At 67.2% G+C, this 449,127-nt stretch carries 433 protein-coding genes, 2 tRNA genes, 2 other RNA genes and 1 pseudogene (1 of these 438 only partly in view); 252 read left to right on the top strand and 186 right to left on the bottom strand.

Annotated elements, in window-relative coordinates:
- The 8 genes from AB6806_RS08515 to flbD all read left to right on the top strand — a co-directional run.
- Positions 1-215, top strand: partial view of a flagellar hook-length control protein FliK gene (locus AB6806_RS08515; protein ID WP_370954424.1) — the end only. It extends 1,285 nt beyond the left edge of the window; the window shows 215 of its 1,500 coding nt (coding positions 1,286-1,500); its start codon lies beyond the left edge, outside the window; its stop codon occupies positions 213-215.
- A 15-nt stretch (positions 216-230) separates the two neighbouring features.
- Positions 231-896 carry a flagellar hook assembly protein FlgD gene (locus AB6806_RS08510; protein ID WP_112762806.1) on the top strand — a complete coding sequence of 222 codons (666 nt, stop codon included), beginning with the start codon at positions 231-233 and terminating at the stop codon, positions 894-896.
- Between the two features lie 108 nt (positions 897-1,004).
- Positions 1,005-1,280 carry a CtrA inhibitor SciP gene (gene sciP, locus AB6806_RS08505; RefSeq protein ID WP_038359348.1) on the top strand — a complete coding sequence of 92 codons (276 nt, stop codon included), beginning with the start codon at positions 1,005-1,007 and terminating at the stop codon, positions 1,278-1,280.
- 200 nt (positions 1,281-1,480) lie between these two features.
- Complete coding sequence (gene fliF, locus AB6806_RS08500) at positions 1,481-3,178, top strand: flagellar basal-body MS-ring/collar protein FliF (RefSeq protein ID WP_142021627.1); 1,698 nt, start codon at positions 1,481-1,483, stop codon at positions 3,176-3,178.
- Between the two features lie 86 nt (positions 3,179-3,264).
- Positions 3,265-4,272, top strand: coding sequence for a flagellar motor switch protein FliG (fliG, locus tag AB6806_RS08495; protein WP_248312718.1), 1,008 nt, complete (start codon positions 3,265-3,267; stop codon positions 4,270-4,272).
- A 1-nt stretch (position 4,273) separates the two neighbouring features.
- Positions 4,274-4,873, top strand: a complete 600-nt coding sequence (locus AB6806_RS08490) for a FliH/SctL family protein (RefSeq protein WP_162737784.1) — start codon at positions 4,274-4,276, stop codon at positions 4,871-4,873.
- An 11-nt stretch (positions 4,874-4,884) separates the two neighbouring features.
- On the top strand, positions 4,885-5,235 hold the full coding sequence (fliN, locus tag AB6806_RS08485; RefSeq protein WP_038359342.1) for a flagellar motor switch protein FliN: 351 nt from the start codon (positions 4,885-4,887) through the stop codon (positions 5,233-5,235).
- 44 nt (positions 5,236-5,279) lie between these two features.
- On the top strand, positions 5,280-6,650 hold the full coding sequence (flbD, locus tag AB6806_RS08480; protein WP_038359340.1) for a sigma-54-dependent transcriptional regulator FlbD: 1,371 nt from the start codon (positions 5,280-5,282) through the stop codon (positions 6,648-6,650).
- A gap of 15 nt (positions 6,651-6,665) precedes the next feature.
- On the opposite strand, the gene AB6806_RS08475 is transcribed toward flbD, so the two are convergent.
- From AB6806_RS08475 to AB6806_RS08465, 3 genes are all read right to left on the bottom strand, one after another.
- Entirely contained in the window at positions 6,666-6,977 is a 312-nt protein-coding gene (locus AB6806_RS08475; RefSeq protein WP_185747929.1) for a hypothetical protein, read from the bottom strand.
- 139 nt (positions 6,978-7,116) lie between these two features.
- Complete coding sequence (locus AB6806_RS08470) at positions 7,117-8,559, bottom strand: MFS transporter (protein ID WP_370954423.1); 1,443 nt, start codon at positions 8,557-8,559, stop codon at positions 7,117-7,119.
- A gap of 77 nt (positions 8,560-8,636) precedes the next feature.
- Entirely contained in the window at positions 8,637-8,942 is a 306-nt protein-coding gene (locus tag AB6806_RS08465; protein WP_370954422.1) for a hypothetical protein, read from the bottom strand.
- Positions 8,943-9,245: 303 nt separating this feature from the next.
- Here AB6806_RS08465 and flhA point away from each other — a divergent pair, with 303 nt between their 5' ends.
- Positions 9,246-11,318 (top strand): flagellar biosynthesis protein FlhA, encoded by a 2,073-nt coding sequence (gene flhA, locus AB6806_RS08460; RefSeq protein ID WP_370954651.1) that lies wholly within the window; start codon positions 9,246-9,248, stop codon positions 11,316-11,318.
- Between the two features lie 122 nt (positions 11,319-11,440).
- Positions 11,441-12,343 carry a DMT family transporter gene (locus tag AB6806_RS08455; protein WP_370954421.1) on the top strand — a complete coding sequence of 301 codons (903 nt, stop codon included), beginning with the start codon at positions 11,441-11,443 and terminating at the stop codon, positions 12,341-12,343.
- A gap of 4 nt (positions 12,344-12,347) precedes the next feature.
- Here AB6806_RS08455 and AB6806_RS08450 read toward each other — a convergent pair whose 3' ends face one another.
- The 3 genes from AB6806_RS08450 to AB6806_RS08440 form a co-directional block, all read right to left on the bottom strand.
- Positions 12,348-13,385, bottom strand: a complete 1,038-nt coding sequence (locus tag AB6806_RS08450; RefSeq protein WP_038359327.1) for a lysylphosphatidylglycerol synthase transmembrane domain-containing protein — start codon at positions 13,383-13,385, stop codon at positions 12,348-12,350.
- Between the two features lie 144 nt (positions 13,386-13,529).
- A complete protein-coding gene (copM, locus tag AB6806_RS08445; RefSeq protein WP_142021632.1) occupies positions 13,530-13,922 on the bottom strand; it encodes a CopM family metallochaperone in 393 nt (130 codons plus the stop codon).
- A 78-nt stretch (positions 13,923-14,000) separates the two neighbouring features.
- On the bottom strand, positions 14,001-14,441 hold the full coding sequence (locus tag AB6806_RS08440; RefSeq protein WP_142021633.1) for a hypothetical protein: 441 nt from the start codon (positions 14,439-14,441) through the stop codon (positions 14,001-14,003).
- A 70-nt stretch (positions 14,442-14,511) separates the two neighbouring features.
- Between AB6806_RS08440 and AB6806_RS08435 the strand changes: the two genes are divergently transcribed.
- The gene (locus AB6806_RS08435) at positions 14,512-15,126 is read left to right on the top strand and encodes a GNAT family N-acetyltransferase (protein WP_370954420.1); all 615 of its coding nucleotides are present in this window, start codon (positions 14,512-14,514) and stop codon (positions 15,124-15,126) included.
- 187 nt (positions 15,127-15,313) lie between these two features.
- Here AB6806_RS08435 and fliJ read toward each other — a convergent pair whose 3' ends face one another.
- A complete protein-coding gene (gene fliJ, locus AB6806_RS08430; protein WP_112762799.1) occupies positions 15,314-15,718 on the bottom strand; it encodes a flagellar export protein FliJ in 405 nt (134 codons plus the stop codon).
- Positions 15,719-15,945: 227 nt separating this feature from the next.
- On the opposite strand from fliJ, the gene AB6806_RS08425 reads away from it, so the two are divergent.
- On the top strand, positions 15,946-17,169 hold the full coding sequence (locus AB6806_RS08425) for an MFS transporter (protein ID WP_142021635.1): 1,224 nt from the start codon (positions 15,946-15,948) through the stop codon (positions 17,167-17,169).
- On the opposite strand, the gene AB6806_RS08420 is transcribed toward AB6806_RS08425, so the two are convergent.
- From AB6806_RS08420 to fliI, 3 genes are all read right to left on the bottom strand, one after another.
- Positions 17,163-17,516, bottom strand: coding sequence for a DUF1304 domain-containing protein (locus AB6806_RS08420; protein ID WP_185747930.1), 354 nt, complete (start codon positions 17,514-17,516; stop codon positions 17,163-17,165). The two genes, AB6806_RS08425 and AB6806_RS08420, sit on opposite strands and share 7 nt — an antisense overlap.
- A 34-nt stretch (positions 17,517-17,550) precedes the next feature.
- Positions 17,551-18,024, bottom strand: coding sequence for a hypothetical protein (locus AB6806_RS08415; protein WP_142021636.1), 474 nt, complete (start codon positions 18,022-18,024; stop codon positions 17,551-17,553).
- A 97-nt stretch (positions 18,025-18,121) separates the two neighbouring features.
- On the bottom strand, positions 18,122-19,468 hold the full coding sequence (fliI, locus tag AB6806_RS08410; RefSeq protein WP_038359316.1) for a flagellar protein export ATPase FliI: 1,347 nt from the start codon (positions 19,466-19,468) through the stop codon (positions 18,122-18,124).
- A 344-nt stretch (positions 19,469-19,812) separates the two neighbouring features.
- Here fliI and ctrA point away from each other — a divergent pair, with 344 nt between their 5' ends.
- A complete protein-coding gene (ctrA, locus tag AB6806_RS08405) occupies positions 19,813-20,514 on the top strand; it encodes a response regulator transcription factor CtrA (protein WP_038359314.1) in 702 nt (233 codons plus the stop codon).
- A 242-nt stretch (positions 20,515-20,756) separates the two neighbouring features.
- On the opposite strand, the gene AB6806_RS08400 is transcribed toward ctrA, so the two are convergent.
- The 6 genes from AB6806_RS08400 to chpT all read right to left on the bottom strand — a co-directional run bounded on the left by AB6806_RS08400 (position 20,757) and on the right by chpT (position 27,076).
- Entirely contained in the window at positions 20,757-21,647 is an 891-nt protein-coding gene (locus AB6806_RS08400) for a CheR family methyltransferase (RefSeq protein ID WP_038359312.1), read from the bottom strand.
- Positions 21,644-22,753 (bottom strand): chemotaxis-specific protein-glutamate methyltransferase CheB, encoded by a 1,110-nt coding sequence (gene cheB, locus AB6806_RS08395; RefSeq protein ID WP_038359311.1) that lies wholly within the window; start codon positions 22,751-22,753, stop codon positions 21,644-21,646. Before cheB (AB6806_RS08395) ends, AB6806_RS08400 begins: the two co-directional genes overlap by 4 nt.
- 67 nt (positions 22,754-22,820) lie before the next feature.
- Positions 22,821-23,186, bottom strand: coding sequence for a response regulator (locus AB6806_RS08390; protein ID WP_038359309.1), 366 nt, complete (start codon positions 23,184-23,186; stop codon positions 22,821-22,823).
- Between the two features lie 29 nt (positions 23,187-23,215).
- Complete coding sequence (locus AB6806_RS08385) at positions 23,216-23,713, bottom strand: chemotaxis protein CheW (protein ID WP_038359307.1); 498 nt, start codon at positions 23,711-23,713, stop codon at positions 23,216-23,218.
- Positions 23,710-26,337 (bottom strand): hybrid sensor histidine kinase/response regulator, encoded by a 2,628-nt coding sequence (locus tag AB6806_RS08380; protein WP_370954419.1) that lies wholly within the window; start codon positions 26,335-26,337, stop codon positions 23,710-23,712. Before AB6806_RS08380 ends, AB6806_RS08385 begins: the two co-directional genes overlap by 4 nt.
- 94 nt (positions 26,338-26,431) lie before the next feature.
- A complete protein-coding gene (gene chpT / locus AB6806_RS08375) occupies positions 26,432-27,076 on the bottom strand; it encodes a histidine phosphotransferase ChpT (RefSeq protein WP_038359304.1) in 645 nt (214 codons plus the stop codon).
- Between the two features lie 127 nt (positions 27,077-27,203).
- Between chpT and AB6806_RS08370 the strand changes: the two genes are divergently transcribed.
- Positions 27,204-28,028, top strand: coding sequence for a 3'(2'),5'-bisphosphate nucleotidase CysQ family protein (locus AB6806_RS08370; RefSeq protein ID WP_370954418.1), 825 nt, complete (start codon positions 27,204-27,206; stop codon positions 28,026-28,028).
- A gap of 56 nt (positions 28,029-28,084) precedes the next feature.
- Here the strand turns inward: AB6806_RS08370 and AB6806_RS08365 are convergent, their stop codons facing one another.
- On the bottom strand, positions 28,085-28,636 hold the full coding sequence (locus AB6806_RS08365) for a YHS domain-containing (seleno)protein (RefSeq protein ID WP_370954417.1): 552 nt from the start codon (positions 28,634-28,636) through the stop codon (positions 28,085-28,087).
- A 296-nt stretch (positions 28,637-28,932) separates the two neighbouring features.
- On the opposite strand from AB6806_RS08365, the gene AB6806_RS08360 reads away from it, so the two are divergent.
- The 4 genes from AB6806_RS08360 (at position 28,933) to AB6806_RS08345 (ending at position 32,803) form a co-directional block, all read left to right on the top strand.
- On the top strand, positions 28,933-29,526 hold the full coding sequence (locus AB6806_RS08360; RefSeq protein WP_038359302.1) for a DUF1134 domain-containing protein: 594 nt from the start codon (positions 28,933-28,935) through the stop codon (positions 29,524-29,526).
- A gap of 132 nt (positions 29,527-29,658) precedes the next feature.
- Positions 29,659-30,903 (top strand): coiled-coil domain-containing protein, encoded by a 1,245-nt coding sequence (locus AB6806_RS08355; RefSeq protein WP_142021641.1) that lies wholly within the window; start codon positions 29,659-29,661, stop codon positions 30,901-30,903.
- A gap of 83 nt (positions 30,904-30,986) precedes the next feature.
- A complete protein-coding gene (locus AB6806_RS08350) occupies positions 30,987-31,928 on the top strand; it encodes a sugar kinase (protein ID WP_370954416.1) in 942 nt (313 codons plus the stop codon).
- The gene (locus tag AB6806_RS08345) at positions 31,928-32,803 is read left to right on the top strand and encodes a TIGR01459 family HAD-type hydrolase (protein ID WP_370954415.1); all 876 of its coding nucleotides are present in this window, start codon (positions 31,928-31,930) and stop codon (positions 32,801-32,803) included. The genes AB6806_RS08350 and AB6806_RS08345 overlap by 1 nt, the downstream gene beginning before the upstream one ends.
- A 39-nt stretch (positions 32,804-32,842) precedes the next feature.
- Here the strand turns inward: AB6806_RS08345 and ribA are convergent, their stop codons facing one another.
- The gene (ribA, locus tag AB6806_RS08340) at positions 32,843-33,970 is read right to left on the bottom strand and encodes a GTP cyclohydrolase II RibA (RefSeq protein WP_370954414.1); all 1,128 of its coding nucleotides are present in this window, start codon (positions 33,968-33,970) and stop codon (positions 32,843-32,845) included.
- 233 nt (positions 33,971-34,203) lie between these two features.
- Here ribA and AB6806_RS08335 point away from each other — a divergent pair, with 233 nt between their 5' ends.
- The gene (locus AB6806_RS08335; RefSeq protein WP_370954413.1) at positions 34,204-34,779 is read left to right on the top strand and encodes a cytochrome b; all 576 of its coding nucleotides are present in this window, start codon (positions 34,204-34,206) and stop codon (positions 34,777-34,779) included.
- A 67-nt stretch (positions 34,780-34,846) separates the two neighbouring features.
- Here AB6806_RS08335 and AB6806_RS08330 read toward each other — a convergent pair whose 3' ends face one another.
- The 4 genes from AB6806_RS08330 to AB6806_RS08315 are packed head-to-tail and all read right to left on the bottom strand — an operon-like array spanning position 34,847 to position 38,104.
- A complete protein-coding gene (locus AB6806_RS08330) occupies positions 34,847-35,689 on the bottom strand; it encodes a small ribosomal subunit Rsm22 family protein (protein ID WP_260368398.1) in 843 nt (280 codons plus the stop codon).
- Positions 35,686-36,750: a glycosyltransferase family 4 protein gene (locus tag AB6806_RS08325; protein WP_370954412.1), complete on the bottom strand. Its 1,065-nt coding sequence runs from the start codon at positions 36,748-36,750 to the stop codon at positions 35,686-35,688. The genes AB6806_RS08330 and AB6806_RS08325 overlap by 4 nt, the downstream gene beginning before the upstream one ends.
- Positions 36,747-37,148: a 6-pyruvoyl trahydropterin synthase family protein gene (locus AB6806_RS08320; RefSeq protein ID WP_142021646.1), complete on the bottom strand. Its 402-nt coding sequence runs from the start codon at positions 37,146-37,148 to the stop codon at positions 36,747-36,749. The genes AB6806_RS08325 and AB6806_RS08320 overlap by 4 nt, the downstream gene beginning before the upstream one ends.
- A gap of 56 nt (positions 37,149-37,204) precedes the next feature.
- The gene (locus AB6806_RS08315; protein ID WP_370954411.1) at positions 37,205-38,104 is read right to left on the bottom strand and encodes a zinc-dependent alcohol dehydrogenase; all 900 of its coding nucleotides are present in this window, start codon (positions 38,102-38,104) and stop codon (positions 37,205-37,207) included.
- Between the two features lie 151 nt (positions 38,105-38,255).
- On the opposite strand from AB6806_RS08315, the gene mdoH reads away from it, so the two are divergent.
- The 5 genes from mdoH to AB6806_RS08290 all read left to right on the top strand — a co-directional run bounded on the left by mdoH (position 38,256) and on the right by AB6806_RS08290 (position 43,940).
- Positions 38,256-40,085 (top strand): glucans biosynthesis glucosyltransferase MdoH, encoded by a 1,830-nt coding sequence (gene mdoH / locus AB6806_RS08310; protein WP_142021647.1) that lies wholly within the window; start codon positions 38,256-38,258, stop codon positions 40,083-40,085.
- Entirely contained in the window at positions 40,082-40,840 is a 759-nt protein-coding gene (locus tag AB6806_RS08305; RefSeq protein ID WP_142021648.1) for an FkbM family methyltransferase, read from the top strand. Before mdoH ends, AB6806_RS08305 begins: the two co-directional genes overlap by 4 nt.
- 227 nt (positions 40,841-41,067) lie before the next feature.
- Positions 41,068-41,847, top strand: a complete 780-nt coding sequence (otnI, locus tag AB6806_RS08300) for a 2-oxo-tetronate isomerase (RefSeq protein ID WP_038359283.1) — start codon at positions 41,068-41,070, stop codon at positions 41,845-41,847.
- Entirely contained in the window at positions 41,847-42,851 is a 1,005-nt protein-coding gene (locus AB6806_RS08295; RefSeq protein WP_038359281.1) for a glucokinase, read from the top strand. Before otnI ends, AB6806_RS08295 begins: the two co-directional genes overlap by 1 nt.
- 42 nt (positions 42,852-42,893) lie before the next feature.
- Positions 42,894-43,940: an acyltransferase family protein gene (locus AB6806_RS08290; protein ID WP_370954410.1), complete on the top strand. Its 1,047-nt coding sequence runs from the start codon at positions 42,894-42,896 to the stop codon at positions 43,938-43,940.
- 10 nt (positions 43,941-43,950) lie between these two features.
- Here AB6806_RS08290 and AB6806_RS08285 read toward each other — a convergent pair whose 3' ends face one another.
- Positions 43,951-44,295 carry a hypothetical protein gene (locus AB6806_RS08285; RefSeq protein WP_051987535.1) on the bottom strand — a complete coding sequence of 115 codons (345 nt, stop codon included), beginning with the start codon at positions 44,293-44,295 and terminating at the stop codon, positions 43,951-43,953.
- 191 nt (positions 44,296-44,486) lie between these two features.
- On the opposite strand from AB6806_RS08285, the gene AB6806_RS08280 reads away from it, so the two are divergent.
- Both AB6806_RS08280 and AB6806_RS08275 read left to right on the top strand, forming a co-directional pair.
- Positions 44,487-46,298, top strand: a complete 1,812-nt coding sequence (locus tag AB6806_RS08280; RefSeq protein ID WP_370954409.1) for an ABC-F family ATP-binding cassette domain-containing protein — start codon at positions 44,487-44,489, stop codon at positions 46,296-46,298.
- A 203-nt stretch (positions 46,299-46,501) separates the two neighbouring features.
- Positions 46,502-47,248, top strand: coding sequence for a glucose 1-dehydrogenase (locus tag AB6806_RS08275; RefSeq protein WP_370954408.1), 747 nt, complete (start codon positions 46,502-46,504; stop codon positions 47,246-47,248).
- A 61-nt stretch (positions 47,249-47,309) separates the two neighbouring features.
- On the opposite strand, the gene AB6806_RS08270 is transcribed toward AB6806_RS08275, so the two are convergent.
- Together AB6806_RS08270 and AB6806_RS08265 are read right to left on the bottom strand one after the other, a co-directional pair.
- The gene (locus AB6806_RS08270) at positions 47,310-47,945 is read right to left on the bottom strand and encodes a hypothetical protein (protein ID WP_370954407.1); all 636 of its coding nucleotides are present in this window, start codon (positions 47,943-47,945) and stop codon (positions 47,310-47,312) included.
- 87 nt (positions 47,946-48,032) lie between these two features.
- A complete protein-coding gene (locus AB6806_RS08265) occupies positions 48,033-48,926 on the bottom strand; it encodes a metallophosphoesterase family protein (RefSeq protein ID WP_113252643.1) in 894 nt (297 codons plus the stop codon).
- A 356-nt stretch (positions 48,927-49,282) separates the two neighbouring features.
- On the opposite strand from AB6806_RS08265, the gene AB6806_RS08260 reads away from it, so the two are divergent.
- On the top strand, positions 49,283-49,765 hold the full coding sequence (locus tag AB6806_RS08260; RefSeq protein WP_370954406.1) for an NUDIX domain-containing protein: 483 nt from the start codon (positions 49,283-49,285) through the stop codon (positions 49,763-49,765).
- A 43-nt stretch (positions 49,766-49,808) separates the two neighbouring features.
- Here the strand turns inward: AB6806_RS08260 and AB6806_RS08255 are convergent, their stop codons facing one another.
- Positions 49,809-51,353 (bottom strand): lyase family protein, encoded by a 1,545-nt coding sequence (locus AB6806_RS08255; protein WP_370954405.1) that lies wholly within the window; start codon positions 51,351-51,353, stop codon positions 49,809-49,811.
- Positions 51,354-51,654: 301 nt separating this feature from the next.
- Here AB6806_RS08255 and AB6806_RS08250 point away from each other — a divergent pair, with 301 nt between their 5' ends.
- Positions 51,655-52,170 carry a GNAT family N-acetyltransferase gene (locus tag AB6806_RS08250; protein WP_113252641.1) on the top strand — a complete coding sequence of 172 codons (516 nt, stop codon included), beginning with the start codon at positions 51,655-51,657 and terminating at the stop codon, positions 52,168-52,170.
- Here AB6806_RS08250 and AB6806_RS08245 read toward each other — a convergent pair.
- The 4 genes from AB6806_RS08245 to AB6806_RS08230 are packed head-to-tail and all read right to left on the bottom strand — an operon-like array spanning position 52,154 to position 59,042.
- Positions 52,154-54,244 (bottom strand): hypothetical protein, encoded by a 2,091-nt coding sequence (locus tag AB6806_RS08245; RefSeq protein WP_370954404.1) that lies wholly within the window; start codon positions 54,242-54,244, stop codon positions 52,154-52,156. The genes AB6806_RS08250 and AB6806_RS08245 overlap by 17 nt on opposite strands.
- Before the next feature lie 2 nt (positions 54,245-54,246).
- Positions 54,247-57,084, bottom strand: coding sequence for a DUF4159 domain-containing protein (locus AB6806_RS08240; protein WP_370954403.1), 2,838 nt, complete (start codon positions 57,082-57,084; stop codon positions 54,247-54,249).
- Positions 57,085-57,097: 13 nt separating this feature from the next.
- Entirely contained in the window at positions 57,098-58,015 is a 918-nt protein-coding gene (locus tag AB6806_RS08235) for a DUF58 domain-containing protein (RefSeq protein WP_112762778.1), read from the bottom strand.
- Between the two features lie 4 nt (positions 58,016-58,019).
- Positions 58,020-59,042 carry an AAA family ATPase gene (locus AB6806_RS08230; protein ID WP_112762871.1) on the bottom strand — a complete coding sequence of 341 codons (1,023 nt, stop codon included), beginning with the start codon at positions 59,040-59,042 and terminating at the stop codon, positions 58,020-58,022.
- A 240-nt stretch (positions 59,043-59,282) separates the two neighbouring features.
- Here AB6806_RS08230 and AB6806_RS08225 point away from each other — a divergent pair, with 240 nt between their 5' ends.
- Genes AB6806_RS08225 through AB6806_RS08210 form a run of 4 tightly spaced genes read left to right on the top strand, consistent with a single transcriptional unit; the run spans position 59,283 to position 62,012 of the window.
- Complete coding sequence (locus AB6806_RS08225) at positions 59,283-59,861, top strand: DUF1285 domain-containing protein (RefSeq protein WP_248312505.1); 579 nt, start codon at positions 59,283-59,285, stop codon at positions 59,859-59,861.
- Positions 59,858-60,511 (top strand): CoA pyrophosphatase, encoded by a 654-nt coding sequence (locus tag AB6806_RS08220; protein WP_142021656.1) that lies wholly within the window; start codon positions 59,858-59,860, stop codon positions 60,509-60,511. Before AB6806_RS08225 ends, AB6806_RS08220 begins: the two co-directional genes overlap by 4 nt.
- A gap of 11 nt (positions 60,512-60,522) precedes the next feature.
- A complete protein-coding gene (locus AB6806_RS08215; RefSeq protein ID WP_038359260.1) occupies positions 60,523-60,780 on the top strand; it encodes a DUF6111 family protein in 258 nt (85 codons plus the stop codon).
- Positions 60,777-62,012 carry a CCA tRNA nucleotidyltransferase gene (locus AB6806_RS08210; protein WP_142021657.1) on the top strand — a complete coding sequence of 412 codons (1,236 nt, stop codon included), beginning with the start codon at positions 60,777-60,779 and terminating at the stop codon, positions 62,010-62,012. Before AB6806_RS08215 ends, AB6806_RS08210 begins: the two co-directional genes overlap by 4 nt.
- A 40-nt stretch (positions 62,013-62,052) precedes the next feature.
- Here the strand turns inward: AB6806_RS08210 and hemF are convergent, their stop codons facing one another.
- Positions 62,053-62,979: an oxygen-dependent coproporphyrinogen oxidase gene (gene hemF / locus AB6806_RS08205; protein WP_370954650.1), complete on the bottom strand. Its 927-nt coding sequence runs from the start codon at positions 62,977-62,979 to the stop codon at positions 62,053-62,055.
- Complete coding sequence (locus tag AB6806_RS08200; protein WP_051987534.1) at positions 62,963-63,481, bottom strand: tRNA (cytidine(34)-2'-O)-methyltransferase; 519 nt, start codon at positions 63,479-63,481, stop codon at positions 62,963-62,965. The genes hemF and AB6806_RS08200 overlap by 17 nt, the downstream gene beginning before the upstream one ends.
- 119 nt (positions 63,482-63,600) lie before the next feature.
- On the opposite strand from AB6806_RS08200, the gene AB6806_RS08195 reads away from it, so the two are divergent.
- From AB6806_RS08195 to AB6806_RS08160, 8 genes are all read left to right on the top strand, one after another.
- A complete protein-coding gene (locus tag AB6806_RS08195) occupies positions 63,601-65,466 on the top strand; it encodes an ABC transporter ATP-binding protein (RefSeq protein WP_142021659.1) in 1,866 nt (621 codons plus the stop codon).
- A gap of 174 nt (positions 65,467-65,640) precedes the next feature.
- A complete protein-coding gene (gene petA / locus AB6806_RS08190) occupies positions 65,641-66,204 on the top strand; it encodes a ubiquinol-cytochrome c reductase iron-sulfur subunit (RefSeq protein ID WP_038360185.1) in 564 nt (187 codons plus the stop codon).
- A gap of 53 nt (positions 66,205-66,257) precedes the next feature.
- Positions 66,258-67,541, top strand: a complete 1,284-nt coding sequence (locus AB6806_RS08185; protein WP_142021660.1) for a cytochrome b — start codon at positions 66,258-66,260, stop codon at positions 67,539-67,541.
- 7 nt (positions 67,542-67,548) lie between these two features.
- A complete protein-coding gene (locus AB6806_RS08180) occupies positions 67,549-68,433 on the top strand; it encodes a cytochrome c1 (RefSeq protein WP_133562819.1) in 885 nt (294 codons plus the stop codon).
- Positions 68,434-68,679: 246 nt separating this feature from the next.
- Entirely contained in the window at positions 68,680-69,558 is an 879-nt protein-coding gene (locus AB6806_RS08175) for an S-methyl-5'-thioadenosine phosphorylase (protein ID WP_113252634.1), read from the top strand.
- A gap of 62 nt (positions 69,559-69,620) precedes the next feature.
- On the top strand, positions 69,621-70,157 hold the full coding sequence (locus AB6806_RS08170; protein ID WP_038360183.1) for an adenine phosphoribosyltransferase: 537 nt from the start codon (positions 69,621-69,623) through the stop codon (positions 70,155-70,157).
- 9 nt (positions 70,158-70,166) lie between these two features.
- On the top strand, positions 70,167-71,276 hold the full coding sequence (gene mtnA / locus AB6806_RS08165) for an S-methyl-5-thioribose-1-phosphate isomerase (protein ID WP_142021661.1): 1,110 nt from the start codon (positions 70,167-70,169) through the stop codon (positions 71,274-71,276).
- A complete protein-coding gene (locus AB6806_RS08160; RefSeq protein WP_142021662.1) occupies positions 71,273-71,917 on the top strand; it encodes a class II aldolase/adducin family protein in 645 nt (214 codons plus the stop codon). Before mtnA ends, AB6806_RS08160 begins: the two co-directional genes overlap by 4 nt.
- Positions 71,918-71,992: 75 nt before the next feature.
- On the opposite strand, the gene AB6806_RS08155 is transcribed toward AB6806_RS08160, so the two are convergent.
- The 5 genes from AB6806_RS08155 to ychF form a co-directional block, all read right to left on the bottom strand.
- On the bottom strand, positions 71,993-73,312 hold the full coding sequence (locus tag AB6806_RS08155; RefSeq protein ID WP_112762769.1) for an MFS transporter: 1,320 nt from the start codon (positions 73,310-73,312) through the stop codon (positions 71,993-71,995).
- A gap of 46 nt (positions 73,313-73,358) precedes the next feature.
- Positions 73,359-74,054 carry an RraA family protein gene (locus AB6806_RS08150; RefSeq protein WP_038359239.1) on the bottom strand — a complete coding sequence of 232 codons (696 nt, stop codon included), beginning with the start codon at positions 74,052-74,054 and terminating at the stop codon, positions 73,359-73,361.
- Positions 74,051-74,758, bottom strand: a complete 708-nt coding sequence (locus AB6806_RS08145) for a FadR/GntR family transcriptional regulator (RefSeq protein WP_142021663.1) — start codon at positions 74,756-74,758, stop codon at positions 74,051-74,053. The genes AB6806_RS08150 and AB6806_RS08145 overlap by 4 nt, the downstream gene beginning before the upstream one ends.
- 212 nt (positions 74,759-74,970) lie before the next feature.
- Positions 74,971-75,984, bottom strand: coding sequence for a MaoC family dehydratase (locus tag AB6806_RS08140; protein ID WP_142021664.1), 1,014 nt, complete (start codon positions 75,982-75,984; stop codon positions 74,971-74,973).
- Between the two features lie 22 nt (positions 75,985-76,006).
- Entirely contained in the window at positions 76,007-77,104 is a 1,098-nt protein-coding gene (gene ychF / locus AB6806_RS08135) for a redox-regulated ATPase YchF (RefSeq protein WP_142021665.1), read from the bottom strand.
- Between the two features lie 207 nt (positions 77,105-77,311).
- Here ychF and AB6806_RS08130 point away from each other — a divergent pair, with 207 nt between their 5' ends.
- Entirely contained in the window at positions 77,312-77,911 is a 600-nt protein-coding gene (locus tag AB6806_RS08130) for a DUF5666 domain-containing protein (protein ID WP_038359231.1), read from the top strand.
- 175 nt (positions 77,912-78,086) lie between these two features.
- Here AB6806_RS08130 and pth read toward each other — a convergent pair whose 3' ends face one another.
- The 6 genes from pth to AB6806_RS08100 all read right to left on the bottom strand — a co-directional run bounded on the left by pth (position 78,087) and on the right by AB6806_RS08100 (position 82,694).
- Entirely contained in the window at positions 78,087-78,701 is a 615-nt protein-coding gene (pth, locus tag AB6806_RS08125; RefSeq protein WP_038359229.1) for an aminoacyl-tRNA hydrolase, read from the bottom strand.
- Positions 78,702-78,850: 149 nt separating this feature from the next.
- Complete coding sequence (locus tag AB6806_RS08120) at positions 78,851-79,471, bottom strand: 50S ribosomal protein L25/general stress protein Ctc (protein WP_038360177.1); 621 nt, start codon at positions 79,469-79,471, stop codon at positions 78,851-78,853.
- A gap of 179 nt (positions 79,472-79,650) precedes the next feature.
- Positions 79,651-80,214, bottom strand: a complete 564-nt coding sequence (locus AB6806_RS08115; protein ID WP_038359226.1) for a VUT family protein — start codon at positions 80,212-80,214, stop codon at positions 79,651-79,653.
- Complete coding sequence (gene queC / locus AB6806_RS08110; RefSeq protein ID WP_112762764.1) at positions 80,204-80,932, bottom strand: 7-cyano-7-deazaguanine synthase QueC; 729 nt, start codon at positions 80,930-80,932, stop codon at positions 80,204-80,206. Before queC ends, AB6806_RS08115 begins: the two co-directional genes overlap by 11 nt.
- Positions 80,933-80,939: 7 nt before the next feature.
- Positions 80,940-81,884, bottom strand: a complete 945-nt coding sequence (locus AB6806_RS08105; protein ID WP_112762763.1) for a ribose-phosphate pyrophosphokinase — start codon at positions 81,882-81,884, stop codon at positions 80,940-80,942.
- Positions 81,885-82,112: 228 nt separating this feature from the next.
- Positions 82,113-82,694 (bottom strand): hypothetical protein, encoded by a 582-nt coding sequence (locus AB6806_RS08100; protein WP_113252626.1) that lies wholly within the window; start codon positions 82,692-82,694, stop codon positions 82,113-82,115.
- 195 nt (positions 82,695-82,889) lie between these two features.
- Between AB6806_RS08100 and AB6806_RS08095 the strand changes: the two genes are divergently transcribed.
- From AB6806_RS08095 to AB6806_RS08070, 6 genes are all read left to right on the top strand, one after another.
- The gene (locus tag AB6806_RS08095; RefSeq protein ID WP_038359218.1) at positions 82,890-83,144 is read left to right on the top strand and encodes an accessory factor UbiK family protein; all 255 of its coding nucleotides are present in this window, start codon (positions 82,890-82,892) and stop codon (positions 83,142-83,144) included.
- A 304-nt stretch (positions 83,145-83,448) separates the two neighbouring features.
- Positions 83,449-83,955 carry a type III secretion system chaperone family protein gene (locus AB6806_RS08090; RefSeq protein ID WP_038359216.1) on the top strand — a complete coding sequence of 169 codons (507 nt, stop codon included), beginning with the start codon at positions 83,449-83,451 and terminating at the stop codon, positions 83,953-83,955.
- 120 nt (positions 83,956-84,075) lie between these two features.
- Positions 84,076-84,897, top strand: a complete 822-nt coding sequence (gene proC / locus AB6806_RS08085) for a pyrroline-5-carboxylate reductase (protein WP_112762760.1) — start codon at positions 84,076-84,078, stop codon at positions 84,895-84,897.
- Between the two features lie 165 nt (positions 84,898-85,062).
- Positions 85,063-85,821, top strand: coding sequence for a TetR/AcrR family transcriptional regulator (locus AB6806_RS08080; RefSeq protein ID WP_370954402.1), 759 nt, complete (start codon positions 85,063-85,065; stop codon positions 85,819-85,821).
- Positions 85,822-85,972: 151 nt separating this feature from the next.
- Entirely contained in the window at positions 85,973-87,961 is a 1,989-nt protein-coding gene (locus AB6806_RS08075; protein WP_142021667.1) for a methyl-accepting chemotaxis protein, read from the top strand.
- Complete coding sequence (locus AB6806_RS08070; protein WP_081925155.1) at positions 87,958-88,317, top strand: tRNA-binding protein; 360 nt, start codon at positions 87,958-87,960, stop codon at positions 88,315-88,317. The genes AB6806_RS08075 and AB6806_RS08070 overlap by 4 nt, the downstream gene beginning before the upstream one ends.
- Here the strand turns inward: AB6806_RS08070 and AB6806_RS08065 are convergent.
- Together AB6806_RS08065 and AB6806_RS08060 are read right to left on the bottom strand one after the other, a co-directional pair.
- The gene (locus AB6806_RS08065) at positions 88,314-89,264 is read right to left on the bottom strand and encodes a pyridoxamine 5'-phosphate oxidase family protein (RefSeq protein WP_142021668.1); all 951 of its coding nucleotides are present in this window, start codon (positions 89,262-89,264) and stop codon (positions 88,314-88,316) included. The two genes, AB6806_RS08070 and AB6806_RS08065, sit on opposite strands and share 4 nt — an antisense overlap.
- Positions 89,257-89,886 (bottom strand): glutathione S-transferase family protein, encoded by a 630-nt coding sequence (locus AB6806_RS08060; protein ID WP_038359207.1) that lies wholly within the window; start codon positions 89,884-89,886, stop codon positions 89,257-89,259. Before AB6806_RS08060 ends, AB6806_RS08065 begins: the two co-directional genes overlap by 8 nt.
- A 111-nt stretch (positions 89,887-89,997) precedes the next feature.
- Between AB6806_RS08060 and AB6806_RS08055 the strand changes: the two genes are divergently transcribed.
- On the top strand, positions 89,998-90,897 hold the full coding sequence (locus tag AB6806_RS08055) for a LysR family transcriptional regulator (protein ID WP_112762756.1): 900 nt from the start codon (positions 89,998-90,000) through the stop codon (positions 90,895-90,897).
- Between the two features lie 30 nt (positions 90,898-90,927).
- Here AB6806_RS08055 and AB6806_RS08050 read toward each other — a convergent pair whose 3' ends face one another.
- The 4 genes from AB6806_RS08050 to AB6806_RS08035 all read right to left on the bottom strand — a co-directional run bounded on the left by AB6806_RS08050 (position 90,928) and on the right by AB6806_RS08035 (position 94,556).
- Positions 90,928-91,626 (bottom strand): alpha/beta fold hydrolase, encoded by a 699-nt coding sequence (locus tag AB6806_RS08050; protein ID WP_142021669.1) that lies wholly within the window; start codon positions 91,624-91,626, stop codon positions 90,928-90,930.
- Positions 91,627-91,701: 75 nt separating this feature from the next.
- A complete protein-coding gene (locus AB6806_RS08045) occupies positions 91,702-92,991 on the bottom strand; it encodes an ATP-binding protein (protein WP_081925223.1) in 1,290 nt (429 codons plus the stop codon).
- A 164-nt stretch (positions 92,992-93,155) separates the two neighbouring features.
- Positions 93,156-93,899 carry a response regulator gene (locus AB6806_RS08040; RefSeq protein ID WP_038359204.1) on the bottom strand — a complete coding sequence of 248 codons (744 nt, stop codon included), beginning with the start codon at positions 93,897-93,899 and terminating at the stop codon, positions 93,156-93,158.
- A gap of 135 nt (positions 93,900-94,034) precedes the next feature.
- A complete protein-coding gene (locus AB6806_RS08035) occupies positions 94,035-94,556 on the bottom strand; it encodes a MarR family winged helix-turn-helix transcriptional regulator (RefSeq protein ID WP_081925153.1) in 522 nt (173 codons plus the stop codon).
- Between the two features lie 184 nt (positions 94,557-94,740).
- Between AB6806_RS08035 and AB6806_RS08030 the strand changes: the two genes are divergently transcribed.
- On the top strand, positions 94,741-95,628 hold the full coding sequence (locus AB6806_RS08030) for a branched-chain amino acid aminotransferase (protein ID WP_038359202.1): 888 nt from the start codon (positions 94,741-94,743) through the stop codon (positions 95,626-95,628).
- Positions 95,629-95,714: 86 nt separating this feature from the next.
- Here the strand turns inward: AB6806_RS08030 and AB6806_RS08025 are convergent, their stop codons facing one another.
- The 6 genes from AB6806_RS08025 to AB6806_RS08000 form a co-directional block, all read right to left on the bottom strand.
- A complete protein-coding gene (locus tag AB6806_RS08025; protein ID WP_370954401.1) occupies positions 95,715-96,803 on the bottom strand; it encodes a DUF1176 domain-containing protein in 1,089 nt (362 codons plus the stop codon).
- Entirely contained in the window at positions 96,778-97,236 is a 459-nt protein-coding gene (locus AB6806_RS08020) for a molybdenum cofactor biosynthesis protein MoaE (RefSeq protein ID WP_112762753.1), read from the bottom strand. The genes AB6806_RS08025 and AB6806_RS08020 overlap by 26 nt, the downstream gene beginning before the upstream one ends.
- A 7-nt stretch (positions 97,237-97,243) precedes the next feature.
- Positions 97,244-97,531: a molybdopterin converting factor subunit 1 gene (moaD, locus tag AB6806_RS08015; RefSeq protein WP_051987528.1), complete on the bottom strand. Its 288-nt coding sequence runs from the start codon at positions 97,529-97,531 to the stop codon at positions 97,244-97,246.
- A complete protein-coding gene (gene pgsA / locus AB6806_RS08010; protein ID WP_038360155.1) occupies positions 97,528-98,139 on the bottom strand; it encodes a CDP-diacylglycerol--glycerol-3-phosphate 3-phosphatidyltransferase in 612 nt (203 codons plus the stop codon). Before pgsA ends, moaD begins: the two co-directional genes overlap by 4 nt.
- 66 nt (positions 98,140-98,205) lie before the next feature.
- Positions 98,206-100,320, bottom strand: coding sequence for an excinuclease ABC subunit UvrC (uvrC, locus tag AB6806_RS08005; protein WP_113252614.1), 2,115 nt, complete (start codon positions 100,318-100,320; stop codon positions 98,206-98,208).
- A gap of 71 nt (positions 100,321-100,391) precedes the next feature.
- The gene (locus tag AB6806_RS08000) at positions 100,392-100,784 is read right to left on the bottom strand and encodes a RidA family protein (RefSeq protein WP_133562846.1); all 393 of its coding nucleotides are present in this window, start codon (positions 100,782-100,784) and stop codon (positions 100,392-100,394) included.
- 114 nt (positions 100,785-100,898) lie between these two features.
- On the opposite strand from AB6806_RS08000, the gene AB6806_RS07995 reads away from it, so the two are divergent.
- From AB6806_RS07995 to AB6806_RS07965, 7 genes and pseudogenes are all read left to right on the top strand, one after another.
- The gene (locus tag AB6806_RS07995) at positions 100,899-101,477 is read left to right on the top strand and encodes a chloramphenicol phosphotransferase CPT family protein (RefSeq protein WP_142021674.1); all 579 of its coding nucleotides are present in this window, start codon (positions 100,899-100,901) and stop codon (positions 101,475-101,477) included.
- Between the two features lie 75 nt (positions 101,478-101,552).
- Positions 101,553-102,570: pseudogene (locus AB6806_RS07990) on the top strand (NADP-dependent oxidoreductase).
- 86 nt (positions 102,571-102,656) lie between these two features.
- Entirely contained in the window at positions 102,657-103,496 is an 840-nt protein-coding gene (gene lgt / locus AB6806_RS07985) for a prolipoprotein diacylglyceryl transferase (protein ID WP_142021676.1), read from the top strand.
- Complete coding sequence (locus AB6806_RS07980) at positions 103,493-104,584, top strand: class I SAM-dependent methyltransferase (RefSeq protein WP_142021677.1); 1,092 nt, start codon at positions 103,493-103,495, stop codon at positions 104,582-104,584. The genes lgt and AB6806_RS07980 overlap by 4 nt, the downstream gene beginning before the upstream one ends.
- A gap of 50 nt (positions 104,585-104,634) precedes the next feature.
- On the top strand, positions 104,635-105,399 hold the full coding sequence (gene pgeF / locus AB6806_RS07975) for a peptidoglycan editing factor PgeF (RefSeq protein ID WP_142021678.1): 765 nt from the start codon (positions 104,635-104,637) through the stop codon (positions 105,397-105,399).
- Positions 105,400-105,558: 159 nt separating this feature from the next.
- Positions 105,559-105,828, top strand: coding sequence for a hypothetical protein (locus AB6806_RS07970; protein WP_318652234.1), 270 nt, complete (start codon positions 105,559-105,561; stop codon positions 105,826-105,828).
- A gap of 130 nt (positions 105,829-105,958) precedes the next feature.
- On the top strand, positions 105,959-106,588 hold the full coding sequence (locus AB6806_RS07965) for a 2-hydroxychromene-2-carboxylate isomerase (RefSeq protein WP_142021679.1): 630 nt from the start codon (positions 105,959-105,961) through the stop codon (positions 106,586-106,588).
- Here the strand turns inward: AB6806_RS07965 and AB6806_RS07960 are convergent, their stop codons facing one another.
- Together AB6806_RS07960 and AB6806_RS07955 are read right to left on the bottom strand one after the other, a co-directional pair.
- On the bottom strand, positions 106,589-107,335 hold the full coding sequence (locus tag AB6806_RS07960) for an SDR family oxidoreductase (RefSeq protein WP_142021680.1): 747 nt from the start codon (positions 107,333-107,335) through the stop codon (positions 106,589-106,591).
- A complete protein-coding gene (locus AB6806_RS07955) occupies positions 107,328-108,143 on the bottom strand; it encodes a glycosyltransferase family 2 protein (protein WP_051987527.1) in 816 nt (271 codons plus the stop codon). The genes AB6806_RS07960 and AB6806_RS07955 overlap by 8 nt, the downstream gene beginning before the upstream one ends.
- A gap of 394 nt (positions 108,144-108,537) precedes the next feature.
- Between AB6806_RS07955 and AB6806_RS07950 the strand changes: the two genes are divergently transcribed.
- On the top strand, positions 108,538-109,191 hold the full coding sequence (locus AB6806_RS07950; RefSeq protein WP_038359178.1) for an outer membrane protein: 654 nt from the start codon (positions 108,538-108,540) through the stop codon (positions 109,189-109,191).
- A 318-nt stretch (positions 109,192-109,509) separates the two neighbouring features.
- Here the strand turns inward: AB6806_RS07950 and AB6806_RS07945 are convergent, their stop codons facing one another.
- The 4 genes from AB6806_RS07945 to AB6806_RS07930 form a co-directional block, all read right to left on the bottom strand.
- On the bottom strand, positions 109,510-110,115 hold the full coding sequence (locus tag AB6806_RS07945; RefSeq protein ID WP_142021681.1) for a glutathione S-transferase: 606 nt from the start codon (positions 110,113-110,115) through the stop codon (positions 109,510-109,512).
- Between the two features lie 34 nt (positions 110,116-110,149).
- Positions 110,150-111,001: a 23S rRNA (adenine(2030)-N(6))-methyltransferase RlmJ gene (locus AB6806_RS07940; RefSeq protein ID WP_113252605.1), complete on the bottom strand. Its 852-nt coding sequence runs from the start codon at positions 110,999-111,001 to the stop codon at positions 110,150-110,152.
- A 70-nt stretch (positions 111,002-111,071) separates the two neighbouring features.
- Positions 111,072-111,737 carry a ribonuclease T2 family protein gene (locus AB6806_RS07935; RefSeq protein ID WP_112762743.1) on the bottom strand — a complete coding sequence of 222 codons (666 nt, stop codon included), beginning with the start codon at positions 111,735-111,737 and terminating at the stop codon, positions 111,072-111,074.
- 10 nt (positions 111,738-111,747) lie between these two features.
- Positions 111,748-112,209 (bottom strand): hypothetical protein, encoded by a 462-nt coding sequence (locus tag AB6806_RS07930; RefSeq protein ID WP_133562862.1) that lies wholly within the window; start codon positions 112,207-112,209, stop codon positions 111,748-111,750.
- 222 nt (positions 112,210-112,431) lie between these two features.
- Between AB6806_RS07930 and AB6806_RS07925 the strand changes: the two genes are divergently transcribed.
- Positions 112,432-113,067, top strand: coding sequence for a pyridoxamine 5'-phosphate oxidase family protein (locus tag AB6806_RS07925; RefSeq protein ID WP_051987526.1), 636 nt, complete (start codon positions 112,432-112,434; stop codon positions 113,065-113,067).
- 15 nt (positions 113,068-113,082) lie between these two features.
- On the opposite strand, the gene AB6806_RS07920 is transcribed toward AB6806_RS07925, so the two are convergent.
- Both AB6806_RS07920 and AB6806_RS07915 read right to left on the bottom strand, forming a co-directional pair.
- Positions 113,083-114,213, bottom strand: coding sequence for an iron-containing alcohol dehydrogenase (locus AB6806_RS07920; RefSeq protein ID WP_370954400.1), 1,131 nt, complete (start codon positions 114,211-114,213; stop codon positions 113,083-113,085).
- A 165-nt stretch (positions 114,214-114,378) separates the two neighbouring features.
- Positions 114,379-115,293 (bottom strand): DMT family transporter, encoded by a 915-nt coding sequence (locus AB6806_RS07915; RefSeq protein ID WP_142021684.1) that lies wholly within the window; start codon positions 115,291-115,293, stop codon positions 114,379-114,381.
- 134 nt (positions 115,294-115,427) lie between these two features.
- On the opposite strand from AB6806_RS07915, the gene AB6806_RS07910 reads away from it, so the two are divergent.
- On the top strand, positions 115,428-115,745 hold the full coding sequence (locus AB6806_RS07910; protein ID WP_038359166.1) for a metalloregulator ArsR/SmtB family transcription factor: 318 nt from the start codon (positions 115,428-115,430) through the stop codon (positions 115,743-115,745).
- 2 nt (positions 115,746-115,747) lie between these two features.
- Positions 115,748-116,290, top strand: a complete 543-nt coding sequence (locus tag AB6806_RS07905) for an SRPBCC family protein (protein ID WP_038359165.1) — start codon at positions 115,748-115,750, stop codon at positions 116,288-116,290.
- A gap of 63 nt (positions 116,291-116,353) precedes the next feature.
- On the opposite strand, the gene AB6806_RS07900 is transcribed toward AB6806_RS07905, so the two are convergent.
- The 5 genes from AB6806_RS07900 to AB6806_RS07880 form a co-directional block, all read right to left on the bottom strand.
- Positions 116,354-117,679, bottom strand: a complete 1,326-nt coding sequence (locus AB6806_RS07900; RefSeq protein WP_142021685.1) for a chloride channel protein — start codon at positions 117,677-117,679, stop codon at positions 116,354-116,356.
- 159 nt (positions 117,680-117,838) lie between these two features.
- A complete protein-coding gene (locus tag AB6806_RS07895) occupies positions 117,839-118,363 on the bottom strand; it encodes a winged helix DNA-binding protein (protein ID WP_370954399.1) in 525 nt (174 codons plus the stop codon).
- Between the two features lie 162 nt (positions 118,364-118,525).
- A complete protein-coding gene (locus AB6806_RS07890; protein WP_370954398.1) occupies positions 118,526-119,515 on the bottom strand; it encodes a TRAP transporter substrate-binding protein in 990 nt (329 codons plus the stop codon).
- A gap of 40 nt (positions 119,516-119,555) precedes the next feature.
- Positions 119,556-120,863 carry a TRAP transporter large permease gene (locus tag AB6806_RS07885; RefSeq protein ID WP_038359157.1) on the bottom strand — a complete coding sequence of 436 codons (1,308 nt, stop codon included), beginning with the start codon at positions 120,861-120,863 and terminating at the stop codon, positions 119,556-119,558.
- Between the two features lie 3 nt (positions 120,864-120,866).
- Positions 120,867-121,415, bottom strand: a complete 549-nt coding sequence (locus tag AB6806_RS07880) for a TRAP transporter small permease (RefSeq protein WP_038359155.1) — start codon at positions 121,413-121,415, stop codon at positions 120,867-120,869.
- Between the two features lie 223 nt (positions 121,416-121,638).
- On the opposite strand from AB6806_RS07880, the gene AB6806_RS07875 reads away from it, so the two are divergent.
- Positions 121,639-125,235 (top strand): hydantoinase B/oxoprolinase family protein, encoded by a 3,597-nt coding sequence (locus AB6806_RS07875; RefSeq protein ID WP_370954397.1) that lies wholly within the window; start codon positions 121,639-121,641, stop codon positions 125,233-125,235.
- Between the two features lie 20 nt (positions 125,236-125,255).
- Here the strand turns inward: AB6806_RS07875 and AB6806_RS07870 are convergent, their stop codons facing one another.
- Positions 125,256-126,050, bottom strand: coding sequence for a class I SAM-dependent methyltransferase (locus tag AB6806_RS07870; RefSeq protein WP_370954396.1), 795 nt, complete (start codon positions 126,048-126,050; stop codon positions 125,256-125,258).
- Positions 126,051-126,146: 96 nt separating this feature from the next.
- Here AB6806_RS07870 and AB6806_RS07865 point away from each other — a divergent pair, with 96 nt between their 5' ends.
- A complete protein-coding gene (locus AB6806_RS07865) occupies positions 126,147-126,842 on the top strand; it encodes an SDR family oxidoreductase (RefSeq protein ID WP_370954395.1) in 696 nt (231 codons plus the stop codon).
- Between the two features lie 13 nt (positions 126,843-126,855).
- Here the strand turns inward: AB6806_RS07865 and AB6806_RS07860 are convergent, their stop codons facing one another.
- Positions 126,856-127,473 (bottom strand): LysE family translocator, encoded by a 618-nt coding sequence (locus tag AB6806_RS07860; protein ID WP_370954394.1) that lies wholly within the window; start codon positions 127,471-127,473, stop codon positions 126,856-126,858.
- Between the two features lie 90 nt (positions 127,474-127,563).
- On the opposite strand from AB6806_RS07860, the gene AB6806_RS07855 reads away from it, so the two are divergent.
- Entirely contained in the window at positions 127,564-128,148 is a 585-nt protein-coding gene (locus AB6806_RS07855) for a GNAT family N-acetyltransferase (protein WP_370954393.1), read from the top strand.
- Between the two features lie 21 nt (positions 128,149-128,169).
- On the opposite strand, the gene AB6806_RS07850 is transcribed toward AB6806_RS07855, so the two are convergent.
- The gene (locus AB6806_RS07850) at positions 128,170-129,159 is read right to left on the bottom strand and encodes an alpha/beta hydrolase (protein WP_370954392.1); all 990 of its coding nucleotides are present in this window, start codon (positions 129,157-129,159) and stop codon (positions 128,170-128,172) included.
- A 330-nt stretch (positions 129,160-129,489) separates the two neighbouring features.
- Here AB6806_RS07850 and AB6806_RS07845 point away from each other — a divergent pair, with 330 nt between their 5' ends.
- The 6 genes from AB6806_RS07845 (at position 129,490) to AB6806_RS07820 (ending at position 137,115) form a co-directional block, all read left to right on the top strand.
- Complete coding sequence (locus tag AB6806_RS07845; protein WP_370954391.1) at positions 129,490-131,136, top strand: methyl-accepting chemotaxis protein; 1,647 nt, start codon at positions 129,490-129,492, stop codon at positions 131,134-131,136.
- Between the two features lie 85 nt (positions 131,137-131,221).
- Complete coding sequence (locus tag AB6806_RS07840; protein ID WP_142021694.1) at positions 131,222-132,313, top strand: ATP-dependent DNA helicase; 1,092 nt, start codon at positions 131,222-131,224, stop codon at positions 132,311-132,313.
- Between the two features lie 148 nt (positions 132,314-132,461).
- Positions 132,462-132,638, top strand: a complete 177-nt coding sequence (locus tag AB6806_RS07835) for a DUF3311 domain-containing protein (protein WP_142021695.1) — start codon at positions 132,462-132,464, stop codon at positions 132,636-132,638.
- Entirely contained in the window at positions 132,635-134,146 is a 1,512-nt protein-coding gene (gene mctP / locus AB6806_RS07830; protein ID WP_142021696.1) for a monocarboxylate uptake permease MctP, read from the top strand. The genes AB6806_RS07835 and mctP overlap by 4 nt, the downstream gene beginning before the upstream one ends.
- Positions 134,147-134,338: 192 nt before the next feature.
- The gene (locus AB6806_RS07825) at positions 134,339-135,862 is read left to right on the top strand and encodes a DUF1800 domain-containing protein (RefSeq protein WP_142021697.1); all 1,524 of its coding nucleotides are present in this window, start codon (positions 134,339-134,341) and stop codon (positions 135,860-135,862) included.
- A gap of 5 nt (positions 135,863-135,867) precedes the next feature.
- Complete coding sequence (locus AB6806_RS07820; RefSeq protein ID WP_370954390.1) at positions 135,868-137,115, top strand: DUF1501 domain-containing protein; 1,248 nt, start codon at positions 135,868-135,870, stop codon at positions 137,113-137,115.
- Between the two features lie 48 nt (positions 137,116-137,163).
- Here the strand turns inward: AB6806_RS07820 and leuD are convergent, their stop codons facing one another.
- The 9 genes from leuD to rplS form a co-directional block, all read right to left on the bottom strand.
- The gene (gene leuD / locus AB6806_RS07815) at positions 137,164-137,766 is read right to left on the bottom strand and encodes a 3-isopropylmalate dehydratase small subunit (protein ID WP_370954389.1); all 603 of its coding nucleotides are present in this window, start codon (positions 137,764-137,766) and stop codon (positions 137,164-137,166) included.
- A gap of 35 nt (positions 137,767-137,801) precedes the next feature.
- Entirely contained in the window at positions 137,802-138,224 is a 423-nt protein-coding gene (locus AB6806_RS07810; RefSeq protein WP_260368402.1) for a metallopeptidase family protein, read from the bottom strand.
- A gap of 17 nt (positions 138,225-138,241) precedes the next feature.
- Positions 138,242-138,487: a hypothetical protein gene (locus AB6806_RS07805; RefSeq protein WP_038359123.1), complete on the bottom strand. Its 246-nt coding sequence runs from the start codon at positions 138,485-138,487 to the stop codon at positions 138,242-138,244.
- Between the two features lie 22 nt (positions 138,488-138,509).
- Positions 138,510-139,928, bottom strand: a complete 1,419-nt coding sequence (gene leuC / locus AB6806_RS07800) for a 3-isopropylmalate dehydratase large subunit (protein WP_113252586.1) — start codon at positions 139,926-139,928, stop codon at positions 138,510-138,512.
- A gap of 108 nt (positions 139,929-140,036) precedes the next feature.
- The gene (locus AB6806_RS07795; RefSeq protein ID WP_156115872.1) at positions 140,037-140,210 is read right to left on the bottom strand and encodes a hypothetical protein; all 174 of its coding nucleotides are present in this window, start codon (positions 140,208-140,210) and stop codon (positions 140,037-140,039) included.
- A 55-nt stretch (positions 140,211-140,265) separates the two neighbouring features.
- Positions 140,266-141,324, bottom strand: a complete 1,059-nt coding sequence (locus AB6806_RS07790) for an HlyD family secretion protein (RefSeq protein ID WP_370954388.1) — start codon at positions 141,322-141,324, stop codon at positions 140,266-140,268.
- 16 nt (positions 141,325-141,340) lie between these two features.
- On the bottom strand, positions 141,341-142,912 hold the full coding sequence (locus AB6806_RS07785; RefSeq protein ID WP_113252721.1) for an efflux MFS transporter permease: 1,572 nt from the start codon (positions 142,910-142,912) through the stop codon (positions 141,341-141,343).
- A gap of 68 nt (positions 142,913-142,980) precedes the next feature.
- Entirely contained in the window at positions 142,981-143,430 is a 450-nt protein-coding gene (locus AB6806_RS07780; protein ID WP_038359114.1) for a MarR family winged helix-turn-helix transcriptional regulator, read from the bottom strand.
- Between the two features lie 208 nt (positions 143,431-143,638).
- On the bottom strand, positions 143,639-144,034 hold the full coding sequence (rplS, locus tag AB6806_RS07775; RefSeq protein ID WP_038359111.1) for a 50S ribosomal protein L19: 396 nt from the start codon (positions 144,032-144,034) through the stop codon (positions 143,639-143,641).
- A 209-nt stretch (positions 144,035-144,243) separates the two neighbouring features.
- Between rplS and AB6806_RS07770 the strand changes: the two genes are divergently transcribed.
- Positions 144,244-145,032, top strand: coding sequence for an SDR family NAD(P)-dependent oxidoreductase (locus AB6806_RS07770; protein WP_142021700.1), 789 nt, complete (start codon positions 144,244-144,246; stop codon positions 145,030-145,032).
- 84 nt (positions 145,033-145,116) lie between these two features.
- Here AB6806_RS07770 and AB6806_RS07765 read toward each other — a convergent pair whose 3' ends face one another.
- Both AB6806_RS07765 and AB6806_RS07760 read right to left on the bottom strand, forming a co-directional pair.
- The gene (locus AB6806_RS07765; RefSeq protein WP_038360135.1) at positions 145,117-145,491 is read right to left on the bottom strand and encodes a VOC family protein; all 375 of its coding nucleotides are present in this window, start codon (positions 145,489-145,491) and stop codon (positions 145,117-145,119) included.
- A 119-nt stretch (positions 145,492-145,610) separates the two neighbouring features.
- A complete protein-coding gene (locus AB6806_RS07760; RefSeq protein ID WP_142021701.1) occupies positions 145,611-146,072 on the bottom strand; it encodes an SRPBCC family protein in 462 nt (153 codons plus the stop codon).
- 60 nt (positions 146,073-146,132) lie between these two features.
- On the opposite strand from AB6806_RS07760, the gene AB6806_RS07755 reads away from it, so the two are divergent.
- The 5 genes from AB6806_RS07755 to AB6806_RS07735 all read left to right on the top strand — a co-directional run bounded on the left by AB6806_RS07755 (position 146,133) and on the right by AB6806_RS07735 (position 153,561).
- The gene (locus tag AB6806_RS07755; RefSeq protein ID WP_142021702.1) at positions 146,133-146,510 is read left to right on the top strand and encodes an ArsR/SmtB family transcription factor; all 378 of its coding nucleotides are present in this window, start codon (positions 146,133-146,135) and stop codon (positions 146,508-146,510) included.
- A 130-nt stretch (positions 146,511-146,640) separates the two neighbouring features.
- Positions 146,641-147,903: an alkyl sulfatase dimerization domain-containing protein gene (locus AB6806_RS07750; protein ID WP_142021703.1), complete on the top strand. Its 1,263-nt coding sequence runs from the start codon at positions 146,641-146,643 to the stop codon at positions 147,901-147,903.
- Between the two features lie 269 nt (positions 147,904-148,172).
- Complete coding sequence (locus AB6806_RS07745; protein WP_142021704.1) at positions 148,173-150,257, top strand: elongation factor G; 2,085 nt, start codon at positions 148,173-148,175, stop codon at positions 150,255-150,257.
- Between the two features lie 333 nt (positions 150,258-150,590).
- Positions 150,591-152,306: an AMP-binding protein gene (locus AB6806_RS07740; RefSeq protein WP_142021705.1), complete on the top strand. Its 1,716-nt coding sequence runs from the start codon at positions 150,591-150,593 to the stop codon at positions 152,304-152,306.
- A 103-nt stretch (positions 152,307-152,409) separates the two neighbouring features.
- Positions 152,410-153,561, top strand: a complete 1,152-nt coding sequence (locus AB6806_RS07735) for a sulfite oxidase (protein WP_185747933.1) — start codon at positions 152,410-152,412, stop codon at positions 153,559-153,561.
- Positions 153,562-153,684: 123 nt separating this feature from the next.
- Here the strand turns inward: AB6806_RS07735 and mtaB are convergent, their stop codons facing one another.
- Positions 153,685-155,007: a tRNA (N(6)-L-threonylcarbamoyladenosine(37)-C(2))-methylthiotransferase MtaB gene (gene mtaB, locus AB6806_RS07730; RefSeq protein ID WP_142021707.1), complete on the bottom strand. Its 1,323-nt coding sequence runs from the start codon at positions 155,005-155,007 to the stop codon at positions 153,685-153,687.
- 50 nt (positions 155,008-155,057) lie between these two features.
- The gene (gene dapF, locus AB6806_RS07725; protein WP_142021708.1) at positions 155,058-155,942 is read right to left on the bottom strand and encodes a diaminopimelate epimerase; all 885 of its coding nucleotides are present in this window, start codon (positions 155,940-155,942) and stop codon (positions 155,058-155,060) included.
- Between the two features lie 139 nt (positions 155,943-156,081).
- Here dapF and AB6806_RS07720 point away from each other — a divergent pair, with 139 nt between their 5' ends.
- On the top strand, positions 156,082-156,966 hold the full coding sequence (locus tag AB6806_RS07720) for a GyrI-like domain-containing protein (protein ID WP_370954649.1): 885 nt from the start codon (positions 156,082-156,084) through the stop codon (positions 156,964-156,966).
- A gap of 9 nt (positions 156,967-156,975) precedes the next feature.
- Here the strand turns inward: AB6806_RS07720 and AB6806_RS07715 are convergent, their stop codons facing one another.
- The 4 genes from AB6806_RS07715 to AB6806_RS07700 all read right to left on the bottom strand — a co-directional run bounded on the left by AB6806_RS07715 (position 156,976) and on the right by AB6806_RS07700 (position 159,810).
- Entirely contained in the window at positions 156,976-158,034 is a 1,059-nt protein-coding gene (locus AB6806_RS07715; protein WP_113252575.1) for an MBL fold metallo-hydrolase, read from the bottom strand.
- A gap of 77 nt (positions 158,035-158,111) precedes the next feature.
- Positions 158,112-158,738 carry a LysE family translocator gene (locus tag AB6806_RS07710; protein ID WP_142021710.1) on the bottom strand — a complete coding sequence of 209 codons (627 nt, stop codon included), beginning with the start codon at positions 158,736-158,738 and terminating at the stop codon, positions 158,112-158,114.
- Positions 158,739-158,794: 56 nt separating this feature from the next.
- Positions 158,795-159,220 (bottom strand): hypothetical protein, encoded by a 426-nt coding sequence (locus tag AB6806_RS07705; protein WP_133562911.1) that lies wholly within the window; start codon positions 159,218-159,220, stop codon positions 158,795-158,797.
- 35 nt (positions 159,221-159,255) lie between these two features.
- On the bottom strand, positions 159,256-159,810 hold the full coding sequence (locus AB6806_RS07700; protein ID WP_370954387.1) for a CAP domain-containing protein: 555 nt from the start codon (positions 159,808-159,810) through the stop codon (positions 159,256-159,258).
- A 324-nt stretch (positions 159,811-160,134) separates the two neighbouring features.
- Between AB6806_RS07700 and ffh the strand changes: the two genes are divergently transcribed.
- From ffh to trmD, 5 genes are all read left to right on the top strand, one after another.
- Entirely contained in the window at positions 160,135-161,706 is a 1,572-nt protein-coding gene (gene ffh, locus AB6806_RS07695) for a signal recognition particle protein (protein ID WP_038359099.1), read from the top strand.
- Between the two features lie 49 nt (positions 161,707-161,755).
- Entirely contained in the window at positions 161,756-162,127 is a 372-nt protein-coding gene (gene rpsP / locus AB6806_RS07690; protein WP_370954386.1) for a 30S ribosomal protein S16, read from the top strand.
- A gap of 154 nt (positions 162,128-162,281) precedes the next feature.
- Positions 162,282-162,830 (top strand): ribosome maturation factor RimM, encoded by a 549-nt coding sequence (gene rimM / locus AB6806_RS07685; protein ID WP_370954385.1) that lies wholly within the window; start codon positions 162,282-162,284, stop codon positions 162,828-162,830.
- Entirely contained in the window at positions 162,814-163,488 is a 675-nt protein-coding gene (locus tag AB6806_RS07680) for an HAD family hydrolase (RefSeq protein WP_370954384.1), read from the top strand. The genes rimM and AB6806_RS07680 overlap by 17 nt, the downstream gene beginning before the upstream one ends.
- 4 nt (positions 163,489-163,492) lie before the next feature.
- Positions 163,493-164,215: a tRNA (guanosine(37)-N1)-methyltransferase TrmD gene (gene trmD, locus AB6806_RS07675; protein ID WP_191123876.1), complete on the top strand. Its 723-nt coding sequence runs from the start codon at positions 163,493-163,495 to the stop codon at positions 164,213-164,215.
- Between the two features lie 129 nt (positions 164,216-164,344).
- Here trmD and AB6806_RS07670 read toward each other — a convergent pair whose 3' ends face one another.
- Entirely contained in the window at positions 164,345-164,848 is a 504-nt protein-coding gene (locus AB6806_RS07670) for a rhodanese-like domain-containing protein (protein WP_370954383.1), read from the bottom strand.
- On the opposite strand from AB6806_RS07670, the gene AB6806_RS07665 reads away from it, so the two are divergent.
- A complete protein-coding gene (locus tag AB6806_RS07665) occupies positions 164,847-166,247 on the top strand; it encodes a hypothetical protein (protein ID WP_370954382.1) in 1,401 nt (466 codons plus the stop codon). The two genes, AB6806_RS07670 and AB6806_RS07665, sit on opposite strands and share 2 nt — an antisense overlap.
- 9 nt (positions 166,248-166,256) lie before the next feature.
- Here the strand turns inward: AB6806_RS07665 and AB6806_RS07660 are convergent, their stop codons facing one another.
- Positions 166,257-167,459: a pyridoxal phosphate-dependent aminotransferase gene (locus tag AB6806_RS07660; protein ID WP_370954381.1), complete on the bottom strand. Its 1,203-nt coding sequence runs from the start codon at positions 167,457-167,459 to the stop codon at positions 166,257-166,259.
- A 164-nt stretch (positions 167,460-167,623) separates the two neighbouring features.
- On the opposite strand from AB6806_RS07660, the gene AB6806_RS07655 reads away from it, so the two are divergent.
- The 3 genes from AB6806_RS07655 to AB6806_RS07645 all read left to right on the top strand — a co-directional run bounded on the left by AB6806_RS07655 (position 167,624) and on the right by AB6806_RS07645 (position 170,428).
- Positions 167,624-168,112: a YaiI/YqxD family protein gene (locus tag AB6806_RS07655; protein ID WP_112762705.1), complete on the top strand. Its 489-nt coding sequence runs from the start codon at positions 167,624-167,626 to the stop codon at positions 168,110-168,112.
- Positions 168,113-168,202: 90 nt separating this feature from the next.
- Complete coding sequence (locus AB6806_RS07650) at positions 168,203-169,177, top strand: Bug family tripartite tricarboxylate transporter substrate binding protein (protein ID WP_370954380.1); 975 nt, start codon at positions 168,203-168,205, stop codon at positions 169,175-169,177.
- Between the two features lie 132 nt (positions 169,178-169,309).
- The gene (locus AB6806_RS07645; protein ID WP_370954379.1) at positions 169,310-170,428 is read left to right on the top strand and encodes a PQQ-dependent sugar dehydrogenase; all 1,119 of its coding nucleotides are present in this window, start codon (positions 169,310-169,312) and stop codon (positions 170,426-170,428) included.
- A 19-nt stretch (positions 170,429-170,447) separates the two neighbouring features.
- Here the strand turns inward: AB6806_RS07645 and AB6806_RS07640 are convergent, their stop codons facing one another.
- Positions 170,448-170,744, bottom strand: coding sequence for a hypothetical protein (locus tag AB6806_RS07640; protein ID WP_370954378.1), 297 nt, complete (start codon positions 170,742-170,744; stop codon positions 170,448-170,450).
- Positions 170,745-171,004: 260 nt separating this feature from the next.
- Between AB6806_RS07640 and AB6806_RS07635 the strand changes: the two genes are divergently transcribed.
- From AB6806_RS07635 to AB6806_RS07605, 7 genes are all read left to right on the top strand, one after another.
- Entirely contained in the window at positions 171,005-172,189 is a 1,185-nt protein-coding gene (locus AB6806_RS07635; RefSeq protein ID WP_370954377.1) for a lytic murein transglycosylase, read from the top strand.
- 77 nt (positions 172,190-172,266) lie between these two features.
- On the top strand, positions 172,267-172,656 hold the full coding sequence (locus AB6806_RS07630) for a RidA family protein (RefSeq protein WP_370954376.1): 390 nt from the start codon (positions 172,267-172,269) through the stop codon (positions 172,654-172,656).
- 91 nt (positions 172,657-172,747) lie between these two features.
- Positions 172,748-174,337, top strand: a complete 1,590-nt coding sequence (locus AB6806_RS07625; RefSeq protein WP_112762700.1) for an ABC transporter substrate-binding protein — start codon at positions 172,748-172,750, stop codon at positions 174,335-174,337.
- Positions 174,338-174,478: 141 nt separating this feature from the next.
- Positions 174,479-175,588 carry a 3-isopropylmalate dehydrogenase gene (gene leuB / locus AB6806_RS07620; protein ID WP_370954375.1) on the top strand — a complete coding sequence of 370 codons (1,110 nt, stop codon included), beginning with the start codon at positions 174,479-174,481 and terminating at the stop codon, positions 175,586-175,588.
- A gap of 233 nt (positions 175,589-175,821) precedes the next feature.
- Positions 175,822-176,778 (top strand): protein-methionine-sulfoxide reductase catalytic subunit MsrP, encoded by a 957-nt coding sequence (gene msrP / locus AB6806_RS07615; RefSeq protein ID WP_370954374.1) that lies wholly within the window; start codon positions 175,822-175,824, stop codon positions 176,776-176,778.
- Positions 176,779-176,869: 91 nt separating this feature from the next.
- Positions 176,870-177,445 carry a methylated-DNA--[protein]-cysteine S-methyltransferase gene (locus tag AB6806_RS07610; protein ID WP_370954373.1) on the top strand — a complete coding sequence of 192 codons (576 nt, stop codon included), beginning with the start codon at positions 176,870-176,872 and terminating at the stop codon, positions 177,443-177,445.
- Positions 177,446-177,564: 119 nt separating this feature from the next.
- On the top strand, positions 177,565-178,116 hold the full coding sequence (locus tag AB6806_RS07605) for an NADPH-dependent FMN reductase (protein WP_112762698.1): 552 nt from the start codon (positions 177,565-177,567) through the stop codon (positions 178,114-178,116).
- 805 nt (positions 178,117-178,921) lie between these two features.
- Here AB6806_RS07605 and AB6806_RS07600 read toward each other — a convergent pair.
- The 3 genes from AB6806_RS07600 to AB6806_RS07590 form a co-directional block, all read right to left on the bottom strand.
- A complete protein-coding gene (locus AB6806_RS07600; RefSeq protein WP_038359069.1) occupies positions 178,922-179,812 on the bottom strand; it encodes a LysR family transcriptional regulator in 891 nt (296 codons plus the stop codon).
- 143 nt (positions 179,813-179,955) lie between these two features.
- Positions 179,956-180,921 (bottom strand): thioredoxin-disulfide reductase, encoded by a 966-nt coding sequence (trxB, locus tag AB6806_RS07595; RefSeq protein ID WP_370954372.1) that lies wholly within the window; start codon positions 180,919-180,921, stop codon positions 179,956-179,958.
- Between the two features lie 82 nt (positions 180,922-181,003).
- Complete coding sequence (locus tag AB6806_RS07590) at positions 181,004-182,014, bottom strand: mitochondrial fission ELM1 family protein (RefSeq protein ID WP_142021725.1); 1,011 nt, start codon at positions 182,012-182,014, stop codon at positions 181,004-181,006.
- A 61-nt stretch (positions 182,015-182,075) separates the two neighbouring features.
- Here AB6806_RS07590 and AB6806_RS07585 point away from each other — a divergent pair, with 61 nt between their 5' ends.
- Positions 182,076-182,540, top strand: a complete 465-nt coding sequence (locus tag AB6806_RS07585; RefSeq protein ID WP_038359067.1) for an Lrp/AsnC family transcriptional regulator — start codon at positions 182,076-182,078, stop codon at positions 182,538-182,540.
- A 7-nt stretch (positions 182,541-182,547) separates the two neighbouring features.
- Here the strand turns inward: AB6806_RS07585 and AB6806_RS07580 are convergent, their stop codons facing one another.
- The 4 genes from AB6806_RS07580 to AB6806_RS07565 form a co-directional block, all read right to left on the bottom strand.
- On the bottom strand, positions 182,548-183,057 hold the full coding sequence (locus tag AB6806_RS07580; RefSeq protein ID WP_112762695.1) for a hypothetical protein: 510 nt from the start codon (positions 183,055-183,057) through the stop codon (positions 182,548-182,550).
- A 76-nt stretch (positions 183,058-183,133) separates the two neighbouring features.
- Positions 183,134-183,607 carry a transcription elongation factor GreA gene (greA, locus tag AB6806_RS07575; RefSeq protein ID WP_038359065.1) on the bottom strand — a complete coding sequence of 158 codons (474 nt, stop codon included), beginning with the start codon at positions 183,605-183,607 and terminating at the stop codon, positions 183,134-183,136.
- A 109-nt stretch (positions 183,608-183,716) separates the two neighbouring features.
- On the bottom strand, positions 183,717-187,034 hold the full coding sequence (gene carB / locus AB6806_RS07570; RefSeq protein WP_142021726.1) for a carbamoyl-phosphate synthase large subunit: 3,318 nt from the start codon (positions 187,032-187,034) through the stop codon (positions 183,717-183,719).
- A gap of 143 nt (positions 187,035-187,177) precedes the next feature.
- Positions 187,178-188,392 (bottom strand): MFS transporter, encoded by a 1,215-nt coding sequence (locus tag AB6806_RS07565; protein WP_051987514.1) that lies wholly within the window; start codon positions 188,390-188,392, stop codon positions 187,178-187,180.
- A 105-nt stretch (positions 188,393-188,497) separates the two neighbouring features.
- Here AB6806_RS07565 and AB6806_RS07560 point away from each other — a divergent pair, with 105 nt between their 5' ends.
- From AB6806_RS07560 to AB6806_RS07550, 3 genes are all read left to right on the top strand, one after another.
- Complete coding sequence (locus AB6806_RS07560; protein ID WP_248311088.1) at positions 188,498-188,902, top strand: ArsR/SmtB family transcription factor; 405 nt, start codon at positions 188,498-188,500, stop codon at positions 188,900-188,902.
- Between the two features lie 117 nt (positions 188,903-189,019).
- Entirely contained in the window at positions 189,020-190,081 is a 1,062-nt protein-coding gene (locus AB6806_RS07555) for a class I SAM-dependent methyltransferase (protein ID WP_142021727.1), read from the top strand.
- 129 nt (positions 190,082-190,210) lie between these two features.
- Positions 190,211-190,615, top strand: coding sequence for a GtrA family protein (locus AB6806_RS07550; protein ID WP_113252558.1), 405 nt, complete (start codon positions 190,211-190,213; stop codon positions 190,613-190,615).
- Between the two features lie 483 nt (positions 190,616-191,098).
- On the opposite strand, the gene AB6806_RS07545 is transcribed toward AB6806_RS07550, so the two are convergent.
- The 3 genes from AB6806_RS07545 to AB6806_RS07535 form a co-directional block, all read right to left on the bottom strand.
- The gene (locus AB6806_RS07545; RefSeq protein ID WP_142021728.1) at positions 191,099-191,569 is read right to left on the bottom strand and encodes a hypothetical protein; all 471 of its coding nucleotides are present in this window, start codon (positions 191,567-191,569) and stop codon (positions 191,099-191,101) included.
- 5 nt (positions 191,570-191,574) lie between these two features.
- The gene (locus tag AB6806_RS07540; protein WP_142021729.1) at positions 191,575-192,378 is read right to left on the bottom strand and encodes a hypothetical protein; all 804 of its coding nucleotides are present in this window, start codon (positions 192,376-192,378) and stop codon (positions 191,575-191,577) included.
- A 179-nt stretch (positions 192,379-192,557) separates the two neighbouring features.
- Positions 192,558-193,250, bottom strand: a complete 693-nt coding sequence (locus AB6806_RS07535) for a class I SAM-dependent methyltransferase (protein ID WP_142021730.1) — start codon at positions 193,248-193,250, stop codon at positions 192,558-192,560.
- A gap of 154 nt (positions 193,251-193,404) precedes the next feature.
- Between AB6806_RS07535 and AB6806_RS07530 the strand changes: the two genes are divergently transcribed.
- The gene (locus AB6806_RS07530) at positions 193,405-194,658 is read left to right on the top strand and encodes a class I SAM-dependent methyltransferase (protein ID WP_142021731.1); all 1,254 of its coding nucleotides are present in this window, start codon (positions 193,405-193,407) and stop codon (positions 194,656-194,658) included.
- Here AB6806_RS07530 and AB6806_RS07525 read toward each other — a convergent pair whose 3' ends face one another.
- Positions 194,659-195,567, bottom strand: a complete 909-nt coding sequence (locus AB6806_RS07525) for a DMT family transporter (RefSeq protein ID WP_051987513.1) — start codon at positions 195,565-195,567, stop codon at positions 194,659-194,661. It lies immediately after the preceding gene.
- A gap of 91 nt (positions 195,568-195,658) precedes the next feature.
- On the opposite strand from AB6806_RS07525, the gene AB6806_RS07520 reads away from it, so the two are divergent.
- Positions 195,659-196,591 (top strand): LysR substrate-binding domain-containing protein, encoded by a 933-nt coding sequence (locus AB6806_RS07520; RefSeq protein ID WP_038359051.1) that lies wholly within the window; start codon positions 195,659-195,661, stop codon positions 196,589-196,591.
- A 111-nt stretch (positions 196,592-196,702) separates the two neighbouring features.
- On the opposite strand, the gene AB6806_RS07515 is transcribed toward AB6806_RS07520, so the two are convergent.
- The 4 genes from AB6806_RS07515 to carA all read right to left on the bottom strand — a co-directional run bounded on the left by AB6806_RS07515 (position 196,703) and on the right by carA (position 199,736).
- A complete protein-coding gene (locus AB6806_RS07515; protein WP_142021732.1) occupies positions 196,703-197,128 on the bottom strand; it encodes a group III truncated hemoglobin in 426 nt (141 codons plus the stop codon).
- 50 nt (positions 197,129-197,178) lie between these two features.
- Complete coding sequence (locus AB6806_RS07510; protein ID WP_142021733.1) at positions 197,179-197,997, bottom strand: prephenate dehydrogenase/arogenate dehydrogenase family protein; 819 nt, start codon at positions 197,995-197,997, stop codon at positions 197,179-197,181.
- 172 nt (positions 197,998-198,169) lie between these two features.
- Positions 198,170-198,499: an NIPSNAP family protein gene (locus AB6806_RS07505; protein WP_133562962.1), complete on the bottom strand. Its 330-nt coding sequence runs from the start codon at positions 198,497-198,499 to the stop codon at positions 198,170-198,172.
- A 28-nt stretch (positions 198,500-198,527) separates the two neighbouring features.
- A complete protein-coding gene (carA, locus tag AB6806_RS07500) occupies positions 198,528-199,736 on the bottom strand; it encodes a glutamine-hydrolyzing carbamoyl-phosphate synthase small subunit (protein ID WP_142021734.1) in 1,209 nt (402 codons plus the stop codon).
- A gap of 156 nt (positions 199,737-199,892) precedes the next feature.
- Between carA and AB6806_RS07495 the strand changes: the two genes are divergently transcribed.
- Positions 199,893-200,354 (top strand): GatB/YqeY domain-containing protein, encoded by a 462-nt coding sequence (locus AB6806_RS07495; RefSeq protein WP_038359043.1) that lies wholly within the window; start codon positions 199,893-199,895, stop codon positions 200,352-200,354.
- Positions 200,355-200,539: 185 nt separating this feature from the next.
- Here the strand turns inward: AB6806_RS07495 and AB6806_RS07490 are convergent, their stop codons facing one another.
- Together AB6806_RS07490 and AB6806_RS07485 are read right to left on the bottom strand one after the other, a co-directional pair.
- Positions 200,540-200,860: an NIPSNAP family protein gene (locus tag AB6806_RS07490; protein WP_113252548.1), complete on the bottom strand. Its 321-nt coding sequence runs from the start codon at positions 200,858-200,860 to the stop codon at positions 200,540-200,542.
- A gap of 168 nt (positions 200,861-201,028) precedes the next feature.
- Entirely contained in the window at positions 201,029-201,991 is a 963-nt protein-coding gene (locus tag AB6806_RS07485; protein ID WP_210245644.1) for a LysR substrate-binding domain-containing protein, read from the bottom strand.
- Positions 201,992-202,073: 82 nt separating this feature from the next.
- Here AB6806_RS07485 and dnaG point away from each other — a divergent pair, with 82 nt between their 5' ends.
- The 5 genes from dnaG to AB6806_RS07460 all read left to right on the top strand — a co-directional run bounded on the left by dnaG (position 202,074) and on the right by AB6806_RS07460 (position 208,080).
- The gene (gene dnaG, locus AB6806_RS07480; protein WP_142021735.1) at positions 202,074-203,975 is read left to right on the top strand and encodes a DNA primase; all 1,902 of its coding nucleotides are present in this window, start codon (positions 202,074-202,076) and stop codon (positions 203,973-203,975) included.
- A 203-nt stretch (positions 203,976-204,178) separates the two neighbouring features.
- The gene (gene rpoD, locus AB6806_RS07475; RefSeq protein ID WP_038359035.1) at positions 204,179-206,194 is read left to right on the top strand and encodes an RNA polymerase sigma factor RpoD; all 2,016 of its coding nucleotides are present in this window, start codon (positions 204,179-204,181) and stop codon (positions 206,192-206,194) included.
- 185 nt (positions 206,195-206,379) lie between these two features.
- Positions 206,380-206,940, top strand: coding sequence for a hypothetical protein (locus AB6806_RS07470; protein WP_370954371.1), 561 nt, complete (start codon positions 206,380-206,382; stop codon positions 206,938-206,940).
- 97 nt (positions 206,941-207,037) lie between these two features.
- On the top strand, positions 207,038-207,649 hold the full coding sequence (locus tag AB6806_RS07465; protein ID WP_112762682.1) for a LysE family translocator: 612 nt from the start codon (positions 207,038-207,040) through the stop codon (positions 207,647-207,649).
- A 5-nt stretch (positions 207,650-207,654) separates the two neighbouring features.
- Positions 207,655-208,080, top strand: a complete 426-nt coding sequence (locus AB6806_RS07460) for a secondary thiamine-phosphate synthase enzyme YjbQ (protein WP_142021737.1) — start codon at positions 207,655-207,657, stop codon at positions 208,078-208,080.
- A gap of 32 nt (positions 208,081-208,112) precedes the next feature.
- Here the strand turns inward: AB6806_RS07460 and AB6806_RS07455 are convergent, their stop codons facing one another.
- The gene (locus AB6806_RS07455) at positions 208,113-208,445 is read right to left on the bottom strand and encodes a hypothetical protein (protein WP_370954370.1); all 333 of its coding nucleotides are present in this window, start codon (positions 208,443-208,445) and stop codon (positions 208,113-208,115) included.
- Positions 208,446-208,752: 307 nt separating this feature from the next.
- Between AB6806_RS07455 and AB6806_RS07450 the strand changes: the two genes are divergently transcribed.
- Positions 208,753-209,040 (top strand): HlyU family transcriptional regulator, encoded by a 288-nt coding sequence (locus AB6806_RS07450; RefSeq protein WP_038359023.1) that lies wholly within the window; start codon positions 208,753-208,755, stop codon positions 209,038-209,040.
- Positions 209,041-209,122: 82 nt separating this feature from the next.
- The gene (locus AB6806_RS07445) at positions 209,123-209,683 is read left to right on the top strand and encodes a type 1 glutamine amidotransferase domain-containing protein (RefSeq protein WP_142021739.1); all 561 of its coding nucleotides are present in this window, start codon (positions 209,123-209,125) and stop codon (positions 209,681-209,683) included.
- 6 nt (positions 209,684-209,689) lie between these two features.
- Here the strand turns inward: AB6806_RS07445 and AB6806_RS07440 are convergent, their stop codons facing one another.
- Entirely contained in the window at positions 209,690-210,703 is a 1,014-nt protein-coding gene (locus tag AB6806_RS07440) for a 2-dehydropantoate 2-reductase (RefSeq protein WP_142021740.1), read from the bottom strand.
- A 185-nt stretch (positions 210,704-210,888) separates the two neighbouring features.
- Here AB6806_RS07440 and AB6806_RS07435 point away from each other — a divergent pair, with 185 nt between their 5' ends.
- The gene (locus tag AB6806_RS07435; RefSeq protein WP_142021741.1) at positions 210,889-212,142 is read left to right on the top strand and encodes an MFS transporter; all 1,254 of its coding nucleotides are present in this window, start codon (positions 210,889-210,891) and stop codon (positions 212,140-212,142) included.
- On the opposite strand, the gene AB6806_RS07430 is transcribed toward AB6806_RS07435, so the two are convergent.
- A complete protein-coding gene (locus AB6806_RS07430) occupies positions 212,124-212,537 on the bottom strand; it encodes a VOC family protein (protein ID WP_142021742.1) in 414 nt (137 codons plus the stop codon). The genes AB6806_RS07435 and AB6806_RS07430 overlap by 19 nt on opposite strands.
- Before the next feature lie 139 nt (positions 212,538-212,676).
- Between AB6806_RS07430 and AB6806_RS07425 the strand changes: the two genes are divergently transcribed.
- From AB6806_RS07425 to AB6806_RS07415, 3 genes are all read left to right on the top strand, one after another.
- Positions 212,677-213,081, top strand: coding sequence for an acyl-CoA thioesterase (locus AB6806_RS07425; protein ID WP_038359016.1), 405 nt, complete (start codon positions 212,677-212,679; stop codon positions 213,079-213,081).
- Between the two features lie 285 nt (positions 213,082-213,366).
- Complete coding sequence (locus tag AB6806_RS07420) at positions 213,367-215,775, top strand: methyl-accepting chemotaxis protein (RefSeq protein ID WP_142021743.1); 2,409 nt, start codon at positions 213,367-213,369, stop codon at positions 215,773-215,775.
- Positions 215,776-215,982: 207 nt separating this feature from the next.
- A tRNA-Ile gene (locus AB6806_RS07415) sits at positions 215,983-216,058 on the top strand.
- A 286-nt stretch (positions 216,059-216,344) separates the two neighbouring features.
- Here the strand turns inward: AB6806_RS07415 and AB6806_RS07410 are convergent.
- From AB6806_RS07410 to AB6806_RS07375, 8 genes are all read right to left on the bottom strand, one after another.
- Complete coding sequence (locus AB6806_RS07410; protein WP_038359013.1) at positions 216,345-217,499, bottom strand: ABC transporter substrate-binding protein; 1,155 nt, start codon at positions 217,497-217,499, stop codon at positions 216,345-216,347.
- Positions 217,499-219,622, bottom strand: coding sequence for a TonB-dependent receptor (locus tag AB6806_RS07405; protein ID WP_370954369.1), 2,124 nt, complete (start codon positions 219,620-219,622; stop codon positions 217,499-217,501). Before AB6806_RS07405 ends, AB6806_RS07410 begins: the two co-directional genes overlap by 1 nt.
- A gap of 457 nt (positions 219,623-220,079) precedes the next feature.
- On the bottom strand, positions 220,080-221,195 hold the full coding sequence (locus tag AB6806_RS07400) for a CaiB/BaiF CoA transferase family protein (protein WP_370954368.1): 1,116 nt from the start codon (positions 221,193-221,195) through the stop codon (positions 220,080-220,082).
- 113 nt (positions 221,196-221,308) lie between these two features.
- A complete protein-coding gene (locus tag AB6806_RS07395) occupies positions 221,309-222,211 on the bottom strand; it encodes a LysR substrate-binding domain-containing protein (protein ID WP_370954367.1) in 903 nt (300 codons plus the stop codon).
- Between the two features lie 34 nt (positions 222,212-222,245).
- Positions 222,246-223,136 (bottom strand): ABC transporter permease, encoded by an 891-nt coding sequence (locus tag AB6806_RS07390; RefSeq protein ID WP_142021747.1) that lies wholly within the window; start codon positions 223,134-223,136, stop codon positions 222,246-222,248.
- Positions 223,136-224,089 (bottom strand): ABC transporter permease, encoded by a 954-nt coding sequence (locus AB6806_RS07385; RefSeq protein ID WP_038359004.1) that lies wholly within the window; start codon positions 224,087-224,089, stop codon positions 223,136-223,138. Before AB6806_RS07385 ends, AB6806_RS07390 begins: the two co-directional genes overlap by 1 nt.
- Positions 224,090-224,126: 37 nt before the next feature.
- On the bottom strand, positions 224,127-225,800 hold the full coding sequence (locus AB6806_RS07380) for a peptide ABC transporter substrate-binding protein (protein ID WP_370954366.1): 1,674 nt from the start codon (positions 225,798-225,800) through the stop codon (positions 224,127-224,129).
- A 75-nt stretch (positions 225,801-225,875) separates the two neighbouring features.
- Positions 225,876-227,024, bottom strand: a complete 1,149-nt coding sequence (locus AB6806_RS07375; protein ID WP_210245647.1) for an NAD(P)/FAD-dependent oxidoreductase — start codon at positions 227,022-227,024, stop codon at positions 225,876-225,878.
- Positions 227,025-227,245: 221 nt separating this feature from the next.
- Here AB6806_RS07375 and AB6806_RS07370 point away from each other — a divergent pair, with 221 nt between their 5' ends.
- From AB6806_RS07370 to AB6806_RS07355, 4 genes are read left to right on the top strand one after another with little or no spacing between them, the layout of a single operon-like run.
- Positions 227,246-227,659, top strand: coding sequence for a RidA family protein (locus AB6806_RS07370; protein ID WP_142021749.1), 414 nt, complete (start codon positions 227,246-227,248; stop codon positions 227,657-227,659).
- Positions 227,646-229,001, top strand: a complete 1,356-nt coding sequence (locus AB6806_RS07365) for an NAD(P)/FAD-dependent oxidoreductase (RefSeq protein ID WP_142021750.1) — start codon at positions 227,646-227,648, stop codon at positions 228,999-229,001. Before AB6806_RS07370 ends, AB6806_RS07365 begins: the two co-directional genes overlap by 14 nt.
- A 39-nt stretch (positions 229,002-229,040) precedes the next feature.
- Complete coding sequence (locus AB6806_RS07360; RefSeq protein WP_142021751.1) at positions 229,041-230,555, top strand: aldehyde dehydrogenase; 1,515 nt, start codon at positions 229,041-229,043, stop codon at positions 230,553-230,555.
- Between the two features lie 58 nt (positions 230,556-230,613).
- Positions 230,614-231,753, top strand: coding sequence for a serine hydrolase domain-containing protein (locus AB6806_RS07355; protein ID WP_142021752.1), 1,140 nt, complete (start codon positions 230,614-230,616; stop codon positions 231,751-231,753).
- An 83-nt stretch (positions 231,754-231,836) separates the two neighbouring features.
- Here AB6806_RS07355 and AB6806_RS07350 read toward each other — a convergent pair whose 3' ends face one another.
- The gene (locus AB6806_RS07350) at positions 231,837-232,865 is read right to left on the bottom strand and encodes a LacI family DNA-binding transcriptional regulator (protein ID WP_142021753.1); all 1,029 of its coding nucleotides are present in this window, start codon (positions 232,863-232,865) and stop codon (positions 231,837-231,839) included.
- A 200-nt stretch (positions 232,866-233,065) separates the two neighbouring features.
- On the opposite strand from AB6806_RS07350, the gene AB6806_RS07345 reads away from it, so the two are divergent.
- The 13 genes from AB6806_RS07345 (at position 233,066) to AB6806_RS07285 (ending at position 247,475) form a co-directional block, all read left to right on the top strand.
- Complete coding sequence (locus AB6806_RS07345) at positions 233,066-234,295, top strand: pyridoxal phosphate-dependent aminotransferase (RefSeq protein WP_142021754.1); 1,230 nt, start codon at positions 233,066-233,068, stop codon at positions 234,293-234,295.
- 33 nt (positions 234,296-234,328) lie between these two features.
- Positions 234,329-235,573 carry an MFS transporter gene (locus AB6806_RS07340; RefSeq protein WP_142021755.1) on the top strand — a complete coding sequence of 415 codons (1,245 nt, stop codon included), beginning with the start codon at positions 234,329-234,331 and terminating at the stop codon, positions 235,571-235,573.
- A gap of 2 nt (positions 235,574-235,575) precedes the next feature.
- Positions 235,576-236,919 (top strand): NAD(P)/FAD-dependent oxidoreductase, encoded by a 1,344-nt coding sequence (locus AB6806_RS07335; protein ID WP_370954365.1) that lies wholly within the window; start codon positions 235,576-235,578, stop codon positions 236,917-236,919.
- Positions 236,919-237,848 (top strand): 2-hydroxyacid dehydrogenase, encoded by a 930-nt coding sequence (locus AB6806_RS07330; protein ID WP_370954364.1) that lies wholly within the window; start codon positions 236,919-236,921, stop codon positions 237,846-237,848. The genes AB6806_RS07335 and AB6806_RS07330 overlap by 1 nt, the downstream gene beginning before the upstream one ends.
- A gap of 37 nt (positions 237,849-237,885) precedes the next feature.
- The gene (locus tag AB6806_RS07325) at positions 237,886-238,890 is read left to right on the top strand and encodes an ABC transporter substrate-binding protein (protein WP_051987505.1); all 1,005 of its coding nucleotides are present in this window, start codon (positions 237,886-237,888) and stop codon (positions 238,888-238,890) included.
- Positions 238,891-238,913: 23 nt separating this feature from the next.
- Positions 238,914-239,759: an ABC transporter permease gene (locus AB6806_RS07320; RefSeq protein ID WP_112762663.1), complete on the top strand. Its 846-nt coding sequence runs from the start codon at positions 238,914-238,916 to the stop codon at positions 239,757-239,759.
- Positions 239,760-239,787: 28 nt separating this feature from the next.
- Positions 239,788-240,570, top strand: coding sequence for an ABC transporter ATP-binding protein (locus AB6806_RS07315; protein ID WP_191123914.1), 783 nt, complete (start codon positions 239,788-239,790; stop codon positions 240,568-240,570).
- 300 nt (positions 240,571-240,870) lie between these two features.
- Entirely contained in the window at positions 240,871-242,457 is a 1,587-nt protein-coding gene (locus AB6806_RS07310) for an ABC transporter substrate-binding protein (protein ID WP_370954363.1), read from the top strand.
- Positions 242,458-242,590: 133 nt separating this feature from the next.
- Positions 242,591-243,604: an ABC transporter permease gene (locus AB6806_RS07305; protein WP_038358984.1), complete on the top strand. Its 1,014-nt coding sequence runs from the start codon at positions 242,591-242,593 to the stop codon at positions 243,602-243,604.
- Positions 243,605-243,618: 14 nt separating this feature from the next.
- Positions 243,619-244,542 carry an ABC transporter permease gene (locus AB6806_RS07300; RefSeq protein WP_370954362.1) on the top strand — a complete coding sequence of 308 codons (924 nt, stop codon included), beginning with the start codon at positions 243,619-243,621 and terminating at the stop codon, positions 244,540-244,542.
- Between the two features lies 1 nt (position 244,543).
- On the top strand, positions 244,544-246,253 hold the full coding sequence (locus AB6806_RS07295; RefSeq protein WP_370954361.1) for a dipeptide ABC transporter ATP-binding protein: 1,710 nt from the start codon (positions 244,544-244,546) through the stop codon (positions 246,251-246,253).
- Positions 246,254-246,307: 54 nt separating this feature from the next.
- Positions 246,308-246,688: an oxalurate catabolism protein HpxZ gene (gene hpxZ / locus AB6806_RS07290; protein ID WP_038358979.1), complete on the top strand. Its 381-nt coding sequence runs from the start codon at positions 246,308-246,310 to the stop codon at positions 246,686-246,688.
- A 97-nt stretch (positions 246,689-246,785) separates the two neighbouring features.
- Positions 246,786-247,475 carry a GntR family transcriptional regulator gene (locus AB6806_RS07285; RefSeq protein ID WP_038358977.1) on the top strand — a complete coding sequence of 230 codons (690 nt, stop codon included), beginning with the start codon at positions 246,786-246,788 and terminating at the stop codon, positions 247,473-247,475.
- Here the strand turns inward: AB6806_RS07285 and atzF are convergent.
- Positions 247,457-249,280: an allophanate hydrolase gene (atzF, locus tag AB6806_RS07280; RefSeq protein WP_370954360.1), complete on the bottom strand. Its 1,824-nt coding sequence runs from the start codon at positions 249,278-249,280 to the stop codon at positions 247,457-247,459. The genes AB6806_RS07285 and atzF overlap by 19 nt on opposite strands.
- 275 nt (positions 249,281-249,555) lie before the next feature.
- Between atzF and AB6806_RS07275 the strand changes: the two genes are divergently transcribed.
- The 11 genes from AB6806_RS07275 to AB6806_RS07225 all read left to right on the top strand — a co-directional run bounded on the left by AB6806_RS07275 (position 249,556) and on the right by AB6806_RS07225 (position 257,504).
- Positions 249,556-250,242 carry a cysteine hydrolase family protein gene (locus AB6806_RS07275; protein WP_370954359.1) on the top strand — a complete coding sequence of 229 codons (687 nt, stop codon included), beginning with the start codon at positions 249,556-249,558 and terminating at the stop codon, positions 250,240-250,242.
- Between the two features lie 29 nt (positions 250,243-250,271).
- Complete coding sequence (locus tag AB6806_RS07270; protein WP_370954662.1) at positions 250,272-250,415, top strand: hypothetical protein; 144 nt, start codon at positions 250,272-250,274, stop codon at positions 250,413-250,415.
- Complete coding sequence (locus tag AB6806_RS07265; protein WP_038358969.1) at positions 250,412-250,636, top strand: DUF4089 domain-containing protein; 225 nt, start codon at positions 250,412-250,414, stop codon at positions 250,634-250,636. The genes AB6806_RS07270 and AB6806_RS07265 overlap by 4 nt, the downstream gene beginning before the upstream one ends.
- A complete protein-coding gene (locus AB6806_RS07260) occupies positions 250,633-252,033 on the top strand; it encodes an AtzE family amidohydrolase (RefSeq protein WP_370954358.1) in 1,401 nt (466 codons plus the stop codon). Before AB6806_RS07265 ends, AB6806_RS07260 begins: the two co-directional genes overlap by 4 nt.
- A gap of 330 nt (positions 252,034-252,363) precedes the next feature.
- Complete coding sequence (locus AB6806_RS07255) at positions 252,364-253,263, top strand: DnaJ C-terminal domain-containing protein (protein ID WP_038358965.1); 900 nt, start codon at positions 252,364-252,366, stop codon at positions 253,261-253,263.
- The gene (locus AB6806_RS07250) at positions 253,263-253,541 is read left to right on the top strand and encodes a chaperone modulator CbpM (protein WP_370954357.1); all 279 of its coding nucleotides are present in this window, start codon (positions 253,263-253,265) and stop codon (positions 253,539-253,541) included. The genes AB6806_RS07255 and AB6806_RS07250 overlap by 1 nt, the downstream gene beginning before the upstream one ends.
- A 159-nt stretch (positions 253,542-253,700) precedes the next feature.
- Positions 253,701-253,955, top strand: a complete 255-nt coding sequence (locus AB6806_RS07245; RefSeq protein ID WP_038358963.1) for a DUF2171 domain-containing protein — start codon at positions 253,701-253,703, stop codon at positions 253,953-253,955.
- Positions 253,956-254,016: 61 nt separating this feature from the next.
- Positions 254,017-254,211, top strand: coding sequence for a hypothetical protein (locus AB6806_RS07240; protein WP_112762656.1), 195 nt, complete (start codon positions 254,017-254,019; stop codon positions 254,209-254,211).
- Positions 254,212-254,366: 155 nt separating this feature from the next.
- Entirely contained in the window at positions 254,367-255,428 is a 1,062-nt protein-coding gene (locus tag AB6806_RS07235; RefSeq protein ID WP_370954356.1) for a Dyp-type peroxidase, read from the top strand.
- Positions 255,421-256,227, top strand: a complete 807-nt coding sequence (locus tag AB6806_RS07230; RefSeq protein ID WP_142021768.1) for a family 1 encapsulin nanocompartment shell protein — start codon at positions 255,421-255,423, stop codon at positions 256,225-256,227. Before AB6806_RS07235 ends, AB6806_RS07230 begins: the two co-directional genes overlap by 8 nt.
- Positions 256,224-257,504: an NAD(P)/FAD-dependent oxidoreductase gene (locus AB6806_RS07225; RefSeq protein WP_370954355.1), complete on the top strand. Its 1,281-nt coding sequence runs from the start codon at positions 256,224-256,226 to the stop codon at positions 257,502-257,504. Before AB6806_RS07230 ends, AB6806_RS07225 begins: the two co-directional genes overlap by 4 nt.
- 54 nt (positions 257,505-257,558) lie before the next feature.
- Here AB6806_RS07225 and AB6806_RS07220 read toward each other — a convergent pair whose 3' ends face one another.
- From AB6806_RS07220 to AB6806_RS07205, 4 genes are all read right to left on the bottom strand, one after another.
- Positions 257,559-258,860 carry an FtsX-like permease family protein gene (locus tag AB6806_RS07220; RefSeq protein WP_370954354.1) on the bottom strand — a complete coding sequence of 434 codons (1,302 nt, stop codon included), beginning with the start codon at positions 258,858-258,860 and terminating at the stop codon, positions 257,559-257,561.
- Complete coding sequence (locus AB6806_RS07215; protein ID WP_370954353.1) at positions 258,860-259,570, bottom strand: ABC transporter ATP-binding protein; 711 nt, start codon at positions 259,568-259,570, stop codon at positions 258,860-258,862. The genes AB6806_RS07220 and AB6806_RS07215 overlap by 1 nt, the downstream gene beginning before the upstream one ends.
- A complete protein-coding gene (locus AB6806_RS07210) occupies positions 259,548-260,015 on the bottom strand; it encodes a hypothetical protein (RefSeq protein ID WP_370954352.1) in 468 nt (155 codons plus the stop codon). Before AB6806_RS07210 ends, AB6806_RS07215 begins: the two co-directional genes overlap by 23 nt.
- 74 nt (positions 260,016-260,089) lie before the next feature.
- Complete coding sequence (locus AB6806_RS07205) at positions 260,090-261,835, bottom strand: alkaline phosphatase (protein ID WP_142021773.1); 1,746 nt, start codon at positions 261,833-261,835, stop codon at positions 260,090-260,092.
- 281 nt (positions 261,836-262,116) lie between these two features.
- Here AB6806_RS07205 and AB6806_RS07200 point away from each other — a divergent pair, with 281 nt between their 5' ends.
- The gene (locus AB6806_RS07200; RefSeq protein WP_142021774.1) at positions 262,117-263,337 is read left to right on the top strand and encodes an MFS transporter; all 1,221 of its coding nucleotides are present in this window, start codon (positions 262,117-262,119) and stop codon (positions 263,335-263,337) included.
- A 116-nt stretch (positions 263,338-263,453) separates the two neighbouring features.
- Here the strand turns inward: AB6806_RS07200 and AB6806_RS07195 are convergent, their stop codons facing one another.
- A complete protein-coding gene (locus AB6806_RS07195; protein ID WP_142021775.1) occupies positions 263,454-264,200 on the bottom strand; it encodes a superoxide dismutase in 747 nt (248 codons plus the stop codon).
- Positions 264,201-264,475: 275 nt separating this feature from the next.
- Here AB6806_RS07195 and AB6806_RS07190 point away from each other — a divergent pair, with 275 nt between their 5' ends.
- The 12 genes from AB6806_RS07190 to AB6806_RS07135 all read left to right on the top strand — a co-directional run bounded on the left by AB6806_RS07190 (position 264,476) and on the right by AB6806_RS07135 (position 275,647).
- A complete protein-coding gene (locus tag AB6806_RS07190; protein WP_142021776.1) occupies positions 264,476-265,978 on the top strand; it encodes a methyl-accepting chemotaxis protein in 1,503 nt (500 codons plus the stop codon).
- A 54-nt stretch (positions 265,979-266,032) separates the two neighbouring features.
- A complete protein-coding gene (locus tag AB6806_RS07185; RefSeq protein WP_038358947.1) occupies positions 266,033-266,500 on the top strand; it encodes a response regulator in 468 nt (155 codons plus the stop codon).
- A gap of 82 nt (positions 266,501-266,582) precedes the next feature.
- Entirely contained in the window at positions 266,583-266,897 is a 315-nt protein-coding gene (locus AB6806_RS07180; RefSeq protein ID WP_038358944.1) for an STAS domain-containing protein, read from the top strand.
- 5 nt (positions 266,898-266,902) lie between these two features.
- Positions 266,903-267,262 (top strand): response regulator, encoded by a 360-nt coding sequence (locus tag AB6806_RS07175; RefSeq protein ID WP_038358941.1) that lies wholly within the window; start codon positions 266,903-266,905, stop codon positions 267,260-267,262.
- A gap of 10 nt (positions 267,263-267,272) precedes the next feature.
- On the top strand, positions 267,273-269,615 hold the full coding sequence (locus AB6806_RS07170) for a chemotaxis protein CheA (protein ID WP_142021778.1): 2,343 nt from the start codon (positions 267,273-267,275) through the stop codon (positions 269,613-269,615).
- A gap of 2 nt (positions 269,616-269,617) precedes the next feature.
- Positions 269,618-270,124: a chemotaxis protein CheW gene (locus tag AB6806_RS07165; RefSeq protein WP_051987502.1), complete on the top strand. Its 507-nt coding sequence runs from the start codon at positions 269,618-269,620 to the stop codon at positions 270,122-270,124.
- A 64-nt stretch (positions 270,125-270,188) separates the two neighbouring features.
- Positions 270,189-272,015, top strand: coding sequence for a methyl-accepting chemotaxis protein (locus AB6806_RS07160; protein WP_142021779.1), 1,827 nt, complete (start codon positions 270,189-270,191; stop codon positions 272,013-272,015).
- Positions 272,016-272,018: 3 nt separating this feature from the next.
- The gene (locus AB6806_RS07155; protein WP_051987500.1) at positions 272,019-272,897 is read left to right on the top strand and encodes a CheR family methyltransferase; all 879 of its coding nucleotides are present in this window, start codon (positions 272,019-272,021) and stop codon (positions 272,895-272,897) included.
- Positions 272,894-273,487 (top strand): hypothetical protein, encoded by a 594-nt coding sequence (locus AB6806_RS07150; protein ID WP_038358937.1) that lies wholly within the window; start codon positions 272,894-272,896, stop codon positions 273,485-273,487. Before AB6806_RS07155 ends, AB6806_RS07150 begins: the two co-directional genes overlap by 4 nt.
- The gene (gene cheB, locus AB6806_RS07145; protein ID WP_113252505.1) at positions 273,487-274,587 is read left to right on the top strand and encodes a chemotaxis-specific protein-glutamate methyltransferase CheB; all 1,101 of its coding nucleotides are present in this window, start codon (positions 273,487-273,489) and stop codon (positions 274,585-274,587) included. Before AB6806_RS07150 ends, cheB (AB6806_RS07145) begins: the two co-directional genes overlap by 1 nt.
- Before the next feature lie 10 nt (positions 274,588-274,597).
- Positions 274,598-274,984 carry a response regulator gene (locus AB6806_RS07140; protein WP_038358933.1) on the top strand — a complete coding sequence of 129 codons (387 nt, stop codon included), beginning with the start codon at positions 274,598-274,600 and terminating at the stop codon, positions 274,982-274,984.
- 111 nt (positions 274,985-275,095) lie between these two features.
- Positions 275,096-275,647 (top strand): glutathione peroxidase, encoded by a 552-nt coding sequence (locus AB6806_RS07135; RefSeq protein ID WP_113252504.1) that lies wholly within the window; start codon positions 275,096-275,098, stop codon positions 275,645-275,647.
- Positions 275,648-275,786: 139 nt separating this feature from the next.
- Here the strand turns inward: AB6806_RS07135 and mog are convergent, their stop codons facing one another.
- The 4 genes from mog to fliK form a co-directional block, all read right to left on the bottom strand.
- Positions 275,787-276,320 (bottom strand): molybdopterin adenylyltransferase, encoded by a 534-nt coding sequence (gene mog, locus AB6806_RS07130; RefSeq protein ID WP_142021780.1) that lies wholly within the window; start codon positions 276,318-276,320, stop codon positions 275,787-275,789.
- A gap of 91 nt (positions 276,321-276,411) precedes the next feature.
- Positions 276,412-277,572 carry a GNAT family N-acetyltransferase gene (locus AB6806_RS07125; RefSeq protein ID WP_142021781.1) on the bottom strand — a complete coding sequence of 387 codons (1,161 nt, stop codon included), beginning with the start codon at positions 277,570-277,572 and terminating at the stop codon, positions 276,412-276,414.
- Positions 277,569-277,862 (bottom strand): EscU/YscU/HrcU family type III secretion system export apparatus switch protein, encoded by a 294-nt coding sequence (locus AB6806_RS07120; protein ID WP_112765307.1) that lies wholly within the window; start codon positions 277,860-277,862, stop codon positions 277,569-277,571. The genes AB6806_RS07125 and AB6806_RS07120 overlap by 4 nt, the downstream gene beginning before the upstream one ends.
- Entirely contained in the window at positions 277,859-279,523 is a 1,665-nt protein-coding gene (gene fliK / locus AB6806_RS07115) for a flagellar hook-length control protein FliK (protein WP_370954351.1), read from the bottom strand. The genes AB6806_RS07120 and fliK overlap by 4 nt, the downstream gene beginning before the upstream one ends.
- A 165-nt stretch (positions 279,524-279,688) precedes the next feature.
- Here fliK and AB6806_RS07110 point away from each other — a divergent pair, with 165 nt between their 5' ends.
- Positions 279,689-280,696, top strand: a complete 1,008-nt coding sequence (locus tag AB6806_RS07110; protein WP_142021783.1) for an aldo/keto reductase — start codon at positions 279,689-279,691, stop codon at positions 280,694-280,696.
- A gap of 134 nt (positions 280,697-280,830) precedes the next feature.
- On the opposite strand, the gene AB6806_RS07105 is transcribed toward AB6806_RS07110, so the two are convergent.
- Together AB6806_RS07105 and AB6806_RS07100 are read right to left on the bottom strand one after the other, a co-directional pair.
- On the bottom strand, positions 280,831-281,154 hold the full coding sequence (locus AB6806_RS07105; protein ID WP_142021784.1) for a hypothetical protein: 324 nt from the start codon (positions 281,152-281,154) through the stop codon (positions 280,831-280,833).
- 93 nt (positions 281,155-281,247) lie between these two features.
- Complete coding sequence (locus tag AB6806_RS07100; protein WP_142021785.1) at positions 281,248-281,865, bottom strand: TetR/AcrR family transcriptional regulator; 618 nt, start codon at positions 281,863-281,865, stop codon at positions 281,248-281,250.
- A gap of 112 nt (positions 281,866-281,977) precedes the next feature.
- Between AB6806_RS07100 and AB6806_RS07095 the strand changes: the two genes are divergently transcribed.
- A complete protein-coding gene (locus AB6806_RS07095) occupies positions 281,978-282,718 on the top strand; it encodes an SDR family NAD(P)-dependent oxidoreductase (RefSeq protein ID WP_142021786.1) in 741 nt (246 codons plus the stop codon).
- A gap of 10 nt (positions 282,719-282,728) precedes the next feature.
- On the opposite strand, the gene AB6806_RS07090 is transcribed toward AB6806_RS07095, so the two are convergent.
- Positions 282,729-283,535 (bottom strand): MBL fold metallo-hydrolase, encoded by an 807-nt coding sequence (locus AB6806_RS07090; protein WP_370954350.1) that lies wholly within the window; start codon positions 283,533-283,535, stop codon positions 282,729-282,731.
- A gap of 167 nt (positions 283,536-283,702) precedes the next feature.
- On the opposite strand from AB6806_RS07090, the gene AB6806_RS07085 reads away from it, so the two are divergent.
- From AB6806_RS07085 to AB6806_RS07075, 3 genes are all read left to right on the top strand, one after another.
- Positions 283,703-284,248, top strand: coding sequence for a hypothetical protein (locus AB6806_RS07085; RefSeq protein ID WP_248311086.1), 546 nt, complete (start codon positions 283,703-283,705; stop codon positions 284,246-284,248).
- A gap of 123 nt (positions 284,249-284,371) precedes the next feature.
- Positions 284,372-286,024 carry an energy-dependent translational throttle protein EttA gene (ettA, locus tag AB6806_RS07080; RefSeq protein ID WP_038358914.1) on the top strand — a complete coding sequence of 551 codons (1,653 nt, stop codon included), beginning with the start codon at positions 284,372-284,374 and terminating at the stop codon, positions 286,022-286,024.
- 286 nt (positions 286,025-286,310) lie between these two features.
- Complete coding sequence (locus AB6806_RS07075; protein ID WP_370954349.1) at positions 286,311-288,098, top strand: peptide ABC transporter substrate-binding protein; 1,788 nt, start codon at positions 286,311-286,313, stop codon at positions 288,096-288,098.
- Between the two features lie 198 nt (positions 288,099-288,296).
- Here AB6806_RS07075 and AB6806_RS07070 read toward each other — a convergent pair whose 3' ends face one another.
- The gene (locus tag AB6806_RS07070) at positions 288,297-290,177 is read right to left on the bottom strand and encodes an SGNH/GDSL hydrolase family protein (protein WP_185747936.1); all 1,881 of its coding nucleotides are present in this window, start codon (positions 290,175-290,177) and stop codon (positions 288,297-288,299) included.
- A 23-nt stretch (positions 290,178-290,200) separates the two neighbouring features.
- Positions 290,201-291,352 (bottom strand): alpha-hydroxy acid oxidase, encoded by a 1,152-nt coding sequence (locus tag AB6806_RS07065; protein WP_038358912.1) that lies wholly within the window; start codon positions 291,350-291,352, stop codon positions 290,201-290,203.
- A 491-nt stretch (positions 291,353-291,843) separates the two neighbouring features.
- On the opposite strand from AB6806_RS07065, the gene AB6806_RS07060 reads away from it, so the two are divergent.
- From AB6806_RS07060 to AB6806_RS07040, 5 genes are all read left to right on the top strand, one after another.
- Positions 291,844-292,047 carry a cold-shock protein gene (locus tag AB6806_RS07060; protein ID WP_038358911.1) on the top strand — a complete coding sequence of 68 codons (204 nt, stop codon included), beginning with the start codon at positions 291,844-291,846 and terminating at the stop codon, positions 292,045-292,047.
- A 327-nt stretch (positions 292,048-292,374) separates the two neighbouring features.
- Positions 292,375-293,388, top strand: a complete 1,014-nt coding sequence (locus AB6806_RS07055) for an ArsR/SmtB family transcription factor (protein ID WP_370954348.1) — start codon at positions 292,375-292,377, stop codon at positions 293,386-293,388.
- The gene (metF, locus tag AB6806_RS07050) at positions 293,388-294,299 is read left to right on the top strand and encodes a methylenetetrahydrofolate reductase [NAD(P)H] (RefSeq protein ID WP_113252494.1); all 912 of its coding nucleotides are present in this window, start codon (positions 293,388-293,390) and stop codon (positions 294,297-294,299) included. The genes AB6806_RS07055 and metF overlap by 1 nt, the downstream gene beginning before the upstream one ends.
- Before the next feature lie 4 nt (positions 294,300-294,303).
- Positions 294,304-298,056, top strand: a complete 3,753-nt coding sequence (metH, locus tag AB6806_RS07045; protein WP_142021788.1) for a methionine synthase — start codon at positions 294,304-294,306, stop codon at positions 298,054-298,056.
- A gap of 217 nt (positions 298,057-298,273) precedes the next feature.
- Positions 298,274-298,582, top strand: coding sequence for an alkylphosphonate utilization protein (locus tag AB6806_RS07040; RefSeq protein WP_038358901.1), 309 nt, complete (start codon positions 298,274-298,276; stop codon positions 298,580-298,582).
- Between the two features lie 42 nt (positions 298,583-298,624).
- Here AB6806_RS07040 and AB6806_RS07035 read toward each other — a convergent pair whose 3' ends face one another.
- From AB6806_RS07035 to AB6806_RS07025, 3 genes are all read right to left on the bottom strand, one after another.
- Positions 298,625-299,560, bottom strand: coding sequence for a diguanylate cyclase domain-containing protein (locus AB6806_RS07035; RefSeq protein WP_370954347.1), 936 nt, complete (start codon positions 299,558-299,560; stop codon positions 298,625-298,627).
- A 105-nt stretch (positions 299,561-299,665) separates the two neighbouring features.
- Entirely contained in the window at positions 299,666-300,484 is an 819-nt protein-coding gene (locus AB6806_RS07030) for an N-acetylmuramoyl-L-alanine amidase (protein WP_142021790.1), read from the bottom strand.
- 11 nt (positions 300,485-300,495) lie between these two features.
- On the bottom strand, positions 300,496-301,245 hold the full coding sequence (locus AB6806_RS07025; protein WP_370954346.1) for a TerB family tellurite resistance protein: 750 nt from the start codon (positions 301,243-301,245) through the stop codon (positions 300,496-300,498).
- A 456-nt stretch (positions 301,246-301,701) separates the two neighbouring features.
- Here AB6806_RS07025 and AB6806_RS07020 point away from each other — a divergent pair, with 456 nt between their 5' ends.
- Both AB6806_RS07020 and rnpB read left to right on the top strand, forming a co-directional pair.
- Entirely contained in the window at positions 301,702-302,289 is a 588-nt protein-coding gene (locus AB6806_RS07020) for a lytic transglycosylase domain-containing protein (RefSeq protein ID WP_185747937.1), read from the top strand.
- A 56-nt stretch (positions 302,290-302,345) separates the two neighbouring features.
- Positions 302,346-302,737, top strand: an RNA gene (rnpB, locus tag AB6806_RS07015) — RNase P RNA component class A.
- A 64-nt stretch (positions 302,738-302,801) separates the two neighbouring features.
- Here the strand turns inward: rnpB and AB6806_RS07010 are convergent.
- The gene (locus AB6806_RS07010; protein WP_038358895.1) at positions 302,802-303,224 is read right to left on the bottom strand and encodes an organic hydroperoxide resistance protein; all 423 of its coding nucleotides are present in this window, start codon (positions 303,222-303,224) and stop codon (positions 302,802-302,804) included.
- A 147-nt stretch (positions 303,225-303,371) separates the two neighbouring features.
- Here AB6806_RS07010 and AB6806_RS07005 point away from each other — a divergent pair, with 147 nt between their 5' ends.
- The 9 genes from AB6806_RS07005 (at position 303,372) to murD (ending at position 313,356) form a co-directional block, all read left to right on the top strand.
- A complete protein-coding gene (locus AB6806_RS07005) occupies positions 303,372-303,854 on the top strand; it encodes a MarR family winged helix-turn-helix transcriptional regulator (RefSeq protein ID WP_142021793.1) in 483 nt (160 codons plus the stop codon).
- Between the two features lie 339 nt (positions 303,855-304,193).
- The gene (locus AB6806_RS07000; RefSeq protein WP_051987495.1) at positions 304,194-304,667 is read left to right on the top strand and encodes a division/cell wall cluster transcriptional repressor MraZ; all 474 of its coding nucleotides are present in this window, start codon (positions 304,194-304,196) and stop codon (positions 304,665-304,667) included.
- On the top strand, positions 304,664-305,704 hold the full coding sequence (gene rsmH, locus AB6806_RS06995) for a 16S rRNA (cytosine(1402)-N(4))-methyltransferase RsmH (protein WP_142021794.1): 1,041 nt from the start codon (positions 304,664-304,666) through the stop codon (positions 305,702-305,704). The genes AB6806_RS07000 and rsmH overlap by 4 nt, the downstream gene beginning before the upstream one ends.
- 2 nt (positions 305,705-305,706) lie before the next feature.
- Positions 305,707-306,093 carry a cell division protein FtsL gene (ftsL, locus tag AB6806_RS06990; protein WP_112763959.1) on the top strand — a complete coding sequence of 129 codons (387 nt, stop codon included), beginning with the start codon at positions 305,707-305,709 and terminating at the stop codon, positions 306,091-306,093.
- A complete protein-coding gene (locus AB6806_RS06985) occupies positions 306,090-307,868 on the top strand; it encodes a peptidoglycan D,D-transpeptidase FtsI family protein (protein ID WP_142021795.1) in 1,779 nt (592 codons plus the stop codon). The genes ftsL and AB6806_RS06985 overlap by 4 nt, the downstream gene beginning before the upstream one ends.
- 27 nt (positions 307,869-307,895) lie before the next feature.
- The gene (locus AB6806_RS06980) at positions 307,896-309,347 is read left to right on the top strand and encodes a UDP-N-acetylmuramoyl-L-alanyl-D-glutamate--2,6-diaminopimelate ligase (RefSeq protein ID WP_142021796.1); all 1,452 of its coding nucleotides are present in this window, start codon (positions 307,896-307,898) and stop codon (positions 309,345-309,347) included.
- A complete protein-coding gene (locus AB6806_RS06975) occupies positions 309,347-310,771 on the top strand; it encodes a UDP-N-acetylmuramoylalanyl-D-glutamyl-2,6-diaminopimelate--D-alanyl-D-alanine ligase (RefSeq protein WP_142021797.1) in 1,425 nt (474 codons plus the stop codon). The genes AB6806_RS06980 and AB6806_RS06975 overlap by 1 nt, the downstream gene beginning before the upstream one ends.
- Before the next feature lie 37 nt (positions 310,772-310,808).
- Positions 310,809-311,891 (top strand): phospho-N-acetylmuramoyl-pentapeptide-transferase, encoded by a 1,083-nt coding sequence (gene mraY / locus AB6806_RS06970; RefSeq protein ID WP_038358883.1) that lies wholly within the window; start codon positions 310,809-310,811, stop codon positions 311,889-311,891.
- A gap of 10 nt (positions 311,892-311,901) precedes the next feature.
- Positions 311,902-313,356 (top strand): UDP-N-acetylmuramoyl-L-alanine--D-glutamate ligase, encoded by a 1,455-nt coding sequence (gene murD / locus AB6806_RS06965; protein ID WP_142021798.1) that lies wholly within the window; start codon positions 311,902-311,904, stop codon positions 313,354-313,356.
- Between the two features lie 6 nt (positions 313,357-313,362).
- Here murD and AB6806_RS06960 read toward each other — a convergent pair whose 3' ends face one another.
- From AB6806_RS06960 to AB6806_RS06950, 3 genes are read right to left on the bottom strand one after another with little or no spacing between them, the layout of a single operon-like run.
- Positions 313,363-313,986, bottom strand: a complete 624-nt coding sequence (locus tag AB6806_RS06960; protein WP_142021799.1) for an Isoquinoline 1-oxidoreductase subunit — start codon at positions 313,984-313,986, stop codon at positions 313,363-313,365.
- Positions 313,986-316,166: a xanthine dehydrogenase family protein molybdopterin-binding subunit gene (locus AB6806_RS06955; protein WP_142021800.1), complete on the bottom strand. Its 2,181-nt coding sequence runs from the start codon at positions 316,164-316,166 to the stop codon at positions 313,986-313,988. Before AB6806_RS06955 ends, AB6806_RS06960 begins: the two co-directional genes overlap by 1 nt.
- Before the next feature lie 3 nt (positions 316,167-316,169).
- A complete protein-coding gene (locus tag AB6806_RS06950; protein ID WP_112764050.1) occupies positions 316,170-316,628 on the bottom strand; it encodes a (2Fe-2S)-binding protein in 459 nt (152 codons plus the stop codon).
- A 201-nt stretch (positions 316,629-316,829) separates the two neighbouring features.
- Between AB6806_RS06950 and AB6806_RS06945 the strand changes: the two genes are divergently transcribed.
- The 5 genes from AB6806_RS06945 (at position 316,830) to murB (ending at position 322,222) form a co-directional block, all read left to right on the top strand.
- Positions 316,830-317,453 (top strand): TetR/AcrR family transcriptional regulator, encoded by a 624-nt coding sequence (locus AB6806_RS06945; RefSeq protein ID WP_051987493.1) that lies wholly within the window; start codon positions 316,830-316,832, stop codon positions 317,451-317,453.
- Between the two features lie 142 nt (positions 317,454-317,595).
- Entirely contained in the window at positions 317,596-318,729 is a 1,134-nt protein-coding gene (locus tag AB6806_RS06940; protein ID WP_038358876.1) for an FtsW/RodA/SpoVE family cell cycle protein, read from the top strand.
- A gap of 1 nt (position 318,730) precedes the next feature.
- Positions 318,731-319,834 carry an undecaprenyldiphospho-muramoylpentapeptide beta-N-acetylglucosaminyltransferase gene (murG, locus tag AB6806_RS06935; RefSeq protein ID WP_370954345.1) on the top strand — a complete coding sequence of 368 codons (1,104 nt, stop codon included), beginning with the start codon at positions 318,731-318,733 and terminating at the stop codon, positions 319,832-319,834.
- Positions 319,835-319,850: 16 nt separating this feature from the next.
- Positions 319,851-321,257 (top strand): UDP-N-acetylmuramate--L-alanine ligase, encoded by a 1,407-nt coding sequence (gene murC, locus AB6806_RS06930; protein ID WP_370954344.1) that lies wholly within the window; start codon positions 319,851-319,853, stop codon positions 321,255-321,257.
- A gap of 38 nt (positions 321,258-321,295) precedes the next feature.
- Entirely contained in the window at positions 321,296-322,222 is a 927-nt protein-coding gene (gene murB / locus AB6806_RS06925) for a UDP-N-acetylmuramate dehydrogenase (RefSeq protein ID WP_370954343.1), read from the top strand.
- Here the strand turns inward: murB and AB6806_RS06920 are convergent.
- Positions 322,197-323,087 carry an EamA family transporter gene (locus tag AB6806_RS06920; RefSeq protein WP_113252480.1) on the bottom strand — a complete coding sequence of 297 codons (891 nt, stop codon included), beginning with the start codon at positions 323,085-323,087 and terminating at the stop codon, positions 322,197-322,199. The genes murB and AB6806_RS06920 overlap by 26 nt on opposite strands.
- Positions 323,088-323,238: 151 nt before the next feature.
- Between AB6806_RS06920 and AB6806_RS06915 the strand changes: the two genes are divergently transcribed.
- From AB6806_RS06915 to recN, 8 genes are all read left to right on the top strand, one after another.
- Positions 323,239-323,700 carry a MarR family winged helix-turn-helix transcriptional regulator gene (locus AB6806_RS06915; RefSeq protein WP_370954342.1) on the top strand — a complete coding sequence of 154 codons (462 nt, stop codon included), beginning with the start codon at positions 323,239-323,241 and terminating at the stop codon, positions 323,698-323,700.
- Between the two features lie 233 nt (positions 323,701-323,933).
- Entirely contained in the window at positions 323,934-324,848 is a 915-nt protein-coding gene (locus AB6806_RS06910) for a D-alanine--D-alanine ligase (protein WP_370954341.1), read from the top strand.
- Between the two features lie 5 nt (positions 324,849-324,853).
- Entirely contained in the window at positions 324,854-325,783 is a 930-nt protein-coding gene (locus AB6806_RS06905; protein WP_248311085.1) for a cell division protein FtsQ/DivIB, read from the top strand.
- Between the two features lie 32 nt (positions 325,784-325,815).
- Positions 325,816-327,111, top strand: coding sequence for a cell division protein FtsA (gene ftsA / locus AB6806_RS06900; RefSeq protein ID WP_038360020.1), 1,296 nt, complete (start codon positions 325,816-325,818; stop codon positions 327,109-327,111).
- Positions 327,112-327,274: 163 nt separating this feature from the next.
- Entirely contained in the window at positions 327,275-328,963 is a 1,689-nt protein-coding gene (gene ftsZ, locus AB6806_RS06895; RefSeq protein WP_142021803.1) for a cell division protein FtsZ, read from the top strand.
- A 299-nt stretch (positions 328,964-329,262) separates the two neighbouring features.
- Positions 329,263-330,210, top strand: coding sequence for a UDP-3-O-acyl-N-acetylglucosamine deacetylase (gene lpxC, locus AB6806_RS06890; RefSeq protein WP_142021804.1), 948 nt, complete (start codon positions 329,263-329,265; stop codon positions 330,208-330,210).
- A 290-nt stretch (positions 330,211-330,500) separates the two neighbouring features.
- Positions 330,501-331,364, top strand: a complete 864-nt coding sequence (locus tag AB6806_RS06885; RefSeq protein WP_051987492.1) for an outer membrane protein assembly factor BamD — start codon at positions 330,501-330,503, stop codon at positions 331,362-331,364.
- A gap of 58 nt (positions 331,365-331,422) precedes the next feature.
- A complete protein-coding gene (recN, locus tag AB6806_RS06880) occupies positions 331,423-333,105 on the top strand; it encodes a DNA repair protein RecN (protein ID WP_142021805.1) in 1,683 nt (560 codons plus the stop codon).
- Here the strand turns inward: recN and aidB are convergent, their stop codons facing one another.
- Positions 333,106-333,930, bottom strand: coding sequence for an AidB family quorum-quenching N-acyl homoserine lactonase (gene aidB, locus AB6806_RS06875; protein WP_142021806.1), 825 nt, complete (start codon positions 333,928-333,930; stop codon positions 333,106-333,108). It lies immediately after the preceding gene.
- 231 nt (positions 333,931-334,161) lie between these two features.
- Here aidB and AB6806_RS06870 point away from each other — a divergent pair, with 231 nt between their 5' ends.
- Positions 334,162-336,270 (top strand): DEAD/DEAH box helicase, encoded by a 2,109-nt coding sequence (locus AB6806_RS06870; RefSeq protein WP_142021807.1) that lies wholly within the window; start codon positions 334,162-334,164, stop codon positions 336,268-336,270.
- A 393-nt stretch (positions 336,271-336,663) separates the two neighbouring features.
- Here the strand turns inward: AB6806_RS06870 and AB6806_RS06865 are convergent, their stop codons facing one another.
- Entirely contained in the window at positions 336,664-337,455 is a 792-nt protein-coding gene (locus tag AB6806_RS06865; protein ID WP_038358853.1) for a DUF2189 domain-containing protein, read from the bottom strand.
- 237 nt (positions 337,456-337,692) lie between these two features.
- Here AB6806_RS06865 and ligA point away from each other — a divergent pair, with 237 nt between their 5' ends.
- Positions 337,693-339,873 (top strand): NAD-dependent DNA ligase LigA, encoded by a 2,181-nt coding sequence (gene ligA, locus AB6806_RS06860; RefSeq protein ID WP_142021808.1) that lies wholly within the window; start codon positions 337,693-337,695, stop codon positions 339,871-339,873.
- 141 nt (positions 339,874-340,014) lie between these two features.
- Here ligA and AB6806_RS06855 read toward each other — a convergent pair whose 3' ends face one another.
- Positions 340,015-341,007, bottom strand: coding sequence for an AraC family transcriptional regulator (locus AB6806_RS06855; RefSeq protein WP_038358849.1), 993 nt, complete (start codon positions 341,005-341,007; stop codon positions 340,015-340,017).
- Positions 341,008-341,075: 68 nt separating this feature from the next.
- Between AB6806_RS06855 and AB6806_RS06850 the strand changes: the two genes are divergently transcribed.
- The 4 genes from AB6806_RS06850 to AB6806_RS06835 all read left to right on the top strand — a co-directional run bounded on the left by AB6806_RS06850 (position 341,076) and on the right by AB6806_RS06835 (position 344,319).
- Positions 341,076-342,320 carry an MFS transporter gene (locus AB6806_RS06850; RefSeq protein WP_142021809.1) on the top strand — a complete coding sequence of 415 codons (1,245 nt, stop codon included), beginning with the start codon at positions 341,076-341,078 and terminating at the stop codon, positions 342,318-342,320.
- A gap of 97 nt (positions 342,321-342,417) precedes the next feature.
- Positions 342,418-343,281, top strand: coding sequence for an AraC family transcriptional regulator (locus AB6806_RS06845; RefSeq protein ID WP_166652988.1), 864 nt, complete (start codon positions 342,418-342,420; stop codon positions 343,279-343,281).
- Positions 343,282-343,306: 25 nt separating this feature from the next.
- Complete coding sequence (locus AB6806_RS06840) at positions 343,307-344,023, top strand: AzlC family ABC transporter permease (protein ID WP_142021811.1); 717 nt, start codon at positions 343,307-343,309, stop codon at positions 344,021-344,023.
- Complete coding sequence (locus tag AB6806_RS06835) at positions 344,020-344,319, top strand: AzlD family protein (RefSeq protein ID WP_142021812.1); 300 nt, start codon at positions 344,020-344,022, stop codon at positions 344,317-344,319. The genes AB6806_RS06840 and AB6806_RS06835 overlap by 4 nt, the downstream gene beginning before the upstream one ends.
- Positions 344,320-344,533: 214 nt before the next feature.
- Here the strand turns inward: AB6806_RS06835 and AB6806_RS06830 are convergent, their stop codons facing one another.
- On the bottom strand, positions 344,534-346,369 hold the full coding sequence (locus AB6806_RS06830; RefSeq protein ID WP_370954340.1) for an aminopeptidase P family protein: 1,836 nt from the start codon (positions 346,367-346,369) through the stop codon (positions 344,534-344,536).
- A 297-nt stretch (positions 346,370-346,666) separates the two neighbouring features.
- Here AB6806_RS06830 and AB6806_RS06825 point away from each other — a divergent pair, with 297 nt between their 5' ends.
- Together AB6806_RS06825 and AB6806_RS06820 are read left to right on the top strand one after the other, a co-directional pair.
- Positions 346,667-346,909: a hypothetical protein gene (locus AB6806_RS06825; protein WP_112763979.1), complete on the top strand. Its 243-nt coding sequence runs from the start codon at positions 346,667-346,669 to the stop codon at positions 346,907-346,909.
- A gap of 49 nt (positions 346,910-346,958) precedes the next feature.
- Entirely contained in the window at positions 346,959-347,087 is a 129-nt protein-coding gene (locus AB6806_RS06820) for a hypothetical protein (protein ID WP_260368406.1), read from the top strand.
- Positions 347,088-347,142: 55 nt separating this feature from the next.
- Here AB6806_RS06820 and AB6806_RS06815 read toward each other — a convergent pair whose 3' ends face one another.
- Entirely contained in the window at positions 347,143-348,090 is a 948-nt protein-coding gene (locus AB6806_RS06815; protein WP_370954339.1) for a 50S ribosomal protein L11 methyltransferase, read from the bottom strand.
- A gap of 88 nt (positions 348,091-348,178) precedes the next feature.
- Between AB6806_RS06815 and AB6806_RS06810 the strand changes: the two genes are divergently transcribed.
- The gene (locus AB6806_RS06810; RefSeq protein ID WP_142021814.1) at positions 348,179-348,571 is read left to right on the top strand and encodes a VOC family protein; all 393 of its coding nucleotides are present in this window, start codon (positions 348,179-348,181) and stop codon (positions 348,569-348,571) included.
- A 12-nt stretch (positions 348,572-348,583) separates the two neighbouring features.
- Here AB6806_RS06810 and AB6806_RS06805 read toward each other — a convergent pair whose 3' ends face one another.
- On the bottom strand, positions 348,584-349,339 hold the full coding sequence (locus AB6806_RS06805) for an SDR family oxidoreductase (RefSeq protein ID WP_142021815.1): 756 nt from the start codon (positions 349,337-349,339) through the stop codon (positions 348,584-348,586).
- 103 nt (positions 349,340-349,442) lie between these two features.
- Between AB6806_RS06805 and AB6806_RS06800 the strand changes: the two genes are divergently transcribed.
- Positions 349,443-349,862 carry a winged helix-turn-helix transcriptional regulator gene (locus AB6806_RS06800; RefSeq protein ID WP_370954338.1) on the top strand — a complete coding sequence of 140 codons (420 nt, stop codon included), beginning with the start codon at positions 349,443-349,445 and terminating at the stop codon, positions 349,860-349,862.
- A 36-nt stretch (positions 349,863-349,898) separates the two neighbouring features.
- Here AB6806_RS06800 and AB6806_RS06795 read toward each other — a convergent pair whose 3' ends face one another.
- The 3 genes from AB6806_RS06795 to AB6806_RS06785 all read right to left on the bottom strand — a co-directional run bounded on the left by AB6806_RS06795 (position 349,899) and on the right by AB6806_RS06785 (position 353,546).
- Positions 349,899-350,384 (bottom strand): hypothetical protein, encoded by a 486-nt coding sequence (locus AB6806_RS06795; RefSeq protein ID WP_142021817.1) that lies wholly within the window; start codon positions 350,382-350,384, stop codon positions 349,899-349,901.
- A gap of 134 nt (positions 350,385-350,518) precedes the next feature.
- Positions 350,519-351,103 (bottom strand): TetR/AcrR family transcriptional regulator, encoded by a 585-nt coding sequence (locus AB6806_RS06790; RefSeq protein WP_142021818.1) that lies wholly within the window; start codon positions 351,101-351,103, stop codon positions 350,519-350,521.
- A 61-nt stretch (positions 351,104-351,164) separates the two neighbouring features.
- Entirely contained in the window at positions 351,165-353,546 is a 2,382-nt protein-coding gene (locus AB6806_RS06785) for an ATP-dependent helicase (protein ID WP_370954337.1), read from the bottom strand.
- A 115-nt stretch (positions 353,547-353,661) separates the two neighbouring features.
- On the opposite strand from AB6806_RS06785, the gene AB6806_RS06780 reads away from it, so the two are divergent.
- A complete protein-coding gene (locus tag AB6806_RS06780) occupies positions 353,662-355,308 on the top strand; it encodes an acyl-CoA dehydrogenase family protein (protein ID WP_142021820.1) in 1,647 nt (548 codons plus the stop codon).
- Positions 355,309-355,396: 88 nt separating this feature from the next.
- Here AB6806_RS06780 and msrB read toward each other — a convergent pair whose 3' ends face one another.
- Positions 355,397-355,837: a peptide-methionine (R)-S-oxide reductase MsrB gene (msrB, locus tag AB6806_RS06775; protein ID WP_370954336.1), complete on the bottom strand. Its 441-nt coding sequence runs from the start codon at positions 355,835-355,837 to the stop codon at positions 355,397-355,399.
- 194 nt (positions 355,838-356,031) lie between these two features.
- Here msrB and AB6806_RS06770 point away from each other — a divergent pair, with 194 nt between their 5' ends.
- The 3 genes from AB6806_RS06770 to AB6806_RS06760 all read left to right on the top strand — a co-directional run bounded on the left by AB6806_RS06770 (position 356,032) and on the right by AB6806_RS06760 (position 358,914).
- A complete protein-coding gene (locus tag AB6806_RS06770; RefSeq protein ID WP_211200593.1) occupies positions 356,032-357,285 on the top strand; it encodes a BtaA family protein in 1,254 nt (417 codons plus the stop codon).
- Positions 357,282-357,950, top strand: a complete 669-nt coding sequence (locus AB6806_RS06765; RefSeq protein ID WP_370954335.1) for a class I SAM-dependent methyltransferase — start codon at positions 357,282-357,284, stop codon at positions 357,948-357,950. The genes AB6806_RS06770 and AB6806_RS06765 overlap by 4 nt, the downstream gene beginning before the upstream one ends.
- Before the next feature lie 166 nt (positions 357,951-358,116).
- Positions 358,117-358,914: a potassium channel family protein gene (locus tag AB6806_RS06760; RefSeq protein ID WP_370954334.1), complete on the top strand. Its 798-nt coding sequence runs from the start codon at positions 358,117-358,119 to the stop codon at positions 358,912-358,914.
- Positions 358,915-358,930: 16 nt separating this feature from the next.
- Here the strand turns inward: AB6806_RS06760 and AB6806_RS06755 are convergent, their stop codons facing one another.
- On the bottom strand, positions 358,931-359,488 hold the full coding sequence (locus AB6806_RS06755; protein ID WP_038360011.1) for a thioesterase family protein: 558 nt from the start codon (positions 359,486-359,488) through the stop codon (positions 358,931-358,933).
- Positions 359,489-359,699: 211 nt separating this feature from the next.
- On the opposite strand from AB6806_RS06755, the gene AB6806_RS06750 reads away from it, so the two are divergent.
- Positions 359,700-361,139: an FAD-binding oxidoreductase gene (locus AB6806_RS06750; protein ID WP_142021822.1), complete on the top strand. Its 1,440-nt coding sequence runs from the start codon at positions 359,700-359,702 to the stop codon at positions 361,137-361,139.
- A gap of 151 nt (positions 361,140-361,290) precedes the next feature.
- Entirely contained in the window at positions 361,291-364,878 is a 3,588-nt protein-coding gene (locus AB6806_RS06745; RefSeq protein WP_370954333.1) for an AsmA family protein, read from the top strand.
- Between the two features lie 71 nt (positions 364,879-364,949).
- On the opposite strand, the gene AB6806_RS06740 is transcribed toward AB6806_RS06745, so the two are convergent.
- The 7 genes from AB6806_RS06740 to AB6806_RS06710 all read right to left on the bottom strand — a co-directional run bounded on the left by AB6806_RS06740 (position 364,950) and on the right by AB6806_RS06710 (position 368,610).
- A complete protein-coding gene (locus AB6806_RS06740) occupies positions 364,950-365,177 on the bottom strand; it encodes a ribbon-helix-helix domain-containing protein (protein WP_113252460.1) in 228 nt (75 codons plus the stop codon).
- On the bottom strand, positions 365,174-365,371 hold the full coding sequence (locus AB6806_RS06735; protein ID WP_113252459.1) for a DUF4169 family protein: 198 nt from the start codon (positions 365,369-365,371) through the stop codon (positions 365,174-365,176). Before AB6806_RS06735 ends, AB6806_RS06740 begins: the two co-directional genes overlap by 4 nt.
- A 14-nt stretch (positions 365,372-365,385) precedes the next feature.
- On the bottom strand, positions 365,386-366,780 hold the full coding sequence (fumC, locus tag AB6806_RS06730) for a class II fumarate hydratase (RefSeq protein WP_112763994.1): 1,395 nt from the start codon (positions 366,778-366,780) through the stop codon (positions 365,386-365,388).
- A 24-nt stretch (positions 366,781-366,804) separates the two neighbouring features.
- Positions 366,805-367,410 (bottom strand): SspB family protein, encoded by a 606-nt coding sequence (locus AB6806_RS06725; RefSeq protein WP_113252458.1) that lies wholly within the window; start codon positions 367,408-367,410, stop codon positions 366,805-366,807.
- A 56-nt stretch (positions 367,411-367,466) separates the two neighbouring features.
- Positions 367,467-367,844, bottom strand: a transfer-messenger RNA (tmRNA) gene (gene ssrA, locus AB6806_RS06720).
- A 57-nt stretch (positions 367,845-367,901) separates the two neighbouring features.
- Positions 367,902-368,192 (bottom strand): hypothetical protein, encoded by a 291-nt coding sequence (locus AB6806_RS06715; protein ID WP_370954332.1) that lies wholly within the window; start codon positions 368,190-368,192, stop codon positions 367,902-367,904.
- A gap of 109 nt (positions 368,193-368,301) precedes the next feature.
- Positions 368,302-368,610: a PepSY domain-containing protein gene (locus AB6806_RS06710; RefSeq protein ID WP_191123971.1), complete on the bottom strand. Its 309-nt coding sequence runs from the start codon at positions 368,608-368,610 to the stop codon at positions 368,302-368,304.
- A gap of 383 nt (positions 368,611-368,993) precedes the next feature.
- Between AB6806_RS06710 and AB6806_RS06705 the strand changes: the two genes are divergently transcribed.
- Positions 368,994-369,896, top strand: coding sequence for a thymidylate synthase (locus tag AB6806_RS06705; protein ID WP_113252455.1), 903 nt, complete (start codon positions 368,994-368,996; stop codon positions 369,894-369,896).
- A 10-nt stretch (positions 369,897-369,906) separates the two neighbouring features.
- On the opposite strand, the gene AB6806_RS06700 is transcribed toward AB6806_RS06705, so the two are convergent.
- Positions 369,907-371,328, bottom strand: coding sequence for a TRAP transporter large permease subunit (locus AB6806_RS06700; protein ID WP_142021829.1), 1,422 nt, complete (start codon positions 371,326-371,328; stop codon positions 369,907-369,909).
- On the bottom strand, positions 371,325-371,915 hold the full coding sequence (locus tag AB6806_RS06695) for a TRAP transporter small permease subunit (protein ID WP_142021830.1): 591 nt from the start codon (positions 371,913-371,915) through the stop codon (positions 371,325-371,327). Before AB6806_RS06695 ends, AB6806_RS06700 begins: the two co-directional genes overlap by 4 nt.
- Before the next feature lie 261 nt (positions 371,916-372,176).
- On the opposite strand from AB6806_RS06695, the gene AB6806_RS06690 reads away from it, so the two are divergent.
- The 5 genes from AB6806_RS06690 to AB6806_RS06670 all read left to right on the top strand — a co-directional run bounded on the left by AB6806_RS06690 (position 372,177) and on the right by AB6806_RS06670 (position 377,417).
- Positions 372,177-372,494, top strand: coding sequence for a hypothetical protein (locus AB6806_RS06690; RefSeq protein WP_142021831.1), 318 nt, complete (start codon positions 372,177-372,179; stop codon positions 372,492-372,494).
- Positions 372,494-374,245 carry an ABC transporter permease gene (locus AB6806_RS06685; protein WP_142021832.1) on the top strand — a complete coding sequence of 584 codons (1,752 nt, stop codon included), beginning with the start codon at positions 372,494-372,496 and terminating at the stop codon, positions 374,243-374,245. The genes AB6806_RS06690 and AB6806_RS06685 overlap by 1 nt, the downstream gene beginning before the upstream one ends.
- A 22-nt stretch (positions 374,246-374,267) precedes the next feature.
- On the top strand, positions 374,268-375,599 hold the full coding sequence (locus AB6806_RS06680; protein ID WP_142021833.1) for an ABC transporter ATP-binding protein: 1,332 nt from the start codon (positions 374,268-374,270) through the stop codon (positions 375,597-375,599).
- A gap of 116 nt (positions 375,600-375,715) precedes the next feature.
- Positions 375,716-376,813 (top strand): sensor histidine kinase, encoded by a 1,098-nt coding sequence (locus AB6806_RS06675; RefSeq protein WP_370954331.1) that lies wholly within the window; start codon positions 375,716-375,718, stop codon positions 376,811-376,813.
- Positions 376,806-377,417, top strand: a complete 612-nt coding sequence (locus AB6806_RS06670) for a response regulator transcription factor (protein WP_142021834.1) — start codon at positions 376,806-376,808, stop codon at positions 377,415-377,417. The genes AB6806_RS06675 and AB6806_RS06670 overlap by 8 nt, the downstream gene beginning before the upstream one ends.
- Before the next feature lie 66 nt (positions 377,418-377,483).
- Here AB6806_RS06670 and AB6806_RS06665 read toward each other — a convergent pair whose 3' ends face one another.
- Positions 377,484-378,359, bottom strand: a complete 876-nt coding sequence (locus AB6806_RS06665) for an undecaprenyl-diphosphate phosphatase (RefSeq protein ID WP_038358793.1) — start codon at positions 378,357-378,359, stop codon at positions 377,484-377,486.
- A gap of 384 nt (positions 378,360-378,743) precedes the next feature.
- On the opposite strand from AB6806_RS06665, the gene AB6806_RS06660 reads away from it, so the two are divergent.
- The 7 genes from AB6806_RS06660 (at position 378,744) to AB6806_RS06630 (ending at position 384,389) form a co-directional block, all read left to right on the top strand.
- On the top strand, positions 378,744-379,226 hold the full coding sequence (locus AB6806_RS06660; RefSeq protein ID WP_113252447.1) for a GNAT family N-acetyltransferase: 483 nt from the start codon (positions 378,744-378,746) through the stop codon (positions 379,224-379,226).
- Positions 379,226-379,762, top strand: coding sequence for a dihydrofolate reductase (locus AB6806_RS06655; protein ID WP_370954330.1), 537 nt, complete (start codon positions 379,226-379,228; stop codon positions 379,760-379,762). Before AB6806_RS06660 ends, AB6806_RS06655 begins: the two co-directional genes overlap by 1 nt.
- Before the next feature lie 159 nt (positions 379,763-379,921).
- On the top strand, positions 379,922-381,076 hold the full coding sequence (gene hflK, locus AB6806_RS06650) for an FtsH protease activity modulator HflK (protein WP_113252446.1): 1,155 nt from the start codon (positions 379,922-379,924) through the stop codon (positions 381,074-381,076).
- Positions 381,073-382,014 (top strand): protease modulator HflC, encoded by a 942-nt coding sequence (hflC, locus tag AB6806_RS06645; RefSeq protein ID WP_038358783.1) that lies wholly within the window; start codon positions 381,073-381,075, stop codon positions 382,012-382,014. Before hflK ends, hflC begins: the two co-directional genes overlap by 4 nt.
- Positions 382,015-382,032: 18 nt before the next feature.
- Positions 382,033-382,224 carry a DUF2065 domain-containing protein gene (locus tag AB6806_RS06640; protein ID WP_038358780.1) on the top strand — a complete coding sequence of 64 codons (192 nt, stop codon included), beginning with the start codon at positions 382,033-382,035 and terminating at the stop codon, positions 382,222-382,224.
- A gap of 125 nt (positions 382,225-382,349) precedes the next feature.
- A complete protein-coding gene (locus AB6806_RS06635; protein WP_038358778.1) occupies positions 382,350-383,867 on the top strand; it encodes a DegQ family serine endoprotease in 1,518 nt (505 codons plus the stop codon).
- 180 nt (positions 383,868-384,047) lie between these two features.
- Positions 384,048-384,389, top strand: a complete 342-nt coding sequence (locus AB6806_RS06630; protein ID WP_142021836.1) for a DHCW motif cupin fold protein — start codon at positions 384,048-384,050, stop codon at positions 384,387-384,389.
- Here the strand turns inward: AB6806_RS06630 and serB are convergent, their stop codons facing one another.
- Complete coding sequence (gene serB / locus AB6806_RS06625; RefSeq protein WP_142021915.1) at positions 384,390-385,277, bottom strand: phosphoserine phosphatase SerB; 888 nt, start codon at positions 385,275-385,277, stop codon at positions 384,390-384,392.
- A gap of 10 nt (positions 385,278-385,287) precedes the next feature.
- Between serB and miaA the strand changes: the two genes are divergently transcribed.
- Positions 385,288-386,217, top strand: a complete 930-nt coding sequence (miaA, locus tag AB6806_RS06620; RefSeq protein ID WP_113252443.1) for a tRNA (adenosine(37)-N6)-dimethylallyltransferase MiaA — start codon at positions 385,288-385,290, stop codon at positions 386,215-386,217.
- Between the two features lie 2 nt (positions 386,218-386,219).
- Here the strand turns inward: miaA and AB6806_RS06615 are convergent, their stop codons facing one another.
- Entirely contained in the window at positions 386,220-387,686 is a 1,467-nt protein-coding gene (locus AB6806_RS06615; RefSeq protein WP_051987487.1) for a GGDEF domain-containing protein, read from the bottom strand.
- Positions 387,687-388,189: 503 nt separating this feature from the next.
- Between AB6806_RS06615 and AB6806_RS06610 the strand changes: the two genes are divergently transcribed.
- From AB6806_RS06610 to AB6806_RS06590, 5 genes are all read left to right on the top strand, one after another.
- Positions 388,190-389,953 (top strand): acetolactate synthase 3 large subunit, encoded by a 1,764-nt coding sequence (locus AB6806_RS06610; protein ID WP_142021837.1) that lies wholly within the window; start codon positions 388,190-388,192, stop codon positions 389,951-389,953.
- 124 nt (positions 389,954-390,077) lie between these two features.
- Positions 390,078-390,788 (top strand): aspartate/glutamate racemase family protein, encoded by a 711-nt coding sequence (locus AB6806_RS06605; RefSeq protein WP_142021838.1) that lies wholly within the window; start codon positions 390,078-390,080, stop codon positions 390,786-390,788.
- Positions 390,785-391,474 (top strand): glutathione S-transferase family protein, encoded by a 690-nt coding sequence (locus AB6806_RS06600; RefSeq protein ID WP_038358765.1) that lies wholly within the window; start codon positions 390,785-390,787, stop codon positions 391,472-391,474. The genes AB6806_RS06605 and AB6806_RS06600 overlap by 4 nt, the downstream gene beginning before the upstream one ends.
- A gap of 37 nt (positions 391,475-391,511) precedes the next feature.
- Positions 391,512-392,054 (top strand): acetolactate synthase small subunit, encoded by a 543-nt coding sequence (gene ilvN, locus AB6806_RS06595; protein ID WP_038358762.1) that lies wholly within the window; start codon positions 391,512-391,514, stop codon positions 392,052-392,054.
- A 2-nt stretch (positions 392,055-392,056) separates the two neighbouring features.
- Positions 392,057-392,278: a hypothetical protein gene (locus tag AB6806_RS06590; protein WP_142021839.1), complete on the top strand. Its 222-nt coding sequence runs from the start codon at positions 392,057-392,059 to the stop codon at positions 392,276-392,278.
- A 2-nt stretch (positions 392,279-392,280) separates the two neighbouring features.
- Here AB6806_RS06590 and AB6806_RS06585 read toward each other — a convergent pair whose 3' ends face one another.
- Positions 392,281-392,826, bottom strand: a complete 546-nt coding sequence (locus tag AB6806_RS06585; RefSeq protein WP_142021840.1) for a DUF924 family protein — start codon at positions 392,824-392,826, stop codon at positions 392,281-392,283.
- A 141-nt stretch (positions 392,827-392,967) separates the two neighbouring features.
- Between AB6806_RS06585 and AB6806_RS06580 the strand changes: the two genes are divergently transcribed.
- The 7 genes from AB6806_RS06580 (at position 392,968) to AB6806_RS06550 (ending at position 396,990) form a co-directional block, all read left to right on the top strand.
- Entirely contained in the window at positions 392,968-393,633 is a 666-nt protein-coding gene (locus AB6806_RS06580) for a TetR/AcrR family transcriptional regulator C-terminal domain-containing protein (RefSeq protein WP_038358755.1), read from the top strand.
- A gap of 15 nt (positions 393,634-393,648) precedes the next feature.
- On the top strand, positions 393,649-394,668 hold the full coding sequence (gene ilvC, locus AB6806_RS06575; protein WP_038358753.1) for a ketol-acid reductoisomerase: 1,020 nt from the start codon (positions 393,649-393,651) through the stop codon (positions 394,666-394,668).
- A 189-nt stretch (positions 394,669-394,857) separates the two neighbouring features.
- Positions 394,858-395,043, top strand: a complete 186-nt coding sequence (locus AB6806_RS06570; RefSeq protein WP_038358751.1) for a hypothetical protein — start codon at positions 394,858-394,860, stop codon at positions 395,041-395,043.
- Positions 395,044-395,069: 26 nt separating this feature from the next.
- Entirely contained in the window at positions 395,070-395,291 is a 222-nt protein-coding gene (locus AB6806_RS06565) for a hypothetical protein (protein WP_112764014.1), read from the top strand.
- Positions 395,292-395,513: 222 nt separating this feature from the next.
- Entirely contained in the window at positions 395,514-396,290 is a 777-nt protein-coding gene (locus AB6806_RS06560; protein ID WP_370954329.1) for a helix-turn-helix transcriptional regulator, read from the top strand.
- A gap of 141 nt (positions 396,291-396,431) precedes the next feature.
- A complete protein-coding gene (locus tag AB6806_RS06555; protein ID WP_142021842.1) occupies positions 396,432-396,812 on the top strand; it encodes a DUF1127 domain-containing protein in 381 nt (126 codons plus the stop codon).
- 25 nt (positions 396,813-396,837) lie between these two features.
- Positions 396,838-396,990, top strand: a complete 153-nt coding sequence (locus AB6806_RS06550; protein ID WP_166652992.1) for a hypothetical protein — start codon at positions 396,838-396,840, stop codon at positions 396,988-396,990.
- A 60-nt stretch (positions 396,991-397,050) separates the two neighbouring features.
- Here the strand turns inward: AB6806_RS06550 and AB6806_RS06545 are convergent, their stop codons facing one another.
- Together AB6806_RS06545 and AB6806_RS06540 are read right to left on the bottom strand one after the other, a co-directional pair.
- Positions 397,051-397,434, bottom strand: coding sequence for a ComEA family DNA-binding protein (locus AB6806_RS06545; protein ID WP_370954328.1), 384 nt, complete (start codon positions 397,432-397,434; stop codon positions 397,051-397,053).
- Between the two features lie 218 nt (positions 397,435-397,652).
- The gene (locus tag AB6806_RS06540; protein WP_210245649.1) at positions 397,653-398,177 is read right to left on the bottom strand and encodes a DedA family protein; all 525 of its coding nucleotides are present in this window, start codon (positions 398,175-398,177) and stop codon (positions 397,653-397,655) included.
- A gap of 234 nt (positions 398,178-398,411) precedes the next feature.
- Between AB6806_RS06540 and AB6806_RS06535 the strand changes: the two genes are divergently transcribed.
- The 3 genes from AB6806_RS06535 to AB6806_RS06525 all read left to right on the top strand — a co-directional run bounded on the left by AB6806_RS06535 (position 398,412) and on the right by AB6806_RS06525 (position 401,198).
- Entirely contained in the window at positions 398,412-399,293 is an 882-nt protein-coding gene (locus AB6806_RS06535; RefSeq protein ID WP_081925216.1) for an ABC transporter ATP-binding protein, read from the top strand.
- Positions 399,290-400,081: an ABC transporter permease gene (locus AB6806_RS06530; protein ID WP_038358745.1), complete on the top strand. Its 792-nt coding sequence runs from the start codon at positions 399,290-399,292 to the stop codon at positions 400,079-400,081. The genes AB6806_RS06535 and AB6806_RS06530 overlap by 4 nt, the downstream gene beginning before the upstream one ends.
- 85 nt (positions 400,082-400,166) lie before the next feature.
- Positions 400,167-401,198 (top strand): ABC transporter substrate-binding protein, encoded by a 1,032-nt coding sequence (locus AB6806_RS06525; protein ID WP_112764019.1) that lies wholly within the window; start codon positions 400,167-400,169, stop codon positions 401,196-401,198.
- A 73-nt stretch (positions 401,199-401,271) separates the two neighbouring features.
- Here AB6806_RS06525 and AB6806_RS06520 read toward each other — a convergent pair whose 3' ends face one another.
- A complete protein-coding gene (locus AB6806_RS06520; RefSeq protein WP_370954327.1) occupies positions 401,272-402,009 on the bottom strand; it encodes a cupin domain-containing protein in 738 nt (245 codons plus the stop codon).
- A gap of 268 nt (positions 402,010-402,277) precedes the next feature.
- Here AB6806_RS06520 and AB6806_RS06515 point away from each other — a divergent pair, with 268 nt between their 5' ends.
- From AB6806_RS06515 to AB6806_RS06490, 6 genes are all read left to right on the top strand, one after another.
- Complete coding sequence (locus AB6806_RS06515; RefSeq protein WP_133563181.1) at positions 402,278-402,715, top strand: hypothetical protein; 438 nt, start codon at positions 402,278-402,280, stop codon at positions 402,713-402,715.
- 124 nt (positions 402,716-402,839) lie between these two features.
- Complete coding sequence (gene pdxY / locus AB6806_RS06510; RefSeq protein WP_113252433.1) at positions 402,840-403,688, top strand: pyridoxal kinase PdxY; 849 nt, start codon at positions 402,840-402,842, stop codon at positions 403,686-403,688.
- Between the two features lie 10 nt (positions 403,689-403,698).
- Positions 403,699-404,814 carry an endonuclease/exonuclease/phosphatase family protein gene (locus AB6806_RS06505; protein WP_038358737.1) on the top strand — a complete coding sequence of 372 codons (1,116 nt, stop codon included), beginning with the start codon at positions 403,699-403,701 and terminating at the stop codon, positions 404,812-404,814.
- A 16-nt stretch (positions 404,815-404,830) separates the two neighbouring features.
- Positions 404,831-405,730 (top strand): PhzF family phenazine biosynthesis protein, encoded by a 900-nt coding sequence (locus AB6806_RS06500; protein ID WP_142021843.1) that lies wholly within the window; start codon positions 404,831-404,833, stop codon positions 405,728-405,730.
- A complete protein-coding gene (locus AB6806_RS06495) occupies positions 405,727-406,449 on the top strand; it encodes an NUDIX hydrolase (protein ID WP_142021844.1) in 723 nt (240 codons plus the stop codon). Before AB6806_RS06500 ends, AB6806_RS06495 begins: the two co-directional genes overlap by 4 nt.
- Positions 406,450-406,477: 28 nt before the next feature.
- Positions 406,478-408,565, top strand: coding sequence for a M3 family metallopeptidase (locus AB6806_RS06490; RefSeq protein ID WP_142021845.1), 2,088 nt, complete (start codon positions 406,478-406,480; stop codon positions 408,563-408,565).
- 120 nt (positions 408,566-408,685) lie between these two features.
- Here the strand turns inward: AB6806_RS06490 and AB6806_RS06485 are convergent, their stop codons facing one another.
- The 3 genes from AB6806_RS06485 to AB6806_RS06475 form a co-directional block, all read right to left on the bottom strand.
- On the bottom strand, positions 408,686-409,024 hold the full coding sequence (locus tag AB6806_RS06485; protein WP_038358732.1) for a hypothetical protein: 339 nt from the start codon (positions 409,022-409,024) through the stop codon (positions 408,686-408,688).
- An 83-nt stretch (positions 409,025-409,107) separates the two neighbouring features.
- Positions 409,108-409,614 (bottom strand): c-type cytochrome, encoded by a 507-nt coding sequence (locus tag AB6806_RS06480; protein ID WP_112764025.1) that lies wholly within the window; start codon positions 409,612-409,614, stop codon positions 409,108-409,110.
- 110 nt (positions 409,615-409,724) lie between these two features.
- Complete coding sequence (locus tag AB6806_RS06475) at positions 409,725-410,366, bottom strand: YoaK family protein (protein ID WP_142021846.1); 642 nt, start codon at positions 410,364-410,366, stop codon at positions 409,725-409,727.
- A 408-nt stretch (positions 410,367-410,774) separates the two neighbouring features.
- On the opposite strand from AB6806_RS06475, the gene AB6806_RS06470 reads away from it, so the two are divergent.
- The 5 genes from AB6806_RS06470 to AB6806_RS06450 all read left to right on the top strand — a co-directional run bounded on the left by AB6806_RS06470 (position 410,775) and on the right by AB6806_RS06450 (position 415,278).
- Positions 410,775-412,340: a 2-isopropylmalate synthase gene (locus AB6806_RS06470; RefSeq protein WP_112764027.1), complete on the top strand. Its 1,566-nt coding sequence runs from the start codon at positions 410,775-410,777 to the stop codon at positions 412,338-412,340.
- A 363-nt stretch (positions 412,341-412,703) separates the two neighbouring features.
- The gene (locus tag AB6806_RS06465) at positions 412,704-413,981 is read left to right on the top strand and encodes a solute carrier family 23 protein (RefSeq protein WP_142021847.1); all 1,278 of its coding nucleotides are present in this window, start codon (positions 412,704-412,706) and stop codon (positions 413,979-413,981) included.
- A gap of 141 nt (positions 413,982-414,122) precedes the next feature.
- Positions 414,123-414,198 (top strand) — tRNA-Lys (locus AB6806_RS06460).
- Positions 414,199-414,399: 201 nt separating this feature from the next.
- Positions 414,400-414,903 carry an MgtC/SapB family protein gene (locus AB6806_RS06455; RefSeq protein WP_248312498.1) on the top strand — a complete coding sequence of 168 codons (504 nt, stop codon included), beginning with the start codon at positions 414,400-414,402 and terminating at the stop codon, positions 414,901-414,903.
- A gap of 198 nt (positions 414,904-415,101) precedes the next feature.
- Positions 415,102-415,278 (top strand): hypothetical protein, encoded by a 177-nt coding sequence (locus AB6806_RS06450; protein ID WP_185747939.1) that lies wholly within the window; start codon positions 415,102-415,104, stop codon positions 415,276-415,278.
- A 19-nt stretch (positions 415,279-415,297) separates the two neighbouring features.
- Here the strand turns inward: AB6806_RS06450 and AB6806_RS06445 are convergent, their stop codons facing one another.
- Together AB6806_RS06445 and AB6806_RS06440 are read right to left on the bottom strand one after the other, a co-directional pair.
- Positions 415,298-415,885, bottom strand: coding sequence for an acyloxyacyl hydrolase (locus AB6806_RS06445; RefSeq protein WP_248311082.1), 588 nt, complete (start codon positions 415,883-415,885; stop codon positions 415,298-415,300).
- 298 nt (positions 415,886-416,183) lie between these two features.
- On the bottom strand, positions 416,184-417,572 hold the full coding sequence (locus AB6806_RS06440) for a M20 family metallopeptidase (RefSeq protein ID WP_370954326.1): 1,389 nt from the start codon (positions 417,570-417,572) through the stop codon (positions 416,184-416,186).
- Positions 417,573-417,654: 82 nt separating this feature from the next.
- Here AB6806_RS06440 and AB6806_RS06435 point away from each other — a divergent pair, with 82 nt between their 5' ends.
- On the top strand, positions 417,655-419,115 hold the full coding sequence (locus tag AB6806_RS06435; RefSeq protein WP_370954325.1) for an SNF2-related protein: 1,461 nt from the start codon (positions 417,655-417,657) through the stop codon (positions 419,113-419,115).
- Between the two features lie 207 nt (positions 419,116-419,322).
- On the opposite strand, the gene malQ is transcribed toward AB6806_RS06435, so the two are convergent.
- Positions 419,323-421,386, bottom strand: a complete 2,064-nt coding sequence (gene malQ, locus AB6806_RS06430; protein WP_370954324.1) for a 4-alpha-glucanotransferase — start codon at positions 421,384-421,386, stop codon at positions 419,323-419,325.
- A gap of 60 nt (positions 421,387-421,446) precedes the next feature.
- Positions 421,447-423,657, bottom strand: coding sequence for a 1,4-alpha-glucan branching protein GlgB (gene glgB / locus AB6806_RS06425; RefSeq protein WP_370954323.1), 2,211 nt, complete (start codon positions 423,655-423,657; stop codon positions 421,447-421,449).
- Positions 423,658-423,844: 187 nt separating this feature from the next.
- Here glgB and AB6806_RS06420 point away from each other — a divergent pair, with 187 nt between their 5' ends.
- Positions 423,845-424,123, top strand: coding sequence for a DUF2934 domain-containing protein (locus tag AB6806_RS06420; protein WP_370954322.1), 279 nt, complete (start codon positions 423,845-423,847; stop codon positions 424,121-424,123).
- A 159-nt stretch (positions 424,124-424,282) separates the two neighbouring features.
- Here AB6806_RS06420 and glgA read toward each other — a convergent pair whose 3' ends face one another.
- On the bottom strand, positions 424,283-425,812 hold the full coding sequence (gene glgA / locus AB6806_RS06415; RefSeq protein WP_142021852.1) for a glycogen synthase GlgA: 1,530 nt from the start codon (positions 425,810-425,812) through the stop codon (positions 424,283-424,285).
- A gap of 210 nt (positions 425,813-426,022) precedes the next feature.
- Between glgA and glgX (AB6806_RS06410) the strand changes: the two genes are divergently transcribed.
- Positions 426,023-428,110, top strand: coding sequence for a glycogen debranching protein GlgX (gene glgX / locus AB6806_RS06410; RefSeq protein ID WP_370954321.1), 2,088 nt, complete (start codon positions 426,023-426,025; stop codon positions 428,108-428,110).
- A gap of 224 nt (positions 428,111-428,334) precedes the next feature.
- Here the strand turns inward: glgX (AB6806_RS06410) and glgX (AB6806_RS06405) are convergent, their stop codons facing one another.
- The 5 genes from glgX (AB6806_RS06405) to uraH all read right to left on the bottom strand — a co-directional run bounded on the left by glgX (AB6806_RS06405) (position 428,335) and on the right by uraH (position 435,111).
- Complete coding sequence (glgX, locus tag AB6806_RS06405) at positions 428,335-430,275, bottom strand: glycogen debranching protein GlgX (protein ID WP_370954320.1); 1,941 nt, start codon at positions 430,273-430,275, stop codon at positions 428,335-428,337.
- A gap of 124 nt (positions 430,276-430,399) precedes the next feature.
- Positions 430,400-432,877 (bottom strand): glycogen/starch/alpha-glucan phosphorylase, encoded by a 2,478-nt coding sequence (locus tag AB6806_RS06400; RefSeq protein WP_142021855.1) that lies wholly within the window; start codon positions 432,875-432,877, stop codon positions 430,400-430,402.
- A 127-nt stretch (positions 432,878-433,004) separates the two neighbouring features.
- Positions 433,005-433,184, bottom strand: coding sequence for a hypothetical protein (locus AB6806_RS06395; RefSeq protein ID WP_112764038.1), 180 nt, complete (start codon positions 433,182-433,184; stop codon positions 433,005-433,007).
- Positions 433,185-433,256: 72 nt separating this feature from the next.
- On the bottom strand, positions 433,257-434,678 hold the full coding sequence (gene puuE / locus AB6806_RS06390) for an allantoinase PuuE (protein ID WP_142021856.1): 1,422 nt from the start codon (positions 434,676-434,678) through the stop codon (positions 433,257-433,259).
- A gap of 79 nt (positions 434,679-434,757) precedes the next feature.
- Positions 434,758-435,111: a hydroxyisourate hydrolase gene (gene uraH / locus AB6806_RS06385; protein WP_112764057.1), complete on the bottom strand. Its 354-nt coding sequence runs from the start codon at positions 435,109-435,111 to the stop codon at positions 434,758-434,760.
- 136 nt (positions 435,112-435,247) lie between these two features.
- Here uraH and AB6806_RS06380 point away from each other — a divergent pair, with 136 nt between their 5' ends.
- Together AB6806_RS06380 and AB6806_RS06375 are read left to right on the top strand one after the other, a co-directional pair.
- Positions 435,248-436,486, top strand: a complete 1,239-nt coding sequence (locus tag AB6806_RS06380; RefSeq protein WP_142021857.1) for a urate hydroxylase PuuD — start codon at positions 435,248-435,250, stop codon at positions 436,484-436,486.
- Positions 436,487-436,710: 224 nt separating this feature from the next.
- Entirely contained in the window at positions 436,711-439,212 is a 2,502-nt protein-coding gene (locus AB6806_RS06375; protein WP_113252416.1) for a hypothetical protein, read from the top strand.
- Between the two features lie 75 nt (positions 439,213-439,287).
- Here the strand turns inward: AB6806_RS06375 and AB6806_RS06370 are convergent, their stop codons facing one another.
- Complete coding sequence (locus tag AB6806_RS06370; protein WP_038358694.1) at positions 439,288-440,346, bottom strand: NAD(P)/FAD-dependent oxidoreductase; 1,059 nt, start codon at positions 440,344-440,346, stop codon at positions 439,288-439,290.
- 98 nt (positions 440,347-440,444) lie between these two features.
- Entirely contained in the window at positions 440,445-440,876 is a 432-nt protein-coding gene (locus AB6806_RS06365; protein ID WP_112764042.1) for a GlcG/HbpS family heme-binding protein, read from the bottom strand.
- A 205-nt stretch (positions 440,877-441,081) separates the two neighbouring features.
- Here AB6806_RS06365 and lysM point away from each other — a divergent pair, with 205 nt between their 5' ends.
- From lysM to AB6806_RS06335, 6 genes are all read left to right on the top strand, one after another.
- The gene (lysM, locus tag AB6806_RS06360) at positions 441,082-441,525 is read left to right on the top strand and encodes a peptidoglycan-binding protein LysM (RefSeq protein WP_038358692.1); all 444 of its coding nucleotides are present in this window, start codon (positions 441,082-441,084) and stop codon (positions 441,523-441,525) included.
- Positions 441,526-441,702: 177 nt separating this feature from the next.
- Positions 441,703-442,020, top strand: a complete 318-nt coding sequence (locus AB6806_RS06355; protein ID WP_038358691.1) for a rhodanese-like domain-containing protein — start codon at positions 441,703-441,705, stop codon at positions 442,018-442,020.
- A 48-nt stretch (positions 442,021-442,068) separates the two neighbouring features.
- A complete protein-coding gene (locus AB6806_RS06350; protein WP_370954319.1) occupies positions 442,069-443,025 on the top strand; it encodes a YiiG family protein in 957 nt (318 codons plus the stop codon).
- A gap of 100 nt (positions 443,026-443,125) precedes the next feature.
- Positions 443,126-445,435 carry a xanthine dehydrogenase family protein molybdopterin-binding subunit gene (locus AB6806_RS06345; protein WP_142021858.1) on the top strand — a complete coding sequence of 770 codons (2,310 nt, stop codon included), beginning with the start codon at positions 443,126-443,128 and terminating at the stop codon, positions 445,433-445,435.
- Between the two features lie 143 nt (positions 445,436-445,578).
- The gene (locus AB6806_RS06340) at positions 445,579-446,010 is read left to right on the top strand and encodes a c-type cytochrome (protein WP_370954318.1); all 432 of its coding nucleotides are present in this window, start codon (positions 445,579-445,581) and stop codon (positions 446,008-446,010) included.
- A 157-nt stretch (positions 446,011-446,167) separates the two neighbouring features.
- Positions 446,168-447,145, top strand: coding sequence for a c-type cytochrome (locus tag AB6806_RS06335; protein WP_370954317.1), 978 nt, complete (start codon positions 446,168-446,170; stop codon positions 447,143-447,145).
- A 100-nt stretch (positions 447,146-447,245) separates the two neighbouring features.
- Here AB6806_RS06335 and AB6806_RS06330 read toward each other — a convergent pair whose 3' ends face one another.
- Positions 447,246-447,884, bottom strand: a complete 639-nt coding sequence (locus tag AB6806_RS06330) for a LysE family translocator (RefSeq protein ID WP_112764046.1) — start codon at positions 447,882-447,884, stop codon at positions 447,246-447,248.
- Positions 447,885-449,127: the final 1,243 nt, after the last annotated feature.

Raw genomic sequence — 449,127 nt, 5'->3', positions numbered from 1 at the left:
AGGCGGGGCTCAAGCCCTCCGATAGCGGCATCGATATCAGCCTGCGCGATCCGTCCGACCAATCCGCCTTCCGGCAGCATCGCCAGCAGGAGGAGGCGCCGCAGCGTTCGCGCCAGCCTTCCCTTGCCGAGGCCGGCGACGATGCCGTTCTTCCCACGACACCCTTGCCGCAGCGCCGCCTCGTGCGGCTCGGCGGCGTCGATCTCAGCATCTGAGCGAGGACAGACAACATGGCCGTTTCAGGTGTGGATGGGTCTTCGGGCTCTTCGAATACGTCGAGCAGCTCCTCGAGCAGCAGTTCGATCGCGGGCAATTTCGACCAGTTCCTGCTGCTGCTGACGACGCAGCTCAAGAACCAGTCGCCGCTCGACCCGATGGACACCAACCAGTTCACCGCACAGCTCGTGCAGTTCGCCGGCGTCGAGCAGCAGCTCAAGACCAACGATACGCTGGGCTCGCTGCTGAGCCTCAGCGCGGCCGGCACGGCGACGAATGCGGTCAGCTTCGTCGGCTCCAACATCACGGCGGACGGAGCGACCGCTCTCCTGAAGGACGGCAACGCGTCCTGGAAGGTCAATTCCTCGGCTGCCGGCCAGGCCACGATCACGATCAAGGATTCGAACGGCAGCGTCGTGCAGACGATGACCCGCAGCCTCGCGGCCGGCGACCAGAGCCTGGGCTGGGACGGGACGACCTCGATCGGCACGAAGGCGCCGGACGGCGCCTATACCGTCAGCATCCAGGGCACGAGCGTTGCGGGGCAAAGCCTGACGGTGAAGACGCAGATCAGCGGCGTGGTCGACGGCGTCGATTTCACCACCTCGATTCCAAGCCTCAAGATCGGCTCCATCAGCGTGCCGCTCGACAAGGTGAAGAGCGTCACCCGGTCCGAGTGAGGTGGCGCGAATCAGACGCGGACATCCCGCGCGATCGTTTTAGGTAAATCTTAAAACCGGAAGGTTAGGCTCGCCTTCAGTAGCTCTGTTGAGTTGTGTGAGTGTACCATGACCGAGCCATTGCGACCGCGGGTTAAATACGTGATCGGACCGGACGGAAGTCCGCTGACGATCGCGGATCTCCCGCCGATGAATACAAGGCGCTGGGTCATCCGGCGCAAGGCGGAGGTGGTCGCGGCGGTTCGCGGCGGCCTGCTCAGCCTCGAGGAAGCCTGCCAGCGTTACACTCTGACGGTCGATGAGTTCCTGAGCTGGCAGATGTCGATCGACCAGCATGGGCTCGCCGGTCTGCGCACGACCCGCATCCAGCACTACCGCCAGTAAGCCGGCGGCATCCTCCCCCGTTTTTCAGGGCGTCGGTCTCCGGACCGGCGCCTTTTTCGTCTGCGCCGGCCCCGGCTCGTCAAATGATTAATGGGATGGGGGCAAAAATTAACCGCCCGCTAACCATGCGCTGGGAAAAACTTGCCTAGTGGGCGGCGCAACTCGCGCAGCCCCCGCGGCTTTGTGGAACGGATGGCGGCGTGAGCGGGCTTATCGAGCAGTTTGCGAAATTCGGTGCGGCGCGTCTGGCGGCGATGCTGGCCGTCACGCTCGTGCTCGTCGGCTTCTTCGGCTTCGTCATGCTCAAGATGTCGCAGCCGGCGATGAGCGTGCTGTTCTCCGATCTCTCCAGCCAGGACACGAGCGCGATCCTCAAGGATCTCGACGCGCGCGGGATCAAATACGAATTGCGCGGCGACGGGCAGACGGTGCTGGTGCCCAAGGACGACGTGCCGCGCCTGCGGCTCGACCTCGCCGGCAAGGGCATCCCGGCCGGCGGCGGCGTCGGCTACGAGATCTTCGACAAGGGCGACGCCTTCTCCTCCACCAGTTTCGTGCAGAACATCAACCATCTGCGCGCGCTGGAGGGCGAGCTGTCGCGCACCATCCGCTCGATTGGCCGGGTGCAGGCGGCGCGCGTGCATCTCGTCATTCCCGAGCGGCGCCTGTTCGAGCGTGACCGCGAGCCGCCGCGCGCCTCGATTGCGCTCAAGCTCGCCGGCGATCTCGATGCCGCCCAGGTCCGGGCGGTCCGCCATCTCGTCGCCTCCGCCGTGGACGGGCTGAAGCCGGAGCGCGTCTCGATCGTCGATGAGCGCGGACGGCTGCTGGCCGACGGCGCCCGGGACGAGCAGAGCATTCTGGGGCTCGGCCTCGACGAGCGCCAGACCGCGATCGAGAAGCGCATCAAGTCGCAGGTCGAGGATATCGTCGCTGGCGTGGTCGGCTCCGGCCGGGCGCGGGTGCAGGTCTCGGCCACGCTCGATGCGAACCGGGTCGAGAGCCGTTCCGAGAGCTTCGACCCGGAAAGCCGCGTCGTCCGCTCCAGCCAGAACCGCACCGAGGCCTCGGCGACGGCCGAGGGCGGCAACGGCACCGTCACCGTCGGCAACGAACTCCCCGGCGCGCAGCAGACGAACGGCGCGCAGCAGAACCAGCGCGATTCCTCCTCGAAGAACGAGGAGGTGGTGAATTACGAGATCTCGAAGACGACCCGCACGGAGCTGCAGGAAGGCGGGCGCATCAAGAAGCTCTCCGTGGCCGTGCTCGTCGACGGCAACTACAACCGCGGCCAGAACGGCGAGATGGCCTATCAGCCGCGCGGCAACGAGGAGCTCGACCGGATCAGCGAGCTGGTGCGCACCGCCGTCGGCTTCGACCAGAATCGCGGCGACAAGGTCGAGGTCGTCAATCTGCGCTTCGCCGAGGCGCCGCAGGTTCCGGGCGACCTGACCGAGCCGACGCTGATGCAGCAGCTCCTGTCGTTCAGCCGCGAGGACCTCGTCCGCTTCGCCGAACTCGGCGTCATCTCGCTGCTCACGCTGATCGTTCTGATGACCGTCGTGCGTCCCCTGCTGAAGCAGGTGCTTGCGTCCGACAACAGCGTTGGCGTGCGGCCGATCCCGAGCTTCATGCGCAACGGGACGCTGGTCGGGCCGGATGGCGAGCCCACCGGTGATCCGGCGGTGCCCGGCCGTGCCGTGGCCACGGTCGGCCCGAATGGCGAGCTCGTTTCGTCCGAGGTCGAGATGCCCTCGGAGCGCATGCTCGCCATCGCCCAGGTCAAGGGCCAGCTCAAGGCGCAGTCGGTCGAGAAGATCGGCGCGCTCGTCTCCCAGAACCCGGCCGATTCGGTCGCGGTGCTGCGGAGCTGGATCCATGAGAGAGCACCGGCATGACGGGCCGCTGAACCATGGCAGACACACGCTCCCTCGCGACACGCAGCACCGGCCTTCCCGACGCCATCGAGGGCGGCGGCTTTGGCATGATGACGATCGCCCAGATGACCGGGCCGCAGCGCGCCGCCGTGATCCTGCTCGTTCTCGGCGAGGAGCACGGCAAGACGATCTGGCAGGAATTCGACGACGACGAGATCCGCATCATCACCCGCGCCATGGCCGAGCTCGGCACCGTCGATGCCGACGAGGTCGAGCGGCTGATGCTGGACTTCGTCGGCAAGCTCTCCAGCGCCGGCGCCGTCACCGGCTCCTTCGACCGCACCATCTCGCTGCTCGAGAAGATCCTGCCGAGCGATCAGGTCGCCCTGATCATGGAGGAGATCCGCGGGCCGGCCGGCCGCAACATGTGGCAGAAGCTCGGCAATATCGATGCCGTGGTGCTCGCGAACTTCCTCAAGAACGAATACCCGCAGACCATCGCGGTGATCCTGTCCAAGATCCGGCCGGAGCATGCCGCCAACGTGCTGCGCAACCTGCCCGGCGATCTCTCGATCGAGGTGGTCGGCCGGATGCTGCGGCTCGAATCCGTGCAGAAGGAAGCGCTCGACCATATCGAGAACACGCTGCGCACCGAATTCGTCTCGACCTTGACCCAGACGCGCCGGCGCGACCCGCACGAGATGATGGCCGAGATCTTCAACGGCTTCGACCGGCAGACGGAAATCCGCTTCCTGTCCGCGCTCGACGCCTCCAACCAGGAAGCGGCCGAGCGCATCCGCGCCCTGATGTTCACCTTCGAGGATCTGGCCAAGCTCGACCCCGCCGGGTTGCAGACGCTGATGCGGCAGGTCGACAAGGACGTCCTGGCGCGCGCGCTCAAGGGCGCCAGCCAGCCGATGCGCGACTTCTTCTTCGGCGCCATGTCCCAGCGCGCCGCCAAGAACATGCAGGACGACATGGAAGGGCTGGGTCCCTTGCGCCTCAAGGAGGTCGACGAGGCCCAGACCAAGCTGGTGACGTTGACCAAGGACCTCGCCGACAAGGGCGAGATCGTGCTGTCGAAGGGCAATGCCGAAGACGAGTTGGTGTACTGAGATGGCAAAGGCGACCGCGACGAAATTCATGTTCGGGACCGACTTCCGCGAGGGCAGCCGCAAGGCCGCCAGCGAGGCCGATCTCGGCGCGGCCCGGGCCGAGGGGTTCCACGCCGGCCTGGAGCAGGGCCGCAACGAGGCCGAGGGGCAGCTCAGCGGATTTGCGGGGCAGCTCGCGCGCTCGGCCGAGCGGCTCTTCGCGCTGGAGGCGGCGCGCATGGCCACCATCGAGGAGCAGGCGGCGCAGGTCGCTCTCGCTGCGGCGAAGGCGCTCGCCGGAGCGGCCCTGGCCGAGAAGCCGATGGCGGCGCTGGAGCAGGCCGTGCGCGAATGCATCGTCCATGCGCGGCAGGCGCCGCATCTCGTCCTGCGCGTCCCGGAGGCGTCGGTCGAGGCGGCGGAGGAGCTCGTCAAGCGGATGACGCGGGAGCACGGCTTCGCCGGGCGCCTGATCGTGCTGGGCGAAGCCGATATCCGCCCCGGCGACGGGCGGATCGAATGGGCCGAAGGCGGCTTCGTGATGGATGGCGAACAGCTCTCGGCGCTGATCGAGCAGGCGGTCGCCAGTGTTTTCCCCGGTGGCAGCCGTCCCGGGCAGTGAAGGTTTGAGCCATGAGCCAGCAGAACGATCTCAATCTGCCGCCCCTCAACCAGGCTGATCTGTCGTTCGATCAGAACGATACCTCGGTTGCGCGTTCGGGCCCGGTGCCGGTCAAGACGGCGGAGGATCTGGAACAGGTCTTCGACGTGCCGGTCACGGTTTCGGCCGTGCTCGGCTCCTCGAAGGTGGCGGTCGGCGATCTCCTCCAGATCGTGCCCGGCACCGTGCTGGAGCTCGACCGGCGGGTCGGCGAGGCGATCGACATCTTCGTCAACGAGCGCCTGGTGGCGCGCGGCGAGGTCGTCGTCGTGGAGGAGCGGCTCGGCGTGACCATGACCGAAATCATCAAGGCGGACCGGTGAACGTGCGGCCGCCTTCACGAACAGCAAGCAAAAGGACCTGAGCCATGCGCCTCATCATTGCCGGCGGTCTCAAGGGACAGATCATCGCCGCGGCCAAGATCGCGATGTCGCACGGTGCGGCTGTGACCCATACCGAAGGGCTCGACCAGACGCTCGCGGTGCTGCGCGCCAAGGGCGCCGATCTGCTGATGATCGACGTGGTGCAGCCGATCGCGGCCTATGTGGCGGCGCTGGAAGCGGAGCGCATCCGTACGCCCATCATCGCCTGCGGCACCTCGACCGATGCCCGCGCGGCGGTCGCCGCGATCCAGGCCGGCGCGCGCGAATACGTGCCGCTGCCGCCGGATCCGGAGCTGATCGCGGCCGTGCTGGAGGCCGTGGCGGCCGATCAGACCAGCCTGATCTGGCGCGACCCGGCGATGGAGCGCGTCGTCCAGCTCGCCTCGCAGATCGCGCGCTCGGAGGCGCCCGTGCTCGTCACCGGCGAGAGCGGCACCGGCAAGGAGGTGATCGCGCGCCATCTGCACCAGAAATCGGCCCGCAAGGACAGGCCCTTCGTCGCGGTGAACTGCGCAGCGATTCCGGACAATCTGCTTGAATCCGAACTGTTCGGCCATGAGAAGGGCGCCTTCACCGGTGCCATCGCCCGCCGCGTCGGCAAGTTCGAGGAGGCCAATGGCGGCACGCTCTTGCTCGACGAGATCTCGGAGATGGATGTCCGTCTGCAGGCGAAGCTGCTGCGCGCCCTGCAGGAGCGGATGATCGACCGCGTCGGCGGCGCCCAGCCGGTCAAGGTCGATATCCGCATCATCGCGACCTCGAACCGCAATCTGGGGGATGCGGTGCGCGAAGGCTCTTTCCGCGAGGACCTGTTCTACCGGCTCAATGTCGTGCATCTGCGCCTGCCGGCGCTGCGCGAGCGGCCGGGCGACATCCTGGCGCTCGCCGAGCATTTCGGAAAGAAATACGCCGAGGTGAACGGCTTGCCGGCCCGGCCGATCGCGACTGACGCGCGCAAGCTGCTGCTGGCCAATGCCTGGCGGGGCAATGTTCGCGAGCTGGAAAACACCATGCATCGCGCGGTGCTGCTGGCGAGCGGGCCGGAGATCACGGCCTCGGCTGTCCTCACGCCCGAAGGCGAGGCGCTCGGGCCTGCCGCCACGGTTTCGCGGGATGCCGCGGGCCGGGCCGCGCAGACGGCGGAGGCGATGACGCGTTCCCTGGTCGGCCACACCGTCGCCGATGTCGAGCGGGAGCTCATCCTCGACACGCTCGACCATTGCCTGGGCAACCGGACGCATGCAGCCAAGATCCTCGGGATCTCGATCCGCACGCTGCGCAACAAGCTCGGCGAATACACCGCCTCCGGCATCCCCGTAGCGGAGCCGGGTCAGACCCGCATCAGCGCGGCCTGACCCGGAGAGCGGTTCCTACCAGCGCCGGCGATAATAGTAGCGCGGGCGGGCATAATAGCGCGGCCGGTAGTAGTAGCGCGGCCGATAATAGGGCCGCCGGTAGTAGCGATAGCGCGGTCGGCGGTAGTAGTAGTACTGGCTGAATTCGGCGTCGGTCTTGTCCAGCGCCTCCTTCGTCTCCGCCGGGACGGCTTCGGCGTCCTTGAGCGGCGCGCCTTCCGGCGGCAATATCCGAGCCGGCTGCGCGGCTTCGGCGGCGGCGATCCCGCCAAGGCCGGCGGCGGCAAAGCCCCCGACCAATGTCATCAGGAATGAGCGTCTGTCCACGACGGCCTCCAGACTGTCTTCACCACATCTCCCCCTGCATTCATAAGGGCGGAATGCAGGTGGGGAGTAATGCATTTAAAGGATGATTTGTTCCCTCTGACGTCTTTTCGGCCCGCATGGTTATTGCCTGCGCGGAACCTCAATCCACTGCGTTAAGAGGCCGCGCGACGCTTTCGAGCGGTTGGCGCTCGGCCCGCACCGCGAAGCGCGCCGCGATGACGGCCGCGGCGAGCATCAGCGCCGCGCCGAGCAGATAGCCGCCGAAGACGCTGCCGCGCGAGCCGGTGTCGATCAGGATGCCGAAGAGCCAGGGGCCGGCGATGCCGCCCGCGCCGGTGCCGATCGCGTAGAACACGGCGATGGCGAGCGCCCGCATCTCGACCGGGAAGGTCTCGGACACCGTGAGATAGGCCGAGCTCGCCGCTGCCGAGGCGAAGAAGAAGACGACGCTCCAGCACAGGGTGAGATGGGAGGCTGTGAGCCAGTTGCGCCAGAACAGATAGCCGGTGCCGGTCAGGAGCAGGCCTGAGAGCGCATAGGTCGCGGCGATCATGAAGCGCCGGCCCCGGGTGTCGAAGAAGCGTCCGATCAGCAGGGGACCGAGGAAATTGCCAGCCGCGAAGGGCAGGATGAACCAGCCGACCGCCTGCGACGGCACATGATAGAAATCGGTTAGGATCAGCGCGTAGGTGAAGAAGATCGCGTTGTAGAAGAAGGCCTGCGAGACCATCAGCGCGAGGCCGACCAGCGCCCTGTCGCGATGCAGGACGAAGAGTGCGCGGAAGACCTCGCGCAACGGCGTCGCGGCGCGCGGGCGCAGCCGGGTCGGCGGCAGGACTTCTCCGGCGGGCGGGATGAAGCCGGAGCGGCGCTCGATATCGGCCACGATCGCGGCGGCGCGCTCATGGTGGCCGTGGCTGATCAGCCAGCGCGGGCTTTCGGGAATCCATTGCCTGAGGATCAGGATGACGAGGCCGAGGGCGGCGCCGATGAAGAAGGCGAGCCGCCAGCCATGCTCGGGCTCGATATGGGCGGGGTCGAGCAGCACGATGGCGCCGAGCGCGCCCAGCGCGGCGCCGACCCAGAAGGAGCCGTTGATGACGAGATCGGTCCAGCCACGGACGCGGGCGGGGATCAGTTCCTGAATCGTCGAATTGATCGCCGTGTATTCGCCGCCGATGCCCATCCCCGTGAGGAAGCGGAAGGCGAGGAAGCTCCACAGGTTCCAGGAGAACGCGGTGGCTGCCGTGGCCGTGAGATAGACCAGGACCGTGATGGTGAAGAGCTTCTTGCGGCCCAGCCGATCGGTGAGCCAGCCGAAGAAGACGGCGCCCAGCACGGCGCCGGCGATATAGGCGGCGCCCGCCATGCCGATCTCGGTATTGGTGAATTTGAGGACCAGGCTTTCCTTCAGCGCCCCCGACACCGCGCCGGCGAGAGTGACCTCGAGCCCGTCGAGAATCCAGGTGATACCGAGCGCGACCACGACGAGGGTGTGGAACCGCGACCAGGGCAGGCGGTCCAGCCGCGCCGGCACGTCGGTTTCGATGACGCCTTCCCGGCTTCTGTCCGGCGCTGTCATGCCGGCGTCCTCCAAACGTTCTGGCGGTGTGCCTCGAAGGGAAGGGGCGGCCCCGATCGGCGCCGCCCCTCAGGCTGTCAGCGGACGTAGTAGACGCGGCCGTGGCGGACCACGCGGCGCGGGCGGCGATGCATCGGCGGATGCCGCCGGTGATGCATGGGCGGAGAGGGGCGGCGGTGATGGCGCGGCCGCCCGTGATAATACTGGGTGAAGGCCGCGTCGGTCTCGTCGAGGCCGGCCTTGAGAGCGGGGTCGATCGCGCCGGCGGCAGGTTCGACAGGCGACGGGGCCGCTTCGACCAGGTTCTTCGCCAGGGCGGCACCGCCGATGCCGGCAACCGCGAGACCGCCGAAAAGGCTCGTCAGAAAGGATCGTCTGTTCAAGATTTCCTCCGATATCGTTGGGATTTGGCAGAGTCTTGCCGCCCGCCGGCGAGTTGGAACGGCGAATGCGGCCACAACGCGGCCTTTCGATAACCATCCGTTCATCGGAAGGTTCCGGCCCGACATTCTTTCGCGTCTTAACAATTCGTTCACCATGAACCCGGCAAGAATTGCCGGGTCGCGCTCCGCTCCGGAGCGCGCGGCGTCCGTACGCGGATGACGACCGGCGAGAGGGCGGGGCGGTCGATGACCGATGTGACGGCAGGTCAGGGAGGCGGCTTCAACCTTCCCGATCGCAACGCGATGGGAAAGCTGTTCAACCGTCCGGACTTGTTCCTGGCGATCGGCGTCATGGGCATCCTGGTGGTGCTCATCTTCCCGATGCCGGCGGTCCTGCTCGACCTGTTGCTGGCGCTGTCGATCATCCTGTCGGTGCTGGTGCTGATGACGGCGCTCTTCATCGAGGAGCCGCTGGAGTTCTCGGCCTTCCCGACGGTGCTGCTCATCGTCACCATGTTCCGGCTGGCGCTGAACCTCGCCTCGACGCGCCTCATTCTCGCCCATGGCCATGAAGGCACCTCTGCGGCGGGGCATGTCATCGAGGCCTTCGCCGGCTTCGTGATGAGCGGCAATTTCGTGATCGGGGTGATCGTCTTCACCATCCTGATCATCGTCAATTTCGTCGTCATCACCAAGGGTTCGGGCCGTATCGCTGAGGTCGCCGCACGGTTCTCGCTCGATGCAATGCCGGGCAAGCAGATGGCGATCGATGCCGACCTCTCCGCCGGGCTGATCGACCAGGAGACGGCGAAGCTGCGGCGCCGCGCGCTCGAAGACGAATCCTCCTTCTTCGGCTCGATGGACGGCGCCTCGAAATTCGTGCGCGGCGATGCCATCGCCGGCCTGCTCATTACCTTCATCAACGTGCTCGGCGGCATCATCATCGGCGTGGCGCAGCAGGGACTGAGCTTCGGCCAGGCGGCGCACAACTACACCCAGCTCACGGTGGGTGACGGGCTGGTCAGCCAGATCCCGGCGCTGATCGTCTCGACCGCCGCCGGCCTGCTCGTCTCGAAGGCGGGCGTGCGCGGCGCGGCCGACAAGGCGCTCGGCAAGCAGCTCTCGGGCTATCCGAAGGCGCTCGGCATGTCGGCGGCTGTGATGCTGCTGATCGCGGTCCTGCCCGGCATCCCGATGCTGCCCTTCCTGCTGCTGGCGGGCGGCGCCGCTTTTCTGGCCCGCCATTTCGGCCGCGCCGCCAAGCAGCGCGCCGATGAGACGGCGCAGGCGGAGGCGGCGCAGGCCAGCGGGGCGGTGATGCCCGACGGCACGCCGCGCGAGGAGACGCTGAACGACCTCCTCAAGATGGACGAGCTCAAGATCGAGATCGGCTATGCGCTGCTGCCGCTGGTCAACGCGCCGGGCGGGCAGGACCGCCTGACCGATCAGGTCCGGGCGCTGCGGCGCCAGCTCGCAGCGGAGCTCGGCTTCGTCATGCCGGCGGTCAGGATCGTCGACAACGTCCAGCTCGAGGCGAACCACTACTACATCAAGATCAAGGAGATCGATGCCGGCCATGGCATCGTCTATGCCGGCCAGTACATGGCGATGGACCCGATGGGCGGCACGGTGAACCTGCCCGGCCACAATGTGCTGGAGCCGACCTTCGGCCTGCCGGCGACCTGGATCGACTCGGCGCTGCAGGATGAGGCGCAACTGCGCGGCTATACCGTCGTCGACGCCGCGACGGTGATCTCGACGCATCTCACCGAGGTGCTGAAGTCGAACATGCCGGAGCTGCTCTCGCATGCCGAGGTGCAGAAGCTGCTGCGTGAATTGCCGAAGGACCATGCCGATCTCATCAAGGAGATCGTTCCGAACCAGATCTCGACCACGGGTATCCAGCGCGTGCTGCAATTGCTGCTGGCCGAGCGCATCTCGATCCGCGATCTCGGCACCATCATCGAGGGCATCGCGGAGGTCGCGGGCGGGATCAAGAACCCGCGCGACATCGCCGAGCATGTCCGGGCCCGGCTCGCCCGCCAGATCTGCGCGCAGTTCTCCGACGGCAACGGCGTGCTGCCGATCATCACGCTGTCGCCGGCCTGGGAGAGCGTCTTTGCCGAATCGATCATCGGCCAGGGCGAGGATCGCCATCTCGCCATGCAACCCTCGCGGCTGCAGGAATTCGTCCGCCATGTCCGCGACAAGTTCGAGGACGCAGCGCGGATCGGCGAAATGCCGGCGCTCGTCACCTCCGGCATGGCGCGGCCCTTCGCCCGGCAGATCATCGAGCGCTTCCGGCGCGAGACGCCCGTGCTGTCGCAGAGCGAGATTCATCCCCGCGCGCGGTTGAAGACGGTCGGCAGCGTCTAGCGCTCCTCCCGACGAGGGCTGGCCTTCCTGTCGGGTTCCGAGCGCAACGCCTCCCGTTTCCACGGCCCCCTAATGCCTGCCGTGCAATGGTCAGCGTCCGGCCGCACCGCTAAGCGACAGTGATGAGCCGGAATGCCGCCCTCTTCGCCGTGATGTGCCTCGTCTGGGGGCTGACCTGGCTGCCGGTGAAGGTCGGTGCCTCGCATGTGCCGCCGGTGTTCCTGGCCGCCGTCCGCTTTTCGCTTGCCGGCGTGCTGATGCTGCTCTGGGCCGGGCGCGACCTGCCGAAAGTGCCTGCTGGAGCCTGGCCGCGATTGATCGTCACGGCGCTGCTGCTCAACACCGCGAATTACAGCCTGCTGTTCTGGGGCACCGCCCATGCGCCGACCGGGCTCGCGGCCATCGTCAATTTCGCGACGATCCCGATCTTCACCCTGCTGGCGAGCCGCGCGATCGAGGGCGAGCGCATCGACGCGCGCAAGCTCGCCGCGATCGGGCTCGGCACGGTGGGGCTCGGCTTCCTCTTCGCGACGCGGGCGCTGGGCGGGCTTTCGGCGGTGCATGGCGATCCGCTGGAGGCGGTTGGGCTCGCCGCGGTCGCCTTCGGCACCCTGTTCTACTGCACGGGCGCGGTGCTCTCGCGGCCGATCGCGGGCACGATGCCGACGCTGACGCTGGCCGGCTGGCAGACGCTGATCGGCGGCATCGGACTGTCGGCTGTGTCCGCCCTGGTCGAGCCGGTCGGCCGTGCCGATTTCGCTGCGCTGGTGCGTTCGCCCGTGCTGCCTGCCATCGTCTTCCTCATCATCGGCGGCTCGCTGATGGGCTTCACCATCTATATGCGGCTGCTGAGGGATTGGGGCGCTTTCCGCGCCGGGCTCTACGCCTTCATCAGCCCGGCGATTGCCGTCGGCGTCGGCGTCGTCGTCCTGAGCGAGCCCTTCGGCGTCTCCGAGGCCGTCGGCGCGCTGCTGATGTTCGGTGCGGCGGCGATCGCGCTGAAGCGCCCGGAACGGGCGCGCTGACCCGTCAGGGCGGCGGCGCGATGCGGGTGCTGCGCTTGAGCTGCGCACGCTCGAAGGCGACCACGATCGGCAGCGAGATCACCAGCGGCAGGATGAGATAGAACAGCCGCCAGATCAGCAGGGCGGCGAAGACGGCAGGTGCCGGCACGCCGGGCATCACCGCGAGGAAGACCGCCTCCATCACGCCGACGCCGCCGGGAACCTGACTCAGCAGGCCGGCGGAGAAGGAGAGCAGGAAGGCGCCGAGCACGACCATGAAGCCCGGATTGCCCTGGTCCGGCAGGGCGAAATAGATGATGCCGGCGGCGCCGGCGAGCTCGAGCGGAGCGGCGAGATATTGTCTCGCGACGATGCGCAGCCGCGGATAGATGACCTCGAACTTGCCGATCTTCACCGGCCTGAACTTGAGCCAGGAGCCGATGGTGTAGAGCGCGACGAAGACGAGCATGCCGACGCCGATCAGGCGCGCCGTGCCGTCGCCGATGGCGAACCATTTCGACAGCCGCGTCAGCGGCCGCAGGATCTCCGGCTCGTAGACCAGCACGATTCCCAACAGCAGCAGCGTGCCGAAGGCGAAGGTGAAGGAGCAGAGCGCGATCAGGATCGCGACATCCGCCGCCGTCAGCCCCTTCGCCGTATAGGCACGGTAGCGCACCATGCCGCCCGAGAAGACCGAGGCGCCGATATTGTGCGAGAGCGCATAGGTCACGAAGGAGCAGAGCGAGATGTAGAGCCAGGAGATGCCCTTCTCCTTGCGCAGATGCATCAGGGCGATGCGGTCGTACCAGGCGAGCGCCGCATAGGCGACGAGGGTGGCGAGCGCGGCGTGGAAGAAGGCGTTAGGCGGGATCACCGCGATCTTGTGGCCGATGCGGTGGGCGATGATCTTGATGCTCTGCCAGAGATTGGCGTTCTGGAGCAGAGCCTCGATGGCCGCGTCCGTGCCGGCCTCGGCCTTGAGCTTGTCCCAAAGCAGCTCGACGGACCAGACGACCGCGACGAGCCCGATGATCGGCCAGAGATAATCGAGATAGCGTTTCATGAAGGCCGCGACGGGAGGGACTTCGAAAGGGCTTGGCAAGCAGGCCCGCGTCGTCACCGCAGCGGCGCGAACCTTCACGTCCTCTTGCCAGCGAGGAGGGCCGAGGGCAAGCGGCGTTGCCGCCGCCTGCCGGATTGATAGCGGCTACTTGCCGTTTTTCCTGAGCCATTCACGCATCTCGCCGACCTCCTTCTCCTGGTCGCGGATGACGTTCTCGGCGAGCTTGCGGATCTCGGGATCCTTGCCATGGGCGAGGACGACCCGCGCCATGGCGATGGCGCCCTGGTGATGCGGGATCATGCCGCGCACGAAATCGGCATCGGCATCGCCGGAATAGGAGATGTCCATGTCCTTGTGCATTTTCGCGTTGGCTTCCTTGAAGGCCTTGGTCGCGGCGCTGTCCGTGCTCGCGCTGTCCATCTTCATGGTGCCGCCGCCATGGCCCTGGTGCTGGGCCGTGGCCTGCTCGACAAAGCCGGGGCCGGCGAAGGCGGCTGCGAGTGCGAGCGCCGCGAGGGACGATTTGAAGCGATTCATTGTTCGGATTCCTGTGAGAACGAATGACGGCTCGCACCGGCAACGGTGTCTGAAGCCGCCTGAAAACGGGAAAAGGATTCAGCTTCGCGCGAGCCCGCTTCGGGGCGGCGGCTTGGCCGGCTCGGTCGAGATGCCGGCGCGCGTCTCGGCCAAAGCGAGGCCGGGCCGCGACCAGAGGATCGTCCGCGAGGGCAGGGCGATCACGGGGGCTTCCGCGATCAGGCCGCAGCCGATGATGCAGCAGATCGGCGGCGCGCCGGCGGGATGCCCCTTCGCGGAAGGCGAAGGCTGGTGGCAGGGTGCAACTTCGGTGGCGGTCAAGGCGCTCGCGGCGGGTGTTCCGAGCGGGTTCGCCCGATGCTGGCCCGAGGATGTCACGGGCATGCGCATCAGCGAAGCGGCGAGCGTGACATGGGGGACCACGGCGAGGCACATCACCAGGAGCGCGAACAGCAGCCGCAGCCGCTGCCCGTTCCCGTACCGCCGATCCGGCGGCGATATGCTCCTGCCATGCGTCATCGCACCATGATCTTTCGGCCGGGATCGTGTCATGATCGCGGCAGACTCAAAACCACCATCGGATGCCGCCTTGACGCAGACCCTGACCATCAGCCTCACTGGTACCACGGACCTACCGCCCGGCAAGATCGCCGCGGTCGTCACGTCGCTGGAAATGTTCGCGAAACCGGCCGAGCGGCCCGACCCGCCGGGAACCGGGGCTTTCTCCCTCGAGCCGATCGACGGGCGCGATACGGAGCGCTATCTCGCCCTCTACCGGCTGCTCGGCGAGCGCTGGATGTGGTTCAGCCGCCTTACCGAGCCGCGTGCCGAGCTGGAAGCGACCCTCACCGATCCATCCGTCGCGATCTATGCCGCACGTTATGAGGGGCGCGATGTCGGGCTGCTGGAACTCGATTTTCGCGAGGCGGGGGAGGCGGAGCTCGCCTTCTTCGGGCTCGACGAGCCCGTGCTCGGCACGGGAGCCGGACGCTGGCTGATGAACCGGGCGCTGGCGCTGGCCTGGGCGAAGCCGATCTCGCGCTTCTGGGTGCATACCTGCACCATCGACCATCAGGGCGCGCTCGCCTTCTACCAGCGCTCGGGCTTCAAGGTCTTCAAGCGCGGCATCGAGGTCAACGACGACCCGCGGCTGGCGGGCCAGATGCGGCGGGATTGCGTGCCGCACCACCCGGTCGTCGCCTGAGGGCGCGATCCACCGCCGAGATGCTCGGGCTTGACCCGAGCATCTCGGAAATCAGAGCGCTCTGGTCATGAGATTCTCGGGGCAAGCCCGAGAATGACGCCCTGTCCCGGTCGGCCGTATCGCCGGCAAACAAAAAAGGCGGAAGCCTGTGGGCTTCCGCCTCCTGATAGCTTTCGGCCGGGAGCGCTCAGGCCCGCGAGCGCAGCCCGATGGCGTCCATCGTCGCCTGGTCGCGGGCGGCTTCGGCGGCGCGCTCGGTCGCCCGTTCGCGGTCGTCGAGGATCTCGACCTTCTTCATCTCCTCGAAGGCCTCCTGCAATTCGGCCTTGGCCTCGTCGAGCTGGCCCTGCAGGTTCTCGGCCGACTGGCGCAGATTGTCGCGCCGGCCGAGCGCCGCCTTGGCGTAGGTCGGATAGGCGAAATGCGCGGGATCGGAGATCCCGGCGCGTGCTTCCTCCGAGTGGATTTCACGATCGAGATCGTTCGCCATCCGATTGAAGTCGGCGATCATCATCTCGATCTGGCTCACCCGGCGACGTTTTTCGTCGACCTGGAAGCGCTTCAGCCGCAGAAGCGTCTCTCGCGACTTCATCTCGTTTTCAACTCCTGATCGCGCATGGTCGCGGCCGACCCCTCGGCCTGCAACCGGAAAACTCCGCGAGACGGCGTCACAATAGGCGCAAGGAGGTTGACCCTTTCTTACCGGAAAGGACTGCCTTTTCTGCATGTTCAAGTCGCATCCGCGCTGCTGCCGCGGCGTGACAGGATGATCTAGTCAGTTTCCGGCGGTCAGCTGGCCGTTCTTTCGGGTTCCTCGCCTTGCCGTCCTCATCTCGTTTTTCCGGCCACGGGCCTTTGCTATGCGGGCTGGTCGCGACGCGGCTCATCGGCTGGGGCACGACCTTCTATTCGCCCTCGGTGCTGATGCAGGCGCTCGACCGCGATCTCGGGCTCAATGCCGAGATCGTCTTCGGCGGCATCACCATCCTGCTGGTGACGGGCGCGCTGGTCGCACCCGCGATCGGCCGCGTGCTCGACCGGGAAGGGACGCGCCGCTCGATGTGCGTGGGCGCGATCATCTGCGCATTGGGCTTCGCGGTGCTGTCCATGGCGCAAGGGCCGATCAGCTATCTGGCGAGCTGGTTCGTGATCGGGATCGGCCATGCGATGTCGCTCGCCAATGTCGGCAACGTCGCCGTCGCGCAGCTCATGGGCGAGCGGACACGGCGGGTCATCGGCCTGATGATGCTGGTGACGGGGCTGTCCTCCAGCCTGTTCTGGCCGCTGACGGCGATCCTCATGGGTGCCTTCGGCTGGCGCGCGACGCTGCTCGTCTTCGCAGCGATGCAGCTCTTCATCGTGCTGCCGATCTATGCGGCGGTTCCACGCTTCCACGGACATCCCACGCCGGCGGCCGCCGGGACCGCGCCAGCTTCCTCCCTCGAGACCGGGCGGGTCGAGCCCGGAAAGCGGCGGATGGCGTTCTGGCTGACGGCTTTCGCCTTCTCCGCCAGCGGCCTGGTTTCCTGGGGGCTGCCGCTGCATCTCATCAGCCTGTTCCGGGAGGGCGGCCTGACGCAGACGGAGGCGGTCTGGATCGCGACGCTGGGTGGACCCGCCACCATCGTCGCACGGGCGATCGACGCCACGCTGGGCGAGAGGCTGCCAGTGGAGCGCGTCGCGCTCTTCGGCCTGCTGCTCGGGCCGCTCTGCTGCCTTATCCTGCCCCTGGCGCCGACGGGGATCGTGGCGGCCGGAATCTTCGTCGCGGTTTTCAACGCGGCGCTGGGCGTCATTTCCGTGGCGCGTGCGACGCTGCCGCTCGCGCTCTTCGGGCGGCGTGGCTTTGCCGCGATGCTCGGCCAGCTCACCGTGCCGCAGAACATCGCCTTCGCGGTGGCGCCGCTGCTGTTCGCGGTGCTGATCGAGCGTCTCGGCGCCAGTGCGACGCTGATCTTTTCCGCCGTGATCCAGTTCTTCGGCTTCTTCGCGATGCTCGCGCTGGCGCGGATGCTCGCGCGGGCGCCGGCCGTCTCTCAATAACCGGCGAGCAGGGCCAGCAAGGCGAGCGCCGCCGGCAGGGCCTGAATGTAGAGGATCTTGCGGCTCGCAGTGGCCGCGCCGAAGAGGCCTGCGACGAGCACGCAAGCCAGGAAGAACAGCTTGATCGAAAGGCCCGCCGGCCCGAGCCAGAGGCCCCAGCCGAGCCCTGCGGCGAGGAAGGCGTTGTAGAGGCCCTGATTGGCCGCAAGCACCCGCGACTGCTTGGCGAATTCCGGCGTGAGGCCGAAGGCCCGGCGTCCGCGCGGGGTATCCCAGAGCCAGATTTCCAGCACGGCGATATAGACGTGGATCAGGGCTACGAGCCCGGTCAGGATGGTGGCGATCAAGCTCTGGGTCTCCGGTCGGCGTTCGCAGCGGGCTTCAGCGCAGCTCGATCTTCACGACATCGCGCACGGCCCGCGCGCCGCGCTTGTCGCCGGGAGCGACGAGGCGCCAGTCCTGGTCGAGCGGCTTGCCGTCGATCGCCGTCACCAGGAGCAGGGGCAGATTGCCGAAATCCGGATGGATCTCGCCGATCGAGAAGGCGATCCGGTAGCCGTCCCGGGCATTGACGAGGATGGTCTTGGCGAGCTGAGCCTTGAGATCGAGGCCGTCGAAAACCTTGTTCGCCTGCAGGACGTCCCACAGCAGCACGCCCCTGTAATGCGCGGTCGATGGGCCCTTCGAAGTGGCGAAGGTGACGTCGCGGTCGACGTTGGGAAGGGTGGCCACGGTCCGGGGCGATAGGGTGATCGCGGAAGGTCCCGCCCCGATCAGTTCCAAAACGGGCTCCGTGGCCCGCGCAGCCGCGGAGCCCGAGAGCAGCACGAACAGGATCAGGAAAGAGCGCAGCATCGAGATGTCCTTCCGCAGGCGGCGACTGTAACATAGCGTCCCCTGCCGGCGTCAGGGCCTCGGCCTGTCATAGGGCGTCCTCCTGGCGATGCCGTGCTCATGCGCCTTCGCTCATGATCGCTGCGAGGCGGGCATAGCTTTCCGGAAGCGAGGTCGCATCGTCCTTGGCCTGCTTGAGGAAGGCCTCCAGCGCCGGGTTGAGGCGGATCGCCTCGTCGACCTCGGCCGAGGCGCCCTGGCGATAGGCGCCAAGGCGAATCAATTCCTCCATGTCGGCATAGGTCGCGAGCGTGGCGCGCGCCTTCTGCACGACGGGGTAATAAGCCGGGTCGCAGGAGCGCGGCATGGTGCGCGAGACCGATTTCAGGATGTTGATCGCCGGATAGCGGCCGCGCTCGGCGATGGAGCGCTCCATCACGATATGGCCGTCGAGGATGCCGCGCACCGCGTCGGCGACCGGCTCGTCATGGTCGCCGCCATCGACCAGCACGGTGAAGAGGCCGGTGATGGCCCCGTCTTCGGTGCCTGGCCCGGCACGCTCCAGAAGGCGCGGCAATTCGGCGAAGACGGTCGGGGTGTAGCCCTTGGTCGTCGGCGGCTCGCCGGCGGCCAGCCCGATCTCGCGCATCGCCATGGCGAAGCGCGTCACCGAATCCATCAGGCACATCACCTGCAGGCCGCGGTCGCGGAAATATTCGGCGAGCGTCAGCGTGGTGAGCGCCGCCTGCTTGCGCATCAAAGCGGGCTCGTCGGAGGTCGCGACGACGACGATCGAGCGGGCGAGGCCCTCCGGCCCGAGGTCCTCCTGCAGGAACTCCTGAACCTCGCGGCCGCGCTCGCCGACGAGGCCGATGATGTTGACGTCGGCGCGGGCATAGCGGGCCAGCATCGAAAGCAGCACCGACTTGCCGACGCCCGAACCGGCGAAGATGCCCATGCGCTGGCCGAGGCAGCAGGTCAAGAAGGCGTTGAGCGCGCGCACGCCGAGGTCGAGCGGCTTGCCAACGCGGCGCCGGGCGTGGGCCGGCGGCGGATCGGCGCGAAAGGCGTAGAGCGTGTCGCCCTGCGGCAGCGGCGGGCCGCCATCGACCGGACGGCCGAGCGCATCGACGACGCGCCCGAGCCAGGCCGAGGTGGGCGAGAGGCCCGGCTGCGCGCGGTCGACATAAGCCGGGCACCCGCGGCGCACACCGTCGAGACCGCCGAAGGGCATGACCAGCGCCTTCTCGCCCGAAAAGCCGACGACTTCGCAGGGGACGCGCGTGTCCGGCGCGATCTCGATGCCGACCCGGCCGCCCAGGCTCATCGCGCCGATGGGACCGGCGACCTCGACGAGCAAGCCGCGCACGCCGATGACACGGCCATAGACCGTCATTCCGTCCAGGCCGTCGATGGCGGAGGCCAGGGCCGAGAGCCGTCCAGTACCGTGTGAAGGGTTGCTCATAAGGCCTTCGTCAACCTTTCGTTTACCTCTGTGATTAACACTGTGTTTCGAGATCGCTGCGTGTCGCGGGGCTTTTGCTGCCCCGTTTCCCGAGGCGGTCTCCGCGAAACGGCGTTTTCGCGGAGGAGTGCTCGTCGATCCGTGTCAAATTCGACTCACCTGGACAAGGATCGTTCACTTTCTCCAAGGAAGCCCTTGCGCTCGGGAATCACGGTTTGTTAACCAATTCACCGTAGCGTGTCGCGTGGCGTTTCATCGGGCAAGTGCGTCGTCGTCCGGTTCCGGGCTGGTCCGGGCGAAAAGAGCGATCAACCTGCCCTGCGGGCGAAATTGGGGACGTGGACATGCGGGTTCTGCTGATCGAGGACGATAGCGCGACCGCTCAAAGCATCGAGCTCATGCTCAAATCCGAGAGCTTCAACGTCTATACGACGGATCTCGGCGAAGAGGGCGTCGATCTCGGCAAACTCTACGACTACGACATCATCCTGCTCGATCTGAACCTCCCCGACATGTCGGGTTACGAGGTTCTGCGCAGCTTGCGGGTCGCCAAGGTCAAGACGCCGATCCTGATCCTCTCCGGCCTCGCCGGGATCGAGGACAAGGTGAAGGGCCTCGGCTTCGGCGCCGACGACTATCTCACCAAGCCGTTCCACAAGGACGAGCTGGTCGCCCGCATCCATGCGATTGTGCGTCGCTCGAAGGGCCACGCCCAGTCGGTCATCACCACCGGCGATCTGGTCGTCAATCTCGACACCAAGACGGTTGAGGTCGATGCCGCCCGCGTGCACCTGACCGGCAAGGAATACCAGATGCTGGAGCTGCTCTCGCTCCGCAAGGGCACGACGCTCACCAAGGAGATGTTCCTCAACCATCTCTATGGCGGCATGGACGAGCCCGAGCTCAAGATCATCGACGTCTTCATCTGCAAGCTGCGCAAGAAGCTGGCGAACGCCTCGGACGGCAAGAACTACATCGAGACCGTGTGGGGCCGCGGCTATGTGCTGCGCGAGCCTTCCGACGTCGAGGAACGCATCCCGGCCTGACGCATTCCCGTCGCTTCGTCGTCATGCGACGGTCACGCGGCAGGGAGATAAGAGTTTTGACCTGATCGTCGGATGTACACGACAGGTCGACGGGACCCCGCCGCAAGGCGGGGTTTTTGTTTATCGGGCTCTTTCTGGACCAAGTCTGCCGGGCCAGATCGGAAACGGCCCGGATCGTTCGGAGTGCTTCCGGCGGCGCCTCGCCCCGCGAAAACCTTCGCCTCGAGAACCTTCGCCCAGCTTCAATGTGCGGTGGCGTTGCGACCGGGCGCGCGCCGATCGAGGGGGCGGGGAAATGCGGGTGTCGCCGCCGGCCGTGGCCCGGTCGCCGGCCGGTAAAGCCCGCGGTGCTGCGGGTCGGGCTGCAACGCGGTCACGAGGCCGACGACGGTTTCCGTCGCTCCCAGGACTAGGCCTCCCGCCGGCGCGAGCCGCTGGGCGAGCAGGTCTAACGCCTTCTCCTTCGTCGGCACGTCGAAATAGATCAGGACGTTGCGGCAGAACACGATGTCGAAACGGCCGAAATGGTCATTGCGCTCCAGCAGGTTGTGCTGGCGGAAATCGACCTTCGCGCGCAGCCGGTCGGCGATCTGCCATTTGTCGCCGCGCTGGCTGAAATGCTTCAGCAGCATCTGGATCGGCAGGCCGCGCTGCACCTCGAACTGGCTGTAGATGCCGGAGCGTGCCTTCTCCAGCACGTCGCCGGAGATGTCGGTGCCGAGGATCTCGATCTTCCAGCCGGCAAGGCGCTCGGCCATGTCGTCGATCAGCATGGCGAGCGAATAGGCCTCCTGGCCGCTCGAAACCGCGGCGCACCAGATGCGCAGCGAACGCGAAGCCGCGTTGGCAGCGAGCTTTTCGGGCAGCAGGACATCACGGAAGAGGTCGAACGGCGTGCGGTCGCGGAAGAACAGGGTCTCGTTGGTGGTCATCGCCTCGACCACGGCGGCCTCCAACTGGGGATCGCGGCCGAGCCGCATTCGCTGCATCAGCACCTCGATGCTCTCGATGCTGCGGCGCCGGCACAGGATGCTCAGACGGCTCTCGGCGAGATAACGCTTGTCCGTGCCCAGAGCCAGGCCGGAACGCTGCCGCAGCAGCAGGCGCAGGAAGGCGAAATCCGTTTCCGTCATGCCGGCGGCGCTCCCCGCAGGAGAGCCCGGATCGCGCCACCGATCTCGTCGAGCGGCGCGACCGCGCTGGCGTGGCGGGCACGCACGACCGAGCCGGGCATACCCCAGATCGTGCTGCTCTGTTCATCCTGCGCGACGACGGCGGCCCCGGCCTGGCGCAGGGCCGCGGCGCCGTCCGTGCCATCGCTGCCCATGCCCGTGAGCACCAGCCCCAGCGCCGCGGCGCCGAGATGGCGGGCCGCATCGCCGAACAGGACATCGACGGCCGGGCGACAGAAATTGACCGGGGGGCCGTCGCTGATCGCCGCCACGATATGGCCGAGCCTCCGGTCGATGCCGAGATGCCGCCCGCCGGGCGCGATGTAGACGGTGCCGCGCGCCAGGCGCTCGCCATCGAACGGCTCGCGTGTGGGGATGCCGACATGGCTTGCGACCTGCTCGGCGAAGGAGGCCGTGAACAGGGGAGGCATGTGCTGGACGACGAGCGTGGTGATGTCCCTCAGCGCGTCGCCGATGTCGAAAAGGACCCGGGCGACGGCGCGCGGGCCGCCGGTCGAGGCGCCGATCAGCAGATAGCGCGGCATCGCCCAGACGAGGGGTCGCAGATCGGTATGGCCGGCCGGCCAGCCGAGATCGACCTCGGGCGGTAACGTCCCCGGCTGGGTCGCGGATTGGGCGATGTTGCCGAGCTTCAGCAGGAACTCGCTGCGGAAGTCGAGCGACAGCGTCATGCCGGCGCGGCTGTCGGGCTTGGAGACGAGATCCATCGCGCCTTTCGTCATGCATTCCAGGGCGAGGCGCGTATTGCGCTCGTTCAGCGTCGCCGCGAGCAGGATGCTGGTGTGCGGGCTTTCCCGCAGGATGTGCGGCAGGGCGCTGGGGCCATCGACGCCACGCATGTCGAGATCGAGCACCAGCACGTCCGGCTTGAAGCGGCCGGCATGGGCCAGCGCCGTCTCGCCGTCTCCGGCCACGGCGACGACATGGAAGTTGCCGGTTTCGCCGAGCCAGCGCGCGAACAGCCCGCGCACCACCGCCGAGTCATCGGCTATGACGACCGTCTTGTGCCGGCCGGAGCCGGGCGAGGCTGAACGCGAAACGATCATGCTGGCGCAACCCGGTTGCGGAAAGGCGTCGTCGTCGAAGGCGAGGAAGCGTTGCGAGCCTCGAGGCTCAGAGCAGCCCGACCTGATGGAACTTGGACGCCACGATCTCCTTGTCGAACGGCTTCATGATGTATTCGTCGGCACCGGCATGCATGGCCCGCGCGATATGGGCGATGTCGTTCTCGGTGGTGCAGAACACGACCTTGGGCCGCTTGCCGCCGGGCATCTGGCGCAGCGTGCGTAGGAATTCATAGCCGTCCATGATCGGCATGTTCCAGTCGAGCAGCACGGCGTCCGGCATCTCGCCCTTGCAGGCGTCGATGGCGCGCGCGCCGTCTTCCGCCTCGGCGATGCGGAACTGCAACCCTTCGAGGATGCGGCGGGCTACTTTTCGGATCACCGCCGAGTCGTCGACAACGAGGCAGTACTTCATGGTCTGTCTCCAGAAACTCTGCCGGGCACTCAGGCTGCGGCTTGCAGGTCAAGGTCAAGAACGGCGTCGAGATCGAGGATGACGAGCAGTTCGTGGGGGAGGCGGTGGACGCCGCCCGCCAGCGCGGCCCATGTCCTGTCGAGATTGACGGGCAATGGCTCGAGGGTCGAACGATCGAGCCGGACGACCTCGCCGACGGCGTCGACGATCAGCGCATAGGCCTCGCCGCGATGGTCGAGGCCGATCGCCGTCAATTCGGCATGTCTCTGGTCGAGCGTCTCGGGGACCGGGCAGCCCAGCCGGCTGCGCAGGCAGATCGCGGTGACGATGCGGCCGCGCAGATTGAGCAGGCCGACAATGTCCGGCGGTGCCCCGGGAACGAGCGTGATGCGATGGGTGATGAAGACGTCGCGCACGCGCTCGATCGGCAGCCCCAGCAGCTGTCCGCCGATCCGGACCGTCACATAGTCCAGCGAATCCGCGAAATGCGGCGCCGGGCCCTGGTCATGGCTCGGGCTTCCGGTCATGCGGCGTCCCTCATCGTGGAGCCGCTGGCGTTCAACTCGCCCAGCAGGGCGCGGCGGTCGAATTTGGCGACGATTCCGTCGGCGCCGGCCTCGGTCACCCGGCGGTGCAGTTCCGGCGTCGCGCAGGTCGTCAGGCCGAGAAGCCGCAGCGGATTGTCACGGGGGCGGGCGCGCAGCGCGACGATCAGCTCCAGCGCGGCCTCGAGGTCGCGGTCGAGATCGACGAGGACGATGCCGACCTCCGGCGCCATCGCCGCCTGCGAGGCGGCGTTGCCGTCGGCCGCGGTGGCGAGGATGCGGCCTGAGGCCCGCAGCACGGGGCTCAGCATCTCCCGCAGGAACTCCGAGGGTTCCACCAGCAGGACATGCTCCGGCGCCACGTTTGCCCGGCCTGCGCCGGTCCAGCCGGGCTCGCCGAGCGGCAGGTAATGGGCGAGATCGACGATGTCGGTGGCGCGGCCGCGCAGGATCGCCGAACCGATCACGCCCCGCTCGCCGGACGTCGCCAACTCCAGCTCGAATTCTTCGTCGACGATATCGATGATGGTCTCCACCGCGAGCGCGGCGGTCTGCTCGCCATTCGAGACGATTACGAGGGGCTGGAGCCCTTCGCGCAGCAGCTTGGTTTCGCCAAGCGGCGTCACCGGGACGAGGCGGTTGCGATAATGCAGGAGCGTGCGCCCCGCGCCGTGCTGGAAGCTGTCGGCATCGACCTCCTCCAGCCGCGTGACGAGCGAGAGCGGCAGGGCCTGGATCCGGTCGGCACCGGTGCGGAACACCAGCATCGTGGTGCGCTCCCCGGTCGCCATCGGCGCCGGCGCGGCTTCCGCCTCGTCATCGGCCGCGTCGGAACCGGCCGCGCCGACGAGCCGGGCGATGCCGTTGGGATCGACGATCAGCACGACGGCACCGTCACCGAGGATGGTGTTGCCGGAGAAGAGCGGGATGTGCCGAAGCTTGCTCGACATCGGCTTCACCACGATTTCCTCGGTGTGGAAGACGCCGTCGACGAGGATGCCGAACTGGCGCTCGCCGATCTGGGTGACCACGATGAAGCCGTCGGCGCCGTCCTTCTTCGCGCCGCCCATCAGCTCGCCGAGCGCGACGATCGGCAGGAGCCGCCCGCGCAGGCGCAGCACGGGAGCGCCGTTGATGTCCTCGAGACGGTTCTCGTCGCCGGCCTTGACGCGCACGAGCTCTCGCACCGCCGTCTGGGGGATCGCATAGCGCTCCTCGCCGGCGACGACGATCAGGGCCGAGATGATGGCGAGCGTCAGCGGGATCTTGATGGTGATCGTCGTTCCCTGGCCGGGGCGGCTGGCAATGTCGACGAGGCCGCCGACCGAATCGACATTCGCCTTGACGACGTCCATGCCGACGCCGCGCCCGGACACGGCCGTGACGTTCTCGACCGTCGAGAAGCCGGGATGGAAGATGAAGCGGGCGATCTGGGCGTCGCTCATCCTCTCGATCTCGGCTTCGGTCGCGAGGCCCGCGGCGATCGCCTTGCGGCCGATGCGCCCGACATCGAGGCCGCGCCCGTCGTCGCCGACCGCGATCGTGACCGAGCCGCCCTCATGCCAGGCCGAGACGCGGATCGTGCCGTGCTCGGGCTTGCCGGCGGCGCGGCGCTCCTCCGCGGACTCCAGCGCATGGTCGGCGCAGTTGCGGACCATGTGGATCAGCGGATCCTTGATCAGGTCGAGGATCTGCCGGTCGAGTTCGGTGTCGGCGCCCTCGGTCACCAGCTCGATACGCTTGCCGAGCTCGCTGCTCAGATCGCGCACGATGCGCGGCAGCTTCGCCCAGGCGCTGCCGATCGGCTGCATCCGGGTCTTCATCACGCCGTCCTGCAATTCGGCGGTGATCAGCGAAAGACGCTGCAGGGGAGCTTTCAGCCCGGCATCTTCCCGCTGCCGCGAGACTTCGAGCAGCTGGTTGCGGGTCAGCACCAGCTCCGACACCATCGTCATCAGATGTTCGATGGTGTCGACCGCGACGCGCAATGTGGGGGGGCCGCCGGTGCGCTGGCCCGCACCTTCCTCGGCAGGGGCCTGTGGCTTGGTCTCGATGCGGCCATCCGGTCCGCGTTGCGGGTCGGGCACGCTGCGAAAGACGATGTCGTCGGAAGCGGAGGCGCTGGGCGAGGCGAGGGCGGCGGCTTCCTGGGTCTTGCCGTGGCGCGCGAGATAGGCCGCGACAGGATCGACGAACACCTCGTCGGGCGGCGGCTGGACCAGCTCGGCCTTGGCATGGCTCGCAAGCGCCTGGAGCTCGCCGATCAGCGTCTCGTCGTTGCCCTCCGGCTCCTGCCCCTTTTCGGCCAGCTCGGACAGGATGTCCTTGATCCGGTCGATCGTCTCCAGGATCGCGGTGACGGCGCTCGGCTTGACCGTCGCGCCGTCGCGGAACTGGCCGATCACCGACTCGGCCGCATGGGTCAGCGCCTCGAGCCGGGGCAGGCCGATGAAGCCGCAGGTGCCTTTGACGGTGTGGACGAGGCGGAAGATGTTCCGCAGGATGTCGCGGTCGTTGGGATTCTGCTCGAAACGGACGAGCTCCCGATCGACCGTGTCGAGATTCTCGCCGGTCTCGGTCAGGAACTCTTGCAGCAGCTCGTCCATGCAGGAAGATCACTCAACGCGACGCACTGCGGGAACTAAAGCAGCAGAAGGGTTTATGATCGGTTGAAACCCGACCTCGACTGCGGAGTTTCGCTCAGGCTTCCGCCTTGGCGGCCTTGATCGTGACCATGTCGCCCTCGATCGCGAAGGTGATCGCCATGCCGGCGGCCCGGGCGACCATGCCGGCATAGAGCGGCTGGACGGCGTGGGCGTCGATCGCGCCGCTCTCGGAACGCCCCGCGATCAGCTCCTCGACATGGGCCGGGATGCGGGCATGCGAGCCGGTCGCGGTGATCTCGAAGGAGCCCTGTTCGCCCTCGACGACCGCGCGCGAGACCAGCTTGCCGCCGCGCGGCACGGCCTGCGTCGCGATGAGCAGGAGGTTCAGCAGCAGCTTGACCTGGTTCTTCGGCAGGAGGGCGCGCGGCGCCTCCCAGTCGAGCGAGAGCTTCTCGTCGTTGAGGAAGCCGTTGGCGACGTTGCCGGCATCGCCGAGGTCGATCATTGCGCCGGCAGAGCCGGCGGCGCCGAAGGCGAGGCGGGCGAATTGCAGCCGGGCCGAGGCGTTGCGGGCGCTCTTCTTGATCAGCTCGAGCGCGAAGTCGCGCATCGAGGGGTCGTCTTCCTCCAGAACTTCCAGGGCATTGACAATCGCGCCCACCGGGCTGATCACGTCATGGCAGACGCGGCTGCAGAGAAGCGCGGCCAGGTCGAGCGGATCGAGCGAGATGGCGGTCATGAAGGTGGAATCCCGGGATGTGCGATGCGCCGACGGCGTGGCGCCGTTGCTCCCTGGTATGGTGCCATCTTGGTTTTCATGTGGTTAATCCCCATATCCCGGACAAAGTTTCAAAGGATGGGCCGCCATGATCGGCCGTGAGGATCCCCGCCTGCGCGATCGCGACGGGCTGGGACGCAAGCTCGCGGAAGCTGCCAGCGCCAGCGCCGCCGTATTGCTCGCCATGCGCGCCGCTTGCGACGTCAAGCTCAAGAAGGACGGTTCGCCGGTCTGCGCGGCCGATCTCGCGGCCGACCGGGCGGCGAAGGACGCGCTTGCGCGTCTGCTCCCCGATTTTCCCGTCATCAGCGAAGAGACGGTCGACAGCGTGAAGCCCGACGCGGTCTTCATCCTGCTCGATCCGCTGGACGGCACGCGCGAGTTCCTTGCCGGCGGCGACAGCTACTGCGTTGCGATCGCCATCGTGGTCGATGGCCGGCCGATCGCCGGTGCCATCGCCGCCCCGGCGTTGGGGCGCCTCTGGTTCGGCGGGGAGCACGCCTATATGCAAGGTTTCGCGGCGGATGGCTCGCTGACAGGGGCGGCCAGCCGCGTTGCGGTCCGCGCTCTCCCGGAGGAGGGGCCGGTCGTTCTGGTGAGCCGCTTCCACGGCGACGGGCGCAGCGACGGCATCACCGCCACCATGTGTCGCGGCAAGGGCGTGCCGATGTCGTCGGCCGTCAAGTTCGGTCTGATCGCCAGCGGCGAGGCCGATCTCCATGTCCGCTGCGGGCAGACCATGGAATGGGACACCGCGGCGGGCGATGCCATCCTGTCGGCGGCGGGCGGTATCATCCTGACGCTCGATGGCGCCGTTCCCCGCTATGGCCGGACGGAGCAGCAGTTCCGCAATCCGCCCTTCGTGGCCGCGTCGAGCGAGGGGCTGGCGCGGCGCGCCATCGCCAGCTGCTGAAGCCGCGACCCGGATGGCGGCGAGCGGCTTCCTGAAAAAAGACCAGGGCTGAGGTCTCAGCGCGCGACAGTGCGTAGCACGGTGCTCCAGCGAGCCTCGGCGGCGCCGAGCAGCGAGCGGTCCTGCAGGAAGCGCCTGCGGTTCTCATCCGAGCGGAACAGGAACAGGCGGGAGCCGACGACCGCGAACCGGCTCGGATCGCTGTCGACCGCCACCCCGTCGGCGACGCCGGTCGGATCGAAGCCCGCGAAGGCCGGGGCGTAGATGCCGGGCGCATCGCGGAAGGCGGCGAGATTGGCGGCCGACGCGAAGCGCCAGACGATCCCGCCCTGGATCAGCTCATGCTCCGGCTGCCCGGCGATGGGCCTGCCTTCGAGGTGATAGGCCACCGGATCGAAGCCGTTGAGCGCCAGGCCGGTGCGCTGGTCGCGCTGCATCGTCTCGCCGAGCGAGGGAAGCGGCGGCAGGCTCGCGGGCAGGCCGTTCTCAAAAACGATGACGGCAGGGGCTGTGGCCGGGGTATTGGCCAGCGCGGCCCGGGCGAGAAACGGCAGCGAGACGCCGCCGATGGCGAGCAAAACCCAGCTTTGCCATGTTGCGGCCTTCATCGCGGGCAAATCCTCGTCTTCCCTCGGTCATGGGCCGGTCGGCTCCGTCCAAATCTTCACGGCTTGGATAGATTTGCAACGTATCAGTTTGGTTAGCGAACTGATTCGCTTTTGTCGGATGTCGCGTTTTCGATGTCCGGCAGCGAGCGGCGGATTGCCCAGGATCGGCCCGCCTTCCGGCCCGCGTGGCGCCTTCCAAAGCAGGTTGCAGAGCAACCGCCGGGCGCCGATCGGACGGACCAACACACCGCTCTGGTGTCCGGTTCTGCCGGCCGCCCTGTCCGGAGATCTTGTTCATGATCCAGACCCGCCGCAGTCTCATCAAGGGCGGCCTCGCCGTGGCCGGAACCGGCCTCGCAGGGCTGCCGATCCCGGCGATCGCGCAGGCGCAGAACTATGACAACCAGCGCTCCTTCTCGCAGAACGAACTCGTCGGCTCCGGCCACAAGTTCTTCGGCAACGTCTCGCGCGGCCTTGCGCTGGCGATCGAGGAGGCGGTGCGGCGCTGGGGCGAGCCGAACGGCTATATCCTGGGACAGGAGGCGTCCGGAGCCTTCGTCGGCGGGCTGCGCTACGGCGAGGGCACGCTCTACACCCGCAATGCCGGCGACCGCCGCACCTTCTGGCAGGGACCCTCGATCGGCTTCGATTTCGGCGGCGAGGGCGCCCGCACGATGATGCTGGTCTACAACCTGCCGACGGTCGAGGCGATGTATCAGCGTTTCGCGGGCGTCGACGGCTCGGCTTATTTCATCGGCGGGTTCGGCTTCACCGCGCTCACGGCAGGGGGCGTCACGGTGGTGCCGATCCGGACCGGGGTGGGCTGGCGGCTGGGCGTTAATCTCGGCTACCTCAAATTCTCGCCGCAAGCGACCTGGAACCCGTTCTGAGGCTGCAGCCGGCCTAGCAGCGCGGTTTCCGACGCTGCGGATGCTGCCGCCGCCCATCGGCTTTTTCTGGCCATGGCGGGGTGGGCGTGGCAGGATTCGGCTTGAGTTGGACCGGATGCGGAGCCGCAAGCCTTGATCGAAGCCGCCATGCTGTTCGCGCTCGGCTTCCTGTGCGCAGCCCTGCTGGCGCTGGCGGCTGTGCCCGCCCTGTCGCGCAGGGCGGACCGCCTGGCACGCAAGCGCGCCGAAGCGGCCTTTCCGCTCTCCCTCGCCGAGATTGCGGCCGACCGCGACCATCTGCGCGCCGAACTCGCCGTGCGGATGCGCTCGGCCGAGCAGGAGGCCGAGAAGGGTTTCGCCGCCAGGGCCGGCGCGATGCAGGAAGTCGGCCGGCGCGACATGGAGATCGGTCAGCTCAAGCGCGACCGGGCCGAGCGCGACGACAGGATCGCGAGGCTCGATGCCGAACTGGCACAGACGCGCGGCCAGCTCGACGAAACCCGCACGGCCCTCGAGACCGAGCGCAGCGGCCACGCTGCGACGACGGCGACGCTGGAAAAGCGGATCGCGGATCTGGCCGCGCTCGAACAGAGCCTCGCCGAGACCCGGCAGGCGCTGACCGGCACCGGCGCAGATCTCGACGAACGGTCCGGCGAGCTCGCCCGGGAACGCGAGACGGTCGGGCGCATCGAAGCGGCGCTGGCGGAGCGCGAGGCGGAGCTGACAAAGCAGCGCGACGAGCATGAGCGGCTCCGGCTCGCGCAGGTCGAGGACCGCACGCAGATCATGGTGCTTCAGAGCGAGCGCGACGAACTCGGAGACCGGTTGGCGGTGACGGAGGAGCGTCTCTCCCGTAGCGAGGCCGCGCTTGCGGCGATCACGGCCGAGCGCGAGGGCGAGCGGCTGCGCGCGAATGCGCTTGCGGCGCGTGCCGAGCAGGCCGAGGCGGGGCTGGCGGCAGCGGATGCGCGCGGCAGCCTCGCGGCGAACGAGGCGCAGCAGGCATCGCGGCTTCTCGAACAGGAGCGGGCCGAGCACAAGCAGGCACAGGAGCGGATCGACAGCCTGGAGGGCTGGCTCGTGGAAGCGCAGCACGCCCTGGCGACGTCTCGCCGCGAGCATGAACAGGAGATCGCGACCGTGACAGGAACGGAGCAGGAGCGCGAGGCGCGGATCGCGGCCTTGCATGCCGAGCTGCAGACGCTCGAAGGCGCGCTGGAGCAGGCGCGCAGCGACGGGATGGAGGCAAAGCGGGAGCTCGCCGCCTTGCGCAAAAGCACGGCCGCCCAGGGCGGCAACATGGCGCTGCGGCAGGAGATCATTCGGCTGGCGGACCGGCTGATGAGCCAGCCGACCGGGCGCGACGCGGCGGAATGAGGCGAAAAGCGGTTTCCATGCGCGGGGCCTTGTTCTAGGAGAGCTTGCCCGCGCGCCGCGCCATCTCAATGGTTTTAAATCCCGTGACCGACAGTCCCATCGACCTTCTGTGCCTCGGCGAGCCGCTCGGCGAGTTCAATGCGACGCGGGCGGAATCCGGCGCCTTCCAGTTCGGCCAGGGTGGCGACACGTCCAACTGTGCGGTGGCGGCAGTGCGCCAGGGGATGTCCGTCGGCTATCTCGGGGCGCTCGGCAACGACATGGCCGGGCAGTCGGTCCGCGCGCTGTGGCAGCGCGAAGGTGTGAACGACGCCCATGTCGCGACGCATCCGAGCGCGCCGACCGGGCTCTATTTCGTCGATCACGGGCCTTCGGGCCATGTCTTCTCCTATCTGCGGGCTGGTTCGGCCGCGAGCCTCTACGGGCCGGGCGACCTGCCGCTCGGGCTGATCCGCTCGGCGCGGATCATCCAGGCGTCGGGCATCAGCCAGGCGATCTCGGCCAGCGCCTGCGACGCCGTGTTCGCGGCCTTCGAGACGGCGCGCGAGGCCGGCGTGCTGACCGCCTACGACACCAATCTGCGCCTCAAGCTCTGGCCGCTGGCGCGGGCCCGCGCGATCATCCACGCCGCCTGCGCGATGGCCGACATCGTCCTGCCGGGCTTCGACGACGCGACGCAGCTCACGGGTCTCAACCAGCCCGACGCCATCGCCGATTTCTATCTCAAGCTGGGCGCGCGGGTCGTTGCGCTGACGCTCGGCCATGAGGGCTCGCTCGTCGCTACGCCGGTCCGGCGCGAGCGCTTCCGCCCGATCAAGGTCGATGCGATCGATGCGACCGGCGCGGGCGACTGCTATGACGGCGCCTTCCTCGCGGAATATCTGCGCACGGGCGATGCCTTTGCGGCCGGCGCCTATGCCAATGTCGCGGCGGCCCTCTCGACGCAGGGCTATGGCGCGGTGGCGCCGCTGCCGCGGCGCGCCGATGTCGAGGCGCGGATGGCGAGCGAGGCCAGGAACTCCTGATGCAAGACCTCCTGACGAGCGTGCCGATCCTGAAGCATGCGGACGCGCTGCTCGAACGCTACGACGTGCTGATCAGCGACGTCTGGGGCGTCGTCCATGACGGGCTCTGGGCGCTGGAGCCGGCCTGCGCCGTCTTGACCGCCTTCCGAGAGCGCGGCGGCGCCGTGGTGCTGCTCTCGAACGCGCCGGGACCGTCGCAGCACGTCGCAAGCGTGCTCGACGCCAAGCGCGTGCCGCGCGGAGCCTGGGACAGGCTCGTCACCTCCGGCGACGTCACGCGTTCGCTGATCGCCGAAAGTCACCACAGCCGCGTCTATCATATCGGCTGGCAAAGCGACCGGGCGCTGTTTGCCGGTCTCGATGTCGAGCTGGTCGATGAGGCGCAAGCCGACCTCGTGGTCGCGACCGAGCTCAACGACTACCGCAACGAGACGCCGGAGCAGTACCGGCCGCTGCTCGGCCGTTTCGCGGAGCGGGGGCTGCCCTTCATCTGCGGCAATCCCGATCTCGTGGTCCATGTCGGCGAGGATCTGCTGCCCTGCGCCGGCTCGCTCGCGATGATCTATGAGGAGCTCGGCGGCAGCGTCGCCTGGGCCGGGAAGCCCTATCGCCCGGCCTATGAGCTCGCGCTCGCGGCTGCTGCCGAGCTGCGCGGCGGGCGTCCTGTCGAGTCGAGCAAGGTGCTGGTGATCGGGGATGCGGTCCGCACCGATCTCGCCGGCGCACGGCTGATGGGCTTCGACAGCCTGTTCATCGCCGGCGGCATCCATCGCGACGAGACGATGCGCGGCGGAGGGGTCGACCCGGCCGGGCTCGCCAGGGTGCTGGATGGCCTGCCTGTGCAGCCTGTGGCGGCGATGGCGGCGCTGGCTTGAGCGCTGCGAACAGGGCCGCCGGCTCGATCGGGCCCTGATTCAGTCCTTGGGCGCGGCGCGCGCCATCAGCGCATCCATGTCGATGAGATGGCCGGCACGGTCGCGCTTGGAGGCGAGATAGCGGACGTTGTGGGCGTTTGGCCGCCCGAGCACGCGCTGGCTCGCCGCGACTTCCAGGCCGGCGGCTTCGATCGCGCCGATCTTTTGCGGGTTGTTGGTGAGCGCGACGACGCTGGTGACGCCGAGCTGTTTCAGCATCGTCGCCGCGAAATCGAAATGGCGCTGGTCGAGGTCGAAGCCGAGGACTTCGTCGGCATCGTAGGTGTCCCAGCCCTGGCTCTGCAGCTTGTAGGCGCGCATCTTGTTGGAGATGCCGTTGCCGCGGCCTTCCTGGTCCAGATAGAGCAGGATGCCGCCCCCATTCTCGGCCATCCACTGCACGGTTTCGCGCAGCTGGTCGCCGCAATCGCATTTCAGCGAGCCGAAGAGATCGCCGGTCAGGCAGGCGGAATGCAGGCGCACCGGCACGGCAGTGTCGAGATCGGGCTTGCCGACGATGATCGCGACCTGATCGCGCAGGCCTTCGCCGCCACGGAAGACGACGAACTCGGTCTCCGGCGCACCTTCCAGCGGCACCGGGGCGCGGCCAACGATCCTGAGCGAGGCGGCCTGCGCGGCGCGGTAAGCGTTCACCGCCTCGATATCGGCTTCGACGAGGGATTCACCGGCAACGGCTTCTGCCGTCACGGGCACGACCAGCGCGGCCGGCAAGACGAGCGACAGCCGCGCCAGCTCGAGCGCTGCGGTGTCGAGCGCGGAAGCCGGCGCGACGGGGGCGTCCATCCGGCTCTCCAGCTTGAGGGCGAGATCAGCGACACGCTCGAGGTCAATGGTCGGCAACGCGAAAATTCCGGCCTCCGTCCGGCCCTTGGCGCCGAGACGGCGCAGCCGCGCCGGGCTGAGCACGAGATGGCCGTTGCCCGCGGCGAGAGCGTCGAGATTGCGCACCAACTCGACATCGGCGAGCTCGGCCGACAGCGCCAAGGCAAGCTGTGCACCTGCGCGCAGGAGAACCGGCCGGCCGGCGCGAAACTCGGAGATGGCCCTTTCGACCTTCACCAGCAGGGTTTCCCCAGGGCGGCCGAAGAGCGTACGCGACTCAAGCATCGAAAATTCCGTCAGTCAGATCGCTGGGATCAGGATGTGTCGGGAGTTCCAACGAATTCAGGATATATGTAATCACGATCCGCCATTCCACCAACGTCTCGCAGCGGCGGCGGTTCCGCGATCAAATCCGTGTCATGACCTTGGGTTCATCGCGGGCGGGCATGCAGCGGTATAGGTCCGCGACATTGAATGTGCGATGAATATCCGGCTGGACGCAGGTTCACGAGGCTCCAATGGATGCTCGAACGGCAGGAAGCAGCACGGTGCGCCACGTCTATGGCGGCGTCGCCCGAACGTTTCACTGGGTGACGGTGGTGGCGGTGCTGGCGATGCTGCCTCTCGGCCTTGCCATGACCTATCGCGGCAACACGCTGAACATCTGGGACGGGACCACGGACGCGCTCTACAGCGCCCACAAGCTCATCGGTTTCCTGCTGTTGTGGTTGACGGCCGGTCGCCTGATCTACCGGTTCCTGCATGGCGTCCCGCCCGACGAGCCGTCATTGGCGTGGTGGCAGAGGGCGGGCTCGCATCTCGTCCACTGGCTGCTCTACGGGCTCCTGCTCGTCGTGCCGCTGCTCGGCTGGATCGGCGTCTCGCTGTTTCCGGCGCTGACCGTGTTCAACCTGTTCAACCTGCCGGCGTTGACGTCGCCCGATCAGGCGGCTGCCGGCCGGGTGCTCGGGATCCACGGAAAGCTCGCGCTGATGGCGGGCGCCATTGTCGTGCTGCATATCCTGGCGGCGCTCTACCACCATTTCATCCGCCGCGACGGGGTGCTGCGCCGGATGTGGCCGGGGCTGGATTAAAGCTCGCTGATTTTGCCCGGGACGACCCGCGCTTCAGCGAAAACGCAGCAAGCTCCAGGCAAGCGGTTCAGACCGGTCGCGCCCAGAGGTCCTGATGCCCGATCCGGGCGGACGCGGCGGCTTGGCGCGCCTCCAGCCAGGCGGCAATGGCAGCCGGCTCGACCTGTCCTGTTTCGCGCACCGCATCGGTGATGCCGCGGGCGAGGGCGTCGCGCAGGTCGCGGTGGCCTTCATCGAGCAGCCAGGCGCTGTCCGCCGTCGAGACGGCGAAGCCCGATTTGCGGAAGGCCTCTGCCATGATGTCGCAGGCTTCCGGGCCGGCTGCGGGGCCGAAGCCCTTGTCCAGGTGCTGATGGTGCTTGAATGCGGCCAGCATGCGGGCATCGCTGCGATGGGCCGGCTTCCAGTTCTCGCGCCCGTCATAGGTCAGCACCGTGTAGAGCGGCAGCTTCTGGCTCGCCAGCGCGGCGACGAAACGCTCGATCCAGCGCTTTGAGGTGAGGTCGAAGAGGGCGGCGGCCGTCACGAGGTCGGGCCGCCAGCCGAGGACCCAGTCGAGATCCTTGTCGAGATCCACCTGGCGGGTGTCGACGGTGATCGTCTTGCCGTCCTTGGCCAGGACGAGTTCTTCGCCTTGCTCGCGCGCCTCGTCAGCCCAGCCGACCAGGCGCTCGCGCGCCACGGCCAGCAGATCGGCGTCGTGATCGACGAGCGTCCAGTGCTGCCGTTCGGGGAGGACGGCATAGCTGCCGCGCAGGTTCGCGCCGGCGCCGCACCCGAGGTCGAGCACGGAAAGCGACGGCTTCGCCGCGAAAAAGGCGCCGACCGCCGCGAGCAATTGCGGATTGCGTGCCGCATGATCCGCCGGCTCGCGCAAGGCGAGCCATTCCGGAGAGAACCCAGCCATCATCCCACCTTTCGGCCGCCATCGCCGAGGCATGCCTCCGCGACGATCCGTGCCGTATCCCGCCAGCGCGGCAGGGCCGATGCCGCCGCCCAGGCGGCATCGGCCCGCCGGAGGCGTTCAGCCGGCGCATCAATCAGGGTTGCGAGGGCCTTGGCAAGTGCTGTCGCGTCACCGGGGAGGATCTTGAGGGCCGCCGCCTCGGGCAAGGCATCCGCGCCGGCGCCGCTCAAGGTGCAGACGATGGGCAGGCCGCGCGCGAGCGCTTCCGTCAGCACCATGCCGTAGCCCTCATAGAGCGACGGCATGACGAAAAGATCGGTCTTGTCATAGAGTTCCGCGAGCTTTTGCGAATCCACGGCCCCGACAAGCAAGATGCGGTCCGCCAGCCCGGAGCGGGCGATTCGGGCGCGCAGCTCCTCCGCCGTGCGGGGGGCGTAGTCCGGCGAACCGGCGATGGTCAGGGTCCAGTGCCGGTCGGCGACGGCGGCCAGGGCCTCGACGAGGACGTCGTAGCCCTTGCGGGGGATGATCGAGCCGACGGCGAGCAGCCGCAATGGGGCGCTCCCGGTGGCTGGCGTCGCGCGCGGGGCGGGATCGGTGCCGGGTACGGCGACGGCGATGCCATCCTGCGCGACGCCGTAGTCCGCGACGAGCGTGTCGCGCGTCACCGGGCTGGTCACGGCGACGGCACGCGCATGGCGCAGCGCCAGCTTCTCGCTCTGCTGCAAGGCCGCGACTGCCTCCGGTTCCAGGCCGGTTTCCAGCGCGAGCGGGTGGTGAACGAGGGCGACGAGGCGCTGCGAGAACCGCGCCGCGAGCGCCTCGGGGAACGCGCCGAAGGCCAGCCCGTCGACCAGCAGCACGTCGTCGGGGGCGGTCTCGGCGAGAAGCCGTTCGGTCGTCGCCAGATCTGCCGATGTCGGGAAGGGAAAGGTGGCGGGCAAGGCGAGGTGGCGGGCGGTGACGCCGGCGGCCCGCCATTCCCGCAGCAGGCGCCGGTCATAGCCGTAGCCGCCGGTCGGGGCGTCGATGTCGCCCGGAATGGCGAAGACGATGCCGCTCACGCGAGCGCGCCCTCGTAGCTGGCGCGGGCGAGATCGGTCTCGTGGAGGGTGACGCGGATGCGGGCAAGCCCGGCCCCGTCGGCGCCGAGCGCGCCGGATTTGGCGGCCGCCGCCATCGTGTCGAAGATGTGCTTGCAGAGGAATTCGGTCGTGGTGAGCACGCCCGCGAATTGCGGCAGAGCGTCGAGGTTCTGGTACTTCAGCGGTTTCAGGGTTTCGGCGAGCACGTCGAGCGCCGCGCCGATATCGACCACGACGTTATGCCGGTTCAGCGCCTCGCGGAAAAAGGCGACATCGACCACGAAAGTGGCACCGTGCATGTTCTGCGCCGGGCCGAAGAAGGGATCGGGCAGGGAATGGCCGATCATGATGCGGTCACGGACTTCGACGGAAAACATGGCGCACTCCTGCTGCCGGCGGGGCGGGCTGTCTTGGTCGCCTGACGGACGCGCCGTCAATACCGGAGCGCCGCCGCCAGCCCGTTCCAGCCGCAGGACAGTACGGCGGGAAGCCGGGAGGGGGCTTCACGGAAGGGGATTTCCTCCGTGATCAACGCATCCAGCCGGTCGTCGGCGAGGAGCGCCATCGCCACCCGGGCGCGACGCGCACAGTCCCAGCGCGAGCGGCGCGAGGCCGGGATCATCCCGACCTGCGAGGCGATCAGCCGGAGGCGCCGCGCATGGAAGGCGCCGCCGAGCGGCGCCGGCACGGTTCCCGCGCCATACCAACTCAGCTCGACGATGCGGGCTTCGAGCCCGGCGCAATCGATCGCGGTGGCGAGCCCGTCGGCGCTGGCGCTGGCATGGAAGACGATATCGGCGTCCCGCGGCGCAGCGTCGGGCAGGGCGAAGCGGATGCCGAGCTGCTCGGCCGTCGCCTGCCGGCAGGGTTCGACATCGACGAGCGTGACCTCGGCGCCGGGAAGACGTGCGGCGAGCCAGCCGACCAGCAGGCCGAGAACGCCGCCGCCGACGATCACGATGCTGTCAGCCGGGCCGGAACCGGCATCCCAATGCGCATTGAGCGCGGTTTCCATGTTTGCGGCGAGGATGGCGCGGCGCGGGGGCACGTCGTCGGGGACGAGGATCAGACGATCGCGCGGCGCCACGAAGCGGTCCTGATGCGGATGCAGGCAGAAGACGGTGCGGCCGATGAGGTCGGGGGGGCCGGCATCGACCCTGCCGACGGCGCAGTAGCCGTATTTCACCGGGAAGGTGAAGGCGCCCTCCTGGAACGGGGCGCGCATCCGGTCATGTTCGGAAACCGGCACGCGGCCCTCGAAGATCAGCTTCTCGGTGCCCCGGCTGATGCCGCTCCACAGCGTCGTGACGAGGCAGTCCTCGGGCCCCGCCAACGGCAGGGGCACCTCATTCAGGCTGCATTCACGGCGCGAGGCATACCAAAGTGCCAAGGCTTTTGCCCTTGCGTCAGCCGTGGTTGCGGTCTTTAGCTCCCGCGCCATCCCGATCCGATCCCGTCCGTCCGAGCCCGCCTGCTGCCGATCCATGACAGATACCGTCACGAACCAGCACCTCGCTCCGACCACGTTCCCGCGGGTCGCGCAAGATGTCGAGCCGGTCGGCCTGACGCCGGCGGGCCTTCAATCCGTCGCGAGCCTTCGGAAACGGCGGTTCGCTGTGTTCGCGCTCAATCTCGGCACGCTGGCGGCGCTGCTCGCCGGGTTGGCCCAGGTGCTTGGCACCGGCGGCTGGAGCGCGGCGGATGTCGTGATCTTCACGGCTTTCCTGTTCGCCGCGCCCTGGACGGTGCTCGGCTTCTGGAACGCGGCGATCGGCCTGTGGCTGCTGCACGGCCGGCGCGATGGCCTGAAGGCGGTGGCGCCCTTCGCCGCCGATGGCGGAAAACCGGCGCCGCTGATGCTGCGCACGGCGGTGCTGATGACGCTGCGCAACGAGGATCCCGCGCGGGCCTTCCGGCGGCTCAGGGCAGTCAAGGACAGTCTCGACGCCACGGGCGAGGGCGTCTGGTTCGACTATTTCGTGCTGTCGGATACCAGCGACCCTGCCGTGGCGGCTGCCGAGGAGGCGCTTGCCGGCGCATGGGTGCAGGAGATCGGCGAGCCGGCGCGATTGACCTATCGCCGGCGGGTGAGCAACGCTGCTTTCAAGGCCGGCAACATCCGGGATTTCTGCGAGCGCTGGGGCGATCGCTACGAGCTGATGCTGCCGCTCGATGCCGACAGCGTCATGTCGGGCGACGCCGTCCTCGGGTTGGCCCGAATGATGCAAGCGTATCCGAAGCTCGGAATCCTGCAATCACTGGTGGTCGGAATGCCCAGCCGCTCCGCCTTCGCCCGGATCTTCCAGTTCGGCATGCGCCACGGCATGCGGCCCTACACCATGGGCGCTGCGTGGTGGGGGGGCGATTGCGGTCCGTTCTGGGGCCACAACGCCATGGTGCGGATCGCGCCCTTCCGCGATCATTGCCATCTGCCGATGCTTCCGGGCGGTCCGCCGCTTGGCGGGGCGGTGATGAGCCATGATCAGGTCGAGGCGGTGCTGATGCGCCGGGCCGGCTACGAGGTGCGGGTCTTGCCGGTGGAGGGTGGGAGCTGGGAGGAGAACCCGCCGACCATGCTCGACTACGCCAAGCGTGACCTGCGCTGGTGCCTCGGGAACCTGCAATATCTCAAGCTGCTCGACCTGCCGGCCTTGAAGCCGATGAGCCGCTTCCAGCTCGTCTGGGCGATCCTGATGTTCCTCGGCCTGCCGGCCTGGACCTTGATGATCGCGCTGCTGCCGTTCAAGGTCTTCGAGGATCGCGCCATCGCCGATTATCCGGTCGTTCTGGCGGCAGGGCTCTATGGGCTGTTCCTGACGATGCATTTCATGCCGAAGCTCGCCGGCTTTGCCGATACGCTGCTGGAAAAAGGCGGTGCCGCGCGCCATGGCGGCGGCACCCGCTTCCTTGCATCGGCCGTCATCGAGACCGTGTTCGGCTTCCTGCAGAGCGCCGTCTCCAGCCTGCGCACGACGCTGTTCATGATCGGGCTTGCCTTCGGCCGGGCGCATATCGGCTGGAACGGGCAGGCGCGCGATGCCCATGCGCTGTCCTTCGGCACGGCCTGCGCCGGCCTGTGGCCGCATCTCCTGTTCGGAGCCTATCTCTTCGCGACGCTGGCCTGGCTGTCGCCGACGGTCCTCCTCTGGTCGCTGCCGCTGACGGCCGGCTATGTGTTGGCGATCCCCTTCGCGATGCTGACGGCGCTGCCGGCCGCCGGGGCCTGGCTGGCGCGACATGGGCTCTGCGCCATTCCGGAGGATTTCGCGCCGCCGCCGGTGCTGGCGGCCATCGGGGCGGGAGAGCGCGGATGAACGCCGTCGCCTATCCCAAAGGTACGGTGAAGGCGCTCTCGCGCAGCCTGAGAATGCATTATGGCGACAAGGAGCGTCAGGCGGCGATGGACCGGCTCCACGGCGCCTTCCTGACGCCCGGCGACCTCGTCTTCGACATCGGCGCCCATGTCGGCGACCGCATCTCGTCCTTCCGGCGCCTCGGCGCCCGCGTGGTGGCGCTGGAGCCGCAGCCGGGGCCGGCGCGGATCATCCGGCTGATCCATCGGCGCGACCCGCGCGTGACGCTGATCGAGGCGGCCTGCGGCGACCATGAGGGCTCGATCGCACTCAGGATCGACAGCGCCAATCCGGCGGTCTCGAGCGCCTCGGCCGCCTTCATCGGCGCGGCGATCGATGCAGAGGGCAGGGCGGGGCAGGGCTGGGATCACGAGATCACGGTGCCTTGCACGACGCTCGACAAGCTGATCGCGCGCTACGGCCTGCCGCACCTGCTCAAGATCGATGTCGAGGGCTTCGAGGCGCATGTGCTGGCCGGGCTGACCAAGCCGGTGCAGGTAATCTGCTTCGAGTTCAAGACGATCCAGCACGATGTCGCCGAGGGCTGCCTGGCGCTGCTCGAAACGCTCGGGCGCTATCGCTTCAACGTCGCGCTCGGGGAAACCCAGAAGCTCGCGCTGGGGGAGGCCGTCACGGCTGAGGCGATGGGGGATTATCTGCGCGGGCTGCCTCGGACAGCCGGCTCGGGCGACGTCTACGCCATCTTGCAGAGCTGATTCCATCACCGCATAGGCTATCCGTCGGAACGCATCGCCGCAGTGTCGCGTTGGGTCATGACGCGGCCGGCTCGGCGCGCTAGCTTGCGCCGGTCGTTCAGACCTTGAGCGTTCCCGCGTTTCTCCGAAGCGTGGAAAGGTTCTCGATCCTTATCGTGTCGCATTGTCTTCAGGCGAACCGGTATCCGCTTCGCTCGAAACTGCTCTAAGTCTGCCAGAGGCCGTTCATGCCGCGCTTTGCCGCCAATCTCTCGATGATGTTCACGGAGTGGGGCTTCCTCGATCGTTTCAAGGCTGCGTCGGAAGCAGGGTTCGAGGCCGTCGAATTCCTGTTCCCCTATGAGCATGCGCCCGAGCAGGTCGGGCTGGCGCTGGCCGGCGGCGAGCTGGAGCAGGCACTGTTCAACCTGCCGCCGGGCGACTGGGCGGCCGGAGAGCGGGGCATCGCGGCGCTGGCCGGGCGCGAGGCGGAGTTCAAGGCTTCCGTCGATACGGCGCTGGCCTATGTCCATGAGACCGGCGTCCCACGCCTGCACATGATGGCGGGGCTTGCCGACCCCGACGACCCGACCGCACAGAAAACCTATCGCGCCTCGATCGCCTATGCCGCCGACAGGCTCGGCGAGCACGGCATCGACCTTCTGCTCGAGCCGATCAACGGCAAGGACATGCCGGGCTATTTCCTCAACGATTTCGACCGGGCCGCCGCTTATGTGCGCGAGGCCGGGCGGCCGAACGTGAAGTTGCAGTTCGACATGTATCACTGCGCGCTGATCCATGGCGACGTGTCGGGTAAGCTCAAGGCGCTCTACCCACTCGTCGGCCATGTCCAGATCGCGCGGGCCAATGGCCGGCACGAGCCCGATGCCTCCGGCCCCGACTATCCCCGGCTCTTCGCCGAGCTCGACGCGCTCGGCTATGGCGGCTTCGTCGGCTGTGAGTACAAGCCGGAGCATGGCACGCTGGAGGGGCTCGGCTGGTTCGCGCCCTGGCGAAAGCCGCTCTGATGCGCCCGCCATCGATCGCCTATCCCGTCCTGCTCGCCGATATCGGCGGCACGAATTGCCGGCTCTCGCTGGCGGGGGATCCCGACAGCCCGCAGCGTGCCCTGGCGCGGATCGGCACGGGCAGCTACCCGACGCCGGAAGCGGCCTTCGAGAGCGTCATCGCCGAACTGCCGGAACGGCCGCGCTCGGCGATCCTCGCCGTGGCCGGGCCGCTCGATGGCCGCAGCGCCCAGTTGACCAATGCGAGCTGGCAGTTCGACGGGCCGCGGATCGCCCAGGCTCTCAGCTTGAACCAAGGGCTCCTGGTCAATGATTTCGAGGCCCTCGCGGCCTCCCTCGCGGTTTTGAACCCGGGCGATGTCGAGACACTGGTCGAGGGTGATCCGGAGCCGGAGGGGGTGAAGCTCGTGCTCGGTCCGGGTACGGGGTTCGGCGCCTCGGCGTTGCTGACGCGCGGCGAGCGCGGTTTCCTGATCCCGACCGAGGCAGGGCATATCGGCATTGGCCCGGAAGACCCGACGGAACAGCGGATGTGGCCGGTGCTGGCGGCCGGGCTGCCGCGCCTCACGGTCGAGCATCTGCTCAGCGGCGACGGGCTCGTCCGCCTCCACCGCGCCGTGGTCGCAACCTCGGGCATGGCGGAGGCCGATACCAGCGCTGCCGATATCAGCCGGCTCGCGCTGGACGGAAATCCGGCGGCGCTGATGACGGTCGTCTGTTTCTGGCGGCTGCTCGCGCGCGTCGCGGGCGATCTCGCCCTCTCGTTCAAGGCGACGGGCGGGGTCTTCATCGCGGGCGGCATCGCGCCGAAGCTCCTGCCGCTGGCGGACCGCGCGACCGTCAAGGCCGTCTTCGCGGGCAAGCCGCCGATGGAGGCTCTGGCGGCGCGCTTCGCCCTGCATGTCATCACGGCGCAGGATGCCGCCGAACAGGGGCTTGCGGCGATCGCGGCCAATCTGCCGCGTTTCGGCCTCGACGATCCCAAGCGGTTGTGGTTTGGCTGAGCGCCTTCCACAGACCCGTCCTTCGGAAAACATCGAGATCGCGTGCAGCCCATCCATTCCATCCAGGTCCTGCGCGCGCTCGCAGCGTTCATGGTCGCCGTGCACCATGTCCAGCCCGATGCCGCCATCGTGGCGGAGCGCGCGGGGCTCGCCTTCGCCCGCAGCGACATCCTGCCCTGGATGGCCGGCGTCGATATCTTCTTCGTCGTCTCCGGTTTCATCATGGTCCATGCCTCGCAGGACCTGTTCGGGCGGCAGGGCGCTTCGCTCGCCTTCCTGAGGCGTCGCCTCGCCCGCATCGTGCCGCTCTACTGGGCGATGACGACGCTGTTCCTGCTGGTCGGCCTCGCCGTTCCGGCGCTTCTTAATTCGGGCGCGCCGAGCTTCGGCCAAATCCTCGGCTCCTATCTGTTCTGGCCCATGGTCTCGACGCAAGGGGTGGTGCAGCCGGTCTATTCGCTGGGCTGGACGCTGAATTACGAGATGCTGTTCTACGCCCTGTTCGCCGTCGGGCTCCTGCTGCCGGCGCGCTGGACCTTGCCGGCGGTCGCGCTGGCGCTGGCGCTGCTGGTCGCAGCGGAGAGCCTGGGCGGGCCGACGCCGTTGCCCTTCGCGTTCTGGGGGCAGCCGATCGTCCTCGAATTCGCCGCCGGCATGGGTATCGCGGTGTTGCGTGGGCGAGGCTTGCGCCTGCATGGCGCGGCGCGGATCGCGGTCGCGGCGGCCGGCGTCGCGGTGCTCGTAGCCGCCGCGCATGTTCCGGGAACCGATGGCGGCTGGAGCAGCGTGCTCTGGCGCGGATCGGCGGCCCTGCTGCTGGTGCTGGCGGCTTCCTGCGGCCGGGAGGGCATCGTACCGCTGCTGCCGGTCAAGGCGCTGGCGGCGGTCGGTGACGCCTCCTATGCGCTCTACCTCGTCCACCCCTTCGTGATCCGGGGCATGCGCGAGGCCGTGCTGCGGGTGGGGCTGGCCTGGCCGGCGCTTTACATCGTGCTCGCGCTGACCGGCGCGGTCGTCGCGGCGCTGCTGCTCCATCGCTGTTTCGAGCGGCCGGCGACGCGGCTGGCGCGGCACTGGCTCGGGGGCTGAACCCGACCTCTCAGCTCAGCTTCATGCCCTTGAGCGACTGGCCGACGACGCCACCGTCCTTGCGCCGCTGGGCGCGCCTGGACTTGATCGTCTCGACATGCTCCGGCTGAGGATAATAGCCGCGCTCCATGATCTCGAGCGAATATTCCTCATAGGTCAGGCCGAGCGCCTCGGCCTTCTCCTGCCGGCTGATCGCGACCTCGCGCGGCTTCTTCCAGGCCTTGCGATGGGCGAAGCGCCAGTCGAAATAGCGGCCGATCGTGCCCTTGCCGGTTTCCGCGCGCCGCTTGCGTTCTTGCAGGGGCGGGCCGCCATTATGGCCGATTCCGATGGGGCGCGGGCGGGCTGAAGGCATGGCTGGCTTTCGACTCGATGCGAGGGCCACGATAAGGGCGCGATTTCGGCTGGCAAGTGGCATGCCATGCCCGGCGGGCGTGACAGCGGCGCCTGCACTCTCGTCTTCATGGGGCATCGGATCGATCCGAAAAGTGGTTTCCACTTTTCGGTCCGATGCTCTATCCCGCAGGCCAGTTCACAGGACGAACCATGGCCCCTTTGCTGCATCTGCGCGACGTCGCGCTCACCTTTGGCGGACAGCCGCTGCTCGAAGCGGCCGAGATATCCGTCTCGGCTGGCGAGCGGGTCAGCCTCGTCGGGCGCAACGGCTCGGGCAAGTCGACCCTGCTCAAGATCGCGGCGGGGCTCGTCGAGCCCGACCATGCCGAACGCTTCGTCCAGCCCGGCGCGACCATCCGCTATCTGCCGCAGGAGCCGGATTTCACCGGCTACAAGACCTCGCTCGCCTATGTCGAAGCCGGCCTCGGGCCGGGCGACGACGCCTATCGCGCGCAATATCTCGTCACGGAGCTCGGCCTGACCGGCGAGGAGAATCCCGCCACCATGTCCGGCGGCGAGTCCCGGCGCGCAGCGCTGGCCCGGGTGCTGGCGCCGGAGCCGGACATTCTGCTTCTTGACGAACCGACCAACCATCTCGACCTGCCCGTCATCGAATGGCTGGAGCAGGAATTGAAGTCGTTGCGCTCGGCCATGGTGCTGATCAGCCACGACCGGCGCTTCCTGACCTCGCTGTCACGCGCCACCGTCTGGCTCGATCGCGGCGTGACGCGGCGGATGGAGAAGGGCTTCGGAGATTTCGAGGCCTGGCGCGACGAGGTGCTGGCTCAGGAGGAGCTCGATCGCCACAAGCTCGACCGCAAGATCGCGCGTGAGGAGGACTGGCTGCGCTATGGCGTCAGCGCCCGGCGCACCCGCAACCAGCGCCGGCTTGGCGAGCTGTTCGCGCTGCGCGACCAGCGCCGCACCGCACGCGCCGCCACCGGCAATGTCCGGCTGGAGGCGAGCGAGGCGCAGACCTCCGGCAAGCTCGTGATCGAGGCGGTGGATGTCGCCAAGGCCTATGGCGACAACGTCGTCGTCAAGAACCTGTCGCTCAGGGTGGCGCGCGGCGACCGGATCGGCATCGTCGGGCCGAACGGGGCCGGCAAGACCACGCTGATCAATTTGCTGACCGGCGGGCTTCAGCCCGATTCCGGCACGGTGAAGCTCGGCACCTCGCTGGAGATGATGACGCTCGACCAGCGCCGCGAAAGCCTTGATCCGGCGACGCCGCTGGGCGATGCGCTGACCGGCGGCGGCTCGGACCAGGTCATGGTCGGCGGCCAGCCGCGCCATGTCGTCTCCTATATGAAGGACTTCCTGTTCCAGCCTTTGCAGCGTGGCACGGCGGTCGGCGCGCTCTCGGGCGGGGAGCGCGGGCGCCTGATGCTGGCGCGCGCGCTCGCGAAGCCCTCGAACCTGCTGGTGCTGGACGAGCCGACCAACGATCTCGACCTCGAAACCCTCGACCTGCTGCAGGAGCTGCTCGCCGATTACCAGGGCACGGTGCTGCTGGTCAGCCATGATCGCGACTTCCTCGACCGGGTCGTCTCGGCCGTGCTGATCTCGGATGGCGACGGGGTCTGGACCGAATATGCCGGTGGCTATTCCGACATGCTGACGCAGCGCGGGCGCGGCGTTGGCGCGAAGGCGAGGGTCGTCGAGAAGCCGGCCGCCGCCGCGCCGAAATCCGCTCCCCCGGCCGCGCCCGCCGCTTCGAGCGCCAAACGCAAGCTCTCCTTCAACGAGAAGCATGCGCTGGAAACCTTGCCCAAGAAGATCGAGGCGTTGCAGGCGGAAGCCGCCAAGCTCAACGCCGCCGTGGCGGGCGATCTCTACACCCGCGACCCGAAGCTCTTCGCCAAGGCGACGGCGCGGCTGGAAGAGGTCGCGCGCGAGATCGGCGACGCGGAGGAGCGCTGGCTGGAGCTCGAGATGCTACGCGAGGAGATCGGGGCGTAACCCCTTGCCGTCATGCTCGGGCTTGACCCGAGCATCTCGTAAACCAGCGCTCTCGTCACGAGATTCTCGGGTCTGCGCTTCGCTTCGCCCGAGAATGACAAGTAGCCATTCGATTTCCGTATCCGGCCCCGCCCAAAAGCGCATTTACGACCGCGCTCAATCGTTTCAAACATCGCGGCAAATCGAGATCACGAGGAACGACCATGAGACTGAAGGGCAAGACGGCGCTGGTGACCGGCGCGGCACAGGGTTTTGGCTTCGGCATCGCCGAGACTTTCGTGCGCGAGGGCGCGCGCGTCGCGGTGCTCGATATCAACGGCGACAAGGCGAAGGAGGCCGCGAAGGCGATCGGCCGCAAGGCTTTCGCCGTCACCTGCGATGTCGGCAAGGCCAAGAGCGTCGACAAGGCGCTGGAGAAGATCCTCGCCAAGGTCGGGCGGCTCGACATCGTCGTCAACAATGCCGGCACGACCCATCGCAACAAGCCGATGACCGAGGTGACCGAGGAGGAGTTCGACCGAATCTTCGCGGTCAATGTGAAGTCGATCTACTTGATGGCGCGGGCGACCGTGCCGCATTTCCGCCAGCATGGCGGCGGCGTCATCCTGAATATAGGCTCGACGGCTGGCGTGCGGCCGCGTCCGGGCCTGACCTGGTACAATGGCTCGAAGGGCGCCGCGAACCTGATCTCGCAATCGATGGCGGTCGAACTCGCGCCGGACAAGATCCGCGTCAACGCCATCGCGCCGGTCGCGGGCGAGACGCCGCTGCTCGCCACCTTCATGGGGGAGGATACGCCGGAGCGGCGCGCGCAGTTCACGGCCTCGATTCCGTGGGGCCGCTTCTCGACGCCGCAGGACATCGCCAATGCCGCATTGTTCCTGTGCTCGGACGAGGCCGACATGGTGACGGGCAGCGTGCTGGCCGTCGATGGCGGGCGCTGCGTCTGAGCGGGCCGGCTACAGCATCGGCTTTCCCCGAAAACCGCAGTCCGCTTTTCGGGCCGATGTCCTATTTCAGACCGCGCCGGCCGAATTCGGTTCGCCGGTGCGGCACCGGCGCCTGACGGGCCGAGCCGAGGAAGCCCGGTGGGCGGGCGGGGACGGGCACCATCGGGATCGGCCTCTCGCCGGCGATCGCCTGTTCCATGGCCAGCGCGAGCTGCGTATCGACGCGCCCCGGGTCGCCGTCGGCCGAGATGAAGCGGCCGGGTGACGAACCGGCGCCGCTGCGCGCCTCGGCGGGGGCGGATGGCGCGTACAGGAGATAGAACCAGAAGCCGCCCAGCAGGAGATAGACCAGGCCGGCATGTTCCGTGCCGTCCAGCGGGCTTTCGTTCGTCCGCACGATCAAGGCCTGGATTTGCAGGGCGAGCGCCGTGCAGGTGACGATCAGGTAGATGCCGGCCAGCAATTCGCCACCGCCGGCGTCGCGGTTGCGGCGGATGGCGTAGCTGACGCGCTTGTATCCGAAAAAGGCGCCGACCAGGAAAGCCGTCGCGGCCAGCCGGTAGCGCCCCTGTCCGGGCGGACCGAAGAAGGCCTCGTGCTGGACTGCGATGCAGGTCAGCAGGACCGCGGTCTCGGCCAGGCCGAGCAGGCTTGACCTGACGAAGAACTGGCTGCGGCCGAGCGTTCCGGCAAACATCGCACGCTCCTTCCCTGAAGAGAGCCTACGACCTGCGCGTGAAAGACGGGTAAATGCGGAGGGAGCAAAAGTAACGTTGTGCCGGCGTTACACGGGCTTTGCGTGCAGCGCGATCGTCTGGCGGAGCATGACCGTTCCGTCAGGCTCGAAGCCGCGCTGCTCCAGCGTGATCTGCGGCTTCCCGGCGTCACCGTCGATATGGAGGAGATGCCAGGTGCCGAGCTCGCCATGGCCGAGCGGGCCGAGCGAGGCGGAGGGCACGCCGACGATCGGCATGTCGTGCTCCGGGCCCGGGCGCCAGGCCAGCGAGAACATGTGGTTGTGGCCGTGCAGGACGAGGTCTGCGCCCTTCTGCTTCAGCATGGCCTCGAAGGCGGCAGCATCGACCAGTTCGCGGCCGCGCTTGGCGCCGCCGACATAGGGCGGGTGGTGGATGAGGATGACGCGGATCAGCTTTTCGTCGCGGGCGCGGTCGAGCAGCGCGCCCGTCCTGGCGATCTGCTCGCCGCCGACGCGGCCCGTCGCCATCAGCGGCAGGGTCGGCACGGCGCTGCTGACGCCGATCAGGGCCACCGGCCCGCGACGGCGATACCAGGGATAGGCGGCGACGCCGTCGTCGCTCGCCGACCAGGGCGCCAGCAGGCTGGCGAGCGCCTTCAGCGAGGAGCGCGCATAGGCGTCGTGATTGCCCGGCACGAAGCTGACCGCCTCGCGGGGGCCCAGCGTGTCGAGGAAGGAGACGGCTGTCTTGAACTCGTTCGGCAAGCCGATATGCGCGACATCGCCGGTGCAGGCGACGTGATCGGGAGCTTGCGCATGGATATCGGCGACGATCCGCGCCAGGATGTCCATGTCATGCGCATGCCGGCGCTTGCGGCGCCAGTTGACATAACCGGTCGCGCGCTTGCCGAGAAGCTGATGCAAAGAAAACCCGGCCAGCGGGCCGAGATGCGGGTCGGACAGGTGCGCGAGCTTGAACACGCTCCAGCGCTTGCCCTCACGGCAGGCCCCCCGTCAAGCGCGCAATTCAGCGCGGTCGGCGGGGCGGACAGGTGATCTTAGTTGGCAGCGCCGGTGAGCTCGGACACGATGCGGGAATCGGTCATCGTGACGGCGGGCTTCCAGACATAGGCCGGCTTGGCCTTGAAGCGGGAGATGATGAAAGAGAGCAACATGGTTCGGGTTCCAGCGGACAGGCGTTTCTATGCACCCTCATTTGGGGCGCGTTTGTGACAGGGCCAGAGTTAATCTAACGCGTCCGTTATGCAGTTTTTGCATAGACAATTCATATGGAGTGGGAAAACGAGCCGATGGAGCCATCACCGCCCGAAAGGGCCATGCGTGAAGAGCCCGGCCTTTCATGGGCGCGCCGGATGCTGGGGCGCCTGCTACATCTTTATTTCCGGCTGGTCCGCAGCGTCACCTTCGGGGTGCGGGTGGCCGTGATCAGCGAAGCCGGCGAGGTCTTCCTCATCCGCCACACCTATGTTCCCGGCTGGCATCTTCCCGGCGGCGGGGTCGAGGTGGGGGAGACGGTCCTGGACGCATTGGCGCGCGAGCTGCAGGAGGAGGCCTGCATCACGCCGACGGGCACGCCCCGCCTGTACGGCATCTATTTCAACCGCCGCGTCTCGCGGCGCGACCATGTCGCGCTCTATGTCGTGCGGGCCTTCCGGGTGGATAGCGTCAAGCGACCCGATCGCGAGATCGCCGAGGCCGGCTTCTTTCCGCTCGACCATCTGCCGGAGGGCGTGACGGCCGGGACGCGCCGTCGGCTGGAGGAGATCGCCAAGGATCTGCCGCCGGCCGCCGATTGGTAAGGCGGGCCGGAAGGCACCCGAAGGTCGTCCGTTCGCGCTCGTGTCAGTTGGCGCTTTTGGCGAGCGCGGTGAAATCCGCGTCGAGCCTGGCGAGAGCATCGGCGATCCGCGCGCGCTTCTCCTTGACCCAGCCATCCTGCTGGTCGAGGCGCTGCCGGGCCTCGCGCAGCATGCGCTCCATTTCGGCCGGCTGCGGGCCGCCGGAGGTGGCGCGGTTCTTCACGATGGCGACGGGATCGAGCGCCGCGCGAAACTCGGCCTCGCTCATCGGCAGCTCGGCCGGCGAAAGCTGCATTTCGGCGGCGGCCTTGCGGTAGATCGCCTGGGCCTGCGCATAGGGGAAATCGGTCGGCTTGATGGCGTTGAGCTTGGCGTAATCGACGACCTCGGAGGCGAAATGGTGCCCGGCGCGGAAGGGCAGCTTGTACCTCCGCATCAGCACGTCGGCGAGTTCCTGGGAGGCGGTCCAGTCGCTGTTGAGCTCGTCCAGAGCCCGTTCGGGATCGATCGCCAGCGCCTTCAGGATGCGGTCGAGATCCTGAAGGGTCCTGGTGGCGCTGTCGATCATCGCGCTGTTGGCCTTGGCGTCCTTGGCGTCGGGCATGCCGGGCGGGATGTTGTGGGCCTTGAAGACCGGGCCCATCGCCAATGTGAGCGCTGTCGAGGCCTGCTCGCGCGTGCCGTTGAGCAGGCCGGGATTGCGCTTCTGCGGCATGGCGCTCGACACATAGGTGGTGCCGCCGCCGGTGGTGCCGCCTTCTTCGCGCAGGAGAATCCAGGGGCGTGGCTGCGCATATTGCGTCATCACGTCCTGAATATAGCCGCCGGCATGGAGCGCGATGCCGGTGACGATGGAGCCCGCTTCGACGGGCAGATCGGCGGCCGCGATCTGCGAGGCATCATAGGCGTTGTCGACGAGGGCGCCGAAGCCGAGATAATCGGCCATGCGCTGGCGGTCGAGCGGCCAGCTCGTGCCGTTGAGCACGGTCGTGCCCATCGGCGAATGGTCGAGCCGGGCGTAGAACTCGCGGATGCGCTGGGCGTCCCTGTCGAAGCCGGCGACGAGGCCGAGCAGGTAATGGCCATAGCTGTTGGGCTGGGCGGCGACGCCGTTGGTGTAGTTGGGGACGATGGTGCCTTGATGCGCCGCGGCCAGCTCGACCATCGTCCGCATGGTCTTGCCGAGCTGGTCGGCCAATGCCAGCAGCCGGTCGCGCATGATCGCCGCGCGATAGGTCGCGTGCATGTCCTGGCTTGAGCGGCCGGCATGGATCAGCGTGACCTCGACACCGGCCTCCTTGATCATCAGCGGCTCGAAGGTGATGACGGTCGAGGGGCGCTTGGCGCCGGGCTGGTTGCCGGCCTCGATCACCCGCGCGATGCCCTGTGCGATCTTGGGGGCGAGCGCCTTGTCGAGCAGGCCCGCCTGGCTGTTGATGACGGTGCTCGCCTTGTTGATCTCGCCGAGCCAGAAGAATTCGTCGCGCGGCGGAGCCTTGTTCGGGCCGCCTTGCTGCTGGGCTCCCGCAGGTAGCGAGCAGGCGACCGCCAGGGCCGCGATGCCCGCCCGCATCAGCTTGTTCATCATGAGGTTTCCTCCGTTTTCGGGGAGGCGCCTGCGCATCGGCATGCTCTGGCCCGCCCGCTTGTCGTTGCTCTTGCAGGTCGAGGAGGAGTTGAAACCAATCGCTGCGAGGCGGCAAGCCGGCCATGGCTGCGCAGGAAGCGATGGACGCCCATGCGAAGCTCTGCTAGAGGCGCGCTCGATGAACGACCTTCACAGCCAGAGCGACCTGCGACGACCGATGCGCTGAATGCGCCTCCCGGCCTGAGCGCCCGCGCGCCCGGCCTTCGTCATTATCCCGCCGCTGCTGTTTTCCCCGGTCGTCATGACATCCCTGCCTTTGACCATTCGCCACGAGCTTCCCGTGGACCAGGCCGCCATCGAGCGGCTGCATGAGCGCGCCTTCGGCCCCGGCCGCTTCGCGCGCACCGCCTTCCGCCTGCGCGAAGGCGTGCCGCCCGATCCGGCTTTGTCCTTCGCGGCACATGTCGGCACCTTCCTCGTGGGCTCGGTCAAGGTGACGCCGGTCGCCGCCGGCGGGCACGCGGCGCTGATGCTCGGGCCGCTGACGGTCGATCCCGCTTTCGAGGGCAGGGGGATCGGCGCGGCGCTGATGAACCGCTCGATCGAGGCGGCGCGCGCGGCCGGGCACGATCTCGTCATGCTGATCGGCGATGCGCCCTATTACGCCCGCTTCGGCTTCAAGGTCATTCCGCCGGGGCAGCTCATCCTGCCCGGCCCTGCCGATCCCTCGCGCTTCCTGGCGCTGGAGCTCGTCGAGGGCGTGCTGGCGCAGCGGCGCGGGGCGGTGAGCCCGCTACGGGCTACGCCTCGCGCCTGAAGCGCCTTCCGCTCTCGCCGAGCCAGCCGGCGACGAGCGCGCCGAACAGGATCGCGAGCCCGATCAGACCGACGAAGAGCGGCGAGATCTGGACGCCGCGGACGATGCCGGAATCGCTGATCCTGAGGCCGATCCAGTCGGCGCCGGCGAACTGGCTGCCGGAGCGTACCGGGACGATGCGCGGAACGTTGACGCCGGAATCGCCCTCATGGCCGATACGGCGCGATGAGCCGCCGGTCGACTGGGCCAGGACCTGCAGCGCGTTGGGATCGCTGACCACGTCCATCAGCTCGCGCGGATTCTCCGGCCCGACGCTGGCAAAGGCGGTGAGGTTGTCGGCGGTGAGGCGATAAAGGCCCTGCTGGTCCGTCGGGATACGGGCGGTGAAGAGACCGGGTTGTCCGGCTTCGAGCGCGACCTGCCGCGACCCACCGTCGGGGCCGGTGATGGTGACGGGGGAGGGATTGTCGCCCAGCGTCTGGCGCTCAACCTCGACGATGCCGTTGCGGGCGGTGGCGCGCAGCGCCTCCTCCTCCAGCTCCGGCTCCTTCATCAGCCAGTGGCTGAGGCGCCTGAGCAGGTCGAGATAGGGGCCGCCATTGCGAAAGCCGCGGGCCCAGAGCCATTCATGGTCGGAGAGGAAGAGCGCGACACGGCCCTTCTGCTCGCGTGAGAGCATCAGGAGCGGGCGGTCGCCGGGGCCGGTCATCACCGGGGCGGCGCCGGCTCGCGCCTGCGCGCCGACCATGCGCAGCCACTCGCCCCAACGCGGCGGATCGACCTCAGAGCCCGGCAGGTCGCGGGTGACGGGGTGGCGCTTGCCGAGGTCGCTGACGCGGGCGCGATAAGCCTCGTCGATGACGCTGCCATCCGGCACGGCCGGCAGGATCTGGCCGAGCGGCGTGCGCGCGAGCGTCTGGCCGCCGGCATATTCGGGGCCGGCGGCGACGAGCAGCGCCCCGCCTTCGCGGACATAGCGGACGATGTTGTCGAAATAGACCAGCGGCAGGATTGACTGGTTGGCGTAGCGGTCGAAGATGATCAGGTCGAATTCCTTGATCTTGACCTGGAACAATTCGCGCGTCGGAAAGGCGATCAGCGACAATTCGTTGATCGGCGTACCGTCCTGCTTCTCCGGCGGACGCAGGATGGTGAAATGGACGAGGTCGACATTGGCGTCGGCCTTGAGCAGGTTGCGCCATGTGCGCTCGCCCGGATGCGGCTCGCCCGAGACCAGCAGCACGCGCAGTTTGTCCCTGATACCCTCGATGGTGATGACCGCGCGGTTGTTGGCGAGCGTCAGTTCGTTGTCGAGCGGGGAGGCCTCGATTTCGACGACGTTCGGCCCGCCGCGATCGATGCGCACCGGCACCTGCACGACCTGCCCGGTCGCGACCTCGCGGCGGGCGACGATCTCGCCGTCGCGACGGATGGTCAGCCCGGCGCGGCCGGGGCCGCCCTTGTCGACGACGCGCAGCCGGATGATCTGGTCCTTGCCGACGATGCCGAAGCGCGGCGAATCGACCAGCACGATGCGCCGGTCGATCTCGGCGTTGCGGCCGGTGGTCAGGACATGCAGCGGCGCACGCAGGCCGAGCACCTCGGCATTGGGCGGCGCGTCATGGGCGAGGCCGTCGGTGATCGCGATGGCGCCGGCGACGCGCTCGGAAGGCACGTCGGCGAGGCTGTTGGTCAGCGCCTCGAACAGGCGGGTGCCGTCGCTCGTGCCCTGCGCGTCGCGGACGTCGACGATGCGGGTCTCGACATTGGGGATGCCGCGCAATTGCCGCTCGACATCGGCCAGGGCGGCGTCGGTCTGGGCCGTGCGGTCGGCGAGGCGGTTCGAGGCCGAGCGGTCGACCACGACCGAGACGACGTCCTTCACCGGCTCGCGGTCCTCGAAGACCAGGGAGGGGTCGGCGAGCGCGATGGCCAGCACCGCCAGCGCGAGCGCGCGCAGGATGGCGCTGCGGCCGGCCAGCACAATGGCCGCGCCCGCGGCGACGGCCGCCAGCACGGCGAGGCCGATCAAAAGCGGCAGCGGGATCAGCGGGGCGAAGGAGAAGCTCCACATGGCTATTGCCCCAGCCTCTCGAGCAGAGCCGGGACATGGACCTGGTCGGCCTTGTAGTTGCCGGTCAGCGCATACATCACGAGATTGATGCCGGCGCGCAGGGCGAGCTCGCGCTGGCGCGGATCGGAGCCCGAGAGCGGGACCAGCCCCTCACCGCGCCGGTCGATCGCCCAGGCGGCGGCGAGATCGTTCGAGGTGATGACGATGGGCGAGACATTGTCGCCGGCGCGCGCCGGGCGGCGGCCTTCGTCATCGGCGGGCGGCAGGGTCTCGACCCAGGTGGTGCCGGTGTCGTAGCGGCCGACGAGACCGTTCAGGATGTAGAAGGTCTTGGTCAGGACGTGGTCGGCGGGCAGGGGCTCGAGCTCGGGAATGTCGAGCGTCTGCAGCATGCGCTTGAGCTGGTCGCCCTCGGGCGTGGTGCCGCCGCCGGGCCGGGCGCTCATGGCGTCGCGCGTGTCGAAGATCACGAGGCCGCCGCCCTTCATATAGGCTTCGAGCTTGCGCAGCGTCTCGGCCGAGGGGATCGGGCGGCCGGCGACGATCGGCCAGTAGAGCACCGGGAAGAAGGCGAGCTCGTCACGCTCGACATTGACACCCACGGGGTCGCCCGGTTCGAGCGCGGTGCGGGCGCCGAGCACGGTGTTCAGACCCGTCAGCCCGGCTTTCGAGATGTCGTCCACCGCCCTGTCGCCGGTGACGACATAGGCGAGCCGCGTCATCGCGCCATTGGCCAGGAGCTCGCGCGGGATTGGCGGAAGGGCGGCCGACTGCGTTGCGGAGGGAGGCTGCGCGGGGGCGGTCTGGGCCCGGGCCGGTTCGGGCGCGAGCCCGCCAAAGAGCGCCAGGGCGAGCAGGATTGCGGCCGGCGCGGCGGTGCGGCGGGCACGACCGAAGCCGAGACGTCCGCCGAGCCAGAGCGTCGCGAGCGTGTCGGCGACCAGCAGCAGCAAGGCGAGGACGAGCAGCGGCGGGCGGATGTCGCGCGCGATCGGCTCGTCGATCGGCAGGATGGGAGCGCCGAGGCTGGCAAGGTCGAGCGCGGCGATCCTGTCGTTCGGGGCAAGCGCATTCACGGCAAAGGAGCCTTCCGTGGGGCCGTAGAGGCCGGGCGGATGCAGCAGCGTCGCGCGCCCGGCGAAGTTGCGGGCGACCGGCTGGCTCGTCGCCGGCGGGCTGCGGAACTGGCCGAGGCCGTCGAGTACGCGGGTCGGCGACAGGGTCTCGGCCCGGACTTCCTCGCCCTGCGTGTCGGTGGTCGTTCCGGCGCCGGCGAGATTGACGACCTTGCGCAGCATCTCGACGAAGAGGCCGGAGAGCGGCAGGTTCGACCAGGTGGTGTCGGCGGTGACGTGGAACATCGCGATGAGCCCGTCGCCGCGGTGCTCGCCGGTAACGACCGGCGTGCCATCCTCTAGCGCCGCCCAGGTCTTGCGGGAGAGGTTCGGCTCGGGCTCGGCCAGGATCTGCCGATTGACGCGGAGCTCGTCGCCGATGGTCAGGCCGAAGAAGGGGCTCTCGCGGGTGAAGGCGGCGAGCTTGCGCGGCGTGTCCCAGGAGAGGCCGCCGCCGAGGGTGCGCCCGCCGCGGCGCAGCTTGACCGGGGTCAACTCGTCGGAGCTGGCCGCCAGGCGCGGGCCGGCGAAGCGCAGCAGCACCCCGCCGCGCTGCACGAAATCGCCGATCTTCGCGGTCGTCTCGCGGTCGAGCGCGCCGATATCGGCGAGCACCAGCACGGAGAGGTTCTGCGCCAGCAATTCGCCGATCGGGTCGTTCGAGCCCTGGCGCGGCTCGCGGATCTCGGCGAAGGGCTGGAGCGCGCGCGAGACGTAATAGGTCGGGGAGAGCAGCGGCTGGGCGGTGTCGGCCGTGGTGCCCGAGACGATGCCGACGCGGCGGCGTTTCGAGCTCTCGTCGAGCAGGGCGACGGCTCCGGCGCTGCGGATGCCGGCGATCTCCAGGCGCGAGACGGCGTTACGCACCTCGATCGGCAGGGTCAGGCGCGCGGTGGTTTCCAGCGCCGAGCCCTCGAAGACGAAGGGGGCGTCACCGAGCGACAAGCCTTTCAGGTCGAGCGCGCGGACCGTGCCGGTGGCGGGAGCGGCGGTGTTCGGGCGCAGCACCTTCACGGTGAGCGCGCCGGCCTGGTTCTCGGGAGCCGCCAGAGCGAGCTGGATCGCCGGGCCGGCATGGATGGCGAGGCGACGGTTGCCGGCAACCTGCTTCAGCCGGGACAGGAAGGGGCCGGGGTCGCCGATCGCGAGCCCGTCCGACACCCAGACGATCTCGGCCTCCGGCGCATTGCGCAGGACATTCTCGATGCGGGGCAGGTGGGCGGCGCGGTCCGGCGCATGCGGTTCGAGCGTCATGGCCCGCAGGCGCTCGAGAGCGGTGCGTGGATCGAGCAGCGAGATTTCCGCCGGGTTCTCGGCCAGGCCCACCACGGCGACGGTGCGGCCTTCGCGGGTCGCGGCGGCGATGCGGGATTCGGCGACGGCGATGCGCTCCGCCCAGTCGGGCGCGGCAGCGAAGCCGTTATCGACGAGGAGCAGCACCGGACCGCGCGCCGGCCCGGCATCGCGGGGCGGATTCCAGACCGGGCCGGCAACGGCGAGGATGGCGAGCGCGGCCACAGCCATCCGCAAGGCGAGCAGCCACCAGGGCGTATGCGCCGGCGTCTCCCGCTTCGAGACGAGGTCGGCCATGATCTTGAGCGGCGGGAAGTCGATGCGGCGCGGGCGCGGCGGCGTCACCCGCAGCAGCAGCCAGAGTGCCGGCAGCAAGGCGAGCGCCGCCAGCGCCAGCGGTGCGGAGAAGGTCAGGGGCAGGGCGCCGAACATTTCGCGTCCCTCCCTAGAAGCCGGAAGCGCCGCGCGCGGCGGCAATGAGGCTCGCGACGCGCAGCACGCCCTCGCTCGCCGGCCGGTCGGTGCGGTGGAGCGTCAAGGTCCAGCCGGCCTTGCGGCAGGCCTCCCTGATCGCCTCGCGATGGGCGGCGAGCCGCTGGCGATATTCCTCGCCCCAGGAACCGGCATCGCCGACGCGCAGGGTCAGGCCGTCCTCGAGGTCGAAAAGCTCGGCCTGGCCGGTGAAGGGGAAGGTTTCCTCGATCGGATCGGCGATCAGCAGGACATGGCCGCGCGCGCCGCTCGACGACAGGGTGCCGATGCGCTGCGCCAGCGAGGCGGAGGGCGAGAGCCCATCGGTGATGATGATCGCATCGGCGAGCCTCGGCAGCGGCATGGCTGGCGGCAGATCGTCCTCCGCGTTCTTGCGGTCGGCGACGATGGCCTGGGCGAGCAATTCGATGATGTTGCGCGAGGCGAGCGGCCGGGTCAGCCCGAGATGGCCGACGCGCTCGCCGCCTTCGACCAGCGTCTCGGCCAGGGCGAAGCCGGAGACGAGGGCGCGGTCGATCTTGGAGGTGAGGGCGAGCGAGGAGGCGAAGCCCATCGAAGCCGAGCGGTCGATCCAGAGCCAGACGGTGTGGGAGGCTTCCCATTCCCGCTCGCGCACGAAGAGGTGGCCGTCACGCGCCGAGCGGCGCCAGTCGATGCGCGAGGCGGATTCGCCGGCGACCAGCGGCCGGTATTGCCAGAAGGTTTCGCCCGGCCCGGCGCGGCGGCGACCGTGAATGCCATGGACGCTGGCCGAGACGCGGCGAGCTTCGAGGATGAGGCGGGGCAGGCGCGCGGCAAGGTCGAGCGAAGCGGTGAGGACGGGCCTCGCCGGCTGTCGCTCGGTCTGACTCAGGACACGCGTGCGCAGCATCAGCCTATCCCAGCCGTTCCACCAAGCGGCCGATCACGCCCTCGACGGTCTCGCCATCGGCGCGCGCGGCGAAGGTCAGCGCGACACGATGCTTGAGGACGGGGGCGGCCAGCGCGACGACGTCGTCGACCGAGGGGGCGAGCCGGCCCTCGACGAGCGCGCGGGCGCGGGCGGCCAGCGTCAGCGACTGGCTGGCGCGCGGGCCGGGGCCCCAGGCGAGCTTGTCGGTGATGGCCGCGTCGCCCTCGCCGGGACGCGCGGAACGGACGAGGTCGAGGATGGCATCGACCACGGCATCGCCGACCGGCAGACGGCGGACGAGCCGCTGGATCGACATCAGCGTCTCCGCGGTCATCGCCTGCGAGGGCTTGTATTCGGTGGCGCCGGTGGTCTCGAGCAGGATGCGCCGCTCGGCCTCGCGGTCGGGATAGCCGACATCGATCTCGAGCAGGAAGCGGTCGAGCTGGGCTTCCGGCAGCGGATAGGTGCCTTCCTGCTCGATCGGGTTCTGGGTGGCGAGGACATGGAAGGGGGCGGGCAGGTCGTAGCGCTCGCCGGCGACGGTGACGTGGTGCTCCTGCATCGCCTGCAGCAGGGCCGACTGGGTGCGAGGGCTCGCGCGGTTGATTTCGTCCGCCATCAGGAGCTGGGCGAAGACCGGGCCCTTGATGAAGCGGAAATGGCGCTTGCCGTCGCTCGACTCGTCGAGAACCTCCGAGCCGAGGATGTCGGACGGCATCAGATCGGGCGTGAACTGCACGCGCCGGGCCGAGAGGCCGAGCACCGTGCCCATCGCCTCGACGAGCTTGGTCTTGGCGAGGCCGGGCACGCCGACAAGCAGGCCGTGGCCGCCGGCCAGCAGCGTGATGAGCGAGAGATCGACCACCTTCTGCTGGCCGAAGATGACCTGGCCGATCTCCTTGCGGGCCGAGCCGATGGCACCGAGCGCGGCCTCGGCCGCCTCGACGATGCCCGTATCGAGGTCGATCGGCGAAGTGCTCTCGTTTGCCCGGGCTTGCGCCGCCATGTCGATCTCCTTCACCCTTGCATCCTTGCTGCTTTCGGGACGCACATCGCGGGACGCGAACCCGACGGCATGTTCCACCGTTGAATGTGGACGGGCCGTTTTGCAGTCTCAAGCGCCGATTGCGGCGGTACACATAAACTCGGCTTCACGATTATGTGGAGTTCAAGGCGGAAACACGATGCAACCAATATGCCGCGGACGAAAACGGCGGGGCTTTCGATGACGGCGCCGGGCAATGCGATGGAAAGGCTGATGGCGGCGCTCGGGGGCGGAACGCCCGGCAAACCGCGCGGCCTGCCGCCTGTCGAGCGCTGGAACCCGCCCTTTTGCGGCGATCTCGACATGCGCATCGCCGCCGACGGCACCTGGTTCTATCTGGGTACGCCGATCGGCCGGCCGGCGCTGGTGAAGCTGTTCTCCTCGGTTCTCAAGCGCGAGGGCGACGAGCACTTTCTCGTGACCCCGGTCGAAAAAATCCGCATCCGGGTCGACGATGCGCCTTTCCAGGCCGTGGAGATGCAGGTCGACGGTGAGGGCGACGGGCGCACCTTGGCCTTCAGGACGCAGGTCGACGACCTGCTCAGCGTCGGGCCGGAGCATGGCCTGCGCTTCGAGCGGGCTGCCAAGGACGGGCTGAAGCCTTATGTGCATGTCCGGCGCGGGCTCTGGGCCCGGCTGACGCGGGCCTTGACCTATGACCTTCTGGCACTCGGCGAGGTGCGGGAGGTCGCGGGCGAGGCAATGTTCGGCATCGCGGCCGCGGGGCATTTCTATCCGGCGCTGCCCGCAAGCGAGATCGAGGGCCTCGATATCTCATGACATCAGGGAAAGCCCTCAATCTCAGCGCCGATGCCTTCGCGGCGCTGGCGCGGGAGCGCCTGCGGCCCGAGCCGCCGCTGCTCGGCGATGTGATCGCCCGGCCGCGCGGCGACCATGAGAACCAGCCGCAGCCCGTGCCCATTCCCGACGAGGAGCGGGCGGTTCCCGCCGCCGTGCTGATCGGCGTGGTGGCGCGCGCGGCGGGGCCGACCGTGCTGCTCACCCAGAGGTCGGCGGCCTTGCGCAACCATTCGGCGCAGGTCGCTTTTCCGGGCGGACGGGTCGATGCCGTCGATGGCTCGCCCGTCGTGACGGCGCTGCGCGAGACGGAGGAGGAGATCGGGCTTGCCCGCGAGCATGTCCGCACGCTCGGCTTCCTCGACGCCTATCTGACCGGAACCGGCTACCGCATCGTGCCGGTGGTCGCGCTGGTTGAGCCACCGTTCTCGCTGACGATCAACCACAACGAGGTCGACGAGGCCTTCGAGACCCCGCTCTCCTTCCTGCTCGACCCCGCCAACCACAAGCGCGAGGGGCGCGAGTGGCAGGGCCATATGCGCTCCTACTATGCGATGTCTTTCGGGGATCGCTATATCTGGGGCGCGACCGCCGGCATCATTCGTAACCTTTACGAGCGGCTGGCGGGCTGAAGGACGAGAGAATGCTGCGCGCGATCATCGAAGAGGTTCTGCTCTTCGTCCTGCCCTTCTGCATCTTCGCGGGCTATCTCGTCGTCCGGCGGCGCAACCCCTTCGATGTCGAGCACTGGAGCCGACATGCCTTCTGGCTGGCGGTCGTCGGGCTCGCGCTGGTGATCGGCATCCTCGCCGTCGAAGGCTTCATGACGAAGCGCAGCCAGGGTGCCTACGAGCCGCCGCATATGGAGAATGGCGTGCTCGTGCCCGGCCGGTTCCGATGAACGCTCCGGCACAGGACAGGATCGCGGCCTTCCTGGCGCGACCGGTTCTGGCGCGCCTGCTCGCCGCGCTCAACGGCGAGGGGGAGGAGACCCGCATCGTCGGCGGCGCCATCCGCAATCTGCTGCTCGGCGAGCCGATCAACGATATCGATCTCGCCACGACCGCCCTGCCGAAGGAAACGATCCGGCGCGGCCGGGCGGCGGGCTTCAAGGCCGTGCCGACCGGCATCGCGCACGGCACGGTGACGCTCGTCGGTGGCGGCGCGAGCTTCGAGGTGACGACGCTGCGGCAGGATGTCGAGACCGACGGACGCCGGGCCAAGGTCGTCTTCGGCCGCGACTTCACCACCGATGCGACGCGACGCGACTTCACCATCAACGCGCTCGGGCTCGACCGGGACGGCCGGGTCCATGACTATTGCGGAGGCCTCGCCGACCTTGCCGCGCGCCGCGTGCGCTTCATCGGCGATGCCGCGACCCGCATTCGCGAAGACTACCTGCGCATCCTGCGCTTCTTCCGCTTTCATGCGCGCTATGGCGCAGGGGGCCCCGATTCCGAGGGGATCGCAGCCTGCATCGCCGGGCGCGAAGGCCTCGGGGGCCTGTCGCGGGAGCGGGTGCGGGCGGAGCTGATGAAGCTGCTGGTCGCGCCGGGCGCCTCGGCCACCTTGCAGGCGATGGCGGGGGCCGGGCTGCTGATGCCGGTGATCGGCGGGGTGCCGCATCTCTCCCGTTTCGCGGCTGTGGCCGGGGATGGCGGCGAAGGTGTCCATCCGGCGTTCCGGCTGGCGGCGCTGTCGGTCGCGGTGAGCGAGGACGCCGTAAGGCTGCGCGAGCGATTGAGGCTGTCCAACGAGGAGTTCGACCGGATCGAGCGAATCGCCGCCGCGCTGGAAAGCCTCGGCGGGCAGCCGGGCCTGCCTCCCGTCGTCTCGCTGCGCCATGCCGCTCAAAGCACGGGGAGCGATGCGGTCGCCGCCGCACTGGTCCTGCTGAGCGCTTCGGCCGGGAAAGAGGCCGGACGTGACGTGCAGCAGCTCATCGCTGAGCTCGCCAGGACGCCGCCCTTCCTGCCGACGGGCAAGGACGTCGTCGCGCTTGGCGTCCCGCCCGGGCCTCGTGTCGGACGGCTGCTGGAAGCAGCCCGGCGGGGCTGGATCGAGGCCGGCTGCCCGGCCGGCATGGATGAGCAGATGGGGTTTGTCGGAGAGATCGTAAGGTCGGCCCGGTAAGCGCCGGTTGCCCCGTGCCCGCTTGGCGAGGCTGCGCGCCTTACGGCCAGCGCACCGTCGGCGGCATCGAGGACAGGATGGAATCGACGTTGCCGCCGGTCTTCAGGCCGAAGATCGTGCCGCGGTCATAGAGCAGGTTGAACTCGACATAGCGGCCGCGCCGGACCTGCTGCTCATGGCGCTGGGCCTCGGTCCAGGGCTTGCCGATGTTGCGGCACAGGACGTTCGGATAGATGTCGAGAAACGCCTCGCCGACGGCGCGGGTGAAGGCGAAGTCGGCTTCGACATCCCCGGTCCAGACATAATCGTAGAAGATGCCGCCGATGCCGCGCGGTTCGTTGCGGTGCTTCAGGAAGAAGTACTCGTCGCACCACTCCTTGAAGTTCTGGTAATCCGCGACCTTCGGGAAGCGGTCGCAGGGCCGGCGCATCGCCGCGTGGAAGTCGTGGCTGTCGGGATCGTCCTGAGTGCGGCGCGCATCGAGCACCGGCGTCAGATCGGCGCCGCCGCCGAACCAGGGACGGGTCGTCACCACGAAACGCGTGTTCATGTGGACGGTCGGGGCGTTCGGGTTCCAGGGGTGGGCGATCAGCGAGATGCCCGCGGCGTGGAAGCGCGGATCGTCCGCAGCGCCGGGAATCTGCGCGGCGAAGTCGGGATGGAAGCTGCCATGCACCGTCGAGACATGGACGCCGACCTTCTCGAAGACGCGGCCCTTCATGATCGACATGACGCCGCCGCCGCCCGGCGCGCCGTCGTGATTGGTGCGCTGCCAGGGCTTGCGGGCGAAGCGGCCGGGCGTGGCATCGGCCTCGGGCGCGAAGGGGCCGGCGGCCTCGTCCTCGATCTGCTCGAAGGCGGCGCAGATCTGGTCGCGCAGATCCGCGAACCAGGCCGCCGCGCGTGGCTTCAGCGCGGCGAAGACGGCCGGGTCGGCGGGGGCGGAGGTTTCAGCGGGGCGGCGCATGCTCATGATCGGTCCGGTTGGCTTCTGCGCGGCCGGGAAAGCCGCCTGTCTGTCGCAATGCCTCGCCCATTACCATCGCGGCGGCCAGCGCGACATTGATCGAGCGCAAACCGGGGCGCATCGGGATATGCAGGCTCGCCTGCGCCGCCTCGCGCACCTCAGGCGTCACGCCGGCGGATTCGCGCCCGACCATGACGATGTCGTTCGGCCGGAAGGCGAAATCCGGCAGGGCGACATCGCCATCCGTCTCGGCCAGCACGAGCCGGCGTCCTTCCGCCCGGCGCCATTCCTCGAAGGCCCGGAAGGAATCATGGCGCGCCACGGTGGCGCGCTCGAGATAGTCCATGCCCGAGCGGCGGAAATGCCGGTCCGAGACATCGAATGCCGCCGGCTCGACGATATCGACGGCGAGGCCGAGACAGGCCGCCATGCGGATCATCGTGCCGGCGTTCTGCGGAATGTCCGGCTGGAAGAGCGCGAGGCGGAGAACAATGGCTGTCATCGGGCTGCTGTCATGGGCTGGCGGGCCGACATGCGTCAAGCAGGGTGGTCTTCGGTCTGAATCGAACCCATATCTCGCTCTGAATTTCGCCGCGATATCGACCCAGAGGAGGGCGGTTCATGTTCGCATCGCTTTTCCGCTGGCTCGAGAGCCGCATCGACGTCTTCGCTCCCTTCGACGAGCGGGAGACGCCGCCGCGCGGCGTCTGGCCGTTCATGTGGCATCACATCAAGGGCGTGAAGGGCTGGATGGCGGTGATCATGATCACCGGCCTCGGCTTCAGCGGCATCGAGGCGGCGATGTATCTGATGGTCGGCTGGTTCGTCGACCTGCTCTCGACCCAGTCGCCCGAGACGATCTTCCGCGACCATGGCTGGGTGCTCGCGGGGGCGGCCTTCCTGCTCGTCGTGGTGCGGCCGCTGATCTATTTCGCCAACCACGCCATCGTCGACCAGGTTGTGGTGCCGCAGATCACCAACCAGATCCGCTGGCGCAACCATGTCTACACGCTCGGCCACGCGCTCTCCTATTTCCAGAACGATTTCGCCGGGCGGCTCTCGGCCCGCGTCATCCAGGCGGGGCAGTCGATCCGCGGCGCGACCATCGAGGTCATCGACGACCTGTGGTACGCGCTGGTCTTCGCCACGGTCGCCATCGGCTTCTTCGGCAAGACCAGCCTGTGGCTGGCGCTGCCGGTCGTCGCCTGGCTCGGGGCCTATGTGGCGCTGCTGATCTATTTCGTGCCACGGGCCAAGAAGCGCTCGGAGGCGAATTCGCTCGGCCGCTCCAGCACGACGGGGCGCATCGTCGATTCCTATACCAACATCCTGACAGTGAAGCTGTTCGCACGGGCCGACGCCGAGCGTTCGGCCGTGCGCGAATCGCTGGGATGGTGGAATGAATCCTTCCTCAATCTCTCACGCCTGATCACGGGCGTCAGCGTCATCCTGCAGGCGATGAACAGCCTGCTCGTCGTGGCGACGGCGTGGCTGGCGCTCTGGTTGTGGAGCCATGGCGAGATGACGCCCGGCGCGGTCGCGGCGGCCATCGGCCTGGTGCTGCGCCTCGTGCAGATGTCGAGCTGGCTGATCCATCTCGTGCGCGGCATCTTCGAGAATATCGGCTCGGTGCAGGAGAGCATGGAGACGATCGCCAAGCCGCACGACCTGCCGGATGCACCCGGCGCCGTGCCGCTGGTGATCGACGAAGGGGCGATCCGCTTCGACAAGATCCGCTTCAACTACGGCAAGGGGGAGGGGCTGTTCGACGGGCTCGACCTGTCGATCAAGCCCGGCGAGCGCGTCGGGCTTGTTGGCCCCTCCGGCGCGGGCAAGTCGACCCTGGTGAACCTGCTGCTCAGGCTCTACCCGCTCGAGGGCGGGCGCATCCTGATCGACGGGCAGGACATCGCCCATGTCACGCAGGACTCGCTGCGCGCCCAGATCGGCATGGTGACGCAGGACAATTCGCTGCTGCACCGCTCGATCGGCGACAACATCGCCTATGGCCGCATCGGCGCGGGCGAGGCCGAGATCGCGACCGCGGCGACGCAGGCCGCGGCGCATGACTTCATCCTCGGCCTGCACGACCAGGACGGCCGCAAGGGCTTCGATTCGCGCGTCGGCGAGCGCGGGGTGAAGCTCTCCGGCGGCCAGCGCCAGCGCATCGCGATTGCCCGCGTGCTGTTGAAGGACGCACCGATCCTGATCCTCGACGAGGCGACCTCGGCACTCGATTCGGAGGTCGAGGCCGCGATCCAGCAGCAGCTCGCGGCGCTGATGCAGGGCAAGACGGTGATCGCGATCGCGCACCGGCTCTCGACCATCGCGGCGCTCGACCGGCTGATCGTGCTCGACAAGGGCCGGATCGTCGATGTCGGCAGCCATGAGGAGCTGATCGCGCGTGGTGGGCTCTATGCCCGGCTCTGGGCCCGCCAGTCCGGCGGATTCCTGGCCGCGGCCGATCCGGAGAAGCTCGCGGTCTGAGCCCTCGCCAGCCGCCTGTGCGCCATGCGCTGACGGGACGCTCGCGACAGTAGACTTCGTCAAATCTGCATGTCAAAGAGCCCAAGGTGACGCACCGCCGCATTGCGGAGGTTGCGACGCGCCCCTATGAGGGCGACAGGCGACAATTTCGAGCTGTTCCAGCTCGCAAGACGTATGAGGGATTGGATCGTGGCGCACGCGACCGATACATCGACCGGAACAACCCGCCGCGACTTCCTGCTGCTCGCGACCGGCGCCGCCGGCGCGGTCGCGGCCGGCTCCATCGTCGTTCCGCTGATCAGCCAGCTCGCGCCCGATGCCCAGACCATCGCGGCCGGCGCGCCGGTCGATGTCGATCTGGCGCCGATCGCGGCTGGCCAGGCGATCAAGATCTTCTGGCGCGGCAAGCCCATCTTCGTGCGCCACCGCACCAAGAAGGAGATCGACGAGGCGCTTGCCGTCGACGTCAGCACGCTGCGCGATCCGCAGACCGACCAGCAGCGCACCAAGGCCGGCCACGAGCAGTATCTCATCGTCTTCGGCAACTGCACCCATCTCGGCTGCATTCCGCTCGGCACCGCTCCGGGCGAGTCGAAGGGCGATTTCGACGGCTGGTTCTGCCCCTGCCATGGCTCGCACTACGATTCCTCCGGCCGCATTCGCAAGGGCCCGGCACCGCTCAACCTGCCGGTTCCGCCCTATGCCTTCACGGCGGACACCAAGATCAAGATCGGCTGAGCGATGCGCTCGACGCTTTCCCGACAGATTGAGACAGCCTTGAGGCATTCTTCATGAGTGGTCACAGTTCATACGTTCCGAAGACCGGCATCGAGCGCTGGCTCGACGCGCGCCTGCCGATCATCCGGCTGGCTCATGATTCGGCGGTGTCCTATCCGGTTCCGCGCAACCTGAACTACCTGTGGACCTTCGGCGGCATCCTGGTGTTCATGCTGGTGGCGCAGATCATCACCGGCGTCATCCTGGTGATGCACTACACGCCGCATGCGACGATGGCCTTCAACTCCGTCGAGCACATCATGCGCGACGTGAACTACGGATGGCTGCTGCGCTACCTGCACTCCAACGGCGCCTCGATGTTCTTCGTCGCGGTCTACGTGCATATCTTCCGCGGCATCTATTACGGCTCGTACAAGGCCCCGCGCGAGGTGCTCTGGATCCTCGGCGTCGTCATCTTCCTTTTGATGATGGCCACGGCCTTCATGGGCTACGTGTTGCCCTGGGGCCAGATGTCCTTCTGGGGCGCGACCGTCATCACCAACCTGTTCTCGGCCCTGCCGGTGGTCGGCGAGACGATCGTGACCTATCTCTGGGGCGGCTACTCGGTCGACAACCCGACGCTGAACCGCTTCTTCTCGCTGCACTACCTGCTGCCGTTCATGATCTTCGGCGTCGTCGGGCTGCACATCTGGGCGCTGCACGTCGTCGGACAGAACAACCCGACCGGCGTCGAGGTGAAGAACGTCGAGAAGGACACCGTTCCGTTCACGCCCTATGCGACCATCAAGGACGTGTTCGGCATGGTCGTGTTCATGATCGTGTTCGGCTGGTTCGTGTTCTATCAGCCGAATTTCATGGGCCACGCCGACAACTACATCCAGGCGAACCCGGCCGCGACGCCGGCGCATATCGTGCCCGAATGGTACTTCCTGCCGTTCTACGCGATCCTGCGCGCCATCCCCGACAAGCTCGGCGGCGTCCTCGCCATGGGCTCGGCCATCGTGGTGCTCGCCTTCCTGCCCTGGCTCGACACCTCCAAGGTCAAGTCGATGAACTACCGGCCGATCGCGCGCCAGCTGTTCTGGGCCTGGGTCATCGTCTGCATCGGGCTCGGCTATCTCGGCGCGATGCCGCCGGAGGGCGGCTACGTCATCGCCTCGCAGATCTTCACCGTGCTGTATTTCGGCTTCTTCGTCGCGCTGTTCGTCGTCGGCCTGTTCGAGCGTCCGAAGGCGCTGCCGACCTCGATCGCCGACTCCGTGCTGGCCTCCACCAAGAACGGCTCGGCCGTCCGCATGGCGGCCGCCACCGCTGCCGAACCGAACGTCAAGGGCTGACGGAACCATGAGCAGAACATCGTTTCGTCTGGCCCTGACGGGTCTCGCCGCCGGCCTTGCCTTCACGGCACTGTCGCTTCCGGCCGCCCACGCGGCGGAAGGTCGTGTCGAGCCGCCGCAGCTCAGCTGGAGCTTCTCGGGCCCGCTCGGCAAGTTCGACCGGGCGCAGCTCCAGCGCGGCTTCAAGGTCTACAAGGAAGTCTGCTCGAGCTGCCACGGCGCCAGCCTCGTCGCCTTCCGCAACCTGTCGGAGCCCGGCGGCCCCGAATTCACGCCCGGCCAGGTCGCGGCGCTCGCGGCGACCTACCAGATCAAGGACGGCCCGAACGAGACGGGCGAGATGTTCGACCGGCCGGGCCGCCCGGCGGATCGCTTCCCCTCGCCCTTCCCGAACGAGCAGGCGGCCCGTGCGGCCCAGGGCGGCGCCTATCCGCCGGACTTCTCGGTTCTGGCCAAGGCGCGCACCTATGAGCGCGGCTTCCCGCGCTTCATCTTCGACATCTTCACCCAGTATCAGGAGCAGGGCCCGGACTACATCCACGCCCTGATGGTCGGCTACAAGGAGCCGCCCGCCGGCTTCCAGGCTCTCCTGCCCGGGCAGAACTACAACGAATACATGCCCGGTCACCTGATCGCGATGCCGAAGCCGCTTTCGGACGGCCAGGTCGAATATCCGAAGGGCGCGGACGGCAAGCCGCAAGTGCCCGAGACGGTCGACCAGTACGCGCGCGACGTCGCCGCCTTCATGGTCTGGATGGCGGAGCCCCATATGGAGCAGCGCAAGCGCATCGCGCTGTGGTTCATGCCCTTCCTCGTGATCCTCGCCTTCCTGCTCTACTTCAGCAAGAAGAAGATCTGGTCGCGCATGCCGGATGGCTCGCCGGCCCATTGAGGCAACAGGACATCCTTCTGGAAAAGGCCCCGCCCGGCGGGGCCTTTTTCTTTTGGGACCTCCGTTTCCACCCATCTGGCTGGTCCTGTATTGCGAGCGTCATCGAAAGGTGATCCCTTCCGCGCCCGCACCGGAACGCCGCGCGTCCTATCGGGCGCGGCAACGGCGATCGACCTATTTGTTACCGCATCGGATTCCCCCGAAAAGTGGCTTCCACCTTTCGGCCTATGCTTGAGGGACGTATTCATGAGCGAAGCCGTACTCGGAATCATCGGCGGATCGGGCATCTACGATCTGCCGGGCCTGACCGACATCCGCGAGGAGCGGATCGAGAGCCCCTGGGGCGAACCTTCCGATGCGCTGCGGATCGGCCGGATCGGCTCGACGAAGATCGTCTTCCTGCCGCGGCACGGGCGGGGCCATGCGCTCTCTCCCTCCGACATCAACTACCGCGCCAATATCGACGTGCTGAAGCGGGCGGGCGTGACCGATCTCGTCTCGCTCTCGGCCTGCGGCTCCTACAAGGCCGAGCTCTATCCGGGGCTCTTCGTGCTGGTCGACCAGTTCGTCGACCGTACCAGCCGGCGCGAGAGTTCCTTCTTCGGCAAGGGCTGCGTCGCCCATGTCTCCGTCGCCCATCCGGTGGGGCCGGGTCTGCAGAACCGGCTCGCCGAAGCGGCTGAAGCGGAGGAACTGCCCTTCGTTCGGGGCGGCACGCTGGTGACGATGGAAGGGCCGCAATTCTCGACCTATGCCGAATCGATGACCTATCGTGGGCTCGGCTATGACCTGATCGGCATGACGGCGATGCCCGAGGCCAAGCTCGCGCGCGAGGCCGAGATCACCTACGCCACCGTCGCGATGGTGACGGATTACGATTGCTGGCACGAGCTGCATGGCGCGGTCGACGTCGCCTCCGTCGTCGCGGTGCTGCATGAGAACGCCGACAAGGCGCGTCGCCTCGTCGCTCGCCTGGCCGCGGATTTCCCGGCCGAGCGCGAGCCCTGTCCGGCCGGCTCGCACAACGCTCTCGACAACGCGATCATCACGGCGCCTGCCTTCCGCGATCCGGCCCTGTTGGCCAAGCTCGACGCCGTCGCCGGACGGGTGCTCAAGAGCGCGTGATGGCCGCACCCTTGACGAAGCGGGCCGGGCGTCCGACCAAGGCGCTCGACCACGCGCCCGGGATGCCGCCCATGAATCTCGCCGACACGATCCGTGCCATCCCGGATTATCCGCGGCCCGGCATCATCTTTCGCGACATCACCACGCTGCTCGGCGATGCGCGTGCCTTCCGGCGCGCGGTGGACGAGCTGGTGCAGCCCTTCGCGGGCTTAAAGATCGCCAAGATCGCCGGCATCGAGGCGCGGGGCTTCATCCTCGGCGGCGCGGTGGCGCATCAGCTTTCGGCCGGCTTCATCCCGGTGCGCAAGAAGGGCAAGCTGCCGGGCGAGACGCTGCGCGTGACCTATGCGCTCGAATACGGAACCGATGAGATCGAGGTGCATCGCGACGCGGTGCAGCCGGGCGAGCGCGTCTTGCTCGTCGACGATCTGATCGCGACCGGCGGCACGGCGGAAGGCGCGGTCAATCTCCTGACGAGACTCGGCGCCGAGGTGGTGGCGGCGTGCTTCATCGTCGACCTGCCGGAGCTCGGCGGGGCCGACAAGATCCGCCGGCTCGGCGTGCCGGTCCGGACGCTGGTCTCCTTCAGCGGGCATTGAGCGCAGACAATGAAGATCAATGGCCAGCCTTACCGGACGATCTGGCTCGCACAGGATGGCTGGCGCGTCGTCGTCATCGACCAGACGCGGCTGCCTTTCCGCTTCGAGACGGTGGCGCTCGGTTCGGCCGAGCAGGCCGCCGACGCGATCCGCAACATGGTGGTGCGCGGCGCGCCGCTGATCGGCGCAACGGCCGCCTATGGCGTGGCGCTGGCGATGCGGGCCGACGCGTCCGACACGGCTCTGGACGCGGCGTTGGCCCTCCTTGGCGCCACGCGCCCGACGGCGGTCAATCTGCGCTGGGCGCTCGCGCGCATGCGGTGCGTGCTGACGCCGCTCGCTCCGGCCGCCCGCGTCGAAGCAGCTTATGGCGAGGCGGCTGCGATCTGCGACGAGGATGTCGCGCTCTGCCGCGCCATTGGCGGACACGGCCTGCCGTTGGTCCGCGAGATCGGGGCGCGCAAGCCGGCGGGCCAGCCCGTCAATATCCTGACCCATTGCAATGCCGGCTGGATCGCCACGGTGGACTGGGGCACGGCGCTGGCGCCGATCTATCTGGCCCATGATGCCGGCATCCCGGTCCATGTCTGGGTCGACGAGACGCGCCCGCGCAACCAGGGCGCGGCGCTGACGGCCTATGAGCTCGGCGCCCATGGCGTGCCGCATACCGTGATCACCGACAATGCCGGCGGCCATCTGATGCAGCGGGGGCAGGTCGATCTCGTCATCGTCGGGACGGATCGCACCACGGCCGCCGGCGATGTCGCCAACAAGATCGGCACCTATCTCAAGGCGCTGGCGGCGCATGACAACGGCGTGCCGTTCTATGTCGCGCTGCCCTCGCCGACGATCGACTGGAGCATTCGCGACGGCCTGCGCGATATTCCGATCGAGGAGCGCGCCGGCCGCGAGGTTACGCATCTCGCCGGGCTGGCGGAGGATGGCGAGGTGAGGGCGGTCAGGGTCGTGGCGCCGGGCAGCGCGGTGGCGAACCCGGCCTTCGACGTCACGCCGGCGCGGCTGGTGACGGGGCTGATCACCGAGCGTGGCGTCTGTGCCGCGAGCAGCGAGGGGCTGGCGGGGCTGTTCCCGGATCTGGCGTGTGGAGCGGCGGCATGAACGAGCAGGCGTTGCGGGCAGAGATCGTCGGGGTCGCGCAGGCGATCGACCGGGCTGGATTCTGCCCCTCGAAATCCGGCAATGTCTCGGCGCGCTTCGAGGGCGGTTTGCTGGTCACGCCATCCGGGCTGCCCTATGCGCAGACCAAACCGGAGGATCTGATCCATCTTTCGCTCGACGGCGCGGTGCTTTCGGGCGCGCGCAAGCCATCCTCGGAATGGCCGTTCCATGTCGAGATCTACAAGGCGCGGCCGGATGCGCAGGCGATCGTGCACACCCATTCGCCGCGCGCGACGGCGCTCTCCTGCACGCGGCGCGGCATTCCGGCCTTCCACTACATGATCGCGCTCTGCGGCGGGGCGGATGTGCGTTGCGCCGATTATGCGACCTTCGGCACGCCCGAGCTTGCCACCAATGCGGTGCAGGCGCTGGAGGGTCGCAAGGCTGTGCTGCTCGCCAATCACGGCGTCATCGCGCTCGGCGGCTCGCTCGCCGGCGCGCATCAGATCGTCGCCGAGGTCGAGAACCTCGCCGGGCAGTATCTCGACATCCTCGCCGCGGGGCTCGAGCCGGTCATCCTCGACACCGAGGAGATGGCGCGGGTCTCGGCGAAATTCGCGGGCTACGGCAAGGTCGGCTGAAGGCGCGGCGGCTTTCGCAAAGCCGGAGCATCCGCACGGGCTCGTGCAAGCCGAGCCCGTGCGGGGCGTTGGGGCTCAATCGTGGATCGAGCGATGCTTGATCACCAGGACCGCGATGATCGTCAGGGCGCAGCAGGCCATCAGATAGGCGGCCACCAGGGTCGGCTTGCCGCCCGCAGCTGCGACCAGCGATGCCGCGATCAGCGGCGTGGGGCCCGCGACGAGCACGCCGTTGAGCTCACGCGACATGGCGAGACCGGAAAAGCGATAGCGCGTCGGGAACAGGTTCGCCAGGAACGCGCCCTGCGCGCCCGCCATCGCCCCGAAGCCGATGCCGTAGCCCAGGCCGATGCCCACCGTGGACCAGACCACGCTATGCGTGTCGAACATCCAGAACAGCGGATAGGCCAGGAGGAGCACGAACAGAGCCCCGCCGGCATAAACCTTGGCGCTGCCGATGCGATCGGCCAGCGCCCCCATGATCGGCACGCCAGCGATGCCGAATAGCGAGCCGATGGTGACGGCGACCAGGCCCTCAGTGCGGGACATGCCGACCGTGTTGATCATGTAGCTGAGCGAGAAGGCGCTCAGGATATAGGCGTTGGCGTTGTGGCCGGTGACGCTCAGGAAGCCGAACAGGACCTCGCGCGGGCTGTTGCGGAAGAGCTCGCCGAGCGGCACGCGCTGCTCGTGGCGCTTCGCCTCGGCGCGGGCCATCGCCGCGACATATTCCGGCGTCTCGTCGAGATGCTTGCGGATATAGAACGCGACCAGGAACAGCGCGCCCGAGATCAGGAAGGGAACGCGCCAGGCCCAGCCGAGCAGCACATCCTCGGGCAGATAGGAGATCAGCAGGAAGGAGAGCGTCGCCAGCATGATGCCGACGAGCGTCGCGGCATTGGGCAGCCCGGTGTAGAAGGCGCGCTTGCTGGGCGGCGCGTATTCCGCGACGAGGACGATGGCGCCGGCGAGCTCCGCGCCCGCGCCGAAGCCCTGGATCAGGCGCATGAGCACGAGCAGGATCGGTGCTGCAAGGCCGATGCTTTCATAGGTCGGCAGCAGGCCCATCAGCACGGTCGCCAGACCCATCAGGGTGATGGTCAGGATCAGGGCCGGCTTGCGGCCGAACGTGTCGCCAATATGCGAGATGACGATGCCGCCGACGGGGCGCGCGAAATAGCCGACCGCGAAGGTCGCGAAGGCGGCCAGCACACCGGTCGTCGGCGAGAGGTTGGGAAAGAACAGCTTGTTGATGATCACGCCCGAGGCAGCGCCGTAGAGCGCGTAATCGTACCATTCGATCACCGTGCCGACCGTCGCGGCGGTCACGGCCTTGCCGAGATTCGCCCGGCCGGCCTCGGTCGCCGCCGGCGTGGAAGCGTCTGTCGTCGTCATATCTGTGGGCGTTCCTCTTTTGATTCTGTCCGTTCGCGGCGCCCGCTCACATGATTCCGGTCTTGGCGAAGATCGCGGTCGTCGTCTCGCCCGCCAGGATCATGTCCCGGACATCGTTCTCGCCGCGCACCTTGTCGAAAGCAGCCGCCAGAACGTCCTTTTCGTGCCTGGCCGGGACGATGACGACGCCATCGATATCGGCCACGACGAGGTCTCCGTTCTCGACGCGACAGCCATTGCCGAAGCGCAGAGGGCAGCGATAGTCGATGACGCGGCCGCGCACACGCTGGTCCTGCGCATAGCTGCCCGCCGAAAAGATCGGGAAGCCCAGACCCAGGATCTCGCGGGTATCGCGGTGGTAACCGTCCAGCACGGCGCCGACCGCGCCGAGCTTGGCGGCACGCGTGCTCATCAGGCCGCCCCAGAGCGCATAGGTCGGCGAGGAGCCAGTGCAGATATAGATCTCGCCGGGCTTGAGGTCGTCGAGAGCCTCGAACATCAGGCCGAAGGGCTCGGCGCCACCGCGCACGGCGGTGTCGCCGGCGCAATCGGCCTCCTGAACCGTCATGGCCCTGCCGGCGATGACGGTTCCGGGCACCAGAGCCCTGATTTCGGGCGGAAGGAACTGGCTCGTCAGCCCCATCGCGTCCATCACGTCGCCGAGAACGGCGGTGTACAGCTTGGCCTTGATCTCGGCGAACAGGGCTTCCTCCGGCGAGGCGATAGCGGGATTGGCAGTCATGATGGTCCTCGGTTCTGGGTGAGCGCGCGCTCGAAGCGGCCTATGGCGGAGGCGAAATGCGCGGCCATGCCGGCGCGGGCGCGTCCGGGATCGCCGGCGATGACGCCGGCAGCCGTTTCAAGATGGACTTCGACGATCACGCCCCATTCCTCGGCATTGCGGGCGAGGCTGAGGCCGCTGCGGGTCGACCGGCTGGCGACCTCGCTGATCCCGGCGAGCAATGAAGCGAGCAGATGGTTGTCGCTCGCCTCGGCCAGGGTCTTGTGGAACTGGATATCGAGGCGCCAGAAGGTCTCGACGTCGCCGCGCGCTGCTCCGAGCGCCGCTGCCAGCCTTTCCAACTCGGCAGCCTGCTCGGGGCTACGGTTCAGCGCGGCAAGCTCGGCCGCGACCTCCTCGAGCCCGCGCCGCACATTCATGACGTCCAGCATCCTGACCTGGCCGATCGCGAGGCCATGATTCATCAAATTGGCGAACGGCGCCTGCGCCAGGGCCGACACGGTCGGGCTGCGCCCGCTCGACACGGTGATGAGGCCGCGTCCGGCCAGCGCATTCGTCGCCTCGCGAACGGCTGGCCGGCTCACTTCGAACTGGCGTGCAAGCTCCGACTCGCTCGGCAGGGCGTCGCCGGGGCCGAGCCCTTCCTCAAGGATCAGCCGGACGATGTAGTCGGCGACCTGATCTGAAATGCGTAGCTGTTTCACGCGATCGCGCCCGGAGTTTCAGGGCGTGAGTTCTCGTTTGAGCTTGCTTGTCTGTCAAGCTGTATGACAGGTTTGGCGCGACTTTAATGTGAATGGCGCTCGGCGGCGCTGAGAAGGTCGAGGCTGAGAAGTCGGCTGCTGCAAAATTGCCGATTGGGGCGATGCGGGGGAATCTGCCCGCGCGCTTCGGACCCGCGACCGAGACGATGCGCTTACGCCGGCTTCCGCTCGACGAACACGCAGCCGTCGAAGCTGAAGACCTCTTCGCCGCGCTGGTTGACGCCGGTGTTGCGGTGGAAGAACAGGCCCCATTGCGGGCGCGAGGCGCTTTCGCGCTTGTCGGCGACTTCGGAAAAATAGGTGATGCGGTCGCCGGCGAGGACCGGCTTCGACCAGCGCAGGTTCCTGAAGCCGGGCGAGGGACCGAGACGCGCCGGGCGGCCGGTCGTCATGGCGAGCTGGCGCTTGCGATGCGAGACCATGGTCGCCATCCAGACCGCAGCCGTATGCCAGCCCGAGGCCGCGAGCTGGCCGAAGAGGCTGGTGCGCGCCGCCCCCTCGTCCATATGGAAGGGCTGTGGATCGAAGCTGCGGGCGAAGGCGACGATCTCGTCGGGCGTGAAGACGAAGCTGCCGAGCTCGTAGCGCCGGCCGATCTCCAGCTCCTCGAAGAAGCGCGTCGGTTCGGGGGCTTCGGCCGGTGCGATCAGCGGGCTTTCCGAGGCAGGGCGTTCGTAATGCGGCGCATGGGCAAGCCAGTCGCCGCTGGGCTGGGCTGCGACATCGGAACCCCTGCGGCCGAACATGATCCAGTTGGTCTGTTCGAGGACGGGCTCGTCGCGCTGGTTGAGCAGTTCGAAGCGGAAGCGCACCAAACCCATCTCGGGACGGGAGCGCGAGGCCTTGGTTTCGAGCACGGTGCGCCGGGCGCTCAAGACATCGCCGGGGAAGACGGGCCTGAGCCATTTCACCTCGTCGATGCCCGGTGCGCCCATCGCGGTCGAGCCGAGCAGGAAGTCCTCCGCGATCAGCCGCATCAGCAGCGCGCAGCTATGCCAGCCCGAGCCGATCAGCCGGCCGACGAAGCTCGCCTTGGCCGCTTCCGGGTCGGTGTGGAAATCCTGCGCGTCGTAGCGCGAGGCGAAGGCGATGATGTCGTCCTGCGAGACGGCGATGCCGCGCGTATGGACGCTTTCGCCGACGACGAAATCCTCGAACTGCAGCATCGGCCGGCCCCCTGCTCGCGCCTCAGTTCGCGAAGCGGAAATGCAGCACGTCGCCGTCGGCGACGACGTATTCCTTGCCTTCGAGCCGGAACTTGCCGGCCTCGCGCGCGCCTGCCTCGCCCTTGTTGGCGATGTAGTCGTCATAGGCGATGGTCTCGGCGCGGATATAGCCCTTCTCGAAATCGGTATGGATCACGCCGGCGGCCTGCGGCCCTTTGGTGCCTTGCTCGATCGTCCAGGCGCGGGCTTCCTTCGGGCCCACGGTGAAATAGGTCACGAGGTTGAGCAGCTTGTAGCCGGCGCGGATCACACGGTTGAGGCCGGGCTCGTCGAGGCCGACCGCTTCGAGATAATCGGTCTGTTCCTCCGGCGGCAGCACCGCGATCTCGCTCTCGATCTTGGCGGAGACGACGACGGCGACGGCGCCTTCTTCGGCCGCGCGCGCCTTCACCAGTTCGGAGAAATGATTGCCCTTGTCGGCGCTCGCCTCCTCGACATTGCAGACATAGAGCACGGGCTTGGAAGAGAGCAGGCCGAGAAGCTCGAAGGTGCGACGCTCGTCGGCTGCGACCTGGACGAGGCGGGCCGGCTTGCCGTCCCGCAGCAGCGCGAGGCAGCGATTCATCAGATCGGCCAGTTCCTTGGCCTCCTTGTCGCCGGACTTCGCCTTTTTCTCGAGCGGCTGGACGCGCTTCTCCAGGCTTTCGAGATCGGCCAGCATCAGCTCGGTCTCGATCGTCTCGATGTCGTCGACCGGCGAGATCTTGCCCTCGACATGGGTGATGTCGCCGTCCTCGAAGCAGCGCACGACATGGGCGATGGCGTCGCATTCGCGGATGTTCGCAAGGAACTGGTTGCCGAGACCCTCGCCGCGCGAGGCGCCGCGCACGAGGCCGGCGATGTCGACGAAGGTGAGCCGCGTCGGGATGATCTCCTTGGAGCCGGCGATGCCCGCGAGCTTCTCGAGCCGCTCGTCCGGCACCGCGACGTCGCCGACATTCGGCTCGATGGTGCAGAACGGGTAGTTCGCGGCCTGCGCTGCCGCCGTCTGCGTCAGCGCGTTGAAGAGGGTCGACTTGCCGACATTCGGCAGGCCGACGATTCCGCATTTGAAGCCCATGATCGCCTATCCGATGCGCTGCTGCGGCCGAAAAGGCGGGCGCGCGCGATGTTGCAGAAATGATGGCGCCTTATTGGGGGGAGAGCGCCGTAAACACAAGGGGCAGGGCCGAATGGCGGGGCAGCGGCCTCACGGGAACGTGCATGGCGGCCGGCCGACGGCGCGTGCTGGATCGCTCAGCCGAGACATCTCGATAGGATCGCTCCCATGCTTCGCCTGCCATCCGTTGCCACCATCGCGTTGCTGGCCACCTCCGCAGTACTTGCCCAGACGCCCGGTACGCGGCTGCGCGGCGAGGTCGAGGCCATGAGCGGTTCGGTGCTGACGCTCAAGACCTCCGATGGCCGGGAGGCGAAGGTTGCGCTGGCCCCGGGCTTCTCCGCCGGCGGCGTGGTGCCCGCCAAGGCCTCCGACATCGCCAAGGGCGCCTTCATCGGCGTCGGTGCCAAGCCGCAGCCGGATGGGACATTGCTGGCGGTGCAGGTGATGATCTTCCCCGAGGCGATGCGCGGGACCGGTGAGGGGCATCGGCCATGGGGCGTGCTGCCGGACGCGACCATGACCAATGCGACCGTGGCCGATACGGTCTCGCGGGTCGATGGGGCCAATCTCGTGCTGAGCTATCCCGGTGGCGAGCAGAAGGTGACGATCACGCCGGACGCTGCCATCCTGATGGCCGCGCCGGCCGATGCGGCGGAGCTCAAGCCCGGCGCGCAGGTCGCGATGACGGCAAGCCGCCAGGCCGATGGCAGCTACAGCACGAGCCGGATCACCATCGCCAAGTCGGGCGCCAAGCTGCCTTACTGAAAGAGATTATCTTTTCGGCAGGAGCCCCGTCATTCCGGACAAGCGGCGAACCCGCGCTGATCCGGAACCCATCGGAGGGTTCGGCGCTCTACGATGGATTCCGGGTCTGCGCTTCGTTTGCCCGGAATGACGAAGTCATTTCCGGACTAACGACGGCGTTCTTCGGATCCGGACGTCAGCCCTCGCTCTTCTCGCCCAGCCGTTTCACGGCGGCGTGGCCGCGCGCATCCATGAAGAGATGCACCTTGTTCTGGAAGCCGGCATCGTCATGGGCGGCGAGGAGAGGGGCGAAGTCGGCGCAGGCGGTGCAGAGATCCTCGACCCAGGGCTGCTCGGCCTTGCCGAAATCGTTCAGCACATAGCCGTGGACCAGCTCCTTCAGGCCGGGATGGCCGATGCCCATCCGCACGCGGCGATAATCGTTGCCGATGGCCGCGGTGGTCGAGCGCAGGCCGTTATGGCCGGCATTGCCGCCTCCCAGTTTGATCCGCAGCTTCGCGGGGGCGAGGTCGAGCTCATCATGGAAGACGACGACATCGGCGGGCGCGATCTTGAAGAAGCGGGCGGCCTCGCCGATCGCGCGGCCGGATTCGTTCATATAGGTCTGCGGCTTGAGCAGGATCACCTTCTCGGTGCCGATCGTCGCCTCGCAGGCCTCGGCCTGGAAGCGCGAGCGCCAGGGGGAGGCGCGATGCAGGCGGGCGATCTCGTCCACGGCCATGAAGCCGATATTGTGCCGGTTGCGGGCATAGCGCGCGCCGGGATTGCCGAGGCCGGCGAAGATCAGCATGGCGGGACTCCGGCAGGCCTATCGATTCAGCATGGGGCTCGGCCGAAAAGCGCAAAGCACTTTCGGTCCGATGTCATAGCAAAACGGCCGGGGGAGCCCGGCCGTCTCGTGATCGTTCCAGGTGAACGGCGCCGGGCGGCGCCGTTTCATCAGGCCTTGGCTTCGGGAGCGGCTTCCGCGGCTTCGGCAGCGACGGGCTCTGCCTCGACGGTCGGCGCAGAGATCGTGACGATCGTGGCGTCAGCGCCAACGGTGAGCTTGGCGCCCGCCGGAAGCTTGATCGCGTCGGCGTGGATGGAGTCGCCGACGTTCAGGCCGGCCACCGACACGTCGATGGACTCCGGAATGCTGTCGGGCTCGACGGTGACTTCGAGGGCGTGCTCGACGATCTGGACCAGGCCGCCGCTCTTGACGCCGGGGCTCTGCTCCTGACCGACGACGTGAACCGGAACCTGGACCGTGACGGTCTGGCCCTTGGCGACGCGCAGGAAGTCGACATGGATCGGGAAATCCTTGACCGGGTCGAGCTGGTAATCGCGCGGAATGACGCGCTGCTTCTTACCGGCGACTTCGATCTCGAAGATCGTGGTCAGGAAGTGGCCGCCGAAAATCAGCTGGCGGGTCTTGTTGGCGTCGAGCGCGATGGCTTCGGGAGCGGCGCCCCCACCATAGATCACGGCAGGCGTCTGGCCCTGGCGGCGAACAGCACGGGCGGCCCCCTTGCCGACCTGTGCGCGCGCCGAAGCCTCGATTTGCTTCACGGCGGTCATGTTGGATGTCCTTGACTTGTAAAATGACAAGGCCGCCTCGTGGCGGCCATCGGATTGCGCGCCCAGAGCCTCCAAGGGTGTCAGCCGGGCGCGTGGCTGCTCATAGGCGAAAACCATCGCGATCTCAAGTCCGTTCAGGCCGCGGTCCCGAAACCGGGGCGGCCTGAATGACGGAGAGGTCAGGCGGCGACCAGGCCCAGGCGTTCGTCGCGACGGCGCAGGAGCTGCATCAGGGGCAGGGCGATCACGATCATCCAGGCCTTGCCGATCACCTGGCCGGCGAGGAAGTCGAGGCTGCCGAAAGCCAGATGCAGGAAGATGACGCTGTCGACGACCAGCCCGACGAAACCGGAAGCGACGACCGCGGTGACGAAGCGCCGGCGCTGCAGCGGCGTATAGACGGCGAAATCGGCGAGCTCCGACAGGGTGAAGGCCGCGACGGAGGCGATCACGATCGCCGATGGCGCCAGCAGCGCCGAAATCAGCGTGCCGATCGCGATGGCGGCAAGGCCTGCGGCCGGGCCCAGGCGCCGCTGAACGATGTCGCGCAGCACCAGTGCGAGCCCGATCATCAGCACGCCGCTCGGGGCGCTGATGCCGGGCCAGACCGGGACGAGGCAAGGGCCCTGCGGCACGCAGACCGTGCCGACATTGCCGATCATCCAGTTCGCCGCCGGGATGGTGAGGCCGAACAGGACGAGCGCGATGACGCCCTCTGTCAGCCGCTGACGATCACGTGTCATAAGATGGTCCGCTGTTGCCGGGTGCGGCCAAATAGGCCGCAAAGCCTTTCGCACGCAAGTCGCAGGCCGGGCAATGCCCGCAGCCATAGCCCCAGCCATGCCGCGTCGCCCGGTCGCCAAGATAGCAGCTATGGGTCTCTTCGAGAACGAGGTCGAGCAGGGCCTGGCCGCCGATCTCGCGGGCGAGAGCGAAGGTCTGGGCCTTGTCGCGCCACATCAGCGGCGTGTGCAGGACGAGCCGCCGGTCAAGGCCCAGGCCGAGCGCGACCTGCATCGCCTTGATGGTGTCGTCGCGGCAGTCGGGGTAGCCGGAATAGTCGGTCTCACAGACGCCGAGCACGATGTGGCGCAGGTTGCGCCGGTAGGCGAGCGCCGCCGCGAAGGTGAGGAAGATCAGGTTCCGGCCGGGAACGAAGGTGGTCGGCAGGCCCGTCTCGGCGAAGACGATCTCGGTCTCGCGGGTCAGCGCCGTCTCGGAGATGGCGCCCAGCGCCGCGAGATCGACGACATGGTCCGGCCCGAGCCGCTCGGCATAGGTGGCGGCGAGGGCGGGCAGCTTCGCCCGGATCGCCTGACGGCATTCCATCTCGACGCGATGACGCTGGCCGTAATCGAAGCCGATCGTCTCGACCGCGTCGAAGCGGTCGAGTGCCCAGGCCAGCGCGGTGGTCGAATCCTGACCGCCGGAGAACAGCACCAGGGCGCGCGACTCTCCCAAGGCGGGCTCAGTCGAACAGGCTGGAGACGCTGGTCTCGCTCGCCGTGCGCTCGATCGCCTCGCCCATCAGCGCGGCGATGGAGATGACGCGGATGTTGCGGGCAACCTTGACCGCCTCGGTCGGCATGATCGAGTCGGTGATGACCAGCTCCTTGAGCTTGGAGCTGGCGATACGCGCCACCGCTCCGCCCGAGAGCACGCCATGGGTGATGTAGGCGAAGACTTCCTTGGCGCCCTGATCGAGCAGGGCCTCGGCGGCGTTCACCAGCGTGCCGCCGGAATCGACGATGTCGTCGATCAGGATGCAGGAACGGCCCTCGACGGAGCCGATGATGTTCATCACCTCCGACTCGCCCGGCCGGTCACGGCGCTTGTCGACGATGGCGAGCGGCGCGTCGATGCGCTTGGCCAGCGCACGCGCACGCACCACGCCGCCGACGTCCGGCGAGACGACCATGGCGTTCTTCCATTCCAGCCGGTCCTTGATGTCGCGCGCCATCAGGGGCGCGCCGAACAGGTTGTCGGTGGGGATGTCGAAGAAGCCCTGGATCTGGCCGGCATGGAGGTCGAGCGTCAGCACGCGGTCGACGCCGGCATGGGCGATCAGGTTGGCGACGAGCTTGGCCGAGATCGGCGTGCGGCCGGAGGCGCGCCGGTCCTGCCTTGCATAGCCGAAATAGGGGATCACTGCCGTGATGCGCTTGGCCGAGGAGCGGCGCAGCGCGTCGGTGACGATCAGCAGCTCCATCAGGTGGTCGTTGGTGGGGAAAGAGGTGGACTGGATGATGAAGACATCCTGCCCACGCACATTCTCCTGAATCTCGACGAAGACCTCCATATCGGCGAAGCGCCGGACGGACGCCTTGGCGAGCGGAATGCTGAGATGGTTGCAGATGGCTTCGGCGAGCGGCCGATTGGAATTGCCGGCGACGACTTTGAAATGAGAGGCCATGCCGTGGCGTACCGTTGGAAGAGGCGGGGCGCGAGCCAGCAGGGCGGGCTCAGTTGGAAGCGCTCTTAACAGCGCCGCCGCATGGAGTCGACCGCTGCGCTGCAATATCCGCGTGCAAAACATATGACAACGAAGGGCCGGCGGCATGTCCGGCCCGCGGAGCGGGGAATGAAGCCCTCGGATGCGGCTGTTGGGGAGGGCCGGTTGGCTCAGTCCCCGGAGGCGATGTCAGAGCCGCTTGCCGTTGCCTGCCGAGGCGGTGTGGGTCGCGGTATCCTTGCCGCCGGCCTTCGCCTTGCCGCCGCTCTTCTCGGCCGGCCCCAGCGCGGCCTCGGCGGCAGGCGTCGTGACGAGGAAGCCCGCGATCGCGTCCATCGAATCCGAGGCGGCCTTGGCGACGACGGTCTGGTCGATGCCGGCCCAGGGATCGGAACCGCCGCCGCGCTTGCCGATGCTCTCGCCCTGGACGCGCTGGGCGCGCTGCTTGGTCGAATCATAGACGTCCCAGACGAAGGCGAGCGCGGTCTGGCCGTCCTCGGTCGGCTGGGCGGTGAGATAGCCCTTCACGCGGAAGCGCGCCGGCTTGTCGCCCGGAACGATTTCCATCTTCCGCTCGGCCGCCGCCTCGCCGAGCAGGCCGGCGAAGTTCGTCGTCACGTCGTCGGGCGCGCCGGAGATGCTCTGGACCGAGACGGGGACGCCGGGCGCGTCGACGCGCGGGCGGGCCGCGGTCTGGGTGGTTTCCTGGCAGCCTGCGAGGGCAAGCGCAAAAACCGGCCCCAGAGCGAGGCCGCTCAAACGATGAAACATGACGCCTCCCGCCCTTTGGGCTGTGGATCGCTGCGAACTACCCTGTGCGCTCTTTCTAGGCGCATCGCCGGGCAAGGTCCAGATCGGGCGGTGAGGCGACCGTCCCGTCGCCGGCCGCGGCTTTCGATTGCGATGCGGGCGGGCTTCTCCCATATAGGCCGGAAAGCGGATGCCCCATCCGCCCGGGAGACAGCCATGGCCAGCACCAGCAACCGCTTCCTCGACGACATCGCCCGCCTCGCGACCGATGCGGCCGGCGCCGCGCAGGGCGTGCGCCGCGAGGTCGAAACCGTCGTCAAGACGCAGATCGAGAAGCTGCTGCGCGAGCTCGACGTCGTGAGCCGCGAGGAGTTCGAGGCGGTGCGCGAGATGGCCCTGATCGCCCGCGAGGAGAACGACAAGCTGGCGGCGCGCCTGGCGGAGCTCGAGGCGAAGCTCGCCAAGTCCTGACCGGGGCACCCTGACCTAAGGTTTGCGTGTCCACAGCCAAGTGCTGTGGACAGAGCCTGCGAGGGATTGAGCCCGGCGCCCGAATCCGCGGAGCTTCGGCGCTGTGTTGGGAGCGTCACAGCGCCTGCGCTATCGTCGGTGGAAAGAATTGATTCGCTAAGCAGATTCGCTCTGCCGAGGCGGACGGGAACGCTCCTCTCCGGAGCGTTGCGGAGGTGAGTTGCGTTCCTTCGGCTTTCCAGTCGCCGTGTTCCTCTTCTCGAACGCGCCGGATGCGCCTGCATCCGGATGGTGGACCTAGGGCATGATGGATCTCGATATGGATGCCGATGCGGATCGGCCCTCCAACCCTCTCGACCTGTTCGAACGACTTGCTTCCCTCAACAACTGGACCTTCGATCGCGACAGCGAGGACGAGCTGTCGGTCTCGGTGACCGGCGGCTGGGCCGAGTACCATGTCGCCATCACCTGGCTCGCCGAGGTAGAGGCCCTGCACATCGCCTGCGCCTTCGACCTCAAGGTGCCGGAACGGCGCCGCGGCGAGGTGCTGCAACTCGTCAGCCTGGTCAATGAGCAGCTCTGGCTCGGCCATTTCGACCTCTGGAGCAGCGAGAGCATCGTGATGTATCGCCATGCGCTGCTCCTCTCCGGCGGCGCGGAACCGACGGACGAGCAAGCCGCGGCCTTGATCAAGAGCGCGATCGACGCCTGCGAGCGCTACTATCAGGCCTTCCAGTTCGTCGTCTGGGCCGGCAAGACCGCCAAGGAAGGGCTCGAAGGCGCGATGCTGGAAACGATGGGCGAGGCCTGAGGGCACCGCGCCACGCGTCATGGCCGGGCTTGACCCGGCCATCTCTTGCAGGCTCTGGTCCTGAAATGCCTGGGGCAAGCCCAGACATGATGTTTCGTTCCCAGCCGCCGAGGGCCTGCCATGACCGCTTCCTTGCCGCAATCGCTCGTTCTGATCGGCGCGGGCAAGATGGGTGGGGCCATGCTGGAAGGCTGGCTGCGCATCGGGATCAAGCCGGCCGGCATCAGCCTGATCGACCCCAAACCGTCGGATGAGATCGTCGAGCTCGCGGGCGAGAAGGGGATGCGGCTGAACCCCTCGGCGAAGGAGATCCCGCCGGTCGAGGTGCTTGTGCTGGCGACCAAGCCGCAGATGCTCGACACGGCCGCTCCGGCCGTGCAGGCCTTCATCCATCCCAAGACGCTGCTGATCTCGATCCTGGCGGGCAAGACGCTGAGCGACCTCGCCGCGCGGCTGCCAAATGCGGGCGCGATCATCCGCGCCATGCCGAACCTGCCGGCCTCGGTGCAGCGCGGTGCGACGGCGGCCGCGCCGGGCAAGGGCGTCAGTGCGGCGCAGCGCGCGACCGCCGACGCGCTACTCGCCAGCATCGGCAAGGTCGAATGGCTCGACGACGAGGCGCTGATCGACGCGGTCACGGCGGTGTCGGGCTCGGGGCCGGCCTATGTCTTCCATATGGTCGAATGTCTTGCCGCGGCCGGCGTCGAGGCGGGGCTTCCGGCCGATGTCGCCGAGCGGCTGGCGCGCGCCACCGTCGAAGGGGCGGGGGAATTGCTGTTCCAGTCGCCGCTGCCGCCCGGGACGCTGCGCCAGAACGTGACCTCTCCCGGCGGTACGACGGCGGCGGCGCTCGAAGTGCTGATGGCGGAGGACGGCCTCAAGCCGTTGATGCTCAAGGCCGTCGCTGCTGCCAAACGTCGCGCCGGCGAGCTTTCAGGCTGACGCCGTTCGGTTTATTGTTGAAAGGCGAGCGATTTCAGCCGCTTGCGTGAGGAGTCTCGTCGCGCGATCCGGCGTCCGCCGCGCGCGAAAATGCGCCGGGCGGTCTTCCACCTGCCACGATGGCGGCTTACCTTCTCTTGAGAGCGAAGCGAGAGGAGCAGAGCCATGGCCCGCAAACCCGTTTCCACCAAGGCCGAAGCCGCCGAGGCGACGGCCAAGGAAGCCACCAAACCGGCCGATCCGCGCAAGCGGGCTGTCGATGCGCTGATGAACCTGGCCGCAAGCCGGCCATGGGACGAGATTGAGCTTCCTGATATCGCGACCGAGGCGGGGCTGACGCTGGCGCAGCTGCGTGGGCTTTTCCCGTCCAAGCTCGCCATGCTGGGTGGCGTGACCCGCATCGTCGACGATGCCGTGCTCGCGGGCATGTCGGACGATCTCGCCGCCGAGCCCATCCGGGAGCGGCTCTTCGATCTCGTGATGCGCCGGCTCGACGCGATGGCGCCCTACAAGGCGGCTCTGCGCAGGATCGTGCCGGTCATCCGCCGCGATCCGCTGGCGCTGGCGGCGCTCAATCGCAGTGCGGTGAATTCCTGGCGCTACATGCTGGCCTCCGTCGGCATCCCGACGGAAGATTCGCTCGGGGCCTTACGCGTGCAGGGCGCGGTGCTGCTGATGGCGCGTGTCTCCGACACCTGGCTGGACGACGACGAGCCGGAGCTGTCGAAGACCATGGCGCGGCTTGACCGCGAGCTGAAGACCGCCGGCCGCATCATGGCGCGGGTCGAGGATGTGCACCGGCTGACGGCGCCGTTCCGGGGGCTGGCGCGGGCGATCTGCTCGGGCCGCCCGCTGAAGGCGCGGCGGCGCGAGCGGGCTTCCGAGCGCGGCGAGGACAACGAGGATTACGCGCCGGCGATCTGACCGGCGCAGCCCCTGCCGAAAGGTCCGCGGGCGGGCGTCGCTTCCGCCTGCGCCGGCAACCCCCGAACATGGCCGAAACGCGACGATTTTAAGCGCGCTTTAGGCAATTCATGGGAAAGGACGACACTTCTCCTCGCGTGCAGGACAGGCGATGTCGTTCTTCCGGAAAATTGCGACCCTATCGATCGGTCGTTCCTTCGCCCTGATCGCGGGCCTGGCCGTCATTATCGCGGCCGGAGGCGTCGGCTACACGCTGAACGCCGCGCACACCGAAATGCTCGCCCTGAAGCGCGCCGAGATGAAGAACGCGGTCGAAGCCGCGGCGACCACGGTGAAGAGCTATCTGGCGCGGGCCGAGGCCGGCGAGCTCAAGGAGGACGACGCCAGGAAGATGGCCATGGAGGCCATCGGCAATGCGCGCTTCGACAACGGCAACTACTACTTCATTGTGAATTACGACGGCATCAGCGTGCTGCATGCCAACAAGAAGATCCAGTCGACCGACATGAAGCCGCTCAAGGATGCGGACGGCAAGTTCTTCGTGCAGGACATGGTCGCGCTGGCGAAGGCGAAGGGCGAGGGCTTCCTCGACTATGGCTGGCTCAAGATCGGCGACAGCCAGCCTTCGCTGAAGATCTCTTACGTCATCGGCATTCCGAAGTGGCAATGGGTGGTGGGCACGGGCGCCCATGTCCAGGATGTCGACGCGGCTTTCCTCGGCATGGTCGGCGGCGTCGCCAAAGTCCTGGTTCCGCTGGGCCTGCTCATGCTCGGTCTCGTCATCGTCCTCAGCCGCCGCGCCTCGCGGATGCTGACCGCTTTGTCGTCCTCGATGAACGAGCTCGCGGCGGGCGATCTCCAGGCCGAGATCGCGCATCAGCAGCGGCCGGACGAGATCGGCTCCATGGCGCGCGCGCTCGTCGTCTTTCGCGATCAGGCGCTGGCCAAGGAGGCGATGGAGGCGGACAAGCTGCGCGCCGAGGAAGAAGCGGCCGGACACCGCAGTGCGGCCGACACCGAGAGGCGGCGCAACGAGGCCGACCGCGTGGAGCAGGCGCGTGTGCAGGCCGATGTCGTCCAGGCGCTGGGAGCGGGGCTCGAGCATCTGGCCGGCGGCGATCTGACCTACCGGATCGACGAGGCGTTCTCGGCCGAATACGTCAAGCTCAAGGACGATTTCAACGCCGCCATCGTCAAGCTGCAGGATGCGATGCGCCAGATCGCGGCCAATACCGAGAGCATGAAGGCGGGCTCGGTCGAGATCAGCCAGGCGGCGGACGATCTCGCCGGCCGCACCGAGCAGCAGGCCTCCTCGGTCGAGGAGACGGCTACGGCGCTCGACCAACTGACTGCCACCGTGCGCCAGACCGCCGAGAGTGCGCGCCTGGCCAACCAGGCCACCGAACAGGTCAAGACCGAGGCCGAGCAGTCGACCAGCATCGTGCGCGATGCCGTGACGGCAATGGGGGGCATCGAGAAATCGGCGCAGGAGATCTCGCAGATCGTCGGCGTGATCGACGAGATCGCCTTCCAGACCAATCTGCTGGCGCTCAATGCGAGCGTCGAGGCGGCGCGCGCCGGCGATGCCGGCAAGGGCTTCGCCGTCGTTGCCTCCGAGGTGCGCGCCCTGGCGCAGCGCTCGGCTTCGGCGGCCAAGGAGATCAAGGGGCTGATCGACGCTTCGACCCTCGAGGTCGAGAAGGGGGTCGCGCTGGTCGGGCAGACCGGCGGGGCGCTGCAGCGCATGGCCTCCGAGATCGCGCGTGCCACCGGCCTCGTCGCCCAGATCGCGGGCGCGGCGCAGGAGCAGGCCTCCGGCTTGCAGGAGGTCAATGCCGCGGTCGGCGAGATGGACCAGGCGACGCAGCAGAACGCGGCCATGGCCGAGCAGTCCACCGCCGCGGCCCATTCGCTGTCGCAGGAGGCCGACCGGCTCTCGGCGCTCGTCGCCCGCTTCCAGATCGGCGGCGACGCTGCCAGGCTGCAGGCGATCGCCCGGACGATGCAGGCGGCGGTCGCTCCGGCCCCACCGGCACCGCGCCCGGCTGTGCCACGGGTCGCAAAGGTTTCCGCCGGCGTGGCCGCCGCTGCCCGCAAGCCCGATCTCGATGCCCATGACAAGGGGTGGGAGGAATTTTGAGCGCGTCCCAGGAAACAGCCGCGACGATCGGCTTCGACGATTTCCTCAAGGTCGATATCCGCGTCGGTACGATCGTCGAGGCGGAGCCTTATCCGGAAGCGCGCAAGCCGGCGATCAAGCTGGTGATCGATTTCGGCGGCACGATCGGGCGGAAGAAATCCTCCGCCCAGATCACCAAGCATTACCGGCCGGAGGATCTGCCCGGCCGGCAGGTGCTCGCCGTGGTCAATTTCCCGCCGCGCCAGATCGGCAAATTCATGTCGGAGGTGCTGACGCTGGGCATGCCCGACGCCGATGGCGAGGTCGTGCTGATCGGCCCCGGCCATGCCGTGCCGGATGGTGGGCGGCTGTTCTAGACAGCGCTGGCCAAAGCGGGTTGGTCCCAGAGGCCGGTCTGCAAGGTGGTCGGCGCGTAAGCCGGTGCTGACCAGCGCAGCGGTAGCGCATTTTCACGACGCCAGCCGCGCCTGACATGAAAGCGCCAGAGCCGCTCCGCGCCATCGAGGCGGGCGGCTTCGGGATCGTTCCAGAGAATCTCGACTGCACCCTGGAGCTGCAGCACCGTGCCCGTGCGGAAATCGACGAAGAGCAATGCGGCGCGCGGCTCACGCAGGAGATTGCCCAAGGTGTTGAAATAGCTGTTCCCGGCGAAGTCCGGCACCGTCAGCGCATCGTCGTCGATGCGGACGAAGCCGGGTCTGCCGCCACGGTGGGACATGTCGATACCGGCGGCCGCACCTGCATCCGTCCCGGCAGCGCTCGCCACAAAAAAGGTATCGGCTGCCGCGATCAGCTGTCGTGCCGGTGCGTCGAGACGGGTGACCTCTACCGCTTCGGCCGACCCCGACTCCGTCCACCCTTCGATCGTGCGGGTCTGGATGTATTTGGCGCAATTTCCGAAACTCTGAGTTACGGCGACGGAGAAGCCGGTTTCTCCGACCGCTGCGATCGTTCCGTTGGCGCGATTGCGCCGCCGCGTCTCGAACTGGATGCCGAGAAGGCCGATTCCCGCTCCCGCTTGGAAGGCCTCGGCGGCAGGGTCCTGCGTCGAGGGCAGCGCCCTGACGATGAGGGTGTTCGGCGTCGGGCTCTCGATCAAGCCCGGATGCCCGGTCAGCACTGTCGCAAGCGGCCAGCCCTGCGCGTCCAGAATGCCGGCGAAGAACCAGGGCAGCTCGGCGAAGAACAGGCGGTGCTGATCCGGCATGAAGCCACGGATGCCGCCGCCGCGCGAGAACTGGCCGGCGCGTGCCTGCGCCTCCAGCTCGCCGCCATGGAAGGGCGTGAGGGACGCGTCAATCATCGCTGGTCTCCTCGGGCAAGGGCGAAGGCGGGATTGGCTTGAAGAAGGACAAGGCCTCGATGCGGGCGAGCCAGGCCCGCAGGGACGGATAGGACGCGAGCGACAGCCCGCCTTCCGGCGCATGAGCGACATAGGAATAGCAGGCGAGGTCGGCCAATGTCGGATGGTCCGCTGCCAGGAAGCTGCGCTTGCTGAGATGCGCCTCCATGAAGGGGAACAGGCGCTCGGCAACGCGCCGGGCCCTTGCCTTGTCGTCGCACAGGCCGAACTGAACGATCATGCGGGCCGTCGCCGGACCGTGCATGACCTCGCCTGCGGCAATGGACAGCCAGCGCTGGACCTGGGCGGCTTGCAGCGGGTCGAGCGGTAACCAAGGACCCTGTGGATCATAGCGCCGCGCGAGATAGACCATGATCGCGTTGCTGTCGGCGAGAGCGAGATCGCCGTCTTGAAGCACCGGAATCTGGCCGAGCGGATTGAGCTGGAGAAAGGCCTCGCTTCGGCGGACATCGGCCGGGGCCGCCTCGAAGCGATAAGGCAGGCCGAGTGCCCGCAGCAGCAGCTCGACGCGGTGGGTGTGACCCGAGAGGGCCGTGCCGTGAAGCGTGATCTCCGTGTGCATCGCCGATCTCCCTGCAGCCGCCATATGCGCCGGGGATAAGATCGTCATTTCACCATTCGAGCGAAATCTGCTATTGATTGAAATCAGAATTCCAAAATCTGAAACAGTGACATGGACCGGCTGGACGAGCTCGCCATCTTCGTCGCGATCATCGAGGCCGGCAGCCTTGCCGGCGCGGCGCGACGCCTGCGCCGCTCGCGTCCGGCCGTGACCCGTGCGCTGGCGGCGCTGGAGGATCGCGTCGGACAGCGGTTGATCACCCGCTCGACCCGCCGCTTCATGCCGAGTGAGGCCGGCCGTGAACTCGCTATTGCGGCGCGCCGCGTGCTCGGCGATTACGCGGCTTCGCTCGGCGGCGTCTCCGAGGCGCCGGTCAGCGGACTGCTGCGCATCACGGCGCCGCTCTCCTTCGGGCGACGCCATGTCACGCCGCTGGTCTCGGAATTTCTCGATCTTTATCCGCAGGTGCAGGTCGAACTGGTGCTGGCCGACCGCAATCTCGACCTGATCGAGGAGGATCTGCAGGTCGCCGTGCGGATCGGGCCCCTGCCGCATTCGCGTTTTCGCGTGCGCAAGGTCGGCGAAGTCAGGCGTATCCTGGTGGCTTCGCCGGCTTATCTGGCAGGGGCGCCGCCGTTGCGGCGGCCCTCGGACATCGCCGCCCATGAGACGATCGTCAGTGTCGCCGCGACCCCGATCATGACCTGGCAGTTCGGCGGCGCCGGGCGGCGCAGCCGTGTGGCGCTCACGCCCAGGCTGATCGTCAACGAGGTCGAATCGGTGCTGATCGCGGCACGGGCAGGGCGGGGCCTGGCCCGCCCGCTCTCCTATCAGGCGGCCGACGACATCGCCGCCGGAACGCTGGTGCGCCTGTTGCCGGAATTCGAGCCAGAGGCACTGCCGGTGCAATTGGTGACTCCCGGCGGCCGGCACCCGCTGCCACGGGTGCGTGCTTTCATCGACCATGCGGTCGAACGCCTGCCGAAGCTTGCGCCGATCGGTGCCGCGTAAGGCGTGCAGACCGTTCCGGCATCGGAGGCTCTAACGCAACGAGCCGGCGAAGCTCGCTATCGCCGAAACGACCTGACCCTCGCGGCCGATGAAGCCGTGATAGGCGCGCGCCTGGCAGGGATTGCCCGTCGAGGATCCGCCGTCGATCCAGAGCAGGCGCGCCTTGCCGCCGGTCCATTGCTGAAAGGCGACGGCCGATTCCGGCAAGGTGACGCGGCACGTGTCCTGACGGTGATGAATGATCAGGGTCGGCGGCAGGCGCCCGGGATCGCCGATCATGCCGCGCGCTTCGTCGAGCATCGACGAGGCGAAGACGATGCCGTCCGGCCGCGCCGGCAAGGTTCCCGCGACCTTGAGCGCGCCGCGGCTCATCGCGACGACGATCACCCGCGGCGCGATGGCGCGCATATATTCGACCGCCTTGGCCGGGTCGGCATTGGCGTCTAGCGTGATGCTGGCGATGCCGCTGCGCAGATAGGCGCTACGTGTCCTGACGATCCAGTTGCCGTCACGTGCGACGCTGCCATCCGAGCCGATGCCGACATAGCCGTCGCCGCCCGTGAGGAGCACGAGGCCGGCGCGGGCCTTTCCGGCCGGCTTGTCCAGCAGGGCCCGGCCTCCGCCGAACAGGCCTCCGCCGAGATCGACGACCTCCTCGGCGCGGGCTGCGGCGATCGAAAGGAGGAGCGACGCCACCAGAAGCGCTGCAACGATCCGGAATGTCTGCATGGCGAGCCCCAACAAGCAAACTTTGAGACCAGTTACGGCTCCGGGCCGACAAGTGTCGAGTCGCTTTCCGCTGCGTCAGACCGGCAGCCGCACCGTCGCGCGCAGGCCGCCGAGCGGGGAATCGCCGAGCATGATGTCGCCGCCATGGGCGCGGGCGATGTCGCGAGCGATGGCGAGGCCGAGGCCGGTGCCGCCGCCATCGACATTGCGGGCCTCATCCAGGCGGAAGAAGGGGCGGAAGACCTCCTCGCGCTGGTCCGGCGGAATGCCGGGGCCGTCATCGTCGACGGTCACGATCAGATAGCGCGCGTCATGGGTGGCGCGGATCGCGATGCGGTCGCCATAGCGGGCGGCGTTGGAGACGAGGTTGGTCAGCAGGCGACGGAAGGCATCGGGCCGCACGACGACCAGCGGGTCGCCCATCACCTCGAGCGCGGTCTGGTGCCCCTGCCGCTCGGCATCGGCCTTCAGCTCCTCGAGCAAGGCGCGGATATCGGTCTCGACCGGAACCTCGCCGGCGTCGCCGCGCGCGAAGGCGAGATAGTCCTCCAGCATGCGGCTCATCTCGTCGACATCCTTCTCGAGCGCTTCGATCTCGGATGATCGTTCCAGGAGCGCGAGCGAGAGGCGGAAGCGGGTGAGGATGGTCCGAAGGTCGTGGCTGACGCCGTTGAGCATCGTGGTGCGCTCGCCGATGGCGCGCTCGACACGGCGCTTCATCTCGATGAAGGCATTGCCGGCTCGGCGGACCTCGCGGGCACCGCGCGGGCGGAACTCGGCGTCGCGCCCCTTGCCGAAAGCTTCCGCCGCGTCGGCGAGCTTGAGGATCGGCCGGATCTGGTTGCGCAGGAACAGCACGGCGATGGTCAGGAGGATCAGCGAGGTGCCGATCATCCAGAGCAGGAAGATGTGGCTGTTCGAGGCATAGGCCGCGTTGCGCCGGGTCAGGATGCGCATCACGTCCTTGCCGAGCTTGATGCGGATCTCGATCAGGCTGGAGCGGCCGACCGTGTCGAGCCAGAAGGGGCGGGCGACCTGCTGGCTGAGCTCGGTCGAAAGCGCGTTGTCGAGCAGCGAGAAGAAGGGGCGGGGGCCGGGAGCGGGCAGGTCGGTATCGGGAATGATGTCGACATCCATGCCGAGCCGCTCGGCGGCGATGCGCGAGAGCGTCGTGATGTCGGCATCCTGCGGATAGCTTTCATAGACGTCGATCAGCATGGCGATGTCGGCCGAGACGGCGGCGGAAAGCCGCTGTGTCACCAGCTGCCAATGGCGCTCCATGAAGACATAGGCGATGACCGATTGGAGCAGCACGACAGGCGCGATGACGATGACCAGCGCGCGCGGGTAAAGCCCCTTGGGCATGTAGCGCGCCACGATATGGAGCGGCCGGCCGATCTGTCTCAGGACCGGCTTGATGGCGCTGTTGGCCCGGTGTGCGAGGCGGGGCAGGGCGGAGCGGGCGCGCGCGAGCCAGGTCGTCGCGACCTGCAGCGCGCCTCGTCCTTGTCCGTCCTGCTGAACCGGTGTCACGTCCTGTCCGTCAACAGCCTGTAGCCGACGCCGCGGACGGTCTGGAGGTAGAGCGGATCGGCCGGGTCGCGCTCGATCTTGCGGCGCAGACGGTTCATCTGCACGTCGACGGTGCGGTCATTGGCGGCGGAACCCTGCGCGGCCAGCTCCTCGCGCGGCACGACCTCGCCGGCGCGCTCGGCCAGCGCCGTCAGGATTTCGCGCTCGCGCTCGGTCAGGCGGATGGTCTCCTCGCCCTTGCGCAATTCGCCGCGTGCCAGCCCGTAGAGGAAGGGGCCGAAGCGGACGAAATCCGGCCGCGTGCCGGATTGCGCGGCCTCGACGACCACGGTGCGCTTCAGGATATTGCCGAGGCGCAGCAGCAATTCACGCGGTTCGAAGGGCTTTGCCAGATAATCGTCGACGCCGATCTCCAGCCCGTTGACGCGGTCCTTGCCATCGGCGCGGGCGGTCAGCATCAGGATCGGCACGGCGGAACCGCCGCGGAAGCGGCGGGCGAAGTCGAAGCCGTTCTCGCCCGGCATCATCACGTCGAGCACGATGGCGTCGAAGACGAGGTTGTCGAGGCGCGTATCGGCTTCCGCGGCATTGGCGGCCGTGGTGACGCGGTAGCCGTTGTCGCCGAGAAAGCGCGCCAGCAATTCGCGCAGGCGCCGGTCGTCGTCGACGACGAGCACATGCGGGGCCTCATCGGGCAATATCTTGCGGGCCGGCTTCGCCGGGGCTTCCATTGCGATCATCCGAGCGTCTCTATTCGTCGCGCATCCCTTGGCGCGAACCCTCCGGCCCTCATAGCACAGGGCGATGACGGGGTCGTCAATCGATCATGGGAACCCCGCTGCCCGGTGGCCGCAGGGCCGGCGCGGCATCGTGGTTCAGGCGCCGGAGAGCAGTCCCTGCACCTTCGGACGTTCGGACGGGTCGATCAGCGCGGCGAGATAACGCGCGATGGTCTCGGCCGCTTCGGGGCCGACATTGTCGAGCGCCGCCATGATCCGCTTCGACTGGAGCTGGACGAGGCGCTGCGCCAGATCCTGTCCGGCCGGTGTGGTGTGGAGATGGCGCTGGCGCTTGTCCTGGCGCCCGGTGCGCTGCTCGATATAGCCCTTCTCGACCAGCTCCTTCAGCACGCGGTTGAGGCTCTGCTTGGTGATCTGGAGGATGTCGAGCAATTCGGCGATGGTCAGCCCCGGCCGGCGCTGCACGAAATGCAGCACGCGGTGATGGGCGCGGCCGAAGCCGTAATCGGCGAGGATACGGTCGGGATCGCCGACGAAGTCGCGATAGGCGAAGAAGAGCAATTCGATCAGGTCGAAGGGGACGGGCGCAGCCGTCGCCGGCAAAGGGGCTGCCCCCTTTGGCACGATCGGTTCCGAGCGGGTCTGGCTCTGGGCCAAAAAAGCTCTCCAGAAATTTAGGTCAACGTTGTTGACATATCTCAGACGGAAGATTACCAGTCAAGCGCGCTGAGCGAACGATTATTTCAAAGCGTGTCGTGGCAGCGCAGCTTTAGACCCATGCTTGCGTTCCGGATTCGGCTGTGCCGGAGTTCGGATGAGGAAGCACCCAGGAGAAGGTCCCATGTCAGTCATTCCTTTCGACCAGCGCGATGGCGTCATCTGGTTCGACGGCAAGCTCGTGCCCTGGAAGGACGCGAAGATTCACGTACTGACCCATGGGCTCCATTACGGCTCCTGCATCTTCGAGGGCGAGCGCTCCTATGACGGCGTGATCTACAAGTGCACGGAGCACTCCAAGCGCTTCCACAAGTCCGCCGAGATCATGGATTTCACCATCCCCTATTCGGTCGCCGAGATCGACGAGGCCAAGTATCTCTGCCTGAAGGAAAACGGGCTCAAGGACGCCTATATCCGCCCGGTCGCCTGGCGCGGCTCGGAGATGATGGCGGTGTCCGGCATCAACAACACCATCCACACCGCGATCGCGGTCTGGGAGTGGCCGAGCATGTTCGACATGGCGGCGAAGCTGAAGGGCATCCGCCTCGATATCGCCGACTATCGCCGGCCGGACCCGGCCTGCGCGCCGGTCCATGCCAAGGCGGCGGGACTCTACATGATCTGCTCGCTCTCCAAGCACAAAGCGGAGCGCGCGGGCTATGCCGACGCGATGATGCTGGACTGGGAAGGCAATGTCGCCGAATGCACCGGCGCCAACATCTTCTTCATCAAGGACGGCGTGATCCACACCCCGCTGGCCGACCGCTTCCTCAACGGCCTGACCCGTCAGTCGGTGATCGAACTGTGCCGGCAGCGCGGCTTCGAGGTGGTGGAGCGGCGCATTCGGCCGGAGGAGCTCGAAGGCTTCAGCGAGTGCTTCATCACCGGCTCGGCCGCCGAGGTGACGCTGGTCGCCGAGGTCGGTCCATACAACTTCATCACCGGCAATATGGGCAAGGTGATCATGGAAGATTACTCGGCGGCGGTGCGCCCGCAGTCGAAGGCGGCGTGAAACAGCGCCCTTGTGCCCGGGTCTGACCCGGGCCTCTCCAGAATATCCCGGTGCCGGCGTTTCAGCCGGCTCCGGGAATGGCATCCTCAGCGGTTCGCGCTGCGATACAGCGTGATCCAGTCTTCGGGCGCGATGCCCCGGCATTCGCCCATCATGGCGAGTTCGGTGCGCGCGAAATCCTTGCCGGTCCAGGCATAGCCGCCGCTCACGCCGCAATCGCCGATGCCGCGCCCCTTGGCGAAGAAGGCGAGATGGCCGGTGCGCGGATCGAAGCTGGCATTGGTCAGTTCGTTGCCGTCGTTGCCGTCGCCATCCGCGAAGCGCAGCGGCGTCGCCTTGGCGGGCTCGTTCTCGGGCATGACGAAGAACGACGACGACAGATTGTAGGCTCCGCGCGAGCAGGCGAGCGCCACCAGGGTCCGCTTGTCACTCAGCGCCCAGGCTTCGTCATCACTGGCCGCATCATCCTCGCAGGCATCGGGGCTGCGTTTCTTCAATTCCGCGCGCAGCCGCGCGGCCTGCTGCTTCGCCGCCTTCATGTCGAGCATGGGCGGCGCCGGCATGGCCGTGACCACCGGCAGGGCGGGAGCAGCCGGAACGGTGGCATTCGCGCCCTTGCGGACGAGCGCCGTGGTCGTGCCGAGCCGCCCCTGCTGCTCATCGATCCAGAGCATCGCGGCGACGGAGCCGGCGAGCGAGATGCTGCCGGCCACGCCGGGTGCGGCTGCCGTCAGCTTCGCCGCCTTGCGGGCAGCTTCGATCAGCGCGGCGGTGTCCTCGGCCGAGAACGTCACCGTGACCACATCGCCATCCGCCGCTGCGGAAAGCGGCTTGCCGCCGGCCGGGAAGGCGGCGCCGTCGAGCTTGAATTGGATCGTGGCTGGCGGCTTCTTCCAGTCGCCGCGAAGCCTGAGCAGGAGGCGGGCCGTGCCGTCGCGGCCGGCAGGGCGTTCGAGCCGCAGATAGGCGACCGTCTCGGCCGCCTCGGGCGGCAATGACATCGCCGTGCAGGTCTTGACGTTGTCGCAGCCGGCTATCCAGTCGCGGAAGGTCTTGGGCTCGTTCGCCGCGACGGCCGCGGTAACGGCGCTCAGCCACAGGCCAGCCGCAAGGGCGAGCCGGCCGGGGTTCTTCGTTCTGTTCAGAGCTTTACCGGCTCCAGCGCTCTGCCGCATCGTCGTCACCAGCCTTGGCTTCGACCCAGCCGCCGAGCGTGCCGTCGGCGCGGTGCTCGCGCTTCCAGAACGGGGCGCGGGTCTTGAGGTAGTCCATCATGAAATCGGCCGCCTCGAAGGCGGCGCGGCGATGGGCGGAAGCCGCCAGCACCATTACGATCTGCTCGCCCGGGCGGACCAGGCCGTAGCGGTGGATCGCGACGAGGCCGAGCAATGGCCAGCGCGCCGCCGCCTCCGCCGCGACACGGGCGATCTCGGCCTCGGCCATGCCGGGATAGTGCTCCAGCTCGAGCGCGGCGAGCGTGCCGGCTTCATCGCGGCAGAGCCCGATGAAGGACACGACAGCGCCGATATCGGCGCGGCCGTAGCTCAGCGCCGCGATCTCGTCCGAGAGGTCGAAATCCTCGTGCTGGATGCGGATGATGGGCGTCATGGCGGCCTCAGCCGCCGGTCATCGGCGGAAAGAAGGCGATTTCGCGCGCACTGCCGAGCGCGGCATGCGGCTTGGCGTGGACCTGATCGAGCGCGGCGCGCACCACCGCCTCATTGGCGAAGGCCGCCTCGTAGTTCTCGCCACGCGTTTTCAGCCAGCGCACGAGATCGGCGATCGTGGCGAGATCGGCTGGAATGTCGAGCGTCTCGCTGGGCACTCCGACGCGTTCGCGCATCCAGGCGAAATAGACGAGCTTGACGGTGCGGGTGGCCGCCAGCGGCGCGGTGGCGTTCATGGCATGCGCTCGTCCTGCTCGACGAGATGGCGGATGCCGGCGTTGAAGTAATCCCAGCCGGTGTAGATCGTCAGGCCCGCCGCTGCCCAGAGCAGCACGATGCCGATCTGCGTGTTGCCGGGCAGGACCTTGTCGCCGGCCGGGCCCACAACGAGAAAGCCCAGCGCGAAGAGTTGCGCCGTCGTCTTCCATTTCGCGACCTTACTGACGGGGACGCTGACCTTGAGATCGGCCAGGAACTCGCGCAGGCCGGAGACCAGGATCTCGCGGCAGAGGATCACGATGGCGGCCCAGAGCGTCCAGCCCTCGATCTGGCCGGTATAGACCAGCATCAGCAGCAAGGCGGCGACGAGGAGCTTGTCGGCGATGGGGTCGAGCATGCGGCCGATCGCCGATTGCTGGCTCCAGGCGCGGGCGATGTAGCCGTCGAGATAGTCGGTGATGGCGGCGACCGTGTAAATTCCCAGCGCGAGCCAGCGCATCCAGTCGTCGCGCGGCCAGAACAGGATCGCCACCAGCGCCGGAATCGCCAGGATCCGGCCGTAGGTGAGGAGGTTTGGCAGCGACCAGGGGCCCCGCCGCCTGATGGCGTCTGGAAGAATTGTCACGGCGAACACCAAAGCAAGGCCGCGGTCGCAGCGTCAACACGCAAAACCGCGAGGGCGTCAGAAAGCTCAGGCATCGTGAAAGAAATCATGCACGGCCTTGGCGGTGGCGGCGTTGACGCCGGGGGTGCGCATGAGGTCGTCGAGCTTGGCGCGCTGGATCGCCTTCACCGTACCGAAATGCAGCAGCAGCGCCCGCTTGCGCGAGGGGCCGATGCCGGGGATCTCGTCGAGCGGGTTCTTCATCGTCTCGCGCTTGCGCTTGGCGCGATGGGTGCCGATGGCGAAACGGTGCGCCTCGTCGCGCAGGCGCTGGATGAAATAGAGCGCGGGATCGCGGGGCTGCAACTTGAACGGCTCCTTGCCGGCCATGTGAAAGGTCTCGCGCATGGCGTTGCGGTCGGCCCCCTTGGCGATGGCGACAAGCGGGATGTCGACGGCGCCGAGCTCGGCCATGATCTTGCGGGCTGCCTCGAACTGGCCCTTGCCGCCATCGACGATGACGAGGTCGGGGCGGGACGGGAAGCCATCCTCATCCTTGCGCGGCTTGGCCGCCTTTCGTTTTTTCCCGCCCGAGCCCTCATCCTGAGGAGCGCCGGCAGGCGCGTCTCGAAGGATGGTCGTCGAGGCTCCGTCGCCCTCTGGAGCATCCTTCGAGACGGCCGCTGACGCGACCTCCTCAGGATGAGGGCTCAGAGGAAGCCCTTCTTCCTTCGCCAGTTTTGCGAATCTCCGCGTCAGCACCTCGCGCATCATGCCGAAATCATCGCCGGCGATGGTGTCGGTCGAGATGTTGAAGGTGCGGTAGTGGCTCTTCATGAAGCCGTCGGGCCCGGCGACGATCATGCCGCCGACCGCGTTCGTGCCCATGATGTGCGAGTTGTCGTAGACCTCGACGCGGCGCGGGGCAGTCTCCATGCCGAAGGCGGCACCGAGCGCGGCGAGCAGCGCGCTCTGGCCGGCATTGTCGGCGAGCTTCCGGGAAAGCGCCTCGCGGGCATTCTTGACGGCATGGGCCATCAGGTCGGCGCGCTCGCCGCGCTTGGGATGGGCGACCTCGACCTTGCGGCCGGCCCTCGCCGAGAGCGCCTGGCCGATCAGTTCGATCTCTTCGACCGGATGCGAGAGTAGGACGAGGCGCGGCGGCGGCTTGTCGTCGTAGAACTGGGCGACCACCGAGGCGAGCACCTCGGCCGGGGTCAACGAGCGGTCGGCGCGCGGGAAGAGGGCGCGATTGCCCCAGTTCTGATGGTTGCGGAAGAAGAAGATCTCGACGCAGAACTGCCCGGCCTGCTCGTCGATGGCGAAGACGTCGGCCTCCTCCACGCCTTGCGTGTTGATGTCCTGCCCGGCCTGCACGGCCGAGAGCGCGGCGAGACGGTCGCGGTAGCGCGCCGCCTTCTCGAATTCGAGTTCCTCGGCGGCGGCCTGCATCCGGGTCGAGAGCAATTGCTTCACTGCGGAGGAGCGGCCTGAGAGGAAATCACGGGCCTGGCCGGCGAGCGCCTGATAATCGGGGATCGAGACCTCGCCGGTGCAAGGGCCGGCGCAGCGCTTGATCTGGAAGAGCAGGCAGGGGCGGGTGCGGTTCTCGTAGAAGGAATCCGAGCAGGTGCGGATCAGGAAGGCCTTCTGGAGCGCGTCGATGGTGCGCGTCACCGCCCAGACCGAGGCGAAGGGGCCGAAATAATCGCCCTTGCGATGACGCGAGCCGCGATGCTTCAGGATCGCCGGCGCCTCGTGATCGCCGGTCAGCAGGATATAGGGGAACGACTTGTCGTCGCGCAGCAGCACATTGTAGCGCGGCCGGAGCTGCTTGATCAGATTCGACTCGAGCAGCAGCGCCTCGGTCTCGGTGCCGGTGGTGACGAACTCCATATTCGCCGTCTCGGCGATCATCCGCGCCACGGCGTTGGTGTGCGCCATGCCGCGGGCGTAGGAGGTCACGCGGTTCTTCAGGCTCTTGGCCTTGCCGACATAGAGCACCTCGCCGGCGCGATCGAACATCCGGTAGACGCCCGGCCTGTTCGGCAGGTGCTTGGCGAATTGCTGGATGACCTCGATGCCGGCCTTGAGCGCGCCGGGGGCGGCCTCGGCAATGTCGAGCGCCGGCTCGGCGGGGAGGGCGTCCTCCTCGTCCTCGAACTCGTCCTGCGGTAGATCGTCCTGACGTTCGCGACTCATGGGGCTCATGTAGGATGCACGAGCCGTTTCGTCATGTCAGGAGCCGGCGTCCTCCCGCGATATCGCTTGGATCACGCCGCCGCGATGCAATCGATCTCGATGTCGAAGGGACCGAACCACTCGGGCACGCAGAGGAAGATGCGAGCGGGAGGATCTTTGGGAAAGTAGCGCGCGTAAACCTGGTTCACCGTCGCGAAATGAGCGGCGGAGGTGCAATAGACGTTGCATTTGAGCACGTTGCCGAGCGATGAGCCGGCGGTTTCGAGACACAGCTTCATCTGGTCGAGGACGATCTCGGTCTGACGCTCGATCGGCGCCTGGACGATCTCGCCGGTGGCGGGGTCAAAAGGCGGGATGCCTGAAACATAGAGAGTGTCGTTGTGGCGGACGACTGTCGAAACCGGCACCTTCAGACGTTCTCCCCAGCTCGAAAACGGCTCGACTCGGATGGTGTCTCGACTCATCGGGCGGGGCTCCTGTCTTGCTTTCGGCGGTGTGCTGCAAAGCTTAAAGGGAGCCGTGTGCGCTGCAACGCGGAACGCTACGGAACCGACCGAAGGATCATGCGGAAGATGGCGATGACGACCTGGCAACCGCCGCGCCGCGGCCGCATCATCCTGCTCAACGGCGCCTCCAGCAGCGGCAAATCTTCGCTGGCGCGGGCTCTGCAGAGCCGGATCGACACGCCGTTCTGGCATATCTCGATTGACCATCTGCGCGATTCGGGCGTGCTGCCGACGGCGCGCATCCGCAGCAAGGAATTCGACTGGCGCACCATGCGCGAGCTGTTCTTCATCGGCTTCGAGCGCTCGCTGCTCGCCTATGTCGAGGCGGGCAACGACCTGCTCGTCGAGCATATCGTGGAGAACGCGGCCTGGTTCGAGCGTCTGGTCAGGACGCTCGCCGGGCAGGACGTGTTCTTCGTCGGCGTGCATTGCGCGCTCGAGGAACTGGAGCGACGCGAAATCGCGCGCGGTGACCGGCCGCTCGGCGATGCGCGGCGCGATTTCTCGTGCGTCCATTCCTACAGCTCCTATGATTTCGAGGTCGACGGCATGGCCGAGGTTTCGGACAGCGCCGACAAGGTGATCGCCGCCTGGCAACAGCGTACGCGACCATCGACATTCGAACTGGTGAGACAAGCGCTCCGATTTTGAGCTGTCGATCCGGCGGGGCGGCGCCATATTGGCAGGCTATGGCGCTTCGTCGTTCGTCAGGGAGGATCGCAATCCATGTCGCAATTCGAAAACACCCGGATCGTCCTCGCCTCACGACCGGAGGGACGTCCGACGCCGCAGAACTTCCGACTCGAGCAGGCCGCCATCCCGGCGATTTCCGAAGGGCAGGTGCTGCTCAAGATCCTGTATCACTCGCTCGACCCCTATATGCGCGGGCGGATGAGCGCGGCGAAATCCTATGCCGCTCCAACCGACATCGGGCAGGTGATGGAAGGCGGCACCGTTGCCGAAGTCATCGAAAGCCGCGACCCTTCCTTCAAGCTAGGCGATATCGTGCTGTCTTATTCCGGTTGGCAGTCGCATGCCGCGGCCAGCGGCGCGCAATTGCGCAAGCTCGACCCGGCGAACGCGCCGGTGACGACGGCACTCGGTGTGCTCGGCATGCCGGGTTTCACCGCCTATGCCGGGCTGCTCACCATCGGCCAGCCCAAGCCGGGCGAGACGGTCGTCGTCGCGGCGGCGAGCGGGCCGGTCGGTTCGGCCGTCGGGCAGATCGCGCGGATCAAGGGTGCACGGGCGGTCGGCATCGCCGGCGGACCGGAGAAATGCGCTCTCGTGCGCGAGACCTTCGGCTTCGATGCGGTGATCGACCATCGTGATCCCGACATGGCCGGCAAGCTGGCGGCTGCGTGCCCGAACGGCATCGACGTCTATTTCGAGAATGTCGGTGGCCATGTCTGGGATGCGGTCTTTCCGCTGCTCAACACCTTCGCGCGCATTCCGGTCTGCGGCCTTGTTGCGCAGTACAATGCGAGCGGGGACTTCCCGGGGCCGGACCGGCTGCCCATGCTGATGCGAGGTGTTGTCGAAGAGCCTGACGATCCGCGGCTTCATCCAGCGCGAATTCGTCGCAGCCCAGGGACCGGCCTTCCGCAAGGAGATGGCGAGCTGGATCGCGGACGGCAGCGTCAAATACAAGGAAGACGTCGTTCAGGGGCTGGAGAACGCGCCGGAAGCCTTGATCGGCCTGCTGGAAGGCAAGAACTTCGGCAAGCTGATCGTCAAGCTTTGAGGCGCGGCGCGCCACGCGCCAGCCTTTTTCCTTGACCATTGAGCGGGCGCGCGGCCATCACCATGCGCCCGCCACCGGACCTCGCCATGCCCGTCTTCGCCATTCCCTTCCCGATGATCGACCCCGTCGCGGTCGAGATCGGGCCCCTCGCGATCAAATGGTACGGGCTCGCCTATGTCGTCGGGCTGCTCGGCGGCTGGTGGTATGCCCGGCTGCTCGTGGCGACGGACCGGCTCTGGGGCAAGCGGCCGCGGCCGAAGCCGGTCGAGCTCGACGATATGCTGCTCTTCGTCGCCTTCGGCGTCGTGCTCGGCGGCCGCACCGGTTTCGTGCTGTTCTACGATCTGCCACGCTACATCGAACGGCCGCAGGACATCCTGGCGATCTGGCAGGGCGGCATGTCCTTCCATGGCGGGCTGATCGGCGCGACGCTCGGCCTGTGGCTCTTCGCCAAAAGGCGGGGCTATCCCGTGCTGTCGGTGTTCGATCTGGCCGCCGCGGTGGTGCCGATCGGGCTTTTCCTCGGGCGCATCGCCAATTTCATCAATGGCGAGCTCTGGGGCCGGGTGGCACCGGATTTCCCGCTGGCGATGGTGTTCCCGAATGGTGGCCCGTTGCCGCGCTATCCAAGCCAGCTCTTCGAGGCTTTCTCCGAGGGCATCCTGCTCTTCGCGCTGGTCAACCTGCTGGTCTGGACGGGCTGGTTCCGCAGGCCCGGCTTCGTCGCCGGCGTCTTCGGCATCGGCTATGCGCTGGCCCGCATCGCGTGCGAGTTCTTCCGTGAGCCCGATCCGCAGCTCGGCTTCCTGTTCGGTCGCTCGGTCGATGCGCTCTCGGGCGGCATCACCATGGGCATGCTCCTGTCCCTGCCGGTGCTGGCCGCCGGGATCTGGCTGATCGCAACGAGCCGGCGCGAGGCGGCGTGACCACGCTCAAGGCGGAGCTCATCCGCCTGATCCGCGACGAGGGGCCCTTGCCCATCTCGCGCTTCATGGCGCTGGCGCTCGGCCATCCGCGCCATGGCTATTACATGACGCGCGATCCCTTCGGGCAGGAGGGGGATTTCACCACGGCTCCCGAGATCAGCCAGATGTTCGGCGAGCTTATCGGCCTCTGGTCCGCGCATCTCTGGCAGGCGATGGGTGCGCCCGCGCGCTTCCGGCTGGTCGAGCTCGGTCCGGGGCGTGGTACGCTGATGGCGGATGTGCTGCGGGCGACGCGGATCGTGCCCGGCTTCCACGCCGCGCTCTCGGTCCATCTCGTCGAGACGAGCCCGGTGTTGCGGGCGAAACAGGCCGCGACATTGAGCGGAACCGAGCCTGTCTGGCACGATGCCGTCGCGACGGCGCTCGACGGGCCGGCGATCGTGCTGGCCAACGAACTCCTCGACGCGCTGCCGCTCGACCAGTTCGTGATGACGGCGGAAGGCTGGCATGAGCGGCTGGTCGGGCTGGATGATCATGGAGGGCTTGCCTTCGGACTGGCGCTGGTCGGCGAGGATTCGCTGAAGATCGCCGCGCCGGCCGGCAGCGTTTTCGAGCAGCCCTTTGCCGCGCTCGACGTCGTTGCGGAGGTCGCGCGCCATCTCGCGAATGCGGGCGGCGGTGCCTTGTTCATCGATTACGGCTCGATGCATTCGGGTCTCGGCGACACGCTGCAGGCGATGAAGCGGCACGCCTTCGTCGATCCGCTGGCCGAGCCGGGCGAGGCGGATTTGACGGTGCATGTCGATTTCGAGCGAATGGGGCAAGCGGCCCTGAAGGCCGGTGCGGCGCTGCACGGGCCGGCGTCGCAGCGCGATTTTTTGCTGGCGCTCGGGCTGGCGCAGCGCGCGCAGACCCTGTCTCAGAAGGCGGACACTGCGCAGCGCCAAGCGATATCGGATGCGTTCGACCGGCTGATTGCGCCGGGCGAGGCCGGTATGGGCGATTTGTTCAAGGTTGTGGCGTTATCTCATCCAGCCCTGCCGCCGCTGCCCGGATTTGACCTTCATCGGCTGCCAGAGCAGGGCTGAAAGCTGCGAAGGCCGGCGTATCCGGGATTCGCGCCAGACGGGACGACGCCATGTTCATCACCTCCGCCGAACTCGCCGCCGAAGCCGGTATCCGCCACGCCTTCTTCACACGCGAAGGCGGCGTCTCGACGGGCATCTACGCTTCGCTCAACGGCGGGCTCGGCTCCTCGGACGATCCGGCTGCGGTGCGGGACAACCGGGCGCGGATGGCGCGGCATCTCCATGTCGAGCCCGACCAGCTCGTCAGCGTGCATCAGGTGCATTCACCCGATGTCGCCGTTGTCACCGGCCCTTGGCAAAGCGAAAAACCCCGGGCGGATGCGATGGTGTCGATCTCGCAGAATGTCGCGCTCGGCATTTCGACGGCCGATTGCGGACCGATTCTCTTCGCCGACAGCGAGGCATGCGTCATCGGCGCCGCCCATGCCGGCTGGAAGGGCGCCTTCGGCGGCGTCGTCGGCGCGACCGTGAAGGAGATGGAAAAGCTCGGCGCCCGGCGCGAGCGCATCCTTGCCGTGCTCGGGCCGACGATCAGCGCGGCGGCCTATGAGGTCGGGCCGGAATTCATCGAGCGCTTCAAGGCCGAGAACCGGACCTATTCGCGCTTCTTCACGCCATCCGAGCGCGCGGCCCATGCGATGTTCGACCTGCCTGCCTTCATCAGGCTCAAGGCGCAGGAGGCTGGCATCGGCCGATTCGTCGATCTCGGATTGTGCACCTATGGCGACGAGCGGCGCTTCTTCAGCTATCGGCGCACGACGCATCGCGGCGAGCCCGATTACGGCCGGCTGATCTCGGCGATCACCCTCGACTGAACAGGAAGCGGTTGAGGAAACCGCCGCGCCGCTTGCCGACAACCCCAGGTCGAGGCATCATCGTCGGTGCAAGCTGGCTGGAATGCATCGCTTCCCCGGCTCAGAGACGTTCTTGGCGCGGTGCATTCGTCTGCGGGGGCCGATATGGAACAAATCCTGATGAACCTGATCGCCGGTGCGATCGGTGGCAACGCGGCCGGCAAGGCCACTCCCAGCTTCGATCTCGGGACTCTGGGCAACACGATTTCCGGGCTGGTCGGCGGCGGCGTGCTCGGCCAGCTCATCCCCCTGGTGCTGCCGGCCATCAGCGCGGCCGCGCAAGGCGGAAACCTCAGCGTCGGCGGCATCCTCACCAACCTGATCGGCGGCGGCGTCGGCGGCGCGGTCCTGACCGCCATCATCGGCGCCGTGAAGAACAAGGCGGCCTGAGGGCGCCGGCACATCGGCGTCCCCGTTCGGGGACGCTGCGCGGAGCGGGGTTGCGCGGCCAGGCGTTGCGCAACCGCAGGGACGGCTGCGAAGCTGCGGCGTTTCCGCTGCTCCTGCCGGGTGTCCCGTCGTGCCACGCTCAATCCAATATTACTTCTCGCTGCATTCGCCCTGGACCTATCTGGGCAACGAGCTCTTCCACGAGATCGCGCGCAGGCATGGCGCGAGCATCGCCTATCGCCCGATGCCGCTGCGCTCTGTCTTCGACGAGACCGGCGGATTGCCGCTGCCGAAGCGGCATCCCGTCCGCCAGCGCTATCGCCTGGTCGATCTGCAGCGCTGGCGCGAGCGGCGCGGGCTGCCGCTCGTGCTCGAGCCGAAGCATTTCCCGTTCGATCCCTCGCTGGCGGACCGCGTCGCTGTCGCGATCCTCGCGGCCGGCGCCGATCCGGCCGGCTTCATCGCCGATGTGATGGCCGGCGTCTGGGCGCGCGAGGAGGATATGCGGGAACCGGAGGCGATTCGGGCCTGCGCCGTGCGTGCGGGCTTCGATGGCGAAGCCCTGCTGGGGCAGGCCGCGAGCGAGACCGTGCGGCAGCGCTATGAGGCGACGCTCTCGGAGGCCGTGGCGGCCGGTGTCTTCGGCGCGCCGAGCTATGTGCTCGACGGCGAGGTGTTCTGGGGGCAGGACCGGCTCGAACTGCTCGACTCGGCGCTGTCGAGCGGGCGTGCGCCCTATCGGCCGGACGGCGCGGTCTGATCAGTCGACGATATCGGGCGTGCGCCAGCCCAGATGCTGGCCGGCATCGACGGCGATCATCTGCCCAGTTACCGAGCGGGCGCGGGCCAGATACAGCACCGCCTCGGCGATCTCCTCCGCGGCGACGCGGTGGCCGAGCAGCGTCGCCGCCGCTTCCTGCTCCATCAGCCGCTGTCCGTCATGCGGGTTGGGAAAGGTCGGGCCGGGGCCGACGGCGTTGACCCGGATGCGCGGCGCCAGCGCCTGGGCCAGCGTGACGGTCGCCGTCAGCAGGGCGGCCTTGGTCAGCGTGTAGGAATAATATTGCGGCGTCAGCTTCCAGACGCGCTGGTCGACGATGTTGACGACCGCCCCGTTCGCATCCGGTGGCAGGCGCTCGGCCATGGCGCCGATCAGCAGGGACGGCGCCCGCAGGTTGACCGCGAACTGACGATCCCAGATTGCGACGTCGAGCGAGCGCACATCGTCGATAACGAAGCTCGAGGCGTTGTTGACCAATAGCGTGACCGGTCCGAGCGCGGCTTCGACCGACGGCAGCAGAGCGCGAACCGCTTCGGCATCGGCGAGATCCGCCTGAAAGACGCCGCAGGAGCGCCCCGCCGCCGTCAGGCGATTCGCCAGTTCCTGCGCTTCGCCGCGGCCGCTGCCGTGATGGATCGCAACGGCATAGCCGGCATTCGCCAGCCGCTCGACGATGGCGCGCCCGATTCGCCGCGCCCCGCCGGTGACGAGCGCGACCTCAGTCATCGTTCGCGCGTTTGCCGGCGGAAGCGCCCGGCGGCGTGATGCCGGCGTCGCGCTGCAGGCGTCTTTCCCAATGCTTGGCGGCGCGCAGATAGCGGTAGAAGGCGAAGTTCATCGCGGTCATGAAGCCGTAGAGCCCGCGCAGCGCGTGCCGGCGGCCGATATAGGCCTTGATGAAATTCGCCGGGAACTCGGCGAGGAGGCGGAAGACCGAAATGGTCTCTCCGCGCGCGTCGAGGTCGTCCGCCTGAGCGTCGCTATAGGCGTTGAGCTTCTCCATCTGCTCGCCGAGCGAGCGCACCGAGAAGTGATGGATCGTGCCCTTCAGCTTGCCGACCCGCGCATCGGGCTCGAGATCGACGCGATCATGGACCGGGGAGAGCGAGTAGCGTCCCTTCGACTTGCGGTAGAGCCGCACGGGCGCCAAGGCATAGGCGAAACGATGCGGGGCCTTCTCGCCAGGGAAAATCTCCGCGATTCGCGTCTTGTAGGCGTCGGCCGGCGGCATGCCTGCCTGGAACAGGGCCGCGATCTCGGCAGCGAGATCGGGGGGCAGCACCTCGTCCGCATCGAGATTGAGCAGCCAATCATGGCGGCACTGATCCTCGGCGAAGCGCTTCTGGCGGCCATATCCGGGCCATGGATTGAAGATGACGCGAGCGCCGAGCGCCTCCGCCACGGCCTGCGTGCCATCGGTCGAGCCGGAGTCCACCACGACGATGTCGTCGCTCAGGGAGCGGGCCGCCGTGATGGTGTGGCCGATGCGATCGGCTTCGTTCAGCGCGATGATGAAAATGGAAAGAGGCGGCACGGTCTCGTTCGATCCCTGAGATTTCAACGCTTAAGCACGCTTGACGAAGGGCGGCAAGACGAGTGCGCCGAGGTTCTTCGCGCATGAAAAAAGATTCGTACCGGTCGAGGAACCTTGCGCAAGCAGGGGCGTTTCTCGACCGGTTCTCCATGGCCGCCGAGATGCCAGCGGCGTTCTATTAGTATTCGATTTACCATGCTGGCTTTCACGGCCGTGGTTAACTCGGCTTTACCTATTTGCATTCAGTTATCGCATTCGTGCCGCATTTCTGCCGCGGTCTGCAAGGTAGATGTGCTTCCGGTGCAACAGACAAAAGCGACGACAGGTTCTATACCATCGTCATCGAAATCACCCGCCGGGCTTTCCGGCGACCGCGACGACTAAGGAGTTTGTCATGAAGAAGTATCTGCTCGCGAGCGTTGCCGCTTTCGGCATCATCGCTGCCGGCGCCGCCTCGGCTGCCGACCTGCCGTCGCGCAAGGGCCCGGTCGCTGCCCCGGTCTACATCCCGCCGGTTTTCACCTGGACCGGTTTCTACGTCGGTGGCAACGCCGGCTACGGCTGGGGCAACGTGAACGCCAACGGCTTCACCAACGTTGGTGACGTCGATGGTTTCACCGGCGGCGGCCAGATCGGCTACAACTACCAGATGGGCCAGTTCGTGCTCGGCCTCGAAGCCGACCTGCAGTACGCTGACCTGAGCAGCGGCAACAGCTTCAGCGGCATCAACGTCAAGACCGACTATTTCGGCACGGTCCGTGGCCGCGTCGGCGTCGCCTTCGACCGGTTCCTGCCCTACATCACCGGTGGTTGGGCTTACGGCAACGTGAAGACCTCGATCCCGGGTCTCGGCTTCTCGTCCGACAAGACCCACACCAACGGCTGGGTCATCGGTGGTGGTCTTGAGTACGCTGTCACCAACAACATCATCGCCGGCGTCGAGTACCTCTACGTCGACCTCGGTGAGAAGAGCGTGCTCGCCGGCTCGGGCACCAAGGTCGGCACCGATTTCTCGGTCGTCCGCGCCCGCCTGAGCTACAAGTTCTGATCCGATCACATCGGATTTGAGCAACCCGGTGGCCTCGGCCACCGGGTTTTTTGTTGTGCGCGAGACATGCGCTTCGACAAGGCCACAAGAAATAAAGCCCGGCGCTTTCGCGAGCGCCGGGCTTCTTTCGATCGGGGGAGCGTTGGCGAGCAGAGCAGGGCCGTCTTGGAGCACGCCGATTGATACAGAGCTACGCGGTCATCCCGGGCTTGACCCGGGATCCCCGCCGGAGCGTCCGATCAAGGTTCAGGCATGGATCCCGGCTCTTTGCTTCGCTCCGGCCGGGATGATCCGCATTTCCATGAAACGCAGCAGACGCTAGCCCTTGAAGCGCGTGCTTTCGAAAGCCGGAACGCGGGCCGCGAAATCATCGAGCCAGGCGACCAGCTTGGGATAGTCGGCGCGCCAAGTGCCCGCGAAGCGTAGATCGAGATAGCCGAGCGCGCAGGCGAGCGCGATCTCGCCGATGCGCGGGCGGTCGGTGAAGGCGGGCGGGTCGGTTTCCAGCGTGGCGAGCGCCCGCGAGACCTTGCCGGCCTGATGGGCGAGCCAGTCGGCGTTGCGGCCCGCTTCCGGCCGGAAGCGTCCCTCATAGACTTGCAGCAAGGCCGCGTCGCAGATGCCATCGGCGAGGGCCTGCAGGCGGAGCTGAGCGAAGCGGGCCTCGCCGGCCGGGATGAGTTTTCCGCCGCCGGCGAGATGGTCGAGATAGTCGACGATCACGCGCGAATCGAACAGCGTCATGCCGTCTTCCAGCACGAGCGTCGGAATCTTGCCGAGCGGATTCTGCCGGCGCAGCGGCTCCGCCGGATCGGTGGTGTCGGCCACGACGATCTCGATACGGTCCATCAGGCCGAGTTCGAGGGCCGCGATCTTGACCTTGCGGCCGAAGGGCGAGGCGGGGGAGGAGCGCAGGACGAGCATCGGTCGGGAATCCTGGAGGAAAAGGAGAGGGCGGTCAGCCGTCGGAGCGGATCGGCTCGCATAGATAGCGCGGCCGCTGGCCCTGCGCGAGCCGCTCGGTCAGCGCGGGCAGCAAGATCTGCATGTCCTCGGCGAGCTTCCAGGGCGGATTGGCGATCAGCAGGCCGGTGGCGCCGAGGCCGCCGGCGGCTTCGGGGCGATCGACATCGATCTCCAGCCGCAGCAGGCGGCCGATATCGGCATCCAGCACCTCCTCCACCATCGTCGCGACGGCGCGCCGGTCCTTGATCGGATACCAGAGCATGTAGATTCCCGTCGGCCATTTGCGATGGGCGGCGATGAACTGCGTGGTCAGTGTGGCGAATTCGTCCTTCTCCTCGAAGGGCGGGTCGATCAGCACGAGGCCGCGCCGTTCCTTCGGCGGGGTGTTGGCGCGCAGCGCCGTCCAGCCGTCGATGGCCAGAGCCTTGCTCCGCGAATCGCGCCCCAGCACCTCGGCGAGCCTGCGATAGGTCGGCGGATGGAGCTCGGCGGCGATCAGCCGGTCGAAGGGGCGCATGGCGTGGCGGCAGAACCAGGGCGAGCCCGGATAGGCATCCGGCCCATGCTCGGCGCGGACCGCGGCAAGGACTGCCCGGTAGGGCGCGAGCAGCGCCTCGGCGGCGGGGGCAAGCGGCGAGCGGTCGAGCCGCGCCACGCCATCCTTCCATTCATGCGTCCGCAGCGCCTCTTCCGAGCCGAGATCGTAGCGGCCGACGCCGGCATGGGTGTCGATGACGCGATAAGGCGTCGGCTTGGCGTCGAGATGCAGCAGGATGCGCGCGAGGACGGCGTGCTTCAGCACATCGGCGAAATTTCCGGCATGGAAGCCGTGGCGGTAGTTCATGCGCCGCTTCTAGAGCATCCGCCCGAAAAGTGGGATGCGGTTTTCGGAGACGCGGAGGCGATAATCCGTATCAGCGCGGCGCGACGACGGTGAGCTCGCGCGCCCGGCAGCCCGAACGGTCGACCTCCTGGCAGGTGCGGAAGTCGCGCAGATCCTTGCTGAGGCAGATGCGGACCTCCTGCAGCACGCCGCGCTTGCAGGAGACGGACATCATGTCCGTGCGCAGGCCCGGATTGGCGGCGACGAAGGCGCGTTCGAGGTCGAGGACCGTCCAGCTCTGGTCGCTGTCGGCCTTGGCGAGGGCCGGCGGGACGACGACCTTGTCGCGGGCGCGGCGAGCATCGCGGAAATAATCGGCAGGGCTGGATCCGGAGCAGGTGCCGTGCTTGCGCCACTCGTAGCGGGCAAGGCCCTCGGTCGGATAGACGCCCTCCGCCTCCGCCATCGCCATGCGCGAGGGCGACCGGCCGGAGGGGCCGCAATCGCTCGGAAAGCCGCGCTCATATTGCGGCCAGAGGCCGTGAACGACGAAGCGCAGGCCGCTGCCCCCGGCGCATTGCTCGCGATTGCGCGTGCGGTCGCCGTCGAGCTCGCAGAAGCCCGGCGACCAGGAGAGCGCAAGCACATAGAAATCGAAGTCACCCGGCGCGCCGCCGCGCTGGCCGAAGCCTTGCGCCTGCGCGGCGCCGGCAAGGCAGAGCCAGGCGAAGGCCGCCAGGGCGATGCGCCCGATCATCGCAGGACGCTCAGGGCCGGGCCATCTTGCAGTCGGGTGCGTAGGAGCGCTCTCTGTCGAGGCCGGCGACGCACCAGTTCACGTTCCAGGTCATGCCGAACAGGCCGAGATTTTCGCGGACCGAGTAATCGACACGGTGATAGATGCCATTGTTCAGCAGCAGGCGGGCCGAACAGAAGCGCCGCGGAATGAAGTCGGCGCCCCAGGGGCGGAAGCCGAGCTGCGCGATGCGGTCATAGGAGAGCGCCCGCAGCGGTCCCCAGAACTTGGCCTCGCGCGAATCGAACCAGCTCGACAGATGGGAGAGCACCGCCGGGTCGTCGCAGCCCGGCAGATTGCCGTACATCGGGATGATGCGCGCCTCGGCACGGTCCGGCGGCGCGACATAGCGGCCTCCGGCAGCCTCGGCGGCACTGAGGCCCGCCAGGCAGGCGAGCGAGACAAGGGCGGTACGGAGCAGGGCGCGGCGCATGGAATCAGGCCTCGTAAAGGCAGAACGCTGGTTGCGCTTACGATGGCTCCCCGCCCGGCAGGGGTCAAGGCATCGCGCTTCGCGAGACCGTGATGCTGCGCGGCCGTGGCATTTCGGCCCGCCCGCCGGCTGGCCTTGCGTTCGGCGTAGGGCGCGGGCAACGCGCGCGGGCTGGCCGGACAGGCCAGCTTGGGTGACAATCGCGGCAACGAGGGAGGTAACATGGACGATTGCTTCGACGACCCTGCAGCGCGCATCGAGGATGCCGCCTCGCTGCGCAGCCATATCGGCCCTGTGAATCCGGTGGCGGCGAGCAAGGTGCTGGACCGGCTCGACCGCTTCTGCCGCGACTTCATCGCGCTCTCGCCCTTCCTGGTGCTTGCAAGCAGCGACGGCGAAGGCGGGGTGGATGCGAGCCCGCGAGGCGATGGGCCCGGCTTCGTGCGCGTGCTCGACGAGCGGACGCTGCTCATTCCCGACCGGCGCGGCAACAATCGCGTCGACAGCTTCGGCAATGTCCTGGCCTCACCGGGCGTCGGCATCGTCTTCATGGTGCCGGGCATCAACGAGACGCTGCGGGTCAACGGCAAGGCGCTGATGACGCGCGATGCCGAGCTGCTCGCGCCCTCGACGGTGCAGCAGCGGCCGCCGCTGACCGGGCTGATCGTGACGGTCGAGGAGGCTTATTTCCACTGCGGCAAGGCGCTGATCCGCGCGAAGCTGTGGGACCCGTCCAGCCAGGTGCCGCGCCACAGCTTCCCGACGCTCGGCCGCATCGTCGCCGAGCAGACCCGGATGGTCGAGGCCGAGGAAGCCGATCGCAATCTCGAAGAGGCCTATCGCAGCCGCCTCTATTGAGGCGGCTGCTCTTCGTCAGAAGGAGGCTTCGAGCATCGCGGCATAGTCGGCCGCCGTCGCCGGGCGCGGATTGGTCGCGCTCGAATGGTCCAGCGTCGCGGCCTCGGCGATCGCCGGGATGACGCTGCGCGACGCGCCCATCGCCGCGAGGGTGGCGGGCATGCCGAGGCTGGCGACCAGCTTCGCGATCCAGTCGGCCAAGTCGGTGTCCGGGGCGAGGCCGAGCACGCGCCGGATCTCGGCATATTTCGCTTCCGCGGAGGGGGCGTTGAAGCGCAGCACGGCCGGCAGCAGCACGGCGTTGAGTGTGCCGTGATGCAGCGAGACCTCCTTCAATCCGCCAAGCGGGTGCGAGAGGGCGTGAACGGCGCCGAGCCCCTTCTGGAAGGTCATGCCGCCTTGCAGGGCGGCCATCATCATCTCCTTGCGGGCCTCGCGGTCGGAGCCGTCCTTCACGGCGCGGCCGATATGGGTGACGGCGCGCCTGAGGCCGTCGAGCGCGATCGCCTCGGCCGGCGGGTTCTCGCGCGGGCTGAGATAGGTCTCGATGCAGTGGGTGACGGCGTCCATGCCGGTGGCGGCGGTGAGCCAGGCCGGCAGGCCCATGGTCAATTCAGGATCGCAGATAGCGAGGCGCGGGATCAGATGCGGCGAGATGAAGCCGAGCTTGCGCCCATCCTTCAGCGTGATCAGCGCGGCGCGGCCGACCTCGCTGCCGGTGCCGGAGGTGGTGGGGATCGCGACGACCGGCGCGACCCCGGCCGTGACCTTGGGAATACCGCCGAGGATGGCCGCATAGGTTTCCAGCGGGCCGTCATGGGTGGCGAGCAGGGCGACGCCCTTGGCGAGGTCGAGGGGCGAGCCGCCGCCGATGGCGACGAGGCCGTCGCAGCCATGCTGGCGATAGAGCGCCAGCGCCGCTTCCACCGCCTCCTCGGTCGGGTTTGTGGGGGTGTCGCCGAAGACGGGCGCGTTCTTCAGAACGCCGGCATGCCGGCTCACCGCGTCGACGAGGCCGGCGGCGACGATGCCCTTGTCGGCGACGATCAGCGGCCTGGCGATGCCGAGCCCGGCCAGATCGGCCTCGATGCCGGCGATCTCGCCGAAGCCGAACTTGATCGTCGTGAGATAGGTGATCAGCGCCATGGTTTCCTCCGGCCCCGGATTCGGTCCGCTTCGCGAGCGCGGCAGGGCATCGGGCATTCTTGGCCTGCCATGCGGGTCGGTGCCAAGCCCGTCGCTACGAACTCAGCGCAGGGCGGTCAGGCGACAGGCGGGGCCGCGCGTCGCAAGGCTAGCCGGCGGGATGTCTCAGGCGCTGCCGGCATGTGCGCTCCGATCGCCGGATGCGGCTCGGCCGGCGATGCCCGCCGCGCGCCGCTCCAGCAGCATCAGCGCGAGGCCGGCCGCGACGATCAGGGCGGCGCCGCACAGCATCAGCGGCGTCGGCCAGTCGCCAAAGAACAGCCAGCCGAAGAGCAGGGCCCAGATGATGAAGGTGTATTGATAGGGCGCGACCACCGACGCTTCGGCGAGCTTGAGCGCGCGCGTGACGCACAGATGTCCCAGCAGGGCGACGATGCCGAGCAGGCCGAGCAGGGCGAAATCGCGCGGGGTGGGCGTCACCCAGCCGAGCGGCAGCAGGGCCGTGCCGAGGAGCAGCGAGCCGAAGGTCTGCCAGGCGACCAGCGTGACGTCGGGCGTGCCGCGCAGCTTGCGTCCGGCGATCAGCAGCGCCGCGAAAAGCACGCTGCCGGTCAGCGCCAGCAGCGCCGGGGGCGAGAAGCTCGCGCCCGATGGCGCCAGCGCCAGCGCAACGCCGAGGAAGCCGAGGCCGGCGGCGGCCCAGCGAGCGGGGTCGACACGCTCGCCGAGCAGCAGGGCCGCGAGCAGGACGGCCCAGACCGGCGCGGCCATCCAGAGCGTCATCGTATCGGCCAGCGGCAGATGCGCGACGCAGACATAGAAGAGCGTCGATTCGGTCGCGCCGATCACCATGCGCAGAAGCTGCAGGCGCGGGCGCTCGGGCCGCAAGGTGCGGCGGATGCCTTGCCTGAGGATGAAGGGCGCGAGCACGAGCAGCGCGGCGGCGCTGCGAAGCAGCATGAGCTGGCCGGGCGTGTAGGTCGAAACCAGCCATTTCCCCATCACGTCGTTGAGGGAGAACAGCAGGATTCCGAACAGCATCACAGCGATGCCGGTCAGGGATGCGTTGCGGGGGATCATGATGGGCAGGGTTCCTCGGGCGCGCTTCCACTGGCCCAGGCGCCGCGCACTGGCAACCCCGGCAGACGGCATGGCGCCATGCAGGCCATAATTTAATTGTTGACTTAATTAAGTGAATAGCGAATTATAAGTCCATGGATCGTTTTGCCGCCCTCGCCGAACCGACGCGCCGCCAGATCGTGGAGATGCTGGGGGAGAGGCCGCTGGCCGCGGGTGAGATCGTGGCGCGATTCCAGATGAGCGCGCCGGCTGTCTCGCAGCACCTCAAGGTGCTGAAGGAAGCCGGGCTCGTGCGGGTCGAGGTGGCCGGGCAGAGGCGGATCTACAGCCTCGATCCGGCCGGGCTCGACGCCTTCGAGGCCTGGGTGCGCAAGGTGCGCGGCTTCTGGGGCGCGCATCTCGATCTGCTGGAGAAAGAACTGGCAAAGCCCGATGCGGGCGAGGGAGAGTAGCCATGAGCGCGTATGGTGTTGTTCTGGAAAGCGGCGCGGTGCGTTTCGAGCGATTGCTGCCGGGGCCGATCGAACGGGTCTGGGCCTATGTCACCGAAGGCGACAAGCGGGCAACATGGTTCTGCGGCGGCGATGTCGAGCCGCATGTCGGCGGCGAGGTCGCGCTGTTCTTCAAGCATTCGCGGATCACCGACGAGCCGCCGCCGGAAAGTGCCCGCAAGATGAACGATGAGGGCAAGCTGATGACCGGCACGGTCACGGCCTGGGAGCCGCCGTATCGCTTCGCCTTCAACTGGACCGGCATGGGCGATCCGGATTCAGATGTCGAATTCGCGCTGTCGCAGGCTGGCGACAAGGTCCGCCTCGTGCTGACGCATCGCCGGCTGGCGACGAAGGACCGGATGGCGATGGTCTCGAGCGGCTGGCATCTGCATCTGGGCCTGCTCGAGGATCAGCTCACCGGCGCCAGGCCGCGCGGCTTCTGGTCCGTGCATGAGCGGCTCCAGGCCGAATATGCCGAGCGGCAGAAGGACGCGTCGATCTGATCGGGCGCCGCTGCCCACGTGAAGAAGGCCCGGCACTCGCCGGGCCTTCCCGCAAGCCGGGGCTCAAGCTGCCGATGGCGTCGCCTGGACTCGCCGCTGGCGCAGGACATCCGCGATGAAGAGGCGCGACAGTGCGTGATAGAGCGGCTCCCGCGTGATCAGCCGGGCAGTCCCGTAGCCGAGCACGGATGCCGCCATCAGTGCGATGACGTTGTCGTGGTTGCCGGTCATCTCGAGGATGATGACGAAAGCCGTCATTGGCGCCTGAACCACGCCCGAGAAATATCCGGCCATGCCCAGGACGGCGGCAAGACCGATCGGAGAGCCGAGAAGGGCGCCCAGCGTGCTGCCGAGCCCGGCGCCGACCGACAGGGACGGCGCGAACAGCCCGCCCGGAATGCCGGAGACGGACGAGGCCAGGCTCGCCAGGAATTTCGCCAGGAAGAAGGAGGCCGGCAGCGGCGTGCCTTCGATGGCGCTGCGCGCCTGGGCGTAACCCGTGCCGAAGGTCGTTCCGTCCGAGGCGACGCCGATGACGGCGACGAGGCAGCCGGCCGCGACCGCGACGATCAAGGTGCGCCGGAGCGGAGTTGCGGCCCGCCAACGTCGGATACGCCGCGTCAGCGCGACCATGACGCTGCTGAAACAGGCCCCGAAAGCGCCTCCGAGGACGCCGCAGCAGAGCACCAGAAGCCCGTCGCGCCTGAGTTCGGCCGTCGCGTTGGTGAAGCCGAAATAGGTGTAGTTCCCGACGATGGCCAGCGAGGCGAGGCCGGCGATGATGACCGCCGAGAGCACGATGCCGTTGGTGCGGGCCTGGTAGGTCCGGCTCATCTCCTCGATGGCGAAGACGATGCCGGCGAGCGGCGTGTTGAATGCCGCGGCGATGCCGGCGGCAGAGCCGGCCAGGATGAGGCCGCGCGCCTGCACCATGCCGCCCCAGCGGGCCACCTGCAGCATGATGGAGGCGCCGACCTGCACCGTCGGTCCCTCGCGTCCGATCGAGGCGCCGCAGAGCAGGCCGATGATGGTCATGACGATCTTGCCGGTCGCGATGCGCAGCGACAGGAAGCGGGAGCGCTCGGCGTCGTCGCGCAGGTGGCGCGCGGCGATGGCCTGGGGAATGCCGCTGCCCTGAGAGCCCTGGACGAAGCGCGCGGCAATGAAGGCGCACAGGCCGAAGCCCAGGGGCGTCACCAGCAGGGGCAGGAAGCGCAGCCCATCCTGCCGGCCGGCGATCTCCGAAAAGAGCTGCTGGGCCTCGTCGGCCAGCCGCGCGAAACCGGCGCTGACAAGGCCGATGGCGAGCGCCCCGAGCCAGAAGACCAGCCGCTGCCGCCAGTAGCGCGGCGTGATGACCAGGGCGCGCGAGCGCCGGAGCAGTCGCATTTTGCCTGGGCCGCGCACGTCATCCTCTCCGCAAGCCGATATCGGGACAGCCGGCTATAGCAGGATTGCCGGCGGGTATGTCGAGCGACGACCGGCATGGCAGCCCTGCGCTGCCCGGTGCCCTCTGCCGCTCCGGGAGGCGGCTGGCGGAGCGCGTTCCTAGAGGCTCGCCGCTGCCCGTGCCGCCTGGTCGTACTGGCCGGAGAGGGAGCGCATCATTGCGGCGATCTCGGAGAGTCGGGCCGGGTCGGCTCCGGTGGCGCGGACGGATTTGACCAGGAGCTGCTCGCGGATCTGGGCGTAGCGCCGGCAGGCTTCCTCGCCGGCCGGCGTGACCTCGACGGTCTTTTCCTTGCCCTTGCGGCCACCCTTGAGGAGCTTCAGCCGTTCGAGCTTCTTCAGCGAATAGTTCACCAGATGCGTGTCCTCGATATTGAGGACGAGGCAGATATCGGCGAGCCGCTTCGGCTTGCCGCGGTGGTTGACGTTGTGCAGGACGAGCACGTCGAGCGGCGAGAGATCGGCGATGCCGGCCGCCGCCATGCCGCGCACGATCCAGCGCTGGAAGGCATGCACGGTCATGCTGAGCGCGAACTCGAATTCCGAGAGAGCTGGCAGCGCTCCGGAGGCGAGATGGCCTGAAGAAACGATCGGGCCGAGATCGTCGGAAAAGGAAGAAGTCATCGCACTCGTCCTGAGTGAAATCGCTGAGTCATCCCGGACAAGCCGCGTGAGCGGCGCCGATCCGGGATCCATGCCTGAACCGTTCCGGCATGGATCCCGGGTCTCCCTTCGGTCGCCCGGGATGACCGCGCTCTTGATAGAAGCGTGGCGGAGCCGCTCGCCTCACATCTTCTTGTAGGCGTCGATGATCGCCTGGCCGTCGGCGCCGGCCTTCTTCAGCCAGTCGGCGGTCAGCGTCTCGCCCGCCTTTTTGAAGCCGCTCGCCAGCTCCGGCGAGGGCGCCTGCACCTTCATGCCCTTGGCTTTGAGCTGGTCGATGTACCAGCCGGCCTTGTCCTGCCACATCTTCCAGCCGCGCTCCTCAGCGGTGGCGGCGGCCTTGAGGATCGCCTCCTGCGTCGGCTTGTCGAGCGCGTTGAAGGCGGCCTTGTTGACGAAGGTGGCGTCCTTCGGGATCCAGGCCTGCACGTCGTAGAAGTGGTCGAGCGATTCCCAGACCTTGGAATCGTAGCCGGTGCCGCCTGACGACATGAAGGAGTTGACCACGCCGGTGGCCAGCGCCTGCGGCAGCTCGGCAGCCTGAATGGTGACCGACTGCATGCCGAGCAACTCGCCGAGGCGGGCGGTGCCGACATTGTAGGCGCGCCATTTAAGCCCCTTCATGTCCTCGACCGTGTTGATGTCCTTCTTGGCGTAGACGCCCTGCGGCGCCCAGGGAACCATGAAGAGCAGCTTGATGCCCTGCGCGTCGAGCTTCTTCTCGATCGCTCCCTTGGAGGCGGCATAGAGCTTCTTCGACTGCTCGAAGCTCGTGGCCAGGAAGGGCACGACGTCGATGCCGAAGACCGGATCCTCGTTCTCGTGGATCGACATCAGGATCTCGCCCATCTGGGTCTGCCCGCTGGCGACGGCGCGCTTGATCTCGGGCGCCTTGAACAGCGCGGCATTGGCATGGACCGTGATCTGGAGCTTTCCGCCCGTCGCCGTCTCCACGTCCTTGGCGAAGAGGGCGAGGTTCTCCGTGTGCGGGTTGTCGGTCGGATAGGCGTTGGGCAGGTTCCACTTGGTCTGCGCCGCGGCGGGGGCGGCCATGGCGAGCGCGCTGACGCCGAGCGCGAAGGCTGCTGCCGTCAAGGTTCTGCGATTGATCATGCTGACATTCCCTCTCTCTGGTTGATTGTGATTGTGACGCTCACCGATCCGGGAAAGCGAGGTTCGGCAGGTAGAGCACGATGTCCGGGAAGGTGGTGATGATGATGACGGCGACGTTCAGCAGAAGGAAGAACGGAAAGGCCGCCTTCGCAATCGTCATCGTGTCCTTGCCGCTCATGTTCTGCAGCACGAACAGGTTGAAGCCGACCGGCGGGGTGATCTGCGCCATCTCGACATGGATGACGAGGTAGACACCGAACCAGACGAGGTCGAAGCCGGCTTCCTTCACCATCGGCAGCACGATCACCGCCGTCAGCACGATCATCGAGATGCCGTCGATGAGGCAGCCCAGGATGATGTACATGCAGGTCAGCGCCAGCACGAGCATGTGCGGGGAAAGCGACTGGCCCTTGACCCAGTCTGCGAGCGCCGCCGGGATGCCGGTATAGGCCATCGCCGCCGTGCAGAACGCCGCGCCGGCCAGGATCAGCATGATCATGCAGGTCAGCCGCGTCGCGCTCATCACGCTTTCGAAGAAGGTCGACCAGGTCAGCGTGCCGCTCCACCAAGCGAGGAACAGCGCGCCCGTCACACCCCAGGCGGCGCATTCCGTCGCCGTCGCGAAGCCGAGGACCAGCGACAGGAAGACGGCGGCGATGAGCAGCAGGCAGGGCGCGAGCTTGGCCGATTGCCGGATCTTCGCCATGAACGCCATCGGCGGGTCGCGCGGGGGTATCTTCTTCGGGTTCAGCAGCGACCAGATGATGACGTAGCCCATATAGAGCGCCATCACGAGCAGGCCGGGCAGGAAGCCGCCGAGGAAGACCTGCAGCACGGAGACGTTGGCCGTGACGGCATAGACCACCATCGGGATGGACGGCGGAATGAGCAGGCCGAGCGTGCCGGAGCCCGCCAGCGTGCCGATGCTGATGCCCTCGTCATAGCCGCGCTTCTTCAGCTCCGGCAGGGCGATCTTGCCGATCGTGGCGCAGGTCGCCGCCGAGGAGCCGGAGACGGCGGCGAAGATGCCGCAGCCGACGATATTGGTGTGCACGAGGCGGCCCGGCAGCCATTGCAGCCAGGGCGACAAGCCCTGGAACATCTGGGCGGAGAGGCGTGTCCGGAACAGGATCTCGCCCATCCAGATGAACAAGGGCAGCGCCGCCAGCGTCCAGGAGGCCGAGGCGCTCCAGACCGTGGTAGCCATCACCTGTCCGATCGGGACGTCGGTGACGAGGATCATGGCGAGCAGGCCGACAAGGCCGAGACCGACCGCGATCCAGACACCGCTGGCGAGGATGACGACGAGGAAGCCGAGCAGGACGATGGAGAGGATGGGAAGGCTCATCGCTCAGACGCCCCCGCCCTGCGCGACACGCTCGATCAGCTCTTCTGTCGTCTTCGGCGGCTCGGGCTCGTAGGTCGGCTTGCCGCCGCGCGCCACGGTGACCCATTCCTCGGCGATGGCGATCAGCAGGATCGCGAGTCCGAGGACCATGCCGCTCTGCGGGATCCAGAGCGGCACGGAAACCACGCCGGTGGACATGTCGAAGAACTGCCAGGAATCATAGGCGAGCTTGCCGGCCTGCCAGGTGAAATAGGCGATGAAGGCGGCCGCGATCGTCAGCGAAACCAGCTCCGCGATCCGACGTGGCCGGCCGTGCAGACGCTCGAGCAACAGCCCGACGCGGATCATCTCGCCCTTCCTGAAGGTGTGGGCGAGGCCGAGGAAGGCCATCGCGACCAGGGACCAGGCGGTGAAGTCGTCGCCCGAAGGCACGTTGAGATTGACCTCGCGGCCGAGCGACAAGAGCATCATCAGCACGAAGATGCCGACGAGGAACAATCCCGCGAGATAACCGGCGGCGAGGTAGAGGAGGTCGAGCGTTCGGCGGGTCATCGCGGCGCCGCTCCCCGCAAAGCGGGGCACACGCCCCTGATTGTCAGGACCGTTCGCATCGTCGCATCCTCCACCTTTCGCTGGAGAGGCCCCTCAGCCTTCTTCCAGCCACAATTGGGATCGTAGCCGGCGAAATCGGCTTGTCAACACAACATCGACGATTTATCGATGAAATGTCGGCGTTGATCACCCGCCGGCAAGAGGCGCGGGGGAGAGCTTTCCGATGACGGCACGCTGGGACTTCTGGATCGATCGCGGCGGCACCTTCACCGACGTGATCGGGCGCGATCCTGCTGGCAATCTCCATGCCAGGAAGCTGCTCTCGGAGAATCCCGGCGCCTATCGCGATGCCGCGGTGCAGGGCATCCGTGACCTGCTCGGCCTGAAGGCCGGCGAGCCCATCCCGGCCGGAGCCGTCGGCGAGGTGCGCATGGGCACCACCGTTGCCACCAACGCGCTGCTGGAGCGCAAGGGCGACCGCACGCTGCTGGTCACCACCAAGGGCTTTCGCGACGCGCTGCGCATCGGCTACCAGGCCCGGCCCGACATCTTCGCCAAGCAGATCGTCAAGCCCGAGCAGCTTTATGAAGACGTGCTGGAGGTCGAGGAACGCGTGCTCGCCGACGGCACGGTCGAGCGCGTGCTCGACGAGGCGGCGGTCCGCGCGGCCTTGCAGGCGCAGTTCGATGCGGGCTTCCGCGCCGTCGCCATCGTGTTCATGCATGGCTACCGCTACAGCGCGCATGAGCAGGCAGCGGCTCGCATCGCCCGCGCAATCGGTTTCCCGCAGGTTTCCGTCAGCCACGAGGTCTCGCCGCTGATCAAGCTGGTCGGGCGCGGCGACACCGCCGTGGTCGACGCCTATCTCTCGCCGATCCTCGGCCGCTATGTGCAACAGGTGTCGGAGGAGCTCGACGTCGCCCGCACCGGCGCGCGGTTGATGTTCATGATGTCCTCGGGCGGCCTCACCGCCGCCGAATTGTTCCAGGGCAAGGACGCGATCCTCTCAGGCCCGGCCGGCGGCGTCGTCGGCCTCGCCGAGACCGGCCGCTCGGCCGGCTTCGACAGGGTGATCGGCTTCGACATGGGCGGCACCTCGACCGACGTTGCCCATTTCGACGGCGAATATGAGCGAGCCTTCGAGACGGAGGTCGCCGGCGTGCGCATGCGCGCGCCGATGATGCTGATCCATACGGTTGCGGCCGGCGGCGGCTCGATCCTGCATTATGACGGCGCGCGCTTCCGCGTCGGTCCGGATTCGGCGGGTGCCAATCCCGGCCCGGCCGCCTATCGCCGTGGCGGGCCGCTCGCGGTGACCGACGCGAACGTCATGGTCGGCAAGCTGATCCCATCCTATTTCCCGGCGATCTTTGGGCCGAAGCAGAACGAGCCGCTCGATGTCGCGATCGTCCGCAACAAGTTCGCGGTGCTGGCTGCGGAAGTCGGCGATGGCCGCTCGGCCGAGGAGGTCGCGGACGGTTTCATCCAGATCGCGGTCGCCAACATGGCCGAGGCGATCAAGAAGATCTCCGTCCAACGTGGCTATGACATCACCCGCTATGCGCTGAACTCCTTCGGCGGCGCCGGCGGCCAGCATGCCTGCCTCGTGGCAGACGCGCTCGGCATCAAGACGGTGCTGTTGCATCCGTTCTCCGGTCTGCTTTCGGCCTATGGCATGGGGCTCGCCGAGATCCGCTCGACGCGGACGGCCGCGCTCGATGTCGCGCTCGACGGCGAGGCCAAGGCCGCTATCGACGCCGTGGCGGAGAAGCTCGCGGCCGAGACCCGCTCGGAAGTCGCCGGCCAGGGCGTGGCGGAGGGCGATATCGCGATTCATGTTCGCGCCCATATCCGCTATGCCGGCACCGACACGGCCATCGCAGTCCCCGCCGGCACGCACGCTGTGATGCAGGAGGCGTTCCAGACCGCGCATAAGGCGCGCTTCGGCTTCATGGACGAGACCAAGGCGCTGGTCGTCGAGGCGGTCGAGGTCGAGGCTGTCGGCGGCGGTGCGAAGTTCGAGGAAGCCTCGGCCGGCGAACAATCGGGCGAGCCGGCGGTGGCCGAGCGCACGCGCTTCTTTGCCAAGGGCGCATGGCACGACGCGGCGATCGTCCGCCGGGAGGCGATGAAGCCCGGCCAGAGCGTCGCGGGACCTGCGATCATCATCGAGCCGAACCAGACCGTCGTCGTCGAGGAGGGCTGGAGCGCCAAGCTCACCGCCAAGGACCATCTCGTGCTGGTTCGCGTCAAGGCGCTGATCCAGCAGGCGGCGATCGGCACCAAGGCCGATCCGGTGATGCTCGAGATCTTCAACAACCTGTTCATGTCGATCGCCGAGCAGATGGGCGTGACGCTGCAGAACACCGCCTATTCCGTGAACATCAAGGAGCGGCTCGACTTCTCCTGCGCGGTCTTCGACCAAACCGGCGCGCTCGTCGCCAACGCGCCGCACATGCCGGTGCATCTGGGTTCGATGGACCGCTCGGTGGAGACCGTGATCGCCAACAACCCGGTGATCAAGCCGGGCGATGTCTACTGCCTGAACGCACCCTATAATGGCGGCACGCATCTGCCGGATATCACGGTCTGCACGCCGGTCTTCGATACGCAGGATAAGAACATCCTGTTCTGGGTGGCGAGCCGTGGCCACCATGCCGATGTCGGCGGCACGGCGCCGGGCTCGATGTCGCCGCTGGCGACCAATATCGAGGAAGAGGGCGTCTATATCGACAACTTCAAAATCGTCGATCAAGGCCGCTTCTGCGAGGAAGACCTCGTCAAGCTCCTGACCGGCGCGCGCTATCCGGTGCGCAACGTCGTGCAGAACGTCAACGACCTGAAGGCACAGATCGCCGCCAATGAGAAGGGCGTGGCGGAGCTGAAGAAGATGATCGGCTCCTTCGGCCTCGATGTCGTGCAAGCCTATATGGGCCATGTCCAGGACAACGCGGCCGAGAGCGTGGCGCGGCTTCTCACCAAGCTGCATGATTCCGAGTTCACCTATCCGATGGACCAGGGCTGCGCGATCAAGGTGAAGATCACCATCGACCGTGAGAAGCGCGAGGCGACGGTCGATTTCACCGGCACCTCCGAGCAGCGGCCGGACAATTTCAACGCCCCGGCGCCGGTGACGCGGGCCGCCGTGCTCTATGTCTTCCGCGTCATGGTCGATGACGCGATCCCGATGAATGCGGGCTGCCTCCGGCCGATCAAGATCGTCGTGCCGGAAGGCTCCATGTTGGCGCCGCGCTATCCGGCTGCGGTGGTGGCGGGCAATGTCGAGGTCTCGCAGGCGGTGACGAACACGCTGTTCGGCGCGCTTGAAGCCATGTCGGCCTCGCAGGGCACGATGAACAACCTGACCTTCGGCAACGATCAGTATCAATATTACGAGACGATCTGCTCGGGTTCGCCGGCCGGCCCCGGCTTCAACGGCACCTCCGGCGTGCACGTCCACATGACGAATTCGCGCCTGACCGACCCGGAGATCCTGGAGACGCGCTTCCCGGTCGTGCTGGAGGATTTCCACATCCGCCTCGGCTCCGGCGGCAAGGGCGAATGGACGGCGGGCGACGGCACCAGCCGCACCATCCGCTTCCTCAAGACGATGGACTGCGCCATCCTCGCCTCGCATCGCAAGGTCCGCCCCTTCGGCGTGAAGGGTGGCGAGCCCGGCGAGCTCGGCAAGACGCTGGTGCGCAGGCTTTCCGGCGCGGTCGAAGAGCTGAAGCCCTCCGACCAGACCCTGCTCCAGGCCGGCGAGGCGGTGACGGTGATCACGCCGACGGCGGGCGGCTACGGCAAGCCGAAGGGCTGAAGCTGTGACAACCGGGCGCCTCAGTGCTGCGCCGGCGCCCGGCCCTTCACGGCGTTGGCCCGCGCGACATAGGACGCGCTGCCATCGCCTGCGATGGTGATGCGCGCGCGGACCTTGTCCTTGAGCAGAGCCACTGTCTGCGCGGGCAGAGCGGCAATGGCCGGGGCGACGGTCGAGCCGAGCGTGCTCGCATGCCAGAACGCGTCGAAATCGGCGAAATGGCGGCGCACGCTGATCTCGCGCGTCTCGACATCGCTGAGCCCGGCCTGTGTCCAGAGTTCGGCCAGGCTCTCGATCCGTGAGACGTCGGCGCTCGGTGGCCGCGGCGGCGTCATCCCGAGTGCCTTGAGTTCTGTCAGCACGGGGTCGAGCGGGAAGCCGCCGCCCGGCATGTCCCAGGCATAGGCTGCGACGAGGCCGCCGGGCCGCGTGACGCGCACCATCTCCGCCACGCCCTTGGCCGGATCGGGCACGAAGAAGATCACCAGCGCCATCACGGCCGCATCGAAGCTCCGGTCCGGATAGGGCAGGTCCATGGCGTCGCCCAGCGTGAATTCGGCGAGGCTGGCGACGGGGCGCTTGCGGGCATAATCCAGTTGCCCCGGCGACGGATCGATGCCGCTCAAGGCTGCCGGTGCGCAGCGATCGAAGATCAATTGCGTCGAGGCGCCGTTTCCGCAGCCGATATCGGCCCAGCGCAGACCTTCGGGCGCGGCGAGCCAGTCAAGGAAGACATCCCCGGCGAGACGGCTCCACTTGCCCATCATCTCTTCATAGGCGGCGCCATCGTTGAAGCGGATCTGCTGCTCGGTCATGGCGGCGGCCTTTGTCCAGCGGTTCGGGATCGGACGATCGATCTGGAAATAGGAGCGGCAAAGCCATACCTCCAGTCCACCTTTCGGAGAACGCACATGCCACAGACCTGGATGATCACCGGTGCCAATCGCGGCATCGGGCTTGCCATCACGACCCAGCTCCTGCGCCGGGGTGACCATGTCATTGCTGCGGCGCGCGATCCGCAGGCGAAGGCGCTGGCGGAACTCGCCTCCGCGCATGCGGGCCAACTCACGCCGCTGGCGCTCGATGTGACGTCCGATGCCAGCGTGGCCGCAGCCAAGCATGCGCTCGCCGGCCGGGCGATCGATGTGCTGCTCAACAATGCCGGCCTTTACGGGCCGCGCGACCGGCAGAGCGGCCTCGATGTCGATTTCGATGCCTGGCGCGAGGTTTTCGAGGTCAATGTCTACGCGCCGGTCAGGGTGGCGCAGGCGTTCCTGCCGAATCTCGAGGCAGGGCAGGGGCGCAAGATCGCGACGATATCGAGCCGCATGGGCTCGATCGCCGCCAACCCCGGCAACGCATTGATCTACCGTTCGTCCAAGGCTGCCGTGAACATGGCGATGGTCGTGTTCGGCAACGCCGTGCGCGAGCGCAATGTCAGCGTGCTGCTGTTCCATCCCGGCTGGGTCCAGACCGATATGGGCGGCGGCGGCGCCGACATCACGCCGGCCGAGAGCGCCGACGGCCTGATCCGCACCATCGACGCCTCCGGCATGGCGGAGACCAACAGCTTCCGCGACTACATGGGCGAAACAATCGCCTGGTGAGGGCGTCTGCCGCTCAGTTCGCCCGCGTCGAAGCGAGCCAGAGGCCGCCGCCGATCAGCAGACTGCCGCTGAACTTCGACATCAGCCGGACGCGCCTTTGCGAGAGCAGCTGGCCGGCGCGGCCGGAGAGCAGGGCGTAGGTGCCGTCGCTCAGTGCCGCAAAAGCCAGCGCGGTGGCGCCCATGATGGCGATCTGGGTGTCATGGTCGCGCGTGGGGTCGAGGAATTGCGGAAAGAAGGCGCCGAAGAACAGCAGCGTCTTCGGGTTGCTCAGGGCGACGAGCGCACCTTGCAGGAAGAAGCCGCCACGGGGCGGCTTCGCCGGGACTGTCCCTTCCATGTCGGCGCCGGCCGAGCGGAACATCTTCCATCCCAGCCAGATCAGATAGGCGGCGCCGGCCAGACGCAGCCATTCGAACCAATGGCCCAGCGCCGCGGCGACCGAGCTCAGTCCGATGCCGGCGACCACGACCATGATCGCGAGCCCGGCCTGCGTTCCTGCCACATTGAGGAGGCCGGCGCGGGTACCGTGCTTCAGGCTGTTGGCGATGATCAGCGTGACCGTGGGACCGGGAACGATGATGATGACGATGCAGGCGAGGAGATAGGCGGCATAGACTTCGAGCGACATGGCGCGGGCCTCCGATTTTGTCGCTAGTGATCTGCCGATATCGAGTTTCTGTCCAGTCACGCCGTATCGTTGCCGAGCGGGAGTTTTGCGATGAGCCAGGCCAGTTTTGCCGTCTTGCCGCTGACGCCGGAGCGCTGGAGCGATCTGGAGGATCTCTTCGGGCCGCAGGGGCCTTGCTACGGCTGCTGGTGCAATCATTTCCGCATGCCGCAGCGCTTGCGCGTGCCGCTGCTCGGGGAAGGCGCGCGCCGGCTGTTCGAGGAACGGGTGAGGCAAGGTCCGCCGCCGGGTGTGCTGGCTTACGCCGGGGACAAGGCCGTCGGCTGGCTGCAGATCGGGCCGAGGGCGGATATCCCCGAATGGAACAATCCGCGGCGCGCCTCGACGCCACTGCCGGACGCGCCGGCGGAGGATGAACGGAACTGGGCCGCCTCGTGCTTCTTCGTCCGCAAGGGATTTCGCGGCAAGGGCGTCACGGGTGCGCTGCTTGACGGTGCGATCGATTTCGCGCGGGCGAGCGGCGCGCGCTTGATTGAAGCCGCGGCGATGGAGAATCAGGCCAAGCGCAGTGCGGAAGGGCTCTATGTCGGGCCGGAAAGCGTTTTCCGCCGCGCGGGTTTCGTCGAGGTGGCGCGGCAGAAGCCGGGACGGCCCTTGCTCAGGCTGATGATCTGAGCGCGGCTGGCCGGTCGGATCTCAAGGCCCGAGACCCTGAAGGAAGGCCATCAGCCGGTCGAGCGCCTGCCGCCCCTCCGGGCGGTCGAGGTCGAACTGGTATTCATGCGGCAGTTTCGGCTCGGTTTCGGCCGGGAAGAACAGCGTGTCGACCTTGACGCCACGGTCGCGCAACGCCTGGGCCATCATCACCGATTGCGGTGCCAGCGGGTCGCCATTACCGGCCGAGATGAAGCTCGGCGGAAAGGCCTCGGTGACATAGCGCGGAACCGCCGCCTCGGTGATGCGATCGCTGTCGAGCGGGTCCGACGTTCCGAAATAGGCGAAGAGAATCGAGCGCAGGAAACTGCCGAAGGGGCCGGCGAAGTCGAGGGCGGTGGGGTCGAAGACGCCACAGAACAGGACGACGCCCTTGAGGAGGGAGGGCTCGACCGCGGGCCGGAGGCCAAGCGTCGCGGCGTAGTCCTTCCCGGTCAGGCCGGCCGCGAGCTGGGCCGCGATATGGGCGCCGGCCGAATCGCCTGCGAGCACCATGGTGCTCGCATCGACGCCCAGCCGGGCGGCTTCGCGCTGCAGGAAGCCGAGTGCCTTGTTCGCCTGCAGCACCGGCGTGGGATAGCGCGCCGCCGGTGCGAGGCTGTAGCCGATGGCTACGGTCGGGTAGCCTTTGCCGGCGACGATCCTGAGATAAGGGGCCACGTCCTGCCGGTCCCCGCCGACGAAGCCGCCGCCATGGATCCAGACCAGGACGGGGCGTCCCGGCCGTGCCCCCTCGGGCGGCAGATAGATGTCGAGCCGCTCGTCGGCGGCGTCTCCATAGGCGATGTCGCGCTGTTCCCGGATCCCGGCCGGGACATGCTTCGCGAGAGCCGCGCCGGTCTTCGAGGCGCCATAGGCAAAGCCCGCGCGGGTCAGCAGCGCCGACGGCCAGGGCGAGAGCACGAAGGCCGCATAGGCGGCAAACGCGACACCGAGACAAAGCAGGAGAATTCGGATCGCGCGCGGCCTCATGGAACGGACGCTAGAGATTCGCCGGAATATTGACCAGAGCGCGTGCCGGTCGGATCGCTGCGCGGTCGAACCGGATCACGGGTTTTCCACCCCTATCCGGCGGCTCTGCCGGCCGCGAATGCCGGCGCCGAAGGAAGTCGCCCGCTCAGGGGACATCGACGCCGGATGTGATCTGTTCCCCGGCTAAATATTTGAATTATATATTTTTTCTTCCTGCTCCCATCCGCTTTTTCGATCTCCCGTTAACCCGTCATTCGTTCGCATCGGCGAAAGAGAGGGCGCACTACAGGTGGGATGATGAGACGGCGACCGGGACTGACGGCAAAGATCATGATGCTCTTTGCACTGCTGAGCATCGCGGCTGCGCTCGGCCTCGTCAGCGTGCTAGGTGGACTTGACGATGTCCGTCGCATCGACCGGGAGGCCTTTTCCGGCATCACGCTCGCCAGCAGCGCCTCGCTGCTCGCCAGCCGGGTTGCGAACGCCTCTCTGCTCGGCCGCCTCGATGCCGACGCCTCGGCTGCCGAAATCGCGGCGTCGCTGGAGAAGCTCGATGCCGCCATCGAACTCGTCGATGCCGCGCGCGCACATTTCATCTCGGCGTTGCCGAAGGCCATGATCGAGGCGAATCCGACGCTCAATGCCCGCATCAACACTTTCATCGCCTTCCAGCGCGGTATCGTCGATATCGGCCAGCGCGTTTCCGCCAAGGCGGCGGTGCTGGAGGCCGGCGCGGAGGAGGCGCGCCTCAATGTCAGCCAGATCATCGCCACGACCTCGGCGATGCGCGACGCCCTGGCGGCGACGGCAAGCGAAGCCGGAATCCGCGCCGGGGAGCGGGCGGAGCTGGTGCGATTGCGCACCATCGTCATGGCGCTCCTACTGCCCTTGGCGGGCGGGCTCGCCGCGCTCCTGCTGCTCAGCCGCCATCTGACGCGCCCCTTGCGTGAGCTGATGATCTCGATCCGCGAGACGACGAGTTCCGACAGGGTCATCGCCGTACCGCATTGCGGCCGCTCCGACGAAATCGGAGAGCTCGCCCGCACGGTCCAGCAGCTCAGCGAGGTCCGTGCGACCCTGGTGACGCGAGAGACGGAAGCCGGACAGGCCCGCCAGCACCAGCAGCTCCGCAGCCGGGAGCTGGCGCGCATCGCCGACGAGTTCGAGGCGCGGCTCGGCCTGCTGCTCGGCGAGATCGGACGGGCGAGCGAGACGCTGCGCTCGACGCTTCAGGATGCCGCTGTGCGGGTCAACCAGGTCTCCAGGAGCTCGGAGATCGCCGCGGCGTCCGTGACCGGCGCCGGCGAGGAAGCGAACCGCACGACGGAAGCCGCCCTGCGGATGGAGTTCGTCATCGCGCAGATCAACGACGAGGTCAGGCGGGTCTCGATGATGGCGAGCGCCGCGAGCCAGGAGGCGAGCGGCACGCAGAAGCTGGTCGCCGAGCTCGCCGAGAAGGCCACGCAGATCCGCGACGTCGTCGGCATCATCGAGGCCGTGGCGCGCCAGACCAACCTGCTCGCGCTCAACGCCACGATCGAGGCCGCGCGCGCCGGCGCACATGGCCGCGGCTTCGCGGTGGTCGCCTCCGAGGTCAAGGCGCTTGCCGGCCAGACCGCCGAGGCGGCATCCCGCATTGTCGGCCGGATCGCGCAGGTCGACGCGGCCTTGTCCCATGCCGCGGGCGCGGTCTCGACCATCGGCAACAGCATCGGCACAGTCGAGCAGACCGGGACCGAGATCGCGACCATGGTCGACTCCCATGCCGAATTGCTCGGCTCGCTCGGCGAGACGGTGGCGCGGATCTCCAGCGTCACCGGCACGGCTGCGATGGCGATGGCGGAGATCGCCGCCGCCAATATGCAGACCGTCAACCAGGCCGATATGGGAGCGCTGAGCGCGCGCAATCTCGACGAGCGCATCACCGCCCTGCAAATGGAGGCCAGCGCCTTCGTCCGGCGCCTGCGCGCCGCCTGAGCCCGGGAACCGACGCCGCCGGGCTTGCCTTCGCGGCGCGACTCGGCCCCTTCTGCGGCATGTCCGTCATGATCGTTTTCAACCGATGAGCTGGTCGCTCCAGCAGGATGCCGCATTGTCGGCGGTGGCGCGCTGGCTGCAGGCCGGTGATCCGCAGGTGTTCCGCCTGTTCGGCTATGCCGGCACGGGCAAGACGACGCTCGCGCGCCACATCGCCGAGGCGGTGGACGGAGACGTCGTCTTCGCCGCCTATACCGGCAAGGCCGCGCTGGTGCTGCGCAACAAGGGGTGCGCCGAGGCGCAGACCATCCATTCGCTGATCTACCGCTCGCGCGGCGTCGACGAGGAGAGCCCGATCTTCGCGCTCAACCGCGACAGCCAGGCCGCCAAGGCCAAGCTCATCGTCATCGACGAATGCTCGATGGTGGACGAGGAGCTGGGCAAGGACCTGCTCTCCTTCGGCACGCCGGTGCTGGTGCTGGGCGACCCGGCGCAGTTGCCGCCGGTGAAGGGCGGGGGCTTCTTCACCGAGCAGGAGCCGGACGTGATGCTGACGGAGGTCCATCGCCAGGCGGCGGACAATCCGATCGTGCGGATGTCGATGATCGTGCGCGAGGGCGGCCGGCTCGACTATGGCGATTATGGTCTCAGCCGCGTCATCCGGCGCGACGAGGTCAATCCCGAGGTCGTCATGGGGGCCGACCAGGTTCTCGTCGGGATGAACAAGACGCGCCGCAACTACAATGCCCGCATCCGCCAGCTCATGGGCCGCACCGAGACCAATCCGGTGGCGGGCGAGAAGCTGGTCTGCCTGCGCAACGACAAGAGCAAGGGGCTGCTCAATGGCGGCTCCTGGATCGTGCAGGAGATCAAGACCTCGAAGAAGGGGCTCGTCACCATGCGCGTGACGCCCGAGGACGATACCGCGGCCAAGGCCGTGAAGGTCTCGGTGCTGCCGAACTTCTTCGACGGTACCGAGGAGGAGATCCCCTGGGAGCTGCGCAAGCACACCGACGAATTCACCTTCGGCTACGCGCTGACGGTGCATAAGTCGCAGGGCTCGCAATGGGACGATGTCGTGCTCTTCGACGAGAGCTTCGCCTTCCGCGAGCACCGGGCGCGCTGGCTCTATACGGGGCTGACGCGTGCGGCCGAGACGATCACCGTAGTGATGTAGGACGCGGCGTTGCGCTACGGCGCGGGGCCGATTTGGTGTTTTCCGTCAAAAGGATGAGAGCCGGGCCCAGCCTGCCCATTTTTGCTGTTGAAGATGATCGCGGACAGGCAGATGCTGCGGATGCGGCCTGAATCTGGGGACCTCCCCCATGAAATATCTACTTCTCCTCATCCCCTGCATCGCCTGCCTCTGGGTGCCGCTCTATAACGGCATCGAGCCGAGACTGGCCGGCATTCCGCTGTTCTACTGGTTCCTGATGCTGATGATCCCGGTCTCGTCGGTGTTCATCTGGTTCGCTTCCAAGGTGGAAGGAAGCGACTCATGATCGACCATCTCAACTGGCCGGCGACGGCCGTCTTCGTCTTCTTCTTCGCGCTCGTCACGGTGATGGGCTTCGTCGCCTCGCGCTGGAAGTCCGGCAATCTCGAGGAGTTGCACGAATGGGGGCTGGGCGGGCGGCGCTTCGGCGCCTGGATCACCTGGTTCCTGCTCGGCGGCGATCTCTACACCGCCTATACGGTGATCGCGGTGCCGGCGGTCGTGTATGCTATCGGCGCCTATGGCTTCTTCGCGGTGCCCTACACGATCCTGATCTATCCCTTCATCTTCCTGACGATGCCGCGGCTGTGGAACGTCGCGCATAAGAAGGGCTACATTACCGGTTCCGACTTCATCTACGGTCGTTACGGCAACAAGGGCCTCGAGCTCGCGGTCGCCTTCACCGGCATCCTCGCGACCATGCCCTATATCGCGTTGCAGCTCGTCGGCATGGAGAAGGTGATCCAGGCGCTCGGCTTCCAGGGCGAGGGCATGATGTCCCATCTGCCGCTGACGATCGCCTTCGTCATCCTGGCGCTCTACACCTACAAGAGCGGGCTGCGCGCGCCTGCCATGATCGCCTTCGTCAAGGACATCATGATCTACGTCTTCGTCATCGCGGCGGTGGTGATCGTGCCGGCGAAGCTCGGCGGCTACGGCGCCGTCTTCGATGCGGCTGCGAAGGCCTATGAGGGCAAGCCGAACCAGGGGCTCATCCTCTCGCCCACCCAGATCGCGCCGTTCATCACATTGGCGATCGGCTCGGCGATGGCGCTGTTCATGTATCCGCATTCGATGACCGGCGTGCTCTCGGCCTCGGGGCCGAAGGCCCTCCGACGCAACGCGATCGCGCTGCCGGCCTATTCGCTGGTGCTGGCGCTGATCGCGCTGATGGGGTTCATGGCCCATGCCGCGGGCATCGAGGTCGCCAATCCGCAGGATGCGGTGCCGCAGCTCTTCCTGAAGATGTTTCCGTCCTGGTTCGCCGGCTTCAGCTTCGCGGCCATCGCCATCGGCGCGCTGGTGCCGGCGGCGGTGATGTCGATCGGCGCGGCCAATACCTTCACCCGCAATATCTGGCGCCCCTTCGTCGAGCCGGAGATGTCGCCGGGCCGCGAGGCGTCGCTGGCCAAGCTGATGTCGCTAATCGTCAAGGTCGGCGCTCTGGCGGTGATCGTGTTCATGCCGACCAAGTTCGCGCTCGACCTGCAGTTGCTCGGCGGCGTCTGGATGATCCAGATCTTCCCGGCCATCGTCTTCGGCCTCTATACGAGCTGGTTCAGCGGCGAGGCGCTGCTGGCGGGCTGGGTCGTCGGCTTCGGGCTGGGCACCTACCTGTCCTGGGGCCCGACGGCCTGGGTGCCGACATCGCTCGTCCTCGGTTATGGCGCCTATAACGGCATCGTCGCCGTCGTGGCGAACACGGTCGTCGCCGCCGTGCTGTCGCTGGTGTTGCGCCGGGCGCGGGGCAAGATCATCACCGGTGACTTCGCGGACGCTCCCCGCTCGGCTTGAATGGTCGGCACGGGGCGCCACGGCTTGATCGGAGCGGGGGCCTGGAGCGTTTTTTCCGGGCTCCAGCGATCGCTCGACCGGCGGCTGGCCGTCCTCGCATTGCCGAACATTGCCGATTTGTCATGAAACCCTTCGGTTTTTTGCCATAGTCGCCGCCGATGCTGATGCGCATGGTCAGCGGAGGCCGACGGCATGGCGGGACCGGACGATCTGAAGGCGGGGGCCGTCGCCCTCCAGCGTTTCGGCCTCGGAGCGAGGCCGGGGCAGGGCGAGGCGATACGCCGGGAGGCTCGCGATCGATTGCTGGCCGAGATCGCGGCCGGCCCCGTCGCGCAGCCGCAGGGCGTGGCCTTTTCGGGTGCAGCCGAGATCGGGCAGGCGCTCTACGCATTCGAAGATCAGGAAAGGATCGCCCGGGAGGCCAAGCGCGTCGCCGCGCAGCAGGCGCAGGCCGCATCGCCGGGAGCGCAATCTGCGGGCATGCAGGTTGCCGGAGCGGGGGCGATGTCCGGCCAGATGGAGGTTGCCCAGGCGCCGGCCGAGGTCAAACCATCCGGCCAGAACCAGGCCGCGCAGCCGGCCAAGCCGCCGCCCAACGAACCGGCACTGCCCTTCCGGACCTATCGCGACGAGGTGAAGTCGCGCGTCGATCTCGCGCTTGCGGCCGAGACGGGCTTCGGCGAGCGGCTCGTGATGTTCTGGTCGAACCATTTCTGCATCGGCGCGACCAAGAGCAATATCTGCCGGGTCATGGCCGGCGCCTATGAGCGCGAGGCGATCCGCCCGCATGTCTTCGGCCGTTTCGAGGACATGCTGATCGCGGCCGAGAGCCACCCGGCGATGCTCGACTTCCTCGACAACCGCCAGTCGATCGGCCCCAACTCCCCGGCCGGGCGGCGACAGCGGCGCGGGCTCAACGAGAACCTCGCCCGCGAGATCATGGAGCTGCATACGCTCGGCGTCTCCGGCGGCTACAACCAGGCGGACGTCACCAATCTCGCCCGGATCATCACCGGCTGGACGGTGGTGGGGCGTGAGGGCGTGCTCGGCTTTCCCGGCTCCTTCGCCTTCAATGCCGGGCTCCACGAACCGGGTGTCACGCCGCTGCTCGGCCGCTCCTACGACCAGCCGGGCCGGGCGCAGGGCGTTGCGGCGCTGACCGATCTGGCGCGCCATCCCTCGACCGCCCATTTCATCGCGACCAAGCTCGTGCGCCATTTCGTGGCCGACGATCCGCCGCCGAAGCTGGTCGACCTGCTGGCCGCGACCTTCCGTCAGAGCGGCGGCGACCTGCCCAGCGTCTATCGTGCGCTGATCGGCAGCGACGAGGCCTGGAAGGCGCCGGCGACCAAGGTGCGTTCGCCGCAGGAATTCCTGCTGGCCTCCTATCGCGCGACGGGGCTGCAGCCCAATCCCGGACAGATCCTCGGGCTGCTCGGCACGATGGGGCAGCCCTTCTGGCAGCCCTCCGGCCCGAACGGCTATGCCGACACCAACGCCGCCTGGGCCTCGGCCGAGGGGATCAAAACGCGCATCGACGTCGCCGCCGGCTGGGGCCGGCAGACGGCAAACGCGGTGCCGGACCCGCGCAGCCAGGCCGACGACATTCTCGGCCCGATCCTGTCGCCCGAGACGAAGCAGGCAGTGGCGCGCGCCGAAAGCAGGCCGCAGGCGATCGCACTGCTGCTGATGTCGCCCGAATTCCAGCGGAGGTGACGGTGATGGATCATCACGACGATGACGATTGCGAACGGATGACGCCGTCGCGCCGCGCCGTGCTGGGTGCGGCGGGTGCGCTGTTCGCCTGGTCCTTCGTGCCGAAATTCGCCTATGCGGCGGCGGGCGCGCGCGATCCGCGCTTCCTCGTCGTGGTGCTGCGCGGCGCGCTTGACGGGCTCTCGGCCGTGCCGCCGATCGGCGATCCCGGCTATGCCGGCTTGCGCGAGGGCATCGCGCTCGCCAAGGACGGACCGGACGCGGCGCTGCCGCTCGACGGCTTCTTCTATCTCCATCCTGCGATGCCGAATCTCGCGCGGCTTTATAAGCAGGGGCAGGCGGCGATCGTCCATGCGGCCGCGACCGGCTATCGCGAGCGCTCGCATTTCGACGGGCAGGACGTACTGGAAAGCGGCCAGCCCGGACCCGGCCATACGGCGACGGGCTGGCTCAACCGCCTTCTCGCCAGCCTGCCGGCCGGCGAGGGCATCGCGCGAAAGGGCGTGCTCGGTGTCGGCGTGGTGCCGCCGCTGGTGGTGCGCGGCGACGCGCCGGTGCTCGGCTGGGCGCCGCCGCGCATGGCGCGCGCCGGGAGCGACCTGACAATGCGGCTCGCCGATCTCTATGGCCAGCGCGATCCGCATCTGGCCGCGGCGCTGCAGCAGGCGATCGAGACGGAAGGCCTGGCGCAGCGGCGCGGCATGGATGGCAAGATGGGCGGTGGCGGGCCGGATTCGGTCGACGGCATGCGTCGCATCGCCGAGGGCGCGGCCGGACTTGTCGGCGCCGATGACGGGCCGCGCATCGCCGCGCTGGCCTTCGAGGGCTGGGACACGCATGCCAATGAGGGCGGGGCCAAGGGCCGGCTCGCGACTCTTCTCGGCGGGCTCGACGGCGCCTTTGCGACCTTCGAGCAGGGTCTTTCGCCGGTCTGGAAAGACACGGTGGTGATGGTGGTGACGGAGTTCGGCCGCACCGCGGCGGTAAATGGCACCACGGGCACCGATCACGGCACCGGTACGGTCGCTTTCCTCGTCGGCGGAGCGGTCAAGGGTGGGCGCATGATCGCCGACTGGCCGGGGCTGAAGCCGGAGCAGCTCTACCAGAACCGCGATCTCAAGGCGACGACCGACATCCGCGCCGTGGCCAAGGGCGTTGTTGCCGACCTGTTCGGGCTGTCGGGGCCGGTGCTGGCGGAAAAGGTGTTTCCCGGCACGGGCGATTTGGGGCCGATGCGCGGGCTGGTAGTTTAGGTTCTTCCCCTCTCCCGCGAGGGGAGAGGGGGAGCGTTGCGAGCGGCCTCAGGCCCAGGCGCGCTGCTTCAGCTTCTCTTCATAGGCGTCGATCTTCGGCGCCTTCTCCATGGTCAGGCCGATATCGTCGAGGCCGTTCAGCAGGCAGTGCTTGCGGAAGGGGTCGATCTCGAACCTGATCTCGCCGCCGTCGGGGCCCTTGATCGTCTGGTTCTCGAGGTCGATCGTCAGCGTCGCGTTGGAGCCGCGATCGGCATCGTCGAACAGCGCGTCGAGCTGCTCGGGCGTGACCTTGATCGGCAGGATGCCGTTCTTGAAGCAGTTATTGTAGAAGATGTCGGCGAAGCTGGTGGAGATCACGCAGCGGATGCCGAAGTCGAGCAGGGCCCAGGGCGCGTGCTCGCGCGAGGAGCCGCAGCCGAAATTGTCGCCTGCGACGAGGATTTCCGTCTTGCGATAGGCTGGCTGGTTGAGCACGAAATCGGGGTTCTCCGAGCCGTCATCCTTGTAGCGCATCTCCGAGAACAGCGCGGTGCCGAGGCCGGTGCGCTTGATCGTCTTCAGATACTGCTTCGGGATGATCATGTCGGTATCGACATTGACCACCTTCAGCGGGGCCGGCGTCGAGGTCAGGGTGGTGAAGGGCTGCATGGTGCGGTTCCTGTGCTTGTCCTGCGCGCCCGGCCTCAGCCGGCCGCCTGTTCGATGGCTTCCATGTCCTCGTCGGAGAAGCCGAAATGGTGGCCGATCTCATGGATCATGACGTGGCTGACGATGGCGCCGAGGCTCTCGTCGTGCTCGGCCCAGTAGTCGAGGATCGGCCGGCGATAGAGGTGGATGGTGTTGGGCATCTGGCCGGTCTGGGGCCCGAAACCCTGTTGCGGCAGGCCGACGCCGGTGAAGAGGCCGAGCAGGTCGAAGGGGCTCTCCGCCTCCAGCTCCTTCAGCACGTCGTCCTCCGGGAACTCGGTGACGTTGAAGACGACGTCGGCGCAGAGCGCGCGGAACTCCTCCGGCAGGCGGTCGAACGCGGCCTGGGCTAGGTCGTCGAACGCCTCCAGCGACGGGGCTTTCGCTCCGTCCCAGTCGATCCGCGCTGTCTTCGCCACGGCGGCATCCATCTCCGTCACCAGAACTTCAGTTGATGGCCGAGCCACCAGGCCAGCACGATCACGCCGAGGAGCGAGAGCGCACGGCCGATGCGCCGGCCCCAGAGCTCGATCCTGTCGCCCTCCGGCGCGTCGGTGCCGGAGAAATGATCGGCTGCCCTGCCCATCGAGGAACCGAGCAAGGTCTCGCTGTCGCGCTTCACGCGCTCCAGCGCGGCCTTGGCCTCGGCCTCGCGGGCGGCTTCGCGGGGATCGTTCGACATGGCGCTCTCCCCGCTGGACCGTTCAGCCGAGCGTGCGGACGTCGACGAAGCGGCCGGTCAAGGCCGCCGCCGCCGCCATCGCCGGCGAGACGAGGTGGGTGCGGCCGCGATAGCCCTGACGACCCTCGAAATTGCGGTTCGAGGTCGAGGCTGCCCGCTGGCCGGGCTTGAGCTGGTCGGGGTTCATGCCGAGGCACATCGAGCAGCCCGGCTCGCGCCATTCGAAGCCGGCGGCGATGAAGATCTTGTCGAGACCCTCGGCCTCGGCCTGCTCCTTCACCAGGCCGGAGCCGGGGACGATCATGCCGTAGTCGAGGCTTTCATGGATCTTCTTGCCCTCGACGATCTTCGCGACGGTGCGCAGATCCTCGATGCGGCCATTGGTGCAGGAGCCGATCCAGATCACGTCGAGCGGGATGTCGGTGATCTTGGTGCCGGCGGTCAGGCCCATATACTCCAGCGCACGCTTCTTCGAGGCGCGCTTGACCTCGTCCTGGATCAGCTCGGGATCGGGAACCGCGCCGGTGACGGAGATCACGTCCTCGGGGCTCGTGCCCCAGGACACGATTGGCGGCAGGTTGCCGGCGTCGAGCCGGACCACGCGGTCGAAATGCGCGCCCTCGTCGGTCTGCAGCGTCTCCCAATAGCGGACGGCGGCGTCCCATGCCGCGCCCTGCGGCGCCTTCGGGCGGCCCTTCAGATAGGCGAAGGCCTTCTCGTCCGGGGCGACCATGCCGGCGCGGGCACCGCCCTCGATCGACATGTTGCAGAGCGTCATGCGGCCTTCCATCGTCAGGCCGCGGATGGCTTCGCCGGCATATTCGATCACCGAGCCGGTGCCGCCGGCGGTGCCGATCTCTCCGATGATGGCCAGCGTGATGTCCTTGGCGCCGACGCCGGGCGCCGGCGTGCCGTCCACCTGGACGAGCATGTTCATCGCCTTCTTCTGGATCAGCGTCTGCGTGGCGAGGACGTGCTCGACCTCCGAGGTGCCGATGCCATGCGCCAGCGCGCCGAAGGCACCGTGCGTCGAGGTGTGCGAGTCGCCGCAGACGATCGTCGTGCCGGGCAGGGTGAAGCCCTGCTCGGGGCCGACGATGTGGACGATGCCCTGGCGCTTGTCGAGCTCGTTGAAATACTCGACGCCGAATTCCTTGGCATTCTTCGCCAGAGCCTCGACCTGGATGCGGCTTTCCTCTTCGGCGATGCCCTTGGAACGGTCGGTCGTCGGGATGTTGTGGTCGACGACGGCGAGCGTCTTCTCGGGCGCACGCACCTTGCGGCCGGTCATGCGCAGGCCCTCGAAGGCCTGCGGGCTCGTCACCTCATGGACGAGGTGGCGGTCGATATAGAGCAGGCAGGTGCCGTCATCCTGCCGGTCGACGACGTGGTCGTCGAAGATCTTGTCGTAAAGCGTGCGGGGAGCTGAGGTCGCAGTCATGGCTTGATCTCGGTCTTTTCAAATCTGATCTGGAAACGAGAAAGCCGGCGTTGAAGGCCGGCTTGCAAAAACGCTACGCCTGTCGCCGGCCGCGCGATGCGGCCGGTCTCAGGCGCCGGTAAGGCCTGCGGCGATGGAGGCTGTGAAGCGGCCGAAGAAGCGCCAGGGCAGGCGGGCATGATCATGCAGCGCGGCGAAGTCCTGCGTCGTCGGCAGGGGCGGCAGATGGCCCTCTCCCTGCACGGCGCAGAAGCGCTGGAACTGATGCACACACGGCGACATGGCTACTGTGTAGCAGTTCCAAGGAAGCCGGACAATCGATCCGCTCGCGGAGCCGTCATTTGCCGGACGCGGGGCTTGGCGCCGCCGTGTCGACGCTGACGACCACCGACATGCCGGGCGTCAGCTGTTCCGCCAGAGGCTGGCCCGGGTCGATGGCGATGCGCACCGGGACGCGCTGGGCGATCTTGATGAAGTTCCCTGTGGCGTTGTCCGGGCGGATCACGCTGAACTCGGAGCCGGCGGCCGGCGAGAAGCGCTCGATATGGCCGCTGAGCTTCGCATGGCGGAGTGCATCGACGGTGAAGCTCACCGGCTGGCCCACACGCATGCCGGCGAGCTGCGTCTCCTTGAAATTAGCGATGACCCAGACCTGGGCGGGCACGAGCGCCATGAGCTGGGTGCCGGCCGAGACATATTGCCCGAGCCGGGCGGAAACCTCGCCGAGGCGTCCATCCTGCGGGGCGAGGATACGGGTATTGATCAGGTCGATCTCGGCGAGATGAACGGCGGCTTCGGCCCCCTCGACCGCCGCGATGAGCGACTGGCGGTTGACGATCGCGGTCTGGATATCCTGCCGCGCGACTTCGGCGGCGGCGTTGTTGGCGGTGAGGGAGGCGCGTGCCTGGTCGAGCGCCTGCTGGCTCTGGTCGGTGCTGGTCTGGTTGACGACGCCGCGCTCGCGCAACGGCTCGATCCGGCCCCAATTCGCCTCGGCGGTACGCAGGGCCGCTTCGGCACTGGCGACATTCGCCACTGCGGCGCGCAGCCGGGCTTCGGCCGTGGCGCGGGCCTGATCGGAATTGGCGAGGCCGGCACGCTGGGCGGCGAGGCCGGCACGGGCCTGTTCCAGCTTCTGCGCGAAGATCCGGTCGTCGATGCGCAGCAGCAGGTCGCCCTGTTTCACCGTGGCGAAATCCTGCACCGGCACTTCCGCGACATAGCCGGCGAGCTGCGGTGCGATCACCGTGACCTGGCCGCGCACATAGGCGTTCTCGGTGGTCTCGATGGCGCTCGCGAAGGGTGGCAGCCGCCAAGCGTAGAGGACGAGAGCGAGGCCGGCGAGGCCGATCGCCAGCGCGATATAGGTCGAAAGGGAGCGGAACAGGCGGGTCATGGTCGCAAGCGGAAGGTCAGGTTGTCGCGGAGGCGGCCGGCGCGGCCGAGCGTGCCTTCCATTGCAGGAAGGCGAGATGGGTGAGAAGGCCGGCCAGGGCGAGGCCGGCGATCAGCGAGATCAGCAGGAAGGCGTCGTTATAGGCCAGCACCGTCGCCTCCCGCGTCGCCTGCTGGGCCAGCAGCGACACGCCTTCCGCCCGCGTCAGCGTCGGGTCGGTCAGCACATGGCCATAAGCGCCGCCGAGCTGGCTGACGCGCTGCGCGACCAACGGGTCGGACAGGGTGAAATGCTCGGTCAGCACATTGTAGTGGAACGTCGTTCTCAGCGTGATGAAGGTGCCGAAGATCGCCGAGCCGAACAGGCCGCCGATGCTCTGCGTGAACAGGAAGACGGTGAAGAAGCTCAGGATGTAGATCGGCCCGCGTACGATCGCCGCGCCGAGCCCCTGGGCCATCGCGGCTGGCAGGAAGAGCGCCGAGCCATAGGCGACGAGCGACTGGCTGAGCCAGATGTCGTCCGGCCGGGTCAGGCTGGTGGCGCCGCTGTCGAGCCAGGCGCCAAGCGCGACGCAGGCGAGCGCGGCCCCGTAGAACCCGTTCTCGCGGCCGGGGCGCAGCAGCGCGGCGCAGGTCAGGCCGCCGGCGATGATCGCGGCGAGGATGATCGCGTAGAGCGGTACGGTCTGCTCGTTCTGGATGCCGAGCGCCTGGAAGAAATTCGAGGCGCCGACGGTCTGCTCCGCCAGGACGAGGCGCAGCAGCAGCAGCGTGCCGGCGAAATGCAGCGTGGTCGGGCTGGTCAGCCAGCGAATGTCGACGAGCGGGCTTTCGCGGTGCAATTCGATGATCGCGGCCAGCATCAAGCAGACCATGGCGACGGCAAGGAGCCAGCCGAGCCAGGGCGCCTCGAGCCACCAGTAGAGGCGGCCCAGGCTGAGCGCGACGGCGATGCTGCCGAAGCCGATGGCGATCAGCAGATAGCTGACGATGTCGAAGGGGCCGATCCATTTGATGCGCGGCGGCGTCGCCAGCGGCAGCGCGTAGACGAAGCCGAAAGCCAATAGGGCCAGCCCCATCTCGATCATGGTGAGGCTGTGGAAGCCGCCGAGATCGAGCAGATAGGGCGAGATCAGCCGCGTCACGGGGATGCCGAGCGTGGTGTTGGTCAGCGCCAGCGACAGGCCGACGGTCAGTTTCCGCTGCGGCGGCATCGGCTCGATCATGTAGAAGAAGGCGAGCGAGGACATCGGCGCCGCCGCCATGCCGCTCATGAAGCGCACGGCGACGGCCGATTGCAGATCCTGGACGAAGAAGAAATTCAGGGCGGCGGCCAGCACGAAGCCGGCGATGCTGATCTCCGCAAAATTGCGCAAGCCATACTGCATGCGGATCTTGATCAGCGCGATCGAGAGCGAGACGTTGGGCGCCATATAGGCGGCGACCAGCCAGTTGGTCTCGGCGACGGTGGCGCCGAGCTCGCCCTGGATCTGGTAGATGTTGGTGTTGACGATGTTCTGGCCGATCTGCTGCGTCATCGCCAATGTGACCGAGGCGAGCATGTAGGCGAGCGCGCGCGGCACCGGCATGGTGAACCAGCCCTGTGTCGGGGCAGGGGTCGGCGCAGCGGCTGGCGCGGAAGCGGGCTCTGCCGTGCTCATGGGGCGGCGCTCCGCCCGGCGGCGATGTTGCGGGACGTCCGGCGCAGGACATCGAGTGCCATTTCCAGCTCCCGCGGCGCGATGCCCTGCAGGATATCAGCACGCAGGGCGGCGAGGAAATTCAGGATGTCCTCGGCTTGAGCGCGCGCCATGGGCGTGAGGAACACGCGGCGGGCGCGGCGATCCCCTTCGACGGCGCGGCGCTCGATCATGCCGTTGCGCTCGAGCCCGTCGAGCAGGCGCACCAATGTCGGCTGCTCGATGTCGAGGAGGCCGGCCAGATCGGACTGGATCGGCCCGTCCTCACGGGCGAGCTCCATCAGCAACCGGGCGCGGGACCAGGTCAGGCCCATGTCGCGGGCGCGCTCGTCGACGAGAGTGCGCAGCTTGCGGTTGACGGCCGCGAGCTCGGCGGTGAAGGCGGCCTGGAGTTGCGTCTGATCCATCGGGTGAATATCGATAGCAAGCTAATGATTGGCATGCTTATAGGAGCCTTATACGCATATCAAATAAAAATTATATGCTCCGATATGCGTTTATTGCATTCGACTGGGCGGCCATCATTCCGGGTGCCCCTGCGCCACGAAGCGTTGCGCGCAACAAAAAACGCGGCCCCGAAGGACCGCGTTCCTGAATTCTCGAAGGGGCCGCGGCTTACTTGCCGGCGGCCTTGCCACCCTTGGCGGGGCGGGCCTCGACGCGCTCGGCGATGCGGGCCGACTTGCCGCGGCGATCGCGCAGGTAATAGAGCTTGGCGCGACGCACCTTGCCCTTACGGATGACCTTGATGGAATCGAGGTTCGGCGAGAAGAGCGGGAAAACGCGCTCGACACCCTCGCCATAGGAAATCTTGCGGACGGTGAAGCTCTGGTTGAGGCCGCCGCCGTTGCGGGCGATCACGACGCCCTCATAGGCCTGGACGCGGCTACGCTCGCCTTCCTTGACCTTGACGTTGACCTGCACGGTGTCGCCGGGCTGGAAGGCCGGGATCTCGCGACCTTCGCTCAGCTTGGCAATCTGCTCGGCATCGATCTGCTCGATGATGTTCATGGGTCTCTCCATGGCCGTATTCGCGCGGAAGCGCGGGCTTTCGGCTCGCTGTTTTCAGTTGAGTGCGGGGCCATACAGGAGAGTCCGGCATTTGTCGAGCGGGAATGCCGGCAAGGCGCATGCGGGTCGGCGATCTTGCGGCCGTGGCTTCGCGAAGCATAGCTTCCGGGCGCCATTTCCCCATCACGTCCCATTGTCCGGATGCCCGCATGATCAGCACAGTTTCCAAGGTCGCCCTCGTCACCGGCGCCGCGCGCGGCATCGGGCTGGCGACGGCGAAGCGCTTTCTCGCGGATGGCTGGCGCGTCGGCCTGCTCGACATCGACGGGGCCGGGCTGGAGCGAGCCGTGGCGGAGATCGGCAAGCCGGAGGAGACGCTGGCGCTGGCCTGCGACATCGCCGAGCCGCGGCAGGTCGCGGGCGCTTTCGACGCGCTCGTCGCGCGCTTCGGGCAGCTCGACGCGCTGGTCAACAATGCCGGCACGGCCGTGTTCAAGCCGCTGCTGGAGACGACCCATGAGGAATGGCAGCGCGTGCTCGCGGTCAACCTCACCGGGCCCTTCCTGGCGACGCAGCTTGCGGCCCCGCTGATGGCCGACCGAGGCGGCGGCGCCATCGTCAACATCACCTCGATCTCGGGCCTGCGCGCCTCGACGCTGCGCGTCGCCTACGGCACGTCCAAGGCCGCGCTGGCGCATCTGACGAAGCAGCAGGCGGTCGAACTGTCGAGCCTCGGCATCCGTGTGAACGCGGTCGCGCCGGGCCCGGTCGAGACGGGGATGGCCAAGGCCGTGCACAGCCCGGAGATTCGCGCGGACTACCGCGACGCCGTCCCGCTCGGCCGCTACGGGCTGGAGGAGGAGTTGGCGGAGTCGATCTTCTTCCTGTGCTCGGACAAGGCGAGTTACATCACCGGGCAGGTGTTGGCCGTCGATGGCGGGTTCGATGCGGCCGGGATCGGATTGGCGACGCTGCGGGGTGAGCGGCGGAATTTATAGAGGGGCTGGTTTCCCCCTCCATCCGCTTGCCGGCGGGTTTCCCGGAAAGCGGGATGATCTTCGCAGCGGCTGTTGCCGGTTGTGTTACTTCGTCGGCTGAGTGCGCGCGGTGAGCTTGTTTCCGTCGGGGTCGCGAAGGTAGGCGACGAAGGCTCCGTTCGGGCGCTCGCTGGGTGGGCTCTCGATCGACGTTCCGCCATGGGCGGTGCCGGCATCATGCCATGCGAGAACATGGTCACGGCTCGCCGCGGCGATACCGATTGTCCCACCGTTGGCCGCCGTCGCTGGCTTGCCGTCGATCGGCTTCGTGATCATCAGCCGACCGCCGTCGTGGACATAGATCAGCCTGCCTCTGGCATCGATCTCGCCGGGCTCGCCTCCCAACGCGGCGAATGTGGCGTCGTAGAACTCTCTCGCCCGCTCCAGGTCGTTGCTGCCGATCATGACGTGAGTGAACATCGTTTTGTCTCCAAAGAGGGCCGGTGCGAGATCATCGGGCGCGAAGAGGGGCGGCTGCCCGCGCATAAAAGGTCGGTGATCGTCAGCTGCACTGTACGGCCTTTGAGCCGCATTGCCCCCTACTTGTAGAACCCCTCGCGCAGGTTGAAGCCGTGCTCCAGCCAGACTTTCATCGCGCAGAGCATGCCCGTCCAGCCCTCGCAATTGCCGTAGGAGGCCTTCAGCCCCTCCGGCGTCCGTGACCAGCCCTGTTCCGATATCCGGACGAGCGTGCGGCCGTCTTCGAGCGGCTCGAAGGTCATCGTGACGGTGGTCTCGCGGCTGGCGGCGGGGTCGGGCGTCGTCTCGGCCGAGCCCCAGCGCAGGACGATGCGCCTGTCCTTCTCCACCTCCACGACATGGACCGGGAAGGCGCCGGGGAAGTCGTGAAAATCCCAGGTGACGACCGCTCCGGTCTCGAGCCGCCCCTTCGCGCCGCCGGTCGTGAAGAAACGGGAGAGGCGGTCGGGATTGACCACTGCCTCGAAAACCTCGCCGACCGGCTTCGCGATGCGCCCGGCGACCGAAAATTTCAGATCCATCTGCGGTTCCATCGACGCCCTCCCATTGCTGCCGGGATTATTATGTTATAGATTTATAACATGTCAATAGACGACCAGGACGACGCGCTCTTCAAGGCGCTGGGCCATCGCGCCCGGCGGCGGATTCTGGATGCGCTGAAGGCGGGCCCTCGCACGACGGGGATGCTGTGCGAGCTCATGCCGGAACTCGATCGCTGCACCGTGATGCAGCATCTGAAGGTGCTGGAGGAGGCGGGCCTTGTAATCGTCGAGCGGCGCGGGCGCGAGCGCTGGAACCATCTCGACGCGCTGCCGATCCACAGCATTCACGAGCGCTGGATCGGTCCCTATGCGGCCTATGCGGCGGCCATGCTGAGCCGCCTCAAGCGGATGAGCGAAGGCGAGGTGGGCGCCCCGACGCATCAACCGACGGGCGCGAAGGAAACGGGGGACGCCTAGCGGCGCTCTAGATGCGCGCTCGCCGGCCGGTCGCGCCTCCGCTGACGCCGGGTGTCAGCACATCGTCGGCAGCGGCTTTCGGCTGGCGGCAGCCATGCTAAGCCTGTTGTGACGCGTGGAGAGTTCACCGATGGCTTCAGACCCCTTGTTCGAGCGCCTGTGGAACGGCAGCGCGCCCATGGAGGAATGGACCGCCGCGGTTTCCGATGGCGCCGCCACCGCCGTTGCGGACGGCATCATCACGGTCCACACCACCTATTTCTGCGGCAGCGTCACCGCGATCCGCACCATGGAAGGGCTGGTCCTGATCGACACCGCCAAGCCGGATACGGCGCAGCGGACGCTGGAGGTGATCCGGAGCTGGGATAACAGCCCGATCCATACGGTGATCTTCACCCATGGCCATATCGACCATACCAGCGGCATCGCCGTCATCGATGCGGAGGCCGATGCGCGGGGCGTCCCACGCCCCCGGATCGTCGCCCATCGCAATGTCCGCCGGCGGATGGAGCGTTACGCGGCCTCGCACGGCTTCAACAGCATCGTGCAGGGCCAGCAGTTCAACAAGCCCGGCTATGTCTACCCCATCGGCCAGCGGCAGCCGAACGAGGTCTATGACGAGACGCTGTCGCTCACGATCGGCGGCGAGCGGCTCGAACTCTTCCATGGGCGAGGTGAGACGGACGATGCCAGCTTCGTCTGGCTGCCGGAGCGGCGCGTCCTGGCAAGCGGCGACTTCGTGATCTGGGTGTTCCCGAATGCCGGAAATCCGCGCAAGGTCCAGCGCTATGCCGCCGAATGGGCCGTCGCGCTGCGGCACATGGAGCAGCTCAGGCCCGCCATCCTGATCCCCGGCCATGGCCCTGTCGTCTTCGGCGAGGAGCGGGCGTTGCAGATGCTGCGCGACGGTGCGGAAGCGCTCGAACATCTCGTGCGCGAGACGCTGGCACTGATGAACCGGGGCGCCACGCTCGACGCGGTGCTGCATGCGGTGACGGTGCCGGCGGGTTACCTCGCGAAGCCCTATCTTCTGGCGAAATACGACGATCCGGAATTCCTCGTCCGCAGCATCTATCATTTCTATGCCGGCTGGTTCGATGGCGACCCGGCGCATCTCAAGCCGGCGCGCACCGCCGAGATCGCCACCGAGCTCGCCCGGTTGGCGGGCGGGGCGGAGAAGCTGGCCGAGCGGGCGGCCATCCTGTCGGAGCAGGGAGCGTCCCGGCTCGCCGTGCAACTCGCCGAGCTTGCCGGTGCGGCAGCGCCCGACGCTCCCCGCATCCAGGCCATTCGCGCCAGCGTCCTGCAGAAGGCCATCGACGGCGAGAGCTCGCTGATGGGCAAGGCCTTTCTCTCGGTCTACCAGCGCCAGGCGCAGGAGCGGGCCGGCTGAGCCCCGTCGTCCCGCTAGCGAGGGGCGCTTCCTCGCGCCGCCTGCCGGCTCCGCTGCGGTGCGGCACATAATCTCCTTGCAGCCGATCGTGAACGGCGCGAACCTGCCTCGACATGCCTCTTCGACGGCCGCTCGGCCCGCTCGGGCCAGTGCGACCGCCGCCTGACCGGTGCTGCGGGCTCTTCCGTCCCGACGCGCCGGCCTCCATCCGCGTCGATGAGAGGCCAAAGGCCTTTCGTCCTCGTGGGTCCAACCCGAAGGAGGACGTCATGGCTGCACAGAACGGCAAGGGAGACGCGGCATCCGGCACCCGACGCGCGGGGCCACGATGCATCGCGATCGTCGGCCCCTTCCAGAGCGGCAAGACCACGCTGCTCGAAAGCATCCTGATGCGATGCGGCGCGCTTTCCCGCACCGGCTCGGTCAAGGCCGGCAACAGCGTCGGCGATGCCTCGCCCGAGGCGCGGGCTCACCAGATGAGCGTCGAGCCCAATGTCGCGAGCGTCGAATTCCTCGGCGACCAGTTTCAATTCATCGACTGTCCCGGCTCGGTCGAGTTCCTGCACGAGATGCGCCATGTCCTGCCGGCGGTCGACGCGGCCGTGGTGGTCTGCGAGGCGGATGACCGCAAGGCGCCGGCGCTGGAGCTCGTGCTGCGCGAGCTCGAGGAGGCCGACATCCCCCGCTTCCTCTTCCTGAACAAGATCGACACGGCCTCGCGCCGGGTGCGCGAGACGCTCGCCATCCTGCAGCGGGCCTCGCGCACGCCCTTGCTGCTGCGCCAGATCCCGATCTGGCAGAAGGGCATCGCCATCGGCTTCATCGACCTCGCGCTGGAGCGGGCCTTCATCTATCGCGAGCACGCGCCCAGCGAGATCGTTCCGATCGACCCCGACGAGAGCGGCCGCGAGAAGGATGCGCGCTTCTCGATGCTGGAGAAGCTCGCCGATTACGACGACGAATTGATGGAGGAGCTGCTCGGCGACATGGAGCCGCCGCGCGATCGCATCTTTGACGATCTCGCCCGCGAATTGCAGCACCGCCATGTCGTGCCGGTGCTGATTGGCGCGGCCGAGCGCGGCAATGGCGTGACGCGGCTCCTGAAGGCGCTGAGGCATGAGGCCCCGACGCTCAGCGAGACGCGCGGGCGGGTCGGCATCGTCGAGAACGGGCCGCCATTGGCGCAGGTGATGAAGAGCTGGCATGCGGGGCAGGGTGGCAAGGTTTCGCTCGCCCGGGTCATGCGCGGGCGGCTGGCCGAGGGCGACGTCGTCACCTCTTCCGCCGGCGTCGAGGCGCGCATTGCCGGCATCGTCTCCCTGAAAGGCAGCGAGCAGAGCCGCAAGCCCGCCGCAGAGGAGGGCGAGGTCGCCGGCTTCGCCAAGCTCGACGGCATCGGTACGGGCGAGGCCTTCATGCTCGGCAAGCAGCGTGCCGGCGTGGTCAGCGCGGTCGCCCCGCCCGAGCCGGTGCATACGCTCGCGATCGCGGTCAAGGACCGCAAGGACGATGTCCGGCTCGCCGCCGCGCTGCAGAAGATCGCGGAAGAGGATACCGCGCTCCTCGTCACCCAGGTGCCGGAACTGAGCGAGACGCGGCTTTCGGGCCAGGGCGAGATGCATCTGCGCGTCACGCTGGAGAAGCTCGCCGGCCGCTACGGCGTGAATGTCGTAAGCCGGCCACCGCAGGTCGGCTATCGCGAGACCATCCGCGGCCAGGCCGGTGCGCGCGGGCGCCATCGCAAACAGAGCGGCGGCCATGGCCAGTATGGCGATGTCGTGATCGAGATTGCGGGGCTGCCGCGCGGGGAGGGCATCCGCTTCATCGACAAAATCACCGGCGGGGTGGTGCCGCGCCAGTATATCGGCTCGGTCGAGGCGGGCATGCGCGACTATTGCGAGAAGGGGCCGCTCGGCTTCCCGGTGGTCGATCTCGCGGTCACGCTGACGGACGGCTCCTATCACACGGTCGATTCCTCCGACATGGCCTTCCGCCAAGCGGCCCGACTGGCGATGAGCGAGGCCATGCCGCAGGCCAGGCCCGTGCTGCTGGAGCCGATCCTCTCCATCGAGGTGGTGATCCCGTCCGAGGCGATGTCGCGTGCCTCGGCGCTGATCTCGGCCCGGCGCGGGCAGATCCTCGGCTACGACACCCGCCCCGGCTGGCGCGGCTGGGACCAGATCAACGCCCTCGTCCCGGAGGCCGAGATGTCCGGGCTGATCGTCGAACTGCGCTCGGCGACCTCCGGGGTCGGTTCCTTCAGCGCGCGCTTCGACCATCTGGCGGAGCTCGCCGGCAAGCCGGCCGAAGCGGTGGTCTCGGCCCAGGCCCTGGCGGCGGCGCAGGCGCGCTAGAGCCGGATGATGTCAGATGGAATCACATGATGATCCCATCTGACATCTGAATCCGTCTCTCATCAAAGAGACAGAGCAGGATTCTCGCGAAAAAGCCGGCTCCTGCTTTTTCGCATCCTGCTCTAGACGGACCTCTTACGACGATAGTCTCGGCGGAACTCGCTCTGCCAGGGCTTGCCTCGCCGTCCCGCGAAAGGTTTATATCTAAACAATTCGTGGGGTGGCGAGAGGTCGCGCTTGCGCGCCGGGCCGCCGTTCCGCACTCTATGGTCGTGAAAAAGCGCGCCGGAGGCTTTGCGCGAGCAAGCTGAGCCGGCCGAGAGGGAGGAGACCATGACTGCGATCGGCGTCGCGCAGCCCATGCAGGGTGCGCGTCCGTGGCTTGCGCATTATCCGCCGGCCGTCCCGGAAACGCTCGACGAGGCGAAGATCGGGACATTGGCGGATCTGATCCGCTCGTCCTGCGCGACCTATGCCAATCGCCCGGCCTTCGAGAGCTTCGGCAAGACGATCACCTTCGCCGAGACCCTGCGCGCGGCGGAGGCCTTCGCGGGCTGGCTTCAGGCGAGGGGGCTTCAGAAGGGCGACCGCGTCGCGCTGATGATGCCGAACATCATGGCCTATCCGGCGATGATCTTCGGGACGCTGCTCGGCGGCTTCACCGTCGTCAACGTCAACCCACTCTATACGGCGCGCGAGCTCACCCACCAGGTCAACGATGCGGGGGCGCGCATCCTCGTGGTGATCGAGAACTTCGCCCATGTCGTCGAGGAGGCGAAGGCGAACCTGAAGCTCGACGCCATCGTCATCGCCACGGCCGGCGATTTGATGGGCTTCAAGGGCAGGATCGTCAATTTCGTCGCCCGCCGCATCAAGAAGGTGGTGAAGCCCTTCAATCTGCCGGGCGCCGTCGAGCTCCGGCATATCCTGCAGACGGTGGAGGGAATGGAGCCCGTCGCCATCGTTCCGGAAGACGTCGCCTTCCTGCAATACACCGGCGGCACGACCGGGGTCGCCAAGGGTGCGACGCTGACGCATCGCAATGTCGCCGCCAATGTTCAGCAGGCCGGATTCTGGCTCGAATGGACGCTCGAGCCTCCGCAGGGGCGAGGCGAATACCAGCATGTGATGGTGACGGCGCTGCCGCTGTACCACATCTTCGCGCTGACCTGCTGCTGCATGTTCCTGCTCCGGATCGGTGCCAAGAGCCTGCTGATCGCCAATCCGCGCGATATTCCCGGCTTCATCAAGACGCTGAAGGCGAGCCGGTTCACGCTGATCTCGGGCGTCAACACGCTCTACAATGCGCTCGCCAACCATCCCGAGATCGGCACCGTGAATTTCGGCGAGCTGCGCTTTGCCGTGGCCGGCGGCATGGCGACCCAGGCCGCCGTCGCCAAGCACTGGAAGGAGGTCACGGGCAAGCCGATCATCGAGGGCTACGGGCTTTCCGAAACCTCGCCGGTCGCGACCATCAACCGGCCGGATATCCAGGAGTTCTCCGGCACGATCGGCTATCCCATTCCCTCGACCGATGTCGCTGTTCGCGACGCCGACGGCAACGACATGCCGCCCGGCGAGCCCGGCGAGATCTGCATCCGCGGGCCGCAGGTGATGCGGGGCTACTGGAACCGCCCCGACGAGACCGCCAAGGCGATGACGGAGGACGGCTATTTCCGCTCCGGCGACATCGGCGTGATGCTGCCCGACGGTCAGTTCAAGATCGTCGACCGCATGAAGGACATGGTCCTCGTCTCGGGCTTCAACGTCTATCCCAACGAGGTCGAGGATGTGCTTGCGGCGCATCCCGGCGTGCTGGAAGCGGCGGTGATCGGCCTTCCGGACGAGCATTCCGGCGAGGTCGTCGCGGCCTTCGTCGTGCGCAAGGACCAGACGCTCACGGCCGACGCGCTGCGCGCCTACTGCAAGGAGAACCTCACCGGCTACAAGGTGCCCAGGCAGATCTTCTTCCGTGAAACCCTGCCCAAGACCAATGTCGGCAAGGTCTTGCGCCGGGTCCTGCGCGAGGAAATCGTCGCCAAGGGGTGAGTGCTCGCGGCGTCCGGGAAGCTGCCAAGCTCCGCCGGGCAGTCGACAGAGGGCGGAACAGCGTGTTGTCTGTCCGGCCGCTGTCGCCGGAGACCATTCTCGCTTGCCACGCCGCCTTATCGAACTGCCCTTGCTGCGCCGGCTGAAGCCGGGGCTCTACGTCCATGACGAGGAGGCCCTGAACGCCGAGCCGGCGCTCGATCTCCTCGACGAGGCGATCACGCCGGTCAGCGCCTTCTTCATCCGTAACAATGGCGAGCTGCCGGACATTGCCGATGAAGGCTCCTGGACGCTGACGATCGACGGCGAGGTCGAGCGTCCCGCCGTCTGGACGCTTCCGGCGCTACGGGAGGCTTTCGAGACGGTCACCGAGACCGCCGTGCTGGAATGCGCCGGCAACGGCCGCGCCCAATTCTCGCCCGCGACCGACGGGCTGCCATGGCGGCTCGGCGCGGTCGGCTGTGCGCGCTGGACCGGAGTCAGGCTTGCCGATGTGCTGAACCATGCGGGCGTAAGACCGGGCGCCGTCTATACCGCCCATTTCGCGCCCGACCGGCAGATCGGCAAGCCGGAGAAGGAGGCCCTGTCGCGCGGCCTGCCGATCGCCAAGGCGCTGTCGCCGGAGACGCTGATCGCCTTCGCCATGAACGATGAGCCCCTGCCGCGCCTGCATGGCGGGCCGCTGCGCATCGTCGCGCCGGGCTATCCCGGCTCGGCCTGGCAGAAATGGCTGAACCGCATCAGCCTGCGGACGCAGGAACATGACGGCGAGAAGATGCGCGGCACGGATTACCGCCTGCCGATCCATGCGCTGCGGCCGGGCGAGCCGCTCGATCCCACCCATTTCGCCGTGATCACCGACATGCCGGTGAAGTCGCTGATCACCCGCCCGACGAATGGCTTCACCGTGGCGGCGGGCGAGATGGTCGCGGTCGCCGGCTTCGCCTGGAGCGGCGCCATTCCGCTTGCCGCGGTCGAGCTCTCCTGCGACGGCGGAAGCCGTTGGGACGATATCGCGCTGGCACCGGGCGAGGGCCCCTTCGCCTGGCGTCGTTTCGAGACCCGTCTGCCGGCCGTGGCGCCGGGGCCGCTCACGATCATGGCCCGCGCCCGGGATACGGCCGGGAATTGTCAGCCGCTCGAACCGCCGTGGAATCCGCGCGGTTACTGCAACAATCAGGTGCAGCGCGTCAGCGGGACGATTACGGCGCGCGACGCGAGGGGTTTGCGCGAGGAATTTTCTCGGGGCATTTGAACCTTTTACGGCGCGGGCGCGTCTAACCCCTCGAGTCTGCCGCTGCCGGCACGGCTCTGCCGCCTCGGTCACTCCCTCCTCCCATCGGCGACCGAGGCGGCTATTTCTCTTTGTTTCGGCTCTTCAGGCGGCCAGCAAGGCACGGCCGTCGCTGGCATGGCCGGTGACCGAGACGATCCGCCCCGCTTCGATCTCGCTTGCGAACCGGACGAGCGTGAAATCCTCGGCGCGGCCGGTCTTGCCGCGCTCGGTCAACACCGAGAGCGCCCGGCCCATCCGGGCCGCGAGGTGCCGCTGCTGAGCCGTCGCGGCGGCCGCACGCAGCCTCGATGCCCGCTCCGTCACGATCTCGCCCGGCAGTTGCGGCATGCGCGCGGCCGGTGTTTCGGGCCTTGCCGAATAAGGAAAGACATGGACGAAGCTGAGCCCGCATTCCTCGATGAGGGACAGCGAGCGGGCGAACATCGCCTCATCCTCTGTCGGGAAGCCGGCGATGAGGTCGGCGCCGAAGACGATGTCGGGGCGCAGGCGCCGCATCTCGTCACAGAAGCGGATTGCGTCGCTACGGCTATGCCGGCGCTTCATGCGCTTGAGGATGAGGTCGTCGCCATGCTGCAGCGACAGGTGCAGATGCGGCATCAATCGCGCTTCCGTGGCGATGAGATCGCGCAGGGCATCGTCGACCTCGACCGCATCGATCGAGGAGAGGCGCAGCCGCCGGAGCTCCGGGATTTCGCGCAGGATGTCCGTGGCGAGCGTGCCGAGCGTCGGCTTGCCGAGCAGGTCGCGGCCATAGCTGGTGAGATCGACGCCGGTCAGGACGATCTCGCGCGCGCCGGCCTCGACGAGACGTCGGCACTGGGCAAGGACATGGCCCGCCGGCAGCGAGCGCGAATGGCCCCGGCCGAAGGGGATGACGCAGAAGGTGCAGCGATGGTCGCAGCCGTTCTGCACCTGCACGAAACCGCGCGTATGCCCGGCGAAGCGGCCCGTCGGCGCCGCGCGCATGGTCGCATGGGCCATGATGTCGCCCACTGCGAGCTTGTCGGCAGGCAAGGCCTGCTCGCCGCCGAGGCTGTTGGAACGGGCAAGCGCCTCCCAGCTCTCCGGCCGCAGCTTCTCGTCATTGCCGAGGACGCGGTCGGCCTCGGGCATGGCGGCAAAGCGGGCCGGCTCGATCTGCGCGGCGCAGCCGGTGACGATGACGGGCCGGTCCGGCTGCTCGCGCTTGAGGCGGCGGATGGCCTGACGGGCCTGCCGGGTCGCCTCGGCGGTGACGGCGCAGGAGTTGACGATCGCGGCGTGTTTCAGCCCGGCGGCTTCCGCCTGGAGCCTGAGCGCCTCGCTTTCGACGATGTTGAGGCGGCAGCCGAAGGTAACGACCTCCAGAGCATTTCCCAGTTTCTCCGAAACGGGGAAATGCTCTGATCCTTTGTCTTCTCGCATTTTCTTCACGCGAACCGGTGTCCACTTCGCTCAAAAATGCTTGGCCCCCATCAGGCGGCGCTCTCGAACAGGGACGGATCGAGTGTGCCTTCCCACTCAAATTCGGCCGCGCCCGTCATCAGGACGTGGCCATCGCTCTCGCGCCATTCGATGGTGAGATCGCCGCCCGGCAGGCTGACCACGGCCTTGCGGGCTGATAGCTCACGGCGCACTGCGGCGACCAGCGCCGCGCAGGCGCCCGAGCCGCAGGCCTGGGTGATGCCGGCGCCGCGTTCCCAGACACGCAGCACGATATGGTCGGGCGCCTTGACCGCGGCGAGCTCGATATTGGCGCGGTCGGGGAAGATCGGGTGGTTCTCGAGCAATGGGCCGATCTGCGCGAGATTGTAGGCATAGGGGTCCTCGACGAAGAAGACCGCATGGGGATTGCCCATATTGACGGCGCAGGGCGTGTGCAGGATCGGGTCGTCGATCGGGCCGATCTGCAATTCGAAGCGGCTGGTATCCTCGAAGGGCTCGGCGAGCGGGATCTCGTCCCAGGCGAGGCGCGGGGCGCCCATATCGACGGTGAAGATCGTCTCGCTCTCGCGCCTGACCGGCAGCAGGCCGGCCTTGGTCTGCAAGGTCAGGCTGGTCCTGGCGGGGTCGCCCATCTCGGGGTCGGCGACCATCGCCCTGGCGACGCAGCGCGTGCCGTTGCCGCAGGCGCCGGCCTCGGAGCCGTCGATGTTGTAGATGCGCACGAAGGCATCGGTGCCCGCGACCTGGGGATCGTGCAGCACCATGAGCTGGTCGAAGCGGGCGCGCGGCTCGGCGGCGATGGCGCGCGCGTCGTCGGCGCCCACCAGGAGCTTGGTACCGCGCAGGTCGAGCACGGTGATCTGGTTGCCGAGCCCGTTCATCTTCAGGAACCGGCGATTGGCCAGAGCGTTCATTTGGTCACACGTCCCATGAATAACGGGTCTATGACGGAGGCGACGTGAAAAAGCCACCCTCGTCCCCGTTCCTGAGAGAAGGTGGACATTCTATGCTGCGCTGCAAGGGCGCGAATCGCGAGAAGCTAGGGCCGTGACGATGCGGTATTTCCGGATTTGTGTTCTGGCCTGCACCGGCATGGCCGGTGCCGTGTCGATGGCCTTCGCCCAGGCGACGGCTGCTCCGCCTTCCGCCGTCCAGTCGGCGCCGCTTGCCCCGCCGCCTGGCGCGACCCCGGTACAGGTGCCGTCGGCCCCCAATCAGGGCCCGCCCGCAGCGGTTCCCGATTCGCAGCCCTCTCCGCAGCCGGTCCAGCCCGCGCCGCCGCCGCCCTTTCCGGTGACGCCGCAGCCGGTGCAGCCTGCGCCGACGCCACAGCTTCCGCTGGAGCCGCAGCCGGTGCAGCCGCCGCCGACCCTGCCGGCGCCGGGCCAGCCGCTGCCGCCCGTCCCGCAGCAACAGCAGACCGGCGTGCCCGACCCGAATTCCACGCTGGCCGGCAAAGGCTCCGATACGAGCGATGTCGCGGAGGTGACGCTCTCGCCCAAGCCCGTGCTTCTCCTGTCAGGGCAGGCGACATGGGATCAGGGCTTCCAGAAGCTCTCCGACAGCTTCAAGGCGTTGCGGGCCGAGGCGCAGAAGGCGGGGCTCACCGCCGCCGGCCGGCCGCTGACGCTCTTCGTCGAAACGACGGATGAAGGCTTCCGTTTCGATGCGATGCTGCCGGTCGCGATCCCGCCGGGCGGTCAGGCGCCTTCGCTCGGCGCCGATTTCAAGATGTCGACCTCGCCCGCCGGGGCGGCGCTGCGCTTCCTGCATCAGGCGCCTTATGACGACATCGATTCCACCTATGAGACGATCACCGCCTATCTGGAGGCGAAGAGCATCGTCGTGAAGGACGCCTTCCTCGAGGAATATGTCAGCGATCTCAATGATCCGGGCGATCCGAATCTGGAGATCAACGTCTACGTCCAGCCGAAATAAGGCGGGGCGTCACGCGCTCCAGCTCAGGCCCGGCCGCATCGGCCGGAAGCGCTCTTCCGGCAAGCCAGCGGCAGCCAGCGCCGCCTTCAGCGCCTCGGGCGGGCGCTCGACGCCCTCGTCGGTGAGCTGGAAGGTACCCCAGTGGTGGCCGATGGCCGCCTCGGCGCGAAGCGCCTGCATGACCTTCACCGCCTCTTCCGGGTTCATGTGGTTGTCCGACATGAACCAGCGCGGCTCATAGGCGCCGATCGGCAGCACGGCGAGGCTGAACGGGCCATGGTCACGGCCGAGCCGCTCATAGAGCGAGCCGTCATGATAGCCGGTGTCGCCGACATGGAAGAGCTTCGTGCCGCCGGTTTCGAGGATGAAGGAGCACCACAGCGCCATGCGGCGATCGAAGGCGCCGCGCGCCGACCAGTGATAGGTCGGCACCAGCGTGACGGCGACGGCGTCGGAGAGCTGCAACCGGTCGTCCCAGTCATGCGCCTCGGTGCGGGCATCGGGGATGCGGGCCCTGACGATGGTGTCGTTGCCGAGCGGCATGATCATCCGCGGCCGATCGCGATGGTGGATCCGCGCCAGCGTCTCGATATCGAGATGGTCGTAATGATTGTGGGTGATCAGGACCGCGTCGATCTTCGGCAGGTCGTCGAAGGCGACGCCGGGCGCGTTGACGCGCTTCGGCCCGAGGAAGGTGAAGGGACTGGCGCGCTCCGAATAGACCGGGTCGATCAGCAGGTTGAGGCCGGCGATCTGGTAGAGGAAGGAGGCGTGGCCGAGATGGACGATGCGCACGCCCTCGACCCGCGCCGGCGGCTTGTCCTGCGCAGGCGCGGCGTATTGCGGCGGGAAGGCTTCGCGCTCGCGTTTGCCGGTCTGCCAGCGCAGCACGTCCATCAGCCCTTTGCTGACCGTGCGGCCGTCGCTGAAAAGGAGGCCGTCGAAATGGTCGCTGACGGGGCCCTGGTAATAGGGGTTGCGCGAGCGGGAGATCGCGGCCCAGGCCGCGCCGGTTGAGGCCAGCAAGGCACCGAGACCGAGGAAGGAGAGGAGTTTGCGGCGGTTCATGGCCCGGTAGAGGTAGGCGGTCGTGACGTTCGATCAAGACCGCCTACGGCAGTATTGCTTCTATAAGGCGATGGCCGTCAGTTGCTGCCCGAGCGGATCGCCACCGTCGCGACGCCGGCGCCGATCAGCAGCGTGCCGCCGGCCTTGTTGAACAGGCCGATGGCGCGCGGATTGCTCACCACGGCGCGAGCCCGGGAGGCGATCAGCGCGTAGCCCATGGCGTTGGCGAAGGCGAGGCCGATGAAGGTCGTCTCGAAGATCAGCATCTGCGTCCAGAAATCGCCCTTGGTGTCGAGGAACTGGGGGAGGAAGGCGACGAAGAAGGTGATGCTCTTCGGGTTCAGCGCCGTCACCAGCCAGGCATGGCCGAGCATCTTCCAGGCGGGTGCCGCGTCTTCGCGCGGCTTGGCATCCAGCGTGCCGCCGGCGCGGAAGAGCTTGATGCCGAGCCAGATCAGATAGGCCGCGCCGATCCATTTCAGCGCGGTGAAGATCATGGCTGATGTTGCGAGCAGCGCGCCGACGCCGAGCATCGAAAGGGTCATGGCGGTGAAGTCGCCCAGCGCGACGCCGACCGCGATCGGGAAGGCCGTGCGCCAGCCCTGGCCGAGCGCATAGGAGATGACGAGCAGGATCGTCGGCCCGGGGATGACGAGGAGGACGGCGGTGGCGGCGGCGAAGGCGGCCCAGGCTTCGAAGGTCATGATGATGGCTCCCTGAAAACCAGAGCCATCACCAGAAGCGGGTGCTTGTAAAGAGGTCAGCCGCGAGCGGCGTCGACAAAGTTGCAGAAGCCGCGGCGGACCTCGCCCTCATGGCCGATCTGGCCTGCCTGGACGGTGAAAACGAGATCGAGGCGGGTGGCGCCGCCGCTCTTGCGGGCGGTGATGCGCAGCGATTGCAGGCGGCCCGAGCCGGCTCCGTCCTGAAGGGCGGTGAGCGTGTTGGTCGCCTTGTCGACGCGGATCCCGCCAAAACCTTCGGCGGACACGGCGCGGGCGGCGCCATTAATGGCCTTGGCCGGCGGGCTCTTGACGAGGTCCCAGGTGCGGTAAGTGATCTCCGACAGCATCGGCACGCCGGCGCTGGTGAAATTGGTGGAGCAGGGCTGCGCCTGGGCTCCGTTCAGGCCGGCAAAGGCGGCGGACACGGCGATGACACAAGGTATCAGGAGGCGGGTAGGCATCGTTGCGCTCGCAATCGATTAAGGGACGCCCTCCGTTACCGAGGTTGCGGCATCCTGTCACCGTAACCCAAGGTTACGCGCGGCTCCGGTTCGGCTGCGACGACCAGCACCCACCAGGCGCGGTAGCTCGTGCGCGGATCCTTGGAGAGCGCGATGCCGTAGCGCGTCGCCTCCTTCATCCGCAGATTGGCGTCGTGGCCGGGGGATTTGCGCCAGCCCTCGAAAGCCTCCTCGACGGAGAAGTAGCCCCCGCCGAGATTTTCCGCGACGCGGGCGGAATCGAGGCCTGCCGCCTCGACGCGCCCGCCGAAGCTGCCGCCGGCGTCATGGGAGAGGGCGTTCTTCGCGACCATGGCGTCGGCCTGGCGCTGGGCCATCGCCATCAATCGCGGATCGGGCCGGACGGGTCCGAGGCCGAGGCCGGCGCGATAGGCGTTGAGGATGCGCCCTGCCTGCGCCGGATCGAGGGAGACGGCGTTGAGCCGCTCGACCGTGCGGGGATCGAGCGGGCCTTCGCGGCGGGGCTCGCCCGCGCAGCCGGCAAGGAGGAGGGTGAGGGCCAGCAGCGGCGGGGCGATCACGGTCTTCATGGGCTCGGCTCGATTGGGGGCGCGATGCGATGCCGTCAGATCAGGGCCATTCTGGGGCCGAACGCCATTATTCCCATGAGCGAGAGGTGGCCCGTGACGGCAAGATCGCCCACAACCTTGACTTTCGCCACATTCTTCCGCTTTAAGGGCGCCATCCGTTTCGCCGACATCGCCGAAACCACATCCGCCGACCGGGCCGCGCAAGCCGCTTCCATGAGCCCGGAGGTCAACGTCCGACAGCGCGCTTGCGCCCTCGGGCGCGAAACCGTTTGGCGATGAGGTTCCGGCTGTGACGGTTCCTTGAGGCAAAGCAGGCAGGTCCGCATGTTCGGCACGCTGAGCGAAAGACTCTCCGGCATCCTTTCGGGGCTGACCCGCCGGGGTTCGCTGACCGAGGAGGACGTCAACGCCGCGCTGCGCGAGGTTCGCCGCGCGCTGCTCGAGGCCGATGTCGCGCTCGAGGTCGTGCGCTCGTTTACCGACAAGGTGCGCGAGCGCGCCGTCGGCGCCGAGGTGTTGAAATCGGTCACGCCCGGCCAGCAGGTCATCAAGATCGTCAACGACGTCCTGATCGACACGCTGGGCGGGGAGGGCGAGGGCATCGGCTTCGACGCCGTGCCGCCGGTGCCGATCCTGATGGTCGGTCTGCAGGGCTCCGGTAAAACCACCTCCACGGCCAAGATCGCCAAGCGCCTGACCGAGCGCAACAAGAAGAAGGTGCTGATGGCGTCGCTCGATACGCGACGCCCGGCCGCCATGGAACAACTCGCCATTCTCGGCACCCAGGTCGGCGTGCAGACGCTGCCGATCGTCGCCGGCCAGTCGGCCGTGCAGATCGCTCGGCGCGCGATCGAGGCCGCCCGTCTCGGCGGCTACGACGTCGTCATGCTCGACACCGCCGGCCGCGTCACGCTCGACGACACGCTGATGGAAGAGGTCGCGCAGGTGAAGGCTGCGACCAGCCCGCATGAGGTGCTGCTCGTCGCCGACGCGCTGACCGGTCAAGACGCGGTCAATACGGCGCGCGCCTTCGACGCCCGCGTCGGCCTCACCGGCATCGTGCTGACCCGCATGGACGGCGATTCGCGCGGTGGCGCGGCGCTCTCGATGCGCGCCGTCACCGGCAAGCCAATCAAGCTGGTCGGCACCGGCGAAAAGGTCGACGAACTCGACGATTTCCATCCCTCGCGCGTCGCCAACCGCATCCTCGGCATGGGCGACATCGTCTCGCTCGTCGAGAAGGCGGCGCAGACGGTCGATGCCGACAAGGCGCAGGCGTTGGCGCAGAGGCTGGCCAAGGGCAATTTCGACCTCGACGATTTGCGCATGCAGCTCCAGCAGATGGAGAAGATGGGCGGCTTCGGCGGCGTGATGGGCCTGCTGCCCGGCATGGCGCAGATGAAGAACCAGCTCGCCGCCGCCAAGGTCGACGACAAGATGATCGCCCGTCAGGTCGCGATCATCAATTCGATGACGCCGGCCGAGCGCCGGAATCCCGACCTGCTCAAGAACAGCCGCAAGAAGCGCATCGCCGCCGGCTCCGGCACCTCGCCGGAGGCGATCAACAAGCTGCTCAAGATGCATCGCGGCATGGCCGACATGATGAAGGCCATGAAGAAGCAGAAGGGCGGCATGCTCGGCAAGCTCGGCGGCATGTTCGGGCTTGGCGGCGGTCTGCCCGCGGGCATGCCCGATCCCTCCAAGATGGACCCGGCCCAGCTCGCGGAACTGCAGAAGCAGCTTGGCGCGGGCGGCGGCCTGCCGTCGCTGCCGCCGGGCGGGTTCCCCGGATTGCCGAAGGGCGTCACCCCGCCGGCGGGCATGATGCCGAAGCTGCCAGGCCTTGGCGGCGGCCTGCCGGGGCTGGGCGGCGGCCCGTTCGGCAAGAAGAAATAGCCTTTACCGTTCAACCCGACTTCAACGTTCAACCAAAGGAAGAAGACCCATGTCCCTCAAGATCCGCCTGACCCGCGGCGGCGCCAAGAAGCGCCCCTATTACCGCATCGTCGTCGCCGACGCCCGTTCGCCGCGCGATGGCCGCTTCATCGAGAAGATCGGCTCCTATGACCCGATGAAGCCGAAGGATTCGGCCGAGCGCGTCGTGCTCGACACCGAGAAGGTCCAGTCCTGGCTCGCCAAGGGCGCCCAGCCGACCGACCGCGTGCTGCGCTTCCTCGACGCCGCCGGCCTCGCCAAGCGCCCGGCCCGCAACAACCCGAACAAGGCCGTTCCGGGCGAGAAGGCCAAGGAGCGCGCTGCGGCCAAGGCCGAGAAGGCTGCCGCCCCGGCCGCCGAAGAAGCTTCCGCCGAGGCGTGAGCTCGACGCTGCACCGCCGTCATTCCGGGCCGGGCCGCAAGCCCGGGCCCGGAACCCATGAACACCGCGTTCATGGCAAGGTGGCGGTGCGCTCCGGTCATCGTGGTGTTCATGGGTTCCGGGCTCGCAGCTTCGCTGCGCCCCGGAATGACGGATGATGGCTGGCACCGACAATCTCGTCCTGCTCGGTATCGTCGGCGCGCCGCATGGCGTGCGCGGCGAGGTCAGGATCAAGACCTTCACCGGCGATCCGCTCGCGATCGCCGATTATGGCCCGCTGACCGACGGCAAGGGCCGCAATTTCGAGATCAGCGATATCCGCCCCGCCAAGGAGGTCGTCGTCGCCCGGCTCAAGGGCGTGGCCACGCGCGAGGCAGCCGAGGCGCTGAACGGCGTCGAGTTGTTCGTCTCGCGCGACAAGTTGCCGGCAGCCGAGGATGAGGACGAGTTCCTGCAGGCCGACCTCATCGGTTGCAGCGTTGTCGGGCCGGATGGCGTGCCGCTCGGCACCGTCTCCACCGTCGAGAATTACGGCGCGGGCGACCTGCTCGATATCGAGACGCCGGATGGGCGCTCCGTCCTGATGCCCTTCACCAAGGCCTTCGCGCCGCGCATCGACATCGCCGCGCGCCGCATCGAGGCCGAGCCGCCCGCAGGATTGTTCGAGCCCGACGATGGTCGCAGAGATGACGCCAAGCGATAAGCCCGCCCGCGCGCTGATCTTCGACATGGACGGCACCGTCGTCGACAACATGCGCTATCACGAGGCGGCATGGGGGCGACTCCTGACCGAGCACGGCCTGCCTTTCGACGCCGACAGCTTCTTCAAGAAGACCGCCGGCATGGCCTCGGCCGAAATCCTCGCACCCCTGTTCCCGGATGCCGATGCGGCGCGCATCGACGCGCTCGGGCACGACAAGGAAATCTATTACCGTGAGGACTATGCCCCGCATGTCGCGCCGCTCTCCGGCTTGCTTGCGCTGATGGCACGGGCGGACGCCGCCAAAGTGCCGATGGCGCTCGCCACCGCCGCTCCTCCGGGCAATGTCGATCTGGTGCTCGACAAGCTGAAGCTGCGCGAGCGCTTCGTCACGGTCGTCTCTCCCTCGCAGGGCTTTCCCGGCAAGCCGAACCCGGACCTCTTCCTGGAGGCGGCGCGGCGCATGGGTGTTCCGGCGGCCGACTGCCTTGTTTTCGAGGATGCACCCAATGGCGTCGAGGCCGCGCGGCGGGCGGGCATGCGGGCTGTGGCGCTGCTCACCATGCTCGATGCCGAGGCTTTCGCGGCCTACGACAACCTGATCGCCTCGGCGCGCGATTTCACCGCGCTGGACGGGTTGCCCGCGCTGCGCTTTGCTTGACGGCATGCCCTTCCGCGCCTCGATCCTGACGCTCTATCCGGAGATGTTTCCCGGGCCGCTCGGCATCTCGCTGGCGGGCGAGGGGCTGCGCAAGGGGCTGTGGTCGCTCGACACCCACCAGATCCGCGAGCACGGCATCGGCCGGCATCGCAATGTCGACGACAATCCGGCCGGAGGCGGGGCCGGCATGGTGCTGCGCTGCGACGTGCTGGCGGCGGCCATCGATGCCGCCGTGCCGACCGATGATGAACGCCCGCGCCTGCTGATGTCGCCGCGCGGGCGGCCCTTGCAGCAGCGCCAGGTGCGCGAATGGGCTGACGGTCCCGGCCTCGTCATCGTCTGCGGGCGCTTCGAGGGCGTGGATGAGCGCGTCATCGAGGGGCGCAACCTGATCGAGGTCTCGATCGGCGACTACATCCTCTCCGGCGGCGAGATGGCGGCGCTGACGCTGCTCGATGCCTGTGTGCGCCTGATTCCGGGCGTGATGGGCAAGGAAGCCTCCGGCGAGGAGGAGAGTTTCGAGAACGGGTTGCTCGAATATCCGCACTACACGCGGCCGCGCGAATGGGAGGGCAGGGGCCTGCCCGAGGCGCTGCTGTCCGGCGACCATGCCCGCATAGCGAAATGGCGGCGCGAGCAGGCGGAGAGGATCACGCGCGAGCGGCGGCCGGATTTGCTCTCTCCTTCTCCGGCCCATCTCGGGCCTGCTCGAGATGGGAAAGCATAAGCGGAAGTCGGAAACATCCGACCTCCGTGGGAAGAAGGTGGCGGCGCGAAGCGCTGACAGATGAGGAAGGGCAGCGTTAACGGTCCTCATCCGCCTGCCGGCACCTTCTCCCCCGTGGGGAGAAGGACGCTAACGATACTCCGTCACCGGCAGTTTCTCCGCCAGCCAGCCGCTCGGCCCGAGCATGCCTCCCCGCACCGCCACGAGATCGCGCCAGCCCCGGCCGCCGAGCTTCTGCGCCGTGGCGACCGCCTGTGCGCCGGTGCGGTCGATCAGGGCGATGCGCTTGGCCGGGTGGTCGAGACGCAGCCCCGCCAGCCTGACCTCGAAGGCCGTGGCGTCGACATCGAGCGGGATCGCGCCCTGCGGCAGGCCGGTATCGCTCCACTCGCCCGGAGACCGGATGTCGACGAGCAGCAGGCGCCCACCGGATTGCTCTCCATGCGCTTCCTGGACCGTGATGGAGCCCGGTGCCGGCGAGCCCGCTCCCTGCGCGGCAGCCCCGCCAGCCATCGCCGCCCAGAGAGCCAGGGCCGGCAGCAGCGCAGCGAGACACCTTCCCTTTCGTGACGTTGACCGGGCCGTAGTCTTGAGGCCAGCGTGGTGCGGCGTGATCGATACGGGGTAGGGCATGCGGGCTTTCTTGCTGGTGGTGACCGCGGCGGCGGTGGCGCTGCTGGTTTCCCAACTGGCACGCCGACCGTTTCGCAGCGCTGAAGCGTTGCCGGCTGGAACGCAGAATCTAGAGCAACCCGGCCCGTCGCGCATCCGTATCGGTGGGCGCGAGCGCATGGTGCAACTCGATGCTCTGCTGCGCTACGGCGCAACGGCCGAGAACATTCTCTGCCGGCCGCAAGATGGTACGACGCCCGACGAATGGCGCCGCGTGTCCTGCGGCGGCAAGGCCGAACAGGATGACGACGAAGCCCAGTCACGCGGCGATGCCGCAATGCTGGAGGCTGCCACCATCTTGCGCCAGGCGGAGAAGCGACCGCTTGCCGAGCGTGAGCGGCTGGTGCGCGACGCCAACGGTTTCGTCCTGCTGGCGCTGCGCAGCGATGCCTTCGAGACGCGGCCGGTGCCACCGGTCCATGTCTATGAGGATCTGGCCGACCAGTCCGATGATGGGCGGCTGCACGATATCGCGTCCGAGCTCTGGCTGGTTACAGCAGCCTTCTGTCCCGATGGCGAACGGCAATGCCGCCTCTCCAATCTGCGTCAGTCCGGCCGCAGCCTCGTCAATGCCGGGCGATGGTTCAACGACACGGTGCGGCTGCGCCTGGCCGCCGAGCGATTGCGCGAGGTGCTCCGGGAACAGGGGAACGATATCGATCCGGATGAGCGCTTTTCGCTGGCGAACGATATCGGCAACGCCTTCAGCTATGCCTCGGCTTTCGCACCGGCGGGCGAGCGATTGCCGCTGATCGACGAGGCGATTGTCGCCTATGAGGCGGAACTCGCTCAGGCGGACGCCAAGGCACCGTCCTTCGATTCCGGCAGGCTCTGGCAGAACCTCGGAGCGGCCTATGTCGATCGCGGTGCGATCAGCAACAGCAAGAAAGATTTCGAGCGTGGCATTGCCTTCTACGAGAAGAGCCTGCCGCTCTTCGACCGCTCTCGCTTCCGACAATCATGGGCGCGTGCGAAGTCGAATCTGGGAGCGGCGCGTAGTCGAATGGCGCTCGCGGAAAACGATCTGGCACTGCACGACGCGGCGTTGCGCGACCAGGAGGACTCGATCACCGCCTTCGAGGAAGGCCAGGAGAAGCTCGATGCCGATTATGGGCGCTATCGGCTGGCGAAAAGCCTCGATGCCAAGGCGCGCAGCGCCGATGCGCTCGCGAGGCAACTCGGGGATGGAGAAGAAGGGCGGCACGCCGATCTGGAGAAGACCGCGAAGCTATGTCGCGACGAGGCGCTCAAGCTGCTGGAGCGGGCCGGGGAAGCGTTTCGCCGCTCCGGCTCGCGGGATTATCTGGCCTGGGTCGAACGCCTGACGGTCGAGATCAGGAGCGCGACACCGGGGCCGTGAGCGCCCGGCTCAGCGCAGCTCGGCGCAGAAGCGCTGGATGCGGCGGCAGGCCTCTTCCAGCTTCTCGTCCGACGTCGCGTAGGAGATGCGGAAGTTGGGGCCCAGCCCGAAGGAGGAGCCGTGCACGGCCGCGACGGCTTCCGTCTCGAGCAAGCCCAGCACGAGGTCCTCGTCCGTCTCGATCTTCTTGCCGTTCGGCATGGTCTTGCCGATCAGCTCCGAGCAGTCCGGATAGACATAGAAGGCGCCTTCCGGCATCGGGCACTTCAGGCCGCGGGTCTGGTTCAGCATGGAGACGACGAGGTCGCGGCGGCGCTCGAAAGCCTTCTTGAACACCGGCAGATGGTCCTGCGTGCCGTCGAGAGCCTCGACGGCAGCCCATTGCGAGATGGCCGAGGTGCCCGAGGTCTGCTGGCCCTGGACCATGTCCATGGCGTTGATCAGGTGCTGCGGGCCGGCCGCGTAGCCGATACGCCAGCCGGTCATCGCATAGGCCTTGGAGACGCCGTTCATGGTGAGCGTGCGCTCATAGAGCGCTGGCTCGATCTGCGCCGGGGTGACGAATTTGAAGTCGCCATAGACGAGATGCTCGTACATGTCGTCCGTCAGGATCCAGACATGGGGATGGCGCATCAGCACGTCGGTGAGCTTCTTCAGCTCCTCATGGGTGTAGGCGGCGCCCGAGGGGTTCGAAGGCGAGTTCAGGATCACCCATTTGGTCTTCGGGGTGATGGCCTTCTCCAGCGCTTCCGGCTGGAGCTTGAAATTGTCCTTCAGATAGGTCTGGGCGAAGGTCGCGGTACCGCCGCAGAGCGCGACGATCTCGGGATAGGTCACCCAATAGGGCGAGACGCAGATGACCTCGTCGCCCGGGTTCAGCGTGGCGAGCAGGGCATTGTAGATGACATGCTTGCCGCCGGTGCCGACGATGGTCTGGCTCGGCTTGTAGTCGAGGCCGTTCTCGCGCTTGAACTTGCGGGCCACGGCCTCGCGCAGCTGCGGAATGCCGGCGACGGGGGTATACTTGGTCTCGCCGCGGCGGATCGCGGCGATGGCCGCCTCCTTGATATTGTCCGGCGTGTCGAAATCGGGCTCGCCCACGGAGAGCGAGATCACGTCCTTGCCCTGGGCTTTCAGATCGCGGGCCTTCTGCGTGATCGTGATGGTCGCAGACGGCTTCACGCGCTTCAGGGCTTCGGCAAGAAAGGCCATGGGACTGATCTCCGGAGGAGCGGGAGGATGAGCGCCCGGCAGGGCGCGCGCGTGGTTTATGACTCGGCGGCGATGATCGCAAGCGCAACTGCTTGATGTTTTGCAGAAGCGTCATGAATTGTGAGCCGTTTGCCCTTGCAGGTCGGGTATGCGAAGCCCGGCTCATGACGAGCCCTGCCGGACCGATCGCTGTTTATGTCGATGCCGATGCCTGTCCGGTGAAGGACGAGGTCTATCGCGTTGCCGGCCGCCATGGCCTGCACGTCTTCGTCGTCGCCAACAGCTTCCTCAACGTGCCGCGCGAGCCCTGGATCGAGCGCGTCACCGTTCCCGGCAATTTCGATGCTGCCGATGACTGGATCGCGGAGCGCGTCGCGCGCGGGGCGATCGTGATCACCGCCGATATTCCGCTCGCCGATCGCTGCATCAAGGCCGGCGCCGAGGTCATCGGGCCAACCGGCAAGCCGTTCACCGAGGCCTCGATCGGCATGGCGCTGGCGACCCGCGACATGATGGAGGATCTGCGCGCCATGGGCGTGGCGGGTGGCGGGCCGAAGCCCTTCTCGCAAAAGGACCGTTCCGCCTTCCTGCAGGCGCTCGACCTTGCCATCCAGCGGCTGAAGCGGGCCGGTTTCGGTGCCGGGCAGCCATGACATCCGTGCTGCTGGACGCATGCGGCCTTTGCCCCTAAATCTCCCGGCCAATCAGCACCGCCATTCAGACGGGCTCCCGGGAGGATATCCATGTCGTTGACCCGCCGCTCCACGCTTGGCCTGATGGCCGGCGCCGTTTTTGCTCCGTCCGTCGTCCGGGCCGAGAGCTTCCCGAGCAAGGTCGTCACCATCATCGTGCCCTATCCGGCGGGCGGCCCGACCGATGCGATCGCGCGCTTCGTCGCGCAGGACCTCTCCGTCGCCTTCGGCCACAATGTCGTGGTCGACAACCGGGCTGGCGCCTCCGGCGCGGTTGGCACCCGTGCCGTCGCCCATGCGCCAGCGGATGGCTACACCATCGTCTTCGGCAACAACCAGACGCATGGCAACAACATGTTCCTGCTGAAGGACCCCGGCTACGACGCGGTGAAGGATTTCGCGCCGCTCGCCGGCGTTGGCGCCTTCGAGCACGCCTTCGTCGTCCGCAACGACCTGCCTGCCAAGAACATCCAGGAACTGATCGCACTGGCGAAGGCCGAGCCGGGCAAGCTCAATTACGGCTCGACCGGCGTCGGCTCCGGCTCGCATCTGGCGATGGAGCTGTTCATGCAGCGCACCGGCATCAAGATGACGCATGTGCCCTTCCGCGGCGCGGCGCCGCTGGTGCAGGAGATCGTCGGAGGGCGCATCGACATCGCCAATTCGACGCTGCCGAGCGTGCTCGAGCAGATCAATGCCGGCACCCTGCGCGCGCTCGCCATCGCAAGCCCCGAGCGCAACCCGCAGGCGAAGGCCATTCCGACGCTGCGCGAGCAGGGCGTGAGCAATGCCGACGCCGATTCCTGGGCCGCCTTCTTCGCGCCGGCGAAGACGCCCCAGCCGGAGCTCGACGTGCTCTCCAAGGCGATCATCGCCTCGCTCAACAAACCGGCGACGCGCGACGCCATCGTGAAGCTCGGCTTCACGCTCAATGTGCGCGATCCGGAAGCATTCAAGCCCCGGCTCCTCCAGGAAATCGCCAGCTGGAAGCAGATCATCACTGAGGCCGGCGTGAAGGCGGAATAGGCTCCGTCCGCCGCTCGCCGGGGCCGGTCCCTCACGTCGTCGTGAGCTTGCCGCAACGCCTTGGCGGATCGCTGCGTTGCCCTCTATCTCAGGCGAAGCGATGAGCGGAGGGAAGCTATGCGGCGGCTCGGGATGGCTTTGGGGCTGGGGGCAGGGCTTGCGCTTGCCGGCGTGATCGCTCCCGCGACCGCACAGAAGCGCTTTCCCTCGAGCGCCGGCGAGCTTGCGGTCGAAACCGTCGCAGGTGGGCTGGAGCACCCGTGGGGTCTCGCCTTCCTGCCGGACGGACGCATGCTGGTGACGGAGCGGCCGGGCCGGCTCAGGATCGTCGATGCCAAGGGCGAGCTGTCGCGGCCCCTCTCCGGCATCCCGAGCGTGATGGCGCGCGGGCAGGGCGGCCTGCTCGACGTGGCGCTCGATCCGGGCTTCGCTGAGAACCGGTTGGTCTACCTCTCCTATGCCGAGCCGCGACCGGGCGGCAACGGCACCAGCGTCGCCCGCGGCAGGCTGAATGAACAGGGCACCGCGCTGACCGGCGTCGAGGTGGTCTTCCGGCAGATGCCGACGGTCAGCTCCAACCTGCATTTCGGCTCGCGGCTGGTCTTCGACCGGACCGGCGCGCTCTTCGTGACGGTCGGTGAGCGCTATACGCAGCGCGACCAGGCGCAGAATCCGGCCAACCATCTCGGCAAGATCATCCGCATCCGCCCCGATGGCAGCGCGCCGGCGGATAATCCGAAGAAGCCGGGCTGGGCCCCGGAAGTCTGGTCGATCGGCCATCGGAACGTGCAGGGCGCGGCGTTGCATCCCGATACCGGCCAGCTCTGGACGGCCGAGCACGGCGCGCGCGGCGGCGACGAGATCAACACGCCGAAGGCCGGGCTGAACTATGGCTGGCCGGTCATCACCTATGGCGTCGACTACTCCGGCGCCAAGATCGGGGAGGGGACGGCGAAGCCCGGTATGGAGCAGCCGCTGTTCTACTGGGACCCGTCGATCGCGCCTTCAGGTGCCGCCTTCTATACGGGGCCGGTCTGGCCGGCCTGGAGGAATTCTCTTTTCGTCGGGGCGCTGGCCGGCAGCATGCTGGTCAGGCTGTCCACGCAGGGTGAGAAGGTGACGGGTGAGGAGCGCCTCCTCACCAATATCGGTGCACGCATCCGCGATGTCCGGCAGGGGCCGGATGGCTTCCTTTATCTCCTCACCGACGAGACGGACGGGCAGATCCTGCGGGTGCGGCCGGCGAAATAGACGCCGAGCCGCAATCGGCTCAGGGGCCGCAATCCCACTCGCTGTCGAGGGCATAGACATTGCGCGTCGCCAGCTTGCCGGTGGTGTCGTAGAGGTCGCCGACATAATAGGTCATGCCGGCGTCGTCATGATCCTCGCGCTTGACCTGCAGCGACCAGCCATAGCCGACCTTCCTGCTGTGCCAGGCGGGGTGGATGGCGCCGATCGAGGCGGAGCCGAGGATCTGGGCCCTGGAATCGCTCGGGCTGCAGGTCGGGCCGGCCAAGGCGGGCAGGGTGCCGGCAACGAGGCAGGCGGCAATCAGCAGGGTCCTCACGGGGCAGTCCTTACGAATCGGGGGCGGTCGCGGCGAGCCATATCCACTGCGCGGCGCGAAAGGCCAAGCGCTGTTGGCGCGTAGCTGTGTTGCGCTGCAACCGGGGCTGGTCAGCCCTCGGCCTGGACGATGAAGCGTCCTGCCGGTGTTCGCGTTCCGATAGCCGCGTTTTTCCTTCGCACCGCCATTCTCGCTGGTTAACCTCCGTTAACCACGCTCGCCTAGCTTCGCGGCGAATGCATTCGAATCGGCGGAGACCCATGCGCGCAATCAGACTGGCCCTGCCCCTCGTCCTCTTCGCCTCTGCCGCCTGCGCTCAGGCGGGCTTTCAGTCCTGCCTGTCCGGCCTGCGCGCCGACGCGGCGGCCAAGGGCGTGTCGGGCGCGACCTTCGACCGTGCCATGGCCGGTGTCGAGCCGGACATGAAGGTCATCGAGGCGATGAACAACCAGCCGGAGTTCAAGACTCCGATCTGGGACTATCTCGGTACGCTGGTCGATGACGAGAAGGTGGCGGAAGGGCGCAACATGCTGCGCCAGCATGCCTCCGTCTTCGCGGCGGCCGAACAGCGCTTCGGTGTCGATCGCCACACCATCGCCGCCGTCTGGGGCGTCGAAAGCGATTTCGGCAAGGCTCGGGGCAAGTGGCCGCTGGTGCAGTCGCTGGCGACCGGCGCCTGCCTCGCACCGCGCCGCAACGCCTTCTTCAAGGGCGAGCTGATCGCGACGCTACAGATCATCCAGCGCGGCGATGTTCGGCCGGATCGGCTCTTCGGCTCCTGGGCCGGAGCCTTCGGGCACACCCAGTTCATTCCCTCGACCTATCTCAGGCTCGCCGTCGATGGCGACGGGGACGGCAAGCGGGACCTCGTGGATTCCATTCCCGACGCGCTGCACTCCACCGCGAACTTCATGGCCAAGGCCGGCTGGGTGACGGGTGCGAGCTGGGGCTACGAGGTGCGCGTGCCGGATGGCTATTCCGGGCCGAGCGGGCGCAATCCGAAGCATCCGGTCTCGACCTGGGCGGCGCGCGGCATCGTCAAGTTCGACGGCTCGCCTTTGAACGGCGCCGGCAATGCCGGGCTCCTGATGCCGGCCGGCCGCAACGGCCCGGCCTTCCTCGTCTTCAAGAATTACGATGCCGCCTACAGCTACAATGGCGCGGATTCTTACGCCTTGGCGATCTCGCTCCTCTCCGACCGGCTGCGCGGCAAGCCGGGCGTGCAGGGGCAGTGGCCGACCGACGACTTGCCGCTGTCGCGCGAGCAGCGGCGCGAGCTCCAGCGCCTGCTGATCTCACGCGGCTACAATGTCGGCGAGCCCGATGGTGCCGTGGGCTCACTGACGCGCACGGCGATCAAGGAGATCGAGGGCAAGCTGGGCATGCCCCAGACGGGGCGGCCGGGCGAAAAGGTGCTGCGCGCGCTGAAGGGCGGGCGGGTCTGAAGGTTGCAGAAAACGGGTGGCGCCGCGGGCGCGCTTCAGAGAAGCGTTTCCGCCGCATCCAAGCTTCCGGAGACAGCATGACACGCCGCCTGATTTCCACCGGCTCGCCCTTCGAGCGCGATTTCGGCTATTCGCGCGCCGTGGTCGATGGCGATCTCGTCTTCGTCTCCGGCACGACCGGCTACGACTACGCCACCATGACGATGCCGGACGATCCGGCCGAGCAGGCGCGCAACATCTTCCGCACGATCGGCGCCGTGCTGGAGGAGGCGGGGTCGTCGCTGACGCAGGCCGTGCGGGCGCAGTACTTCGTCACCGACCGCAGCTATTGCGAGCCGGTGCTGGCGGTCTGCGGTGAATTCTTCCGCGAGATCAGGCCCGCCGCCGGCATCTATGTCGTGGCCGGGCTGCTCAAGGCGGAGATGAAGGTCGAGATCGAGGTGACCGCGCGGGTCACGCGGGACTGATCGGAGTTGTCGACACTCTGTCGACTTTTGGTATATCTCTTGCAGGTCAGCGTGCATCAAGGCGCGTGCCTTAAGCAGAGGGAGATATGCCATGTCGATCCGTCGTCGCACTGTTCTCAAAGGTGCTGGTGCGCTTGCCGCGACAGCCTTCCTGGGTAACCGGGCCTTCTCGCAGGGAGCGGCGGCGACGCTGCGCTTCAACCCCTCGACGCCGCTGCCCTCGCTCGATCCGATCACGGCCACCAGCTACGTCATCCGCAACCACGGCTATCTGATCTACGACACGCTGTTCGCGACCGACGCGAATTTCCAGATCAAGCCGCAGATGGTCGAAGCCTGGGAGACGGCGACCGACGGGCTGAGCTGGACTTTCCGCCTCCGCGACGGGCTCTCCTTCCATGACGGCGAGCCGGTCCGCGCTGAGGACTGCATCGCGTCGATCGCCCGCTGGTCGAAGCGTGATGCCTTCGGCCAGACCTTTGCCACCTTCGTCGAGGGCTACGATGTCGTCGACCGGCGCAGCTTCCGGATTCGGCTGAAGAAGCCCTTCCCGATGATGACGTCCGCGCTGGGCAAGCTCTCGTCGAACGTGCCCTTCATCATGCCGGAACGCATCGCGCAGACCGACCACATGAAGAACATCACGGAGGCGATCGGCTCCGGCCCGTGGCGTTTCATGGACAAGCAATGGGTGCCCGGCCAGAACGCGATCTATGAGCGCTTCGCGCAATACAAGCCGCGCGAGGAGGCGCCGTCCTGGGCCGCCGGCGGCAAGATCGCCAAGATCGACCGCATCGAGTGGCTGGCGCTGACCGAAGCTGCCGCCGCGGCCGGCGCGCTGATGCAGGGAGAGCTGGACTGGTACGAGCAGCCCCCGGTCGATCTCATCCCGATGCTGAAGGGCAACAAGGACGTCGTCATCGAGAACGTGCCGCTCGGCCTGTTCCTGCTGATGCGGTTCAACCAGTTGCAGCCGCCCTTCAACAATCCGGCGATCCGCCGGGCCGTGATGGCCGCCGTCAACCAGACCGACTACATGGAGGCCGTCGTCGGCGACAAGGCCTACTACAAGGAGGCCAAGACCTTCTTCACGCCCGGCTCGCCGATGTCGAGCGGGGCGGGCGGGCAGGCCGCCATGCCGGGTAATCTCGAGAAGGCCAAGGCCATGCTCAAGGAGGCCGGCTACAAGGGGGAGAAGGTCATCCTGCTCGCCCCGGCCGACCAGCCGATCGCCTATCAGCAATGCATGGTCACCGAGGATCTGCTCAAGAAGCTCGGCATCAACGCGGAACTCGTCGCGACCGACTGGGCGAGCTTCATCGGCCGGCGCGCCAATCGTGGCCTGCCCGAGCAGGGCGGCTGGTCGGTGTTCCATACGCTCTGGTCCTGTGCGGATACGCTCAACCCGGCGCTGCATCCGCTGACGCGGACCAATGGCGGCGCGGCCTGGTTCGGCTGGCCCGATGACGCGCCGATGGAGGGGCTCCGCGATGCCTGGATCGCAACGCCGGAAGAGGCCAAGCAGAAGGAGATCGCGGCCAGGATCGAGGAGCGCGGCTTCGAGGCCGTTCCCTATGTCCCCTGCGGCCTCGTCCAGCAGCCCATGGCGTTCCGCAAGAATCTGAGCGGCATGGTGCTCTCGCCGGTCCAGTTCTTCTGGAACATGGAGAAGAAGGTCTGAGCACCGCTCTCGGCGCCGGCGCATGGTCTGCCATGCGCCGGCTTCGCGTGCCTGCCGCTTGCGTCGTCACGGTTCCGCCCGTAATCACCGCCGCGAGACCGGAAACCGGTTCGGTTCACGACCAAGCGCGAGGCGACGACCATGGCGACCCACAAGCTCCTGCTGCTCCCCGGCGACGGCATCGGCCCCGAGGTGATGGGCCAGGTCGAGCAGATCGTCTCCTGGTTCGGCAAGCAGGGGCTCGGCTCCTTCGAGATCGAGAAGGGTCTCGTCGGCGGCGCCGCCTATGACGCGCACAAGCAGGCCATCTCCGAAGGCGACATGAAGCTGGCGCAAGACGCCGACGCCGTGCTGTTCGGCGCGGTCGGTGGCCCGAAATGGGCGGATGTGCCTTATCAGCACCGGCCGGAAGCCGGCCTGCTGCGCCTGCGCAAGGATCTCGGCCTGTTCGCAAACTTGCGTCCGGCGATCTGCTATCCGGCGCTGGCCTCCGCATCGTCGCTGAAGCCTGAAATCGTCGAAGGCCTCGACATCCTGATCGTGCGCGAGCTCACCGGCGGCGTCTATTTCGGCGAGCCGAAGGAGATCGTCACGCTGGAGGATGGCTCGAAGCGCGGCGTCGACACGCAGGTTTACACTACGCCTGAGATCGAGCGCATCTGCCGGGTCGCCTTCGAGCTGGCGCGCACCCGCCGCAACAAGGTCTCCTCGGCCGAGAAGCACAACGTCATGAAGACCGGCGTGCTCTGGAAGCAGACGGTGACTGCGCTGCACGCCGCCGAGTACAAGGATGTCGAGCTCGAGCATGTGCTCGCCGACAACTGCGCCATGCAGCTCGTGCGCCGGCCGAAGCAGTACGACGTGATCGTCTGCGACAATCTGTTCGGCGATATCCTCTCCGACGTCGCGGCGATGCTGACCGGCTCGCTCGGCATGCTGCCCTCGGCCTCGCTCGGCGCGGAAGACCCCGTCACCGGCAAGCGCAAGGCGCTCTACGAGCCCGTCCACGGCTCGGCGCCGGACATCGCCGGCAAGGGCCTGGCCAATCCGATCGCGATGATCGGCTCGTTTGCCATGGCGCTGCGCTATTCGTTCAATGCGGGCGAGGCAGCCGACCGTCTCGAAGGCGCGATCGCCGACGTGCTGGGTTCCGGCACCCGCACCAAGGACATCGCTGCTGATGGCGCCAACGCCGTCTCGACCAGCGAGATGGGCGCCGCCATCATCAAGGCGCTGGAAGCGCTGGGCTGATCGTTATCCTTCTCCCCCCTCGGGGGAAGGTGTCTGCGAGGCGACGGACGAGGGAAGGGCCGCATAGCGGCCCTTTTTCGTTTTGGCGAGGGTCCTGCCCTCATCCGTCAGCGCTGCGCGCTGCCACCTTCTCCCCCGAGGGGAGAGGGAAGACCTCCCTCTCTCGCTCGTGAATTGCCGTGACACCGCTTTCGTGGCTTAGCTCGGCGCAACGAAAGCGGAGTATGTCCGTCATGCTGATCAAGCGCCGCGCCGGCTGGGAATTGCCGGAGAGCGAAGCGACGCCGGAAGGCGCCTTCCTCAATCGCCGCCAACTCATGGCTGCGGGAGCTGGGCTGATCGCCGGTGCGGCCCTGCCGCGTCCGGCCGCGGCCCAGACGCCCGATCCGACGCTCGACCTCTACCCCGCCAAGCGCAACGAGGCCTTCAAGATCGACGTGCCGCTGACCAAGGCGGAGGACGCGGCGAACTACAATAATTTCTACGAATTCGGCATGTCGAAGGACATCGTCGACGCCTCGCAGCGGCTGGCGACGCGGCCCTGGAGCATCCAGGTCGACGGCTTGGTCGAGAAGCCCTTCGAGATCGGCTTCGACGACCTCGCCCGCAAGCTGCCGCTGGAGGAGCGGCTCTATCGCTTCCGCTGCGTCGAGGCCTGGGCGATGGCCGTGCCCTGGACCGGCATTCCGCTCAAATCCTTCGTCAATCTCGCCAAGCCGCTCTCCGGTGCGAAATACATCCGCTTCGAGACCTTCCTGAACCCGCGCGTCGCGCCGGGGCAGAACCAGCGCTGGTATCCCTGGCCCTATGTCGAGGGGCTGACCATCGCCGAGGCGGCGAATGATCTGCCGCTGCTCGTCACCGGCATCTATGGCAAGCCGCTGCCGACGCAGCACGGCGCGCCGCTGCGGCTGATCACGCCGTGGAAATACGGCTTCAAATCGGTGAAATCGATCCGCAAGATCAGCTTCGTCGCGGAGCGGCCGAAGACTTTCTGGGAGGCGCTGCAGGCCAGCGAATACGGGTTCTGGGCCAATGTGAACCCGGCCGTGCCGCATCCGCGCTGGAGCCAGGCGAGCGAGCAGGTGCTGGGCTCGCGTGATCGCCGGCCGACGCTGATCTATAACGGCTATGGCGAGCAGGTCGCCGGGCTCTACAAGGGGCTGGAGGGCGAAGCCCTCTTCATGTGAGGCCCGACCTGCTGCCAGCTTTCGGGTGCCCTCAGCGCTATGCCGCGTGCTAGACCCATCCGGTCCACGCAATGGCGCCGGGAGCAAGAACATGGCCACCCAGCATTTCCATCTCTTCGCGACGGCGATCGGCATCTGTGCCCTGGTTTGGGAAGGCGAGCGCTTCATCGGCGCGCAACTGCCCGAGCGGGACGAGGCGGCGGCGCGCAAGCGTCTGGAGCGGCGCTTCCCGGAAGCCGAGGAGACCGAGGCGCAAGGCTTCGTCGCGGACACTGTGGCGGGCATCCGCGCCTTGTTCGAGGGCGAAAAACGCGATCTCTCGCATCTGCCGCTCGCGATCGAGCGGACGCCGGACTTCAACCGCAGGGTCTATGAAGTCGCGCTGTCGATCCCGCATGGCGAGACGTTGACCTATGGCGAGGTGGCGCAGCGCATCGGCGAGCCCGGCGCGGCGCGGGCTGTGGGCGTCGCGCTCGGCCAGAACCCCTGGCCGATCATCGTACCCTGCCACCGCGTGCTGGCGGCCGGCGGCAAGACCGGCGGCTTCTCGGCCGATGGCGGCGTCGAGACCAAGCTGCGCATCCTGACGATCGAGAAGGCGCGGACCAGCACCGAGCCTGGCCTGTTCGAGGCGTTGCCGCTCGCAGCCCGGCCACCGCGTTCCTGACCACCGCCGGACCATGGCGATTGAAACGCTGCAATGATGCGCTTGCAGCGCATCGTCTTGCGCCGGGCTCGCGGAGCCTTCTACTGTCACGGCAGTTTCGCCCAACAACGAGGAATGCCATGGCCAAGTTGAAGCTCGCCATCGTCGTCGGCAGCACCCGCCGCGAATCGATCAACCGCAAGCTGGCGGAGGCTCTGGCGAAGCTCGGAGCCGATGTCTTCGAACCCTCCTTCGTGCGGATCGACGACCTTCCTCTGTTCAACCAGGATCTCGAAGCTGATCGCCCCGAGCCGACGCTGCGCCTGAAGCGCGAGATCGAGGCGGCCGATGCCATCCTGATCGTCACGCCCGAGCATAATCGCTCGATCCCGGCCGCGCTCAAGAACGCGATCGACTGGGCTTCGCGCCCCTATGGCAAGAATTCCTGGGCGGGCAAGCCGGTCGCGGTGACCGGGGCCAGCGGCGGCGCCGTCGGCACGGCGGTGGCCCAGAACGAGCTGCGCATGATCATGACCAATCTCGCCGGCGTGGTGGCCGGCGGGCAGGTCTTCATCACCTTCAAGGAAGACCTGATCGACGCGAACCACGAGATCACCAATGAAGGCACGCGCAGCTTCCTGCTGGGCTTCCTCGACGGCTTCGCCAAGATCGTCGGCAAGCTCGCCGCCTGAGCGGCAGGGATCTGGATGCGCTCTCCGGAAGGCACCGCTTCGGCGGTGCCTTTTTTGTCGGCTCGATCTGTCGGGAGCGGAGCGCCGCAACAGGGCGCGGCGCAAAAAAAGGGCCGGCGTCCCCGAGGGGAGCCGGCCTTGAAAGTTTGAAACATCTGGCTCAAACGCCAAACATCTCAGAGGGGAACGGCTGAAACGAACTCAACGCCGGGAGGAGATTGCGGAGCCCGTTCCGAACAACCGTGTACTCAATATTGTGCAGGACCTGCCGTTTTGCAATGCAGCATAGCTTGGAGCCGCCATGCGCAAGCTGCATATCTCGCTCTCAGATGCGACCAATTTGTGCCTAAATGATTGAGAAATATGCACTCATTGCAGATTGAAATTGCGACGATCTATCATCCAGGATGAAGGTTGGTAGCTTCTGCCCGTATGGCGTGCACAGTTTCTGGGCTGCCGTCATACATTTTCAGGATTTCAGTTGGTTGCTCAGCCGGCTGGCTGCCTACGAATCGAGCAGGCGGCAAGGCGACAGCGGCCTGCGTTTTCATGGAGATATGGGCCGTTCCGGCCTGGGCGAACGCAGCGCCGGAGCTCTTGCCCGAAGCGCCCCGCAAGCGCTTCGGCGTGGGGGCCGGGTCAAGTCCGGGATGATGCGGTGGGTTCGTGCAAAATCAGCAGGCGGCCGGGCAGGTGCCTGCGGCCGGGGTCCGCAATCGCGATGCATTTTCAGGAGAAGTCCGCGCCGGGGCGGAACGCGAGCCGCCGACGTACCCGGAGGGTGCGCCGGCGATCCGCTGGGCTGTTAGTAGGTCCAGCGCTGCGCCTTCTGGATCAGGAAATCGCGGAAGACCTGGACGCGGGCGACCGACTTCATCTCTTCCGGATAGACCAGATAGCTCTCAAGCTGCGGCATCTCGGTCTCGCGCATCAGTTGCACGAGCGGCGAGCCCGTCTCGATCAGGTAGTCCGGCAGCACAGCGATGCCTGCGCCGGAATCGACGGCGCGCTTCATCGCCGTGATGTTGTTGACGACGAGATGGATCGGGCGCGGGTTGCGCTGGTCGCGGCCGATCGTGCCGAGCCAGTGCACGGCCGTGAGATAGGATGGCGAGGTGCCGCCGAAGGAGACGATCCGGTGGTTGTCGAGATCCTCGTAGCTCTTCGGCTCGCCGAAGCGCTTCACGTAAGCCGGCGAGGCATAGACGTGATAGTGCACGGTGAAGAGCTTGCGCTGGATCAGGTCCGGCTGCTGCGGCTGGCGCAGGCGGATGGCGATGTCGGCCTCGCGCATCGAGAGGTCGAGCTCCTCATCGGTCAGGATAAGGTCGACCTTGATGTCCGGATAGAGGTCGAGGAATTCGGCCAGGCGCGGCGTCAGCCAGTGCCCACCGAGGCCGCGCGTCGCCGTGACCTTGAGCTCTCCCGAGGGATGCTCGCGGGTCTCCGACAATTGCGAGCGCGTGCGCTCCAGCCGCTGCGTCATCTCGCGCGCGGCGCGCCAGAGCAATTCGCCCTGCTCGGTCAGAATCAGGCCGCGCGTATGCCGGTGAAACAGCGGCGCCCGCAGCTCACGCTCAAGCGCGCCGATCTGCCGGCTCACGGCGGATTGACTCAACCCCAGAACATCGCCAGCTTTTGTGAAACTGCCTGACTCTGCGACGGTATAAAAAATTCTAATGCGGTCCCAATCCACCGCGCTTCCCCCGATATGCATTTTGTGCATGGTGGGGGATAAAGTTCTTGTCCGTCAATGCCCGGACGACAGAGATTGTTCTTTTTGGCACTGAATCTGGTGAGGGGATTCATCGATTCCAGTGATGAATCCCCGAAAAGCCCTTATTCAGCGGCTTCTCGCTGATCGAGCGTGCTCGCCACCAGCCAGCGCTCGGCGTCGAGAGCGGCCATGCAGCCCATGCCGGCGGCGGTGACGGCCTGGCGATAGTGCTCGTCGGTGACGTCGCCGGCCGCGAAGACGCCCGGAACATTCGTCTGAGTCGTTCCCGACTCGACTTCGAGATAGCCGGTCTCGCGCATGGCGAGCTGGCCGACGAAGAGTTCGGTCGCCGGCTTGTGGCCGATGGCGATGAAGACGCCGTCGGCCTTGAGCTCGCTCTCGGCGCCGGTCTTGGTGTTGGTCAGGCGCAGATGCGTGACATTGGGCGGGGTCGTCCCGCCGCAGATCTCGGCGATCTCGCTGTCCCAGATCACCTCGATCTTCGGGTGCTTGAACAGCCGGTCCTGCATCACGCGCTCGGCGCGCAGGTGGTCGCGGCGATGGACCAGCGTGACCTTGCTGGCGAGATTGGCGAGATAGAGCGCTTCCTCGACCGCGGTGTTGCCGCCGCCGACGACCACGACCTCCTTGTTGCGGAAGAAGAAGCCGTCGCAGGTGGCGCAGGCCGAGACGCCGAAGCCCTGGAAGCTCTGCTCGGAGGGCAGGCCCAGCCACTTCGCCTGGGCGCCGGTGGCGATGATCAGCGCGTCGCAGGAATAGGTCTCGCCGCCATCCCCCCAGAGCCGGAAGGGGCGCTGCGACAGGTCGACCCTGCCGATATGGTCGGAGACCATCTTCGTGCCCATGTGCTCGGCCTGGGCGCGCATCTGCTCCATCAGCCAGGGGCCCTGGATGACGTCGGCGAAGCCCGGATAATTCTCGACATCGGTGGTGATCATGAGCTGGCCGCCGGCCTGGAGGCCAGAGATCAGCACCGGTTCCAGCATGGCGCGGGCGGCGTAGATCGCCGCCGTGTAGCCGGCGGGGCCGGAGCCGACGATCATGACGCGGGCGTGGGTGTGGGCCATCGTCTCGTTTCCTTCTCCGCGGCCGGGCCGCGCTCGACTCCGTCAGATACGGCGGCGTGGCGCCGAAACAAGGGTCGCTGCTTCAGGGGCCCGTGAGCCCGAGCGCCGCCCTGTGGCGCAGCCAGCCTTCGCGTATCGCATCGGCTATGATCGGCGTGGAGTCTATCGGCTGGTAGCGTTCGCCATCAAGCTGTCCACGGAAAGCATGCACAACGCCCTGGCGCGTCAGCGATGCGATCAGGGCGGCGATCTTGGCATGGCCGCCCTGAGGCTCGAAGACGAGAACTGGCACGCCGGTCGCCGTCGCCTCGCCGATCATGTTGGTCGAGTCCGCGGTGACCACGATGGCGTCGGCATTGGCGAGCAGGGCGATGTAGGGGTTCTCGCCGCTGCCATCCCACCACCAGCCGCCATGCCGGGCGAAGACCGCTGCCACCCCGGCGGAAAGCGCGGGCGAGGTCCGGCGCGAGGGCGAGCCCATCAGGCTCGCGCCGGAGGCGGCCAGGGCGTCGAGCTGTCGGGCGAGGCGCTCGCTATCCGCCGGGGTGAAACGATGATGCCGGCTGTCGCCGCCGACGAGCACGGCGACACGCGGCGCGGGCAGGGCGGCGATCGGCGCCGGCGGCGCTGCGCGGGCGGCGGCGAGGCGCTCGGGCGTCAGGCGATGAGGGGAGGTGGTGGTGACCAGGACATTGCCGCCGCGCAGCCGGTCATGCTCCGCGACCCAGATCAGATCGGCCGTACCGGTGCCGGTGCGCGGGTCCTTGAGGAAGACGGTGAAGGTCCGGCCATTCGAGGCCTTCCTCACCGCCCTGAGATAGGCGACGGCACGCCGGCCGGAGGCGATGGCGATGTCGGGGAAGGGCGGGCGGATCGGGCTTTGCGGCCGCTCCGATCCCTCGCGCGGGTCGATGGGGCCGCGCGGCATCAGCCAGGCGAAGGGCTTTCGCGGCGCCACCCGGCGGATCTCCGGCACGATGCCGAGCCGCTCGGCCACACCGAGGCATTGCAGCTCATCGCCGGCCTTGCCGTCGGTCAGGACCCAGATCGTCGGGGCGGTTTTCTGATGCAAGGGGGCGGGCGTCTGCGGCATGCGCCTTGTATCGCCTGCCGACGCCGTCTACACCAGCGCCACCTGCCTCAGAGGACATTCATTGCCGGCGAAACTCGACGATATCGACCTGCGTATCCTGCGCGAGCTTCAGGCCGATGGGCGCATGACCAATGTCGAGTTGGCAAGCCGCGTCGGCATCTCGCCGCCCCCTTGCCTCAGGCGCGTCAGGGCGCTGGAGGAGGCCGGGTTGATCCGTGGCTACCATGCCGATCTCGACGAGCGGAAGCTGGGCTATGAGGTGGTCTGCTTCGCCTTCGTGCATCTGGCGAGCCAGGCGGAAGCCGATCTCGTCGCCTTCCAGAGCCGCATCCGTGACTGGGCGCCGGTGCGCGAATGCTGGACGCTCTCCGGCGACATCGACTTCGTGCTGAAATGCGTGGCGCCCGACCTGAAGGCGTTTCAGGATTTCGTCGGGGATCTGACGGCGCTGCCGAACGTCCGCAATGTGCGCACCGCGCTCGCCCTCGACCGGGTCAAGGACGAGCCGATCGTGCCTTTCGGCTGAGCGGCGCTCAGCCCGCGACGTAGCGCTTGATCCAGTAGGCGTTGTTGCGCGCCAGCGCCTTCAGCCGGCGCTGGTCGACATCCGGCAGATACCAGGCGCCTGCGCCACCCGAGAGTTCCGTCGACATGATCGGCCAGCTGTTGAGCGCGCGGCCGCGGCTGTCGTAGAGCGTGACCGTGCTCTCGAGATAGTCGTTGCTGGCGCCGCCATCGGCCGGCTTGCCGCCGCCACCACCGCCGGCATAGCTCGCCAGCCAGAGGCTGCGGACCGTCACGACGAGGCGGTTGCCGGCTCCCTGACGGAATTCCGGTCCGAGGATCTCAGCCAGCGTTCGCTGAAGCTCGGCGCTGACCAGCCTGACATTGTCGCCCCAGGCATCCGTGACCGTTCGCGCGAACTCGACGCGGATCGAGCCGATGGGCGCGGCCTGTGCGAGAGCAGGCGAGAGGCCGGACGGGAGCAGCGCGAGCGATGCCCCCGCAAGCGACAATGCGAGGAAGTGGCGGCGTGTCGTCATGGCGTCGTCTCCGAAGGCCTTCGGAGATAATGTAGGAGCTCGGGCGCCGATTGCCATCGGCGCCCTGTTGCCGTGGTTAGCGGAAGGCGACTCCGACGATCTCGTAGGACTTGCCGCCGCCGGGCGTATTGACCTGCACGGAATCGCCGACCTTCTTGCCGATCAGCGCGCGCGCGATCGGCGAGCCGACCGAGACCTTGCCCGACTTCACGTCGGATTCGGGCTCGCCGACGATCTGGTAGCTCTTCTCTTCCTCGGTATCGTCGTCGATCAGCTTGACCGTGGCGCCGAACTTGACCGTGTCGCCGCCGAGCTTGGAGACGTCGATGATGTCGGCGCGGCCGATCAGCGACTCCAGCTCCATGATGCGGCCTTCGTTCAACGACTGCGCTTCCTTCGCCGCGTGATATTCGGCGTTCTCGGAGAGGTCGCCGAGCGCACGGGCCTCGGAGATCGCCGCGATGATGCGCTGACGCTCGACCTGCTGGCGGTGCTTCAACTCCACCTCCAAAGCGGCGAAGCCGCCCGCAGTCATGGGAACCTTTTCCATTCTTTCCGTCCCGTAAGATCCGAAAGCGCGGCTGACGCCGGCCCCGTCCAAGGGTGCCGGCGCGTCCGCGCTTCCGCTCGGTATTTGAACCTCGTTGCGAGCGGCTACGTCAAGCTGCCCGTTCGAAGTAGGATTGCAGCGACCGTACTTCGAGATCGCCGCTGCTATAGGCCTTGATGCCTTCCGCCGCTGCGATCGCGCCTGCCAAGGTGGTATAATAGGGCACCTTGTGCAAGAGGGCCGAGCGCCGGAGCGAACGGGAATCGGCGAGGGCCTGCGGGCCTTCGGTGGTGTTGAAGATCAACTGGATCTCGCCGTTCTTGATCGCGTCGACGACGTGCGGGCGGCCTTCCAGGACCTTGTTGATCCGGGCGGCGTCGATGCCCTGTTCCTGCAGCAGCCGGAGCGTGCCGCCGGTGGCGAGGATGCGGAAGCCGAGATCAGCCAGGATGCGCACGGCCGGCACGATGCGCGGCTTGTCGTCGTCGCGCACCGAGACGAAGACCGTGCCCTTGACCGGCACCTTGGAGCCGGCGCCGAGCTGGCTCTTGGCGAAGGCGACGTCGAAAGAACGGTCGAGGCCGATGACCTCGCCGGTCGAGCGCATCTCGGGGCCGAGCAGCACGTCGACGCCGGGGAAGCGCGCGAAGGGGAAGACCGCCTCCTTGACGCCGACATGGCCGAGGACCGCGGGCTTGAGGCCGAAGCTGCCCAGCGTCTCGCCCGCCATGATGCGCGCGGCGATCTTGGCGATGGGCTGGCCGATGACCTTGGCGACGAAGGGCACCGTGCGCGAGGCGCGCGGATTGACCTCGAGCACGTAGATCTCGCCGTCCTTGATGGCGTATTGCACGTTCATCAGCCCGCCGACATCGAGCGCGAGCGCCATCGCCTTGGTCTGGCGCTCCAGCTCGGCGATGATCGCGGGCGAGAGCGAGCGCGGCGGCAGCGAGCAGGCCGAATCGCCGGAATGGATGCCGGCCTCCTCGATATGCTCCATGATGCCGGCGATGAAGGCGTCGCGGCCGTCGCTGAGGCAGTCGACATCGACCTCGATGGCGTCCGACAGGTAGCGGTCGAACAGCAGCGGGTTCTTGCCAAGCACCGTGTTGATCTGGCCGGTCTTGTCGTTCGGATACTTGGCCTTCACCTCGGAGGGGATCAGCGAGGGCAGGGTGCCGAGCAGATAGTCCTCGAACATCACCTCGTCGCGGATGATCGCCATGGCGCGGCCGCCGAGCACATAGGAAGGCCGCACGACGAAGGGCAGGCCGAGCTCGCCCGCGATCATGCGCGACTGCTCGACCGAATAGGCGATGCCGTTCTTCGGCTGCTTCAGGCTGAGCTTGTCGAGCAGACGCTTGAAGCGGTCGCGGTCCTCGGCGAGGTCGATCATGTCGGGCGAGGTGCCGAGGATCGGGATACCGGCCTCCTCCAGCGCGTTCGCCAGCTTGAGCGGCGTCTGGCCGCCGAACTGGACGATGACGCCGTGCAGCGTGCCGTTCTGCTTCTCGGTCTCCAGGATCTCGAGCACGTCCTCGACCGTCAGCGGCTCGAAATAGAGCCGGTCGGAGGTGTCGTAGTCGGTCGAGACCGTCTCCGGGTTGCAGTTGACCATGATGGTCTCGTAGCCGACGTCGCGCAGCGCGTAGCAGGCATGGCAGCAGCAATAGTCGAACTCGATGCCCTGGCCGATACGGTTCGGCCCGCCGCCGAGGATGACGACCTTCTTGCGATCCGAGGGATTGGCCTCGTCGGCAACCTTGCCGGCGAAGGGCATGGCGTAGGTCGAGTACATATAGGCGGTCGGCGAGGCGAATTCGGCGGCGCAGGTATCGATGCGCTTGTAGACGGGGCGCACCTCGAGCGAGCGGCGCAGCGCCCTGACCTCGGCCTCGGTCTTGCCGGAGACGGCGGCGAGGCGCTTGTCGGAGAAGCCCATCGCCTTGACCTGGCGGAAGGCGCCAGGGGTCTGCGGCAGGCCGAACTTGCGCACCTTCTCCTCGGTCTCGACGATCTCGCGCATCTGCTCGAGGAACCAGGGGTCGATCTTGCAGCTCTCATGGATCTCGGTGTCGGTGAAGCCCAGCCGCATCGCCTGCGCGACATGCAGGATGCGGTCGGGCGTCGGGGTCGAGATCGCCGCCTTGATCGCGTTGCGGTCGTCGCCGAGGCCCATGCCATCGACCTCGATCTCGTCGAGCCCGTCCAGGCCGGTCTCCAGCGAGCGCAAGGCCTTCTGCAGCGATTCCTGAAAGGTGCGGCCGATCGCCATGGCCTCGCCGACCGACTTCATCGCGGTGGTCAGCGTCGGCTCGGAGCCGGGGAATTTCTCGAAGGCGAAGCGCGGGATCTTGGTGACGACGTAGTCGATGGTCGGCTCGAAGGAGGCCGGCGTCGCGCCGCCGGTGATGTCGTTCTCGATCTCGTCGAGCGTGTAGCCGACGGCCAACCGCGCCGCGACCTTGGCGATCGGGAAGCCGGTCGCCTTCGAGGCGAGAGCAGACGAGCGCGAGACGCGCGGGTTCATCTCGATGACGATCATGCGGCCGGTCTCGGGATCGATCGCGAACTGAACGTTCGAGCCGCCGGTCTCGACGCCGATCTCGCGCAGCACGGCCAGCGAGGCGTCGCGCATGATCTGGTATTCCTTGTCGGTCAGCGTCAGGGCCGGCGCGACGGTGATCGAATCACCGGTATGGACGCCCATCGGATCGAAGTTCTCGATCGAGCAGACGATGATGCAGTTGTCCTTCTTGTCCCGGACGACCTCCATCTCGTACTCCTTCCAGCCGAGAACGCTCTCCTCGATGAGGACCTCGCTGGTGGGGGAGGCGTCGATGCCGCGCTCGACGATGTCGATGAACTCGCCCTTGTTGTAGGCGATGCCGCCGCCGGTGCCACCCATGGTGAAGGAGGGGCGGATGATGGCGGGAAGGCCGATGTCCTCGAGCGCGTCGAGCGCCTGGCCGAGCGTCTTGATATGGTGCGAGCGCGGCGTGGAGAGGCCGATCTTGGTCATCGCCTCGCGAAAACGCTCACGGTCCTCGGCCTTGTCGATGGCGTCGGCGGTGGCGCCGATCATCTCGACGTTGAATTTCTCCAGCACGCCCATCTTCTTGAGCGAGAGCGCGCAGTTCAGTGCCGTCTGGCCGCCCATGGTGGGCAGGAGCGCGTCGGGGCGCTCCTTCTCGATGATCTTGGCGACGATCTCGGGCGTGATCGGCTCGACATAAGTCGCGTCGGCGAGATCGGGATCGGTCATGATCGTCGCCGGATTCGAGTTGACCAGGATGATGCGGTAGCCCTCGGCCTTCAGCGTCTTGCAGGCCTGGGTGCCGGAATAATCGAACTCGCAGGCCTGTCCGATGATGATGGGGCCCGCGCCGATGATCAGGATGGACTTGATGTCTGTGCGCTTGGGCATGATCTCGACCGGTCTTGGGCAGGCGCGCGCAAGGCCGGTCCGATCGGGCGAGCGGAGGCCGAGCGAGCGTCTGAATGAATGCTAGGCGCTCGCTATAGACGGGCAAGGCGGCGGGGGGAAGCTAAAAGCGCTTCCCACCCGCATCAACGCACAGGCCGTGATGCCGGCAGCACGAGATCGATCTCCAGCGGCTTGGGCGTTCTGCGCTTGCGGCGCATGGCGACGAAGAGCAGGCCGAGCGCCGCGATCTCGCAGGCGGCGCCGACGAAGCCGAGCGACCAGGTGCCGGCATGGCGCATCACCTGCTGGCCCAAAGCCGCGCCGGCGGCGATGCCGAAATAGAGGGCGGATGCGTTGAGCGAGAGCGCGACGACGATGGCGTCCGGCGCCATCGCCGCCAGCCGCGACATCTGCGAGGGGTGGCCGGCCCAGCCCGCGCCGCTCCAGACCATGATGACGAGCGGAAGCAGATAGATCGCAATCGCCGGCGGCAGCGTCACCGCGACCAGCGAGGCCGCAAGCAGGGCCCCGGTGAGAATCGTCAGCACGACGGAGAGCGTGCGCTCGGGGCCGAAGCGGTCGCTCGCCATCCCGCCGAACTGGTTGCCGAGCGCCGAGCCGATGCCGGAGAGGACGAGCGTCGCCGCCAGCCAGGGGCCGGCGATGCCGGCATGGTTGGTCAGGAAGGGCGCGATATAGGTGTAGAGGACGAAGGCGCCGGTCGTCCAAAGCATGGTCGTGCCCAACGCCAGCAGCACGTCGGAGCGGCTCGCGACCTGCAGGCGCTCGCGCAGCGTGTTGGTGCCGTGCGGCAGGCCGGCCGGGAGCCTCGCGAAGAGCCCCGCCAGCGAGAGCACGCTCAAGCCGGCGACGATCAGGAAGGCGAGATGCCAGCCGCCGAAGCCGACGACGGCGGTGCCGATCGGGATGCCGAGAATCAGCGATACGGTCATGCCGCCGGTGACCAGCGCGATGGCGCGTCCGCGCCGCTCGGGCGGAGAGATGGCCACGGCCACGGCGTTGGCGGCAGGCATGAACACGCCGGCCGCGAACGCCATGACGACGCGCGCCAGCACGACGACGGTGAAATCCGTGGCGAAGGCGGCACCGAGATTGGCGAGGCCGAAGACCGCCATCGCACCGATCAGGACGCGCTTGCGATCGGCATCGCCCAGCACGGTGGAGAGAATCGGCGAGCCGACCGCATAGGCCAGGGCGAAGATCGAGATGAGCAGGCCGGCGGTGTCGACGGAGACACCGAGGCCGGAGGCGAGATGGGGCAGGATGCCGGTGACGATCAGGCTGCCCGTGCCGATGGCGAAGGCGCCGCCGGCGAGCGACAAGAGACGGATGTCCATAGGAGTGATCCTTGCGGATGGTCGCTGTATCGAAGTCAGGCTTCGAAATTCAATGATCATTGAATTAATCGCGCCTGGTGATTACCGCAAGGGTAATTTCAATGAATGTTGAATCTTGTCAGGAGTGATGCCATCGCCTATCTCGGAGGCATGAAACCGCTGTTCCATCCCGATATCGACGATGTCGCGCCGGCCGACATCTTCGCGGCGCTGGCCGATCCGATCCGGCTCGGCATTCTGGTGGCGCTCTCCGATGCAACGGAGATGGACAAGGCCCGCTGCAGCAATTTCGTCGGGCTGGCCTCGCCGTCGCTGCTCTCCTATCACTTCGCCAAGCTGCGCGAGGCCGGGATCACGCATATGCGCGTCGAGGGCACCTCGCGCTATCTCAGCATCCGGCGCGCCGATCTCGACCGGCGCTTCCCGGGATTGCTCGACAGCGTGATCGAGGCAGCGCAGCGCGACCCCAGCCTGCCGCGCGTCCCCGAGCCGGCTCAGGCGAAGGGCTGAGAGCGGACCTGTCCTTGCGTTGACATGCTTACCTAAGGGTATAGCGTTGCCGCTTCCGCGATGGCGTCGAGCCGGATCGCGTCAAGCCGGCCACGCCCTAACCCGAGGAGCATGGCCATGCGTGAAGCCGACCCTCAGAAACTCGATGCGCTGGTGGGACGTCTTGTCGGCGATGTCGGAGCGTCCGTCACCGGCTCCCTGATCGTGCTGGGCGATCAGCTCGGCCTCTACAAGGCGATGGCCGATGGCGAGCCCGTCACCTCCCGGCAACTGGCCGAGAAGACGGGCCTCAAGGAGCGCTATCTGCGCGAATGGCTCGCCGGGCAGGCCTCGGCCGGCTATGTCGACTATGACGAAGGCAGCGACAGCTTCAGCCTCTCGCCGGAGCAGGCCATGGCCTTCGCGGAGGAGGACAGCCCGGCCTTCTTCGCCGGCGCCTTCGAGGTCGTCCAGTCGATGTGGATCGACGAGCCGAAGGTCGCGGAGGCCTTCCGGAGCGGTGCCGGCCTCGGCTGGCATGAGCACAGCAGATGCCTCTTCCGCGGGACCGAGCGTTTCTTCCGGCCGGGCTACAATGCCCATCTGACGGCGGAGTGGATTCCGGCTCTGGGCGATGTCGAGGCCAAGCTGCAGCGGGGCGCGACGGTTGCCGATGTCGGCTGCGGACACGGCTCTTCCACCATCCTGATGGCGCAGGCCTATCCGCAGTCGCGCTTCTACGGTTTCGACTATCACGGTCCTTCGATCGAGCGGGCGCGCGAGGCGGCGGAGAAGGCCGGCGTGGGCGACCGCATCACCTTCGAGCGCGCCTCGGCCAAGGACTTCCCGGAACGGAAATACGACCTCGTGACCATGTTCGATTGCCTGCACGACATGGGCGATCCGGTCGGCGCCGGAAAGCATGTGCGCGAGTCGCTGGCCAGGGATGGGAGCTGGATGATCGTCGAGCCCTTCGCGCACGACCATCTCAAGGACAACCTCAACCCGGTCGGGCGGATCTACTACGGGGCGTCGACGATGATCTGCACGCCGGCCTCGCTGTCGCAGGAGGTCGGCCTCGGGCTTGGCGCGCAGGCGGGGGAGATGCGCCTGCGGAAGGTTGCGCTCGATGCCGGCTTCTCGCATTTCCGCCGTGCGACGGAGACGCCGTTCAACATGGTCTTTGAGGCCCGGGCCTGACGCTGCAGGACTCGGCGGGACGTGAACCGCGCCGACAGGTTGTCGCGTGAGAGGCGCGATGCAGGATGACGGGACCGCGCGAGGCAAAAAATCATTCGCCCCGCGCGCCCGATGATCTAGGAAGCGCGGATGCCGCTTCGTCGCTATCCGCGCCAGTTCCGCCAACTCGTCAGCTATGCCTTCGCCGGTGGGCTGACGGCGGTGGCCCATTACGGCGTGCTGATCGGGCTGGTGGAGGGCGCCAGGCTCGATCCCGTGCCGGCGACGCTCGCCGGCTTCGTCGTCGGTGCACTGGTCTCCTACGGCCTGAACCGCTGGATGACCTTCGATGCGACGCGCAGCCATGCGCAGGCCGGCTGGCGCTTCGGGCTGATCGCGGCCGGCGGCTTCGTGCTCACCGGCCTGCTGATGCATCTTTTCGTGACCCGGCTCGGACTGCCCTATCTACCGATGCAGTTCGTCACGACGGGGGTGGTGATGGTGTTCTCGTTCCTCGGCCACAAATTCTTCAGCTTCGCCGACCGGGCGGCCTGAAGCCGGAGGCTCGCGATCGGAGAGACGCCGGAGCGCATTTGCGTCGGCTTTCCCGAAAGCCGCATTCCGCTTTTCGGAGCGATGCTCTAGCCGCGCCGCCCGGCGCGGTTGGAACAGTTCATGAAGGCCATATGGGCTCCCGTTCCAAGCCGTGGCGACCGCCAGCGCATCCGGTTCGGACGGTGAGGGTCGGCCACCATCATGCCGCCGTTGTCGAGGGCGCAAGTACAGGCCCGTGGATCTCCCGTCCGGCGACATTCCGGTCTGATCCGGCCGTCCTGCGCCGCAACAGGCGGTGCGGCTCCCAACAGGGTGAACAACAACGCCGTCGCGGCAAGCCAGTATCGCATGTCAGCCTCTCCCCAGGTGACGCAGCGTTCCATGGCGTTCGACGCGAGTCCACCGTGCTCCCCGGTCTGCGGACTACGCCTTTGGTCGTCATGGCGGTGGGGCTTGCAAGGCTGCGGGTGCGCTTGATCGCAGCTATTGCGACGGGGCGACGGTCAGCTGGAGCTGCCGGCGGCCGATGCGGCCTTCCTTGTCCGTCGCCTCGATCTCGATGACATGCGTGCCGGGCGGCACCACGACCGCCGGCGCATCGATGCCGGCCGGCGTGATGAAGGTTTTGACGCGCTCGGTGATGTCGAGCGGGGGCTGGCGGCGATAGAAGACGCGAACGGTCGAAGGATCGACCGGCACGCCGTTGCTCGGCACGAAGCGCACCGCCAGCCGGAAGGGCTTGCCGTCCACGCCCTTGTCGGGCGTCGGCAAGGTGTCGATCCCGGGGCCGCGCGTCAGGTTGCGCGTGCCCGTGGCGGCGATGCCGGCGGCCGGCAGCGCGGCCTCCTGGCGCGTGATGAGCTGGATCGGGTCGGCGGCATGGGCGCTCGACAGCATGATGGCGGCAGCGAAGACGGCAGGCAGAACGTGCCGGACAAGCACAGTCTCGATCATCTTTCTTATTTCACTCCCAGAATACCGGCAATGATGCCGGCAATGGCAGAAATGACGGTCGTGGCCATCAGGATCGTGGTCTCGATGGTCTTCAAGGTTTCCATCGGGATCTTGCCGTGAACAGCCAGCAGCCCCCTACGCAGTTCCGGCAGCGAGACGAGGCCGCGCGCGGTCAGCGCAGCCTGCGTCACGCGCAGCAACATCCCCGAGAAAAGGGAGGCACCGATGCTCAGCGCATAGAAGAACGTCTCGCGCCAGGCTGCCGATCCCTGCGGAAGGAGCGGTATATTGTCGTGCCAGCCCAGCCACGCGTTCATTGCTGCGACGGAAAAAATCGCGAAGGCGAGGGCGATGCCGATATCGAAGGCGATCAGCCGTGGCCGGACGCCGAAATAGATCAGGCCCGTGGTGAAGGGAATTGCGATCGAGGCAAGGCGCAGCGACCAGAGGGGCAAGTCGAGCCAGAGCACGACCGAGCCATAGGCGCCGAGCAGCAGCAGGAAGCCGAGCGGCAGCACCCAGAAGCGCCGACGCGCCGCGTTCAGGGCGCGCGGCAGCTCATCGCCCGGAGGCATATCCTCGGGCAGGATTGCCGCCTTGACCTCTGCCGCGGGTGGTGCCGGCATGGCCGCGACTGCGGCGCGGTCCTCCTCGGCTTTCTTCTCGAAGGCGGCGAGACGCTCTTCCAGCGTATCGAGACGGCGCAGCAGCGGCAGGACGGGCGTGAGATCGCGCCCGCAGCAGCGGCAGGACAGCACGCCCCGGTTGAGCATTGCGTCGCAATAAGGACAGGCGAATTGGTCCTGCACGGGCATTCCGGGCTTGGAGGCAGTGACTTAGTGGCGGTGACGTGGAGACAAGCCGCGCTCAAAGCCATATTTGCCGGTCCGGATCAAGTCATTCCGTCGGGTTCAGTTACGGAATGCCCGGTACCTCCCGCGCTCGCCCTGCACGAGGAGGCCTTCCAAGAGGCTGCGCGCGCCGGCCTTCAGGCCGGCCTGATCGCCTTGAAGGTCATCCGATGCGGGTTGTGGCCGAAATTCGCGGGCCGCTGGACCTCGGCGAAGCCGGCCTCGCGCAGCAGGTCCTGAATGGCTTCCGGCGTATAGGTCGAAAGGCCGTATTGGGCGCGGAGCTTGCGATAGTCCGAGAAGGCCGTGCGGACGAGCCCGGCGAGCGCCGTCAGGAAAAAGCCGCCGCGCCAGCCGAAGGCGAGAAGCTGGGCGGCGTCCGTCAGCGGGCTCACATCGGGCGGGATGACGTCGGCGAGGACGAGGGCGCCGCCGGGCTTGAGCCGGCCGTGCCAGGTCGCGAGCACGGTTTTCAGTTCGTCGCGGGAGAGGTACTGGATCAGCGAATTGGCGACGACGAGATCGAGCGTCGCCTCGGGCAGGGCCTCGACCTCCTCCGGCGAGACGACCGCGACCGTCTCCAGCCGTCCGAACTGTCCGCGCAGCTTCTCGCGGACGCTCGGCGCCGCCTCGCAGAGATAGAGCTTGCCGCAGGCCCGCGCGACGCGGGCGGCATCGAGCGCCTCGCCGCAGCCATGGTCGAGCACGACCGCTGCGGGCGAGGGGATATGGCCGATCAGGTCGCTCGCGATCCCGCGGTAATGCAGGGCCTTGTGGCGTGGCGAGACGTAGATCGCATGCTCGCCGTTCCAGAAATCGCGCCAGGACATGGGTTCGCTCGATCCTCGGGCCGGATGCGGCCTCTTCCTTGCGACGAGTAAGCGAAAGCCGGGCCGCTCCGCAACCACAGGGCTTCCGGCGCGGCGCCGTTTGCGATTAGCTCGTCGGGCTGCCCGCGACTCGCGGGGTCAACGGGGATCGCCGATGCTGCTGCTGCCGCGACTGCTCAAGGGTTTCGTCCGCCAGGGGCGCCTGACTGTCGTCACCCCGGATGGCAAGCGGCATGTCTTCGGCCCCGGCCCGGCCGAGATGCTGTTCGCCGGGGTGCGCAAGATCGCACCCTCCGTCACCGTACGCTTTCATGACGACCGGATCGAGCGGGAGCTCTTCCTCAATCCCGAGCTGGCGCTGGCCGAAGGCTACATGGACGGGCGGATCGACTTCGAGGAAGGCACGATCCACGACCTGCTGACGCTGTTCTGGCTGCAACGGAAGGAACTGCGCAAGCATCCGCTGCAAAAGGCGATCCGGCAGGTTCGCTTCCGCATCCGGCGCTGGCGGATGCACAACCCGCTCGGTGCCGCCGGCAAGAAGGTCAAGCATCACTACGACATCCCGACCGATTTCTACCGGCTCTGGCTCGACGAGACGATGACCTATTCCTGTGCCTACTGGCACAGTCCCGAGGTCGGGCTGGAGGCAGCACAGAAAGCGAAGCTCCGGCACATCGCCGCCAAGTTGAAGATCGAGCCCGGCATGCGCGTGCTCGACATCGGCTCGGGCTGGGGCGAACTCTCGATCTATCTGGCGAAAGCCTGCGGAGCCAAGGTCACCGGCCTCAACGTCTCGCCCGACCAGATGGCGGCCGCGCAAAAGCGAGCCGAGGCCGCGGGCGTGGGTGATGCCGTGACCTTCGTCAACAAGGACTATCGCGAGCTCACGGGGACGTTCGACCGCATCGTCTCGGTCGGCATGATGGAGCATGTCGGCGTCGCGCATTACGGCGAATATTTCGAGAAGATCCGCGATTTGCTGACGCCGGACGGGATCGCGCTCGTCCACTGCATCGGCCGCGCCGGGCCGCCGGGCTTCACCGGGCCGTTCTTCGAGAAATACATCTTCCCCGGCGGTTATGCGCCGGCGCTGTCGGAGGTGTTCGCGGCGGTGGAGCAGACCGGGCTCTGGTCCTCGGACTGCGAATTCTGGCGGCGCCACTACCACTGGACGCTCGAAGCCTGGCGAGAGCGCTTCATGGCCAGGCGCCAGGAGGTCGTCGGCATGATGGGCGAGCGCTTCGCCCGGATGTGGGAATTCTATCTCTGCGCCTGCTCGATCTCCTTCGACATCGGCGGCGACATGGTGTTCCAGCTCCTGCTCGGCCCGCACAAGAGCGCCGTCCCGATCATCCGCGACTACATCGCGGATGACGAGAAGGCGCTGGCGGCGAAGGGGTTTTGATCACCGCTTCAGATTGACCACCACGACCCCGGCCAGTGCCATGACGCCGCCGATCAGGCCAAACAGCGTCGGCACCTCGCCGAGCCACAGGAAACCCAGCAGCATCGCCACTGGCGGCACGGCGTACTGGAAATTGGAGGCGCGGGCGGCCGGCAGGCGCGAGAGGGTGATCGCCCAGGTGCCGTAGGCGATCAGGCTCGGCACGACCGCCAGATAGACCACCGACCAGAAGGAGACGGCCGGGGCGACCTGAGCCTGGGCGATGGCGGAGGGCAGGAAGGGCAGCAGCACGAAGCCGCCGATCGCCATGTTCCAGGCCGCGACATGCAAGGGCTTGTAGCGGGCGAAGAGCGGCTTCTGCACGACCGTGGTGATGGCGTTGCAGAAGGCGGCGCCGAGGATCAGCAGCACGCTCATGCCGATCTCGACATCGAGCCCCTTGCCGAGCGCGATCACGCCGATGCCGGCGAAGGACAGCGCCGTGCCGAGCCAGGCGGTCAGGCTGAAGCGCTCGCCGAGGATCATCATGGCGAGCACGGCCGTCATGATCGGGTTGGTGTTGATGATGAAGGCGGCCGGACCCGCCGGCACGACGCGCTGGCCGAAATTCAGCAGGAGAGCGTAGCCGGCGATGAAGATCACGCCGCCGACCAGGAAGCGCCAGATGTCGGCGCGCTCGGGCAGCTTCGCCCGCGTCGCGATGAGGAAGAGTGCGGCCGGGCCGCCGGCAAGGGCGAAGCGCAGCGCGGCCATCTCGGCCGGGCCGAAGCCGGCGAGGCCGGCGCGAATCGCCGGGAAGGAGGAGGCCCAGGCCATGACCGTGAAAGTCACGGTGAAGACCAGCGTCGGGTCGAGGCGCCTGGCGCCGGGGGCAATGAGCGCAGGGGAGGCGCAGCTCGAGGAGGACATGGCGTCGATCCATCAATGACGAAAGGCTGCTGCCGATAAGCGCCCGCACGAGCTGATTGACAAACGAACAATTCGCGCATGAGCTGTGACGATGGATCACAGCTCGAACCTGCCGCCGCTCGACACCCTGCGCGCTTTCGAGGCGGCCGCGCGCACCGGCAGCTTCTCCTCGGCCGCCGAGGCGCTGAACCTGACGCATGGCGCCATCAGCCGGCAGATCGCCAAGCTGGAGCACTGGCTCGGCTTGCGTGTCTTCTTGCGGCAGGCCCGCGGTGTCTCGCTGACGCCGGAAGGGCAGCGCCTGCTCCAGCGCACGCAGGAAGCTTTCGCGTTGATCGCCGATACCTCCGAACGTTGGCGCGAGGCGCGCGGCGCTTCGGTGGTGCGGGTCAGCGCGCCGCCTTCGGTCTGCGCGCTCTGGCTGATGCCGCGCTTGGCCGTGCTGGAGGCGGGCGCGCCCTCGCTGCGGATCGTGCTGCAGGTCGAGCATCGCAAGGTCGATTTCGAGGAGGAAGGCGTCGATCTCGGCATCCGTTGCGGGCGTGGCGGCGCGCCGGACCGGCTCTCGCTCAAGCTGTTCGAAGAATGGTGCTTTCCGATCGCCTCGCCGGGGCTCGCGGCCGCGATCGGGGAGGGCGCGCCGGAACGCCTGTTGGCGCAGCCGCTGATCCATGATTCCGACGCGGCCGGCTGGAAGGCTTGGTTCGCGGCGCAGGGGCTGGATTATCGCCCGCGGCCGCAGGATCGCCGCTTCGAGGACTACAATCTCGTGCTCGATGCGGCCGCCCATGGGCTTGGCATCGCGCTGGCCCGGCCGCCTTTGGCGCGCGAGCAGCTCGCGGCGGGACGGATCGTACGGGTTGATGCGCGGGAGGCGCTGAATCCGGTGTCCTACTGGCTCGACCGGCCGCTGGGGACGCTTCGGCCCTCGTCGGTGGTCCTCGCCGAGCGGATCGCGCGGGAGGCGGGAGCTGATCGGGGAGAGATCGCTACGTTCCTGAGCCGGGAGGCACGCGCGGCCTAGATGCCTTGCGCGTCATGCTCGGGCTTGATCCGAGCATCTCATGACCGGCGAGTGCCAGAGCCTCTTTCGGCCTGAGATTCTCGGGTCAAGCCCGAGAATGACGCACTGCATTCACCGCAAACTATGCCGCGGTGCCGCGAATTCGCCGCGCTGGCTGGCGCGCGCCATCTCGAAGCTGTCGGCGATGCGCCGCGCCCGGACGATGAAGGCGTCTGCGATGCCGGGCGCGCAGACCTCGCGTGCCGTCGCCTCGAACAGGTCGAGCCAGCGGTCGAAATGCTTGCCCTCGAGCGGCAGGATCAGATGCGGGCGCATCGGGCGGCCATTGTAGCGGCCGGTGCGCAGCATCACGCCGCTCCAGAAATCGGTGATCTTGGCGATGTGGTCGTCCCAATCCGTCACAGCCGCCGCGAAGACCGGGCCGATCACATCGTCCAGACGCGCCCGCTCGTAGAAGGTGCGGACGAGGTCGGCGATCATCGGCTCGCGCAGATCGGGATGGGCGGCGCCCGGGTAGAGCAGGGGATTGTCGGTCATCGCAGGAGCATTCGCCTTTCCGATATTCTCGTCGGTGAGGATCGCGAAGGCTAGGCCTGCGCGACCTCTGCGACCTTCTGAGGCAGGGCGGGAGCCGTTTGCGCCGCTTCGGTATGGCCATGCTCCAGGAACAGCCGCATCTCCTCCGCCAGAGCGAAGAAGCGGTCGCGCACCGCCTTGGCGTGCGGGTTGGCGCGCTCGATCGCCATGAAGACGTTGGGCGCGTCGTAGCGGACCATCTCGGTCGCCTGCATCAGGAGGTCGAAGCTCGCCGTGGTCATCGTCCGCGGCAGGGGCTCCATCCGGACCAGGATCTTGGCGATGAGATGGGTCAGGCCCTGGACCATCGCGACCTCGCGGTCATGGGCGTCGGCTGTCGTCACGATGACCTTCAGCTTCAGCACATGGCGCAGGAAGGCGGCGATGCGCGGCGTGCTGCGGCCACGGATCGGGCAGAGCGCGATCTTGAGGCCGGCAAGCCCGTCGCGAGCGCTCTGCGGGCCGAAGAGCGGATGCGTACCGATGATCTCGACATCATCGGGCAGGGCGGCTTCCATCGCCCGGGCGGGGCCGATCTTGACCGAGCCGACATCGAGCACGATGGCGCCGGCCTTGAGATGCGGGCGCAAAGCCGCGATCGCCTCGGGGATCGCCGGAACGGGCACGGCGAGGATGACGAGGTCGCAGGATGCGACTTCGGCAGGGGTCGCCGGCTGCAGGCCCTTGCCGCTCGTATCGGTTGCGGGCGCGCTGGTGGGGTCGCAGACGCGCAAGGCGAAATGCGGCTGGAGATGGCGGGCCATCAGGCGGCCGAAGGCGCCGAAGCCCATGATGCCGATGGTGGAGACGGTTCTGATTCTGGAAGACATCGCTCTGGTCCGGTGGTGGGCCGCGATGCCGGGTGATCTGCCTGAATTCAACCGCCAGCGCGGCGGTTGAACATGGGAATGCCACCGCCTCTATGAGAGCGGGGCGTAATAGCCGTGAAGGAAGGCAAGCAGGCTGATCATGCTTTGCTTAAAGCGCGCGGGTGCGGTGCTGTCAACCGAGCTTCGGGGAGTAGTCGGTCGGGTTCATCATGCGGTCCTCGATCGCGCCGACCATGTCGCCATGCTCGTTCCGGGTGACGCGCTTGATCTCGCTCCATTCCGGATCGGCCATGAAGCTCGCCCAGGCGTTCGTTTTCGTCTCGCTATCCGGCCAGGCGAGGATATAGGCGAATTCGGTGCGCCCGGCGCTCGCCGTCTCCCACATCGCCACGATGTGGAAGCCGTGGCGCGCCATGATGCGGGCGGCGTGGTCGCGGAAGCGGGCATGGAAGGCCGCCTTGTTGCGCTCGAAGATCTCGTAGATGCGCAACTGGTGGATCATGCCTGCCTCCGGTCGTCCTGGTCGGCCCTCAGGCCGCCTTCTTGCCCTTCTCCGCCGCCATCAGCTCGACGAAGCGGTTGAAGAGATAGTGGCTGTCCTGCGGGCCGGGCGAAGCCTCGGGGTGGTGCTGGACGCTGAAGGCCGGGCGGTCGGTGAGCGCGATGCCGCTGTTCGAACCGTCGAAGAGCGAAACATGGGTCTCGACCGCGTTGGCCGGCAGGCTCGCCGGATCGACGGCGAAGCCGTGATTCATCGAGACGATCTCGACCTTGCCGGTGGTCTTGTCCTGCACCGGGTGGTTGGCGCCGTGGTGGCCCTGCTTCATCTTCATCGTCTGGCCGCCGATGGCGAGCGCCATCATCTGGTGTCCCAGGCAGATGCCGAAGGTCGGGACCTTCCGGTCGAGCAGTTCCTTGATGACCGGCACGGCGTATTCGCCCGTCGCGGCCGGGTCGCCCGGGCCGTTGGAGAGGAAGATGCCGTCTGGGTTCAGGGCGAGGATGTCCTCGGCCTTTGCGGTCGAGGGCACGACCGTGACGTCGCAGCCGGCCTTGGCGAGCAGGCGCAGGATGTTGCGCTTCACGCCGTAGTCGATGGCGACGACCTTGTAGTTCGTGGTCTCGCGCTTGCCATAGCCGGCGGGCCAGACCCAGGGCGTCTCGTCCCAGTCATAGCGCTGGGCGGCGGTGACGAGCGGGACAAGGTCGAGGCCTGCCATCGAGGGCAGCTCCGCCGCCTGCTTCTTCAGCCGCTCAATGTCGAAGACGCCGTCCGGGCTATGGGCGAGGATGGCGTTGGGCATGCCGTTGTCGCGGATCAGCGCTGTGAGCGCGCGGGTGTCGACGCCGCAGATGCCGACGATGTTGCGGGCCTTGAGCCAGGCGTCGAAATGCCGGTTCGCGCGCCAGTTCGAGGGCTGGGTGATCGCGGCATGGAGCACGCAGCCGCGCACGCCGGAGGAGGCGGCGGCGTTCACCGTCTCGGTGTCTTCCTCGTTCACGCCGACATTGCCGACATGCGGGAAGGTGAAGGTGACGATCTGCCCTGCATAGGAGGGATCGGTCAGGACTTCCTGATAGCCGGTCATCGCGGTGTTGAAGCAGACTTCGCCCGGCGCCTCGCCCACGGCGCCGAGGCCGAAGCCTTCCAGCACCGTGCCGTCGGCGAGCACGAGGAGCGCGGTCGCGCGCGGTTCGGTCCAGCCGCTATCGGCGGGGTTTCCTTCGGTGGCGGTCATGTCTATGTCTCGGTCCAGGCCGCGCCAGCGGCAGAAATGCGGGGGCGGGGCTGCAGAAATCCACTCCGCCGGTCTGGAACGCGAGCCTTAAAGAGCCGGGCGCTGCCCGTCAATGAAGCTTGGCGCAGCCCGCACAAGAGAAAAAGGAACAACGCGATGACGAGCCTCCGCGAGCGCTTCACCAGCGATCTGAAGGAAGCGATGAAGGCCGGCGAGAAGGGCAAGGTCGGCGCGATCCGCCTCATCCAGGCGGCGCTCAAGGAAAAGGACATCGAGGCGCGCGGCGCCGGCAAGGGCGAGGCCACCGCCGACGAGATCCTCGGCGTGCTGCAGAAGATGATCAAGCAGCGCCAGGAATCGATCGCGATCTACGACGCAAACAACCGCCCCGAGCTGGCTGACGGCGAGCGCGTCGAGGTCGCGGTGATCTCCTCCTATTTGCCCAAGCAGATGTCGGACGACGAGGTGAAGGCCGCGATCGACAAGGCCATCACCGAGAGCGGCGCGACCGCCGTCAAGGACATGGGCAAGGTCATCGGCATCCTGCGCGGGACTTACGCCGGGCAGATGGATTTCGGCAAGGTCAGTCCGATGGTGAAGGCTGCGCTCGGCGGCTGAGAATCTGTTGCGAGCCGGAGGATGGATTGCCTCCGGCTCCTTGTGGCTGCGGACACATGAATTTTGTTGCGAGGGCTCCGAACGCCTTTGTCGCCTGCCGGGCATTATGACCCCTCCCCGAGCGCCCGTTCGTACCGGCCATCATGGCAAGGGCAATGCCCGGCCTTCCAATCAGTCCGATGCGGTCACGGCGAATAGCTCGTACGCTGCATCACCCGCTCCTCGATCGCACCGACCAGGCGGCCGTGCTCGGCGGCTGTGCGCTCCTTGATCCCAGCCCATTCGGCATCCGCCATGAAGCGGGCCCAGCGCTCGCGCATCGTCGCCTCGTCTGGCCAGCGCAAAACATAGACGAACTCGGTGCGGGCCTGGCCCTTGGCCTCCCACATCGCTGCGATATCGAAGCCGTAATTCTTCATGATCCGGGCAGCGTGGTCGCGGAAGCGGGCGTGGAAGGCCGCCTTGTTGCCATCGAAAATCTCATAGATGCGCAATTGCTCGATCATTGTTGCTCCTTCGCTTGCGGAGGTTGAGCCGGCGAAAGCGGCGGTCACGGTCAGGGCTGCCACGATCAGGGCACTTCGTCGCAATGGGCGCATAGGCAAGGTCCGTCGCTGTTGCTGTCGAGGACAGGCTGCCAGCCACTGCCGATGAGGTAAAATATATTGTTTGTTCTAATTTGATATGTTCTGCATATCACGCACGGCCTGCCGCAGCAGGACGAGGAAATTGTCGCGTGGCAGCGACGTCCGTGTCGCATCCCAGGCCGCAATCAGTTCGATATGCGTCATCTCCGGCGGCGCGGCGACTGCAATCGGCCGGAAGACGACGCCGGCGCGCGGCACGAGTGCCAGCGAGGCCGGAATCAACGCGATGCCGAGCCCGCCCGCGACCAGGCTGGCGATGGTCTGCATCTGGCGAGCTTCCTGGACGATGCGCGGCGAGAAGCCGGCGAGGCGGCAGAGCCCGAGGATCTGATCGTGAAAACCGACCCCGAGTTGGCGCGGCGTGCCGATGAAACCGTCGCCGGCCAGATCGGCGAGGGGGACGGTGCCGAGTCTGGCGCGCGGGTGATCGTCGGGCAACGCGGCCAGGATTGGCTCGCGCAGCAGGCATTCGCTGGCGATCTGCGCGACCATGATGCCGGGCCGACGCATCAAGCCGATATCCGCTTCGCCCGCTGTGATGGCCGCAAGCTGCTCGCCTGTCGTGGCCTCGCGCAGGACAAGCTCGACGCCGGGAAAATCGGTGCGGAAGCGGCGCAGCGTTGGCGGCAGCAACTCATGGGCCGTTCCGACGAAGGTCACCGAGAGTTGGCCGGCCTGGCCGGCGGCGACGCGTTGCGCCTCCCGGATGCCAGCGTCGAGCTGGGCCAGGACGCGGCGGGCGGAGGCAAGAAAAGCTGTGCCGGCGGGGGTGAGCGCGACGCTGCGATTGCTCCGCGTGAAGAGGCGGAGGCCGAGCGTGTCTTCGAGCTTGCGGATTGCCTGGCTGAGCGGCGGCTGTGCCATATGCAACCGCTCGGCGGCGCGATGAAAGTTCAGCTCTTCGGCGACGGCGACGAACTGGCGCAACAGCCGCGTCTCGATCATCGGGGCGCGCTCCTGCCAGGCTTCGCTCGCATGGCTGGCTAGCATGCGCTGTGGATTGTGCCAATAAACAGGGGAGGGGTGCGATCAGCGATTGGCAGAGGCTCCCCGCATCGCCACATAGGACGTCATGAAGTTCCCGCCCTCCGTCCTTGAGGAGATCAAGGCGCGGCTGCCTGTCTCGGCGGTCGTGGGCAAACGCGTGCGCCTGCAGAAGGCAGGGCGCGAGTGGAAGGGGCTCTCGCCCTTCAACGCGGAGAAGACGCCCTCCTTCTTCGTCAACGACCAGAAGGCCTCCTTCTTCGATTTCTCCTCCGGCAAGAATGGCGACATCTTCAAGTTCGTGATGGAGACCGAGGGGCTTTCCTTCCCCGAGGCGGTCGAGAAGCTCGCCGCCGAGGCCGGCGTCGTCCTGCCGAAGATCACGGCGGAAGCGCAGGTCCAGGAGGAGAAGCGCAAGGGGCTGCACGAGGTCGTGGAGCTGGCGGCGCAGTTCTTCGAGGCCGAATTGATGGGCGAGCGCGGCGGCGCGGCGCGGCGCTATCTCGCCTCGCGCGGGCTCGATGGCGAGGCGCGCACGCGCTTCCGTCTCGGCTACGGTCCGGCCGATCGCTTCGCGCTGCGGGACCATCTCGCCGGCAAGGGCGTCCCGGCCGAACTGATGATGGAGGCGGGGTTGCTGGTGCATGGCGAGGAGATCGCCGTGCCCTATGACCGCTTCCGCGACCGGGTGATGTTTCCGATCCACGATTCGCGCGGGCGGGTCATCGCCTTCGGCGGGCGGGCGATGAGCGCGGAGGTCGCGGCGAAATACCTGAACTCGCCGGAGACGCCGCTCTTCCACAAGGGCTCGCTGCTGTTCAACCATCACAACGCCCGCAAGGCTGCGCATGACACCGGGCAGGTGATCGTGGTCGAGGGCTATGTCGACGTCATCGCCATGTCGCTCTCAGGGTTTCCGCAGACGGTGGCGCCGCTCGGCACGGCGCTGACCGAGGACCAGCTCGGCCTGCTCTGGCGTATGGCCGACGAGCCGGTGATCTGCCTCGACGGCGACAAGGCTGGCCGCAAGGCCGCGAGCCGGGCGATCGATATCGCGCTGCCGCTGCTCGAGCCCGGCAAGTCGCTGTCCTTCGCGCTGCTGCCGGACGGGCAGGACCCGGACGATCTCGCCCGCTCGGGTGGACGGCAGGCCATCGCCGAGGTGGTCGCGGCGGCGCGGCCGCTGGTCGACATGCTCTGGCAGCGCGAGGTCGAGGCCGGGCCGCTCGATACCCCAGAGCGCCGCGCCGCCTTCGAGCGCCGGCTGAAGGAGCCGCTCGGGCAGATCCGCGACGAGACCACGCGCAAGCATTATCGCCGCGAGATGGATGAGCGGCTGGCCCAGCTCTTCGCCAGTTCGGCACCGGCGCGACCGGAGCGCGGCGGACGCGATGGCCATTTCCAGCGCGGACGCGGCGGGGCGGGGCCAGGCCGCGGCGGTTTTCGGCAGGTGCCGCCCTGGCTGGCCGGACCGCTGAAGGCGTCGAGCGCGCTGACGCAGTCGCGGCTCGTGACGAAGCTGCGTGGGGAGGATTCGCGCGAGGCCTTCATTCTGCTGGCGCTCGCGAGCCACCCCGGGCTCATCCTGCGCTGTGTCGACGAGATCGCGGAGCTTTCGCTCGACGGGCCGGCGGCGGAGCGCTTCCGGCAGGCGCTGCTCGATGCGGTGCAGGAGGACAGCCTCGACCGGGAGACGCTCGCGAATCGCTTCGCCCAGCCGCGGGTCAAGGAGGCTCACAGCCAGCTCATGGCGGTGACCGGGCCGGCCGAACGGCGAAAACTGGTGCAAGACGCTGATCCTGAATCGGTTTTCGACTCGATTCATCAAGCCATCGTCTTGCATCAGCGCGCACGAACGCTAAATAGCGAGTTGAGAGCAGCCGAGCGCGCATTGGCTGACGAAGCGACCGAAGCCAATTTTGCCTGGATCAAGGACGTGAAGGCCCGCCTCGATACGATCGAAGGCACCGAGGCCATGTCCGGAGATTGATCAACCCAGCGAATGGCGGACGCATTGTCGATGCGCGTGCAAGCTGGCGGGTGGTTCACGATTCGTCAACGACGTTTGGTGCCATCTGCCGTCAAGTGATTTGGGTGGGTGAGCGCGCCGGGCCTGCGGTCGCGCCGCCCTTTTATGCGTCGGTATGGAGCTCGTGGTTCCAGGGCCGGCGCGAGAGTGCGGAGCGCTGATTGATGGCGACGAAAGCGAGCGAACGGGAAAAGACCGATCAGGTCGTGCCGGACGCCCCCCCGACTACCGACGGACCGTTGCTCGATCTGACCGATCAGGCCGTCCGGCGGATGATCAAGCTCGCGAAGAAGCGCGGCTATGTCACCTATGACGAACTGAACGAGGTTCTGCCTTCCGAGGAATTCTCCTCCGAGCAGATCGAGGACGTGCTCGGCCAGCTCAGCGAGCAGGGCATCAACGTCGTCGACAACGAGGATCCGGAAGCCGCCGGCGAGGAGCGCGCCAACCGCAAGGAGAACGCGGCCGCCGACGAGGACGAGGTCGAGGGCGGCGATCTGGTCGAGGCCTCGCGCCAGACCCTGCCGACCGAGACCAAGCGCAATCTCGAGCCGAGCGAGCGCACCGACGATCCGGTGCGGATGTATCTGCGCGAGATGGGCTCGGTGGAGCTTTTGTCGCGCGAGGGCGAGATCGCCATCGCCAAGCGCATCGAGGCCGGCCGCGAGGCGATGATCGCCGGGCTCTGCGAGAGCCCGCTCACCTTCCAGGCCATCATCATCTGGCGCGACGAGCTCGTCGACGGCAAGGTGCTGCTGCGCGACATCATCGACCTCGAGGCGACCTATGCCGGCCCCGACGGGAAGAATCCCGACGCGATCGCGGGCGAGGAAGGCGCCGAGGAAGCCGAGCCGGCCGAGACTCCGGAGGGCGAGACCCCGCCGGAGATGGACGACGACGACCTCGAGAACAACGTCTCGCTCTCGGCCATGGAAGCCGAGCTCAAGCCGCGCGTGCTCGAGACCTTCAACGCCATCGCCGACGACTACAAGAAGCTGCGCCGCCTGCAGGACCAGGACATCGCCAACCGGCTGGAGAACACCAAGCTCTCGCCGTCGCAGGACCGCAAGTACAAGAAGCTCAAGGACGACATCATCACCGCGGTGAAGTCGCTCTCGCTGAACAACAACCGCATCGAGGCGCTGGTCGAGCAGCTCTACGACATCAACAAGCGCCTGATCGGCCATGAGACGCGCCTGCTGCGCCTGGCCGAGAGCTATGGCGTCGGTCGCGAGGACTTCCTCAAGCAGCATGTCGGCGGCGAGCTCGACCCGAAATGGGTCCTGCGCGTCTCCAAGCTGGGCTCGCGCGGCTGGAAGGAGTTCGTCGCGGCGGAGCTGGAGCGGATCAAGCAGCTGCGCGAGGAGGTGCACACGCTCGCCTCCGAGACCGGCCTGGAGATCCAGGAGTTCCGCAAGATCGTGCTGATGGTCCAGAAGGGCGAGCGCGAGGCCCGTCAGGCGAAGAAGGAAATGATCGAGGCGAATCTGCGCCTCGTGATCTCGATCGCCAAGAAGTACACGAACCGCGGCCTGCAATTCCTCGACCTGATCCAGGAAGGCAATATCGGCCTGATGAAGGCGGTCGACAAGTTCGAGTACCGCCGGGGCTACAAGTTCTCGACCTACGCGACCTGGTGGATCCGGCAGGCGATCACCCGCTCGATCGCCGACCAGGCCCGCACGATCCGCATCCCCGTCCATATGATCGAGACGATCAACAAGATCGTGCGGACCTCGCGCCAGATGCTGCACGAGATCGGCCGCGAGCCGACTCCGGAGGAGCTGGCCGAGAAGCTGGCCATGCCGCTGGAGAAGGTGCGCAAGGTCCTGAAGATCGCCAAAGAGCCGATCTCCCTTGAGACGCCGATCGGCGACGAGGAGGATTCGCATCTCGGCGACTTCATCGAGGACAAGAACGCGATCCTGCCGATCGACGCGGCGATCCAGTCGAACCTGCGCGAGACGACGACCCGCGTGCTGGCCTCGCTCACCCCGCGCGAGGAGCGCGTGCTGCGCATGCGCTTCGGCATCGGCATGAACACCGACCATACGCTCGAAGAGGTCGGCCAGCAGTTCAGCGTCACCCGCGAGCGCATCCGCCAGATCGAGGCGAAGGCGCTGCGCAAGCTGAAGCATCCGAGCCGGTCGCGGAAGCTCAGGAGCTTCCTGGACAACTGAGACGATGAAGAGGGCGCCGCTGGCGCCCTTTTTCTTGCCGGTTGCCGTGTCTTGGCGCCGATACGCCGCGATTTCTCCCACGAATGAAGGATGTTCCCGGCCCTGGCGCCGGCCAGCGTGAAGGTCGGCCGCCCGCCGACCGGCGGCCCGTTGAAATCTTATTCTTCGTCTATTTCGGAGATTTCATGCTGCCATTCGCCTATGACGCCCTTGCCGAGCGCTTTGCCACGATCCGACCCTGGGCCAAGAACGCGATCGGCGATGCCACCAATCGCTGCGCCATCTGTATGGGCTATACGCTGCGCCTGACGCCGTCGCAGGACGATGCGACGATCCAGACCATTATGAATGCGGATCTCAAGACATCTTTCCAGGGCGCTCCGCCGCTGGCAGGCGGGCCGCAGCCGGGCGTGCTGCCCGGCTCGGGGCGGCCGCTCGGCGGGCTCAGCCAGCTGTTCTTCATCCGCGCTTCGGAACTGCTGCCGCGCGTCCAGCGGGCCTTCGGCCCGGCCGATATCGAGGGCGTCTGCAAGGACGTCACCCCCAAGGTGCTCGGCCGGAAGGGCGTGCTCTATCTGGAGAACTGCTACCAGACGAGCGGCGACAAGAACCACTCCTTCCTGTTCTTCCAATGGACAAGTGGCGACCATTGGGACCTGTTCGACGGCACCATGATCGTCGCGCAGGAGGACAGGCTGGCTGGCAACCGGCATGGCGGCCAGCTCTATTTCTGGCAGGCGCACTAGTGGGTCGTATCGAGCCGTATTTCCGCGCGAGAGAGCTTGATCTCAGCGGTGCAAGGAGGCTTGCTGGACCGGCACGCCGTTCGGGAGGCTTTCCTTCATGTCGATCGAATTTCTGCTCACCTCGCTGATCATCGTCGCATCGCCCGGTACCGGCGCGCTCTACACCATCGCCGCCGGCCTCACGCGCGGCGCGCGGGCGAGCGTGATTGCGGCGCTCGCCTGCACGCTCGGCATCGTGCCGCACCTGGTCGCCGCGCTGATGGGGATCGCGGCGGTGCTGCATGCGAGCGCGCTCGCCTTCGCCGTCGTGAAATATGCCGGCGTCGCCTATCTGCTCTACATGGCCTGGCAGACGCTGAAGGAACATGGCGCGCTGACCGTCGAGGCGAAGCCGGATGCGCGCTCGGCCTGGCACGTGCTGCGTGACGGCGTTGCCATCAACCTGCTCAATCCGAAGCTCTCGATCTTCTTCGTCGCCTTCCTGCCGCAGTTCATCGCGGCCGGGGAGGCGCACCCGCTGGCGCGCATGCTGGAACTCTCTGGCGTGTTCATGGCGATGACCTTCGTCGTCTTCGCGCTCTACGGTTTCTTCGCGGCGGCGATGCGCGACAAGGTCGTCAGCCGCCCGGCGGTGATGGCGTGGCTGCGCCGCAGCTTCGCAGCCGCCTTCGTCGCGCTCGGCGCCAAGCTCGCGCTGACCGAGCGTTGAGCGCGATGTCCCGCCAGCGGATCCTCACCATCGCGACGCAAGGGGCGGGGCTCTACGAGTTCACCCGGCAGGCGGCGGATTTCGTCGGCGCCCATGACGAGCCGGAGGGGCTGCTGACGCTGTTCGTACGTCACACCTCCTGCTCGCTGCTGATCCAGGAAAATGCCGATCCGGATGTCAGGCGCGATCTCGATGCGTTTTTCGGAAGGCTGGTGCCGTCGGCGGACGATCCGGCGATGGGCTATCTCGTTCACCGCGCCGAGGGGCCGGACGACATGCCGGCACATATCAAGGCGGCGCTGACCGCCGTTTCGCTCTCGATTCCCGTGATGGGCGGGCGCCTCGCGCTCGGCACCTGGCAGGGCATCTATCTGTTCGAGCACCGGGCGAGCCCGCACCGACGCGAGATCGTTTTGCACCTGTCCGTCTGAGGCTCGCGTATCGGACACTCCGATCGAGCCATCTATTGCGCCGCAAAGCTTTCCGGTGTCGGCAGCGGCTCCCAGGAGTCGCCGCCACCGATGAGACAGCTCACGCCGCCCGGCGTCGTGACGAGCAGCGTCCAGGTGCCGGCCGGTCCGACATAAAGCTCGAACAGGAGGCCGCTATCCGCCAGCCCGCTGCCGACGACGCGCTCGCGGAAGGTCTCCTGCAGCTTCTCGGCGATGTGGGTGCGTTCGGCGCAGGGCGGCCCGCGCGGAGCAGGCTGCTGGGCAAGGGCGGGCAAGGCCTGAAGCGTGCCGGCCAGTCCCGCGACGACCAGGAATTTGCGGAGTGTCGATTTGATGAGTGTCATGGCCATTCTCCCTGTCCGGAAGCGGCCGCTGGGCGGGATCATGTCGGGAAGCCTTGCGACTGCCCTGGACATATTTGATGTGGGAAGCTGCGAGACGCGGTTCAAGCCGGAGGGCGGGCAGGGGGGCCGGTTCGCGACGGGCGCAAACGAGGTTCTCCCCGGCACGTCTCCTGCCTTGGGCGCTTTCGCGTTCGTCCGAATTGTTGAGCTGCCCCGGCTCGCTGCCCCGTCGCATTTTCCTCATGCGGGCTGGTACCCACTTCGCTCGAAAATGCTCTATATCAGGCCCAACGCGTGCGGAGGTTCCATGTCTTTCTTCAAAACATTGTTCGGTGGCGGCAAGCAGGCCGAGGAGAAGCCGGCCGGACCGGTCAAGAGCATCGAGCATAACGGCTTCACCATCCACGCTACGCCCTATCAGGAAGGCGGGCAGTACCAGCTCTGCGGCATCATCGAGAAGGCGATCGACGGCGAGACGAAGACTCACCGCTTCGTTCGCGCCGACCGCTTTCCGGGGCAGGCGGAAGCCGCCGATTTCACCCTGATCAAGGGGCAGCAGATCGTCGACATGGAAGGCGAGCGCATCTTCCGCTGAGCGATTTTGCCGCGGCTGGCTCCGGGAACGATGCCGGCCCCGAGCGGTTTCCTGATCTCACCCCGAGATGAAGGAGAACGCCATGAGCAATCTGGCCGGAAAGACGATTTTGATTCTCGCGACGCATGGCTTCGAGCAATCCGAGCTCGACGTGCCGCATGCGGAGCTGAAGAAGGCCGGGGCGACGGTGCATGTCGTCGCGCCCGAGGCCGGCGAGATCAAGGGCTGGAAGCACACAGACTGGAGTACGCCGGTCAAGGTCGACAAGACGCTCGATCAGGTCGGCGCCAAGGACTATGACGCCATCGTGCTGCCGGGCGGGCAGATGAACCCGGATACGCTGCGCGGCAACGACAAGGCCCTCGCGCTGATCAAGGAATTCTTCGCGCAGGGCAAGATCGTCGCGGCCGTCTGCCACGGCCCCTGGCTGCTGATCGACACCGGCATCGCCAAGGGGCGCAAGCTCACATCGTGGCCCACCCTGAAGCAGGATCTGCTCAATGCCGGCGCCTTGTGGGAGGACCGCGAGGTCGTCACCGACAAGGGCGTGGTCACCTCGCGCAAGCCCGACGATCTCCCGGCCTTCGTCGCCAAGATCATCGAGGAGGTCAGGGAAGGGCGCCATGAGCGCAGGGCAGCCTGACACGCCTCAACCTGCGGCGGCCTCGAGTTCCGCCAGAAGCGCATCCGCGGTCCAACGAGGCCGCGGATGCGTTTTTTCGGCCGCGCGGATGAGAACGCAAAGCCGGGCGTTGACGGGCGCAGAGGTGCCGAGGCGCCCGGCAAGCCTGACGATCTCGCCATTGATCCAATCGATCTCGGTCGCGCGGCCGGCGGCGAGATCGTCCGACATCGAGGAACGGGCTTGCGGGTCGATGGCGAGCATCCGCTTCGCCAGACGGGCAAAGATCGCGTCCGGCAATCCAAGCAGTGTCGGAATCCAGCTCGCGGGCAGCGGGGTCAGCTTCGCCGGTACGATCCCCGCTTGCCACAGCAGGCCTAGCGCCTCGCGCTGCGCCAAGGCGAGGCAGCGGCGGTAATCGCGTTGCGACAGCTCCTCCCGCAGCGGCCTGTCGGCGAGCGCGTTGACGGCGTTGTTGAGGTTGAGGAGCAGCTTCGCCCATTGGACGGGCGCCATCTCGGCGTGGCGGAGGAGCGGCAGGCCTGCCTGCGCGAAGGCCGAGAGATCGGGCCGCCCCGCCGGGCTTGCCTGCAGGGCGAGGTCGCCTTGCGAAGCCTGGTGGAACTGGCCCGGCGCGGGGTTGACGACGTTGAACGGCACCATGCCGTCGAGCACCGTCTGCTTCAGCGCGGCGCGCAGGATATCGCCGTTGCCGATGCCGTTCTGGAAGCTGACGACGGTGGCGGTGGCACCGAGGACCGGAGCCAGTTCGGCCGCTGCGGCGGCCGTACCGCCCGATTTGACGGTGAGCAGGACGAGATCGGCCCCGGCGGCACCCTCCGGCTCGGTCGCGAAGGCGATGCTGCCCGGCGGAACGGTCCAGCGGCGACCGTCGTAATGCGTGACGGTGAGGCCGTGCTCGCGCAGCGCAGCCCCGGCCGCCGGCCTGCCGACGAAGCGGGTATCGGTGCCGGCGGCGAGAAGGCGCCCGCCGAGATAGCAGCCGATGGAGCCGGCGCCGTAGATGCAGATCCTCGTCATGGTCGGGCGCTCCGGAACGTTGCGCATTGTTCGCGGCCATGGGCTGTGGTCAAGCCGCGGGCCGAGACAGCGGGTACGACACCACCACCCGGCGCGCGGCGGGGCTGTGCCGCTTGCGCTTGTTCGGCCGGCGCTTGCTGCTAATCCTGCCACAAGGCCGCATCAGAACCGGCTATCGAGGACGCATGACCCAAGGTTCCCTTCGAGACGCCGGGCGCTACGAGCCCGATTCGCCCTATGCTTGGCTGCGCCTGGTGCTCGCGCTGGTGGTCGGCACCGTCGCCTGCGTCGGCTCCTGGTCGGTCGTCGTCGTGCTGCCGGCGATGCAGGGCGAGTTCGATACGCTGCGTTCCGGCGCCACGCTGCCCTATACCTGCGCCATGCTCGGCTTCGGTGCCGGCAATGTCGTGATGGGCCGGATCGCCGATCGCTACGGCATCATGGTTCCCATCGTGGTGGGGGGGCTGCTGCTCGCGGCCGGATACACCGCAGCCGGGCTCTCGCATTCGCTCTGGCAGTTCGCGGCGGCACATGGGCTCCTGATCGGAATCGGCAGCGCCGCTGGCTTCTCGCCGCTGATCTCCGACCTGTCGCATTGGTTCCGCCGGCATCGCGGGCTCGCGGTGGTCTGCGGCGCCTCGGGCAGCTATCTCGCCGGCGTGGTCTGGCCCCAGGTCATCAACTGGGGGCTCGCGCATCATGGCTGGCGCGTCACCCATTTCGGCATCGCGGTGACGGCGCTCGTCATCATGCTGTCCTTGGCGCCGTTCTTCCGCCGCCAGCCGACGGCCGCCACGCTCGCCAGCGCCGACGTCCATAGCGCCGGCGTGCGCGGCGATCTCGGCCTCAGCGCCAATCAGCTCCAGGCCCTGCTCTGCGTCGCCGGCTTCGCCTGCTGCGTGGCGATGGCGATGCCGCAGGTCCATATCGTCGCCTATTGCGGCGATCTCGGCTACGGCGTGGCGCGTGGTGCCGAGATGCTCTCGCTGATGATGCTGCTCGGCATCGTCAGCCGGGTCGGCTCCGGCTTCGTGGCCGATCGCATCGGCGGCACGGCGACGCTGCTGATCGGCTCGTTGATGCAGGGCGTAGCGCTGTTCCTCTATCTCTGGTTCGACGGGCTCTCGTCGCTCTACATCGTCAGCGCCCTGTTCGGCCTGTTCCAGGGCGGCATCGTGCCGATGTACGCGGTCATCATCCGCGAATACCTGCCGGCGCGGCAGGCCGGGATGCGCATCGGGCTCGTCATGTCCTTCACGGTGCTCGGCATGGCGGCCGGCGGCTATCTCTCCGGCGTCATCTTCGATTATTTCAGCTCCTACCGAATGGCCTTCCTCAACGGGCTGGCCTGGAACCTGGTCAATCTCGCGATCGCCTGCTGGCTGATCCTGCGGACACGCCAGCAATCGGAGCAGCGCGTTCAGGTCGCGGGGCGATAGGTGCCGAAGCACCAGAGATGGCCCTCCGGATCCCTGCAGATGAAGTCGCGGCTGCCATAGGGCTGGTCTGTTGGCTCCATGCAGATCTCGGCGCCGGCCTTGCGGGCGTGCTCGCAGCGGGCGTCGATGTCGTCGGTGGCGATATAGGGAGAGGCGGTCGTGCCGCCGAGCTCGGCCGGGCGCGAGACGAGCTTGCCGAATTCGTTTCCCTCGGACGAGCCGAGCATGACGAAGCAGTCGCCCATGCGCAATTCGCCATGGAGCAGCGTCCTGCCATCCTCCGAATAATAGGCAGCATGCTTCTCGAAGCCGAAGGCCTCGATCAGCCAATCCACCATGCGCGGGCCGTCGAGATAACGCAGTGAGATGCAGATCAGCGGCTTCTGGCCGGGCATGGTCGTTCTCCTCCGTGACGCCTCGCGATCATCCTCGCCCGCAAAGGCGCGAGGGGTAAAGGCTCACCCCGCTTGCCGGGCTCGCTCCCGCCCGCCATCATCGCCGACAGATTCCCCATCACGAAGGCGACGAGCGACCATGACCCGAGCGGCCGATGCACCGGAAGAGCAGCCCCGCGGCGAATTGACCGTGCGCACCATCGCGATGCCGAGCGACACCAACTCGAATGGCGACATTTTCGGCGGCTGGGTGATGTCGCGCATGGACCAGGCCGGCGGCATCGCCGGCGTCGATCGGGCGCAGGGACGCGTGGTGACGGTCGCGGTCGATGCCATGACCTTCATCCATCCGGTGAAGGTCGGCGACGTGCTGAGCGTCTATACGGAAATCGAGTCGATCGGCCGGACCTCGATGAAGATCCACGTCGAGGCCTGGGCCAAGCGCTTCCGGACGACGCTGCACGAAAAGGTCACCGACGCGACCTTCACCTTCGTGGCGATCGACGAGGAGGGCCGCCCCCGGCCGGTGCCCCGCACGGATTGAAAATCCTAACGGCTGATGAACCTGATCTCGGACGCGGTGATTCAAAAGAATCCACTTTAAACGTTCCTTAAAAGGCACTTCGCCATAGTGCGCCCCGACAAGACCGGAACACCGGTCCGGGGTAGATGCATGTCCGTCCGATCTCGCAAGGCCTACCTGCCAACCGGCCATCCGGCCGGCCGGGCAGCGGATTCTGTGCCGCATGGGAGACGCGACATGGACCGGGCCAGGCTTCCGCTTCTGAAATCCTTTTCCAGCGTTGCGTGAGATCCGGAGAACGACTTCATGACGAAAGCCAAGCCTGCGCGCGAGCGCAAGCCGATGCGGATCGGCATTGCCGCCCGGATCTATGCCGCGTTGGGGACGCTGACGGCGCTGACCCTCGTATCCTCCTCCGTCGCGTGGCTCTCCTATAACCGCGTCGAGGCGACGGTCGACGACCTCGTCGGGCAGAAGATGCCGGTCGTGGAGCTGGCGCTCGAACTGTCGCAGGCCGCCACGCAGTCGACGGCGCTCGCTGCCCGCTTCAGCGAGGTCGAGTCCATCCAGGATCGCTCGGCGCTGACCGCCGATCTCGACAAGGTCGAGGGGCGGCAGATGGACCTGCTGCGGCGCATCGCGCAGCAGGGCAAGGTCGATCAGGGGAAGGCCCAGCAGGCGATCGACACGCTCTCGCGCCAGATCAACGACATCAACGACCTGACCGGTGACAGGCTCCGCAACGCGGCCGAGCAGGCCAAGACGCTCGAGAAGCTGTCGAAGGCCCGTGAAGGATTCACCGCGCTCGCCGATTTCGAGACGGGCGACGCCCAGTTCAACGTCAAGATGAACATCGCCAGCGCGACCCAGCTCACCGGCAAGGAGGTCGAGGAGGCGCTGGCCAACATCATCGACAAGGATCTCGCCACGCTGCAGACGGCCCAGGCGCTCCAGCTCCAGATCAGCGAGATGGTCGGCCTGCTGCGCGAAATCTCGCAGGTCGACAACCGCGCGGCGCTCGACACCGGCAAGTCCCGGTTCAACGCCACCCTGAATCAGGTCCGCGGCTTCCTCGCCCAGGCGGAGAAGCTGCAGGCGAATCCGGCGCGCGCCGATGCCGTCAACGCGGTGATCGCTCTCGGCGAGGGCAATGAAAGCGTGATCGCGATCCGCGAGCGCGAGCTGAAGACGCGCGCGGCGATCCAGGCCGGGCTCAAGGAGACGCAGCAGGCCGCCGATGCGGTCCGCCGCGAGGTCAACGAACTCGTCACGACGGCCCGCAACGGGGCGGAAGCCGCCGGCGCCTCGACCGCGACGCTGATCGACCAGAGCCGGCTCTGGCTCGGCGGCATCGGCGGCGGCTCGCTGCTGATCGCGCTGGCGCTGGCCTTCTTCTATGTCCGCCCGATGATCGTCGGCCGCCTCAACCGGCTCTGGGGCGCGACGAAGGCGATCGCCGACGGCGCTCTCGAGACGACCGTCGATACCAAGGGCAACGACGAGATCTCGGACATTTCGAAGAGCGTGCTGCTCTTCCGCGACAATGCGGTCGCGCTGCGTGCCGCCGAGATTGCCAAGGTCGAGGACCAGAAGCAGGCGCAAGAACAGCGCCGCCAGATGATGCAGGAATTGGGCGAGGCCTTCGGCGTCGTCGTCGCCGCCGCCGCCGCCGGCGATTTCAGCCAGCGTGTCGCCGCGCAGTTCGCCGATGCGGAACTCAACGCCCTGGCGGACTCGGTCAACACCCTGCTCGAAACCGTGCAGACCGGCCTGTCCGAGACCTGCGAGGTGCTCGCCGAGCTCTCGGCCGGCCATCTCTCGGCCCGTATCGAGGGGCTCTATCAGGGCGCCTTCGCCGAGCTCAAGGACGGCACCAACGCGCTCGCCGACGAGTTCGAGGGCACGCTGGCGCGGCTCTCCGAGACCGTCTCGGCGGTGCGCAGCGCGACCAGCGAGATCCTCGACGGCGTCACCGACCTCGCCGAGCGTACCAGCGAGGAGAGCAACGCCGTCTCGATGGCGACGAACCAGCTCGGCGCCTTCGCCGGCACGGTGAAGAAGACCGCGAGCGAGGCGGCGCAGGCGACCGGCATGGCGCAGGGCGCCGAGGAGCGCGCGCAGCAGGGCGAGAAGGTCGTCGCTTCGGCGCTGGAAGCGATGCAGCGCATCCGCCAGTCCTCGAGCAAGATCTCCGAGGTCATCGCGATGATCGACGAGATCGCCTTCCAGACCAATCTGCTGGCGCTGAACGCGGCGGTGGAAGCGGCGCGGGCCGGCGATGCCGGCAAGGGCTTCGCCGTGGTCGCGACCGAGGTTCGCAGCCTCGCCAAGCGCTCGGCCGATGCGTCCAACGACGTCAAGAAGCTGGTCGAGGCGGCCCATGGCGATGTCCGGGTCGGCGTCGGCCTGGTCGAGGAGACCTCGGCGATGTTCGGCGCGATCATGGGCTCGGTGAACGAGCTGACGAAGCTGATGAACGGCATCGCCCAGACGGCGAAGAGCCAGGCCACCGACGTTTCGACGATCAACACCGAGATCGACGGCATCGGCACCATGGCGCATCAGAACGCGGCGCTGGTCGAGGAGACGAATGCGGCGCTGGCGCTGACCGACGAGCAGACGCGGGCCCTGACCGAGCACATCGCCCGCTTCCAGTTCCGGGAAGGGCACGCCGGCGGCCATGGCGGCAAGGCCTCCCTGCACGAGGCCGCCTGAGCGCGAACGTCGGGACACCGGACGATCTGAAAGGCCCCGCGGACCGATCCGCGGGGCTTTTTCGTGTTTTGCGCCGGAGACGCCGGACGGCCTAGCCCGCCCCGCTATGACGTCCGACGCAGCATCGGCTTTTCGGAAAAAGACGCAGCATCGGCTTTTAGGAAAAAGCGGATTCCACTTTTCGGCCCGATGCTGTAGGCGAGAGACGGGCCGGTAGCTCAATGGTTAGAGCTCGCTGCTCATAACAGCGCCGGTGCCGGTTCGAGTCCGGCCCGGCCCACCATTATAATTTCTAAGCGTCTGATTTTCTTCAGCTAAATTAACGAAATCTCGCGCCGGAATTCAAGGTACGGGAATAGCATGTTCTAATCCCGTCCCGGCAAGAGCTTCGCCGCTGCCTGTTTCGCCAGCCGTTCGCGATTCGCTTGGCGGGTGTAGAGCGATGCCATCCGGCCGCCACGCCAACCGAAAATGGCCTCAAGTTCGGCGTCGGAGGCCCTGCCTTCTCTCTTTGGGCACGGGAAATACAAGGACCAGAGATCGCGGGGTTCGCTTGGCGCGATGCGTGATCAATTGTCGCCTTTCAATTCCACCCAATAGCCAGGTCGATAGGGGATTGGCAGAAAGCGCTCGTGAAGTTCGCGCAGCGTTTCATCTGCATCGAGATCGCCAAAAAGCTCGGGATGCAGCCAGCGTGCGATGCGCTGAAGCGCCACGAATTGGTAGGGGCTGTTGTAGAACTGGTGCCAGATGGCATAGACGCGCCGCTCAGCGACCGCCTTGCCATGCATGAATGCCGGGCGCTGCGCGAGGGCTGCGAGTTTGCGACGGGCTACGGACAGATCAGCGCCCGGGCCGAGGCCAACCCATTCGCCGCCTGGCGCAAGCGTGTCCCAGTTGCCGCCCGTCACGATGACGACATCGGGGTCTCGGGCGATGATCGTTTCGGGGTTGATCGTACCGAAGGTTCCCGGAAGGAGTTCCGAACCAAGATTGCGGCCGCCGGCCATTTCGACCATTAGGCCGAAATTCTCCTTGCCGAAGCTCATGCAGCAGCCGTCGGAGTATCCTGGAATGCGGTCCAGCATGACCAGCGGGCGCTTCAAGTCCGGCATCGCCGCGATCGGGCTCGTCACGCGCGCGATCTGATCCGCTCGGAAGGCGATCAGTCGTTCAGCGACGTCTTCGCGTCCAAACAATTGCCCCAGCACGCGTAACGAAGGCTCGGTGTTGCGGAGCGGGGCGTGCCGAAAATCGACATAAAGCACCGCGACACCAACCGAGGCGAGCTTTTCGACGAGCTGCATCTCCGCACTGGCGCGCTCCGCTTCGAAGTTGAGGATCAGCACATCGGGCTGAAGCGAAATCGCCTTCTCGATATCGAAGCTTCCTGCCGCCGCGCTGCCGAACTTTGGCAGCGCGGCGGCTTGCGGGTAGCGTTCGACATAGATGCGGTAGCTGTCGGGGTCAGCCTTCTCGAAATCCTCTCCCCATCCGACGATGCGGGCGAAAGGGTTGTCACGGTCCAAGGCCGCGATGGCGTGGATTTGCCGCGCTTCGCCGAGCAGGACACGCCGAACGGGCAACTCGACAGCGACCTTGCGGCCGAGCACATCGGTAACGGTGATCGGCGCTGCGGAGGTCCGACAAGCTGCCGCGAGCGGCAAGCCGATGCCGAGAGCCCCCAGCAGATTCCGGCGGGACGGGCGAAGGCATGACGTCATCAGAGATCCGCGGACATCGACAGGAGATAGGTTCTTGGAGCGCCTTGCGTGAAGGTGCCGAAGGACGCCGCGCCAGCCCAGTATTTCGCGTCCGTCACGTTCACGACATTGGCACGGAAGGTGGTTTTGCGACCGTTGAACTGCGTCGCGTAGCGCAGCCCCAGGTCGAGGCGAGTCCAATCCGCCAAGGCCTGGCTGTTCGCCGCATCGACGAACTGCTTGCCTGTATGGATGACCGCCGCGTTGAGGGTAAGGCCGGGGACCCAAGGCACATCCCATTCCGTGCCGAGATTGAGCTGGATGCGAGGCACACCGATCGGTGTATTGCCGATATTGGCCGCAGCCGCTGTGCGTGTGAGTTCTCCGTCGAGCAGGGTCAGGCCGCCCAGCACCCGCCATTGCGATGTGATCTGGCCGAAAACATTGAGCTCGAGGCCGCGAACACGCTGCTCTCCGCTTTCAGTGAAGGTGCGCGCCGGGCTGAGTTCGCCAATCGGCCGCGTGATCTGGAACGCGGCGAGCGAGGCTCCGAAGCCGCTGTAGTCGAGCTTGACGCCTGCCTCGACCTGACGGGCGACATAAGGGGCGAGGATCTCGCCGGCGTTGCTCGCGGTTACCGGCGCGATGTCGCCGCGGCTCAGCCCCTCGACATAGTTTCCGTAGAAGGAGACGTTTTCCCAGGGCCGGACGACGAGGCCGACGAAGGGTGTCGTGGCGCTCTTATCGTAGGAAGAGGCCAAGGTACCGACATTGGAGACGTAGTTGCGGGCCTCGACATTCTGCCGGCGCACGCCGACCGTTAGCAGAACGCGCTCGTCGAAAGCCGAGAGCGTGTCCGCCGCCGAGACGCCCGTCAGCGTGCTGTCGGACAGACGCGCCTGCGAGCCGATACGCAGCGGCGCGATCTCCGGCACGCGCACCGGGTTGTAGATATTCGAGGCGTAGGAGCCACGGGCAGCGGCGAACTCGCGCGATGTCTCTTCATGGTATCGAGAGAGCTGCACGGTCAGTGCATGCCTGATGAAGCCGGTCTCGAATTTTGCCCGTACACCGCCCTCAAAGGTCTGACGGTCGACACCGAGGCCGTAGAATTGCGGTGCCGTGACGGTATCGCCGCGCAGGTTGGTGATCGTCGCGGCCGAGGCGAAATAGCGTTCGACGCCGGTATGCGAGGCCCCGGCATTGCCGAACAGTGTGATGCCGTCGGCGACGTCGTACTCCATCCACAGCAAGCCGCCGCGATCGTCGACGTCCGAATATTCCCATGGCTGGGTCACATTGCGGCGGCCATCAGGCGCCTTCGGAACCGGCACCCCGGCCTGCATGAAGAAGGGCCGGGCAGGCGCATTGAAACGATCTGCCTGGGCCAGAAAATAGGCCCAGGCGCGGAACCGCTCGCCCTGATAGTCGAGGGCGAGCGCGCCAACGCCGCTTTGCTCCGATTGATGATCGAGAGCTGCCCTGCCGTCGCTCAGGCTGGTGATGACCCGCAGGCCCCACTCCCGATTGGCACCGAAGCGCCGGGCGAAGTCGAGCTGACCGCCGGGCCGCGCATTCGAAGCATAGTTTAGCGTGACGCGCGTCAGGTCCTCTTCGGCGCGTTTCGGGACGATGTTGATGACGCCGCCGATCCCGCCATTCGGCGAAACCCCGGTGATCGCTGCCGAAGGCCCTTTCAAGACTTCGATGCGCTCGGCATAATCGGAGAAAATGCGGAAGCTCGGTGCCACGCCGTAGACGCCATCGAATGCGATTTCACCGCTCGTCCCCTCGTTCGCGGGAAAGCCGCGGATATAGAACGAGTCGAATGGCGCGCCGGTGCCCTGGGTCGCGCGCACGGATGGGTCGAGGGCGAGCGCCTCGGAGGCCGTCCGCGCCTGGCGGTCACGGATGAACTGATCAGTATAGCTGGTGACGCTGAACGGCGACTTCTGGATGTCGGTATTGCCGAGCAGGCCGAGGCGGGCGCCGGTTGCGACCTGCCCCCCTGCGAAAGCTGGCGGCACCTGCGATGTGCCTGCCCCTTCCACGACGATCTCGTCGAGCTGGAGCTGACTCTGCCCTTGTTGAGCCCGGGCGGCGATCGTTGCCAGCGGAACGCTCACGATAACCAGGGCGGTCATCAGACATGCACCGGTTGCCGCGGCTTTCACATGGCTGGGCTCGGCGAGCGCGGTTGACGCCCTCGTTAGCTGATCGACCTTCATTTTTGCCTCAATAATTCAGCGAGAATAACGACGTTATCTTCGCCGCATGCTTGAGGTAATTGATGTTTAGGCGTCAATCTGACTGTAAATGAAAATGAATAATGAAAATTACTTGTGCCAATAATGCAACTAATATATTTTAATTACTCAAAACAAACCATCAAAAACTTGTGACGACACACAGAAGATGAGACAGGGCGCCCCTCGATCTACGATACTTGTTGTATCCAGAAGGGTAGGCTTGGCGTCGATATCTTTTTCTAGAGGCCAGCCTCTAAAAAAGAGAGGCAGGGCAATCCGCTTGCGTCCTGATGGCCAATGGCGTCGGCCAACGCCACGATTCACCCGGCTGAAATGTCGGCCATGCCTCTTCTCAATCCTGCAGCACCCTATGCTCGCCGATGGCGGGAACCGGGCCGTATTCACGTCCAATGCCCGCCAGGACCAGGGCAGGGGCAGGTAGTTCAACCGGCCCCGCCGGCGTCTGGACAGTGATGCGTCGCAGATGCGGATGCTGCGATAGCCCGGCCATGTCGTTGACGCTGGCGAAGGCGATGTCGGCTTCGAGGAGGAGCCGGCCCGCTTCGCGTGCATCGAGCCTTGCGAAGGCCTCCGCGGTGATCCGATCGGTCTCGAGCCGGTTGCGGACGCGGTCGACATTCGTTGCGAAGCGCTGGTCGGTAACCAGATCCGGCTGCCGGAGGAACAGTTCGCAGAACTTGGCCCATTCCCGGTCGTTCTGAATCGACATCAATATCGGCCTGCCGTCGCGGGTGGCGAAGGCGCCGTAAGGTGCGATCGAAGGATGGGCCATGCCGATGCGCTGCGGCGGTCTGCCGCCTTCCTGGTGAAGCAACGGTACGGTCGACCAATCCGCCATCACGTCAAACATCGAGATGTGGATATCGGCACCCTCGCCGGTGCTGCCCCGCGCGATCAGGGCTTCCAGGACCGCGGCGTGCGCGGTGGCGCCGGTGGCGATATCGACGATGGAGATTCCGACGCGGGCCGGCTCCTCGGGGCCGCCGGTAATGGAGCATAATCCGGATTCGGCCTGGATCAGCAGGTCGTAGGCCTTGCGATCCGCGAGTGGGCCGTTCTCGCCATAACCGGTGATCGAGCAGCAGATCAGGCCGGGATGTCGCACACGCAGCTCTTCGGTCGCGAAACCCAGCCTGGCGAGCGCACCGGATTTCAGGTTCTGCACGAGGATGTCGGCCTGTGCGATCAGTCCCGCGAGCTTGGCTTTGTCCTCCGGCGCGGAGAGATCGAGGACGAGCGATTCCTTGCCCCGGTTCAGCCACACGAAGTAGCTGCTTTGACCGTTGGCGACATTATCGTAGCGTCGGGCGAAATCGCCCTCCGGCCGCTCGATCTTGATGACGCGTGCCCCCGCATCGGCGAGGCGCGAGGTGCAAAACGGGGCGGCGACGGCTTGCTCGATAGCCACCACGAGAACGCCTTCCAGCGGGGAACGGGCAGAAACCATCGGAGCCACCTCGGTCAGTCAAACTTGTCCTGACGGTCAGATAGCTGCCCGATCCCCCTTGTCGTCGATGGCCGTTTTGCGAAGCTCGCCTCTAAAGATCAGAGGCAGGCCGTTCACGATGCGTAACGGCGAACCAGCTCCCGGGCGCCTTCGATCTCGCTGCAGATCCAGTCCTCGACCACCACCACCTCGCGCCGGCGGCGCATCTCGGGCGGCCGGACCAGATAATAGGAAAAGCCGGTCGGGACGGCCTTGCGCATCGGCGTGACGAGCCGGCCGGACTGGATCGCCTGGTGCGCCAGGACGACGTCGGTCATGGCGACCCCAAGGCCGCATTCGGCTGCGCTCAACGCCATGTCCAACGCATCGAAGTCGAGGCCGCCACGTGCATCGAGGCCGGTTCCCGATTTCTCCGACCACGTCACCCAGTCCTGCCGGTCCGGCAGGGGATGGAGCAGGGTCGCGCCTGCCAGATCGGTCTCGCCGTCAGCATGCCCCGTCAGGTAATCCGGCGCGCAGACCGGCAGGATCCATTCCTGATAGAGTTCCGTTGCGCAGTCTTGAGGCCAGTTGCCAATGCCGTAGCGAATGCCGAGGTCGGCATCATTGTCGTTGAGCGTCATGTCGTTGAGACGCGTATGGACATTCACCTTGATCAGAGGGTGCCGCTCCTGGAACGTCCTGAGCCGCGGCAGCAGCCAGCGTAGTGCGAAGGTCGGCAGCACCTTGATCGTGACCGCGTTGCGCTCGTTCCGGAACGGATCGATGGCGTTCGCGATGTGGTCGAACGCTTCTTTCACGCTGAGTGCGAGCCTGCGGCCCTCATCGGTGATCTCGAGCCCGTTGTGGCTCCGGATGAAGAGGGGGGCGCCGAGTTGGTCCTCCAGGATCTTGACCTGACGGCTGACGGCACTCTCGCTGACGTTCAGGATGAGCGCGGCCTTCTTGATGCTGAGTTGGGCTGCCACGATCTCGAAGCAGCGCAGTGCGTTCAGGGACGGCAATCTGCGGCTCATTTCGGCCTCCTCAGCGGAACTTCAGCCATCCTTTTCAGGGCAGATCCATTCTCGGATCAAGCGCATCGCGCAGTCCGTCGCCAACGAAATTGAAAGACGTCACGGCGAGCGTGATGGCGATGCCGGGAAAAATGGCGAGCCAGGGCGCGCTGGTGAGATAGCTCTGCGCGCTTTCGAGCATATTGCCCCAGCTCGGCGTCGGCGGCTGGATGCCGAAGCCGAGGAAGGAGATGTAGCTTTCGGCGAGGATCGCATGGGCGACGTTCAAGGTCGCCGCGACGATGATCGGGGCGATGGCATTGGGCAGCAGTTCGCGGAACATGATGCGGCTGTGCGATGCGCCAAAGGAGACAGCGGCCTGCGCGAACTCGCGTGTCTTCAACGCACGGATCTGCGCCTCGACAACGCGAGCAACTTCCATCCAGGAGGTTGCCGCAATCAGTATCACGATCGAGGCCACAGAGGGCTGGATCAAGGCCGAGATGGCGAGCAGCAGGAAGATCGAGGGGAAGCACAGCATCGCATCGACGAAGCGCATCAGCGCGGCGCCCACCACGCCTTCGTAGAAGCCCGCGACAAGGCCGATGCAAATGCCGATCGCCATGGCGATCATCATGGCCGAGAAGCCGACCGCGAGCGAAATCCGCCCCGCCATGAGCAAGCGTGCGAGGATATCGCGACCGAGCGGATCGGTCCCGAGGATGTGCGGGCCCGTGAAGGGCAGAGCGAAACGGGCTCGAATGTCGATATATGTGTCGGTGTAGGGCAGAAGCCACGGCCCGATCACGCAGGCCAGCGTGAGGGCGACGATCGCCGTTGCGCCGAAGACAGCGAGCTTGTGGCGGCGGAAGCGCCTGAAGCCCGGACTGTTCCAGAGCCGCTCGGGCGGCAGCACGGCGGCCCGGTCGAGATCACTGACGCTCATCAACCGCTCCTCGAAATGCGGGGATCGGCGATGCCGTAGAGCAGGTCGGCGATCAGAGAGCCGAGCAGGACGAGCACGGCGCTCAACATCAAGACGCCCATCACGACCGGATAGTCGCGATAGCTGATCGAATCGAGGAAGAGCCGCCCCATGCCGGGCCAGGTGAAGACGGTTTCGGTGACGAGGGCACCGGAGAGCAGCATCGGCACATGCAGGCCAGTGATGGTGATCATGGGCAGCAATGCGTTGCGAAAGGCGTGGCGGACCAGGATCGAGCGCTCGGAGAGGCCCTTGGCGCGGGCGGTGCGGACATAATCCTGGTTGATCACCTCGAGCATGGAGGAGCGCATGTAGCGGCTCCAGACCGCGGTGGAGACCAGCGCGAGCACCATGACCGGCCCGATCAGATGGTGGATCTGGTTGAGCAGGGAGCCGTCCCCGATGGTGTAGCGGTTACCGGATGGCAGCCAGCCAAGCCCGACCGAGAAAACGTAGATCACGACCAGGCCGAACCAGAAGGTCGGGATCGACAGCGCGATCATGGCGCCGATGGTGGCGAGAGAATCGAAGAGCGAGTAGCGGCGGATTGCCCCGAGGATTCCGATCCATGCGCCGATCAGCATGGCGAGCAGCGTCGATGTCAGCATCAATTCCAGCGTCGCGCCGATATGCGAGCCGATGATGTGCAGCACCGGCTGGCCGTCCCGATAGGAGCGGCCCCAGTCGCCGGCGAGCATGCGCCATAGCCATTCGGCGTACTGGATCGGCAAAGCCCGGTTCAGGCCGAGCTGCTCGGCAATACGGTCGAGGTCCTCTTGCGACATGTCGCCGCCGGCGGCGAATTGCGATAACGGCCCGCCCGGAGCCAGATGCAGGATGGCGAAGCCGATCATCGAGACGATGAAGAGCAACAGCACGGCCTGCCCGAAACGGCGCAGAAGAAAGGCGCTCAAGATCTTGTCATCCTCGCGGGTCCGGTCAGATACGGGCTCAGCCAGCCCAGTACCAGTCGCGCATGTTCCAGCAATTGGACGAGCAATTGATGTTGGCCGCGAAGCCGGCCAGCCCGTCCTTGACCCCTTCGGCCATGACCGACTGATAGACCGGCAGCAAGACGAGATCGTCGCGAACGATGCGCTGGACCTGTCCGTAGGTCTTCCTGCGCTCCTGCTGGTCGAACTGGCTGGAGCCGAGTTCCAAGAGCCGGTCGAGTTCCGGGTTCTGATACTGATAGGTATTCAGCCCGGCGCCATGCTTGGCGGGGATCGAGCGGCTGCCGAAGCGCGGCGTCACGTCCGGATCGTTGCCGATCATGAAGTTGGAGCCGACGGTCACGGATTCGAATTTCGACTTCTGCCAGAACTCGCCCCAGATCACGGCCGCCGGCATGTTGGATATCCGCATTTCCGCGCCGATCTGCCCCCAGTCCTGCTGCAGGAGCTGCTGCGACTGCTCGCGCGCCGGATTGCCGGTCGTGGTCGAATTGGAGAAGGAGAGGCGCTGCCCGTTCTTCTGCCGGATGCCGTCCGCGCCGCGTTTCCAGCCTGCCGCATCCAGCAGCGCGTTGGCCCTCGCTGGGTCGTGCTTGTGCACCGGAAGATCGGGCTCGAAGGCCCATGACTCGCGAGGCAGGAAGGATTCGGTCGCAACTGGCAGCCCATAATAGATGGCGTCGATGCGGGCCTGCTTGTCCATCGCCAGGTAGAGGGCTTCCCGGACGGGCTTTTCGGCGAAGGGACCGAATTCGAGATTGAGCGCGATGTGCTCGATGAAGGGCGTCGGCGAGCGGATCACGCGAGGGCCCTTCAACGCCTCGGCTTCCTTGGCGAAGTGAGCGGGAATGCCGCCAATGCCGAGATAATCGACCTGGCCGGTCCTGAACTGGGTGTAGAGCGCAGTCAGATCGGGAATGTATTTGAAGACGATACGTTCGAGGTAAGGGCCGGCGCCATGATAGGCGGGGTTGGCGTGCAGCAGCGCGCGGTCGCCAGCGACACGCTCGCCCCAGCGGAACGGGCCGGTGCCGACGGGCGCGTTATTGAAGGGCGCGGTATTCGGATCGCTTGCCTTTCCGAGAATATGCGCAGGCGTGATGAAGGTCAGCGCCAGGATAGACAGATAGGGTGAGTAGGCGCGCTCCATGCGCCAATGGATCTCGTCGGGCGCGACGATGACGATGTCCTTGACGAGGCTGTGACCGACCCGGTTACGCGCGCGGAAACCGGGCGTGTTGATCAGGTCGAGCGTGTACTTGACGTCCTCGGCGGTGAACGCCGTTCCGTCATGCCATTTCGCGTCGCCTCTAAGCTTGATCTTCCAGGTCAGCCCGTCGGCCGAGATGCCGCCATTGGCGACGCTCGGCACTTCGCGGGCGAGATCCGGAACGAAGCGGCCTGCCGGGTCGATGAACCAGAGCGGGCTGAAGAGCTGCCACCAGACGCCCTGATCGACCTCGCTGCCGGGCATCAGCGGATTGAAGACCGTGGGTTCCTGGGAAATGCCGGCGATCACCTGGCCTCGCGGCTTGGCAGGCGGCGCGGCGCCCTTGCCCTGAGCGTGCGCACCGGCGTTTGGCGCTAGCACGGCGCCCGCGCCGGCGCCGAGAGCCAGCGCCATCAGATCGCGGCGGCGAAATGTCATTCCACGCGAGTCGTATTCGGTCATGATATCCCCTCGTTTTTGACGGGCTGTCTTCAGCCTCGTGATCGTGGACGGCGCGGGTCGGCCGCATGTCCGGTCCTATGTCGCGATAACCCTCAAGCTCTTGCGTTCCGGCGAGAGGTCTTCACTGGCGACGCCAAGTTGCGTGATCGCTTCCGGCAACGGTGCCCCGGCGACGAGGGCAGCGATGGATTGCCCCATGGCTGGGGAAGTCAGGATGCCGCAGCCGCCCTGGCCCGCCAGCCAGAAGAAACCGGGAGCGTCCTCGCGCATGCCGGCTACGGGATTGCGATCCCTGGCGAAGCTGCGCAACCCCGCCCACTGGCTGATCGGGCGGCCAATGCTCAAGCAGGTGTCGCGCTCGATATTCTCGATCGCCTGGGCGACGTCGATGTCCTCGGGATAGGCGTCGGACGGCGCGACGGGCACTGCGTCGGCGAGGCTGCCCATCAGGCAGCCCGGCTCCGGCTTCACATACCAGTCGTAGTCGACGGAGCCGACATGCGGCCAGCTACGCGTGTCGAAATCCTTCTGAAGGGCGAAGGTGAACGCGGTGCGCCGATGCGCGACGATGCCCAGCGGGGCGAGCCCGGCCATGGCCGCCACCTCATCCGCCCAGCCGCCGGCTGCATTGACCACCGCGTCGGCGAGGATGTCGCCGCCGGCCCAGGTCAGACGCCAACGATTTCCCTCGCGTACGATCCCTTGAATATCGCTGCGCGTCGCAAGAACAGCGCCGGCAGCCTTCGCTCCGCGCAGATAGCCCTGCAGCAGCACATCGACGTCGATATCCATCGCGCCCGGCTCGTAGACGCCGAAGTCGAGCTTTTCCGGCCGAAGCGCAGGAAACAGGGCGAGTGCCTCGTCCCGGCCGAGGCGGTCGGCACGGGCGCCGACGGAAGCGAGATTGTCTTCGAGCCGCCTGAGCGTCGCCTCCTGCTCTCGACGCCCCACCGTCAGGCAGCCACGCGGAGACAGAATTGGCTGCTCGGAGAAGCCTTCCGGCGGCGCCTCGAAAAAGGCTCGGCTCGCCTGCGCCATCCGCCGCATCGTCGTGGCGCCGATGCCGACCGTGAACTGTGCGGCGGTGCGGCCGGAGCTGTGATAGCTGAAATGCTCTTCCCGCTCGATCAGCGCGACCGAGCCGTGCCGAGCCAGAAAATAGGCGGCGGAAGCCCCGGCAATTCCACCTCCGACGATTGCGACGTCCACCCGCATCGAACCCATGCCACTCCCGCTTCGGAATGGGCGAGAGCCAGATCCGGTTCTTGCCCGTATCGACAACGTCACCGCGAACCCCGCTTGTCGATTTCAATTTTGAGAAGCCGAACCCTGAAAAACGACGGCGTCCCCCGAATTCCTCGGCCTCCGCCTCGAATTATTGAAATCGACAGCGCCCCTGCCTCCGTTGCCTTTGAGACGTCACGACAACCGAGGCGAGAGCGACCATGGCATTCACCACGACCCAGCGGCATGGCCGGCGCCTGATCTCCTCAGGCAGCAGTTTCGAGGCTGCCTATAGCTACAGCCGCGCCGTCGTGGTCGGCTCCCACATCATGCTGTCGGGCACCACCGGCTACGATTATGCCGCCGAAACCCTGGCAGGCGGCGCCGCCGAGCAGACCCGCCAGCTTTTCCGCAATGCCGAGCTCGCTTTTGCCCAGGTTGGAACAACGCTCGCCAATGTCGTCCGCGTCCGAATGTTTATTGCGCGGCCCGAGGACTACGAGGCCGTGATGGCGGTGTTCGCCGAGGCGTTTCGCGGCGTCGACCCGGCCTGCACCACCGTCCAGGCCGGCCTGTTCGATCCGGAAATCCGGGTGGAGATGGACATGGACGCCCTGCTCGATGTCGCTGCTTAGTCTCACTGCCCATGTGCCGGACGACGTGCTCGCGCAGCTTGCGCCTGGGCGTGCCGCCTTGCCGGGCCGGGTCGATGCCGTGGTAGTCGGCGGCGGAATTGTCGGCTGCGCCTCCGCCTACTATCTTGCGCGTGCCGGGTTCTCGGTCGCGCTGGTCGAGCGCGACGCTGTCTCTTCACAGCAGTCGGGCCGAAACTGGGGCTTCGTCAGGACGCAGTATCGCGATCCGCTTGAACTGCCTCTCGCCATAGAGGCGCTCACGATCTGGCCTGATCTCGAGGCCGAACTCGGCGAGCCCGTGGGCTGGCGCCGGACCGGTTGCGTCTTCGTCGCCGAAACGGAAGCCGAGAACGACACGTTCGAACGCTGGGTGGAGAAAACGAGGTCGATTTCCGGTCAGGCGCGCATGCTTTCGTCCCGGCAGACAAAGACGCTCATGCCGGCACTTTCGAAGCCTGCGAAAAGCGCGCTCTTCACGGAGACGGACGGACAAGCCGAGCCGGCCATGGCCACAACCGCCTTCGCGCGAGCAGCGATCCGGGCTGGCGCACAGATCGTCGAGAATTGCGGTGCGTTCGCGGTCGAGCGTGCCGCGGGCGGCGTGACCGGCGTCCTGACCGAGCATGGCCGCATCGCCTCCAACATCGTGGTCTGCGCGGCCGGAGCGCAGAGCCATCGCCTGCTGGCGCCACTCGGCCTCGGCCTTCCGCAGCAGACCGTGCGCAGCACTGTCTCTTTGACGGCGCCCCTGCCGCCCCTCAGCGACCCCTGCTTCTGCGGTTACGGCATCGGATTGCGGCAGCGGGCGGATGGCTCCTGCATCATTGCAGCCGATTCCTGCTCCGACATCGACGTCACGCTCGATTCCATGCGGGCGATGCGCTTCTTCCTGCCGGAGTTCATGCGTCATCGCAGCGGCTTTTCCCTGCGGCTGGGCCGTCCCTTCCTCGATGATCTGCATCAGCGGCTCGTCGTGCCGCCGTCGGAACGCGCGGCGGCCGGGCGCCGGCCATGGATCCCTGCCAATCGTGACCGCGCAGCCCGGACGCGGGAAGCCGTGCAGGACATTTTCGGGACGGACGACAGGCTGACCATCGTCAAGTCCTGGGCCGGACTGATCGATGTGCTGCCGGATGCGTTGCCGGTGCTGGACGCACCCGATGCCCTGTCCGGCCTGATCGTCGCGACCGGCTTCTCCGGCCATGGCTTCGGCCTCGGGCCAGCCGTGGGCCGGCACGTCGCGCGGCTCGCGAAAGGTGAGAAGCCCGACGCCATCCTCACTCCCTTGCGTCTGGAGCGCTTCACCCGCGGCACCTATGCCCGCGCCCACGCTCCGCTCTGACCCGTCCGTCTACCTTCGAAAGCCACCCCGGAGCCGCCGATGACGCTTGCAACGACCGCCGATCACCGCGCCATCGCAGCCGGTCTCTCCTTCGAGGGCCGCGCCTTCATCGCCGGCCGCTTCGTTGCGGCCGCGGGCGGCGAGATGATGGATACGGTGAACCCCGCGACGGGTGAGGCGTTTGCGTCTGTTGCCAGCGGCCAGGCTAAGGATATCGACCGTGCGGTCGCGGCGGCTCGCACGGCATTTCGCGACGGGGCGTGGTCGCGTTCTGCACCGGAACGGCGCAAGGCCGTGCTTCTGAGGCTCGCTGACCTCATCCGTGCCAACGCGGCCGAGCTTGCCGTTCTGGAGAGCCTCGACAGCGGCAAGCCGATCCGGGACTGCGTGAAGGAGATCAGCATCGAGGTCCCGGATACCCTGCAATGGTATGCCGAGCTGATCGACAAGAGCTTTGGCAAGGTCGCCCCGACCGGCGAGGACGCGCTCGCCCTCATAACGCGCGAGCCGATCGGCGTCGTCGGCGTGATCCTTCCCTGGAACTTCCCGTTGCTCATGGCGGCCTGGAAGCTCGGCCCGGCGCTGGCCAGCGGCTGCTCCGTCGTGGTCAAACCCGCCGAGCAGACTTCGCTCTCGGCCCTCAAACTCGCGGAGCTCGCAGCGGAAGCCGGCCTGCCGGACGGCGTGCTGAACATCGTCCCGGGTCTCGGCGAGACGGCCGGCCGGGCGCTCGGGCTGCATCCAGACGTGGACGCGATTTCCTTCACAGGTTCCACCGAGGTCGGCAGGCTCTTCCTGCGCTATGCCGCCGACAGCAACCTCAAGACCATCGGGCTCGAGATGGGGGGCAAGAGCCCCTTCATCATCCTCGACGATGCCGATCTGACGCCGGAACTGATCGAGCATGCGGTGACCGCCGCCTTCTGGAATGGCGGGCAGAACTGCTCCGCCAACATGCGCCAGATCGTCGCCCGCAGCCGGCAGGAGGAGTTTCTGTCGCTCGTCACGGAACGGGCGCGGGCGCTTGTCGTCGGCGACCCGCTCGATCCCGCGACGGATCTCGGCCCGATGGTCACTGCAGAGCATCGCGCGCGCGTGCTCGGTTTCATCGAGATGGGCACGGGCGACGGTGCGCGCTGTGTCCTGCCCGCGGATCCAGCTCTTGCGACCCGGCCGGGTAGTTTTCTGGGCCCCACGGTCTTCGCAGAGCTTTCGCCCGGGATGACGATCGCGCGGGAAGAGATCTTCGGCCCCGTGCTCGGCGTGCTGCCGGTCGATGGGCCCGAACAGGCGCTCACCATCGCCAATGACAGCGCCTACGGGCTCCACGCGACGGTGTTCACCCGAGACATTGACCGCGCGCTGTTCATGGCGCGGCGTCTCGCCTGCGGGACGGTTGCGATTAACGGCTTCACCGAGGGGGATATCAAGACGCCCTTCGGCGGCTATCGGCAATCCGGCTCGCTTGCTCGCGACAAGGGCACCGAGGCGATGGCGCAGTATCTCCAGACGAAGACGAGCTGGATCAACCTCAAGTCGCCGGCTATCGGCTGAATCACAACGGCGGTCCGGCGGGCATTCCTGTCTCGCATTTTACAGTGGACGAACACCCATGAGCATCGACGAGACAAAACGCAGTCAGCTGATGCGCTTCTTCGATGGAACCCTGCTTCCGGACGAGTTGGTTGCAACCATGTCAGCAGACCAGGGTTGGTTCCCATCGCGAGTCATACGGCGTGGCGGCGAGGTGAAGGCCTTGAAGCGCGCGCCGTCCGGGTTGCCGCCGCTTGCGATTCAAGATCATGGCCGCAGCTTCGACCTCCACGACTACCTCTCCGTCAACCGGATCGCCGGCTTGCTCGTCATGAAGGACGACGCAGTCGTCGCGGAGCATTATGGGCTCGGCATCGGGCCGGAGACACAATGGAACTCCTGTTCGCTCGCGAAATCCGTCGCCGCGACGCTGGTGGGTATCGCGCTGAAGGAACGCGCGATCGAAAGCCTCGACGATCCCGTCACGCGCTACATGCCGCTCGGTGGAGTCTACGCGCAGGTATCGATCAGGCAGTTGCTGCGATTGGCATCCGGCGTACGCTGGCGTGAAGATTATACCGATCCGACATCCGACCGGCGGCAGTTGCTTGATATCCAGTGCCGCTGGGAAGAGGGCGGCATCGCCCGGCACATGGCATCATTGCCGGCTGCAACGCCGGCCGGAGAATCCTGGGTCTACAACACCGGCGAATCCTATTTGATTGGCCTCCTCATGCAGAACGCGACCGGGATGAACCTCGCCGACTACTGCAGCGAGAAGCTCTGGTCGCGGCTCGGGATGGAGGCCGATGCGAGCTGGTGGTCGGAAAGTCCGGAGGGAATGACGATCTCCGGCAGCGGCATGCACGCGACCTTGCGAGACTACGGCCGCTTCGGCCAGTTCGTGCTGGATGAGGGCCGCATCGGCGATGACAGATTGCTGCCCGACAACTGGAATGCGGAGGCCGGTGCTGCTTTCAACATAGGGGATAAGAGGATCCCCTATGGCTATATGTGGTGGATCCCCGTGCTCCCGGACGCGCGTCTCGCAGGCAGTTTCCAGGCTGAGGGCATCTACGGCCAGCATATCCACATCAACCCACGCGAACGCCTTGTCGTCGTTGTGCTCTGCGCTCGCTCGAAGCCGAGTTTCCGACAGCGGCTCGAAATCAACGACGACGCCTTCTTTGCTGCGCTTGCAGACGCTCTCCAAAAATAACGCGTCTCCTGCCGGTTTCGTTTTGCCAGGTGGGCCAAGCGCACAGTCGGTGTTCCTCTGCCGGATGCCGGTTGACCGGGACGTCAACGCCTCGGGAGCCCGTCATACGGTCGACCTCTGACCACGAGCGAGACCGGCAGGCGCACGCAGCGCGGCGCTCTTGGCTGGGGATCGCGTATCCGGTCGAGCAACATCTCGGCGGCGTGGCGACCCATCTCCGCGCGATCCCAGGACAGGGCCGAGATCGGCGGCGTGCCGAGTTCGGCAAGGTCGGAATCGCTTCCGGCGACGAGGTCGATATCCCGCCCCGGCTCCAGGCCGTTGCTGCGCAGCGCGCGCAGCGTGCCGGCGAGCATGTCCATCGCTGCGACGAACAGCGCGGTCGGCCGGTCGGCCGTCGAGAGAAGCGCGCAGGTTTCACGGAAGGCGATCTCGTTGGACAGGGCATGGTCGCGGATGAGAGCCTCGTCGACCGCGACCCCGCGCTGCGCGTGCACGCGTCGGTATCCGGCGATGCGGCTGCGAGAGGGATAGGCGGCCGGGTCGCCGACGATCATGCCGATGCGCCTGTGCCCCAGTGACATCAGGTGCTGGACGGCCTGCTCGGCGCCCGATTGATGGTCGGCCATCACGCGGTCGACATCTGGCAGCAATTCGCGGTCGATCAGGACGATCGGCATCGGCGCGCCGGCGATCGTCTCGGCCAGTTCGGCATCGGCCTCGTCGCTCATCGTCATCATGACGCCCTCGACGCGCCGCTGCGCGAAGCCACGTAGCAGGGCGAGCTCGACATCCTTCTCGTTCGAGGTGCTGGCCAGCAGCAGCGTGTAGCCGGCGCGGCGGAACACCCCCTCGGCCGCTTTCACATAGCTGGCGAAGGCGGGAATATCGAAGTCGCGGATCGCGCAGGCGACCATCTTCGTGCGGGCGTTGCGCATGCTGCCGGCGACCGCGTCGCGCTGATAGCCCAGTGCCTTGATCGCCTCCTGCACGCTCTTGCGAGCCTGCGGCGTCACCGAGGGGTGGTCGTTGAGGACGCGCGAGACGGTTCCGAGCGCGAGGCCGGCCCTGGCCGCCACGTCCCGGATCGTCGCCTTCTTGATGCCCGTCATCGCCTCGCCCCGTCTCTCGCCGCCATCCTGACACGGGCGCGGAGTCCGGCCCAAGCGTCCCTCTGCCTTAATCCCGCGCGTCAGGCTGCCTGTTGAGGCAGCGATTGCAAGACATTTCCGCAGCGGATTTGGAACCGGTTCATTGACTCTGATCTCGCATATGCAAGCATTTGGATAGCATTGATTTAGGATTGATGAACATGTTCCAGAGCGCTGAACGCCTCGGCCGAGTGAAGGCCTCCCCGACCGTCGTCCTGAACGGCAAGGTCGCCGAACTCGCTGCGCAGGGCCGCGACGTGCTCAGCCTCGTGGCCGGCGAGCCCGATTTCCACACGCCCGATCACATCAAGCAGGCGGCGAAGGCCGCCATCGATCGCGGCGAGACCAAATACACCGCCGTCGACGGCACGCCGGCGCTGCGCAAGGCGATCGCCGGCAAGTTCGAGCGCGAGAACGGGCTCTCCTATGCGCCGCACGAGATCATCGTCGGCTCGGGCGGCAAGCAGATCGTCTACAACGCGCTGATGGCCACCCTCTCGGCCGGCGACGAGGTGGTGATCCCCGCGCCGTACTGGGTTTCCTATCCGGAGATCGTGCTGCTGGCCGAGGGGACGCCTGTCATCGTTCCGTGCCTGGCCGAAAACGGCTTCCGACTCGATCCGCAGGCGCTGGATGCCGCGATCACGGATCGTACGCGCTGGCTTATTCTGAACTCGCCCTCGAACCCCTCCGGCGCGGCCTATTCGCATGACGAACTCGCGGCGCTCGCCGCCGTGCTGGTGCGCCATCCCAAGGTCTGGATCCTGACCGACGACATCTACGAACACCTGACCTATGGCGGCTTCCGCTTCTCGAGCATCGCCGCCATCGAGCCGCGGCTGCGCGAGCGGACGCTGACGATGAACGGCGTCTCCAAGACCTATTGCATGACCGGCTGGCGCATCGGCTATGCCGGCGGGCCGAAGCCGCTGATCCGGGCAATGTCGGCGATCCAGTCGCATTCCACCACCAACGCCTGCTCGATCAGCCAGGCCGCCGCCGTCGCGGCCCTTGAGGGCCCGCAGGATTTCATCGCGGGCCATGTCGCTGCCTTCGAACGTCGCCGCGACAGGATCGTCGCCGGGCTGAACGTGGTGGAGGGGCTGTCCTGCCGCGTGCCCGAGGGGGCCTTCTATGCCTTCCCGTCCTGCGAGGCGCTGCTCGGGAGGCAGGCCCCGGACGGACGCCTCGTCGCGACCGACGAGGATTTCGCGCTCTATCTGCTCGACGCTGCCGGTGTCGGGCTGGTCCATGGCTCGGCCTTCGGCTGCCCCGGCCATATCCGGCTCTCCTATGCGGCCCCCGACGAAATGCTCGACCGCGCCATCGAGCGAATCGGAACCGCATGCGCCGCACTCCAGCCTGCCCCGCCGATGCGGGCGCGTGTCTGAGCCCGACCAGACGAGCCCTTGGGAAACGAGCCCGTGCCAGCTTCGCCATGCCAACTGTCGGAACGCAGCCTCGTCGCGCTTCTCGCGGCAGTTGCCTTCGTCGTGGCGCTGAACGCGACCGTGATGTTCCCGCTCGGGCCTTTCCTGGTGGCGGAGATCGGTGGCAGGGCCGATGCGCTCGGCTATCTCGGCGCGGTCTATTCGCTGTCGGCGGCCCTGGGCGGCCTCGTCGCGTCCTTCGTGCTCGATCGTTTCGATCGCCGCGAGGCTCTGGCGGCTTGCGCCGTCGTGTTCACGCTCGCAACAGTCGCGAGCGCCGCCGCCCCCGGCATGCTGGTGCTGATGGCGACGCGCGCCGTGGCGGGCTTCGCAGCCGGGCCGCTCTGGGGCCTGCTGGTCGCGATCGCCAGCGACGTCGTCCCGCTGCAGCGACGCGGCCTCGCGATGAGCCGCCTCGTCGGTACCTATGGGCTGGCACTCGTGCTCGGCCTTCCGGTGGGGACGCTGCTCGCGGCCCTTCCCGGCGGCTGGCGCTGGGCACTGCTGGCCCTGGCGATCGGCGGGGGCGCGATCTCGGCCGTGACCGCGATCGCGATCGGCCCCCGGCGCGAGCATCTCGCCGCAGCCAAGGCGCGACCGTCCGGCCTGGCCTGGCGCGGCGTCCTGCGGCTGATCGCCGGCGAGCCGAGCCTGATCGCCTTCCTGCTGATCGCCGCTTCGTCCTTCTCGGCCCTGCTGGTCTCGCCCAACCTGCCGGTCTTCGTGTTGGGCAATACCGGGCTCGGCGCTACCGGCCTTTCAGCCGTCTATCTGCTGGGCGGGGCGCTGACCCTGGCCGTCGTGCCTCTGGCCGGCCGTACGAGCGACCGTTTCGGCGCATTGCCGGTCGCGGTGGCGGCTGCGCTCGCGACGACGCTCGTGCTCGGCTCAGCCTTCCTTGGCGCGGCGCCGCTGCTGCCGGCCCTGCCGGTGCTGGCCATGGTTCTGGTGATGCAGCTCGTGCGCAGCACGGTCAGCCAGGGCTCCGCCACCCGCGTGCCGCTTCCCGCGGAGCGCGCCGCCTTCCAGTCGCTCGCGGCCGCCGTCACAAATCTCGCCCAGGCTGTGGGCGCCGGCACGGCGCCGCTCCTGCTCAGCATCAGGCCCGATGGCCGGCTCGCGGGCATGGACCGCGTCGCCTGGCTTGCCATCGCCGCGTCCTGGACCGCCCCGCTGCTGCTGATGCGGCTCGAGACCGTGCTCCGCCGACGCGGCCTGCCGCCCGTGACGGAGGCATGATCATGGCGCGGCGTCACGACCTCCTCGCGACTTCGCTGCCGCTCGTCTATGCGGGTTGCGGCGAGCCGGCATTTGCCGGCGATCCGCTGCGTGGCGAGGCGCGAGCCGATGTCGTCGTCATCGGCGCCGGCATCACCGGTGCGAGCGCGGCGTTCCATCTCGCCGAAGCCGGCGCGCGCGTGCACCTTCTGGAGGCCGAGCGGGTCGGCGCGGGCGGCAGCGGCCGTGCCTTCGGACAGGTCGTGCCCTATCTGCGCACGGAGCCCGCGAGGACCGTGTCGGATCTTGGAACCGAAGCCGGCGAGAGGTTGATCGCGACGGCAGCCGGGACGCCCGCCCTCGTCGCGGAACTCGTCTCCCGCCACGCCATTGCCTGCGATCTCGATGCGAGCGGCCTGATCTTCGCCGCCCATTCCGCCGGCGGCTCCGTCGTGTTGCGCGAGCGGCGGGGTGTCTGGGCGGCTCGCGGGGTCGCGCTTCCCCTGCTCGACATGGAACAGACTCTCGCCGCGATCGGAGGCGGCAGCTACCGTGCAGCCCTGGTCGAGCCGCGCGGCCTCTCGCTCAATCCGCTCGCCTATGCGCGGGGGCTTGCGCGCGCCGCTTCGGCTGCCGGTGCGACGCTGCACGAGCGCAGCCGCGTCGTCGACATGTCCAGCAGCCACGGCGGCTGGAGGGTCGAGACGACTGAAGGACGCATCGCCTGCGACACGCTGGTCGTCGCGGCCGGTGTCGCGATCGGCGGCATCCTGCCGGAGCTGCGCCGCTGCATCCTGCCCTTCCGCGTTCACGAGGCGGCGACCGCACCGCTCTCGGCCGATGCGCTCGCGGGTATCCTCCCGCGCCAGCGCGCGCTCACCGATACGCGCCGGCTCCCTTCCGGCGTCAGGCGCACCGGCGATGGCCGCCTCGTCGTCACGCTGTCGGGGCCTGCGGGCGGCGGACGAGCCGGCGATCTGGGGGGCGGGCTCGCGCGGCTTCGCGCGCTGTTTCCCCATGTCGACGTCACCACCTTCGCGGAGAGCTGGTCCGGCTGGGTCGATCTCGCGCCCGACCAGTATCCGCGCCTCGTCGAGCCGCGCCCCGGCCTCCTCGTCGGCTACGGCCTTAGCGGGCGTGGCCTCGGGCTCGGCACCGCGCTCGGCCAGGCCCTGGCGCGACGTGCCCTGGGCAGCCGAGCCGATGAGACATCCTTTCCGGGCATGGCCGGCCGGCCGCCGCGCTGGCTGCCGGGTTCCAGCCTCGCGGTCGCTGCAGCCGCGGCCTCGATCCGCCGCATCGACGCCTGGCAGGCGCGCCAGGCCGACGCCCCACGGCTTCCAACCAGCAACGGACCGCGACCCTGATGGCTATTCTCACCTGGCTCCATAACGCCTATGGGCGCGACCTGATCGAGGGCGTCCGCGCCGCGCTGCCGGGCGAGGACATCCGCGAATGGCCCGATGCCGGCGACCCCGACGAGATCGACATCTGCTTCATCTTCCGCATGCCGCATGGCTTCCTCAAGCCGTTCCGCAATCTCAAGCTGATGTCGGCGACCGGCGCCGGGATCGACCACTACCTCCTCGATCCCGACTTCCCGAAAGGGATCGCGATGGTGCGGATCGTCGACCAGGATTTCGCCGCGCGCATGGCCGACTACGTCCTGACCTGGACCTTCTTCCATCATCGCGACGTCGCGCATTTCCTCTCCGCCCAGTCGCGCCATGACCGGGCCTACAAGATCATGCGCTCGGCCCATGAGCTCCGCGTCGGCGTGATGGGGCTCGGCCAGATGGGCCGGCTGGCGGCGGAGCGCCTGGCCGGCGTCGGCTACGACACCGCCGCCTGGTCGCGCTCGCTCCACGAAGTGCCGGGCGTCACCTGCTTCGCCGGCTCCGAGGGTTTCGGCGCGTTTCTCGCGCGGACGGAAATCCTGATCAACCTGCTGCCGCTGACGCAGACGACGCGCGGCATCCTGAGTGCCGGGGCCTTCGCGCAGATGCCGCCGGGCGGCGTCGTGATCTCGGCGGGACGCGGCGGCCATCTCGTCGAGGCCGATCTCGTCGCCGCGCTGAACGACGGAACGCTGCGCGCCGCCACGATCGATGCCTTTCCCGTCGAACCGCTGCCGAAGGACAGCCCGCTCTGGGAGACGCCGAACCTCTACGTCACCCCGCACTGCTCATCGACGGCGAGCCTGGCAACCATCGTCGACACCTTTGCCGAGAACGTCCGCCGCTTCCGCGCCGGGGCCGAGCTTCTGAACGAGGTCGACACCGTCGCCGGCTACTGAACTCCACCCCGCACACCAGCACGACAGGAGAGCGACCATGACCAGACTGCGTTTCCTCGCCAAGGCAGCGTTCACGGCCGCTTTCGGCCTGGGCCTCGTCGCCGTCCCTGCCGCCGGCATCGCCCAGGAGGCCAAACGGCCCAAGCTCGACTTCGCGGGCTCGGTGACCTGGCTCGGCATGGTCCCCGTGCTGCTCGCCGTCGACAAGGGCTATTTCACCGAGGCCGGACTCGATGTCAGCCTGCAGGTGGTGCTGAATTCGAGCGACCGGGTGCGCGCGCTCACCGCCGGCTCCGTTGCTTTCAGCAATCTTGGCCGCACCACGGTGCTGAGCGAAATGGCGCGCGGCAACACCTCCTTCTACTACTTCGCCAATATCGACGATTCGCCTGGCAGCGAAGGCTGCTGGGCGCGCTCGGGCTTCAAGAGCTTCGCCGATCTGAAGGGCAGGAAGGTCGCAGCCAACACCTCGGCCGAGATCACCATGGCGGGGCTGCTCGCCAAGGCCGGGCTGAAATCCTCCGACATCTCCTACGTCAACCTGCCACCCAACGAGATGCAGCTCGCGCTCTCGCGTGGCGATGTCGATGCCGCCTGCATATGGCAGCCGATCCTCGACGGGCTGAAGAAGGCGGTGCCGGACGGTGTGTTGCTCGGCACCGACAGGGATACCGACATGTTCCAGCGCTTCGGCACGATGTCGGCGCCCGACATCATGATCATCTCGCGCAAGCTGGTGCAGGAGGATCCGGCCTCGGCCGGCAAGCTCGCCGCCGCGGTGATGAAGGCGGCCGACTTCGTCAACGCCAACCCGGAAGAGACGGCGAAGACGGTCGCCCATTACTTCCGCCAGCCGCCGGAGACCGTCCTCGCCGGCATCAGGGGCTTTACCTATTACGGCACCAAGGACTGGCCCGAGCACATGCGCAGGCATGGCGCGCAGATGGACCATCTCGCGGGCTGGCTCGCGGAGAACGGCAAGATTCCGATGAAGCCGGATGTGAAGGCCTGGGAGAACACCAGCTTCGTGCCGAAGCCTTGATCCAAAAGCGAGGAGCCGTGCCGATGTCGACGCCAGCCACCAGCGATCTCGTCTTGCCCGCCGCCGCCAGCCCCGGCGAACGCCCGAAATGGCGCTGGCCGCGCCTCGGCCGGCCGGTCCTGCTGCTCAACCTGCTTGGCATCTTCTCGCTCTACGGGCTCTGGGCGCTGGCGACCGAGTCCGGCCTCGTCTCGCCCCTGTTCTTCCCTTCGCCCTCGATGGTGGCGGCCGAGGCGCAAAGCATCGCCGGCACGGCCGATCTCTGGATGTCGATCGCCGCGTCGTCCCGGCGCGTCTTCATCGGCTTCGGGCTGGCGGCGCTCGTCGGCGTGCCGCTTGGCATCCTGATGGGCGCCTGGTGGCCGGCCAAGGCCGTGATCGACCCGCTGATCTCGCTGCTCCGTCCTCTGCCCTCGATTACCTGGATTCCGCTGACGATGCTCTGGCTCGGCATCGGCGAGGGCCAGAAGATCGCGATCGTGTTCATGGGCTCCTGGATCTACATCCTGCTCTACACGGTCGAGAGCACCAAGCGGGTTGATCCGCTGCTGGTGAAGGCCGCACGCAATCTCGGCGCCGGCAACCTCGCCGTGATGCGCGAGGTCGTACTGCCGGGCTCGCTGCCCGGCATCCTGGCCGGACTGAAGGTCAGCCTCGCCATCGCCTGGTCCTGCGTGCTCTCGGCCGAGATGGTCGCGGCCCAGACCGGGCTCGGCGCGCTGATCTGGTCGGCCAAGGACTGGGGCAACATGCCGCTCGTCCTGGTCGGCATGGTCTGCATCTCCGCGACCGTCCTGATCGCCGATCTCCTGGCGAACCGGCTTGAGGCCTGGCTTCTGCCCTGGGAACGCCACCGGCGGCTGAATTGAAGCGAGAGATACGGAAGGGAGACGAGAGATGAACACGATCCTGTCCGCACGCGGCGTCTCGAAGCGCTTCGCCGGCCACCAGGGCAGCGGCGGCGTGCTGGCGCTCGACGCCATCTCGCTCGAGGTCCGCGAGGGCGAATTCCTCTGCTTGCTCGGCGCGTCCGGCTGCGGCAAGTCGACCCTGCTCAACATGTTCGCGGGCTTCGTCGCGCCGAGCGGCGGCGAGATCCGCCTGCGCGACGAGGCGATCACCGGCATCGACCCGCGCTGCGGCATGGTCTTCCAGTCCTATGCGCTCTTTCCCTGGAAGACGGTGCGGGAGAACGTCGCCTTCGGCCCCAAGATGAAGGGCATCGGCCGGGGCGAGCGGCGCGACATCGCCGAACGGTTCCTGGCCATGGTCGGGCTGTCGGGCTTCGCCGGGCATTATCCCGTCGAGCTCTCCGGTGGCATGCAGCAGCGCGTCACGCTGGCGCGCTGTCTCGCCGCCAACCCGGAGGTGATGCTGATGGACGAACCCTTCGCGGCGCTGGACGCGATGACGCGCGAGGTGCTGCAGGGCGAGCTGATGCGCATCCAGGCCCAGAGCGGCAAGACCATCGTCTTCGTGACGCACAACATCGACGAGGCCCTGGTGATGGCCGACCGCATTGTCGTGATGTCGCCGCGTCCCGGCCGCATCGCCGCGGTGATCGACAACGACCTGCCGCGCCCGCGCGACATCGAGGCTCAGTCGCTCCCCGCCTATGCCGCGCTCAAGCGACAGGTCTGGAATCTGATCGCTGGCGACCTTATGGCCCATGCCGCTTGAGTCGATCGTAAGATCGCCTATTCCATAGGCATTTTTTGTTCATTGCATACAATGTGGGATGACGCGCTCGCCAAAGCGCGTTTTTCCCAAGGGATTTCAATTCACTATCTGCTGGCACGCTACGTGCTTCGGCAGCGCCATGTGCGCCGCCGCTGAACCGCCTTCACGCCCGAGCCCCGTCAGAGCCGCCATGCGCCGCGGCTGCGCGCTCGCGACAGCCGAAAACGCGGTCTGCGGGCCCGCCTCCGAAGATCCGGCGCGTCACGACATCCGATTGGCAAAACCAGGGGTTTCCGAGTGATGATCACACGCCGCACCGCTATCGCTGCAGGTCTCGCGGCGCCATTCGTGGCGCGAAGCCAGGCACGAGCCCAGGCCGTGGGCCGGGCCGAAACCCTGCTGCTGGTTCAGGAGTACGGGCCGAACAGTCTCGACATGCAGGGCATCGGCTCCTCGCAGCCCGTCAATGGCGTCGCGTTGAATTGCTATGACCGCCTGCTGCGCTTCAAGCCGGTGCCGATCCCCGGCGGCGGCGGGAACACCATCTCGATGGGCGAACTCGAAGGCGAATTGGCCGAGAGCTGGCAGGTTGCCTCCGACGGCATGAGCTGCACCTTCAAGCTGCGCGACGCCACCTTCCATTCCGGCCGCAAGGTCACGGCGACCGACGTCAAATGGTCGCTCGACCGTGCCTGCACGATCGGCGGCTTCGCCACGACGCAGATGAATGCCGGCTCGCTGGAAAAACCCGAGCAGTTCGTCGTCGTCGATGAGAAGACGTTTCGCGTCGATTTCATCCGCAAGGACAAGATGACGCTGCCCAACCTCGCGGTCACGATCCCCTTCGTCTTCGACTCCGAGCTCGCCATCAAGAATGGCGGTGGCGACCCCCATGCCAAGGAATGGCTGAAGAACAACATCGCCGGCTCCGGCGCCTACAAGGTCGAGAGCTGGAAGCCCGGTGTCGAGACCATCTACGTCCGCAATGACGACTGGAAATGCGGAAAGCTGCCGCAGCTGCGCCGCATCATCGCGCGCGACATCGCCTCGCCCTCGACCCGCCGGGCCCTGATGGAGCGCGGCGACGCGGATGTCTCGTACGGTTTGCCGCCGAAGGACTTCAAGGACCTGCTCGATGCCGGCAAGGTCAATGTCGTCGGCGTTCCGATCCCCAACGGCGTCTGGGGGTGCTATCTCAACACGCAGGTCGGCCCGTTCAAGGACGTGCGTCTGCGCCAGGCCGTGGCCTGGGTGATGCCCTATGAGAAGATCCTCCAGGCCTCGCTGTTCGGCCGTGGCGTTTCGATGGCGGGCGGGACTGATCCCAAGGTCGCCTGGCCGCAGCCCTTCCCCTACACCTCCGACGTTGCCAAGGCGAAGGCCCTGGTCGATGCGGCCGGCGGCCCGTTCTCGACGACGCTGTATTTCGACGCCGGCAACGCGACCGTTGCCGAGCCGATGGCGGTGCTGATCAAGGAAGCGCTCGCCGGCATCGGCATCACCGTCGAGATCAACAAGGTTCCGGGCGCGAACTTCCGCACCGAGATCGCCAAGAAGACCAATCCGATGGTGCTGAACCGCTTCGCCGGCTGGCTCGACTATCCCGATTACTATCTGTTCTGGACGATGCACGGCAACAACTCGATCTTCAACATCGCCGCCTACCAGAATCCGGCGCTGGACAAGCTCGTCGATGCCGCGCGCTTCGCGCCCGACAAGGCCTCCTACGACGCCAACGTCATCGACTTCATCAAGCTGGTGGAAAACGAGGTGCCGATGGTGCCGATCAACCAGCCGACCCATGACGTCGCGCTGCAGAAGGCGATTGGCGGCTACCAGTTCCAGCCCTGCCGCGAGCCGGACTTCCGCTACCTGACCAAGGGGTGAGGCGGCACCGTCGCGCCGCGATGCATGATGCTCGGGCGCAGACCCGAGCATCTCCCGCCCAGGATTCTCGGGCCTGCGCTTCGCTCCGCCCGATGATGAGGACGAGGCCGAACGCCACGAAGGAGGCTCTCCCATGCTGCGCATGATCGGCCAGCGTCTGATGACGACGATCCCCTCGGTCATCGGCGTGATCATCGTCACCTTCCTGCTGACGCGGGTGCTGCCGGGCGACACCGCGGCCTATTTCGCAGGCCCTGCCGCATCGCCGCAGGCGATCATCGAGATCCGCTCCAAGCTTGGGCTCGACCAGCCGCTGCCCGTGCAGTTCGTGTCCTATGTCACGGCGCTGGTGAAGGGCGATCTCGGGACCTCGCTGACCACCGGCCAGCCGGTGACGGCCGACCTCGCCGCGCGCCTGCCAGCCTCCGCCGAACTGACGCTGGCCGGGCTGCTGCTCGCCATGGCGGTCGCCTTGCCGCTGGGCATCCTGGCGGCTGTGAAGCAGGGCTCCTGGATCGACCATCTCTGCCGCGTCGTGGCGACCGCGGGCGTCTCGCTGCCGGTGTTCTTCACCGGGCTCCTGCTCGTCTATGTCTTCTATTTTCTACTTGGCTGGTCACCGGCGCCGCTTGGGCGGCTCGACGTCTTCGCCTCCGAGCCGCCGCGCGTGACCGGCCTGCTCCTGATCGACACGTTGTTAGCGCGGGATTTCGAGACCTTCCGGGGCGCTTTCGCTCAGCTGATCCTGCCGGCGGTGACACTCGCCATCTTCTCGCTGGCACCGATCACCCGCATGACGCGGGCCTCGATGCTGGCCGTGCTCGGCGCCGATTTCGTGCGCACCGCCCGCGCCAGCGGCCTGACGAACCGCAAGGTCATCGGCACTTATGCTTTCCGCAACGCCATGCTGCCGGTGGTGACGACGCTCGGCATGGTGTTCTCCTTCCTGCTCGGCGCCAATGTGCTGGTCGAGAAGGTCTTCGCCTGGCCCGGCGTCGGTTCCTATGCGGTCGAGGCGCTGATCGCGTCGGACTACGCACCGATCCAGGGCTTCGTCCTGACCATGGCGATTCTCTACGTCGCCCTGAACCTGATGATCGACGTGCTCTACGGCGTCATCGATCCCCGTGTCAGGCTGGAGGGTTGAAGAGCGTGAACGACATGGCCAAAGTCGAGCCGGCGCCCGCCCAGGCAATCCCTGCCGAACCCGCTACGACGCTGCGCTTCGAGGCGCCGCCTTCCACCAGCCTGTGGGCGCATGCGCGCCATATCGTCGCCGAGAACCCGGTGACGGGGCTCGCCTTCGGGCTGTTCGCGCTGATCCTGCTGGCGGCAATCTTCGGCCCCTCGATCGTTCCCTACGATCCGCTCGCGAGCAACACCAACGCCGCCCTGCAGGCGCCGAGCCGGGCGCACTGGTTCGGCACGGACCAGCTTGGCCGCGACATCTTCAGCCGCGTGGTGGCGGCGACACGGCTCGACTTCTCGATCGCGATCTTCTCGGTGGCGCTGGTCTTCCTGATGGGCGGGCTTGCCGGCGTCATGGCCGGGTTCTACGGCGGCTGGATCGACAAGGTCGTCGGCCGCGTCGCCGACACCATCATGGCCTTCCCGCTTTTCGTGCTGGCGATGGGCATCGTGGCGGCGCTGGGCAACTCGGTCGGCAACATCGTGCTGGCGACCGCGATCATCAATTTCCCGCTCTATGCCCGCGTCGCGCGTGCCGAGGCGAATGTGCGCCGCGATGCCGGCTTCGTGCAGGCGGCGCGACTGTCGGGCAATTCCGACTGGCGGCTGCTCCTCACCCAGATCGTGCCCAACATCATGCCGATCATGGCGGTGCAGATGTCGCTGACCATGGGCTATGCGATCCTGAATGCGGCAGGCCTCTCCTTCATCGGGCTCGGCGTGCGGCCGCCGACGCCGGAATGGGGGATCATGGTGGCCGAGGGCGCGAGCTTCATCGTCTCCGGAGAGTGGTGGATCGCCTTCTTCCCCGGTCTCGCCCTGATGATCGCCGTGTTCTGCTTCAACCTGCTCGGCGACGGCGTGCGCGATCTCGTCGACCCCCAGCGGAGGAACTGACATGACGGCAGTCCCTCTGCTCGAGATCAGGAACCTCACCGTCGAATTCGCCACCCGGCGCGGAGCGGTGCAAGCGGTCAAGTCGATCGATATCAGCGTCGCCAAAGGCGAGACCGTGGCGATCGTCGGCGAGTCCGGCTCGGGCAAATCAGTGACGTCCTATGCCGTGGTGCGCATTCTCGATCGCGCCGGCCGCGTCGCCGAAGGCACGATCTCGTTCTCGGGCGTTGATCTCGTCGCGGCCGACGAGGCCCAGATGCGCGATCTGCGCGGGCGCGAGATCTCGATGATCTTCCAGAACCCGCGCGCAGCGCTCAACCCGATCCGCAAGGTCGGCAAGCAGATCGAGGACGTGCTGCTGCAGCATGTCCAGGCGACGCGTGCGACGGCCAAGGAGAAGGCTGTCGAGGCGCTGACCAAGGTCAAGATCGCCCGCCCCGAGGAGCGCTACGACGCCTATCCGTTCGAGCTGTCGGGCGGCATGTGCCAGCGTGTCGTGATCGCGCTCGCGTTGGCCTGCCAGCCGCAATTGCTGATCGCCGACGAGCCGACGACGGGCCTCGACGTCACCACGCAGAAGGCGGTGATGGACCTCATCGTCGAGCTGACCCGCGAGCGCGGCATGTCGACGATCCTGATCACGCATGATCTCGGCCTCGCCGCCGCCTATTGCGACAAGGTCGTCGTGATGGAAAAGGGCAAGGTGGTCGAGACCGCGCTGGCCAGCGAGATCTTCCGCAACCCGCAGCATCCCTACACCCGCAGGTTGATGCAGGCGACGCCGCGACTGGGCACGAGCCTCGCAGACTTGCTGCTCGACGCGCCGCAAATTGTGCCCGCCGAAGCCAGGACAGCCGTGACTGAGCCGAAACCGGCGGCCGAGGCTGGTCCCCTGATGCAGGTCGATAATCTGGTCAAGGAATATCCGCGGGCCGCGACCGGTGCGCTGCTCGCCAAGCTGATGGGCAAGGCCGAGCCGGAAAAGCCGGCCTTCCGCGCCGTCGATGGCATCAGCTTCAGTATCGCCAGGGGCGAGACGCTGGGGCTCGTCGGCGAATCCGGCTGCGGCAAATCGACGACCTCGATGATGGTCACGCGCCTGATCGACCCCAGCGGCGGCAAGATCGTCTTCGACGGTATCGATATCGGTGCGATTCCCGCCAAGCAGTTCGCCGCGTCGCCGTATCGCCGGCGCATCCAGATGGTGTTCCAGGACCCGACCGACAGCCTCAATCCGCGCTTCACCGCCGAGCGCGCCATCGCCGATCCGATCATGCGGATGGGTGCGGTCAAGGGACGCGATGCCCTGCGTGCGCGCTGCGAGGATCTGGCGAGGCTCGTCGGCCTGCCGGTCGAACTGATCGACCGCTTTCCTCACCAGCTTTCCGGCGGGCAGAAGGCGCGCGTCGGCATTGCGCGCGCGATCGCGCTCGACCCGGATCTGGTTGTTCTCGACGAGCCCACGGCCGCGCTCGACGTGTCCGTCCAGGCGGTGGTGCTGAATCTCCTCGAAGAGCTCAAGGGACGGCTCGGCATGAGCTATCTCTTCGTCTCGCACGATCTCAACGTGGTGCGGCTGCTCTGCGACCGGGTGATCGTGATGAAGACGGGTTCGATCGTCGAAGAAGGCACGGCGGAGGAGGTGCTCGGCGATCCCAAGGCGGAGTATACGAGGGAGTTGCTGACCGCGATTCCGCACCCGCCGCTATAAGCGCGTCCTGCCCGCGATCGCCATCGCGGGATAGTTCTCTGGAGATGCCTGCAGATGAAGATCAACGACCCTGCCGTGCTGGCCGAGGTGGAAGCCGCCTTCGCAGCCTATGAGGCCGCGCTTACCGGCAACGACGTCGCAACGCTGGATGCGATCTTCCGCAAGGCGCCCGAGACCTTGCGCTACGGTGTCGCCGAGAACCTCTACGGCCATGACGAGATCGCTGCCTTCCGCTCGGCGCGCTCGCCGGTCGGGCTCGAACGGACGCTGGAACGCACCGTCATCACGACTTATGGCGACACGGCGGCCACGGCGAACACCATGTTCCGGCGCGACAGCATGGTCGGCAAGGTCGGTCGGCAGAGCCAGACCTGGGTCAAGTTCGCGGAAGGCTGGCGCGTCGTCAGCGCCCATGTCAGCATCATCCCCGAATGAACGGCAGGCGGCGGCGCATTCTTCATGACGCCGTGACCGGCATCGCTCTGCCTGCTATGCAGGCATCGGCGATCCCACCTGCCTTCCGATCCTGATCATGCCGCCGCGCCCTGCCGCCACTTTGGCGATATCCAAACCTGCAGCGCCACCGCGGACGCGGACCGAAGCACTTCGTCTGCAGATCGCCGACGAGATTGTGTCGGGCGCGCTCGAACCGGGAACGCCCCTCGACGAGCAGGAGCTTGCGGCGCGGTTCGGCGTCTCGCGTACTCCGGTGCGCGAAGCGATACGCCAGCTCTCGGCCTCGGGTCTCGTCAGCGTCCGGCCGCATCGCGGCGCGGTCGTGGCCTTGCCCACTCCGACGCAGCTCGACGACATGTTCGAGGCGATGGCCGAGCTTGAGGCGCTCTGTGCGGGACTCGCCGCCCGCAACATGACCGTGCCCGAACGGCGCGGCCTGGAGGAGTTGCATCAGGTGCTGCGCGCGCTCGTCCATGAAGGCGATCCCTTGCGCTATCATGAGACCAACGAGGCTTTTCACGCCGCGATCTACTCGGGCTCGCACAATGGCTACCTTGCCGAACTCACCCTGATGACGCGCGCCCGGGTCGCGCCGTTTCGCAGGGCGCAGTTCCGGGCGGCCGGGCGCCTGGGAGGCTCCTATCAGGAGCACGACCTGATCGTGCAGGCGATTCTGCGGGGCGACCAGTCCGGTGCGGCAGAGGCGATGCGCGCCCATATCGGCATCGTGCGCGACGCTTTCAGGACCTATGCGGGAGCGTCCTGAGGCTTGGTCTGCGCCCCGACGAAAGCCCGCCAGCCGCCGAACTCGGTCACATCGCGCGCAGCCTCGGTCGCGATCTGTTCGCAGAGGAATCCCTTGACCAGCGTGCCGTCGGCCAGCGCCAGCGTGCCGATGCCCAGCGGGGAGGGGATGCCTGCGACGAAGCGACCAAAGCCGTCGGCAGGCAGCGCCCAGACCTCGAGCGCGATGGCTGCCCCGCCTTCGCGGACGCGGATCAGGCCCGGCCGCGCCGGCGGGCCGCCGGGTAAGGCGAAGAGCCGGTAGTCCGCCGTCGTGGTGGTCGCGCGCAGGAATGTCGCGCCAAGCCCGGTCAGCTCGCCATTGAGCGGCATGCTCGACAGATGCGCACCGACGACCGCAATCTCAATCGTGCCCTGTGGAGCGGCCATCGGAAGATCCGCAAGCGGCGGCATCGGCGCGTCCAAGGCCCCGAGCGTCAAGCCCGAGGCGTGGTGGAAGGCGCGGCCGAACGTGGCCAGCGCCGCATCGCGGCCGGACGGCGTGATGAGGGTGACGCCCGCCGCAGTGCCATCCTTCGCTAGGCTCACCGGCACGGCGAGCGCGCACATGTCGAGCAGGTTGACGAAATTGGTGTAGCGGCCGAGCAGCGAGTTCCTGCCGATCGGGTCGGCGGCCATCTCCGCGAGAGTGACCGGTCGCGGCGCCGTCGGCACCATCATCGCGTCGATACCCTTCAGCGCGGCCCTGGCGGCGAGTGCAAGCTCGGCCAGCCGGTATTGCGCCGCGAAGGTCTCGGCCGCATCGGGCAATGGCTTGCCGGCAATCACCTGCCTGATGACGGGCAGGATCGCTTCGGGGTCACGCATCAACAGCTCGCGGATCGCGAGGAAGCGTTCGGCCACCCAGGGGCCGTCGTAAAGCAGACGGGCCGTCTCGTAGAATGGCGTCATATCGAGGGGGACGATCGTCGCGCCCAAGGCCTGCGCACGCTCGACCGCCAGCGCGAAGCTGGCGGCTGCCGTCGCATCGCCGTCGAAATCGAGATCGGCGGATCGCGGGACGGCAATCTTCTGATGCGGCGGCAATGCGCCGGATTGCCCAAGCGCGACAGGCCGGGAGAACGGGTCGGTGGCATCGGCGCCCGAGATCACCTCCAGAACCGCCGTCGCGTCGTCGACCGTCAGAGCGAACACCGAGACGCAGTCGAGCGTGCGGCAGGCCGGTACGACGCCCGTCGTCGAAACCAGGCCGAGGCTCGGCTTGAGCCCGACGAGGTTCTGGAGGCCGGCCGGCACGCGCCCGGAGCCGGCGGTGTCGGTGCCCAGCGCAATCGGGACGATGCCGGAAGCGACCGCGCTGGCGGAGCCGGAGCTGGAACCGCCGGGCACCAGATCGACCCGCAGCGCATTGCGCGGCGTGCCATGGGGCGAGCGCGTGCCGTTCAGCCCGGTGGCGAACTGGTCGAGATTGGTCTTGCCGATCACGATGGCGCCGGCGGCCCTCAGCCGGGCGACTGCGGCGGCATCCTGCGTCGGTGTGTAGGCGAAGGCCGGGCAGGCGGCAGTGGTCGGCAGGCCAGCGACGTCGATATTGTCCTTGACGGCGACCGGCACGCCCCAGAGCGCACGGCCGCGCGACCCCTCCGCCTGCAGCCGCTCGGCCTCGGCGAGCGCCTCGGCCTCGGGCCGGAGCGCGATGAACATCGCCGGATCGTCGACCGCGCGCAACCGGGTATAGCTCGCGGCGATGGTCTCCGCGAGGTCGCGGCTCCCGTCGAGATGGGCGGAGAGGATGTCGCTCAGAGTCCGCACGGGCAGGCTTTCCATTTGAGGGGATGGGTTGACTGGTTAAAAATTGATCATTCTTTGCATCATTGCATGCAAGGATTATGCAATGAGTCTCCGCTTGGCAGGGCTGTCCGCCGCAGGTTCTGCGGGCGGCCATGATCTTCGGGATCGCAGGTTTTCTTTCCAGATCAGCATGATGAAGCGGTCCGTCCGCCGCCGTTGCTCCTTCCGATGGTGGCCGCGCGTTGCGAGCCGGAGCAGGCACAGCCCTTGCAAAGCCCGTTCCGTTCGCTTTGCTCGGGGAACGCCGCTTGATGCCAGCCGTCGAGATTGCCGCGAAGCCGAGTGCTCTGCCTGTCGACTTCGCTCGCACGGCCCTGGTCATCATCGACATGCAGCGCGATTTCCTGGAGCCGGGCGGCTTCGGCGCGGTGCTGGGCAACGACGTGTCGCTGCTCGCCAAGGCGGTCGCGCCCTGCCGCCGAATTTTGGAGGGCGCGCGCGCCGCCAGCCTGCTGGTGATCCACACCCGCGAGGGGCACAGGCCCGATCTCTCGGACGCGCCGCCGGCCAAGGTGCAGCGCGGACCGGTGGAGAAGCGCATCGGTGCCGACGGGCCGATGGGGCGCATCTTGATCCGCGGCGAGGCCGGGCACGACATCGTGCCGGCACTGGCGCCGCTGCCCGGCGAACCCGTGCTCGACAAGCCTGGCAAGGGCGCCTTCTACCAGACCGATCTCGACCTGATCCTGCGCAACCGCGGCATCGAGACGCTGCTGGTCTGTGGCGTCACCACCGAGGTCTGCGTTCATACGACGGTGCGCGAGGCGAACGACCGGGGCTATCGCTGCCTCGTTCTGGGCGATGCCTGCGCCTCGTATTTCCCCGAGTTCCACGAGGTGGGCCTGCGCATGATCACGGCCCAGGGCGGCATCTTCGGCTGGGTCTCGACGACCGGAGAGGTGCTGACGGCGCTCGCCCGGACGGTGAAGGCGGCGTGAACCACGGCTGAAAAACGGGGACCGGAGATATGATGGCGGCGACTGCGACGACAGGCTCTTCACCGAAGCTCTGGACGCCGGGCGACTGGAACGCCCTGTTCGGCTTCGGCCCCCATATCCTCGTCAACCTGCTGACCACCGAGCCGCATGGCAAGCTGGAGCCCGCCGAATGAACGACGCCAAGCCGGCCTTCGATGCGGCGCGCCATTGCGATGCGATGGCGCCCGCGCTCGGTCTGACGATCACCGAGGATCAGCGCCCGGCGGTGCTGCAATTCCTGACCATCGCCGAGGCCATGGCCGCGATCGTCTTCCGCGCTCCGCTCGACGAGGCGGCCTTCGAACCGGCCGGCGTGTTCCGCGCCGGGCGTTCCGGCGGCGGAGAACCCGCGTGAGTTTCGACGCCTTCGCTCCGGCCCATCGTATCGCCACCGATATCCGAGAGGGCGCGATCAGCGCGAAGGAGGTCGTCGGCGGCTTTCTCCAGCGCATCCACGAGCTCAACCCGGCTCTCAACGCCTTTACCGACGTCACAGCCGAGCGCGCCCTCGCGCAGGCTTCAGCCATCGACGCCCGCCGCGTCGCGGGCAAAACGCTCGGGCCGCTCGCCGGCGTGCCTTTCGCTGCCAAGAACCTGTTCGACATCACGGGTCTGCCGACCCGGGCCGGCTCGAAGATCAACCGCGCACGCTTGCCCTCTGAACGCGATGCGGTGCTGATCGAGCGCCTGACCCAGGCCGACGCGATCCTGCTCGGCGGTCTCAACATGGGCGAATACGCCTATGATTTCACCGGCGAGAACGCCCATGACGGTCCCTGCCGCAACCCTCACGATCTCGCTCGCATGGCGGGGGGATCTTCATCAGGCTCGGGTGCTGCGACGGCCGCGGGGTTGGCGCCCATCTCGCTCGGCTCCGACACCAATGGCTCGATCCGCGTGCCGAGCTCGTTCTGTGGCGTCTTTGGACTGAAGCCGACCTATGGCCGGTTGCCGCGCACGCGCAGCTTTCCATTCTGCGACTCGCTCGACCATCTCGGCCCTTTCGCCCGCGACGTGACCGACCTCGCGATGGCCTATGACCTGATGCAAGGCCACGACGCGCATGATCCGGCCTGTGCGGTCCGGACGATCGAGCCAACGCTGCCGACGCTGAAGGACGGCGTCTCCGGCCTGCGCATCGCGATCGCCGGAGGGTATTTCGCGACGGATGCGATGCCGGAAGCGCAGGCCGCCGTCACCGCGGTCGCCCGGGCGCTCGGCGCAATGCGCGTGATCGATGTCGCCGGAGCGGGCATCGCGCGTGCGGCCGCTTTCCTGATCACGAATGGCGAGAGTTCGGCCTTCCATCTCCAGCGGCTGCAGCAGCGCGCCGATGATTTCGACCCCGAGACGCGCGACCGCTTCCTGGCCGGCGCGCTGCAGCCGACGGCCTGGTATCTCCAGGCGCAGCGGGCGCGGCGCTGGTTCCACGACGAGATGATGCGGCTGTTCGAGACCGTCGACCTGATCATCGCGCCGGCGACCCCTTGCACCGCGCCGGAACTCGGCCAGAAGACCATGGTGCTGCAGGGCAACACGGTGCCGCTCAGGCCCAATATCGGATTGTTCACGCAACCGATCTCCTGCGTCGGGCTGCCGGTGGCGGCCGTGCCCGTCTTCGGGGGCTTATTGCCGATCGGCGTTCAGCTCATCGCGGCGCCCTGGCGCGAGGATATTTGCCTGCGCGCAGCCTATGCCGTCGCCCGCACCCAGGTCGCTTCCGCCCAGCCTCCGCGGCTGGACCATGACTGAATCGCCTGCGCAAGGGATGATCTGACGGCAGCGGATTTTGCAACGGGTGCTTTTGGGCTGCGAAGTCCTGATTGGGGCGCCTCCGGGTTGAGGCGCGACGCGTCAATGGCCGCCCATGACGAGGCCTTGGCCCCCCATCCGGCAGAACAGGCTTTGAAACCGCGCCCTTCCGTGCAGAAATTGCGCTCGCGCCCGGATCGTCGCGCGTCCTGCCGGACGCGATAACGGTGGTCCATGTATCTGTTATCGCATCGGATTCTTTCGAGACGTGGATTCCGGTTCTCGGTCCGATGCGATAGCGCTGTCGACGAGATGTTTGCGGAGTAGCCCGTGAGAAATCCTTACGAGGTTCTGGGTGTCGCCCCGACGGCTTCGGCCGCCGAGATTCAGAGCGCCTATCGCAAGCTGGCGAAAAAGCTGCACCCGGACCTCAACCCCGGCGACAAGGCGGCGGAGGATAAGTTCAAGGAGGTGGCGAGTGCGAACGACCTGCTGAGCGACGCCGACAAGCGCAAGCGCTTCGACGCGGGCGAGATCGACGCCTCCGGGGCGGAACGGCCGCAGCAGCACTTCTACCGGGATTTCGCGACCTCGGACCAGGGCAATCCTTATGCCGATGCGTCGGGCTTCGCCGATTTCATCGACGAGGACGATGCCTTCGCCGAGCTTCTGCGGCGCAGCCAGCGGGCGCGGGCGAACCGCCGCGGGCAGGATCTGCACTACCATCTGGCCGTCGACTTTGCGGACTCGATCACCGGCGCGACCAAGCGGCTGAATCTGCCGGATGGCAGCACGATCGACGTGACGATCCCGCCGGGTCTCGTCGACGGCCAGACGCTGCGGCTCAAGGGCAAGGGCGCGCCCGGCACTGGCAAGGGCGGGCCGGGCGACGCCCTGATCGAGGTCGAGGTCAGGCCTGATCGGCGCTTCACCCGCGAGGGTGACGACATCACGCTGGAGCTGCCGATCTCGCTGACGGAGGCGGTTCTCGGTGGGCAGGTGCGGGTGCCGACGCCGACGGGCGACGTGACGATGTCGGTGCCGAAGGGCTCGAATACCGGGACGAAGCTGCGCCTGCGCGGCAAGGGCGCGCCACGGCGCGGCGGCGGCCAGGGCGACCAGTTCGTCACGCTCAAGGTGGTCCTGCCGAAATCGCCGGGGCCGGAACTGGAGGCGTTCGTGTCGAGCTGGAAGGACAGGGATTACGATCCGCGCGAGGCGAGGGCGTGATGAGGATGACCAAGCAGGAGTTCCTGACCTCCTCGGGGCTGCAGGTTCAGGTGCTGGAGTTCTGGCTGGAGCAGCGCTGGCTCCTCCCGGAGGAGGCCGAGGCCGGGATGTTCTTCAGCGAGACCGACGTGGCGCGCGCGCAGTTCATCCGGCAGCTCAAGGACGATCTCGGCGCCAATGATGCGGGCATCGACGTGATCCTGCATCTCGTCGACCAGGTCCATGGCTTGCGGCGCGTCCTTGTCGAGCTGCGCGAGGGCATGAAGGGGCAGGACTAGCCGGATGGCAGGCACCGACCCGTGCCAGGCGGAGCGGGCGCCGAAAGCTGGCGGCCGGGATGGAACAGAGCTGCAGGACGGGCGGTTATGGCCCTTGTCCGTCGTGGCGTGCCGATTGGCCTGAGCGGGGACAGACTTCAACCCAGAAGGACGCTCGAGATGAACGACAAGGTCAGGGAGAACATGGATGTCATCGGCGCGGACGGCGTCCATGTCGGGACGGTCGATCGCGTCGAGGCGCAACGCATCAAGCTCAAGAAGAGCGATGCTTACGGCCGGCATGAGGGCCACCATCACTATATCGAGCTCGGTTTCGTTGCCGGTGTCGAAGGCAACAAGGTCCGCCTCTCCGCCAATGCGGATATCGCCGTGACGCTCGAAGAAGAAGCGACGGGAAAACCGGTCGATCTGTGACGGGCGCCGGCCGCGACCGCAAGCCGGCTGCGGCCGCTGCATTTTGGGAGGATCGGGAGCGATGCAGCAATACGACCTCTACATCAATGCCGGGAAGCCCGCGATCGGCCTCTATGTCGCCAGCGGCGCGAAACTTCCGGATTTCGCCGATCCGAAGGAATGGATCTTCGACGGAACTGCCGCCGCGGACCTGCTCCCGCCGAGCGTGATCGAGGGCGTGGCCAGCGCCGGCCATGCTTTCCGCGACATGGATTGAGACCTGCCGGGAGCGACGCGACCCCGACCTTCCGCGCCAGGGCAAGGTCGGCACGCTGCCGACGCTCTTCCCATAAGCGCCGCTCCGCGCAATCATCGGCAAGACCATCCGGGCGACCGGGGTTGTTTCGCGTAAGATTGTCGAGCGGGTCTTCCATGGATTTGAGCGTGCCATCCGTGATCTCGCAGCCGGTCGTGGCGGCCCTGACGCGTTCCGCGATGTTCCTGGTGGTGACGATCAATCCCGGCAGCGGGCCGGAGGTGACAGTGCGGGGGCTGTGCGCCAATCTTTCCGCGCTGCTGCGGGCCGTCGGCTTCCGGGACCTCGAGGGCAACCTGTCCTGCGTCATGGCCTTCGGCTCGCAGGCCTGGGACCGGCTGTTCGACGGGCCAAGGCCGAAGGAGCTGCATCCTTTCCGGGAAATCCGCGGCGTGCATCACGCCGTCTCGACACCCGGCGACATCCTGTTCCACATCCGCGCGACCAAGCGGATGGATCTGTGCTTCGAGCTGGCGCGACAGATCATGCTCCGGCTCGACGGCGCGGTCACGGCGATCGACGAGGTCCATGGCTTCAACTATTTCGACGATCGCGACCTGATCGGCTTCGTCGACGGCACCGAGAACCCGGCCGGGCCGGACGCGCTCAAGGCTGCCATCATCGGCGACGAGGACGCCGATTTCGCCGGCGGCAGCTATGTCATCGTGCAGAAATACCTGCATGACCTGGCAGGCTGGGAGAAGGTACCGGTCGAGCAGCAGGAGAACATCGTCGGCCGCTACAAGCTCTCCGACATCGAGCAGGCCGACGCGGTCAAGAAGCCCTATGCCCACAACGTCCTGACCAGCATCACCGAGGATGGCGAGCCGGTCGACATCCTCCGAGACAACATGCCCTTCGGCAAAGTCGGAACGGCCGAGTTCGGCACCTATTTCATCGGCTACTGCCGCACGCCGCGCCGGATCGAGCGCATGCTGGAGAACATGTTCATCGGGTCGCCGCCGGGCAATTACGACCGGCTGCTCGATTTCAGCCGCGCGGTCACCGGCTCGCTGTTCTTCGTGCCGACGGCGAGCTTTCTCGATGCCGTCACGGCGGAGAAGCCCGAGGCCGAACTGACCGCTCCCGAACCGGTTCCGGCGCCCGCTCCATCCAGACCATCCGGCGACGGTTCGCTCGGCATCGGCTCCCTGAAGGAAGAGGCAGGCCATGAATAATCTGCACCGGGACCTCGCGCCCATCTCCGATGCCGCCTGGGCGGAGATCGAGGACGAGGCCTCGCGCACGCTGAAGCGCTATCTGGCGGCGCGGCGCGTCGTCGACGTGGACGGGCCGAAGGGGACGGCTTACGCCGCCGTCGGGACCGGGCATACGCGCCCGATCGAGGCGCCGGGCGAGGGCATCCGCTCCCTGCTGCGCGAGGCGCAGCCGCTGGTCGAACTGCGCGTTCCCTTCACGCTGACGCGACAGGCGATCGACGATGTCGAGCGCGGCTCGGAGGATTCCGACTGGCAGCCGCTGAAGGATGCGGCCAGGACGATCGCTTTCGCCGAGGACCGTGCCGTCTTCGAAGGCTATGCTGCGGCCGGGATCGGCGGCATCCGCGCCGGCAGCAGCAATGCCGCGGTACCGCTGCCGGCCGATCTCGACGACTATCCGGAGGCGGTCGCCAGGGCGCTGAGCGACCTCAAGCTTGCCGGCTGCAACGGTCCCTATGCACTGGTGCTCGGCGGCGAGGCCTATCGGGCGGCGAGCGGCGGCAACGAGGAGGGCTACCCGATCTTCCACCATCTCGAGCGCATCGTCGATGGCGGGGTGATCTGGGCACCGGCGATCGAGGGCGGTTTCCTGCTCACCACCCGCGGCGGCGATTTCGCGCTCGACATCGGCCAGGACCTCTCGATCGGCTATCTCAGCCACTCCGCGACCACGGTCGAGCTTTATCTCCAGGAGAGCTTCACCTTCCGCATGCTCACCTCGGAGGCCGCCGTCGCGCTTGCGCCGGCCCAGCGATGACAGCCGCCGCGGACCATCATGTCGTCATCGTCGGGGCCGGCTTCGGGGGCCTCGAAGCAGCACGCCATCTTGCGCCAACCGGCCTGCGCATCACGGTGATCGACCGGCGCAATCACCATCTCTTCCAGCCGCTGCTCTATCAGGTCGCGACGGCCTCGCTGCCGACCTCCGAGATCGCCTGGCCCGCCCGCTCGCTGCTGCGCCGATACAAGAACGTCACCACGCTGCTGGGCACCGTCGTCGGGATCGACAAGGCCGGGAAGACGGTGCTGCTGGAGGGCGAGCAGCCCATCGCCTTCGATACGCTGATCGTCGCAACGGGCGCCCGCCACGCCTATTTCGGCCGCGACGAATGGGAGCCCTACGCGCCGGGCCTGAAGACGCTGGAGGATGCGACGCGAATCCGGCGGCGGATTCTGTCGGCCTTCGAGCAGGCCGAATGGGAGCCGGACGAGGCTGCCCGCGCGCCTTTCCTCACCTTCGCGATCATCGGCGCGGGGCCGACCGGGGTGGAGCTCGCCGGCACCATCGCGGAGCTGGCGCATGACACCTTGCGCGGCGATTTCCGCAATTTCGACACGCGCAGCGCCCGCGTCGTGCTGATCGAAGCCGGCCCGCGCATTCTGGCGGGCTTCACGCCCGATCTTTCGGCTTACGCGGAACGGGCGCTTGCGCGCCTCGGCGTCGAGATCAGGCTCGGTCATCCGGTCTCCCAATGCGGGCCGGACGGTGTCGAGCTCGGCGGCGAATTCCTCGCCGCCCGGACGATCCTCTGGGCGGCCGGCGTCGCAGCGTCGCCTGCGGCCGAGTGGCTCGGGGCGCCGGCGGACCGGGCAGGACGGGTGCGCGTCGAGCCCGATCTGTCCGTGCCGGGAGATCCGGCGATCTTCGTGATCGGCGACACGGCCGCCGTGGAAGGGGCGGATGGCAAGCCGGTTCCAGGCGTCGCTCCGGCCGCGAAACAGGAGGGCGGCTATGTCGCTGGCGTGATCAAGGCGCGGCTCGCCGGCAAGGCTCCGCCGCCGCCCTTCGCCTACAAGAACGCCGGGAACCTCGCCACGATCGGCAAACGGGCGGCGATCGTCGATTTCGGCTGGATCAAGCTCAGGGGCCGCCTGGCCTGGTGGATCTGGGGCGTCGCCCACATCTTCTTCCTGATCGGCCTGCGCAACCGCATCGCCGTGTCGCTCAACTGGCTGTGGATCTACTTTACCGGCCACCGCAGCGCCCGGCTCATCACGCAAGGCAATACGGGCACGCCGCGACAAACCGAGTGACGTGAGCGGCGGCTCTCGTGCCGGAAGCGAAGGTCATGCAGTCGCCGCGCAGCCTTATCCGCGCAGCCCCGCCACTACCGGCCGGCGATAGGAGAGCGCGGCGGGCAGAAGGGCGAACAAGCTGCCGATGACGGCGAGCCCGAGCGCCGGCAGAACTTCGCCGAGGCCGATGGCCGGCGAGAGCATAAGCCCCGTCCGCTGCGCGACGAAGCCAGAGAGGATTTGCGTCGCCAGCGCGCCGAGACCCAGGCCGAGCAGGCAGCCGAGCGCGATCAGCGCGACCATGCCGAGCCAGACGACGAGCATGACATAGGCGCGCGGCGCGCCGAGCGCCCTGAGCACGGCATAGCGTCGGCGGCGCAGCCCGGCGACGGCGAGCAGGAGCAGCAGCACGGAAGCGAGGATCAGCACCGTATTCAGCGCCGAGGCGATGACGAGGATGTCGCGGATGTCGCCGAGCGCGCCGTAAAGAGAGACCAGCACCTCGGCGGGAAAGAAGGCCATGGTGCCGCCCTGCCGATATTGCGCGCGCAGCTGATAGGCACCCGCGACGCTCTTGGGCTTGACGACGATCGCCGGTACGCCGGGAACGCGCTTGCCGTCGAAGGGCAGGCCGATCCGATCTTCCGCCTTCGCGGGACCGCTGCCGGCCACCGAGCCCTGTTTCCAGAATGGCGCGTCGCTCGCGGCTTCCTCGGAGGCATGGCCGTTGCCGAGGCCGTGGACCTCCCAGACGCTCTCGATCGGCACGAGGATGGCGCGGTTCCAGGGCGAGCCGAGGCGGGGCAGCCGGCCGACCACGGTGTAGCCATGGCCCTCATGCTTGTGGCCGTCCTCTTCTGCGTCGGCCTGACCGGGCGTGGCGGCGTGGCCGGCGACGCCGTGGGACGGTGTGATCGTGTCGCCGAGCCTGTAGAGAACGTCGGCGCCGAGCACGGCTTCGCCCTCGGCCGCGAAGAGGCGCCCCTCGCTCGGCGCGATCCGGCCCCAGCGACCGGCGAAGGCGGCCGTCGTTCCGACGATCGCATAGCCGCGGCTGACGTCGCCGAAGGCGATCGGCGCCACCTGCGCCACGCGCTCGTCCTTGAACAGCGTGTTGAGCAGGCGCCCATCGAGCAGCGGCAGCGCGTCCGGCTGCAGATAGACCGCCGACATCAGGAGCTGCGTCTGGCTGCCGGGCGCGCCGATGATCAGGTCGAAGTCATTGGCGGCGCTGGCCGAGCCATGGCGCAGGGCGCGTTCCTGCGCGCCGATGGCGACGCCGGTGGCGATCGCGAGCGCGATCAGCAGGACGATCGCCGGAGCGGTCCAGCGCAGCGCGCGCAGATCGGCCAGCATCATGGGGAAAGGGTTCATCAGGCGGCTTGGCGCTGTGCGGTTCGGGAGAGGTCGAGGCGCTGGCCGAAGCGCGCGAGCAGCGCCGGATCATGCGTGGCGCAGAGCAGCGTGGCGCCGCTCTCGGTGGCGGTTTCGAGCAGGAGGTCGGCGACCTCGGCGGCGTGGGCGGCATCGAGACTCGCTGTAGGCTCGTCGGCGAGGATCAGAGCCGGCCGGCTGAAAAGGGCGCGCGCGATGGCGACGCGCTGCTGCTCGCCGCGCGAAAGCAGGGCGGCGCGGCGGCGCGGATCGGGCAGGCCCATGCGGTGGGCGAGAGCGGCGGCGCGTTCCTTCTCGGTGCCGCTCAGCCGCCAGGCGGAGAAGCTCGCCGGCAGCGCGATGTTGGCAGCGATGTCGAGTTCAGGGATCAGGTGAAAATCCTGGAAGACGAAGCCGATGGTCTCACGGCGCCAGCGGTCGCGGCCGGATTCGGAAAGTTCGGAGACGGCGCGGTCGTGCCAGAGGATGCGGCCTCGGGAGGGGCGCAGGAGCCCGGCCACCAGATGCAGCAGCGAACTCTTGCCGCAGCCCGAAGGGCCGCTGACGCCGAAGCGGCTGCCCGGTTCGATGGCGAGCAGGGGGATATCGATCAGGCGGAAGGGCTGGCCGTCGGCGTCGCGATGGTCGAGCGCAAGGTTCTCCAGCGTCAGGCGCCCGGGGGCCGGTTCAGGCGAGGGTGAAGCCGGCATCCACGATCCTGATCTGGCTGACGAAGCCGGTCTCGGTGTCGGTGGCGGAGCCGATCTCGAGCCGGCCGGTGACCGCGACCTTGCGGCCGGCGCTGACCATCGGCGTCTCGGCCTTCATGAACACCACGACGATGTCGACCGGCCAGTCGGCATCCGACTGGCAGAAGGGGCAGATCGCCAGCGGTTCGCGCGTCAGCACGAAGAAATGGCTTTCAGCCTTCAGCGGCGGGGCCATGTAGCCGAGCATGCGCACGGCGTGGCCACGCAACGCCGTGACGCGATCGGAAAACTGGAAGCCCAGCACCCCGAAGGATTTGTAGAGCCCGTCGAAGGCGATCGCCTCGGCCTCCGTGGCGGCGTGGGCGGTCCCGCAAAGGCTTGCCGCCGCGAGGCGGAGCAGGGCTTCACGGCGGGAGAGCGTCGGGAGGGGGAGGATGCGCTGCATCGCGACCTCGTCTGACTAGGTGGTACGGCCCGCAGGACCGTACCACGTCGGTGTGCGGTCTTGCGCCTCGCGGCTTACTTGCCGCCGAGCGCCAGCGCTTCCGCCATCACGCGGAAGACGTAGGTGTTCGGCTTGTGGCCGCGGAATTTCTCCGCGCCCGGGCCCATCGCCGTCAGGATGACGTCGTCGGCGGAGTGCACGCCGCTATTGGCGTCGAAGGGCAGGTTGCCGGTCTTGCGAGCCGCGAGCGGGCCGGAGCAGTCCTTCTCGTTGGCGATGTTGGTCTTGCCGTCCGGACCCTTCACGGCCGGGACGCGCTCGCCGTCCATGGCGGGGCGGCCGGTGTCGCAGGTGTCGGGATAGGAGCCGTAGACCACCGCGAGGCGGCGCGAGGTGTCGACCTTGGTGGGATAGCCCTCGGCATCGACCGGGCCGTAGTTCGGCGGCACGGAGTCGGCGTAGACGCCGAGCTTGTCGCGCAGGAGCTGGCCCGGGCGGTCGTCGTCATAGGTGCCGATGATCGAGATCGGGTGGGCGTGGTCCGGCACGACGATGATCAGCGTGTCGTTACGGTCGCCGGCGAAGTCCTTGGCGACCTTGACGGCGTTGTCGAGCATGATCGTGTCGAAGACCGAACGCTCCCAGTCGAGCGAGTGGCTGTACTTGTCGATGCGGGCGGATTCGACCATCAGCAGGAAGCCTTCGGGATTGCCCTTCAGCATGTCGATGGCGGCCTTGGTCTGCTCGACGACATCGGGCTGATCCGGGAACTTGGAGAGCGTGCCCTTCTTGGCGAGGCGCAGATCGAAGGCGCCGTCGATATTGCCGGTGTTGTAGAGGCCGAGCAGCTTCTTGGTTCCGGCGGCGGCGGCCGCGTTCATCTCGGCCTTGGTGGTGGCGAGGGTGTAGCCGGCCTCCTTGAACTTCGCGATGAAGTCCTCGCCGTCGGTGCGCTTGGAGCCCGGCGTCGTCTTGGCGAGGAAATTGGGCGAACCGCCGCCCATGATCACGTCCGGCTTCACGTCGTAGAACATCTTGACGATGTCATTGTAGTCGGAGCGGCGACGGGTGTGCGCGACCATCGAGGCCGGGGTCGCGTCCTCGATCTCGGAATTGGTGACGACTCCCACGGCCATGCCGGTGCGACGCTTGGCCAGCTCGGCGATGGTCTCGACCTTGGGATGGTCGAGCGTCAACGCGTTCTTGGCGCAGTAGACGCCGAGCGCGTTGACGCAGGACTTGTGGCCGGTGGTGTAGGCATGGGCCGCATTGGCGCTGTCGGTCACGATGGAATCGGTGCCGGAGGTCGAGATCAGCGCCATGTTCGGCATGTCGTCCATCGCGAGCTCGCCATTGTAGCGGCCTTCTTCCCAGCCCTTCGCCAGGATGCGCGCGGCGGTGCGGTTGGCGACCGACATGCCGTCGCCAATGAAGAGGATGACGTTCCTGGCGCGGCGCGGCTGGGCGGTCGCGAAGACCTCCCACTTCACCGTGGACTTGCTGGTGCCCTGCGTCGCCTCGACCGTGTAGCTGCCGGCCGGGAGGCTGGCGCCGCGCAGCCACAGCGCCGAATGCTTCTGGCCTTCCTCGCTCTGGATGAAATTCGTCGGCCGGCCGAAGATTTCGGCGGCGGGCTTGCCGTTGATCGTCACATTGACGTCGGCGGAGGCCGGGGCGTTGGGGAACTCGACCTTGAAGTCGAAATGCGAACCTTCGAGGATCTCGGCGCGGTTGATCGGGTAGATGGTCTGGGCCGTCGCGGGCATGGCCGCGGCGAGCGCACCCGCCATCGTCATCATCAGCAATCGTTGCGCCTGCATAGGTATCTCCGCCATCGCGTCAGGTCAAAAAGGGCGAGCCGTGCTTAGGCAGCTCGAATGACAATACGATTACCGTTCGGAATACCGCTATTTTGTTATATTATTACGTTTCTTTATTGAGCTTCAACGAACCGATAGGATCAGGTCCGTGAGCAAGGCGCGTGCCGGGTGCATGGCCGCCACCCTCCCATCGGTGGGGCGCGCAAATTGTCGCAAGGGGGGCGATCGTCTACTAGGAACCGTAAGCCAGCTTCCTAACCTCAGAATCGTTCGATAACCCGATGACAGCCGCGGTCCAGGTTTCGACAGCACAGCGCGCCATGATGCCCGTGCTGATCGCTCTCAGCTTTACGCATCTGCTGAACGACATGATCCAGTCGCTGATTCCGGCGATCTATCCGATCATCAAGGATTCCTACCGGCTGGATTTCGGGCAGATCGGCCTGATCACGCTGACCTTCCAGGTCTCGGCCTCGCTGCTGCAGCCGGCGGTCGGGCTCTACACCGACAAGCATCCGATGCCCTATTCGATGGTGGTCGGCATGGGCTTCACGCTGTCGGGGCTGATCGGGCTGGCCTATGCCGGCAGCTACGGCTTCCTGCTGCTTTCGGCGGCCTGCGTCGGCATCGGCTCCTCGATCTTCCATCCCGAGGCGACCCGCATGGCGCGCAACGCCTCGGGCGGCCAGCACGGGCTGGCGCAGGGCATCTTCCAGCTCGGCGGCCAGACGGGCGGGGCGCTCGGGCCGCTGCTCGCGGCCTTCGTCATCGTGCCGCGCGGGCAGGGGAGCCTCGCCTGGTTCTCGGTCGCGGCGCTCGTCGCGATGATGCTGATGGTCTGGACCGCGGCGAGCTATGCAAGGCTCGACCGGGCGCGGCCGCCGAAGCCGGCGGGCGCGGCCAAGGCTGCCGCAGCGCGGCCGGGCAAAGGCTCGGTGGCTTTCGCGATCTTCATCCTGATCGTGCTGCTGTTCTCGAAGAACGCCTATTCGGCGAGCTTCAGCTCGTTCTACACGTTCTACCTGATGGGCAAGTTCGGCATCTCGATCCAGCATTCGCAGGAGATGTTGTTCCTGTTCCTGGCCTCCTCGGCAGTCGGTGCAGTGGGCGGCGGCATGCTCGGCGACCGCATCGGCCGCAACAAGATCATCTGGTTCTCGATCCTGGGCGCGCTCCCCTTCACGCTGATCCTGCCCTATGCCGATCTGTTCTGGACGGGCGTGCTGACGGTGATCATCAACATCATCATGTCGAGCGCCTTCGCGGCCATCCTGATCTATGCGCTGGAATTGCTGCCAGGGCGGGTCGGGCTCGTCGGCGGCTTCTTCTACGGGCTGTCCTTCGGCCTCGGCGGCCTTGCGGCGGCACTGCTGGGCGAGTTCGCCGACCATCTCGGCATCGAGATGGTCTACAAGCTGTGCTCCTTCATTCCGCTTGTGGGTCTGCTCGCCTGGTTCCTGCCCCGGATCAGCGAAGGCGGCGGGACGAAGGTGGGGCATTAGGCGCGCGCGGCACGCTCGCGCGCCGTCATGCTCGGGCTTGGCCCGAGCATCTTTGGCAGGAGATTCTCGGGTCTGCGCTTCGCTTCGCCCGAGAATGACGGCTTGGCAGCGGCCCGTCAGATCGCGAGCTTGCCCGCCTTGGCGGCGGCATAGCGCTCCTCGATCTTCGCCCAGTTCACCACGTTCCACCATGCCTTGAGGTAGTCGGCGCGGCGGTTCTGGTATTTCAGGTAATAGGCGTGCTCCCAGACGTCGTTGCCGAACAGCACCATCTGCTTGTCCATGACGGGGCTGTCCTGGTTGGGCCGCGGCAGCAGGCTCAGCTTGCCGGCCTTGTCGACGGTGACGAAGACCCAGCCTGAGCCGAAGACGCGCAGGCCTGCCGCCTCGAAATCGGCCTTGAACTTGTCGAAGCCGCCGAGGTCGCGCGTGATCGCGGCCGCGACCTCGCCGCCCGGCGCGCCGCCGGCATTCGGCCCGATCACCTCCCAGAACATCGTGTGGTTGGCATGGCCGCCGCCATTGTTGCGGACCAGCGTGCGCAGGCTCTCCGGCAATTGGTTGAGATCGGCTAGCAACTCGCCGACCGTGGCCTTGGCGATGACGCCATTGTCCTTCGCGGCGCCGTTCAGAGCCGCGACATAGGCTGCGTGGTGGCGGTTGTAGTGGATATCCATGGTCGCCGCGTCGATATGGGGTTCGAGGGCGTTGGCCTCGTAAGGGCGCTTCGGCAGCGAGAAGGGGCCGGCGGGAGCCGCCGGCGCGGCGGCTTGCGCCCAGACCTTCGGGGCGGAAGCGAAGAGAGCGGCACCGGCGCTCAGGGCGAACAGGCTGCGGCGCGAAAGCGTGATGGCTGCGGTCATGATGGCGTCTCTCCAGAAGGGTTGCGGTCGTGGGGACGTTGGGATTCCGATCCTCGTCGTGTCGGGCTGTTCTTGAGAGTGACGCGCGGGAACGGAAGGTGTTCCTGCGTCATCCGCCGTGCCCTTCCGCAGAGGCCGCATCGCCGCGGCGCGTGCATGCTGCCATCCTACAGGGCACTCGGCTAGCGGTATCGGCGGCGGGTGGGGGCCCTTAACCGCCAGTTTACCGCGTTTGGCTACGTTCCGGAAGGAATCCAGCCGGGAAGCGCGCCGTCATGCAGGCACAGGCTCTCAAGGTCGTAGCACTACCGCACGAGCCTGCGCCGGCGGCATCCGCGCCGGCCGCGATCCTGCCGGCCGGCGAGGCCGTGCCGGTCGAAACCGGCGCGGCGCGGGCCGTCCGCGAGATCGCGGAGCGCTTCGGCAAGCTCGGCGCCGAGATCACCGATGTCGCTGGGCGCATCGTCGATGTCAGCCGCCAGCTCGACGGGCAGACGAGCGGCCTGCGCCGTGTCGTCGGCGCGGTCGATCAGGTTTCGCATGCCAACAACGCGATCCAGCAGGCGGCGGAGGGCGCCCAGGCCGCGGCTTCCGCCGTGCGCAGCGGGCTCGAGCGCGTCACCGGCTCGGTCAAGCTCGGGCTGAACGCGGCCCAGACCGACATCGAGACGCTTTCGGACGAGGCGCAGTCGATGTCGCAGGCGCTGGCGCAGGCGGTGACCGACGCGCATAAGGCGCGCGCCTCCAGCGACGCGATCCAGGCGATCACCCGCGAGATCCAGTTGCTGGCGATCAATGCGGGTGTCGAGGCGGCGCGCAGCGGCGAGGCCGGCAGGGGCTTTGCGGTCATCGCGGCCGCGGTGAAGGCGCTGGCCGAGCAGACGCGCGAGGCAACCGCCGCGAGCGCCCGCCAGCTCGACATGCTGGTGCGCGCGGTCGATGGGCTGGCCCGGCGCAGCGAGGACAATGCGCAGACGGCACGGCGCGCCATCGACGGCAGCCGGACGATCTCGTCGCAGATTGGCGAGCTCGACAGCTTCGGCCGCTCCGTCGTCCAGCTCATCGGGGAGATCGAGGCGATTTCGCAGCCGACGCGGGAGAACGCGGCTGCCTGCACCAAGGCCGGACAGGACCTTGCCGGTCTGGTGGCGGGCGTCGACCGATCGACGGAGAATCTCGAGCGGGCGGCGCAGCGCACCGACGCTCTGGTGGCGATCAGCGAAGGCATCCTCGGCTCGATCGCGGCCTCGGGCGTGCGGACCGCGCAATCGGAGCTGATCGCGGCCGCCGTCGAGACGGCCGGCAGCATCGCGGCCCTGTTCGAGCAGGGGCTCGCACGCGGCGAGTTCGGCCTCGCCGATCTGTTCGATGAATCCTATACGCTGATACCGGGCTCGGACCCGCAGCAATACCTGACCCGTTTCGTCGCGCTGACGGACCGGTTGCTGCCGCCGCTGCAGGAGAAGCTCCTGGCGTCCAACGACCGCATCGTCTTCTGCGCGGCCGTTGATCGCAACGGCTTCCTGCCGACGCACAACCGCAAATATGCGCAACCCCAGGGCAGCGACCCGGTCTGGAACAACGCCAATTGCCGCAACCGCCGCATCTTCGACGATCGCACCGGGCTGGCGGCGGCGCGCAACCGCAAGCCGTTCCTGCTGCAGAGCTATCGGCGCGACATGGGCGGCGGCGAGTTCCTGGTGATGGAGGATCTGTCGGTGCCGATCATGGTGAAAGGCCGGCACTGGGGCGGTTTCCGCATCGGGTTGAAGGTCTAGCGCCGCCGCGATTCCGGCCAGTCGAGTTGAGTGAGCGAGTTCCGAGTCAGCGCCATGCACATCGCGCCATCCTTTCCAAACCTTTCCGTGCTGCTGATCGACGCCAGTCCGCATTACCGGCGGATCATCCGCACGATGCTGTATCAGGCGCAGCTTCACCGCATCTTCGAGGCCGCCGACCTGCCTTCGGCGGCGGCGATCTTCATCCAGAAGCAGCCGAACATCGTCATTCTCGACTGGGATCTGCCGGATAATGGCGGGCCGAAATGCCTGTCGGCGATCCGCTCGCAGAAGACCTCGCCCTTCGCCAAGGCACCCGTGCTGGTGATGATGGAGCGAGCCGACAAGCGCTCGGTCGTCCAGGCGGCGAAGCTCGGCGCGCATGAGATCATCATCAAGCCGATTTCGCCGAACAATCTATGGGTCCATCTTTCCGGCATCATCAACATACCGCGCAAATACCGGGAGACAGCTGGCGTGGTGACGCTGGTGCCGCGCGCCATCAGCAACAACATGTTCTGATGAACACACACCCTGCCGCTGAAATGCCCGAATGATTGACGCTGGCGGCGTGGTTTAGCGAAATTTTTACCAGTCCGGCGCGATGCTTGCGGGCATTATCCAGGGTCGCGCCTTCATGGTCATCACCGTTTCGCTCCCGCCCTTCCTCGGACGCTCCGAGGCGGCTGCCTTTCGCAACCAGCTCCTGGTGGCGCTTGAGCAGAACGAAAGCGTCTCCGTCGAATGCGCCGGAGCCGGCCCGCTGCCGAGTCTCTGGATCCAGCTCCTCCATTCCGCTGCCGTCAGCGCCGTCGCGCGAGGGCTTTCGGTGACGCTCAAGGCGGCTTCCTCCGAATGCCGCGAATCCTTGCGGGCGATCGGCTTCGATGCCGCTCGAAGCCCCCTCGTTCTGGAGTGACAGGCATGAAGATCCTGGCCATCGACGATACGAAGACGCTGCTTGCCCTGCTCACCCTGACCTTGCGCAATGCCGGGCACGAGGTCGCGGAGGCCGAGAACGGCGAGGACGGCCTGACGAAGTTCGAGCAGTTCAAGCCGGATCTTGTCATCACCGACCTCAACATGCCTGTGATGGACGGCATCGAGTTCACGCGCGCCTGCCGCTCGCGGCCCCTGGGGCAGAACACGCCGATCATCGTGCTGACCACCGAGAACGGCGCCGAGATCAAGGCCGAGGGGCGCCGCGCCGGCGCCAGCGCCTGGATGGTCAAGCCCTTCGAACCCAACACCCTGCTCGGCCTCGTCGCCCGCTACCAGAACTGAAGGGCGGCCGATGGATCCGTTGGCAGAACTCAAGCAGACCTTCTTCCAGGAATGCGACGAGCTCCTCGGGGCGCTGGAGCAGAAGCTCCAGGCGCTCGACGAGGGCTCCAGCGATCCGGAGGACGTCAACGCGGCCTTTCGCGCCATCCACTCGATCAAGGGCGGGGCGGGGGCCTTCGGCTGCACCGAGCTCGTCGGTTTCGCCCATGTCTTCGAGGCTTCTCTCGACCATCTGAGGTCGGGCCGCGTCGCGATCGAGGATGCGCCCTTCACGCTCTTCCTGCGCTGCTCGGACGCGGTCGCCGATCTGGTTTCGGCTGCGCGGAACGACGAACCCGCGACCGAACGGCCCGATCTTCTCGCCGCTCTGGAGCAGGTCGGCCAGGAGCCGCGTGCACAGGCGGCGCCAGCGGTGGCTGCGCCGGCGGCGGCCGCGCCCGCTGCCGCGCTTCCAGCAACTTCGCCTGCTCCCGCTGCTGATGAGGCGCCTCCGGGCCTGGCCGCTCTCGGCAACCTGCTCGCCATGGTCGAGGCCAAGTCCACCGTGGCGCCGGCCAAAGCCAATGACGATGGCTGGGACGATGACGAACCCGTCGCGGCTCGGATGCGGCTCGCATCCGCGGCCAAGCCCGGCCGCGACGTGCGGCTGCGCATCGCACCCGAAACCGATCTCTTCCGCCGCGTCATCGAGCCGCGCGTGGTGCTGGGCTCGCTGCCGGCCGATGACATCGTGGCGATCCGCTGCGACCTGAGTAAGGTGCCGCCGCTGGAGACGCTCGACGTCACCGATTGCTGGCTGCGCTTCGACGTCGACCTGCGAACCGAACTTTCGATCGAGGAACTGCACGGGCGTTTCGATTTCAGCCTCGCCAACGAGGAATTCGAGATCGAGCTGTCCGATGCAACTCCCGCCGCCGAGCCGGCGCCGGTTGCCGCTGCTCCAGAGCCCGAAGTCCCGACCTCGGTGGCCGCCGATCTTTCGGCGATCCTGGCGAAGCTCGGCCCCGCGCCGGACATGGCGGGGCAACCCGACATCCAGCCCGCTCCGGTTCCCGTGCCGGCCGCGGCTCCCGTTCCCGTCGCCGAAGCCGTCCCCGCGGTCCGCGCCGCGCCGCGCGCGCCGGCCAACGACCAGGCCGCGGCGCGCCAGCGCCAAGCGGTCAGCGTGCGCGTCGATCTCGACCGCATCGACAAGCTGATGAACCTCGTCGGCGAGATCGTCATCACCCAGTCGATGCTGGTCGAATGCGTGCGTTCGCTGCCCTATGACGTCTACGCCAAGACGGCCGAAGGCATCCTGACGCTGTCGCGCCAGACGCGCGAATTGCAGGACCATGTCATGGCCGTGCGCGCCCAGCCGGTGAAGGCGGTGTTCCAGCGCATGCCGCGCCTCGTGCGCGAGCTCGCCCAGACGCTCGGCAAGGAAGTGCGCCTCGTGCTCGAAGGCGAGAACACCGAGGTCGACAAGACGATCATCGAGGAGCTCGCCGACCCGCTGACCCATATGATCCGCAACTCGATGGATCACGGGCTGGAGACGCCGGACGAGCGCGTGGAGGCCGGCAAGCCGCGCGAAGGGACGATCAGGCTGATCGCCGAGCATCGCGCCGGGCGCATCGTGATCTCCGTCACCGATGACGGGCGCGGGATCGGCCGTGACCGCCTGCTCGCCAAGGCGCGCTCGCGGGGCCTCGTGGGAGCCGAGGAGAAGCTCGCTCCGGAGGAGATCGACCAGCTGATCTTCGCCGCTGGCCTGTCGACGGCGGAAGCGGTCAGCGACATCTCCGGCCGCGGCGTCGGCATGGATGTGGTGCGTCGCAACGTCGAGTCGCTCGGAGGGCGCATCAGCGTCGATTCCGAGCCGGGCCGAGGCTGCAAGTTCACGCTGGCCTTGCCGCTCACGCTCGCCGTGCTCGAAGGCATGGTGATCCGCTGCGGCGACGACCGCTACGTCATCCCGATCGCGTCGGTGATCGAGACGCAGCATCTCGCCTCGACGCCGATCGAGAAGCTGCCCTTCGGCCAGGAGGTGCTGCGCTGGCGCGGCGAGGTCACGCCGCTGTACCGGCTCGGCGCCGTGATGGGCTCGACCGGCACCACCAACGAGAACATCGTCATCATCGCCGAGACCGAGCGCGGCAACAATGTCGGCATCGCGGTCGACGAGATCGTCGGCCAGCAGCAGGTGGTGGTGAAGAGCCTCGAGGCGAATTACGGCGCCGTCAACGGTGCCTCTGCGGCGACGATCCTAGGCGACGGCCTCGTCGCGCTGATCCTGGACATCGACTCCATGCTGCGGCTCGCCGCCTCCGGCGACCGCGCGCCCCTATCTGACCTCAAGATGGCTGGATGATCATGAGCCTCCAACTCGGCGAAAAGCACTTCTCGTCTGCGCAGCCAGAAGCGGCGGCGCGCCGGATCGTCACCTTCAAGGTCGGCGACCGCACCTTCGGCATCGATGTCGGCATGGTCCGCGAGATCAAGGGCTGGCAGGCGACGACGCCGCTGCCGCACGCGGCGCAGCATGTGCGCGGCGTGCTCAACCTGCGCGGCGTCATCCTCGCGGTCTACGATCTGCGCACTGCCATCGGGCTCGGCGTCACCGATGCCACCGCGACCCATGTCATCGTCGTCGTCGATGTCGAGGACAAGACGGCGGGCCTGCTGGTCGACTCGGTCTCCGACATCGTCGACGTGCCGGTCTCGGCCGTGCGCCCGGCGCCCGATCTGGAGCGCGACGAGCACGGCCTGATTGAAGGTCTCGTGCTGCTCGACACCGACATCGTCGCGCTGCTCGATCTTGCCGCGGTGATCCGCGACGGCGGCGTCGAGACCCAAGCCAAGGCCAACCGCGCCGCCTGAGTATCCAGCGACCAGCCCGGCGTAGCGTGAGAGAGCGGGCCAGACCAAGAAACGACCTGACTGCATGGGCAACGCCCTCGGCTCTCTCTCGCATCTGACGGTCAGCCAGCCGCTGACCGCCGCCGGCTCGGCTGTGTTCGCCGGCGGCTTCGCCTATCTCGCAGCTTCGTCCGGCATGCCGGCGCTCGGCGTCGGCGCCGTTTCCGCCGTCGCGCTGCTCGGTGGCCTCGCCGCGTGGGGCGCGACCCGCTCGCTCTCGCCGGTTCGTGAGTCCCTGTCGCGGCTTCTTGCCGCGCGGGGGCAGGCCGCGCCGGCGCGTGCCGCCAAGGAAACCGGCCTGGCTGACGCCCTCGACGGCCTTCACGACGCAATGCTGGAATCCGGCCGCATCCGCGTCGCGCTCGACCATGCCGGCGCCAAGCTGATGATCTGCGATGCCGAGGGTGGCGTCGTCTATGTCAACAAGGCGCTGCTGCGCTTCTTCGGCGAGGCGCAGGAGGATTTCCGCGCCGCCTTTCCGGGTTGCTCCGCCAAGGACATGCTCGGGCGCGTGATGGAGCGCGTGCAGGGCGAGCAGGGCTATGGTGCCACGGGCCTGCCCGTCGAGATGGTGCTGGGGCGCCGCACCATCCGCTTCACGCTGACGCCCGTCGCGGCATCCGGGGCGGTCGAGGCCGGCACGATCGTGGAATGGCAGGAGCTCAGCGAGGCCTTCGTCATGACCGCTGCGGTCAAGGACGCCGTCGCTGCCGCGCTGGAGGGGGATTTCTCCCGGCGGATCGCCGTCGATCCCAAGGGCGGCGCTCTGGCCGAGGTCGTCGCGGGGATGAACAGCGTCGGAGCCGTGGCGGAGGAGACCTTCGGGGATGTCGCCGAAGTCGTCGGCGCTCTGGTGCAGGGCGATCTTTCCCGGCGCATGACCGGTCGCTATCGCGGCCGGCTCGCGGCGCTGCAGCATGATTTCAACGATGCGCTCGACTGGCTCGGCGAGACCGTGCGCAGGGTTCAATCGACGGCGGAGCAGGCCGGCCGGGTCGCCGGAGAGATCGCCGCAACGACGGGGGATCTCGCGGCGCGAACCGAGCGCTCCGCCAGCGATCTCGGCGAGGCTTCCGTCGTCGCCGGCCAGATCGCGGCGTCCGCCCGCCAGAGCACGGTCCGCGCGCGCGAGGCCACCGAACTCGCCAGCGAGACGATGGGCGTTGCGCAGGAGGGGCAGAACGTGGTCGGCCAGGCGGTCGACGCGATCGAGCGGATCGAAGGCTCCTCGACCCGCATTTCCGACATCGTCGGCGTGATCGACCAGATCGCCTTCCAGACCAACCTGCTGGCATTGAACGCTGCGGTGGAGGCGGCGCGGGCCGGTGATGCCGGCAAGGGCTTCGCCGTCGTAGCCTCGGAGGTGCGCACGCTGGCGCAGCGCTCGGCGCAGGCGGCCAAGGATATCAAAGGCGTGATTGCGACCTCGAACGGGCAGGTGGCGGAAGGCGTGCGCTGCGTTCGCGGCACCGGCGAGGCACTCGGCCGCATCGTCGCCGCCGTCGGAAAGGTGTCCTCGACCATTGGCGACATCGCCTCCGAAGCGGCCGAGCAGACCAAGGGCGTCGAGGCGATGAGCGGCGGCGTCGCCCAGATGGACGGCGGCATCCGTCAGAACGGCGCCCTGGCGCAGCGCTCGGCTCAAGCCGCCGGGGAACTCGTCGACCAGGTCGCCGCGCTCGGCGATCTCGTCGCCGGCTTCCACACCGGCGGGGTAGCCTCCGGGCAGACGCGGCCCGCGCGCCGTCCCGTAGCTTCGGTGGGGGAATTTGACGCTGCCCTGTCCTCTACGATTCCCACGCGACGCGTCGCCAATGGCGAGCGGCACCTCAACGGACGGCCGGGGTTCTGAGCCATGTCGCTATCCGGCATCATCCCGGCCACGATTCCTGCTTCGGCGATCGGCGCGGACATCACCCTGACGCGCGAGGACATGAAGTTCATCGCGGCGCTGGTCTATGAGCAGGCCGGCATCGTCATCCGCGAGCACAAGGAGGCGATGACGCGCGGGCGTCTCGCGCGGCGGGTGAAGGCGCTGGGGCTGAGCTCGGTCGCGGAATACTGCGCCTTCCTGAAGACGCCGCAGGCGGCGAGCGAATTGCCCGAGCTGATCAACGCGGTGACGACCAACCACACCGCCTTCTTCCGCGAGCGCCACCATTTCGACCATCTGCGTCGGGAGGTGATGCCGCGCCTCGTCCAGGAACGTGCCGGCCGGCGCGGGCGCATCCGCATCTGGTCCTCGGCCTGCTCCTCCGGCGAGGAAGCCTATTCGATCGCCGCCACCTGCCGCGAGGCGATCGGCCCGCGCAGCGATCTCGACTTCAGGATCCTGGCTACGGATATCGACACGGATATTCTCGCGCGGGCCGAGGCCGGCATCTACCCGGCTGACCTGTTCGAGCGCCTGCCGGCGGATGTGAAACCGTCGATGCGGCTGGAAGCCGGTTCCACCCGGGGCGATGCGCGCATCAGCGAGGAGCTGCGCCGGATGGTCGCCTTCAAGCGCCTGAACCTCATCGAGACCTGGCCGATGAAGGGACCTTTCGACGTCATCTTCTGCCGCAACGTCTTCATCTATTTCGACACGCAGACCAAGGCCTCGATCCTCGACCGCTTCGTGGCGCTGCTGTCGCCCGGCGGCTTCCTCTATCTCGGCCATTCGGAATCACTGCCGCAGCCGCATCCCAATCTGCGGCTGATCGGGCGCACCATCTACGAGAGAACAGCATGAGCGTCTCCCGATCCTCCCGCCGCTATTTCGATCCGCGCTTCGAGGCGACGATCATCACCGTCGCGCCGGGCGAGCACGAGATCACATCGGCCAAGGACGAGATCGTCGCCACCGTGCTGGGCTCCTGCGTCTCGGTATGCCTGCGCGATCCGCAAGCCGGCGTCGGCGGCCTCAACCACTTCCTGCTGCCGAAGAACAATGGCGGCACAGACGCCAGCGCCGGCGAGCGCTATGGCGACACGGCGATGGAGGTGCTGATCAACGCCCTGCTGAAGCGCGGCGCCAGGCGCCAGAATTTCGAGGCCAAGGTGTTCGGCGGCGCGCGCGTGCTCTCGGGCGCGACGATGCTGGCCATCGGCGACGGCAACATCGCCTTCGTCAACGAATTCCTGAAGGTCGAGGGCATTCCCGTGGTCTCGCGGGATGTCGGCGGCACGCGCTCGCGGCGCATCCACTACCAGCCCTCGACCGGGCGAGCCTGGGTGCAGCATGTCCAGCCCACGGCACGCGACAGCGGCCACGAGCAGGAAATCGCCTATCTCAACCGGCTCAAGAGCCAGCCCGTGGCTGGTGAAGTGGAGGTCTGGTGATGAGCATGGCGACATCCTCCGCCGCGCCGGTCAAGGTTCTCGTCGTCGACGATTCCGTGCTGATGCAGAAGCTGATGACGCAGATCATCAACGGGGCGCCGGGTTTCGAGGTGATCGGCGTCGCCGGCAGCGCCGAGGAAGGCTGGGACGCGATCCAGGACCTGCGGCCCGATGTCGTCACGCTCGACCTCGAACTGCCGGGCCGGCACGGCCTCAAGCTCCTCGCGCGGGTTCTGAAGCAGGATCCGCTGCCGGTGCTGATCGTCTCCGCTTTCGGGGGCCCCGGCGCCGACAACACCATCCAGGCGCTGGAGCTCGGCGCCATCGACTTCATCGAGAAGCCGGACGGCACGACCCATACGCTCGAAGGCTTCATGAAGCATCTGGTGGCGGCGCTGCAGCGCGCCGCGGCCAGCCGCAAGATGATCGCCGCCGCCCGGCAGATGGCGCAAGGTGGCGCTCCGGCGCGTCCGACGGCCCTGCCGCGGGAGCCGGCGCGCGCGGGCAGGACCTCCTTGATCGCCATCGGAGCCTCGACGGGCGGCGTGCCGGCCGTGCAGGCGGTGATGCGCGATCTTGCGCATCTGCGGCTGCCGATCGTGGTCGTCCAGCACATGCCGCCCGGCTACACGGCGAAATTCGCCGCGCGGCTGGCGGGCGCCACGGGCCTCGACGTGCGCGAGGCCGCCGATGGCGACCGCCTGAAGCCGGGGATGGCGGTGGTCGCGCCGGGCGGGCCGCGCCATCTCGAGATCGAGGAGCGGCGCGGCGAGTTCGTCTGCGTGCTGAAGGAGGGGCCGCTCGTCAGCGGGCATTCGCCCTCCGTCGACGTGATGTTCCATTCGGTGGCACGCAGTATCGGTTCGCAGGCGGTCGGCATCCTGCTCACCGGCATGGGCCGGGACGGTGCTGACGGTTTGTTAGCCATGCGGAAAGCCGGAGCCGAAACGTTAATCCAAAGCGGGGAGACCTGCGTGGTAAACGGAATGCCGAAAGCGGCCTTCGAGATCGGAGCAGCCGAACGGGTTGTCCCGCTGGACCAGATCGGCACGACGGTGAGCCATCTCATCGGCGATCGCTCGCATCTGCGGACCGCGTGAGGAGAGTGTGATGTCAAAGGCGAGAAGCGACTACCGCATCCTCGTGGTCGACGACCAGAAAAGCATGCGCGGGCTCGCGACCTATTTCCTGAAGCAGATCGAGTTTCAGGATATCGACGAGGCGGAGAACGCCCGCGAGGCGCTGATGAAGATGCAGCAGAAGCGCTACGACCTGCTGCTGCTCGACTGGAACATGGAAGGCATGAGCGGCATCGATCTGCTGCGCGCCATCCGCTCCGTGCCCGAGCTCAACCAGATCAAGATCATCATGGCGACCTCCGAGCGCTCGGTCGACAAGATGGACGAGGCGACCAGCAACGGCGCCGACCATTACGTCGTGAAGCCCTATGAGCTGCGCGACCTCGAGGTGCGGGTGAAGAAGGTCCTCGCCTGCTGAGGCTCCCTCCGCGAGCGTGGCTCGCGGACATGTGCATTGCCGATGCGCCCCGGAGCCGGAAGGTTTCGGGGCGCATCCATTTGCGGGTCGGAGACGTATAAGGGGTCTGACATGGACAGGCGGACGTTGATCGCAGGCCTCGGTGCGCTGGCGGCGTTGCCGGGTCGCGCCGCGGCGCAGGCTGCAGACGCCTATGCCTTCGGCTTCGACAGGCCCGGCAGCGGGCGGCTTGCACTGTCGGACTATCGCGGCCGGCCGATCCTCGTCGTCAACACCGCGACGCGCTGCGGCTATGCCGGGCAGATGGCGACGCTGGAACAGCTCTGGCAACGCTACCAGCCGCGCGGGCTGATGCTGGTCGCCGTGCCGAGCAATGATTTCGGCGGGCAGGAGCCGCTGGACGGTGCCGCCATCGCCGAGGCGGCGCGCGAGAGCTATGGTGCGACCTATGCCTTCGTCGAGAAGACCGTGGTGAAGGGGCCGCAGGCGCATCCGTTCTATCGCTGGGCGGCCGCGCAGAAGCCGGCGGAGACGCCGCGCTGGAATTTCCACAAATACCTGATCGGCTCCCATGGCGAGCTCGTCGGCGGCTATCCGGCCGGCACCGATCCGCTCTCGCCGCAGCTCGTCAGGGCGATCGGGCAGGAATTGCAGGCGGGGTAGCCTCGTTTTCGCTGGAAACGGGAGTCATCCCGGGCTTGACCCGGGATCCATCCAGAGCGCTTGCGATAAAAGTTCAGGCATGGATCCCGGATCTGCGCTTCGCTGCGTCCGGGGTGACGATGCCGAAACCGTGGGCAGCCTACTTCTTCGGACGGAACGCCGCGATCAGGGCCGGGTCGGTTTCCAGATAAGGACCCTCGATCAGGTCGATGCAGTAGGGGATCGCCGGCATCACTGCGTCGAGACATTCGGCAATGGCGCGCGGGCGTCCGGGGAGGTTGACGATCAGGGTGCGGCCGCGGATGCCCGCGGTCTGGCGCGAGAGGATCGCGGTCGGAACCTTCGCGAGGCTGACCTGCCGCATCAACTCGCCGAAACCGGGCATCGGCTTCTCGATCACGTCCTCCGTCGCTTCCGGCGTGACGTCGCGCGGTGCGGGGCCGGTGCCGCCGGTGGTGACGACGAGGCAGCAGCCCTCACGGTCGGACAGTTCGATCAGCGTCTCGGCGATCAGCTTGCGGTCGTCGGGGATGACGCGGGCGACCGCCTCCCAGGGCGAGGTCAGAACGCGGCCGAAATAGTCGCGGATGGCGGGGCCGCCCTCGTCGGGATAGATGCCCGCCGAGGCACGGTCCGAGACCGTGACGATTCCAATCCGGGCGACAACGGTCATCGGGCGTCTCCAGCGAAGCACTCCGGCTCTATCGGCGAGCGGGAAGGGCGGTCAAGCGCGCGCTGTGCGAACTCTCCTCCTGGTCTGCCTATCAAGGGTGTTTGGAACGAGATGCTCTGCCCGATCGGGCTCGGACGGCTTCCCGCAGCCGACGCAGCCACATCCGGCTGAGTGCTGCCGCGCGGGCGAGGCCGATGCGGCTGCGGCCGATGCCGATGAGCGCGTTTCCCATCTCGCGTCGCTCGCCCCAGACATAGGTGCTGGCATCGACGCCGTCGCCGGCGCCGCTGTCGAGGCACTCCGGCGGCGTACCGGTGAGGTCGGCGCGCAGCATCGCGACGGTCAGCGTGCGCCCCGGCGAATGGCGGGCTTGCGTTTCGTCATAGGCGATCTTGAGGAAATGTCGCCGCCCGGCGCTCTCGATCAGGAGCCCCATCGCCAGCGTTTTTCCGTCGAGCAGGAGCGTGTCGACCAGCAGACCGTCTTCCGCCGCGAACAGCGCGGCGAGGCGGCGGAAATAGGCGGTATCCTCCGGGATGCAGGCGATGGCGGTTCCCGCCTTGCCCTTCCAGCCGGCGGCTTCGAGCGTCAGGAACGAGTCGAGCGCCTCGACCGCCGCCTGGCCCCGGCTGCGCCGGAAGGTGAGGGCACCGCTCTTGATGACGGCGCGGAACTGCTGCATCCGCTTCTTGTAGGCGGAGCCCAGCGCGCGGCGCAGATAGCGCTCGGGGTCGTCGCCAGGTTGCGCGATCATCACCGGGCGCGCCCAGCGCTCGCAGGTCGCGATGACGCTGCCGGTGGTGCGACAGGCTTCCGCGAGCGCCGCATGGCCGGGGCCTTCGAGCGGCAGCAGGGGCAAGGCGAGTGTTCGCGGCAGGTCGCCCGAGGCGAGGAGGTAGCGCATCAGCGCGCGCGAGGCCTCGAGCGCATGGTCGCGATCGACCACCGGCAGGGAAGAGACCTCGTAGAGCGGCAGGACCGGCGCGACGAGTACCGCGGCGAAGCCGCTGCGCCAGTCGCGTTCGCGCCGGAGCGCCCAGACTCCGACCAGTTGCTCGAAGTCCAGCGCCTCGCTGTACCAGGCGCAGAGCACGACGATATCGTCCTCCTCGGCCAGCAGGGTCGCTGCGCTGACGGCAGCCGGCGCCATATGCGGATTGGGCTCGAGCGCATGCCGGGCGAGCTCGGCAAAGGCCGGTCCCAGCGCCGCATAGGCGGCCGGGCCGATACGCCTGACGACGATGCCGCTCACGTCCGGACGCCGTCCCGGTTGCGGCGGCCGAGTTCGCCGCGCAGCGACAGCACGAAGGCGATGACCTGCGCCGTCGCGCGGTAGAGTTCCTCCGGGATCTCGTCATCGAGTTCGACGGCGGAAAGCGCCTGGGCGAGGACGGCGTTCTGCTCGATGGCGACGTCGTGCTCGCGACCGGTCTCGACGATGCGTTCGGCCAGCTCGCCCCGGCCCTTGGCGGTGACGCGCGGCGCACCCTGCCCGTCATATTCGAGCGCGACGGCGATGCGGGGCGGGCGCGGCGCGCTCATGACAGGCGGTCCAGGAACTGGCCGGCGGTCGGCTGCTTTACGCGCGGCTGCCCGGTGTGGATATCGATGGCGCCGCCGGTGAAATCGGCATGGAGCAGCGCGGTTTCGAGGCCGGGCGCCGCGCCGCGCAGGAGTTTGCTCGTCTCCTCACGCTCGGCCCAGAGGGTGACGCCGACCTCGCGGCCTTGCAGCGTGACCACGCCCTGCAACGGGCCCATCGGCTCGACATCGAGTGCGAAGCGGATGCGCCAGAGCGGCGGCGAGACGCCCTGCGCCTCGCGCCGCGGCGGCTCCTTCTCGACCTGGAGCGGCAGGATCGCGGTGCCGTGCTGGAAGGCGAGGGGGATCTCCGTGAGCCAGCGCTGTGGCTGCGACTGGGCCGGGTCGAGACGCGGGGCATCGAGCGGCAGCGACGCGTATTGCGATAGCTTGATCCGGTCGAGTGCCGCATCGGTCTGGTCGAGCAGCGTCGTGGCGATGGCAAGGGGCTTTTCGCCCGGATGCAGCGTCGGCTCCGATGCGGGCTGCGCGGCGAGCGGACCGTCGCGGCGTGGCGGCGGAACGGGACTACGGCCGTCAGCCGCCGGTTCCGCTGGCGGCATCGCTCCACGCTCCGGTCGGGAGGCTGCCGGCTCGGGCGAGAGCGTCTCGACGATCGGCAGGAGCGTTTCCCGCAAGGCGAGCAGGCCCGCCTTGAGATCGCCGCGCGGCGCTGGGGCCTGCCCGGCGGCGGCGCGGGCTTCCATGAACAGCCCGGAGCCCTGCACGGCCGCCTGCAGGCGTGAGCCGGTCATGATCTGGCGCTCGGCGGGAAAAGCCTGCCGCAGGATCCGGTCGATGGCTGCGAGAAGCGGCTTTGGCAGGGTAAGCGCGACGTTGCCCTCGGCGAGGCCGCGCAAATTGGCGAAGAGCGGCGCCAGGCTGTCCTGCTGCATCAGCGCCGCGCCCAGCGTCGGGCCGATGGCAATACGCGGCGATACCGGCGCGGGGGCTGCGGGCTGTCCTGTCTCGCCGGGTGCCGCTGGCCGGACGGTCGCGCCCATCGGTGGCGATCCCGAGATCGGTTCGACGGATTCAGGCAATGCCAGCGACGAGATCGGCGTCGGCGCCGCTGCCGGGACGGCCTGCGTTCCGCGACCGGGCATGGCGTCCGGCAGAGACCGGGGCGCGTTTTCGGGCAAGGGCCCAGGCGCTGCCGGCGTGGGAGGCCGGCCGGGCTCCAGCGGAGACGCACCGACGGTGGGGGCGGTTACCGCAGGCGGCGGTGTGCTTCCGGCCGGATGCGGGGCCGGGACGGTGGAAAGAGGAGGCGTGGCGGGAAGGGGCGACGAGGATGCCGGCAAAGCCTGAGCGGGTGCCGGGCTTCCGGTCGGCGGGCGGATCTCGACGAGCGTCGCGCGCAGATCGCCGCCGGGCTGCTCGGGCGCCTCGAGATGCAGGATCAGGGTGGCGCCGGGCTGGAGTGCCGCCTGCTTCGCCTGGGGGCCGGCGAGGACGAGCGCGACCCTGGCATCGCCGATCGTGGCTGTCGCCGTGCCGTCCGCGTCCAGCGAGATGAGCTGCGCCGCGACCGTCTTGCCGGCCGAAAGCTCGCCGGTCGCGTCGAGCGCCTGCAGCAATCTGGCGAAGTTCTGGCTCAGTATGAGCTGGGCGAGGTTCATCGGGCGGCCATGAATCGATGCCCCAACCTCTCAGGAAAGATTAAGGATTCTCTTGCCGTGCGGAGCTTGCCGCACGGAGCTTGCAAGGCGGCCGCGCGTCGGCGGCGCTGGTGCGGTGGCGCCGCCTGCCGCAAGCTCGCCGCCTCGTTCCCAAGGATGATCGCCATGGATTATCGCCGCCTCGGCCGTTCCGGTCTCAAGGTCTCGCCGCTCTGCCTGGGCACGATGATGTTCGGTGGCGCGACGGAAGAGGCGGAATCTCGCCGGATCATCGATCACGCGCATCATGCCGGCATCAATTTCATCGACACGGCCGATGTCTACAATGACGGCCGCTCCGAGGAGGTCACTGGGCGCGCCATCGCCGCGCATCGCCATGACTGGGTGCTGGCGACCAAGGTGGCCAATGTCATGGGCTCCGGCCCCAATCGCGGCGGGCTTTCGCGGCGCTGGGTGATGCAGGCCTGCGAGGACAGCCTGCGCCGGCTCGGCACCGAGGTCATCGACATCTACTATCTGCACAAGGAAGACCACCAGACCCCGCTGGAGGAGACCGTCCACGCCATCGGCGACCTGGTGCGCCAGGGCAAGATCCGGCATTTCGGCATCTCGAACTACCGCTCCTGGCGGCTCGCCGAGATCTGCCGGCTCTGCGACGATCTCGGCATCGACCGGCCCGTCGTCAGCCAACCCTACTACAACGCGATGAACCGCATGCCCGAGGTCGAGCATCTGCCGGCCTGCGGCTATTACGGGCTCGGCGTTGCCTCCTATTCGCCGCTGGCGCGCGGCGTGCTCACCGCGAAATACGCGCCCGGCCAAGCGCCGGCGGAGGGCACGCGCGCCGGGCGCGGCGACAAGCGCATCCTCCAGGCCGAATGGCGCGAGGAGAGCCTCGTCATCGCGCAGACGATCAAGGAGCACGCGGCGAAGCGCGGGCTCAGCCCGATCCAGTTCGCGGTGCGCTGGGTGCTGAACAACACCCTCCTGACCGCGGCCATCGCCGGGCCGCGCACCTTCGAGCAGTGGCAGGCCTATCTGTCGGCGCTGGATGTCGATTTCACCGGGGAGGACGAGGCGCTGGTGGATTCGCTCGTGCCGCCCGGCCATCCCTCGACCCCGGGCTACAGCGACCCGGCCTATCCGCTGGAAGGGCGCGTCAGCCGGGTCTGACGAGGCTGCTCGCCTCCCGTCATTGCGAGGAGCGAAGCGACGAAGCAATCCAGAGGAGCTGCGTGCGACGTCCAGCCCTATCCCCTGGATTGCTTCGCTGCGCTCGCAATGACGGCTGCGGCAGACTCGTCGCTTCAATTCATCATGCAGAAGCCGCCGACGACGAGCTGGGTGCCGCACCAGGGTTTCCTGTCGTCACCGTTCGTGCTGAGCCGCAGCGGCACCGGGTCGTCTTGTTTCGCACTGGATGGCGGGAAGGGCACGCGCTGCGGCTGATCATTGGATGCTGCCTGCGTACGGCTTGCCGCGGCGGCGCCCGGAATGACGATGATGCCGCGGCTGACCTTGGCCGCTGGCGCGCTGCTGCGCCCGCCAAGGCGAAACCGTGCGGCCTCCGCCTGCAAGGGCAGGAGGGCGGCTGCGGCGACGAGGCAGGCGATGGCAGCGATGCGGCGCATGGGCGGTCTCCCGATCGCGGGCCAGCATGCCGCGATCTGCCGCAAGGGCAAGCAAAGCCTGGGATCAGCCTCAGCGAGGCGTTAACGGGATTGTCAGGCTGCAGCGCGTGGTCGCGTCAGGCTCTCCCATGCCGCCATGGCGCCTCGCACGATCGCTTCCAGCAACGGACGCGAAGCGCCGTCGCGGGCCTGGATCGACATGCCCTGCTGGACGGTGACGTAGTAGCTGGCGATCGCCTGGCGATCGAGCGAGGTGGGCAGCTCGCCTTCAGCGGTGGCGCGGCTCAATCGCTCCTCGATCATCGTGATGCTGCCGGCCCGCATCTCGCGCAGGATGCGGCTGGTTTCCTCGCCGACGCCAACCGCGTTGACAGCCGAGAGCACGACCATGCAGCCGGGCGGGCGGCCCGGCCGGGTGAAGGTCGCGGCGCTGGCCATGAGATAGCCCTCGATGGCCGCCCGCGCCGTTGGCGCATCGCTCAAGGGTGCGAGGATGTCGTCGCTCTCGGTCGCGGCAAAATGGCTGATGGCCTCGCGGTAGAGCTCTTCCTTGCTGCCGAATGCGGCGTAGAGGCTCGGTGAATTGATGCCCATCGCTTCGGTGAGGTCGCTCATCGAGGCCGCCTGATAGCCGCGCTCCCAGAACACGTCCATCGCGCGCTCCAGCGCGGCCTGCCGGTCGAAACTGCGTGGACGGCCCCGTTCGGCCATGCGCCGAGCTCCTCGAAATTTATTCTGTGACGTTCATTATATATTTCGCTTGACGGCTGCCGGCAAGCGCGGCATCGATTGTGTATCGATCATCACAGAAATGGAGCTTGTCATGTCACGCCTTGCCGGAAAGCGCGCGCTCGTCACCGGCGGCAGCCGCGGAATCGGCGCCGCCATCGCTCGCAGGCTCGCCGCCGAGGGGGCCGATGTCGCGCTGACCTATGAACGCTCCGCCGACAAGGCGGCTGCGGTCGTCAGGGAGGTCGAGGCCCTCGGCCGCAAGGGTTTCGCCATCGCAGCCGACAGCGCCGACCCTGGGGCGGTGACGCGTGCGGTCGATGATGCCGTGAAGGCGCTCGGCGGCCTCGATATCCTCGTCAACAATGCCGGGATCTTCCGCGGTGGCCCGGTGGCCGACTGGAGCCTCGCCGATATCGACGCGACGCTGGCCGTCAATGTCCGCGCGGTGGTGCTGGCCTCGCAGGCCGCGGCGGCACATCTGGGCGAGGGCGGGCGGATCATCTCGACCGGCTCCTGCCTCGCCGATCGCGTCGTCGAGCCCAATGTCACGCTTTACGCGATGAGCAAGGCTGCGCTGATCGGCTTCACCAAGGGGCTGGCGCGCGATCTCGGCCCATGCGGCATCACGGTCAACATCGTCCATCCCGGCTCGACCGATACCGACATGAATCCGGCCCATGGCGAGCGGGCCGATGCCCAGCGGGCGCGCATGGCGATCCCGCGCTACGGCAAGCCGGAGGATATCGCCGGGCTCGTCGCCTATCTCGCCAGCGAGGAGGCACGCTTCATCACCGGTGCCGGCTTCGCCATCGATGGCGGCGTGAACACCTGACGGCGCCGGCTTAGTGCCCGGGCAGGACGATCACGGTGGGCGTCGCCGGCAAGGCCGCCTTGCTCACCGTGATCGACGACGTGTCGCGGCGCTCGACCGGCCAGAGCCCTTTGGTCCGGGACAGGAAGCGTTCGAGCGTGCCGCCGCCGAAGAAGTGCATCGGGATCATCACCCGCGCCTGCAGCGATTTCAGCACCTCCAGCATCCCCTCCTGATCGAGGGTATAGCTGCCGTCGACGGGGAAGAGCACGACATCGACGCGGCCGAGCGCCCGCAGATGGCCGGGTTCCAGCGGGTGGTGCAGGTGGCCGAGATGGGCGATGCAGAGATCGCCGATCTCGAAGACGAAGATCGAGTTGCCGTCATAGTCGGTGCCGCCATCATAGGTGCGGATATTGGTCGGCACGTTGCGCACGCGGACGTCGCCGAAGCTGACGTCGTGCTTCGCAGCGCCTTTTCCCTCCGGATCCCAGCCCCGCAGGATCAGCTTGATCGCCGGGTCGGGACGGTTGGAGTAGTGCGTCGAGTGCGCCTTGTTCATTGTGGCGATGTCGGGCGTCACTGGCGGGCGGACATAGTCGTTATAGTCGGTCGCGATCTTCACCCCGCCCGGCGTCTCGATCAGGAAGGTGGCGTGGCCGACGAAGGTGAGCCTTGCCTCGTCCTTCGCGAGCTGGACGCGCTGGATCGGCAGGCGATAGCTCGCCATCTCCGGACGGCAGCCGGGCTCGTTCGACTGGGCGCGGGCGTGGGCTGTCGCCAGCAGCGCGAAGGCGAGGGGCGCAAGCAGGCGCAACAGGATGGCGGGCAGGCTCACTGGCGGGCTCCAGCAGCATTCGGGCCAAATGAGTTCAGGTCACGGGAGCTTCCGGCAAAAGTCGTGCCGGGGGAAGGGGCCGCGCGCCGAGATGGCGGTTTCGTGACGGCGCTGGACAGAGCTTCTGCCTTCGGGCAATCGGGGCGTTCCATCTTCGCGAGGACGCCATGTCGGTCGCAAACCGCCTCAGATTCGTAGCTCTGCTGTTCCTGGCCGGCGGCCTCGTCGCGTTCTTCTATGTTTTCCGGATTTCCGGCTGGGAGCGGGTCGACGGCGGCGCGCGCTTCCTCATTCCCGACACGGACGGGAAGCAATTCGTGAAGGCGGAGATACTGCCCCTGCTCGGCCAGTATGGCGGCATCGCCATCGGCTTGAGCGTCGTGCTGCTGATCTTCGCGCAGATCGCCGCGATGCGCCAACGCCGCGCGACCGCGGAGGGAAGGCCGCAGCCTCAGCCGGCCAGGATGAGGCCGCTTCGCTTCATCGCGCTCGTCGTGCTCTCGACTGTGATCGGATGCGGCCTGACGATCGGCTATCGCTGGTACGACTATGTCGCCAATGCCGCGAGCCCCTATGACGAGATTGGCATCGACATCAACAGCCGCCTGCCCGAGCCCTTGCGCGCCTGGGGCTGCAGCCGCTTGAAAGAGCGGTTCGCGCGCGCAATCCCGCCCTATGGCTGCAGCGATGCCAGCGGGCGCGCCTGGCGCTGAGACCGCGAATATGCCTCGTGCCGGCCTGCTCGCGGTTGCGGGCTTTGGCCGCGCTCGCTACATAGCGGCCAGATTTCCCGACATCCCGTCGCCAAGCGTTTGAAAGCGGAGCCCGCTCGCCCCATGTCCCGTCAGTTCATCTACCATATGCGCGGCCTGTCCAAGACCTATCCGGGCGGCAAGCAGGTGCTGAAGGACATCCACCTGTCCTTCTACCCGGACGCCAAGATCGGCGTGCTGGGCGTCAATGGTGCCGGTAAGTCGACCCTGCTCAAGATCATGGCCGGGTTCGACAAGGAGTGGACCGGCGAGGCCTGGGTCGCGGAAGGCGCGCGCGTCGGCTACCTGCCGCAGGAGCCGAAGCTCGACGAGACGCTGAATGTCCGCGACAACATCATGCTCGGCGTCGCACCGCAGAAGGCGATCCTCGACCGCTACAACGAGCTCGCCATGAACTATTCGGACGAGACCGCCGACGAGATGACCAATCTCCAGGACGAGATCGAGGCGAAGGGGCTGTGGGATCTCGACTCCAAGGTCGATCAGGCGATGGACGCGCTGCGCTGCCCGCCGGACGACTGGGCCGTGGACAAGCTCTCGGGCGGCGAGCGTCGCCGCGTCGCGCTCTGCAAGCTGCTGCTGGAACAGCCGGAGCTCTTGCTGCTCGACGAGCCGACCAACCATCTCGACGCCGAGACCACTGCCTGGCTCGAAGGCCATCTGCGGAGCTATCCGGGCGCGATCCTGATCGTCACCCACGATCGCTACTTCCTCGACAACGTCACGAGCTGGATCCTCGAGCTCGATCGCGGCCAGGGCATCCCCTATGAGGGGAATTACTCGTCCTGGTCGGTGCAGAAGCAGAAGCGCCTCGCCCAGGAAGGCCGCGAGGACGTCTCGCGTCAGAAGACCCTGGAGCGCGAGCAGGAATGGATCTCGGCCTCGCCGAAAGCGCGCCAGGCCAAGAGCAAGGCCCGCATCCAGCGCTATGACGAGCTGGTGCAGAAGGCCTCGAACAAGGGGCCCGACACCGCCCAGATCATCATCCCGATCGCCGAGCGGCTGGGTAACAACGTCGTCGATTTCGAGGATCTGTCGAAGGGCTTCCAGGACAAGCTCCTGATCGACGGGCTCTCCTTCAAGCTGCCGCCGGGCGGCATCGTCGGAGTGATCGGCCCCAACGGCGCCGGCAAGACGACGCTGTTCAAGATGATCACCGGCGTCGAGAAGCCCGATGCCGGCACGATCAAGATCGGCGAGAGCGTCCAGCTCGGCTATGTCGATCAGAGCCGCGACTCGCTCGACGACAAGAAGAACGTCTGGGAGGAGATCTCGGGCGGCAACGACATCATCTATCTCGGCAAGAAAGAGATCAATTCGCGGGCCTATTGCTCGGCCTTCAACTTCAAGGGCGGTGACCAGCAGAAGAAGGTCGGCTCGCTCTCGGGCGGCGAGCGCAACCGCGTCCATCTCGCCAAGATGCTGAAGAGCGGCGCCAACGTCCTGCTGCTCGACGAGCCGACCAACGACCTCGACGTCGATACGCTGCGCGCGCTCGAAGAGGCGCTGGAGGATTACGCCGGCTGCGCCGTGATCATCAGCCACGATCGCTGGTTCCTCGACCGCATCGCGACCCACATCCTCGCCTTCGAGGGCGACAGCCATGTCGAGTGGTTCGAGGGCAACTTCGCCGAATACGAGGAGGACAAGCAGCGCCGCCTCGGCATCGACTCGACCATCCCGAAGCGCATCCAGTACAAGAAGTTCACGCGCTGAGCCTTCCGATTCGGAACTGAAAAAGCCCCGCGACAGCTCGTCTGTCGCGGGGCTTTTCCGTTTGCCGGCTGTGGCTCGTTCGCACGTCCCGCTGCATTATGCCGCAATGCCCGGCACGCTGCCCGGCCATGCCCCGATCATCGGTCACTTTAAGGTCGGCTTAAGGTAGGTCTCCTTACGACGAGGCGGAATCCAAAGCTTCGTCAGGCTTTGGATTCTCCAAGGTAAGTCTAGAGCCGGTTCAATTATTGAACGGCATCTTCTCTGCGTAACGCGAAGGTCGGCTATGAGCAGCGAGTATATCCAGGATATGGTTGAAAATCTGAAGGATGGCCGCCTGTCGCGGCGTTCCTTCATTCGGAAATTGGCGGCGGTCGGCATCACCGCCCCGATCGCGAGCCAGATTCTGGCCTGGAATGGCGTGGCGATGGCGAATGCCACGCTCGAATACAAGCCGACCAAGGCCGGTGGTGGTGGCCCGCTCAAGATGCTGCTCTGGCAGGCGCCGACCCTGCTGAACCCGCATTTCGCCTCGGGCACCAAGGACCAGATCGCCTCGCGCATCTTCTACGAGCCGCTGGCCGGCTGGGACAAGGAAGGCAACCTCTTCCCGCAGCTTGCCGCCGAGATTCCGAGCAAGGCCAATGGCGGCCTCTCCGCCGACGGCAAGGAAGTGATCTGGAAGCTGAAGCCGGGCGTGAAGTGGCATGACGGCAAGCCGTTCACGGCCGACGACGTCGTCTTCACCTGGGAATACGCCGCCGACCCGGCGACCGCCGCCTATACCACCGGCGCCTATGCCAACATCAAGGTCGAGAAGGTCGACGATCTCACGGTCAAGGTGATCTTCAAGGAGCCGACCCCGTTCTGGGCCGATCCTTTTGTCGGCGTCGCCGGCATGATCATCCCGAAGCACCATTTCGGCGAGTACAAGGGCGCCAAGTCGCGCGAGGCCCCGGCCAACCTCAAGCCGGTCGGCACCGGCCCTTACAAGTTCGTCGAGTTCAAGCCGGGCGACATCATCCGGACCGAGCGCAACACCGAGTATCACGTCGCGAACCAGCCCTTCTTCGACACCTTCGAGGTCAAGGGCGGCGGTGACGCGGTCTCGGCGGCGCGCGCCGTGCTGCAGACCGGCGAATACGACTATGCTTGGGACTCGCTGGTCGAAGAGGATGTGCTCAAGCGCATGGAGACCGGTGGGCGCGGCAAGGTCAGCGTCGCGGTGGCCGGCGACATCGAGTTCATCACGCTGAACACGACCGATCCGTGGACCGAGGTCGACGGCGAGCGCTCGAGCAAGAAGACCAAGCACCCGACGCTGTCGGACCCGGCCGTGCGCCAAGCGATCAACCTGCTGATCGACCGCGACTCGATCCAGAAGTTCATCTATGGCCGCGCCGGCATCCCGACCGCGAGCTTCGTCAACCAGCCGAAGCAGTTCAAGTCGGAGAAGCTGAAATACGAGTTCAGCATCGCCAAGGCGAACCAGATCCTCGACGATGCCGGCTGGAAGAAGGGCTCCGACGGCATCCGCGAGAAGGATGGCAAGAAGCTCAAATACGTCTTCCAGACCTCGATCAACGCGCCGCGCCAGAAGGTCCAGGCGATCATCAAGCAGGCCTGCCAGAAGGCCGGTATCGAGCTCGAGCTGAAGTCGGTCACGGCCTCGGTGTTCTTCTCGTCGGACGTCGCCAACCCCGACACCTACACCAAGCTCTATACCGACATCGAGATGTACACCACGACGCAGCCGCAGCCTGATCCGGAGCGCTTCCTCAACCAGTTCACCTCCTGGGAAGTCGCCAGCAAGGAGAACAAGTGGCTGGGCCGCAACGTCTCGCGCTACACCGACCCGGAGGCCGACAAGGCCTATCGGGAGGCGCAGAAGGAGCTCGATCCGGCCAAGCGCGCAGCGCTGCTGATCAAGGTCAACGAGATCTTCTGCGAGGCCAATGTCATCCTGCCGGTCCTGTCGCGGACGAAGGTGGTCTCCGCTGCGCAGAACCTCGCGCATGACCACTCGGGCTGGGACGTCGATACCTGGAACCTGGGGGCCTGGTATCGCAGCTGAGCCATGAGCAACCCCTCGCCGGGAGCTTTCCGGCGAGGGGCCGCTCTAAAGACCTCCGATCCATCGCCATGCCCCATTGGGCGTGAAGCGGTGATCTCGCCATGCAAAGGCCCGGTGGATTTGATCCGCCGGGCCAGACCAGTTTCCGGGCCGGCGGTCTAACGAGATCCATGCGCCAGAGTGCAGAGCGCTGCCCGGTCAGCTGCAGATTTGGGCCTCGACCGATGCCATGGCGTCCCGATAGGAGCGGACATGGATGCCGTCATGGGTGCTGTCCGGCTTGGCGAAGCCCTCGGTTCCGTCGCGGGTGCCGGCGAAGGGGTCGATGAAGGTGCAGGCGTGGCGATCGCAGGCCCGCTTCAGCCTCTCGGACAGCGCGACCACCGCTGCCGGCTCGTAATATTTGATCATTCCGGGCTCCGCCGGGGGAACCGCGGCGACGAAGACCTTTGTGGACAGAGCGGCCGCGCTGGCGATCAGCCGGTCGGCATTGCGTTCGAAGGCGTCGAGGTATTTCGGCTGGGTCGGCTTGCGTTTGCGATGCAGATCGTTGGTGCCGATCAGGATGACGATGCTGCCGGGCTTCTTCGTAAAGGCGAATGTCGCCCAATGGCCGTTCATATCCGTCATCTTGGCGCCGCTGATGCCGGCATTGACGACATTGCGGCCGCAGAGGCGATGGGTCGCGTTGATCATCTCGGCATTGGAATCGCCCGCGATGAAGACATAGTCGGGATCGGCCTCGCCGATATGGGCGTTGATGACCGCGAGCCGGGCCAGTAGCGGGAAGTTCTCCGCCGGTTTGCGCAGCGCGAGATAGGTGCCGGCTGCCGCGGCGGCGATGAGAACGATGGCAAGGGCGACAAGGACGCGGCGGGAGCGGAGCCAGCCGGTGAAGGCAACCGGCCCTGGCAGGCGCGCGAGCAGGCTTGCTTCGGTCGCAAGGAGGCGGGGGCGTAGCTTCATGGCGTTCTTTTCGACGAGATGCCAGGAGAGGAAGGCGAGAGCGAAGGCCAGGCACCAGGAGATGGTGGCATTGGCCCACCAGGGCTGGCCCCCGGCGCCGAAAGTCGCGACCACGGCCTGCTGGATCGGGAAGCCGTAGAGGAACAGGCCGTAGGAATAGTCGCCCGACGAGACCAGCCAGCTGCGGCGCGGGCTGGTGAGCCCGAGGAAGGCGGTGAGATAGGCGCAGGGCAGGGCGATCAGGTAGTCGCCGCCGGGGACGCTCAGCCCCAGCAGCGTCGCGGCGAGGGCCAGCGCGAACAGCGCGTTGCTCCAGATGATCCGCTTCCGGAACAGATAGACGCCGATGCCATAGAGGAAGCAGAGGATCAGCACGGGGCCCGAAACGGTGACGCCCGGCTGGTGACGCCTGATCAGGACGTAGATGACGAAAATGACGGCGTGGACGATGAGGATCGTTGCAAGCGCGCGATCCTCCCGGCGCAACAGCCCCAGCGCGGTGATGCCGGCGATGATCAGGTAGCAGTACAGCTCCCAGGGCAGGGTCCAGAGCTGGCCGTTGACCAGTCCTGACCAGGGATTGCCCAGAAACACGCCCGGCAGGAGAAACTGGACGACGCCCAGGATGTTCAGGAAATACTGCCGGAAGAGCGGACTGCTAAAATACTCCGTCAGCGGCAGCGTCGTGAAGATCGCGCCGATGACGATGGCGGCGGCAAAGGTCTCCACGGCGAGCGCCGGCACCAGCCGGATCAGGCGCAGGCCGAGAAAGGAGATCAGCGACCGGCAGCGCTCGAGGCTGCCGGCGACGAGAAAGCCGCTGAGCGCGAAGAACATGGGCAGGATCAGCGCGACCGCCGGGCGCCATGCGCCGCCGAAGACACGCAGCGTCTCGCCGACGCCATAGGCCACGCCGACCGCATGGGTGACGATGACGAGGGTCGAGAGCAGCAAGCGCAGATAGTCGAAGCCGGCCGGCCGGTTGGCGGCGGCGGCCAGGCGCTCGGCGAAGGAGGGGCCGTTCAGCCGCCACCACCCCGTGCCCGCACCAGCGGACGCGGCCCGAGCGGCCGGCCCGGCCGCCTCGACCGATACATCGTCTTGCCGTCTCACGGCGCGTCTTCCCTGCCGGTCGATCAGTGCTTCGGCTTGCCGCCGACGAGGATGCTGGCGTCGACATCCTTGATGTCGCGCTTGCCGCAGAGCGCCATGGTGACGTCGAGCTCCTTGCGGATGATGTCGAGCGCGGCCGTCACGCCCTGCTCGCCCATCGCACCGAGCCCGTAGAGGAAGGCGCGGCCAATGAAGGTGCCCTTGGCGCCGAGCGCGACCGCCTTGAGCACGTCCTGGCCCGAGCGGATGCCGCCGTCGAACAGCACCTCGATGCGGTTGCCGACCTGCTCGACGATGCCGGGCAGGGCCTCGATCGAGGACAGCGCGCCATCGAGCTGGCGGCCGCCATGGTTCGAGACGATCAGGGCGTCGGCGCCGCTTTTCGCGGCCATCTCGGCGTCCTCGGGATCGAGGATGCCCTTCAGGATCAGCTTGCCGCCCCATTGCTCCTTGATCCACTGGACATCGTCCCAGTTCAGCTTCGGGTCGAACTGGCTGGCGGTCCAGGAGGAGAGCGAGGACATGTCGGCGACGCCGGTGACGTGGCCGACGATGTTGCCGAACTGCCGGCGCGGCGTGTCCAGCATCTTCAGGCACCAGCGCGGCTTGAAGGCGAGGTTGATGAGATTGGCCAGCGTCGGCTTCGGCGGGGCGGAGAGGCCGTTGCGGATGTCCTTGTGGCGCTGGCCGAGGATCTGCAGGTCCAGCGTCAGCACCAGGGCCGAGCAGCCGGCGGCCTTGGCGCGCTGGATCAGGCGCGAGATGAAGTCGCGGTCCTTCATCACATAGAGCTGGAACCAGAAGGGCGCGCTGGTGTGGTTCGCCACGTCCTCGATCGAGCAGATGCTCATGGTCGAGAGCGTGAAGGGCACGCCCGCCTTGGCGGCGGCCTTGGCGGCGAGGATCTCGCCGTCGGCGTGTTGCATGCCGGTGAGGCCGGTGGGAGCGAGCGCGACGGGCATCGCAACCGGCTGGCCGATCATCTCGCTGGCGAGCGATCGATCGGTCATATCGACGGCGACGCGCTGGCGCAGCTTGATCTTGGCGAAGTCGGCCTCGTTGGCGCGATAGGTGCCCTCGGTCCAGGCGCCGGAATCGGCGTAATCGTAGAACATGCGCGGCACGCGGCGCTTCGCCAGCAGGCGCAGATCTTCGATGGTCAGGGGCTGGGCCATGGTCGTTGCGGCTCCAAATTCCTCTCGGCATTGCCTTCGCGAAAACCGATTTTCGCCACGACAATGCCCTGGACAGTCGAGACCTGCTCGGTCGCACAGATGGCGGTGGCAGGCAACACTCCCGGAGCAGGCCGCTATGCCGCAGGCGACGGGGTCGGGGCAGTTGCAGGCAAAACGGAGCGGCTACATTCCGCAAAGTCAGGCTCCGGCCGGCAAGGCTCGGCGGGTGCCTTCTCGCTCGGGGTGGCGTGCGGTGACGGCCCTTTGGGGAGGCGGCATGGCATTCCCGCCTCGGGTGAAGGCGAATTCCATCCCGACGCTTCGTTCCCCATAGAGGTCAGTGGCGGGTGATCTTGGCGAAGTCTTAAATCACAACGTTTCGTCTGCCTTGCCTTTGGCCTCGACAAGGTCGAATTTTCGGTCAATTCTTTATTGCCGGCTTGCGGATTGCGGTCCGAGGGCTGGTGGGCGCGGCTTCGAGGGATATGGCGATGGCGACCGGAACCGTTAAATGGTTCAATACCGAGAAAGGATACGGCTTCATTCAACCGGCGGACGGCGGCAAGGATGTGTTCGTGCACATCACTGCCGTAAAGGAAGCTGGCATGATGACGCTGACGGAAGGGCAGAAAATCGCGTTCGAGCTCAAGACGGAGCGCGGCAAGACTGCGGCAGGGGATCTGAAGCTCCTCTGAACCAACCGATCTCGTGACCTATGCGACCCGCCGCTCCGGTTGGAGCGGCGGAGAATTGTCCCATCGTCGATGGGCGCTGCCGTGAACAAGGTCGGCCTGCCCTGCGCGGCCGGGCGGTGGAGCCGTCAGTCAGGCAGATCCGGGGGCGCACCCCAGGCCATCCCCAATTCACCAGGCTCGGAAACCACAGCCGCGCTGCGCGAGACGTCCGGCGCAGGCGCGCCGCGGAACGTCGTCCTGTTTTCCGCACGATAATTCGCTTGCACGAACGACGCTTTTGACATAAAGATATCTTTATATCTTTTTTCGAGCGTGGGAGGTGTTTGCGTGCGACAGCCGACGGCATTGTCCTCCGATGTGCTTCTGGCAGGCCTGAGGGCGGCCGGCGAGGAGACGCGGCTGCGCATCATCGCGCTGCTCTCCGAGGGGGAGCTCTCGGTCTCCGATCTCACCGACATTCTCGGCCAGTCGCAGCCGCGCATCTCACGCCATCTCAAGCTCCTGGCCGAGGCCGGGCTGGTGCGGCGCTCGCGCGAGGGCGCCTGGGCCTTCTTCCGGCTCGACGAGACCGGGCCGGGCGGGGCCTTCGCCGCCTCGCTCGCCGCATGGCTCGATCTGAGCGATCCGGTGCTCGCCGCCGACGGTGAAAGGCTCGCCGCCGTCAGGGCGACGCGGGCCGAGGCCGCGCAAAGCTATTTCGCCAGCGTCGCGCGCGACTGGGACCGGTTGCGCGGCTTGCACGTGCCCGATCATGTCGTCGAGGCGGCGGTCGAGCGGGCGGTGGGCGAGGGCACGCCCGGCGCCATGCTCGATCTCGGCACCGGAACGGGGCGGATGCTGGAGCGGATCGCGCCGAAATTCGGCCGGGCCGTCGGCGTCGACGCGAACCATGCGATGCTGGCGGTGGCGCGCGCCAATCTGGAGCAGGCGGGGCTCTCGCGCGTCGAGCTCAGGCAGGGCGACATCTATGCGCTGCCCTTCGCGCGCGGCTCCTTCGATCTCGTCGTCGTCCATCAGGTGCTGCATTTCCTCGACGATCCCGGCCGGGCGGTGCGCGAGGCTGCGGCCATGCTGGCGCCGGGCGGTCGGTTGATCGTGGTCGATTTCGCCCCGCACGAGATGGAATTCCTGCGCAGCGAGCATGCGCATCGCCGGCTCGGCTTTTCGCGCCAGCAAATCGCGGGCTGGTTCACTGAGGCCGGGCTCGCCTGCGATCTCTCGCAGGAGGTGACGCTCGCCGATGGCGGCTCGGGCCAGCTCCCGGTCATGCTCTGGCGCGGGCGCGACCGGCGCGTCCAGGCCGATCCGCCGGCCCGCAAGATCAATCTCGAGGTTGCCTGATGAATGCCTTTCGCCCGAGCCGGCACGGTTCGCGCCGTCCGCGCGTCTCCTTCGAATTCTTCCCGCCGAAGTCGGAGGAGATGGAGGTTGCTCTCTGGGAGAGTGTGCGCCGGCTCGAGCCGCTCGGCCCCAGCTTCGTCTCCGTGACCTATGGCGCCGGTGGCTCGACCCGCGAGCGCACCCACGCCACGGTGAAGCGCATGGTCGAGGAGACCGCGCTGAAGCCGGCTGCGCATCTCACCTGCGTCTCGGCCTCGAAAGCGGAAGTGGACGAGGTGATCCGTTCCTATTGGGATGCCGGCGTGCGCCATGTCGTGGCGCTGCGTGGCGACCCGGCCGGCGGCCTCGGGACGACCTACGAGGCGCATCCGGAGGGCTATCACCAGACCTCCGATCTCGTGGCCGGCCTGAAGGCGATCGGCGATTTCGAGGTCACGGTCTCGGCCTATCCGGAGAAGCATCCGGAGGCCGCCTCGCTCGATGCCGACATCGATGCGCTGCAGAAGAAGGTCGATGCCGGCGCGACCCGGGCGATCACCCAGTTCTTCTTCGATAACGACGTCTATTTCCGCTATCTCGACAAGGTTCGCGCGCGCGGCATCGAGATCCCGATCCTGCCCGGCATCGTGCCGGTGCAGAACTTCAAGCAGACGGCGAGTTTCGCCCGCAAGACCGGCGCCAGCGTGCCGCAATGGCTGGCCGACCGTTTCGAGGGGCTGGAAGACGACGCCGCGACGCGCCGGCTGGTGGCGGCGGCCGTCTGCGCCGAGCAGGTGCTCGACCTGATCGACCGCGGCGTCACCGATTTGCATTTCTACACGATGAACAAGGCCGACCTCGTCTACGCCATCTGCCATCTCGTCGGCCTCAAGCCCGAGAAGCCGGCGGCGCAGGCCGTGGCGGCGGAGTAGACTGATGTCCGACTACAAGCCAGCTCCGGTCGATGGCGCCGAGATCGAGCGCTCGCTGCGCCAGGCCGCGCGGGAACGCATCCTCGTGCTCGATGGCGCGATGGGGACGCAGATCCAGGACCTCAAGCTTTCGGAAGCCGATTTCCGCGGCGAGCGCTTCAAGGGTTTCAACCACGACCTCAAGGGCAACAACGACATCATCGCCCTGACGCAGCCCGATGCGCTGCGCGACATCCATCTCGCCTATTTCCGGGCCGGTGCCGACATCGTCGAGACCAACACCTTCTCCGGCACCTCGATCGCCCAGGCCGATTACGGCATGGAGGCGCTGGTCTACGAGCTGAATGTCGAATGCGCCCGCATCGCCCGCGAGGCAGGGGCCATCGCGCAAAAGGAGGATGGCCGCCGCCGCTATGTCGCCGGCGCCATCGGCCCGACCAACCGCACGCTCTCGATCTCGCCGGACGTCAACAATCCCGGCTTCCGTGCCGTGACCTTCGATCAGGTCCGCGACGCCTATGCCGAGCAGGTGACGGGGCTGATCGATGGCGGCTCGGAACTGCTGCTGATCGAGACGATCTTCGACACGCTCAACGCCAAGGCCGCGATCGTCGCGATCGAGGAGGTGTTCCGGGCCAAGGGTATCCGCTTGCCGGTGATGATCTCCGGCACGATCACCGATCTTTCGGGCCGCACGCTGTCGGGCCAGACGGTCGAGGCCTTCTGGAACGCCGTGCGCCATGCCGCGCCGCTGACGGTCGGGCTCAACTGCGCGCTCGGCGCGCGAGAGATGCGGGCGCATATCAAGGACATGTCGCGCGTCGCGGACACGCTCGTCTGCGCCTATCCCAATGCCGGCCTGCCCAACGAATTCGGCCTTTATGACGAACGGCCCGAAGCCACGGCCAAGATGCTGGCCGAGTTCGCCGATGCCGGCTTCGTCAATGTCGTCGGCGGCTGTTGCGGCACCACCCCGGAGCATATCTGCGCCATCGCGGAGGCCGTCGCCGGCAAGGCGCCGCGCCAGATGCCGGAGGTGAAGCCCTATCTCAGGCTCGCGGGGCTCGAGCCCTTCACGCTCGACGAGACCATCCCCTTCGTCAATATCGGCGAGCGGACCAACGTCACCGGCTCGGCGAAGTTCAGGAAGCTCGTCACGGCCGGCGACTACGCGGCCGCGCTCGACGTGGCGCGCGACCAGGTCGCCAACGGTGCGCAGGTCATCGACATCAACATGGATGAGGGCCTGCTCGATTCCGAGAAGGCGATGACGGAGTTCTGCAACCTGATCGCCTCGGAGCCGGATATCAGCCGCGTTCCGATCATGGTCGATTCCTCGAAGTTCCATGTCATCGAGGCCGGGCTGAAGACGATCCAGGGCAAGCCGATCGTCAACTCGATCTCGATGAAGGAGGGCGAGGCGGCCTTCCTCGAACATGCCCGTATCTGCCGCAACTACGGCGCGGCCGTCGTCGTCATGGCCTTCGACGAGGCCGGCCAGGCCGACACCTATGCCCGCAAGATCGAGATCTGCACGCGCGCCTACAAGCTCCTGACCGAGGAGATCGGCTTCCCGCCCGAGGACATCATCTTCGACCCGAACATCTTCGCGGTGGCGACGGGCATCGAGGAGCATGACAATTACGGCAACGATTTCATCGAGGCCACGAAGACGATCCGCGAGACCCTGCCGCATGCCCATGTCTCGGGCGGTGTCTCCAACCTGTCCTTCTCGTTCCGCGGCAATGAGAAGGTCCGGGAGGCGATGCACTCGGTCTTCCTGTACCACTGCATCAAGGTCGGCATGGATATGGGCATCGTCAATGCGGGCCAGCTCGGCTCCTATGACGATCTCGACCCCGAACTGCGCGAGCTCTGCGAGGATGTCGTCCTCAACCGCCGCAAGGATGCGACCGAGCGGCTGCTTGAGGCGGCGCCGCGCTTCAAGGGCGATGGTTCGGTCGCGACGTCCGGCAAGGACCTGGCCTGGCGGGAGCTGCCGGTCGAGAAGCGGCTTGAGCATGCGCTGGTCGCCGGCATCACCGAATTCATCGATATCGACACGGAAGAGGCGCGGCTGAAGGCCGAGAAGCCGCTCCATGTCATCGAAGGGCCGCTGATGGCCGGTATGAACGTGGTCGGCGACCTGTTCGGCGCCGGCAAGATGTTCCTGCCGCAGGTGGTGAAGTCGGCCCGCGTGATGAAGCAGGCCGTCGCCTATCTCATGCCCTATATGGAGGAGGAGAAGCGCCTGAATGGCGGAGGCGAACGCTCGGCCGCCGGCAAGGTGCTGATGGCGACGGTTAAGGGCGATGTCCACGATATCGGCAAGAACATCGTCGGCGTCGTGCTCCAGTGCAATAATTACGAGGTCATCGACCTCGGCGTGATGGTGCCGACGCAGAAGATCCTCGACACGGCACGCAAGGAAAACGTCGATATCATCGGGCTCTCCGGCCTGATCACGCCCTCGCTCGACGAGATGGTGACCGTCGCCTCCGAGATGGAGCGGGAGGGCTTCGAGATTCCGCTGCTGATTGGCGGGGCGACGACGAGCCGCGTCCATACGGCGGTGAAGATCCATCCGGCCTATGAGAAGGGCCAGACGGTCTATGTTACCGACGCGTCGCGCGCTGTCGGCGTGGTCTCGACCCTGCTCTCGCAGGAGCAGAAGCCGGCCTATGTCGACGGCATCAAGGCCGAATACGCCAAGGTTGCCGCCGCCCATCGCCGTTCGGAGGCCGACAAGCAGCGCCTGCCGCTGGCCAAGGCGCGCGCCAATCCCTTCAAGACGGATTGGGCGAGCTATGTCCCGCCGAAGCCGAGCTTCCTGGGCACGCGGACCTTCCGCACCTATGACATCGCCGATCTCGTGCCGGTGATCGACTGGACGCCGTTCTTCCAGACCTGGGAGCTGAAGGGTCGCTTCCCGGCGATCCTGCAGGACGAGAAGCAGGGCGAGGCGGCGCGCGCGCTCTGGGACGATGCGCAGGCAATGCTGAAGCGCATCGTCGAGGAGCGCTGGTTCAACCCGAAGGCGGTCATCGGCTTCTGGCCGGCGAACGCCGTCGGCGACGATATCCGCCTCTATACCGGCGAGAGCCGACAGGAGCCGCTCGCGACCTTCCACGGCCTGCGCCAGCAGCTTTCGAAGCGCGACGGCAAGCCGAATATGTGCATCTCCGACTTCGTCGCGCCGGAAGGCGGGGCTCCCGATTATATCGGCGCCTTTGTCGTCACATCGGGCGCGGAGGAGGAACGCATCTCCGAGAAGTTCGCCCGCGACAATGACGACTACCGTTCGATCATGGTCAAGGCGCTGGCGGATCGCTTCGCGGAAGCCTTCGCCGAGCGCATGCATCAGCTCGTGCGCAAGGAGTTCTGGGGCTATGCGCCGGATGAGGCCTTCTCCAACGAGGATCTGATCCGCGAGGAATATCAGGGCATCCGTCCCGCGCCGGGCTATCCGGCCCAGCCCGACCATACGGAGAAGGCGACGCTGTTCGAGCTGCTGCAGGCGGAGCGGCGCGTCGGCGTGAAGCTAACCGAGAGCTATGCGATGTGGCCCGGCTCCTCGGTCTCGGGCCTCTATCTCTCGCACCCAGAGTCCTATTATTTCGGCGTCGCCAAGGTCGAGCGCGACCAGGTCGAGGACTATGCCAAGCGCAAGGGCATGAGCATCGAACAGGTCGAGCGCTGGCTGGCGCCGATCCTGAACTACGACGCCACCGCCTATCGGTTGCAGGCGGCGGAGTAAGCAGCAGGTGTCATGCCCGGGCTCGACCCGGGTTCTCCTGCCGGAGGCCAAGCCCGGCGTCCCTTCCTGAACGAGAGTCTCGGCTCTGCGCTTCGCTGCGTCCGGGAATGACGCCGCGGATGCCGATTATACAGATCCGGCGTGTTGAATTATCGGACCGGCTCGTTTAACCCGCGCCGGTCGGGAGTTGCCCGGCGGCAAGCCGGGCGGAGTGACCATGGCCGACGATAACGACGACTACGTCTACGACGAGGCGACGGGCGAGTGGCGCCCGGCTTCGGAGGTGGCGGCTGCTGCTGCCGCGAGCGCACGCGTCGAGGTCCGCGACGCCGCCGGCAATGTGCTGGCCGACGGCGATTCCGTCGTTCTGATCAAGGATCTCAAGGTGAAAGGCGCCGGCCAGACCCTTAAGCAGGGGACGGTGATCCGCTCGATTCGCCTGACTGATGATCCCGACGAGATCGATTGCCGCCACGATGCCATCAAGGGACTCGTGCTGCGCACCGAGTTCGTGCGCAAGCGCTGAGGCGCCGGCGACCGGCGCGCTGCGCCGGGGCCTATACGAGACTCACTGTGCCAGGCGCAATGGCGGGCTTGCCAGGGGACGATCGAACATCTGCAAGGTGTTGCCGCCGGTCATGCCGGCGACGTGAAGCGCGGCATGGGCCTCGGCGAAGAGGGCCGCGGGATCGCGGTGGCGTTCGCCATTGAGGACGACGGCGCCGATCGAGATCGTGAAGTCGATCACCGCATGTCCGCGCATGATCGGGCGGGACAACAGATGCTGCGCGTTCTCGAGACTGGCGGCGAGGCGCTGCTGCCCGGCCGACATCCGCAGCAGCAGGGCGAACTGGCTCTTGCCGATGCGGCTGCTGGCGAAAGCATCGGGGAAGAGCCGGGCGAGCCGCTCTTCGAAGCGGAGCAGCAATTCATCGCTGGCCGCTGGCCCGAAAGCATCGACGATGTCGTGAAAATCATCGATGTCGAGCATAATCAGCGCGAAGGTTTCCTGTTCGAAGCGCCGGTCGAGCAAGGCCTGGGCGACGAGGTCCTCGAAGCTGCGCCGAGCCGAGCGCTCGACGAGTGGATCGCGCTGTTTCAGCGTGGCGAGGCCTGTCCAAAGGCCTTTCTCGGCGGTGACATCCTGCTTCGAGCCGAAGATGCGGAACGGGCGGCCATGCTGATAGCCGACGCCGACGATCAGGCGCATCCAGCGCTTCTCGTTGCTTGCGGTGCGAATGCGGCAGTCGAGGGAGAAGGCCTCGCCGGTGCGGATCGCCTTGCTGCGCAGCCGATCCATCTCGGTGCGCGAGCTTTCCTCATAGAGGTCGAGGATCGAGGAACGCTGGATCGTCGAGCCACGCTGCAGGCCGAACAGATCGTAGACCCCGTCGGTCCAGCTCAGCGACACGTTTGCGAGATTGCACTCCCAGGCCCCGATGGAGGAGGGCTTGCCGGAAACCCGACAGAGCTCCGAAGCGATGCGCTGCTGCTCGATGTTCAAGGCCATCCCCTCCGGTCGCCTAGCCGGACAAACTACAATAGAGCAGGGGAGTTAAGCGAGCCTTGTGAGAGCTTCCCGGGCATGCGGCTCCTCACGGGATCGCGATCAGGCCATGCGCGCGCCCTGCGTCGCGGCGAGCAGGTCGCGTAACGTCGTGATCGTGGAGGAATCGGCGACGCCGTCGACCTTCTCCGGGCGCCAGTGGCGCTGGAAGGCGGCGACGACCGCTTCCAGCTTCTCGTCGAAGACGCCGTCGACCGCGACGCCATAGCCGAGCATGGCGAACATGGCCTGCAGCGCCTCGACCGGCTGGCCGCTCTCGCCACGGGCGAAGAAGCGCCCGCCGCGAATCGGTGGGGCTTCAGTCCAGAGGCCGACGCCGCCTTCCGCGAAATGCCGCCAGGGAAATTTCTCGCCGGGGTCGATCTTGCGGCCGGGCGCAACGTCCGAATGGGCGAGCACCCGCTCGGGTGGGATCGACCAGCGCTCGCAGATGTCGCGGCAGAGGTTCAGCGTCGCCGCGATCTGCGCATCGGGAAAGTCGGGCAGGCCGCCGGGGTGGCCGGGATTGGCGATCTCGATGCCGATCGAGCAGGAGTTGATGTCGGTCTCGCCGGCCCAGTGCGAGGCGCCGGCATGCCAGGCACGCCGGCCCTCCGGCACGAGCTGGAGCGTATGGCCGTTCTCGAAGACGAAATAATGCGAGGAGACCTGCGAGACCGGGTTGCACAGCCATTGCAGCGCCTCTCCCGCGACCGGCATGCCGGTGTAGTGCAGGATCAGCATGTCGGGCCGGCGGCCGGGCGTGCCATCGGGGTTCTTCCGCTCGCCATGGTTGGGCGAGGGGAAGATCTTGGCGGCAAAGCGGCTATCCGGCCCGGCTGAGGCGGGATTGGCGGCGGCGGGGCTGGCGATCTCGTCCATGGGATGGCGTGTCAGGCGGGCTGATGCGAGAGGCGGCGATGCAGGCCGCGCTCGTGCTGGATCGCATCCCAGGCGGCATTGAAGGCCGCGAGACGCTTGGTCGCGATCGCGACGGCTTCGGCCGGAAGGCCGCGCGCGATCTCGCGGTCCGGATGCGTCGCCGCGACGAGGCGGCGATAATGCCGTTTCAGCTCGTCATCGTTCATCTCGCGGTTGGCGCCGATGACCAGATAGGGATCGTCGCGGCGGCGGACATGCCGCGCCTCGATGCGGGCGAAGTCGCTGTCGGCGATGCCGAAGATACCGGCGACGGCACGGAGATAGGCATGCTCGGCCTCATGGATCGCGCCATCGGCGGCCGCGATCAGGAAGAGGCCGTCGAGCACGTCCTCCAGCAGCGCCGGCTCGTCATGGAACGCGCCCGCGATCTGCGTGGCATAGGCCTCGAAGCCGGCGCTGGTCTGCTTGGCGAGATTGAACAGCGCCTCGACACGCTCCTGCTGATCGGCCGGCACGTCGACGATGCGCCGGAACGCGGTGACCTCGTCACAGGTCACGACACCGTCGGAGCGCGCCATCTTGGCGGCCAGCGCGACGAGGCCGGTGGTGAAGACGAGCTCGCGCGGGGCCGGGCCGAAGGGAGCGCCTTCGCGATCGATCAGCACATGCCCGGCGAGAGCCCCCAGGAGCGCGCCCAACGGGCCGCCGAGCGCGAGCCCAAGCCCGCCGCCACCGAGCGCACCCCAGAATGATGAAGCCATAAAAGGCCGGGTCTCCCGTGAATCCCATGCGCCGAAGCGCGGCCTGCATGATGGGAGCGCGAAGGGCTGTGATCAAGAGGCGGCCGGTCGACGAGCCCGCAGCGCGACGGCCTGACGCATCGAATCGTACGAATTGATCGGAATGCGGCGGAAACGTGGCCGCGATTCGCTTTTGTTGCTTCGCGGCGCCTCCCGATGCGCCGGCGAAGCTTATAGGGCCGCCGAATACGTTTAAATACTTCACAGCTTAATATAGATTAAATTCCGCGTTGCACAATCTACATGGTCTTTTTCTGTCGATGACGCCAGATTATGGACACATTCCATCAGCATTTGACCGCACCTTCCAATCAGTTCTGTCCAGATGAGGTTCGGTTCATCATGCGGTATGTCTTTGGCGGTCTCGCTGCTGCGCTCCTGATTAGCCTTCCCGCGATTGCGTCGGCGGGGGAATTCGTGAACGCGGAAACGGACCCCAGGGCGCTGCTCGTTCGCGACGCGGAAATCGCTCGTGAGAAGGCCGGCGACACGACTGGAAGCCTGGGCGCTGCCGCGACCAAGGCGGTGGCGAAAGCAGGCAAGGAAGCCCGCGCCGCCGCGAAGGAAGATCTCCGCCACGTCAAGGCCGCCGAGGCGCGTTCCGGCAGGACGCCGCTCGCCGCGCCGGCCGGTTCCGAGGGGCTGAGGGCGCTGGTCGCCCGCCATGCCGCCGAGAATGGGATTCCGTTCTCGTTGGCCGATGCCGTGGTGCGGATCGAGAGCCGCTACAACCCGCGCGCATCCCATGCCGGCAATTTCGGCCTGATGCAGATCCGCCATCAGACTGCACGCGGCCTGGGCTATTCCGGCGGTGCGAACGGGCTGCTCGATGCCGAGACCAACGCCCGCTACGGCATGAAATATCTGGCGATGGCCTATCGGATGGCCGGCGGCGATACCTGCCGCACCGTCATGAAGTACCAGAGCGGCCATATGACGACGCATATGAACGGCGCCAACCGCACCTACTGTGCCAAAGTGCGCACCATCACCGCTCGCAACTGACTGCTATTTTGCGGCCGCGCTTGACGCCGGCCGCGCCAGCGCGCATCTCCCCCTCGCCAGTCGGCCGGACGGCCGCTCTCGCTTGCGAGGGAGGAAAGTCCGGGCTCCACGGAAACACGGTGCCGGATAACGTCCGGCGGGGGCGACCCCAGGGAAAGCGCCACAGAGATCGAACCGCCTTCGGCTTCGGCCGCAGGTAAGGGTGAAAAGGTGCGGTAAGAGCGCACCGCGGGCCCGGCAACGGGGCCGGCATGGCAAGCCCCACCGGGAGCAAAACCGAATAGGGACGATGCTTTCCGCGCAAGCGGGGAGGGGCTGGTTTCTGAGCCTTGTCGTCCGGGTTGGTTGCTCGAGGCGTGCAGCAATGCGCGTCCCAGAGGAATGGCCGTCACGTTGCGGAAGAAATTCCGCAGCCATCCAGAACCCGGCTTATAGGCCGACTGGCACCTATCGGATGCGGAAAGGGCCGGGAGCGATCCCGGCCCTTTCGCTTGTCCTGCACCGTGCGGCTCTCAGGCGACCTTCAGCTCGACGTCGATGTTACCGCGCGTGGCGTGGGAATACGGGCAGACGATATGGGCCTTCTGGACGAGGTCCTCGACCACCGCCCTGTCGACGCCGGGGACGGAGATCGTCAGCTTGGCCGCAATGCCGAAGCCGGTGCCGTCGTCGCGCGGGCCGATGCCGATATCGGCGCTGACTCGGGCATCCTCCGGGATCTTCACCTTCTCCTTGCCGGCGACGAACTTCAGCGCGCCGAGGAAACAGGCTGAATAGCCCATCGAGAAGAGCTGCTCGGGATTGGTGCCGTCGCCGCCGCCGCCGCCGAGTTCCTTCGGCGTGTTCAGCACGAGCTTGACGTTGCCGGTATCGGTCGCGGCCTGGCCTTCGCGGCCGCCGGTGGCGGAGCCATGGGCGGTGTAGAGGATCTTCATGGTCGGGTTCCTTCTCTCTCGGGTGAACCAATGCTTGCCATTTAGATTGTGCGCAATTAGATTGTCAACAATGAAATTTGAGATGATCACGCGGAGTTGATTGTCGCTCCGGTTTCGGCTTTGCGTTGAGAAGGCGATGGCAGAGGCATGATGGTGTCCGGGGACAAATCCGACCGCGAGCAGAGCGACGCCGCAACGCCGCGGCTCGACCAGCAATTGTGCTTCGCGATCTATCAGGCGAGCCATGCCTTCAACCGCGTCTACCGGCCGGTGCTGGCCGAGCTCGGGCTGACCTATCCGCAATATCTCGTCATGCTCGCATTGTGGGAAGATGACGGGCCGACGGTGAAGGTGCTCGGCGAAAGGCTGATGCTGGATTCCGGCACGCTGACGCCGCTGCTGAAGCGGCTCGAGAGCGCGGGCATCCTCCGCCGCGAGCGTGACGCGGTCGATGAGCGGCAGGTGCGCATCCATCTGAGCGAGAAGGGCGAGGCCCTGCGGGCGAGGGGGCGTCGCGTTCAGGAGGCGATCGGCTGTGCGCTGGGGGCGACCGCGCCCGGCGCCAAGGGGCTGCGCGAGCAGCTCGGCCTTGTCCGGGATGCCCTGCTGGCGGCCGCCCGCGAGGATTGAGCGGAATTTTTTTGCAGGCTCTCGCTCGGTCCGCCGCTTTGAATTGCGGCGGAAACGAGGCGAATTCCCCGTGCTTACGGATACTTAACCATAACGGGCTGTGATGGCAGCGAGCCATCGCAGGCACCGACTCGTGCCGGCGATTCCATTGACGCCCATGATTGCCCATGATATCCCAAATCATCCCGTCGAAGCCGACAGGCAGTTCTCAGATCAGGCTCCGTGTGCCGCGCGGATTTTGGTCGCCGGGCGCTGCTTGCCTGCTTCGACGGAGGGGTTTTCCGCCGCACGGATCTGCGTCCGGCGGTGATGTGGAGAGCAGGCCGGGAGGCGGCGTTGATGGACCGCTTCGTCTCGAACTTCACCAACCGGCTGGACGCCAAGGGGCGCGTTTCCATTCCTTCGAGCTTTCGCTCCGTTCTTGCGAAGGACGGCTACGAGGGGCTTTACGTCCATCAGGGGCTCGACCTGCCGGCGCTCGATGCCGGGGGCAATGCGCTGCGGGCGACGATCGACGACATCCTGGCGCGCTTCTCGCCGTTCTCGGACGAGTGGGAGCTGCTCTCGACGGCGCTGAACGGCACCTCGGAGGTGCTGAAGGTCGACCCGGAGGGGCGGATCGTGCTGAGCGAGGCGCTGAAGGCGCATGCCGGCATCGGCGACGCGGTGACTTTCGTCGGGCATGGCCACAAATTCCAGATCTGGGAGCCGGAGCGCTTCCGCGCCCATCTCGACGCGGCGCGGAGCCGGCTGCGCGACGTCAAGCGGACGCTTGGAGGATTGACCGTTACGGCAGGAGGTTCGAGCTCATGACGGACCAGGGTGACCGTCGTGACGGTGCCGGTGGCGAGGCGCCTCGTCACGTGCCCGTGCTTCTCGCGGAGGTTCTGGCCGCGCTCGCGCCGAAGCCGGGCGGGCGCTATCTCGACGGCACCTTCGGGGCAGGGGGCTACAGCAAGGCGATCCTCGATGTCGCGCCGGATGCGATCCTGCTGGGGCTCGACCGTGATCCGAGCGCGATCGCGGGCGGGGCCGATCTGGTTGCGGCGATGGCTGGGCGGCTGACGCTGTCGCAGGCGCGCTTCGGCGAACTCGCCGAGGAGGCCGAGCGCTTCCGCATGGTCCCGCTCGACGGCGTCGTGCTCGATATCGGCGTCTCGTCGATGCAGATCGATCAGCCCGAGCGTGGTTTTTCGTTCCGCTTCGACGGTCCGCTCGACATGCGCATGAGCGGCGAGGGGCAGAGCGCCGCCGACATCGTCAACGAGGCCGAGGAAGGGCTGCTCGCCAATATCTTCTATCACTATGGCGAGGAGCGCCGTTCGCGCGCCGTGGCGCGGGCCGTGATCGAGGCGCGCCGCAAGGCGCCGCTGGCCACGACGAAGCAGCTTGCCGATCTCGTCGCCGGCATCGTCAAGGGCGAGCCCGGCGGCGCGCACCCGGCGACACGGGTGTTCCAGGCGCTGCGCATCGCGGTCAATGACGAGCTCGGCGAGCTGGTTCGCGCCCTGCATGCGGCGGAGGCCGTGCTGGGTCCGGGCGGACGGCTGGTGGTCGTCACCTTCCATTCGCTGGAAGACCGCATCGTCAAGCAGTTCCTGGCCGAACGCTCCGGCCGTGTCCCGTCCGGCTCGCGCCATGCGCCGGCGGTCGCGGCGAGGCAGCCGACCTTCCGCCTCGTCGAGAGGGGCGCGGTCGCGCCCTCCGAGGCGGAGATGCGGGCCAATCCGCGGGCGCGCTCGGCCAAGCTGCGCGTCGCCGAGCGCCTCGATGCGCCGCCGCGCCGGGCCGAGGCCGGGCTCGTCGCGCTCGCCGGCATTCCCGAACCCTCGCCACGCCGGAGAAGCTGAGCGTGATCAAGTTTCTCCATGTCATCGCCATCGGCGCGCTCGTCTCCTCGGCGGTCTATGCCTACACGATCAAGTACGAGACGACGCTGGCGACCGAGCATCTGCAGAAGCTCAAGACCAAGACGCAGCGCGAGCGCGACGCGATCCAGGTGCTCAAGGCGGAATGGCAGTTCCTCAACCGCCCTGACCGCATTCAGACGCTGGCCGACCGGCATCTCGATCTGCAGCCCTTCCAGGCGACGCAGGTGGTGAAGCCGTCCGAGATTCCCAATCGCGGCCCCAAGGTCGATGCCATCGGCCGCAAGCTCGAGGATCTGGGCCTCGGCCTGCCGACGGAGACGCCGAGGAGCGCCAAGGCGAGCGCGACCACGCCCGGAGCCATGCCATGACCGACACGACCCGGACCGAACAGGCCTCCGCGGCCGAGACGGAAATCTTCGAGGCGCCCGTCCAGCGTTCGCGTCTCGCCTGGCTGCGCGACGTCTTCCATATGAGTGGCGAGAAGGCGCAGCCGCGCGTCGGCCTCGTCATCCTCGGCTTCTCGGTGCTGTTCATCGCGATCACCGCCCGGCTCGCGCTGCTGGCGACGCTGCCGAACGAGCAGGTCGGCATCCGGCGGGCGAGCTCGAACGCGATTTCGGCGGCCCGGCCCGACATCGTCGACCGCAATGGCGAGATCCTCGCCACAGATATCGGCGTCGTCTCGGTCTTCGCCGAGCCGCGCAAGATCCTCGACAAGGACGAGGCGACCGAACTTTTGACGGCCGTGCTGCCCGAACTCGACGCCAAGGATCTGCGCGACAAGCTCGGCACCAAGAAGGGCTTCGTCTGGGTCAAGCGCGAGATCACCCCGCGCCAGCAGGCGGAGGTCTACCGCCTCGGGATACCCGGCGTCGGCTTCCTGCCCGAGCACAAGCGCTTCTACCCGAACGGCCCGGCCGCGGCCCATGTGCTCGGCTTCGCCAATATCGACAATATCGGCATCGCCGGCATGGAGAAGTACATCGACTCGCAAGGGCTGCAGGACCTGAACGGCGCCGGCCTCACCAGCCAAGCGAGCGACCTGAAGCCGATCAAGCTCTCGATCGATTTGCGCGTCGAGCATGTGCTGCGCGACGAGCTGGTCAAGGGCATGGAGCGTTTCAAGGCGATCGCCGCCGCGGGCGCGATCATGGACGTCACCACCGGCGAGATCATTGCGCTGGTCTCGCTGCCGGATTTCGACCCGAACAACCCGGTCGATGCGCTGGAGAAGGACCGGATCAACCGGATGAGCGTCGGCGTCTACGAGATGGGCTCGACCTTCAAGGCACTGACCATCGCGATGGCGCTGGATTCCGGCAAGGTCAACATCAACTCCAGCTTCTCGACCGCCGGCGGCATGATGCGGTTCGGCCGCCAGGTCATCAAGGAATATCACGGCACCGGCCGGACGCTGACCGTCCCCGAGGTCTTCGTGCACTCCTCGAATATGGGCTCGATCAAGATGGCGCTGGCCGTCGGCGTCGAGGGCCACAAGGCCTTCCTCAAGAAGATGATGCAGCTCGACCGGATGACGACGGAGCTGCCGGAGAGCGCCGCCCCGATCGTTCCGCAGCGCTGGGGCGAGATCAACACCGCGACCATCGCCTTCGGCCACGGCCTTGCCGTCGCGCCGCTGCAGGCGATCGCTGCCGTCGGCGCGCTGGTCAATGGCGGCTATCTGATGAAGCCGACCTTCCTGAAGCGCTCGCAGGAGGAGGCGATGCAGGTCGCGACCCGCGTGATCAAGCCGGAGACCTCCGAGGCGCTGCGCTTCATCATGCGCATCAACGGCGAGAAGGGCTCGGCCAAGAAGGCGGATGTCGCCGGCTATTTCGTCGGCGGCAAGACCGGCACGGCCGAGAAGGTCATCGGCGGTCGCTATTCCAAGAACAAGAACTTCACCACCTTCACGGCCATCGTGCCGTCCGACAAGCCGCGCTATCTCTTCCTCACCATCTATGACGAGCCGAAGGGCTATGCCGAGAGCGGTGGTTATTCGACGGCGGCCTGGAACGGCGGCGTCACCACGGGCAAGCTGATCGAACGCGCGGCTCCGCTGCTCGGCGTCGCACCGCGCTTCGACCCGCCGCCTTCGCCCTTCCCGCTGATGGCGAAGCTCGGGGCCTGGGGCTCGCGCTGATCTCGGCCTATAACGGTGAGCATGACGATGACCGGACTGAGCCTCGGAGACCTCTTTCCCGAGACCTTCGAGGCTGACGCCGCCAGTCAGCCGGTGCATGGCGTCGCCTTCGACAGCCGCAAGGTCACGGGGGACGACGTCTTCGTCGCGCTTGCCGGTGCCAAGGCGGATGGCGCGCGCTTCATCATGGATGCGGTCGGGCATGGCGCCATCGCCGTCGTTTCGGGCGGCCCGCGCCCGGCGGATCTGCCGGCCGGCGTCGCCTTCGCCGAGGTCGAGGACCCGCGCCTCGCGCTGGCGCTGGCGGCGGCGAAGCTCCATCCGCGCCAGCCCGAAACCATCGTCGCTGTGACAGGGACGAGCGGAAAATCCTCGGTCGCCGACTTCACCCGCCAGATCTTCCAGTCGCTCGGGCGCTCCTCCGCCAGCGTCGGCACGATCGGCGTTGTCACCGCGAAGGGTGCCGATTACGGCTCGCTGACCACGCCCGACCCGCTTTCGCTGCATGCCACGCTCGACAGGCTGGCCGGCGAGGGCGTCTCCCATCTCGCGATGGAGGCCTCTTCGCACGGGCTCGACCAGCGCCGGCTCGATGGGGTGCGTCTGAAGGCTGGAGCCTTCCTCAATCTCGGCCGCGACCATCTCGATTATCACCCGAGCGTCGAGGATTACCTCGCCGCCAAGCTCCGGCTCTGGGACTTGCTGCCGGCCGGGGCGCCGGTTGTGATCAACCGGGACGAGCCCTATGCCGAAGAGGCGGCGCGCGCCGCTGAAGCAGGCGGGCACCCGATCATCGGCGTCGGCCGCAAGGGCGAGACGCTGACGCTGCTGGCCAATGAGCGGGACGGTTTCGTGCAGCGGCTGAGCATCGGTTTCGGCGGTGAGCAGCTTTCCGTCTCGCTGCCGCTGGTCGGTGACTTCATGGCCGGAAACGCGCTGGTCGCGGCTGGGCTCGCCATCGCGACCGGCGAGGATAAGCGACGGGCGTTGGGGGCGATTTCCGGGCTGGCGGGGGTAGCGGGGCGGCTCGAACGGGTCGGCGAAGCCAATGGCGCGCTCGTCGTCGTCGACTACGCCCACAAGCCCGATGCGCTCGCCGCGGTCCTGACGACGCTTCGTCCCTATGCGACGGGGCGGCTGATCTGCGTCTTCGGCTGCGGTGGCGACCGCGACAAGGGCAAGCGCCCGCTGATGGGTGCCATCGCCGCCGAGAAGGCCGACATCGCCATCGTCACCGATGACAATCCGCGCAGCGAGGATCCGTCGGTGATCCGGGCCGAGATCATGGCCGCCTCGCCGAGGCTCCTGGAGATCGGCGACCGCGAGGAGGCGATCAGAAGCGCGGTATGCATGCTGATGCCTGGGGATTTGCTGGTCGTGGCCGGAAAAGGCCATGAAACCGGCCAGATCGTGGGCGAGCGCACATTGCCGTTCTCCGATCACGACGTGGTCCGGAAAGCGTTGTCGGAGATCCAGTGATGAGCGCGCCCCTGTGGAGCGGAGACAAGTTGATCGCCGCGCTTGGCGCGCGGTCCGAAGGTGCCGTGCCGCCGGTTGTGACCGGCGCCTCGATCGACACCCGCACGCTGGAGCCCGGCGACGTCTTCTTTGCCATCACCGGCGAGGCGCGTAACGGGCACGACTTCGTCAAGGGCGCGCTGGAGAAGGGCGCGGCGCTCGCGGTGATCGATGAGGCCCATGCGGCGGAATTCAACGGGGCGGGCGTGCTCGCCATCGTTCCCGATGTGCTCAAAGCGATGGAGGCTGCCGGCTCGGCCCGCCGGGCGGAGCTGAAGGCCGGTGTCGTCGCCGTCACTGGATCGGTCGGCAAGACCGGCACCAAGGAGGCGCTGCGCCTCGTGCTGTCGCGCCAGGGCAAGACCCATGCGCCGGTCGCCTCCTACAACAACCATTGGGGCGTGCCGCTGACGCTGGTTCGCACTCCGGCCGGTGTCGCCTATGGCGTTTACGAGATCGGCATGAACAGCCCCGGCGAGATCGTGCCGCTGGCGCGGCTGGTGCGCCCGCAGGTCGCCATCGTCACCACGATCGCGCCTGTGCATCTCGCCGCCTTCGCCTCGCTCGAAGGCATCGCGGAGGAGAAGGCCGGGGTCTATTGGGAGCTCGAAAAGGGCGGCACGGCGATCGTCAATGCCGACATCCCGCAATCCGAACTGCTGCGCGACATCGCCAAATCCGGTCCGGCCGGGCGGATCATCACTTTCGGCGAAAGCCCCGATGCCGATGTCCGGCTCGTCTCCTGCGCGCTGAAGCCCGACATCTCGACGGTCGAGGCGCGGGTGCTCGGCCAACCGGTGACCTACAAGCTCGGCAGCCCGGGCAAGCATATCGTGCTCAATTCGCTGGCGGTCCTGGCGGCGGTGCATGCGCTAGGCGCCGATCTCGCGCTGGCCGCGCTGGCGCTCGCCGATCTCAGGCCGCCGGCGGGACGTGGCGCGCGACAGGTGCTGCAGATGCCGGGCGGACGCTTCACGCTGCTCGACGAAAGCTATAACGGCAACCCCGCCTCGATGCGGGCCGCGATCGAGAATCTCGGACGCCTGCCGGTCGAGGGCAGGGGGCGGCGCATCGCGGTGCTCGGCGACATGCTCGAGCTCGGTCCGAGCGGGGCTGAGCTGCACAAGGGGTTGGCGGAGCCGCTCGTCACGAACGGCATCGACAGGGTCTTCGCCTGCGGGCCGCTGATGAAAGGGCTCTATGAGAGCTTGCCTTCGGCCATGCGGGGGGCTTATGCCCCCGCGGCGGGCGAATTGGAGCCGCTCGTGCTCGAGGCGGTCCACGCTGGCGACGTCGTCACGGTCAAGGGATCGCTGGGCTCGCGCATGGGGCCGATCGTCAAGGCGCTCCTCGCGCGCTTTCCTGCCGTGCCGTCCGAAGACTGAACCACCCTCCGAACGTTTCCCGAAAGATCACCAAGACATGCTCGCCTGGCTCGCCGAATTGTCCGGCACCTTCCCCGTGCTGAACGTCTTCCGCTACATCACCTTCCGGGCGGGCGGGGCGACGGCAACGGCGCTGCTCTTCGTCTTCTTCTTCGGGCCGGCGGCGATCTCCTGGCTGCGCATCAAGCAGGGCAAGGGCCAGCCGATCCGCACCGACGGCCCTGAATCGCATCTCGCCAAGCGCGGCACGCCGACCATGGGCGGGCTGATGATCCTGTCCGGTCTGTTCGCCGCCGTGCTGCTCTGGGGCAATCTGCGCAACCCCTATGTCTGGATCGTGCTGGGCGTCACCGCTGCCTACGGCGCCATCGGCTTCTATGACGACTTCCTGAAGGTGACCAAGCAGTCGCATAAGGGTTTCTCGGGCAGGGCGCGCATCGCCATCGAGGTCGTGGTCGCGCTGATCGCCTGCTACCTCATCATGCAGATTCAGCCCCCGGCGATCTCGTCGGGCTTCGCCATGCCCTTCCTCAAGGAGGCGATCATCCCGCTCGGCATCCTGTTCCCGCTGGTCACGGCCTTCGTGGTGGTGGGCGCCGGCAATTCCGTGAACCTGACGGACGGGCTCGACGGGCTCGCCATCGTGCCGGTGATGATCGCGGCCGGCACCTTCGGCTTCATCTCCTATCTCGTCGGCAACGTCATCTTCGCCAACTACCTGCAGATCCATCACGTTCCCGGCGCGGGCGAGCTTGCGGTGATCTGCGGGGCGGTGATCGGGGCGGGGCTCGGCTTTCTCTGGTTCAACGCGCCGCCGGCCCAGATCTTCATGGGCGACACCGGCTCGCTCGGCCTTGGCGGGCTGCTCGGCACCATCGCGGTGGCGATCAAGCATGAGATCGTGCTCGCCGTCGTCGGCGGCCTCTTCGTGGTCGAGGCGCTCTCGGTCATCATCCAGGTCGGGGTGTTCAAGCGCACCGGCAAGCGCGTCTTCCTGATGGCGCCGATCCACCACCATTTCGAGAAGCTGGGCTGGACCGAGCCGCAGGTGGTGATCCGTTTCTGGATCATCTCCGTCGTGCTGGCGCTGGTCGGCCTCGCCACGCTGAAGCTGCGTTGAGAGCGGAAAGATGACGCCCGTCACGGTCTTCGCCGGGCGCAAGGTCGCCCTGTTCGGCCTCGGTGGTTCCGGCCTTGCCACGGCACGCGCGCTGAAGGCGGGCGGTGCCGAGGTCGCCGCCTGGGACGACAATGAGAAAAGCCGCGAGAAGGCGGCGGCCGAGGGCATCGCCGTCGTCGATCTCGCCAGCGCCGACTGGTCGGGCTTCGCGGCTTTCGTGCTCTCGCCCGGCGTGCCGCTGACCCATCCCGAGCCGCACTGGACGGTCGGGAAGGCCAACGCAGCCGGTGTCGCGATCATCGGCGATGTCGAATTGTTCTTCCTGGAGCGGGCGAAGATCGCGCCGGCTTCTCCGGTCGTCTGCATCACCGGCACCAACGGGAAGTCGACCACGACGGCGCTGATCGCGCATGTGCTGAAGCAGGCCGGTCGCGACGTCCAGATGGGCGGCAATATCGGCACGGCCGTATTGGCGCTGGAGCCGCCGGCGGCGAACCGCATCCATGTCATCGAGTGCTCGAGCTACCAGATCGACCTCGCGCCTTCGCTGGCTCCGAGCGTCGGTATCCAGATGAATTTGACGCCGGATCATCTCGACCGGCATGGCTCGCTGGAGAACTATGCGGGGATCAAGGAGCGGCTGGTTTCGGCGGCGGACATCGCCGTGGTCGGCGTCGATGACGAGCCTTCCAAGCAGATGGCGCGCCGCCGCGCCGCCGGGGGCCGCCCGCTGGTGAAGATCAGCGGCGAGCAGCCACTGGACGAGGGCGTCTTTGCGGGCGTCACCGCCAATCAGGGTCGACTCGATACGCGCATCGTCGAGGTCAAGGACGGCAAGCCCCGCGTCGTCGCCAGTCTCGCCGGCATCGGCTCCTTGCGCGGCTCGCACAATGCGCAGAATGCGGCCGCGGCCTTCGCTGCCTGCTCGGCGCTGGGCCTGAGCGCGGGGGAGATCGAAGCGGGCTTCAAGACCTATCCGGGGCTGGCGCACCGCATGGAGGAACTCGGCCGGATCGGCCGCGTCGTCTTCATCAACGACTCCAAAGCCACGAACGCGGATTCCACGGAGAAGGCGCTGACCTCCTTCCGCGATATCTTCTGGATCCTCGGCGGCAAGGCCAAGGAGGGCGGCATCGAGTCCTTGCGCCGCTATTTCCCGAACATCGCCAAAGCCTATCTGATCGGCGCCGCGAGCGACCTCTTCGCCGCGACCTTCGACGATGACGGGCGCGTCGCCTATGAGCGCAGCGTCACGCTTGACAAGGCGGTGGCCGATGCGACGCGCGATGCGCTGGCGAAACCCGGCGAGGGCGAGATCGCGGTGCTGCTCTCGCCGGCCTGCGCCTCCTTCGACCAGTTCCCGAATTTCGAGGTGCGCGGCGAGGCGTTCCGCAAGCTGGTCATGGCGTTGCCGGGAATCGAGCCTTTCGGGACTGCCGGAAAGCCGGCTGCCCCGAAAGGGTAGTCAGGTTCAGGACGCCGGGCAGGCAGCGCCGCTATCGGCCCAGGCTTGCATCAGCGCGCCGAATTCTGCCGGCGTGCCGGGAGCGGGCTCGCGACCCTTGCCGGGGTTCCAGCCCCAGAGCACGAGCGTGTCGGTGGTGACATGCTTGATCAGCGCGGCGGTGTCACGGCTGCCGTTGCGGTTCTGATCCTTCAACTGCTCGCAGATCTGGGCGAGGCTCTTGCCCTCCCAGGCCATGGAGGCGGGGGCCAGCGCCCAATGCCCGTCGCCGGGGATCCGGGCGGGATCGTAGTTCTCCTTGCCGTGACAGGTCGCGCATTGCAGACCGGGCGCGCCGTGCCCGTCCTTGCCGCGTACGACGAGCGGCTCATGCAGCTTTCGGATATCGCCCTGGCGGGGCCGCTCCGTCGCCGGATGGCAGTTCATGCAGCGCGGACTCTGGAGGACCTTGCCCATCTCGTTGAAGAGCGCGACCGAGCGGTCGCGCTGGTTGGCGATCGAGGCGAAGCTCGCAGCCGGGCGCAAGCTCGCGCCGCCGGGCTGAGGGCTGTTCTGCGCCAGCGTCAGCGCGCTACCGGTGACGCAGACCGTAAGCGCCGCCGCAGCCGCCAGGAGGAGATTGCGGCTCATCAGACATTGCCTCCCTGCATCGGCAACTGGCGCGGCCGGCCGTGACCGAGCGCAGCGAGCGCATTGGCGACGGCGGGGCCGATCGGCGGGACGCCGGGCTCGCCGATGCCGCTCGGCTTCTCGGTCGAGGCGATGATCCTGACCTCGACCTCCGGCATCTCGTTGATGCGCAGCGAGCGGTATTCGTGGAAGTTGGTCTGGACCGGCCGGCCGCCATCGAGGGTGATCTGGCCGTAGAGGGCGTGACCGAGGCCGAAGCCGATGCCGCCTTCGACCTGTGCCCGGATGACGTCTGGATTGACGGCGACGCCGCAATCCACCGCGCACCAGACCTTGTGCACCTTCGGCTCTCCCTCCGGCCCCATCGAGACCTCGGCGATCTGGGCCACGAAAGAACCGAAGCTCTCGACGACGGCGACGCCGCGGGCGCGTCCGTCCACCGGCGCGCCTCCCTTCCAGCCCGCCAGATCGGCGACGGCCTTGAGCACGCCGGCGGCGCGCGGATGCCTGTCGCCTATCATGGCGAGCCGGCCCTGCACCGGGTCCTGCCCGGCGGCTTGCAGCAATTCGTCGACGAAGCATTCGACGGCATAGCCGGTATGGGTGTGGCCGACGGAGCGCCACCACAAAGTCGGCACGCCGACCTTGGGATTATGCACCTCGCAACGGAAATCCGGCACCTCGTAGAAGATCTCGTTGGCGCCCTCGACGGAGGTCGCGTCGATGCCGTTCTTGACGACCATCGCCTCGAAGGGCGTGCCGAGGAAGAAGGACTGGCCGACGAGCGTGCTAGACCATGCCGCGATCTTGCCGTCCTTCACCGCGCCCCGGAAGCGATGGACGAAGAGCGGGCGGTAATAGCCGCCGGTCAGGTCGTCCTCACGCGTCCAGACCACCTTGACCGGGCGATTCGGGCCGATCGTCTTGGCGACGGTGGCGAGTTCGGCCGCGAGATGCTGGCTGACCTGCGCGCGCCGGCCGAAGCTGCCGCCGGCGAGCATGGTCTCGAGCGTCACCTTCTCCGGCGGCAGGCCGAGGATGCCGGCGATGGTCTGGTGCTCGGTGGTCTGGAACTGGCTGCCGAAACGGGCATGCGCCTTTTCGCCATCCCATTCGAGATAGCCGTCGAGCGGCTCCATCGGCGCATGTGCCAGATAGGGGAAGACGAACTCCGCCTCGATGACCTTATCGGCCTTGCCCAGCGCGGCCTCGGCGTCGCCATGGCTGCCGGCGACCGTGCCGGGCTGGCGGACGAGCTTGCGGTACTCGGCGATCAGCTCGGGGCTGCCGCGTTTTTCGGCGGCGCTGTCGTCCCAGGTGACTTTCAGCGCCTCGCGGCCCTTCAGCGCCGGCCACATGCCATTGGCATAGACCGCGACGCCGTAGCCGATCGATTTCACATCGACGACGCCCTTGACCTTGAGCGCCTCGGCCGCATCGAAGCTCGCGACCTTGCCGCCGAAGCGCGGTGAGCGGGCGACGACGACCGTCAGCATGTTCGGCGCGTGGATATCGATGGTGAACTGCGCCTTGCCGCGCGACTTGTCGGCGCTGTCGAGGCGCTTCACGGCGCCTTCCTTGCCGATCAGCTTGTAGGCCGAGGCCGGCTTCAGCGGCGGGTTTTCGGGCACGGGCAGTTTCGAGGCCGCTTCCGCGAACTCCCCGAACGAGCCCTTGCGGCCGGAAGTGTGGCTGATGACACCGTCGGAGACGGTGATCTCGCCGGCGGGAACCTTCCAGGTATCGGCAGCGGCCTGCACCAGCATCATGCGGGCGGCGGCGCCGGCCTTGCGCATCTGCTCCCAGCTATTGGCGATGGCGGTCGAGCCGCCGGTGCCCTGCACCCCGAAGGCGAGGTTGGCATAGAGCTTGACGTCGGCCGGGGCGTGCTCGGCGCGCATCTGGCTCCAGGCGGCGTCCATCTCCTCGGCTGCGAGCGTGGCGAGGCCGGTAAAGGGACCCTGACCGAACTCGATATGCTTGATCAGCACGGTCACGGTCGAGTCGGGCGCGACGCGGATGAAGGCGTTCGGGGCGAAGGTGGCGTTGCCGCCCGGCCGATAGGCCGCGCCGGCGCCGGACTGGGCCTTCGCGGCGCGCGGCAGGTGGAAGCCGATGACGAGGGCGCCGGCGCCGGCCAGCAGCGAGCGGCGGGAGAGCTTGGGATCATGTGCGGTCATGGCTCAGATCTCCAGCGCGCGGGCCGCGTCATGGATCGCGGCGCGGATGCGGACGTACGTTGCGCAACGACAGAGATTGCCGTTCATCGCGAGGTCGATATCGCGATCGGTCGGCTTCTTGTTTTCCTTGAGCAGAGCGATGGCGCTCATCACCTGGCCGGACTGGCAATAGCCGCATTGCGGCACGTCGCGGTTGGTCCAGGCGGCCTGGACGGCGTCCGCCTCCTTGCCGGCGAGGCCTTCGATGGTGGTGATCTCGCTCGTGCCGACCGCCGAGACCGGCGTGACGCAGGAGCGCAGGGGCTGCCCGTCGATGAAGACGGTGCAGGCGCCGCATTGCGCGACGCCGCAGCCGAACTTGGTGCCGGTCAGGCCGATATTGTCGCGGATCGCCCAGAGCAAGGGCGTGTCGTCGTCGACGTCGACGGTATGCGTCGTCCCGTTGACCTTGAGAGAGACCATGGTTGCCTCCGATGCTGGCATGACGCAGCGCGGCACCATGGTGCGGATCGAGGGCTCGCCCTCGATAGCCCGATCTGACATATCAGATGCGGGCGATGTATCCGTAGCCCTGGGTCGCGCGACTGGACTAATTAGACGTTTTGAGTCTAACTAGGATGGTCGCGCGCAGTTTGGATTTTGTCAAGACTGCTGAAGCTGCAAATGTCGGACAGAAGCGAAAGTTCCAGCGCTCTCCCTCTCGAGGATGCGAAGGCCCGCGTCGATCAGATCGCCGATGCGGCGCTGCGGCTGTTCGCCCGCTATGGCTACAAGCGCAGCTCGATGGACGACATCGCCAGGGAAGCCGGGCTCGCCAAGGCGACGCTCTATCTGCATTTCAAGGGCAAGGACGACGTCTTCCGAGCGATGCTGAACCTGATCGGGCGCCGCGTCGAGGCACGTTGCCGTGAGGTCGTCGCGATGCCCGGGCCGTTTCCGGAGCGGCTCGCCGCCTTGCTCCAGGCCCATCACGGGCAGACCTATGCGAGCTTTGGCACAGGCGAGCATCTCGTCGAGCTCAAGGCGGTGATGAATACGATCGCGACGCGCGAGTTGCAGGCCTTCGAGCAAATCTTCGCCCGATGCGCGCGCCTGCTGCTTCAGAAAGCGGAAGCCCGAGGCGAGATCGCGATGGCGCGCGCTTCGATATCGGTCGATGAGTGGATCGCTGGGATGATGTTCGCCGCAACCGGCGCCAAGACGGGCACGCCACCGAGCTGCGAAGCCTATGCGGAGCGGCTTGCCGGCATCGCCCGCATCTTCGCGGCGGCGGTCTCGTCCCGCTGACGACCGTGGACAACCCGCCGATCGCGGGCGTGCAACCGCGCAATGAGGCGCATCGGAATCAATCGGTTAACCATTCATTGACAGAGTGATTCGCCACGAGGCGCGGTCAGGCCGCGCAGAACTTGTCGATGGAATGCCCGCCATGGTCTCCCGCGCCGAACCTTCCCTCAGCGGTCGCTGGTGGTGGTCGATCGACCGCCTGATCCTTGCCGCACTCATCGCGCTGATGGTGTCGGGCGTCGTGCTGCTGATGGCCGGCGGGCCGCCGGTCGCCGAGCGGCTGGGCCTGTCGACTTTCCATTTCGTCAATCGGCAGGCGGCCTATCTCGCCGGCGCGATCGTGATCTTCCTCAGCGTCTCCTTCATGACGCCCCGGCAGGTGCGCCGCGCGGCGCTGATCCTCTATGTCGGCTCGCTCGCCATGGTGGTGGCGACGCTCTATTTCGGCGTCGAGGTCAAGGGCGCGAAGCGCTGGCTGACGCTCGGCCTCCTGGGCTCCGTGCAGCCCTCCGAATTCCTGAAGCCGGCCTTCGTCGTGATCGCCGCCTGGGCCTTCGCCGAGGGAACGCGCCGGCCGGACCTGCCGGGCACGATCCTCGCCATGCTCATCCTGCCGATCTCGATCGCGCCATTGGTGCTGCAACCGGATTTCGGCCAGACCATGCTGATCAGCCTGGTCTGGGCCGGGCTGTTCTTCGTCGCCGGCCTGCACTGGTTCTGGGTGATCGGGTTAGGGGGTATCGGCGCCACCGGCATCTTCATCGCCTATGAGCTCGTTCCCCACGTTCGCGCCCGCATCGAGCGCTTCATGGACAAGGGCTCGGGCGACTCGTTCCAGGTCGACACTGCGCTCGAAAGCTTCGCGCAGGGCGGCTGGCTCGGGAAGGGGCCGGGCGAGGGCACGGTGAAGCGCATCCTGCCCGACGCGCATACCGACTTCATCTTCGCCGTTACCGCCGAGGAGTTCGGCGTGATCGTCTGCATGATCCTGGTGCTGCTGTTCGCGATCATCGTGATCCGCTCGCTGTTCGTGGCGCAGAAATCGGAGGATCCGTTCACGCGGCTCGCCGTGACCGGGCTCGCGCTGCTCTTCGGCATCCAGGCGGCGATCAACATGATGGTCAACCTGCACATGATGCCGGCCAAGGGCATGACGCTGCCCTTCATCTCCTATGGCGGCTCGTCGCTGCTTTCGCTCGCCGTTGGTACCGGCTTCCTGCTCGCGCTGACGCGGCGGCGCCCGCGCTCGGCCGAGCTCGGTTCCTACAGGGGCTGAGATGGCGACCGGCAAGCTCATCGTGCTGGCCGCCGGGGGAACGGGCGGCCATCTCTTCCCGGCCGAGGCGCTGAGCCATGCGCTCCACGCCAAGGGCATGCGCGTCGTGCTGATGACGGATACGCGCGCGGCCGAATACGCCGGCAGCTTCCCGGCCGAAGCCGTCCATGCGGTGCCGGCCGCAACGCCTTCGGGCCGCTCGCCTCTCAAGATGGCCGCGGCGCTGGTGAAACTCGCCAGGGGCACGCTCGCGGCGCGCGGGATCATCCGCAAGCTCAAGCCGGACGTGGTGGTCGGCTTCGGCGGCTATCCGACCGTGCCGCCGGTGCTCGGCGCTTCACTTGCGGGCGTGCGCACCGTGATCCACGAGCAGAACGCCGTGATGGGCCGGGCCAACCGCTTCCTGGCAGGGCGGGCCACCGCTATCGCGACCGGCTTCGCCGAGGTGGGCGGCATCGCAGAGGCGCTCAAGGCGAAATGCCGCCATGTCGGCAACCCGGTGCGCCCGGCGGTGCTTGAAGTGGCGGATCGCGACTATGACTGGCCGGGCGAGGGCAAGATCCGGCTCTTGGTCTTCGGCGGCAGCCAGGGCGCGCGCGTGATGGCCGATATCGTGCCGCCCGCGATCCAGCTTCTGACCGATGCCGAGCGGGCGCGCCTCACGATCGTCCAGCAGGCGCGGGCGGAAGACGACGAGCGCGTGCGCGGCATCTACGAGAAGCTCGGGATTCGCGCGACGGTCATGCCCTTCATCAAGGATATGCCGGCCCAGATGGCGGCGGCGCAGCTCGTGATCGCCCGCGGCGGCGCCTCGACCGTGGCGGAACTCACGGTGATCGGCCGGCCGGGCATCCTCGTGCCGCTGCCGGGCTCGCTCGACCAGGACCAGGCGGCGAACGCGGCTTTTCTCGAGAAGGTGGGCGGGGCGCTGCGGATCCTGCAGCCGGAATTCACCCCGCGGCGGCTCGCCAGCGAGCTTTCGCAGCTCATCGCCCAGCCGGCGCACTTGACGACCATGGCGGCAAACGCGAAGAGCGCGGGTATCCCCGATGCCGCCGACCGCCTCGCCGATCTTGTGATCGCGACGGCCAACTCTCAGAACTGACAGGACCCGCAGGACCATGAAGCTGCCGCCGAAGCTCGGCTCCATCCATTTCATCGGCATCGGTGGCATCGGCATGTCCGGCATCGCCGAGGTGCTGCATAATCTCGGCTACAAGGTGCAGGGGTCCGACGCGTCCGACGGCGCCAACGTCAAGCGCCTGGCCGAGAAGGGCATCAGCACCTTCGTCGGCCACAAGGCCGAGAATTTGGGCGAGGCCGAGGTCGTCGTGGTCTCGACCGCGATCAAGCGCGACAATCCGGAGCTTCTGGCCGCGCGCGAGAATCGCCTGCCGGTGGTGCGCCGGGCCGAGATGCTGGCCGAGCTGATGCGGCTCAAGAGCTGTGTCGCCATCGCCGGAACCCATGGCAAGACGACCACGACCTCGCTGGTCGCGACGCTGCTCGAGAAGGGCGGGCTCGACCCGACCGTGATCAATGGCGGCATCATCAACGCCTATGGCACCAATGCCCGGATGGGCGAGAGCGACTGGATGGTGGTCGAGGCCGACGAGTCCGACGGCACCTTCCTGAAGCTGCCGGCCGACGTCGCGATCGTTACCAATATCGATCCCGAGCATCTCGACCATTTCGGCACCTTCGACGCGATCAAGGCGGCCTTCCGCTCCTTCGTCGAGAACCTGCCCTTCTACGGCTTCGCGGTGATGTGCATCGACCATCCCACTGTGCAGGGGCTCGTCGGCCAGATCACCGACCGCCGCGTCGTCACCTATGGCGAGAACCCGCAGGCCGATTTCCGGCTGATCGACATCGATCTCTCGGGCGGGCAGGCGAAGTTCACACTGCTGATCCGCGACCGCAAGACCGGCCGGGACGAGGTCATCCGCGATCTCGTGATGCCGATGCCCGGCCATCACAACGCGCTCAACGCCACGGCTGCGATCGCGGTCGCCTATGATCTGGGTATCCCGGTCCAGCGCATCCGCGAGGCGCTGGCTGGCTTCGGCGGCGTCAAGCGCCGCTTCACCAAGACCGGCGAGTGGAACGGCGCGCTGATCTTCGACGATTACGGCCACCATCCGGTCGAGATCGCTGCCGTGCTGAAAGCGGCCCGCGCCTCGACCAAGAACAAGGTGATCGCGATCGTGCAGCCGCATCGCTACACGCGCCTGTCGAGCCTGTTCGACGATTTCGCCGCCTGCTTCAACGATGCCGATACGGTGATCGTGGCCGACACCTATGCGGCGGGCGAAGCGCCGATCGCAGGCGCCGACCGCGATTCGCTGGTCGCCGGCATCAAGGCGCGCGGCCACCGCCACGCGTTGCCGCTGGAGTCCTCGGACAAGCTCGCCGGGATGGTGGCGGAGCTGGCGGGGCCGGGCGACTACGTCGTCTGCCTCGGCGCCGGCAACATCACGCAATGGGCCTATGCGCTGCCGGGAGAGCTGGCGGCGCTGAAGGGCTGAGCCTTTTCGGCAGAGCCCCGACAGGCTAAAGCGACGCCATGCCCTTCGCAGACCTCTCCTCCGACATCCGTGCCGCGGCTCCCGATCTGCGGGGCCGGCTCCTGCCGAATCAGGATCTCTCCGCCCTGACCTGGTTTCGGGTCGGGGGGGCGGCGCAACTCCTGTTCACGCCGGCCGACGAAGACGATCTCGCCTATCTGCTCTCGAAGCTGCCGGCGGAGATTCCGGTCACGGTGGTCGGGCTCGGCTCCAACCTGATCGTGCGCGACGGCGGGATTCCCGGTCTCGTCATCCGGCTCGGCGGCAAGGGTTTCACCGAAATCGCTGTCGAACCGGGCGATCGGCTCCGGGCCGGGACGGCGGTGCCGGACGTCAAGGTGGCCCGCGCGGCGGCCGACGCTTCGCTCGACGGGCTTGCCTTCTTTCGCGGCATTCCCGGCTCGATCGGCGGGGCGTTGCGGATGAATGCCGGTGCCCATGGCGGCGAGACCACCGATGTGCTGGTCGAGGCGCGCGGCGTCACCCGCAAGGGCGAGCTCGTGAAGCTCAGCCATGCGCAGATGGGCTTCACCTATCGCAACAGCGCGGAGGCGACCCGCGAGATCATCTTCACCTCCGCTCTGTTCCAGGGGCGGCCGGGCGAGCAGGCTGCGATCCAGGCCGAGATGGACCGGGTGACGCAGGCGCGCGAGGCGGCGCAGCCGATCAAGGAGCGCACCGGCGGCTCGACCTTCAAGAACCCGGAAGGCGGCAAGGCCTGGCAACTCATCGACGCCGCTGGCTGCCGCGGCCTGCGCATCGGCGGGGCGCAGGTGTCGGAGATGCATTGCAACTTCCTGATCAACACCGGCGGCGCGACGGCCGCCGATGTCGAAGGGCTCGGCGAGGAGGTTCGCCGCCGGGTCAAGGAGCATTCCGGCTTCGAGCTGCAGTGGGAGATCAAGCGGATCGGGGTTGCGGCCTAGCAGCCGCTGCCGCGGCCCGGCGCGAGAGCAGCATGCCCGTGATCGTCGAGCCCAGGATGACCGCGATGCCGAGGAGCTGGACACCACCCAGCCACTGCCCGAGCAGGACGGCGCCGAGAATGGTCGCGACCGTCGGGCTGAGCAGGCCGAGGAAGGCGACGCTGGCGCCGAGCGTGGTGATGCCCCTGACCCAGAGCCAATAGGCGAGGGCAGTGCCGACGAGCACAAGATAGCCGAGGCCGATTCCGTTCAGGATCGTCGGTGCTGGCGGCAGCCCTTCGACCAACAGCGCCACCGGCAGCAGGATCAGCCCGCCCAGGGTGAGTTGCCAGGCTGCCAGCGCCAGGGGCGAGCCCATCTTGCCCCAGCGCTCGATCAGGACCGTTCCCGTCGCCATGGAAGCGGCGCTGGCGAGGCCGGCGACGATGCCGACGGCATCCAGCTTCGCTTGCGGATCGAGCACCAGCAAGGCGACACCGATGAGGCCGGCGAGCGCTGCGAGGATCTGCCCGCGGCCTGGGCGCCGGCCGAGCAGGGGCCAGGCCAGCAGGCCGACGATCAACGGCTGCGTCGACCCGACCGTCGCGGCGAGCCCTCCGGGGAGGCGCGCGGCGCTGACGAAAAGCAGTGCGAAGAAGATGCCGATATTCGCGAGACCCAGAGCGGACAGCGGCAACAGCTTGTCGCGTGGCGGCAGGCCGGGGCCGAGGGCCATCAGCAGCAGGCCGGCCGGCAGCGCCCGCAACGCGCCGACAAGCAGTGGGTGATCGACCGGAAGCGTCTGGGTGAAGACGATATAGGTCGAACCCCAGAGGCAAGGCACGAGAATGGTGGTCAGCAGGGTTCTGTTCAGGTTGAGCGACATGGCGACCTCCGGTGCCGCAGAGCTTGGCTTCCGCGTGCGCCGACGCTATCTTTGTTCGACGTCATATATTTCGATATCAAAATATATGACGTGAAAATATTTGCAAGGAGCGAAGATGGAGCGGGATCGACCCGGGCCTCAGGGTGGTGCGATGGATTCGATCCTCGCACAGTGGCGGCGCGAGCGGCCTGACCTCGACACGAGCGTCATGGCTGTTTGCGGCGACCTGTGGCGTGCTGCGGACCGGGTGCGCGATGGGGTTGCTGCCAATCTCGCGGCCGATGATCTCGATCTTGCTGGTTTCGACGTGCTGCTGACCCTGCGCCGGCAGGGGAAGGGGCAGGCCCTGTCGCCGTCCGAGCTCGCCCAGGACATGATGATCTCGACCTCTGCGATGACGAACCGTCTCGACCGGTTGCAGAAGCGGGGGCTGATCGAGCGGCTCGCGGACCCGGAGGATCGGCGGGCGCTGCGCGTCGTGCTGACCGAGGCCGGCTACGTGCTGGCGGAGCGAATCGTCGTCAGCCATGTCGCGACCGAGGAACGATTGGTCAGCGCGCTTTCAGAGGAGGAGCGGGCGGAGCTGAGGCGGCTGCTCGCGAAGATCGGCTAGCGGCTGCTGATTCTCAGAAGAAGCACTGCCGTCATCCCGGGGCTTCGCTTCGCTCCAGCCGGGATGACCCGCGTTTCATTGAAAACACATGTGCTCGATCCCGCCGCGAATGGGTTCCGCAGGGTCTGGCTCCAAAACGCCGATGCCGCCCCTTAACGCGGCGTTCGTCATGGTTAACTCCCCGTTAACCAAGTTTAACGAGGTTGGACCCAACGCAGCGGCGCGGGGCTCCGATGATCGAACATGTTGCAGTGCTGATGGGGGGATGGTCCGTCGAGCGGGAGGTCAGCCTCAACAGCGGTGCGGCCTGCTCCCGCGCCCTGGAAGGGCAGGGCTATCGCGTCACCCGCGTCGACGTGCAGCGCGACATCGCCGAGGTGCTGGCGAAGCTGAAGCCGGATGTCGCCTTCAATGCCCTGCATGGCCGCTTCGGCGAGGATGGCACGATCCAGGGCGTGCTCGAGATCCTGCGCATTCCCTATACCCATTCCGGCGTGCTGGCCTCGGCGCTGGCGATCCGCAAGGACCGGGCGAAGACGGTGGTGAAGGCGGCTGGCGTCCCGGTCGCGCATGGCGTCAACGTCTCGCGATTCGCGGCCGCGAAGAGCCATGTCCTGCCGCCGCCCTATGTGCTGAAGCCGGTCGACGAGGGCTCCTCCGTCGGCGTCGTGATCGTCAAGAAGGGGCGGGAGCACCCGCCGCAGGAGATCGCCCGGCCGGACTGGCCTTGCGGCGAGATGCTGCTGGCGGAGACCTTCATCGCCGGGCGCGAGCTGACCTGCGCCGTGATGGGCGGCCGGTCGCTGGGTGTGACCGAAATACAAGCCGCAACTGGTGAATTCTACGACTATGACGCGAAGTACGCAAAAGGTGGCTCGATCCACATCTGTCCGGCTCAAATTTTACCGAAAATTTACCAGCAGATCGAAGAGTGTGCGTTAACGGCGCATCAAGCAATCGGATGCCGGGGCGTCAGCCGATCTGATTTCCGCTACGACGACGAGAGCGACACGCTCGTCTGGCTGGAAATCAATACGCAGCCCGGGATGACCGAGACCAGCCTGGTGCCCGAACTGGCTGCCCATGCGGGCCTGAATTTCGGTGAGCTCGTCAAATGGATGGTGCAGGACGCCTCCCTCGATCGGTGAAAGCGATGACGGCGAAAACCTCCTCGCGCCAGCCGGTCGCGGCTACCGGCCCGCAACTGCTGATCGGCAGTGAGCGACAGGGACGCTGGATGCGGCGCCCGCGCCGCTCGGCCACGCCCCTGGCCGAGCGCATCCCGCGCGGCATCGGCTCCTGGCTGGCGCTCGGCTACCTCGCGCTCAGCCTCGGCAGCGGTTTCGTCATCGGCGGCCAGTATCAGGCGATGCAGGACGCCAATGGCGCGCCGCAGCACATGATCGCGCGCATGCTCGGCTTCGGCATCGACCGCGTCACGATCTCGGGCCTCTGGGGGCTGTCGGAGCAGGAGGTGCTCGTTGCCGCCGGCATCGATTCGAAGACCTCGCTGATGTTCTTCGACGCCGACGAGGCGCGCCGGCAGCTCGAGGCCAACCCGCTGATCCGCGAGGCGCAGGTGCGCAAGCTCTATCCGGGCGAGATCTCGATCTCGCTGACCGAGCGCGAGCCCTATGCGCTCTGGCAGGTCAAGGGCGAGCTTTTCGTGATCGCGGCTGATGGCACGGTGATCGACAAGATGGATGATGGCCGCTTCGCCTTCCTGCCGCTGGTCGTGGGCAAGAATGCCAATATCCGCGCGAGCGAATATCTGGCGCTGCGCAAGGAGGCCGGTCCGCTGGCGGAGCATATCCGCGCCGGCATGCTGGTGTCCGACCGTCGCTGGGACCTCAAGCTCGATAACGGCATGGATGTGCGCTTGCCCGAGGCGAAGCCGGAGGCCGCGATCGGGCGGCTCGCTTCGCTGGAGAGCAACGACCGCATCCTCGACAAGGACGTCCTCGCCATCGACCTGCGCCAGCCGGACCGCGTGGTGATGCGCCTCTCCGAGGAGGCGGCTGCCGCCCGGGCCGAGATGCTGAAGAACCGCGCCAAGACCAAGAAGAAGGGAGGGGAGGCGTGAACCACTTCACCTCCCAGGGCCTGACCCCGCGCATGCGCCCGCTCTCGGCGCGCAAGAGCGCGACGCTGTCGATCCTCGATATCGGCACGAGCAAGGTCGTCTGCCTGATCGCCGAGCTGAACCCGGCCGAGGCCAATGAGCGGCTGCGCGGGCGCACCCATGTCGCGCGCATCATCGGCATCGGCCATCAGCGCTCGCTCGGCCTCAAGGGCGGGGCGATCATCGATCTCGAAAGCGCCGAGCGCGCCATCCGCGCCGCCGTCGACGCGGCCGAGCGCATGGCCAAGGTCGAGGTGCAGTCGGTCATCGTCAATCTGACCGGCGGGCGCATCGGCTCGCAGCACTATGCGGCCGGCGTCGATCTGCGCTCCGGCTCGGTCGGAGATGCCGACGTCAAGCGCGTCCTCGCCACCGCCGCGACCCATGCGATCCGCCCCGGCAAGGCCGTGCTCCATGCGCTGCCGACCGGCTATGCGCTCGACGGCGTGCCGGGCGTGCTCGATCCGCGCGGGCTGATCGGCGGCAAGCTCTCCGTCGACATGCATGTCGTCGCCAGCGAGGCGGCGGCTGCGCGCAACGTCATGCTGGCGGTCGAGCGCTGCCATCTCGAGGTCGAGGCGGTCGTCGCGACGCCCTATGCCTCCGGCCTTTCGGTCCTGGTCGATGACGAGGCGGAAATGGGCGTGGTCGTCGTCGATCTCGGCGGCGGCTCGACCAGCCTCGGCGTCTTCGCCGGCGGCCATCTGATGCATGCCGACGCCATCGCGGTCGGCGGCAACCATATCACCATGGACGTGGCGCGCGGGCTCTCGACCCGTGTCTCTGCGGCCGAGCGGCTGAAGACGCTGCACGGCTCCTGCATCGCCAGCGCCTCCGACGAGCGCGACATGATCGCGGTGCCGCAGGTCGACGACGACGAGCGCGACATGCCGAACCATCTCGCGAAGTCGCATCTCGTGCGCATCATCAAGCCGCGGGTCGAGGAGATTCTCGAACTGGTCCGCGACCGGCTGAACAATGCAGGCTTCTCGGCCCAGGCCGGGCGCCGCGTCGTGCTGACCGGCGGAGCCTGCCAGCTCACCGGCCTGCCCGAGGTGGCGCGGCGCATTCTCGGGGGCCAAGTTCGCACCGGTCGCCCGCTCGGCATCAAGGGATTGCCCGAAGCCGGCAAGGGGCCGGCCTTTGCGGCGGCGGTCGGCCTGCTGGTCTATCCGCAGGTCGCGCATGTCGAGCATTTCGAACCACGCGCCGCCGGCGGGCGCTATTTCGCGACCGGGACGGACGGCTATTTCTCGCGCGTCGGGCGGTGGCTGAAGGACAGTTTCTGAACCTGGCGCGGAAAAGCGGAAACGGGTTTTCCCGGATCACTACTGCAAGACCGGCCAAGTTCCAGAATTGAGTGAGTACCGCCCGCGTCAGCGGGCACGGCGTCAAACGTAGCAATCGACGGCTCCCGCCAGGCGCCGGTCAAAGGGATCAAAAGAGGCAATCATGGCGATGAATCTGCAAGCCCCGGACATCCGGGAACTCAAGCCCCGGATCACGGTCTTCGGTGTCGGCGGTGCGGGCGGCAATGCGGTCAACAACATGATCGAGGCCGGTCTCGACGGCGTCGACTTCGTCTGCGCCAACACGGATGCGCAGGCGCTGGCGCTCTCGCGCTCCTCGCGCATCATCCAGATGGGCCTCCAGGTCACCGAGGGCCTCGGCGCCGGCTCGCAGCCGGAAGTCGGGCGGGCCGCGGCCGAGGAAGTCATCGACGAGATTCGCGATCACCTGGCGGGCGCACATATGGTCTTCATCACCGCCGGCATGGGCGGCGGCACCGGCACGGGCGCTGCCCCGGCCATCGCCCGCGTCGCCCGCGACATGGGGATCCTGACCGTCGGCGTCGTCACCAAGCCCTTCCAGTTCGAGGGTCAGCGCCGCATGCGCATGGCGGAAGCGGGCATCTCCGAGCTCAACGAGGCGGTCGATACGCTGATCGTCATCCCGAACCAGAACCTGTTCCGCGTCGCCAACGAGACGACCGGCTTCGCCGACGCCTTCGGCATGGCCGACCAGGTGCTCTATTCGGGCGTCGCCTGCATCACCGACCTGATGGTCCGTCCCGGCCTCATCAACCTCGACTTCGCCGACGTGCGCGCAGTGATGCGCGGCATGGGCAAGGCGATGATGGGCACCGGCGAGGCGCAGGGCGAGAAGCGCGCGCTGACCGCAGCCCAGGCCGCGATCAACAACCCGCTGCTCGACGACATCTCGATGAAGGGCGCGCGCGGCCTGCTGATCTCGATCACCGGCGGGCGCGACATGAAGCTGTACGAGGTCGACGAGGCTGCCACCCGCATCCGCGAGGAGGTCGATTCCGAGGCCAACATCATCGTCGGCGCCACCTTCGACGAATCGCTCGAGGGCACGGTGCGCGTCTCGGTCGTCGCGACCGGCATCGACAAGCCGCTCTCGCATGTCGGCGAGTCCGACGAGACCGAAGCCCGCATTGCCCAGGTGGCCGAGCGCCTGAAGCAGGAGGCCCGCCTGCGTAGCAATGCCGCGACGCAGGCGCCCCGTCCCGCCCAGCAGCCCGCGCCGGTGATCGAGACGGCTCGTGCCGCTCCGCTCGCCGAGCCGGTTCCCGCCGCGCAGGTCACGCAGGACATCCGCATCGAGCCGATGCAGCCGCGTGCGATGATGGTCGCTGCTCCGGCGCCCGAGCCACACGCCCCGGCCGAGCCGAGCCTGCATTTCGACGAGAGCTTCATTCCGCCGGCGCCGGAGCGCGCGGTGCGCCCGACCCGCATGCCGCGGATCGAGGATCTGCCGGCTCCGGGCCAGGCCCAGCTCCACGCCCAGCGCGGCGCGCAGCCCGTGCCGCAGGTGCCGAGCGCCGTCGAGCAGAAGCGCATGTCGCTGATGCAGCGCCTTGCCTCGGTCGGTTTCGGCCGCAAGGACGAGGAGGAGCAGCACGCCGCGCCGGCGCCTGTTCCGGCGCGCCAGGCCCCGGCCATGCCGCAGGCGGCCGCGCCGAGCGCTGCCCATGCCGAGTATATGCGTCGCCCGGCGCCGCCGGCCTCGCGCCCGGCCCAGGGCCAGCTCGATCCGCATGGCCGTGCCGCGCCGACTCGCAACAGCGAAGAAGACCAGCTGGAGATTCCGGCTTTCCTGCGCCGCCAGGCGAACTGATCTCCCGGCCCGTCGCGGCCTTGTAACCAATCCCGTCGCGCAGGCTGCGCGGCGGGATTTTCGCTGTTAAAAAATCGTTATCTTTCAGCCTGTTATTGTTCCGCCCTCAAAGCTTTCCGGCTGTAACACAGCGAAAGAAAGCGTGATTTTGAGAGGCCGCCTCTAAGGCTTATGTTGCGGCCGCACCAAGAGATTGGCCTACCGGTAGCCGGCTCGATGCCGACTTCGGGAATGTCGCCGCCGGCGATCGCTGCATGGGCAGCGGACATCGGTCGTAGCGATCAGGATTGGATACCGGAATGAACTTCGATCGGCAGACGACTTTGCGGGCTGCGGTGACCCTGAGCGGGATCGGCGTGCATTCCGGCGCTCCCGCGAGCATCTGCCTCAAGCCCTCCAGCGCGAATTCCGGCATCGTCTTCCTGCGGACGGGCATCGAGGGCATGCCGCCCCAGCTCATCCACGCCAAGCACACCAAGGTCAGCGCCACCGAGCTCTGCACCGTGATCGGCGACCGCGGACCGGCCTCGGTCTCGACGATCGAGCATCTGATGTCGGCCTGCGCGGGCCTCGGCGTCGACAACGTGCTGGTCGAGATCGACGGGCCGGAGATGCCGATCATGGACGGCAGCGCCAGGGAGTTCGTCGCCGCGATCGAGGCCACGGGCCTCGTTACCCTCGCCGCGCCGCGCCGCTACCTCAAGGTTCTCCAGCCGGTTCGGATCGAGCAGGGCCGTGCCTTCGCCGAGCTGATGCCGGCCGAGCAGGGCTTCCGCCTCGACGTCGAGATCGATTTCGATACCGCTGTGATCGGCCGTCAGCGCAAGATCTTCGATCTCGACGCCAAGGCCTATGCCAGCGAGATCTCCAAGGCGCGCACCTTCGGCTTCATGCGTGATGTCGAGCAGCTCTGGAAGGCCGGCTTCGCGCTCGGCGCCTCGCTCGACAACACGGTCGCGATCGGCGACGACAAGGTCATCAATCCCGAGGGGCTGCGCTATGGCGACGAGTTCGTGCGCCACAAGGTGCTCGATGCCATCGGCGATCTGGCGCTGGCGGGCTATCCGATCATCGGCGAGTTCCGCTCCTATTGCGGCGGTCACCGCATGAATGTCCGCATCCTCGAGGCGCTTTTCGCCGACCGCGCGAATTTCGCGATCGTCGAATCCCAGCCGGTCTTCGCGCCGGCCCGCGCCGTGCAGATGTCGGCGGTTGCTCCGGCCGCCTACGCGCCCGATCTCCACTGAAATCACGCGAGCCGGAGCGCTTCGCAGAAAAGCGGAAGCGTTTTTCTGTCGAAGAAATGCCTTGGTCGCGTCGATCAGCGTCGTTTCGCCTTTCCTTCGCCCGCTTTTTGTCCGAGATGCCGCAGTGCTGCGGAATCGAGCCTTAACCGGCTTTCGGCAGTGGCGCGCGGGAGGCGTCTGAGGTAAGGCATGCTTCCCGCAGGCGGGGACGATCGAAAGAGGAAGACGACGTGAGCGTGACGCGGCAAAGCCTACCGGCAATCCATCGCGGCGTATCTCCGCGCAAGGGCATGGCCCTGGCGCTCGGCGCTGCCATGCTGCTCGGCGGCTGCGATACGCTGTCCTCGCTCAACCCCTTCGACAGGCCCGAGGTCTACAAGCCCGACCTGACCCCCACGACGCCGGCCGACAAGCTCTACAATGAGGGTCTGGCGCGCCTGCAGAACGGCGACAGCGAAGGCGCGTCCAAGAAGTTCGAGGACATCGACAAGTCAGCGCCGTTCTCGCCCTACGCCCGCAAGGGCCTGCTGATGACGGCCTACACCAATTTCCAGGCCTCGAAATGGGAAGAGACGATCACCGCTTCCAAGCGCTTCATCGCCCAGAACCCGGCGAGCCCCGATGCGGCCTACGCCCAGTACCTGATGGCGATGTCCTATTATAACCAGATCCCGGACACGACCCGCGATCAGGAGCGGACGCGGCAGGCGATCCAGGCTTTCGAGGAACTCGTCGCCCGCTATCCCAAGTCGGAATATGTGCTCGACGCCAAGGAGAAGCTCCTGGTGGCGCGCGACCAGCTCGCCGGCAAGGAGATGAATGTCGGCCGCTATTATCTCGAGAAGCGCAATTACACCGCTGCAGTGAACCGCTTCCGCGAGGTCATCATCAAGTACCAGACCACCCGCCATGTCGAGGAGGCGCTGGAGCGCCTGACCGAGGCCTATATGGCGCTGGGCATCACCAACGAAGCGCAGACCGCCGCCGCCGTGCTCGGGCATAACTTCCCGGACAGCCCGTGGTACAAGGACGCCTACAAGTTGCTGCAGAGCGGCGGCCTGGAGCCGCGCGAGGACCGTGGCTCCTATATCAGCCGCGCCTTCGACGGCTTCCAGAAGGCTGTAGGCGGCATCGTCGGGCTGGGTTCCCTCTGACGGAGCTCGCATGAGCCAGAGGCGACCCTGCCGGCTCCGAAACGCGCGCTGAACGCCCATGCTGGCGCAGCTCTCCATCCGTGACATCGTCCTGATCGACAGGCTCGATCTGAGCTTCCATGACGGGCTGAGCGTGCTCACCGGCGAAACCGGCGCGGGCAAGTCGATCCTGCTTGACGGTTTCGCGCTGGCGCTCGGCGGGCGCGGCGACGGCTCGCTCGTGCGCCATGGCGAGGCGCAAGGGCAGGTCAGCGCCGTCTTCGACCTGCCGCTCGCGCATGAGGCGCGCAAGCTCGCGCAGGCGCAGGAGATCGACACTGACGGCGATCTGATCCTGCGGCGCGTGCAATATGCCGATGGGCGCACCCGCGCTTTCATCAATGACCAGCCGGTTTCGGTTCAGATCCTGCGCATGGTCGGCGCGGCGATCGTCGAGATCCACGGCCAGCATGACGACCGGGCGCTGACCGACCCGGCCCAGCACCGGGCGCTGCTCGACGGTTTCGGCGGGCTGGAAAGCCAGGCGCAGGCTGTCGCCCAAGCCAGCGAAACGCTGAAGCGGGCACGGCAGGCCTTGCAGGCCCAGCGCCTGCGCGTCGAGGCCGCGCGCAAGGAGGCCGATTTCCTGCGCCATGCGGTCGAGGAGCTCGGCAAGCTCGCGCCGAAGCCCGGCGAGGAGGACGAACTCGCCGCCACGCGCCAGACGATGATGCAGGCCGAGAAGGTCGCGCGCGATCTCAACGAAGCCTATGAGGCGGTCGGCGGCCAGGGCTCGCCCGTGCCGATGCTCGCGGCGGTGCTGCGCCGGCTCGAACGCCGGGCCGGGCAGGCGCCGGAGCTGGTCGATCCCTCGCTCGCCGCGCTCAATACCGCCATCGTCGCGCTGGAAGAGGCCGGCGAGGCGCTCGGGGCTGCGATGCGCGCGGCGGAATACGATCCGCGCGAGCAGGAGCGCATCGAGGAACGGCTCTTCGCGCTGCGGGCGGCCGGGCGCAAATACGATGTGCCGGTCGATGGCTTGTCCGTGCTCGCGGCGACCATGGCGAGCGACCTCGCGGCGCTGGACGAGAGCGAAACCTCGCTCGGCCGGCTCGAGGCGGAGGTGAGGCAGGCGGAGGACGGTTTCACCAAGCAGGCCAAGGCGCTGTCGGAGGCCCGGAAGACGGCTGCCGCGCGGCTCGATTCGGCGGTGAAGGCGGAGTTGCCGCCGCTCAAGCTGGAACGCGCCCGCTTCATCACCCGCATCGAGAGTGACGAGAGCGCCCGCGGACCGGAGGGTTTCGACCGCGTCGAGTTCTGGGTCGAGACCAATCCGGGCACGCGGCCGGGGCCGATGATGAAGGTGGCCTCCGGCGGCGAGCTGTCGCGCTTCATGCTGGCGCTGAAGGTGGTGCTGGCGGAACGCGGCTCGGCGCCGACGCTCGTCTTCGACGAGATCGACACCGGTGTCGGCGGGGCGGTGGCGGATGCCATCGGCGAGCGGCTGGCACGGCTCGCCGACCGGGTCCAGGTGATCTCGGTGACCCATGCGCCGCAGGTCGCGGCCAAGGCCGGGCAGCATTTCCTGATCGCGAAATCGGCGGAGGAAGGCGAGGCTTCGCGCACCGTCACCCGCGTCACCGCGCTCGTCGACCAGACCCGGCGCGAGGAAATCGCCCGGATGCTCGCCGGCGCCTCGATCACCGAGGAGGCGCGGGCTGCGGCAGGGCGCCTGCTCGAGGCGGCGGGCCTGCGCGGCTGATCAGCCGGCCGGTACGAGCTTGAAGCCGGCTCCTTGCCGCCTGACCTGCCGGAAGCCGGTGACATGCCCGCCCGAGACGGTCCAGCCTGTCGCCGCAGCACGCTCCAGAATCGTGCGGCGCGAGCGGGCGGCCTGCGCCGCGTCGAGATCGTAGACGATTCCGAGATCGGGATCGGCGGCCTGCTCCTCGGCCAGATGCAGGGCGTCGCCCCAGAGCAGCAGGGCGCGCGCTTCATCGCCGATGAGGTAGCCACTATGCCCGAAGCTGTGGCCAGGCAGCGCGATCAGTTCGATGCCGGGAAGGACCTCGCCGGGCGCTGCCGGCCGGATGCGGCCGGCATAGAGGCGCTGCAAGGTCGCGGTGATGTCGAAGGCGCCGCGCTTGTTGTCCGGCGTGCCGGCCCGCTTCGCCTCGTCGCCGTAATAGCCGAGATCGGCCTGCGGAACGATGATTTCGGCTCGTGGCAGCCAGGGCTGTTCGCCATCGAACAGACCAAGCGCGTGGTCGCCATGGAGATGAGTGATCAGGACGCGATCGACCTCCTCCGGCTGGATGCCGGCGGCGACCAGCGCGGTGCGCGCATGGCCGAGCGCCGGACCCCAGGCGGAGCCGGTGCCGGCGTCGACGAGGGTGATGCCGTCCTTGCCGCGCAGCACGAAGCAGTTCACGTCGATGCTGATTTTGGGCTTGCCAAAGCGGGCGATGGCTTCGCTGCGGGCGGCCTCGCCGGCCTGATGGATCATGACGTCCGACGGCGCTTCGAAAATGCCGTCGAGCAAGGTGATGACGTCGTATCCGCCGAAACGGTGGGCTTGCGCACTCATCGCAGTGTCTCCTGTCCGATGCTGGCCTAGCCGCCGGCACCGGGGGGCGGCAATGTTGCCCGGCAGAGAGCAGCCCTGCACCGGGCGCGCGAATCCTCCATTTCCTTTTGGCGCGTCTTGCTTTATGAGCCGTTTTCGATTGACGGCTTGCAGGTGCTGTCCGCGCCGCTTTCCCGTCACCCCCAGTTTCGCGACCTCTCGCGTTTCGAGCCTCAGATTTAGGCCTTCCACATGTCCTTCTCCCTCACGAGCCCGCCGCTCGCGCGTGCGCTCGCCGAACGCAATTACTCCGAACCGACGCCGGTGCAGAACGCCGTGCTGGAGGAGGCCGCGCGCGGCCGCGACCTGCTGGTTTCCTCGCAGACCGGCTCGGGCAAGACCATCGCCTACGGGCTTGCCATCGGCGAGACCCTGCTGGGCGACGGCGAAAAGCTCGGCCGGGCCGCAGCGCCCCTCGCGCTGATCATCGCGCCGACCCGCGAACTGGCCCTCCAGGTGCAGCGGGAACTGGCCTGGCTCTACGAACATGCGGGAGCGCGGGTGATCTCCTGCGTCGGCGGCATGGACCCGCGCCGCGAGGCGATGCTGCTCGACGAGGGCGCGCATATCGTCGTCGGCACGCCCGGCCGCCTGCGCGACCATATCGAGCGTCGCCGTCTCGACGTCTCGGCGCTCAAGGCCGTGGTGCTCGACGAGGCCGACGAGATGCTCGATCTCGGCTTCCGCGACGATCTCGAATTCATCCTGAAGACGACCCCCGAGGGGCGCCGCAGCCTGCTGTTCTCGGCGACCTTCCCGAAGGCCATCGTGCAGCTCGCGCAGAGCTACCAGCACGATGCGCTGCGCATCGAGGTGGAAGCGGCGCGGCGCGGCCATGCCGACATCGCCTACAAGGCCGTGCGCGTCTATCCCAAGGAGGCGGAGCTCGCGGTCGTCAACCTGCTGCGGTTCCACGACGCGCCGGTGGCGCTGGTCTTCTGCAACACGCGCAATGCCGTGCGCCATCTCGAAGCCATCCTGCTTGAGCGCGGTTTCGCCGCCGTCGCCCTCTCGGGCGAACTCGGCCAGAACGAGCGCAACGCCGCCCTGCAGGCGCTGCGCGACGGGCGGGCACGGGTCTGCGTCGCGACCGATGTCGCCGCGCGCGGTATCGACCTGCCGGGGCTCGACCTCGTCATCCATGCCGAACTGCCCAACGACGCCGAGGTGATGCAGCATCGCTCGGGCCGGACGGGGCGCGCCGGCAAGAAGGGCACCAGCGTCGTGCTGGTGCCGCAGTCACGCCGGCGCAAGGCCGAGCGGCTGCTGATGGAAGGCAAGGTCGAGGCCGAGTGGATCGGCCCGCCGACGCCGGAGGAGATTCGCGCGCTCGATCAGGAGCGGCTGCTCAAGGATCCGATGCTCTCGGGCGACGAGGGCGAGGATGATGCCGGCATGGTCGAGGCGCTGATGGCCGGCCGCGAGGCGCGCGAGATCGCGGCGGCGCTGGTCAGGCTCTATCGTTCGCGCCTGCCGGCGGCCGAGGAGGCGGGCGATCCCGGCTTCGGCCGCGACGAGCGCCGGCCGGCGCGCAGCCATGACGATTACGCGACGCCGCGCGAGCGCTTCGCCGCCGGACGCGAGGACAGCCCCCGCGCCGACGGGCCGCGCAAGGGCGGCCCGCGTGGCGACACGGTCTGGTTCCGCCTCAATGTCGGGCGCAGGGACGGCGCCGATCCGCGCCAGTTGCTGCCGATGCTGTGCCGGCGCGGCAAGATCACGCGCGACGAGGTCGGCGCGATCCGCATTTTCGACCGTGAGACCAAGGTCGAGATCGATGCCGATGTGGCGGAGCGCTTCTATGAGCTCGCCAAGGCGGTGGATCGTGACAAGGTCATGATCGAGCCTGTGACGGGCGAGGACGAGCGCCGTCCTGCGAAGCCCTTCGCCGAGAAGGCGAGCCATGCTCCGGCCCCCTATCAGCGCAAGGCGCGCGACGAAGGCGTGGCCGGGGAGCCTCGCGAGGCGCGTGGCTATGAGAAGAAGCCGTTCGCCAAAAAGCCTTATGACGGCAAGGGCAAACCCTTCGCGGATAAGCCCTTCGCCGGCAAGCCCGCAGCGGGCAAGTCCTTCGGCGGATCGAAATCCTACGATCCCGTCCGCAGCGACCGCGATCCGTCGGCGGAGCCGCGCGCGCCCTGGTCGGAGACCGGCAAGCCGCATGGCGGAAAACCCTATGCCGGCAAGAAGCCCGCTTTCTCTGGGAAGCCCGGCGGCGCCAGGAACGATGGGCCCGGTGCGCGCGGGCCGGCCGGCAAGCCGTTCAAGAGCAAGAAGCCCCGGCGCGACGATCGCGGCTGATCGCCATCATCGCCCGCAACGGAGCTGGCTCGTTCAGCCCCGGCGGCACCTCTCCGCTCAGCGCAGGCCGAGGAAGGAGAGGATGGCGAGGACGACGACGATCAGGCCGACGAGGTAGATGATATTGTTCACGAAAGCCCCCTGACTGAAGTGGGCCGTGAGGCCCGATCTACGGAAATGAACCGTATTCAGGGGTGAAAGGTTCCCGCTGGAAAATCGGGAGCAACGGTCACGAAACGCGCGTCATCCCGGACGAAGCGAAGCGGAGATCCGGGATCCACGCCTGAACCTTGATCGGAAAGGCTCCGGCATGAATCCCGGATCGGCGCCGCCAAAGGCGGCACGTCCGGGAGGACGCGTGTCCCGACCCGTAGGCGTCGGCCGGCCGACCGCTCAGGCCACCACCTTGCGGTAGAGATGCCAGGTCGCGTGGCCGAGAACCGGCATCACCACGATGAGGCCGACCAGCACGGGCAGGCAGCCGAGCACCAGAAGCCCGGTGACGATCAGGCCCCAATACATCATCACGCGTGGATTGGCCTCGACCGCCGCGATCGAGGTGCGGACCGCCGTCGGCATGTCGACATGGCGGTCGATGATGAGCGGGAAGGCCACCACCGAGATCGAGAAGGCGAGGATGGCGAAGAGCAGGCCGACCGAATTGCCGACGATGATCATGATCCAGCCGTCGAAGGTGGTGAAGGTGGCGCGCAGGAAATCCGCCGTCGAGACATCGGCGGGCAGGCCGAGCTGGGCGCGGTAGATCAGCCAGGCGCAGGCGAGCCAGGCAAGGAAGAGCCCGGTCAGCAACACGCCGAGCAGCACGATCTGCCCGATCGCCGGCGATTGCAGCACGTCGAAGGCATGGCGCCAGGACGAATCCTGCCCTTGCTCGCGGCGCCGGCTGATCTCGTAGAGACCGATCGCCGCGAAGGGGCCGAGCAGGGCGAAGCCGCCGAGCAGCGGGAAGAGCAGGGGGAAGATGTTGTAGGTGACGGTGAGCTGCGCGAGCAGCACGCCGGCGACCGGATAGATCAGCGCGACGAAGACGAGATGACTCGGCTGCGCCTTGAAATCCTCCCAGCCGCGCCAGAGTGCATCGCGCAGATCCATCGTCGTGATGGTGTGGACATGTGGCTCCACCGCTCTGCCGAGGTGATGAACGGTGCCGTCAAGATTGGCCATGGCGTATCTCCCGGTTCCGGCCCGGTTCGCCAAAAAGCCGTCGACATGTTCCTTGGCGTCAACGGCCTTCAGGCGTCGAGCTTCCAATTCCCAGTTCACGGATAATACACGCCGAAGCGGGTTTTGTTGCAAGCCGTCGCGCGGATGTGACGAGATAAGGGGTCCGGGGATGGGCGGCAGTCACCGGGATCGCTGCTGCCCTTTCTCGACAGCGCCTTCTCGCCTAATGCTTCCCGCATGAGCGACACTGACGACAACGCCCCTTCCGAAACGCCGGTCGCCGAGCTGACGCCGCGCCGGGCCAGGCTTGAGCACAAGCGGCTCGCCGCCGAGGTGCAGGCGGCGAACGACGCCTATTTCCAGGACGACCAGCCCATCATGGACGACGCGGCCTATGACGCGAAGCGTCGGCGGCTCGTCGCGCTGGAGGAGGCCTTCCCCGAGCTGAAGGAGAGCGGCGGCGTCAGCAGCAAGGTCGGCGCCAGGCCATCCGGCAAATTCGCCAAGATCCGGCATCGCGTGCCGATGCTCTCGCTCGACAATGCCTTCTCGGACGAGGCCGTCGCGGAGTTCGTCCAGCGCGTCTATCGCTTCCTCGGCCGCAAGGAAGAGGCGGGCGGCATCGCCTTCACCGCCGAGCCGAAGATCGACGGGCTCTCGCTCTCGCTGCGCTACGAGAAGGGCGAGCTGGTCGCGGCGGCGACGCGCGGCGACGGTGAGGAAGGCGAAGACGTCACCGTCAATGCCCGCACCATTTCCGAAATTCCCGGGGCGCTCGCCGGGCCGGATGTGCCGGAGATCGCCGAGGTGCGCGGCGAGGTCTATCTCGGCCATGCCGATTTCGCGGGGATCAATGAGCGTCAACGCGAGAAGGGGCTGCCCGAATTCGCCAATCCGCGCAACGCCGCCGCCGGCTCGCTGCGGCAGCTGGATGTCAGCGTTACCGCCTCGCGACCCTTGCGTTTCTTCGCCTATGCCTGGGGCGAGATGCCGGTGCTGCCGGCGCCGACCCAGATGGGCGTGGTCGAGGCCTTCAGGCGCTGGGGCTTTCGCACCAACCCGCTGATGAAGCGTTGCGAGACCGTGGCCGAGCTGGTGGCGCAGTACCGGCTGATCGAGAGCCAGCGCGCCACGCTCGGCTACGATATCGACGGCGTGGTTTACAAGGTCGACGATCTCGCCTTGCAGGCGCGCCTCGGCTTCGTCTCGCGGGCGCCGCGCTGGGCGATCGCGCACAAGTTCCCGGCGGAGCTGGCGACCACGATCCTGGAGGCCATCGACATTCAGGTCGGTCGTACCGGCGCGCTCTCGCCGGTGGCGCGGCTGAAGCCGGTCACGGTCGGCGGCGTCGTGGTGACGAACGCGACGCTGCACAACGAGGACTACATCAAGGGCTTCGATTCCAAGGGGCTGCCGATCCGCGACGGCACCGATATCCGCATTGGCGACACGGTGACGGTGAAGCGGGCCGGCGACGTCATCCCGCGCGTCGAGGCCGTGGATCTGTCGAAGCGGCCGGCGGATTCCAAGCCGTACGAGTTCCCGACGCTCTGCCCGGCCTGCGGCAGCCATGCCGTGCGCGAGCATAATCCGCGCTCCGGCAAGGAGGATGCGGTGCGCCGCTGCACCGGCGGTTTGATCTGCCCGGCGCAGACGATGGAGCGGCTGAAGCATTTCGTCTCGCGCGATGCGCTCGACATCGACGGGCTCGGTGACAAGCAGATCGAGTTCTTCCACAGCGACCCCGATCTGCCGGTGAAGGAGCCGGCCGACATCTTCACGCTCGCCCGGCGCGACGAGGCCAATTTCAAGAAGCTCAAGGACAAGGAAGGTTTCGGCGCGGTCAGCGCGAAGAAGCTGTTCGAGGCGATCGAGGCAGCGCGGACGCCGCCGCTCAACCGGCTGATCTTTGGGCTCGGCATCCGCCATGTCGGCGAGACCAATGCGCGGCTGCTTGCGCGCCATTACGGTTCCTTCGAGACCCTGCGCGAGACGCTTGCCGCCGCGGCCGATCCGGCCTCGCCGCAACGGCAGGAACTCGACGCCATCGACGGCGTTGGCCCGACCGTGGTCGAGGCGCTGCTGCAGTTCTTCGGCGAGCCGCATAATCAGGACCTGCTCGACCGCTTGCTGGAGCAGGTTCAGCCGCAGCCGCTGGAGGCTGTCGCCACGACGAGCCCGGTCGCGGGCAAGACGGTGGTCTTCACCGGCGCGCTGGAGCGGATGACGCGCGACGAGGCAAAGGCGATGGCGGAGCGACTCGGCGCGAAGGTGGCCGGCTCGGTGTCGTCGAAGACCGATCTGCTGGTCGCGGGGCCGGGCGCCGGCTCGAAGCTCAAGGACGCGGCCAAGCATGGCGTCGAGGTGATCGACGAGGCCGGCTGGTTCGAGCTGATCGGTGGAGGCGGCGGAGCCTGAGCCCGAAATCAATGACCGTAACGTTTGCCGTCATGGTCGGGCTTGTCCCGACCATCCACGTCTTCGCTGGTCGAAGGTCGTGTTCAAGGCGTGGATGCTCGCCACAAGGGCGAGCATGACGGAGACTGGATCGCCCGCCGACTACTCAGCCGCCGCCGTGAAGATCGCCGGCGGCGGGGCGCCCGCTGCCCGCACCTGGCTCGGGGCCGAGCCGGTGATGCGCTTGAAGGCGCGGCTGAACGAGGCTTCCGATTCATAGCCGAGCCGCTGCGCCACCACGGCGATGCGCATCCTGTCCCGCGCCAGCCATTGCCGGGCCTGATGCATGCGGACCTGGGCGACATAGCGGGCCGGCGTCTCGCCCACCACGCTGGCGAAGCGCTCGGCGAAGCCGGAGCGCGAGGCGCCCATCAGTTCGGCGAGGCTTTCCACCGTCCAGTCCGCTTCGGGATGGGCATGGATCGCCGCCAGCACCCGGCCGATCTGCGGGCAGCGCGCCGCCGCGATCCAGCCCTTGTCCTCGCCGCAGCCGTTCTCGACCCAGCCGCGGATGATGGTGGCGGCGATGACGTCCGCGAGCCGGGCGAGGATGCCGCCGGCGCCGACGCGGTCCATGCAGACCTCGCGGCCCATCGCCTCGAGCAGATGCGGTATGCCGGGCTCGTTGGCGGCGAAATCATACATCCGCATCACGTCGGGCATCAGCCGCAGCAGTGGATGGTCGGCATCGACGTTGAAGGTCATGCTGCCGCTGAAGAGCAGCATGGGCTCGCCGTCGCTGCCGCCGCCCTCGAGTTCGGTGATATCGCCACAATGCTGCTTCACCGCGCAGTCGCAAGGCGGCGAGGGCGTCACAGCCGGCGCGCTCGCCAGCACATGCGCGCCGCCGCGCGGCAGGAGCAAGGCGTCGCCGTCGCGCAGTTCCAGCCAGTCGCCTGTCGGCATCTTCAGCCAGCAGCCGCGCTGGGCAATGAAGTAGAAGCGCGCTGCGCGGCAGGGCGGGAAGGCGATGGCCCAGGGCGAGGCCATCTGGCAGCGGCTGTAGTCGACGCCGTCGAGCCTGAGCCCGCGCAACATCTCGGTGAGATGGTCGGCAGAGTGCGATGCAGCATATTTGGACGAAAGATCATTCATTCCAGACAATATAGCATGGAAACTCCAGAGGGCCACGCCCATCTTCCGGCCTCCTCATGGAGACTCCCATGTCAGATTCCCTTTCCGTCACCGCGCTCGACCTCGATGAACCCATCGAGGATGCGCGCGGAAAACCGGCCTGGGCAGCGATCGTCTCGCTGACCTTCGGCGTCTTCGGCCTTGTCACGGCCGAGTTCCTGCCCGCCAGCCTGCTGACGCCGATGGCCGCCGACATCGGCGTCTCGGTCGGCGCCGCCGGGCAGGCCGTGACCGCCACCGCCGTGGTCGGCGCCATCGCCGGCCTTGCGGCGGCCATCGTGACGCGCGGCGTCGACCGGCGCATCGTGATCTGGTCGCTGACCGGCCTGCTGATCCTGTCGAGCGCGCTCGCCGCCGTCGCCACCAATCTGCCGACGCTGCTCTTCGCCCGCGTCCTGCTCGGCATCGGGCTCGGTGCCTTCTGGTCGATGGTGGCGGCGACGGCGATGCGGCTCGTGCCGCCAAGCGCCTTGCCCAAGGCGATGTCGCTGATCTTCACCGGCGTTTCGATCGCGACCGTCAGCGCGGCGCCGATCGGCGCCTATGTCGGCAATCTCATGGGCTGGCGCGTCGTGTTCTGGCTCGCGGCGCTGGTCGGCGTCGCGACGCTGGTGATCCAGATGGCCGTGCTGCCCCGTCTGCCGGCTCGCGGTTCGCCCGATATCCGCACGCTGTTCCGCTTGCTCGGCCAGCCGAGCATCGCGCTGGTGCTGGTGGGCATCGTCGTGGTGATTTCCGGGCATTTCGCCGGTTTCACCTATGTCCGGCCGTTCCTCGAACAGATTCCGAAGCTGTCGGTCGAGGCGATCTCGCTGGTGCTGCTGGCCTATGGCGTCGGCGGCTTCTTCGGGAATTTCCTCGGCGGGGCGATCACCGCCCGTAGCGCCAAGGCTTCGGTGATCTTCGGCGCGCTGTTGATCGCGCTGATGGGCGCAAGCCTCCTTTTCGCCGGCACGTCGCCGATTGCCTCGGCCGTTGCCGTCGGGCTCTGGGGCTTCGCTTTCGGCGCATTGCCGGTCGGCTTCCAGACCTGGCTGGTCCGCGTCGCGCCGGAGGAGGAAGCCGAATCGGCCGGCGGCCTGCTCGTCGCCGCCTTCCAGGTCGCGATCGCGAGCGGCGCGGTCTTCGGCGGGCTTCTGGTCGATGGCTTCGGGACGCTGGGCGTCATCGCCTATGCCACGATCGCGACCTTGGTCGGCGGGCTCGGCGTGCTGCTGCTCGGTGCGAAGAGTCCCGAGCGGGTCGGGGGCAAAGCCGCCGCCCACGCCATCTGAGGCTCTGTCTCGCGGCATCGAAACAGATCGGGCGCGTGATGTGCCCGATCACTTTTCTTCAAGACAGCGGCGCAGCGGGAGGGTTTATGCTGGCGCCATGGAAGCAGTCACACAGGGCGAGACACTCTGCCTCGAACCGCTCGTCGCCGGCGAGCGGGCGAAGCTGTTTCCGGCCGAGCGTTTCGGCGGGCTGGATTGTCTCGCGGCGACCTTCCGCCGCCATGCCTATGCGCCGCACCAGCATGAAAGCTATGTGATCGGCACCATCGAGGCCGGCTGCGAGACCTTCCGTGTGCGCGGCGCGCGGTACTATGCGCGGCCGGGGCTGATCACCTTCGTCAATCCGCTGGAAACCCATGACGGCGAGCCCTATGGGCCTGGCTACAGCTATCGCATGACCTATCCCGAGACCGGGTTGATGCGCGAGGTCGCGGCTTCGCTCAGCGGCCGTGAGACGACCGGGACGCCGTTCTTTCCGGAGCCTCTCGTCGAGGATGCGGAAGGCGCTGCGCTCTTCGCCGTCGCGCATCGCGCGATCGAGGATGGCAAGGACCTGCTGGCGGGCGAGGAGATGCTGCTGCGTTTCTATGCGCATTGCCTGGCCCATCATGCCGATCTGACGGTTCGGGCCGTCGGTGCGGAGGAGGGGCCTGTCGCCAAGGCGCGCGAATTGTTCGAGGCGCGCTACGAGGAAGATCTGTCGCTGGCCGATCTGGCGCGCCTCACCGGCCTGCCGCGCCATCACCTGATCCGCGCTTTCCGGCGGGAAACCGGGCTCACCCCTCACGCCTATCTCGTCGATGTCCGTGTCAGGCGGGCGCGCGAGCGGCTGCGGCGCGGCGAGATGCCGGGCGATGTCGCAGCGGCGACCGGCTTCTGCGACCAGCCGCATCTGACGCGTGCCTTCAAGGCCCGCTTTGGCGTCACGCCCGGGGCCTTCCGGGCGGCGCATGCCGGCTGAAGCCGGCTCTTCGAAAGAAACCTCCATGTCCACGATGCGCGACGATATCAGGCGCGGCCTGAGCGATATCTGGCCGGCCGCGGTGGCAGCAGCGCCGATCGGCCTGCTCTTCGGGGCGGTGGCGGCGAGCAAGGGGCTGTCGCCGTTCGAAGTCTTCCTGATGAGCATCATGGTCTTCGCCGGTGGTGCGCAATTCGCCGCGATCGAGCTCTGGGCGAACCCGGCGCCGGTCGCCGCGTTGGTCTTCTCGACGCTGCTGATCAATGCCCGCCATGTGCTGATGGGCGCTTCGCTCGCGCCCAAGCTCCAGGGCTTCAGCCGCTGGCAGAAATTCCTCGGGCTCTACTACATGGCCGATGAGAACTGGGCGCTGGCCGAGAAGCGCGCCCGCACCCACCGCCTGACGCCGGCCTATTGGTTCGCGATGGTCATCCCCTTCGTCTCGGGCTGGCTGATCAACTCGACGCTCGGCGCGATGATCGGCGCGGTGCTGGGCGACCCCAAGCGGCTCGGCGCCGATTTCGCCTTCACGGCGCTGTTCATCGCCCTCGTCGCCGCCTTCTGGAAGGGGCGGGTGACCTTCTGGACGGTGGCCGCCGCCGGCATCGCTTCGGCCGTCACCTACCGGTTGGCTGGCCCACCCTGGCATGTCGCTGCGGGGGCGGTCTTTGGCCTGCTGGCGGCCTGGCTCGCCGCGGGCAGCGAGCCTCGGAATGTGGCGATCGAGGAGGCAGAGGCGTGAGCGTCGATCCGATCAATCTCCTCGCCTTCCTCGGCATGGCGATCGTGACCTATGCGACCCGGGTGGCGGGGCTTGCGCTCGTCGGGCGGCTCAACCTCTCGCCGCGCGCGCAGGCGGCCTTTGACGCGATCCCGCCCGCCGTGCTGATCGCGGTGATCGCGCCCAGCGCGCTTGCCACTGGCTGGGCCGAGACGGCGGCGGCGGCGATCACGGCGCTGGCCGCGACGCGGCTGCCGCTGCTCGGAGTGGTGGCTGTTGGCGTGATCGCGGTGGTCGGATTCCGCATGGTGATGTGATCCACCGTCGTCATGCTCGGGCTTGGCCCGAGCATCTCAGGACCCGCTTCGTCATTCCGGGCGACCGAAGGGAGACCCGGAATCCATCATAGGGTGCTGAGCACTCCGATGGATTCCGGATCGGCGCCGCTTCGCGGCTTGTCCGGAATGACGCTCTGCCGGTTTGGAGATTCTCGGGTCGAAGCTGTGCTTCGCCCGAGAATGACGGAGCCGATTACAACGGCCGGCAGGCCGCCTCCAGCCATTCCTTCGCCTCGCCTGCGACCAGCGGCGAAAGCTTTTCCCAGACCTTGGCATGGTAGTCGTCGACCCAGGCGATCTCGCCGTTGTCGAGCATGTTCTTCTCAATCAGCGCCCGCTCATAGGGGCACCAGGTGATCGTCTCGAAGCCGTAGATCGTGCGCTCGGCGCCGGGGATATGGCGCTCCTCGACGACGATCAGGTTCTCGATGCGGATGCCGTAATGGCCTTCCTTATAGTAGCCAGGCTCGTTGGAGAGGATCATGCCCGGCTCCAGCGGCGTGGTGCCGAGCTTGGAGAGGCGCTGCGGTCCCTCATGCACCGAGAGATAGCTGCCCACGCCATGGCCGGTGCCATGGTCGAAATCGAAGCCGCCCTGCCAGAGCGGCAGCCGCGCGAAGGCGTCGAGCTGCGCACCCGAAGTGCCCTTGACGAAGACCAGCCGGGAAATCGCGACATGGCCCTTGAGCACGCGGGTATAGCGGTCGCGCATCTCGGCGGTGGGTTCGCCGACGGCGATGGTGCGGGTGATGTCGGTGGTACCGTCCTCGTACTGCCCACCGGAATCGACCAGGAAGATGCCGGGCTCGATGCGCCGGTTGCTGGACGCCGTGACGCGATAATGCGGCAGTGCCGCATTGGGGCCGGCGCCGGCGATGGTGGTGAAGGAGACGTCCTTGAGCAGGCCGGTTTTCAGCCGCTCGTTTTCCAGCGCCGCGACCGCGTCGATCTCGGTGAGGCCGCCCTTCGGCGCCTCGCGCGCCAGCCAGGACAGGTAGTTCGTCATCACCGCGCCGTCGCGCAGATGGGCGGCGCGGCTGCCGGCGAGTTCCGCCGCGTTCTTGCGGGCCTTCATCAGGGCGATGGGGTCGGCGCCGGCATCGGGCGTGCCGCCGGCCTCGCGGATGAGCGCCGCCAGCGCCGAGGCGGCGGTCGAAGCATCGAGCCTGACCTTGGCCTTGGCGGCGCCGAGCTTCTGCAACTGCCGCTCGAGTTCGGCCGGCGGCGCGATCTCGCCGACCGCGCCGATGGCATCGCCGGCCTCGTTGGTGATCTTCTCGGGCGCGAGGAACACGGTCGGGCGGCCTTCGCGCGGCACGATGGCGTAACCCAGCGGCAAAGGCGTGTGCTCGACATCGCCGCCACGGATGTTGAAGGTCCAGGCCAGCGCATGCGGGTCTGAGACGACGAGCGCATCGACCTTGGCCTCGGCCAGCGCCTTCTGGATGCGGGCGAGCTTGGAAGCCGTGTCCTCGCCGGCATAATCGGCGCGATGCGCTTTGACGGGGGCGGCCGGCGGGGCAGGGCGGTCGCTCCAGAGCGCGTCGATCGGGTTTCTCGCGAGGGGAACGAGCGTGCCGCCGGCGGCCGCGACGGCCTTTTCCAGCTTCGCGACGCCATCGGTGGTGTGAAGCCAGGGATCGTAGCCGAGCTTGCCCCCAGCCGGCAGGTTCTGCTTGATCCAGCGCTCCAGCGGAGTCTCTTCCATGCGGACGGGCGTGACGACCTCGGTATCGGTCTGCTCGGCCGATTGGATGGTGTAGCGCCCGTCGACGATCAGCGCCGCCTTCTCGGCCAGCACCACGGCATTGCCGGCCGAGCCGGTGAAACCGGTCAGCCAGGCGAGGCGGGCCATATGGCCCGGCACATATTCGCCCTGGTGCTCGTCGGCGCGCGGCACGACGAAGCCGTCGAGGCCTTGCGCGGCCAGGGCCAGCCGCAGCGCGGCGACACGGCCGGCGACCTGCGCCGGGTCGCTCGGCTCGGTGAAGGACTGGAAGCGGCAGGTCGGGATGATCGATTCGGTCATGGCGAGGTCCGGCATAGCGTGCGCCATCGTCGCGCTCCATCGGCGAAAGCACCAGTGCAAATGCGTCGGCGTGGCGATGCCTCTTCCGTAGGACTGCGCTGCCTCGCCGATCCGCATTGTGCTGTTTCGTTATGCAATCTACGCAAATATTAACGAGATCGGACTTGTTGCATGCGTTTTGTGCATATCTCGCATATGCGAACACATCTTCTCGCAAGTGCGAAATGAGCCCATTTTAGTAGCATAAGAGAACGAGGAAGCGACCGGGACTGTCCTTCGTTTTTCGGAGATGGACCCATGACCTACGTGTTGAACAATGCCGACGTATTGCCCGTGCCCGTGGTGGCCGGGACGACGACGCGCTCGGAAAAGCCTGGCCTGCTGCGCCGGCTCCACGCTGCGATGATCGAAAGCCGCATGCGCTCGGCGGCTCGCGAGCTGCGGGCCCGCAATCTTCTCATCGATGAGGCGGGGATCGTGCTCGGCGGGATTCCGTTCGCGAGCCTGTCCAACGACCGGTCGCTGCCCTTCAACCGCTGAATCTTCGGCGCGCCTTGGGGTTTGCGCCGCAACCGAACGGAGCCACAGCATGATCGCCCTCATCAGGCATGTCGCCGAACAGATCGCCGATGCGGCGAAGTTCGCCGTCGCCGTCTGGCATGACGCCCGCAGCCTGCAGGCTGAGGCCGAGGCCAAATACGGCCGTATCGACTTCTGATATCGACGCTGACGACCGCGCGCCGCCGGGCTCCTGAAGCTCGCGGCGCCGGGGGTCAGGCAGGGCGGCGGGCCCTCGGGGCTGCGCCGCCTTTTTTCATGGTCAGCGTCGCCCAGCCTTCGCGCAGCGATTGGCTGACGAGATAGATGCCCTGGTGCCGGTAGGCCGAGGCCACGCCGGCGACATCCATCGCGAGCAGCCCCGACAGGATGAGCGTCCCGTCCGGTGACAGGGCCCGGGCGATCGAGGGGGCGAGGCGCTTCAGCGGCCAGGCGAGGATGTTGGCGAAGATCAGGTCGAAATGGCCTGTGCGGTTCGCCTTGGCATGGCGCAGGCCCGGCGCGACATAGAGATCGAGCGCGTGCGGCGCGTGGTTGAGGCGGGCGTTATGGGCGGAGACCTCGACCGCGATCGCGTCGATGTCGCCGGCAACGACCTTGCGCTTGATCTGCTTGGCGAGCGCCAGCGCCAGGATCCCCGTGCCGGTGCCGACATCGAGCCCGTGGCGCGGGCGGCGCTTCTTCAACTCGGCATCCAGAGCCAGCAGGCAGCCGGCGGTGGTGCCGTGATGGCCGGTGCCGAAGGCGAGTGCCGCCTCGATCTCGATCGATACGTCGTTGATGCGCACGACATCCCGATCATGCGCGCCATGGACGAGGACGCGGCCGGCGCGCACGGGCTTCAGCCCGTCGAGGCTGTTGGCCACCCAGTCCTGCGTATTCACGGTGCTGAACGGGGTCTCGTCGACGAGATCGCCGACGATCGGCCGCAGCAGGTCGCGCACCGCCGCTTCGTCCGGGTGGCTGGCGAAATAGATCTCGACCTTCCACGGCGCGTTCAGCGAAAGCGTGGTGACGCCTTCCTCGATCTCGAAGGCCGAGATCGCGGTCTCGGTCGGATCGAAGATCTCGCCGAGCAATTCGGTCAGGGCCCGGGCCTTCTCGCCCGAGGTGGAGAGTTCGAAGACGGTCGCGACCGTCGCTGGCAGAAGGCCTTCGCGCATGCGCTGCCCATAGCAGGGCGGATGAGGGATGTCATGGCTGTCATCGACGGGCTAGGCTGATGCCGAGGCAGAGCGGGGGGAACAGCCGATGTTTTCGCATATCTGTGTCGGAACCAACGACTTCCGCCGGGCGGAGGCCTTCTACACGGCCGTGTTCGACGTGCTGGGGCATCCGCTGCGCTTCCGCGATCCCGATCATGCGGCCGCGGCCTGGCAATCCAAGGGAGCCGAGCGCCCGCTGTTTTTCCTGACCCGGCCGTTCGACGGTTCGCCAGCCGTTCCCGGCAACGGGCCGATGACGGCGCTTCTGGCCGCGAGCCGGGCCGAGGTCGATCGCTGCCACGCGGTGGCCCTCGCCTCCGGCGGCACCTGCGAGGGGCCGCCGGGGCTGAGAGCGCATTATCACCCCGATTATTATGGCGCCTATGTCCGCGACCCTGACGGCAACAAGCTCTGCGTCTGCTGCCATCGTGCGGAATAGGCTGCCTGCCGGTCAGCCGTGCTGTGCGTTCAGCCCGGCGAAGACCTGTCCGAAACTGCCGGTCGCCTCGGCATAACGCAGAGGCTTGCAGCGTTCGACGATGACTTCGCCAGCCGCCGGCTGCGTTTCGAGGATCGTCATCACTTCGCTGGTGAAATCGGCCAGCGGCATGGCGGCGGGATCGACCGCCTGCTGTGCGCCCATCAGTTCGGTCTGCACATAGGGAGGGGCGATCTCGATGACCTCGACCGAGGTGTGCTTGAGCTGCTCGCGCAGGCCGGTCGACCATGAATGGATCGCCGCCTTGGTCGCGCTATAGGTCGGGGTCACTGCCAGCGGCACGAAGGCGAGGCCGGAAGAGACGGTCAGAACCGTGGCGCGCGGCTGCTTCAGGAGATGCGGCAGCAGCGCCGTCGTGAGGCGGATCGGGCCAAGCAGATTGGTCGCAATCGTCTCCTCGGCGATGGCGAGATTGTCGGCGGCCGGGACGTTCTCGGGCTTCATGATGCCGGCATTGTTGAGGACGGCATTGAGCTTGGGAAATCGCTCGACGACTTGCCGGGCGAAGGCCTCGATATCGGCCTTGTCCTGGATGTCGAGCAGCATCGAGGCCATGCCGGGATTGGCGGCGGTGACCTCGTCGAGCACGCCTTCGCGACGCCCGGCAATGATGATCTGATTGCCCCTGGCGTGAAGGGCCTCGCCCAGCGCGCGGCCGATGCCCGAGCCGCCGCCGGTGATCAGGATGGTGTTTCCGGAGATGTTCATCGCAAAGCCCTCTGAATGGTTGCGCATCACGAGGTGGCATCGGTACTCTTCAAAAGAAAGAAGGCGCCAGAAAGTGCCATACGCACCAAAAGGAGAGTGTGGGATGCAGGCGATCCGAAGCGCCATGGGCGCGATGCACGCCAGGAGCAGCGCGCTGCCGCCGGTGAGCCCGGCGGTGGAGTCGCTGGTGCGCCAGGTGATCGCGCAGGTGGCGGACAAATGGACCATGCTGGTGCTGGAGGCGCTCGAGGAGCACGGCACGCTGCGCTTCACCGAGATCGGCCGCATGGTCGGCGGCATCAGCCAGAAGATGTTGACCAAGACGCTGCGCGAGATGGAGCGGGACGGGCTCGTCATCCGCACCGTCCATCCGGTGATCCCGCCCCATGTCGATTACACGCTGACCGAGCTGGGGCTGGAGCTCAGCGCCGCCTTCTGCAGCGTCTGGGTCTGGGCCGAGACGTATTATGCCGAGGTTTCGGCAGCGCGGAAGGCTTTTCGCGAGCGGGAGGGCGGGGCGTAAGGCCCTCGCCTCGGCGCTGCCGGATCGCTGGGGACTTCACGCGGCGGTCTTGCCTTGCCTGCGCAGGGAGATGATCTGGACGGTCAATCCGATAACGAGTGCGGCGAGAATGCCGCCCTGCGCGCCGAGAAGGAGCGGGGATTTCAGGTCGGTGACGAATGGGTGGCCGACCGGGACGCGACGCAGGATTTCGGTCACGGTCGGCAGCATGAGCAGGAAGGCCGTCAGGCTGAGAGCGATTGTTTCGACGTATGTCGCGACCCGTCCGGAGATCGGTAAGCGGCCGACGCTATAGCCAACGATGAGCAGCAGGAGCGTGATCGAACCGACGCCGTAACTGACGGCTTCATGCGCGACGAGGAAGACCGTCGCTGCGCCGATCAGCATCGCGACAAAATATACGGTGCCTGCCTTTGAGCGCGGCACGATCCGGCCATGGACCGCGAACATGTAAGCCGCCGCCGGAATGGCCGGCAGGCTGCCCAGCGTATGCACCCAGCCGAGAGATGAAATGCCGAACATGGAGTGCCCTTTTCATGGGGAGGTGAGGTTGCTCGTGCGTCAGAACGCGATGGCGACGGGGAATGGAAAGTCATGTCTATCTACTAATCGGTAGGCCTAAGCGCGCGGCCTTGCGCCGCCCGGGGCGGTTGGCTTCAGTGTCGTGCTGTGAGGCGCTCCAACAGCGGGTGTGTGATGACGCCGAATATTTTGGGGTCACCATAGGCGCGGGCCGAGAGCATCGCGCCGTGCACGCTGGCCATGAAGGCTTCCGCCTCGGCCTTGCTCGTGCCTGCGAAACGCAGGCTGCCCTGCTTGGCACCGCGGTCGAGAACCGAGGTCAACCAGGCGGACAGAGCCCGGAAATGGGCGCGCACCTCGACGACGATCTCCTGCGGAAGCACCGGGATCTGGCTCGCGAGGAGCGCGCAGAGGCAGAATGGAGCGCTCGCATCGGCGATGCAGGCCTCCCAATAGCCCGTATAGGCGCGCAATTGCTGGGCTGGGTCAGGGAGTTGGCGTTCGAGAGCGGCAATCCCAGCCTCCGCCTCTTCCCGGTATCGTGCGACGAGCGTGCGGACGAGGTCGGATTTGCTGGGGAAGTGGTGGTGAATGCTCGCATTGCGAATGCCGACCACCTTCGCGATGTCGGCATAGCTGAACCCGTTATATCCGCCCTCGATCAGCAGGGAGCGGGCACAACGCAGGATTTCGTCGGATGTCGTTCCCGAAGCGGCCATGCGGCTTTCTACCTACTAGTAAGTAGATCGTCAAGGCGGCGTCGCTCCCGGCGGGGAGAAATCACCCCGCCTTCTGCACGAAGGAATCCAGCACCATCTTCCGGCCCGCCTTGTCGAAATCGACCGTCAGCTTGTTGCCGTCGACGCTGGCGACGGAGCCGGGGCCGAACTTGACGTGGAAGACGCGGGCGCCCTCGCCATAGGCGGATTCGCCGGATGATTTCGCCGTCAGCTCGCCCTCGATCAGCAGTGGACCGCGCTGGCGCGACGAGCCGCCGAAGCCGCCCGAGCCAAAGCCGCGACCGCTTTCCGAGAAGCCGCTGCCGCCGCCGCTGTTCTTCGCTCGGTTCTCTTGCGCGCGCTGCCAGCCCGGCGTGTTGTAGCTGGAGCCAAAGCTTTCCATCCGGTCGAAACGCGAGGCGCCGTAGCCGCCCTGCGAATAGCTGGTCGGGGCCTGCTCGACCTCGACATGCTCCTCCGGCAATTCGTCGATGAAGCGCGAGGGCAAGCTGGTCTGCCAGAGGCCGTGGATGCGGCGGTTCGAGGCGAAATAGAGCTTCAGCTTCTTGCGGGCGCGGGTGAGGCCGACATGGGCGAGGCGGCGCTCTTCTTCCAGCCCGGCGCGGCCGCTCTCGTCGAGCGCGCGCTGGTTCGGGAACAGCCCTTCCTCCCAGCCGGGCAGGAAGACCGTGTCGAATTCCAGTCCCTTGGCGGCATGCAGCGTCATGATCGAGACGCGCGCCTCGGCCTCGCCGTCTCCGACGTCCATGACCAGCGAGACGTGTTCGAGGAAGGCCGGCAGGTCGGGGAATTCGTCGAGCGAGCGCACGAGTTCCTTGAGGTTTTCCAGCCGCCCGGCGGCGTCGGCCGAGCGGTCCTTCTTCCACATCTCGGTATAGCCGGATTCCTCCAGAACCAGCTCGGCGAGCTCGCCCTGCGGCATATGCTCGGCGCGGGCGGACCAGCGGCCGAAGGCATCGACCAGCTCGCGCAGCGCCGTGCGGGCCTTGGGCTTCAACTCGTCGCTCTCGACCGCGGCGCGGGCCGATTGCATCAGCGAGAAGCCGGTGGCGCGGGCATGGTTGTGCAGAAGCTGGACGGTGGCATCGCCCAGGCCGCGCTTGGGCACGTTGACGATGCGCTCGAAGGCGAGATCGTCGGTCGGCGACACCACGCAGCGCAGATAGGCGAGCGCATCGCGGATTTCGGCACGCTCGTAGAAGCGTGGGCCGCCGATGACGCGATAAGGCACGCCGGCTTGGACGAAGCGCTCCTCGATCTCGCGCATCTGGGCGGAGATGCGCACGAGCACCGCGACCTCGGCGAGATTGTATTTCTTGGCCTGCATCGCCTCGATCTCGTCGGAGATCAGGCGGGCTTCCTCCTGGCTGTCCCAGGCGCCGGTGATGGTGACCTTCTCGCCGAGTGCATCCTCGGTACGCAAGGTCTTGCCGAGGCGGCCTTCGTTGCGGGCGATCAGCTTGGAGGCGGTGGCGAGGATATGGCCGGTCGAGCGGTAGTTGCGCTCCAGCCGGATCACGGTCGCGCCCGGAAAATCGTGCTCGAAGCGCAGGATGTTGTCGACCTCGGCGCCGCGCCAGCCATAGATCGACTGGTCGTCGTCGCCGACGCAGCAGATGTTGCGACGCCCTTGGGCGAGAAGCCTCAGCCAGAGATACTGCGCCGTGTTGGTGTCCTGGTACTCGTCGACCAGAATGTAGCGGAAGCGGTCGTGATAGGTCTGGAGCACGTCCGGATAGTCGCGGAACAGAGTCAGGCAGTGCAGCAGGAGGTCGCCGAAATCGACGGCGTTCAGCGCCTTCAGCCGCTCCTGATAGGCGGCGTAGAGCTTGCCGCCCTTGCCGTTGGCGAAGACGGCGGCCTCGCCTGCGGGAACGTCCTTGGGGGAGAGGCCGCGGTTCTTCCAGCTGTCGATGAAGCCCGCCAGCATCCGGCCGGGCCAGCGTTTCTCGTCGATGCCCTCGGCCTGGATCACCTGCTTCATCAGGCGGATCTGGTCGTCGGTGTCGAGGATGGTGAAGTCGCTGCGCAGGTCGAGCAGTTCGGCATGGCGGCGCAGCAGCTTGGCCGAGATCGAATGGAAGGTGCCGAGCCAGGGCATGCCCTCGGCGACCGGGCCGACGAGATGGGCGACGCGCTCCTTCATCTCGCGCGCCGCCTTGTTGGTGAAGGTCACGGCGAGGATCTGGGACGGATACGCGCGGCTGGTCGAGATCAGATGGCCGATGCGGGTGGTCAGCACGCGCGTCTTGCCGGTGCCGGCGCCGGCGAGCACGAGCACCGGGCCTTCCGTCGCCTCGACCGCCTGGCGCTGCTCCGGGTTCAGCCCCGCGAGATAGCCGGCCGCCGGCTGCGCGGCCGCGCGCGCGGCCAGCCCGCCGGGGCGGGGCAGGGGAGCGGAAAAGGCGTCGGTCTCGGACAAGGGTCTAAGCTGCTCGTGCGTGATTCGTTCTCCAGCGAATATAGGGCGTCGATGTCAGGATTGCGCCCTGCCGGAGCGATCATTTTATATCCTGTTCCACAGGGAGGTGGCAGCAATGGCGCATCGGGATGGAGAAGAGCGCTGGGAAATCACCAATCAGGTGCCCGTGCTTGCCGACTACGATGCCTTCGTGGCCGATCCGGTTCTGCCCGGCATCGTCTCGGCCTTCGGGGCCGATTGGGCGCGCGAGCGGCTGCACGAAGCGGGGCGGACCGTGGGCTCGGCGCGGGTGCAGGAGCTGGCTTATCTCGCCAATCGCTACTCCCCGGAACTCCGGGCCTTCGACCGCTTCGGCAATCGCCTCGACGAGATCGCCTTCCACCCGGCCTGGCACGAATTGATGGGGCTCGCCATCGGGCAGGAGGCCCATGCGCTCGCCTGGAACCGGCCGGAGCCTGGCGCGCAGGTGGCTCGCGCCGCCTTGCAGTATCTCTGGTACGGCGCCGAGAGCGGCATCTGCTGCCCGATCAGCATGACCTATGCCGCGGTGCCGGTGCTGAAGCAGGACGCAGCGTTGTGGGAGCAATGGGGAGGCCTCGTCACCTCCAATCGCTATGATCCACGGCAGGGACCGGCGCATCTGAAGACGGGCGCGACTGTCGGCACGGCGATGACGGAGACGCAAAGCGGCTCGGATCTGCGGCAGACGCAGACGCATGCGGAGGATAATCGCGACGGAACGTTCTCGCTGCATGGCCGGAAGTGGTTCTTCTCGGTGCCGCATTCCGACGTGTTCCTGACGTTGGCGCGCACGGGCGAGGGTATCTCCTGCTTCGTCGTCCCGGGCTGGCTGCCGGACGGATCGCGCAACGGCGTCGCGATCCAGCGCTTGAAGGACAAGGTCGGCAACCGCTCCAACGCTTCTTCCGAGGTCGAGTTCAGGGGCGCGATCGGCCATCTCATCGGCGAGCCGGGTCGGGGCATCCGCACGGGCCTGTCGATGAACCACAATTCGCGGCTCGACATCGCGGCGGCGTCGTCCGGATTGATGCGGATGGCGGTCTCGCTGGCGGCGCATCACGCGCAGCATCGCCGCGCCTTCCAGAAGGCGTTGATCGACCAGCCGATCATGCAGAACGTGCTCGCCGACATTGCCATCGAGGCGGAAGCCGCGGCCTGGCTCGCCTTCCGGCTGTTCGCGGCGCTCGACCGGCAAGATGAGTCCCCGAGCGAGCGCCTGCTGGCGCGGGTCGGGGCGCCGATCGCGAAATACTGGATCACGCGGCGCGCGCCGGCCGTCGTCACCGAGGCGCTGGAATGCCATGGCGGCAACGGCTTCATCGAGGAGAATCCGATGGCGCGGCTCTACAGGGAGGCGCCGCTCAACGCGATCTGGGAGGGCTCGGGCAATGTCATCTGCCTGGACGTGCTGCGTTCGCTGGCGCGCGAGGAGGGCGCTGTCGATGTATTGCGGGCGGAGCTGATGGCGGCTGCGGGCGCGGACCGGGGCTACGATGCGGCTTTAAAACGGCTGGAAGGCGAGTTGCCGGAGATGATGCGCAATGAGGGGCAGGCGCGGCGATTGACCGAGAAGCTGGCGTTGATGCTGCAGGGCTCGTTGCTGTTGCGTTTCGCGCCGGCCGCGGTGGCGGATGCCTTCATCGCGACGCGGCTGGATGGTGGCTGGTCGGGACAGTTCGGCGATCTGCCGCCGGGCGTCGACGCTGCGGCGCTGGCGCGGCGGGCGGTACCGGCTGCTTGAAACGTCATGCCGGGCTTGACCCGGGCATCTCTTCATCGCTTTTCCGTCACGAGATGCTCGGGTCGAGCCCGGGCATGACGCGAATGCCTCAAGCTGCTTCCGGCTCGAACGTCATCGCCTCGCCATTGATGCAGTAGCGCAGTCCGGTCGGGGGCGGGCCGTCCGGAAAGACGTGGCCGAGATGGCCGCCGCAATTGGCGCAATGGACCTCGACCCGATGCATGCCGTGGCTGTGATCCTCGCTGGCGCCCACCGCACCTTCCAGCGGTTGGTCGAAGCTCGGCCAGCCGGTGCCGCTCTCAAACTTCTTGCCCGATTTGAACAGCTTCTGGCCGCAGCCGGCGCAGGAGAAGGTGCCGGCGCGCTTCTCGTAGTTGAGCGCGCAGGAACCCGCCCGCTCGGTGCCGTGGCCGCGCAGGATGCGATACTGCTCGGGTGTCAGGCGCGCGCGCCATTCGGCGTCCGTGAGCTGGAAGGGGAAGGTTTCGGCCTGCTTCTTCTCGGCGCCGAACATGCTCGTCAGACCCATGATGATCTCCTTCTCGGCGGATGGCTCGCGATGCCATCGGCTCGGTCCGGCCCAATATGGCTTTTCGGCCGCCGATTTTCAGCCCCCTCGGCGCTGGACCCTGCTTCACGATAGCGGCAGCGCGGGCCCCGTCACCGGACCGTCATGCGACTCCTCTAGTCGGCTCGCCACCTTGAAAGGGGAGGCGGGAACCAGTGACGCAATCGGCACGGACGGTTCGGCGGACGACAACGCTGGGCCTCAGCACAGCGGTCCAGCGCAGCAAACGGCTCTCCAAGGCGGGCCTGCTGGAATGGATGTTCACCCGCGCCTTCTCGGGGCTCGTCTATCCGCAGATATGGGAAGACCCTGTCGTCGACATGGCGGCGCTTGCGCTCAAGGCGGACGACCATGTCGTCGCGATCGCGTCCGGCTCCTGCAACGTCCTGTCCTATCTGACCGCGGCGCCGATCCGCGTCAGCGCGGTCGATCTCAACGGTGCCCATATCGCGCTGGGGCGGCTGAAGCTCGCGGCGCTGGGGCGCATGACGGATTACTCGACCTTCCGCCGCTTCTTCGGCGCGGCCGACCGCCGCGAGAATGTCGCCTTCTACGATGGCGAGATCGCGCCGCATCTCGACGCTGTCTCGCGCGGCTACTGGGAGGGGCGCGGCCTCGGCGGGCGCCGCCGGATCAACCTCTTCGCCAACGGCTTCTACCGCTACGGGCTGCTCGGCCGCTTCATCGGCACCGGCCATCTGCTGGCGCGATTGCTCGGCGGCAATCCCCGCGCGATGTTGGCCGCGCGCGATCTCGCTGAGCAGCGGCAGCTTTACGACCGGCATCTCGCGCCGATGTTCGAGCGCAGGCTGGTGCGCTGGCTGGTGCGCCAGCCGGCCTCGCTCTACGGCCTCGGCATTCCGCCGGCCCAGTACAAGGCGCTCGCGGCCGATGGCGAGGACGGCATCCTCGGCGCGCTGCGGCTCAGGCTCGAGCGCCTCGCCTGCGGTTTCGACCTGAAGGACAATTATTTCGCGCAGCAGGCCTTCGGACGCCGCTACGGCGAAGGGGCGGATGCGGTGCTGCCACCCTATCTCCAGCCGCAGAATTTCGAGACCGTGAAGGCCCGGGCCGGTGCGGTCGGCTATCGCCAGAGCGCGATCACGGCCTTCCTGGAAGACCAGCCGGCGAAGAGCTGCGACGCCTATGTGCTGCTCGATGCGCAGGACTGGATGAACGATGCCGACCTCACGGCGCTGTGGTCGCAGATCACGCGCACGGCCAAGCCGGGCGCAAGGGTGATCTTCCGGACCGCGGCCGATGAGCGATTGCTGCCGGGCCGCGTGCCGGCCGCGATCCTCGATCAATGGCGCTATGACGAGGCCCGCAGCCGCGATCTCTGCCGCCAGGACCGCTCCGCGATCTATGGCGGCTTCCATCTCTACACCCTGCCGGGGCAGGCGGCGTGAGCGCTGCCGGGGCGACGGGCTCGGCCGCGGGGCTGATGGACCGGATCTACCGGCATCAACGTCATATCTACGACGCCAGCCGCAAATTCTACCTGCTTGGCCGCGACCAGCTGATCGAGGGGCTCGCGCCCCCGGCCGGCGCGTCGATCCTGGAGATCGGCTGCGGCACCGGGCGCAACCTGATCAAGATCGCCCGGCGCTATCCAGACTGTGAGTGCTATGGGCTCGACGTCTCCGCCGAGATGCTGGCGACGGCCCGGGCTTCCGTCGCGCGCGCCGGGCTCACCGGCCGGATCAGGCTGGCGCAGGCCGACGCGACCGATTTCGACCCGCAGGCGCTGTTCGGGCGGCCGGGCTTCGACCGCATCGTCATTTCCTATGCGTTGTCGATGATCCCGCCCTGGCAGCCGGTGGTGGCGGAGGCGCTGCGGCGGCTCGCTCCGGGCGGTTCGCTGCATGTCGTCGATTTCGGCGACCAGGCCGGTTTGCCGAGCGCGTTCAAGAACGTGCTGTCGCGCTGGCTCGCGCTGTTCCATGTCGCGCCGCGGGAGGACCTGCCGGCGGTGATGCGCGAGCTGGCGCAAGCGGCCGGGGCCGATTGCCGGGTGAGCGCGCCCTATCGCGGCTATGCGGTGCATGCGGTTGCGGAGATGCCGCGCGGCTAGGGCATTTCGCGTCTGGCCGGACCTGCGTCATTGGGAGGAGCGAAGCGACGAAGCGATCCAGGGGCTGGGCCGAGCCGTTCCACCCAATCCCCCGGGATTGCTGCGCTGCGCGCGCAATGACGAGGGTTCTTGGCGGCTGGCTTCGCGACCCGCTATCGTCCCTGGAATGGAAAGCGCCGATCCCCGACGGCCCGAGAGCCGGTTCGATACATTCCGAGACCGGCTGCGCCAGCTCTATCACGGCCGCTCGCCGACCGCGCTGCGCTTCCGGCTTGCGGTGACGATCGTCGATCTCCTGATCATCGCTTTCTTTATCGCGACGCCGGTCCTGCGGGACGCCTCGACGTTCCTCTGGATCGACTATTCGGTCGCCGTCATCGTGGCTCTGGAAATCGCCGCGCGGTTCCTGGCGTCCTCGAACATGCTGCGGCTCCTGCGCCAGCCGGCGGTCATTCTCGACCTGTTCATTCTGGTGACGCTGCTGGCACCCCAGTGGCTGGAGAATTTCGGCTTTCTGCGCATCCTGCGGCTGTGGTCGCTTTCACAGAAGGGGGTCATCTGGGCGCAATTGCGCAGGACTCCCTACCGCGACTGGGAGAACGTCGCCCGCGCGCTGATCAACATCCTGACCTTTCTCTTCGTGGTCACGGGCTTCGTCTTCACCTTCTTCTTCCGCGAAGCCGGCGGCCTGGCGGGCTATGTCGATGCGCTCTACTTTACCGTCGCGACGGTGACGACCACTGGCTTCGGCGACATCACCTTGCCGGGCACCGCAGGCAAGTTGACCTCGATCATCGTGATGATCGTCGGGATTTCCCTGTTCGTGAAGCTGGCGCAGGCGCTGGTGAGGCCCAACAAGGTGACCTTCCCATGCCCTAAATGCGCGCTGCAACGGCATGAGCTGGACGCGGTCTACTGCAAGGCCTGCGGTCACAAGCTCAAGATTCCCGACGACAGTGACTGAGCGCTGCCCGCGCCGTTCAATGCCGGGTTTCGGTCTCGGGCTCGGCCTGATCCTCGACCTGGATCGCACGCTTTTCCGGCATGCCGATGATGCGGCCGATCGTGGCCGGCAGCGGCATCATGCTGTGAGCCGCCTTCATCAGGGCGAGATTGGCGAGGATGTCGGGCGGGAAGGGCGTCACCCGGCGATGGACCATGTCGACATGCAGCGACATGTTCTCGCTGGTGGCGGCGAGCCAGCCTTCATTGGCGTGGCGCATCTCGAGATAGTAATGCAGCCGCTTGTCGTCGAAGGCGATGAGCTGGGCCGTGACGCGGACGAAATCGCCCTCGGTCAACTCGCGCTTGTAGAGGACGTGGCATTCGGCCGTGAAGGTCGAGGCATGGCGCGTCTCGACATAGTCGCGGGTCAGGCCCACGAGCGAGAAAACCTCGTCCACCGCCCGGTCGAACAGCACATGGTAATAGGCCATGTTGAGATGGCCGTTATAGTCGATCCATTGCGGCTCGACGCGCATGGCCGACGAGACGAAGGGTGCGAAGAACAGCGCCGGGGCGCGCGTCTCGTTTTTCATCCGCGCCTCCCTGTCCAGCGCTTCGTTCAAGGCATGGCAGCGTAATTTGTACTGCCCATCCGGCGGTTGCGTGTTCTACTGTGCATCGGCCCTGCCCGGTGCCAGGAGTCTGGCGCGGGCAGAAAACGACCACACCGGAACGATCTCGTAATCGTAACCGGTGGCGAAACCGATCTGTTCCAACTCTAAGCGCCAAAACCGGATGTTGACAATGAGCCTGCCCGCCGCGTCGCTTCCCGAAACCTTCAGCGCCGCCGCCGTGCTGCCTCCCTCGCGGGAAGCCGTCGAGACCGTGACGCGGGCGCTCGCCGCGCGCTTCGGCAACCGGTTGGTGACCAGTCTCGCGGTGCGCCAGCAGCACGGCCATACGCTGACCTGGATTCCGAACCAGGCGCCGGACGCGGTGGTGTTTCCGCAGAGCACGGAAGAGGTTTCGGAGATCGTGAGGCTCTGCGCCGCGCATGGCGTGCCGGTCATCGCCTTCGGTACCGGCACTTCGCTGGAAGGCCATGTCAACGCGCCCTTCGGCGGCGTCTGCATCGACATGTCGCAGATGAAGCGGATCGTCGCCGTCCATGCGGAGGATCTCGACGTGGTGGTCGAGGCGGGCGTCACCCGCAAGGAGCTCAACGAGCATCTGCGCGACCAAGGCCTGATGTTCCCGATCGATCCCGGCGCCGACGCCTCCATCGGCGGCATGGCGGCGACGCGCGCCTCCGGCACCAATGCGGTGCGCTACGGCACGATGAAGGACAATGTGCTGGCGCTGAAGGCGGTGATGGCTGACGGCTCGATCGTCCAGAGCTCGACGCGGGCCCGCAAGACCTCGGCCGGCTACGACCTCACCCGGCTCCTCGTCGGCTCGGAAGGCACGCTCGGCATCATCACCGAGGTCACGCTGAAGCTGCACGGCATCCCGGAGGCGATCGCGGCGGGCGTCTGCCCGTTCCCGTCGGTGAAGGCGGCCTGCGATGCGACGATTCTGACCATCCAGACCGGCCTGCCGGTCGCGCGCATCGAATTGCTCGACGATGTGATGATCCGCGGCGTCAACCTGCACGCCAAGCTCGGCCTGCCGGAGACGACGATGCTCTTCGTCGAGTTCCATGGCACGGAAGCAGGCGTTGCCGAGCAGTCTGAGCGCTTCGGCGAGATCGCGGCGGAATATGGCGGCGGTCCCTTCGAGTGGGCGACCAAGGCCGAGGACCGCTCCAAGCTCTGGCAGGCGCGCCATGATGCCTATTGGGCGGCGAAGGCGCTTCGGCCCGGCTTCGACTCGGTTGCGACCGATGTCTGCGTGCCGATCTCGCGACTGGCCGAATGCGTCGAGGAGACCAAGCGGGACATCGAGGAATCCGGGCTGATCGCGCCGATCGCCGGCCATGTCGGCGACGGCAATTTCCACACGCAGCCGCTGGTCGATCTCAACGACAAGGCCGAGGTCGAGCGGGTGCAAGCCTTCATCGATCGGCTGGTGAAGCGTGCGCTGACGATGGGCGGGACCTGCACGGGCGAGCACGGTGTCGGCCAGAAGAAGATCAAGTATCTCGAGCAGGAGCATGGGCCGGAGGCGGTCGCGGTGATGCGCACGATCAAGCGTGCGCTCGACCCGCAGAACATCCTCAATCCCGGCAAAATCGTCGTTCTGTGACATCGCCGCCGCTTGCGCCGCCCGCGGGCTTCGCCGAAATGTCGTGATCTCGCCGCGACTTGCCGTCATTCTGCTGACAGCTTGATCGTGCATGGCGGCGCCGGTTCGGCCGGCACCGCCCGCTGGTTGCGAAAGGGGCAGAAAGCGGACGTTGCGTGAAACTCTGACAGTTCTCGCCGCCTTGCTGGTGCTGGCGCTGCTGGCGGCCCTGGTCGGCCCCGGCTTCGTCGACTGGCGCGCCTATCGCTCGCAGGTCGAGGCAAGGCTGAGCGAGGCGCTCGGCGTCGAGACGCGTGTCGGGGGCGATATCCGCCTGCGCCTCTTGCCCTCGCCGCGGATCACGCTGGGAGATCTGCGGATCGGCGCGCCGGGCGAGGCGAGTTCGGCGACGGTCGAGAACGCCACTGTCGAGCTCGCTCTGGCCTCGCTGGCGCGGGGCGAGTTCCATTTCTCGGAAGCGCGCTTCGACGGCGCCATATTGTCCCTGTCGCTCGATCCGAACGGCGCGATCCGCCTGCCGGAGCGCAGCGGCGCCGGCTTGCCGGCACAGGCCAGCCTCGAACGATTGACGATCAGCCGCTCGGCGGTGATCTGGCGCGATCCGGGCAAGGCGCCGGTGACGATCGCTCCCGTGGCCGCCGAGGTTTCGGCGGTGAGCCTCGCCGGGCCCTGGCGTTTCGAGGGCGAGGTGGCGGGCAACTCGCTGCGCATCACCACCGGCGAGATGGATGAGGGCGGCCGGCTTCGGGCCAAGGCGTTCCTCACCGGCGACAATCTGCAGTTCAATTTCGACGGGGCGCTGCTCTTTCCACGCCAAGGCGGCGGCAGCGTCGGAGCCGAGGCGGACGGGCTGTTCAACCTGTCGCCCGGCGGGGCGGTCGCGCTGTCCGGCCGGCTGCGTGGCGGCAGCCGCCAGCTCGACCTCGCCGGGCTGACGCTGGACCTTGCCGGCGGCGCGGCGCGGCTGGAAGGCGAGGGGCAATATCTCCCGCCCGGCGGTACGGGCTCGCTCGCGCTCAGGGCCCGGCGGCTCGATGCCGATGCGCTGGCGACGGCGCTTGCCGAGCGCAAGGGCTTCATGCAGGCGCTGCAGGGCCTGCCGGGCAGCCTCGACATCAGCCTCGACCTCGACCAGATGATCTGGCGCGGCGAGGATTTCTCGGCTCTCGCTCTACGCGGGAAGTTGCACGATCAGGGCCTCTCCGACGCCACCGCCTCGCTGCGCGTCGCGGGCGCGCTGGTCGGCGCCAGCGGCAGCGCGAGCGAAACGGAGGTTTCCGCGCGGCTCACGGTCAAGGCCGATGATGCGCGCCGCGTCGCGCTGGTGCTGTCGCGCAACGGCCTCGATCCCGCACTGGCCGAGTTCGTTGCCCGGCTCGGGCGGATCGACGCCGACGCCGCCGGGAGCTGGAGCGCCTCCGGCCTCGCCTTCCAGCGGCTGCTGGTCGCCGGCTCGTCGGGGTTGCGCCTGGAGGCCGCCGGCGAGATCACGGATGCAAAGCTTGCCGCGAAGGCGACGGTCAACGGGCTCGACCTCAACAGCCTGCCGCCGGGGCCGAGCCTCGCCGGGCCGTTCGGAGCGCGCGATATCGCGCTCGACCTGTCTCTGGCCAATCTGCGTTTCAGAAATGCCCCTCCGGGCTCCGCTTCGCTCGATCTCAAGCGCGAGGGCGAGATCTGGCGGTTGAGCCGGCTTTCGGTGGATGGCTTCGGTGGCGTCAGCGTGGCAGGTTCCGGCGCGCTGCTCGCCGAGGGCGGGGATATTTCCGGGCGCGTGCGGGCGCCGCGCTTCGAGACATTGGCCGCGCTCGCCGGGCCGCTGCTGCCGGACAGTGTGAGCCAGGTGCTCGGTCGTGTCGGAGACGGGCTGTCGCGGCTCGACACCGGTTTTCGGCTGACGCGGGCGGCCTCCGGCGAAACCAGTCTTTCGGCCCAGGGCATGGCGAACGCCGGTAAGATCGCCATCGACGGGCGGCTCGACCGGGCCGGGACATGGCAGCGCGCGACGCTCGGCTTTGATCTCGCCGACCGGAGGCAGGCCTTTACGGCGCTCGGTTTGCCGGCGCCGATGCAGGGCGGGCCGGGCAAGCTCACGATCGATCTGAGCGGCGACCGCGCGGTCGGTTCGCTGGCGGGGCCCGGGCTTTCGGTCGTCGTCGAGGATGGCGCAGGCGGGCGGCAACTCACCGTGCAGGCGGATGGGCCCGGCCAGATCCTCGCCGAAGGGCCGGCGCGATTGCTGCCGGACGGCGTGCTCGACGCTCATGCCCGGCTGGCGATGACAGGCGAGGCCGTCAAGCTCGACGACATCGCCGCGAATCTGGGAGGCGCCTCCGCCACGGGTTCGCTCACGCTGCCGCGCGAGGGGCGGTATAGCGGGCGCTTCGCCGTGCCCGGAGCCGATCTGCGCGGACTGATCGGCGCGGCGCTGGGTCAGGTCGCTCCGACAGCGGGCTCGCTCTGGTCGACGGCGCGCTTCGGGCGCGTGGCGGAACTGCCGGAGATGGAACTCTCGGTCGAGGCCGGCACGCTGACGCTGCTCGACGGGGTCGTCCTGCAAAAGGCCCGCTTCATGCTGAAAGCCGATCAGGACGGACTCAGGGTCGAGGACATTGCGGGAGGCTATGGCGGCGGGCAGCTCTCCGGGCGGCTCGGGCTGCGGCGCGACGGCGGTCTCGGCCAGCTTAACGGCCGGATCAATCTGGCCGGCGTCGATCTCGCGGGGCTGACGAAAGGGGCGGTCTCCGGCAAGGCCTCGGGGCTGTTCGAACTCGGCGGCTCGGGCGAGACGCCGGCGCGGCTCATCGCGGGCCTGAGCGGCGCGGGCAGCCTGTCGCTTGCCGGCACGCGCCTCGCACGCTTCGATCCCAAAGCCTATGAACGCATCATCGCGGCGACCGGCGAGGACGCTTCCGAGAGTGATGCCTCGCGCCTGCGCGACCGTCTGGCCGAGGCGCTCGACCGCGACGCCTGGACGCTGGGCGATGTGACGCTGCCCTTTACGCTCGCCGGCGGCCTTGTCCGGCTCCAACCCTTCGGTTTCGAGCGCAACGGGATGAAGGCCGAGGCGAGCGGCACCGTCGACCTCAGGGGGCTCACCGCCGATCTCAGGCTCGGTCTGAAGCCCGTCGGGCCGCTGCCGAAAGGCTGGCCGGGCGATGTGCCGCAGATCGGGATCGCCTGGCGCGGGCCGCTCTCCGACCTCAAGCGAGAGAGCGACGTCAGCGCGCTCTCGAACACGGTGGCGGCGCGGGCGCTGGCACGCGAGATCGAACGGGTCGAGGCCTTCGAGGCGGATGCGCGCGAGCGGTCGATGCAGATGCGCCGCCTGCGGGCCGAACGCGAGATGCGCGAGAACGAGCGGCAGCTCAATCTCTTCCTGAAGGCGCAGGAGGAGGCGCGCATCGCGGAGGAGAAGCGTCAGGAAGAGGCGCGGCGGGCGGAGGAACAGCGCCGGCAAGCCGAGGAGCAACGCCGACAGATCGAGCAGGCGAAGGCCGAGCAGGAGTCGCGGCGCCGTGCCGAGGCCGAGGACCGCGCCAGGGCCGCCGCCGAGCGGGCGGCGGCGCAACCGGCCCCGGCGCCGCAGCAGCCTGGACCGCTGTTGCTGCCGAGCGCGCCGCGCGCCAGCTCTCCGGAGGGCACCGTGCAGACGCCGCCCGGGCAGGGGGCTCCGGCGCTTCCGCCGCCCTTCCAGATTGCGCCCGTGCCACCGCCGCGCAGCGTGCCGTTGAATTGAGAAACCGATTCAGCCGCTTCGCGCGCTGATTCCAGGTTCTTCATCAAGTCTTTGAAATGGCTCGCAATCGCTCAGATGGAGCTTCCGGCCAGTCGGCGAAAATGCGCGAGGGCATGGAGGCGCAGGGCTGCCGAGAGATTGATGTCGCCGCGTGCGGTGTCGATCTCGGCGATCAGGGCGGCGAGGCTGCGCCCTTCGCCCGCTGCGATCTCTTTCAGCGCATTCCAGAATTCATCCTCGAGTGAGACGCTGGTGCGGTGGCCGGCGATGCTGAGCGAGCGCTTGCGCTCGGGATTCATGCCGGCTCCGGCTCGTCGTCACGCGAGAGGCGGTGACCTTCGACATGGCGCCTCGCCTTCTCGCGCTCGGCCTCGCTCAGGCTGCGCTCGGCCTTGCTGCGGCCGAAGCCGATGCGGTTCTGCTCGGCCGTCTTTTCCGCATCCTCGCGCGCCTTCTGCTTGCGGAAGCGACGGAGGTTGACGATCTCGGCCATGGCGAAGCCTCCGTTCACGCGGGCTGCAGCATCTTCTCGGGCTTGACCGTCTTGTCGAACAGGTCCGCGGCGACGCCCGCCTTCAGCGCTTCCTCGCGCAGCGTCGTGCCGTTGTGATGGGCCGCCTTGGCGATGCCGGCCGCCTTGTCGTAGCCGATCGCCGGAGCCAGCGCCGTCACCAGCATCAGCGAGCGCGCGAGCAATTCCTTGAGCTGGCCCTCATTGGCCTCGATGCCCTCGACGCAGTTGACGCGGAAGCTCTCGGCCGCGTCGGCCAGGAGCCGCACGGATTGCAGAAACGCGGCGGCGATCACCGGCTTGAAGACGTTGAGCTCGAAATGGCCCTGGCTCGCGGCGAAGCCGATCGTCGCCTGGTTGCCGTGGACCTGGGTCGCGACCATGGTCAGCGCCTCGGCCTGGGTCGGGTTGACCTTGCCGGGCATGATCGAGGATCCCGGCTCGTTCTCCGGCAGGCTGATCTCGCCGAGGCCCGAGCGCGGGCCGGAGCCCATCAGGCGGATGTCGTTGGCGATCTTGAACAGGTCGGAGGCCAGCGCCGCCAGCGCGCCATGGGCGGCGGCGAGCGCGCCATGGCTGGCGAGCGCCTCGAACTTGTTGTCGGCGCTGCGGAAGGGCAGGCCGGTCAGCGCCGCGGCTTCCTTGGCGAAGAGCGCGGCGAAATCGGGATGGGTGTTGAGGCCGGTACCGACGGCTGTGCCGCCCTGCGCCAGTGCGTAGAGCCCGCCGAGGGCGGCCTCGATACGGCCGATGCCGAGATGGAGCTGCATCGCATAGCCGGAGAATTCCTGGCCGAGCGTGACGGGGGTGGCATCCTGCAGATGGGTGCGGCCGATCTTGACCAGGTTCTTGAAGGCTTCGGCCTTGGCGTCCAGCGCCTTTTCGAGGCCGCGCAGGGCGGGCAGCAGCCTGCGCGTGATCTCCAGCGCCGCGGCGATGTGCATCGCGGTCGGGAAGGCGTCGTTGGAGGACTGGCCGCGATTGACGTGGTCGTTGGGATGCACCGGGCTCTTGGCGCCGAGGCCGGCGCCGAGCAATTCGTTGGCGCGGTTCGCCAGAACCTCGTTGGCGTTCATGTTCGACTGGGTGCCGGAGCCGGTCTGCCAGATCACCAGCGGGAAATGCCCGTCGAACTTGCCGGCGAGCGCCTCGTCGGCGGCCTGGCCGATCGCGCCGGCGACGCGCTGGTCGAGCAGGCCGAGCCGGGCGTTGACATGCGCCGCCGTCTTTTTCACCAGGACCAAGGCATGCACCAGCGGCAGCGGCATGCGCTCGCTCTCGCCGCCGATCCTGAAATTCTCGAGCGAGCGCTGAGTCTGCGCGCCCCAGTAGCGATCCGCCGGCACGGCGATGGGGCCGAAGGAATCGGTTTCGGTGCGCGTCTCGGTCATGGGATCAGTCCGTCAGCTCGGTCGTCAGGTCTTCTTCCGGAAGGAATCCAGGCTGACGACTTCGGCGGTGCCGCGATTGTCGTCCTCGCCTTCGCTCGCCGCAGTCGCCGCGTCGGCCTTGTCGTCGCTGTCCTTGGTTCCGCCCTTGGCGGTTTCCGTTTCGGCCGCCTTGGATTTGAGGACGGGGACGCCGGCCGGCACGAGCTTGGCCGGCAGCGGGGCCGGCGCATCGGCCGTTTCGGCCTCGGCCGGCGGAGCGGCCTCCTCGGGCGTGTCCTGCGTCTCGAATTTCAGGCCGAACTGGACGGAAGGATCGAAGAAAGTCGTCACCGCGTCGAAGGGCACGAGCAGCCGCTCCGGCACGCCAGAAAAGGACAGGCCGACCTCGAAGGAATGGTCGCTGGCGCTCAGATCCCAGAACTGGTGCTGGAGGACGATGGTCATCTCCTCGGGATGCTTCTCCCGCAGGCGCTGCGACAGGCGCACGCCCGGAGCCCCCGTGCGGAAGGTGATGTAGAAATGATGCTCGCCCGGCAACCCGTCGCGCGCAGCCTCCGACAGGATCTTGCGGACGACGCCCTTGAGCGCCTCCTGAACCATCAGATCGTAACGAAGGACATCCTTGGACATTGCGTCGACGTTTCCGCTTCACTCCCCGGCGGGAACAGCCGGCAGGCCAAAATGAAAGTGGAGGCTTCTGTTGCCAGGCGCCTCCGAGCCCCGCCTTACGCGGCTAAACGCAAGGGCTTTGGTTTGGGAACCAGCACCGCATTACGCGGCGACAGCAACCCGAGCATTGTTGTCGTTGGCAACTATGCTTTTGGCCCGATAACGGCGGAACCATGCCGAGCAAAAGGAAGTCCTTTACACCCTCGTCGATCCTATTTCGCCCCCGCCAAAGCCCTGCGCGCTTGCGGCAAGGCTCCCTGTCGCCAGGGCTTTGGTGGAGGCGCCGGGTACCGCCCCCGGGTCCGAAAGGCTTATTCCGAAATCCGTTTATCGCCATAGCCGCTCTTGCGAGTGGCACCGTGAATATAGGCATAGCCGCGGCGCGGGGAAAGACCGCCGGCTCGATTTCGACAGGAAGGATCGATAAGGCCGAGCAGTGAGGCTTTCCGGCCTCAATTGAGAATTCGACCATCTCTCACATCGATGTCGAGGATCATCTCGTCGTCATCGACCGTGCGCCCCGCCAGCTCCCAGCGGTCGCTGGTCCGCGTGATCTCCTCGACATGGACGAGGCCGGCGCTCCAGGCAATCTCGCGCGCCCGGCTTTCCGAGATCGTGCTTTCAGGAATCGTCCGGCCGTTATCGAAGGCGACGATTTGGGCCGCCGCCTGCGAGCCATGACCCGGCAAGGCAACCACGCTCGTGAACAAGGCCACCGCAAGCAGGCGAGTTGCGCCACTCATCCGTATATCGAACCTCGTGAATCGGAGGCGGGATGAGTAGCGTGGATTGAGGCAAGTTTCGGACAGGAGCCTTCACGGCTGGTCGCGATCCCGTGAGTCCGTCAGATCGTCAGTTGCCGGCCTTCGCGGAGGCGGGGCGCTCCCGCTCCAGCTTCAGCACAGCGCCGTCGCTGGCCCTGAGCCTGATCTCGATCTCCGAGCCGAGACTGTCGCGGCCCTCGACCATCCAGTGGCCGTCGTCGAACTTGATCTCCTCGATGCGGGCGACGCCGTTTTCGGTGGCGATGCGGCGGGCATCCTCCATCGAGATCGTCCTGTCGGACGGTTTGGGCGGCGTTCCGGAAGGTTGGGCCATGGCCCGCGCCGAGAGCGCGAGCGTGGCCATGGCGGCCAGCGCCATCGATCGTCGTGAGAGCATGCGCATCTCTCCCTGTTCAGGCAGCCCATGAGGCAACCGGCGCCGCCGGGCATTGTTCCGGACGCGGTTTGTCACGACATGCTGCAAAGGTTGGGGAAGCTTGCCGGCGAGGCGGGGCCAGCGGCGCCGCGACCGGCTATGGTGGCCCGCTTCTCAGAGATTCGTCATGCACCCTTGTCACGACCGGCTCCAACGCGGCCCGACCCGAGGCATCCGCAAGGAATGTCGCTCCGCCATGCGCGCCATTGCCGGGCATCGGATGCGCCTCGACCCGTCGGAAGAGGCTCGGTCGGTCACGGCCGGGACGCTGCGTCCGGCGCGGCACGGCGCTCTGGAAGTATAGGGTTGCCGCGCTCGGCGTCGCGCAATCTCAGGAGGCAGGAATGAGCCGCAGGCACCCGGAACACCAATATCTCGACCTTCTTTCCGATGTGCTGGAACGGGGTGACGAGCGGCTCGACCGGACCGGCGTCGGTACGCGGTCCATTTTCGGCGCCATGGCGCGCTTCGACCTCTCGGACGGGACGGTGCCCATCCTGACGACCAAGCGCGTCTACTGGAAGACGGCGGTCAAGGAGATGCTCTGGTTTCTGACCGGACAGACCAATATCCAGCCGTTGGTCCGCGAGAATGTGCGGATCTGGACCGACTGGCCGCTCGCGACCTACCGTCGCGAAACCGGCGAGGAGATCGGCCAGGCGGAGTTCGAGAAGCGCATTGCCGAAGACGATGATTTTGCCGCGCGGTGGGGCGAGCTTGGGCCCGTCTACGGCAAGCAATGGCGCCGATGGCTGGGGGCCGATGGTCGCGAGCACGATCAGATCAAGGATCTGATCGACACCCTGCGCAGCAATCCGTCGAGCCGCCGCATGCTGTTCCATGGCTGGAATGTCGCTGAATTGGGCCAAATGGCTCTTCCGCCCTGCCATATGGTCTATCAGTACCACGTCACTTCGGATGGGCGGCTGAATTCCCTCTGTTTCCAGAGATCCGCGGATCTGCTCCTCGGCGTCGGGTTCAACTGGGTGAACTGCTGCGCGCTTCAATTGATGATCGCGCAGCAGGCGGGATTGAAGCTGGGCGATTTCGTCTGGTTCGGAGGCGATGTGCATCTCTACCTGAACCATCTCGATCAGGCTCGCGAGCAGTTGAGCCGCGATCCGCGTCCCTTCCCGAAGATGCGCCTGACGCGGCACGCCGCCAGCATCGACGATTACCGGATCGAGGATTTCGAGGTCGAGGGCTATTCACCTCACGCGGCCATCAAGGCGGACGTCGCGGTCTGATCTCGGCCAGTCAAAACTTCGGCGGCGCGATCTCCAGCAGGTCGGCGGGAGGGGTGATGTCGTGCAGGCGGCGGGCGGCGTCGGCTTCGGATGGGGCCGCGACGGCCGCCGCGGGCGGCTGGCCCAGATGCGCCAGGCGCGGCCAGCAGACGACGGCCGCCGTCACGAAGAGCTGCACGAGGATGAAGGGGGCGAGCGACGCCATGGCGGCGCGCAACGGCGCGCGCCGGCTCGCCGCCGCCCGCGTCATCGTCAGCGCATAGCCGAGCGGCGGGAGCAGGAAGCTCGTCTGCAGGACGAGCAGGGTCAGGACCGCGACCCATTGCGCATCCTCGACCCGCATCAGGATCGGCGGCAGCAGGATCGGCACCAGCACGAAGATGATCTCGAAGGCGTCGAGAACGAAGGCCGCGATGAAAATCAGGATGAGGCCGGCTCCCAAAATCCCCAGAGGACCGCCGGGCACCGCCTCCATCCAGCTGGCGACCAGCCGGTCGCTCCCGAGCACGCGGAAGACGAGCGTGAAGGTCGTCGCCGCGACCAGCAGGGCCATCAGCGCGCCGGTCATCGCCAGCGTATCGTCCAGAACCGCCTTCAGCGTCGCGCCGTCCAGTCGACGGCTGAGCAAGCCCGCGCCGAGCAGGCCGACGGCCCCCATCGCCGCCGCCTCGACCGCGTAGAAATAGCCGAGCGCGACGCCCAGCAGGAGCCCGCCGATGAATCCGACCGTCACGAGCGCCAGCAGCGCTTCCTTCAGCGTCGGGGCGGGAAGGCGCTTGCCGGGTTCCCGGCGCAGGAAGGCCAGGGCGAGGCAGGCCGCGAGAAACAGCCCCGCCGGCAGCATCGCGCCGCGGAAAACATCCTGCGTGTTGACGATGCGATCGACCCGGCCGGTGGCATTCAGGGCGATGGTGTGAGCCGTCATCATCGCATCGCCGAGCAGGATCAGGACGAGGGAAGGCGGCACGAGCACGCCGAGCGTGCTCGCCACCGTCAGCAACGCGACACTCTCGGCGGGCGTCACCTCATGCTCGGCCAATGCCGGCTCGATCGCGCGCGTCAGGGCGATCGCATTGGCGCTGACGGAACCGTTCATCGGCCCCAGGATGGCGCCGAGCGCCAGCGTCGCGCCGCGTGCGCCGCCGAAGGGGCGCAAGCCCGCGCGAAACAGGATGCGGGCGAGCGGCAGCCGGTTCAGCAGCGCGCCCATGAAGACAAAAAGCGGCAGGGCCTGCAGCAGATCCGATTCCAGCAGGCCGACGAGGCGGCTCGGCAGCGCCGCGAAGAGCGCCGCGCTGGACGGGTCGAGCACGGTCGATGCGGCAGCGCCGATCGTCGCAAGGCCGATCAGGACGCCCCAGACGGGCAACCCCGTCGCGATCGCGCCCAGCGCGACCCCGGCGAGCATGGCCAGGCCGATCCACTGGTTCACGCGCGCCTCCGCAGCAAACCGAGCAGGCCAGAGATGAAGACAAGGGCCGCCAGGAGGAAGCCCGAGGCGCGGATGAGGAAATAGCCGGGATTGCCGGTATCCGGGAAGGCCTCGAGGCCGCGAAGGCTGATCAGCAGGGCAGGCCAACCGACGATCAGCAGAAACAGCGACCAGGGCAGAAGCCCCAGCACGATGAGGCCGGCCTCCAGTGCCCGACGCAGCCTCTCCCCGTGCCGATGCGCCAGGGCATCGCTGGCCAGATGGGCGCCGGAACGGGTGGCCGCCGTCAGCGATACCGCGACGTAAAGGGCGAATACGCATTGCCCGAGATCGTTCGCCTCACGCGACCAGCCCTTGTAAAGATCGCGCAGCGGCCATTGCAGGAACAGCAGAAGCACGAGAGGCAAGGCGAGCCATCGGGCTGCCAGGCAGATCGCGCCCAGGCCCCGATCGAGCGCGTCAACGAGAGCCTGCATGGAATCGCTCCGGAACGGGCATCCATCAAACATCATTCCGCGACGCGAGTAAGCCTGCGCCGGGGCGATATCGACACCTGTCGAACCGCCCGGGCTGTCGAGGCGCTTCAAGCTGCGATGCGGCCTCTATACCCAGGTATAGTTGGCGATGCCTTCGTCCGATTGATCCCGCCCCCGACAGCGCGCAAACAGCGTGACGTCGCCGCAACGAGGCGGCGCCCTTTCACATCGCACGGCCCTTCTTCGAGGAGGGAGAGATCGCGTCGGTCCGCTGCGGCGGCGCTTTGCGATCTCGCACGCCTGTGATGCAGGAGCGCGCCGGACGTCGCCCGGCGCTAAGGACGACTTCGAGCAGGTCGAAGGAGATGCGTCATGAACGATATCCTCGCCTTTCCCCGGTCGGTGGCTCCCGCCGGACCCGGCCCGGCGCGGCCTGTCTCTTCCCAGGTTCTGCGCTTCGCGCCGCGCATGAAGGCCGGGCGTTCGCGCCTCGTGGCCGCGTGGCGGATCAGCGAGGTGGATGGGCGTCTGGAATGCTGCTGGCAGCCGGAATGTGGGGAGGAGGGCGCCCGACGATCTCGCGCCAGCAGGCGCTGCAGAGTCTTCCTGCCCCATGCCGGGCTGCTGGCGCGCGGCGGCACGGCGCTCTCCATCGGCCATGCCGGTCGCTATTCAGCCGAGGTTCCGTGATGGCATTCCTGTCCAACAATCCCGAGCGGGGCAGCGCCCTTGCCGCTCTCGCCCGCGAGCGGGTGCTGCCCAATCTCTACGACCTCGCCGCCTTCGCGCTGCTCGCCACGCTCGCGGTGCTGACGTTCCATGGCGCGGCGGCGATGCATGCGCCGCTCGCCGGCCTTTCCAGCGCGCCCATCGCGCTCGATCCGGCGTTGCTGCCGGAATACGCGCTGCGCACGACGATGCGGATGTTCGCGGCGATCATCGCCTCGTTGATCTTCACCTTCGTCGTCGCGACCCTGGCGGCCAAGAGCCGCCGCGCCGAAATGCTGATCATTCCGGCGCTCGATATCCTTCAATCGGTGCCGGTGCTCGGCTTTCTGACCTTCACCGTCACCTTCTTCATGGGGCTGTTCCCCGGCAGCCAGCTCGGCGCCGAATGCGCCTCGATCTTCGCGATCTTCACCAGCCAGGCCTGGAACATGGCCTTCTCCTTCTATCAGTCGCTGCGGACCGTGCCGCGCGATCTGGACGAGGTCAGCCGCGGCTTCGGCCTGTCCTCCTGGCAGCGCTTCTGCCGGCTGGAGGCCCCGTTCGCGATGCCCGGCCTGGTGTGGAACACCATGATGTCGATGTCGGGCGGCTGGTTCTTCGTCGTCGCCTCGGAGGCGATCACGGTCGGCGACACGACGGTCCAGCTTCCGGGGCTCGGTTCCTGGCTCGCGCTCGCCATCAAGGAGCAGGACTTCCTGGCCGTGGGCTGGGCCGTGCTCGCCATGGCCGTGGTGATCGGCCTCTACGATCAGCTCCTGTTCCGCCCGATCGTCGCCTGGGCCGACAAGTTCCGCTTCGAGCAGACGGCGGGGCAGCGGAAGCCCCGCTCATGGGTCTATGGCCTGGCGCGCCGCACCCGCCTGCTCAAGCGCCTGATGGTTCCCTTCGCCTGGCTCGGCAACCGGCTCATGCTGCTGCGGTTTCGGCTGGCGTCCTCGCGGCCCGTCAGGATCGCCCCTGCGGCGAGCCGCGCGCTGGACTATGCTTGGCTCGGCCTGATCGTGGCGCTGGGCGCGTGGTCGACCTGGATCGCGGTCTCCTATGTCGGGCAGACCCTGTCGTGGGGGGATGCCGGGGATGCTTTGGTGCGCGGCCTCGTCACCCTGCTGCGGGTCGTCGTGTTGATCGCCGTCGCGAGCGTGATCTGGGTGCCGATCGGCGTATGGGTCGGCCTGCGCCCCGAGATTGCAGAGCGGGTCCAGCCGGTCGCGCAGTTCCTCGCGGCCTTTCCGGCCAATGTGCTGTTTCCCTTCGCCGTCATCGCCATCGTCAGCACCGGCGCGAGCCCGGAAATCTGGCTCTCGCCGCTGATGGTGCTGGGGACGCAGTGGTACATCCTGTTCAACGTCATCGCCGGGGCGAGCGCCTTCCCGACCGATCTGCGCGAGGTCGCCCGCGTCTACCAGCTCCGCTCATGGACCTGGTGGCGGCGCGTCATCCTGCCGGGGATCTTTCCCTACTACGTTACCGGCGCGCTGACGGCCTGCGGCGGCTCCTGGAACGCGAGCATCGTCGCCGAGGTGGCGAGCTGGGGCGATACCAAGCTCGAGGCCTATGGGCTGGGCTCCTACATCGCCAATGCGACCGAGGCCGGCGACTTTGCGCGCGTCGTGCTGGGCATCGCCGTGATGTCGCTCTTCGTCACCCTGTTGAACCGCGTGCTCTGGCGCCCGCTCTACGTCCTCGCCGAGCGCCGCATGCGCCTCGACTGAAGTTCCCGAAAGGATCCGACCGATGGACAGCATCACCGAGACTTCCGCATTGAACAGCAACCGGTCCGACGCGCTGGTCCGGGCTCGACAGGTCTGCCAGAGCTACGACAAGGGAGGGGCCGGCTCCCTCGTCGTGCTCGACAAGGTCGACGTCACGCTCGATCCCGGCGAGATCGTGGGTTTGCTCGGGCGTTCCGGCTCGGGAAAATCGACCTTGCTGCGGGCGATCGCCGGGCTGATCCAGCCGAGCGGCGGCACCGTCGAATTCTGCGGCCGGCCGGTGGCGGGGCCGAGTGCCGGAGTCGCCGTCGTCTTCCAGAGCTTCGCCCTGTTTCCCTGGTTGACGGTTCTGGAAAATGTCGAGCTCGGCCTCGAAGCGCAGGGCGTGGCGCCGGCCGAGCGGCGCAAGCGGGCGCTTGCCGCCATCGACCTGATCGGCCTCGACGGTTTCGAGAGCGCTTATCCGAAGGAATTGTCCGGCGGCATGCGCCAGCGCGTCGGGCTCGCCCGCGCCTTGGTCGTGCATCCCAAGGTCCTGCTGATGGACGAGCCGTTCTCGGCGCTCGACGTCCTGACCGCCGAGACGCTGCGCACGGACCTGCTTGACCTGTGGTGCGAGGGGCGGATGCCGATCGAGGCCATCCTGATGGTGACCCATAACATCGAGGAGGCGGTGCTGATGTGCGATCGCATCCTGCTCTTCGGCTCCAATCCCGGCCGCGTCATTGCGGAGCTGCGCGTCGAATTGCCCCAGCCGCGCAACCGTCTCGATCCCGCCTTCCGCGCGCTGGTGGACGAGATCTATGCGCGCATGACGGCGCGTCCGGGGGTCCCGGCGCGCGAGGGCTTTTTTCCCGGCACCGGCATCGCGATGTCGCTGCCGCGCGTCTCGACCAATCTCATGGCCGGTCTCATCGAGGCGATCGCAGCCGAACCCTATAAGGGCGAGGCCGATCTGCCGCCGCTCGCGGCGCAGCTCCATCACGAGATCGACGATCTCTTCCCGGTGGCGGAGACGCTCCAACTGCTCCGCTTCGCCGATATCGAGGGCGGCGACATCAGGCTCACGGCGCCGGGCTTACGCTTCGCCGACAGCGATGTCGACGAACGCAAGCGCCTCTTCGCCCAGCAGCTCGCCGCCTATGTACCGCTCGCGGCGCATATCCGCCGGGTGCTGGACGAGCGCTCGAGCCATCGGGCGCCGGCCGGGCGCTTCCGCGACGAACTCGAGGATCACATGTCGGAGGATTATGCCGCCACGACCCTCAAGGCCGTCACCAACTGGGCCCGTTATGGCGAGTACTTCGCCTATGACGAGGCCGCCGACCTCTTCACCCTCGAAAATCCGAGCTGAGGCACTCCCGGGCCGAGCGCTCGCCGCGCTCAGGGCGCAATGGTCGAACGGAGCCGCTTGCGGTACTGGATCGATGATGCCGCCCGGAACGAGCCCGGTCCGGCAAGCGGTGCGGGATGTCCGTGGGGGAGGCGATGCGCGTGCTCGACCGTGAGCGTTTCCGCCTCGGGAAGGCCGGGCTTGGCCTGAGCCTCGCCTTGCTGGCGGCCGCGATCTTCCTCGCCGATACCTATACCGATCTGGAGATCGCGGTTGCGGTCCTCTATGTCGCGGTGATCCTGGTTTCGGTGTGGTTTGACCGGCCGGCGGTCGTGCTCTGGGTCGGCGCGGCCAGCGCCGGGTTGACGATCCTCAGCTATCTGCTCACCCCGCGCGGGGCGGAGCATGCCGGGCTGGTCAACTGCCTCCTCAGCCTGATTGCGATCGGGGCTACGACCTATCTGGCGATACGGATCGAGGCCGCCGAAGCCCGCGCCCGCCAGGCGCGAGCGGAGCTTGCCCATATCTCGCGCGTCACGATGATGGGCGAGCTGACAGCATCGATCGCGCATGAGGTCAGCCAGCCGCTCGCCGGCATCGTCGCCAACGGGCACGCCGCCCTGCGCTGGCTTGCCGCCACCCCCGCCGACCCGGCCGAGGCCAGGCGGGCGCTGGAGCGCGTCGTCGCCGATGCGGACCGCGCCGGCGACGTGATCGGCCGCGTGCGCAGGATGGTGGCGAAGGCGCCTCCCTCGCGCGAGACGGTCGATGTGGCCGCCCTGATCGAGGACGTGCTGTCATTGACGCGCAGCGAGATCCGCAAGGCGCAAGTGACGTTGCGGACCGACCTGGCCGATGACCTGCCGCGGGTGATCGCCGACCGGGTCCAGCTGCAGCAGGTCGTCCTCAATCTGCTGGTGAACGCAGCCGAGGCCATCGGTCAGCAGGAAACCGGGCCGCGGGACATGCTGGTCGGCGCTGCAACCGATGGCGAGAGGGTCACCGTGAGCATCCGCGATACCGGCGTGAGCCTCGCCCCCGCCGCCATCGAGCGGATCTTCGACGCCTTCCACTCGACCAAGCCCGGCGGGATGGGCATGGGGCTGGCGATCAGCCGCTCGATCGTCGAGGCCCATGGTGGGACGATCTATGCCGCGGCCAATCCTCCGCGCGGCATGGTCTTCGGTTTCACCCTTCCGGTGAGGGCAGCGACAGCGGAGCGCAACCATGGCTGATGAGCCGCCGATCGTCTTCGTCGTCGACGACGATCCTTCCGTCCGCGACGGGCTGGACAGCCTGTTCCGCTCTGTCGGCTATGCGGTGGCGACCTTCGGTTCGGTCCAGGACTTTGCGCTGCACAGGCGCCCGGAAAGGCCGAGCTGCCTCGTCCTCGATGTCAGGATGCCCGGGCCGAGCGGCATGGATTTCCAGGCGGAGCTCGCAGGGATGGGCGATCCGCTTCCGATCGTTTTCCTGACCGGCCATGGCGATGTGCCCATGGCCGTGCGCGCCATGAAGACGGGCGCGGTGGAATTCCTGCTGAAGCCGTTCCGCGAGCAGGATCTGCTGGATGCGGTGCGCGCGGCGATCGAGCGGGACCGGGCGCGCAGGGCGCAGGAAGCCAGCCTGGCGGAGCTTGGGGCGCGCTTCGCGACGCTGTCGATGCGCGAGAAGGAGATCATGGCCTTCGTCGTCGCAGGCCGCCTGAACAAGCAGATCGCGGCCGATCTCAAGCTGAGCGAAGTGACGGTGAAGGTGCATCGCGGCCAGGTGATGCGGAAGATGGGGGCGGCCACGCTGGCGGATCTGATCGGGCTCGCAGGCAGGCTCAGGAGATAGCCATCCTCACGCCGGGGCGCGTGCGGCCGCGCACGCCTTCGCCATCTTGCCTCACACCGCAGGATTTCAGGCCAGAAACCCGGTCGCGACGGCCCAGAGGAGGAAGATGCCCATCCCGGCCCGGTAGATCACGAAGACCCAGCTCGACATCCGCTCGAGATACCGCATCAAGCCCCAGATCGCGGCGAAGGACGCGAGCGAGCCGGCGATCAGGCCGACCACCAGCAGCGCCACGGCATGGGCGTCGATGCCGGCCCTGGCGATCTCCCAGGCTTCCTTCAGCCCGGCCAGCGCGATGGCCGGCAGGCCGAGCAGGAAGGACAGCCGCGCCGCCTCGGCGCGCTTGAAGCCGAGGCCCAGCGCCGCCGTCAGGGTCGAGCCCGACCGCGAGACGCCGGGGATCAGGGCCCCGACCTGAGCCAGGCCGACCAGCAGGAAATCCCGGAAGCCGGCCTGCTCCACCGTCCGGCGATGGCTTGCGAACCATTCCGTCGCCGCGAGCAGCAGCGCCATCACCAGCGATGTCGCGCCGATCACCCCCAGCGCGCGCAGAGGCGAACCGCACCGGTTGAGCAGGGGCGCGAGCGCGACACCGGCAATGACGATCGGGATCGTCGCCAGGACGATGCCGAGCGCCAGCCGGCCCGGCCCTTCCGCGAAGCGGCGGGTTCTCACCGCGGCCAGCGCCCCGCCGGCGATGCTGCCGACATCGCGCCTGAAATAGCTGATCACGGCCGCCAGCGCTGCCAGTTGCATCAGCGCCGAGAAGGCGGAGCCGGGATCAGGCCAGCCGAGCAGGGCCGGCACGACCCGCATATGGGCCGTCGAGGAGATCGGCAGCAATTCGCTGACGCCCTGGACGAGCCCGAGCACGATGACCTGACCGAAGTCGAGAGCGGCGAACCCGGTGTCGAGTCCGGCGGAACAAGCGGCTGCTGCCATGATGATGGTCTCGTGACAAAGGAGGCGCGCGCCAAGCACAAAGCATTCCAGCGCGGATGACCGGTCGATGCTCCGGCTGCCGCGCCCGATTGGCCGTTCCCAGCGCCTTCGAGAGGCTCCGGTCTCGTCCGAGGCCTTCCGTAACCTGCGTTCGCGGTCTCCGAGCCTCACTCCAAATTTTGCAGTTCCGTTCAAACCTTGAGGCTCCCACGGCGTGTCGGGCCGACCACGCGAACAAGCAGAACGTGCGATCCCGCCGCGTGCGCCGGCAACCCATGTGCACAAGCCCCGAGCGGGGTGGCCCGGTCCGTCGCGGGTCGCTACACATCGTTTCGACCACACTTACGGCAACGCTCATTCGACCATCGAGGCTCCGATCGCCGCATGACTCTTTCCATCCGTCCCGCGCGCTCCGGCGAAGCCGGACTCGTGCTGAGCTTCGTCAAGGAACTCGCCGAATACGAGAAGCTGCTGCACGAGGTCGTCGCGACCGAGGACGAGATCGCGGCCTCGCTCTTCGGCGACAATCCGCGTGTCTTCTGCGACATCGCCGAATGGGATGGCGAGCCGGTCGGCTTCGCGCTCTGGTTCTATACCTATTCGACCTTCAGGGGCCGGCACGGCATCTGGCTCGAAGATCTCTTCGTGCGGCCGGGGCAGCGCGGCCGCGGCATCGGCAAGGCGCTGATGGCGCGGCTGGCGCAGCGTTGCGTCGCGGAGGACCTGCCGCGCCTCGCCTGGTGGGTGCTGAACTGGAACGAGCCGTCGCGCGTGTTCTACCGCTCCATCGGCGCCAAAGCGCAGGACGAGTGGACGGTGAAGCGGCTCGAGGGCGAGGCGCTGGCGAAGCTCGGCGCCGTGGGCTGATGGCGATGGCGGCGCTTCCTCTCGTCCTCGTCGCGGCGGTTGCCGACAATGGCGTGATCGGCAGCGACAACCAGTTGATCTGGCGGTTGAGGACCGATCTGCGGCGCTTTCGCCAGCTCACGACGGGGTGCCCGATCATCATGGGGCGCAAGACCTATCTCTCCATCGGCAAGCCGCTGCTGGGGCGCCGGACCATCGTGCTGACACGCGATCCCGGCTTCAATGCCGATGGCGTCGATGTCGCACATACGGTCGAGGAGGCGGTGGCGCTGGGTCAGAGGCTGGGGCGGGAGATGAACGCCCATGCCGTCATCATCGGCGGCGGCACCGAAATCTACGCCCAGATGCTGCCCCTGGCCGACAGGCTCGAACTGACGCTCGTTCACGCCGCTCCGGGGGGCGACGCGGTCTTTCCGCCCTGGGAGAAGGGCGCCTTCGTCGAAACCGCGCGGGAGAGCCATCCGGCCGATTCCGACAACGAACACCCCTTCACTTTCGCAAGCTATCGGCGGCGCGCCGGGGCGGGGCGCGGCTGATCGTCGCTTTTCCGAGCATGACGGGCGACTTGCGCCGTTGACGAATTCATGGCCCATGACCAAGTCAGGCGAGCGTCTCTCCCCGAGGCGCTGACAAATGGCCGCCATTCACCTATGGCTCGGCCTCAAGCACAATGAACGGAAGGGAACGGGCCCGGAATGCCTTGGAGTAACCAGAGCGGCGGCGGCAGCGGCGGGGGCGGACCCTGGGGCCAGCGCGGAGGCAGTGGCGGTGGCGGCCCATGGGGCGGCGGCTCCGGCGGGGGCAATGGCAATCCGCCCGACCTCGAGGAAATTCTGCGGCGCAGCCAGGACCGGCTGAAGAATCTCGTTCCCGGCGGCAATCTCGGCGGCCGCGGCCTTGCGCTCGGCGCGCTGGTCCTGATCGCGATCTGGCTTCTGTCCGGATTCTATTTCGTGCGGCCCAACGAGGTCGGCCTCAACGTCGTGTTCGGCAAGTTCGTCGGCAAGACGGGCGAGGGCGCCAACTGGAACTGGCCCTATCCGATCGGCAATGTGGTCAAGCCGCAGGTTACGAACGTCATCACCACCGAGGTCGGCTTCCGGACCGTCGAGGCGGTGCGCCAGTCGCGCCAGACCGACGTGATCGAGGAAAGCCTGATGCTCACCGGCGACGAGAACATCGTCGACATCGATTTCATCGTGCAGTGGCAGATCGACCCGGCCGCGCCCGAGAACTACGTCTTCAACATCCAGGACCCGCCCGGCACCGTCAAAGCCGTGGCCGAGGGCGCGATGCGCGAGATCATCGGCCGGCGCAACATCCAGCCGGTGCTGACCACCGACCGTGGCGCGATCGAGACGGAAGTGCGCCAGCTCATGCAGGATACGCTCAACGGCTACAATGCCGGCGTGCAGATCCGGCTCGTGCAGCTCCAGAAGGTCGATCCGCCGCAGCAGGTCATCGACGCCTTCCGCGACGTCCAGGCGGCGCGTGCCGACCAGGAGCGCCTGCGCAACGAGGCGCAGACCTATGCCAACCGCGTCGTGCCCGAGTCGCGCGGCCGCGCCGCCCAGCTCGTGCAGTCGGCTGAAGCCTACAAGGAGCAGACCGTGGCGGAAGCGCGCGGTCAGGCCAGCCGCTTCAACGCGGTCTACGAGCAGTACAAGAATGCTCCGGGCGTGACGCGCGAGCGCCTCTTCCTGGAGACGATGGAACGCGTGATGGGCGGAACCGACAAGATCATCCTCGACTCGACGGGCAACGGCCAGGGCGTGGTGCCCTATCTGCCGCTCGACCAATTGCAGAGGCTACCCGCCCGGGGCGGCCAGCAGCAGGGAGCGACCCGATGAACGGTTCCTTCCTTCGGGCGGCTCTTGTCGTCGTCCTCGTCGCCGTCGCGGCCGTGTTCTACGCCTGCACCTTCATCGTCTCGCAGACGCAGTCGGCGCTCGTGCTCAGGCTGGGCGCGGTGCGCGCGGTCAAGACCGAGCCGGGCCTCTATTTCAAATGGTTCGCGCCGATCGAGACGGTGACGCTGCTCGACAACCGCATCCTCGACCTCGATCTGCCGGCGCAGGAGATCATCGCCTCCGACCAGAAGCGTCTGGTGGTCGATGCCTTCACGCGCTACCGGATCTCTGATCCGCTGCGCTTCTACCAGGCGGTCAACAACATCCCGCGGGCGAATTCGCAGCTCACCTCGATCGTCAACGGCAATGTCCGTTCGGTCCTGGCGGATGCGACCTTCGTCGATGTGGTGCGCACCGAGCGGTCGCGGCTGATGGCCCGCATCCGCGACGTGGTGAACCGCGAGGCGGCGCGCTTCGGCATGACGGTCGTCGACGTCAAGCTGCGCCGCGTCGACCTGCCGGCGGCGAACTCGGCGGCGGTGTTCCAGCGCATGCAGACCGAACGTCAGCGCGAGGCGGCGGAAGCGCGCGCGCTCGGCGGTCAGCAGGCGCAGGAGATCCGCGCAAGGGCCGACAGGGACGCGACCGTGATCGTCGCGGAAGCGCAGCAGAAGTCCGACGAGATCCGCGGCCAGGGCGAAGGCGAGCGCAACAGGGTGTTCGCCGAGGCCTTCGGCAAGGATCCGGAGTTCTTCGCCTTCTACCGCTCGATGCAGGCCTATGAGGCGAGCATCAAGCCGGGCGATACGCGCATGGTGCTGACCCCCGATTCGCCGTTCTTCCAGTTCTTCAACGGGCCGAACACGCAGCGCGGGGGCGGACAGGCGCAATCTCAGGCCGCGCCGGCAAACCCGGCTCCCGTGCCGGCACGGCCCTGATCACAGCGAGCGACGCGGATGTTCGACTTCATCGCGGCGCTCGGCCTGGTCTTCGCCATCGAGGGCATTCTCTTCGCTTCGATTCCGCATCTGGCGAAGGATGCCCTGCGCAGCGCGGCGGAGACGCCGCCCGATCGGATGCGTCTGATCGGGCTCGGCTCGGCGGTGCTCGGCGTGATCCTGGTCTGGATCGCGCGCGGAAGCTGGTAGACTATCCCGCGATCGTGTTCGATGACACGATTGTGCGTCGCCCTTCCGCCGCATTTCGGAGTTCAATTCGGCGCGAGAGTTGTGCCGCATCGATCGGCCTGCCTTTTTCCGTCATGAGGATTCAAATGGCATTGAAAACCGTTCCCGTGGCTGCCCGGTCCGTCCGCATCGCGCTCGCGGCCGGCGTGGCCGGCCTGGCGCTGCTGACGCCGGTGCTGGCGCCGGCGCAGGCCAGAGCCAATACCCCCTTGCTGCAAGGTCAGACCTCGCTCGCCGACCTCGTCGACAAGGTGATGCCGGCGGTGGTCAACATCTCCGCCGTTACGACCAGCGACACCAAGGGCCGCAACCTGCCGCAATTGCCGCAGCTCGGTCCCGATACGCCCTTCGGCGACCTGTTCGAGGAGTTCTTCAACCGCCGCAACCAGCAGGGCGAGCGCCAGGCGCCGCAGCAGCGCCGGTCGCAATCGGCGGGTTCGGGCTTCGTCATCGACCCGTCGGGCATCGTCGTCACCAATAATCACGTCATCGGCGACGCCAACGAGATCACGGTGATCTTCGGCGACGGCCTGCGGCTCAAGGCCGAGGTCATCGGCAAGGACACCAAGGTCGATCTCGCCGTGCTGCGGGTGAAGCACGACAAGCCGCTGCCTTCCGTGAAGTTCGGCGATTCCGACAAGATGCGGATCGGCGATCCGGTGATGGCGATCGGCAACCCGTTCGGCCTCGGCGGCTCGGTCTCGTCGGGCATCATCTCGGCCCGCAACCGCGACATCAGCCAGGGGCCGTACGACACCTATATCCAGACAGACGCGGCCATCAACAAGGGCAATTCCGGCGGCCCGCTGTTCAACATGGCCGGCGAGGTCATCGGCATCAACACGGCGATCCTGTCGCCGACCGGCGGCTCGGTCGGCATCGGCTTCGCCGTGCCGGCCGCGCTGGCGGCGAACGTGGTCGAGCAGTTGCGCGAATTCGGCGAGACCCGCCGCGGCTGGCTCGGCGTGCGCATCCAGAGCATCGACGACGCCACCGCGGATGCGCTGGGACTGGGCACGGCGCGCGGCGCGCTGATCGCCGGCGTCGACGAGAAGGGCCCGGGCAAGCCGGCCGGCCTCGAGACCGGCGACGTGATCACCAAGTTCGACGGCAAGGACGTGAAGGATTCGCGCGATCTGCCGCGCATCGTCGCCGCGACGCCGGTCGGCAAGGACGTGCCGGTCACGATCGTCCGCAAGGGCAAGGAAGAGATCAAGACGGTCAAGCTCGGCCGCCTCGAAGATGGCGAGAAGGTCCAGACCGCCTCCGCCAGCAAGCCCACTCCGGAAGCGGCGAAGCCAGCGGTGACGAGCGCGCTCGGCCTCGAACTTTCGGCCCAGAACGACGAGCTCAGGAAGCGCTATTCGATCAAGGACGGGCTGAAGGGCGTCGTCGTGACGAAGGTCGATCCGAACTCGAACGCCGCCGACAAGCGCATCATGGTCGGCGAGCTGATCGTCGAGGTCGGGCAGGAGCCGGTCAACACGCCGGACGAGCTGACCAAGCGCCTCGATGCGCTGAAGAAGGAGGGCAAGAAGTCCGCCCTTCTGCTGGTTTCCAACGGCCAGGGCGAGGTCCGCTTCGTCGCGGTGGCGATGAACTGACCGGTCCCTGACAGGGCGAGATCGAGGGCGGCCCGGCGGGCCGCCCTTTTTGTTTGGCGCCCGCGCTTTGCGGGCATGCCGCCGATCCCGTCTTTGCGATGGCGCATCCGGCTCGCGGCTGGCACCTTGCGTGCCTTCGGCATGGCAAGACGGGCGCGGCTCCGGCCGGTGAGCAGCGACATGAAGATCAGCGATATTTCCTTCGTCACCACCGACTGGTCGGCCGTGCCGGCCGAGCGCCATGCCGGCGACGCCGGGGAGGCGATCTGGCGCGTCCAGTATTTCGGACCGGAGGAGAACCGCATCCGGGTGCGGATGGTCGAGTATTCGGCCGGCTACGTCGCCGATCACTGGTGCACGAAGGGCCACATCATCCTGTGCCTGGAAGGCGAGATGGAGACGACGCTGGACGATGGCCGCGTCATGCCGCTCAAGGCCGGCATGAGCTATCAGGTCGCCGATGGCGCCGAGGCGCACCGCTCGCAGACGAAGACGGGCGCGAAGCTCTTCATCGTCGATTGATCAGCGCCTGACGATCTCGCCGCCGGTATAGCCCTGGGCGTAGAGCAGGGCGGTGAGATCGGCGTGCTCCAGCCGGGCATCGGCCGCGGCCGCGACAGCGGGCTTGGCACGGAAGGCGATGCCGAGGCCGGCCTCGCCGAGCATGGCAAGGTCGTTGGCGCCGTCGCCGACCGCAAGCGTCTGCTCGGGGCGGAGGCCGAAGCGGCTGCGCAGTTCGACGAGCGAATCGAGCTTGGCCTGCTTGCCGAGGATCGGGTCGGCGACCTCGCCGGTCAGGATGCCGTCCTGCGCCAGCAGCACGTTCGAGCGGTGCTCGTCGAAGCCGATGGCGGCGCTGATCGGACCGGTGAAGACGGTGAAGCCGCCGGAGACCAGGGCGGTGTAGGCGCCGTTGGCGCGCATCGTATGGACGAGCTCGTAGCCGCCCGGTGTCAGGGTGATGCGGTCGCGGATGATCTCGTCGACCACCGACAGCGGCACGCCCTTCAGCAAGGCGACGCGTTCGCGCAGCGCCGGCTCGAAGGCGATCTCGCCGCGCATGGCGCGCTCGGTGATGGCTGAGACGAGATCCTTCAGCCCGACACAGGCGGCGAGCTCGTCGATGCATTCCTGGCCGATCATCGTCGAATCCATGTCGGCAAGGAACAGGGCCTTGCGGCGGCTCGCTTCGGGCTGGACGATGACGTCGATCGCCACATCTTCCAGCGCGGTCCGGATTTCGGCTTCGAGCTTGCGCGCGTCGGTTCCATCCGCGAAGAGATCGGCGGCGATGGCGCCGTCCAGCGTGGCTGTGCGATGGATGCCCGGCACTGCGCGGGCGAGGCGTGCGAGCAGGGCCTCGCCGACGAGCGCCTGGCCATGGGCGGAAACAAGTGTCGCGACGAGCATGTGAGGACCGGTGACGCAGGCGGAAGAGACGATCAGGGCGGTGCTCATCGCAGGTCCGACCGCCAGCGGCAAGTCCGCGCTCGCCATCGAGATCGCCCGGCGGCTGGACGGCGTCGTGGTCAACGCCGATTCCATGCAGGTCTATGCCGATCTGCGCATCCTCTCCGCCCGCCCGAGCGAGGCCGAGGAGGCGCTCGCGCCGCACCGGCTCTACGGCCATGTCGACGGTGCCGTGAATTACTCGGCGATGCGCTATGCGGCGGATGTCGCGGCCTTGCTGCCGCAGCTTTGGGAGCAGGGCAAGCTGCCGATCCTGGTGGGGGGAACGGGGCTCTACTTCAAAGCGGTGACCGAGGGCTTCTCGGCGATGCCGCCCGTGCCGGAGGCGGTGCGCTCCGCCTTCCGAGCGCGAGCGGAGGGCGCCGCGACCGAGGCGCTGCATGCCGAGCTTGCCGCTCTCGATCCCCTCATGGCCGACCGGCTGCGGCCGTCGGACCGGCTGCGGATCATGCGTGCCATCGAGGTGCATCTGGCGACCGGGCGTTCGCTGGCGAGCTTCCAGGGCGAGCGCGAGCCGGGACCTCTCGACGGCATGGCGCTGCTACGCCTGTTCGTCAGCCCGTCGCGTGAGGATGTGCGCGCCCGGATCGACCGGCGCTTCGAGGCGATGATGGCGACAGGCGCGCTGGAGGAGGTTGCGCGGCTGCGGGAGCGGGGGCTCGATCCGCTCCTGCCGATCATGCGCGCCCATGGCGTGCCGGGTCTGATCGCGCATCTCGACGGCGAAATCTCGCTGGAGGAGGCGATCGCGCGCGGGCAGGCCGACACGCGCGCCTATTCCAAGCGGCAGGTGACATGGTTCCGGCACCAGATGGCGGGCTGGCAGGCGGTGGCGCCGGAGGCCGCGCTGGAGACGGCGCTCGCCGGCCTGAAACGCTGAACTCAGGCCGCGACGGCGGCGATCGTGCTCGCCTCGGCGATGCCGATCCGGTTCCGGCCCTCGTTCTTGGCACGGTAGAGCGCCTGGTCGGCGCGCTCCATCAGCATGGCGAGCTGCTCTTCCGACTGGCGTGTCGCGATGCCGTAGCTGGCGGTGACCTTGAGTTCGAGCGTCTCGGAAACGGGCAAGGCGCGGCTCGCCAGCGCGTCCTGGATCTGGCGCGTCTTGGCCACCGCCTCGGCCCCGCCGGCCCCGCGCAGCAGAATGGCGAATTCCTCGCCGCCGACGCGGGCGACGAGGTGGCGCTCGCCGCGCAGCAGCCCGAGCAGCATATCGGCGAAGGCACGGATGACGGCGTCTCCCGCCGCATGGCCGTGGGAGTCGTTGACCTGCTTGAAATGGTCGAGATCGACGATGATGAGCGAGATGTCAGCATCCTCGCTCGCACCCGTCGCCATCGCGGCATGGGCGCGCTCGGTGAAGGAGCGGCGGTTGAGGAGAGCGGTCAGCGGGTCGGTCTCGGCGAGGCGCCGCAGTTCCTTTTCGCGTTCCTCGCGATAGCCGATCTCTTCGGACAGGGCCCGGCGCGTCGCCCGCTCCCGGCCGATCTCGAGCGCGAGCGTCGCGGCGCGCAGTTGCAGGGTCTGGTTGGCGACGGTGAGGTCGGTGATGTCGGTCAGTGTCATGAGGAGCCCGTCGCCGAGGGGGGCGACCGCGAGCCTCAGCCAGGTCGTGCGCTCGCCAAGAGCGAAGGCGGTTTCGAAGGTGTCGGCGCGCTGATGCTGCATCGCGTGGAGGCAGCGGCGCCAGAGCGTCGGGTCGCTGAGGAAGGGCAGGCCCTCCCGGCCTTCGCAATCCAGCAGGCAGGCACCGGGCCGTCCGGCCAGTTCGGCCGCCCGTGCATTTGCCGTGACGATGACCGTGCGGTCGATGCCGCCATCATCGTCGCGGATGGCGCGCAGCGCGACGATGCCGCTCGGTGAGTTGTCCAGCACCGCATTGAGCAGGTCCTCGCGGAACTGCAACGGGCGGCTGAAGGCGACCACCACGTCCCGTCCGTCCTGCGCGATGGTGGGGAGCAGGAGGCGCTCCCACAGCGCGACGCGGGTGATCGGCTTGGAACGGTGGATGGTGTAGAGCGGCTTGCGCTCCGAGCGCGCGCGTTCGGCGCAGTCGCGCGTGAATGTCGCGACCTGCGGCCGCATCGCGGCCAATGTCTCGCCCAGCCGCGAGCCGCCGACATAGCGCACGATCTCGCGGCCGTAATGGATCCAGCGATAATCACCGTCATCGGTCGGCTCAAGGATGACCAAGTCCTCGCCGAAGGCCGGCATGATTTCGGCGATGAAGTCTTCGTAGGCGACGGGCCGGCCGTTGCGACCATGGAACGCGAACCGGTCGAGCAGCTTCGCGATCTCGGGCGCATGGGCGCGGGCTGCGATGTTTTCGGTATGGACTTCGTGGTACATAGCCGTCCCGGTTCGAGCGGGCGCAACGCTAAGACAGGCAGGTTGAGAAACCGTTCCGCGATGGACGCGATTTTTGCGTAATCGTGTCAATCATTCGGTTGCCAACCGTTCAAGGGGGTCTTCAACCTTCGGAGGGGGCTCTGTGACCCCGAGGGGTGCAGGCTGCAGGGAGCGCGCAGCCGATGTTCCTTTTGTCGATATCCCTTGCCGATGCCGGCGGTTGCTCCGAGGCCGCAGGCCGTCATCCGGGAGCGTCGCATTTTTTTCCGGGGGCTGTAGCCTACGCTTAGCGCTTGACCGGCCTCGCGGCCTCCGTTAGCGTCCGGCAACTTACGACAAGGATCATGAGCGCAATGCGCAAGCTTATTCTCGTAGAGGTGCGCTGGTAGGGGCCGGTTTAACAACCGGGCGTCCCCGACGCCAGCGCACGCCCAGGCCCCTCCGAGGGCCTTTTTTATTGCCCGTTTTCCACCATCACCGAAGACAAGCCGCAGGAGAGCGTTATGAGCGAGATGATGACCGGAGCCGAGATGGTCGTCCGCGCGCTTCAGGACCAGGGCGTCGAGCATCTGTTCGGATATCCCGGCGGCGCCGTACTCCCGATCTATGACGCGATCTTCCAGCAGGACAAGGTCAAGCACGTGCTCGTCCGCCACGAGCAGGGCGCGGTCCATGCCGCCGAGGGCTATGCCCGCTCCGGCCCGGGCAAGGTCGGCTGCGTGTTGGTCACTTCGGGGCCCGGCGCGACCAATGCCGTCACCGGCCTGACCGACGCGCTGCTCGACTCGATCCCGGTTGTCGTCATCACCGGCCAGGTTCCGACCCATCTGATCGGCTCCGACGCCTTCCAGGAATGCGACACGGTCGGCATCACCCGCTCCTGCACCAAGCACAACTATCTGGTGAAGAGCATCCACGACCTGCCGCGCATCCTCCACGAGGCCTTCTATGTCGCCTCGAACGGCCGCCCGGGCCCGGTCGTCATCGACATTCCGAAGGACATCCAGTTTGCGACCGGCGCCTATAGCCGCCCGCGCGACAACCAGCACAAGACCTACCGCCCGGTGGTCAAGGGCGACCTCGCCAAGATCAAGGCGGCGATCGAGTTGATCGCCAGCGCGAAGAAGCCGGTCTTCTACACCGGCGGCGGCGTCATCAATTCCGGCCCCCATGCCTCGGCGCTGCTGCGCGAGCTCGCCCGGCTGACGGGCTTTCCCGTCACCTCGACGCTGATGGGGCTCGGCGCCTTCCCGGCCGCCGACAAGCAGTGGCTCGGCATGCTCGGCATGCACGGCACCTACGAGGCCAATCTCGCGATGCATGACTGCGACGTCATGATCAATATCGGCGCGCGCTTCGACGACCGCATCACCGGGCGGATCGACGGCTTCTCGCCGCGCTCGAAGAAGATCCATATCGACATCGACCCGTCCTCGATCAACAAGACGGTCAAGGCCGATATCGGCATCGTCGGCGATTGCGCCCATGTGCTGGAGGACATGGTCCGGATTTGGCGCGAGAGCAGCCCGCAGATCGACAAGACGGCGCTTGCCGCCTGGTGGACGCAGATCGAGGGCTGGCGCGGGCGCAAGAGCCTCGCCTACAAGCAGTCCGACACGATCATCAAGCCGCAATATGCGCTGGAGCGCCTCCATGCGCTGACGAAGGATCGCGATACCTACATCACGACCGAGGTCGGCCAGCACCAGATGTGGGCGGCGCAGTACCTGCAGTTCCAGGAGCCGAACCGCTGGATGACCTCAGGCGGCCTCGGCACGATGGGCTACGGCCTGCCGGCGGCCATCGGCGTGCAGATGAAGCACCCCAAGGCGCTCGTCATCGACGTCGCCGGCGAGGCCTCGATCCTGATGAACATGCAGGAGATGTCGACGGCGGTGCAGTACCGGCTGCCGGTGAAGATCTTCATCCTGAACAACGAGTACATGGGCATGGTGCGCCAGTGGCAGGAATTGCTGCATGGCGGGCGCTATTCGGAGAGCTATTCGCAGTCGCTGCCGGACTTCGTGAAGCTCGCCGAAGCCTATGGCGGCCACGGCATCCGCTGCGACGACCCGGCCAAACTCGACGCCGCGATCATGGAGATGATCGAGACGCCCGGCCCGGTGATCTTCGACTGCCATGTCGCCAAGGAAGAGAATTGCTTCCCGATGATCCCGTCGGGCAAGGCGCATAACGAGATGATCCTGCCCGATTTCGAAGGCGATACCGGCCAGATCATCGACGCCAAGGGCAAGCAGCTCGTCTGATCGGGAACACCTCCGTCATTGCGAGCGCAGCGAAGCAATCCAGGAGCGGCCGCGCTTCACGTCCCCTGGATTGCTTCGTCGCTGACGCTCCTCGCAATAACGGCAGGGGGAAGGGAAGAACACCATGGCGACGATCGGCCTGATCGGCGGAATGAGCTGGGAATCGACGGCGGTCTACTACCGGCTGCTCAATGAAGGCGTGCGCTCTCGCTTGGGCGGGCTGCATTCGGCCGATGTGCTGCTGCATTCGCTCGACTTCGCGGGTATCGCGGAGATGCAGGCGCAGGGCGACTGGGCGGCGGCCGGCGCGGCTCTGGCCCAGAGCGCAAGGCGGCTGGAGCACGCCGGTGCCTCCTGCCTCGTCCTCTGCACCAACACCATGCACAAGGTCGCCGACCAGATCACGGGGGCGACCAAGCTGCCCTTCCTGCATCTGGCGGATGTGACGGCGCAGGCGATCCGCGCGACCTCCGCGCGGCGCCCGCTGCTGCTGGCGACGCGCTTCACCATGGAGCAGGCGTTCTATCGCGACCGGCTCAAGGCCTTCGGCGTCGAGGCGCTGGTGCCGCAGGCGCAGGAGCGGGACGAGGTTCACCGCATCATCTACGAGGAGTTGTGCCGCGGCCGCATCGAGGCGGCCTCCAAGGCGCGCTATCTCGCGGTCATCGAGCGGGCGATCCGGGAGGAGGGCGCGGACGGCGTCATCCTCGGCTGTACCGAGATCGGGCTGCTGCTGTCGCAGGCCGATTGCGCCGTGCCGGTCTTCGACACCACGGCGCTGCATGTCGCGGCGGCGCTCGACTATGTCGGTGAAGTGGAGAGCGTCGCCGCATGAAACTGCTGATCGGCAACAAATGCTATTCCTCCTGGTCGCTCAGGGCCTGGCTGCTGCTGCGCGCCAAGGGCATCGCCTTCGAGGAGCAACTCGTTCCGCTCGACGAGCCCGGCTTCAAGGAGGCGGTCTTCGCAGCGGTGCCCGGCAGCGGCGGCACCTTGCCGGCGCTGGTCGATGGCGATGTCGCGGTCTGGGAGAGCACGGCGATCGCCGACTATCTGCACGAGACCTATCCCGAAGCCGGGATCTGGCCGCGTGACAAGGCGGCGCGCGCCCATGCCCGCTCCGTCTCGGCCGAAATGCATGCCGGCTTCCAGGGATTGCGCGGCAGCTGCCCGATGAATCTCGGCAAGCGCTTCGCGGCGCGCGACCGGGGGGCTCATGTCGCCCGCGACGTGGCCCGCATCACGGCGATCTGGCGCGAGGCGCGCGAGCGCTTCGGCGCTCGCGGGGAGGGGCCGTTCCTCTACGGCGCCTTCTCGGCGGCCGATGCGATGTTCGCGCCCGTGGTGACGCGGCTCGACACCTACGCGATCGCCGTCGACCCGGTATCATCCGCCTATATGCAGGCCGTGCTGGCGCTGCCGGCCTATCGGGAATGGCTGGCCGGCGCATTGGCCGAGCCCTGGGTCGTGGCGCAGGACGAGGTCGACGAGCCCGCCACCGCCAATCTTCGCGAAATCTGAACTCAATCTCCTTTCACCCCGCCTTGCAGGTCTACCCATGTCGAAACCGGCCACGCATTATCCGAACGCTCCCAAGTCGCAGCCGACCGCGCGCCACACGCTGGCGGTGATCGTCGACAACGAACCGGGCGTTCTTGCCCGCATTGCCGGGCTTTTCTCGGGCCGTGGCTACAATATCGAGAGCCTCACCGTCTCCGAGACCGAGCATGAAAAGCATATCTCGCGCATCACGGTGGTGACCTCCGGCACCGCCAACGTCATCGACCAGATCAAGGCGCATCTCGACCGGCTGGTGCCGGTGCATCGCGTCGTCGACCTGACCGCGCAGGGCGAGGCGATCGAGCGCGAGCTCGCGCTGGTCAAGGTCGTCGGCAAGGGTGAGGCCCGCGTCGAGGCGATGCGGCTGGCCTCCGCCTTCGGGGCGCGCACGCTCGATGCCTCGCTGACCTCCTTCGTCTTCGAGCTGACCGGCTCGACCGAGGAGATCGAGCGCTTCATCAAGATGATGACGGTGGTCGGGTTGACCGAGGTGTCGCGCACCGGCATCGCCGCGATGAGCCGCGGCCCCGAGGCGATGTGAGCATGGCGCTGACGCCCCAAACGCTCAGCCTGATCGCGCTCGGCCTCGGCATCGTCGGCTTCGGCTGCCTCGCCGGGCCGGTGATCCTGCGCCTGACCGGCCGGGGGCAGGCCGAGCCGCTGGGCAGCGGCAAGAGCCTGCGCTCGCCGCTCTGGTGGGCGGGTTTCGTCCTGACGGTCGCGGCGATCTTCCTGCAGCGGATGGCGAGCCAGTCGGGCGGCTGAAGTCAGCCGGCGAAGCCGCCCTTGTCGAGGAAAGCCCGTTCGTCTGCTGTCGTCTGGCGTCCCAGCAGCGGGTTGCGATGGGGAAAGCGGCCGAAGTCGCGGATGATGTCGCGATGGAGCTCGGCGAATTTCACGCCTTCGGGGTCGCTGGCCGCCTCGCAGAGATGAACGCAGCGGTCCTGATGGACCAGCTCCTCCGAATGCATGAACGGCATGTAGAAGAAGCGCTGCTCAGGCGGCTGGTAACCTCGGTCGAAGCCGTGTTCGATTGCGCGTTCCGCGATGGCGAGCGCCTGCGCATCGGTGGCGAAGGCGCGGGCGCTGCCGCGGAACAGGTTGCGCGGGAACTGGTCGAGCAGGATGAGAAGCGCATAGGCGCCCTCCGGCGTTCCTTCCCAGTCGACGAGTGTGCCGGCGGCAGCCGCCTCATGGGCCGGCAGGAACCGCTCCCTGATCGCCGCGTCGAAGGCCTCGTCCTTGGCGAACCATTTCTCCGGGCCGGCTTCACGCCAGAAGGCAACGATGTCGGCGGCGCTGGGCAAGGTCATCGGGGCAAGCTCTCCTGTCTTTCGGCGATCCGGAGATAATTCTTTCCCGGGGCTCTGCCAGCCCCGAATAGGACTTGCCCACCATCCATGGCTGCGCTAGATGACTGAACCGTAACGTACGGTACTGGACCTTTCCCCCGCATGAGCGAGCCCGCGGCCGAGACGCAGAGCGAGACGCTGACCGCAAGGCAGCAGGCGGTGCTCGATGCCGTGCTCAGCCTGATGGTGGAGAAGGGCGACCATCTCACCATGACGGCCGTGGCGCGCCGGGCGAGCTGCTCCAAGGAAACGCTCTACAAATGGTTCGGCGACCGCGACGGGCTGCTGACCGCGACCGTGCAATGGCAGGCCTCGAAGGTGAGGGCGGGCAATTACGACCGGCAGAATCTCGATGCCGGCACCCTGCGTGAAAGCCTGAAGGGTTTTGCCGCCAACTGGCTTGAGGTGATCACCTCGCCGACCTCGATCGCGCTCAACCGCATCGGCATCAGCCAGGCGGCGGCCCGCAACGGCAATCTCGGTTCGATCGTGCTGGCCAATGGCCGCTTCGCCATCGGCGAGCGCCTGAAGCCGGTGCTCGATGCCGGGCGGGAGGCCGGGCTCATCGCCTTCGACGATACCGAGGCCGCCTTCCGCACGCTGTTCGGCCTTGTCGGCCGCGACGTGCAGGTGCGCCTGCTGTTGGGCGATACGCTGACCCTCAGCAAGGCCGAGATCGCCCGCGACGCCGAGCGCGCCGCCGAACAGTTTCTCACCCTCTACGGCACGGCGCAGAGCGCGCCGGGCCGGGACAAGTCCAACGCGTGACATAAGGAGACACCCATGCGCGTTTATTACGATCGTGATGCCGACATCAACCTGATCAAGGGCAAGAAGGTCTGCATCGTGGGCTACGGCTCGCAGGGCCATGCCCATGCGCTGAACCTGCGCGATTCCGGCGTCAAGGACGTCATCATCGCGCTGAAGGCCGGCTCGGCCACCCGCAAGAAGGCCGAAGAGGCCGGCTTCAAGGTCATGACCCCGTCCGAGGCCGCCAAGGTCTCCGACGTCATGATGATGCTGACCCCCGACGAGCTGCAGGGCGACATCTATCGCGACGAGCTGCACGCCAACATGAAGGAAGGCGCTGCGCTGCTCTTCGCGCACGGCCTCAACGTGCATTTCAACCTGATCGAGCCGCGCAAGGACCTCGACGTGCTGATGGTCGCGCCGAAGGGCCCCGGCCACACCGTCCGTTCCGAGTATCAGCGCGGCGGCGGCGTGCCGACCCTGATCGCGATCCATCAGGACGCGACCGGCAACGCCCATGACCTCGGCCTGTCCTACGCCTCGGCCAATGGCGGCGGTCGCGCCGGCATCATCGAGACCACGTTCAAGGAAGAGTGCGAGACCGATCTCTTCGGCGAGCAGGTCGTGCTCTGCGGCGGCCTGGTCGAGCTGATCAAGGCCGGCTACGAGACGCTGACCGAGGCCGGCTACGCCCCCGAGATGGCCTATTTCGAGTGCCTCCACGAGGTGAAGCTGATCGTCGACCTCATCTATGAGGGCGGCATCGCCAACATGAACTACTCGATCTCGAACACCGCCGAGTACGGCGAGTACGTCACCGGTCCGCGCATCATCACGGCCGAGACCAAGGCCGAGATGAAGCGCGTGCTGACCGACATCCAGTCGGGCAAGTTCACCCGCGACTGGATGCTCGAGAACAAGGTCAACCAGACCTCGTTCAAGGCGACCCGTGCCCGCTACGCCGCCCATCCGATCGAGGAAGTCGGCGCCAAGCTCCGCGACATGATGCCGTGGATCAAGGCCAAGGCCCTGGTCGACAAGACCAAGAACTGAGGCAGGCGCCGGATTTCGCACGCGGGTTCATCATCCTGCGAATCTGAGTCCGGAACCGCTTCCAACCGCTTGAAAATGCCTGGAACGGGCGCTCGCAAGGGCGCCCGTTTCGCATGGACGGGGCCGCGATGGGAACCGCTTTCCGCGGCGGGCGTTTATGTTCCAGTCGATACCCGCAAGGAGCGTACGATGACCCATCAGGACGAGCTGAGACACGGGGCGATCGAGCGGCTGCACCGGCGCCATGCCCGTCGCGGGCTCGCCGATGTCGCAAAGCCCGTATCTTGGGGCGATCCGCTCTTCATCCTGCTGCTGGGCAGTTTTCTCGTGGTCACGCTGCTGGCGAATGTGCTGACGCGCGCTATCGGCGGCTGACAGGGCTCGAACGAGCGGAGGCGACGATGCAAGACGACGTCAGGGAACGCGAGGCGCGCATTCCGGAGAGCGGTGGCCAGCCGATCCCGCCGATGCGGGCTGATGTCCATTCCGATGTCGATCCGGCGGTCGAGACCCCGGTTGAAGCAAGACAAGGCTTTCTCGATCGGCCCGTGCTGGTCGTCCTGATCGTGGGCCTGATGCTCGCGATTGTCGGCTGGTTCGCGGTCGGGATGTGGGCCGACTGAGCGGGCGCCAGGCGTCCCCGCAGAAATGTTCCATGACGAAACAGTCGAGGCTGAACAGAGGGAGGCGATGATGACACCGATCCGATCGATGCCTGCGTCCCAGGGCTTTCAGTTCAAGTTCGCGTATCTGGTTCTGGGCGCTTCTTTTGCCTTGCTGACAATGGTTGTCCTGGGCCTGCTGTAAACGCCCGAGACGCAAATCCGCGTTGCGAAGGGCAAGGCGTGTCGCAATTTTCGGTGAGCAAGCTCCTGGACAGCGAGATCGTGCTGGTGCGCGATGTCGTGTGCTCCGGCGAATGCCGGCACCGCAGCGACGAGGAATGCACTCACGCGACCCATCTGGTTTTCCCCTATCGCGGCGTCTTCGTGCGCCATGTCGGGCGCGACGACACGGTCGCGGAAAGCAACCAGGTCCTCTTCTTCAATCCCTATGAGGGCTACCAGGTCAGCCACCCGGTTCCGGGCGGCGATGCCTGCCTCGATCTGCGCCTCAGCGAAGAGACTTTGCATGAGCTCGCGCCGGCAGAGCTGCTGCGCGCCGGCACGGTCGCCTTCCTGACGCAACGCCGACGGATCGATCCGCGTGCGCAGGCGCTTATGGCCCTGCTGCGATACAGCCTGCAGCGCGGCGTCGCCGAGCCGCTCGAAGCGGAGACGCTGGCGCTGACCCTGGTGCGGCGAGCGCTGGGCGAACGCACCTCGCATGCCGCTGGTGCGTCCATCGGTCGGCGCAAGCTGGTTGACCGGGCGAAGCTGGTGATGGCGTCCGATCTCGCCCGGCGTTGGACGCTGGCCGAGATCGCGCGCGAGGTCGGTGTCTCGCCGGTCTACCTCACTCAGGTCTTCGCCCAGGTCGAGGCGGTGCCGCTCTACCGCTATCAGCTGCGCCTGCGGCTGGCGCGGGCGCTGGACCTGCTCGGCGACTGTGATGACCTGACCCAGCTCGGGCTCGAGCTCGGCTTCTCCAGCCACAGCCATTTCAGCGCCGCCTTCCGGTAGGCTTACGGCCGCACGCCGGCGGAGTTCCAGCGTTCGCTCAATCTCCGCTGACGCAGGCTGTCACGGATCGCGAAAGATTCTGACAGCAGCTGTCAGCACGAAAGTGTCCTCTTCCGTCATCACAACCGACGGAGACAGGTCATGATCAGCTTCATCATCGGATCGGCCAAGCCCGTATTCGCGGCGGCCGATGTTCTCGGACGGATTCTTGGCGGGATCGGCCATTGGCTTCAGGCGCGCCGCGACTATCGCACCCTCTGCGATATGAACGAGCGCGATCTGCGCGATCTCGGTTTGCGCGACAGCGATCTGCGCGACGCGACGGCCGCCCCCTTTTTCGGCGACCCGACCGCGATCATCTCGCTGCGCGCCGAGGAGCGGCGCGGCTTGGCGGGAGGGGAAAGCATCGATGCGGTCCTGCGCGCCCTGAGCGCGGGAGCGCCGGCGCGGCCGGAGCGGATCGCTAAAGAATCCGACAGCGCCGGAAGTGGCCGGATGGTCTTTCTCAGGGCGGCCGAATGAGCGGCCAACGAGAAGGAGGAAGGCGATGAGTGGAACCTGTGCAGCCTGCGACTGCGAGCTCGACGAGAACCCGATTAAGGTCACGGTCGGCGGCAATACGGTCGAGGTCTGCTGTGACGATTGCGCCCAGGCGCTGCGGGAGGCGGATGCTTCGCAAGCGCAGGCGAGCGGGCACTAGCTTGCCGCAAAACGAAAAAGCCGGCCGCGGAAGCGGCCGGCTCTTCTATTTCGATTGGGATCAGAAGGTGACCTTGTCCTTGATCTCGGCTTCGACATTCGAGAGCAGGGTGCCGCGTTTCACCAGATCGGCGAAATCCTTGAACTTCGCCTTGCTGCGCTCCTCGATGATCTTCTTGGCGCGGGCCTCGCCAATGCCCTTCAGCGTGTCGAGCTCGGCCGCGGTCGCCGTGTTGATGTTGATCTTCTTGGCCTGCGTGGCGCTGGGCTGCGCGGCCGCCGGAGTGGCGGGCTTGGCGGCCGGCGCAGCCTGCGTTGCCGGAGCTGCCGGGGCGGTGACCGGAGCGGCGGGCTTGGCCGCGGGGGCCGGCTGCGTCGCCGTCTGGGCGAAGGCCTGGCCGCCCATGGCGGCAAGGGCGACGAAGGGGATCAGAAAACGGGACATCGTCATAACAAAGACCTCGTTTAGGTCGGTCCGGATCGTCACGTCCAACGGGAGCCGGGTCCCTCCGTCGGACGACGCTGACGGCGTGGGGCCGTTCAGCGTGCCGTGCCGGGCTCGCCGATGGTGGCGTGCCGCGATGCGACGATGCGAATAGACGTCTTTCGAATTGAACGGCCGCAGAATGGCGCGTTCACCCGGCAGTCAGGTTTCCGGCGCCTTCAGCGGGCGAGGAATTCGCTGAGCCGGCCGACGCCGTAGAGCAGCCCGAAGCCCCAGGCGAAGGAAGCGAGCCAGTTCGCGAGCTGGAACTGCCAGAACGGCATGCTCACGAGGCCGGCGACGATGGCGATGACCGCGCGCAGCGGGCCGAAGAAATGGCCGATCACGATGCTGAGGCTGCCCCAGCGCTCGAAGAAGGCGTGGCCGCGATCCAGCAATTGCGGGTTCTTGTTGAAGGGCCAGTGGTCATGGACGCGCGGGCCCAGGAGCAGCCCCACCCAATAGGACACCCAGAAGCCGCTGCCGGCACCGAGCGAGGCCGCGAAGGCCAGCGGCACGAGGTTGAGGCCCGAGGCCCCGGCGACGGCGCCGAAAGTGGTGAAGAACACCGTGGCTGGCACGAGCCAGGACAGGATCGCGACGCATTCGGCGAAGGCGACGGCGAAGACGATGGGAATCGCCCATTGCTGATGGACCTGCATGAACTCCACGAGCGCCTTCATGGCTTGTTCGAGGTCGGCCATGGCGTTCGCTTCGGCTCCGGTCAATCGAGGGCAGCGCTGGCATATGACCGTGTCGATCGAACGATGCAAGCGACGGGCGGCCGCAGGGGCAGCGTCCAGCCCCATTGGACGGGCGCCTGCCACCGGATCGCGCCCCGGCCACGTTGCCTTCCCCGGACGATCGCCTATTAATTCCGACAACGCTGAAGAATGGATGGGCCGCGCGACAGGCCGGCCGACGGGGAAACGGATTTCATGGAGTTGCAGGATCGCCCGCCTGCCGTTGCGGCGGGAGCAGAGCCGGTTTCGTCGAATGGTCCGGCCGTCGCGCTCGGACAGGTCGACATCACCTTCCATCTTGCGAATGGCGGCCGCTACCAGGCGGTGAAGGGCATCGACCTCAAGGTTGCGCCCGGCGAGTTCGTCTCCATCGTCGGCCCGACCGGCTGCGGCAAGTCGACCCTGCTCAACGCGGCGGCCGGCCTGCTCGCGCCCTCGGCCGGCAAGGTCGAGATCTTCGGCAAGCCCTTGGCCGGGCTCAACCGCCGCGCCGGCTATCTCTTCCAGCAGGATGCGCTGATGCCGTGGAAGACGGCGCTGGAGAACGTCAAGGTCGCGCTGGAACCGATGGGCATTGCCGACCGCGAGGCGGACAGCCGCGCCCGCGAGTGGCTGGCGCGTGTCGGGCTTCGCACCTTCGTCGACCGCTATCCGCACATGCTCTCCGGCGGGCAGCGCAAGCGCGTCAGCCTCGCGCAGATGCTGATCCGCAACCCCGAGATCCTGCTGATGGACGAGCCCTTCGGGCCGCTCGATGCGCAGACGCGGCAGATCATGGGCAATCTGCTGCTCGACCTCTGGTCGCGCGACCGCAAGGCGCTGATGTTCGTGACGCATGATCTGGAGGAGGCGATCGCGCTTTCCGACCGCGTCGTGGTGATGTCGGCCGGGCCGGCGGCGGGGATCGTCGCCGACTACAAGGTCGACTTGCCGCGCCCGCGCGACATCGCGGATATCAGGCTGGAGAAGGCCTTCCACGAGATCCATCGCGATATTTGGTCGTCGCTGCGGATCGAGGTGCAGAAGGCCTATGCGATGGGCGAGGGGCGCGAACTCGTCGGAGGAGACGCATCATGAAGCGGATGAAGCTCCTCTCGCTGCAGATCCTGGTGATGGTCGTCTTCCTGGCCGTCTGGCATGTGATGACCACCACGAGCCTGTTCGGCGACATCAAGACGAGCCAGTTCTTCTTCTCGACGCCATGGGCGGTGCTCGCCCGCACCGTCAAGGAGCTCACCGGCCCCAGCATCTACTGGCATCTCGGCATCACCCTGACCGAGACGGTGCTGGCCTTCGTCATCGGCTCCGCCGCCGGCATCCTGTTCGGCTTCGCTTTCGCGCGAAACGAGCTGCTCTCGGCGGTGTTCGACCCCTATATCAAGGCGGCGAATGCGCTGCCCCGCGTGGTGCTGGCGCCGATCTTCGCGCTCTGGTTCGGGCTCGGCATCTGGTCGAAGGTGGCGCTCGGCTTCACGCTCGTCTTCTTCATCGTGTTCTTCAACGTCTATCAGGGCGTGCGTGAGGTCTCGCCGACGATCCTCGCCAATGCGCGGATGCTGGGCATGAACGAGCGCCAGCTCTTCAAGCATGTCTACTGGCCCTCGGCGCTGACCTGGATGTTCTCCTCGCTGCACACCTCGGTCGGCTTCGCGCTGGTCGGCGCGGTGGTCGGCGAATATCTCGGCTCCTCGGCTGGGCTCGGCTACAAGATCCACGAGGCGGAGAGCGTCTTCGACGTCACCGGCGTCTTCGCCGGCATGCTGATCCTCGCCATCTTCGTTATCGCGATCGACGCGCTGGTGACGCTGGTCGAGCGGCGGCTCCTGGTCTGGCGCCCGACGCAGAGCACGACGACCACAACGTAAGGCGAGTTGCCGCCCCGGGCTCATCTCGCCTATCGTCATGCCCAAGCGCCTGCCAGAAGCGCCTTTCCCAACCGGAGGTTACGCCATGAAACTGACCCGCCGCGACGCGCTGGCCGCGCTCGCCGCTTCCACCGCCATCGGCATCGCCCCTCATGCCGCCTTCGCGCAGGCGGCCGAGAAGCCGAAGCTCACGCTCGGCGTCGGCGGCAAGCCGCTGCTCTACTATCTTCCGCTGACGGTCGCGGAGAAGAAGGGCTACTTCAAGGAGCAGGGGCTCGAGGTCGAGATCAACGATTTCGGCGGCGGCGCGAAGTCGCTTCAGGCATTGGTCGGCGGCTCGGTCGATGTCGTGACGGGCGCCTATGAGCACACCATCCGCATGCAGGCGAAGGGGCAGGACATCCGCGCCGTCATCGAGCTCGGCCGCTTCCCCGCCATCACCATCGCCGTGCGCAAGGATCTCGCCGACAAGGTCAAGTCCGCGGCCGATTTCAAGGGGCTGAAGATTGGCGTCACCGCGCCGGGCTCCTCGACCTCGCTGACTGCGCAATACGCCATGGTCAAGGCGGGCCTGAAGGCCGACGACGCCGCCATGATCGGCATCGGCGCGGGCGCCAGCGCCGTGGCCGCGATCAAGCAGAAGCAGGTCGACGTGATCTCGCATCTCGACCCGGTGACCTCGAAGCTCGAGGCCGATGGCGACATCGTCGTGCTGATCGACACCCGCACCGAAGCTGGGACCAAGGCGCTGTTCGGCGGCTCGAACCCGGCGGCGGTGCTCTATCTCAAGAACGATTTCGCCGAGAAGAACCCGGTCACCACGCAGAAGCTGGTCAACGCCTTCATGAAGGCGCTGAAGTGGCTCGAGACGGCCAAGCCGGAGGAGGTCGCCGATCTCGTGCCGCAGGAATATCTCCTTGGCGACCGGCCGCTCTATGTCCGCGCGGTCAAGAATTCGCAGGAGAGCTATTCGCGCACCGGCATCGCCACGCCGGACGCCATGAAGAGCATGTACGACTCACTCAAGCTGCTCGACCCGGAGCTGACCAACTCCAATGTCGACCTGTCGAAGACCTTCATCGACAGCTTCGCCAAGAAGGCGGCTTCGGGGGCGTAGCGCATACCGGTTTTCGCAGGGACCCGCGCCGTCATTCCGGACAAGCCTGGAATGACGGCGCGTTTCCCGTGCTCTAGCCGCGCTTTCCGCCCACCGAGATGAAGGCCATGAGGCAGGGCTCCGGCAGCGGGTTGCGCCAGCGATGGCGGGTTCCGTTCTGCACGATGCAGTCGCCTTGCCGCAGATGGACCCTCTGCCCGTCATCGAGTTCCAGCGTCATCTCGCCGCGAACCACGACGCCGTAGTCGATCGTGTCGGATGTGTGCATGCCCGGCGCGCCGCGCTCGAAATGATCCCCCATGCGCGGGACCTTGTCGGACATTTCCTGCAGCGCGCTCTCGAAGGTGACGCCGGCCGGCGGCTTCCAACCCTCTGGCCGCCTCGGGGGATAGGAGATCAGGCGAAACATCGTGCCTCCGGGACCGGGAAAGGCTTTCGTCCCTTCGAGCATCGGGTCCGGTTCGTGGCCGGTGAGCCCCGGCACGCCCTCGGTCATGTAGAGTTCGTAGAAGGTCAGCCCCGGATTAGAATCGATCTCCACCACCTTGGGCGTGACGTCGAAGGATTTGAACACCGACTTGCCGGCTTGGTCGCGGCCGGTCAGCGCCCGTTTGGGGGGCGGCAGCTCGCTTGAATCCTTCGATGTGGCGGATCGCGGCATCGCGGCCAGCGCACCGCCGCCCGCCATGACGGACAAGGCCTGGAGCAATCGGCGCCGGTCGCCACCTTCCAGTCCTGCGGAGGAATGCGGCGTGTCGTCCCGGGTTTTATTCTTGTTGCGCGGCCACCAGTGCCAAGAGAACCTGCTCATCGGCGTCCTCCGCTGTTTTGATTTTTGCCGCTTTCTGCCGCGGTTTCGTTTTCGTCGGCGTCGGTCTTCTGCGATTTCTGCAATGTAAGAGTGATGCGACGTTATTATTGTGATGATTTGAATTTATCCCTGCAACTAGACCTTAGATGAATCTGAGGTCTCACGCATTCGACTAAAGCCCAATAGTGTTGAGGCTCGCTTCGGGCGGATATTGTCGTGAAATGCGGCGGGAAAATTCTCGTCCGGCAAGAGACGTAGAGGTGCCTGCATGAAGCCGGATGCCGCTGCCTTCTTCGCTGAAATCATCCTGATGCTTCCGATGAGCTATTTCCTGCTGGCGGCGCCGGGTTTTCTGTTTTTCAGCCTCGACATCCCACCCGTCGCCCGGCTTCTGCGCGGCATGTTCCATGCCTATTTCCTGATGCTGGCGATTGCCGGCGGTGTCGGGGCGCTGGCTCTCGCCGTGGCGGGTCAGCCGACTTTCGTCATCGGCATCGGCGTCCTGGCCTTTGCGATCCTGGCCCGGCGCTGGTTTCTGCCGCGGATGGATGTCGAGATCGGGCAGGTTGGGGAGGCCGACAAGGCCAGCGGGACCGGCATGGGAGCCCGGCTGCGCCGGTTGCATCTGGGCGGCATGGCATGCAATGCGGCCGCGCTGGCCGCCGTGGCGAGCAGTGTCCCTTATGTCGTGGTCGCGCCGGGCTGAGCGGACGCCGTCCTCCTTCACCCGCGCACCAGGCTGATCCTCTCCATCACCGCTTTCGATTTGCGCCTCGCGCGGGAGCGGTTAGGTTCGCGGGCTCATCGCGAACGGGGTGCCGCTTCGGACCATGAATATTCTCTCGATCCAGTCCCATGTCGCATACGGCCATGTGGGCAATGCCTCCGCGACCTTTCCGATGCAGCGCCTCGGCGTCGATGTCTGGCCGATCCACACGGTGCAGTTCTCGAATCACACCGGCTATGGGAGCTGGAAGGGCCGGGTCTTCGATGGCGGCATGATCGACGAGGTGATGGAGGGCATTGCCGAGCGCGGCGTGCTGCCGAACTGCGACGGCGTGATCTCCGGCTATATGGGCTCGGCCGATATCGGCCATGCGATCCTCTCGGCAGTGGAACGGGTGAAGGCGGCCAATCCCAAGGCGCTCTATTGCTGCGATCCGGTGATCGGCGATGTCGGCCGCGGCGTCTTCGTGCGGCCGGGCATTCCGGAGTTCATGCGCGAGCAGGCCGTGCCGGCCGCCGACATCGTCACGCCCAACCAGTTCGAGCTGGAATTGCTGACCGATATCGAGGTCAAGACCGTCGCCGATGCCCATCGCGCCGCCGAGGCGCTGCGCGATGCCGGGCCGAAGGTGGTGATGGTGACATCGCTCGTCACCGAGGAGACGCCCGCGGATTCGATCGACATGATGGCGGCCGACGCCAAGGGGAGCTGGCGTGTCCGCACGCCGAAGCTCGACGTCAACATCAACGGCGCGGGCGACGCCATCGCAGCACTGTTCTTCACCCATTATCTGCGCGACCAGTCGGCGGCGTCGGCGCTGAGCAAGGCGGCCTCCTCGATCTACGGGCTGCTGAAGCGGACGAAAGAGGCAGGCTCCCGCGAGATCCTCACCGTGGCGGCGCAGGACGAGTTCGTCACGCCCTCGCGGGTCTTCGCGCCGGAAGCGATCTGAGCACATCGCGATGAAGCTGCGCGTCGGCACCTTCAATGTCGAGAACCTGCTGACGCGCCATCGCTTCGAGCCTGGCGGACGCACCGAGACGGCCGCCGCGATGTCGCTGTTCCATTTCCCGCGCGCCGATGAGCGTGACGCGGTCGAGCGCTCGCTGGCCGTGGCGCTGGAAGACGACAAGCGCCAGATGACGGCGCTCGCCATCGCCGAAGCGCAGGCCGATCTCTGGATGCTGCAGGAGGTCGACTCGCTGGCGAGCCTGCAGGCCTTCTTCGCCAATTACGTCCACCGCATCGCCGATCACCGCTACGGCCATTTCACGCTGATCGACGGCAATGACCGGCGTGGTATCGACATCGGCTTCGCCGCGCGGCGCGATCTGTTCGGGCAGGGCCAGGTCACGGTGCGCTCGCATAAGGACCTGACCTTCGCCGAGGCGGGCGTCCATGACCGCGAGCTCGCCATGCTCGGCATAGGTCCGCAGGCCAAGGTCTTCGCGCGCGACTGCCTGGAGGTGGAGCTCAGCTTCAACGGGCGGCGGCTCAGTCTGTTCGGCTGTCATCTCAAGTCGATGAACAATGGCCGCGAGGACGGGCGTCAGATGACGCTGCCGGTGCGCCGTGCCGAGGCGCGGGCGGTGAAATGGCTGATCCAGCAGCGCTTCGGCGGCGGCTGGCGCGAGACGAACTGGATCGTGCTCGGCGATCTCAACGGCTACCGTTACGGCCTCGGGCCGCTGGCCGAAGCTGTCGACGAGGGCGACAGCGGCATCGAGCCGCTGCTCGACGATTTCGCCGTCGATCCGATGGAGACGCTGCCGGCGCATGAGCGCTGGACGCATTTCCGGCGCTATTGGTCGGAAAGCCAGGACAGGCTGGTCGACAGCCATATGCCGCTCGATCGCATCCTGCTCTCGCCGGCGCTGGCGGCGGCCAATGCGAGCCCCGCGATGCAGATGATCCGGCGCGGCCTGCCTTATCGCGTGCCGCTCGATCCGCGCGCGCCCGATCGTTCCATGGCGCGGCTGGCGACCTGCGCCGACCGCTATCCGCGCGTCGGCTGGGACCGCCCGAAGGCCTCCGACCATTGCCCGCTCACCATCGATCTCGAAATACCCCAGGGGTGATCCCAAGGATGCTCAGATGAAACGCCGCTTCGTCACGCTCGACGTCTTCACCACGCGCCGCCATGCCGGCAATCCACTGGCGGTGGTGCTCCAGTCGGAGGGGCTGGATACCGAGGCGATGCAGGCCATCGCACGCGAGTTCAACCTGTCGGAGACGGTCTTCGTCCTGCCGCCCGACAAGCCGGGGCATCGTGCGTCCATCCGCATCTTCACGCCGGGCGGCGAATTGCCTTTTGCGGGGCATCCGACGGTCGGCACGGCGGTCTGGCTGGCGCTTTCCGACGAGGCCGAGGGGCGTTCCGCTGATATGCTGGTGCTGGAGGAGAAGGTCGGGCTGGTCTCCTGCGCCGTCGAGGTCAAGGGCAGCCATGCCGGCCATGCCGTCTTTACCTTGCCGCGCCTGCCGGAGCGGGCGGAGCAGCAGGTCGCGGATGCGCAACTGGCGGAGGCGCTCGGGCTTGATCCGGCTGATCTCGGTTTCGGCGCGCATCGGCCGAGCGCCTTCTCGGCCGGCGTCGCCTATACGATAGTGCCCGTCGCCAGCCGCGAGGTGGTCGCCCGGGCGAAGGTCGCAGGGGTTTTCGAGCGGGTGATGGCTGCGACGCCGAACGGCAATGCCTTCGTCTATTGCCGCGAGACCGCCGAGGTCGGGCACAGCTACCATGCCCGCATGTTCTGGCCGGGTGCGGGTGTCGTCGAGGATCCGGCGACAGGCAGTGCCGTCGCGGCCTTCGCCGGCGCCGTCATGGCCTTCGACAAGCCCGGGGACGGCGACCACCGCCTCGTTATCGAACAGGGCTATGAGATGGGCCGGCCGTCGCAGATCACGCTGGAATTGAGCGTGCGTGAGGGCGCATTGGTCTCGGCCCGCATCGGAGGTTCGGCCATCGTGGTCAGTGAGGGCGTGCTGTTGTGAGCGACGGCGTCGAGAACGGCACGATCGTCCGGCTCGAACGGGTCGATGCCCGGATCGAGCCCTACGACTGGGCCTATGCCTGCGAGAATGCCGAGAGCATCGCTGCGCACTGGGCCAGGATCAGCGCCGGCAAGCCGGAGATGTTCAACGGGCGCGTCATGTTGCAGAATCGTGCGGCGATCCGCGACGGCGTGTTCGAGGCCAGCTATTTCGAGACCGATTATGCGGCCTTCATGGCCTGGCGCGATGCCGGCCATCCAGGCCCTGCCATCCGCAACGGTTTCGCCATGGCGGCGCTCAGGGCCAATGACGGCGCCTTTCTCTGCGGCAGGATGGGGGAGCACACCGCCAATGCCGGCAAGGTTTATTTCGCCGCCGGCACGCCCGATCGCGAGGATGCCCGCCCGGACGGGACGCTCGATCTCGCCGGCAGCGTCACGCGCGAGCTCGGCGAGGAGACCGGGTTGCGGGTTGAAGAGCTGAGCGTCGGCGCCGGTTGGACCGCGGTGATCGAGCAGGGGCGCATCGCCTTCATGCGCGAGGTCAGCATCGATCTTCCGGCCGATGAGGCGCGGACGCTGATGCTGGGGCGGATGAAGCACCTCGAAGAGGAAGAGCTCTCCGACATCGTCGTCGTGCGCGATCTCGTCGAAACCGAAAAGCACGACATGCCGCCCTTCATGCGCCGCTATCTCGCACATATCTTCGGCGGCGTCTGACCCGCGCCTGTCTCACGAAAGTGTTCCGATGACCTCTGCCGAAACCGCCTATCCCGAAGCCTTGCCGCTGCCGGCGGAGAACCCTTTCGCCGCGCGCTGGGAGACGCCGTTCCGTCTGCCGCCTTTCGCCGCGATCAAGCCAGAGCATATCCGGCCGGCCTTCGATGCGGCGCTCGCCAAGCACAAGGACGAAATCGCGGCGATCGTGGCCGATCCGGCAGTGCCCGACTTCGAGAACACGATCGAGGCGCTGGAGCGGGCAGGGCGCGCGCTCTCCCGCGTCGGTGGCGTGTTCTACAACCTGACCGGCGCCGACACGAACGAGGCGCTCCAGGCGATCGAGCGAGAGATGTCGCCGATCGCCTCGCGGCACTGGTCCGCGATCATGATGGATGAGGGGCTCTTCGCCCGCGTCGATGCGGTCAATGCGAAGGCCACGGCGCTTGGTCTGGATGCGGAACAGGCGCGGCTGCTGGAGCGGACCTACAAGGGCTTCATCCGCTCGGGCGCCAAGCTGAACCCCGAGGACAAGAAGCGCCTCGCCGCGATCAACGAGCGCCTGGCGGGGCTCGGCACCCAGTTCAGCCAGAACGTGCTGAAGGATGAATCCTCCTATGCGCTCCTGATCGAGGACGAGGCGGGCCTCGCCGGCCTGCCGGAATTCCTCAAGGCGGCGATGGCGCGCGCGGCCGCCGACCGGGGCAAGCCCGGCCAGCATGCGGTGACGCTGTCGCGCTCGATCATCGAGCCCTTCCTGACCTTCTCGACCCGGCGTGATCTGCGCGAGGAAGCCTTCATCGCCTGGAGCAAGCGCGGCGAGAATGGCGGCGAGAGCGATAACCGCGCGATCGTCGCCGAGATGGTGAAGCTCAGGGCCGAGAAGGCGAAGCTCTTGGGCTATCCGACCTTCGCGCATTTCAAGCTCGACGATGCCATGGCGAAGACGCCGGAGCATGTGCGCGGGCTCCTGGAACTGGTCTGGAAGCCGGCCAAGGCGCGCGCGGCGCGCGAAGCGGCCGAACTCGCGGCATTGGCTCAGAGCGAAGGCGAGAACGGCCCGATCCGCCCCTGGGACTGGCGCCACTATGCCGAGAAGGTCCGGCAGAAGACCTATGCGCTCGATGAGGCCGTGCTGAAGCCATATCTCCAGCTCGACCGTGTCCGGCAGGCGGCGTTCGACGTCGCCGGCAAGCTGTTCGGCCTGTCCTTCGCCGAGCGGCCGGAACTTCAGGGCTACCATTCGGACGTGCGCATCTTCGAGGTCAAGGAGACCGCGAGCGGGCGCCATATCGGCCTGTTCGTCGGCGACTACTTCGCCCGTGCCTCGAAGCGCTCCGGCGCCTGGATGAGCGCCTTCCGCGGCCAGCGCAAGCTCGATGGCGAAACCCGGCCGATCATCGTCAATGTCTGCAATTTCGCGAAGCCGGCGGAGGGCGAGCCCGCGCTGCTCTCGCTCGACGACGCCCGCACGCTCTTCCACGAGTTCGGCCACGCGCTGCACGGCCTGCTCTCGGACGTGACCTATGGCTCGCTCGCCGGCACATCGGTCGCGCGCGATTTCGTGGAGCTGCCCTCGCAGCTCTACGAGCACTGGTTCCTGACGCGCGAGGTGATGCGGAACTATTGCCTGCATGCCGAGACCGGCGAGCCGATCCCCGAGGCGCTGATCGAGAAGATCGAGAAGGCCCAGACCTTCAACCAGGGTTTCGCCACGGTGGAGTACACCTCCTCGGCGCTGGTCGATCTCGCCTTCCACTCGCTGGAGGCCCCGGCAGAAGTCGATCCGCTTGCCTTCGAGGCGGCGGAACTCGCCCGCCTCGGCATGCCCGCCGAGATCACCATGCGGCACCGCACGCCGCATTTCACCCATGTCTTCTCGGGCGACGGCTATTCGGCCGGCTATTACAGCTATCTCTGGTCCGAGGTGATGGATGCCGACGCCTTCAACGCCTTCACCGAGACGGGCGACGTGTTCTCAGCCGAGGTGGCCGAGAAGCTGAAGCGCTACATCTATTCGGCCGGCGACACCCGCGATGCGGCGGAGGCCTACACGCTCTTCCGCGGCCGGTTGCCGACGCCGGATGCGCTGCTGGAGAAGCGGGGGCTGGCGGCGTAATCGCCGCATTCCGTCATGGTCGGGCTTGTCCCGACCATCCACGTCTTCGCTGGTCGAGCGTTGCGTTCAAGACGTGGATGCTCGCCACAAGGACGAGCATGACGGCGGGGGTTTTACGACTCAGCCCGGATAGCCGAACTTCGTCTTGGTCGCGTGGAGCTGGCCCAGCGCTGCGCCCTCGTTCCCGGCGGAACAGGTCGCGCTGGCGCGGCTGAGATCGGCACTGGCGCGATCATGCACGCTCTTCGTCGTGTGGCCGATGGCGACGTCGTTGTCGAGCACGGCCTGGAAGCGGGCGATCTCGCCGGCGCAGCCCGAGCCCGTCGGCATGTGGAAGGTCGAGGGCGTCACGCCCGGCGCTGCCTGTTCAGGCGGCGGGGCGGGCGGTGTCGCGACGGAAGCCGTCTGGCAGGCCGACAGCAGGATGGCGGAGAATGCAAGAACAGGCAGATGGCGCATCGGAAAACTCCGCAGATGCAAGTCGAGCCGACGATGTCTGATTCTCGCGATCAGTGAAATCGCGCGGCCGCTCGACCCGCTCTCTATTGCGGCATGACGACGGAGAGGCGGGGAGCGGTCGCCTTTTCGTCGGGGCCGACGATCGCCGGGACCCGGTTCGCGATGGGCTTCAGGCTCTTGAGATAGGCAGCGAGCGCGAAAGCGTCGGCGTCGTTCAGCTTGCCATAGGCCTTGTAGGGCATGGCGGGAGCGAGGATGCGGCCGTCGGGCCGGGTTCCCAGGCGGACGGCCTTGACGATGTCAGCCTCCGACCAGGAGCCCAGCCCCGTCTCATGGTCGGATGTGAGATTGGGCGGAAAGAAGGTGCCGAGGCCCGGAATGTGAAAGCCGACCTCCGATCCCGCCAGCCGGCGTTGCATGTCCGGCTTGCCGAGAAAGATGCCGGGCGTGTGGCAGCCGGCGCAATCCATGATGTTCGCGAGGTATTCGCCGCGCCTCAGCTTCTCCTGCGATGGGGCCGTCTGCGCGGTGAGGGCCGCCGGCACCGCGAGGGCAAAGAGGGTGAGCGCGCCCAAGATCGCTTGCCGCATGACTGTCCCCAGCGCTCGAACCGGTCGCCCGACCGGACTTCGTCCGTCCGGTCCCGTCACTTTCCGGCATAGGTGACGTTGGGGCAGCTTAGCATTGCTCCAACCAAAATCTAGTCGTGTTCGGGGATGAAGAGGGCCAGCACGGTGAAGACCGCCGCGGCCGCCGCTGCGAGCCAGATCGCGTCCAGCCCGATCCGGCCATGGGCCACGGCGCCCATGATCGCGCCGCCGAGCAGGCCGAGCCAGAGGATGAAATGGCGCAGGAAGGCGAGCTTCGGCCCGCCGAGCAGGGCGCCGGCGATGCGCTGGCCCATCTTCACCAGCGTGCCGGTCATGTAGGTCAGCCCGATCGAGACCTCGCCGTCGCGCTGGAAGACGCCGTTCTCGGCGCCCATGGCCAGCGCCAGGACGCCGGCTCCGGCCATGCTCAGGCCCAACCTGTCGAGCGAGGCCGAGATCAGGAGGGCGAAGGTCACGAAGGCCAGCACCGACGCCTTGCGCCGTCGATGCCCGAAATGCCCGGCGAGCGAGCCGCAGATGACGCCGCCGACGAAGAGCCCGAGGATTATCGCCGCCAGCGCGATGCCACCGGCATGGCGCCCCGCGAGCTCGATCGCGAAGCGGGTGGTGTTACCGCTCATGAAGGAAACGAAGAAGCCGCCGAGACTGAGGAAGCCGAGCGCGTCGACGAAGCCGGCAAGGCCGGTGAGGCAGAAGGCGAGCCCGATGGCGGGGCGGTCGTAGCGCATCATGGGCGCGGGTCTCCGGCAGCGCGAGGCCGGGTCTCCAGCGCGGCGCGACCGCCGGCCGAATCGCGCAACGGCAGCATAATCCACAGAGGGCCTCTGTCATTTGTCCTGCGAGGCATGAGACACATGCTTGCGCTCGGGCGGTTCTTTCGGTTACATCCTGTCCCGTCGATTTGAGGAACGCCCGTGGTTTCGACCGCCCGCCATGACCTGACGAAGGACTGCGCCGCTGCGCAGATCGTCGGCATGTGCGCTCGCGCTCCGCTTTCGCTTCTTGGCCTTCTTCTCCTTAGCCGCCCCTGAGGGCCGGCCGGGCATGCTGCCTGGGCGCTCAGGGGATTGACGAGAACCGCCAATAGAAACCCCGCGCCCTCATCGACCGCAGCGGCGCACCGACACCGGAAGCAGACCATGACGAACCCGACCCAGACCGGCGGCTCCTCGAAAGAGCGCGTGCTGATTTTCGACACCACCTTGCGCGACGGCGAGCAGTGCCCGGGCGCCACGATGACCTTCGAGGAGAAGCTGGAGGTCGCCGACGCTCTCGACATCATGGGCGTGGACATCATCGAGGCCGGCTTTCCGATCGCCTCGGAAGGCGATTTCGAGGCCGTCTCGGAGATCGCGCGCCGGCTGAAGCGCGCCACGGTTGCCGGCCTCGCCCGCGCGATCAGCGCCGATATCGCCCGCGCCGGCGAAGCGGTGCGCCATGCCGCGAAGCCGCGCATCCACACCTTCGTCTCGGTCTCGCCGATCCATCTGGAATACCAGATGCGCAAGAGCCAGCAGGAAGTGCTGGACATCATCACCGCGACGGTGACGCAGGCCCGCAACCTGGTCGAGGATGTCGAGTGGTCCGGCATGGATGCCACGCGCACGCCGATCGATTATCTCTGCCGCGCAGTCGAGACCGCGATCAAGGCCGGCGCGACCACGATCAACCTGCCCGACACGGTCGGCTATGCCACGCCCGACGAATACCGCGCCATGTTCAAGGCGGTCCGCGAGCGCGTCCCGAATGCCGACAAGGCGATCTTCTCGGCCCATTGCCACAATGATCTGGGCCTCGCGGTCGCCAATTCGCTGGCGGCGATCGAGGGCGGCGCAAGGCAGGTCGAATGCACCATCAACGGCATCGGCGAGCGCGCCGGCAATGCGGCGCTGGAAGAGATCGTGATGGCGCTGCGCGTACGCGGCGATGTGCTGCCCTACGAGACTGGGATCGACGCGACGCAGCTGATGCGCGTCTCGAAGGCGGTCTCCGGGGCCTGCTCCTTCCCGGTGCAGTACAACAAGGCGATCGTCGGCCGGAACGCCTTCGCCCATGAGAGCGGCATCCACCAGGACGGCATGCTGAAGAACAACACCACCTATGAGATCATGACTCCGGCCTCGGTCGGCGTGACCAAGACCTCGCTGGTGATGGGCAAGCATTCCGGCCGCGCCGCCTTCCGCTCCAAGCTGAAGGAGATGGGCTACGAGCTGGGCGACAACCAGCTCGAGGACGCCTTCACCCGCTTCAAGGCGCTGGCCGACCGCAAAAAGCATGTCTACGACGAGGATATCGAGGCGCTGGTCGACGAGAACATCGCCACCGCTCATGACCGGATCAAGCTGGAATCGCTGACGGTGATCGCCGGCACGCGCGGCCCCCAGCGCGCCACCATGAAGCTGGACGTCGAGGGTCGTCACGTCACCGAGGAGGTCGAAGGCAACGGGCCGATCGACGCCATCTTCAATGCGATCAAGGCGATCGTGCCGCATGAGGTGGCGCTGGAGCTCTACGACGTCCATGCCGTGACCGAGGGCACCGATGCGCTGGCCGAGGTGACGGTGCGGCTCTCTCGCGACGGCTCGTCGGTCACCGGCCGCGGCGCCGATCCGGATACGCTGGTCGCTTCGGCCAAGGCCTATCTGGTGGCGCTCAACAAGCTGATCGCGCGGGGCGGGCGCCTGCACGCACAGGCGGCAGAGTAAGGCGCAATACCTTCTCCCCTTGCGGGAGAAGGTGGCCCTCAGGGCCGGATGAGGGGTCGCGCAGGTCCGAAGCTGCGGTGTTCGGCTCGCGATCGGCGTCGCGAGAGCCCTCACCCTGACCCTCTCCCGCAAAGGGGGAGGGGATTGCCGGGGCAAGCCCGGGGTATGATGGCCGATTTCTCCTGATTCCGGTGGATGACGCCGGCGCCATCTGGCGCCGGCCCCGCTCTTGCCTTCATCTGCTCTTCCGGTGCGGTCGCTCCCCGGCGACCTGGAGCGACGCTCCAGGCTTCCTGGTAACGATCACGTTTGATCGTACTCGCACGGGTTCGCGCGAGCACGACGCGATCTTTTGGGGGAGCGATGGCGATGGGCTATTTTCCGAACTGGACCTTGAAGACCTCGGGCGCCGTGCTGCCCGATGAGCGGCTGCCGGCGGGACAAACCGTCGTCGCCGGCCTGCAGCATGTCGTTGCGATGTTCGGCTCGACCGTGCTCGCGCCGTTGCTGATGGGCTTCGACCCCAATGTCGCGATCTTCTTCTCGGGCATCGCGACGCTGCTGTTCTTCGTCATCACGCGCGGGCAGTTGCCGAGCTATCTCGGCTCCTCCTTCGCCTTCATCGGCGTCGTCCTCGCGGCGACGGGCTATGCCGGCACCGGCCCCAATCCGAATATCGGCGTGGCCCTCGGCGGCATCATCGCCTGCGGCGTGGTCTATGCGGTGATCGGCGCTATCGTGCAGGCGGTGGGCACGCGCTGGATCGAGACGCTGCTGCCGCCGGTGGTGACCGGCGCCGTCGTCGCCGCGATCGGCCTCAACCTGACCTCGGTCGCGATCGGCATGATCTCGGCCAGCCCCTATACCAAGTGGATTGCGCTCTTCACCGTCGTCGCGGTGGCGCTGGTCGCGGTCTATGGGCGCGGCCTGGCGCAGCGCCTGCCCGTGCTGATCGGCGGGCTTGCCGCCTATATCCTCTACGCACTGACCGCGCCGAGCTTCGGCGCGCAGGCGATCGATTTTGGCAAGATCGGCGCGGCCGCCTGGTTCGGACTGCCGCATTTCGTGGCGCCGGTTTTCGACACCAAGGCGATGGCGCTGATCGTGCCGGTCGCGATCATCCTGGTCGCGGAGAATCTCGGCCATATCAAAGGCATCTCGGTGATGACCGGGCGCAATTTCGACCATCTGATCGGCCGCGGCTTCATCGCCGACGGGCTGGGCACCGTGATCGCGGGCGCGGGCGGCGGAACCGGTGTCACCACCTATGCCGAGAACATGGGCGTGATGGCGGTGACGCGGGTCTATTCGACGCTGGTCTTTGTCGCGGCCGGCATCATCGCGATCCTGCTCGGCTTCTCGCCGAAATTCGGCGCGGTGATCGGGACGATCCCCGTCGCGGTGCTGGGCGGGCTCGCGGTCGTGGTCTTCGGCCTGATCGCCGCCACGGCGGGCCGGATCTGGGTCGAGAACAAGGTCGATTTCTCCGAGCCGAAGAACCTGATCACCGTCGCGACCGCGCTGATCCTCGGCGCGGGCGACCTCAAGCTGCCGATCTTCGGCTACGAGCTCGGCGGCATCGGCACGGCGACCTTCGGCGCGATCGCGCTCTATCACCTGCTCAACCGCCGCGCGGCGTGACAATTCACAGGCACGTCGCAGAAATTCGGCGGGCCTGCAAAATTTCTGTCATGGATGGGTGGACAGGGCGGGGGGCCTTTGCTACACGCCCCCTGCCTGACGCGGCCATCACCGCCGCGACGGCGACGCTTCGTGGCGTATGGGTGATTAGCTCAGTTGGTAGAGCAGCTGACTCTTAATCAGCGGGTCGTAGGTTCGAGCCCTACATCACCCACCACGGATTTTCCTGAAAAATCAAAAGCCTGAACTCCGGAAGGCACTGTGCCTTGCGGCGGGCCGGGGATGAGGCGAGCCTGCGAAAGCCTCGCGCGGTTCATGTCGTCGCGCGACATTCGCGCTGCCGCTTCACCGTCCCGGAACCCTCGGAAACCGGGGGCGAGCCCATTGTGCCACTGGACCGGAGGGCAGCCTCCGGCTCATGGTGGATCGGCCGGGATCGGGCAGTGAGCGGATGGGGGCGGCGGTGGAAGCCGAACAGCTTCTTCGATTGGTGATCGGCATGGCCGCCGGCCTCGTCATCGGCTGGCAGCGGACGGTGCGGCACAAGAATGTCGGCATCCGGACCTTCGGCCTCGTCGGGCTGGGGACCGCAGCGGTTTCCAGCCTGTTCAGCGAGACGCTGCATCCCGACGCGGCAAGCCGCATCGTTCAGGGCGTTCTGACCGGGATCGGTTTTCTCGGGGCCGGGCTGATCATCCGCCGCAACAACGACCTGATGCCGCACGGGCTGACGACGGCGGCCGCGATCTGGGTCACGGCGGCGCTGGGCTGCGCGGCCGGACTCGGGCATTGGCAGGTCGCCGGAGCCGCGACGGTGCTGGCGCTGGTCCTGCTCTTCCTCGACCATTCGGTGGAGCGCTGGGTCGCCGGACGACCGCCGCCGCCGAAAGAGCTACGGGACGACGGCCCGAAGGCGGACTAGGAGCTTCCATTCCGGCGTGCCTGCGCGGGCGATAGGGGGCTGTCTCGGCTTGCCGGCCGGCGGCGGACGAACCTTTGCGCGATTGCGACGTTCCCTTCGCAGGAAGGTCGATCGCAAATGATGATAGCTAATCATGGGCTCGCTGCCGGGCCCGGTAACACTCCAGCCGTTCCCGAGCCGCCGCCGGAGGCACCGCCCTTGACGCCGGGCCAGGTGCCGCCGGCGCCGCCGGTCGAGGTTCCGCCCGATGCGGAGCCTCAGGGCATCCCGACCGAGCCGCCGCCGGAGCTGCCGCCCAATGCGCCGCCGGAAGCTCCTCCGGCCACGCCCGTCGACCTGCCGCCCGGGCGCGATCCGCGCCAGCCGCAGGAGTGAGGGGCGTCCGGCCGGATCCTCAGAAGACGTAGCCGACGCGCACGCCGTAATTGGTCATGCCCTGATTGTCGTTGCAGAGGCCGGCGTTCGACAAATGCTCGACCGTGGCCATGACGCTCCAGTTCTGGCTGATGCGGTAGCCCAGCGAGGCGGATTCACGAAACAGAGGCGAGCAACCGAGGGCGAGCCTGTTCCGTGGAACGAAGTCGCTCGTCTTGCCATTGTGGAAGCCCAGGCCGAAGCTGGCTTCGGCGAAGAGCTTGTCGGTGAAGTCATAGGTCCAGGTGAAGCCGGCATAGACATGGCTGGTATCGCCGGCGGTGTTGATGGTGGTGCCGAGATGGATGCGCGGCACGAAGAACGCCATCACCGGATCGGCCGGCTGGAACGGCTTGACGAAGAGGAGCTCGAGATTGACGTCCGCGCTGCCGCTCTCTCGTCCGGCGGGATTATGCGCGAGAACGCCGCCACGCAGCTCAGAGATCAGGCCGACCCCGACGGCTGGCGGCGCATAGGCCAGGGGAGTTGTGAGATCAGCCGCGTTGGCGGCCTCGAAACCGAGGAGGCCGACCATAACCAAGAGCAGGACGCCCAGAGACAACTGCATAGACCGCATGCGTCGAATCCCCGCTGTGATTCGCCAAGGCTAACAAATCTCGTGCCAGGGAGAATCGCCAAAACATGGTTTGCACTTCGTTAATGACAGGTGTGGCGCCGTCGCCACTTGTTGCAGGCGGCCGTCACTGCGGGACATGCTGCTTATGGCCGAAATCCATCGCAGAACACGGCGCCTGACAACGGATCCGGGATCGGCGCCGCGGGGCTCCTCCTCGGTTCCGACCAAAGGTCGGCCCGAGGATGGCTTGTCCCGGAACGACGGTGCATTCCCTGAAAGTCCGCTGCGCCTAGACTGCGGGCGCCTCGCCCGAGCCGATGTCCCAGTAGAGCCCGGCCATGGCGGTCAGCCCCTCGCGGGCGATGGCGATGGGCAGGTGCTCGTCCGGGGCGTGCTGCTGGCAGCCGGGATAGGAATGCGGCACCCAGATCGTGCGCAATTTCAGGATCTCGGCGAAGATGTCGTTGGGCAGCGAGCCGCCGAGATTGGGCAGCAGCGCCGGCTTCTTGCCCGTGCTCTTCGCGATCGAATCGATGGTGAACTGCACCCAGGCATCGTCCGGATCGAGCCGCGTCGCGCCGAAGCGCTCCGTGCCGGGCGTGACGATCTCGACCATCGGGAAGCCGTGGCGGTCGAGATGACGGCGCAGCGCCGGAACGACGTCATGCGGGTCGATGCCGACGACGAAGCGCAGGCCGCAGCGGGCCCAGGCGCTCGGCGGGACGGCGTTGACCGGCGTTTCCGGCACGCCGGACTTCATCGCGAGCACATCGAAGGAGCACCAGCCGAAGACCTGCTCGGCGGGCGTGAGGCCGGCCTCGCCCCAGTTCGGATCGATCTGCGGGCCGTCGGGGCCGCCATCGACCTCGCAATCGGCGACCGCGCGGCGCACCGCGGCGGGCAACTCCTTCGGCACCCATTCATGGATGCGGATCTGGCCGGTGGGCGAGGTGATCGAGGCGATGGCATGGGCGAGCTGGATCGCCGGATCGGACAGCAGTCCGCCCCAGTTGCCGGAATGGTGGCCGGCGTCGCGGGCCTTGATCTGCAAGTCGAAGGTGATGACGCCGCGGGCGCCCAAGAACACCGTCGGGCGCTCGGCATTGAGCCGCGGCCCGTCCGAGGCGATCAGGATATCGGCCTTGAGCAGCTCGGCCTCGTCGGCGCAGAGCTCGCGCAGGCCGGGCGAGCCCGATTCCTCGCCCATCTCGATCAGATATTTGGCGTTGAAGCCGAGCTTGCCGCGCGTCTCCAGCACGGTGCGCAGGCCGTTCAGGTTGATCAGGTGCTGGCCCTTGTTGTCGACGACGCCGCGGCCGTACCAGCGGCCGTTCTTCTCGACGAGCTTCCAGGGTGAGAGGCCTTCGCTCCATTGCGCGTCGAGGCCGCGGATGACGTCGCCATGGCCGTAGCCGAGGATGGTCGGCAGGGCAGGGTCCTCGATGCGCTCGGCATAGAGGAAGGGGCCCTTGGCCTTGGGATGGGTCAGGATGCGGCAGGCGAAGCCGAGGTTCTCCAGCAGCGGGCGCATCTCCAGATCGAGATATTCGGAGAGGACGGGCGCGCGATCGGGGTTCTGGCTTTCGCTGGGCATCGCGACGAGGCGTGCGAGGTCGCTCTTCATGCGGCCTGAATCGAAATAGTCCTGAGCTTTCGCAATCGCCTGCGCGCGGGTCATCGTCGGTCCTCTCCCGGATTCGAGGCCGGCACAGTGCCGGTGGACGCCGGCTTTCGCCAGTGCCAAGAGAGCGGGATGCGCCATGCCGGACGATCAGGGCATCTGTGGCGCCGTCTGCCGGAACCACGCTTCGTCGCCCATGACCTTCATCCCCCATCCGCATCAGCTCGTCGCGCGCGACGCCATCCTGGCCGCACGGGCGAAGGGGGCGGCCGGCTTCCTGCTCGGCGACCTCACCGGGCTCGGCAAGACGCTCTCGGCCTGGCTCGCGCTCTCGGCCATGCCGGAGGAGGAGATCCTGGTGATCTGCCCGAAGGGGGCGATCCCGCAATGGCGGCGCACCATCGCGCTGTCCGGCCTGCCGGCGAAGCGGGTGACGCTGATGAATTTCGAGAAGACGAAGTCGCTGCTCGCCCCGCCGGCGGACAGCAAGAAGCGCTCGACGCGGGCGAAGAACAACGAGCTGGCGAAGCTTGGCACGCCCAAGCGCATCTGGCCGCTCGTGGTAATCGACGAGGCACACCGCATCCGCAACCCGTATTCGCAGCAGGGGCTGGTCTGCCGGCAGATGGCGGCAGCCGCCGATTTCACGATCTATATGAGCGCGACCGCCGGCCAGTCGCCGCATGAGCTCTCCTATCTCTCAGCCCTGCTGGCCAAGGCTGCGGGCATGCCATCAGCCGATCTCGATGGTTTTCGCGCGCTGATGAAGCGATTGAAGATCGGCCGGGCCAAGGGGCGCTGGAAGAACTGGAGCTGGGAGCCGAACGAGGCCGACCGCAAGGTGATGGCCGATCTGCTCTATCGCGGCGCGAACGCCATCGGCCTGCGCCGCCGGCCCGAGGAGATCGCCGGCTGGCCGGAGGTGCAGCGGGAGCTTGCGCCGGTCGCGCTGGATGCGCCGTCCCGCAAGCTCTACGAGGCGACCTGGCGCGAATTCCGCAAGGAGCTCGGGCTTGCCGGCGGCTCGACGCGCAAGCCGCAGGGCTGGGCCGCCGATCTGCGCTTCCGCCAGAAGGGAAGCCTGCTGCGCATCGCCGGCACGGCCGATTTCTGCGAGGATTTGCTGGGGAATGACGAGCAGGTCGCGATCTCCGTCGCCTTCCTCGAGACCAGCGCGATGCTTGCGGAAACCCTGCGCGGGCGCGGCTGGCGTACGGCTGAAATCAACGGCGAGCATTCCGGCGCGCAGAACGAGGAGACCCGCATCGCCTTCCAGACCGGGCAGCTCGACGCGGTAATCTTCACCGTGACCGAGTCGATCTCGCTGCATCGCGGCGAGATGCCGGGCGGCGAGCGCGAGCGGGCGCTGGTGATCCACGACATGCGCCACAGCGCGATCCAGCTCCAGCAGATCGAGGGGCGCTGCCACCGCGACGGCCAGCACGCGACGATCTTCTACGCCTATGCCGAGGATACGGTGGAGGAGGCCGTCGCCGCGACGGTGATCCAGCGCATGGCGGCGATGGAAGGTCTCGCCGGTGACGACACGCGGATGCTCGAGGCGATCGCGGAGATCGTCGAGGGGCGGGCGGCTGCTTGAGAGTTTGCCAGCAAGGGCGCGGGAAACCCCTCTCCCGAGTGGGAGAGGGGCAGGGGTGAGGGACCGCCGCTGCAATCATGCGTGAGAACGCCTCGCCTCACGCAGCGGATATCGCTCGCTTTACTGCTGCTACGGCAGGCCCTCACCCAACCCTCTCCCACTCGGGAGAGGGCTCCCGCGCTTCAGGCGGCAGCGCGTGCGGGGCTATCAGGCGTCCCCGCGCTCCGGCCCGAGATGGGCCAGCCGCCGCCGCACCTTCGCGTCATCCAGCAAAGCATCCGCATCGCCTTCCAGCCGATGCCGCCAGTTCGGCTTTTCGGTGATGGTGCCGGGCACGTTGGGCTGGGTCCTGATGCCGAGCGCGTCTTCCATCGGCAGGATCTTCAGGGTGCAGGGTGTGGCGGCGACGTAGCGGATCGCGGCGTCGACGACCGGGTCGGTGTTGTCCGGCTCCGGCCGCTCGCCCTCGACGAGCCCTGCATTCTGGAACGAGCCCCAGAGCAGGCCGCGATCCCAGGCGCGAATGCCCTGATGGTCGACGCCGTCATCGACCGGGTCGATGTCGGAGCCGGCCCACCAGCCGGCGGTTGGCACGAGGTCGTGGGTGCTGGTCAGCGCGACCGCGCCGGCGTCCCATTCCTGCGGCGGGACATAGCCGTGATCGGTGCGCTCGAAGCGCAGCACGCGCAGGCCCGCGACTCCCTGCTCGTGCAGGTAATCGCGGAAGCCATAGGGCAGCGTGCCGAGATCCTCGCCGATGACGATGGCGCGGTGGCGCCAGGATTCGAGCGCGATCAGCCGGAACAGCGTCTCGGAGGGGAAGCCGACATAGGCGCCTTCCAGCGCGCTCGCGCCCTCCGGCACCAGCCAGAGCCGGCTCATCCCCATGACATGGTCGATGCGGATGCCGCCGACATAGCGCAGGCTCGCCCGCAGCGTCTCGATGAAGGGCGCATAGCCGGTGGCGGCGAGGCCGCGTGGCGAGAAGGTCGTCAGCGCCCAGTTCTGCCCCTCTGCGGCGTAGTAGTCGGGCGGGGCGCCGATGCTGAGCCCATGCAGGATGTCATCCGGCCGGCTCCAGGCATGGCTGCCGGCACCGTCCATGCCGATGGCGAGATCGGCGATCAGCCCGACCTTCATGCCGGCCTCGCGGCAGGCGCGCTGGGCTTCTCCATAGGAGCGGCCGGTGAGCCATTGCAGGAAGACCTGATAGGCGATCTCGTCGGCATGCTCGGCCGCGAAGGCCGCAACCTCGGGGTTGTCGGGGTGGCGATAGGCGGGCTGCCATTCGCGCCAGCTTTTGACGGTCGGATCGCGCGTCAATTCGATGGCATGCAGCGCCTCGAAGATCGCGTGGCCTCGCAGCAGCGGAGAGGCCTCGGCGAGATGGCGCTCGAAATCGGCGCGGGCGGCCTCGGTTCCGCTTGCAGCGGGATCGCGCAAGGCGTCGAACAGGGCGCGCAACAGCGCCTGCCGGGCCGGCGTGGCGGAAAGCCAGTCGATCTGCGGCAGGGCGGAGAGGCGAGCCATCTCCTCCGCCAGCCCTTGTCGCGCGATGACGTCCCGGATCAGTGCGTCCGGCAATGCAGCGGCCGGGTCGGCATGGAGCGGGTTGTAGAACAGCCGCGTCGAGGGCGAATAGGGGCTGAACAAAGCGGGCAGGGCGCCATAGAGAGCGTGGACGGGGCTGATCGCCAGCGCATCGGCCCCGCGGGCCGCAGCAGTGCGGCCGAGCGCGGCGACGCCGCCGAAATGGCCGATGCCGCCATCCTCCGCGCTGCGCAGGGAATAGATCTGGGCGGCGAGGCCCCAGCCCGTCCTGCCATCGTTCAGATCGGCGAAGGTGATGCAGCGTTCCGGCGCGGTCGCGACGGTGAAGTCGCCCTCAGCGGCGTGCACGGTGTGATAGCCGGGTTCGTCGAAGGGCGGCAGGGTCAGGGCGCCCTCATAGCCTTCGATCGTCGTCACGACGCGGCGGGCCCCGCTTTCGAGCGTCACCTCGACGGATTGTCCCGGCTCGCCCCTGAGCGGCAGGCCGACCGGCTGGCCGATGCGCGCGGTGGTGAAGCGGGAGCCCAGGCCCATGGAGCCGCCTTCGGCGAGCGAAAGCGAATTGCGCAACGCTTCGTCATTGTCGGCCGGCAGGCCGAGCGCGGCGAGGATGGCGCGCAGACTCTCGGGCGAAACCTGACGCTGCGCGCCGGTCTGGTCCGTCCATTCAGGCGCGATGCCGGCGCGGGTTGCAAGCTGGCGCAGGATGTCGTCGCTCATCGTGCGCTCCACACGAGGTCTGTCATCGGAACCGGGCCGCCATGAGAAATCCAGCCACCACTAGCCGCCGGCACTTCCATGCTCCAGCACGATCAGCGCCAGCGGCGGCAGGGTCAGCGAGAGCGATTGCCGCTGGCCGTGGGCGGGGATCGCTTGCGCACGCGCCTGCCCGCCATTGCCCAGGCCCGAGCCGGCATAGATGTCCGCGTCGCTGTTCAGCCGCTCGCGCCAGAGGCCGGCGGTGGGAACGCCGATGCGATAGTCGTGGCGCGGCACCGGCGTCATGTTGGCGACGACCATGAGCGGCGGTTTGCCGTCGCCGGCCGAGCGGGTGAAGGCGAAGACGGAATTGGCGTTGTCGTCGGCGATGACCCAGCCGAAGCCTTCCGGCTCATGGTCGAGCCGGTAGAGCGCCGGCGTCGCGCGGTAGAGCGCGTTGAGATCGCGGACGAGCTGCATGGCGCCGCGCCGGCGGGTGTCGCCATCATCCGGCCAGGGGAAGGGGGCATCGACATTCCATTCCTGCTCGGCGCCGAACTCGCAGCCCATGAACAAAAGCTTCTTGCCGGGATGGCTCCACATCAGCGCGAGGCACAGGCGCAGATTGGCGAAGCGCTGCCAGTCGTCGCCCGGCATGCGCGCCAGCAGCGAGCCTTTGCCGTGCACGACCTCGTCATGCGAGATCGGCAGTACGAAATTCTCCGAGAAGGCATAGATCAGTCCGAAGGTGACATCGTCGCCATGGTGGCCGCGATGGATCGGGTCACGCGCGAAATAGCGCAGCGTGTCATGCATCCAGCCCATGTTCCATTTGAAGTGGAAGCCGAGCCCGCCCAGGTGGACCGGGGTGGTGACGCCCGGCCAGGCGGTCGATTCCTCGGCGATGGTAACGGCGCCGCGCCCGCGGCCGCCGACCAGAGTGTTCAGCTCCTGGAAGAACGAGACCGCTTCGAGATTCTCGCGCCCGCCATACTGGTTGGGCACCCATTCGCCGGGCTCGCGGCTGTAGTCGCGGTAGAGCATCGAGGCGACGGCATCGACGCGCAGCCCGTCGAGATGGAAGGTCTCTACCCACCATAGCGCCGAGGCGATCAGGAAGCCGCGCACCTCGCGCCGGCCGACATTGTAGATCAGCGTGTTCCAGTCGCGGTGAAAACCCTGGCGCGGGTCCTCGTGCTCGTAGAGGGCGGTGCCGTCGAAACGGGCGAGACCGTGGTCGTCCGAGGGGAAATGCGCCGGCACCCAGTCGAGGATGACGCCGATGCCGGCGGCATGGCAGCGATCGACGAAGCGGGCGAAAGCCTCGGGCGGGCCGAGCCGCGCGGTCGGCGCGAAGAGGCCGAGCGGCTGGTAGCCCCAGGAGCCGCCGAAAGGATGCTCGGTGATCGGCATCAGCTCGACATGGCTGAAACCCATGTACCGGAGATAGGGGATCAGGCGCTCGCTCGCCTCGTCCCAGCTGCCCATCTGGCCCCATTCGCTGCGCAGCCATGAGCCGACATGGACCTCATAGGCCGCCATCGGCTCGTTGACCGGGTTGGCGCGCTCGCGCCGCGCCAGCCATTCGGCATCGCTCCAAGCGAAGTCCGGCGCGGCGGCGACGATCGAGCCGGTGCGCGGCGGCTCCTCCTGCCGGCGGCTGAGCGGGTCGGCCTTCCAGGGAAGGGGCTCGCCATGCGGGCCGGCGATCGCATATTTGTAGACCGCGCCGGGGCCGATGCCGGGGACGAAGAGCTCCCAGATGCCCGGGCCGAGGCGCCGGCGCATCGGGTGATGGCGGGCGTCCCAGCCGTTGAAGTCGCCGACGACGGAGATATGCGAGGCATTCGGCGCCCAGACGGCGAAGAGCACGCCCTCGATACCGTCGAAGACACGGGGATTGGCGCCGAGGCGGGTCGCGAGGTCGAAATGCCGGCCTTCGGCGAAGAGATAGATATCCTCCTCGGAAAGCAGCAGGCCGAAGGCATAGGGATCGGCCGCCTCGATGATGCCGTCCGGCCAGGACACGCGCAGCCGGTAGGGCTCGTCGGCCGGGCACAAGGCCTCGAAGAGCCCGTTGCCCTCGGCGATCATGGCCACGGCCTTGCGCGTATCGCCCTCGCCGGTGACGAGTTCGACGTAATGGGCGCCGGGCAGGAAGGCGCGCACCACGCTCTCATCGCCGACACGGTGCCGGCCGAGCACGGCGAAGGGGTCGGGATGGCGCGCCTCCTCCAGCAGGAGGATATCGTGCGGGGGAAGCGACGGAAAATGGACGCGAGACTGGGGCATCAGGGGCGGTCGAACCGGTTCGGTGTGGACTCCACGGCGCTCGCGGAATCGGTCATGATGCAACGCAGCAGAGGCGCTTTCCGTTCCGGCCGCAAGATGCTGCCCGCGACGCTCATTCTCGCACGGAACCAAGTGTTTGCAGCCCGGTTGTTTCCCCGGGTTTCAGCCTGGTGCAGGGAGAATGTCGATGAGCCGCGAGCAGATCGTCAGGGATACCGCCTACGCCATCTGGGAGGCGGAGGGACGCCCCGACGGACGCGACGGCGAACATTGGCGCCTTGCCGAGGAACGTGTCGCGGCGAGTCTCAAGGAACCGGCACCCAAGGGCGGGATCCCCAAGCCGAAAGCGCCGGTGAAGGGCAAGGTCGAGGCCGGCGCGGCCAAGACCGCTCCGAAAGTCGCTGTTGCGAAGGCCGCCGCTCCGCTCAAGGCGGCAGCGACCAAGGCGGCGCCCAAGAAACGCTGAGATCCCACCGAACAACGCGGTTATCCCGGGCTTGACCCGGGGTCCGTGCCTGAGCTTGTCCGAACGGGGTTCAGGCATGGGTCCCAGCCCTGATTCCAGCTCTCCGCGTCGCTGCGTCCGGGACGATACCCGCTTCCAGCGCCAGGGTACCAGCCCCGCTCAAGCGGCCAGCGCCCGCGCATAGACATCGGCATAGCGGAAGGTGGGGCGGCGCCAGTCGAAGCGCTTGGCCATGGCGTGCTCGCGCATCTGCCGGAAGGCCCGCTTGGTGCGGAAGGCGTCGAAGGCGCGCACCACCGCCGAGGTCAGGCCCTGGCCGGTCAGCGACGAGAACAGGAAGCCGGAGAGACCATCCTCGATGGTGTCGACGAGGCCGCCGGTGCGATAGGCGATCGGCAGGGCGCCGGAGCGCTGGGCATACATCTGGCTCAGGCCGCAGGGCTCGAAGCGCGAGGGCATCAGCAGGAAATCGCTGGCGGCGAAAAGCCGGCGCGCCTCACCGTCGTCGAAGCCGATGCGGGCGGCGACGGCGCGCGGATATTGCCGTGCCAGCCGTTCGACCGCCTCCTCCAGCCGGGGCTCGCCGCGGCCGGTGACGATGAGCTGGCCGCCGCTGGCGACGATGCTCTCGGCCGCCTCGAGCGAGAGGTCGATGCCCTTCTGGTGGACGAGGCGCGAGACGATCGAGAAGAGCGGGCCGCGCGAATCCGGCAATTCGAAGGTCTTGCGGATCTCGGCGGCGTTGCGCCGCTTCCACTGGCGGACGATCTGCTCGGAGGTCTTGCCGCCTTCGATCAGCGCGTTCCAGCTATCGTCGATGCCATTCACGATACCGGTGAGCCGGCCTTCGTCCATCCGGGTTTTCAGCAGCCCTTCGAGGCCGCAGCCATGCTCGGGCGTGGTGATCTCGTGGGCATAGGTCTCGCTGACGGTGGTGACGTGCGAGCCGTAATAGATGCCGCTCTTCAGGAACGAGATCTTGCCGTGGAACTCGGCGCCGTTGACGTTGAAAGCGAGGTCGGGAATGCCGAGCGCGGCCATGCGCTGCGGCTGGTAGAGCCCCTGATAGGCGAGGTTGTGGATCGTCAGGATCGAGGGCGTCGCCAGGCCCTTCCAGCGCATATAGCCGGGCGCCAGGGACGAGGGCCAGTCATTGACGTGGATGATGTCGGGCTTCCAGTTGGGATCGGCCTCGCCGGCGGCGATCTCGGCCGCCGCCAGCGAGAGCCGGCCGAAGCGGAGGTCGTTGTCGCCGAAGTCTCCGCCGGCGAAGGGGCCGTAGGGAGAGCCTTCGCGGTCATAGAGTTCGTCGCAGAGCACGGCGTAGATCGTCAGCCCGTCTGCCGTCGCGAAGCGCCCGAGCGACCAGGGCGGCAGGCTCGCGGTGCGCGGCATCTGGCGGACGATGTCCATCGCCGGCCTTGCGGCACGCACCTGTCGGAAACCGGGGAGCAGCACGCGGACATCGCAGAAGGCGCGCAATTGGCGGGGCAAAGCGGTCGAAACCTCGCCGAGGCCGCCGGCCTTGATGAAGTCGCCCATTTCGGAGGTGACGAACAGCAGCTTGGTGGTCGCCGGGATCGGCGAGGAGCGCTCGGCCGGGTCGTCCTTGACGACGGCGGCGTAGATCAAGGCGTGGCCGGATGTCGAGGAGACAGTGTCGGTCTCAACCAGCTTCAGATCCGCCATCGTCACGTCCTCGGCACATCGCCCGTCAAGAACAGATCACAAAGGTTAAGGTTCCAGGGTGCACTGCAAAATAAAGAAGCAAGATCGGGGCCGGTTCGCCGGAACCGCGCCAGGGGCGGGACGTTGCAACCTCCGCGACAGAATGGCGGAGCGATATGACAGGGCCGTTGCGGACGCCGCATCGCCTGCCGATGAGAAGAGGCGGGTGGCATGGTGGATAAACAGGCGCAGGCGTTGAGGATCGAAGCCGGCCGGGCTTCCGAGCTCGGCGCCGTCCATGACGGGGAGGGCACGAATTTCGCGCTGTTCTCCGCCTATGCGGAAAGGGTCGAGCTCTGCCTCTTCGACGAGAGCGGGGCGACCGAGACGGCGCGGATCACGCTGCCGGAATATACCGACGAGATCTTCCACGGCTATCTGCCGGGCGTGAAGCCGGGCCAGCGCTATGGCTACCGCGTTCATGGCCGCTTCGCGCCCGAGGAAGGCCACCGCTTCAACCCGAACAAGCTGCTGCTGGACCCCTACGCCAAGGAGTTCTCGGGCGCGCTCGCCTGGGACGACGCCCATTACGGCTATGAGGTGGCGGCGAAGCTCGACAAGGACCTCACCTTCAGCACGCTCGACAGCGCGCCCTTCATGCCGAAATGCGTGGTCTGCGACTGGAGCGCCGATCCGAAGGCCCCGGCGAAGCCGATGGTGCCCTGGGATCGCACGATCTTCTACGAGACGCATGTGCGCGGCTTCACCAAGCTGCACCCGGCCGTTCCGGAGGCCAGGCGCGGCACCTTCGACGGGCTCGGCGAGAAGGCGGTCGTCGACTATATCAGGAGCCTCGGCGTCACCTCCGTCGAGCTCCTGCCGGTGCAGGCCTATCTCGACGACCATCATCTCGTCGCCAGGAAGCTCTCCAACTACTGGGGCTACAACACGATCGGCTTCTTCGCGCCGATGCAGCGCTATGAGGGCCGGGCCGGGCTCGCCTCCTTCCGCGACATGGTGCGCCGCTTCCACGATGCCGGCATCGAGGTGATCCTCGACGTGGTCTACAACCACACGGCCGAGGGCAACGAACTGGGGCCGACGCTCTCCTTCAAGGGCATCGACAACTTCTCCTACTATCGCACCATCGCCGGCAAGCCGCGCTATTACGTCAACGACACCGGCACCGGGAACACGGTCAATACCAGCCATCCGCGCGTGCTGCAGATGGTGATGGATTCGCTGCGCTATTGGGCCGAGGCGATGGAGGTCGACGGCTTCCGCTTCGATCTCGGCACGATCCTGGGGCGCGAACCGGAAGGGTTCGATCCGCGCGGCGGTTTCTTCGACGCGATGGGGCAGGACCCGGTGCTGAGCAAGCTCAAGCTGATCGGCGAGCCCTGGGATATCGGGCCGGGAGGCTATCAGGTCGGCGGCTTTCCGCCGGGCTGGGCCGAATGGAACGACAAGTACCGCGACACGCTGCGCGCCTATTGGAAAGGCGAGGAGGGGCTGGTGCGCGATCTCGCCGCGCGCGTCACAGGCTCGGGCGACATCTATGACGAGCGCGGGCGGCGGCCCTGGGCGAGCGTCAATTTCGTCACCGCCCATGACGGCTTCACGCTCGCCGATCTCGTTTCCTACAACGACAAGCACAATGCGGCGAATGGCGAGGACAACAAGGACGGCCACGGCCACAACCTGTCCTTCAACTACGGCGCCGAGGGACCGACGCAGGACAAGGGCATCATCGCCGTGCGCGAGCGCCAGAAGCGCAACCTGCTCGCCTCGCTCCTGCTCTCGCATGGCACGCCGATGATCCTCGCCGGCGACGAGCACGGCCACTCCAACCGAGGCAACAACAATGTCTATGCGCAGGACAATGAAACCGCCTGGCTGCGCTGGGAGGAATTGACGAAGCGGGACGAGGCGCTGGCCACGTTCGTCACGCGTGTCATCGCGCTGAGGACCGAGCACCCGATCTTCCGCCGCGCCTCCTACCGCGACGGCTGCGTGCTGCGCTGGGTCAATCCCGGCGGCGGCGACCAGCAGGAAGAGGAATGGGACGATCCCGGCCTGCGCGCCATCGGGCTCTTGATGCACATGCCCGACGTGGAGGAGGGCGGCGACGAAGCGCTCATTCTTTTCAACAGCTTCGACGGAGAGGTTGTCTTCCGGATTCCGCCGCGGGTGAAGGCCGGTTCATGGGCTGTCGTCCTTGACACCGAGACCGGGCCGGACTCAGACGAGGGCCGCAAGGGGCTGAAGGCGGAGCAGGAGATCACGCTCTCGCCGCGATCGCTGATCGTGCTGATGTGAGGCCGCTTCCGGCGCAGGCGGCCCCGGGCGTCATGAAGGTGACATGAAGGCGCCGGAGCCGCGACGCTTTTCCCTTCTCCCGGATGGGAGAAGGTGGCGCGGAGCGCCGGATGAGGGCCTGCGCTTGCCGTTGAAGGCGCGACGGAACCGTCGCATTTTGGCGATGGGCGGCGGTCCCTCACCCCGGCTCTTCTCCCATCCGAGAGGGGTTTCCAGCGCTCTTTCTATGATGGTCTGGGGAGTCGCCAGAGGCTGACACTACGGAGCGGTAGTTCGCTGCCAACGCCATCGGTCGATGTGAACAGCTTTTCCCAACCCTCCCCGGGGAGCGCCAGCGGCACGCCCTCCCGCCCTCGGTTGACCGCGACCAGCAGGCTTTCCTCGGTCCCGTTCAGCTGCAGGCAGAAAGCATCGAGGCCGTTCCAGTCGCCATCGCCGATCCGGCTGCCATCCGGTTTCAGCCAGAGCGCGTCGGGCGGCTCGCCGGCGCCGGTGAGGAAGCTGTCGGCGGTCAGCAAGGGATGCTCGCGGCGCAGTTTCGCGAGCGCCGCGACGAAGCCGATCAGCGCATCGTCCGCCCTCTCCCAATCGAGCCAAAAGCCAGCATTATCCTGGGCATAGGCGTTGTTGTTGCCATGCTGAGTCCGGCCGAATTCGTCGCCGGCCGTCAGCATGGGAATGCTGCGCGAGAGGAAAAGCGTCGCCAGCAGGGCGCGGATATCGCGGTTGCGGGCCTCCGTGACGGCCGGATCGCGGCTCGCTCCCTCGATGCCGTTGTTCCAGCTATGGCTGTCATTGTCGCCGTCGCGATTGTCCTCGCCATTGGCCTCGTTGTGCTTGGCCGCGTAGCTGACGAGATCGGCCAGGGTGAAGCCGTCATGGGCGGCGAGGAAGTTGACGCCCGCATCGGGGCCGCGATGCCTGATGGCGAAGAGATCGGAGGAGCCGGAAAGCCGGGTCGCAAGCGCGCCCGCCATGCCGGCATCGCCGCGCCAGAAGCGGCGGACATCGTCGCGGTAGCGGCCATTCCATTCGGCAAAGGGGGCGGGGAAATGGCCGAGCTGATAGCCGCCGGGGCCGATGTCCCAGGGCTCGGCGATCAGGATGCTCCGCGACAGATCGGGGTCCTGCAGGATGGCGGCGAAGAGCGGAGCGTCCTGGGAGAAGCCCGTCTCCGTCCGGCCCATCACGGTGCCGAGGTCGAAGCGGAAGCCGGCGACGCCGAGGGCGCGCCAGTGGCGCAGCGCATCCATCGCCATCCGGACGACCGGGGCGCGGTCGAGCGCGACCGTATGGCCGCAGCCGGTGTCGTTGACGAGCTTGCCGGGATCGTCGGCAGCGTGGCGATAATAGACCGCATTGTCGAGCCCGCGCAGGCCGATGGTCGCGCCGTATTCGTCGCTCTCGGCGGTGTGGTTCAGCACGACATCGAGGATCACGCCGATACCGGCCTGCGCATAGGCGTCGCAGAGCCGGCGCAAATCCGCCCCGCCGCCGGGGGCGAGGCGAGGATCGGGCGCGAAGAAATTGACCGGGTTGTAGCCCCAGGCATTGGCGAGGCCGAGCGGCGGGAGATGGCGTTCGTCCATCCAGGCGGCGATCGGCATCAGCTCGACATGGCCAGCGCCGAGCCGGTGGAGATGGGCGATGATGGCCGGCTCCATCAGGGCCGCGAGCGTGCCGCGCAGGCGCTCCGGCACGGCCGGATGGCGCATGGTGAAGGATCTGATGGCGAGTTCGTAGATGAGGCGAGGCGGCTCGCTTCCGCTGCCCTCGAGACGCCCTTCCTCTGGATGAGGGCTGGGACGGCCGGCAACGATGCAGCGCGGTACCAGATCGGCCGTCTCCTCGCCATGCCGCGCCAGTTGCGGATCCCAGAGGAAAGCCCGGTCGAGCAGCGTGGCATAGGGATCGACCAGCAGCTTCGAGGGATCGAAGCGGTGGCCCTGCTCCGGCTGCCAGGGACCTTCGACGCGCAAGCCATAGCGCAGGCCCGCGCCGGCACCGGGCAGGAAGCCGTGGTGGATGTCGCCGCTGCGGCAAGGCAGCGGCAGGCGGGCGATTTCGGTGTCCCCGGTCTCGTCGAAAAGGCAGAGGAGGACGCGCTCGCCGTTACGCGAGAAGACGGCGAAGGTGACGCCGCCTTCGGAGACAGTCGCGCCCATGTGGGCGGGCAGCGGGCAACGGAGGATGCTGGGGTTCGTCATTCTCGGGCGGAGCGCAGCGCAGACCCGAGAATCTCTGGCAAGAGATGCCCGGGGCAAGCCCGAGCATGACGCGCCGCGGCGATCATTCTGCTGTCTGGGCGGGCAGGCCCACCGGCACATTCCAGATCCGCTCGGCATATTCTCGAATGGCGCGATCGGCGCTGAACCAGGCGCAATGGGCCGTGTTCGTCACCGACATGCGCCACCACGTCGCCGGATCGGCCCAGAGGCCGTCCACATGGCGCTGCGCCTGCCGGTAGCTCTCGAAATCGTTCAGCACCATGAACCAGTCATTGGCGCGCAGGCCATCGACGAGGCCCTGGTAGCGCCCGCGCTCGCGGGGCGAGTAGGCGCCGCCCGCAACGGCGTCGAGCACGCCTTCCAGATGCGGGGTCGCGGCGATGACCTCGGCGGTCGGGCGCGGATTGCGCTTGGCGGCCTCGACCTGTTCGGCCGTCATGCCGAAGATGACGATGTTGTCCGCGCCGACGCGCTCGCCGATCTCGATATTGGCGCCGTCGAGCGTGCCGATGGTGACGGCGCCGTTGAGCGCGAACTTCATGTTGCCGGTGCCCGACGCCTCCATGCCGGCGGTGGAGATCTGCTCCGAGAGGTCGGCGGCGGGGATGATGACCTCTGCCAGGCTGACATTGTAGTTCGGCAGGAAGACCACCTTCAGCCGGTCGCGGGTGGTGATGTCGTTGTTCACCACGGCCGCGACGTCGTTGATCAAATTGATGATCGACTTGGCCGTGGCGTAGTTCGAGGCCGCCTTGCCGGCGAAGATCTTCACGCGCGGCGCCCAGTCGCGATAGGGCTCGGAGCGGATGGCGTCGTAGAGCGCGATCGTCTCGAGGATGTTGAGGAGCTGGCGCTTGTATTCGTGGATGCGCTTGATCTGGACGTCGAAGAGCGCGTCGGGGTCTACGGTGACACCGCAATCCTGACGGATGATCTTCGCGAGCTTCAGCTTGTTCTCGCGGCGGATGGCCATCAGGCGTTCGTGGACGGCCTTGTCGCTGGCATGGGCGCCGAAGCGGCGGATCAGCCCGATATCGTCGAGGACCGCCTCGCCGCAGGTCTCCTTCAGCAGCTTCGTCAGTCCCGGATTGGCGTTGAACAGCCAGCGGCGCGGCGTGATGCCGTTGGTGACGTTGGTGATGCGGTCCGGGAAGATCCGGTGGAGCGGGGCGAAGACCGTCTCCTTCATCAGGTTGGAATGCAGCGCCGAGACGCCGTTGACCTTGTGCGAGCCGACGAAGGCGAGATGGGCCATGCGCACGCGCCGGCCATGGGACTCGTCGATGAGCGAGAGCGTCGCCAGGTCGGCATCCGGTTGCTCGCGCCGCACGCCGTCGAGGAAGCGGGCATTGATGCCGAAGATGATCTGCATGTGGCGTGGCAGCAGCCGCTCCATCAGCGCGACCGGCCAGGTCTCCAGCGCCTCCGGCAGCAGCGTGTGGTTGGTGTAGGAGATCGTCGCGTTGGTGACCTCCCAGGCCTGCTCCCAATCCATCTTGTGCTGGTCGATCAGCAGGCGCATCAGCTCGGCGACGGCCAGCGATGGATGGGTGTCGTTGAGCTGGATCGCGACCTTGTCGGCGAGGTCGTCGAGCCGGCCGAACTGGCGGTAGTGCCGGCGCACGAGATCCTGCAGCGAGGCCGAGGTGAAGAAGAATTCCTGCCGCAGGCGCAGTTCCTGCCCGGTCGGCGTGGAATCGTTGGGATAGAGCACCTTGGAGATCGCCTCGGCGCGATTGCGCTCGGCGACGGCGCCGATCAGGTCGCCCTGGTTGAAGGCGTCGAGCGAGAGCGGGTGCATGGCGCGCGCGCGCCAGAGCCTGAGCGTCGTGGCTTCCCGCCCGCGCCAGCCGACGATCGGCGTGTCATAAGCGACGGCGAAGACCGTCTCCTCCGGCGCCCAGAAGATCTCGCCCGGCTTGTCCGTGCCGGTGACGGAACCGCCGAAGCCGATCTTGTAGGCGCTCTCGCGCCGCTCGAACTCCCAGGGATTGCGGAAGGAGAGCCAGTCCTCGGGCACCTCGATCTGCTTGCCGCCGTCGATGCGCTGCTTGAACAGGCCGTGGTCGTAGCGGATGCCGTAGCCCAGCGCCGGCACGCCGGTCGAGGCCATCGCCTCCATGTAGCAGGCGGCGAGCCGGCCGAGACCGCCATTGCCGAGCGCGGCGTCGGGCTCGATCGTCTCGATCTCGTTGAGGTCGACGCCGAGCTCGCGCATCGCCTGCGCGAACGGGCCGGTGAGGCCGAGATTGTTCAGCGTATCGGCGAAGGAGCGGCCGATCAGGAATTCGAGCGAGAGGTAATAGACCCGCTTGCGGCCGGTGTCGTAGCTCTCCCGGGTGGAATGCTGCCAGACGTCGACGACGTGATCGCGCGCCGCCAGGATGCCCGCCGTCAGCCAGTCATGCGGCTGGGCGACCGCCGGATCCTTGCCGAGCGAATAGGCGAGCTTGCGCAGGATCTCGGCCTTGAGCCGCTCGACCTGATCGTCCGGCTCGAAATGGACGGCTGGCTGCGGGCTGGTGGCGGTCTCGGTCACGCGCGGTCTTCCCTGGCTGTTTCGAGCGCCGGGAGTGTCAGGGGATTGCCGGCGGGTGTCCAGCCGAATTTGCCGCAGTGCGGTATGAAGCTGCCGCACGGCCCCGCGTGCTGGTTTTGGGCGCCGGTCAATTACCGCCCGGGCGGGCGTCGTCACGGACACGCCCGCCAAGCTGTTTTGCGCCCTCGACCGAGGAATCCGTCAGCCTGACGATGCTGTTCCAGGCTTCGCGCGTATAGACACCCTGATGAACGACGGCGTCGTAGCCGACGACCAGGACGATGATCACCAGAAGCAGGCGGAACACGAAACTCTCCTCTCGATACCGCGCTATCAACGCGATGGTGGAGGGGAGGGTTCCGCCGTGCCACGAGCGGGATCAGCGCGGCAGCAGATCCTTCAGCCGCAGCAGGGAGATCGTCTCGACCTGTCCCAATGCGGTCGCGAACTCCTGTTCGCGCGTGTTTTTGAGGCGCGTCTCGAAGGCGTCGAGGATCGCGGCCTTGCTCGCGCCCTTCACCGCCATGATGAAGGGAATACCGAAGCGGGCCTTGTAAGCCTCGTTGAGCGCGGTGAAGCGCACGCGCTCGTCGCCGGTCAGACGGTCGAGGCCGGCGGAGGCCTGCTCGCCGGTGGATTCCGGCGTCAGTTCGCCGGCTGCCGCCAGCTTGCCGGCCAGATCGGGATGGGCGGCAAGCAGCGCCTTCTGCTGTTCCGGCCCGGCCTTGCGCATGATGGCGGTCATCGCGGCGTGCAGCCCTTCGGCCGTGTCCTGCGCGGGGCCGATCCCGGCATCGTAGGTCGCTTCGGCGATCCAGGGTGAGTGCTCCCAGACGCGGCCGAAAACCTCGATGAAGAGCGCTTTCGGTAGCTTCGAGGGCACATAGCCACCCGCTGGGGGATGCGTCCTGACCCAGTGGCGGGCAATGTCGAGCCTTGTCGCCACCCAAACCCTGTCATGGCTCTTCACATAGTCGAGGAAGCGGGCGAGCGCAGCGGCGCGGCCCGGCCTGCCGACGAGGCGGCAATGCAGCCCGACCGACATCATCTTCGGCGCGGTCTCGCCTTCGGCATAGAGCGTGTCGAACGAGTCTTTCAGATAGGCGAAGAACTGGTCGCCGCTGTTGAAGCCCTGCGGCGTGGCGAAGCGCATGTCGTTGGCGTCGAGCGTGTAGGGCACGGCGAGCTGCGGACCCTTCGGACCGGAGAGCCAATAGGGCAATTCGTCGGCATAGACGTCGGCCGTGTAGAGGAAGCCGCCTTCCTCCATCGTCAGCGGAATCGTGTTCTGCGAGGTGCGGCCCTGGTAGCAGCCGAGCGGGCGTTCGCCGGTCAAGTCGGTCTGGATTCGGATGGCCTCGAGGATGTCGGCGCGCTCGCGCTCCCGCGGCACGTCGCGATAGTCGATCCATTTCAGGCCGTGGGTCGCGATCTCCCAGCCGGCCTCCTGCATCGAGCCGACGATCTCGGGATAACGTGCCAAGGCGCTGGCGACCGCGAAGACCGTCACGGGCATATTCCGCTCGGTGAACATCCGCCACAGCCGCCAATAGCCGGCGCGGGAGCCGTATTCGTAGATCGACTCCATGTTCATGTGGCGCTGGCCCGGCCAGGGCGCCGCGCCGACGATCTCGGAGAGGAAGGCTTCGGAGGCCGCGTCCCCGTGCAGGATGTTGTTCTCGCCGCCTTCCTCGTAGTTGACGACGAACTGGACGGCGATGCGGGCCTCGCCCGGCCAATGCGGATGCGGGGCGTCGCGGCCGTAGCCCTTGAGGTCGCGCGGATAGGCGGTGTCGGTCATCGGAAAGGTGCTCGCAAACTGATTCAGCTGAGGATCCTAAGTGGCGGCGTCATCGCGTCAAAGCGCGGCCCACGCGGTCTCAGCTTCCCCGATAGGTGGTGTAGCCATAAGGCGAGGCGAGGAGCGGGACATGGTAGTGCCGCGTCACCTCCGAGAGGCCGAAGCGGACGGTGACGACATCGAGGAAGGCCGGCTCCGGCAGCGTGACGCCGCGCTCGCGGAAATAAGGGCCGATGGCGAAGTCGATCTCGTAGATGCCGGGCCGCGTCGCCTCCGGCGTCAGGAGCGGAGCGTCGGTGCGGCCATCCGCATTGGTGACCGTTTCGGTGAGTGTCTCGGCGCCCTCCGGTCCGATGCGGCGCAACGAGACCGCGACGCCGGCGGCGGGGCGCCCGCCATGCGTATCCAGGATGTGCGTCGTCAGCCCTGCCATGTCCGGCCTTTCCATCGCCTTGCGTTTCCCGGTCAGCAACTTGCATGCCGACCGCGCTCAACCGTAATTTGCCCTGGGGCGAAGTCCAACGGCGCGTGGCGCCGTTCCCGCCCCTGAACGAGGACAGCGACCCGCGATGCTCAGCGCCTATCTGATGGAATGGGGCAGCATGATGCTGCGCTGGCTCCACGTCATCACGGCGATCGCCTGGATCGGCTCCTCCTTCTTCTTCATCCATCTCGATGCCAGCTTGCGGCCGGCGCCGGATATCCCGCCGGGCACGGGTGGCCGCGCCTGGCAGGTCCATGGCGGCGGCTTCTACGAGATGCGCAAATACATGGTCGCGCCGGCCGTGATGCCGGCGGAGCTGACCTGGCACAAATGGCAGAGCTACTGGACCTGGATCTCGGGCTTCTTCCTGCTGGTCTGGGTGTATTACGCCCAGTCCGAGCTCTACCTGATCGATCCGGCGGTGATGCAGCTCTCGCCCCTGGCGGCGGGCGCGATCGGCATCGCGGCGCTGGCGGGGGGCTGGCTGATCTATGACTGGATGTGCCGCTCGCCGCTCGGGAAGCACGACGTCTGGCTGGGGCTGATCGGCTTCGGCTATGTCGTGGCGGCGAGCTGGGCCTTCGCCAACGTCTTCTCCGGGCGCGGCGCGCTGATCCATACCGGCGCGCTGATGGCGACGATCATGACCGCCAATGTCTTCTTCAACATCATGCCCGGCCAGCGGAAGGTGATCGCGGCGCTGACCGCCGGCGAAAAGCCCGATCCGAAATACGGCAAGGCCGCCAAGCAGCGCTCGACGCACAACAACTACATCACCCTGCCGGTGCTGTTCCTGATGCTGTCGAACCATTATCCGGTGACCTATGCCAATGCGGCGGCGATCCCGCTGCTGGTGGCGCTGGTGATCGTGGCCGGCGCGCTGATCCGGCATTTCTTCAACCTCCGCCATGCCGACCACGCGAAATCGCCCTGGTGGTGCTGGGCCGTGGCGATCCTGGCGCTCTGGCTCGCCTTCTGGGTGGCGATGGCGGCCTCGCCCGGCGGGCGCGAGCAGCTCGGCCTGAAGCCGGGCGAGCCGGGCAGGCCTGTGCTGCTGGCGGGGATGGCGCTGCCGCCGACGGAGGTGACCAACATCGTCACCGGGCGCTGTGCGATGTGCCATGCGCCGGAGCCGTCCTGGCCCGGCATCCAGATCGCGCCGAAGGGCGTGCTGCTCGACGGTCCCGAGCAGATCGCCATCCATGCCCGCGCCATCAGGTCGCAGGCGGTGATGACCCATGCGATGCCGCCCAACAACCTCTCCGGCATGACGGCAGGCGAGCGGCGGGTTCTGGCCGCCTGGCTCGCCGAAAAACCACGCTGAGACGGTTTCGGCGGCGTATCGCTGCCGGTTGAAAGCCGTCTGTTTCGGCGATCGGATTCGGCCTTCGTTCAGCTTTTACGCAATTCGCTCACGGGTCCGTGATTGCGTTCAGATTCAGTTCATCTGCACACCACCAATGTCCTGCTCCACTAAAAGGCCGAAGGGAGGTTCCATGAAGGAGCCGTTCGCGCCTTGGGACCGTGGGGGTCCGTTTGAGACGCTTGGTGAATGCAAGGGGCGCCGGCTACCTGCTGGCGGCCATCGCTTTCGTTGTGGCATGGGTCGTCCTGTGCTGGCCCTGGCTTTCGGGGTCGGTGACGATTCCGTTCGACGCCAAGGCGCATTTCCAGGCGCAGGTCGAGTTTCTGGCGCGGGCGCTGCACTCGGGGCAGTCGCCCTTCTGGAACCATAACGTCTTCGCCGGCTCGCCGCAGGTCGCCGATCCGCAATCGCTGATCTTCTCGCCCGCGATCATCCTGGCGCTGCTTTCGCCGGCGCCGGGCTTCCGCATGGTCGATGCCTTCGTGCTGCTGCATCTGCTGGTGGCCGGCTTTGCCGTGATCATGTTCTTTCGCGACCGCGGCTGGCATCCGGCGGGCGGGTTGATGGCGGCCCTCGTCTTCGCCTTCGGCGCCTCGGCGTCCTGGCGGATCCAGCATATCGGGCAGATCGAGAGCCTGGCCTTCTTCGCCATCGCCTTCTGGCTGACGGCGCGGATGCTGCAGCGCGGCTCGGCCTGGGCCGGCGTCTTCGCCGGGCTCGCAGCCGGGCTGATGGTGCTGAAGCCCGACCAGGTCGCGATGCTCGGCGGCTATGTGCTGATCGGCATGGTCCTGGCGCACTGGATTTCCGGCGGCTGGCCGTCCGTCCGGGCCTCGCTCGTCCCCGCCGCGCTGGCGAGCGCCGCGGGCCTCGCCGTGATCACGGTGCCGCTGCTCTGGACCTGGCTCTTCGCCGAGGCGACGACGCGGCCGGAGATCGGTCTGGGCGTGGCGACGACGGGGTCGCTGCATCCGGCGTCGCTGCTGACCGCCTTCGTCGGCGATCTCTTCGGCGCGAAGAACCCGAATGTCACGTTCTGGGGGCCTTATCTCAACCCGAACTGGGTGAAGGATCTGACGCTGTCGCAGAACATGGCGCAGATCTATATGGGCGCGCTGCCGATGCTGCTGCTGATCGCGCCGGGGCTGACGCGTGGCTGGCTTTGGGACAAGGCGGTCAGGCCGCTGACGCTGCTGCTGCTGTTCATGGTGCTGTATGCGCTCGGCCGCTACACGCCGGTCTTCCAGGTGCTCTACGATTATCTGCCGGGCGTGAAGATGTTCCGCCGTCCGGCCGATGCGACCTTCCTGATCGGCGCTCTCGGGGCGATTCTCTCCGGCTATGTGCTGCACCGGATGCTGACGGCCGAAGGCATCTCCTTCCGGCGCGATCTGCTGATCGGCGGCGCGATCGTGCTGGCCGTGGCGCTGGTCGCGATGCTGCTCTCGCGCAGCGAAGGGCATCTCGGCGATGCGTGGGCGCCCGTTCTGGCGGCCCTGGGCTGGTTCGGCGCGGCCGTGGCGCTGCTTGTCGTCCTGCAGCGCTGGCGCGGGGCGCTCGCGCCGGTCGCGGCGATGGTACTGGTGACGGGCGTCGTCGCCTCCGATCTCGGCGTCAATAACGGCCCGAACGAATCGACCGCGCTTCCGCCGCAGCTCTACGACGTGCTGCGGCCGACGACGCATAACCAGACCATCGCGCTGCTCAAGCAGTTGACGGCGCAGCCGGCGGGGTCGCCCCGTCGCGACCGGGTGGAGCTGCTCGGCATGGGATTCGAGTGGCCCAATGCCGGCATGGTGCACGGCTTCGACCATACGCTGGGCTACAACCCTCTGCGCCTCGAGGATTTCTCTGAGGCGGTCGGCACCGGGGACGGCATCGCCAATCCCGGCGACCGCAAGTTCACGCCGCTGTTCCCCTCCTACAACAGCCGGCTCGCGAACCTGCTCGGCCTGCGTTACATCGCCTCGCCCGTGCCGATCGAGCAGGTCGACCGCACCTTGAAGCCGGGTGATCTGACGCTGCTCGCCCGGACCAAGCAGGGCTATGTCTACGAGAATCCGAACGCCCTGCCGCGCGTGCAGTTCGTCGGCGGCTGGGCCTTCGCCGATTTCGAGAGCATGAAGCTCTCGGGCCGCTGGCCCGACATCGACCCGCAGCAGGCGGTGCTGCTCGATGCCGAGCCGCCGGTCGCCGCGCCCGAGGGACCGGCCGCGGTGCAGGCCGAGGTCAAGCTGACGAAATACCGCAACACCGAGGTCGAGGTCGAGGTCACCACGCCGGCCGCGGGCTTCGTCGTGCTCAACGATGTCTGGCACCCCTGGTGGCGCGCGCAGGTCGACGGCGTCGACACCGAGATTCTCAAGGCCAATGTGCTGTTCCGCGCCGTGCAGGTGCCGGCCGGCACGCATAAGGTCACCTTCAGCTTCCAGCCGCTTTCGGGCGCGATCGCGGAGCTCAGGGCCCGGATTTCGCCGCAGGAGCCGGAAGACACCTTGCCGCCGCCACCGCCCTATGACCCGGACGAGCCGCAGATCGTGGCGGCGCCGGGCGCGGACCGGATCCTGGCGGGGCCTTCGCCGGCCGTGCGCGATTCGCTCGGCCTCGGGGCCACCCAGCCGGGCGCCGCATCGCGCAATGGCACGGCCTCCGCCCGGATCTTCGGCGAGACCGAGGCGCACTGAGCGGGAAAGCGCCGAGTCCGGTCTCCGTCATTGCCTCGCTACGCTCGCAATGATGGAGCAGGTCGTCGCGCGATCTCAGGCGACGCCGAGCTTCTTCTGCAGGCTGGTCGAGGATGTCGTGTACTGGAAGGTCAGCCGCTTCTCCGGATAGACGTAGCGGTGGACCTTCTGGGCGCAGAGCGCGGCTTCGTGGAAGCCGGAGAGGATCAGCTTCAGCTTGCCCGGATAGGCATTGATGTCGCCGATGGCGAAGATGCCGGGCACGCTCGTCTCGAACTTCTCGGTGTCGACCGGGATCAGGTTCTCGTGAAGGTTCAGGCCCCAATCGGCGATGGGGCCGAGCTTCATGGTCAGCCCGAAGAAGGGCAGCATCGTATCGCAGGCGATCTCGAAGGTTTCGCCGGCATTGTCCCGGCAGATCGCGGCTTCGAGCTTGCCGTTCTCGCCCTTGAGCCCGGTGACCTGGCCGAGCTTCATGTCCATCCTGCCCTCGGCGACGAGGGAGCGCATCTGCTCGACCGAATGCGGCGCGGCGCGGAAATCGTCGCGGCGGTGCATCAGCGTGACGCGGGCTGCGACGGGCTGGAGGCTGAGCGTCCAGTCCAGCGCCGAGTCGCCGCCGCCGACGATCAGGATGTTGCGGCCGCGGAAGGCCTCCATCCTGCGCACGGCATAAAAGATGGAGCCGTTCTCGTAGTTCTCGATACCGGGGATCGGCGGCTTCTTGGGCTGGAAGGAGCCGCCGCCGGCGGCGATGACGACGGTCTTGGTGTCGAAGACCGTGCCGGCGTCGGTGGTGACGCGGAAGCGCGGTGCCTCGGGGCTGCCCGTCGGCTCGACCGACTCGATCATCTGGTTGAGATGGAAGGTCGGGCCGAAGGGCTTGATCTGGGCGATCAGGTTGTCGACCAGCGCCTGGCCGGTGACCATTGGGAAGCCGGGGATGTCGTAGATCGGCTTCTCCGGGTAAAGCTCGGCGCATTGCCCGCCGACCTTCGGCAGGATGTCGACGAGATGGGCCCGGATGTCGAGCAGGCCCAGCTCGAAGACGGCGAACAGGCCGCAGGGGCCGGCGCCGACGATGACGACGTCCGTCGTGATGACTTCGTTTTCGTTGGCTGCCGCGTCGCTCATGGTCCTGCCTTCGATCCGGTCCAAACCGTGCGTTTTAACGAACTTTGCCGGAGGTGGAGATGAGCCTTCGCCTGCCGCTTGGCAAGTCCGGATCGGGCTCAGGCGCCAGTCTCGGCACGCAGACCGGCCGCCGCGATGCCCGCCAGCGCTGCGGCCTCGTCATTGTCGGAGGTATCGCCGGAGATGCCGACCGCGCCGAGCAGCTCGCCCTCGGACGAGCGGATCAGCACGCCGCCGGGCACGGGCATGAGCAGGCCGCCGACCGCATGGGTGGCCGCCTCGATGAAATAGGGCCTGTCCTGCGCCATCTTGTGGAGCGCGCGCGAGCCGAGCCCGAGCGCGACCGCGCCATGGGCCTTGCCGAACGCGATCTCGCCGCGCTTGAGGCTCGTGCCGTCCTGGGCGGCGAAGCTCTTCTGCGCGCCGCGCGCGTCGATGACCGCGATGGCGAGCGGCTTGAACGCGTTTTCGGTGGCGTGGGCGAGTGCGGCGGAGAGAACCGCCTGGGCCTGGGCGAGCGTCAGCATCATGGGAACTCCGATTCTGTAAGGATGCGTGTTTTGCCAGCCGCGCGGCGTGCGGTGAAGCGCGGCTGTCGGCAAACTGTCGTGCGCCCACGGAGAAAATGACCGCAAACCGGGTTAGACTGCTTGAACTTCGGACGGAATCGGCAAGCAAGCCTTGCGCAGGACGTTCAGACCGGGCTTGATGGCTTGCCAAACCAAGGAGGTATCCATGGGTCTGTTCAGTTTCATCAAAGAAGCCGGTGCCAAGATCTTCGGATCGACCCCGGCCAATGCCGCGACGGCCGATAACCTACAGAAGGAACTGGCTGGCCATGGCCTGCCGTCCGACGTCAACATCCAGATCGACGGCGACAAGGTGAAGGTCTCCGGCAAGGCCGTCTCGACGGAAGAGGCGGAGAAGATCATCCTCGCGCTCGGCAACACCACCGGCGTCGCCCAGGTCGAGTCCGACCTGGTCGTCAACAAGGAGGCGCCTGCCGCGGTGTTCTACACGGTGAAGAAGGGCGACACGCTCTGGAAGATCGCCGAAGAGCATTACGGCAAGGGGCAGGGCGCGAAATACAACGAGATCGTCAAGGCCAATACGCCTCCGGTCAAGAATCCCGACCTGATCCAGCCGGGCTGGGTGCTGCGCATCCCGCCGCTGGGCTGATCCAAGCTTCCATCGCCGGCTCCGCGCCTCGGCGCGGAGCCGGCCCATCATGCGCGACGCCGCGACAAGGAAACCGCGTGTCATGCCGCACCGCCGTTTCGGGGTGTTTGAGGCATTGGCGTTCGGGCGCGGCCGCCTTATCTCCGCTTCCGGATGCAGCGAAGGAAGCGACCCGCCATGACCGTGAACGACCTCGACATCGACGATATCAAGGCGGGCCTCGCCGAGGGCTCGATCCTGCTCGTCGATGTCCGCGAGCCGCATGAGTTCGCAGCCGGGCATATTCCCGGAGCCGTCTCGCGGCCGCTCTCCCAGTTCGACCCGGCCGACCTGCCGGACGAGCCGGGCAAGCGCATCGTCTTTTCCTGCGCGGCGGGTGTCCGCTCGCGGCATGCGCTGGCCTTCGCGCAATCGGCCGGGCTCGACATCGACAGCCATTATGTCGGCGGGTTCAAGGATTGGGCGATGCGAGGGGAGGCGATCTCCTTCGACTGACCGGATGGGTCGCGTTCCGCCGGCCCGTTCAAGACCAGGATTACTGCCATGCCTATCCGTATTCTGCTTCGCAGCGCGGTTTGTGCCGCCGCCATCGTCGCCGCCTCGCCAGCGATGGTGTCGGCGCAGAGCGTTCCGGCCCAGAGCGCAGCCTCGGCCCCGGCGGGCGAGGCCGAGCTGCAGGCCGCCATCTCCAAGTCGAACGCCTATACGGCGCTGATGAACCGCACGCTGCGCGCGATCCAATCCTGGGAGCGCTATGCGAGCTGGGTCGACATGAAGAAGGGGCCGACCGGCAAGGAGCGCTACATCGACTACGGGCTCTACAGCCTCTACGACGTCACCGGGGAGATCCAAAAGGCGGAAGAGGCGGCGGCGCGCGCGCCGAAACTGCCGGAGATCGACGCGACGGTGCTCAGCTACATCAAGGCCTATCAGGAGCTGGCGCCGCTGATCACCCGGGCCGAGCGCTACTACGACCGCAAGGACTATCGCGACGACAACCTTGCCGAAGGGCAGAAGCTGCATGCGCAGATGGTGCCGGCGGCGAAGACGTTCCTCGACCTGCGCGCCAGGCTCGACGCCGGCATGCGCGTCTACAAGACGGCGCTCGACGCGCAGGAGCTGGCCGCGCTCGAGAGCCGCGAGGGCAAGTCCGCGCGCTGGCAGGTCCGCAACGTGATGGTCAACGCCCGGGCGGTCATCGACCTGATGCCGTCGAACGAGAAGCCGATCGTCGATCTCAAGGCGTTCGATGCTGCGGTCGCCGGCTATGCCAAGGCGGTCCGCGAGATGGACGATTTCAAGGACAAGAACCCGGGCAAGTCGCTCTTCGTGGACAGCCAGGCGAGCTCCTGGCTCGGCAGGCTGCGCGATTTCAGCAGCAAGCTCGCCAAGAGCAAGGGCGATGTCCGGCGCGGCGCGGCGAACGACGCCAACTGGATCGTGAGCAGCTACAACACGATGATCACGCTTTCGGAATCGGCGGTGCGTTTCTCTCGCTGACGCAATGCGTTGAACGCAGCCCCGACGCACAGGGCGCCGGGGCTGACGACATGCGGTTTCTGTTCCACTCTTTCATTAGAGCCAACTGAGGATATGCCTCATGCGTCCCATGAAATTCGGTTTCGGCCAGCCCGTGCGGCGGGTCGAGGATCAGCGCCTGACCACCGGCACCGGCCGCTATACCGACGACATCGCGGTTGAAGGCGCGCTGCATGCCTATGTGCTGCGCTCGCAATATGCCCATGCGCGCTTCACCATCCGCGACAAGGAGACAGCCCGCAGGATGAAGGGCGTGAAGCTCGTCCTGACCGGCGAGGATGTCGCTGAATACGGCGACCTGCCGTGCAAGGGCCATATCAAGACCGTCTCGGGCGAGATGTCGCAATCGCTGCCGGTGCCTGTGCTGCCGCGCGATACCGTGCGCCATGTCGGCGAGGCCGTCGCCTTCATCGTGGCCGAGACGCTGGCGCAGGCGCGTGACGCCGCCGAGGCGATCGAGATCGACTGGCAGCCGCTGCCGGCCGTGACCGGCATCGAAGAAGCGCTGGCGAAGGGCGCGCCGCAGGTCTGGGCGGACAGGCCGGGCAATGTCGCCTTCGAGGCCGAGCAGGGCGACCGCGAGAAGACCGAGAAAGCCTTCGCCAAGGCGGCGCGCACGGTCTCCCTGACCATCGTCAACAACCGGCTGGCCTCCAACTACATGGAGACGCGCGCCTGCGTTGCCGAATACGACAAGGCCGAGAAGCGCTGGACGCTGACGCTGGGCAGCCAGGGCAGCCATGGCATGCGCGACCTCATCGCGACCTATGTGCTCAAGGTCGATCCCAAGCGCATCCGCGTGGTGACGCCGGATGTCGGCGGCGGCTTCGGCACCAAGATCTTCCTCTACCGGGAATATCCGCTGGCGATGATCGCGGCGGAAAAGCTGAAGCGCCCGGTGCGCTGGGTCGCCGACCGCACCGAGCATTTCCTCGCCGACACCCATGGCCGCGCCAATCTCGCCACCGCGACCATGGCGCTCGACGCAAAGGGCAAGTTCATCGGCCTCAAGGTCGATCTTTCGGCTGAGATGGGGGCGTGGCTCTCGCAATACGGGCCGTTCATCCCCTGGGTCGGCACGACGATGACGCCGGGCTGCTACAACATCCCGGCCGTGCATGTGCTGTTCCGCGGCGTCTTGACCCACACCACGCCGATCGACGCCTATCGTGGCGCTGGGCGCCCCGAGGCCGCCTATCTGATCGAGCGGCTGGTCGATGCCATCGCGAGCGAAACCGGCAAGACGCCGGACGCGGTGAGGGCGCAGAACTTCGTCAAGCCGTCCGAGATGCCGCACAAGACCCAGACCGGTCCGGTCTACGATTCCGGCGAGTTCGAGGGCCATATGCGCCATGCCATGCAGGTGGCTGACTGGAAGGGCTTCAAGGCCCGCCACAAGGCTGCGGCCAAGGCCGGCAAGATCCGCGGCATCGGCATGGCCAGCTATATCGAGGCCTGCGGCGGCGGCGGCCCGGAAAGCTCGACCGTGATCCTGGAAAAGGACGGCATGGTGACCGTGCTGATCGGCACGCAGTCGAACGGGCAGGGGCATGAGACGGCCTATTCGCAGCTCGTCTCGCAGCATCTCGACATCCCGATGGACCGCATCCGCGTGGTGCAGGGCGATACCGACCGGGTCGAGACCGGCTCCGGCACCGGCGGCTCGCGCTCGATCCCCGTGGGCGGGGCGGCGCTCAACAAGGCGACGGAGATCCTGACCGACAACCTCAAGCAGCTCGCTTCGGAGACGCTCGAGGCGGCCGTGGGCGACCTCGAGATCGCCAATGGCGCGGTTCGGATCGTCGGCACGGACAAGCAGCTCGACCTCGCCGCCATCGCGGCGCTGCCGGGGGCGACGCCAACGATGCTCAAGGTCCATCAGAGCTGGACGCCGCCGGAGGCGACCTATCCGAACGGCACCCATGTCTGCGAGCTCGAGATCGACCCCGGCACCGGCCAGACCGAGATCCTCAACTATGTGGTGGTCGACGATTTCGGCGTGACGCTGAACCCGTTGATGCTGCAGGGCCAGGTCCATGGCGGCGCCGTGCAGGGCATCGGCCAGGCGCTGATGGAGGAGATCCGCTTCGATCCCGACGGCCAGATGCTGACCGCGACCTTCATGGACTATGCGCTGCCGCGCGCCATCGACGTGCCGAACTTCCATTTCGAGACGCGCAATGTCCGCTGCCTCACCAACGCCATCGGCGTGAAGGGGGCGGGGGAGGCCGGCGCCATCGGGGCTTGCCCGGCGGTGATGAACGCGATGGTCGATGCGCTCGACCGCGCCGCCGGGATCAAGGCGATCGACATGCCGGCGACGCCGGTGAAGGTGTTCAACGCGCTGAAGGAGGCCGGCTACCGGCTTTGATGCAAGGGCGGATTTGCAGCTTTGCAAGTCCGCTCACGCAAAAGCGACTTGGCGGCGTCGCGATCATCGTTTGATCTGGACGAATTCAAAACGGCGCCGTCCGGCGCCCAGACGATTGCGACCTTGCCTCGAAGGGGACCTGAATGATCCGCACCGCTTTCGTGCTCCTGAGCCTCGCGCTCGGCGCCACCGCCGCGATGGCGGAGACGAACCCGATCGCCGAACGTCAGCAGACGATGAAGGCGGTCAGCGCTGCGACGCGCGAAGGCGCGGCCATGGCCAAGGGCGACACGCCCTTCGATGCAGGCAAGGCGCAGTCGGTCTTCAAGACCTATGCCGATGCCGCCAAGAAGATGCCGGCGCTGTTCCCCGACAGCTCTAGGAGCGGGGGCGAGACCACGGCCTCGCCGAAGGTCTGGGAGGATCAGGCCGGGTTCAAGGCAGCCTTTGCCAAGTTCGAGGCGGATGCGGAGGCGGGCGCCAAGGCCGGCGATCTCGCCGACTTCCGGACCGCTTTCGGCGCGGCGACGAAGAATTGCGGCGCCTGCCACGAGGCCTACCGCATCAAGAAGTGAGCTGCGGCCCGGCCGTCCAAAGCTGCGCGGTGAAGCGGGCGCCATGGCTGGCCGCCCGCTTTTTCGTCTCGGATGGGAGCTTTCGCGCGGCCGCCACGTTAGAGTTAGGTTGATGTGAGATAGCCTGTTCACGGCGCCGTCCTGAGGCGGCACGGTCATGGACCGGTCTGCCGAAGCGATTGGGGAGTTCGCGATGCTGCTGCTGCGCCGCCTTCTGGTCACGCTCGTCCTGCTGGCGGCCGTAGCGCTGGGCGGCTTCTACCTGCTGACCGACCCGCGCATCGTCTCGCCCGCGCCGGAGATCGGTGCCTTGCCGGCGCCCGACCTCGAGAACGGCAAGCTGCTCTTTGCGGCCGGCGGCTGCGCCTCCTGCCATGCCACGCCGGGACAGGATGATCGCACGCGGCTCGGCGGCGGGCTGGCGCTGGCCTCGCCCTTCGGCACCTTCCACGCGCCCAACATCTCGCCGCATACGCGCGACGGCATCGGCAACTGGGGCGTCCAGGATTTCGTCGATGCGATGGCGGCCGGCATCGGGCGGCAGGGCGAGCATCTCTACCCGGCCTTTCCCTACACCTCCTATCGGCTGATCCCGCCCAAGGCACTCGCCGATCTCTTCGCCTATATCCGCACCTTGCCGCCGGTCGAGGGCCGGGCGCCGGCGCATGAACTGCGCTTCCCCTTCAACATCCGGCGCCTGGTCGGCGGCTGGAAGCTGCTGTTCTTCCAGGGCGGCTCCTTCAAGCCCGATCCGACCAAGAGCGAGGCCTGGAATCGCGGCGCCTATCTGGTGAACGGTCCCGGCCATTGCGCCGAGTGCCATTCCAGCCGCAACGCGTTCGGCGCCGTCATCCCGGCGACGCGCTTCGCCGGCGGACCGGATCCCGAGGGCAAGGGCACCGTGCCGAACATCACCCAGGACGAGGCCGACGGGCTCGGCAAATGGTCCAAGGAGGAGATCGCGGAGCTGTTGAAGACCGGCTTCACCCCGAGCTTCGACAGCGTCGGCGGCCCGATGGCGGATGTGGTGCGCAATATGGCGCAACTCTCCGACGCCGACCGGGCGGCGATGGCGGAATATCTCAAATCGCTGCCGGCGGTGGCGACCCCGCCGCGGCCGCAAGGGAAGAAGTAGGCCGGAGGTTATCGGGGCAGCCACGGGCAAACGTTGCCTTCGTCCCGTGAGCGCGGAATCGTCTGCTTTTGTTAGTGGCTCTCAGTATCGGCAAATGAGCTCAGGCAGACGAGCGCAGGCTGTCCACCATCAGCTTGGTGCCCAGGGCTCCGACCACAGCTCCGGCGGTTCGGTCGATCCAGACCTTGGAGCGGAGATAGGCCGCCTGCGGCGTGCGGGACGAGAAGCCGACGGCCACGACCGTGTACCAGCCGAACTCGATCAGGAAGAGCATCGGCGGCAGAACAAAAAACATCCAGGACGGTGTCGGGGACGGCAGCAGCGCGGCGAACATGGACGCATAGAAGATCGCCGTCTTGGGGTTGGAGAGCTGGACGAAGAGCGCTCGCAGCAACGAGGTCCATAGCGTGCTCTGCCGCTCGCTGGCCGTGTCGGCGACCTCCAGCGGTTCGGGAGCGGCGCGCCAGATGTTGATGCCGAGCCACAGAAGATAGGCGCCGCCGGCCAGCCTGAGCGCGATGTTGAGCCATTCGACCTGCAGCAGGATCGCCGTCAGGCCCGCGACCGCGATGATCGCGAAGACGAAGCCGCCGATGCCCATGCCGATGGCGGCCATCACGCCATCGGTGCGCGAGCGTGAGATGGCGATGCGCGAGACCACGACGAAGCTGGGGCCGGGGCTGATCGCGCCGAGCAGGAACACGCCGAGGATCGAAATCAGGACCGCAAGCTCATGCATGGCTGCCTCTCGTCACTTCCGTTCGACGGCCCTGCGCTGGGGAGGCCGATCTGGGGGGCACTGTCGATGCAATCGCCGTGGGCTGCAAGGGGTCGTTTGCGGACAGAACCAATGCGGTGCAGCTACTCCGTCCGACCTCAACTTGCTAGTTCGGAACTATGCTTCACAAGCGCAATCTGTCGGGCATCGTGGAAGTGGGTGGGCTTCACTATTCGTGGAACGTTCAACGCGAGCCACAGTGGTGTGATGCCGATAGCTGGCGCGGAATGTCCATCTTGCTACAATCGGAGGTGGAAGGGCGCGAGGCCGTTCTCGAATTTCCTATGCCGTGGTCATCTGGCCGTTCCGGGCGGCAGCCACAGCGCAAGCGACCTCAGATAAACGACTGCATTATTGCGAACGGTATACGGTCAGCCATAGCAGGCGGTTGGGAGTCGGCGTCCAAAGGGAAACCTTTCATGGTCAACGTTGATGCCAACGGCTGCTAAGGGTCGGGAGCGGACATTTGCTGCCGCCGCTCGGGCGGCTAATGTGGGCTCCCTGACAGGGCAAGCCGGATGCTCCTATGAATAGCAGGTCAGCAACAATTTATGCTATACTTCTAACTTCCGTGATTCAATTTGCGATTATATTCTTTATTTTGGCTAGATTTGAGTTTGGTCTCCGCGATGTTATGATATCCGCCTTACACGCGGCTGCGTATAGCTTTATTATTTCTTTTGCTTTTTGCCTCCCAATTCAATTATTACTCTTAAGCGGAAATAGAAGAAAGTTGTTTTACGTTTTTAGTTATATGTTTGGATTTTTTTTCTTAACAGTAATTATGGAAATTTATACAAAAATTGTTTTGGGTTGGCCCTTGGACAAGAATAATTCATTGACTTGGGACGAGACGGCAATTGGGATTGCGTTCCTATCTATATTGGTGTTTCCGCTAAGTTTAATAAGCGCGTATATTTTCAATATTTTACTCCGGCTTTTTCTTAGTTCAGCTCGGCCAACTATTTGAACTCAGCGAGAGCAGAGTGTGCCCGCGCGCCGTCAGCAATGGGTCGAAAGCGGACAAGGCCTGAGAAGTTATCCCCGCCCTCCCACACCGCGCCTATCCTCGGCCCACCTCATCCCCGAGGGGCAGCCATCCGGAGGTGTGCCGTTGGTGGGGATGGGGTCGGCGCCTGCGGGTGGAGTCACGATCCACTCCCGGGAGGCTTCGGGGCACCGCCCTGGGGACACTACGATCCCT

It is taken from the genome of Allobosea sp. RCC_152_1 (genome assembly GCF_041360765.1).
GTDB classification, from domain to species: Bacteria; Pseudomonadota; Alphaproteobacteria; order Rhizobiales; family Beijerinckiaceae; genus Allobosea; species Allobosea spartocytisi.
The sequence above is the reverse complement of the archived record's forward strand: the minus strand, read 5'-3'. Positions and strand labels throughout refer to the sequence as shown.

Coding starts and splice junctions, on each gene's coding strand:
- AB6806_RS08510 (WP_112762806.1), top strand. CDS start 231: ATGGCCGTTTCAGGTGTGGATGGGTCTTCGGGCTCTTCGAATACGTCG.
- sciP (WP_038359348.1), top strand. CDS start 1,005: ATGACCGAGCCATTGCGACCGCGGGTTAAATACGTGATCGGACCGGAC.
- fliG (WP_248312718.1), top strand. CDS start 3,265: ATGATGACGATCGCCCAGATGACCGGGCCGCAGCGCGCCGCCGTGATC.
- AB6806_RS08490 (WP_162737784.1), top strand. CDS start 4,274: ATGGCAAAGGCGACCGCGACGAAATTCATGTTCGGGACCGACTTCCGC.
- fliN (WP_038359342.1), top strand. CDS start 4,885: ATGAGCCAGCAGAACGATCTCAATCTGCCGCCCCTCAACCAGGCTGAT.
- flbD (WP_038359340.1), top strand. CDS start 5,280: ATGCGCCTCATCATTGCCGGCGGTCTCAAGGGACAGATCATCGCCGCG.
- AB6806_RS08470 (WP_370954423.1), bottom strand. CDS start 8,559: ATGACAGCGCCGGACAGAAGCCGGGAAGGCGTCATCGAAACCGACGTG.
- flhA (WP_370954651.1), top strand. CDS start 9,246: ATGGGAAAGCTGTTCAACCGTCCGGACTTGTTCCTGGCGATCGGCGTC.
- AB6806_RS08455 (WP_370954421.1), top strand. CDS start 11,441: ATGAGCCGGAATGCCGCCCTCTTCGCCGTGATGTGCCTCGTCTGGGGG.
- AB6806_RS08450 (WP_038359327.1), bottom strand. CDS start 13,385: ATGAAACGCTATCTCGATTATCTCTGGCCGATCATCGGGCTCGTCGCG.
- copM (WP_142021632.1), bottom strand. CDS start 13,922: ATGAATCGCTTCAAATCGTCCCTCGCGGCGCTCGCACTCGCAGCCGCC.
- AB6806_RS08440 (WP_142021633.1), bottom strand. CDS start 14,441: ATGACGCATGGCAGGAGCATATCGCCGCCGGATCGGCGGTACGGGAAC.
- fliJ (WP_112762799.1), bottom strand. CDS start 15,718: ATGAAGTCGCGAGAGACGCTTCTGCGGCTGAAGCGCTTCCAGGTCGAC.
- AB6806_RS08415 (WP_142021636.1), bottom strand. CDS start 18,024: ATGCTGCGCTCTTTCCTGATCCTGTTCGTGCTGCTCTCGGGCTCCGCG.
- fliI (WP_038359316.1), bottom strand. CDS start 19,468: ATGAGCAACCCTTCACACGGTACTGGACGGCTCTCGGCCCTGGCCTCC.
- ctrA (WP_038359314.1), top strand. CDS start 19,813: ATGCGGGTTCTGCTGATCGAGGACGATAGCGCGACCGCTCAAAGCATC.
- AB6806_RS08400 (WP_038359312.1), bottom strand. CDS start 21,647: ATGACGGAAACGGATTTCGCCTTCCTGCGCCTGCTGCTGCGGCAGCGT.
- cheB (WP_038359311.1), bottom strand. CDS start 22,753: ATGATCGTTTCGCGTTCAGCCTCGCCCGGCTCCGGCCGGCACAAGACG.
- AB6806_RS08390 (WP_038359309.1), bottom strand. CDS start 23,186: ATGAAGTACTGCCTCGTTGTCGACGACTCGGCGGTGATCCGAAAAGTA.
- AB6806_RS08385 (WP_038359307.1), bottom strand. CDS start 23,713: ATGACCGGAAGCCCGAGCCATGACCAGGGCCCGGCGCCGCATTTCGCG.
- AB6806_RS08380 (WP_370954419.1), bottom strand. CDS start 26,337: ATGGACGAGCTGCTGCAAGAGTTCCTGACCGAGACCGGCGAGAATCTC.
- chpT (WP_038359304.1), bottom strand. CDS start 27,076: ATGACCGCCATCTCGCTCGATCCGCTCGACCTGGCCGCGCTTCTCTGC.
- AB6806_RS08370 (WP_370954418.1), top strand. CDS start 27,204: ATGATCGGCCGTGAGGATCCCCGCCTGCGCGATCGCGACGGGCTGGGA.
- AB6806_RS08365 (WP_370954417.1), bottom strand. CDS start 28,636: ATGAAGGCCGCAACATGGCAAAGCTGGGTTTTGCTCGCCATCGGCGGC.
- AB6806_RS08360 (WP_038359302.1), top strand. CDS start 28,933: ATGATCCAGACCCGCCGCAGTCTCATCAAGGGCGGCCTCGCCGTGGCC.
- AB6806_RS08345 (WP_370954415.1), top strand. CDS start 31,928: ATGCAAGACCTCCTGACGAGCGTGCCGATCCTGAAGCATGCGGACGCG.
- ribA (WP_370954414.1), bottom strand. CDS start 33,970: ATGCTTGAGTCGCGTACGCTCTTCGGCCGCCCTGGGGAAACCCTGCTG.
- AB6806_RS08335 (WP_370954413.1), top strand. CDS start 34,204: ATGGATGCTCGAACGGCAGGAAGCAGCACGGTGCGCCACGTCTATGGC.
- AB6806_RS08330 (WP_260368398.1), bottom strand. CDS start 35,689: ATGATGGCTGGGTTCTCTCCGGAATGGCTCGCCTTGCGCGAGCCGGCG.
- AB6806_RS08320 (WP_142021646.1), bottom strand. CDS start 37,148: ATGTTTTCCGTCGAAGTCCGTGACCGCATCATGATCGGCCATTCCCTG.
- mdoH (WP_142021647.1), top strand. CDS start 38,256: ATGACAGATACCGTCACGAACCAGCACCTCGCTCCGACCACGTTCCCG.
- AB6806_RS08305 (WP_142021648.1), top strand. CDS start 40,082: ATGAACGCCGTCGCCTATCCCAAAGGTACGGTGAAGGCGCTCTCGCGC.
- otnI (WP_038359283.1), top strand. CDS start 41,068: ATGCCGCGCTTTGCCGCCAATCTCTCGATGATGTTCACGGAGTGGGGC.
- AB6806_RS08295 (WP_038359281.1), top strand. CDS start 41,847: ATGCGCCCGCCATCGATCGCCTATCCCGTCCTGCTCGCCGATATCGGC.
- AB6806_RS08285 (WP_051987535.1), bottom strand. CDS start 44,295: ATGCCTTCAGCCCGCCCGCGCCCCATCGGAATCGGCCATAATGGCGGC.
- AB6806_RS08280 (WP_370954409.1), top strand. CDS start 44,487: ATGGCCCCTTTGCTGCATCTGCGCGACGTCGCGCTCACCTTTGGCGGA.
- AB6806_RS08275 (WP_370954408.1), top strand. CDS start 46,502: ATGAGACTGAAGGGCAAGACGGCGCTGGTGACCGGCGCGGCACAGGGT.
- AB6806_RS08270 (WP_370954407.1), bottom strand. CDS start 47,945: ATGTTTGCCGGAACGCTCGGCCGCAGCCAGTTCTTCGTCAGGTCAAGC.
- AB6806_RS08260 (WP_370954406.1), top strand. CDS start 49,283: ATGCGTGAAGAGCCCGGCCTTTCATGGGCGCGCCGGATGCTGGGGCGC.
- AB6806_RS08255 (WP_370954405.1), bottom strand. CDS start 51,353: ATGATGAACAAGCTGATGCGGGCGGGCATCGCGGCCCTGGCGGTCGCC.
- AB6806_RS08250 (WP_113252641.1), top strand. CDS start 51,655: ATGACATCCCTGCCTTTGACCATTCGCCACGAGCTTCCCGTGGACCAG.
- AB6806_RS08245 (WP_370954404.1), bottom strand. CDS start 54,244: ATGTGGAGCTTCTCCTTCGCCCCGCTGATCCCGCTGCCGCTTTTGATC.
- AB6806_RS08240 (WP_370954403.1), bottom strand. CDS start 57,084: ATGTTCGGCGCCCTGCCCCTGACCTTCTCCGCACCGCTGGCGCTGGCG.
- AB6806_RS08235 (WP_112762778.1), bottom strand. CDS start 58,015: ATGCTGCGCACGCGTGTCCTGAGTCAGACCGAGCGACAGCCGGCGAGG.
- AB6806_RS08230 (WP_112762871.1), bottom strand. CDS start 59,042: ATGGCGGCGCAAGCCCGGGCAAACGAGAGCACTTCGCCGATCGACCTC.
- AB6806_RS08225 (WP_248312505.1), top strand. CDS start 59,283: ATGGAAAGGCTGATGGCGGCGCTCGGGGGCGGAACGCCCGGCAAACCG.
- AB6806_RS08220 (WP_142021656.1), top strand. CDS start 59,858: ATGACATCAGGGAAAGCCCTCAATCTCAGCGCCGATGCCTTCGCGGCG.
- AB6806_RS08215 (WP_038359260.1), top strand. CDS start 60,523: ATGCTGCGCGCGATCATCGAAGAGGTTCTGCTCTTCGTCCTGCCCTTC.
- AB6806_RS08210 (WP_142021657.1), top strand. CDS start 60,777: ATGAACGCTCCGGCACAGGACAGGATCGCGGCCTTCCTGGCGCGACCG.
- hemF (WP_370954650.1), bottom strand. CDS start 62,979: ATGCGCCGCCCCGCTGAAACCTCCGCCCCCGCCGACCCGGCCGTCTTC.
- AB6806_RS08200 (WP_051987534.1), bottom strand. CDS start 63,481: ATGACAGCCATTGTTCTCCGCCTCGCGCTCTTCCAGCCGGACATTCCG.
- AB6806_RS08195 (WP_142021659.1), top strand. CDS start 63,601: ATGTTCGCATCGCTTTTCCGCTGGCTCGAGAGCCGCATCGACGTCTTC.
- petA (WP_038360185.1), top strand. CDS start 65,641: ATGAGGGATTGGATCGTGGCGCACGCGACCGATACATCGACCGGAACA.
- AB6806_RS08185 (WP_142021660.1), top strand. CDS start 66,258: ATGAGTGGTCACAGTTCATACGTTCCGAAGACCGGCATCGAGCGCTGG.
- AB6806_RS08180 (WP_133562819.1), top strand. CDS start 67,549: ATGAGCAGAACATCGTTTCGTCTGGCCCTGACGGGTCTCGCCGCCGGC.
- AB6806_RS08175 (WP_113252634.1), top strand. CDS start 68,680: ATGAGCGAAGCCGTACTCGGAATCATCGGCGGATCGGGCATCTACGAT.
- AB6806_RS08170 (WP_038360183.1), top strand. CDS start 69,621: ATGCCGCCCATGAATCTCGCCGACACGATCCGTGCCATCCCGGATTAT.
- mtnA (WP_142021661.1), top strand. CDS start 70,167: ATGAAGATCAATGGCCAGCCTTACCGGACGATCTGGCTCGCACAGGAT.
- AB6806_RS08160 (WP_142021662.1), top strand. CDS start 71,273: ATGAACGAGCAGGCGTTGCGGGCAGAGATCGTCGGGGTCGCGCAGGCG.
- AB6806_RS08155 (WP_112762769.1), bottom strand. CDS start 73,312: ATGACGACGACAGACGCTTCCACGCCGGCGGCGACCGAGGCCGGCCGG.
- AB6806_RS08150 (WP_038359239.1), bottom strand. CDS start 74,054: ATGACTGCCAATCCCGCTATCGCCTCGCCGGAGGAAGCCCTGTTCGCC.
- AB6806_RS08140 (WP_142021664.1), bottom strand. CDS start 75,984: ATGCTGCAGTTCGAGGATTTCGTCGTCGGCGAAAGCGTCCATACGCGC.
- ychF (WP_142021665.1), bottom strand. CDS start 77,104: ATGGGCTTCAAATGCGGAATCGTCGGCCTGCCGAATGTCGGCAAGTCG.
- AB6806_RS08130 (WP_038359231.1), top strand. CDS start 77,312: ATGCTTCGCCTGCCATCCGTTGCCACCATCGCGTTGCTGGCCACCTCC.
- pth (WP_038359229.1), bottom strand. CDS start 78,701: ATGCTGATCTTCGCCGGCCTCGGCAATCCCGGCGCGCGCTATGCCCGC.
- AB6806_RS08120 (WP_038360177.1), bottom strand. CDS start 79,471: ATGACCGCCGTGAAGCAAATCGAGGCTTCGGCGCGCGCACAGGTCGGC.
- AB6806_RS08115 (WP_038359226.1), bottom strand. CDS start 80,214: ATGACACGTGATCGTCAGCGGCTGACAGAGGGCGTCATCGCGCTCGTC.
- AB6806_RS08105 (WP_112762763.1), bottom strand. CDS start 81,884: ATGGCCTCTCATTTCAAAGTCGTCGCCGGCAATTCCAATCGGCCGCTC.
- AB6806_RS08100 (WP_113252626.1), bottom strand. CDS start 82,694: ATGTTTCATCGTTTGAGCGGCCTCGCTCTGGGGCCGGTTTTTGCGCTT.
- AB6806_RS08095 (WP_038359218.1), top strand. CDS start 82,890: ATGGCCAGCACCAGCAACCGCTTCCTCGACGACATCGCCCGCCTCGCG.
- AB6806_RS08090 (WP_038359216.1), top strand. CDS start 83,449: ATGATGGATCTCGATATGGATGCCGATGCGGATCGGCCCTCCAACCCT.
- proC (WP_112762760.1), top strand. CDS start 84,076: ATGACCGCTTCCTTGCCGCAATCGCTCGTTCTGATCGGCGCGGGCAAG.
- AB6806_RS08080 (WP_370954402.1), top strand. CDS start 85,063: ATGGCCCGCAAACCCGTTTCCACCAAGGCCGAAGCCGCCGAGGCGACG.
- AB6806_RS08075 (WP_142021667.1), top strand. CDS start 85,973: ATGTCGTTCTTCCGGAAAATTGCGACCCTATCGATCGGTCGTTCCTTC.
- AB6806_RS08065 (WP_142021668.1), bottom strand. CDS start 89,264: ATGATTGACGCGTCCCTCACGCCCTTCCATGGCGGCGAGCTGGAGGCG.
- AB6806_RS08060 (WP_038359207.1), bottom strand. CDS start 89,886: ATGCACACGGAGATCACGCTTCACGGCACGGCCCTCTCGGGTCACACC.
- AB6806_RS08055 (WP_112762756.1), top strand. CDS start 89,998: ATGGACCGGCTGGACGAGCTCGCCATCTTCGTCGCGATCATCGAGGCC.
- AB6806_RS08050 (WP_142021669.1), bottom strand. CDS start 91,626: ATGCAGACATTCCGGATCGTTGCAGCGCTTCTGGTGGCGTCGCTCCTC.
- AB6806_RS08045 (WP_081925223.1), bottom strand. CDS start 92,991: ATGCCCAAGGGGCTTTACCCGCGCGCGCTGGTCATCGTCATCGCGCCT.
- AB6806_RS08040 (WP_038359204.1), bottom strand. CDS start 93,899: ATGATCGCAATGGAAGCCCCGGCGAAGCCGGCCCGCAAGATATTGCCC.
- AB6806_RS08030 (WP_038359202.1), top strand. CDS start 94,741: ATGTCAGTCATTCCTTTCGACCAGCGCGATGGCGTCATCTGGTTCGAC.
- AB6806_RS08025 (WP_370954401.1), bottom strand. CDS start 96,803: ATGCGGCAGAGCGCTGGAGCCGGTAAAGCTCTGAACAGAACGAAGAAC.
- AB6806_RS08020 (WP_112762753.1), bottom strand. CDS start 97,236: ATGACGCCCATCATCCGCATCCAGCACGAGGATTTCGACCTCTCGGAC.
- moaD (WP_051987528.1), bottom strand. CDS start 97,531: ATGAACGCCACCGCGCCGCTGGCGGCCACCCGCACCGTCAAGCTCGTC.
- uvrC (WP_113252614.1), bottom strand. CDS start 100,320: ATGAGTCGCGAACGTCAGGACGATCTACCGCAGGACGAGTTCGAGGAC.
- AB6806_RS08000 (WP_133562846.1), bottom strand. CDS start 100,784: ATGAGTCGAGACACCATCCGAGTCGAGCCGTTTTCGAGCTGGGGAGAA.
- AB6806_RS07995 (WP_142021674.1), top strand. CDS start 100,899: ATGACGACCTGGCAACCGCCGCGCCGCGGCCGCATCATCCTGCTCAAC.
- lgt (WP_142021676.1), top strand. CDS start 102,657: ATGCCCGTCTTCGCCATTCCCTTCCCGATGATCGACCCCGTCGCGGTC.
- pgeF (WP_142021678.1), top strand. CDS start 104,635: ATGTTCATCACCTCCGCCGAACTCGCCGCCGAAGCCGGTATCCGCCAC.
- AB6806_RS07970 (WP_318652234.1), top strand. CDS start 105,559: ATGAACCTGATCGCCGGTGCGATCGGTGGCAACGCGGCCGGCAAGGCC.
- AB6806_RS07960 (WP_142021680.1), bottom strand. CDS start 107,335: ATGACTGAGGTCGCGCTCGTCACCGGCGGGGCGCGGCGAATCGGGCGC.
- AB6806_RS07950 (WP_038359178.1), top strand. CDS start 108,538: ATGAAGAAGTATCTGCTCGCGAGCGTTGCCGCTTTCGGCATCATCGCT.
- AB6806_RS07945 (WP_142021681.1), bottom strand. CDS start 110,115: ATGCTCGTCCTGCGCTCCTCCCCCGCCTCGCCCTTCGGCCGCAAGGTC.
- AB6806_RS07940 (WP_113252605.1), bottom strand. CDS start 111,001: ATGAACTACCGCCACGGCTTCCATGCCGGAAATTTCGCCGATGTGCTG.
- AB6806_RS07935 (WP_112762743.1), bottom strand. CDS start 111,737: ATGATCGGGCGCATCGCCCTGGCGGCCTTCGCCTGGCTCTGCCTTGCC.
- AB6806_RS07930 (WP_133562862.1), bottom strand. CDS start 112,209: ATGCGCCGCGCCCTGCTCCGTACCGCCCTTGTCTCGCTCGCCTGCCTG.
- AB6806_RS07925 (WP_051987526.1), top strand. CDS start 112,432: ATGGACGATTGCTTCGACGACCCTGCAGCGCGCATCGAGGATGCCGCC.
- AB6806_RS07920 (WP_370954400.1), bottom strand. CDS start 114,213: ATGGCGCTGATCACCTATCTCACGACGATCAAGTTCGGCTTCGGCGAG.
- AB6806_RS07915 (WP_142021684.1), bottom strand. CDS start 115,293: ATGATCCCCCGCAACGCATCCCTGACCGGCATCGCTGTGATGCTGTTC.
- AB6806_RS07910 (WP_038359166.1), top strand. CDS start 115,428: ATGGATCGTTTTGCCGCCCTCGCCGAACCGACGCGCCGCCAGATCGTG.
- AB6806_RS07905 (WP_038359165.1), top strand. CDS start 115,748: ATGAGCGCGTATGGTGTTGTTCTGGAAAGCGGCGCGGTGCGTTTCGAG.
- AB6806_RS07900 (WP_142021685.1), bottom strand. CDS start 117,679: ATGCGACTGCTCCGGCGCTCGCGCGCCCTGGTCATCACGCCGCGCTAC.
- AB6806_RS07895 (WP_370954399.1), bottom strand. CDS start 118,363: ATGACTTCTTCCTTTTCCGACGATCTCGGCCCGATCGTTTCTTCAGGC.
- AB6806_RS07890 (WP_370954398.1), bottom strand. CDS start 119,515: ATGATCAATCGCAGAACCTTGACGGCAGCAGCCTTCGCGCTCGGCGTC.
- AB6806_RS07885 (WP_038359157.1), bottom strand. CDS start 120,863: ATGAGCCTTCCCATCCTCTCCATCGTCCTGCTCGGCTTCCTCGTCGTC.
- AB6806_RS07880 (WP_038359155.1), bottom strand. CDS start 121,415: ATGACCCGCCGAACGCTCGACCTCCTCTACCTCGCCGCCGGTTATCTC.
- AB6806_RS07875 (WP_370954397.1), top strand. CDS start 121,639: ATGACGGCACGCTGGGACTTCTGGATCGATCGCGGCGGCACCTTCACC.
- AB6806_RS07870 (WP_370954396.1), bottom strand. CDS start 126,050: ATGACCGAGCAGCAGATCCGCTTCAACGATGGCGCCGCCTATGAAGAG.
- AB6806_RS07865 (WP_370954395.1), top strand. CDS start 126,147: ATGCCACAGACCTGGATGATCACCGGTGCCAATCGCGGCATCGGGCTT.
- AB6806_RS07860 (WP_370954394.1), bottom strand. CDS start 127,473: ATGTCGCTCGAAGTCTATGCCGCCTATCTCCTCGCCTGCATCGTCATC.
- AB6806_RS07855 (WP_370954393.1), top strand. CDS start 127,564: ATGAGCCAGGCCAGTTTTGCCGTCTTGCCGCTGACGCCGGAGCGCTGG.
- AB6806_RS07850 (WP_370954392.1), bottom strand. CDS start 129,159: ATGAGGCCGCGCGCGATCCGAATTCTCCTGCTTTGTCTCGGTGTCGCG.
- AB6806_RS07845 (WP_370954391.1), top strand. CDS start 129,490: ATGATGCTCTTTGCACTGCTGAGCATCGCGGCTGCGCTCGGCCTCGTC.
- AB6806_RS07840 (WP_142021694.1), top strand. CDS start 131,222: ATGAGCTGGTCGCTCCAGCAGGATGCCGCATTGTCGGCGGTGGCGCGC.
- AB6806_RS07835 (WP_142021695.1), top strand. CDS start 132,462: ATGAAATATCTACTTCTCCTCATCCCCTGCATCGCCTGCCTCTGGGTG.
- mctP (WP_142021696.1), top strand. CDS start 132,635: ATGATCGACCATCTCAACTGGCCGGCGACGGCCGTCTTCGTCTTCTTC.
- AB6806_RS07825 (WP_142021697.1), top strand. CDS start 134,339: ATGGCGGGACCGGACGATCTGAAGGCGGGGGCCGTCGCCCTCCAGCGT.
- AB6806_RS07820 (WP_370954390.1), top strand. CDS start 135,868: ATGGATCATCACGACGATGACGATTGCGAACGGATGACGCCGTCGCGC.
- leuD (WP_370954389.1), bottom strand. CDS start 137,766: ATGCAGCCCTTCACCACCCTGACCTCGACGCCGGCCCCGCTGAAGGTG.
- AB6806_RS07805 (WP_038359123.1), bottom strand. CDS start 138,487: ATGTCGAACGATCCCCGCGAAGCCGCCCGCGAGGCCGAGGCCAAGGCC.
- leuC (WP_113252586.1), bottom strand. CDS start 139,928: ATGACTGCGACCTCAGCTCCCCGCACGCTTTACGACAAGATCTTCGAC.
- AB6806_RS07795 (WP_156115872.1), bottom strand. CDS start 140,210: ATGTCGCCGTGTGTGCATCAGTTCCAGCGCTTCTGCGCCGTGCAGGGA.
- AB6806_RS07790 (WP_370954388.1), bottom strand. CDS start 141,324: ATGACCCGCCTGTTCCGCTCCCTTTCGACCTATATCGCGCTGGCGATC.
- AB6806_RS07785 (WP_113252721.1), bottom strand. CDS start 142,912: ATGCCGGTGCCGCGCGCGCTCGCCTACATGCTCGCCTCGGTCACATTG.
- AB6806_RS07780 (WP_038359114.1), bottom strand. CDS start 143,430: ATGGATCAGACGCAACTCCAGGCCGCCTTCACCGCCGAGCTCGCGGCC.
- rplS (WP_038359111.1), bottom strand. CDS start 144,034: ATGAACATCATCGAGCAGATCGATGCCGAGCAGATTGCCAAGCTGAGC.
- AB6806_RS07770 (WP_142021700.1), top strand. CDS start 144,244: ATGATCAGCACAGTTTCCAAGGTCGCCCTCGTCACCGGCGCCGCGCGC.
- AB6806_RS07765 (WP_038360135.1), bottom strand. CDS start 145,491: ATGTTCACTCACGTCATGATCGGCAGCAACGACCTGGAGCGGGCGAGA.
- AB6806_RS07760 (WP_142021701.1), bottom strand. CDS start 146,072: ATGGATCTGAAATTTTCGGTCGCCGGGCGCATCGCGAAGCCGGTCGGC.
- AB6806_RS07755 (WP_142021702.1), top strand. CDS start 146,133: ATGTCAATAGACGACCAGGACGACGCGCTCTTCAAGGCGCTGGGCCAT.
- AB6806_RS07750 (WP_142021703.1), top strand. CDS start 146,641: ATGGCTTCAGACCCCTTGTTCGAGCGCCTGTGGAACGGCAGCGCGCCC.
- AB6806_RS07745 (WP_142021704.1), top strand. CDS start 148,173: ATGGCTGCACAGAACGGCAAGGGAGACGCGGCATCCGGCACCCGACGC.
- AB6806_RS07740 (WP_142021705.1), top strand. CDS start 150,591: ATGACTGCGATCGGCGTCGCGCAGCCCATGCAGGGTGCGCGTCCGTGG.
- mtaB (WP_142021707.1), bottom strand. CDS start 155,007: ATGCGAGAAGACAAAGGATCAGAGCATTTCCCCGTTTCGGAGAAACTG.
- dapF (WP_142021708.1), bottom strand. CDS start 155,942: ATGAACGCTCTGGCCAATCGCCGGTTCCTGAAGATGAACGGGCTCGGC.
- AB6806_RS07720 (WP_370954649.1), top strand. CDS start 156,082: ATGCGGTATTTCCGGATTTGTGTTCTGGCCTGCACCGGCATGGCCGGT.
- AB6806_RS07715 (WP_113252575.1), bottom strand. CDS start 158,034: ATGAACCGCCGCAAACTCCTCTCCTTCCTCGGTCTCGGTGCCTTGCTG.
- AB6806_RS07710 (WP_142021710.1), bottom strand. CDS start 158,738: ATGACCTTCGAAGCCTGGGCCGCCTTCGCCGCCGCCACCGCCGTCCTC.
- AB6806_RS07705 (WP_133562911.1), bottom strand. CDS start 159,220: ATGCCTACCCGCCTCCTGATACCTTGTGTCATCGCCGTGTCCGCCGCC.
- AB6806_RS07700 (WP_370954387.1), bottom strand. CDS start 159,810: ATGAAGACCGTGATCGCCCCGCCGCTGCTGGCCCTCACCCTCCTCCTT.
- ffh (WP_038359099.1), top strand. CDS start 160,135: ATGTTCGGCACGCTGAGCGAAAGACTCTCCGGCATCCTTTCGGGGCTG.
- rpsP (WP_370954386.1), top strand. CDS start 161,756: ATGTCCCTCAAGATCCGCCTGACCCGCGGCGGCGCCAAGAAGCGCCCC.
- rimM (WP_370954385.1), top strand. CDS start 162,282: ATGATGGCTGGCACCGACAATCTCGTCCTGCTCGGTATCGTCGGCGCG.
- AB6806_RS07680 (WP_370954384.1), top strand. CDS start 162,814: ATGACGCCAAGCGATAAGCCCGCCCGCGCGCTGATCTTCGACATGGAC.
- trmD (WP_191123876.1), top strand. CDS start 163,493: ATGCCCTTCCGCGCCTCGATCCTGACGCTCTATCCGGAGATGTTTCCC.
- AB6806_RS07665 (WP_370954382.1), top strand. CDS start 164,847: ATGCGGGCTTTCTTGCTGGTGGTGACCGCGGCGGCGGTGGCGCTGCTG.
- AB6806_RS07670 (WP_370954383.1), bottom strand. CDS start 164,848: ATGCCCTACCCCGTATCGATCACGCCGCACCACGCTGGCCTCAAGACT.
- AB6806_RS07660 (WP_370954381.1), bottom strand. CDS start 167,459: ATGGCCTTTCTTGCCGAAGCCCTGAAGCGCGTGAAGCCGTCTGCGACC.
- AB6806_RS07655 (WP_112762705.1), top strand. CDS start 167,624: ATGACGAGCCCTGCCGGACCGATCGCTGTTTATGTCGATGCCGATGCC.
- AB6806_RS07650 (WP_370954380.1), top strand. CDS start 168,203: ATGTCGTTGACCCGCCGCTCCACGCTTGGCCTGATGGCCGGCGCCGTT.
- AB6806_RS07645 (WP_370954379.1), top strand. CDS start 169,310: ATGGCTTTGGGGCTGGGGGCAGGGCTTGCGCTTGCCGGCGTGATCGCT.
- AB6806_RS07635 (WP_370954377.1), top strand. CDS start 171,005: ATGCGCGCAATCAGACTGGCCCTGCCCCTCGTCCTCTTCGCCTCTGCC.
- AB6806_RS07630 (WP_370954376.1), top strand. CDS start 172,267: ATGACACGCCGCCTGATTTCCACCGGCTCGCCCTTCGAGCGCGATTTC.
- AB6806_RS07625 (WP_112762700.1), top strand. CDS start 172,748: ATGTCGATCCGTCGTCGCACTGTTCTCAAAGGTGCTGGTGCGCTTGCC.
- leuB (WP_370954375.1), top strand. CDS start 174,479: ATGGCGACCCACAAGCTCCTGCTGCTCCCCGGCGACGGCATCGGCCCC.
- msrP (WP_370954374.1), top strand. CDS start 175,822: ATGCTGATCAAGCGCCGCGCCGGCTGGGAATTGCCGGAGAGCGAAGCG.
- AB6806_RS07610 (WP_370954373.1), top strand. CDS start 176,870: ATGGCCACCCAGCATTTCCATCTCTTCGCGACGGCGATCGGCATCTGT.
- AB6806_RS07605 (WP_112762698.1), top strand. CDS start 177,565: ATGGCCAAGTTGAAGCTCGCCATCGTCGTCGGCAGCACCCGCCGCGAA.
- trxB (WP_370954372.1), bottom strand. CDS start 180,921: ATGGCCCACACCCACGCCCGCGTCATGATCGTCGGCTCCGGCCCCGCC.
- AB6806_RS07590 (WP_142021725.1), bottom strand. CDS start 182,014: ATGCCGCAGACGCCCGCCCCCTTGCATCAGAAAACCGCCCCGACGATC.
- AB6806_RS07580 (WP_112762695.1), bottom strand. CDS start 183,057: ATGACGACACGCCGCCACTTCCTCGCATTGTCGCTTGCGGGGGCATCG.
- greA (WP_038359065.1), bottom strand. CDS start 183,607: ATGGAAAAGGTTCCCATGACTGCGGGCGGCTTCGCCGCTTTGGAGGTG.
- carB (WP_142021726.1), bottom strand. CDS start 187,034: ATGCCCAAGCGCACAGACATCAAGTCCATCCTGATCATCGGCGCGGGC.
- AB6806_RS07565 (WP_051987514.1), bottom strand. CDS start 188,392: ATGGACATCCGTCTCTTGTCGCTCGCCGGCGGCGCCTTCGCCATCGGC.
- AB6806_RS07560 (WP_248311088.1), top strand. CDS start 188,498: ATGTTGAATCTTGTCAGGAGTGATGCCATCGCCTATCTCGGAGGCATG.
- AB6806_RS07555 (WP_142021727.1), top strand. CDS start 189,020: ATGCGTGAAGCCGACCCTCAGAAACTCGATGCGCTGGTGGGACGTCTT.
- AB6806_RS07550 (WP_113252558.1), top strand. CDS start 190,211: ATGCCGCTTCGTCGCTATCCGCGCCAGTTCCGCCAACTCGTCAGCTAT.
- AB6806_RS07545 (WP_142021728.1), bottom strand. CDS start 191,569: ATGATCGAGACTGTGCTTGTCCGGCACGTTCTGCCTGCCGTCTTCGCT.
- AB6806_RS07535 (WP_142021730.1), bottom strand. CDS start 193,250: ATGTCCTGGCGCGATTTCTGGAACGGCGAGCATGCGATCTACGTCTCG.
- AB6806_RS07530 (WP_142021731.1), top strand. CDS start 193,405: ATGCTGCTGCTGCCGCGACTGCTCAAGGGTTTCGTCCGCCAGGGGCGC.
- AB6806_RS07525 (WP_051987513.1), bottom strand. CDS start 195,567: ATGTCCTCCTCGAGCTGCGCCTCCCCTGCGCTCATTGCCCCCGGCGCC.
- AB6806_RS07520 (WP_038359051.1), top strand. CDS start 195,659: ATGGATCACAGCTCGAACCTGCCGCCGCTCGACACCCTGCGCGCTTTC.
- AB6806_RS07515 (WP_142021732.1), bottom strand. CDS start 197,128: ATGACCGACAATCCCCTGCTCTACCCGGGCGCCGCCCATCCCGATCTG.
- AB6806_RS07510 (WP_142021733.1), bottom strand. CDS start 197,997: ATGTCTTCCAGAATCAGAACCGTCTCCACCATCGGCATCATGGGCTTC.
- AB6806_RS07505 (WP_133562962.1), bottom strand. CDS start 198,499: ATGATCCACCAGTTGCGCATCTACGAGATCTTCGAGCGCAACAAGGCG.
- carA (WP_142021734.1), bottom strand. CDS start 199,736: ATGACCGCCACCGAAGGAAACCCCGCCGATAGCGGCTGGACCGAACCG.
- AB6806_RS07495 (WP_038359043.1), top strand. CDS start 199,893: ATGACGAGCCTCCGCGAGCGCTTCACCAGCGATCTGAAGGAAGCGATG.
- AB6806_RS07490 (WP_113252548.1), bottom strand. CDS start 200,860: ATGATCGAGCAATTGCGCATCTATGAGATTTTCGATGGCAACAAGGCG.
- AB6806_RS07485 (WP_210245644.1), bottom strand. CDS start 201,991: ATGCTAGCCAGCCATGCGAGCGAAGCCTGGCAGGAGCGCGCCCCGATG.
- dnaG (WP_142021735.1), top strand. CDS start 202,074: ATGAAGTTCCCGCCCTCCGTCCTTGAGGAGATCAAGGCGCGGCTGCCT.
- rpoD (WP_038359035.1), top strand. CDS start 204,179: ATGGCGACGAAAGCGAGCGAACGGGAAAAGACCGATCAGGTCGTGCCG.
- AB6806_RS07470 (WP_370954371.1), top strand. CDS start 206,380: ATGCTGCCATTCGCCTATGACGCCCTTGCCGAGCGCTTTGCCACGATC.
- AB6806_RS07465 (WP_112762682.1), top strand. CDS start 207,038: ATGTCGATCGAATTTCTGCTCACCTCGCTGATCATCGTCGCATCGCCC.
- AB6806_RS07460 (WP_142021737.1), top strand. CDS start 207,655: ATGTCCCGCCAGCGGATCCTCACCATCGCGACGCAAGGGGCGGGGCTC.
- AB6806_RS07455 (WP_370954370.1), bottom strand. CDS start 208,445: ATGACACTCATCAAATCGACACTCCGCAAATTCCTGGTCGTCGCGGGA.
- AB6806_RS07450 (WP_038359023.1), top strand. CDS start 208,753: ATGTCTTTCTTCAAAACATTGTTCGGTGGCGGCAAGCAGGCCGAGGAG.
- AB6806_RS07445 (WP_142021739.1), top strand. CDS start 209,123: ATGAGCAATCTGGCCGGAAAGACGATTTTGATTCTCGCGACGCATGGC.
- AB6806_RS07440 (WP_142021740.1), bottom strand. CDS start 210,703: ATGACGAGGATCTGCATCTACGGCGCCGGCTCCATCGGCTGCTATCTC.
- AB6806_RS07435 (WP_142021741.1), top strand. CDS start 210,889: ATGACCCAAGGTTCCCTTCGAGACGCCGGGCGCTACGAGCCCGATTCG.
- AB6806_RS07430 (WP_142021742.1), bottom strand. CDS start 212,537: ATGCCCGGCCAGAAGCCGCTGATCTGCATCTCACTGCGTTATCTCGAC.
- AB6806_RS07425 (WP_038359016.1), top strand. CDS start 212,677: ATGACCCGAGCGGCCGATGCACCGGAAGAGCAGCCCCGCGGCGAATTG.
- AB6806_RS07420 (WP_142021743.1), top strand. CDS start 213,367: ATGACGAAAGCCAAGCCTGCGCGCGAGCGCAAGCCGATGCGGATCGGC.
- AB6806_RS07410 (WP_038359013.1), bottom strand. CDS start 217,499: ATGACGTCATGCCTTCGCCCGTCCCGCCGGAATCTGCTGGGGGCTCTC.
- AB6806_RS07405 (WP_370954369.1), bottom strand. CDS start 219,622: ATGACCGCCCTGGTTATCGTGAGCGTTCCGCTGGCAACGATCGCCGCC.
- AB6806_RS07400 (WP_370954368.1), bottom strand. CDS start 221,195: ATGGTTTCTGCCCGTTCCCCGCTGGAAGGCGTTCTCGTGGTGGCTATC.
- AB6806_RS07395 (WP_370954367.1), bottom strand. CDS start 222,211: ATGAGCCGCAGATTGCCGTCCCTGAACGCACTGCGCTGCTTCGAGATC.
- AB6806_RS07390 (WP_142021747.1), bottom strand. CDS start 223,136: ATGAGCGTCAGTGATCTCGACCGGGCCGCCGTGCTGCCGCCCGAGCGG.
- AB6806_RS07380 (WP_370954366.1), bottom strand. CDS start 225,800: ATGACCGAATACGACTCGCGTGGAATGACATTTCGCCGCCGCGATCTG.
- AB6806_RS07375 (WP_210245647.1), bottom strand. CDS start 227,024: ATGGGTTCGATGCGGGTGGACGTCGCAATCGTCGGAGGTGGAATTGCC.
- AB6806_RS07370 (WP_142021749.1), top strand. CDS start 227,246: ATGGCATTCACCACGACCCAGCGGCATGGCCGGCGCCTGATCTCCTCA.
- AB6806_RS07365 (WP_142021750.1), top strand. CDS start 227,646: ATGTCGCTGCTTAGTCTCACTGCCCATGTGCCGGACGACGTGCTCGCG.
- AB6806_RS07360 (WP_142021751.1), top strand. CDS start 229,041: ATGACGCTTGCAACGACCGCCGATCACCGCGCCATCGCAGCCGGTCTC.
- AB6806_RS07355 (WP_142021752.1), top strand. CDS start 230,614: ATGAGCATCGACGAGACAAAACGCAGTCAGCTGATGCGCTTCTTCGAT.
- AB6806_RS07350 (WP_142021753.1), bottom strand. CDS start 232,865: ATGACGGGCATCAAGAAGGCGACGATCCGGGACGTGGCGGCCAGGGCC.
- AB6806_RS07345 (WP_142021754.1), top strand. CDS start 233,066: ATGTTCCAGAGCGCTGAACGCCTCGGCCGAGTGAAGGCCTCCCCGACC.
- AB6806_RS07335 (WP_370954365.1), top strand. CDS start 235,576: ATGGCGCGGCGTCACGACCTCCTCGCGACTTCGCTGCCGCTCGTCTAT.
- AB6806_RS07330 (WP_370954364.1), top strand. CDS start 236,919: ATGGCTATTCTCACCTGGCTCCATAACGCCTATGGGCGCGACCTGATC.
- AB6806_RS07325 (WP_051987505.1), top strand. CDS start 237,886: ATGACCAGACTGCGTTTCCTCGCCAAGGCAGCGTTCACGGCCGCTTTC.
- AB6806_RS07320 (WP_112762663.1), top strand. CDS start 238,914: ATGTCGACGCCAGCCACCAGCGATCTCGTCTTGCCCGCCGCCGCCAGC.
- AB6806_RS07315 (WP_191123914.1), top strand. CDS start 239,788: ATGAACACGATCCTGTCCGCACGCGGCGTCTCGAAGCGCTTCGCCGGC.
- AB6806_RS07310 (WP_370954363.1), top strand. CDS start 240,871: ATGATCACACGCCGCACCGCTATCGCTGCAGGTCTCGCGGCGCCATTC.
- AB6806_RS07305 (WP_038358984.1), top strand. CDS start 242,591: ATGCTGCGCATGATCGGCCAGCGTCTGATGACGACGATCCCCTCGGTC.
- AB6806_RS07300 (WP_370954362.1), top strand. CDS start 243,619: ATGGCCAAAGTCGAGCCGGCGCCCGCCCAGGCAATCCCTGCCGAACCC.
- AB6806_RS07295 (WP_370954361.1), top strand. CDS start 244,544: ATGACGGCAGTCCCTCTGCTCGAGATCAGGAACCTCACCGTCGAATTC.
- hpxZ (WP_038358979.1), top strand. CDS start 246,308: ATGAAGATCAACGACCCTGCCGTGCTGGCCGAGGTGGAAGCCGCCTTC.
- AB6806_RS07285 (WP_038358977.1), top strand. CDS start 246,786: ATGCCGCCGCGCCCTGCCGCCACTTTGGCGATATCCAAACCTGCAGCG.
- atzF (WP_370954360.1), bottom strand. CDS start 249,280: ATGGAAAGCCTGCCCGTGCGGACTCTGAGCGACATCCTCTCCGCCCAT.
- AB6806_RS07275 (WP_370954359.1), top strand. CDS start 249,556: ATGCCAGCCGTCGAGATTGCCGCGAAGCCGAGTGCTCTGCCTGTCGAC.
- AB6806_RS07270 (WP_370954662.1), top strand. CDS start 250,272: ATGATGGCGGCGACTGCGACGACAGGCTCTTCACCGAAGCTCTGGACG.
- AB6806_RS07265 (WP_038358969.1), top strand. CDS start 250,412: ATGAACGACGCCAAGCCGGCCTTCGATGCGGCGCGCCATTGCGATGCG.
- AB6806_RS07250 (WP_370954357.1), top strand. CDS start 253,263: ATGAGGATGACCAAGCAGGAGTTCCTGACCTCCTCGGGGCTGCAGGTT.
- AB6806_RS07245 (WP_038358963.1), top strand. CDS start 253,701: ATGAACGACAAGGTCAGGGAGAACATGGATGTCATCGGCGCGGACGGC.
- AB6806_RS07240 (WP_112762656.1), top strand. CDS start 254,017: ATGCAGCAATACGACCTCTACATCAATGCCGGGAAGCCCGCGATCGGC.
- AB6806_RS07235 (WP_370954356.1), top strand. CDS start 254,367: ATGGATTTGAGCGTGCCATCCGTGATCTCGCAGCCGGTCGTGGCGGCC.
- AB6806_RS07230 (WP_142021768.1), top strand. CDS start 255,421: ATGAATAATCTGCACCGGGACCTCGCGCCCATCTCCGATGCCGCCTGG.
- AB6806_RS07225 (WP_370954355.1), top strand. CDS start 256,224: ATGACAGCCGCCGCGGACCATCATGTCGTCATCGTCGGGGCCGGCTTC.
- AB6806_RS07220 (WP_370954354.1), bottom strand. CDS start 258,860: ATGAACCCTTTCCCCATGATGCTGGCCGATCTGCGCGCGCTGCGCTGG.
- AB6806_RS07215 (WP_370954353.1), bottom strand. CDS start 259,570: ATGCCGGCTTCACCCTCGCCTGAACCGGCCCCCGGGCGCCTGACGCTG.
- AB6806_RS07210 (WP_370954352.1), bottom strand. CDS start 260,015: ATGCAGCGCATCCTCCCCCTCCCGACGCTCTCCCGCCGTGAAGCCCTG.
- AB6806_RS07205 (WP_142021773.1), bottom strand. CDS start 261,835: ATGCAGGCGCAACGATTGCTGATGATGACGATGGCGGGTGCGCTCGCC.
- AB6806_RS07200 (WP_142021774.1), top strand. CDS start 262,117: ATGACAGCCGCGGTCCAGGTTTCGACAGCACAGCGCGCCATGATGCCC.
- AB6806_RS07195 (WP_142021775.1), bottom strand. CDS start 264,200: ATGACCGCAGCCATCACGCTTTCGCGCCGCAGCCTGTTCGCCCTGAGC.
- AB6806_RS07190 (WP_142021776.1), top strand. CDS start 264,476: ATGCAGGCACAGGCTCTCAAGGTCGTAGCACTACCGCACGAGCCTGCG.
- AB6806_RS07185 (WP_038358947.1), top strand. CDS start 266,033: ATGCACATCGCGCCATCCTTTCCAAACCTTTCCGTGCTGCTGATCGAC.
- AB6806_RS07180 (WP_038358944.1), top strand. CDS start 266,583: ATGCTTGCGGGCATTATCCAGGGTCGCGCCTTCATGGTCATCACCGTT.
- AB6806_RS07175 (WP_038358941.1), top strand. CDS start 266,903: ATGAAGATCCTGGCCATCGACGATACGAAGACGCTGCTTGCCCTGCTC.
- AB6806_RS07170 (WP_142021778.1), top strand. CDS start 267,273: ATGGATCCGTTGGCAGAACTCAAGCAGACCTTCTTCCAGGAATGCGAC.
- AB6806_RS07165 (WP_051987502.1), top strand. CDS start 269,618: ATGAGCCTCCAACTCGGCGAAAAGCACTTCTCGTCTGCGCAGCCAGAA.
- AB6806_RS07160 (WP_142021779.1), top strand. CDS start 270,189: ATGGGCAACGCCCTCGGCTCTCTCTCGCATCTGACGGTCAGCCAGCCG.
- AB6806_RS07155 (WP_051987500.1), top strand. CDS start 272,019: ATGTCGCTATCCGGCATCATCCCGGCCACGATTCCTGCTTCGGCGATC.
- AB6806_RS07150 (WP_038358937.1), top strand. CDS start 272,894: ATGAGCGTCTCCCGATCCTCCCGCCGCTATTTCGATCCGCGCTTCGAG.
- cheB (WP_113252505.1), top strand. CDS start 273,487: ATGAGCATGGCGACATCCTCCGCCGCGCCGGTCAAGGTTCTCGTCGTC.
- AB6806_RS07140 (WP_038358933.1), top strand. CDS start 274,598: ATGTCAAAGGCGAGAAGCGACTACCGCATCCTCGTGGTCGACGACCAG.
- AB6806_RS07135 (WP_113252504.1), top strand. CDS start 275,096: ATGGACAGGCGGACGTTGATCGCAGGCCTCGGTGCGCTGGCGGCGTTG.
- mog (WP_142021780.1), bottom strand. CDS start 276,320: ATGACCGTTGTCGCCCGGATTGGAATCGTCACGGTCTCGGACCGTGCC.
- AB6806_RS07120 (WP_112765307.1), bottom strand. CDS start 277,862: ATGAGCGCGCCGCGCCCGCCCCGCATCGCCGTCGCGCTCGAATATGAC.
- fliK (WP_370954351.1), bottom strand. CDS start 279,523: ATGAACCTCGCCCAGCTCATACTGAGCCAGAACTTCGCCAGATTGCTG.
- AB6806_RS07110 (WP_142021783.1), top strand. CDS start 279,689: ATGGATTATCGCCGCCTCGGCCGTTCCGGTCTCAAGGTCTCGCCGCTC.
- AB6806_RS07105 (WP_142021784.1), bottom strand. CDS start 281,154: ATGCGCCGCATCGCTGCCATCGCCTGCCTCGTCGCCGCAGCCGCCCTC.
- AB6806_RS07100 (WP_142021785.1), bottom strand. CDS start 281,865: ATGGCCGAACGGGGCCGTCCACGCAGTTTCGACCGGCAGGCCGCGCTG.
- AB6806_RS07095 (WP_142021786.1), top strand. CDS start 281,978: ATGTCACGCCTTGCCGGAAAGCGCGCGCTCGTCACCGGCGGCAGCCGC.
- AB6806_RS07085 (WP_248311086.1), top strand. CDS start 283,703: ATGTCGGTCGCAAACCGCCTCAGATTCGTAGCTCTGCTGTTCCTGGCC.
- ettA (WP_038358914.1), top strand. CDS start 284,372: ATGTCCCGTCAGTTCATCTACCATATGCGCGGCCTGTCCAAGACCTAT.
- AB6806_RS07075 (WP_370954349.1), top strand. CDS start 286,311: ATGAGCAGCGAGTATATCCAGGATATGGTTGAAAATCTGAAGGATGGC.
- AB6806_RS07065 (WP_038358912.1), bottom strand. CDS start 291,352: ATGGCCCAGCCCCTGACCATCGAAGATCTGCGCCTGCTGGCGAAGCGC.
- AB6806_RS07060 (WP_038358911.1), top strand. CDS start 291,844: ATGGCGACCGGAACCGTTAAATGGTTCAATACCGAGAAAGGATACGGC.
- metF (WP_113252494.1), top strand. CDS start 293,388: ATGAATGCCTTTCGCCCGAGCCGGCACGGTTCGCGCCGTCCGCGCGTC.
- metH (WP_142021788.1), top strand. CDS start 294,304: ATGTCCGACTACAAGCCAGCTCCGGTCGATGGCGCCGAGATCGAGCGC.
- AB6806_RS07040 (WP_038358901.1), top strand. CDS start 298,274: ATGGCCGACGATAACGACGACTACGTCTACGACGAGGCGACGGGCGAG.
- AB6806_RS07030 (WP_142021790.1), bottom strand. CDS start 300,484: ATGGACGAGATCGCCAGCCCCGCCGCCGCCAATCCCGCCTCAGCCGGG.
- AB6806_RS07025 (WP_370954346.1), bottom strand. CDS start 301,245: ATGGCTTCATCATTCTGGGGTGCGCTCGGTGGCGGCGGGCTTGGGCTC.
- AB6806_RS07010 (WP_038358895.1), bottom strand. CDS start 303,224: ATGAAGATCCTCTACACCGCCCATGGCTCCGCCACCGGCGGCCGCGAA.
- AB6806_RS07005 (WP_142021793.1), top strand. CDS start 303,372: ATGATGGTGTCCGGGGACAAATCCGACCGCGAGCAGAGCGACGCCGCA.
- AB6806_RS07000 (WP_051987495.1), top strand. CDS start 304,194: ATGGACCGCTTCGTCTCGAACTTCACCAACCGGCTGGACGCCAAGGGG.
- rsmH (WP_142021794.1), top strand. CDS start 304,664: ATGACGGACCAGGGTGACCGTCGTGACGGTGCCGGTGGCGAGGCGCCT.
- AB6806_RS06985 (WP_142021795.1), top strand. CDS start 306,090: ATGACCGACACGACCCGGACCGAACAGGCCTCCGCGGCCGAGACGGAA.
- AB6806_RS06980 (WP_142021796.1), top strand. CDS start 307,896: ATGACCGGACTGAGCCTCGGAGACCTCTTTCCCGAGACCTTCGAGGCT.
- AB6806_RS06975 (WP_142021797.1), top strand. CDS start 309,347: ATGAGCGCGCCCCTGTGGAGCGGAGACAAGTTGATCGCCGCGCTTGGC.
- mraY (WP_038358883.1), top strand. CDS start 310,809: ATGCTCGCCTGGCTCGCCGAATTGTCCGGCACCTTCCCCGTGCTGAAC.
- murD (WP_142021798.1), top strand. CDS start 311,902: ATGACGCCCGTCACGGTCTTCGCCGGGCGCAAGGTCGCCCTGTTCGGC.
- AB6806_RS06960 (WP_142021799.1), bottom strand. CDS start 313,986: ATGAGCCGCAATCTCCTCCTGGCGGCTGCGGCGGCGCTTACGGTCTGC.
- AB6806_RS06955 (WP_142021800.1), bottom strand. CDS start 316,166: ATGACCGCACATGATCCCAAGCTCTCCCGCCGCTCGCTGCTGGCCGGC.
- AB6806_RS06950 (WP_112764050.1), bottom strand. CDS start 316,628: ATGGTCTCTCTCAAGGTCAACGGGACGACGCATACCGTCGACGTCGAC.
- AB6806_RS06945 (WP_051987493.1), top strand. CDS start 316,830: ATGTCGGACAGAAGCGAAAGTTCCAGCGCTCTCCCTCTCGAGGATGCG.
- AB6806_RS06940 (WP_038358876.1), top strand. CDS start 317,596: ATGGTCTCCCGCGCCGAACCTTCCCTCAGCGGTCGCTGGTGGTGGTCG.
- murG (WP_370954345.1), top strand. CDS start 318,731: ATGGCGACCGGCAAGCTCATCGTGCTGGCCGCCGGGGGAACGGGCGGC.
- murC (WP_370954344.1), top strand. CDS start 319,851: ATGAAGCTGCCGCCGAAGCTCGGCTCCATCCATTTCATCGGCATCGGT.
- murB (WP_370954343.1), top strand. CDS start 321,296: ATGCCCTTCGCAGACCTCTCCTCCGACATCCGTGCCGCGGCTCCCGAT.
- AB6806_RS06920 (WP_113252480.1), bottom strand. CDS start 323,087: ATGTCGCTCAACCTGAACAGAACCCTGCTGACCACCATTCTCGTGCCT.
- AB6806_RS06915 (WP_370954342.1), top strand. CDS start 323,239: ATGGATTCGATCCTCGCACAGTGGCGGCGCGAGCGGCCTGACCTCGAC.
- AB6806_RS06910 (WP_370954341.1), top strand. CDS start 323,934: ATGATCGAACATGTTGCAGTGCTGATGGGGGGATGGTCCGTCGAGCGG.
- AB6806_RS06905 (WP_248311085.1), top strand. CDS start 324,854: ATGACGGCGAAAACCTCCTCGCGCCAGCCGGTCGCGGCTACCGGCCCG.
- ftsA (WP_038360020.1), top strand. CDS start 325,816: ATGCGCCCGCTCTCGGCGCGCAAGAGCGCGACGCTGTCGATCCTCGAT.
- ftsZ (WP_142021803.1), top strand. CDS start 327,275: ATGGCGATGAATCTGCAAGCCCCGGACATCCGGGAACTCAAGCCCCGG.
- lpxC (WP_142021804.1), top strand. CDS start 329,263: ATGAACTTCGATCGGCAGACGACTTTGCGGGCTGCGGTGACCCTGAGC.
- AB6806_RS06885 (WP_051987492.1), top strand. CDS start 330,501: ATGGCCCTGGCGCTCGGCGCTGCCATGCTGCTCGGCGGCTGCGATACG.
- recN (WP_142021805.1), top strand. CDS start 331,423: ATGCTGGCGCAGCTCTCCATCCGTGACATCGTCCTGATCGACAGGCTC.
- aidB (WP_142021806.1), bottom strand. CDS start 333,930: ATGAGTGCGCAAGCCCACCGTTTCGGCGGATACGACGTCATCACCTTG.
- AB6806_RS06870 (WP_142021807.1), top strand. CDS start 334,162: ATGTCCTTCTCCCTCACGAGCCCGCCGCTCGCGCGTGCGCTCGCCGAA.
- AB6806_RS06865 (WP_038358853.1), bottom strand. CDS start 337,455: ATGGCCAATCTTGACGGCACCGTTCATCACCTCGGCAGAGCGGTGGAG.
- ligA (WP_142021808.1), top strand. CDS start 337,693: ATGAGCGACACTGACGACAACGCCCCTTCCGAAACGCCGGTCGCCGAG.
- AB6806_RS06855 (WP_038358849.1), bottom strand. CDS start 341,007: ATGAATGATCTTTCGTCCAAATATGCTGCATCGCACTCTGCCGACCAT.
- AB6806_RS06850 (WP_142021809.1), top strand. CDS start 341,076: ATGTCAGATTCCCTTTCCGTCACCGCGCTCGACCTCGATGAACCCATC.
- AB6806_RS06845 (WP_166652988.1), top strand. CDS start 342,418: ATGGAAGCAGTCACACAGGGCGAGACACTCTGCCTCGAACCGCTCGTC.
- AB6806_RS06840 (WP_142021811.1), top strand. CDS start 343,307: ATGTCCACGATGCGCGACGATATCAGGCGCGGCCTGAGCGATATCTGG.
- AB6806_RS06830 (WP_370954340.1), bottom strand. CDS start 346,369: ATGACCGAATCGATCATCCCGACCTGCCGCTTCCAGTCCTTCACCGAG.
- AB6806_RS06825 (WP_112763979.1), top strand. CDS start 346,667: ATGACCTACGTGTTGAACAATGCCGACGTATTGCCCGTGCCCGTGGTG.
- AB6806_RS06820 (WP_260368406.1), top strand. CDS start 346,959: ATGATCGCCCTCATCAGGCATGTCGCCGAACAGATCGCCGATGCGGCG.
- AB6806_RS06815 (WP_370954339.1), bottom strand. CDS start 348,090: ATGCGCGAAGGCCTTCTGCCAGCGACGGTCGCGACCGTCTTCGAACTC.
- AB6806_RS06810 (WP_142021814.1), top strand. CDS start 348,179: ATGTTTTCGCATATCTGTGTCGGAACCAACGACTTCCGCCGGGCGGAG.
- AB6806_RS06805 (WP_142021815.1), bottom strand. CDS start 349,339: ATGAACATCTCCGGAAACACCATCCTGATCACCGGCGGCGGCTCGGGC.
- AB6806_RS06800 (WP_370954338.1), top strand. CDS start 349,443: ATGCAGGCGATCCGAAGCGCCATGGGCGCGATGCACGCCAGGAGCAGC.
- AB6806_RS06795 (WP_142021817.1), bottom strand. CDS start 350,384: ATGTTCGGCATTTCATCTCTCGGCTGGGTGCATACGCTGGGCAGCCTG.
- AB6806_RS06790 (WP_142021818.1), bottom strand. CDS start 351,103: ATGGCCGCTTCGGGAACGACATCCGACGAAATCCTGCGTTGTGCCCGC.
- AB6806_RS06780 (WP_142021820.1), top strand. CDS start 353,662: ATGGCGCATCGGGATGGAGAAGAGCGCTGGGAAATCACCAATCAGGTG.
- msrB (WP_370954336.1), bottom strand. CDS start 355,837: ATGGGTCTGACGAGCATGTTCGGCGCCGAGAAGAAGCAGGCCGAAACC.
- AB6806_RS06760 (WP_370954334.1), top strand. CDS start 358,117: ATGGAAAGCGCCGATCCCCGACGGCCCGAGAGCCGGTTCGATACATTC.
- AB6806_RS06755 (WP_038360011.1), bottom strand. CDS start 359,488: ATGAAAAACGAGACGCGCGCCCCGGCGCTGTTCTTCGCACCCTTCGTC.
- AB6806_RS06750 (WP_142021822.1), top strand. CDS start 359,700: ATGAGCCTGCCCGCCGCGTCGCTTCCCGAAACCTTCAGCGCCGCCGCC.
- AB6806_RS06740 (WP_113252460.1), bottom strand. CDS start 365,177: ATGAATCCCGAGCGCAAGCGCTCGCTCAGCATCGCCGGCCACCGCACC.
- AB6806_RS06735 (WP_113252459.1), bottom strand. CDS start 365,371: ATGGCCGAGATCGTCAACCTCCGTCGCTTCCGCAAGCAGAAGGCGCGC.
- fumC (WP_112763994.1), bottom strand. CDS start 366,780: ATGACCGAGACGCGCACCGAAACCGATTCCTTCGGCCCCATCGCCGTG.
- AB6806_RS06725 (WP_113252458.1), bottom strand. CDS start 367,410: ATGTCCAAGGATGTCCTTCGTTACGATCTGATGGTTCAGGAGGCGCTC.
- AB6806_RS06715 (WP_370954332.1), bottom strand. CDS start 368,192: ATGAGTGGCGCAACTCGCCTGCTTGCGGTGGCCTTGTTCACGAGCGTG.
- AB6806_RS06710 (WP_191123971.1), bottom strand. CDS start 368,610: ATGCTCTCACGACGATCGATGGCGCTGGCCGCCATGGCCACGCTCGCG.
- AB6806_RS06705 (WP_113252455.1), top strand. CDS start 368,994: ATGAGCCGCAGGCACCCGGAACACCAATATCTCGACCTTCTTTCCGAT.
- AB6806_RS06690 (WP_142021831.1), top strand. CDS start 372,177: ATGAACGATATCCTCGCCTTTCCCCGGTCGGTGGCTCCCGCCGGACCC.
- AB6806_RS06685 (WP_142021832.1), top strand. CDS start 372,494: ATGGCATTCCTGTCCAACAATCCCGAGCGGGGCAGCGCCCTTGCCGCT.
- AB6806_RS06680 (WP_142021833.1), top strand. CDS start 374,268: ATGGACAGCATCACCGAGACTTCCGCATTGAACAGCAACCGGTCCGAC.
- AB6806_RS06675 (WP_370954331.1), top strand. CDS start 375,716: ATGTCCGTGGGGGAGGCGATGCGCGTGCTCGACCGTGAGCGTTTCCGC.
- AB6806_RS06670 (WP_142021834.1), top strand. CDS start 376,806: ATGGCTGATGAGCCGCCGATCGTCTTCGTCGTCGACGACGATCCTTCC.
- AB6806_RS06665 (WP_038358793.1), bottom strand. CDS start 378,359: ATGGCAGCAGCCGCTTGTTCCGCCGGACTCGACACCGGGTTCGCCGCT.
- AB6806_RS06660 (WP_113252447.1), top strand. CDS start 378,744: ATGACTCTTTCCATCCGTCCCGCGCGCTCCGGCGAAGCCGGACTCGTG.
- AB6806_RS06655 (WP_370954330.1), top strand. CDS start 379,226: ATGGCGATGGCGGCGCTTCCTCTCGTCCTCGTCGCGGCGGTTGCCGAC.
- hflK (WP_113252446.1), top strand. CDS start 379,922: ATGCCTTGGAGTAACCAGAGCGGCGGCGGCAGCGGCGGGGGCGGACCC.
- hflC (WP_038358783.1), top strand. CDS start 381,073: ATGAACGGTTCCTTCCTTCGGGCGGCTCTTGTCGTCGTCCTCGTCGCC.
- AB6806_RS06640 (WP_038358780.1), top strand. CDS start 382,033: ATGTTCGACTTCATCGCGGCGCTCGGCCTGGTCTTCGCCATCGAGGGC.
- AB6806_RS06635 (WP_038358778.1), top strand. CDS start 382,350: ATGGCATTGAAAACCGTTCCCGTGGCTGCCCGGTCCGTCCGCATCGCG.
- AB6806_RS06630 (WP_142021836.1), top strand. CDS start 384,048: ATGAAGATCAGCGATATTTCCTTCGTCACCACCGACTGGTCGGCCGTG.
- serB (WP_142021915.1), bottom strand. CDS start 385,277: ATGCTCGTCGCGACACTTGTTTCCGCCCATGGCCAGGCGCTCGTCGGC.
- AB6806_RS06615 (WP_051987487.1), bottom strand. CDS start 387,686: ATGTACCACGAAGTCCATACCGAAAACATCGCAGCCCGCGCCCATGCG.
- AB6806_RS06610 (WP_142021837.1), top strand. CDS start 388,190: ATGAGCGAGATGATGACCGGAGCCGAGATGGTCGTCCGCGCGCTTCAG.
- AB6806_RS06605 (WP_142021838.1), top strand. CDS start 390,078: ATGGCGACGATCGGCCTGATCGGCGGAATGAGCTGGGAATCGACGGCG.
- AB6806_RS06600 (WP_038358765.1), top strand. CDS start 390,785: ATGAAACTGCTGATCGGCAACAAATGCTATTCCTCCTGGTCGCTCAGG.
- ilvN (WP_038358762.1), top strand. CDS start 391,512: ATGTCGAAACCGGCCACGCATTATCCGAACGCTCCCAAGTCGCAGCCG.
- AB6806_RS06590 (WP_142021839.1), top strand. CDS start 392,057: ATGGCGCTGACGCCCCAAACGCTCAGCCTGATCGCGCTCGGCCTCGGC.
- AB6806_RS06585 (WP_142021840.1), bottom strand. CDS start 392,826: ATGACCTTGCCCAGCGCCGCCGACATCGTTGCCTTCTGGCGTGAAGCC.
- AB6806_RS06580 (WP_038358755.1), top strand. CDS start 392,968: ATGAGCGAGCCCGCGGCCGAGACGCAGAGCGAGACGCTGACCGCAAGG.
- ilvC (WP_038358753.1), top strand. CDS start 393,649: ATGCGCGTTTATTACGATCGTGATGCCGACATCAACCTGATCAAGGGC.
- AB6806_RS06570 (WP_038358751.1), top strand. CDS start 394,858: ATGACCCATCAGGACGAGCTGAGACACGGGGCGATCGAGCGGCTGCAC.
- AB6806_RS06565 (WP_112764014.1), top strand. CDS start 395,070: ATGCAAGACGACGTCAGGGAACGCGAGGCGCGCATTCCGGAGAGCGGT.
- AB6806_RS06555 (WP_142021842.1), top strand. CDS start 396,432: ATGATCAGCTTCATCATCGGATCGGCCAAGCCCGTATTCGCGGCGGCC.
- AB6806_RS06550 (WP_166652992.1), top strand. CDS start 396,838: ATGAGTGGAACCTGTGCAGCCTGCGACTGCGAGCTCGACGAGAACCCG.
- AB6806_RS06545 (WP_370954328.1), bottom strand. CDS start 397,434: ATGTCCCGTTTTCTGATCCCCTTCGTCGCCCTTGCCGCCATGGGCGGC.
- AB6806_RS06540 (WP_210245649.1), bottom strand. CDS start 398,177: ATGGCCGACCTCGAACAAGCCATGAAGGCGCTCGTGGAGTTCATGCAG.
- AB6806_RS06535 (WP_081925216.1), top strand. CDS start 398,412: ATGGAGTTGCAGGATCGCCCGCCTGCCGTTGCGGCGGGAGCAGAGCCG.
- AB6806_RS06530 (WP_038358745.1), top strand. CDS start 399,290: ATGAAGCGGATGAAGCTCCTCTCGCTGCAGATCCTGGTGATGGTCGTC.
- AB6806_RS06525 (WP_112764019.1), top strand. CDS start 400,167: ATGAAACTGACCCGCCGCGACGCGCTGGCCGCGCTCGCCGCTTCCACC.
- AB6806_RS06520 (WP_370954327.1), bottom strand. CDS start 402,009: ATGAGCAGGTTCTCTTGGCACTGGTGGCCGCGCAACAAGAATAAAACC.
- AB6806_RS06515 (WP_133563181.1), top strand. CDS start 402,278: ATGAAGCCGGATGCCGCTGCCTTCTTCGCTGAAATCATCCTGATGCTT.
- pdxY (WP_113252433.1), top strand. CDS start 402,840: ATGAATATTCTCTCGATCCAGTCCCATGTCGCATACGGCCATGTGGGC.
- AB6806_RS06505 (WP_038358737.1), top strand. CDS start 403,699: ATGAAGCTGCGCGTCGGCACCTTCAATGTCGAGAACCTGCTGACGCGC.
- AB6806_RS06500 (WP_142021843.1), top strand. CDS start 404,831: ATGAAACGCCGCTTCGTCACGCTCGACGTCTTCACCACGCGCCGCCAT.
- AB6806_RS06490 (WP_142021845.1), top strand. CDS start 406,478: ATGACCTCTGCCGAAACCGCCTATCCCGAAGCCTTGCCGCTGCCGGCG.
- AB6806_RS06485 (WP_038358732.1), bottom strand. CDS start 409,024: ATGCGCCATCTGCCTGTTCTTGCATTCTCCGCCATCCTGCTGTCGGCC.
- AB6806_RS06480 (WP_112764025.1), bottom strand. CDS start 409,614: ATGCGGCAAGCGATCTTGGGCGCGCTCACCCTCTTTGCCCTCGCGGTG.
- AB6806_RS06475 (WP_142021846.1), bottom strand. CDS start 410,366: ATGATGCGCTACGACCGCCCCGCCATCGGGCTCGCCTTCTGCCTCACC.
- AB6806_RS06470 (WP_112764027.1), top strand. CDS start 410,775: ATGACGAACCCGACCCAGACCGGCGGCTCCTCGAAAGAGCGCGTGCTG.
- AB6806_RS06465 (WP_142021847.1), top strand. CDS start 412,704: ATGGCGATGGGCTATTTTCCGAACTGGACCTTGAAGACCTCGGGCGCC.
- AB6806_RS06455 (WP_248312498.1), top strand. CDS start 414,400: ATGGTGGATCGGCCGGGATCGGGCAGTGAGCGGATGGGGGCGGCGGTG.
- AB6806_RS06445 (WP_248311082.1), bottom strand. CDS start 415,885: ATGCAGTTGTCTCTGGGCGTCCTGCTCTTGGTTATGGTCGGCCTCCTC.
- AB6806_RS06440 (WP_370954326.1), bottom strand. CDS start 417,572: ATGACCCGCGCGCAGGCGATTGCGAAAGCTCAGGACTATTTCGATTCA.
- AB6806_RS06435 (WP_370954325.1), top strand. CDS start 417,655: ATGCCGGACGATCAGGGCATCTGTGGCGCCGTCTGCCGGAACCACGCT.
- malQ (WP_370954324.1), bottom strand. CDS start 421,386: ATGAGCGACGACATCCTGCGCCAGCTTGCAACCCGCGCCGGCATCGCG.
- glgB (WP_370954323.1), bottom strand. CDS start 423,657: ATGCCCCAGTCTCGCGTCCATTTTCCGTCGCTTCCCCCGCACGATATC.
- AB6806_RS06420 (WP_370954322.1), top strand. CDS start 423,845: ATGAGCCGCGAGCAGATCGTCAGGGATACCGCCTACGCCATCTGGGAG.
- glgA (WP_142021852.1), bottom strand. CDS start 425,812: ATGGCGGATCTGAAGCTGGTTGAGACCGACACTGTCTCCTCGACATCC.
- glgX (WP_370954321.1), top strand. CDS start 426,023: ATGGTGGATAAACAGGCGCAGGCGTTGAGGATCGAAGCCGGCCGGGCT.
- glgX (WP_370954320.1), bottom strand. CDS start 430,275: ATGGGCGCGACTGTCTCCGAAGGCGGCGTCACCTTCGCCGTCTTCTCG.
- puuE (WP_142021856.1), bottom strand. CDS start 434,678: ATGACCGACACCGCCTATCCGCGCGACCTCAAGGGCTACGGCCGCGAC.
- uraH (WP_112764057.1), bottom strand. CDS start 435,111: ATGGCAGGGCTGACGACGCACATCCTGGATACGCATGGCGGGCGCCCC.
- AB6806_RS06380 (WP_142021857.1), top strand. CDS start 435,248: ATGCTCAGCGCCTATCTGATGGAATGGGGCAGCATGATGCTGCGCTGG.
- AB6806_RS06370 (WP_038358694.1), bottom strand. CDS start 440,346: ATGAGCGACGCGGCAGCCAACGAAAACGAAGTCATCACGACGGACGTC.
- AB6806_RS06365 (WP_112764042.1), bottom strand. CDS start 440,876: ATGATGCTGACGCTCGCCCAGGCCCAGGCGGTTCTCTCCGCCGCACTC.
- lysM (WP_038358692.1), top strand. CDS start 441,082: ATGGGTCTGTTCAGTTTCATCAAAGAAGCCGGTGCCAAGATCTTCGGA.
- AB6806_RS06355 (WP_038358691.1), top strand. CDS start 441,703: ATGACCGTGAACGACCTCGACATCGACGATATCAAGGCGGGCCTCGCC.
- AB6806_RS06350 (WP_370954319.1), top strand. CDS start 442,069: ATGCCTATCCGTATTCTGCTTCGCAGCGCGGTTTGTGCCGCCGCCATC.
- AB6806_RS06345 (WP_142021858.1), top strand. CDS start 443,126: ATGCGTCCCATGAAATTCGGTTTCGGCCAGCCCGTGCGGCGGGTCGAG.
- AB6806_RS06340 (WP_370954318.1), top strand. CDS start 445,579: ATGATCCGCACCGCTTTCGTGCTCCTGAGCCTCGCGCTCGGCGCCACC.
- AB6806_RS06335 (WP_370954317.1), top strand. CDS start 446,168: ATGGACCGGTCTGCCGAAGCGATTGGGGAGTTCGCGATGCTGCTGCTG.
- AB6806_RS06330 (WP_112764046.1), bottom strand. CDS start 447,884: ATGCATGAGCTTGCGGTCCTGATTTCGATCCTCGGCGTGTTCCTGCTC.